Raw genomic sequence first — 453,819 nt, 5'->3', positions numbered from 1 at the left:
ACCGGCTTTCTGGGCGCGCTCACCACCTTCTCCAGCTTTTCTGCCGAAGTGGTGGGCATGCTGCAACAGCAGCGCTACCTGCTGGCCCTGGGCACCGCCGCTGCTCACTTGCTGGGCTCACTGCTGCTCACCATCGTCGGGCTGCACAACGCTACATTCTTGATAGCAGATCGCGCTTGATACACCTGCCTTGACGCCACTTTTCACTATCAAAACAGGCCGCGCGCCAAAGCACTCGCCATTCCTTTTGTGACCCTATCCGACGCCAAAACCATGGAAGCCAACACCCAACTCAACGAACGCCGCCTGGCCGATGCCTGGGCCGAGCTGCACGCACACACCACCAACGGAAACCCGCTGCAAGCCGACGCCTATCGCATTGCTTTTGCTGACCCTGAATTTCTCTTCCGCCGGGAAACGCGCGGCATCCGTTTCCAGCTCGAAATGCTCAAGCCCGACCTGGGGCAGGCCGAAGCAGGCATTGAAAGCACCGTAGTGGTGTTCGGCAGCGCCCGGTTTGTAGACCCGGAGACAGCCCAGCAGCGCTTGGCCGAAGCCGAGGCCAGCGGCGACGCAGCCCGCATCGCACTGGCCAAGCGCGACGTGCGCAACGCCCGCCATTACGACCTGGCCCGCCAGTTCTCACGCCTGGTGGCGCAATACAGCAATGGCAAGCCTGAAGCCGAACGCCTGTACATCTGCACCGGCGGCGGTCCCGGCATCATGGAAGCGGCCAACCGCGGCGCGCACGACACGGGCGCCATGAACGTGGGCCTGAACATCGCCCTGCCCCATGAGCAAAACGGCAACCCGTACATCACGCCGTCGCTGTCCTTCAAGTTCCACTACTTCGCGCTGCGCAAGATGCACTTCATGATGCGCGCCAAAGCGCTGGTGGCCTTCCCCGGCGGTTTTGGCACGCTCGACGAGTTGTTTGAAGTGCTCACGCTGGTGCAAACCGGCAAAGCCAAACCGGTGCCCATCGTGCTGTTTGGCACTGCCTTCTGGAAGAAGCTCATCAACTTCGAGGCCTTGGTCGAAGAAGGCACGATCTCGCCCCAAGACCTGGGCCTCTTCCTCTATACCGATGACCCGCAAGAAGCCTGGGATTTCATCAAGGGGTTTTACGGGCTGTAAAAGCCTGTTGACTATCACTGGCCCACCCGGCACCGCACCAGGCCGCCGGGCGCAAAGCCTCAGTCTTCAATGCCGCGCTGCGCAGGCACCCCGGCCTTGAACGCGTGTTTGATGAGCTTCATCTCGGTCACCGTGTCGGCCAGCTCGATGATCTCTTCGGGGCAGCGGCGGCCGGTGAGCACCACGTGCATGTCCTTGGGCCGGTCGCGCAGGGTTTGCAGCACGCCTTCCAGCGGCAGCCAGCCATAAATCAGCGGGTAGGTGATCTCATCAAGCACCACCATGAAATGCTCGCCCCCCATGATGGTGGCGCGGGCCTTTTCCCAGCCATCGCGGGCCAGTTGGGCGGAATGCTCCAGGTCCTGGCTCTTCCAGCTGAAGCCGTCGCCCAGCCCTTCGATGGGGATGCCGATCTGCTCGAACATGCGGTGCTCGCCAAAGCGGGCGGTGGGCACTTTCATGAACTGGTAAATCTTGACGGCCTTGCCCCGGCCATGGGCGCGCAGGGCCAGGCCAAACGCTGCGGTGCTTTTGCCCTTGCCATCGCCGGTGTTGACGATGATGAGGCCACGGCGTTCGCCCTCGGGTTTTTCGTAGCGCTTTTCGGTGGGGGCGGCTTCAATTTGCATGGGATGGGTTCTCGTTCAAATCAGGGAAAGGCGGCGCAGCCGTGGGATGCAGTCGCGGCAGCGCCATCCACTGCCCGGCCACGCTGTGGATGGCAATGCGGTGGTCAAACACGCGCTCTACCGCACGGTGTGTGTCGGGGTCTGCCGCGGCGCCGTGGTGCACGATGCGCCCGCGTGCCAGCACGGCCACATGGTCGGCCTGCAGCGCCATCGATACCTCGTGCAGCACGCTCACCACGGTCTTGCCCTCGGCCACCAGCGCGCGCACCAGCAGCAGCCAGTCGGCCTGGTGGGGGGGGTCGAGGTTGGCCAGGGGTTCGTCCATCAGCAGCACCTGCGCCTGCACCGCCAAGGCGCGGGCCAGCAGCACGCGCTGGCGCTCACCACCCGAGAGGCCGCCCAGCGTGCGCTGGCGCCAGTCCCACGCGTGGGTGGCGCGCAGGGCTTGCTCCACGGCGGCATGGTCGGCTGCGCTGGGTGGGGCCAGCCAGGGCTGGTGCGGCAGGCGGCCCAGCATGGCCACGTCGTACACGGTGAGGTCGTCCGCCGCCGCTTCGTTCTGCCCCAACCACGACAGCGCCCGCGCCTTGTCGCGCCGGGGCCAGTCGGCCAGCTCGCGGCCCAGCAGGTGCACCGTACCGGTGTGCGGCATCAGCCCTGCCAGTGCGCGCAGCAGGGTGGATTTGCCGGCGCCGTTGGGGCCGACGATGCTCGTCCAGCACCCCGCCAGCACGGGCAGATGAATGTCTTGCAGTACAGGGCATGGGCCCACGCTAGCGCCCATCTGGTGGGCGTGGATAGCTATCAATTGAGGAGCATGCAACGTGATCACAACACGCTCCCTTGGCCGGTGCGCCGGTGCATCAGCCACAGCAGGTAGCCGCCGCCCAGCACGGCGGTGAGCACGCCCACCGGCAGCTCTTGCGGGGCGATGACCCAGCGCGCCAGCACGTCGGCGCCCATCAGCAACACGCCGCCCATCAGGCTGGCCAGCAGCACCAGCCAGGCGTGGGTGACTTTGGCCATGGAGCGCACCAGGTGCGGCGCGGCCAGCCCCACAAACGCGATCAGCCCCGTCTGCGCCACGGCCGTGCCGGTGGCCAGGGCCAGCACAGCCACCAGCGCCAGACGCATGGGGGCCAGCGGCAGGCCCAGGCTGGCGGCCGTGGCCTCTCCCAGGCTCAGGCCATCCAGCGCACGGCTGAACACCCAGGCCGCCAAAGCGCACACGCACCAGGCCGCAGCCATCAGCACGCATGAGGCCCAGCCGATGAAGCCCGCACTGCCCAGATTGAAGCCCTGCATGGACGGGATGATGTCCGGCGCGGCCAAAGTAATGAGGTCTTTGACGGCGCCCAGCACCACGCCCACGATCACCCCGGCCAGCAGCAGCCGCAGGGTGTGCTGCACGCCGCGCGCCAGTTGCAGCGTGAGCAGCACGGCCAGCACAGCGCCTGCAAAGGCAGCCCCCGTGAGCCCCAGCTTCACCAGCCATACGGTGGCCGGGGCCACGCCAAACAACGCCAGGGCCAATGCCACGCCCAGCGATGCACCCGAGGCACTGCCCAGCAAAAACGGATCGGCCAATGGGTTGCGAAACAGCCCCTGCGCTACGGCGCCCGCCAGGCCCAGCAGTGCACCTGCCAGCCACGCGCCCAGGCTGCGCGGCAGGCGAATGTCCCACACGATACGGGCGGCCAAGGGGTCGTCGGCCAGGCGCAGCACGCTGTCAAAACCCGTGCTGCCCACGCTGGCGCCCAGCCCCGCCAGCAGCACAGAGAGCACGATCAAGCCCAGCAACAGCAAGGCTGCGCGCTGGCGCGCCGTGGCAATGCCGGCGTGGGCTGCGGCGCGGCGCGCGGCTGAGGGCATGGCAGATTCGCTCATGGCCGGGCCGCCACGGGCCTGGGCTGGCGGGCCATCTTGTCGTTGATGCACTGGGCCATCAGCCGGGCGGCCTCGGCCATGCGGGGGCCGGGGCGCACCACGGTGTCCGAATCGTCCGGCCCAAACACGCACAGGCGCTGCTCACGCACGGCCTTGATGGTGTCCCACCCTGGGTACGGCACCATGTTCTGCATACTACGGTTGCCCATCATGATGAGGTCGGGGTTGGCGCGCACCACAAACTCGGGGTTCAGGCGCGGAAAGGGCCCGAGCGATGCGGGCACGATGTTCTTCACGCCCAGGCGCGTGAGCGTCTCGCCAATGAACGACGACTCGCCCGCGCCGTAGGGGCCACGGCTCACTTCAAAGTACACGCGGGTGTTGCGGGCCTCGGGCGCCAGGCTCTGGGCGGCGGCAGACACAGCAGCGTCGATCACGCGCCACACCTTGCGCGCGGCATCGTCGGGCTGGCCGAGCAGGCGGGCCATGGTGGCCAGCACACGCTGCACGTCGGCATGGGTTTTGGGCTCCAGCGTGACGACCTTCACACCCAGCGCCTCCAGCCGCTCGCCTGCGCGGGATGAGACGGACATCACCACCACGTCGGGCCGCAGGGCCACGATGGCCTCGATGTTGGGGTCCAGCCCACCGCCCACCTTGGGCAGCTTCTGCACGCTGGCAGGGTAATTGGAATAACGGTCCACGCCCACCAGGCGGTGACACTGGTCCAGCGCACAGACGGTTTCGGTCAGCGATGGCAGCAGGCTGACGATGCGCTGCGGCGCCTGTGGCAAAGCCACGGTGCGGCCCCGGTCGTCTGTGACGCGCACGCCCGTGGCAATGGGCGACGCATTCGCCGCAGCGCCCTGCGCGCGCGCCAGCGACACCATCAGCACCATCAGCACCAGCAACAACAGCACGATGGCCAGCACCATCAAAATGCGGCGCACGGGGGTGGGTTTCATCGCAAGGGTTCTTTCAAGGTCAGCGGCAAACCGGCCGCCATCAGCGTGACGCGTTCGCACGCCTGCGCCACTTGCTGGTTGAGCACGCCCAGCGCATCGACAAAGGCGCGCACTTCGCGGCCCATGGGAATGACGCCCAGGCCAATCTCATTGCCCACCAGCACCACAGGGCCTGGGGCTTGCTCAATCGCTATCAAAAAGTGAGCTGCTTGCGCTTTCCAGTCAAGCGCCAGAGCCTGTTTTTGCTTCAAATCCAGATCCTCATCACCTGCAGGCATGAGCCAGTTGGTCAGCCACAGCGTGAGGCAATCCACCACCACCAGCGTGTGCGCGGTGCTGTGCGTTGCCAGGGCAGCCGCCAGGTCGCGGGGTTCTTCCAGCGTCTGCAGGCCGGGCACGCGCTCGGCCCGGTCGCGCTGGTGGCGGGCAATGCGCTCGCGCATCTCGCCATCCCACGGCTGGGCAGTGGCGATAAGCAGCGCGTTGTGCGCGGGCGATTGGGCCAGCCAGTCACGCGCCAGCAGCTCGGCGCGGCGAGACTTGCCGCTTTTTTGGCCGCCGAGGATCAGCTCAGAGCGGCTGACTTGCATGGCGTGGCTCACGCAGCCACTCCACCCAGCAGCCGCGCCACCGCCACCGGATTGGAGGGAAACCAGGCGTGGAAATAACTGGCGTGGATGCTGCCCAGACGGTACAGCGCCTCGCCCGCATCGGCGGCCACGGGCTCATCGGGCCGCGAGGTGCGCGACACCACGGGCGCGTCGCTTTGCGCGGTGGAATAGTGGAAGGTGTGCCCACGCAGCGTGTGCCCATCCACCACCAGTTGCTGCGGGCCCAGCGCGGCCAGGCGCTTGTGCACCGTGACATGGCCGGGCAGCAGGCCCCACACAGGGTGCTGGGTGCCGTCCGTCAACGTGATGGATTCGAACAGTGCCATCATGCCGCCGCACTCGGCCCACAGGGGTTTGCGCTGCAGCACATGGGCCATCAGGCTGGCCTTCATGCCGGCATTGGCTGCGATGCGTTCGGTGTGCAGCTCGGGATAGCCGCCGGGCAGCCACACGGCGTCGCATTCGGGCAAGGCGGCGTCATCCAGCGGCGAGAAGAACACCACGCGCGCGCCCAGCTGCTCCAGCGTTTGCAAATTGGCGGCGTAGGTAAAGCAGAACGCAGCATCGCGCCCCACGGCCACGGTGCGGCCCGCAAGCAAGGCGGGGACGGGGCTGGTGTCGTCAGGCGCGGGGAAGTCCACCGCCCAGCGCTGCAGGTCTTGCGGGGTCATCTGGCCCAGCGGGGTGGCGGCCAGTGCGTCGGCGGCGGCGTGCAGCCGCTGGGCGCTGTCGGCCAGCTCGTGCGCGGCCACCAGGCCCAGGTGGCGCTCGGGCAGCAAGGCGGCGCCCTGTTTGCTGGCGGCGGGGGCATCGCCATGGCTCACGCGCATCAGCGCGCCCATCCAGTCGGCGCTGTCACGCAGGCCATCGCGCAGCATCTGCGCATGCCGCTCGCTGCCCACGCGGTTGGCCAGCACACCCGCCCAGGGCATGCCGGGGCGGTAGTGCTGCAGGCCAAAGGCCAGCGCGCCAAAAGTGCCCGCCATGGCCGATGCATCGACCACCGCCAGCACCGGCACGCCAAAGTGCTGTGCCAGGTCGGCCGCGCTGGGGGTGCCGTCAAACAGGCCCATCACGCCTTCGATGAGGATGAGGTCGTTGCTTTGCGCCGCAGCATGCAGGCGCTGGCGGCAGTCGGCCTCGCCGTTCATCCACAGGTCCAGCTGGTGCACAGGCTGGCCACTGGCCAACTGGTGCCAGTGCGGGTCCAGAAAGTCTGGCCCGCACTTGAACACCTGCACACGCAGGCCCCGGCGCGTATGCAAGCGCGCCAGCGCCGCCGTCACCGTGGTCTTGCCCTGCCCCGAGGCCGGGGCAGCAATCAGCAAGGCGGGGCAGCGGGCAGCGGCCTGCAACGGAACTGCGGGTGTCACTGCGGCGCCCACTTCAGGCCCACAAACAGCGTGCGGCCCGCGGTGGCATAGTTGCGGGCCAGCTGGTAGTCCTTGTCGGTCAGGTTGTCCACTCGGGCCAGCAGGGTGTAATCACGCGCAATGCGGGTGCTGGCGTACAGGTTGACCAGGGTGTAGCCGCCCAGCACGTTGGTGTTGGCCACCGTGTCAAAGCGGCGGCCCGAGGCCTGCACTTCGGCCCCCAGAGTCCAGCCAGCCACCACGGTATCGGCCCCGAAGGTGCCGTGGTGCTTGGCGCGGCGGGCCAGTTGCTTGCCGGTATCGAGGTCACGCGGGCGCTGCACATCAAGCGAGCCGTGCAATTGCATGGGGCCAATGCGGTGCGAAGCTGCGAAGGTCACGCCTTTGTATTCGGCGCGGGCTGTGTTGGCATAGCAGCCAAACGTGGAGGCACAAGGCCCTGCCCCGGCGAACGAAATCAGGTCACGCACCCGGTTGCGAAACGCCACCACCGAGAAGCTGCTGCTGCCCTGGGCATAGCGCAAGCCCAGTTCGGCGTTGCGCGCCGTCTCAGGGCTCAGAGAAGCCACGCCGTACTGGCTGAAGCGCTGGTACAGCGTGGGCGCACGGAAGGCCGTGCCCACCGATGCCGTAGCGCGCCACTGGGGCGTGATGGCGTAGCCATAGGCCACGCTGCCGGTGCCCTTGCCACCAAACTCGCTGTCTTCGTCGTGGCGCACGTTGACCTGCACCGTGTGCCCACCGGCGTTATAGCCATAGCCCAGCGCCACACCGTTTTGCGAGCGGTCGCGGTCGATGGGGTTGTTCTCCAGGTGGTCTTCGCGGCGCTCCAGCGCGGCTGTGACCAAGTGCGCACCTTCGCGCCATTCGTTCTGGAACAGGTAGCCGCGCAGGCGCGTGTCCGACAGGTAGACCGAGGGCTTGGTTTCGTATTCGTCGCGCGAATCGGTCACGCTGAACTTGGTTTTGTAGGCGCTGCTCCACTGTGCCTGCCAATTGAGGCCCAGCGCATGCATGGTGCGCAGGGCGCGGTCATCCTTGCCCAGGCCACTGTCGTAGCCGCTGTTGGTGTCGCCCACCATCAGCGTGCCTTCGAGGCGGTGCACGCTGTTGAGCTGCACGCCCACGCGGGCATTGCCGGCGGTATTGCGGTAGCCATCCTTGTCAGGGTTCTGGCCAGCGATGGGGCGGGCGTTGAAGCCATCGCTCTCGTCACGCAGCAGGCCCAGTGCGTAGTCCACGGTGCCACTGGCACCGCTGACACCAGCTTCGAGCTTGGTGGTGCCCCGGTTGCCTACGCCCACGGAGACAAACGGCGCAAAGCCCTTTTCTCCGCGCTTGGTAAAGATCTGGATCACGCCGCCCAGGGCGTCGGAGCCGTACACCGCGCCTGCCGGGCCGCGCAGCACTTCGATGCGGTCAATCAGTCCGAGCGGAATGGATTCCCACGCGGCGCCGCCGGTGGACTGCGAGTCCATCCGCACACCATCGATGTACACGGCGGTAAAACGTGATTCGGCACCACGCAAAAAGAGGCTGGTGGTCGTGCCAGGGCCGCCATTGCGGGACATTTCCACCCCGGGAAGACGGGCCAGCAAATCACCCAGGCCTGTGGCGCCACTGCGTTCAATGCTGTCGCGGTCCACGATGGACACATCGGCCACCAGGTCGGACAAAGGCTGCTGCGTGCGGGTGGCAGCGACGACGGTTTCAGACAAGGCGGGCGCGCGCTGGTTCTGCGCCAGCAGCGCGGAATCCGCCATGCTGACCTGGGCCTGGGCCGTGAAAGCGCACAGCCCGGCACAGGCCAAAGCCAGCGGACGGGGACGCAAGAACGACAACGCCTGGGTGCGGGCGCGCGGTGTGAAGTACTTCATGGTGGGAACGCAATCAACAAAATAACCCGTGCCGGCCTCCCCGCCAGCGTCTGGGTGATACGGCTGCGCAGCGTCTTTCATCAACGCTGGCAACCACCGTGTTGGCCGGTATCCGGGCTGGCAGAGCACCCTCCAATGCCTTCCCAGGGCTTGTTCAAGGCTCCCAGTGGCGTGTGAATGGAGAGGGGATCGGGCGATCCGTCTGCTGACCGTTGCGGGGGCAGCGCAGGTGAGGCTTGCCACGGCGGTGGGGTTACCTTTCTGCTTCCCGTTGAACTGCAGTCTGTGAACCAGCCTGCGAGCACCAACCGTCGGATTTTAGAACCTTGCGGCACCCCGTCCCAAAAAGACAACCCTACAATTGCGATCTCTATGGCTGAACCCTCCACCACCGACCAGATCGCCGAGCGTGTCGAGCGCCTGCTCTTGCGCCACGCCGAGTTGCAACGCACCAATGCCTTGTTGGCAGATCAGGTCAGCGCCCTGACGCAGGAACGCGACTCCCTGAAATCGCGCCTGAACGCGGCTCGCGCCCGGATTGACGCACTGCTCGAGCGGCTGCCTGCCAACGCCCCTGCCACCCCTGTCCACAAGGACGCCGAATGAAGCAAATCGAGGTCCAAATCCTGCAGCAAAGCTACCTGCTGGCCTGCCCAGACGGACAGGAATCACGTTTGCTGGACGCCGTGGAACGGGTGGACACGGCCATGACCCGAATCCGCGATGCAGGCAAGGTGCGTGCACGCGAGCGCATTGCTGTGTTGGCGGCGTTGAACCTGGCTTTTGAAGTGGCCGACCGTGATGCCGCCGCAGCCCAGGCAGCCGCGCAACCTGCGCCCGCCGGTGCACCCATTTCTGCAGTCGCTCCAACTGAAGAAGATACATTGCGCCTGCAGAGCTTGCTAAGTCGGCTGGACCAAGCCCTCGGGCAGGACGGACAGTTGTTGTAACTCCCTTCCAGCTGGGTGAGGCCATCGCTACGCGGTGCCCCCCCGCGCCACCCTCACAGGGGTCATGCCCCATGGGCTTGAAGATGGGCACGCACCAGCGACCTGATCCGAACGCCCGCCACGGTACTGGCCTATCCGCCTGCAGGGCGATAGCCAAGCGCCTACAATGCAAGGGTCTGCGGTGCTGCCGGGCTTTATATTTCCTTGAACCAATGCTCACTGAGCACGGGCTTGGTACATCGCCTGATGAGCGTGATCGTCTCGCGTCAGATGAACCCAACGTTAGGCTGCCCTCGCCCACCTGAACCCCCGGTTCAGGATGCCGGTCCGGTGGCATTCGCAGACACCTTCTTCATGGCTGGCGGCCCCACCCACCAACTCAGGTGGGGCCTCTACGCCCTCCTCAACGCCCCTCCTGTGATTCTTCGATGCTGGATCCCCTACTGATTGTTGAGCTGGGTTTATTGGGTTTGTGCACCGGCTTTCTCGCAGGGCTTTTGGGCATTGGTGGCGGCATGCTGCTGGTGCCCTTTCTGACCTACCTGCTGGACGCAAGGCAGGTGGCACCGGACCTGGCCGTCAAGATGGCCATTGCCACATCGATGGCCACCATCGTGTTCACCTCTGTATCCAGCGTGCGCGCCCACCACAAGCGTGGAGCCGTGCGTTGGGACATCGTCACCAAACTGGCTCCAGGCATTGTGCTGGGCGGTTTTGTGGCCAGCCTCGGTGTGTTCGCACTGCTCAAAGGCAGCTTCCTCGCTGTTTTCTTTGGCTTGTTTGTGAGTTTCTCAGCCGTACAGATGTTTCTGGACAAGAAGCCTGCTCCCACACGCCAAATGCCTGGAACCGCAGGCCAACTGGGCGCTGGTGGCTTCATCGGCTTTCTGTCTGGGCTGGTCGGTGCGGGGGGTGGCTTTGTCAGCGTGCCCTTCATGACATGGTGCAACGTGCCCATCCACAAGGCGGTTGCCACAAGTGCTGCCCTGGGTTTTCCCATCGCGCTGGCCAACGTGGTGGGCTATGTGATCAGCGGCCAGTCGGTTACCTCGTTGCCTGCAGGTTCTTTGGGCTACGTGTGGCTACCTGCTCTGGGCGTCATTGCCACCTGCAGCGTGCTCACGGCCCCTCTGGGAGCCAAGGCTGCGCATAACCTTCCGGTCAAAAAGCTCAAACGGGTGTTTGCCAGCCTGCTCTTCGGCTTGGCCGCCTACATGTTCTGGAAGGGCGCCTTCGCGTCCTGATGCGTCATCCACCGCGCGGGCTCTGACTACATTGGTGGGCTCGCTGCGATCGATGCGCAGCAATCCAGGGCGCAGCGCCGGGGAACTGATCAACCCTGAATCCGCTGCTGGACCAGCTCAGGGTTGAGCAGCAGTTCACCCAAGTCCTCGGGTGTAAGGCCCGGGGCACACAAAAAACCCTGGAATTGGTCGCAGCCCATTTGCTGTAGCAGCTCTTTTTGGGCCAACGTTTCCACCCCCTCGGCCACCACCTCTATGCGCAGTGCGTGCCCCATGCTGATGACGGCCCCCACGATGGCACGGTCGCCCTCATCTTCGGGCAAACCACGCACGAAGGACTGATCCACCTTGAGCTTCTGGATGGGCAGCTTCTTGAGGTAGCCCAGATTGGAGTACCCCGTCCCGAAGTCATCAATGGCCAGGCGCACGCCCAGGTCGCCCAGCACTCTCAGACGCTGCTCTGTCTCATGCGCATCCTGGAGCAGGATGCTTTCCGTCAACTCCAATTCCAGCCAATGAGCCGGGAGCTGGTACGTGGCCAGCAACGCAGTCAGCCGATCGATAAAGTCAGGCTGCCTGAACTCTAGTGCCGAAACGTTGACCGACACCACCATGGGGTGCCCCAACTCCACCCATCTGGCGCACTGACGGATGGCCTGCTCCATGACCCAGGCGCCCAAAGCAACAATGTAGCCACACTCCTCCGCCAAAGGAATGAACACTGCAGGAGACACCGCACCAAGATCCGGATCCCGCCACCGAAGCAAGGCTTCGGCACCCGTGATGCGACCTGTCTCCAGATTGACCTGAGGCTGGTAATGCACAGCCATGCGATCCAATCCCAATGCCTGCCGCATGGAATGCTCCAGCTTCATGCGAGATAGCAAGTTGGCATTCATTTGGGGTTGGTAAAAGCCATAGCTCCCGCGCCCACGGTCCTTGATACGGTACATGGCCGTATCTGCCTGCTTGATCAGATCGTCCAGTGACACGCCATCGTGCGGGTACAACGCAATACCGATGCTGCACTGAATGGAGAAGCCCATGTCATCCAGCGTGAACGGCCGCAGCATCTCATCCAGAATGCGCCGCGAAACGCCCTCAGCGACCGTGGCATTTCCTCCATGCAGGTAGATCACGAACTCATCTCCACCCAGCCGACAGAGCATGTCGGTCTGGCGCAGGCAGGTTTGCAGTCGCTCCGCCACCAGCTGAAGAACCCGGTCACCAAAGGGATGCCCCAGCGAATCGTTGATGATCTTGAAACGATCGAGATCCAAAAACAACACGGCGAAGCCACCAGACTGCTCCTGCGCATCCGCAATCGCGGTTTCCACACGCTGTGACAGCAACAATCGGTTGGGCAATCCCGTGAGGACATCGGTGTAGGCGAGCTCCTTGATCCGCTTTTGTGCGTTGTGCTGGGCAGTCAGATCGCGCATGAAGCCAATGCTCTGCATGAGCTTCCCACCATCGTCGTACACGACGACCCAGGAAAGCTGCACCGCACAAGGCGGCAAGCCGACCCGCGGCAGCCAAAGCTCCCCCTCCCAGAAACCCGATGTTTCCCATCCCGCTTTCACGTCAGTCATCCAGCGGGCTGGGCTTTCTAGCTCAAAGAGCGAGACTGCGGGCTGGCCCACGTGCAACTCTGTTGCCGAGCCAATCAGCTTCAGGCAACCAGGATTCATGCGCAGGATGCGGTGCTGGCTGTCTGCGATGAAAATGGCGTCGAGACTGGATTCGAACACCCGGGCAGCCAGACGCAGATGGGCCTGCGTTTCCGCCTGACGCGTAACGTCACGGAATGAATACACCCTGCCCACTGGAAGACCATGACTGAACTGCGGTACCGAGCGGCGCTCCAGCACGGTGCCTTCGGTCAGTTCAAGGATGTCCGAGCTCTCCTGCATCGGATCAGCAGCAATCTCCCGCAACCGCTCGGAATACAGCTCTGCCTCACGCACCTGTTTTGCCATGTGCGCAAAAACTGCCGAATCGTCACGTCGCGTGAGCAGTTCCGCAGGGATGCGCCAGATGTTGACCAACCGCTGGTTGAAAGCTCGAATGCTGCCATCCATGGCGCACACCAGCATGCCATCTGCTGCGGAGTCCAGGGTTGCCCTTAATTCCGATAGCAAAGTCTCCAGCTCTCGCTCGGTAGAACGTTGAGCCGTCAGATCAATCATGGTCAGGAGGAGAGCCCCTCCCCCATTTGGGAGGGTCACTCCGCGTACGCTTCGCTCCACAGGCACAAGGGCACCGCTGGCATGCAACACGCTGGTCTCTGAATGAATGCCTTCTGCCAGGGCCTGCACCGGCTGAGACCAAAACACAAAGTCTTGTGGAGTGGCTGCCAAGCCTTGAACGGGCGTGTTTACCAATTCGTGGACGGGCTTACCCACCAGCTCGGCCACAGCGTGGTTGGCGGCAAGAATGAGCAGAGAGGCTTCATCTACCAGGCAAACCGCTTCCAGCATCGCGTCCAGCCAGGACTGCGGCAAGGAATAAGTCACGACGCCTGGGCCTCTGAGTCAGGAGCGTCGGAGTTCACGGCACGCTCAAAGAAATAGCAGATGCGCTTGCGTGGAGACAGATAGTCCAGCGCATCACGGGGCAACTGCGATGGCTTCAAGCTACGACGAATACCCAGCTCAGGGACGGACTCCAGGTCCAAGATCGGGGCCTCGTCTTTGGGAACGCGCGAGTCATGCACGATCACCCGAGGGCGCAGGGGGCGCGAGGAATTGACCGAGGCCACGATGGCATAACGGTCATTCACCAATTGCACGATGGAGCCGGGGGGATAGACCCCCATCATGCGGATGAAAGCGCCGAGCACTACAGAATCGAAACGTGCCTTGTGCTGCGCAAAGATGATCGACAGGGTTTCGTGGGGGGTCAACCCTCCCCCCCCCACCGGACTGCACATGCGGTCGTAGTGGTTGACCAGAGCCACCACCTGGCTGGAACGCCCCAACTCCGAAGCACGCCTTTGCAGCGGGAACCCAGAGCCATCCACCATTTCGTGGTGCTGGGCAATCGTCGCGAGGACTGCCTTGCCCCATCCCATGCGGGTGGCAAGAGCGACCGATGCAGCAACATGGCTTTCATACTTCACACGCTCTGCTGGCGTCATGGCGGGTGAGGCAAAAGCGACGCGCAACGGCATGCCGACCTTGCCGATGTCATGCAACAGCGCTGCGACTCCCAAATCATGAAGCTCGGCGCTCTTCATCCCGAGTGCCTTGCCCAGCAGCAGACTGAGAACCATCACATTGACGGGGTGCAAGGCCCCGGGTTCTCCTACCCCCTCGGAAAGAAGGCGAATGGCCGAGTCCCCATTTTCCAGAAGGTCTGTAACGCACTCGGCAACCAAAGACTGCCCTTCTGCCTGAGCCTGCTGGGGCTGCTGGACCACCAGCTTTTCCATCGACATGTATTGCTTGGTAGCCTGCCTAAACCGCCGGTCACAAGCGAGGAGCGACGCGTTCTGAGCTGCAAGCAACATTCTGCGGCGCAACGCTGCCGACTCGCCTGGCGAGGAGTAAGTGGGCTGTTCAGCAGGCGCGCCGCTGGAGTCCGCCGAGCCATCAGTTGCGTTGCCAGATAAATCTGCGGGGGTGGCCAGTAACCCATCGCGAAACTCTGGATCGCTCTTTTTAGGCAGAACTTTGACGCTTGTGAGCCCCAATTCGCGCAAAGTGGCAATCTGCTCTGCCGAACCAATACGAAAGCTGCTCACCGGAAAGGGATGGTGCATCCAGCCCAGATCCAACTGGATATACATGCCAATACGCAATTGGCTTATATCGATGAGAACGAACGTATTCACAACAGGCCGGGAATAGGAAGCAAAATGTAACAATAGAACCACAATTGTTGAGGCCCATTATCACCACTTCTGATGCTTCCTTGAGGAACCTGGTGTCTCGCCCTGGATGCAAATGTCTTTTGCATGCCCAGTGCAGACAGCCTCATGTATAAGGGGAAAGATTGGTTCACGTTCGCTGAGATGACATGCTCATGGCGTATACAGAGCGCGGGCTCACCACACAGAGGAATGCGGAGCGGCTCGAATGTCCATGCGCATGGTCGCCCTTCGACGCGCTCGGTCCTGAAAGCGCTGCGGCGCCAGGCCTATGTACACCTCAACGGCACCAGAGCGAGGGTTTGTATACCAAATCCATCCACAACGCCCACACAGCGACACCACACAGAAGCGCGCCACTGATGCGCGTGCCCCAGTCACCCCGCAGTGAGCCCAAACGCTGCCGTACCCACCGCCAAGCCAATGGGCCGCCCACGAGCCAAAGACCGCTGCCCACAGCAAACAGCGCCATGGTCCAAGCACCCTGCAACGGCCCGCCGCTGAGTGCCGCTACCAGCAAGGCCGAATAGAGCAAACCGCACGGCATGAATGCCCACAAAGCTCCAGCACTGGCCACACCTGTTGACGAACCAAGCAGCGGCTGGACACGCCCCCAGACTGAACGGCCCGCCTGTTCGATCCAGGCTGGCTGTCGCGACTGGATCAGCATCATCAAGCCCCAGGCCAGAATGGCCACGTGCGTGAGGGTCCACAAGGGCCGAAGCGCCATGGTTTGCTGTGTAATCCAAGCCAAACTATCCATGGCCCAGGCCGCCATGGCACCGAGCGCCGCATATCCCACGATGCGACCCACATGAAAAACCCCGGTGCGCAGCCACGGCTGGGCAGAACGGCGGGGGTTGTCCATCCAGTGAACAGGCTGCTCCAGCGCGGCGGAGCCTTCCGGCTTTTGTACAGCCCCCACCACCGCAGCGCACGGAGCTGAGCACATGGCCAAACAATGGGTTCCTCCTACCAAACCCATGACCAGTGCGGTCCATGCAACAGTAGCCGACATGCTGTTCGTAGCCCTGCTCAGATGATGCGGGAGAAGCGGGCGCGGGTGCGATCGGCCTGCAGGTAACGATCAAAGACCATCGCAATACCGCGCACAAAGAACCAGCCCATGGGGGTCACTCGAACCCCTTCACTGCCCAACTCCACCAGACCTTGGGTTTCCATGTCCTTCAAACGGTCCAGTTCAGCAGCAAAGTACTTTTTGAAGTCGATCAGCCATGCTTGCTCCATCGGCTCAATCAGCAGTTCACCTTGGCACATCAACGCCATGATGGCAGCGCGTCTCACCAAGTCATCCCGGTTCAATGCCAGCCCCCGAACGACTGGCAGGCGACCCTGGTCAAGGAAATCGTAATACTCATCCAGGGTCTTGGCGTTTTGGCTGTAGGTCGCCCCAATGCGTCCAATCGCTGACACGCCCAGCCCAATCAAATCGCAATCGGGTTGGGTGCTGTATCCCTGGAAATTGCGGTGCAGGCGCCCCTGCCGTTTTGCAATGGCCAACGCATCAGTAGGCAAAGCGAAATGATCCATGCCGACGTATACATAGCCAGCGTCAATAAATGCATCCAGCGAACGCGAAAGCATGGCGACTTTGGCACCTGCTGTGGGCAACTCCGCTGAAATGATGCGACGCTGGGGCTTGAAGCGCTCAGGCAGATGTGCATATGCGTACAACGCAATGCGATCGGGTCGAAGCTGGGCAATCTGTGACAACGTCCGATCAAATGACTCAGGGGTTTGGCGTGGCAAGCCGTAAATCAAGTCCACATTGATGGAGTCAAACCCGATGGTGCGTGCAGATTCGACCAAAGCAAAAACTTGCTCTGCGGGCTGAACACGGTGTACTGCCTTTTGGACTTCAGAGTCGAAGTCTTGGACGCCAAAACTCAACCGGTTGAAACCCAACTCTGCCAACAATGCCAGACGCTCCGCGTTGACCGTGCGGGGATCCACTTCGATGGAATATTCCCCACCGGGAGCCAGAGTGAAGCTGCGCTTGAGCATGGACATCAACTCACACAGCCCATCATCAGACAGGAACGTGGGGGTCCCGCCACCCAGATGCAACTGGCTAACCACCTGCCCCACACCACATTGGGCTGTATGCAAGTCGATTTCGCGGCTCAGGTACCGCAAATAGACATCAGCACGATCATGGTGTTTGGTAATGATCTTGTTGCAAGCGCAGTAGTAGCATAGCGACTCGCAAAATGGGATGTGTACATACAGCGACAACGGCATGGCTTTGGAGCCTGTCCCCAAATGCCTTTGGGCCAACGCCAAGGCATAGTCCTCCTGACCAAAAGCCTCCACAAAACGGTCTGCCGTTGGATAAGAGGTGTATCGGGGACCCGGCACATCAAACCGGGTAAGGAGTTCTGGGGTAACAGCGGTCATGAGATATCCTTGCGTACTCGGTTACTGTGCCGCACCTTACCCTCTTCGTCCTTGACCTGAATCAAGTGAACCCACTGCTGGTGGAGCGACAATTTGATGCATATCATCCGCTTCTAAGCACTGTGCGAGGCACTTCGGCCTCTCTCGTCGAGCACGATATGCTCGAACAACCAACTGGTTTCTGCGCCATGAATCCGCTCACCATCAAAGTCGCCTGCTCCAACTGCAATCTCCGTGAGCTTTGCATGCCTGTGGGGCTCAACGAAGAGCAGCTGCAACGCATCGACGAAGTGGTAGCCGTGCGGCGCAAGATCAAGCGCGGCGGAACGCTTTTCCGCAACGGAGAAGCTTTCACCTCGCTGTATGCCATTCGCACGGGCTTCTTCAAGACCTGCGTGGCGACAGAAGATGGTCGCGACCAAGTCACAGGATTCCAGATGGCCGGTGAAATCATTGGTCTGGATGGCATTGTGAATGACCATCACACCTGCGATGCCGTCGCTCTGGAAGACGCGGAAGTTTGCGTCATGCCCTTTGATCGCATAGAGGAATTCTCGCGAGAAGTCACTGCGCTACAGCACCATGTGCACAAAATCATGAGCCGTGAAATCGTGCGTGAGCATGGCGTGATGCTGCTGCTCGGAAGCATGCGAGCAGAAGAGCGTCTGGCAGCGTTTTTGCTCAATTTGGTGCAACGCCTGCACGCGCGAGGTTTCTCTCAATCGGAACTGGTGTTGCGAATGACGCGAGAAGAAATTGGCAGTTATCTCGGCCTCAAGCTTGAAACCGTGAGCCGCACCTTCTCCAAGTTCGTAGAAGAAGGCACCGTGGAAGTGCGGCAAAGACATGTCCGCATTCTAGATACCGATGCCCTACGCCGCATCGTGAACAACCAACAAGCCTGCCACTGAAAAATTTTCGACAGAGGTGCCGGACAACTGACGAGCACTTCGCTGACGCCTCCGACAATGCCGCGCCATACAGCGCGGCATTTTTTTTATTCAAGTGCAGGAGGGATGCTTGCGGCAATCGTCAGGGCGCTCCTCGTCAGGCACCGGGCAGCGATTCAGTTCAAAGGGGGACATCGCAAGCAAGGTGGTGAGCGCACTGGACACCATGGTGAGCGCCCAGAACCCAAAGAACGCCAAGGTGTAGACGCCTGTTCTCGACAAGGTGACAGGCTGCCCGAACCAGTGAAGGTCTTGCGGGTCCACCATCGCAAAGACGAGCATCTCAATCACACCTGCCACCAAAAAGGCTGGCCAGGCAATCCACATCAGGCGCTGTGTCCACATCGTGCTGTTTCCTTGCGGTGTTGTATTGGGTCGTTGCGAAATTCAGTGAACCAGAGTGACTTCACAATCACCTCGGCTGCGCTTCTGGCGGGGTCGCAGCGTGATTGCGCCCTTTCATCGCGGGCGCCAAGCTCTTCTCTGGGTGCTCCAGGGTCTTGTTGATGTCGATACCTCGCTGGTAGTAATCCTCCGCGACCACAGGGTCTGGGCGCGACATCGCAAGCCACAAAGTAATGAACCCCGCAACAATGACCACCAAGGGGCCCGCCAATACCAGCCACACATGGCCAAACTTCCACCATGGGGCTGCAGCTGGCGTGGCTGAGGAAGAAACAGTAGACATAGCAAACTCCATTAACTCAGGCTTGTACGTTGAATGAAAACGGTACTACCTGGGAACCAAAAATACGGTTTTTTCTGTCACGTGGGCACCGCCACCCTCGGCACCAATTTCAAAGGTGATGGGATGAGACCCAGGTGAAGCAGACCCATAAGGCACCTGCAATCGCACAGCAACCCAGCGAGACTGAGCGGGATCGACCTCCACCGACGCTTCCGACACCACTTCAAGTCCCTCAAGACCCTTGGCATCTATGCGGTAGCGCTGAGGAGTTTCGGTAGCGTTCATGATCTGGATACGGTAGATGTTTTCCAACTTCCCCCCAGCCACAATGCGTGACAAGGCGGCCCGGTCGCGAACCACGTCCACTTTCAGCGGTGTTCTCGTCACCAGGCTGGCCAACAAGGCCACGCACAGGGTGACCAGCACGGCGCTGTAGATCAGCACGCGGGGGCGCAGCACGCGGCGCAACATCTGCGACTGCGTCCAGTGCTTGGCCACGCCGTTCTGGGTCGAATAACGGATGAGCCCACGCGGGTACTGCATCTTGTCCATCACGGTATTGCAGGCGTCCACGCACAGGCCACAGCCAATGCATTCGTACTGCAAACCCTTGCGGATGTCGATGCCCACCGGACAGACCTGCACACACAGCGAGCAGTCAATGCAATCGCCCAGCCCCTGGGCTTTGTAGTCGATATTCTTCTTGCGCGGACCACGCTGCTCGCCACGTTCAGGGTCGTAGGTAACGATCAGCGTGTCTTTATCAAACATCGCGCTCTGAAAGCGCGCATAAGGGCACATGTACTTGCAGACCTGCTCGCGCATGAAGCCCGCATTGCCATAGGTGGCAAAACCGTAGAACAGCACCCAGAAAATCTGCCAGCCGCCCGGGAACGCCAGCAGCTCGCTGCCCAGCTCGCGAATGGGGACGAAGTACCCCACAAAGGTGAACCCGGTCCACAGGGCCACCGCGATCCACACCACCTGCTTGAAAAACTTCTTGCGGATCTTCTCGAACGTCCAGGGGCCGTTGTCCAGGCGGAGCCGGGCACTGCGATCACCTTCGATCTTGTGCTCGATCCACATGAAAATTTCGGTGTACACCGTTTGCGGGCATGAAAAACCACACCACAAACGCCCGGCCACGGCGGTAAACAGGAACAGCGAAAGTGCTGAAATGATCAGCAAACCCGTCAGGTAGATGAAGTCCTGCGGGTACAGCACCAAACCGAAGATATAAAAGCGGCGCGCTCCCAAATCGAAGAGCACCATCTGGCGCTGCCCCCACTCCAGCCAGGGCAGGCCATAAAACACCAGTTGTGTGAGAAATACCATCGCCCAGCGCCACCGGGCAAATACTCCGCTGATGGATCGCGGGTAAATCTTCTTTTGTGCTTCGTACAGGGAGACGATCTCGACCTGACTGCTAGGCACTTCCGAACCATCTGCGGCAACAGGAGCGATAGGAATAACCTTGCGAGGAGACTCGCTGGGTGGCTTCATGGCGGCGCTCTCTACTTAATCCAAAACTTCAGAAACAACAAAGGGGCGGCGCCCTCAGACACCGCCCCACGTTCACATCACTGCGCCTTGTTGTTTGACAATCCCCAAACATACGAGGCCAGCACCTTGATCTGCGCTTCGGTCAACTTGTCTGCCTGTGCAGGCATCTGATTGACCTTGCCATTGTTGATCATGGCGGTAATCGCTGCTTCACCCCAGCCATGCAGCCAGATGTCGTCTGTCAGGTTGGGAGCACCCAAAGCCTGATTGCCCTTGCCGTCCATGCCGTGGCAGGCGGCGCAAGCACCAAACTTGGACTTGCCCAAAGAAGCACGCAGAGAATCGTGGGGGCTACCCGACAAACTGAGCACATAGTGCGACAGGTTACGCACATCTTCTGGAGAACCTACGGCAGCAGCCATGGGAGGCATGTTGCCAATGCGGCCCTTTTGCAAGGTTTCCAGGATCTTGTCATGTGTGCCACCGTACAACCAGTCGCCGTCGGCCAAGTTGGGGAAACCCTTGCTGCCGCGGGCGTCAGAGCCATGGCATTGAGCGCAATTGTTCATGAACAGGCGCTCACCAATGGCCTTGGCTTGCGTGTCCACGGCAATCGCTTCAGGAGTCATGGATGCAAAGCGGGCGTAAATGGGTTCCAACTCTTTGTTGGCCTTGGCCACTTCTGCTTCGTATTCGCCCTTCTGGCTCCAGCCGAGCTTGCCGGCAGAGCTGCCCAGACCTGGGTAGGCCGCCAGATAGCCCAAGCCAAAGATGATGGTGATGACGAACATCCACACCCACCAGCGTGGCAGAGGGTTGTTCATTTCCACCAGGTCTTCATCCCAGACGTGGCCTGTAGTGTTGTCGGCCGTTGATACGACCTTCTTGCGGCCTGCCATCCAAAGCAGCACGGCGCAGCCAATGATGCCGACCAGGGTCAGCGCGGTCACAAAGACCGACCAGAAATTGCTGGTGAAGTCACTCATGGGTTTTTCTCATTCTGGTGGAGTTCATTCTTGCTCAAATGGCAAGCGAGCAGCCTCATCAAATTTGGCACGGTTGCGGCCCATGTAGGCCCACACCCAGATGCCGATGAAGCAGACCATTGAAGCCAGCGTGGCCACAATGCGCATGGTGGTGATGTCCATATGCCAACCCTCCCTTACTTGAGCGCGCGGCCCATGACTTGCAGATAGGCGATCAGTGCATCCAACTCCGTCTTGCCCTTGACTTCATCAGCGGCAGCGGTGATTTGCGCGTCGGTGTATGGAACGCCCACAGTGCGCAGCGCCTTCATGCGAGGAGCCAAATCGGCCGGATTGACCAGAGTCTTCTCAAGCCAGGGGTAGGCAGGCATGTTGGACTCAGGCACCACGTCACGTGGGTTGTTCAAGTGGATGCGATGCCATTCATCGCTGTACTTGCCGCCCACGCGATGCAGGTCAGGACCTGTGCGCTTGCTGCCCCACTGGAAGGGGTGGTCGTACACGAACTCACCCGCCACCGAGTAGTGACCATAGCGCAGGGTTTCTGCACGGAAGGGGCGAATCATCTGCGAGTGGCAGTTGTAGCAACCCTCACGGATGTACACATCACGCCCGATCAGCTGGGTGGCTGTGTAGGGCTCCACGCCCTTCACAGCTTCCGTGGTGGACTTCTGGAAGAACAGGGGCACGATCTCCACCAGACCGCCAATAGCGATCACCAGCAGGATCAGCACGATCATCAAGAAATTGTTGGTTTCAATCTTCTCGTGGCTGAAACCGGCAGAAGCTTGCTTGTTGTTTTGAGACATGGGTTAGCTCCTTGAGGCTCAAGCGTGGGCAGTGTTCACGGCGGGGATAGCCACCTTGACCGAACGGCCAGAGATTGCGGTTGCCCACACGTTCCATGCCATCACCAGCATGCCGCCCAGATACAGCAGACCACCGGCCACACGGATCACATAGAAGGGATAGGTAGCCTTTACGCTTTCAACGAAGGTGTAGGTCAGCGTGCCATCAGGGTTCACAGCGCGCCACATCAGGCCTTGCATCACACCGGCAATCCACATTGCCGCGATGTACAGCACGATACCGATGGTGGCCATCCAGAAGTGCAGTTCAATCGCCTTGATGGAGTGCATCTTTTCGCGGCCAAACAGGCGGGGCACCAGGTAGTACAGCGAGCCCATGGAGATCAGACCCACCCAGCCCAGGGCTCCAGAGTGCACGTGGCCCACGGTCCAGTCGGTGTAGTGGCTCAGTGCGTTCACGGTCTTGATGGACATCATCGGACCTTCGAACGTGGACATGCCGTAGAACGACAGCGACACGATCAGGAAGCGCAGGATAGGATCGTCACGCAGCTTGTGCCATGCGCCCGACAGGGTCATGATGCCGTTGATCATGCCGCCCCAGCTGGGAGCCAGCAGGATCAGCGAGAACACCATACCGACGGATTGCGTCCAGTCAGGCAGCGCGGTGTAGTGCAGATGGTGAGGACCTGCCCACATGTAAGTGAAGATCAGGGCCCAGAAGTGCACGATCGACAGGCGATACGAGTACACGGGGCGGCCAGCCTGCTTGGGGATGAAGTAATACATCATGCCCAGGAAGCCTGCGGTCAGGAAGAAGCCCACGGCATTGTGGCCGTACCACCACTGCACCATGGCGTCTTGCACACCGGCGTAGGCAGAGTAGCTCTTCATGAAGCCAGCGGGCACTGCAGCGCTGTTCACCAGGTGCAGCAACGCCACAGCCAGAATGAAGGCGCCAAAGAACCAGTTGGCCACATAGATGTGCTTGACCTTGCGCGTACCCACCGTGCCAAAGAACACGATGGCGTAGGACACCCAGACCAGTGTGATCAGGATGTCGATAGGCCACTCCAGTTCAGCGTATTCCTTGCCGGAGGTGTAACCCAGCGGCAGGCTGATGGCGGCAGCCAGAATGACTAACTGCCAACCCCAGAACGTGAACGATGCGAGGGCCGGCGCAAATAACCGAACCTGGCAGGTACGCTGCACCACGTAGTAGCTGGTGGCGAACAAAGCGCAGCCACCAAAAGCAAAAATCACTGCATTGGTATGCAGTGGGCGCAAACGGCCATAACTAAGCCATGGAATGCCTAGGTTGAGTTCTGGCCATGCCAGCTGGGCGGCAATGATGACGCCCACCAGCATGCCGACCACCCCCCAAACCACGGCCATGATTGAGAACTGACGCACGACCGTGTCGTTGTAATGCGCAGCATTTGTTTTTGGAAAATCCATCGGACACCTCTTTGTATTGCGATACAAGTTTTAACCAGACTGCCATTGCGGTTATTGACGAAAGTCAACCGTCTCGGAGAATGCGCTCCCCCTCTTGTTCCACACTTTCAAACTGTCCGCGGTACACGGCCCACCACAAGCAGGCCAGGATCATCAGCACCAGAACCACTGACAGAGGAATCAATAAATAAAGGATGTCCATCAGGCGGGCTCCGCAGTTTGAAATGACGACACGGCAGCAGATGAAGAACCCCCTGCTGCCTGCGAAATAGAAGGCGACGGATCGCCATGTGCGCCACACGGCGCCTCTGGCAATCCCTTGGAAAGGCGGGCGGCATTGAGCACCACCAACAGCGAGCTGAGCGCCATGCCCAATCCCGCAAGCCAGGCAGGCATCCAGCCCACCACAGCCAAGGGAACGCACAGAGCGTTGTACCCAGCGGCCCACCATAGATTTTGCCGCACGATCTGTAGGGTTTTGCGCGCCAGCAGCACTGCTTGGGGTACCTGAGTCAAACTGTCCCGCAGCACCACGAAATCTGCCCGAGAGCGCGCCAGGGGAACAGCCCGGCCAAAGGCGAATGACACGTGGGCTCCCGCCATCACAGGGCCATCGTTCAGGCCATCGCCCACCATGGCCACATGGTGACCCTGGGCCTGCAGGCTTTGCAGCGCCGCCAGTTTGTCTTGCGGCGTGCAAGCCCCGCGGGCCTCGGTGATACCCGCCTGAGCAGCCACGCGCTGCACGGCTTCTGGGCGGTCGCCAGACAGCATCTGCACACTCAAACCCGCATCGGCCAGCGCACGCACCACCGTGGCGGCCTCTGCGCGCAGATCTTCAACCAACCCAAACCGGGCCATTTCCACCGTCTGCGCGTGGCCTGGCTCACCGCGCTCTTCGGCCAAGACGACCCACAGGGCAGCGCCGTCCGCACCTTCCGCGAATTCGGTAGTACCAGCCTCACCCGCCACCACACCGGCATGAATGGCAGAGCCCAGGCGCACGCGGCGTGGCGGGCATTGCCCCGTGCGGTCTTGCACATTAGCACTCAAACCGAGCCCTGCCTGCTCTTCCAGATTGGAGACCAGCCAACGACCATCATCCGCGCCAGCAGCTTCCACCAGGGCACGCGATGCCGGGTGCAAGGACTGCCGCGCCAACGCGGCAGCCAACGACAAGGCACTTGCCCGATCCAGATCGCCACCTGCCAGCCGCACCGTGTGCAATGCCATCGCATCGCGCGTGAGCGTGCCCGTTTTGTCAAACACCACCGTATCGATCTGCGCCAGGGCCTCCAGCCCTTGCAGGTTGCGCACCAGCACGCCCTGGCGCGCCAGCGTGCCAGCTGCCGTCAACATCGCCACCGGTGTGGCCAACGACAACGCACAGGGACAAGTGACGATGAGCACCGCCACCGCCACCATCAGCGCGTGCCCCGGGTCTTTGGGCCACCACCAGGCGGCAGCAGCAAAGGCAGCAAGCAACACAGCCACCAAAAACGGTTTGGCGATGCGGTCGGCCAACTGGGCCAGACGTGGCTTTTGCAGCCCTGCACTCTCCATCAAGGCCACGATCTGTGCAAAGCGGGTTTGGGCGCCCACACATTCCACGCGAACTTCTACCGACGACTGCAGGTTGTAGCTGCCAGCAGTCACCGCGCTGCCTTCGGGCTTGTGCACCGGGGTCGATTCGCCGGTCAGCAGGGCTTCGTCGGCCTGGGTGCTGCCTTTGAGAATCGTTCCGTCGGCCGGAAACGCCTCGCCCGGCAAGACGCGTACCGTGTCGCCCACCACCAGGCGCCGCACCGCCACGCGGGTGAATGCACCATCAGCGCCCAAGCGTTCCACGCTGTCGGGCAGGCGATTGAGCACTGCCTCCAGCGCACCGGCCGTGCGGTCACGCAGGCGCAACTCCAGCCAGCGCCCGGTGAGCAGGAAGAAAACGAACATGGTCAGCGAGTCAAAGTACACCTCGCGACCAAAGATGCCATTGGGGTCGAATGTGCCTGCAGTGCTCACCACAAAGGTGATGCCCATGCCAAGCGCCACGGGCAGATCCATGCTCACCTGCCGCTGGCGTACATCGCGCAACGCACTGGTAAAGAAAGGGCCGCAGGCAAAAAAGACCACGGGCAGCGAAATCACCCACGAGGCCCAGCGCAGCAGCGTTTCCATCTCTTGCGACAAATCGCCGGGCTGTGCCACGTACGCAGGCCATGCGTACATCATCACCTGCATCATGCAAAAACCGGCCACCAGCCAGCGCCACAGCGCACGGCGACTTTCCACCAGCCGCTGGCCGCGCACAAATGCATCCATGGCCGGAACCGCGCGATACCCCGCGCTGCGCACCGCTGCCATCCACTGCGATGGCAGCACCCTGCCCGGCTGCCACACCACGCGGGCGCGACGGGTGGCGGCGCTCACATCGGCCTGCAACACACCGGGCACGGACTTCAAGGCATCTTCAATGGTGAGGGCACAGGCCGCGCAATGCATTCCATCCAGCACCACATGCGAATCCCAGGTGGTGCTGGAAGGGTCTGCCACGGCACTTGCGTGCAGCGCAGAGCCTGAAGGCGTGCAAGGCCGACCAAAACCCAGCCACTCTTGCGGGTCATCCAGAAGAGACACGGCTGCTGGGTCCACCGCCGCCTCGGAAGCGTCAACCACAGGCGCCACCGGAATTTCCGGCGCACCGGAGCGAAACATTGACATGGTTCAAGCCTATCCGCGGAACATGACATCCTTATTGACCTGGATCAAGCCGCAAAAGATGATGCATCCTAAGCTTGTTACATCACTTTGAGGGGCCCCCCATGTACAAACGCATCCTGATTGCAACCGACGGTTCACCTTTGTCCGACAAGGCTGTTGAAAGCGGCCTGTCTCTGGCGGCCTTGTCCGGCGCCTCCGTGGTCGCACTCAAAGTGGTGCCCCGCTACCCCCGCAGCTACTTTGAAGGGGGCATGCCGGTGGACGCAAGCGATGTGAAACGCATTGAAGGCCAGTGGGGCGACGCCGCCCAGGCCATGGTGGATGCCGTCAAGGCCCAGGGCGCAGCCCAAGGCGTGACTGTGAAAGCCGTGACCGCCAAGTCCGACCTGGTGGCCGAGGCCGTGATTTCTGCCGCCAAAAAGCACAAGTGCGACCTGATCGTGATGGCATCGCACGGCCGCAAGGGCCTCAAGCGCCTGCTGCTGGGCAGCGAAACCCAGCACGTGCTGACGCACTCGCACATCCCTGTGCTGGTGCTGCGTTAATCACCAAGTTAAGTATCAAAACAGGCTCTAGCGCTTATTCAACAAGCGCTACCAGCTATTGAAACCATAGCAAAACACCGGGAAGGCTCAACGCCTTTCCGGTGTTTTTCATTCCCGCCTGGGCGGCGGGTGACTCAGCAATACCCACGTTTGCGGCGCAGTGGCTCTTCCCCGCCTGGGCCACTTCAAGCGCACGCTGCCGCAGGTGTCGCTGAACCTTGTGCGCTACCAGCACGCCCACGACTTTGCGACGCCGCACGAGTTCGACGCCGCCATCCAGTACGGCTGCGGCAACTGGCCCAGCGCCAATGCGCGCTACCTGATTGGTAAGGAAACCAGCATCGTCTGCAGCCCCCAACTGCGCGACGCCCTGCCCCTGCGCACCCCGCAAGACCTGATGCGCGCCACGCTACTGCAACACATCGAAGTGCCCCTGGCCTGGCAAGACTGGATGGAGGCGAACGGCCTGGACACCAGCGCCAGCCGCTTCGGGCCCGGCTTCAACCTCTACTCATTCATCATCCGCGCAGCCGTTTCAGGCTTTGGCGTGGGCATCATGCCGACCTGCCTGGTGGAAGACGAATTGGCAGCAGGCTCGCTGGTAGAGCCGTTGAAAAACCGCTTTGACAGCCCGCTGGGCTACTACCTGTGCGCGCCCACAGCCCGCACCAATTTGTCGGTGTACCGGCTGGTGGCCGGGTGGCTGGAGCATTGCTGCAACCATCCCGAAGGGGCGGCTGCGCCTGCGACTGCAGAGGCTGGGGCGGGCTGTATTTTTTGCGCACCGCAGCAAGGGGCGAACGGTACCAATGCCGTCACCAACGCTGCAGCTTGAGCGCAGAGCTAGACCCGAACGCCAAAAGGGGGAGCACTGACTTGACGAAGGACGCGGCCCAGGAAAAAGCGCTAGGCCAAGAAGGCGACGCATCGCTGCAAGAATGATAGCTGGTGGCGCTTACTGCACAAGCGCTGGAGGCCCACCGGTTCAACAGCCGTGAAGATATGGAGCAGACCTTGCAGCGCTATGTGGCCTTGTACAACCACCAGCTGCCGCAGTCAGCACTGGGCAGCAAGACGCCGATGCAGGCCATGAAGCAGTGGTACTTGGAGAGGCCGGATCTGTTTCACAAGCGGCCATATGATCGTCCGGGATGCAACAGTTAGGCATCTGGCCGTCTATCCCAAGTGCAATATTTCCACGGCACAACGTTTTCAAGAGCGGTAAATCTTGGGATTGGCATACCAGATTCGCAGAATTCTCCAAGCGTCGCGAGCTTGCGTTCATAAACGGGGCGTCGGCTTTCTGGCAGAAAAACCCAAGGCAATACTTGCCAAGAGGGATCAACGCCGCAGTCTCGTTGCAGGGCGAACTTTAGTTCAGGCCAATGTGTCTTCCATGCTTGGAGCCGTTTTATAAGCGCGGATGCGCTTGAGGAGTATGTCACTTCGCACAGGTATACCGCATGCTCGCGAAGGGATACAGCCATGAGATCGCAATACCAAAACCGGCCTTTCTTCGGGCTGGCCCCAGGTTCAAGTTGGAGCAATATTTCGGGGTTTACAAATACTCCACGATCAGCCCGCAGATACTCTGCGACAACACCTTGAAAGAAATCAGTCACAAGTCGATCTCCTGACTCCTAACGGCCAAGGTAAGCGGCCCGCAGAATGCGGGTCCGCTTGACCGCAGAGTTAGACCCGAAGGCCAAAAGGGAGCGCCCTGCCTTGGACAAGGGCGCAGCCCACGAAAAAGCGCTGGGCCACGGAAGCGGCGCAGCGCTGCAAGAAGGATGGTGTTCTCCAAGTGTTGAGCAACAGGATCAAGCGGCACGCGCCATGGCGTCGCACTCTTGGGCGCACTTGAGACAAGCCTGCGCACACGCCTTGCAGTGGTCAGCCTCGTGCTTGGCACACTCATCGCCGCAGGCCTTGCAGATCTGCGCGCACAGCGCGCAGATGGCAGCCGCGTGCTCGCTGTTGCGCGCCATGGCGTCAGCCGCCAAGCCGCAGATCGCAGCACAGTCCGCGTCCAGGGCAATGCAGCGCGCCATCATCTTTACGTCGTCCTCTTTCAGACAAGCCGCGAAGCACTGATGGCAAGCCGTGGCGCACACCTGGCAAGCCTCGATGCAAGACGTGTATTGGTTCGGGGTGTGGTTCATAAAAATCTCCTGATAAGTAGCTCGAAAGATGAGCGGGAACCTGCGCAGTTGGCTGCGAGGAGCCTCAATCTTTTGTCATCCGGGGTATTCGGCGCTGTAGGATGACGCCACCGATTGACGTAAGCGCACGGTCATCCCACCCTTGAGGGCGGCGGCGTAAGCGGCAACGATGGTGTCCACCAAACCAGATAGATGGACGCTGGTGGCGCTTGCTGCACAAGCGCTGGAGGCCCAAAAGGCTTGAAAGCCTTTGGAACAGGGCGGAGCGCTGGAACAGGTGGCTGCGCGCATAGAGCGGGTGATGGGACTAACTAGATTTAGACGACAACAGTCTAATCAACACAAGTCTGATAACGCATTTCGACACGAATTTTTTGCTGGCAGTATGCACCTCCCCACTTTTAGGCAAACCTAAAATTTCGCGGATGGATGCATTCCGATGCTTGAGCTGATCGGGGCCCGCCAAGGCGGGCCTGGATGCCAGGCCTCCAACGATCAAGCAAACAACCCCTTGTACTGATCCCGCAGCAAATTCTTCTGCACCTTCCCCATCGTATTGCGCGGCAGCTCTGCCACCACAAAGCACTTCTTCGGAATCTTGAAGTTGGCCAGTTGCGACTTAAGCTGGGCCACGATGGCGTCGGCATCCAGTTGGGCGCCGGGCTTGGCAATGACCACGGCCACGCCCACTTCGCCAAAGTCGGGGTGGGGCACGCCGACCAGGGCGCTTTCGGCCACGCCGGGCATTTCGTTGATGTAGCCCTCGATCTCTGCGGGGTAGACGTTGTAGCCGCCGCTGATGATCAGGTCTTTGCTGCGGCCCACGATGTGGACGTACCCGCGCTCGTCGACCTTGCCCACGTCGCCGGTTTTGAAGTAACCGTCCTTCGTGAACTCTTCCGCCGTCTTCTCGGGCATGCGCCAGTAGCCCTTGAACACGTTGGGGCCCTTGACCTGGATGCCGCCGATCTCGCCCACGGGCAGGTCTTTGCCGTCGTCGCCCTGCACGCGCAGGCTCACGCCCGGCAGGGGGAAGCCCACGGTGCCGCCACGGCGTTCATCCTGGCCGTTGTAGCGCTTGTCGGCGCTGTAGGGGTTGCTGGTGAGCATGATGGTTTCGCTCATGCCGTAGCGCTCCAGGATGGTGTGGCCGGTGCGCTGCTGCCATTCCTTGAAGGTTTCGATGAGCAGCGGTGCAGAGCCTGCGATGAACAGGCGCATGTTCTTCACGGCCTGTTGGTTCAAGCCCGCCTCGGCCAGCATGCGCACGTACAGCGTGGGCACGCCCATGAACACGGTGGCGCGGGGCATGGCGGCGATGACGGCCTTGGGGTCGAACTTGGGGCACCAGATCATCTTGCTGCCGTTGATGAGCGCGCCATGAATGGCGACGAACAGACCATGGACGTGGAAGATGGGCAAGGCGTGAATCAACACATCGCCCTTCCTCCAGCCCCAATAGTCCTTGAGCATGACGGCGTTGCTGAGCATGTTGCCGTGCGTGAGCATGGCGCCCTTGCTGCGGCCGGTGGTGCCGCTGGTGTAGAGGATGGCGGCCAGGTCGTCGGCGCTGCGGGCCACTGCCTGGTGCTCGTCGCCGTGGTGGGCGGCACGATCGAGCAGGCTGCCGGTGCGGTCATCGCCCAGGGTGAACACATGCTGCGTGCCCAGGGTGAAGGCGATTTTGCTGACCCAGCCAAAGTTGCCGGGGCTGCACACCACCACGGCGGGCTCGGCGTTGCCGATGAAGTATTCGATCTCGGCGCTTTGGTAGGCGGTGTTGAGTGGCAAGAACACGTAGCCCGCACGCAGCGTGGCCAGGTACAGGGCCATGGCTTCGACGGACTTTTCGACCTGCACGGCCACGCGGCTGCCTTCGGGCAGCTTGAGCGATGCGAGCAGGTTGGCGATGCGGGCGCTGGCGCGGTCCAGGTCGCGCCAGGTGTAGAACAGCGGGCTGCCGTCTGCGGCGGTGGTCTCGACGGCGGTGCTGTCCAGGTCAGACGGGAAGGCGGCGCGCAGGGCGCTGAAGAGGTTTTGGTTGCTCATAAGTAGGCGGGCAGTTCAGCGGTTAAAACACAGGGGGTCTTTTGGCAAGAAACGCGGTAATGCCTTCGCGGTGCTCGGCACTGTCGGCGTAGGCATAGGGGTCGTGCGGGCCATTTACTATCATTTCAATAGCTGCTGGCGCTTTCCCATCAAGCGCTGGATGCGTTTTTAATGCTCGAAGCACTTGCTTGTTCATGCGTGCGGCGCCCGGGGCCAGGGCGGCGATGCGGCGGGCGCTGGCCAGGGCTTCGGCGGGCACATCGTCGTCGGGCACCACGCGGCTCAAAAAGCCGCGCGCCAGCATGTCAGCGGCGGTGAAGGTGGCGGCTTCCAGCAGCATTTGGCGGGCAGCGGTTTCGCCCACGGCGGCGGCTACCAGCTGCGCCTCGCGCGGGGCCATGGGAAAGCCGAGCTTGGCAATGGGCGCGCCAAAGCGGGCCGCAGCGCCCGCCACGCGCACATCGCAGCAGCTGGCAATCTCGACCCCCGCGCCCATGCAGGCGCCGCTGATGCTGGCGACGATGGGCACATCGCACGCCAGCATGGCATTCAGGCCGCCCCACACGTCGTTTTCGTGAAAGTCGCGCAGCGCGGCTGCGTCAAACCGGAAACCGGGGTATTCCGAAATGTCTCCCCCGGCGCAGAAGGCGCCGCCCTCGCCCGCAATTACCACGCAGCGCGCGTTGCTGGCCTGGATGCCTTCAAACACCGACCGCAACTGCCGCCACATGGTGCGCGACATGGCATTGAGCCGACCCGTGTGGCGCAACGTGACGCACACCACACCGGCTTCGCCGTCTTGAACCAGCACCTCACCCGACATCTTGGAATCCATTCTCTTCACACATCCCCACAACCTTCGCACCAGCGCAGCGCCATCGCCAGGGCCACCGTGGAACTGGCTTCGCCAGGCCACGGGTGGCGTCCCCCTTCAGGGGGATGGCGCAACGCGCACCACAACGTCAATCACATGGGGTTAATCAAGTTTTGCGCCAGAGGCCTTGACCACGTCAGACCAGCGCTTGACTTCGCCGCTCACGAAGGCGGCGAATTGCTGCTGCGTCATGCCGCCGTACTCTGCGCCGTTGCTGGCCCAGATGGACTTGAGTTCGTCAAACGAACCGAGCTTGCGAATTTCTTCCACGATTTTGGCCTGCACGTCGGCGGGCGTGCCCTTGGGCGCCCACAGGCCGTACCAGGTGGTGACGGTGTAGTCCGGCAAGCCCACTTCGGCGGCGCAGGGCACATCGGGGAAGGCGGGGTTGCGCTTGGTGCCCGACACCATCAGCGCCTTGATGCGCCCACCCTTGATGTGCGCGGCGGACGAGCCCAGGCCGTCAAACATCATGTCCACATTGCCGCCAATCAGGTCTTGCAATGCGGGGCCCGCGCCACGGTAAGGGATGTGCGTGATAAAGGTGCCCGTTTGCTGCTTGAACAGCTCGCCCGCCAGGTGGTGCGACGTGCCTGCGCCGGCCGAGCCGTAGTTGAGCTTGGCAGGGTTCTTCTTCACATGGTCGAGGAACTGCTTGAAGTTGGCCGAGGGCGTCTTGGGGTTGACCACCAGCACCTGGGGCACTTGGGCCAGCAGGGCTAGGGGGATGAAGTCTTTCTCGATGTCGTAATCGAGCTTGGGGTACATGGCGGGGGCAATGGAATGGTGCACGCCGCCCATGAACAGCGTGTAGCCATCGGCCGCCGCGCGGGCCGCAAAGCTGGCGCCCACGGTGCCGCCCGCGCCGCCGCGGTTGTCAATCACCAGCGTCTTGCCCGTGGCTTTGGAGAACTGCGCTGCCAGGGGGCGCGCAAAGGCATCGGTGCCCCCACCGGCAGGAAACGGCACCACCAGGTTCACCGGCTTGGTGGGCCAGGCCGATGCCTGCGCCCACACGCTGCCCGCGCCCAGCAAGCCCAGGCCCGCGCCTGCGGCGGTTCGCAGCACGTCGCGGCGCTGCACCATGTTTTCTGTTGTCATTCCTTGTCTCCTGTCGTCGTTATAAAAAAGGAAGTCCGTCCCTGGCGAAGCCTCTGAGAACTTGTTCAGCGGCCCGCGAACCGACCATCAGTGGCGGCAAAGGCTGTCGATGTCTCCCGACGCTGGCACTTTGCCCTGCGCCAGCAAGCTCCGGTGCTTGTCTATACGCTTCAAGTCGTACAGGTAATTCACCATCAACCCATACGATTGTTTCAGTCCCTTGGCAGACGGGTCGCCCGCCCAGTTCAGCCGTTCTACCCGCGCGCCGTTGCCCAGGTGAAAGCGGGCCACGGCATCCACCGGCTTGCCGTCCACCATTTCGCGGGCGAGGTAGTGGGCCGCGCATTCGAGCAGCATTTGCCGCGCGGGCGATTTGGCGTCCAGGTCGAGCGGCTTATCTACCGCCGCCAGAAAGTGCGTGGCCTGTGGCGGCTCAAACCCCACGGCCCGGCCCAGTTCGCTGCGGCGCTTGTCGTCCAGGCGGTCCAGCATGGCCCCCGCGTTCTTGGAAAGCCATGCGCGGAAACCCGGGATGGGCGACAGCGTGGCAAAGGTGCGAAGGCGCGGAAACTCCTGCGTCAGTGTCTCCACCACATGCTTGATGAGCGAGTCGCCAAAGCTCACGCCACGCAGGCCGGTTTGCGTGTTGCTGATGGAGTAAAAAATCGCCGTGGTGGCGCGGGTGATATCGACCGGCGCGGCGGACTCGTCCAGCAGCGGCGTGATGCTGGGCGAGATTTTGTCGACCAGCGCCACCTCCACAAAAATCAGCGGCTCGTTGGGCAGCCGGGGGTGGAAGAAGCCGTAGCAGCGGCGGTCGCTGTCCAGCCGGTTTTTCAGGTCGGCCCAGCTGCGAATGTCGTGCACCGCTTCGTACTTGATGAGCTTTTCGATCAGCGAGGCAGGCGAATCCCACGACAGGCGGCGCAGCTCCAAAAACGCCACGTCAAACCAGGTAGAGAACAACTGCTCCAGCTCGGCATCGAGTGCCAGCAGGCGCTTGTCACTTTTGAGCAGGGGCAGCAGCTCGGCGCGCATGTCCACCAAAAAGCGCATGCCATCGGGGAACACCGCAAACCGCTGCAGCAGCCGGGTGCGCGGCGACACCAGCGCACGGCGCAGCGAGATTTCGGCCTGCCCTTCCTCAGCCGTGCCTGCGGCGGCCTCGTAGCGCTGGCGGGCCGATTTGAATTCGGTGGCGTCGGGCGCAAACTGCTCGCACAGCAGCAGCCACATGTCGCGGCGCTCTTCCAGCTCGGCGGTGGCATACCACTCGGCCACGGCCTGGGCGCGGCGACCGCCTTCCAGCTCACTCACCTGCGGGGCCACCACGGCCTGCAAGTCGGTGAGCAAGCGGCGCAGCGCGCGGGGCGACAGGGCCTCTTGCCCCCGGCGCAGCGTGGCCTGCAGCCGTTCGTGCGTGGAGCGCGGCGCGGCCACTTTTTCCACAACGTCAGTCACGCCAGATTTATCAACGCTGGCACGGGCCAGTTTTTCAGGACCCTTGGCGCCGTCCTTGTCGGCAGCGGGGGCTGCGGCGCGCAGACGGGAGACACTGCGGGAGATCCATTCGGCGGTGCTGTTCATGGTGTCAACCTCGATTGCTGGTTACGGGCCACATCGCGCAGCGCATCGCGCTGGCGCAACAAATGGGTGCGCATGGCATCTTCAGCGGCGGCGCTGTCGCCTGCCTTCAGGGCGGCAAACACGGCCAGGTGCTCGGCCAGGCTTTGCTGCAACCGGCCCGGCGCGTGCAACTGCTGCAGGCGGGCCAGCCGCAAAATCTTGCGCAAATCGCCAATCACCTGGGCCAGCCAGCGGTTGTCGGCCAGGGTGATGAAGGCCTCATGGATGGCGTGGTTGGTGACGTAATAGTCGGGGATGCGCCCTTCGCTGGCGCATTGCAGCAGGCGCTGGTGCAGGGTTTCGAGCGCTGCCACATCGGCACTGCTGGCCTTTTGCGTGGCCTCGTGGGCGGCGCGCCCTTCCAGCAAGGCGATCACGGGGAAGATTTCGTCCAGGTCGCGCTCTGTCACCTCGGCCACAAAGCAGCCCCGGCGCGGTTCGTGGCGCAGCAGCCCCTCGGCCACCAGCACCTTCAGCGCCTCGCGCAGCGGTGTGCGCGAAATCTCCAGCCGCTCGCACAGCGCAGCCTCGTCCAGAAAGCTGCCGGGCGGCAGTGCGCCGCCAAAAATCTGCTCGCGCAGCCGCGAGGCGACTTCATCGTGCAGTGAATTGGGAACCGGGCGCATGGTCTGAAACAGCTCCTGGAAAATGAAAGCACGCCCCCGAATGGGGGATGACGGATGCTGAAGAACGCAAGCCGAGGGTGTTTTTTCACCTTACCGCGTTCAACAGCACGGCATCTGTCGATTTCGTTTGTAATTTCTCATAATTATGAAAAATCACAAGGTGGAAACCCCGAGTTTTGGCCCGGGCGGGGTAAATAGCCGCACCCAGCAGCGGCTGCACAACACTTGCAGGGCGCTGCGGGGGCGGCCGGGGATGGGCGGAGCGGCAGCGGTGCTTGGCTGAAATTTGAGCCAAATGAGGCCCTAGCGCCCGATAGAAAAGCGCAAGCAGCTATTAAAATAATAGCAACTCACGAAGGCGGTCGATGCGCAGCAGGATGCACGGCCAGCAACGTTGCGTTGCTGGCACTGAGGTCGGACCACAAAGATTTCAGCGCACAGAAAGCGCCTGGAGGACGGCGCCCCCAGCTCACCAACCCGGCGCCGGGGAATCGAACAACGCGCGGCTCAACGGCGTGCAGCCACCGGCTGGCGCTGCGCCCACACCCAGAGTGCCACGCCCGCAGCCACCATGGGCACGCACAGCCACTGGCCCATGCTCATGCCCAGAGACAACAGGCCCAGGAAGCTGTCGGGCTCACGGAAATATTCGGCAATGAAGCGGAAGCTGCCGTAGCCCACCAGGAAGGCGGCGGCCACTTGGCCTTGTTTGCGCTCGCGCCGGGCATACAGCCACAGCAGCACGAACAGCAGCAGCCCTTCCAGCAAGAACTGGTAGACCTGCGAAGGGTGGCGCGGCTGCAGGGAGCCGCTGTGCGCAAACACCATGCCCCAGGGCAGATCGGGGCTGGCAAAGCGGCCCCACAGCTCGCCGTTGATGAAGTTACCCACACGGCCTGCAGCCAGGCCCGTGGGCACGCAGGGCGCTACAAAGTCGGCCACCTGCAGCCAGGGGCGTTTGCGCGAATGGGCAAACCACAGCATGGCGGCAATCACGCCCAGCAGGCCACCGTGGAACGCCATGCCGCCCTGCCACACCGCAAAAATCTCCAGCGGGTGGGTGAGGTAGTAGCCGGGCTTGTAGAACAGGCAGTACCCCAGTCGCCCGCCAATCACCACGCCCACCACGCCGAGGAAAAGAATGTCCTCGACATCCTTGCGCGTCCAGGCGTTGGGGCCGGTGATGGAAGCAAACGGCTCGTGCCGTAGGCGGCGCGTGCCTAGGAACATGAACAGCCCAAACGCCACCAGATACGTGATGCCGTACCAGTGAATGGCGAGGGGGCCCAACTGCAGGGCAACGGGATCGATATGAGGGTAAGTCAGCATGGTGGGCGGTATTGTGCCCGCAACCCATGACAGGCTTGGGGCGAGTGTCCACATGGTGTTGAGCCTCTTGCGCGCTATGCACCAGGCGCCTCGCTTTTTTGGGATGCGCACCATCACAGTCAACTGGTGCATGGTCGATCGCGCAGCGGCATCCATTCGTCAATGCATTGGGCGCGATACTCTCGACCCAGAGCCTTCGGCTTCATGAACCCAAAAAAGGAACGCGCCATGCAAGGCAACCCACAAGTCATCGAATATTTCAAGAACCTGCTGCGCGGCGAGCTGGCGGCGCGCGACCAGTATTTCATCCACTCTCGCATTTACGAAGACCAGGGCCTGGTGAAGATGTACACCCGCCTGGACCACGAAATGCAGGAAGAAACCCAGCACGCCGACGCGCTGCTGCGCCGCATCCTCTTTTTGGGTGGCATGCCCGACATGCGCCCCCACCCCTTCACCCCCGGCACCACGGTGGTGGAGATGCTGCAAAAGGATCTGGCCGTGGAATACGAAGTGCGCGATGCCCTGCAAAAAGGCATGGAGCTGTGCGAGAGCGTGCGCGACTACGTGAGCCGCGACCTGCTGCTGGCCCAGCTGCGCGACACCGAGGAAGACCACGCCTACTGGCTGGAAAAGCAACTGGGTCTGATCGAAAAGATGGGCCTGCCCAACTATCTGCAGAGCCAGTCGCAACCCGCAGCCTGAATGGCCTGAGCAAACGGGGCACCCGGCCCATGCGGAGGTTTGTAGGTTTTGGTCAAATCAGGACCCAGCGCAATCCAATCAAGCGCCAGCAGCTATCAAATAAATAGCAAAACCATACAAAAAAGCCGCCCAGCATCTCTGCTGGGCGGCTTTTTTGATGGGGGGAGCGACTCAATTGAGGCGCTACCGGAGTGCGGCAGCACAGGTGGCGATGGCGAGTGAGGAGCGCGCCCTCAATCGCCCTACCCCATCAGTCGTCCAGCAACGACAGATCGCGCACAGCGCCCTTGTCGGCCGACATGACCAGCTTGGCGTAAGCCTTGAGCGCGGCAGACACCTTGCGGGGGCGAGGCTGTGCAGGCTTCCACCCCAGCTTGTCCTGCTCCACACGCCGCGCTGCCAGCTCTTCGTCAGACACCAGCACGTTGATGCTGCGGTTGGGGATGTCGATGCGGATGCGGTCGCCATTGCGCACCAAGCCAATGGCGCCGCCAGCCGCGGCTTCGGGCGAGGCGTGGCCGATGGACAGGCCCGAGGTGCCGCCTGAGAAGCGCCCATCGGTCAGCAAGGCGCAGGCTTTGCCCAGGCCCTTGGACTTGATGTAGCTGGTGGGGTACAGCATCTCTTGCATGCCAGGGCCGCCCTTGGGGCCTTCGTAGCGCACGATGACCACATCGCCCGCCTTGACCTTGTCGGCCAGGATGTTGGCCACGGCTTCGTCCTGCGACTCCACCACATGGGCGGGGCCTTCAAACACCAGCAGGCTGTCGTCCACGCCTGCGGTCTTGACCACGCAGCCGTTCAGGGCGATGTTGCCCGTCAGTACGGCCAGGCCACCTTCCTTGGAGAAAGCGTGCTCGTAGGCGCGGATGCAGCCTTCGGCGCGATCTTCGTCCAGGCTGGGCCAGCGGGTGCTTTGACTGAAAGCCACTTGCGTGGGGATGCCAGCGGGGCCGGCCATGTAGAAGGTTTTGACGGCGTCGGACGGGTTGCGCTTGATGTCCCACGCGTCCAGCGCTTCCTTGAGCGTTTTGGTGTGCACGGTGGGCACGTCGGTGTGCAGCTTGCCCGCACGGTCCAGCTCGCCCAGGATGCCGTAGATGCCGCCTGCGCGGTGCACGTCTTCGATGTGGTACTTGTTGGTGTTGGGCGCCACCTTGCACAGCTGCGGCACATCGCGCGAGATGCGGTCAATGTCGGCCATGGTGAAGTCGATCTCGGCTTCTTGCGCAATGGCCAGGATGTGCAGGATGGTGTTGGTGGAGCCGCCCATGGCGATGTCCAGCGTCATGGCGTTCTCAAAGGCCTTGAAGCCCATGGAGCGTGGCAACACGGTGGTGTCTTCTTCTTCGTAGTAGCGCTTGCACAGCTCTACCACCAGGCGGCCTGCGCGCTTGAAGAGTTGCTCGCGGTCGGCGTGCGTGGCCACCACGGTGCCGTTGCCGGGCAGCGACAGGCCCAGCGCTTCGGTCAGGCAGTTCATCGAGTTGGCGGTGAACATGCCCGAGCAGGAGCCGCAGGTGGGGCAGGCAGAACGCTCGACCTCGGCCACATCGGCATCGCTGACCTTGTCGTCGGCGGCCATCACCATGGCATCGATCAGGTCGAGCTTCTTGAATTCGATCTTCTGGGTTTGCGGGTTGGCCAGCTTGACCTTGCCAGCCTCCATCGGACCGCCGGAGACAAACACCACCGGAATGTTCAGCCGCATGGCGGCCATCAGCATGCCGGGGGTGATCTTGTCGCAGTTGGAGATGCACACCATGGCATCGGCGCAGTGCGCGTTGACCATGTACTCCACTGAGTCGGCAATGATGTCGCGGCTGGGCAGCGAGTACAGCATGCCGTCGTGGCCCATCGCAATGCCGTCGTCCACGGCAATGGTGTTGAACTCTTTGGCTACGCCACCCGCCGCCTCAATCTCACGCGCCACCAGCTGGCCCAGGTCCTTGAGGTGCACGTGGCCGGGGACAAACTGCGTGAACGAGTTGACCACCGCAATGATCGGCTTGCTGAAGTCGTCGTCCTTCATGCCGGTGGCACGCCACAGCGAGCGGGCACCAGCCATGTTGCGACCAGCGGTAGAGGTTTTGGAGCGGTAAACGGGCATCGTGATGTCGGGTGAAGTGTTGGAAAAAGGCGAAAGAGCGCCGGGGAATTATCCCCCAGCAGAAAAAAATCGGCTTTGCCAGAAGCCGCAGGTTAACCCTGAGCCATTTGCCATCGCCCCGAGGGCGCTAAGAACCTTATATGGACGCCCCGAATAAGCCAAGCCCTCACTCACTGCTGCCAAGAAGGTAAAGATTGCACCCGTATATCCGGACTTGTTGTGGCGCGAGCCACGGTCCCTGATGGGAATCGCTGGTGGAGGTCCTATCGGTTCAACGCACTCCAAGTGCCACGTTCTTATCGGATTTCATCCACCACGGTCTGACCTGTCTTGCCATCACTTCATGATTGCTTGAGCAATCGGTTGGTTTTCTCCCGCTCCTCGTTCTTGTCGTGCCGGCGCTAGTTGCTCAGACCGACTCTCGTACGTAGCCCGGCTCGTAGCTCCTGTCATGCGCGAGCAACGCCCACACGATGCGGGCATTCTTGTTGGCCAGCGCCACCGCCGCTACGTTCTTGTTGCGCCGCTGCAGCACACCATTGAGCCAGCCACACTGCGCGCTGCCCTGGCCTTGGTGCTGGTCTTTTTTCTGGGCGTGATAGATCACCGAGCGCGCTCCGTGAATCAGCAAGGTGCGCAAATACGTGTCGCCCCGTTTGCTGATACCCAGCAGGTTTTGTTTGCCCCCGCTGGAGTGTTGGCGTGGCACCAGCCCTAGCCAGGCTGCCACCTGCCTGCCATCCTTGAAGTTCTTTGCATCCCCCAGAGATGCCACCAATGCGCAGGCCGTGATGGGGCCAATGCCGGGGATCTGCCCGAGTTTGCGACTCAAGTCGCTTTGGCGGTGCCAGGCCACGATTTGTGCCTCCAGCTCCTGCACCTGGCAGTCAAGCTCCTTGAGGTGCTCGAGCAGACGTTGTATCAACAGTCTAAACACGCCGGGCAACTCGTTGGCTGCATCCTCAATGAGCATTGGCACCCGTTGGGTAATGTGGCCTATGCCTTGGGGAACGATCACCCCAAACTCGGCCAGCAGGCCCCGGATCTGGTTGGCCTGTGCAGTGCGGGCCTTGACAAAGCCCTGGCGCACCCGGTGCAGGGCCAGCACGCCTTGCTGCTCCACGTTCTTGATCGGTACGAAGCGCATGCTCGGGCGGGTGACGGCTTCGCAGATGGCAGCCGCATCGGCTGCATCGTTCTTGTTGGTCTTGACGTAGGGCTTGACGAACTGGGGTGCCATCAGGCGCACGGTGTGGCCCATGCCCTGAAGCTTGCGCGCCCAGTGGTGGGCGCTGCCGCAGGCTTCCATGCCAATCAGGCAGGGCGGCAGGTTCACGAAGAAGGCAGCCATCTGTTCGCGCTTGAGCGGCTTGTTGAACACGGCTTTGCCGTGCTCATCCACGCCGTGGACCTGGAACACATTCTTGGCCAAATCGATGCCAATGGTTGTAATCTTCATGGTGGACGCTCCTGCTCGTTGAGGTGGAAAAACTGACATCTCCACTGTGGCACTTTCGATGCCGTTTAGGGTGGGGGCGTCCATCCCATTGGTTCAAGATCTTTTTGGGGTCGCACGAGTGCCTTGCGGGGATGGGATGCAAGGCGCGGTGTGCAGCCAATAGCTCGGCTATTGGCAAACGCCGCAACGCCGCAGACCACCCGGCAAGACATTTGCCCGAAGGGTTGGAGTGAAATCGGGCGATTGGACGCCCCGGCTGCTTGCATGGGCACGAGCCCATGCGGCGCACCCGAAGCATCCACTCATCCCGATTGCACTCCAATGCGATCCCCCAAAAAGATCTTGAACAGGTTCTAAGGCGAGCAAACGAAGCTGGTGCGCACCCAAGGACGGGTCTTGCAGCCCCACCAACTCAGCGGGGCTTGCGTGGGCGCATGCCCAGGGCTTCCTTGTTCTTATTGATGCGATCCTGTTTGCGCTTTTCCATGCGCTCAACGGCCTTGCGCTTGGTGTACCCGGTGGCATCGGCCCACATCCACCATGCGGCCGTCGCACCGAAGGAGCCCACGATCACCCACCAGGACCATGTAGCCACGGGGCCAATCTCCATGTACTTGAGCAGTAGCAACAGAAGTGAAATGCCTAAAAGATACATAACCGCCCCCTCAAAAAATGTGAATTGCATTCGTTGACCAAACACAACCGAAAGTCAACGCGCATCACTACAATCGCGTTGAAATAACTGTAACCCAACCACAGGAAACCCACCATGAAACGTGCCCTGATCACCATCGCCATGACGCTTGCCGTTGCAGCCCCTGCCATGGCCGACCAAGCCCTCGCAACTTCCAAGAATTGCATGGCTTGCCACGCCGTCGACAAGAAGCTGGTGGGTCCTTCTTACAAGGACGTGGCTGCCAAGTACGCTGGTCAAAAAGACGCAGTGGACAAGCTGGCCGTCAAGATCATCAAGGGCGGCTCTGGCGTGTGGGGCCCCGTGCCCATGCCAGCCAACGCACAAGTGAACGAAGCCGAAGCCAAGAAGCTGGCTGCCTGGGTGCTGGCCCAGAAGTAATCAGCGCATCGCGCTACTTTGGCGGGCCGCAAGCTCGCCAAACAAAAAAAGCCGCAAACCTTTGGGTTGGCGGCTTTTTTGTTACTGCGGGGTAAGACAGTGCAGGAGGCCGATACGTGTGTGAACAGCCTCAAGCCATCGGCTCGCTGCGCCCCACCAGCTTTTGTTCCAAGTGGCCCACGTAAGCCGCTGTGGTGTTGTCAGACTCCTGCGCACGCGCAGTGAGCCGGGTTTCCATGTTGTCCAGCCGATTCAACAATGCAGCATGGGCCTGGCTTTGCTGTTGCTCCAGAAATGCGCGAAGCTCGGTAAAGCGCGATGCTTCGGCCTTGTCGGCCAGCTCCCGCTGGGCCTGCATTTCTTTGGTATGGCGACGCGTTTCGAGCAATACCGAGCCCTGCAAAGACAACACGTAGGCCACCAGCAAGACAGCCAGCAGTGCGGTAAGCCCCAGCATGAGCAGCCCCAGAGGGGCGTCAAAGGTCGCCAAGCCCACAGACACCGCCGTCACAACAGACAAGGCGTCCCAATTGAGCAGGGCCAAACCTGCAATCGCCACGATGATCAGTAGCAACAGGGTGGACAACATCTTCATAAAAACTCCTTCGCGAACCAGACTGGCACGTTGTAACCCAGACTGGAAGATCGATTCGCACACATCAAACGCGTGGGCGAATCCTCTAGAGCCAGCGGCAGGGCATGTAGAGGGCGTTTGTACCCCAACTGCGGAGCTGGCAGCGATGCCAAGCCAAAGTTGCGCCCCCATCCTACAAAGGTGTGGCGATGCGCCCGATGAATGAGCCAAGCAAGCGCAAATCGCTCAGGCATCGGCATAGGGGGCCTCCCTGATAGGAGGCGCCCCTGCCACACCACCCGGCATGCGGGTCCGCACCGGGCGGTTCGAGAGTTTGAGGTCAGGACAGCCTGGGCACTCCCAGCCAGTCGAAGTACGCAATCGTCAGCACGCGCCTGATGACTCCATTGCTGTTGCGCCACCAACGGTGGCAGTTGCCCGCCACTTGGTTGGCCACATCGTCGCACGCCCCCAGTGCCTTGAGTTCCCGGTAGATCGTCCTGGATCGCTTCCAGTGCCGCAGCTGGATGGCTCGCAGTCGGTGGCGCAGCCATTCGTCCAGCTCCCGCCAGACCCCGGGTGTCTGCGCCAACCCAAAGTACGCCTTCCATCCGTGCAGGTAGGGCCGCAGTTTGTCAACGACCTCCTCCATGCTGCGCCCGCCCGAGCGGCGTGTGAGTTGCCGGATGCGGGCCTTGAAGTTTTGCAGCGGCTTGGCGGCCACCTTACATTTGACTTCTTTGCCCTTGGCCACCCACAGCGCATAACCCAGGAATTTGCGCCCGAAGGCTGAGGCCACCGCGCTTTTGGCTTCGTTGACCTCAAGCTTCAGGCCGCCGTATAGCTTCCTGAGGTAGGCCATCACCCGCTCGCCGGCCTTGGTGCTGCCCACGTAGACATTGCAGTCGTCAGCGTAGCGCGCAAAGCTGCAGCCCCGCGCCTCTAGCGCCTTGTCTACTTCGTCAAGCAGCACGTTGGCCAGCAATGGGGATAGCGGCCCGCCTTGCGGCGTGCCCAGATGGCGCTCGACCACCACCCCGTCATCCATGATCCCGGCTTTCAGGTACGCTCGCACCAGCCGGATGACGCCAGCGTCGTCTATGCGCCTCTTGAGCCTGTCGATCAGGATGTCATGGTTGACCCGGTCAAAGAACTTGACCAAGTCCACGTCCACCACCACGCGTCTGCCCGATTGGACGTACGTCTGCGCAGCCTTGACTGCGTCATGTGCACGCCTACCGGGACGAAACCCGTAGCTGTGTTCGCTGAAGGTGGGGTCTATCAGCGGCTGCAGCACTTGTAGCAGTGCCTGCTGGATCAGCCGATCCAGCACCGTCGGGATGCCCAGCTCGCGCTGGCTGCCGTCAGGTTTGGGAATCATCACCTTGCGTACCGGGCTGGGCCGGTAGCGCCCTTGCAACAGCGCTTGGCGTATGTCGGGCCATCTCTGGCGTATCACCTGGGCGGTTTGCTCGATGTCGAGCCCGTCCACCCCGGCTGCGCCCTTGTTGGCCTTGATCCGTTTCCACGCCAGTTGCAGGTTCTGTCTCGTCAGCGCCGCTTCCAGCAAGCCACCTGTGCCTGCAGGCTGCCTTGCCGACCCTGTGTCCGGGTGTTCACGCGGCGGGCCGCTGGCTTCGTCGCTGATGAGATCACGCACGGCTTCACCGTGCGCTGCGCTCACCCGCCCAGGTCGCCCTGGCATCTGACGCATGGCCTTTGACATCACACGTGTCCTCGTTCACTCACTCTCGTTCGGCCCTTCGTGCTCGCCACACCTCCCCTTCGGGTTTCGGACTTGCACTACTACGACCTTTGCTGACTTCTCGCTACGGCATAACCGTCACCCTTTCAGGCACAAGGCGAGATCTCCCCAGGTAAGGGTCGCACACCTTCATCGCACAACCGCCGCATCTACGCCGCCCAAGCCTTGGTCACAAGAGCTTCGTGGTAAATGGCCCACTCACCCTGCTCGGCAGCGCCTTCTATGCGGTTCTTGTTCATCGGCTCACGATTTACGCTCCACGCTTCCTCCCCACATTCGGTCACCCTCATGCAGTTGCGCTTCACTTTGCTCACTGTGACCAGCTCGCAGCAGGACTTGCACCCGCAGGTGTGCGCCCATGCTGGGCGCACCATAAAAAAAGCGCCTGCTTGGCAGGCGCTTTGTGAGGTCAGACCGTAAAAGGGTCAGTTGGTCTGAGCCAGTTGATCCAGGATTGCGGGGTTTTCCAGCGTGCTGGTGTCCTGCGTGATCGCCTCCCCCTTGGCAATGCTGCGCAGCAGGCGACGCATGATCTTGCCGCTGCGGGTCTTGGGCAGGTTGTCACCAAAGCGGATGTCCTTGGGCTTGGCAATGGGGCCAATCTCTTTGGCCACCCAGTTGCGCAACTCGTTGGCGATCTGCTTGGCTTCTTCGCCCGTGGGGCGTGAACGCTTGAGCACCACGAAGGCGCAAATGGCCTCGCCCGTCACATCGTCGGGGCGGCCCACCACAGCGGCCTCGGCCACCAGGTCGGTCTTAGCGACAAGTGCGGATTCGATCTCCATGGTCCCCATGCGGTGGCCCGACACGTTCAGCACATCGTCAATACGGCCGGTGATGCGGAAGTAGCCACGGTCAGCGCTGCGCACAGCGCCGTCGCCTGCCAAGTAGTAGCCCTTGAGTTCTTCGGGAAAGTAGCTCTTCTTGAAGCGCTCGGGGTCGTTCCAGATGGTGCGGATCATGCTAGGCCAGGGACGCTTGATGACCAAAATGCCACCCGAACCGTTGGGCACGTCGTTACCCATCTCATCGACGATGGCGGCCGTGATGCCTGGCAGGGGCAGCGTGCAGCTGCCTGGCACCAGCGGTGTGGCGCCGGGCAATGGGGTGATGACGTGGCCACCGGTCTCGGTCTGCCAGAAGGTGTCCACGATGGGGCAGCGCTCGCCGCCCACGTTCTTGTGGTACCACATCCAGGCTTCGGGGTTGATGGGCTCGCCCACGCTGCCCAGAATGCGCAGGCACGACAGATCGGAGCGCGCGGGGTGCACCGCCTCGTCAGCTTCGGCCGCCTTGATGAGCGAGCGGATAGCCGTGGGAGCGGTGTAGAAAATGGTGCACTTGTGGCGCTCAATCATCTGCCAGAAGCGACCCGCATTCGGGAAGGTAGGAATGCCTTCAAAGATGATCTGTGTGGCGCCTGCAGCCAGCGGGCCGTAAGCCACGTAGGTGTGGCCCGTAATCCAGCCAATGTCGGCCGTGCACCAGAAGATATCGTCTGCACGCAGGTCAAACGTCCAGTCCATGGTCATCTTGGCCCACAGCAGATAGCCGCCGGTGCTGTGCTGCACGCCCTTGGGCTTGCCGGTGGAGCCGCTGGTGTACAAGATGAACAGCGGGTGCTCGGCGCCCACGGCCACAGGTGCGCACTCGGTGCTTTGGCCTGCCAACGCTTCGGCAAAGGTCTTGTCGCGCCCAGCCACCATGTTGCAGGCCGTGGCCGTACGCTGATAGACAAACACGTTGCGGATGGTGTCGCAGCCACCCATGGCCAAGGCCTCGTCAATGATGGCCTTCAGCGGCAACTCTTTACCACCACGCATTTGGTAGTTGGCGGTGATCACGGCCACGGCGCCTGCGTCGATGATGCGTTCATGCACAGCCTTGGCGCTGAAGCCGCCAAACACCACGCTGTGCGTGGCGCCAATGCGGGCGCAGGCCTGCATGGCAATCACGCCCTCGATGGTCATGGGCATGTAGATCAGCACGCGGTCGCCCTTGGACACGCCGTGGGCCTTGAGCGCGTTGGCAAACTGGCTCACGCGGTCCAGCAGCTCTTTGTAGCTGATCTTGGTGACCGCGCCGTCATCGGCTTCGAAAATGATGGCGGTCTTGTTCTCGGTGGGCGTGCCAATGTGCTTGTCCAGGCAGTTGGCACTGGCGTTCAATTCGCCATCATCGAACCAGCGGAAAAACGGGGCGTTGGACTCATCCAGCGTGCGGGTGAAAGGCTTGGTCCACTGCACATTGGCGCGCGCCTGCTTGGCCCAGAAGCCTTCGAAGTCAGCTTCGGCTTCTTTGCACAGAGCCTCGTACCCGGCCATGCCGGAGATGCGCGCAGCTTTGACCACTGCGTCGGCTGGCGGAAACACTCGGTTTTCCACCAACACAGACTCAATTGCGGATGTTGTTGCACTCATGGTGTTGTCTCCTGGGTCATTGGAATAAGAATTCGCAGGTACTGTCTTCTGCCCCACTTACATGCTACTGACTCGCAGGTGACTATTCGGCTCAGGGTTAGCCCTTGGTTTCGACGGCCGTCACAGAGCGCCTCTAGAATCGCGCGTTCGCTTTTTGCCCCTTAACTTTCTTACCTCACGCAGGTTCGCATGTCCAAATCCCAGCATAAAACCAGCGCTCCACTGCGCCCCCTGCCCTCACTCATCTTTGCCAGCCGCTGGCTGCAGCTACCGCTGTACCTGGGGCTGATTCTTGCCCAGGCGGTGTATGTCTTTCACTTCTGGGTAGAGCTGGTTCACCTAGTGGAAGCCGCATTCGGCAACTCCGCCGCCCTGAAGCAACTGGTCACCAGCATTGGCTACAAGAGTGACTTCGAAGTCTCTGCACTCAACGAGACCATCATCATGCTGGTGGTGCTGGCGTTGATTGACGTGGTGATGATCTCCAACCTGCTGATCATGGTGATCGTGGGAGGGTATGAGACTTTTGTGTCGCGCTTGCACCTGGAAGAGCACCCCGACCAGCCCGAATGGCTGAGCCATGTGAACGCCTCAGTGCTCAAGGTGAAGCTGGCCACGGCGATCATCGGCATCAGTTCCATTCACCTGCTCAAGACCTTTATCAATGCGGCCAACTATGACCTCAAGGTGCTGATGTGGCAAACCATCATCCATGTGGTGTTCTTGCTGAGCGCCCTGGCGATTGCGCTGACCGACCGATTGATGTCGCACCCCAGCGATTCGCATTGAGCCGCTGACGCCCCGGACCATCGCTGAACAGCTCGAGGCGATTCCTTCCATCAGACCATATTGCGCGGCACGACCCAGGCGTCGAACTCCTGAGCCGTCACATGGCCCGAGGCCAGAGCGGCCTCTCGCAAGCTGATTCCTTGCTGGTGGGCCGCCTTGGCAATAGCGGCGGCCTTGTCGTAACCGATGTGGGGGTTGAGCGCGGTCACCAGCATCAAAGACTGCTCGACCAGCGCTTCAATCCGTTCGTGGTTTGGCTCAATGCCCGAGGCACAGTGCTTGTCGAAACTGACCATGCCATCGGCCAGCAGGCGAACGCTCTGCAAAAAGTTGTGGATCACCATGGGCCGGAACACGTTGAGTTCGAAATTGCCCGACGCCCCACCCACCCCAATCGCCACATCGTTGCCCATGACCTGAGCGCACAGCATGGTCATGGCTTCGCACTGTGTGGGGTTGACCTTCCCCGGCATGATGGACGAGCCTGGCTCATTCTCCGGGATGGTGATCTCGCCCAGCCCGCTGCGCGGCCCGCTGGCCAGCCAACGCACATCGTTGGCAATCTTCATCAAACTGACCGCCAGCCCCTTGAGCGCGCCGTGGGCCTGCACCAGGGCATCGCAGCTGGCCAGGGCTTCGAACTTGTTCGGTGCCGTCACCAGATTCAACCCGGTCAAGTCAGCCAGTTCTTTGGCCACGGCCTGGGCATAGCCCGCCGGGGCGTTCAAGCCCGTGCCCACGGCCGTGCCGCCCAAGGCCAGCTCACACAAGTGGGGCATGGCTGCACGAACGTGGCGCTCGGCATGGTCTAGTTGTGCCACCCAGCCCGATACTTCCTGCCCCAAAGTCAGCGGGGTCGCGTCCTGCAGGTGAGTGCGGCCAATCTTCACGATGTCGGCAAACGCTTCAGCCTTGGCGGCCAGCGTCATGCGCAACGCATGCAGGGCGGGCAGCAGTTTGTGGGTCAGCGCATCTACCGCCGCCAGGTGCATCGCAGTAGGAAAGACGTCGTTGCTCGACTGGCTCTTGTTCACGTCGTCGTTGGGGTGCACCAGGCGGCCTTCCCCACGCGGGCCACTGAGCAATTCACTCGCCCGGTTGGCCAGCACCTCGTTCATGTTCATGTTGGTCTGGGTGCCCGAGCCGGTCTGCCAGACCACCAGAGGAAACTCCTCTTCATGCGCGCCAGCCATCACTTCATCGCAAGCCGCCACGATGGCCGCGGTGCGGGTGGCATCCAGCAAACCCAGGCTGTGGTTCACATAAGCACAGGCACGCTTGACCTGTGCCAGCGCCCGGATGAGTTCAGGAGCCATTCGTTCGCCCGAGATGGCAAAGTGCTGCAAAGAGCGTTGGGTTTGCGCCCCCCACAAGCGCCGCGCAGGCACGTCGATGGGGCCAAAAGTGTCGCGCTCCGTGCGGTAGGCTGATGCTTTGCCGTTGTGCAGTGTCATGTGCAGGATCCTGGCTTGCGAGTGAAGGACGGTACTCAGCATAACCAGTCCATCCCATGGCGCACAAGCCCGTGGCTCAAAGCAGGCATGCAAGCGACCAGATAACCCTGACAGAACCACGCAAGCCCGCAGAGGGATAATCGAAGGCTGTCGATTTCATCCCCACAGACTTCCCGCCATGACCACGACATCCATTCGCCAAGAAGACCTGATCGAATCCATCGCTGGTGCGCTGCAGTACATCAGCTACTACCACCCCACCGACTACATCGCCCACCTGGCCCGCGCCTACGAGCGCGAGAAGAGCCCCGCGGCCAAGGACGCGATCGCCCAGATCCTGACCAACAGCAAGATGAGCGCCACTGGCCAGCGCCCCATCTGCCAGGACACCGGCATCGTCAACGTGTTCCTGAAAGTGGGCATGGACGTGCGCTGGGAAGGCTTCACCGGCAGCCTGGATGACGCCATCAACGAAGGGGTGCGCCGTGGCTACAACCACCCCGACAACACGCTGCGCGCCTCGGTGGTGGCCGACCCGCAGTTCGCCCGCAAGAACACCAAGGACAACACCCCCGCCGTGATCTTCACCGAGATCGTGCCCGGCAACACCTTGGACATCACCGTGGCAGCCAAGGGCGGTGGCTCGGAGAACAAGTCCAAGATGTACATGCTCAACCCCGGCGACAACGTGGTGGACTGGGTCCTCAAGACCGTGCCCACCATGGGCGCTGGCTGGTGCCCGCCCGGCATGCTGGGCATCGGCATCGGCGGCACGGCCGAGAAGGCGGTGCTCATGGCCAAGGAAAGCCTGATGGACGACCTGGACATGTACGAACTGCAGGCCAAGCAAGCCAGCGGAGCGGAACTCGACAACGTCGAAAAGCTGCGCCTGGAGCTGTATGAAAAGGTCAATGCCCTGGGCATCGGTGCGCAGGGCCTGGGCGGCCTGACCACGGTGCTGGACGTCAAGATCAAGATGTACCCCACGCACGCGGCCAGCAAGCCGATTGCGATGATTCCCAACTGCGCTGCCACGCGCCACGCCCACTTCGTGATGGACGGCTCGGGCCCGGTGTACCTCACGCCCCCCAGCCTGGACCTGTGGCCCAACGTGGACTGGGCGCCCGACTACAACAAGAGCAAGAAGGTCAACCTCGACACGCTGACCAAGGAAGAAGTCGCCAGCTGGAAGCCCGGCGACACGCTGCTGCTCAACGGCAAGATGCTGACCGGCCGCGACGCCGCGCACAAGCGCATCCAGGACATGCTGGCCAAGGGCGAGAAGCTGCCCGTGGACTTCACCAACCGCATCATTTACTACGTGGGCCCTGTGGACCCCGTGAAGGGCGAGGCCGTGGGCCCTGCAGGTCCGACCACCGCCACGCGCATGGACGGCTTCACCGAGATGATGCTCGCCCAGACCGGCCTGATCGCCATGGTGGGCAAGGCCGAGCGCGGCCCGGTTGCCATTGAAGCCATCAAGAAGCACAAGTCGGCCTACCTCATGGCCGTAGGCGGCGCCGCCTACCTGGTCTCCAAAGCCATCAAGACCGCCAAGGTGGTGGGCTTCGAAGACCTCGGCATGGAAGCCATCTATGAATTCGAAGTGGTCGACATGCCCGTGACCGTGGCCGTGGACTCTGGCGGCACCAGCGTCCACATCACCGGCCCGGCCGAATGGCAAAAGCGCATTGCCTCGGGCGAGTTCAAGGGCATTGAAGTGGCTGCAGGCTGACGCTCACAGACGACCAGGCGCCCTTGCTTGACGCTTGGCCGTATCTTGAATAGCCGCCTTCGGGCGGCTTTTTCATTTCTGCATAGTGAATGACATCCTGATTCAAGCCGGCGTGTCCGCGCAGGCTCCTCGTCTTTCCTACAATCCCTGTTTTCCCACTGCCAGAGCTTGGTTCACGATGCCGCAGGCTTCTTCTCCCATCGGTGTATTTGACAGCGGCGTCGGCGGGCTGAGCGTGCTGCGAGCGCTGTTGGCAGCCCTGCCCCACGAACGTTTTGTGTACCTGGCCGATAGCGCCAACGCCCCTTATGGCGAGCGCGGCGACGCTTTTGTGGCTGCGCGCACCCACGCCATCACCCAATATCTGCGTGAGCAACACGACATCAAAGCGCTGGTGGTGGCTTGCAACACCGCCACAGCGGCGGCCATCCACGAAGTGCGCAGCAGCCACCCCGACCTGCTCTTGGTAGGGCTGGAGCCCGCCATCAAATCGGCTCTGGCAGTCACCAAGACTGGACATGTGGGCGTGATCGGCACGCGCGGGACGCTCACCAGTGCCAAGTTTGGCAAGCTGATGGCTTCATTGGCCGATCAAGCCCATTTTGTGGTGCAACCCTGCGATGGGCTCGCACACGCCATCGAACGCAGCGTGGCATCGCCTGTAGCACCAGCCGCCCACCCCGTTGAAAGCACTGAAACGGGCGCATTATGCAAACGTTATGTGAATGCCATGGGCACCTTTGGCACAGCGCCAGGGGAAATGGATACCCTGGTTCTGGGCTGCACCCACTACATTTTTGTAGCCCACGAGTTGCGCACGCTGGTGGGTCCAAACGTGCAGTTCATAGAAACCGGTGAACCTGTTGCTCGCCAAACCAAGCGCCTGCTCGACGCTGCAGGCTTGTTGCAAACAGCAGGCTCCGCAGGCGGCAACCTCTCCGAGGCTGGTACGGACGCCACTCCTTCCGTACTCCTGCTGACCACAGGCCCAGTGGCCATGATGGAAGCGGCTGCCAAGCGTTGGCTAAACCTGCCAACGGAACACTGCCGGTCCGTATCAGTGCGCTGAAAAATATAGATAAAAAGTGGCCCTAGCGCTTGATGAATAAGCGCCACAAGCTATTAACTTTATAGCAATCAACCAACAATTTCAAACAAGCTCATCGCCCCACAACCGGGCACCTGCGTGCTCCATGTGTGTGAGGTACAGGCGCAGGTCAAACTCGTACTGGTGATACTGCGGCTCCATGTGGCTGCACAACTGGTAAAACGCCTTGTCGTGGTTCTTTTCACGCAGGTGAGCCAATTCGTGGACCACGATCATGCGCAGAAACTCATCAGGAGCCTGCTTGAAAATCGAGGCGATGCGAATTTCATGCTTGGCCGCAAGGCGGCTTCCTTGCACCCGCGAAACCGCAGTGTGCAAGCCCAAGGCATTGCGCACCACGTGGATCTTGTTGTCAAAAAGCACCTTGTTGACCGTACCAGCGTTGCGCAAGTAACGAGTCTTCAGCTCTTGCACGTAGTCGTACAGGGCCTTGTCGCTGCGTACGCTGTGGGGCTGGGGATACTTGCGCAGCAGCACGTTTGCCAGTTGCCCCTGCTCCAACAAATCGCGTGCCTGCTCCTGCAGCGCCACAGGATAGGCGCGCAGATACGGAAGATCAGAAGCCATGGATGACTGAAAACAATGGCAGCGCCCGGGAACACTGTGCAGGCAGGCCATTTTCGTGAAAGGCCTTACCCGAGCGCACAAAACGTCCGAGTCTTTTCACCTGCCGCCAGGGTCTCAATGCAAATGGCGGGGGCGACGACCACCGCCGTGCCCACTGCCAGAGCCACCAGGGCCCCTTGGGGGCTTGCCAATTTCCAGCGAGTTCACCAGTGCATTAAAACGCTGCGTGAACAGCTTGTCGATCTCGGCGACCACGCCACCCAGCTCAGCGCCATCAAAGTGGCGCTCCATCATGTTCACCACGTCTTGCACCAGCAGATCGCGCTGCACTTGCATGATGGCAGCCGGTGTGGGCCCAACGAATAGCATCACAAAATCGTCACGGGATTCGGCGCCGTCTTGACCGTCCTCTTCTTCAAACTCTGCGTCGTAGAAGGTCACCTCCAGGGCAGCTCCTGTTTCGCAAAGTTCGTTGAGGTTCATGCACATCTCGTCGAGTGTCTGGCGAAAATCTTCATCCCCCCGCACGGTCCAGCAAATCTGCAGAAGGTGCTCTTTAGGGTCGAACTTGATGCCAGGTTCTTCTTCATAGGCACTGGTGGCGCCGTCAGCGAGAGAACGCGCTCCTGCATATTTCCACAAAGGCTTCAAGGCATCCTGCAGTTGCTCGAAACTGGCATCTGCCCGCAACTGCACCTGCCCGTGGACATGAATTTCGAAGGGAGCGTTGTAACTTGACATGATTGAATCGTAATGGTGCCCCGAGCCGGGATCGAACCGGCACGCCCCTTTTCAGGAAGCGGCGGATTTTAAGTCCGCAGTGTCTACCAATTTCACCATCGGGGCGCCAGCCACCGAGTGCGTGTTGCCCGGCAGCGTAACCCGGACGTCGCCGCAGAGCAACGTCCCATCGAACAAGAGCAACGCAATCCCTGAAGATTGGATGATTGCGCTGCACCAATAAAAAAGGGAAGCCTGAGCTTCCCTTTGAATTTGGAGCGGGAAAAGAGTCTCGAACTCTCGACCTCAACCTTGGCAAGGTTGCGCTCTACCAACTGAGCTATTCCCGCATTTTGCATCAACACTTTAGTGCATCAGCAAGACTTAAATTATAACACAATTTTTGAATTTCCATGAAATTTCAAAAATTTTTCCAACTCTCTGAAGCAACTCAAGTTACTTCAGCAAGTCAGCCGCATCTTGGAGGCGCGGTCCGGAGTCGAACCGGACTAACCGGATTTGCAATCCGGGGCATAACCGCTTTGCTACCGCGCCAGAAACCACTGCCTTGGCAAAAAAGGGAAGCTGAAGCTTCCCTTTTTTGGAAATTGGAGCGGGAAAAGAGTCTCGAACTCTCGACCTCAACCTTGGCAAGGTTGCGCTCTACCAACTGAGCTATTCCCGCATTTATCGAAGCCTTACATTCTACAACGTTTGCTGCGATGGAATGAATTGTAGCGCATTTTTTGGAGGTTTTCGAAAAAAACTTCAGTGCTTCAAAGAATCGTTACTGACTGCCGGAGAAGTTTTGTCTGCCGTCACTGCAGCAACCGCTGCCTCCTCGTCTGACAGGGGGACGGGCTTGCGCTCCAGCGCCACCTCAAGAACCTTATCAATCCACTTCACAGGAATGATCTCGAGTCCGCTTTTCACATTCTCGGGAATCTCCTGCAGATCCTTGACGTTCTCTTCCGGGATCAACACGGTCTTGATGCCGCCACGCAAGGCCGCCAGCAATTTTTCCTTCAACCCGCCAATCGCCGTGACTTCACCACGCAAGGTGATCTCACCCGTCATGGCAACATCTCCACGAACAGGAATGCCTGTGAGGGCAGAGACAAATGCAGTGGTCATTGCAGCGCCTGCGCTCGGGCCATCCTTCGGCGTGGCGCCATCCGGCACGTGGATATGAATGTCCCGTTTTTCAAACACTTCATCCCTGATGCCCAAGAGCCGGGCCCGGCTGCGCACAACCGTTCGCGCAGCTTCCACGGATTCCTTCATCACATCACCCAGTGATCCTGTGCGAGTAATGACTCCCTTGCCTGGCATGGTCGCAGCTTCGATGGTGAGCAGGTCGCCACCCACCTCGGTCCAGGCCAATCCGACCACTTGGCCGATCTGGTTTTGTTGCTCAGCGCGCCCGTAGGTGAACTTGCGAACACCCAGGTAATCGGGCAAGTTGTCTTCCGTGACCACCACCTGAGGCGTGAGCTTTTTCAGCTGCAAGCCCTTCACCACCTTGCGGCAGATCTTGGACAACTCCCGCTCCAACGAGCGCACACCCGCCTCACGGGTGTAGTAGCGAACCATGTCGCGCACCGCAGCTTCGGTAATCAACAACTCTTCGTCCTTGACGCCGTTGTTCTTCAGCTGCTTGGGCAACAAATAGCGCATGGCAATGTTGGTCTTCTCGTCCTCGGTGTATCCCGACAAGCGAATCACTTCCATCCGGTCCAGCAGTGCAGGAGGAATGTTCATCGAGTTGGACGTCGCCACAAACATCACGTCGCTCAGGTCGAAGTCAACCTCTACGTAATGGTCGCCAAATGTGTGGTTCTGCTCCGGGTCCAACACCTCAAGCAGCGCGCTGGATGGATCGCCTCGGAAGTCTGTGCCAAGCTTGTCGATCTCATCCAAAAGGAACAGCGGATTGCGCGTTCCCACCTTGGACAAGCTTTGGAGCACCTTCCCAGGCAAGGCCCCGATGTAGGTGCGCCGGTGCCCGCGAATTTCGGCTTCGTCCCGCATACCGCCCAGCGCCATGCGTACGTACTTGCGCCCAGTGGCTTTGGCAATCGACTGTCCGAGCGAAGTCTTGCCCACCCCTGGAGGCCCTACCAGACACAGAATAGGCGCCTTGACCTTGTCGACGCGTTGCTGCACAGCAAGGTATTCAAGGATGCGGTCTTTGACTTTGTCGAGACCAAAGTGGTCTTCGTTCAAGACACCTTCGGCGTTGACCAAATCATGCTTGATCTTGGTCTTTTTAGCCCAAGGCAAAGCTGTCAGCACATCGATGTAATTGCGCACGACCGACGCCTCCGCAGACATGGGAGACATCAGCTTGAGCTTCTTCAGTTCAGCCTCCGCCTTCTTGCGAGCCTCGGCAGGCATCTTGGCGAGCTTGATCTTCTTCTCAATCTCTTCGATGTCCGCGCCGTCGTCGCCCTCACCCAATTCCTTCTGGATGGCTTTGACCTGCTCATTCAGGTAGAAATCGCGCTGGTTCTTCTCCATCTGGCGCTTCACGCGCCCACGGATTTTCTTGTCAACGTTCAGGATGTCGACTTCACGATCAAGCTGCTCGAACAGATTCTCAAGGCGAGCCTTCACATCGGAGAGGTCCAGTACCACCTGCTTGTTCTCAAGCTTCAGAGGCAGATGAGCCGCAATGGTGTCGGCCAACCGGCCCGGATCATCGATGCTGGCGATCGACGTCAAAATCTCGGGTGGGATCTTTTTGTTCAGCTTGACGTACTGGTCAAACTGCTGCATCACTGCTCGACGCAAAGCCTCAATTTCACTCGACTTGGCTTCGTCAGCAGCAGGGGCAACTGGCGTCACCGTAGCGTTGAAATGGGTTTCTGCATCCTCTATGGAGGAGACCAAGGCACGCTGCTGGCCTTCCACCAGCACCTTGACGGTGCCGTCGGGAAGTTTGAGCATCTGCAGGATGGTCGAGACACAGCCGACATCAAACATATCAGACACCGAAGGCTCGTCTTTGGCGGCTGCCTTCTGGGCGACCAACATAATGCGCCGCTCGGCTTCCATGGCCAACTCCAACGCCTTGATGCTTTTGGGTCTTCCCACAAACAGCGGGATGACCATATGGGGGAACACCACCACATCACGCAAGGGCAACAGTGGGAGGTCAAGGGGAGTGGCTGGGAGGGGGGTATGTCCGGACATGGAAATCCTCAGTTAACTCTGTGGAATATGGTCCACATATGGGGATTTTCAACCCTTGCACGCAGCCGCACTGGCGCAAGGGTTGCTGAAAGAAAGGGCTGCAGGGTGCACGCCCGTACCGGGCATCTCAGGCCTTCTTGGCCGCTTCGCGGTACACGAGAAGCGGCGGCTTGTTCTCTTCGATGGTTGCCTCGTCAACAACCACTTTTTCAACATTGCTGGTGTTGGGCAAGTCAAACATGGTGCCAATGAGCGATTGCTCCAGGATGGATCGCAAACCGCGCGCACCCGTCTTGCGTGCCAACGCCTTGCGCGCAATTGCCTTCAAGGCCGCTGGGCGAATCTCCAACTCCACACCTTCCATGGAGAGGAGCTTGCTGTACTGTTTGACGAGCGCGTTCTTGGGCTCTGTCAGGATCTGGACCAGGGCGTCTTCGCTCAATTCAGCCAGTGCTGTCACCACAGGCATACGGCCTACCAGCTCAGGGATGATGCCGAACTTGATCAGGTCTTCAGGTTCGATCTCCTGGAACACATCCGTCAGCGACCGCTGCTTCTTGCTGCGCACTGCCGCACCAAAACCAATGCCAGAAGCCTCGGTACGGTTTTCGATGACCTTCTCCAGACCGGCAAACGCACCACCGCAAATGAACAAGATGTTGGTCGTGTCGATCTGCAAGAAATCCTGGTTGGGATGCTTACGGCCGCCTTGGGGAGGCACGCTCGCCATGGTTCCTTCGATCAGCTTGAGCAATGCCTGCTGGACGCCTTCACCAGACACGTCACGAGTGATGGACGGGTTGTCAGACTTGCGAGAAATCTTGTCGATCTCATCGATGTAAACGATGCCGCGTTGGGCACGCTCCACATCGTAATTGCAGCTCTGTAGCAGCTTCTGCACGATGTTTTCCACGTCCTCGCCCACGTAGCCAGCTTCGGTCAGCGTGGTGGCATCGGCCATGACAAAAGGCACATCCAGCATGCGCGCGAGTGTCTGGGCCAGCAAAGTCTTGCCAGAGCCCGTGGGGCCAATCAGCAAGATATTGCTCTTCGAGAGCTCAACATCGTCCTTATGCGCCTTGTCCTTGTGACGCAAACGCTTGTAATGGTTGTACACGGCCACAGCAAGCGTTCGCTTGGCTACGTCTTGACCGATCACATAGTTGTCGAGATTGTTTTTGATCTCTGCCGGGGTAGGCAAATCGCTGCGGGCTTCTTTGGACAACTCGCCCACAGGCAACTCATCACGGATGATTTCATTGCAAAGGTCAATGCACTCATCACAGATAAAGACCGAAGGACCAGCGATCAGCTTTTTGACTTCGTGCTGGCTTTTACCGCAGAAGGAGCAGTAAAGGGTTTTTTCGCTGGAGGAGCCTTTTTTCTCGGCCATGGAGCAATGCCTTGTTACGGAAAGTTGTCGGGATGATAACCAAATAAAAACGGCGTCTTCCCCAAGGGAAAACGCCGCCCAGTGTGCTACCGGGTTCAGGCGCGCTGGCTGATCACCTGATCCACCAAGCCGTAATCCTTGGCTTCATCGGCAGACAGGAAATAGTCGCGCTCCGTGTCGCGCTGGATCTTCTCCAGCGGCTGGCCTGTGCGTTCGGCCAGGATTTTGTTCAGTTGCTCACGGGTCTTGAGAATCTCACGGGCGTGGATCTCAATTTCAGTGGCCTGCCCCTGCATGCCACCCAGAGGCTGATGGATCATGACCTTGGAGTTGGGCAGTGCAAAGCGTTTGCCTTTGGCACCTGCTGCCAACAAAAAGGCGCCCATGCTGGCAGCCATGCCGGTGCATAGCGTTGACACGTCGGGCTTAATGAAGTTCATCGTGTCGAAAATCGCCATACCTGCGCTGACGGAACCGCCAGGCGAGTTGATGTAGAACGAAATGTCCTTGTCAGGATTTTCGCTCTCAAGGAACAGCAACTGTGCCACCACCAGATTGGCAGTTTGGTCGTTGACAGGCCCCACCAAGAAAATCACGCGCTCTTTGAGCAGGCGCGAGTAAATGTCATACGACCGTTCACCACGGCCAGACTGCTCGATGACCATGGGGATCATGCCCAGGCCTTGTGTTTCCAATGCGCTCATGTTTTCTCCAGTCAAGCAGGTACTGTACCCAGAAATGAATTGGGGCCTGTGCGCAAAAGCACAAGCCCCTTGGTTGGCATTACCGCCAGCTCAATTCCGTAGGAAATGGCCAGCAGCAGGGCTTCAGCCCTGGCCCATCAGTTCGTCGAACGACACGGCCTTTTCAACCACCTTGGCCTTGCTCAGCACGAACTCGGTCACGTTATTTTCGATCACCACAGCTTCCACTTCAGCCAGACGCTGGCGGTCGCCGAAGTACCAGCGCACCACGTCTTCAGGCTTCTCGTAGCTGGCAGCCAGCTCGTCGATGTGAGCCTTCAGTTGTTCAGGCTTGGCGTGCAGTTCGTTGGCACGCACCAGCTCAGCAACCACCAGACCCAGGCGCACACGGCGCTCAGCCTGGGGACGGAACACGTCTTCAGGGATTTCTGCCTTGTCAGCGTCCTTGATGCCGCGTTGCTTCAGCTCGGCGCGGGCACCCTCCATCAGGCGGGCGATTTCAGCTTGCACGCTGGCGTTGGGCAGATCCAGCTCAGCCTTGGCCACCAGAGCGTCCATCACGGCTTGCTTGTTGCGAGCCAGCAGACGGAACTTGACTTCACGCTCGAGGTTCTTCTTGATGTCTGCGCGCAGACCTTCGACGGAACCGTCAGCAATGCCCAAAGACTTTGCCAGGGCGTCGTTCACTTCGGGCAGGTGAGCAGCCTCAATCTTTTTGACTGTGACCAGGAAATCAGCAGTCTTGCCAGCCACGTCCTTGCCATGGTAATCGGCAGGGAAAGCCAGCGGGAAAGTCTTGCTTTCGCCAGCCTTCATGCCGCGCACAGCGTCTTCAAATTCCTTGAGCATCTGGCCTTCGCCCACCAGGAACTGGAAACCTTCGGCCTTGCCGCCTTCAAAGGGCTCACCGTCGATCTTGCCTTCGAAGTCCACCGCCACGCGATCACCGTCTTGGGCGGCAGCGTCCAGTGCGCGCTGGGCGAAGCTGCGGCGCTGCTTGCGCAGGATGTCGATGGTCTTGTCGATGGCTGCATCGGTCACTTCAGCCGACAGCTTTTCGACTTCGGCGTCCGACAGATCGGCGATCTTGACTTCAGGGAACACTTCGAAAACGGCGTCGAAAGTGACTTGACCTTCAGGGGCCCCTTCTTTTTCCGTGATACGGGGCTGACCAGCCACGCGCAGATTGGCTTCATTGGCAGCCACGGCAAAAGCCTCGCCCACCTTGTCGTTCAGCACTTCGTACTGAACCGAGTAGCCGTAGCGCTGAGCCACCACATTCATGGGCACCTTGCCAGGACGGAAACCGTCCATCTTGACCGTGCGGGCCAGGCGCTTCAGGCGCGAGTCCACTTCAGCCTGGATCAAGGTAACGGGCACGCTCAGCGTGATCTTGCGCTCGAGCTTTTCAAGGGTTTCAACAGTAACGGCCATGGCTATTCCTCTTATGAATGTGGATCGTGCTGGCTGCAGCGCAGCAGCGCCGTGTTCCGCAAAGTCTCACATGGATGGTGCGCGGGGGGGGACTCGAACCCCCACACCATTGCTGGCGTCAGGACCTAAACCTGGTGCGTCTACCAATTTCGCCACCCGCGCGGTTCTACAAACAAACAGGCGGCAAGCACGGCTCGCCGCCTGTGTGAAATCGGTCAACCTTCTATTTTACCCTGATGTGCGGGGCAGCTGACCGAAACCTTTCTTCAAAGTACTTCAGGAGCCGGGCGACGCACCCTGAACCACGCTGCGTACATCGCTGGCAAAGCCAGCAAAGTGAGCACGGTGGCAACCACCAAACCACCCATGATGGCCACGGCCATAGGGCCCCAGAAGACGCTGCGCGACAAGGGAATCATGGCCAGCACCGCCGCCGCGGCAGTGAGCACGATGGGGCGCAGACGGCGCACGGCCGACTCCACAATCGCGTCCCACGCAGGCACGCCGCGCGCACGGTCTTGCTCGATCTGGTCGATGAGGATCACCGAATTGCGCTGGATCATGCCCATGAGGGCGATCACCCCCAGCAACGCCACAAAGCCAAACGGACGGTTCAACAGCAGCAACGCACCAGCCACCCCAGCCAGCCCCAGTGGGCCGGTCAGGAAGACGAGCATGGCGCGGCTGAAGCTGTGCAGTTGCAGCATCAACAGCGTGAAGGTGATGAACAGCATGATCGGAATGCCTGCCGCAATCGATGCAGACCCCTTGGAGCTTTCCGCCACTGCACCGGCCACTTCAATGCGATAGCCGCCCTGCCCTGCCGCATGCCAGCGGGCTTCGATCTCGCGCAGACCGGGCAGCAGAGCGGCCGTCACCGTGGCGCCCTGCATGCCTTCGGTCACATCCCCCTGCACCGTGATAGCGTAGTCGCGGTTCTCGCGCCACATCACACCGGGCTCCCAGGTGAACACAGGCTTGGCAATTTGCGTGAGCGGGATGGACTTGCCCGAGGCCGTAGGCAGATAAGCGCTACCGATATCGGTAATGGCGTTGCGCTCGTCCAGCGGCTGGCGCAGCACGATGTCGATGAGCTTGTCACCCTCGCGGAACTGCCCGATCTGCGAGCCGGCCAGCATGATCTTGGCGGCCTGGGCGATGGACTGGCTGCTGACCCCCAGCGCACGCGCCTTGTCCTGGTCCACCTCCATGCGCAGCACTTTCACGGACTCGTTCCAGTTGTCGTTCACGCCGCGCATGTCGGGGCTGGCGCGCAGTGCAGCCTTCACCTCGTCAGCACGCTCACGCAGCACCACCGGGTCGGGACCCATCACGCGGAACTGAACGGGGTAGGCCACGGGCGGGCCGTTGGGCAGCAATTTCACGCGCCCGCGCACTTCAGGAAATTCCTGTGCCAGCAGCGTGGGCAGCTTGATGCGCAGCGATTCACGCACCGCCAGGTCCTTGGGCAAGACGATGAACTGCGACACGTTGGTTTGCGGCAGCACCTGGTCCAGCGGCAGATAGAAACGTGGAACGCCCGAACCCACCCAGGTGGTCACGGAATTCACACCGGCTTCGGTCAGCAGGCGTTGCTCCACCCGCTTGGTGACCTCTTCGTTGCCCGCAAACGATGTGCCTTCAGGGAACCAGACTTCCACCATGATTTCGAGACGGCTGGAATCCGGGAAAAACTGCTGCTGCACCTTGCCCATGCCCACAATACCCAGGGCAAAGGTCAGGGCCGTGAGGCCAATGGTGATCCAGCGGTGCTGCACGCACCAATCCACCAGCCGCCGGAAGGCGGTGTAGAACGGGCTGTCAAACACCTCGTGCGGGTCGTCGGTAATGCCCTTGTTGGCCTGGGCGGCCTGCACATGGGGCGGTACCTTGAGCAGCAGCGTGCCCAGGTAAGGCACGAAATACACCGACACCACCCATGACAGCACCAGCGAAATCACCGTCACGGCAAAAATCGCGAAGGTGTATTCACCCGTCATCGACTTGGCAATGCCAATGGGCAAAAAGCCTGCAGCCGTGATGAGGGTGCCCGTGAGCATGGGCATGGCTGTCAGCTCATAGGCAAAGGTGGCGGCGCGCACCTTGTCGTAGCCCTCTTCCAGCTTCAGCACCATCATTTCGACGGCGATGATGGCGTCGTCCACCAGCAGGCCCAGCGCAATGATGAGCGAGCCCAGCGAAATCTTGTGCAGGCCAATGCCCCAGTACCACATGGCCAAAAAGGTCACGGCCAGCACCATGGGAATGGTGATGCACACCACCAGGCCGGGCCGGGGGTCGATGTACCAGCGCTTCCACAGCGGGTGGTTACCAGGGCGCTTGTGCAGGCCCAGGCTGATGAAGCTCACGGCCAGCACGATGACTACGGCTTCGATCAGCACCTTCACAAATTCGTTGACCGACGTGGACACGGCCTTGGGCTGGTCTTGCACATTGACCAGCTTGACGCCCGCTGGCAGCGAGTTGCTGATGCGCTGCGTGGCTTGTTCCAGCGCCTTGCCCAGGGCAATGATGTCGCCGCCCTTGGCCATCGAGATACCCAGCGCAATCACCTCACGCCCCTGGTGGCGCACCTTCACGGTGGCTGGGTCTACGTAGCCACGCTTGACCTCGGCAATATCACCTAGGCGGAACTGCGCGCCCGAAGGGCCGCGAATCGGCATGGCCCGCAGGTCTTCAATGGCGTTGAACTGGCCGCCCACACGCACCTGCACCTGGTCCAGCGGGGTCTGCACAGCCCCGGCCGACTCCACGGCGTTTTGCTGGCCCAGCTGGGCCAGCACCTGGTTGAAATCCAGCCCCAGCTGCGACAGGCGCTTTTGCGAGATTTCGACAAACAGCTTTTCGTCCTGCACGCCGAACTGCTCTACCTTGGCCACATCGCGCACGCGCAGCAGTTGCTGGCGCACATCGTCGGCAAAGGTCTTCAGCTCTGCGTAGCTGAAGCCTTCGGACTCCAGCGCGTAGATCACGCCATACACATCGCCGAACTCATCGTTGAAGAACGGCCCCTGCACGCCGGTGGGCAGCGTGTAGCGCATGTCGCCCACCTTCTTGCGCACCGTGTACCAGATATTGGCCACCTCGTTCGGGCGCGATGAATCCTTGATCTGGAAGATGATCTGCGACTCGCCTGGCTTGGAGTAGCTGCGGATCTTGTCGGCGTAAGGCACTTCCTGCAGCGTGCGCTCGATCTTGTCGGTCACCTGCTCGGCCACCTGCTGCGCTGTGGCGCCAGGCCAGTAGGTGCGCACCACCATCACCCGGAAGGTGAACGGCGGGTCTTCGTCCTGCCCCAGCTGGAAATAGGCCGCGAAGCCCAGCAGCATCAGCACGACCATCAGGTAGCGCGTGAGCGCCGGGTGGTCGAGCGCCCACTTGGAGAGGTTGAACCCCTCTTTTGGTTGGTTCTGGCTCATGGTGTGCCTTACTTCGCAGCGGGCTGGGATGCACCGTTTGCTACTGAATCAGTAGCTGCTGGCGCTTGATTCACGGGCGCTACAGCCGTTTTTGGCTGATATACCGTCACCTTCTGCCCTGGTGAGAGCACATGCACCCCGGTGGCCACCACCTGCATGCCAGGCGTGAGGCCAGAGGCCACCACCGCATCGTTGCCATCAGCGGTGGCAATCTGGATGACCTGGGACTTGATGGTGCTGGTGGCGGGGTCATACACCCACACCGCGGTGGACTGCCCTTCCTGGCGCAAGGCCGTGGTGGGCAGCTTGATGGCGGGGGTGCCGGCATGGCTCAGCGCCTTGGGGGTGACGTACACAGTGGAGCCCAAAGCCGGCGCTTCGGCGCGGTCGATGGCCACCTTGACCTGGAAGGTGCGGGTGGCAGCGTCGGCACTGGCGGCCACTTCACGCACCTTGCCTGTCAACGTCTTGCCATTGGCCCAGCCACGCACGGCCACTTCCTGGCCGGGGGCCATGGCGGATACCTTGTCTTCGGGCACGGCAAACACCACATCACGCGCGCCGTCCTGGGCGATGCGAACCACGGGCGCACCTGCCGCCACCACCTGGCCTGGCTCAGCATCAATGCCGGTCACCACGCCAGCCGCATCGGCCACCAGCCGCGTGTAGGCGGCCTGGTTGCCTTGCGAAGCCAGTTGCGCCTGGGCCTGGTCCAGCGTGGCCTGCGCGGCCTTCAGGGCGGTGTCGCGCCGCTCCAGCTCGGCGCCGCTGATGAAATTCTGGTCTTTCAGCGCTGCGTAGCGCTTGTAGTCGGCCGCCGCCAAGTCGCGCTGGGTGGTGGCTGCTGCCAACTGCGCGCGGGCAGCCTCAGCCGCCAACTGGTAGTCCTTGGGATCCAGCTGCGCCAGCACATCGCCAGCCTTCACACGCTGGCCCAGCTCGGCCTGGCGCTGCACAATCTTGCCGGCCACGCGAAAGCCCAGGCGGGATTCCACCCTGGCACGCACCTCACCCGCATATTCCAGCTGCGACTCCAACGCCCCCACTCCCACCGTCATCAACTTGACGGCACGCACGGGCTCCTGTGGCGGCGCAGGCCGCGAACAAGCGGTCATCAGCGCCACTGCGCCCAGAAGCGTGAGATACCTGTGAAACCCGTGAAATGGCCGCGAAGCGGAAGGTGTACGCATGGAAAATCCAGTGATGAAAAATGGTGTGACCGGGCGGTGCAAGGTGGACTGCCCCTTGCTCTGCGCCCAGGCCAAAGCCGATGAGCCCCTCCCCCGGCAAATCACGCGATAGGGCACGACAACACAGTCGTGCACGCCACAGCGATGGACCGGCGCGACAGGCGCAACCGGGAACCACCCCTTGTTTCGGGGCTGCAAAAGCGGTGATTTATTCAGGAGAGAGGCCGTCAATCAGCCCTGGTCAGACAGTGCCGAAACAGCTACTGACTGACCGGTTAGTAATCTATGAGAAGGCCCGGGCATTGTCAAGCGACAATCCACGCCGCCATGAATCCTGAAAACCGCTCTTCCCCTGCCCCTTCTGCGACCCCTTTGGCCGCCCCAGCGGCCCAGGCCGCAGCGGCAGTCACGCACTACGAGAATTTTCCGGTGGCGTCGCTGCTGTGCCCGCCCCGCCTGCGCCCGCCCATTCGGGCCATCTACGCTTTTGCACGCACCGCCGACGACATTGCCGACGAAGGCGACGCCCCGCCAGCGCAGCGCCTGCAAGACCTGGCAACGTTCGAGGCCGACTTGCAAGCTGTCGCCCTGGGGCACGCACCATCGGAGCGTTGGGAGACGGTGTTTCTTCCGCTGCGCGCCGTGATCGAACAGCACCAGCTGCCTGTGAACCTGCTGGCCGACCTGCTCAGCGCCTTCGCCCAAGACGTGGAAAAGACGCGTGACGCCGAGGGCTACGCCGACCGGGCAGAACTGCTGGACTACTGCCGCCGTTCTGCCAACCCGGTAGGCCGCTTGCTGCTGCACCTGTATGGCGTGAGCGATGCCCAGGCACTGCAGCAAAGTGACGCCATCTGCACGGCCTTGCAGCTGGCCAATTTCTGGCAGGACTTGAGCGTGGACATTCCGCGCGGCCGCCACTACCTGCCCCGCGCCGACTGCGCTGCCTACGGCGCCAGCCAGGCCGAACTGCTGGCACGCCAGACCACGCCGCAGAATGCGCGGCTGATTCAAGACAGCGCCGACTGGGCACGGGCCCTGATGGTGCAAGGCGCACCCCTGGTACGCCGCCTGCCCGGGCGCATGGGGTGGGAGCTGCGCCTGGTGGTGCAAGGCGGCCTGCGCATTCTGGACAAGGTGGACGCCCTTCAAGGCGGCAGCCTGCACACCCGCCCCCGCCTGCATGCCCCGGACTGGATCGTGATGCTGGCCCGCGCGGTGGCAATGTAAGAAAGATTTATGCCCCACAACGGGCGCTAACCCGCCGGCTTCAAACGCTCGAAAAATTCAAGCTAAATCATGCTATAGCGCTTTATCCATAAGCGCTAGCAGCTACATTTTTAATAGCATCATTGATGATTGGCAGGCAACCCAGCACGCCAGCCGCCCCGGCCCGCCTTGCCACCGCCGGCATGAGGGGCAGGGATTCCGCGCGTGCGGCGGCAGCACGGCGCCGCTAGCCTTGACAGGATCACAACCCGAACCACGGCCTCGCATCACCATGTCCGTCAGCGTCTTCGACCTTTTCAAAATTGGCATCGGCCCCTCCAGCTCCCACACCGTGGGCCCCATGATTGCGGCGCGACAGTTCTCGTGCCACCTGCAAACCACCGTGGGGCTGGCGGCAGTGCACCATGTGGTGGCCGAGCTGTTTGGTTCGCTGTCCGCCACGGGCATCGGGCACGGCACCGACACCGCTGTGCTGCTGGGCCTGGCAGGCCATGAGCCTGACACCATCGACCCCGACCAGATCGCGCCCACCGTGGCCCAGATTCGCAGCAGCCAACGCCTGCCGCTGCTGGGCGAACACAGCATTCCCTGGATCGACAAGGAACACATGCTGCTGCGGCGCAAAAGCCTGCCCCGCCACCCCAACGGGCTGTGTTTTCGTGCCTTTGACGCGCAGGGCCAGGAAATCGCCGTGCGCGAGTACTACTCGATTGGCGGCGGCTTTGTAGTGGACGAGCAAGGCCAGCGCGTGACCAACCCCGGCGCGGCCGCTGCTTCCGGCAGCCAGGGCCATGGCCAGGGGCTGCCCTACCCGTACAGCACCGGGGCAGAACTTCTGGCGCAGTGCCGCGCCACGGGCTTGAGCATGGCCCAGGTCACTGCCGCCAACGAGCAGCACTGGCACAGCGCCGACGAAGTGCAACGCCAGCTGCTGCGCATCTGGCAGACCATGGCTGGGGCCGTGCAACGCGGCTGCGCGGCCACTGGCACTCTGCCCGGCCCCATGCATGTGCGCCGCCGCGCGGCCGAACTGCACCGCAACCTGAGCAGCCACCCCGAGGCCGCGCTGCGCGACCCGCTATCGATGCTGGACTGGGTGAACCTGTACGCCATGGCGGTGAACGAGGAAAACGCGGCGGGCGGCCGCGTGGTCACAGCACCCACCAACGGTGCCGCCGGGGTCATCCCCGCAGTGCTGCACTACTACGTGCGGTTCCTGCCCGGTGCGAACGATGCGGGCATTGCCACCTTTTTGCTCACTGCGGGCGCCATCGGCATCATTTACAAGGTCAACGCATCGCTTTCGGGTGCCGAGGTGGGCTGCCAGGGCGAGGTGGGCGTGGCCTGCTCCATGGCCGCGGGTGCCCTCGCCGCTGTGATGGGCGGCACGCCCGAGCAGGTGGAAAACGCCGCAGAAATCGGCATGGAGCACAACCTGGGCATGACCTGCGACCCCGTGGGTGGGCAGGTGCAAATACCCTGCATCGAGCGCAACGCCATGGGCGCCATCAAAGCAATCAACGCCGCCCGCATGGCCCTGCGCGGCGATGGCCAGCATGTGGTGTCGCTCGACAAGGTCATCAAAACCATGATGCAGACCGGCGCCGACATGAAGAGCAAATACAAGGAGACCTCGCGCGGCGGGCTGGCCGTGAACGTTGTGGAATGCTGACGGTGCGCAAGCAAGTTTGCGCACGGTAGGCCCTGAGGCAATCACAAGGGAGGGGATGGATGCTGCAACGCACAAAAGGCACGTCCTTTTTACCCACCTTTCCCCCTGCTCAAGCATGTCAAACCCTTCCAAACTGCGCCAGTGGGCCTTGATGGCCGCCCTCAGCCTGGCCGCCGTGCCAGCCCTCGCACAAGACACCCTTTCACGCATTGCCAGCTCCGGAGAGCTGCGTCTGGGCCACCGCGAGAAGTCACTGCCCTTCTCTTACAAAGACAGTGCCTCTGGCAAGGTACAGGGCTACACGGTGGACATCTGCCTGCAAATCTTTGAAGAGATCAAAAAAGACCTGAAGCGCCCCGACCTGCGCGTGAACTATCTGCTGGTGGATGGCAAGAACCGCATCACCGACGTGAAGAACAACGTGGTGGATCTGGAATGTGGCGGCACGGCCAACACCGCCGCACGGCAAAAAGAAATCTCTTTCAGCCACCACATTTTTGTGGCGTCTTCGGCATTTTTGGTGCGCAAAAGCTCCAACATCAAAACGCTGGACGATCTGCAGGGCAAGAAAATCGCCGTGCAGGGCAAGACCACGAACGAAAACCTGCTGCGCGCCAATGAGCGCACCTTCAACCGCAAGTTCAACTACGTGCTGGTGGAAAGCACGCTGGACGCCGTGAACGCGTTGGCCAAGGGCGAGGCCGATGCCGCCTTTGCAGACGACGCAGGCATCTGGATCCCGCTCACCCGCCTGGGCAAGTCCATGGATGACTATCACTTCCTGGAAAAACGCCTCTCTGTGGAGCCCTACAGCATTGGCCTGCGCAAGGACGACCCCAAGTTCAAGGAGCTGGTGGACCGCGTGACCCGCCGCATGATCCAGAACGGCGAGATGGCGGCCTTGTACAAAAAGTGGTTCAGCTCCGAGCAAGGCACCCTGCCGATCAGCATCTTCATGAAAGAAGCGCTGCGTCGCCCCAGCGACATCGGCGTTGAGCAGATCGCTTTCTAAAACCCAGCTCCTCACGCCAGGGGCCGGGCAAAGCCCCCTGGCGCGCAGATTCTCGGGCGCGGGCCACACAGCGCGTGGGACAATCGCGCCCCATGACTCCGGAACAGTACGTCCAACAAAAAGCGGTTGCCTCGGGCAGCAGCTTCTATTACGCCTTCTTGTTCCTGCCCGCGCCCCGGCGCGCAGCGATTACCGCGTTCTATGCGTTTTGCCGCGAGGTGGATGACGTGGTGGACGAAGTGTCTGACCCCGGCGTGGCCCGCACCAAACTGGCCTGGTGGCAGGCCGAAGTGGCCAAGGCCTTTGGCGGCCAGCCTACCCACCCGGTCATGCAGGCACTGATGCCGCACACCCGCGATTACGGAATTGAGCAGCGCCACCTGCAGGCCGTCATCGATGGCTGCCAGATGGACCTGGAGCAAACCCGCTACCTCGACTTTGCAGGCCTCCAGGGCTATTGCCACCTGGTGGCGGGCATTGTGGGCGAGGTGGCTGCGCGCATTTTTGGCCAGACCGACGAACGCACCACGCAATACGCACACACACTGGGGCTGGCGTTTCAGCTCACCAACATCATTCGGGATGTGGGTGAAGACGCCATGCTGGGCCGCATTTACCTGCCCGTCAGCGAGTTGCAGCAGTTTGATGTGAAGGCGCACGAGATTCTGAAGCGCACGTATTCCGACCGCTTCACCGCACTCATGCGCTTTCAGGCCGAGCGAGCGCACCGCCTGTACGACGAGGCGCTGGCCCTGTTGCCCGACGCAGACCGCCGCGCCCAAAAGCCTGGGCTCATGATGGCCAGCATCTACCGCACCCTGCTGCGCGAAATCGAACACGACAACTTCCAGGTGCTGCACCAGCGCATTCGCCTCACGCCCCTGCGCAAGTTCTGGCTGGCATGGAAGGTCCAGGCCCTGGGGCGCATGTGATGCGCGTCGCGGTGGTGGGGGCCGGCTGGGCCGGCATGGCGGCAGCCGTGGCGTTGACGCAGGCAGGCCACCACGTCACGGTGATGGAAGCCGCTCGCACCCTGGGTGGGCGGGCGCGAGCCCTGCACACCGTGGATGCAGCGGGCCAGCCCCTCGTGCTGGACAACGGGCAACACATCCTGATTGGTGCCTACACCGAAACCCTGCGTTTGATGCGCACGGTGGGCGTGGACGTGCCCAGCGCCATGCTGCGCCTCCCCCTGACCTTGACCTACGCCGACCGCAGCGGCCTGGAACTGCCCAACCTGCCGCCCCCCTGGGATGCGCTGGTGGGCGTGGCGCGGGCACGCGGCTGGAGTTGGACCGACAAAGTCGCGTTGCTGCGCACCTGCGCCAGCTGGCAGCTCAAGGGCTTCCGGTGCGATGCGCGCTGGTCGGTAGCACAGCTGTGCGAAAGGCTGCCGCAGCGCCTGCTGCAGGAGTTCATCGAGCCCCTGTGCGTATCGGCACTCAACACCCCCGCGCACGAGGCCAGCGCGGAAGTGTTCTTGCGCGTGTTGCGCGACAGCCTGTTCAGCGGGCGCGGTGGCTCAAACCTGCTGCTGCCGCGCACCGATCTAGGTACGCTGTTCCCGGATACCGCCGCGCAGTGGCTGCAAGCCCAGGGAGCGGCGCTGCACACGGGGCAACGCGTGGCGGGCCTGGCGCGCACCCCTGACGGCTGGGACGTGGACGGCACACACTTTGACTCGGTGGTGCTGGCCACCCACAGCACGGAAGCAGCCCGCCTGGTGCAAGCGGCCCACGGCAGCCTTTCCCACACCGAACAAGGCGAAGCCGCCGAGTGGATCCATGTAACCCAAGCACTGCGGTTCACATCCATCGGTACGGTGTACGCACAGGCCTCTGCCACCAGCCTCCCGAATGGGTCTGGGCACACTGAGGAAAGTCGCCATACCCTGAACCAGGCAATGCTGGCCTTGCGCCCAGGCCCCGAGCAACCCGCACAGTTTGTGTTCGACCGCGGGCACCTGGGGGGGCCTGCCGGTTTGCTGGCCTTTGTGGTCAGCGTCAGTGAGCAAGACCGTGCCACGCTTGAGGATCAGGTTGTGCGCCAGGCCCAGGAACAGCTGGGCCTCAAAACCCTGCGCCCCCTCCAGACCGTGGTGGAAAAACGCGCAACCTTTGCCTGTACCCCAGGGCTGCGCCGTCCTGGAAATCGCGTGCTCTCAGGCCTGTGGGCCGCAGGCGACTACACGGAAGGCCCCTACCCAGCCACGCTGGAAGGCGCCATCCGCAGCGGCCTGCACGCAGCGCAGCAAATCACAGGCCTGCGCCACTGAAAACGACCCGCTTGGCGGGCAAATCCTGGCGCAGTCGCCAGCAGTCCAGCCGACCAGAGCGACCTTGATACGCATCAAAAATCGTCGATCTGGATACCGAACGGGGCCCTCTACGGGAAAGGGTCCGACGCTTTATCAGTAACTATCTGCTACAGAACGATAAAGTCGGTATTAATGCGTTTTTTCGCCTACTCCGCAGTCTCGTCACTCCGAACGGTGTCCGCAGTTTCCCTGCCAGCCGCCTCGGCCGCCCTGTGGGCCAAGCCCGCTGGGCTTGCGACAAAGCCCTGACACAAACGAGCCTTCTTAGCCCTCATCCGTTCACAGTCAGGATGCACCCGATGAAAAAGTTCTGGATGCACTGGAGGGTGACGGGCGCATTGGCCGCGGTACTCGTTGCCTGTGGCGCTTACTGGTGGCTTTTGCTCGCGCAACAGCAAGAGCAAACGACCTTTGCGGAGACACAGACCGAACTGCGTGCCACGCACATTGCGCGCACCCTTGCGGCCCAAATGGAAACATTGATGGGCGGGCTGGAATACCTGGCGCGCAGTCTGGCCGTTCTGCACGAACACGACCCGCAGCACACCTTTCAGTTGGCAGCGACTGACGCCCTTGCGTCGTTCCCGCCGGGCAGTATTTTGCAAATCGCGGTGACAGACTCCAGTGGACGCATCGTGTATTCGTCGCTGTCGCCCGACAGCGCGACGCTGGGCACATCGATCGGAGACCGTCCCCACTTCCAGGCCCACACCTTGGAGACGGAAAAGCGCCTCTACATTAGCCGCCCCACACTGGGCCGGGTGTCGGGGCAGTGGTCGGTGCAAGTGTCTTACCCTATCAGCCAAGGCAACCGCTTTGGCGGCGTGGTGGTGCTTTCCATCAACCCGGACTACCTCTCCAATAACCTGCGCGATGTATTCACCCAGGGCAACGACGCAGCACTGCTGCTGCGCGCTGATGGGGCGTATCTCGCGCGATCCCACGATCAAAATGGGGTGCTGGACCTGAACGTCCCCGCAGACCGGGAGTTCCTGCGCTACCCGGAGCGCACCAGTGGGCAGTATCAGATCGTCGCACCCATTGACGGCGTGCACCGGTTCTACGCCTGGCAGAGACTCGCGCACTATCCCTTGGCGTCAGCGTCGGGCTCAGCCGCGACCAGGCCATGGCGGGAACGTACCAATCCGTGCGCGACAGCCGCCTGCGCAATGCCGTGGGAACGCTGGCGTTTGTGCTGGCGGCGTGCTGGATTGCGCTGCTCTTCCAGCGTCAAAAGCAGGACCGTGAACGGCTGGAGCGCCAAAGGCAACGTTACCGACTGGCACTGGAAGGGGGTAAGCTGGGCACATGGAATTGGAGCCCGCCTGCGGGAGATTTCTTTTTTGACCGCCGCTGGGTCCGTCTGCTGGGGTTGCCAAAGGAAGCCTACCACCCCAACCCTGAGCAACTCCAAGCGTTGATCCACCCTGAGGATTGGCCAGCCTGGTGTGATGCCCTCGAGGCCCATGTTCGCGGGGAGTCCGAATTCTTCGAGGCAGAGCCCCGGCTGCGCCACCAGGACGGCCATTGGATCTGGATGCAGGTGCGTGGACGCATCGTGCGCCGCGCGGGTAAGCCGTCTTCGCAACGCATCACCGGCACTTATATCGACGTCACGCAGCGGCACGAGATCGACGCGGTGCGCCAGGAACTACAGCAACGCCTGGCCAAACTGCTGGTGCAGGTTCCTGGCACGGTGTACCAATTCAGGTTGCGGCCTGACGGAAGCAGTTGCTTTCCGTATGCGAGCCCTGGCATTGCCGACATCTACGGCATCACCCCAGAGCTGGCGCAGACGGATTCCCGCCAAGCATTTGCAAGTGCCCATCCTGAGGATCTTGAAGCATTGCGCTCCAGCATCCTGGAGTCAGCCCGCACGCTGGAACTGTGGAGCCACGAATGGCGCCAAGTGCTGCCCAACGGCCAAATCCGGTGGTTGGCCGGCCAGGCCAAGCCTGAGCGCGAAGCTGATGGGTCCACGTTGTGGCATGGATACATCCACGACGTGACTGAACAACACTCCGTGATGGAAGCACTGCGCCGCAGCGAAGCGCGGCTGCGCCTGACCATGGTGGCCGTGCAGGACGGCCTTTGGGAATGGGACACCCGCACGGGCATCATCGAGATGGACAAGCGCTGCCACCAGATGCTGGGCTACGAAGTGCTTTCTCAAAAGCTAGACTTTCAAACGTGGCAAGAGCATGTGCACCCTGATGACCGCCACCGGGTGCTCACCACGCTGCAACGCCAGATTGCCCTGGGCGAGCCCTTCGACCTGGAAACACGCCTGCTCACCCAGCAAGGCACATGGCGATGGATGGAAATCCGAGGGCAAGTTGCGCCGGACGACACAGAAATTGCCGGGCTGGTGATCGGCACCCAGACCGACATCACCCCCCGCAAGCAGGAAACACACCTTCGGCAAGCACTGCTCGACAATGCCGCCGCAGCCCTGCTTATCTCGACCCCCGAGCGCATCATTGCGCTGGCCAACCACAGAGCCGTGGAGACCTTCTCGCAGGACGGACTGCCCCTGCAAGGCAAAAGCCTGAGCGTCCTGCACCGGCACGAAGCAGCGTTCACGCAATTTCTACCGTACGTGGATGTCGTACGCGAGCAAGGTGGCGTGGAGGTGGAATACCTCATGCGCACCGCCACCGGCGCACTGCGCTGGTTCTCGATCAGAGGCACCCCCCTGGACCCGCAGCAGCCAGAGGGCGACGTGATCTGGACGCTGGTGGACACGACCGAGCGGCGTGAGACCGAAGAGGCTTTGGCCACCGCCCAGGCGCACTTGATGGAGGTGATTCAGCACTTCCCAGGAGGGGTGCTGGTACAAAACCAGGACGGCACCGCCGTGGTGCTTAACCAGGCCCTGTGCGACCTTTTTGGCGTCAGCACGCCCTCAGAAGAGCTGGTGGGTTGTGATCGAAACAAGTTGCGTGCCATGGTTCCGCCCGAGGTTTTGGATGCACTGCCCCCCGCAGAGCAGCTGTACACCATGGGTAACAACGCGACTTACGAGGTGGCACTGGCACAAGGCACCACCGTGCGGATCGACATGGTGCAGATACGCACCGCCCGGGGCGATGACCTGGGCAGGTTGTGGCTGGCGCAAGACATCACCGAGCGCCGCAGCCGCGAGCGCACGCTGGAGCGGCTGGCTACCACAGACACCCTCCTGACAGGCCTGACCAACCGGCGCGCTTTCATGGCTCGCCTCGAAGCCGAGATCACTCATATTGCGCACGGCGCCCCCCCAGCGGCCTTCTTGATGCTGGATCTGGACCACTTCAAACGGGTCAATGACACCTGGGGCCACGCTACCGGTGACAAGGTATTGGTTCATCTGGCCAACTTGTTGCGCGGGAATCTGCTGCGCAAGGAAGACATGGCGGGACGACTGGGGGGCGAGGAGTTTGCGGTGCTGTTGCCCAACACCACGGTGGAGCAAGGCCACACCATCGCCGAGCGTCTGCGCATGGCCCTGGAGCAAAGCACCATTGCTAGCGATGACGGCCAGTCCATCCGAGTCACCATGAGCGTGGGCTTGTGTCCGGTCTTGCCAGACTCGGCATCGACCTTGGCCAGTGCCGACGCGGCGCTTTACCAAGCCAAGAACACCGGACGCAACCTGGTCGTGCGGGCAGACACCCCAGAGGCCTGACCGCGCACTGTGAAGACCTGGGCTGCTGCGTAGCAAGGGCAACAAATATAAGCCTGTGTCAGTGCGACCACGCCACACTGACAGCATTCCGAAAGCTGCCACTCGGCACGATGCTTCAAGGCACCCATGCCTATGAATCATTGACCAGAACGAGGAGACATCGCCATGTTTGAACTTCCCCCTACCTTCAACCCAGCACGCCGCCACCTGCTCGGTGCAGGTTCAGCGCTGGCCCTGGGCGGGCTTTTGCCTGCGGGCGCAGCGGCCCAGGCCGCCTGGCCCAGCAAATCGGTGCGTTTTGTGGTGCCGTTTGCACCGGGGGGCAGCTCAGAAATCGTGGCGCGCTCCACGGCCGCCGAACTGTCCAAGACCCTGGGTCAAAGCGTTTTTGTGGACAACAAGCCAGGGGCCGCTGGCAACATCGCGATGTCGGAAGTGGCACGCGCCGAAGACCAGCACACCTTGATCCTGGGGCACATCGGCACGCTGGCGGTCAATCCCTTCATCTTCGACAAGCTGCCCTACGATGCCAACAAGGACTTCAAGCCTGTGAGCCTGTTGGCCAAGGTGCCCAGCCTGTATGTGGTGCACCCCGATGTGCCGGTCAAGAACCTCAAGGAACTCATCGCCTACGCCAAGAAAAGCCCCGGCAGGTTCAGCTACGGCTCGGCCGGCAATGGCAGCGCGGGGCACCTGGCGTTTGAATACCTCAAGATGACTGCCGACCTGTTCCTGTTGCACGTGCCCTACCGTGGCACCGGCCCCATGATGACCGACCTGCTCTCGGGCCGCCTTGAGGCCTCAGCCGTGGGTGCAGCCGCGATGCTGCCTTTCATCAAGTCGGGCAAGGTGCGCTGCATTGCCACCGGCTCGGCCAAGCGCCTGCCGCAATTGCCCGACGTGCCCACCGTGGCCGAGCAAGGCTTTCCTGGCTTTGAAATGACCCAGTGGTACGGCATGCTCGCCCCGGCCAACATGCCCGCAGCCAACCTCGAAAAGCTCTCGGTCGAAACCATGAAGGCCGTCAAAGCCCCCGCCTCGCTGGAACGGCTCAACGCCGACGCAGCCGAAGCCATTGGCGGTACGCCTGCGCAGTTTGCCCAGTTCATCGCCGCAGAGCAGGAACGCTGGAAGAAGGTATTGCTGCGCGCCAAGGTCAAGCCCGACTGAGCACACCACAGACTGCGCCTGCCCCTCCTCCTGGCCTGCACCGCAGGCTTGAATGGCTGTGGACGTTGCCGAGCCTACCCTCAGGCCGTCTATCGCGCATTAGCATCGCCCCATCATGCGCATCCTTTTGGCAGAAGACGAACACAGCCTGGGAACCTGGCTCAGCCGGGCGCTGGAGCACGCCGGCATCCAGGTCGAATGGGTCAGCGACGGGCTGATGGCCGATCGGGCCCTGCAACATGCCGACTACGACGCGTTGGTGCTGGACCTGGGCCTGCCGGGGCTGGACGGCCATGGCGTGTTGCAACGGCTGCGCGAACGCGACCAACGCCTGCCCGCGCTGATTCTGACGGCGCGTGATTCGCTGGACGAGCGGGTGCGCCTGCTCAACGCTGGCGCAGACGACTTTCTGGCCAAACCTTTCGAGCTGGCGGAGCTGGAGGCACGCCTGCACGCCCTGGTGCGACGCGCACGGGGCAACGAACACCCCCGGCTGGCCTGCGGCTCGCTGGTTTACGACGGCCAGCGCAAGCAGTTCACACTGCAAGGCGCGCCACTGGCCTTGTCACCGCGCGAACTGGCAGTGCTGCGGGTGCTGGTGCAACGCAGCGGCGAGCCCTTTTCCAAACAGCAAATACTGGATCGGGTGTTCTCTGACGACGAAGACGTTCACCCAGAAGCCGTGGAAGTGTTTGTGCACCGGCTGCGCAAACGGCTGGAAGGCAGCGACGTACGCATCACCACCCTGCGCGGGCTGGGCTACGCACTGGAGTGCAGTTGATGGCGCTGTGGCGCAGGACATGGCAGCCCGCTCTCTCTGGCCTGCGCCTGTGGCAGCGCCTGGCCATCGTGCTGATGCCCCTGCTGGTGCTAGTGACGGCGCTGGAACTCTGGATGACACGCCACGATGCGCTGGAGGCAGCCAACGCGGCGTATGACCGCTCGCTGGTGGGGGCGCTCAAGGCCATCGACGCGGGTATCTCCACCGCATCGGGCGGGCTCACGGCCGAGCTGCCCTACAGCATGCTGGAGTTCTTTGAGCTGACAGCCAGCGGATCGGTGTACTTCCGGGTAGCGACGTCCGATGCGTTGGTAGAGCTGGGCAATGCCGATCTGCCCTTACCGCCCCGCCCGCTGGAGCCAGGTGTTCCGCGTTTTTACGACGCCCAGTATTTTGGAGAGTCCTTGCGCCTGGTGGCTTACCAGCGCCCCATTTCGGCAGATGCGAGTCTGAACGGAACCAGCCCGGGGCAGTCGAATACCAGCGTCATCGTGCAAGTGGGTGAAAGCACCCAATCGCGCCGCGATTTCACCCTGCGCTTTGTGCGCCGCGCAGCCCTGCGGGATGGACTGATCCTGGTGCTGATGGTGCTAGGTACTGCCGGAACCCTGGCGCTGGCCTTGCGCCCGCTGGCACGTTTGGCGCAAGGCGTGAAAGACCGCAGCCCGGAAGATATGACGCCTATCCCGCCACAGGATCTGCCCGCAGACATCCGCCCCCTGGTGTCCGCCGTCAACCAGCACATGACGCGCAACCAGGCGCTCATCACGCAGCAAAGAGAATTTCTGGACGACGCATCGCACCAGTTGCGCACCCACCTGACCACTTTGCAGATGCAGGTGGACTATGCACGGCGAGAGCCCAACGGCGACCTGGTGCAGCAGACACTGCAAGCCCTGGGAACCGAAATTTCCCGTGCCACCCGCAGCACGCAGCAATTGCTGGCCCTGGGGCGCAGCGACACAGCCGCCCTGGATTTCGCGCCCCTGGACTTGTCCAGCCTGCTGCGCACGGTCGCTCTGGAACTGCTACCCCAGGCACGCGCCAAGCAGATCGACTTTGGCATTCAGCCGCCTGCCCCGTCGCATGCCATGGCCGTGGCCGATGCCCACCTCATGCACGAAGCGCTGACCAATCTGGCAGCCAACGCCATTGCCTACACCCCATCAGGGGGCACTGTCACGCTGGCAGCAGCCGGGGACGAGCTGGGCTGGAGCCTGAGCGTGGAAGACAACGGACCCGGACTGACCGAGCAGGAACATGCCACCCTGGGCCAGCGTTTCAAACGCGGGCAGCAGGCGAAGACGGCTGGCTCGGGCCTGGGGTTGTCAATTGCGCGGTCCATCGCACAACGGCATGGGGGCGCGTTACGCCTGCAAAACCGGGAAAGTGGCCAAGGCCTGTTGGCCCTGGTGTGGTGGCCCAAGCCCGCCGCCCACCAGGGTGGTACAGCCGGGCCCACATAATCCCCGACGCAGCAGCATCCTCCGCGAGCCAGCTACTGTAAACCTTGCATCCAGCACTATGCCAAGCCCTTCGGAATCCGCTGTTCTGCCCCGCCGCGTTGCACTGCACGCAGCTGCGCTGGCGCTGACTCCGCGCTGGGTGTGGGGGCAAGATGCCACCGCAAAGGATTTGGCTGGTAGCGAATGCATCGCACCCTCCAAGCCGGGCGGTGGTTTTGATCTGACCTGCACCTTGGCCTCCCAGGCCATCGCCAAGGTGCGCCCCGCCTTTGCGCCACTGCGCACCCGCTACCTGCCAGGCGGCATTGGCGCCGTGGCTTTTGACCGGGCAGCCACGAGTCGGCTGGATTCTCGCCACGCTCTGGTGGCCTTCTCCAGCGGCTCGCTACTGAATATTGCCCAAGGCCGTTTTGGACCGCACCGGTTGGACGCAGTGCGCTGGGTGGCCACGCTGGGCACTGACTACGGCGTGGTGGCCGTACACCCACAAAGCCCCTTTCAAACGCTCACGCAACTGATGCAGGCGCTGCGCGACAGCAATCAGCGGATGGTGTTTGGGGCCGGCGGCACGCTGGGCAGCCAGGATTGGATGAAAGCCGCGCTGCTGGTGCGCCATGCTGGCAGAGACCCCCGCCACATGCGCTTCGTATCTTTTGAAGGGGGCGGTGAGGCCATCAAGGCGCTGGTAGGCGGGCACATCAACGTCTTTACCGGAGATGCCGCCGAGGCCATGAAGGCACAGGCCCATGGCGCGAAATTTCGGCTGCTGGCGGTGCTCTCGCCCGCCCGACTTCCTGGCGCACTGAGCCAGGTGCCCACCGCCACAGAGCAAGCCACGCATCTGGTATGGCCCACCGTGCGGGGCGTCTACATGGCCATGGGTACGCCACCCGCGCTGGTGTCGGCCTGGACGGCAGCCTTCGCGCAGGCCCATGCAGCCCCCGGCTATGCGGCACTGTGCCAAATGCATGGGTTGACCCCGCACCGGCTCACCGGAGCAGCCTTGGAGACCTACGTGCAAGCCAGTGTGGAGGAATACCGCCAGCTCGCGCGGGAGCTGGGCTTGCGGCTCTGGAAGACAGGCACAGCCTGAATTGGCTGGCCGCCTGGCAGCCAAGCCCGTGCTCAGCCGCCCGCTTCCTGCGCTTCAGCCGCTGAGTCTTCCTGGCTGGGGAGGCGGGTTGCCAGCACCTTGTCGATGGTCTTGCCATCCATGTCCACCACTTCAAACTTCCAGTTCTCCCACTGCACGGTATCCGTAACTTTGGGCAGACGGCCGGTGAGCAGCATGACCATGCCGCTGAGGGTGTGGTAGCGACCGCGCTCTTCCTCTGGCACGGAGTCGAGGTTGAGGCGATCCTTGAGTTCGGGCACGGGAATGTGCCCATCCAGCAGCCAGCTGCCATCTTCCCGCTGCAGAGCCCAGGAGGTCTCGGGATCGCGGGGCTGGAACTCGCCGGTGATGGCCTCGATCAGGTCTTGCAACGTGACGATGCCCTGCACTTCGCCGTACTCGTCGATGACAAAGGCCATGTGCACATCCGACAGCCGGAAGTTGTCCAGCAGCTCCATGCCCGTGATGGTCTCAGGCACATACAGTGCGGCCTGCAAGGGCTGGTCTGCCAGCGTGTGCTTGGGGTCGCGCAGCGCGCGCGCCAACCATTGGCGAGCATTGATCACGCCTTGAAGGTGGTCCATGCCACCGCGCACCACCGGGAAGCGGGCGTGGTCAGATTCTTCGATGCGGCGCAGGTTCTCTTCAAAAGACGCATCCAGATCCAGACACACCACATCGCCACGGGGCACCATGAGGGAGCCGATCTGGCGATCGTCCAGGCGGAACACGTTGCGCACCATGGTGTGCTCGTGCGACTCGATCACCCCGGCCGTCGTGCCTTCGACCAGCATGGCGTGAATTTCTTCTTCCGTCACCGGGCTGCCGCTGGTTTCCTTCACTCCAAGCAAGCGCAGCAGCGTGCGGGTAGAGCCCGACAGCAGCAGCACAAACGGCTTGGTAGCAACCGCCAGAAGATTGATAGGCCGAGCCACCAGGCGGGCGAATGTCTCGGGGTGAGACTGCCCGATGCGCTTGGGCACCAACTCGCCCACCACGATGGAGAAATAGGTGATGAGCACCACCACCAAACCGGTGGAGGCATACCCAGCGTAGGGCGATGGAACCCCCACCACGGTCAGCCACTCGGCCAGAGGCGCAGCCAAAGCCGCCTCACCCACGATACCGTTCAGCACACCGATGGAGGTGATACCGATCTGGATCGTGGACAGGAATCGCGTGGGGTCTTCACCCAGCTTGACGACGGCGGCAGCGCCGTTGTCGCCCTCATCAATCAACTTCTGCAGCCGCGCCTTGCGCGCAGTCACCAGCGCGATTTCCGACATGGCAAATACGCCGTTGAGGCAGATGAGAGCGAACAGTATTGCTATTTCCATATGAAGGGCGCCGAACGCGCCCTGTGTACCAAGAAGCTGTGCATTGTAAGAAACTCTGTCAGATCGCTCATGACGGGTACATGGCAATCGGCCAAAGACACCCGGCGCAGCGAATGAAGAAGGGGCGATGGGCGCGTGTCAGCGCTCCAGCCACCACTGGATGACCACCTTGGCCAGAAAGCCCAGGAAGCCCACCCCCAGCCCGAGAAACAGCACGAAGGTGCCAAAGCGCCCCGCCTTGGACTCCCAGGCCAGCTGCCCAATGATGAACAGCATGTAGAGGATGAAAGCCCCCACGCCATAGGTGAGGAAGAAGCCCGAAATCTGCGCCTCGGTAAAACCAAAAATCACGATGACACCCCACTGCGTTGCCCCGTGGCCACTGCCGCATCGCGCAGTGGCAGGCTGGATGCATCCACCAGGTCACGATAGGCGTGCCAGCTGGCGTGGCCCAGCATCGGCATCACAAAAATCAGCCCCAGCAGCAAGGAGCCCAGCCCCAGCAAGGTGAAGCCCAGAATCAAGGCAGCCCAAAACGCCATGGGCAACGGGTTGGCCACCACCACTTGCCAGCTGGTCAGCACCGCCACCCGCAGCGAAGCGCGCCGGTCCAGCAGCAGCGGCATGGCAATCACGCTCGACGCGAAGATCGGCGCCGCCAGCAGGCTGCCCAGGGCCAGCCACAGCTCAAACAACCAGCCGTTGTTGGCCAGCACCACATGGCGCATGAAGTCCATGGGAGTCTCTACCGGCACCGGCGCCAGCAAGGTGATGAAGGCGGCAGAGGTAATCACCCAGCCCGTGGCCGCCAGCGCCAGCAGCGCGCCAAACTGCACCATGCACCAATAGTCGTTGCCCCACTTGTTGAAGTGGCTGTTTTGCCAGTTCAACCAGGTTTTGAGCACGACCCCCAGGTTGGCCTCCTGGCGCTGCTCCAGCGCCCGACTGAGGGCATACAGGCTTGTAGCCAGCACGGGCGCCACCACCAAAAAGCCGGACAGAGCCCCCGCCAGCAGCCAGAAGCGGTGGTGTGCCACCGCCAGAATGGCGCCGCCAAAGGCAGTGATCGCCAGGCCGTGCGCAAAGCTGATCCAGCCCGAGCGGGCCATGTCACGCCATGCAAGCACCAACCAGGTCATGGGTTGCATGAGTCCGACGGTGCGTACCTGCGGCAAGGGAATCGGCGTTTTCGGCATGGGCGTCTCGGGCTAGGGTCAATCAATCAGCGTTCAAACAATGGACAGCGCAAGCCAAGCCTTCAGCCCAGCAGGCGGCAAAGGTGCGTGAGGCTTGCCACCGTGGCATGGGGTCGCTCGGGGTGCGGCCAGTCGTGCCCGGCGGTGTTCAGCCACACGGCCTGCATACCGGCCGCCAGCGCGCCCTGGGCGTCCGCTGTGGCGTCATCGCCGATGTGCAGCACTTCGTGGGGCTGCACCTGGGCTGCCTGGGCCGCTGCATGAAAAATTCGTACATCGGGCTTGGGCACACCAAAATCCTTGGCGCTGATGCTGGCCTTGAAATAGTGACCAATCCCTACGCGGTGCACATCGGCGTTGCCGTTGGACACGGCCACCACCGGGTAGCGGGCCGACAGAAACGCCAGCGTGTCGTGCGCGTCGTCAAACAGTTCCACCCGCTGGCGCTGGTCAAAAAACACATCAAATGCAGGTTCGGCCAGGGCGGGTTCGTCGCCCGCTTGCTGCAGCGCCAGGCGAATCGACTCCAGCCGCAGCGCGCTCAAGTCGTGCACCAGATCGGGCCGCAAGGCCACCATCTGGTTGCGTATGGCGCGCAGCGCCTCGGTGTTGGCAAACAGCCTGGCAGTGGCCGGTGCGTGCAAGGTCAGCCAGTGCAGCAGCACTTGTTCGGCCTTGGCAATGGTGGGCCAGATGGGCCACAGGGTGTCGTCCAGATCAATGGAGATCGCGCGCACGCGGCCCACGTCCAGAGCCAAGGCGGCCTCGGCAAGCTGGGGTGCATCGGGGGTGGAAGCAGGCATAGGGGCCAGAGAATACTCCACCACGCCAACGGCTCCCGCCGCATTTGCCACAATCAGCGCATGCGCTCACCCTTCCATCCAGAACCCCCCTACACCCACGGCCAACCCGAGCGCACCGCCGTGCTGCTGTGCAACCTGGGCACGCCCGACGAAGCCACAGCGCCCGCGCTGCGGCGCTACCTTGGCCAGTTCCTGTCAGACCACCGCGTGGTCGAGATCCCCAAGCCCCTGTGGATGCTGATCCTGCACGGCATCATTTTGCGGGTGCGGCCGGCCAAATCTGCCGCCAAATACGCCAGCGTCTGGACGCCGGAAGGCTCGCCCCTGGCGGTGTGGACGGCCAAGCAGGCCACCTTGCTGCGCGGCTGGCTGGGCGAAGCCGGGCACAACGTGCTGGTGCGCCACGCCATGCGCTATGGCAACCCCTCCATCGCCAGCCAGCTCGATGCGCTGAAGGCCGAAGGCGCCACGCGCATTCTGATTTTGCCGCTGTACCCGCAATACTCCGGCACCACCACCGCCAGCGTGTTTGACGCCGTCTACACCTGGGCGGCCAGCACCCGCAACGTGCCCGAGCTGCGCTTTGTGAACCACTACCACGACGACGCCGGCTACATCGAAGCGCTGGCGCGCACGGTGGAGTCGCACTGGAAAGAGAACGGCCAGCCAGACCAACTGGTGATGAGTTTTCACGGCGTGCCCGAGCGCACCCTGCACCTGGGCGACCCCTACCACTGCGAAGCCCGCAAAACCGGCCGCCTGCTGGCCGAGCGCCTGGGTCTGCGGGAAGACCGCTACCAGATCACCTTCCAGTCGCGCTTTGGCAAGGCCAAGTGGCTGGAGCCCTACACCCAGCCCACCATCGAAGCCCTGGCCCAAAAAGGCACGCGCCGTGTCGATGTGATCTGCCCCGGCTTTACCAGCGACTGCCTGGAAACGCTGGAAGAAATCAACATGGAAGTGCGTGAAGCCTTCCTGCACCACGGTGGCAAAGAGTTCCACTACATCCCTTGCCTGAACGACACCCACCCGTGGATTGGCGCCCTGAGCCGAATCACCCAGCAGCACCTGCAAGGCTGGCCCACCACCGTGGCCGGGGCTGACGCGCAGGAAGACGCTCGCAAGCACGCGCTGGCCGGCGGTGCGCCCCAAGGGCGGTGCCCGGTGGCACACTGATTGGCAATGTGTGCCAGCAACTGCACCACGCCACGTTAGGTGTGCAGCTGCGTTCAATGCCATTTGCTACTATTTTTATAGCTTGCTGCGCTTATCCATCAAGCGCTGCAGGCACTTTTCATTGATAACAACCTGCACCCAGCGGCAAACGCTGGAAGGTTTTTGCACCCAGCCATGCCCGCCAACGCCCTCTCCGCCTCGCAACTGCGCCTGACCATCGACCCCACCTCGCTCGGTTTTGCCAGCACCGCCGAGTTGCAAGATTTGCCCCTGCCGTGGATCGGGCAAGAACGCGCGCAGGCTGCCGCACAGTTCGGGCTGCACATGAACCAGCCCGACTACCACCTCTTTGTGCTGGGCGAGGTGGGCAGCGGGCGGACATCCCTCATGCGCCAGGCCATGCAGACGGCCGCAGCCCTGCGGCCGGTGCCGCCAGACCTGTGCTACCTGCACAACTTTGAGGCCCCCGAGCGCCCCTGCGCCCTGCGCCTGCCCGCAGGCCAGGGCCGCGTGTTGCGCCGGGCCATGGCAGAGCTGGCCAAGGCCCTGCAAACCGATATTCCGCGCCACCTGAGCAGCCCCGACTTCCGCGCGCAGGCCCGCGCCATCGAGCAAACCTACGAAGCGCAAGAAGCCAAGGCATTTGCCGTGCTGGAGGCCTTTGCCCAGGCCCGGCAGTTCCGTCTGCAGCGCTCTGACGAAGACGGCGGGCACATGGTGTTCACCCTCACAGGCGCCAGCGGCCAGCCCCTGACCGAAGCTGAAGCCCGCGCCCTGCCCCCAGAGCAACGCGCCCGCATCGACGAAGCCGAACAAGCCCTGCGCGCCGAAATCATCGCGTTTGCGCAAACCTTGCGCCCGCTGGAACGCGTGCGCGACGACGCACTGAACGATCTGCGCAAGCGCACCGTGCGCCCCCTGGTGCAGCAAGCCCTGGCCACCGTGCGCAGCACCGTGCCCGAACAGCCCGAGGCACTGCAAACCTGGCTGCAGCAAGTGGAACGCGAACTGCTGCAGCACCTGCACTGGTTTGAACTGGCCGAGCCCCCCAAAGACAGCCCCAGTGACACCAGCACCGACAAAAGCAGTACCCCTGCCAGCACGCCCAGCGATGACGAAGACGACGGCGATGCCCATGACGCACTGAACCGACTTCTGCACCTGTGCCAGGTGCATGTGGCGGTAGACCACCACGGTCAAACCAGTGCGCCCGTCATCGTGGAAGACAACCCGCAGCACCGCACGCTGTTTGGCAACATCGAACCGCACAGCGATGGCGACACGCCCCACGCCGACTTCACCGGCATTCGCGCTGGCAGCCTGTTGCGTGCGCACGGCGGCTTCTTGCTGCTGCACCTGCACGACCTGGTCAGCGAAGAAGGCCTGTGGGCGCGCTTGCGCCGCTTTTTGCGCTGCAGCCGCCTGCACATTGACGAATCCGGCAGCAGCGGCAGTGGCTCTGCCCCGGTAGCCCTGCAACCCGAAGCCGTGACGGTGGATGTGAAGATCGTGCTGATCGGCTCGGTGGACGAGTACTACGCCCTGCAAGATGCCGACCCCGACACCGCCCGGCGGTTTCGCGCCAAGGTGGACTTTGTGGAACGCTTTGCCGCCAGCCCTGCCACCCGCATTGCCAGCGCCATCTTTGTGGCCCACAGCTGCAAACGCCGGGGCCTGCCCCACTTTGGCGCGCCCGCCGTAGCCCTGCTGCTGGAGCAAGCCCACCGCGAGGCCGACGACCAGGGCCGCCAAAGTGCCCAGTTCGCACTGATCGAAGCCCTGCTGATGGAAGCCGCCGCGCTGTGCCAGGCCCGGGGTGGCACGCTGGTGGAGCCAGCCGATGTGCGCGCCGCGCAGCAGGCCCGCATGCTGCGCCACAACTACCCTGAGGAGCAGCTGCACGAATCCATCGTGGAGGGGGAACGCCTCATCACCCTCACCGGCAGCGTCACCGGGCAGATCAATGCCCTCACGCAGATCGACCTGGGCGACTACCGCTTTGGCTTTCCGGTGCGCATCACCGCGCGCACGTTTGCCGGGCAGGAAGGCCTGCTCAACATCGAGCGCGAAGTGGACATGTCCGGCCCCATCCACGACAAGGGCGTGCTGATATTGCACAGCTACCTCACCGCGCTGTTCAGCCATGTGGCACCGCTGGCGCTCAACGCGTCCATCGTGTTCGAGCAGGAATACAGCGGCATCGAAGGTGATTCGGCCTCGTGCGCAGAGCTGTACGCACTGCTGTCCAGCCTGTCGGGCCTGCCGCTGCGCCAGGGCATCGCGGTGACCGGCGCATTGAACCAGCACGGCGAGGTGCTGCCCGTGGGCGGTATCAACGAAAAAATCGAAGGCTGGTTCCGCGCCTGCGCAACGGCGGGGCTGGACGGCACCCACGGCGTGCTGATCCCCGCCCGCAACCAACGCCACTTGATGCTGGACCGCAGCGTGCTGGACGCGGTAGAGCGCGGGCTGTTCCACGTCTACACCATGGGGCACGTGAGCGAAGGCATTGCGCTGCTGACGGGTGAGGCCTCAGGCATGAGCCCGGCGGAGTTGCTGCAGGCCCAGGCGGATGACCTGGCCGGAGGCGCGGCCACGGTGGAAGACACGGTGATGCAGCGGGCGGAGATGACGCTGCGGGCGTATCGGAGGGCCTGCCAGGTGGCGGGGGCAGCGCGGAGGGGAAGATGGGGGCGGGGGCGGCAGAGAGGCCAGTGACCCATGAGATTGAATACTCATGGGTTTAGCTGCTTGGCAGCGGTTGCTGCCAGTCACAATTTGGTCGCTGGCTTGATGCGTAGCAACTGAGGCACAACTATGAAACTGGCTCAGGTGAAGGACAAGTACTTGGTCCCCTGAGCATGGCGACCACGGTTTTCAAGAGTCCTATGATTCGCAAGGCGCACTTCCGCTGTTCGTTGGCTCGGCAAACTGGTTTGCGGAAAATCTTGCTTCGCGTGCGTGAAAACACCCACGGCTTCTACAAGCTCGCGCGCTCGCTGCTTCAAACTGGCCGCTGCTGCGGCGCTTTGTTCGACCAAGGCTGCGTTTTGCTGTGTAGCCTGGTCCATATGACCCACTGCTTCTCCAACTTGGGCTACCCCGGAACTCTGTTCGGCACTAGCCAAGCTTATTTCTCCTACGATGGACGCAACGCGGTTGATGCTGCCAACTACCTCGGTCATCGTTGCTCCCGCCTTATCTGCAAGCACTGAGCCTTCCTCGACGCGGGCGACACTCGCTGAGATCAACGCCCTGATCTGCTTGGCGGCCTCGGCTGAACGGCCAGCCAGACTGCGAACTTCGGTAGCCACCACGGCGAATCCCCGACCTTGCTCACCAGCCCTTGCCGCCTCAACCGCAGCATTGAGGGCCAGGATATTGGTCTGGAAGGCAATGCCATCAATCACGCTAATGATGTCGCCGATGCGTCTAGAGCTTTCGTTGATACCCTGCATCGTTTCGACCACCTGGTTCACCACGTCTCCACACCTCACCGCGACAACAGACGCGCTGGCTGCGAGTTGATTGGCTTGACTGGCGTTTTCGGCGTTCTGCTTGACCGTAGCACCAAGCTCCTCCATCGAAGCAGATGTTTCTTCTAGTGAGCTAGCTGTCTGCTCAGTGCGAACGCTGAGGTCGTCATTACCGGAGGAGATTTCACTGCAAGCTATATCCATCCCCTGGGTCTGCACGCTGACATCGTCCACCAGTGAACGCAAGTTGAGGGCGGACTGATTGACGGCTCTTAGCAGCATGCCAATCTCATCAACGCGGTTGAGCGAAACATTCCTCTCCGGACTGCCCATGGCGGCAGACTGCGCCACACGAAGTACGGTAGCCAATGGCACCGCAACCTGCGCGCGCAGCCACAAGAAGTTGGCCAGGGCGGCTATAGTAGCCGTCCCTGCGACAATGCCCAGAGCCCCTGCAGAGAGTCCAGCTGCCAGAGAAACTGCTGCAACCACACCGGCGCTGGCCATTGCAGCTGCGCCCAGGCGCCAGGTAACCGAGGCGGTTTGCAGAATCGAGGCCCAACGCATTACCCCTGTGCGTACGAGAATCCCTTTGAACAGCTTGCGGTTTCCCGCCCGGCCTTCCCGCATATCGCGGTAGAGAGCTTCCGCCGCCTCTATCTCATGCCGAGAAGGCTTGGTGCGCACTGACATGTAGCCGACCAGTTGGTTGTTGCGATGCACGGGTGTCGCATTGGCCCGCACCCAGTAGTGATCACCATTTTTTCGGCGGTTTTTTACCAGCGCTGACCACGATTGTCCCTCCTTCAGGGTCCTCCACATATCAGCGAACGCTTCCTTAGGCATGTCCGGATGACGCACCAAATTGTGGGGTTTGCCAATGAGCTCGTCGCGCTCAAAGCCGCTGACCTGTATGAACGCGGAGTTTGCGTAGGTCACGCAGCTTTGGGTGTCGGTCATCGACATGAGGGTGACGTCATCGTCGTAGTCGAATTCTCGTTGGGTGACGGGTTGGTTGTTTTTCATGATGTTGTGTTGGTGATTTTTTGGGGGATGCGATGAGTGAAAGGAGACGTGCCTGGGGTATCACGGCATTTCAAAAACTCTCCCAGCTGTCCGCCACACCGGCAGCGTCTGCAGCTGCTAGGGATCGGTGCGGATCCATACAAGCCAAGCGATGCACGCGGCAGCGGTATTGATCGCGCTGTCCAAGGTCAGTTGGGAGCGCACGGTCGTGTTGTGGACGTTCATGGCAAATGCTCTCAACAGGTTTCGGGGATGCCGCTTTGGACACGGGTCATCAATTGGGGGATGTCGAGAAGTAGCAGGGTACGTTTCAGCCCCTCCTGCGTGATGCAGGCCAGACCCTGGATGTAGTGAGCTTCTCTGCGTTCGCTCAATGTGGGCATAGCTCGCAACTGCTCCGCCTGCAGAGCAACCACGTCGGAAACTGAGTCGACGACCAGGCCAACCGGGTGCTGATCCTCCGGTGTCAGCACAACGGTGACCGTGGCTGCATCAAGTTGGGCATCGAGACCGAGCCACACGCGCAAATCGAGAACCGGGACGCTCACACCGCAAAGGTCCAAGATGCCACGCACATGGGGAGGTGATCCGGCGATGCGCGTGGGCTGCTCATAAAAGCGGATTTCCTGGATGCCGAGGATGTTGACGCCATACGCTTCTACGCCGAGGCGAAACGCGAGGTACTCCCCGGCAGCTGGAGGGGCCCTCGACGGCTCAGCGGCGATCGCCAAGGAGGTCAGCTCAGATTTCATCGCTCACCTTTACTTTGTGATAGATGTGATGAACATTAATTGATGTACGTGATTTTTACAATCTTTCTTCCAATGATTTTTATAATTTTTTTATCAATTACTTTTCAAGTTTGCACTTTTATAGCCAATGAGCTGCCATTGGCCGGCTTGTTTTGCGTACTTTTACAGGTGAGTGTTCTCAGTGTTTTAGGGGACAAACGCGTTTCAGCAATACCACGGGTCTGCCACGCAGTCGTCTAACTCTGCGGCGCCGCGCGACAACCATTCGTCGATCCCCCTGGCCCCCGACCGGTAAAAGGCAAGGAACGCGATTTTTTGATTCCAATTGATGTTTACAGCCAACCTGCTTACATTGTTGGCACCTATCCATCTGTTTTGAATAAGGATCTATCCGTAAATTAAACTATGTTCCTAATTCGCCCGTGATGCGGCGCAGGAGGTGTAGATGGCCAAGGCGCATGCCAATTCGTGGGAAGTGACGGACGAGTTCTGGAGCCGGGTGGAGCCGCTGGTGCCACAGCCTGCGCGCGATCCTGACAAGCAGTACAAGCGCGCAGCCGGAGCGGGCCGCCCGAGCAAACCGCCACGGCTGGTGTTCGAGGCCATCATGTATGTGCTGCGCACTGGCTGCCAATGGAAGGCATTGCCTGCTGAGCGCTTCGGCAGCGCCAGCGCGATCCATCAGAAGTTCATGCTGTGGTCCAAGGCCGGGTTCTTTGAGAACCTGTGGCGTGCAGGCCTTGCTGAGTACGATGATTTCGAAGGCGTTGCTTGGCGCTGGCAAAGCATTGATGGGGCCATGTTCAAGGCGCCACTGGCGCAAGAGGCTGTGGGGCGCAACCCGACGGATCGGGGGAAAAAAGGGCGGCAAGCGTCACCTGCTGGTGGACGGGCGTGGCGTCCCGTTGTCACTCGTCGTGACCGGGGCCAACGCGCACGACGTGACGCAACTTGAGGCCGTGCTGGCGTCCTGCATGATCAAGCGCCCCACACCCAAGCAGCGACGCAGCAAGCACCTATGCGCTGATGCCGGCTACCGGGGAAAGAACGCCATGAAGATCATCCTGGCCCACGGCTATATCCCGCATGTAGTGGGCCGCAAGAGCGAGGCAGAGCGCAAGAAACGCAATCCGCAGAAGAAGGCGCGCCGCTGGGTGGTGGAGGCATGCCATGGGTGGTTCAACAGATTCCGCAAGCTGCTCGTGCGCTACGAAAAGCTGGGGCACACGTTTCTCGCGCTTAACCATCTGGCCGCTGCCATCATCACCTTGCGAAAGATCAGTCTACCTGTCAATATTATTTACGGATAAATTCTAAGAGCCTGTTTACGATCTCTCAGGGGTCGCGCAGCGGTCTTGGCGGGCTGGTATGCAAGGCGCGGGGTGCATCCAATAGCTTGGCTATTGGCAAGCGCCGCAACGCCGCAGACCACCCGCAAGGACCACTGCCCGAAGGGTTGGAGCGAAATCGGGTGATTGAATGCTCGGGCTGCTTGCATGGGCAGCAGCCCATGCGGCGCATACGAAGCATCCACTCATCCCGATTGCGCTCCAACGCGATCCCCTGCGAGATCGTAAACAGGCTCTAAAAGCGCTGGGGTCCGGCACCCGCGCTCGACCGCCCTGGGCCGAGGGTGTGACTACCGGCAACGGCGGTGCGATTTTCTTGAACAGCGCGGCGCTGAGCTCATTGTTCTTGTAACGCGCCATGCAGCGTCAAACGCCGATCAGGTGTTTGACGGTGACATGGTTTTGTTAGCGGCTATGAACGCCAGACTGAGTCATTCGCCACGAGCAGCCTGTCCACATGCCTTGATCCCCACCGGTCAATCGAGGGGTAGCGCCGCGCAGGGCCGTGTGACGCCTATCCTGCAGCGTGACCTGATGGGGTCAAGGCCGGGTTGTCATGCAGGCAGTTTGGCTGCAAGCAGTTCGACCTTCTCGATATTGGGCGGAGAACTGAGCAAGGTCGCGGCGTTGGCCATCAAGGCCGCGGCGATCTGGCCGTTCAGATGTGCCTGGCGACCTGCCTCATCGGCGAAGGCGTCGAACACACCGAAGGTCGAAGGGCCAAACTTCAATGCGAACCAGGCCGTGGTGCCGGACTCGGCGTTGGCGAGCGGCAGTGCGCTGGCCAGGAAGTCGGCAAGCGCAGCCTCCTGGCCGGGTTTAGCTTCGAGGCGAACAAACAAGGCGAGCTTGGTCATGCTGTATTCCTTTGGGTAAATGGAAAAGTGGATGAAGGGATCGACGAAGCTGCAGTCTAAGTCTTTCTGACAGACATCTCTATAGGCAATAATGACAACATTGATATCATTGTTGCCATGAAACTCCACCTCCTTGTTTGTGATGGCGTGTTTGATCTGGGGCTTGCGGCGCTCACTGACACAGTGGGCTTAGCCAATGCGATGGCGGGCTCGCTGCCACAGGCTCCCTCTCGCATAGAGCTCACGCTGGTGGGTGTGCGGCGTCGCATCCGAACGGCGCAAGGCTTGACGGTGCCCGTGGTCACTGCGCGTGGTGTGCCCGAACCAGACGTCGTGCTCGTGCCCGCGTTTGGCGACAAGATGCCTGACACGCTCTCGGCTCGGCTCACACGCCCCGATGTGCCCGACGCGGTCGCGGCGCTACAGCAGTGGTCCACCGCTGGCGCGCACCTTGGTGCCGCTTGCTCCGGTAGTTTCTTGCTTGCAGAGAGTGGCCTGCTTGATGGGCATCGTGCGACGACGTCATGGTGGCTGGGGCCGATGTTTCGGCAGCGCTATCCGAACGTCGCGCTGGACGAGTCACGCATGATCGTGAACTCGACACGCTTCACCACCGCGGGTGCCGCTTTGGCCCACGTCGACTTGGCCTTGCGCATCATCCGAGGGCGCAGTCCGGCGCTGGCGGCCCTGGTGGCACGCTATCTGCTGGTCGAGACACGCAGTTCGCAAGCCGAGTTCGTGATTCCCGACCACCTTGCGCATGCCGACCCGATGGTGGAGCGCTTCGAGTGCTGGGCCAGACGTCGGCTCGCGCAGGGGTTCTCGCTGGCCGAGGCGGCCAGCGCCGCGGGCACAAGCGAGCGCACCTTGGCGCGGCGGCTGCAAAGCGTTTTGGGAAAGACACCGCTGTCGTATTTCCAGGACCTGCGCGTGGAGCATGCCGTGCATCTCTTGCGCACCGGGAACGCCAGCGTCGACCAGGTCGCCGCACAGGTCGGGTACTCGGATGGGGTGACCCTGCGGGCCCTGTTGCGCCGCAAGCTGGGCCGGGGTGTCATGGAGTTGCGACGCGGTGGATGACCAAAGGCGTTTGGTGCATATACGGCTGGAGACAGCCGCGAAACTGTCGGAAGCAAAGGCTTACCCACTTGCGTCTACTACATCGTGCGTTGGGTGCAAAAGCACCAGCCGTGCCAAAGCAGTCTTCAGTGACCTTTCAAAGTTCAGTGACCTTTCAAAGGTGTGAGTATTGGGAATACTGTAGGCTTTACCACTGTTTTCTGTTCACTATTGCTCCGGCCCCATGAAGTCTCAAGCGGCGGCATATTTGACGCGGGGATCCTGAAAGTAGCTCATCACCCGCTCGGGTGACTTCTCCAGCATGGCCATGTGTTCGTTGGCCGCATCGCGCAGTTTTGCCTTTGTTCTGACCGGGACCCGCTTGCCCATGGCCTGCTTGAGGTCGGCGTTCAAACGCTCTTCTGGGTTGAGTTCCGGGCTGTAGCTGGGCAGGTAGAACACCTCGATCTGTTCCTTTCTCTCTGCCAGCCACGCCTTGACCGGTTTGCTGTGATGTACACGCAGGTTGTCAAGGATCAGGAACACCTTCTTGCCCGCGTCCTTGATCAAGGCCTCCAGGAACTCAATCAACTTGTCGCTGTTGAAGGCCTCGTCAATGATCATCCAGCGTGCCTTGCCCCGGTTGGTCACCGTGGCGATCATCGACAGCTTCTGGCGTGTGCTGCCCACCGTGAACGCCACGGGTGTCTCACCTGCTGGTGCATAGCTCCTGCCGCGTACATCGGTGTTGACCAGTGCGGTCTCATCGCCCCAGTGGATTTCGCCGCCCTCAGCCTTGGCCTTGGCCTCGATGGCCGGGTAGTGTTCATCTAGCCAGGCCTTGACGGCTTCGGGGCGTTGTTCGTATGCCTTCTTGATGGGCTTTTGTGGGGTGAAACCCCAGCGTGCCAGGTATTTGCCCACGGTGCGCACACCCAATTTCAAGCCACATTCCTGTTCGATAAGCTGCATCACGGCGGCGCGACTCCACAGGAAGAAGTCCATCTTCAATTGCTCGGGACGTTTGTCGCAGATGGTCTTTTGGATGTGGACTTCTTGCTCGGGCGTGAGCAATCGGGCATCGCCTTTCGTGCGACCACGACCGGCTGGTTTGATGGCTGGCCAGCCGCCTTGCTCGAACAGATCAAGCACCTTGCGCACAGCCGGGTAGCTCAAGCCCGACATCTGCACCAGTTCCATGACTTTGATGCCCCGTTTGTGCAGTCGGATGACTTGCTTGCGCCGCTCGTGAAGCTGCTCCAGGGTTTGGTATCTCGCGTCTTCTTTGTCCATGCTGCTTCGAACGCGAAAATCAGCAGAAAGTTCAATCTTTATGGGGCCCGATCAATAATCTGGGGTTTCATCCACATGTTATTCAATCCACTTCAAGTAGGTTCTCTCACCCTGCCCAACCGCATCCTTCTGGCACCACTGACACGCGCCCGTGCCGACGCTGGCCACATGCCCAACGCGCTGATGGCCGAGTACTACAGCCAGCGAGCCACCGCCGGCCTGCTGATTTCCGAATGCACCATGGTGGCGCCCGGTACATCGGCCTTCGTCAATGAGCCTGGCATCTACAACGACGCGCAGATTGCAGCCTGGAGGCAGGTGACCGACGCGGTGCACGCCAAGGGCGGACGCATCTTCATGCAGATCTGGCACGCTGGCCGCGCAGCCTACCCTGGCGCTGCCGATGGCGCCCCCATTGTCTCCAGCGTCGCCACCGCTATTGAGGGTGAGATTCACACGCCCCAAGGCAAGGTGCCGCACGCGGTGCCCCACCCCCTGACCGTCGAAGAAATTCCCGGCATCGTGGCTGCGTTTGCTCAAGGTGCGCGCAACGCCATTGCCGCCGGCTTTGATGGCGTGGAAGTGCATGGCGCCAACGGCTACCTGATTGACCAGTTCCTGCGCGACACGCCCAACCAGCGCACCGATGCCTACGGTGGCTCGCTGGAGAACCGCGCCCGCTTCCTGTTCGAGGTGCTCACCGCCGTGACCCAGGCCATCGGCTCCGAGCGCGTGGGGCTGCGCCTGTCGCCGCTCAACAGCTACAACAGCATGAAGGACAGCGACCCGCTGGCCCTCATCGGCTTCCTGGCCGATAGGCTCAATGCCTTCAAGCTGGCCTACCTGCACGTGATGCGCGCCGATTTCTTCGGCGTGCAGAAGGCCGATGTCATGCCCGTGGCGCGTGAAAAGTACAAGGGTGTGTTGGTGGGCAATATGGGGTACAGCGCTGATGAGGCAGAGGCAGCCATTGCCGAAGGTAAGCTTGACGCTGTGGCCTTTGGCACCGCCTTCCTGGCTAATCCGGACCTGCCCGCACGCATCAGAGCCAAGGCACCGCTGAACGCGCCTGACCCCAACACGTTCTACACAGGTGGCGCCAAGGGCTATACAGACTATCCGACACTGCAGGTCGCATAAATCACCGCCCCAAAAGATCGAAGAAACGAGCCACTTTATACCCAAGGCTCTGCCCTTCGATCTTGCGAAGCTGTGAATCGATGGCGTCTACCGAGTGTTGTGCGCCATCACGATCTTTAATGGATAAATTGCCTCGGTTTGCTTCGCCGCACGCCGAACTCGTACGACGTACATCGTTTCCGGTTCAAACTGTACCGAGGCCGCACTATGCTCCCATCCTGCGGTGACGGTTAGGCCGCGAACGGCTGCCCGCCGCTGCTTACCGGCGGCTCGAGATGCAAACGTGATCTTCTGCTTTGGGCCGGGAGCAGCCAGCCACTACCCCCTGGTTACTTGCCCAAAACCTGCCTATTTCACAGGGATCGGGTACCGACTACGCCAGACCCGTATGCGCCCGCAGCCACGCCGCAACATCCCCCGTCACCTCATCCCGATTCGTCTCATTCAAGATCTCATGCCGCGCGGCCGGGTACAGCTTTACCGTCACATCGGCCACACCGGCATCGCGATACCGCTGCCCCAGTTGCTCCAACAACACCCCGCCTGCGGCCAGCGGGTCTGCGTCGCCGGATGCGATGAGGATGGGCAGGTCGCTGCGGATGCACGCGAGTTGTGCGGGGTCGGCCAGCCGCGGCGCGGGGGCGAAGAGTGAGGGGATCACGTCGGGTGGCACGTCCCACCCGCACCACGGGTCGGCCACGTAGGCATCGACCTCAGCAGCGTCGCGCGACAGCCATTCGTAGCCGGTGCGGTGCTCAAAGCCTGCGTTGAAGGCCGCGAGCCCGGCGGGGGCATCAGCAGGCGCATTGGCCATGGCGGCAGCAAACAGGTCGAGGGCTGTGGAGCCTGACAGGATGACGCCGGACCAGGTGGATGAATGGTCAATGATGGCCGCCTGCGCTGCGAACGAGCCCATGGAGTGGCCGAACAGAAAGAGCGGAAGCTGCGGCCCATGCTGCGCGCGCAGCAGTGCGCCGAACTGGGCCACGTCGGCAATGAGGCCGCTGAAGCCAGCGCTGCCAAAGTCACCCAGCTTGCCACCTGCCGTGCGCCCGTGGCCGCGATGGTCCACAGCATGGACGATGAAGCCTGCGGCGTTGAGGGCACGGGCAAAGCGGTCGTAGCGCTCGCCATGTTCAGCAAGGCCGTGGGAGATTTGGACGACGCCCACCGGTTGGCCCGGGGTTTCGACCCAGGTGTACGTGGTGATACGGGTGCCGTCGGCGTTGGACTGGAAGGAGGAGGTGGTGCTCATCACTTCATTCTGGCACAGTGATGGGGCCGCGCTGTCGCTTGCGCATCATCGCCGCCTGATGCGGGGGCGCTGTGCAGTAGGCCATGGCTATGGCGCTGGCCTACGTGCTGCAGCGGCGTGGCGCGCGAAACCGGCCATGACAGATTTGCGGCCACTGCCACTGCAATTTTTTGACCCTGCTACCCGTTGCCGATTACCCCGTTACCACTTGGGCAGGATGCGCTCACCAGGCAGCATTTCGTAGGGGCTGGCCCATCCGGGCAGTTGGCGCAGGCGCTGCAGCCACGCATGAATGTGGGGGTAGCTCGCGGCCACGTCGTAGCCGCTTTCTTCCAGCGGGTAGAACATGTAACCGCACGGAGAAAAGTCAGCCATGGTGGGCTGATCGCCCACCATGAAGGCCCGGTTGACCACGTGCTGGTTGACGATGCCAAAGGCGTTGTCCATGCGCCCTTTCAGCCAGCCCATCACCGCAAGCGCCCATCACTGGACATTAGCCTTCAACCCAGGGGCCGCAACCACACCCACAAAGCGGCCCCCACCAACAGCCACAACGCCACCGCCAGCACCGCCCCTGCCATGCTGCGGGGCTTGGCGCCCTGGGTCTGCATCCAGACATCGGCTTGGCCACGGCACTCGGTCAGCACATCGGGCGGCAACAGCTGCAACGTCAGCCAGATCAAGCCCGGCAGCAGCAGCACATCGTCCACATAGCCCAGCACCGGGATGAAGTCAGGGATCAAGTCAATCGGGCTCAGCGCATACGCCACCACAAACAACCCGAGCGCCTTGGCATACCAAGGCGTCTTGGGGTGCTTGCCAGCAAACCACAGGGTGACCCCATCGCGCTTGATGCGCTTGGCCCACATTCTCAATGCGTCGCTGATGCCCATGCCGATCTCTCAAAGTGCCACTGGGCACAGAGCCAATGATGCCCCAGCCCTGGCATCACCACCCTTGCCATGCGGAGTCTGCATTGCCCCAGCAAGAATAAGCAAAACATTTACAATTAATATGCGTTTTACATATTTTTTAGACAATGGGCATCGTCAAAATTTCCGATCAAATGCACGAGAACCTGCGCTTGGCCAGTAACGCATTGAGCCGTTCCATCAACTCCCAGGCCGAGCATTGGATGCGTGTCGGCATGCTGGCCGAGATGTACCCCGACCTGGACCACCGCGAGATTTGTCAGATGCTGGTGCGCGCCGAGCTGGCTGGTGGCCTGGATGTAGCACTGGCTGCGCGGGGCGAGCTGGACAAGGTGGCAACCGCAGCCCCCGCCCGCACAGGAAAGCAGCACTGATGGCGCGCACAGACCGTGGGGTGCCGATTCGCTCGGCCGATGAATTGGTGAAGGCGCGCCAAGCGGCGCAGTTGGCCGCCGAAGTGCTGGCCATGATCGAGCCGCATGTGGTGCCGGGCGTGACCACCGAGGCGCTGGATCAGTTGTGCCATGACCACATCGTCAACGTGCAAGGCGCGCGGCCTGCCAATGTGGGCTACCTGGGTTACCCCAAGACGGTGCTCACCTCGGTGAACCATGTCGTGTGCCACGGCATCCCGTCGCCCCAGCAGGTGCTGAAAAAGGGCGACATCGTGAACATTGATGTGGCGGTGGAAAAAGACGGCTGGTACGGCGACACCAGCCGCATGTTCTGCGTGGGCACGCCCAGCACGCTGGCACAGCGGCTGGTGCACACCACGTACGAAGCGCTGTGCGCAGGCATTCGCGAAGTGAAGCCCGGCGCCACGCTGGGCGATGTGGGCCACGCCATTGCCGCTGTAGCGCACCGCGAGAACTTCAGCGTGGTGCGCGAATACTGCGGCCACGGCATTGGCACCGTGTACCACGACGAACCCCAGGTGCTGCACTACGGGCGGCGCGGCCAGGGGCTGCGGCTGGAGGCAGGCATGGTCTTCACCATCGAGCCCATGCTCAACGCAGGCCAGCGCGAAACCAAAGAGCTGGCCGATGGCTGGACGGTGGTGACGCAGGACCGGTCACTCTCTGCCCAGTGGGAACACATGGTGGCCGTAACCGACAGCGGGTTTGAGGTGCTCACCGCGTGGCCGGGCGGCACTGGCGTCTATCCGCCCATTTGATCGAATCCACTGGCGCGGGCATTCAAGGCAAATCGGCCGCCAGCGCTTGAGGGGAGCGCGCGAGCCATATCAAAAAGATAGCAAACCGCAGCATGACTCACCACGGCAGTGGCTCGCCGCTGTAGGCGTGAAAGCTGCCGGTTTGCTCCGCTGGCAGCCCGTCAAGCGCCCGCAGCATGTCCCCCGCCGCATCCGCGGCTGGTCGTCCAATTTCTGCCCCGTTGAACGGAGCCGACAGCGCCGAGTTGACGGTGCCGGGGTGCAGCGCCACCAGCACGGCCTGCGGGTGGGTGCGGGCCACTTCGATGGACGCCGTTTTGACCAGCATGTTGAGCGCGGCCTTGCTGGCGCGGTAGCTGTACCAGCCGCCCAGGCGGTTGTCGCCAATGCTGCCCACCTTGGCCGAGAGCACGGCCAGCAGGCCGCGCCCTTGCTTGGGCAACAGCGGTGCGAAATGGGCCAGCACCAGCGCGGGGCCGAAGGTGTTGGCGCGGAAGGTGGCTTCCATCTGCGCGCAGTTCAACTGGCCCAGGCGCTTTTCGGGCATACCATGGGGGCCATGCAGCAGGCCTGCGGCGTGGATGATGCAATGCCACGGGCCCTGGGCCTTGAGCTGCTGCGCGGCAGCGGCGATGGTCGCCTCGTAGTCCAGATCGACCGCTGGTTGAGTGTGGCGGCCCAAGCCAACAGCCAGGGCGCAGCGTGGGTCGGATTGCAGGTGGGCGAGGAAGGCGCTGCCGATGGCGCCGGTGGCGCCGATGACGAGGGCGCGGTAGCCGTCGGGCAATGACTGCAAAGAGGTGAACGGGCTTGCAGCGGGTTGAGCTTGAGACATGGCGCAGTCCTGCGGTGAGGGTTCTTGAGATGGTGAGGCAAACGGACTACAGCGCATCCAGCCGCGTGCGCAAGCTGGCCGCATGCTCACGCAGCGCATCCAGCTGCGGGCCCTGCATCTTCTGCAACTGGCGATACACCATGCCCAGGCGGAAGTTATTGCCCAGCGTGCCTTCGTTGCGCGCAAAAAAGTCCCAGTACAGCGCGTTGTACGGGCAGGCGCGCTCACCCACTTTCTGCTTCTTGTCGTAGTGACAGCCGCTGCAGTAGTCGCTCATCCGGTCGATGTAGGCAGCGCTGCTCACATAGGGTTTGGTGGCCAGCAGGCCGCCATCGGCAAACTGGCTCATGCCCACGGTGTTGGGCACTTCCACCCATTCGAAGGCGTCGATGTACACGCCCAGGTACCAGCGGTGCACGGCAGCGGGCTCCAGCCCCGCCAGCAGCGCAAAGTTGCCGATGACCATGAGGCGCTGGATGTGGTGGGCATACGCATGCTCCAGCGACTGGCCCACGGCGTGCTGCATGCAGCGCATTTTGGTCTTGCCCGTCCAGAACCACTCCGGCAGAGGCGTGTGGTGGCCCAGGGCGTTGCGCTCGTCGTAGCCGGGCATGTGGGCCCAGTAGATGCCGCGCACATATTCGCGCCAACCCAATATCTGGCGGATAAAGCCCTCCACCGCAGGCAGCGGCGCAGCGCCCGCGTGGTACGCGGCCTGGGCGCGCTGCACCACCTCGTGCGGGCGCAGCATTTTGGTGTTGAGCGCGAAAGACAGAAGGGAATGAAAGAGCCGCGCGCTTTTCGTGCTCATGGCGTCTTCATACGCGCCAAAGTCGGGCAGCGTGGTGGCGATGAAGTGGTCGAGCCAGGCCAGTGCCTCGGCCCGGTTCAGCGGCCAGCGCAGCGCGTGGGCCTGCGGGTTGCCAAAGCTTTGCACGCCTGCGGCCTGGAGGGTGGCCCACAGGGCGCTGTGGTCGTGCGTGGGGCGGGCGTCGGGCGGCAGTGCGGGGGTGCCGGGCCAGGGCTTGCGGTTGTCGTGGTCGTAGTTCCACTGGCCGCCTTCGGGCTCGCCTGCCTCATCGATCAACACGCTGTGGCGCTGGCGCATGCGGCGATAGAAGTGCTCCATGAGCCACTGCTTGCGGCCCTTGAACACCTCGCCCATTTCGGTGCGGGTGGTGTAGAAGTGTTCGCTGCTGACAGCCTGCACGGCAAAGGCTTGCTCTGCACCCCAGGTGCGCAGTTGCTCGTCCAGCCGCCATTCGTCGGGGTGCTGGTATTGCAGCGTGTGCGCGCCGTAATGGGCCATGAGGGCGGCCAGGTTGTCGGGGATGGAATGGCGGTTACTGGCATCGTCAATCGCCACATAGCGCACGCGGTGCCCCGCCTCGCGCAGCTGGCGGGCCAAGTCGCGCATGGCAGCAAAGATCGCGAGGATTTTTTGCGCGTGGTGCAGCACGTAGTCGGTCTCTTGCCGCACTTCCATCAGCACATAGACCACACCGTCGTCCTGCGTGGCGAACCAGGAATGCTCGGGGTTGAGCTGGTCGCCCAGCAGCAGGCGCAGCGTGTGGGCACGCTGTGGGGTGGAGGATTGCTGCGTGGTCATGCCGTGCCCCACAGTCGGCGGTAGCTGCCGTCGGCATCGTGGTCTTGCGCCTGCTTGATGGGGTTGAAGCGGCGGCCTCCGCGCGGGTCGGTGCCGCGCCCGGCGATGTAGAGCCAGTTGGCCTGGTTGCTGTACACGTCGTAGTCCACCAGTTGCGATTCAAACCATGCCGCGCCTGCACGCCAGTCGCCCCGCAGGTCATAGATGAGGTAACTGGCCACCACCTGGCGCAGGCGGTTGCTCAGATACCCGGTGGCAGCCAGCTCGCGCATGGCGGCGTCCACCAGGGGCTGGCCGGTATCGCCCCGGCACCAGCGCTCAAAACCGCGTGGGTTGTGTGGGGCGGGCGGCAGCTCTGACAGCCCCCGCGCCCGGTACAGCGCTGCGCCGTATTGCAGGTGCAGCAGCCGAAAGTAGTCGCGCCAGAGCAGCTCAAACCACAGCCAGTAGGTGCCGTCGTTCGCGCCGTGCTCATTCTCAAAGGTTTTCAAATCGGCATAGATCTGGCGCGGCGAGAGTGCCCCCGTGGCCAGCCAGGGCGAGAACTTGCTGGAGTAATCCAGCCCCGTGAGCCCGTTGCGCGTGTCCTTGTAGCTGTGGGGCAGCTTGCGGGCCAAGTACTGGGCCAGGTGGGCCAGCGCGGCAGTCTCGCTGCCATCACAGGCATCGGTGCCGTAGGGGAAGGACGAGCGGGCGTCGCTGCCCTGGGGCGGTGTGGTTTGCTGGATGCTGGCAGCGCCCTGCTCTGCGCCCACGGCTTGCAACACCGGCACGGGTACCTCGGGTGGCGGCAACAGCTTCGTGGGCAAGGGCAATGGCGCGGCGGGGGTGATGCCTGCACGCTCCACCTTCTGGCGGAAGGTGGTGAACACGCCGGGCAGCTGGTCTACCGGCCACGGCATGCGCACCGGAGGCAGCAGGCTGCTGTGCCACACCGTGCGCACTTGCAGGCCCGCAGCGCGCAGTGCGGCCACCTCAGCCTGCTCGTAGGGGGCGGCAATGTCTTCGCACACTACGGTGGTGGCACCCACAGCCTGGGCCAGTTGCGGCAAGGCTCTGGCGGGCGGGGCCTGGCAGATGAGCAGTGGGTTGCCCAACGCTTTCATCTGCCCTTGCAACCCACGCAGCGCTGCGGCGGTGAAGGCCCGGCGGTGTGCGCCCACACGGGCAAAGCCCCAGGACGTGCGTTCATCGGGCGCAGGCAGGCACACCACGGGCAGCAGGTGGGTAGCACCGCTGGTGAGCGCTGCGCACAGCGCGGGTTGGTCGTGCAGGCGCAGGTCGTTGCGGAACCAGAACAGCACGGTGCTCATGCGGCTCCCTCCCCTACGGCGTTGCCAGTGCGCTTGCGTTCGCTGCGGCAGCGGTCAGAGCAGTACTTCACCTCGTCCCACACCTTTTCCCACTTTTTGCGCCAGGTGAAGGGCAGTCCGCAATGCAGGCAGGTTTTCTGCGGCAGGTCTTGTTTTTTGCGCATTCGCATAACAGGCCCTTTGGTTCAGTGGACCTGCAGCACTTGCTGCGCCAGCGATTGGCCGCTATTGCTCCGGCCCCATGAAGTCTCAAGCGGCGGCATATTTGACGCGGGGATCCTGAAAGTAGCTCATCACCCGCTCGGGTGACTTCTCCAGCATGGCCATGTGTTCGTTGGCCGCATCGCGCAGTTTTGCCTTTGTTCTGACCGGGACCCGCTTGCCCATGGCCTGCTTGAGGTCGGCGTTCAAACGCTCTTCTGGGTTGAGTTCCGGGCTGTAGCTGGGCAGGTAGAACACCTCGATCTGTTCCTTTCTCTCTGCCAGCCACGCCTTGACCGGTTTGCTGTGATGTACACGCAGGTTGTCAAGGATCAGGAACACCTTCTTGCCCGCGTCCTTGATCAAGGCCTCCAGGAACTCAATCAACTTGTCGCTGTTGAAGGCCTCGTCAATGATCATCCAGCGTGCCTTGCCCCGGTTGGTCACCGTGGCGATCATCGACAGCTTCTGGCGTGTGCTGCCCACCGTGAACGCCACGGGTGTCTCACCTGCTGGTGCATAGCTCCTGCCGCGTACATCGGTGTTGACCAGTGCGGTCTCATCGCCCCAGTGGATTTCGCCGCCCTCAGCCTTGGCCTTGGCCTCGATGGCCGGGTAGTGTTCATCTAGCCAGGCCTTGACGGCTTCGGGGCGTTGTTCGTATGCCTTCTTGATGGGCTTTTGTGGGGTGAAACCCCAGCGTGCCAGGTATTTGCCCACGGTGCGCACACCCAATTTCAAGCCACATTCCTGTTCGATAAGCTGCATCACGGCGGCGCGACTCCACAGGAAGAAGTCCATCTTCAATTGCTCGGGACGTTTGTCGCAGATGGTCTTTTGGATGTGGACTTCTTGCTCGGGCGTGAGCAATCGGGCATCGCCTTTCGTGCGACCACGACCGGCTGGTTTGATGGCTGGCCAGCCGCCTTGCTCGAACAGATCAAGCACCTTGCGCACAGCCGGGTAGCTCAAGCCCGACATCTGCACCAGTTCCATGACTTTGATGCCCCGTTTGTGCAGTCGGATGACTTGCTTGCGCCGCTCGTGAAGCTGCTCCAGGGTTTGGTATCTCGCGTCTTCTTTGTCCATGCTGCTTCGAACGCGAAAATCAGCAGAAAGTTCAATCTTTATGGGGCCCGATCAATAAGCCACGCGCCTTCCACCTTGCCGCCGTTGAGCCAGTCACCGCACATGCCCATGCGCAGGGTTGCATCCCACCAGTGGCCTTGGGTGAGTGCAGGTTCAGTGTCGGCATAGCGCCAGCGGTGGGCCGTGGCCTGCACGAGGTGTGGGGCAGGGCCGCCCAGCGCTGCAAATGCGGCGAGCAGGGTGCCAGTCACAGCATCTGCGCTGTCTTCGATATGGGCTTCACTCCACTCGGGGCTCGCGTGCAGCAGCCAGGTTTCCATGCCGGGGGGCACGGTGCGGCCCGGCTTGCTGCTGTCGCGGGCTACCCAGCGCAATGGCCCGTCGTTGATGAAGGCGCCATCCCACGGCAGCGGCACGGGCGCGGGGCAGCGCACCATCACGGCCCAGCTGCCGCGCATGCGAGCACTGGCGGCTACTGCAGCGCCTGCCGCGGCCACGGGCTGCAGCAACGGCACGGCTTGGGGGGCTGGCACGGCCAACAGCACCGCGCTGTAACGCTGGGCGTGCAAGCCATGCTCTGCCGAGGTAAGGGCCCAGCCGTCTACCTGCCGTTCCAGCCGCTGCACCGTGGTTTGCCACTGGCTTTGGGTACATTCGCCCGCCTGCTGCAAGCCCTGCACCAGCCAGGCGGCGGGAGATGTCATGCGGGGTGCGCCGACAAAGCGTTCTAGCGGCGTCTCGGGCGTGGACCAGGTGCTGCCGTCAAAGCTGGCGAGGCGTGCGTCCCACAGCGCGGCCACGCCGGCCTGCTGCCAGCGGGCTACTTCGGCGCGAAAGGTGGCATCACGTGCCGTGAAGTACTGCGCGCCGTGGTCGCACTGCCAGGGGCCTGCGGGGTCTTCAGCGCGGCGCGTGCTCATGCGGCCAGAGGGGCCCCGGCTTTTGTCAAACACATGCACCTGGTGCCCGGCCTGAACCAGGGCTTGCGCACATGACAAGCCCGCCAAGCCCGCGCCGATGATGGCGACGGGCAACGCTTGCGCAGTGGTGGTCATGGCTGCGGGTCCGTGCGCTCGTGGGTCACCCAGATCAGCGCCTGGGTGTCGATGCCCAAAGCTTTGGCACGGGCGACGATCTGCTCGCGCAGTGCGGGTGCGAGTTGCTTGGTGCGCGACAGAATCCAGCAGTAACTGCGGTCTGGCCTCACCACCAAGGCCCACTGGTAGTCGGCATCCAGCGCCGCCACGTGGTAGCCGCCATAAAACGGGCCGAAGAACGATACCTTGAGCGAGGCTGTGTTGGCATCGCCCGTGAACAGGGCCTTGCCCACGGCCTGGCGCCATTGGTTCTTGGCCACGTCAAAACCCCGGTTCACCACCCGCACACTGCCGTCGCTCTGGCGCTGGTAAGTGGCGCTCACGTCCGTCATGCCGCGTTCAAACGAATGGTCGAGCCGCGCCAATTCGTACCAGCGGCCCTCGTAGCGAGCCAGGTCGAACGGCGAAACAGCAGCTATACCCTGGGGCGGCTGCATGGAAGCGCAGCCCGCCAAAACGGCTGCCGCGCCCAGGGAGGCGAGCAGCACTGCACGGCGAAGCATGGGGGTGGTTGGAGGCATAAAAACCAATCAGTCACAAAACAAACCGAATGGTATACCAAACAAAGCAGGCACCACGGAGCTGCACGCTGTTCACCGCAGCCCGCCTGCGCAGGCCATCAGCAGCCCCGACAGCACCTTCCCGCGCCGCCGCTTAAACTTGGCACCCATGACCCTCAAGATCACCGTTTATTCAAAGTCCGCCTGCCCCCAGTGCGAATCGGCCAAGAGCCTGCTGAAGGCGCGCTCACTGCCCTACGAAGAAATCAAGATCGACGATGAAGCCGAACGCCTGGCCTTCTACGCCAAGTGCGGCCCCGCCGTGCGGCAGATGCCGCAGGTGTTCATCAACGACCAGCGCGTGGGTGGGCTCACCGGGCTGCAGGCAGCGCTGCAACAACTGGGCCTGTGACGGCCTGATCTCCCTCATCTCCCTTTCAAGGGCCGGGCCAATACCTCGGCCCTTTTTTCTGGCGGCTCCACTTGCAGTGGCAAACCGCCTCATCCAATCCTGAGCACGCCACAGGTCCTACCGCGGGCGCCCTCCCTCCACGTGCGCGGGTGTCCTACACGGGCGGGCACTGCGCGGTGCTGCAATAAAGCACTGCACATGCGCCCCCAGGTGCGATGCAGCCACCAGACGCGGGCTTCGCGGCCCACGTTGTTATCGCTGAGCTATTGAGGAACACCATGGAACTCGGGATTCACACCATGTCCGACCTGTTTGAGCAGCTGGGCCTGCCTTCAGACGAAGAGTCGATGACCACCTTCATCGCCACCCACCGCACCACGGCGGTGAACTTCACGCTGCCAGACGTTGCCATATGGACGCCTGCGCAGGCCAAGTTTTTGCGCGAGGCCATTGCTGCCGATGCCGACTGGGCCATTCCGGCCGAGCAATTGAGCCAGGCGCTGGGCTGTGGCATTGGGCCGCGCAAGGACTGAGCAACGCCCCCACCGCGCGGCGCACGCTTCAGCCAGCGGCCAAGAAGCCATCCACCAGCGCATAGTGCGAAGGAACATTCAGTGCCGGGGCGTGGCCGCATCCCGGCACTTCTACCACCCGCAGCAATCCCCGTTCGCCGGGGCCCCGGCCCCGCATCTCTGCAAGTGTGCCCGGCAACACCAGGTCGGAATCCACCCCACGCAGGCACAGCACGGGAATGTGCAGCCGGTCATAGTGGTCCCAGATCAGGTAATCGTTTTCATGGTGGGTGAACTGCTGCACCATGGCCGGGTCGTAGTGCGGCGTGACCCGCCCGTCCGGCAGGCGCCGGGTGGAGGTTTCGGTAAGGTGGCGCCACTGAGCATCGCTCAGCCAGCCATAGGGTTGGTACACCTGCCGGAAGAACATCTCCAGTTCCACTACCGTGGCGAACGCTGGCGGCTGGCCCGCGTACGCACGGATGCGCTGCAGGGCGGCGGGCGCGAGTTCGGGCGCATTGTCGTTGAGCAACAGGCGTGTGATGCGGCCCTGCAGGCGCGGTTCATAGATGCCAGCCGCACACACGGTGCCGATAGCACCGCCCATGCTGGTGCCCACCCATTGGGCCGTTTCAATGCCGAGTTCGTCGAACAGCTCTGCCGCCAGGCGCGCATAAAACGCAAGGCAGTACTCCTCTGACGGCCGGGCCGCCCACTGGCTCAGGCCCCGCCCCAGGGTGTCGGGGCAGATAACGCGGTAGCGTGGCGCCAGGTGGCGGGCCAGCTCGTCCATATCGCGCCCGGTGCGCGCCAGGCCATGCCATGCCACCACCACGGGGGCGTCCGCCGCGCCCCATTCGGTGACGTGGATTTCGTAACCCGCACAGCGGATGTAGCGTGACGATGGAGACATGGTGTGGAGCATGGGTTGGCAAAACATTGCGGGCCGGGCACCTGCGAGGAGCCCGGCACCGCGCGCTCGGATCAGTTAGGCACGCTGACGGATGTGCCCACAAAGCCGATCTGGTCACCTGCAGCAGGTGCTGCCACAAAGGGCGGCACGTTGGCTGCCGTGATGGCGGGAGCCGCGCCCGGCACGCCACCACGCGGTGTGGTGCGCACCACCTGGCTGGGGGGCAGCGCGCTGCCCGACTTCAAGTGGGCATACATCGCGTCCATCGCCTGGTTGAAGTACGGATGCAGCGGCACAAAGCGCGTATCAAACCCGCTGAAGGGCAGGAAGGTGTCGAAATGCTGGCCGTTGGTCACCTCGATGTAGCGCAGCTTGGTGGACGCACCTTCGACCACGCGGTTGTAGGCCGTGTAAGCACGCGAGTTGTTGTTCACCGGCACCAGCGCATCACTGCGGCCGCTGACGATGATGGTGGGCTTGCCACGCAGGTTGCCGTTGAGCACCACCTCGGCAATGCCGGCACGTACCGCATCGCTCTGCGCCTTGGTGGGGGTGCTGCTGGCCGTGAGCGCCGCGCCGGTCACCGAGTCCACGCCCGTCACCAGCGCGCGCTGGCACAGGGCGTTGTCCAGGCCAAAGTCAGCCACGCCGGTGGATGGCGACACCGCAAACTGCCACGACTTCGCGCCGCCCACCGAATCGTTGTAGACCACCGAAACCGGCGTGCCGTTGGAAGTGCCATTGGCCGTGGCAAAGCTCTGCGCCAGGGCTGCAGGGCTCGCAGCGACGGGAACCCCCGTAGCATTCACCGAGGCAAAGCTGGTGTTGCAAACATTGGCGTCCACCGCAAAGCGGCCGTAGCTCACGGGGTACATGGCCGACAGGATGGGGCCGTTGCCCAGCGCATAGTGGGCGTTGTGCATCTGGTCGGTCTCCGGCGTCCAGCCGAAGGCGCGCAGCTTGTTCAAGGCGTCTTGCGCGCGGGCAGCCGTGTCGGCACCAGTGACCAGGCCCTTGGCGGCCAGGCTGTCGCAGCGCGCCGTGGCGCGGGCAGTCATGCCCACCAGACCGATGTAGTTGAAGATGGAGGTTTCGGTCAGCGCCGCACCGGGCGCCAGGGCTGCGCAGGGCTGGTAGATGTTGCCGAAGGTGGTGAAGTCGGCCAGGGTCTTGCCATAACCTGCCACGGCAGCGCCGCCAAACTGGATGCCGTAGCCACTGGCAGTGGGCATTTCGGTCACAGGTTCGGAGGCCACCACCCCGTCGATCAGGCCGCTGGTGTCCTGCTCGGCCGCGCGCAGCGAGGCCGCACCGCCGTTGGATGCGGAGCCCGCAATCACGATGGTGTTGTCGGTGGTGAACGGCACGCGGTTGGCGTCGGTGCCGTAGCGCTCATTGAGCACGTACATGGCATAGCGGCCAGCCGCGAGCGTGTCGCTGCCCCAGTCTTTCTCGGGGTTCATTTGCGAGTGCACATGCTTGATGGCCAGGCGGTTCGGGAACAGAGCGTTGTAGGCTGCGCGTGCAGCATCGGTGATGTTGGCGGCAAAGAACGACAGCGAGCCCGCCGCCGTGCGGGTGGCGCGGGTGCCATCGACCTTGTGCACGGTGTCGTCGGTCAGGTCGTGAATGCCCACGCCCTTGCCGGCATCGGTCAGCGCCACGGCGCAGCCCTTCTTCAAGCCCCACTCGCCTGCGGTGCCGATGGCGCCATACACGCCGCGCGAGCCGGACGAAGCGCCAAGCACCACGCAAGGGTTGGCAGGGTTGAAGCTGTCGGGCACCTGCACGGCCATCACGGTGCGCTTGCGGCCCGAGCCATCGTCCAGCACGGCCACATATTCACGGCCTGGAATCAGGCCTTCACTCGTCGTCACGGTGCCAGCGGCCGTCACGTTGGGGCCGTACAGGCTGCCGTAGCCGCCGGCGGTCGTGCCGTCCAGAATGCCGCGGTAGTTGGAATAAAGCGCGTTGCGGCGCAGCTCGGCCGCCGTTGGGTTGGCAGGGTCGGCATAGGCGGGCGCGGTGGCCAGGCCCAGGCCGGTTTTGCCGATGCCGCCCGTCAGCAGGTCTTGCGTGGCTGCGGTGTCGCCCTTGCCCACAGCCGTGGCGGGGTACGCCGTGCTGCTGACTTGCGTGATGCCTGCGGGCAGGTCATTCGTGGGGGCGTCAGAGCCGCCACACGCGGTCAGCGCCGCGCCCGCCAGTGCCGTCAGCGCCCACTGGGCGACGCGGTGTTTTTGCAGATTCGCTCTCATCATGTTGTCTCCTCATTTTTCTACTGACACAAAGGAGCGTGCTCAGCGTGCAGCACGCAGGGATCGCAGACGCCCAACGACGCCTGTGGGAAAGTAGTACACCGACAAAACAAACAAGACGCCCAGCCACAGCAGCCAGCGGTCAGGCGAGAGCAGCGCCGCCAGCCAGGGCAAGCCGCTGGCGGCCTCGCTGGCCAAGCGCAGCAAATCCTGCAGGTAGCTTTGCGCCACCAGGAAGAGCACGGCACCGATGACCGAGCCGTAGAGGGTGCCCATGCCGCCGATAACGACGATGAGCAGGCAGTCCATCATGATTTCAAAACTGAGCGAGGTGTCTGGCCCGTTGTAGCGCAGCCAGAGCGCCAGCATGCAGCCCGCCAGCGTGGCAAACAGGGCCGACAGCACGCTGGACGTGGTGCGGAACACCACCACGCGGTAGCCAATCGCTTCGGCGCGGAACTCGTTTTCGCGGATGGCCTGCAGCACCCGGCCGAAGGGCGAATTGACGATGCGCAGCAGCGCCAGCACCAGCACCACCGCCGTGACGAACAGCAGGTAGTAGCAAATCAGCCGCCCATCCACCGTGACGCCCAGAAACGGATCGTCAAACGGCTCAAAGCTGGGCGACAGCACCTCGGGCACCTTGAAGGTCAGGCCGTCCTCACCGCCGGTGATCTCAGAAAGTTGCGAGGCCAGCGTCTGGAAGGCCGCCGCCACGGCCAGCGTGATCATGGCGAAGAAGATGGCCCGCACCCGCAGCGAGAACAGGCCCACCGCCAGCGACAGGAGCAGCGACAGCAGCTGCGCCCCGCCCACGCCCACCAGCAGGGCCGACCACGTCGGCCCCATGCGCGTGGTGGCCACGGCAATGCCATAGGCCCCAATGCCAAAGAACATGGTGTGCGCAAAGCTGACGATGCCGGTGTAGCCCAGCAGCAAGTCAAAGCTGGCCACCAGCACCACAAACACCAGCACCTTGGCCGCCACGTTCAGCGCCTTGACGCCCGGAAACAGAAACGGCGCCAACGCCAGGCCCAGCAGCACGGCCAGCAAGAGGGCCGCCAGCACCTTGCTGCGCGGATAGTCGCCAGAGAGAAGTCGGTTCAACATGGGTATCTTTCCATTTGTCAGCGTGCTGTTCACAGGTCACTGCGACAGCCAAGGGCGCGCACCGAGCCAGCGGCCGCCGTGCAAGGGCCTGAGCCGGCCGCACCGCCCCGCCGCACCGGCGGCGTCCCCCTTCCAGGGGGAAGGCGCGAAGCGACTCAGGGGGTATTTCATCTGTTCGTGACCGGGTACACACCCTGCGGGCGCCACAGCAGGATGGCGACCATGAGCGCGATGTTGGAAAACAGCGCCACCTTGGGGGCCAGAAAGCCGGTGTAGTTGGCCATGAGGCCCACCAGCAGCGCGCCAATCAGCGCCCCGCCCGTGCTGCCCAGGCCGCCGATGATGATGACGATGAAGATCAGCACATTGACCTGTGCGCCCATCTGCGGCACCACGTTTTGCTGGTACAGGCCCCACATCACGCCGCCCAGCCCCGCCAGGGCCGAGCCCACCACAAACACGGCCACAAACAGGCGGCGAATGCGGTAGCCCAGGCTTTCGACCATCTCGCGGTCTTGCACACCGGCGCGGATGAGCAGGCCGACCTTGGTGCGCGAGAGCGTCCAGGCCAGCACGCCAAACACCACCAGGCCCACGGCCACCGCGACCAGCCGGTACTTTTCGATGGCGGCATCACCCAGCAGCAGCGAGCCGCGCATGCCTTCGGGCAGCGGCAGCGGAATTTGCTGCGGGCCCCAGATGACCTTGATGAGTTCCTCGCCAATGATCATGCCGCCCATGGTGATGAGGATCTGCTTGAGGTGCTGGCCGTACACGGGCCGCACGATGAAGCGCTCAAACGCCAGGCCCAGCGCGCCTGCCACCGCCATGGCCACCAGCATGGCGGGCAACACGGCCACCATATTGCGCCACAGCTCGGCCGAGCCCGTCCAGTCGCCCATCGCACCCAGCACGCTGGTGGCCACAAAGGCGCCCAGCGCAATGAACACGCCGTGACCGAAGTTGAGCACGTCCATCAGCCCGAACACCAGCGTGAGGCCCGAGGCGATGATGAAGATGATCATGCCCATGGCCAGCCCTGCCACCGTGAGCGTGAGCCAGGTGCTGGGCGAGCCCACCAGCGGCAGCGTGACGAGCGCGAGCAGCGGCACCAGCGCCAGGGGCTTCCAGTCGAAATCGCTGGCGGTCATGCGAGCGGTCATGCGTGGCCTCCGGTTCGGTTCTGAATTGCTACTCTTTTGATAGCTGGTTGCGCTTGATGGATAAGCGCCAGAGGGCGATTTGGTTTGATATTCATAGCGACAGCCCCAGCAGCGACTGCTGCAATGCCTCGTCCGCTGCCAGCGCGGCCATGCTGCCCGCGTGCACCACGCGGCCGTTGTCCATCACCGCCACGGTGTCGCCCAGGCGTTTGGCAAAGTGGATGTTCTGCTCGACCAGCAGAATGGTCACGCCGCTCTTTTTGAGCTGGTCGAACGCCTCGATCATGTTGTTGATGATGGCGGGGGCCAGGCCCTTGCTGGGCTCGTCCACGATGAGCAGGTCACGCGGCTCGATGATGGCGCGGGCCACGGCCACCATCTGCTTTTGTCCGCCGCTGAGCTTGCCTGCGGGGTGGTTCCAGAACTTCTCCACGGCCGGGAACAGGCGGAAGATCCATTGCAGCCGCGCGGCATCCATCTGCGCTGCATTGCTGGCCTTGCGTGCGGCCAGCAGCAGGTTTTCCTTCACCGTCAGGTCGGCAAAGATGCCCATGTTCTCGGGCACGTAGGCAATGTTGAGCCCCGCAATCTGCGGTGTGTGCAGGCGCGTGATGTCGCGCCCGTTGAAGTGGATGCTGCCCTGCGAGGCCTGCCACAGGCCCATGATGGTGCGCAGCGTGGTCGTCTTGCCCGCGCCATTGCGGCCCAGCAGCATGGTGAGCTGGCCTTTGGGGATGGCGAGATCGACGCCGTGCAGGATGTGGTACGCCCCGATGTGCGTGTGCACGCCCTTGAGTTCCAGAAGGTTGGCGGTGCTGCTCATGCGGCCTCCCGCTGTTCGGTGGACTCTTCTTTGGAGACGCCCAGGTACGCCTCCTGCACCACAGGCGATGCGATCACCTCGGCCGGTGCGCCATCGGCCACCAGCGTGCCGTTGGTCAGCACGATGATGCGATCGGCCAGCTCGCGCACCACGTCCATCTTGTGCTCCACCAGCAGGATGATCTTGGTCTTGTCTTTTTTGAGCTCACGGATCAGGTTCAGGATCACCGGGGCCTCGTCGTGGCTCATGCCTGCCGTGGGTTCGTCAAACATGTAAACCTGTGGCTCCAGCGCCATCAGCAAGGCCACTTCCAGCTTGCGCTGGTCGCCATGCGGCAGGCTGGCCACGGGGGTGTCGCGCCGCTCGAACAGGGCCACGCTGCGCAGGATGGATTCGGCCCGCTCGGTGAGGTGGCGGTGGTCGCTCCAGATGCTCCACAGGTTGAGCCCCCGGCGGTGCGCCCCGCCCTGCGTGGCCTGCACGGCCAGGCGCACGTTCTCCAGCACGCTCAGGTTGGGGAACAGGTTGGTGAGCTGAAACGCCCGGCCCAGCCCCGCACGGGTGCGGGCCGAGGGGCTGAGCGCCGTCAGGTCTTGCCCGCCCAGCTGCACGCTGCCCGCACTGGCCTTGAGCTGGCCCGAGATGAGGTTGAAGTACGTCGTCTTGCCCGCGCCATTGGGGCCCACGATGGCGGTGAGCGTGCCCGGCGCAAAGGCACAGGTCACACCATTGACCGCCACATGGCCGCCAAAGCGGATGGTCAGGTTGTGGGTTGCGAGCATGGGGGCAGCAGGTGGTGGAGAGGCAAACGGCAGGCCAGTACAAAGATCAAGGTCAAAACAGCCCCCAGCGCTTATCCATCAAGCGCCAGCAGCTATCAAAAAGTGAGCAGCAAACTGCGCAGGGCCATCGCGCCCCACGCAGCCGCTGTGTCAGCGCAATCAGCGCTTGTTCCGGATCGGAACGTTCATCTCTTCGGGCTTGATCTCGCGCACCAGCTCGGGCACGCCCCAGGCAAACGCCGGGTCCACCTTGATCTTGAAGTGGTACATGCTCTGCAGGGCCTGGTGATCTTCCTTGCGGAAGGTCATCTTGCCCTTGGGTGTGTCAAAGCTCATGCCTTCCATGGTTCGGATGAGCTTGTTGGTGTTGGTCTCGCCATTGGTGGCCTTGAGGGCGGTGACCAGCGCCATGGCCGAGGAGAAGCCCCCGGCGGTAAAGAAGTCTGGCGGGGCCTTGAACTGCTTGTAGTGCATCGCCACCAGCGCTTCGTTCACGGGGTTCTTGGGAATGCCGAAGTAGTAGTACGTGGCCCCTTCCATGCCCGGGAAGGCCTTGTAGCTGGCCATGGCGGAAAGGATGTTGCCGCCCGAGGCCACGTCAATGCCGAAGCGCTTGGACAGCTCTTGTGCAGCTAGCGCGGCGTAGGGCGGCGTGCCACCAGCCCAGATCACCATCACCACCTTGCGGCCGGGCTGGTCCTTGAGCTTGTCGACCACGCGCTGGATGCCTGCGGTGAAGTCGGTGGTGTTTTGCGGCAGGTATTCCTCGTGCACCAGCTTGGCGTTCTTGATGGCTTCCTTGAAGGCCTTCACGCCGTCGCGGCCAAAGGCGTAGTCTTGCGCCAGCGTGACGATGGTGGTGCCCGCCTTGTCCACCGCCACGGCGTTGCTGATGGCATCCTGGCTGCTGTTGCGGCCGGTGCGGAAGATGTATTTGTTCCACTTGTCGCCGGTGATGGCATCAGCCGCAGCGGGCTCCACCAGCAAGATCTTTTTGTATTCCTCGGCCACGGGCAGCAGCGCCATCGCCACGCCGCTGGAGGTGGGGCCCACGGCAATGTCAGCCTTGTCGTCGGAATAGGCCGAGGCCAGCAGGCTCTTGCCCAGGTCAGGCTTGCCCTGGTCGTCTTTCTCGATCACCACCAGCTTCTTGCCCGCCACCTGCATGGTGCCGCCCGTGGCGTACTCCAGCCCCATCATCAGGCCAATCTGCGTCTGCTTGCCGTAGGCCTCCAACGCACCGGTCTTGCTGTACACGTGGGCGATGCGGATTTCGCCCGACTGGGCCCACGCAGGGGCGGCAATGGCGGCGAGTGCGGTGGCAGCAAAGGCGGTGGCGGTGACCAGGGTGCGGCGTTGCATGGCGAATGTCTCCTGTGGTTATGCAAGCCACCAGTGCACAGTCCATGCCAGCAGCCCAACACACCATGCAGCCACGCTAAGTGCTTGATTTGAATCACCCCGCACGGGCCAAAGCACTTGCCTCGCGCTCAGAATGCCTGAATTTCAGACAATCTGTTTGCCTGAAATTCAGTCAAATGACTGATTTCCAATCAGGGTTTTCCAGACGTTCGTACAAGGTGGCACGGGCGATACCCATCTGCCGCGCCGTGGCCAGCTTGTTGCCGCCATGGGCCTTGAGGGCGGCGGCGATGGCTTTGCGCTCCAGCTCGGCCACCTGCTCAGCCAGGGGCCGCAGGTAGCGGGCTTCGCTGTCGGCATCGGGTGCGGGGTGATCCATCACCGGCGCGGGGGCCGCGGGCTCCACCCCGGCTTCGCGCAGCACGCGGGCCAGTTGTTCGGCGTCGATGGTGCTGGCGTCGCTGCGCATCACGGCCTGTTCCAGCACGTTGCGCAGCTCGCGGATGTTGCCGCGCCAGGGCTGGCCGGCCAACAGGGCCAGGGCATCGGGGGCCAGTTCGGGCGGCGCGGTGCCATTGCGCAGGGCCAGGTCTTCGCCGAGGGATTCGACCAGCGCCGGGATGTCGCTGCGCCGCACCCGCAGCGGCGGCACGCGCACGGGCAGCACATGCAGGCGGTAGAACAGGTCTTCGCGGAACTTGCCCTCGCGCACCAGCACACCCAGATCGCGCGAAGTGGCGGCGATGATGCGCACATCAAAAGGCACCAGCTTGTTGCTGCCCAACGGCTCGATCTCGCCTTCTTGCAGCGCGCGCAGCAGCTTGGCCTGCAGGCTTTGCGGCATGTCGCCAATTTCGTCGAGGAACAGCGTGCCACCATCGGCCAGCTTGAACTTGCCATCGCGCCCCTTGCGGTCGGCCCCGGTGTAGGCGCCGGGGGCCACGCCGAAGAATTCGGCTTCAAGCAGCGTGTCAGGCACGGCAGCAATATTCACGCTGACAAAGGGGCCGCTGGCGCGGCTAGAAGCGGAATGGATGGCGTGGGCCAGCAGCTCTTTGCCCGTGCCCGTCTCGCCCAGCAGCAGCACCGGGCTTTGCGATTGCGCGGCACGCCGCGCCTGGCGCTTGACCTCGGCCGCTGCGGGGCTGGAGCCGATGAAGCTGGCGAAGGTGTATTTGGCGCGGCGCTCTCCATCCCCCGCCACGGCCAGCGTGCGGCGGCGCTGGCTGGCCAGCTCGCGCCGGGCATCGTCCAGGTCGCGCTGCAGCAGCGCAAATTTGCTGATGAGCGGCTGCAGCGTGGTCTCGGGGTGGTCAAACAGCACGATACCGATGGCGCCGATCACGCGGTCTGCCTCGTCGCGCAGCGGAATGCGGCTGACCACAAAGGTGCCTGCCTTGTTGGTGAGCAGATCAATCAGCACGGGCTGCCCGGTCTCCAGCACACGGCGCATCTGGGTGTTGGGGATGACCTCTTCCACCGTGCGGCCCAGGAACTGGTCCAGGGACGAAAAGCCCAGGTCGGGCAGGAAGCGCTGGTAGCCCTCGTTCACCCACACGATGCGGCAGGTGCGATCGACCAGGAACATGCCCTGGCTGACGCTGGAAAACAGCTGGAACATGGAGTGCGCCGCCAGCTCCAGAATGCTCTGGGCATCGAGCGGCAGTGCGGGGGTGTCGTCGGGAAGCGCGGGCATGGGTGCGATGGTAGCGTGATGCTCAAGCGGGTCTGGCACGAGCCGCAGCGATGGCCACCGCCAGCCCAGGCGGCGCCCCAGCTTGCTCAAGGCTAGGTCAAACACTATCAAAAGAATAGCTGACAGCGCTTATTGCAAAAGCGCCAGAGGCTGTTTTGCCTATCAATCCTGCACTGCATGCAGCATGGCGTGGGGCAGCGCTGAACGCCCACCACCCGCCAGGCGCAGCACCACCACGGGCTGGCCAGTGCCCTGCGCTGCAGAAGGCAATGCCGCCTGGTCCACCAGAATGCAGGGCTTGCCGGTGCGGCGGCAATGGTCTTGCACGCGCCAGTAGTCGTCGTGGCTGATGCAGCCGGTCTGGCAGATCACCAGGTCGGCCGCAGCCAGGCTTTCTTCCAGAGCGTGGGGCGGCTGGTGTGCGGGCATGGGGTGTGCGGCGGGCGCAACTGCCTCATCCTGCGATAGCACGGCAGGCTCAGAAACATCCTGCACGGTGACCTGCAGCCGCCAGCGCAGGCATTCGCGCGAGAGGCTGACCACGCGTTCTGCCAGCATGCGAATGTGGCGGGCCATCTCCTTGCGCCGTGGCAACCCAGGCGGCTGGGCCTGGCGCGCATCTTCCAGGGCAGCGCGGGCCTGCTCCAGCCGCGTATCGCGCACGATCACCGCTGCGCGCAGGCGCACCACTTCGCGCTGCAACCGCTCCAGCTCGGCCGCCTGCTCGGCCACCACCTCACTGCAACGTGTTTGCGCCTCGCCCAACTGGCGGCACAGGGCCAGAAACTCTTGCGACAGTGTGTGCATGCGCCACCCATACAAATAAGAATTATTCTCATTCTAGGGTACAATGGGCAGCTGCAAAAGCAAGTACCTGGTGGGAGGACATCGGGGGACCACCCCCCGATGTCTGCTTGCGAAGCCGGTGTGCAGGGGGTGGGTGGCACGGTTCTCCTCCCACCCCGCAGCACCCACGCTCCACCCCCATGCGGCCTGGCGCAGCGCGCGCTCCCCCTTCCTCTTTTTCCAGAACCCCAGAAAAAAAGGGTGCGCAGATCACTCTGCACACCCTTGGGGTTATCGCTTTGCCTTGTCAGCCAGCGCCGGCCTCTATCGCCCGCAGTTTCTTGGCAGCCCAGCGGCGCAGCAGGCGCGGAATGATCAGCACGCACAGCACGATCACGATCAGGGTGAGCGAGCCTGGGCGCTCCAGGAAGATCGTCCATTTGCCTTCGCCAATCGCCACGGCGTTGCGCATCTGCGCCTCGGCCAAGGGGCCCAGGATCATGCCCACCACGACCGGGGCGGCCGGGAAGTCAAAGCGGCGCATGACCACGCCCAAGAGGCCTATCGCATACAGCAGCACCAGGTCGAACGCACTCTGGCGCATGCCATACACACCCAGCGTGGAGAACACCAGAATGCCCGCGTACAGGTACGACTTGGGAATATTGAGCAGCTTGACCCAAAGGCCCACCAGCGGCAAGTTCAGGATCAGCAGCATCACGTTGCCGATGTACATCGACGCGATCAGCGCCCACACCATCGCACCGTTGGTGTCAAAGAGTTGCGGGCCAGGCTGGATGCCGTAGTTCTGGAACGCACCCAGCAGGATGGCCGTGGTGTTCGACGTGGGAATGCCCAGCGTGAGCAGCGGAATCAGCGTGGCCGTGATGGCTGCGTTGTTGGCCGCCTCGGGGCCGGCCACGCCCTCAATGGCGCCGGTGGTGCCGAATTCTTCCTTGTGCTTGCTCAGCTTCTTTTCTGCGGCGTAGCTCAGGAAGGTCGGAATCTCGCTGCCGCCCGCAGGCACGGTGCCAAACGGAAAGCCGATGAAGGTGGCGCGAATCCAGGCGGGCCAGGAGCGCTTCCACTCTTCCTTGGTCATGTGCGTGCTGGTCAGGCGGTTCTGGGTTTCGTCCACCCGCCCTTCGTACATCACGTTGTACAGCGCCTCGCCCACGGCGAACAGGCCCACCGCAATCAGCACCACTTCGATGCCGTCCATCAGCTCGGGCACACCACCGGTGTAGCGGGCCTGGCCGGTGATCTGGTCGATGCCGATCAGGCCCATCGCCAGGCCGACAAACAACGCCACCATGCCGCGCAGCGTGCTCTTGCCCAGCACCGCGCTCACGGTGGTGAAAGCCAGCACCATCAGCATGAAATATTCAGGGGGACCCAGGCGCACAGCATATTCAGCCACCAGCGGCGCAAAGAACGTGACCAGCACCGTCGCAATCGTGCCTGCCACGAACGAGCCGATGGCCGCTGTGGCCAGCGCAGCACCAGCGCGCCCGCTCTTGGCCATCTTGTTGCCCTCCATGGCCGTGACCATGGAGCCCGCCTCACCGGGCGTGTTCAGCAGGATGGACGTGGTGGAGCCACCGTACATGGCGCCGTAATAAATGCCGCCGAAGAAGATCATGGAGGCCGTGGCCTCGACCTTCACCGTGATGGGCAGCAGCATGGCCACGGCCACGGCAGGACCGATGCCCGGCAACACGCCCACAGCGGTGCCGATGATGCAGCCCACAAAGGCCCACATCAAGTTGATAGGAGTGGCAGCGGTGATGAACCCCTGCATCAGTAGATTGAGCGTATCCATGGCGTGCTGGCTTTACAGCCACCCCGTGTTGGTGAGGCCGGGCAGGTTGATGGCCAGCAGTTGCGTAAACATCCAGTACACCGGCGCCGCTACCGCGATGCCAATGGCGGAATCCTTGATCCAGGCCTGCAGGCGCAAATCCAGTTGACCTTCAGAGCTTTTGAAACCCCGCACCGACAGCACGAAGCACAACGCGCAGCTCAAAATAAAGCCCAGGGTGGTGATGAGCATGGCGTTGAGCAGCAGCCCGGCGGACACCCAGATGAATCCCTTCCAGTGCGCCCGCTCGTCACCCGAGCCCTCTTCCAGTTCGCGAAAACCGCCGGTCAGCGCATGGGCGACGCACAACAGCCCACACACCAGCAAGGCGGCCGAAACCACCCACGGCAAGAAATTGGGGCCCACGCCCCCGTAGCCAGCTTCCGAGCTGACCGAGCTGGCGCCCCAGGCCAAGCCCCCAGCAAGCACCACAATGCCGAGACCCAGCAGGGTCTGCAGCGGCTTGGAGCGCGATGAATGTTGTTGTGTCATGGTTTTTCCCTCGCACACACCTGCAATGCGGCACAGCGGCGCTGCGCCCACTCTTTCGAGCAGGCGCAATGCCGCGCACGCCGTGCTTGCTTTAGATCATTCCAGACTTGGCCATCGTGGCGCGCAGGCTGGCAAATTCCGAGTCCACGAAGTTCGAGAACTCATCGCCAGCCAGCCATGCGGGCGTCCAGCCATTCTTTTCCATCGCGTCTTGCCAAGCCTTGTGCTTGAAGGTCTTGGACAGCGCGTCAATCAGGACCTTGCGCTGCTCGGCCGTGATGCCGGGGGCGCCGTACACGCCGCGCCAGTTGCCGATGTCCACGTTGATGCCCTGCTCCTTGAGCGTAGGCACATTCACACCCTTCAAACGAGTGGACGATGTCACGCCCACAGCGCGCATCTTGCCGGCAGCAATGTATTCCGCGAACTCGCTGTAGCCGCTGCCGCCGATGGTGACGTTGCCACCCAAGATGGCGGCGGTGGCCTCGCCACCCCCACGGAACGCGACGTAGTTGATCTTGGCAGGGTCCACACCCACTTCGCGCGCAATCATGGCGGCGGCAATGTGCTCGGTAGAACCACGCGAACCACCACCCCACTTCACGCTGCCGGGGTCTTTCTTGAGCTGCTCGACCACGTCCTTCATGGTCTTGAAGGGGGAGTTGGCAGGCAGCACAAACACGTTGTATTCGCTGGTCAGGCGGGCCAGAGGCGTGACCTTGTCCAGGCCCACGGGTGGCTTGCCTGTGATGATGCCGCCCAGCATCACAGCGCCCATCACCATCAGTGCGTTCGGGTCGCCCTTGCTGGCATTGACGAACTGCGCCAGGCCGATGGCGCCTGCGGCGCCGCCCTTGTTGTCATAAGACACCGACGAAGCGGCACCCGCATCTTGCATGGCCTTGCCCAGGGCGCGGCCCGTGGTGTCCCAGCCACCTCCAGGGTTGGCGGGAATCATCATCTTCAACGCAGCCGTCTGGGCCGACACCGGCAAGCTGCCGACGGCGGCCATGGCGGCCAAGGACTTGAGGAAAGTATCGCGACGCATCGGTGTCTCCTAGAACGGTTAGCGAATGGCTGGATGATGCGCGCCCTGCCTGTCAAAAGGCTGTCTGCAAACTCAGGGAAAACACCCATACGAGCGTTGCGCCGGGCCGCATGCCGTCCCCACATTTTTTGTGTATCGCTGCTGGCAAAACTCTGGAAACCGCAGCCCAGTCGGTGCTATGGTGCCGCGCATGCAATTGCTCCTAGTAGAAGACGACCCCACCATGCAGACCACCTTGCAGCGCGCGCTGACGCGGCGTGGCATGGAGGTGACTGCGGTGGGTGATGGCAAGGCGGCCCTCAGCCAGTGGGTGGGGCGTGTGCCCGACGCCGTGGTGCTCGACCTGACCCTGCCCGGCCTGGACGGCCTGCAAGTGCTGCAGCGTGCACGCGCACTCGGCCTGCGCACACCAGTGCTGATCCTCACCGCGCGCGGCACCGTGGGCGACCGGGTGATGGGGCTGAACGCCGGGGCTGACGATTACCTGCCCAAGCCCTTTGACCTGGACGAACTCGAAGCCCGCCTGCGCGCCCTGGTAAGGCGGAGTGCTGACCCTGGCGCCACGCCAGCGGGCAGCAATATCACGCAGATTGGCGCCATTCGTTACGACAAGGACAGTGGCGCCCTGTACCTGCACGGCGAAGTCATGGAGCTGACCCCGCGCGAGCTGGCGCTGATGCACGCGCTGCTGGCGCAGCCTGGGCACGCGGTGACCAAAGAGCGGCTGTACGAACTGGTGTTCCCCGGTCAGCTCGATGTGCAATACGAAGCCATCGAGGTGGTGGTGTACCGGCTGCGTAAAAAACTGGTGGGCACAGGCCTGACCCTAATGACCTTGCGCGGCCTGGGGTACCTGCTACGCACCGATGCGTGACGCACACAGCCAAACCATGAGCAAACCCCAGCAAGCCACCCACTCACTGCGACGCAGGCTGTTGCTGGGCATTCTGGTGCCGGTGATTGCCTTCATCAGCTTTAACACCTACAGCCTGTACCACCAGACGCTGGCGTCTTTGCACACGGCGTACGACCGGACGCTGCTGGCATCGGCCAAAAGCATCAGCGAGCAACTCGATGTGGAGGGCTACGACGACGATGCCCAGATCCGCGCGATCGTGCCGTACTCGGCGCTGGAGGCTTTCGAGGCGGACAACCAGAGCCACATGTTCTACCGCATCTCCACCCAGGGGGGTGAAGTGATCTCCGGATTCGGCGACCTGCCCGAGTGGCGCGGCAAGATTCCGCTCAAGCCCCCGTATGCTGCCCTGGTGGATTTTTACGACGACGTCTTCCGCGACCAACCCGTGCGCGTGGCAGTGCTACTGCAGCCGGTGGCCAGTGCCGAAGGCCGCGGCATGGCCGTGATCCAGGTGGCAGAGACGCTGGAGGTGCGTGAAACCCTGGCACTGCAAATTCTGTGGAAGACCTTGATGCGCCAGGCCCTGCTGATCGCAGTGATTGCCGTCACCGTGTTGTGGGTGGTGCAACGCGCTACACGCCCCGTGCGACACCTGAGCCTGCAACTGCAAGCCCGTGGCGAGGGCGACCTGAGTCCCATCGCCGCGCCCACAGCCCCGCGTGAACTGCAGCCTCTGATCGCCGCCACCAATCAGGTGATGCAACGCCTGCGCCATCTGCTGCGCCACCAAAAACGGTTTGTGCGCGACGCATCGCACCAATTGCGCACACCGCTGGCCGTGCTCAAGACCCAGGTGCAATCGGCGCTGCGCGGCGACATGCCCGCCGAGCAGGCCCTGCATGAAATCAGCGACACCGTGGACCGTGCCACCCAATTGGCCAACCAGATGCTGGCGCTGGCCAAGGTGGAGCAGTTGCGCCAGCAAAGCGAGCCCCCCATCACCCGGCTGGACGAGGTGCTGCGCACCGTGGCGCTAGAGATTTCGCCCCTGATCGCCCAACGCGATCTTGACTTTGGCATCCACACCGAAGCTGCCCCCGTGCGGGCCCATGAGTGGATGCTGCGCGAGCTGACGCGCAACCTGCTGCACAACGCGGTGCGCCACGCACCGCACGGCAGCGAGCTGGCGGTGGACCTGCGCTGCGACGCTCACCACACGGCGCTCACCATCAGTGACTGCGGGCCAGGCATTGAGCCCGAACTGGCAGCGCGGCTATTTCAACCCTTCTCAGCGGGCGATGTGCGCAGCGGCAGCGGCCTGGGCCTGGCCATTTGCCAGGAAATTGTGCAAGCGCTGGGAGGAAGCATCACCCTCACCAACCGCGAACAAGGCACCCGAATCCTGGGGCTGGACGCCGTGGTTCGCCTGCCGCTTGCGCAGCACTTTGCCAGCACCGCCCATGGCAACCCGGCACAATTGAGCGAATGAACGTGACTGAAACGATGCGGCTAGACAAGTGGCTTTGGTGTGCGCGCTTTTACAAAACGCGCAGTCTGGCCACCGAGGAAATTGCGAAGGGACGCGTCACCGTGAACGGCCAAGCCGCCAAGCCCGCCCGCGACTTGCGCTGTGGTGACACCGTGGCGCTGCGCCAGGAGCCAGTGGCCCGCACGGTACTGGTGCGAGCCTTGAGCGGCGCGCGTGGCCCTGCCCCCGTGGCGCAACTGCTGTACGAAGAAACGCCCGAAAGCATCGCCGCCCGCGAGCGCGCCGCCGAACAACGGCGCCTGGCCCCAGAACCCGCCGCCGCGCTGCAGGAGGGTCGCCCCACCAAGCGCGACCGCCGCAACATCGACCGCGCCCGAGACTGGGGTAGCCGCTGGAGCGCCTCGATTGACGAGTAAATGACTGCGGGGACTGCACCTCTCCCGGTAGGTGCTTTGTGCGGAAATACCTCTGCTATACGGGTTTTTATTAAGAATAATTCGCGTTTGTTTTATCATTAGGACATCGCAACCCCGAAAGAAGCATTTCCATGTCGAAGACCGTGAAAGCCCTGCTGACCGCCTGCGCACTGGCCGCCACTGCGGGCGCCACATTGGCCCAAGAGCAAGTCGTGAATCTGTACTCCGCCCGCCACTACTCCACCGACGAGGCGCTCTACACGGGGTTCACCAAGGCCACGGGTATCAAGATCAACCGCGTGGACGCCGACGATGCAGGCATCCTCGCTCGACTGAAGGCTGAAGGCTCTGCATCTCCGGCAGACGTCATCTTGCTGGTGGATGCGGCCCGGCTCTACAAGGGTGAAGTGGACGGTCTGTTCCAGCCCATCCAGTCCAAGGTACTGAACGACGCCATTCCCGCCAACCTGCGCAGTGCCCCCGCAGCCGATGGCGGCATTTCGTGGTTTGGTCTGTCCACCCGCGCCCGCGTCATTGTCTACAACAAGGTCAAGGTCCAAAAAGCCGACGTGGACACGTATGAGGAGCTGGGAGACCCCAAGAACAAGGGCAAGCTCTGCATTCGCTCGGGTTCGCACCCCTACAACCTGAGCCTGTTTGGCGCAGTGACCGAGCATTTGGGGGAGCAAAAAGCGGAAGCTTGGCTCAAGGGAGTAGTGGCTAATCTGGCCCGCCCTCCCAAGGGCGGTGACACCGACCAGATCAAGGCCGTGGCCTCCGGTGAATGCGATATTGGGGTGACCAATAGCTACTACCTCGCCCGCATGATGCGCTCCAACAAACCGGAAGACGTTGCGGTGGTGAACAAGGTCGGCGTGGTGTTCCCCAACCAGGCATCGTGGGGCACGCACCTGAACATTGCGGGGGGTGCAGTCGCCAAACACGCCAAAAACAAGGAAAATGCCGTCAAATTCCTGGAATACCTGGCAAGCCCCGAAGCACAAAACTATTTCGCCAACGGCAACAACGAGTGGCCTGCAGTCAAGAGCGTGACGCTGGACAACCCCGCACTCAAGGCCATGACGGGCAATGCCCCCTTCAAGAGTGAAACCATTCCCATCAGTGCCGTGGGAGCGAATGTGACCAAGGTGCAGCAGATGCTGGACCGCGTCGGCTTCCAGTAACTCAGTCACAGCCCACCCCCCCCCGAGCCCGGCACATGCCGGGCTTTTTTGTGCGCGCTCGCGCAGCATATTCGCGGAGGTGGTTGATAATTGACGTTTACGTCAACGTAATCCAATAAGGAGACACTTTATGGAAATCAAGGGCAAAGTACTCATCGTCACCGGCGGCGCCTCGGGGCTGGGCGAAGGCACTGCACGCATGCTGGCGTTGCGGGGCGGCACTGTCGTCATCGCGGACATGCAGGTCGAAAAAGGCGAAGCCGTCGCCAAGGAAATCGGTGGAGCTTTTGTGCGCTGCGATGTCAGCAATGAAGCCGATGCACAGGCAGTGATCGACAAAGCAGTATCGCTGGGCAAACTGATGGGCCTGGTCAACTGCGCAGGCATTGCGCCCGCTGAGAAAACCGTGGGCAAGAACGGCGCGCATTCCCTGGCCTTGTTCAGCAAAACCATCACAGTGAACCTGGTGGGCAGCTTCAACATGATCCGCTTGGCTGCCGAAGCCATGGCCAAAAACACCCCGGAAGTCACAGGCGAACGCGGTGCCATGATTTCTACCGCCAGCGTGGCTGCTTACGATGGCCAAATTGGGCAAGCTGCATATTCCGCATCCAAGGGCGGGATCGTGGGCATGACCCTGCCCATCGCTCGTGACCTGGCCCGCAACGGCATCCGCAACATGACCATTGCCCCAGGCATCTTCGGCACTCCCATGCTGTTTGGCATGCCCCAGGAAGTGCAAGACGCACTGGCCGCCGGCGTTCCCTTCCCGAGCCGCCTGGGCACGCCCGAAGACTACGCCAAGCTGGCCGTGCACATTTTTGAGAACGATATGCTCAACGGCGAAGTCATTCGACTGGACGGTGCGATTCGCCTGGCACCACGTTAATTGCTATAAATTTAATAGCTTGTAGCGCTTACCCCATAAGCGCTACAAGCCAAAAATACCGGGATTCTTCATTCCTAAACAGGAAACGCAAAAACAAAGACGCCGCAATGAAATTCATTGCGGCGTTTTGCTTTTTGGCGGAGTGGACGGGACTCGAACCCGCGACCCCCGGCGTGACAGGCCGGTATTCTAACCAACTGAACTACCACTCCTGGTAGATAGCTTTCGCTTGCATCTCAGACACAAGCCAAGCGCTACAACTTGGCGACCCTACGGGGATTCGAACCCCGGTACTCACCGTGAAAGGGTGATGTCCTAGGCCTCTAGACGATAGGGTCAAAACCTTGGAACTTACTAACCTGTGGTGGAGGTAAACGGGATCGAACCGATGACCTCTTGCATGCCATGCAAGCGCTCTCCCAGCTGAGCTATACCCCCAGTTTTAACGCCAACTATATTTCACGTCGTCGTCATCACAGCCTTGAATTATATACAGATTTTTAGCGGTTCTGCAAACGCGAGAGAACTTTTTCGCGTCCTACCAGTTCCAGCACCGCATCCACTGATGGCGTATGGGCAGTGCCCACCGTCAACACGCGCACAGGCATGGCCAACTGAGGCATCTTGAGACCGTGCGCAGCCAAGACGGTTTTGAAAGCAGCACTGATGGAAGCCTTGTCCCAGGCACAAGAAGCCAAAGCGTCGCCCAGCGCGTCAAGCGCCGGAGCCACGGCGGGCGTCACATGCTGGGCCAGTTCGGCAGCCTGGGGCTGCACGTCACCGTAGAAGACATACGCCCAATCCGCCAAGGCCACCGTGGTGTCGCATCGATCTTTGAATAAACCGCAAATGCGCGTGAGTCGGCCGTCCTCCAGGGCTGCACGCTGCACACCGCGCTGCACCAGTTGCTCTGCCACCAAAGCAGCCAAGGCGTCATCCGCCATCAACTTGATGTGCTGCGCATTCACCCACCGCAGTTTGGCTTCGTCAAACTGCGCAGCGCTACGGCCAAGGTGGTCCAGGTTGAACCACTGCAAGAACTGCTCGCGGCTGAAGATCTCGTCATCACCATGGCTCCAGCCTAAACGGGCCAAGTAATTGATCATGGCCTCAGGCAAATAGCCTTCGTCGCGATACTGCGTCACAGGCTTGGCGCCGTTGCGCTTGCTCATCTTCTCGCCCTGTTCGTTCAGAACTGTCGGCAAGTGTGCGTATACAGGAGGCTCCACGCCCAGCGCACGGAAGATGTTGATCTGCCGAGGCGTGTTGTTGACGTGATCGTCCCCACGGATGACATGGGTGATGGCCATGTCGATATCGTCCACGACCACGCAGAAGTTGTACGTGGGTGTCCCATCCGGGCGGGCAATCACCAGATCATCGAGTTCATCGTTGCGGATTTCAATGCGGCCCTTGACCTTGTCATCCCATGCCACCACGCCGTCTTTGGGGTTGCGGAAACGCAGGACTGGCTGAACACCTTCAGGCACGGGTGGCAAGGTTTTGCCCTCTTCTGGTCGCCAGGTGCCGTCATAACGGGGCTTTTCCTTGGCAGCCATCTGACGCTCCCGCAGGGCGTCGAGTTCTGCAACGCTCATGTAGCAAGGGTACACCTGCCCCTTTTCCTGCATCTGCGCCAGCACGGCCTTGTAACGATCCATGCGCTGCATTTGATAGAACGGCCCCTCGTCTGGCTGCATCCCCAACCACTGCATGCCTTCCAGGATCACATCCACCGCAGCTTGGCTGGAACGCTCCACATCCGTGTCTTCGATGCGCAAGATGAAATCACCGCCCGTAGCCCGCGCAAATGCCCAGGGATACAGTGCAGAGCGAATGTTTCCGAGATGGATGAAGCCGGTAGGTGAAGGGGCAAAGCGCGTGCGAACGCGTGCAGAGGTGTTGTCGGTCATAGCAAGTGGGATGCACAACGCCGCACTTCACGGCGCTGCTGGTTCATTGGTTTTGCGGGATCAAAGCGAAGTGGCGCCTGATCGGTCAGTCAGCAGTCAGGCCTCCTGGGCGTTTGGAAGCGCAAGGCGAGACGTATCTTCTTCGTTCTCCTCGGTTCCCACACGGCCTTCATTCAGTTGAGCAATACCTTCTGCGGTAATGTCCCCTGTCACGTAAACACCGTCAAAGGGGGAAGCATCAAACCCGGAGATCGCACTGTTGAGGGAGCCGACAGCCCGCTTCATGGCTTCCACGTCTTGGTAAATCAGTGCGTCACATCCAATCGCTTCGCGCACTTCTTCAACGGTACGGCCATGGGCTACCAACTCCTTGCTGGTGGGCATGTCGATACCGTAGACGTTCGGATAGCGCACGGGCGGCGCTGCACTGGCAAGATACACCTTGCGAGCACCTGCATCACGAGCCATCTGCACGATTTCGCGGGAAGTGGTGCCTCGAACGATGGAGTCATCCACCAGCAACACATTTCGGCCCTTGAATTCGCTGGCAATCACATTGAGCTTCTGACGAACCGACTTTTTGCGCACGCCCTGCCCTGGCATGATGAACGTGCGGCCCACGTAGCGGTTTTTCACGAAACCTTCGCGGTAAGGAATACCCAACAGATGCGCCAACTGAGTGGCGCTGGGACGGCTGGATTCGGGGATCGGAATGATCACGTCGATTTCGTTGGGTGGCACCGTAGACACCACGCGTTTGGCAAGGGCCTCACCCAAGTTCAAGCGTGCTTGATAGACCGAAATACCGTCCAGCACAGAGTCGGGACGTGCCAGATACACAAACTCGAAAATGCATGGGTTGAGTTGAGGCGCCTCCGCGCATTGGCGGGAGTGCACAGTTCCGTCCAGCGTGATGAACACCGCTTCTCCGGGCTGAATATCGCGTTCGAATGCATGGGACGTTCCCTCCAGCGCGACGGACTCACTGCCCACCATCACGGTGCCGTCTTGGCTGCGGCCCATCGCCAACGGACGAATCCCGTGCGGATCACGAAATGCCAGCAAACCGTGGCCGACAATCAATGCGATCACGGCATAGGAACCCTTGATTCGCCGGTGCACGGCACGCACCGCCGTGAAGACATCATCAGGCTGCAGCGGTACACCACGCGTCGCACGCTCCAACTCGTGCGCGAAAACGTTGAGCAAAACCTCCGAATCGCTTTCAGTGTTGGTGTGCCGGTGATCTGTTTGGAACAACTCCGCACGCAAAGAATGCGCGTTGGTCAGGTTTCCGTTGTGCACCATCACGATACCAAATGGGGCGTTGACGTAAAAAGGCTGCGCTTCTTCTTCGCTGTACGCATTGCCCGCTGTGGGGTAACGCACCTGGCCCAGCCCTACATTGCCCGGCAGCGCCCGCATATTGCGGGTGCGAAACACATCACGCACCATCCCTTTGGCCTTGTGCATGAAAAACTTGCGGCCCTGCTGGGTAACGATACCTGCGGCATCCTGGCCACGATGCTGCAACAACAGCAACGCGTCATAAATCAGCTGATTGACTGGCGCAGCACTGACAACACCAACGATTCCACACATAGTTTGTTCCCATCCAATTGCAGTAACTTCTGCACTAAGCCAATTTCACAAGCGACCGCAAAGGGCAGCCGCTTATTCCCATGAAGGAAGAAGACTTCCGAATTCTTGCGGCAGTGCGGGCCTCAACGACTCCAGCACCTGGGTCAACACATAAGCACCCTGGGACTCTTTCCACCACGCTTCATCGCGCAACGGCGTGAGTCCCACGATCACAGCAACCACCAACAACAATACGCCACCGCGGACCAGCCCAAACAGCGCACCCATGCTGCGGTCCGCAGGGCGCAGGCCGATTGCTTCGATCATTTTCTTGGCAAGCCAAGCCACCAAGCCAAAAACAAAAACTGCGATCACAAATACCACCACAAATCCTGCGGCATAACTGAGCGCCCCTTCGCCTCCTGCAACGGGCAGGCGCTGACCGACGTCAGCGGCAAACCACTGGGCGGCAAAAAATGCAGCAACCCACCCGGCAAGAGAAAACAACTCAAAGATCAACCCGCGCCATGCGCCGATCAGCAAGGAGGCGCCTAAGACCACCAAGAAGATCCCGTCAAGTGCGTGCATCAATCACTCAAGGCAGCGCTTGAATCAAAGCGTCAAAATGGATGCCGACAAATCCAGCCCCTTGATGCGTGCGGCCGCCTTGTCAGCTTCAGCTCGGCTGCTGTAGGGGCCTACGCGCACCCGTGTCCTTTTTCCATCCTTGGAATCCACCACCTGGGTATAGGTTTTCAGTCCTGCCCGTTCAAGCTTGACACGCACCTCTTTGGCCTTGTCTGCATCGGCGAAAGCTCCAACTTGAACAATGAATCGCTCGTCATCGGAGCGCTCGGGCACTGCAGGCTTTCGTACATCCGCCGGGTGCTGTTTTGTAGCTGCGTCCTCAGTCCGCGCTACCGCCTTGGGCGAGTTGGCTGAAGGGCTTTTTGTCTCGGGCGCCTTGGTGCCGGCACTGGCAGCAGCCCCGGCAGTCGAACCAGGATTCGGCTTGACCGCCACTCGATTGCTACCACTGGAACTGGAGGACACCAACTCCTCGCCATCCGCCAAAGTGGAACTAGCAGTCAAACGCTCAGTACCGGTGCGGCTCTGCTGCCCCGAACGATCAGAACTTGCAACGACGGACTTGGTCGCATCTGCATCGCCAGCATTTGCAGGCACCACCAGTGGTGCAGCCTTGTTGCGATCAGGAATTTCGATAGGCACGTCCACGGGGATGGGGCGCGGCTGGGTATCGAACAGCATGGGGAACCCCACAACGCCCAACAAAACCAGCACCGCAGCCCCCATCAGCCGATGCCGTGCGCGGCGCCGCATGACCTCGATGCTTTCCGCTTGCGGAGAGCGGGAGCGTTTCGCCGGTTTTTCGGCAGAAGCGCCCTGACCGGGCCACCGAAACTTGAAAAATGCCATGGAGAGTACGACTCGTGTGGACCTTAAGCGCCCAGATGTTTGGCATTCAGGCGAGGGATTCCATTCACAAGAACCCCGCCCACCGTGTAAAACGAGCCAAAGACCACGATTCTATCAGCCGGGTCTGCCGCCTCTACAGCGGCCTGCAGCGCGATCAAGGGATCCGGATAAACGCTGGAACTCACATCCTTGCGACCTCCCGCGACCATGTGCAGGGCATTCCATTTCTGCTGAAGCTCGGCCCCCGACAACGCCCTAGGCGTAGGCAAACTGGTGAAGTACCAGCGATCCACCAAGGGGCCAATCTTCCCAAGCATCGGCCCCAAGTCTTTGTCGGCCATCGCGCCAAACACTGCGTGGGTGACCGGGTAGTAGCTCATGGCGTCCAGATTGGCTGTGAGCGCAGCCACGGAGTGCGGATTGTGGGCAACATCCAGCACCAAGGTTGGCTGGCCGGGCACGATTTGGAAACGCCCGGGCAAATCAACCATGGCCATCCCGTTTCGCACGGCCTGTGCGGTTACGGGCAATTTGTCGCGCAACGCTTCAAATGCCGCCAAAACACCCGCTGCGTTAACCAATTGATTGGCACCGCGTAGCGCCGGATACGCCAAACCAGCATAGCGACGGCCTCTTCCAGCCCAGTTCCATTGCTGCTTGTCGCCACCAACATTGAAATCATGGCCCACACGCCAAAGGTCTGCCCCAATTTCACGGGCGTGATCGACAACGCTTTGTGGCGCCATCGGATCACTCACGATCGCAGGACGCCCCGTGCGCATGATTCCGGCCTTCTCACGACCAATAGACTCACGGTCCGGCCCAAGAAACTCCACATGGTCAATGTCGATGCTGGTGATGATGGCGCAATCCGCATCGATGACATTGGTGGCGTCCAGCCGCCCCCCCAGGCCTACTTCAAGAATGGCAACATCGAGCAACGAATGGCTCATCAACCGCATGATTGCCAAGGTCGTGAATTCGAAATAGGTCAGAGAGACTTCCTCCCCCCCCTGAGTTCGCGCTTTCTCCACGGCCTCGAAGTGCGAAAGAAGATCTGCGGGACTGACGATCTCGCCATGAACCCTGCAACGCTCTTGGAAGTGCACAAGATGGGGCGATGTGTACACGCCGGTGCGATACCCCGCCTGCAGCGCAACCGCTTCCAGCATTGCGCAGGTTGACCCTTTTCCATTGGTTCCAGCCACAGTAACGACTGGGCAGTTGAACTTCAACGCCATTCGGTGCGCAACCTCTCGGACACGCTCCAAGCCCATATCGATGCCGACCGGGTGAATCTGCTCGCAATGACGGAGCCAGCCTTCCAATGTGTGGGGTGTGGTGTGCATAGACCTCCGATTGTCGCCGAGGCAGCAGATCAGGCATTATTTCGCCCATGAAACAACCCCAAATTACCCTGTACGGCATTCCCAATTGCGACACCGTCAAAAAAGCCAGGGCCTGGCTTTCCGAGAGGTCTTTGGACTATGTGTTCCACGACTTCAAAAAGCAAGGCATCTCGCTGGAGCAATTGCGAGTCTGGTGTGAAACGCTGGGTGTGGACCAGGTACTCAATCGAAAAGGAACTACCTGGCGCGCATTGACTCCTACTCAGCAAGAAACCGCAAGCAACTTCGAAAGTGCGCTCCGACTGATGCAAGAGCACACCAGCATGATCAAGCGACCCGTTGTAGCGTGGAGTTATGGGGAAGCGTCCAAGTTGACGGTTGGTTTTTCCCCCGTGACCTGGACGCAGCACTGCAACGCATAGAGCACAGCCCTCAGCCCCCACAGGAGGTGCTTCGAAAAGTGCGGATTTGGGCTTGATTTACCCAACTTCACACTTCTTTTCTGAAAACTGCGGCAAAACGCTCAACGTCTTTCTGATGTCGCGCGTTGTAAAGCCGTCAAGACAGGAGTTTTCCCATGAAAAAGACAGTCATCCTCGCAGCAGTAGCGCTTTGCTCCACTGCCGTATGGGCTCAGGAACAAGGACGCGTACTCTCCGCCACCCCTATCGTCCAGCAGGTGGGCGTTCCCCAGCAAGTGTGCGGCAACGAGACGGTTTACAGCGGTTCGCGTAATTCGGGCGCAGGAGCGGTCATGGGAGCCATTGCAGGTGGCGCAGCGGGTAACGCCATTGGCAAGGGAAATGGGAGAGTTGCAGCTACCGCGCTGGGCGTGATTGGCGGAGCAGTCCTAGGCAACCAGATTGAAGGAAGCGGCCGCCCCCAGTACGAAACCGTGCAGCGCTGCACGACCGAAACGTATTTCGAAAATCGTACGGTGGGCTACAACGTGGTGTATGAATACGCAGGTCGCCAGTACACCACTCGCACCCAGTACGACCCAGGCCAATGGATTCCTGTCACCGTCCAGCCACAGGTGGGCCAAAGTTATTCAACGCAGCCAGGCAACTATGGCGCCTATGGATCAGGAAACACCTACGCGCAACCTGGCGTGGTCACGTCGACCTACCCGGCTCCTGCGGCCTACATTACCCCGCCAGTGACCGTGATTGAATACAACTACACGGATGGTCGCCGCCCATATCATCACCACGGCAACCCCTACTGGCGTTGAGTAGCCCATAGCCGTCAACATAGAAGAGCCCCTTTGTGGGGCTTTTCTCATTCGGCAGACACCTTTCACACCTCAGCGTCGCATCAACCGTCATTCCATGGGTTGACTGCCCTAAAATCGAAAGTTGTCCTCACTTGCTCACGACCATGACCACCCAAACTCTCGACGGTGTGACCGTCAACACCCAAGCCAATGTGTACTTTGACGGTAAATGCGTGAGCCACGGCATTACGCTGGCAGATGGCACGAAGAAGTCCGTGGGCGTGATCTTGCCTTCGACCCTGACTTTCAATACAGGCGCACCAGAAATCATGGAATGTGTTGCGGGCTCGTGCGAATACAAGCTGGATGGCACGGATAACTGGGTGAAATCCACACCCGGCGAAAAATTCAGCATTCCTGGCAACTCGAAATTCGACATTCGGGTGACCGAGTCATATCACTACATTTGCCACTTCGCCTAACTCCTCTCATCGAACCTGATTCCTCACATGGCAACCATTCTTCAACACCTTCCGGTGGGTCAAAAAGTCGGTATCGCTTTCTCTGGCGGTCTGGACACCAGTGCCGCCCTGCACTGGATGAAGCTCAAAGGCGCGGTACCTTACGCCTATACAGCCAACCTGGGGCAGCCCGACGAGCCCGATTACGAAGCCATTCCACGCAAAGCCATGGAATACGGTGCCGAGCAGGCGCGCCTGATCGATTGCCGCTTGCAATTGGCCCATGAAGGCATTGCGGCTCTGCAAGCCGGCGCCTTCCATATCTCTACCGGCGGACTCACCTACTTCAACACGACCCCACTGGGCCGTGCCGTGACAGGCACCATGCTGGTGGCGGCCATGAAGGAAGATGATGTCAACATCTGGGGCGACGGCTCCACCTTCAAGGGCAACGACATTGAGCGTTTCTACCGCTATGGCCTCTTGACCAACCCATCGCTGCGTATTTACAAGCCCTGGTTGGATCAGTTGTTCATCGATGAACTTGGCGGCCGTGCTGAAATGTCTGCATTCATGACCAAGGCAGGCTTTGGTTACAAGATGAGCGCCGAAAAAGCCTACAGCACCGACAGCAACATGCTGGGGGCCACGCATGAAGCCAAGGATCTGGAATTCCTCAACAGCGGCATTCGCATTGTGAACCCCATCATGGGTGTCGCTTTCTGGAAGGACGAGGTTGAAGTCAAGCGCGAGGAAGTTTCCGTGCGTTTTGAAGAAGGCCAGCCCGTGGCACTGAACGGCGTCGAGTTCTCTGATCCCGTAGAACTGATCCTGGAAGCCAACCGCATCGGCGGCCGCCATGGACTGGGCATGAGCGATCAGATCGAGAACCGCATCATTGAAGCCAAGAGCCGTGGAATTTACGAAGCTCCAGGCTTGGCCTTGTTACACATCGCCTACGAACGCCTGGTCACAGGCATCCACAACGAGGACACGATCGAGCAGTACCGCATGAACGGCCTGAAACTGGGGCGCCTGCTCTACCAAGGCCGCTGGTTCGACCCCCAAGCCATCATGCTGCGCGAAACAGCCCAGCGCTGGGTTGCACGAGCAATCACGGGTACGGTCACGCTCGAACTGCGCAGAGGTAACGATTACTCCCTGCTCAACACCGAGAGCCCCAACCTGACCTACGCGCCAGAACGCCTGTCGATGGAGAAGGTGGAAGATGCTCCGTTTTCTCCGTTGGACCGCATCGGTCAACTGACGATGCGTAACCTGGACATTTCCGACACCCGCGGCAAGCTCGGGGTTTACTCACGTGCCGGCTTGCTGCTGCCAGGATCGCAAAACGATTTGCTCACCCTGACCGCCAGCAAAGATTAAGAGCTAGGCCTTATTGCTGCCTAAAGCCGTCCTTAGGGGCAATGCCAGTCAGTTAAGCCCGCAGGCGGCTTGATCCAGTAAAAAGGGGACGTGTTCAACACGTTCCCTTTTTTGCTTGATGAGCCTGCTTGCAAACGCCTTGCGCCAGACCCTGCCCCGAGTACCTGATCGCCTCGAGCAGCTCAGCGCGTTGATAGACCCTGCCTGGATCGCGCAGGCGCTGGGGACCAGCGGCAAGGCCTCCATCCGCCGGCGCAAGCTGCCTGCCGAGCATGCCGTGTGGCTTGTGATCGGTTTGGCGCTGTTTCGAGATCGGCCACTGTGGCAGGTGGTGCAGCAGCTGGATTTGAGTCTGGATGGACAAGCGTTGCCCGCACCGAGCGTCAGCGTGCAAGCCCGCCAGCGCCTGGGCGAGGAGCCTCTGGCCGAGCTGTTCGCTCTACTGACCCAAGCCTGGAGCCGTCCTGCGGTGAATGTGCGCCAGCCACTGCGCGTACTGGCTGTGGATGGTGTGGTCTGGTCGGCCCCGGACACCCCTGAGAATCGAGTCGAACTGGGCAGCTGCAGCAACCAGCATGGCCTCTCGCCCTGGCCGCAGATCCGCGCCACTTGCCTGATGGACACACACAGCCACGAGATGCTTGATGCCAAGCTCGGCGCCATGGACTGCGGCGAATTGAGCCTGGCAGCGCAGTTGCGCGGCGAGGATCACTCCGTGACCCTGTTTGACCGAGCGTACTTCTCGGCCGCGTTCCTGTTGGACTGGCAGGCTGCGGGTACGCAGCGCCACTGGTTGATGCGCGCGCGGGACAATCTGCGCCATGAGATCGTCCAGCAACTGGCGCGCGGCGATGCGCTGATCCGCATGCCGGTGTCCCCACAAGCGCGCAAGGCACACCCGCATCTGCCCAGCCACTGGCAGGCACGCCTGATCGAGGTGAGCGTGGGTGGACGGCTGCGCCGCTTCATCACATCCTTGCTGTGTCCCCGCACGCATCCGGCGCAGGAGCTGGCCGAGCTCTACCGCCAGCGTTGGGAGATCGAGTTGGGGTTCCGGGAGATCAAGCAGACCCTGCAGGAGGGTGAGCCGGTGCTGCGCAGCAAGCAGCCCGCGCTGGTGCGCCAGGAGCTGTGGGGCGTGCTGATCGCCTACACGCTGCTGCGCCGCTGGATGCGCGAGATGGCAGCGCACGTCCAGGTCGAGCCCCAGCGCATCAGCTTCCATACGGCCAGCTACGCCATCGTGAACTTGCTGGCGGTCCCCAGCCTAGACTCTGCGGGCACCTTGCCCAAGCAGTTGGCAGCCCTGTTGGCGCAATCGCGACACTTCGTGCTGCCGCCACGCCGCACTGGGCGCAGCTTCCCAAGGGTCGTCAAAAAACGCGCTTCCAAATTCCCAACGAAAAAAATGCCAGTCAGCTCTTAACTGACTGGCATTGTCCTTAGGGGCGGCTTTTTTTAACCAAAACAATCATTTAAATCATTTTTAACATAAAATTCACCATCACTTTTCCTCTCATGAGAGGTCATCTATGCACATCATCTCTTTTCTATCCCGCTGGATCGCCCGGATCACAGCCCTTACCTTGGTCACCGCCCCCGCATGGGCCTTGCAACCCCCTGCAGGCGAAGTCATCCTGACGATATCGGGAAAAATTGGTGAAACCAACCGGGACAACGTCGCGGTTTTTGACTTGGAGATGCTGCAAAAGCTTCCCCAACAAACTTTTGTCACGAAAACCCCCTGGGACAAAAAGCCCACCAAATTCACCGGCCCGCTGCTGCGTGACGTTCTGGCGGCAGTGAAGTCCAGCGGAAAAACACTGACAGCATTGGCACTGAATGACTATAAAACGACCATTCCTGCCGAAGATGCGAACCTGTTCGACGTCATCGTGGCTCACAAGATCGACGATATGGCGATTTCAGTGCGCACCAAGGGCCCGCTTTTCATCATCTATCCTTTCGATTCCAAGCCTGAACTGAAGGCGTCGAAATACTATGGCCGCTCCGCCTGGCAGCTCAAGTCCATCAAAGTCGAATAAAAGTTTCATGCCTGCCCGTCGCAACAACCGGCGCTACCTCTTATGGCTGGCGCTAGGCACCACATTCATGGCGGCGGCCATGGCGGTGCTTTTGGCGCTGCAGGTAACGCAACAGCGATCAATTCGCAAAAGCAGTGATCTGCGAAGTGACTCCATCACTGCGCTCGCATTCCAGCTAGAACGGGAGTTTTTACGTCTTAGGCAGGCCCTGGAACTTCATGCACAAAGCGAAGTGCCTAAGCCCTTGAACGAGCTTCGCTTGCGCAGCGATATCTTCGCTAGCCGTTTTCAGGTGATGCATGACACGCCCAGCACCACGGCCCTCCATGAGCAACGCGCGTACATGGAGACCATGCCGCGGCTCGAAGCGCTGGTGACTCGGATAGATCAGTTGCTGGGCAGTGACAAGGCACCCAGCCAAAAAGAATTTCAGCAACTGGTCGAAGAGTTCAACGGACTCGGCCCTGACGTGCAGGAGTTAACCATGGCCGCCAATCGCCATGTGTCTACCTTGCTGGAGGAGCAGGAGTCAACCATGTTGACGCAAAGCGGTCACATCATGGTGTTGATCGTGGCGCAATTGGTCATCCTGCTGCTGGCTGCGGCAGCATTGGCATGGCGCCAATACCGGCAGGAAAAAGAACGCCAGGCTCTGCAACGACTAACCGAAAGCCTGCAGGCAGCCAATGCAGCAGCAGAGGAGGCGAACAGGGGCAAGAGCCAGTTTTTGGCAAACATGAGTCATGAGTTGCGCACGCCCTTCAACGGAGTTCTGGGCATGCTCACTTTGCTGGAGAGAACTCGCCTGGACTCCAGCCAGAGAGAATACGTTTACACGGCCCGCCATTCGGCAGATCACCTGCTGTCGCTTCTCAACGATATTTTGGACGTATCGGCGATGGAGGCGGGAAAGATGAGCATTCATCCCGTTCCGGTTCAATTGCCACCCCTGCTGGAAGGAATTGAGAAGCTCATGCGACCGCTCGCCCAGCAAAAAGGCTTGGGGTTCGCCATGGAATTAACGAACGACCTGCCCTCGTGGGTGGAAGCAGATGGAACGCGGCTCCGGCAGATATTTTTGAATCTGGTCACCAACGCGATCAAGTTCAGCGATGCAGGCACCGTCGCCGTCAAGGTAGGAAGGGATGAAAAGGCCGCTCCAGACCAAGCTAACACCTACCCTCTGCGCCTGGACGTGGTGGATGAGGGAATTGGTATGGATCACGCAACCCTGACAAAGCTTTTTGAACGTTTTGCCCAGGGGGATGCAAGTACATCCCGGCGCTTTGGGGGTACAGGGCTCGGGTTGGAAATATCGCGCAACCTCGCGCGAAGAATGGGTGGAGACATCGAGGCGCACAGCGTTTTGGGCCAAGGCAGCACCTTCACGGTGACGTTACCTCTGGCATTGGCAGCGCTTCCGAAACTGCCCGTTTCACTCGGCCAGCCCCGCACTCCGGCGGCGTCCTCGGCTGAGCTGGCTGGGCTGGATATCCTGGTGGCGGATGATCAAATGGTCAATCGCAAATACATGGGTGCACTGCTATCCAGCATGGGGCATGTGCCCCGATTCGCAGAAAACGGCGAACAAGCCGTTGCTGAGGTTCAGAAAAAACCACCTCAGTTGGTGTTCATGGATTTGCACATGCCCGTCATGGATGGGTTTGAGGCGACCCGAACACTGCGTCAATGGCCTCAATACAAGGCCTTGCCCATCGTGGCATTGACCGCCGATGTCTTTGCACAAACCCGTGAGAAAGCCACTGAAGCAGGCATGACGACGTTCATCGCTAAGCCGGTGAGCGTAGACACCATTCAATCGCTGCTGGCAGAGATGTTTGCCGCACCAGCAACAGACAGCGCCGCCCCAGCTTCTTCAGCGCCCACCGTCAAAGAAACAACGAACAGCACGACGCCTCTGACATCGCAGCAGCAGGCAACCGCCCCGCCACAAGCCAAACGCACTGCGCGCAGGCGCTTCAAATCCGGGGATGTCACTTCGCACATTGACATGGCGATGGTGGGTGAAGTTTGCGTGGGAGTGACGGTGCAAGGCTACCGCTCACTGCTGCAGGGCTACTTCAGCGACGAATCCGGTAGTCTGGATGCCTTGCTACAAGCCATGGCAGAAGGCCCTCAGGAGACATTGCAAGCAGCAGCCCACGGGTTCAAGGGCGCTTCATCAAACCTTGGGTTTTCAAAGTTGGCGGCGCTGGCGTTTCACCTGGAAAAAGGGGAATACCCACCGGAAGGCAGCACACATGAACAACTGCTCGATGCATGGGAGATGACCCATGCACTGTGCTTGCGAATGGGACTGACCGACGTGGAGGCAGTGCAGGCAAGGCACAGCAAGCAGCCCCAAGATACCAGCACAACCGCAGGCTAGACCACGACGGGCTCGGGCTCCAAACGAATGCCGAAACGCTCGTACACGCTGGTCTGGATGGCCTTCGCCAGCGTCATGACTTCGCCCCCCGTCACGCTGTCTTGAGCTGTACCTCGGTTGACGAGCACCAGCGCCTGTTTTTCATAGACACCTGCCTTGCCTATGGTCTTGCCACGCCAGCCGCAGGCATCGATCAGCCACCCAGCCGCCAGTTTGACCGAGCCATCGGGCATGGGGTAGTGAACAATTCGCGGCTCTCGGGCAATGATGTCAGAGCATTGCTCGGGGGTCACCGTGGGGTTCTTGAAGAAACTCCCGGCGTTTCCCAGCACCGCAGGGTCAGGCAGCTTCGCACGGCGGATTTCACACACCCAATCGAAAATTTGTTGTGCCGTGGGGGACTCGATACCAGCCTCGGCACGCCGACGTTCCAGGTCCAGATATCCCAACTCGGGCTTCCACGGCCGAGGCAAACGAAAGCGCACATGCGTGATGACCGCTCGGCCCGCCAAGCCCAAGGGCTGCACGCCTTCCCGCTCAATGGGCGTGACAGGCGCGCCATGCTTGAAGACTGAGTCACGGTATCCAAAAGCGCATTGCTCCGCAGTGAGGGTGAACACCTGGCCGGTGGCCATATCTACTGCATCCAGCGACTCGAATCGGTCTTGCAGCTCCACGCCATAGGCGCCGATGTTTTGCACTGGCGATGCGCCCACCGTTCCGGGAATCAGCGCCATGTTTTCCAGACCTGGGTAACCCTGGCGCAGCGTCCAAGCCACGCAGTCGTGCCAAGCCTCTCCAGCCCCAGCCTCGACGATCCAGGCTTTGGCGGTTTCCTCGACCAGACGAAAACCCTTGATCTCCATCTTGAGCACGGTGGGTTTGACATCCCCCGTCAGCACAATGTTGCTACCGCCTCCCAACACAAAGAATGGAGCTTGACTCAGCGCGAGATCGCTACGCGCTTGCAACAGATCTGCCACCTCGCGAATGCGAACCAGATTCAACGCACGGGCTGCGATACCGAAGGTGTTCCAAGGCTGTAAAGGGACGTTTTTCTCGACTACCATTGCCACGATTGTCGCATTGGGCCCTGCCCTGGCGATCTTCCCGTATTGCTTAGCCCGTGAGAGCCCGTTATGCCATCCTTTGACACCGTTTGTGAAGCCAACCTCGTAGAAGAAAAAAACGCCGTGGAAAACACCGTCAAGGAAATCTCCACACGCTTTGACTTCAAAGGCACCGCTGCAAGCATTGAGATCAAGGACAAGGAAATCACCCTGATCGGTGATGCCGAGTTCCAACTCACACAAATTGAAGACGTACTGCGCAACAAACTCACCAAGCGCAACGTGGACGTGCGCTTCCTCGACAAGGGCGACGTCCAGAAGATGGGTGGCGACAAGGTCAAGCAGGTCATCAAGGTGCGCAACGGCATCGAGAGCGAATTGGCCAAAAAGATTCAGAAACTGCTCAAAGAGAGCAAACTCAAGGTTCAAGGCGCCATTCAAGAGGACAAAGTGCGCGTGACCGGAGCCAAACGCGACGACTTGCAAGCCGCCATGGCCTTGATTCGCAAAGACGTGGCGGATGTTCCGCTGTCTTTCGACAACTTCCGCGATTGATTCGCCGTTCTGGGCGTGCTGGCTGAACCCCACTGTCTGGAGATTGAAACGTGCTGTACCACGCCCGCCCGTACGCCATAGCGCTGCTGCTGACCGCACTGGGCACCGGGGCGGCTCAGGCACAGACGGCCGTGGCACTGGCAGGCATTCTTGGAAGCAAGGCACTGTTGGTGGTCAATGGCAGTGCGCCGCGTGGTATTGCCGTGGGCGAAACCCACCAGGGCGTGCGAGTGATCTCTGTCGAGAAAGAGCAGGCCCTGGTCGAGGTAGACGGCGCTCGGCGCTCCTTGCGGCTGGGCGAGGCCCCAGTGAGCGTGGGCAGCCGGACTGGAGGCCGACGGGTTGTATTGATGGCAGACGCGCGTGGCCATTTCATCAACACCGGCATGATCAACGGCACGCGCATGCAATACATGGTGGACACCGGGGCTTCCACCGTCGCCATTGGCAAGCCCGATGCCGACCGCATGGGACTGCAGTACACCAAAGGCCAACCGGTGCAGATGAACACCGCCAATGGCGTAGCCCAGGGCTGGCTGATTCGGCTGGATTCGGTCAGGATCGGTGACGTAGAGGTGTACGGGGTGGAGGCAGTGGTCACACCGCAAAGCATGCCTTACGTCCTGCTTGGCAATAGCTTGCTGGGCGCCTTCCAAATGACCCGCACCAATGACCAGCTGGTGCTGGAAAAGCGCAACTGACCCCACATGGCCATCCCTCTGCCCGCGGCAAAGCAGCACGAAGGCGAGTACGAAGACTTGCTCAGCCTGTGGTCTGACCTGGAAACGGCGCTGTCGCTGCTGCTCTCCAAACCCTTGCTGATCCACGACTTCCCGGGAAAGCTTCGCCAGCTGGATGTGTGGTTGCAGGATCTGGTCGCCCACGACAACGACGCGGCGCTGTACCTGATGTTTCAGCTGGCGGCCACGTCAACAGCCAGCTACAGCGCCTCACACGCTCTGGTGTGTGCAACGCTGTGCCACATCCTCGCCCAGGAGCTGAAGCTTCCAGCCGCAGAGCGAGACAGCCTGGTGTGCGCAGCGCTGACCATGAACATCGGCATGACCGCGTTGCAAGACCAGCTAGCGCAGCAGCGGGAAAAGCCCACACCGCAGCAGCAGGAAGCCATTCAAAATCACCCCCTGCAAAGCCAGGCGCTGCTGGCGCGGCTGTTCATCACAGACCCTTTGTGGCTGGACGTGGTGGGACAGCACCATGCACATATTTCAGACCGGATACCGCTGGAATCGCAGACACCCCCCGATCGACTGACACGCATTCTCGGAACCATAGACCGGTATGCCGCGATGATCAGCCCCCGCAAGTCCCGAGCCGGGCGCAGCGCCACCGATTCAGTGCGTGCGATTGTGGGTCAGGAGGTGGAGCAGAACGACGAAGTGAGCTACGCACTGGTGCGGGCCATCGGCTTGTGCCCACCAGGCACTTTCGTGAAGCTCGACAACGGTGACACGGCGATTGTTTTGCGCCGTAGCGAAAAGGCCAATCACCCCCTGGTGGCCAGCCTGCTGGACCGGGCTGGCAACCACCAGGCCAAGCCCCTGCTGCACCCTACAGCCCAGGGCAAACCACGCATACAGTCGGCGCTGGCCCGCTCGGCGGTGACTGTGGAGCTCAACCACCGCACCATGGTGCGGCTCGGGTTGTATGCCGCCCAGCACAACGTAGGTATGCACAACCTGGTCACCACCCCCGCCACGCTAGGGCTGCACTGAGGCGCGCCAGCCGCACTGACGCCCGCGTGCTCGGACCTTCCGGCTACTTCTTTGACTTGCCCAGCTTGGACTCCTTGCCTTCCAGCAAGCGCTTGATGTTCTCGCGGTGGCGCCAGACCAGCAACATGGCCATCACGGCAATGGCTGCGGCAATGCTTTGCTCTGCATACCAGACAGCCCCATCCACCAGCAGATAGAACACCGGTGCAAACACCGCAGCCACCAGTGACGCCAGCGAGGAATAGCGAAAGAACACGGCGATTAGCAGCCAGGTCACGGCGGTAGCCAAACCCAGCCATGCATTGATACCCACCAGAACTCCCAGGGCCGTCGCAACACCCTTGCCGCCCTGAAAGCGGAAAAACACGGGCCACAAATGTCCCAGGAATGCGGCCAAACCCACCAGAGCGATGGTTCCCTCTTCCAGACCATAGGGCTTGCCAAACCAGTGCACCAGCGCCACAGGCAGCCAGCCCTTCACGGCGTCCAGCAGCAGAGTCACCACAGCAGCGACCTTGCTGCCCGAGCGCAGCACATTGGTTGCCCCCGGGTTCTTGCTGCCGTAAGTACGTGGGTCACTGAGCCCCATCACCCGGGTGACGATGACAGCGAACGACAGCGAGCCCAGCAAGTAGGCAGCCACGGCGGCTAAAAGGGGATACACGGCGGTCAAAACAACTCCTTGGATAGATTCGGGAACGGGCACGCCCGCATGCGGCGGCTATTCTGCCAGTGCGCACTGCACGGGCCGTGCACCCAGCAGCTCGACGCACACGCGCGGGTCGATCTGCACCAGAAAGCCTCGGCGCCCGCCGTTGATGGCGATGCGCGGCAAGCCCAGAATGCTCTCTTCGATGTAAACCGGCATGTCACGTCGGGTGCCGAACGGAGACGTGCCCCCCACCAGATAGCCGCTGTGGCGGTTCGCCACCTCGGGGGCACAAGGCTCCACCGACTTGGCACCGATCTGGCGGGCCAGGTTTTTGGTGGACACCTTGCGGTTGCCGTGCATCAGCACCACCAGCGGCTTGGCATCCTGGTCCTGCATGATCAGTGTTTTGACCACCATGAACGGGTCGAGCCCCAGCACCGCAGCGCTGTGCTGGGCGCCGCCATGCTCCAGGTACTCATAAGGATGCTCGGTGTAGGCCACCTTGTGGGCCTTGAGCAGCTGAGTGGCGGGGGTTTCGGAAACGTGTTCTCTCTTGGCCATGGTGCAAAACAGGGTGACTCTCGATGGTAACCATCCCCGGCCTGAATCGCGAGGCGCATTTACCTTCGGCCACCGCATGAATCTTCTTGGCTAGCGCTATCAAAAAGGGCAACCCTGGGGTTGCCCTTTTGCGTTGATAGAGCCTCATCGGCACCCGAGTCACAGCGCTGGGTCGCGCACCTCCCAGCGGATCGCATCAATCGCCTGCAGCACCTCGGGCGACAACGTAGTGCCCCAGGCGTTCAGGTCTTCGTCCAGCTGCGCCAGTGATGTCACGCCGATGATGGTGCTGGCCACCTGCCACTTGGTGTAGCAGAACGCCAGCGCCATCTGCGTGGGCGTGAGGCCGTTGTCGCGCGCAAGCTGGTTGTAGCGGCGGGCGGCGGCCAGCGACTCGGGGCGGCCCCAGCGCTGCTTGCGCACCGACTCATAGCGGGCGATGCGTGCGCCCTGGGGGGCCCCTGCGTCGGTGGGGGCATGCTCGTCGTACTTGCCCGTCAGCAGGCCAAAGCCCAGGGGCGAATAGGCCAGCAGCGACACGTTCAGGCGATGGCAGGTCTCGTCCATCGCGTTTTCCCAGGTGCGATTGATGAGGCAATAGGGGTTCTGCACCGTGGCCACGCGCGGCAGGCCGTGCTGCTCGGCCAGGCGCACGAATTCATGCACGCCATAGGGGGTTTCGTTGGAGAGGCCGATGGTGCGAACCTTGCCCGCCTTCACCAGCTTGGCCAGCGTCTCCAGCTGCTCGTGGATGGGCGTTTGCGAGGTCTCTTTGGCCGGGTCGTAATACAGCGTGCCAAAGGCGGGCACATGGCGCTCGGGCCAGTGGATCTGGTAGAGGTCAATCACATCGGTCTGCAGGCGGCGCAGGCTGCCTTCGCACGAGGCAATGATGTCCGCCGATGTCATGCCCTTGCCTTCGCGCACCCAGGGCATACCACGCGAAGGGCCAGCCACCTTGGTGGCCAGCACCAGCTTTTGGCGGGCACCGGGGTTCTTGGCAAACCAGTTGCCGATGATGGTTTCTGTCGAGCCAAAAGTCTCGGCCCGCGCGGGCACCGAATACATCTCGGCCGTGTCGATGAAGTTGACGCCGCGCGCCAGCGAGTGGCTGAGGATGGCATGGGAATCTGCCTCGTTGACCTGCTCGCCAAACGTCATGGTGCCCAGGCAGATGGGGGTCACGCGCAGATCGCTCTGACCCAGTGTGATGTGTTGCATGCGGTACAAACTCCGAAGGCAGGCGCCACTTGCAATGAATGCAGTGCAGGCAACGCCCAAGGGAAGAAGGAACACCGGGGCAAGAGCCCGCCCGCGGCGGCAGACATCGTACAAGCGATTGCGCCGGGCTGCAGGCGATGGGCCTTGCCAGCGCCTCTGCAATATTTTGAATAAAAAGTGGCTCCAGCGCTTATAAAACAAGCGCAACCAGCTATTGATTTAATAGCAAATCAACCGCAGCATCCCGCGCCTTACACCGCCAAATAGCGCTCCCACAGGCGGCGGTCGGCATTGAGCGCGGCAGAGTCCCCTTCCCACACCAGCCGCCCGCGTTCCAGGATGAGGTGGCGGTCGGCCAAGTCCATGAGGCGGTGCACGTACTTGTCCACCACCAAGATGGTCTGGCCTGCGGCTTTCAGGGCAGCCAGGCAGCGCCAGATTTCCTCACGGATCACGGGGGCCAGCCCCTCGGTGGCCTCGTCGAGGATGAGCAGCCGCGGGTTGGTAGACAGCGCGCGGCCAATGGCCAACATCTGCTGCTCGCCGCCCGAAAGCTGGCTACCCAGGTGGTGCTGCCGTTCTTTGAGGCGCGGGAACACGCCGTAGATGCGCTCCAGGTCCCACACATCGCTCAGGCCGTTGCGCCGGTCGGCAAAAGCCACCAGGTGCTCACGCACGGTGAGGTTGGGAAACACATGACGCCCCTCGGGCACGATGGCCAGGCCCAGGCGGGCTATCGCATCGCAAGGCAAGCGCGCCGTGGGCTGGCCGGCAAAGTGGATGCTGCCTGCCGTGGGCCGCAGCGCCCCCACCAGCGCCTTGATGGTGGTGCTTTTGCCCATGCCGTTGCGGCCCAGCAGCGACACCACCTCGCCCGCAGCAATCTGCAGGTGGATACCGAACAGCACCTGGCTGGCGCCGTACCCGGCCTCCAGGCCCTGGCAACTCAACAAGGGCGGTGGCACGCTCATTCAGGGGTCTCCAGCGTTTCGGTGCCCAGGTACACGGCCTGTACCTCGGCGTTGTTGCGAATGGCGTCGGGGGTGCCGCTGGTCAGCACGCGGCCATACACCAGCACCGAGATGCGGTCGGCCAGGCGAAACACGGCGTCCATGTCGTGCTCGATGAGCAGCACGGCCATGTCGCGTCGCAGGGTGTCGATCAGCTCCACCATCTGCAGCGATTCATCGGGCCCCATGCCCGCCATGGGTTCGTCCAGCAGCAACAGCTTGGGCGTGGCCGCCAGCGCCAGGGCCACATCCAGCGTGCGCTGGGCACCATGCGGCAGTGCGCCCGCCAGTCCGTCCAGCTGGTGCTGCAGACCCACCCGCTCGGCCAGTTGCTCAGCGCGTTCGTACAAGCCATGCACGCTAGCGCGAGGCTGCAAGAAGCGAAAGCTGGAGCCGCTGTGGGCCTGCACGGCCAGCACCAGGTTGTCGCGCACGCTCTGGTTCGGAAAAATGCGCGTGACCTGGAAGCAGCGCGACAGGCCCAATGCGACCCTCCGGTGCATGGGCAGGTGTGTGAGGTCTTGGCCATCCAGCATGATGCGCCCGGCGTCTGGTGCGAGGAGGCCCGATATTTGGTTCACCAGCGTGGTCTTGCCCGCCCCGTTGGGGCCAATGAGCGCGTGGATTTCGCCGGGCTCCACCGTCAGGCTCACATGGTCCGTGGCCAGCAGGCCGCCAAAGCGCTTGACGAGCCCTTGCACCTGAAAAAGGCTCATGGCTTGCTCCTGGCCCGCAGGTCACTCAGCGCCGCCAGCCCTTTGGGTGCATAGAGGGCCGTGGCAATCAACAGCAGGCCCAAGGGCATGTGCCAGTGGCTGGTGTGCAGCTTGAGCGCCTCTTCCAGCGCCAGCCACACGGCTGCGCCCACCGGTCCGCCCCAGCGGCGCCCCAGGCCGCCAATGATCACCATGACGATGAGCGTGGCCGACTGCGTCCAGTGCATCATCGACGGGCTGACAAAGCTGTTCCCCGTGGCCAGCAGTGCGCCCGCCAGGCCAGCAATAGCCCCAGCCACCACAAAGGCCGTGAGCTGCAGCAGGTACACCGGGTAGCCCAGTGCCCGCATGCGGATTTCGTTGTCGCGAATACCGACCAGCGCGGTGCCAAAGCGCGAACCCGCGGCCCGGTCCAGCCACCACAGCAGCGCGGCAACGATGGCCAGCACCACCCAGTACAGCGTGGCTTCATCGGCCATGTCCAGCCCCATGCCCAGGACGGGTCGCGCCATCAGCGTGTAGCCATCGTCGCCCCCATAGCTGCGCAGCGACACAAAGACGAAGTACAGCATCTGCGCAAACGCCAGCGTGATCATGATGAAGTACACGCCTTTGGTGCGCAGTGAAATCGAGCCAATGACCAGCGCCGCAAACGCCGCGAGCAGCGCCGCCGCAGGCCACATGACCCAGGCCGATGTGAACCCGGCATCGCTGAGCAGCACCACCGCATAGGCCCCCACGCCCATGAAGCCCGCGTGGCCCAGCGCCACCATGCCGCCAAAGCCCATGATGAAGTTGAGGCTGGCCGCAGCCAGCGCCACCACCAGCACCCGGCGCACAAAGCCGATGTAGAAATCAAGCCCCAGCGCCGCAGCCACCGGGGGAAACAAGGCCAGCGCGAGCAGGATGGCCAGGGGCCAGGCGGCGGCTTTCCAGCGCGAGGGGGAAGTCGAGGAAGACAAGGTCGCCTGCATAAAAACGGCTCAGGCTTTCGCAGAAAACAGCCCCGCAGGGCGAAAGGCCAGCACGGCGGCCATCAGGGCGTACATGGACACCTCGGCAAACAGGGGACCCAGATCAGCCGCCAGCGAAGGCGGCAGCGTCGCGCGCAAAAGCAGCGGCAAGAAGGCGCGGCCGATGGTGTCCACCAGCCCCACCAGCAACGCAGCCACGAAGGCACCGCGCATGGAGCCAATGCCGCCGATCACGATAACCACCAGCGCCGGGATCAGGATGGACTCACCCATACCCACCTGCACGGCCACCAGTGGCCCCATGAGCGCGCCGGCCAGCGCCGCCAAGGCTGCGCCCAGCACAAAAATTCCGCTGAAGATGCGCGTGACGCGCACCCCCATCAGCTCGGCCATCCAGCGGTTGGACGCGCCCGCGCGCACCAGCATGCCCACGCGGCTGTGGTTGACCAGCAGGTACAACAGCAGCGCCACCAGCACCCCGGCGCCCAGTACCAGCAGCCGGTACGAAGGGTATGGCAGGCCCGCAAACAGTTCCACCGGCCCGGCCAGCGCCGCCGGGGCCGAAGCCATCACGGGTGAAGGGCCCCATATCATCTTCACCGCGTCGTCCGCCACCAGGATCACACCAAACGTGGCCAGCACCTGCGCCAGGTGGTCGCGCCCGTACAGGCGGCGCATGAGCGTGACTTCCAGCAGCGCCGCCACTGCCGCCGTCACCACCACCGCCACACCCACAGCCAGCGCAAACGAGCCTGACTGCACATGCACCTGCGCAGCCACATACGCCCCCACCATGAACAGCGAGCCGTGCGACAGGTTCAGCACGTCCATCACGCCGAAGACCAGGGTCAGGCCGGCGGCAATCAGGAACAGCATGAGCCCGTAGCCCGCACCGTTGAGCAGTTGCTCAAAAACAAGAATGGCGTTCATGGCAAGGCGGCGGTGCGCGAAAAGGAAGGCACGTCCATGCAAAGGTCGCGGCGCTGGGTCATAGAGAAAGGCGGGGCGGGCGAGACAGGCTTACTTGATTCAGGGCCAAGCTCACTTCAGCTTGCACTGCGCGGCGTACGCGTCGCCGTAGTTTTCGAGCACGGTACGGATGGTCTTGTTGGTCACGCGGCCTTCAGCGTTCTTGCCGATGCTGCGCAGGTAAAAGTTCTGCACCGGAAAGTGGTTGTTGGCGTAGCGGAAATTGCCGCGCACCGACGGGAACTGCGCCTTGGCAATGGCCTTGGTCAGCGCTTCCTTGTCGCTGACCTTGCCGCCTGTGGCTTTCACGGCAGCGTCCATGGCCATGATCACGTCATAGGCCTGGGCGGCGTACAGCGAGGGGTAGCGGCCACCGTATTCCTTGCGGAAGGCGGCCACGAAGGCCTTGTTGGCAGCGTTGTCCAGGTCGTGCGCCCAGTGGGTGGTGTTGAACAGGCCCAGCATGGGCTCGCCCACGGCACCAATCACGTCTTCATCCGACGAAAAACCGCTGGTGACCAGGGTGATGTCTTTGGACAGACCCGCCCCTACGAACTGCTTGATGAAGTTGATGCCCATGGCGCCGGGCAGGAAGAAATACACGGCATCGGGCTTGGCGGCGCGCAGCTGGGCCAACTCGGTCGCGTAGTCGATCTGCCCCACCTTGGTGTAGATCTCGTCGGCCACCTGGCCCTTGAACTTGCGCTTGAAGCCGGTAAGCGAATCCTTGCCCGCAGGGTAATTGGGGGCAATCAGCACCATGCGGCCAAATTTCTGGTCGGCCGCAAACTGACCGGCGGCTTCGTGGAACTGGTCGTTCTGGTAAGCCGTGCCAAAAAAGTAGGGGTTGCACTGCGCCCCTGCCAGCTGGCTGGGGCCTGCGTTGTTCGACAGGTAGGGCACCTTGGCGGCAAACAGCGTGGGCGCTACGGCCAGTGCCACATTGCTGGCAATGGGGCCGGTGAACAGGTCGATCTTTTCGCGCTGCACAAAGCGGTCTACCAGTTGCTTGGCCTGGTCAGGGCTGCCCGCCATGTCGGTCTGCACAAATTCTGCGGGCTGGCCGCCCAGCTTGCTGCCCAGTTGCTTGATGGCGAGCGCAAACCCATCGCGTGCCTCGGCGCCGGGGCCGGCAAACGGGCCCGACACATCCAGCGCCACGCCCACCTTGATCGGAGAGCCCTGGGCATGGGCGGGGGCGCTGGCGAATGCAGCCAGCGTGGCCCAGGCCGTCAGGTGCGCTGTGCGGCGCAGCGTTGCAACGCAGAGAGAGCGAAAAAGGGGTGACATCTTCAGGTCCTATCGGGAGAATGTGAAACGTGAGCGAGACGCGAATGCTACAGCCCTCCAAGAACCTGACTGGGCGCAGCAACGTGCCGAAATGCGTGGGGCGGGTGCATGGGGCGAGAGGCCAGACCGGGCGGCACGCCTCCAGACTCCCAGGAGTCTGGCGGACTTGGAACGTCGAAAGCGAAAATTGGCCCAGCGAGGACAGTTTTCGTCGGATTTGCAGCCCCATAGCCCAGCTATGGGGCAAAAAGACGGTGAAAAATGAACCGCTGCAGTCAATTTGCAGCCGACGCTTTCCAAGCCCGACAGGCTCCTATGTGACAGCTGCCCTACCCAGCCCTGCGGCGGTGCGCCGTAACATTGGCGCAACCCCATATCACCCGCGCCACGCAGCAGTGCACCGAGTTTTTCGCCCCATGTACCAGCCCATCCACCCTCTGCGCAGCAGCACCCTGCCCCTGCGCCGCCTCACTTACCACGTGAACCACTGGGGCCCCGAGCAAAGCCCCCTGCCCCCGCTGGTGCTGCTGCATGGCTGGATGGACGTGGGGGCCTCGTACCAGTTCACGGTGGACGCGCTGCGCCAGCAGCGGCGCATTCTGGCGCCCGACTGGCGCGGTTTCGGGCAGACCAGCACGCCGCAGGCCGACCACTATGTGTTTGCCGACTACCTGGCGGACCTGGACATGCTGCTCGACCACTACGCCCCCGGCCAGGCCGTGGACCTGGTGGGCCACAGCATGGGCGGCAACGTGGCCATGATGTACGCCGGTGTGCGGCCCGAGCGCATTCGCCGTCTGGTCAACCTGGAAGGCTTTGGCATGCCCGCCACCCGCCCGGCACAGGCGCCCACGCGGTACGCCCAGTGGATCGACGAGATCAAGCAACTGCACCAGGGCGAAAAAGCCCTGAACACCTACGACAACGCCAGCGGGGTGGCCCGCCGCCTGATGAAGACCAACCCCCGCCTCACGCAGGACAAGGCCGAGTGGTTGGCGCAGCACTGGGCCCGGCCCAATGCCCAGGGCCGGTGGGAAATCCTGGGCGACCCGGCCCACAAGGTGACCAGCGCCCAGCTTTTTCGCGTGGACGAGACGCTGGCCCTGTATGCCCGCATCACCGCCCCGGTGCTGGCGGTGGAGGCCAGTGACGACAGCCTGGGCCAGTGGTGGAAAGAGCGCTACAGCCTGGACGAGTACCACGAGCGCCTTACCCATGTGCCCAACTGCCGCGTGGCCGTGGTGCAGGACGCGGGCCACATGCTGCACCACGATCAGCCCGAGGCCGTGGCCAGACTGATAGAAGAGTTTCTGGACTGAGGCGTGTCGGCCATATTGAAAGAAAATGGTTACAAGCCAATCAGCAAAAGCGCAAGCAGCTATCAAATAAATAGCAAACTCTGGGACACTGGGCGCAATCAGGACTGCTTTGGGCGGGCCGCCTGAGCCGGTCCGGCAAGCGGGTTGCAGCACCGCCCCGCAAGCCCAAGGCCTTGGCTATCCCCGTGTTCTTCGAGGAGATCAGCCCTTGGGGCGTCCCGTGAGAAAATCGCCGGTTATTTCCCAGAACACACAGGATACGCACCATGGACGCAGAACGCATCAACCTCATCGGCACCACCCTGGCGGACCTGGCCACCCGCACCCAAGAGTTACGGAGGTATCTTTGACTTCGATGCCAAATTCGAACGTCTGAGAACCGTCAACGCGTCGCTCGAAGACCCCTCGGTCTGGAACGACCCCAAGAAGGCCCAGGAACTGGGCAAAGAACAAAAGTCGCTCTCCAGCGTGGTCGTCACGCTGGACAAGCTGACGCGCGAGCTGGCCGACAACGCCGAGCTGTACGAGATGAGCAAGGAAGAAGGCGATGAAGCCGGCCTGCTCACCATCGAAGCCGAAGCCGACAAGCTGCGCCCGCTGATCGAGGAGCTCGAGTTCCGCCGCATGTTCAGCAACGAGGCCGATCCGCTGAACTGCTTTGTGGACATCCAGGCCGGAGCCGGTGGCACCGAAGCGTGCGACTGGGCCAGCATGCTGCTGCGCCAGTACCTCAAGTACGCCGAGCGCAAGGGTTTCAAGGCCACGGTGGAAGAAGAAACCGCGGGCGACGTGGCAGGCATCAAGAGCGCCACGATCAAGATCGAAGGCGAATACGCCTATGGCCTGCTGCGCACCGAAACCGGCGTGCACCGCCTGGTGCGCAAGAGCCCGTTCGACAGCTCTGGCGGCCGCCACACCTCGTTTGCCTCGCTGTTCGTCTACCCCGAGATTGATGACTCGATCGAGATCAACATCAATCCGGCCGACGTGCGCACTGACACCTACCGCGCATCCGGCGCGGGCGGCCAGCACATCAACAAGACCGACTCGGCCGTGCGCCTGACGCACATCCCCACCGGCATCGTCGTGCAGTGCCAGGACGGTCGCAGCCAGCACAGCAACCGCGACGTGGCCTGGCAGCGTCTGCGCAGCCGCCTGTATGACTACGAAATGCGCAAGCGCATGGAAGAGCAGCAGAAGCTGGAAGACACCAAGACCGATGTGGGCTGGGGCCACCAGATCCGCTCGTACGTGCTGGACAACAGCCGTATCAAGGACTTGCGCACCAACGTGGAAGTTTCGGCCACGCAAAAGGTGCTGGACGGCGACCTCGATGTGTTCATCGAGGCCTCGCTCAAGCAGGGCGTGTGATGCGCCCCCTGCCGCAGCCGCTGGGCCCCGCCGCCCTGCCCCTGAGTGGGTGCCCGGCATGAGCCGCATCCCCACCCGGGCCATCATCTTCGACATGGATGGCACGATGATCGACTCCATGCCCTGGCACGCCCAGGCATGGGTTGAATTTGCGCGCCGCCGCCGTATGGACGTGGACGTGCCCGACCTGATGGCACGCACCACCGGGCGCAACGGCACCGAGTGCATCCGCGAACTGCTGGGCCGCGAGGTGCCGCAGGACGAAGCCGACGCCCTGACCCGCGAGAAGGAAGACATCTACCGCGAGCTGTTCGGCCCCCGTTTTGCCGAAGTGGCAGGGTTTCGCCAATTTGCGCGGCAGGTGGCAGACCGCGGGCTGAAGGTGGCAGTGGGCACGGCAGGCGACATCCACAACGTGCACTTTGCCCTGTCGCACCTGCAGATGGATGTGCAACCTCTGGCCATTGTGCGTGGCGATGAAGGTCTGCCGGGCAAGCCCGAGCCCGCCATCTTCCTGGAAGCTGCCCGCCGGATCGATGTGCTGCCGCAGCACTGCATCGTTTTCGAAGACGCCCCCTTTGGCATTGAAGCCGCCCGCCGCGCAGGCATGCGCGCCGTGGCGGTGTGCAGCACGCACAGCCCCGCGCAATTGGCAGGCCCCCATGTGCTGGCTGCCGTGCGCGATTACACCGAACTCATGAACACCGACTTTCTGGAGAGCATCCATGTTGCAACTGTCTAAAGAAGATGGACAGGCCGCGCCTGTAGCCATCCGCCGCGAAGACTACACCGCCCCCGCCTACTGGATCGACAGCGTTGAGCTCACGTTCGACCTGGACCCCGCCAAGACCCGCGTGCTCAACCGCATGGTGCTGCGCCGCAACGCCGATGTGCCCGCCCAGCCGCTGCGCCTGCACGGCGAAGACCTGAACCTGGCGCGCGTGCTGGTCAACGGCCAGGGTACCTCGTTCAAGATGGACGGCGGCCAGCTCGTGCTGGAAAACCTGCCCGAAGGCACCGACGCGTTCGCGCTCGAAATCTTCACCACCTGCGCACCAGCCAAGAACACCAAGCTCATGGGCCTGTACGTGAGCAACGATTCGTTCTTCACCCAGTGCGAGGCCGAGGGTTTCCGCCGCATCACCTACTTCCTGGACCGCCCGGACGTGATGGCCAGCTACAGCGTGACGCTGCGGGCCGACAAGACGCAATACCCCGTGCTGCTGAGTAACGGCAACCTGGTGGACAGCGGTGATCTGGAAGACGGCCGCCACTTTGCCAAGTGGGTGGACCCGCACAAGAAGCCCTGCTACCTGTTCGCCCTGGTGGCGGGCAAGCTGGTGGCGCGCGAGCAAAAAATCCGCACCCGCGCGGGCACCGACCACCTGCTGCAGGTGTATGTGCGCCCCGGTGACCTGGGCAAGACCGAGCACGCCATGAATTCGCTGATGGCGAGCATTGCCTGGGACGAAGCCCGCTTTGGCCTGCCGCTGGACCTGGAGCGCTTCATGATCGTCGCCACCAGCGACTTCAACATGGGCGCCATGGAAAACAAGGGCCTGAACATCTTCAACACGAAGTACGTTCTGGCCAGCGAAGCCACCGCCACCGATACCGACTTCGCCAACATCGAAAGCGTGGTGGGCCACGAATACTTCCACAACTGGACAGGCAACCGCGTGACCTGCCGCGACTGGTTCCAGCTGAGCCTGAAGGAAGGCCTCACCGTCTTCCGCGACCAGGAATTCAGCATGGACCTGGCGGGCAGCCCCTCGGCCCGCGCCGTCAAGCGCATCGAAGACGTGCGCGTGCTGCGCACCGCCCAGTTCCCCGAAGACGCAGGCCCCATGGCGCACCCGGTGCGACCTGACAGCTACGTAGAGATCAACAACTTCTACACCGTCACCATCTACGAAAAGGGTGCCGAGGTCGTGCGCATGCAGCACAACCTGGTCGGCCGCGACGGTTTTGCCAAGGGCATGAAGCTGTACTTCGAGCGCCACGACGGGCAGGCCGTGACCTGCGACGACTTCGTGCAGGCCATTGCGGATGCCAACCCCACCAGCCCGCTGGCGCAGCATCTGCCCCAGTTCAAGCGCTGGTACAGCCAGGCCGGCACACCCCGCGTGCGCGCTACGGGCGTGTATGACGCCGCCACGCGCAGCTATGCACTCACGCTGTCGCAAAGCTGCCCCGCCACGCCCGGCCAGCCCACCAAAGAGCCTTTCGTGATTCCGGTGGAATTGGGTCTGCTCAGTGCCTCCGGCACCCCCCTGCCCCTGCAACAGGCAGGCGAGGCAGCCAGTGGCGCGACGTCTCAGGTGCTGGTGCTGACCGAAGCGTCGCAAACCTTCACCTTCACCAACCTGGACGCTGCCCCCGTCCCCTCGCTGCTGCGCAACTTCAGCGCGCCCGTGGTGCTGGACATCGACTACACCGATGCCGAACTGCTGACGCTGCTGGCGCATGACACCGACGCCTTCAACCGCTGGGAAGCAGGCCAGCGTCTGGCCCTGCGCATTGCTATCAATAGCATAGCTGCCAGCGCTTTTCCGGAAAGCGCTACAACCACTTCTGAGCTCAAGATTCTGGGCACTGCATTTGTCGAATCCATGCGCGCCGTGCTGCGCCATCCCGCCCTGGACGCAGCCTTCAAGGAACTGGTGCTCACCCTGCCTTCAGAGACCTACATCGCCGAGCAACTGGACGTGGTGGACCCGCAGCGCATCCATGCCGTGCGCGAAGCCATGCGCACCGAGCTGGCCTTGGCACTGCGGGCCGACTGGGAATGGGCCTGGGAACAACACCAGAACACCGGTGGCTACCGACCCGACAGCGTGTCTGCCGGCCGCCGCGCACTCAGCGGCATGGCCTTGCACATGCTGTGCATCGCCGCCAAGACCACGGGCGATGCCGTCTGGCCCGGCAAGGCCTACCAGCGTTTCAAGGATGCCGGCAACATGACCGACCGCTTCAACGCGCTCACGGCCCTCGTGGCGAGCGGCCATGACCTGGCCGCCCCTGCCCTGGCCCGCTTCCACGCTCTGTTCAAGGACGAACCCTTGGTCATCGACAAGTGGTTTGCCCTGCAGGCGGGCGCCCCGGACCGGGGCGGCAACATCCTGCCCATCGTGCGCCAGCTGATGCAGCACCCGGACTTCAGCCTCAAGAACCCCAACCGTGCGCGGAGCGTCATCTTCAGCTACTGCAACGCCAACCCCGGCGCCTTCCACCGCCAGGACGCAGGTGGCTATGTGTTCTGGAGCGAGCGCGTGATTGAGCTCGACGCCATCAATCCGCAAGTAGCTGCCCGCCTGGCCCGCGCGCTGGACCGCTGGAAGAAGCTGGCAGACCCCTGGCGCACGGCGGCCCGCGAAGCCATCGCCCGCGTGGCCGCCCGCGAGGGACTGAGCAACGACGTGCGCGAAGTCGTCAACCGCGCGCTGTCTGAATAATCAAGGAGAACCCCATGCCAAAACCCATCAGCCTCACCCGTTACCTCGTCGAGCAGCAACGCGTTGACGGCCACATCCCTGGCGACCTGCGCCTGCTGCTGGAAGTCGTCGCCCGCGCCTGCAAACGCATCAGCCAGGCCGTGAACAAAGGCGCGCTCGGCGGCGTGCTGGGCAGCGCCGACAGCGAGAACGTGCAAGGCGAAGTACAGAAGAAACTGGACATCATCGCCAACGAAGTGCTGATCGAAGCCAACGAATGGGGCGGCCACCTGGCAGCCATGGCTTCAGAAGAGATGGACAGCATCTACCTGGTGCCCAACCGTTACCCACAAGGCGAATACCTGCTGCTGTTCGATCCCCTGGACGGCTCCAGCAACATCGATGTCAACGTGAGCATCGGCACCATCTTCAGCGTGCTCAAGAAGCCCGAAGGCTCGCCTGGCGTGACCGAGCAGGACTTCCTGCAAGCCGGTGCCCAACAGGTCGCAGCCGGTTATTGCGTCTATGGCCCGCAAACCACCCTGGTGCTCACGGTGGGCGATGGCGTGGCCATGTTCACCCTGGACCGCGAACAAGGCTCTTTCGTGCTGACGCAAGAAAACGTGCGCATCCCTGAAGACACCAAGGAATTCGCGATCAACATGAGCAACATGCGGCACTGGGACGAGCCCGTGAAGCGCTACATCGACGAATGCCTGCAAGGCAAGGAAGGCCCGCGCGGCAAGGATTTCAACATGCGCTGGATTGCCTCCATGGTGGCCGACGTGCACCGCATCCTGACCCGCGGCGGCGTTTTCATGTACCCCTGGGACAAGCGTGAACCCAACAAGCCAGGCAAGCTGCGCCTCATGTACGAAGCCAACCCCATGAGCTGGCTGGTCGAACAAGCCGGCGGCGCAGCCACCAACGGCAAGCAACGCATTCTGGACATCCAGCCCAAGCAACTGCACGAACGCGTGAGCGTCATCCTCGGCTCCAAGAACGAGGTGGAGCGGGTCACCAGCTACCATTCGACGCTATAATTTGAGGCTCAAGCCGGTGTAGCTCAGTCGGTAGAGCAGCTCATTCGTAATGAGAAGGTCGGGTGTTCGATTCATCTCTCCGGCACCAAACAAAAAGCCCTGATTCGCAAGAGTCAGGGCTTTTTTATTGGCGATGGGCGGGAGAGGAGATGCAATCGAATAGATTCGCCCCTCGGAGCCTGCGCCGAGCAGATGCCGACTTTGATGATCGGCACCAGTCACTCAAACGCGCCTCGAACTCAAACACATCGCAACTCACGCTAAGTGCATTCAGTACGACGTCCTGCTCGTCACAGTTAACACCACACCTTCCAAGACACACAGCGCAAAAATTTGCTTGCGAATTTCTGCGGGACATGGAAACTTCGGAGCTAGCGCACTGCGCAAAGATACAGCGCAAGTCGAGCCATCAACAGATGATCTTGCCAACACCACTGCAGGGAGGCATAAAGGCCGTGCAACCCAAGCAACCAATCGATCGCCGCAGCGGACGAGACCGCCGGCAAACGGTGGGCCAACCCCCGCAGAACCATGAAAGAAGAGTAACGGTTGAGCCTCGCCAACCCGAGGTGATTGAGATTGAAGTCACCCCGGAAGAGTTGGATGCCATGGGGTTCGCTACCCGGCAGGGCACACCGCCATCTTCCTAGCACTCGTCACAATCCCAAGCCGGGCACAGCGATCACAGCACCTCAGTCCAAATGCTGGCCGTCTCCCATGCGCAAGATGCGGTGCGCAACCATGTCCAGAGCAGGCTTGCTGATCCCTTGTTTGTCCGTCCACACCTTGGGAGTCAGCGCACCGGTCACCGAGATGGCATCCCCTTCGTGGGTGCGCAAAAGGCTGTCACACACATCGGAATCAAAAGCGATCAGATTGACCAGCACACCTTCAGAGTCAGCACCCAGAACCCTGAGCTTGGCGACGCAATAAGGCCTGCCGGCCTTGTCCACCCGGCGCTCGGCCGAACTCCACACGCGGCCTGCCACCAAACCTTCAATCATGTTGTCCCCGATCCCATGTTTTGCATTGCTAAAGCAAAAAAGCCCGGCTCTTTTCAGAACCGGGCTTTTTGAATAAATGGTCGGCGTGGCGGGATTCGAACTCGCGACCCCTTGCACCCCATTCATTTTTGGGTAGATTTTGGTGGATTTCCGTGGATCAATAAAATCCTTTAAAAACAATAGGTTAAGCGATAAAATTAAAGAAAAGGAGTCCCAACAAATCCCCTACCATCCCATTTCTGGTGGACCCCTGGGTGGACCCCTGGAAGCTGGAGAAACTATGCGCTACCCAAAATCTGGCATTGGCCGGAAGTGGACGGTCATCGAGCTGAAAGCCATTGGTCCATCCTGGAAGGGCGAGGTCCTGAGCGACGGTGACGGCCTCAGCGGCCAAGTGCTGGCCGCCGCTGACGGCAGCGTTTCCATCAAGTTCCGCTACGGGTTCAAATGGGATGGCAAGAAAACATGGCACTACTGCGGTGCGTGGCCGACCGCGACGCTGGACGAGATCCGGACGAATCGAGACAACGCACGGAAAGCTGTACGGGACGGCATCAATCCCAATGACCAGCGGAAAGCTGTTCGCATCGAGAACCGCCTTCAAGTAGAACGGGTTATCGCAGAGCAGAAAAAACGGGACGCCGACAACATTACTGTGCAGTCCCTGTTCGACGCCTGGGTAACCGATGGCGTCAAGCGCGAGGACAACAACGCGGAAATCAAGCGTTCTTTCAACAAGGACGTTCTGCCCGCCATCGGCACCCTACCTGTGAAGGATGTGACGGAGCACCACATTCGGGCTCTGCTTCGAGCGATGGTCGATCGAGGAGTCAATCGGCTCGCCGTCATCGCCTCCCATGATCTCAAGCAGATGTTCGTCTGGGCGGAGGAGCGGCAGCCATGGCGGCGCCTGCTGCAGGAAGGGAATCCGACAGCCCTTGTGGCAGTCGAGAACCTTGTGGATGCCGACTACGATCTTTCCAACGAGGGCACCAGAACCCTTTCTCCGAAGGAAATCAGGGAGCTGCGTGACATCTTCGCTGCCATGCACCAGGCCTACGAAGCGGCTCCCGACAAGCGCCGGGCCAAGCGGCCTGTCTTGAAGGAGACGCAGTTGGCCCTCTGGATCAGCCTGTCCACGGCCTGCCGCATCGGCGAACTGCTCATGGCCGAATGGAAGCACGTGAACTTGGAGATCGGGGCGTGGTTCATCCCCAAAAAGAATGCCAAAGGGAAGCGCGGCAAGAAGCAGGACCAGGTTGTCTATCTCTCCGCTTTTGCGCTGAAGCAGTTCAAGGCACTCCACGAGCTGACGAAGGCCTCCAAATGGTGCTTCCCGTGTGCCGACGGGGAAAACCACGTGAACGAAAAGACAGTCAGCAAGCAAGTGGGCGACCGGCAGTGCCGCTTCAAGGACCGCAAGCCGTTGAAGAACCGGGTTCACGACGATACGCTGGTCCTGTCCGGGGGTGAAAACGGCAAGTGGACACCTCACGACATGCGAAGGACAGCCGCAACGATGATGCAGCATCTGGAAGTGACACCAGAGGTCATCGACCAATGCCAGAACCATGTGCTGGCGGGAAGCAAAGTGCGACGGCACTATCTGCACTACAAATACAGCAAGGAAAAGCGCGAAGCGTGGCGGCTCCTTGGAGAAAGGCTCACGGCAATCTTCGAAGGAAAGGACGAGGATGAATCGACCCGCGCGCCTGAAGTCGACATCGAGGCGCTTTTCATCCAATCGCTGAAAGAAGAGGCGGCTCTTGAGGCCCCGGCATGATCTCTTAAAAATGTGCGTATTCCGGCGATGCCGATCAGTCAATCCTGGAACGTGAGCACAGCAGGTCCGGCGAGCAATCGGCAGGATCGCTTCATGTCCCGCGCAAGCTGCCCCGGCAGCAGCCCGGCATCGAGCCCGCAAAGCGCCCTGACCACTACCTCAATAACCTGGTACGCATGTTGGACAAGGAGATGCGCGCGACGGCGTTGCCGCTGCTTGCTGCTCGGCGGGTATTTGTATTTGGGAAACTATTGGGCCGGTAACTGCAGAGTCATTCGCAAGAGAAGCTCAGAGGTTTCATCTTTCGGTTCAGTCTTGCCCACTTGGGAATTGTTTGCACGAACGCTGGACACCACTTTCAAGTAGCTCGCCCCCGCAGCGAGCTGACTTTTTGCCGCGTCGATCAGGCCAAGCCTTGATGCAGGATCAAACATCAGCAACAACCCCAGGATCACAAGACCATTGAAAAAGCGCCGCTGCGCCACCTTGATGAAGGTGAGCTTCAGGTTAATGGTGTCGCGGTTGCGCCTGCCTTGCAGTAGCGACTGTTGGATCAGAATCTTTTGAAGGTTCTTTTTCTGCTCCTTGACTTGGACAATGTCCTCCACGCCTATGACGTGATAATTGGCGACTGCGAGGGTTTTGAGGGCCCAGTGGGCCGCGGTAATGAAGTAGATGACCGCCAGGATAAAGATGCCTGTCCACGCGAAACATCCCCAACCCGGAGAACAAGTCAACGAGGGCCCGGCGTTGCCGATAGCCCATGTCATCAATGGAATCAACGCGGCGACGGCAGCAAGGTAGGTCGTCGCCCGGGCTTCGGCTCCAGCTTTTCGTTTGTCTTCTTCATCCGTGATGCGCCTCGCCGCCTCGAGATACAAGGAGGCCTCGGCGTCACCTATGCCCTGCAGGTCCTGGATGCGCGCATCCAGTTCGCGGCCGTCCTGCTGAAGCTTAGCGAGCTCCGCAGGAGAGCACATTTCAGGCCGTGGCCAAATCGCCTGCAGTAGCTTGTTCATTCGCGATCTGCGCCAGCTCGGCCACGATGGCGGCGGCGATGGGATGCCCCGTCCGGGTCTCTATCCATGCCCACTGGCCATTCGGATTGATCTCAAGAAACCACAACTGCCCTTCAGGGTCCAAGACGAAATCCAGCGCTCCGAAGCGCAGGCCCAGGCTACGCGTCATAGCTATGCATTTCCGGGCGATCTCGGACGGAAGGACGTAAACGGAGTGCGCCAGGTCCGGCGCCGAAGTCTTGCGCCAGTCCACCTCCGTTTCAGGGTGGCCTTGGGAGTCAATAGTTACGGCAAACACCCGATCCCCAACAACCGTGGCGCGCACGTCATATCGTTTCTTGATTTCCCGTTGAAGTATCAGTGGGCAGACCCTGATGGAGAGAGGGTCGGTTTGCGCATCGATGTGGACGCGGGAGGTGAAGACGACCCTGTCGGTACGTTGCCCCTTCACGACAGCGTTTCTCAGCGGTTTGCCGACAACCCTTCTTTCCGCGGCAAACGCCTGTGCAGCAACCGGAGAATTGCCGATCAGCGTCTCGGGTATCAGAAACCCGAGCCTCCGGGCAACAGTTAACTGCCTGATCTTGTCCTCAGCAAGCGCTATCGCGTGAGGGGCATTGAGCCAGCGATCCCCGACCGCCCAATAGAGCGATTGCAATGTCGCTTGCCACTCTACGGCAGCGTAAGCCTGTTCGGCCTCGTGAATGTCCGAAAGCGGCTCGGGGGTGCCTGGCCTCCGAAAGTACGCAGCCTTGACACGAGACAGGTCGAAAGACACCCCTTGGAGATCGAAATGCCAAGCATCGTCTACTTCTGGCCGACAGTAGAAGGCACCTTTCGGGAGTTCTTCCGTATTGAGCCTCAGGTAGGCGAGCCCCTTGCGTTGAAGCTCAAGTACGATGAAATCGCTCGTTAGGTCCCTTTGGCTGGTGACGATGAGAATCATGGCCTACTTCAGTCGTCGCGTTCCATGTTGGCAAACGTCTTCGTAGTGAGCCCCAGCAGGTGCGCATTCCAGTCCTGGTCATCCTGCTCCGCCTCGGCCTTTGTTTTAGTTTGCAGTTCCAGCAAGGAGGGCTCGGAACTGTCGTCCCGCTCCAACTGTGCCTCGGTTTTCGTGGTCAGCTCAGCCAAATTCGCCAGCGCTTCGACGATTGGCGCCCCCTCCATAAGCCATACATGCCGTTGTCCACAATAGGCCCCCGGCAACTGGGCGTTACCGGTGCGCTCAATGGACGCTGCGGTGAGCAGCGGGCTAATCCGCCCCCTTGGCGGCGGTTGCAATTGGGGCTCTGTCATGTTTTCTTCCCGGAAACGATGCAGCAAAAGGCTCAAGCCTCTATCTTATTCGTAGCAGGGAGAAACATCGACCGGATCGTTTCCTCTGTCTCCCACGCCCATCGGGCGGTCACTTATGCGATGCCATCCACTCCTGCCGCACGGGTGCTACGCGCGGACAGTGGCAACGCTCAGTCCGCTGCTGCGGTCGCCAGGGACCAGGCCCAATCCGGCTTCCCAGGATACTGGCTGCTGTCGCTAGGCACCGCGCCAAGGCGCTTGAAAAAGCGTTCATGCGCCTCGGAGTACGCGCGCTCGCTGAACACAATGGTCTCGGTTTCAAACTCATCCCTCAGGGCACTTGCGAGGCCGCGCGCAATTGCAAGACCAAAACCCTTCCCCACAAATTCGGTTTCAACCGCGAAGTGCTCCACCACTGCGGTCTTGCTGTCGCGCAAGCGCCACTGATGAACATAGGCACCCTGCCTCCCGTTGATCCTTATGTACAGATCCGGGGTGGAAGCTCTGGCGCTCTGCAGTAACCCGATTCCCTCGTGCTGCTGATAGAGGCAGGCGTATCGGACAAACCGGTGCTCCAACGCTTGCCTTATCACGTCGTCGTCCAGCATGGGATCTAGCTTTGCAGATCGGCGCGACCATGGCATGTTCCAGCCCACAGCGTTTCCTTCGTGGTTTGCGGATTCCGATCATTCCATCCAGCGGCGCGGCCCCACGGCTCGGCCGCAGGGCTAGATCACTGGACGGTTCTGATCGATCTGCCATTCATAGATCCCGGCCGCCTCGACGACCCGGACCTTGTCCGAAGCCTTTAACGTGCCCCCCAACTGGCTCCCGATGTCGTGCTGCATGGCTAGGCTGTGCTCGGCCTGCTTGAGCAGAACCCCGCCTTTCACCACACCGATGTTTGTGACCTTGATGAAGAACTTCTCCGCAGCCCGCGAGCCATGTAGACTCACTGGCACTACATCAGTCGGCTTCAGTTGCCCATACTGGCTGCCAAGCCCATAGAGCGTGACCTCCCGGCGTCCGTGCTGAAGCCGCGCATGCGTGGCCGCATCAAGGGTAAGGGCAGGGCCACTGTGGACCGTGCCAAAACTGGGCGCGGAAAATCTGTCGGGAAAGACGGCCTTGCGGGTCAGCCCCTCCAGCGGGACCTGCGTGTGCTCATTGATTTCCAGGTATTCGTGGAAACCGGCGAAGGGGCCATGCTTCGCCTCGTACGGCACATAGAGATGGGGCATATCGAACACGCTGTCGCCCTTGTCATCGATGTACGCGATCGCGTCAAAGCGAAGCAGCGCACGGCGCACCAAGATCGCGCGGCGGGCCCTGGGTAGCAGTTCCCAGAAGCCCTTGACCGCGAGGCATTGCGCTTGTTGCTGTTCCTCCTGCTGGTCTCCGAGGGACACGTCTTCGTCCACCAACTCCGTGCTGTCCCATTCGCCGCCTTCGCGGTCGAGGTAGGCGAAGTGCCTGGCCTCCGTCACGACCAGGCCACATGGATCGAAGGAGTGCGCTTTGTACTCTTTCCACCGGGGATTTTTGTCGAAGTCCGGGTAGTCGCCCTCGTAGGGATAGCTTTCGTCGTCCAGATCGCGGACCAGCACGCGCTGGACAGGGCGGTCGCCCAACACCCGCATCAGCTTGTTCTTGACCAGCACCGTGGAACGAACGGAGGCGGCCCGGGACCGCCGCCTGGTCGCCAGCGACAGGCCGAAAAAGGCGAACAGGATGTGGTCGTTCTTGGGCTGGAAGAGCATGTCCTCCAGCTCGCCGGCGCCCCACAGATAGAACTCCATGACTCCGCGGGACCTGAGCTCCTCGCGGAAGCGGTCGTGCGCGGCCTTGGAGAAATGCACTGGCGCCGCCAGGATGTAGCCGTAGGGCGGCGCCTGCGCCGCCACCCCATCCGAAATGATGGTGGCCACCTTCTTGGGCCCGACCTCCTTCTCGCGCTTGCACTGGATCATCCAGAGGTTGCCCTCCATCGGGTGCGGGATGTCCTCGGCGTCCGCCTCGTCGTCCATCACGGTCGCCGGCACCCTCGCCTCCTCGAAAGCGCGGACATCGAAACCGTCGTCGGCGCCGCCGCGCCCCGTGGACTCGATGGACTTCCACGGCCGGAAGTCATAGGCCAACTGGCGGACTAGGTCCTCGAACCGGTGAGGATCAAGGTCTTCGAAGTGAATCGGTCCGACCGTTCGCGTGATGTGTGGTTTAGCCATAGACCTCTGCCTCCCATGTTGTTGGACGAGACGGACCCGCTGCCGCTGGCCCGCGATGGCCCGAACGCTGCGCCGACCTTGCCAGCGAGCATACGCATGATGCCAGTGCGGTCGGCCGTCGTTCCAGCGATACGCACGGCTGCTGAATGGGCCGCCCCATAATCGAACGAAACGCCACAGGCAACACCATTTACTTCATCGTGGGAGGGACACCGCGCTCATAGGCCCATTTGTCCATCACCTTGGAGATGAACTCGCTGCCGTTGTCGGTCTTGATCGTGCGCGGCAGGCGGCAATCAATGCGGCGCTCGATGCTGTAAAAGAATCGGTGAATACCGCTATGGGATTCACGCTGCTTTGATTTGATATCCAGCACGCCCTCCGGAGAAGGTCGATCACGCAATGGGTTGGTCCTTGAGGAAACTTTTTATCTCTTGCTTTGGTGCGACCGATGGGAACTGCCCGATAGCGTTCGTACCCTGGCCACCACCCATTGTTCGACCTCAGAAGCCGGCCAGGCAACGGCGCGGCGGGTTAATTTTCTAGGTGCAGGGAACTCACCAGCCGCAATGAGCTTGTAGATCGTCGAGCGGGCAAGACCGGTAAGTCGCATGACGTTTGCCAGACGTAGCAATGTAAAAGAGGAGAACTGTTGCTCCATAAGAACCTCGGTGCTGAAGATGTGAAGGGCCAGTTGGCTCACGCGTGTGCATGGGCTGAACTGGAGAGGGGGCTGGACTCTATGCCAGCGTGGGGAGGTAATCGGCGCCGCAAGAATTTGGCGCGATGGTGCCGAGCACCGTCACAGTCGGACGGCTACACCGCATGTCCTGTCCGGCCAGATCATTGCCAGGGCAACCGAACCACTTCAGTTATACAGGCGGGTAACGACCGCGACGCCACCGATAATCGGTGGAAACATGACATGCGCCTTGGGACTGGCAGCACATTGGAAGACTAACAGGTAGTTCCCCCTGCCGCATCCGCAACCGAAAGCGCTCCCGCGGAAAAGGGAGGCGTCTACCGGTAGATTTCGGTGGCATTCAAGTGACCACCTAAGCCGACATCGTGATCGGCTGGAATTGTTTAGGGTTGTGGGATACCTGCCCGGAACTGGCACCCAAACGACGATCACCCACGGCCTGAGGGCAGGTGTCGCACAAGCCTCGGGGGAGGAAACCGCGGGGAACGCCAACGCGGGTGTTCCGGGCGCAAACGCTATGGGGATTCGGGCAGCGGCCTGGCGATCACAGCTCGTATGCATGCGATGCCAGTGTGCCGTTGTGTGTGGGCGGGGCCTGGGGCATTGCTGATCAGTCGCCTGTTTCCGAGTATTTCGCAGGCCATACAGAACCGTTCGCGGCGACATGCGTGCGCCCTCCCTGTCGACGGGCAAAAGCGCATCGACATCAAAGACAAGTGGTGGCGCGCAGAGCTGCTCATAACGCGGGCGGTGCGCGGATGGCCTGCCCGCGCATGAGACATTGCAGGATGGTCATCGCCTGGCCGCAGTGTCGGCAGACGAAGATCGGCGGCACTGCGTTGGGCGGTAGGTCGGCTTGCTCCTCGCTGCTGGGTGAGGCGGCTTGCGCCGGGACGACCTCCAACAACTGGCGCGCCAGCGCGAGGCTGGCCTTGCAGTTGCCATTGGCCAGCAAGCCATAGTGGCGGATACGATGGAAACCGCTGGGCAGCACATGCAGCAGGAATCTGCGCATGAACTCCTGGGGCGCCAGCGTCATGGTCTTGTGGCGCGTGCTCCCCTTGGCCCGGTAGTCCTTCCATTTAAAAATTACCCCGCGCTCATCCATCGCAACAAGCCGGCTGCTCGTGATAGCCACCCGGTGCGTGTAGCGAGACAGGTAGGCCAGCACCGCCTGGGGGCCGGCAAACGGCCTCTTGGCATAGACCACCCACTCGCATTGGCGCATCGGAGCCAGCCACTGGCTGAAGCAGGCACCATCAGCCAGCGCCGCCAGTTCGCCGAAGAACCTCAGCCGCCCCGCCTGGTGCAGGCGCAACAGCTCTTCGATGAAGCGCCGTCGCATCAACCTGGACAGCACGCGCACCGGCAGAAAGAAGCCCGATCGGCAAGCCACCCAGGACTTGCCGTCAGGAGCCAGCCCACCGCCTGGCACGATGCCATGTACATGCGGGTGATGCGTCAGTGCAGAACCCCAGGTATGCAGCACCAGCGTGGCACCGATGCGTGCACCCAAATGCTTGCGGTCAGCAGCGATGGTCCGCAGCACCTCGGCGGCGACATCAAACAACAACCCATAGAGTTCTACCTTGTTCTGGTACGCCAGATCTGCAATGGGCGCGGGCAGCGTGAAGACCACGTGGTAATACTCCACGGGCAGCAGATCAGCCTGGCGGGCATCGAGCCAGCGCTTGGCTGCAGCGCTTTGGCACTTGGGGCAGTGTCGGTTGCGGCAGGAGTTGTAGGAGACCAGCTCGGTGGCGCAGCTATCGCAGCGCAACACATGTCCCCCCAGTGCCGCTGTGCGGCACTGCTCAATGGCCGACATGACCTTGAGCTGAGACAGGCTCAAGTGACCGCGCTGGCTGTCACGCCAGGCGGCACCATGCTTGAGGAAGATGTCGGCGACCTCCAGAGTGGGCCGCTGCACGCGCGCACCTTCAGGCGGCAGGCATGGGCTCCAAGGGGCCGATCACCTCGCGCAGCAGGTCAGTCGCCACATGGGCGTAGATCGATGTGGTCTCCAGCTTCTTGTGCCCCAGCAGCACCTGGATCACGCGGATATCGACCTTGCGCTCCAGCAGATGCGTGGCAAAGCTGTGGCGCAGGGTGTGGGTAGTGACCCGCTTGTTGATACCAGCGGCATCGGCTGCCGCATGAACGGCGCGGTTGAGCTGGCGAATCGAAAGAGGCTCCAAGGGCGTCATGCCTGGGAACAGCCAGCCGCCAGGCAGCATCTTGCCCTGGGCATGGGCCAGGTGCCACCAGGTGCGCAGGCGCCGCAGCAGGACAGGGCTGAGCATGGCGTAGCGGTCCTTGGCACCCTTGCCTTGCTCCACGCGCAGCGTCATGCGCTGGCTGTCGACATCGGTGACCCTCAGGCTGACGACCTCGCTGGCGCGAAGACCTGCGCCATAGGCAACCGATAGAGCCACCTGGTGCTTGATGTTGTGGGCCGCAGCCAGAAGGCGTGAGACTTCTTCGCAGCTCAGGACCACAGGCAAGGTGCGAGGTAGCTTCACGGGCTGCATCTTGGCCATCAGCTCGATGCGTCCCAGCGTGATGTCGAAGAAGAACTTCAGGCCCGTGAGCGTGGCGTTGAGCGTCATGGGAGATGAGCCCGTATCCACCAGATGGAGCTGGAAATTGCGCAGATCCTCCACCGTGGCCGCATCGGGCGAGCGCTTGAGGTAAGCGGCCAGCTTGCGCACGGCACGGATGTAGGCTTCTTGCGTGCGAGGCTCAAGCTTGCGCATTCGCATGTCCTCAAGCATGCGTTGGCGCAGTGGAGAGATGGAGGGGGTCGAAGGGGAAGGGATCATGATCGTGCTCCTGTCGAAGAACGAGGCCGATTGCCTCACTCGCCAACATAGACAGGGGCGCGATGTGTACTTACTGTCAGGAGCTTGTCAGAAATTTTGTGTGTGAGGCATAGCATGTCGACAAGGAGCATGAATGCCACGCAAGACCAAACCCACCGCTTTGGCGGACCAGGCGGCACAGCCGCAATTTCACATCCCGGCCGAGCTGCTTGACCAGCTGGTGACCGGGCCCATGACGCCGGGCCAAGTCCAAGGGCTGTTCGATCAGTTCAAGAAGTCAATTCTTGAGCGGGCGCTGGGCGCCGAGATGAGTCATCACCTAGGCTATGCGCCCGGCCAAGCCAAGCCCACAGGCGGATCAGCCAACCACCGCAACGGCAAGAGCACCAAGACCGTACTGACCGATGTGGGGGCGCTGCGCATCGATGTCCCACGCGATCGCGAAGGCAGCTTCGAGCCGCAGCTCATTGGCAAGCACGAGCGGCGCTTTACGGGTTTCGACGACAAGATCATCGCCATGTACGCACGCGGCATGACGGTGCGCGAGATCCAGGGTTTCCTGGCTGAGATGTACTCGGTGGACGTCTCGCCCGAGCTCATCAGCCGTGTCACCGATGAGGTGATGGGCGAGGTCACGGCCTGGCAGACACGGCCGCTGGAGGCGATGTACCCGGTGGTGTTCTTCGATGCGCTGCGGGTCAAGATTCGCGAGGATGCGGTGGTGCGCTCCAAGGCCGTCTACCTGGCGCTGGGCGTACTGCCTGACGGCTCGCGCGACATCCTGGGAATCTGGATCGAGAACACCGAGGGGGCGAAGTTCTGGATGAAGGTCTTCAACGATCTGAAGACGCGCGGGGTGCAGGACATCCTGATTGCCGTCACCGACGGCCTCAAGGGCATGCCAGAGGCGCTGGGCGCAGTGTTCCCGGCGACGACGCTGCAGACCTGCATCGTGCACCTGATCCGGGGTGGCCTGGACTTTGCGTCATGGAAAGACCGCAAGGCGCTGGCCGCAGCCATCAAACCCATCTACACCGCGGTGAGCGCCGAGGCGGCCGAGGCCGAGTTGGATGCGTTTGCGGCCGGCCCCTGGGGGCAGCGGTTCCCGACCGTGGTCAGCGCCTGGCGCCGGGCCTGGGACAAGGTCATCCCGTTCTTCGCCTTCCCGCCCGAGGTGCGGCGCGTGATCTACACCACCAACGCCATCGAGAGCGTGAACGCACGGCTGCGCAAGATCATCAAAACGCGCGGCCACTTCCCCAGCGACGAGGCGGCCACCAAGCTGATCTGGCTGGCGCTGCGCAACATCACCGCGGACTGGGGGCGGGCGGCCAACCACTGGAAATCAGCGATGAACCAATTTGCGATCCTCTACGAGGACCGATTTACCAGATCGCGCCAGTAAGATCACCAAGCCGCCTCACGATTGAGTGACGGATTCAACAGCCTCACACACAGAAATCCTGACACTCCCACTGTCAGGGCCTTCGCGGCGGGCTACCGCGCGAGCGGTTTAGTCCATCGACCCGGAGCAGTCGGTCAGTGCACAGCGACAAGGCCGTCGTCTGACGATGGACGGCGCCATGGCGTAGCCCAGCCCCGTGCGCAGGCTATAGTGTTTGTAACGAATTCGCTCACGGATTTGATCCATCAACCCTGTGGCGCGCAACACAGGAGGGGCGGCGGCTTTCGCGTGCCAATTTAGACCGCAGGCGTTAGATATGGCCTGCGGCTTAGTGCGGTCGACATTTCGTTAGGCCTTAAAGGAACCCAGTGTCTTCACTCGCAGTACCAGACATCATCTCGATCGTTGGCACTAGTTACTTTCAGCCAATTGCCGATCTGATTGAGCGAATGCTTCAGCATGAGCCAGTTGCCGATAACAGCTCCCGAACTGGTCATTTTGAGAATGGCTACGCCGCGGCAGCGACCGTCCTACTAGTCGCTGTGCTGGAGTCCTTCGTTTCCAGGGTGCGCTTTCTGCGCAATGCAGAAGTCGTTCCCGGAAAAGACGTGCCGGATCAGCTGCAGCTGTTCTTCCCTGATCTTCCGTGCAAGGCCGAACTTGCCGAAGTTTTTCTCTTGCGAAACATCGTTGTCCACAACCATGTTTGGCATCTAACCCTCGGCGAGGAGGGTAATCCAGCTACAACGCTCGCAACCCCAAAGGAACTAAAGTTCCAGACGAAGAAGTCCTACGACACCATCATTGACGTCACTGAACGCAAGTCGGTTGGTCTAGGTCTGAGTGCGAGTCCAACTTCGGTTGACCGCTACGATGTTGGCATCGTGTTTGGCGTGATCTGGAAGACTCTGTTATTCATGAATGAGAAGGACTACTCGCACACACCGCTTGCTGGCCAAGCCGTCAAATTCGGAGGCAAGATGTGTCAGTTTGGTGAGTTGGTCAAACACCTCCCAAGTGGTCGCTCTGGTGCTGCGGCTTGACTCAAACGTTAGGCCGCACAAGCGATGCATCTCGAACTATTTCGCAAACAATACGACTTCGAGCTCGATCAACGGAACAGCCTTACCTCGGCGACCAATATTCCATTGGTCGCAATTACTGTCGTAGCAAGCGCCACGTCTGTGATCTTGGTGGACTATCGGTATGGACTAGATGCGCTCACCTACACGTTCTGTGCCTTGGCCGCAGCGACTCTTGGTGCAGTGTCTTTCTCGGTCTACAGCCTCTTTCGCTCCTTCTGGAACTACGAGTACCGAAAGCTGCCGTGCTCGACTGATCTACTGAAGCACATAGGTGAGTTGCATGATTGGCACGTCGGCAACGGAAGCACGCCGATGGACGCGCGCATTTTGGCTGACGCTGACTTTGGTGACTACTTGCTGCAGAGGATTGCAGACGCCACTGACTGGAATGGTCAGAACAATGTCGTTCGCGGGAACCGGCTGCACCGAGCTACGGCTGCCATCGCTCTTGGAGTAGCGTTCCTATTGCCAACCGCCTTGATGTACGCATACAACAAGGTGACCGCCGACGAGAAGACTCACCAAGTACGTATCGTTGCTCCAATTCCAACGCCCACGAAGGAGGTACTCATGTCTAGCAGCCAGAATCCATCCCCAAGCCAGCCCGCATCCGCACCGGCACCGGCACCAGCGCCAGTCCCCGCAGCGAAGCCAGCAGGGCCTCCAAACTTGGTCTTTAAGGGCAACTCCGATCTCTCTAAGCCGAGTGCAGGCCCCACGCCATCAAAGAAGTAGCCTGCTCCGGGTAGCTCAAACGTTAGGCCTCATCAAATGCCCTCGTACGCAAAAGCCCTACTCGAACACTGGGGCATCGCCGTTCAGGACATCCCGACGTCCGATGCACAGCAAAAACAAGAATCTGACTTTCTGGCCGACTTCAGTGGCGTCCGGGTTCTGATTGAAGAGAAGACAAAGGAAGACGACTTCGCCTATCTCTCGCAACGTGCCCAGGAGCTTGAAAGCGGCCAGATTCATGCTGCAAGCCTACCCATTCGGCGCGACGAGACGCTATCGGGCTTGATACGCGATGCGTCTCACCAACTGCGGTCCTCATCAGACAAGCAGCATGACTTCCGGCTCATGTGGTTCACTGCCACGGGACCACTGGCCGTCGGCAAGTATGAACAGTTCATGGCTACCCTGTATGGGCGCACCAATATCCTCGAGATGAGCGCCTCAGGCTACAGACGCTGCTACTACTTTCGCCATTCGGACTTTTTCCGTCGCGCAGAGGTGATCGACGGCGCTGTTGTTGCCCACACTGATGGCCGGTCCATATCGGCAAAACTCTGCTTGAACTCGCTGTCTCCTCGTTTCCAAGTCCTGCGCAACTCACCGGTACTGACGCCGTTCGGAACGGCGGTCGAAGATCCGGAGTCTCTTGAAGCCGAGGGAACGGCCTTCGTCCTCGATGCAGCACTCGACAGAAAGCATGAGGGCCCTCTCTTGGAGTATCTGCAGCAGAAGTACGGCACCGGGCCGCTCATGAAGTTCGATCTCGGCTACACCAGCGCCGCCATTCTGGTGCCAAAGAATGAGGCCTGACAGGTCGTTCTACCGGAACGCCAACAGCTGGCCACCTTGTTCACGGGACGGTCACTGTCTATCTTGCACCTCGCAGGCACGGCGTCCTCCGTCGTTGCCCGGTTAACTCTGCGCTGAGCGTCCGCTTCGATTAACTTTCATAGACCGCTCTTGGCCGATTGAAGCCAGTTGAGTGGGCGTGCCGTTCAGGTGTTCACATCCCAGGACTCTGTTCAGGATAGGTGGAATACGCAGCGAGTTTATAAATGAACTGTGCGCGCTTCATTCTACGCATGCCCGCAACGCAACGCAACGCAACGCAACGCAACACGACGCAACGCTCAGTTTTCGCCCTCCGCGCCATCATCGTCCAATACCTCGTCAGCGGCGGCATCGGCGTATGCTTGCGGAGGTTTTTTGCGCGGATCCGCGTCAAACTGGAGATATGGTGCCAACGCTGCTTCCAGCGCGCAGTCGTTTCTCACAGCCCGCGCTCAAGGGTGCAGACACTATTTTGACTAGCAAAAGCCCAGCCTGCAAAGTCAAGGTTCTTTGCCGGTATTCGCTTTGCGCGCAATGGGCGCTGTCCGATTCGGTATAGCCTTCGGTGGGGTGGCAGCCTCCGAATTTAAAGCGGGCCCGCATTGCCTCGCAAGCCATTGTCTTTGCGCATCGCTCAATCCTGCATCTTTCAGGTTCAGATAGCTGACAAGCGGACTGAGGTTTGCCTGCTTGCTGACAACATCACCACCCGCTTCTCCCCTGGTTCCCCCTCCCTCGGCCGGACCAGCATCCTGGGCAGGCTGTTGACCGGATTCTTTCGGCTCACTCGGCACAAATGGGGTGACGGACGGCCAAGATCTGACTTCGGATTTAGCCACCTGGATGCGCTGGTAGCGCAGATGGCCCACACTGCCGCCAAGTCGGCCCTTCTCGATCTCGGCAGGCCAGATCGGCCACCTCCCATCGCCCCCAAATGATGCCAACTCAAACACCATGGGAGCGCCAATACGGGACTTCAGAATGACTGGGCATGCCCAACCCAGCTTCTTGTCAGCATCCAATTGACATATCTGCTGTCCACGTGCGCTCTTGTTGAAGGTCTCGCATCCTTCGGGCGTCAACACCACACCAACGGGTATTTCCCCAAGTCCCAGAGTACGCACAACTGCCACGGGAATGGCCATCCATGCTGAAGTCAGCATCGTCAGAATCAAAACCGCGGCGGCGCCCGAGGCGATAAATGCTGGGATTTGAGCTTTCTGGGGAATCCTCACAACCACCATGTTCAAGAGAATGCTGATGACACCCCAACCACCCAGCCCGGCGGCGAACTTCAAGCTGTCGACGTTACTCTGCCGGGTCAGTGCTTCATAGGTCACAAATGCCATCATGGCCGAAACAAGCCATATGAATCCGCTCGCAAGGTAGGCGACGTACTCTTCCCAGGTCTCGGGCTCCTTGCGCCGCGCCGCAGCATTGCCATTCTCCAATATCGATTTCGCACCGCCTTCTGACGGTGATTTGCATTGCGCTCCGCTTTCGACTCCTGGTTCTGCCTCAAAGACACTTTTGTTCTGCTGCTGATACCAGCACCCCAACGCGGGGACGAAAAAAGAGAGAGCCAGCGTGAACCAAATCCAACAGGTGGTCGACAGAGTTTTCTCAGAGATGACAGAAACCACCACCGCGGCAATAAAAATGCCGCCCGGCGCAGCCAGGAACATTAGGCTCCGGAGGCTCGCCAAATGAGGTACATACGATGCCAGAGACCGCGTTACAACCCCTGCGGCGATCGTAGAGCCCCCCAGCGTGAAAATCACCAGCAACCCTATCACTGCAACTGCTGCTACTGTGGCGGTCGCTCCCGCCAAGTCCAGGTCGGGCATCGAACCCAGATGCGTGAAAAATGCCAGCAGGATCAGTCCTCCATAGACCGATACCGCGAGGCTGAAAGCCTTGAAAGGATGCTCTTTCAGGCGCGCCAACCACCAGACCTCAGCAGGCTTGGTGGCGGTCTCCAGCTGTTTGCCCGAGAGTTGGGCAGATGCTTGATATTGACGGCCCTCTTGCGAGGATGAGCCGCCTGGAGTCTTCAATGGAGCCTCTTCTGTCGGTTTCTGCGTTCCTTCTGTGGAAGGAACAGATGAGGATTGATCGTTCAACGAAGAGTCCGGGGTATATCTGGTCATGGTTGCTGTATGTTTCTTTGTCTTCATCCACGTCCGGCTGGCCCGCAGAACGGGGGCCAGGCGTCAGCAGTCATCCGGTGGCAGCCTTGAAAACAGCCTGGGCAGCATGCATGAGCTACGGATGCAGCACACCCAGCCTGGACCACGGAAAACCGCTCGGTACTGTAGGGCTTCCTGAACTGGCGCAGTTGCACTGCGGTCAGCGGGCCGTGGTCGGCTTCGTCTTATCGCAGGCGAGGCAACGCCAGCGGCAGGCGATCTAGGACACAATACCGCCGCCTTTCCATCGCCAACCGCCTTTATGCCCGTCCAGTTCACCATGCTCTTTCTCCTGGATGCCACTCACGACAGCTTGGTCAAAATCGCGCTGGCGCACCCGGATCTGTCCGGTGACTAGCGGCACGAGCTCTGGATTGAAGCGAATTGGATTACCGGGCGGAAACGTTTACCTTGTGCGCGATCTTCGACTCGAGTGCGCTGCGATCGGCAGCCACAAACGTCACATGACCCTCGCACACCAGTTCATGAGAATCATGGGCGCGCACATTGAATGTCACGCTTCGGGGTCCCAATCGCTCAACCCATCCCGACAGACGAATCTCTGCGCCAGGAGGTATAGGTCCACGGTGTTCCAAGTGAATGCTGCGGCCCACGACAACCTCTCGTTCGTGGTCAACGTGCCGCTGCATTTCCTTGATGCAGATAGATTCGACGACGGCCACGAGATACCCCGTAGCGATGCACTCAATGAGCGTCTCAGCGTAACCACGCCCATGCGGCAACTGCGTGAACAACGAGCGGGCGGTTTGATGGGACGGAACGACATAGACCTCGTCGAAGGAGATCTGGCTGATGCTCTCATGGTTCATGGATCGGGATGGCTCGCGCCAGCGTGGATGATGACCAGAGCAATATCCCCGGCAATGCCCACACCAGTCCACGAGAAATCCTGCCCGAATTTCGAGCATTTCGCGATCAGGCCTTATCGGCGAACAGAAAGCCGGTCGCACTCCGACCGAAAGGCACATCCACTGCATGCATTTGGCGAACGCGCATAAGTCGGCTCAATACGTCCCTCCAGGATCGCTTCGCGGCGACGCACAAGGGCGACAATTTCCTCGACCCCCAGCAATTTCACACTCTGCGAACTGCGTGCGTGCCTGCCCGTCGGGCTTGCGAAGCTCACGAAGGCTTGTGGCTCGACGACCTCCCCGGTCTGTGCCTCGATCACCAATTTCTGCACCGACAGTTGGATTCGGTCAGTTTCATGAACACGAGCTGCCAGACGCGTCTTGAGTTCGACCAGTACCAACATGCCATTGGCACGACGGTACACGCGATCGACCCTGGCAACGAGCCGCAAGGGGTGCCGCATGCGAAAGAGCCTCTCCATATAGGCCAGCTCGGCACCGACCAGCCCTCGCGGTCGGGAGGCCCGTTCGCCAGACCTATGGCGTCCCATCCATAGCCGCGCCAGCCACAGGACGAACGCAACGAAACCGGCGAGCACATACATGGCAGACCATGTCATGGCAGCCCCCTGTCGCCCATCGCCTTCGCACACCAGGCAACCACGATGCGCAGTACGCATCACACCCCGATCACTATCCCAGGCGATCGCGCCATGATGCGGCAGCCCATTGGTGCAACCCGGTAGTACGCCGCAACCAGGGCTCTCCCCCAGCACTGGCGCAAGAGCACCGCATCGCGGTACGCGCGAAGCACCTGCGTCTCCGATGCATCCGGGCCAAACACGAAGGTCGCCACGAAACACCGGCGATCCGCCGTCGCTGCCACGCCCTCTTCCCAGTACCGCTGGTGAGCCACCTGCCCTCGGGCCATGGCCTTTCGCTGCTTCGGGGTAGCCCGCTCCCCATGGAGATGGGCCAGCTGCACTCGCTTCTCGCAGAAGCCCATCTCGGCCAAATCCTTCGCGGCCACCTCGCCATGACGCCCCATTCCTTGTCTTGGCATTTGCACCTCACTCAGCCAGGCTCGGCCCGAACACATCGTTGGTCACGCCTGCGGAAGCCAGCACCTCGCGGCCCGCCGATGCCAGCACAGGGCGAGCACCGTCGACGGCAAAGATTCCGTACTGCACCAGCAAGCCGTCGTAGGCCAGCACGCGCAGCCGGTTGACCCGCTTGCCACCTTTCGGAAATCGCACCAGCTCGTCATACAGCCGCGGGTTGTCCGCACGCGCCAGCTCGAACACCAGCCGAACCGGCTTGGAATCCTGTTGTGTGTTCCCGTTCATGCGATCTCCCCTGCCCCGCGGTCGCGGCCGGGAGCTATCGCGCTGGCGGCATAGTTCTGCCCGGCGAGCTGGAATCCGCGGACATTGGCGAACATCGGCTCCTTGACCTCGTGGATCCGGTGCTTCGGGAATGCCGCCTTCACCGCCTTCTTGAACAAGAAGGCACCACCGCCCACCAGAATGATGTTCTGCAGGCTCTCCGGCGTCTCGATCCACTGGCGCATCGTCGACACCGCTTGCTGCGCAACGCTCTCGGCCAGAGGCAAGTGCCGACCCATGTCGTAGGGTTTCTGGAAGATCACAGGCGACTTGCCGGAGCGCAAGGCCAGGTCGATGGCGTCGTAGTCGCGGTACGGTGAGCCGACATCCTTGGAGATCTCGGCTGCCAGCAGCCGCAGCACGTCCGACATGCCACGGTTGATCGAATGCGACTGCTTCTGCACTATTGATCGGGCCCCATAAAGATTGAACTTTCTGCTGATTTTCGCGTTCGAAGCAGCATGGACAAAGAAGACGCGAGATACCAAACCCTGGAGCAGCTTCACGAGCGGCGCAAGCAAGTCATCCGACTGCACAAACGGGGCATCAAAGTCATGGAACTGGTGCAGATGTCGGGCTTGAGCTACCCGGCTGTGCGCAAGGTGCTTGATCTGTTCGAGCAAGGCGGCTGGCCAGCCATCAAACCAGCCGGTCGTGGTCGCACGAAAGGCGATGCCCGATTGCTCACGCCCGAGCAAGAAGTCCACATCCAAAAGACCATCTGCGACAAACGTCCCGAGCAATTGAAGATGGACTTCTTCCTGTGGAGTCGCGCCGCCGTGATGCAGCTTATCGAACAGGAATGTGGCTTGAAATTGGGTGTGCGCACCGTGGGCAAATACCTGGCACGCTGGGGTTTCACCCCACAAAAGCCCATCAAGAAGGCATACGAACAACGCCCCGAAGCCGTCAAGGCCTGGCTAGATGAACACTACCCGGCCATCGAGGCCAAGGCCAAGGCTGAGGGCGGCGAAATCCACTGGGGCGATGAGACCGCACTGGTCAACACCGATGTACGCGGCAGGAGCTATGCACCAGCAGGTGAGACACCCGTGGCGTTCACGGTGGGCAGCACACGCCAGAAGCTGTCGATGATCGCCACGGTGACCAACCGGGGCAAGGCACGCTGGATGATCATTGACGAGGCCTTCAACAGCGACAAGTTGATTGAGTTCCTGGAGGCCTTGATCAAGGACGCGGGCAAGAAGGTGTTCCTGATCCTTGACAACCTGCGTGTACATCACAGCAAACCGGTCAAGGCGTGGCTGGCAGAGAGAAAGGAACAGATCGAGGTGTTCTACCTGCCCAGCTACAGCCCGGAACTCAACCCAGAAGAGCGTTTGAACGCCGACCTCAAGCAGGCCATGGGCAAGCGGGTCCCGGTCAGAACAAAGGCAAAACTGCGCGATGCGGCCAACGAACACATGGCCATGCTGGAGAAGTCACCCGAGCGGGTGATGAGCTACTTTCAGGATCCCCGCGTCAAATATGCCGCCGCTTGAGACTTCATGGGGCCGGAGCAATAGGCGCATGCCACGCGTGACCAACCAATCGAAGGTGCGAGAGCCAGGGTCGATCACCAGGCTCTGCTCGGTTCCGATGGTTGCCATCTTCTTGTGCTCGGCCGCGTAGTGGACCAAGGCACCCTGCGGTTGGGCAACGGCCATCGCCTTAGCGACGGTGACGGTCTTCCCGCCGCCTATCTGATGTTCTCCAGCCATGGTCTTTTCCAGCGCCGATTTCTTCAGCGAGAAGAGCGCCACCGGTAACCCGACGATCAGCAGATCGATGTGGGACACCTTCATCATGCTGAGCGCGCCGCGCAGCAGGGCCATGTATTCCGGTGACTCGGTGTACTCGTCGTGCAGCTGTTTGGCACGGAAGGTGTCGGCCGCCAGGCCGACGTCGGGTCCGACCTCGTAGAACAGCGGCCCGACCGGAATGCAGACGGTTTTGCGCCGTTCGCTGGCTGGCCAGTGAGGCGTCTCTCCGCTGGACGGATAGGCGACGGACGGAAAGCTGGCGCAGCGGATTTCGTTTCCCACGACGCCAGTGACGAATTTGGTGTTGCCGGACCCGACATCCACCGCTCGGACGATCAATTCCATGTGAGTGCTCCAAGTAAAGAACCATGTCGATCAGCATCGGCACGCCGATGCCTCCACGCCACGCGCAATCCGCTCGGAATGCCCCGCATTTCGGCATCAGGCTCTCTGTGCCGTCATCCGGGTGGAACGACAGCGACGATGCACTGACACCTGTCGCTGGCCTCTTCCTTCAAGACTTGCCCGTGTGTCACCACGGTCTCACTGCTTTGGCACTCGTCAACCCCGAACGCAAGCCACTGCCCCATTCAGCGGTGCTTGTCCCACACCCGCCTTGAGCGCCCCGTGTTGGACCAGAGGCAGGCGGTTCGCCTGTCAAGCCCGCATGCAGCCTCGCTCTGCCGCCCTGCGGGACACTAAATGGCCCCTATCAGGCCGTCGCGTCGGCGCAAGCGCCACCGGCAACCCAGGTTTCATGCCGTCGCATTGCCACGCCTGCATTGACCTGCAAGCCCCTTTCGTCATCCACTACAGGTTCCCGAGGGCCAACCTTGGCCCGCTCCATCAAGGAGCAGAAGGCGTCGCAGTCGTTACCTGCCCTTCAAGCCCCGGTCCTGAACCGGGGTGGCCGTCGCCCCCGAGGCGACCGCCCCGAGGTTCTCTTTCGTAGTGCATCTGCCTATGACCTTCGCCAGCCCTGTGGCTGGGCGCTCCCAGAAGCGCGTCAAGGCCATCGATCTCCCGACTTGGCACCCGATGCCGGCTCCCGATCCCGCCATTACTGAGCACGCGTGTTTCACGCCGCAAGCGGTTGTGCTTGCCCCCGAAGGGGCTCCCCGCTTGTCCCCGCTCAAACGCTCGACACCGCCCTGGACTTTCGGTCAGGGGCGGACCCATGCGCGCGGATGGCGCTGCGAATTCCAGGATTGATCCACCAGATAGCGCGAGACCTGATCTCGGCGCCGATGCGACTGTTTGCCCTCGAGGCAGCAGTGCGTCACCAGCCTCCGCCGTTGCAGAAATGCATATGCGGAGCCGGATCACACGTTTTCATTTTTAAGACCGACCGAGCTGGCCCTGCACGCGCATGTGGCTGGCGCAACCCCTGGGTCGGTGGCGCATGCCGTGGTCGCGTGCGCCGCCGTGATGAATCGACCTCCCGCACCAGCGGCTGACGGAATCCGTCGCTGGTGCCGACCTTCCCGGATTCCTGCCAGTGCGCCGTTCGGGCGGCGTGTTGTCCCCTTTGATTTGGAAAGCACCATGACGAACCCTTCCACTCAGTCAACCAATCCCATCAGCGCGAGGCGCATACCCGGCACAGATCGGCCGCGCCGGCAATCCTGGATAGACAAAACACCCCAGGAAATCCTCGCCCGACTGCGGCCCGGCCATGCCGATCCCATGCGCGTGCTGGAGACACTGATCGAGCTGTTCAACACCCGGCACACGGCGCGCGAGAAAACCGTCTCGCACAAGACCCGCGCCGAGCGCGCCCGCTTCCTGCGGCGTTTCTTCCTCGACCTCAAGCTGAAAGCTGGCTTCCACACCATGCCGGATCCGCGCAACCTGGGGCAGAAGCATCTGCACGCGATGGTGCAGGTGTGGCAGCGCGAGCATCTGGCACCCGCGACGATTCAGACCTACCTGTCTTTCCTGCGCGGATTGGCATCCTGGATGAACAAGCCCGGCCTCGTGCTACTTCCGGTGCGCTATGGCTTGTGCCTGGAGGAATACCAGCGCCATGAGTACGCCCAGCACGACAAAAGCTGGAGCGCGCACGGCATCGATGTGGAAGCCATCCTCGCCCAGGTCACGCAGTACGACGCACGGATCGCGGCCTCGATGCGGCTGATGCACACGCTGGCGCTGCGGCGCAAGGAATCGGTGATGTTCCGCCCCTTCGAGCACGTCGCGCCCTTCGAGGACACGGGCCTGCCTGCCGAGCGCCGCAAGGCGGATGAGTACGTGTGGATCAAGGGCAAGGGTGGGCGCGTGCGCTGGGTCGCGCTGGAAACGGAACAACAGCGGGCCTCGGTGGCGCTGGCGCGCTCGCTGGTTACCAGCCGCGACGCCCACCTGGGCCACCCAGCGCTCGACCTGAAGCGCAATCTGCGCCGACTCGACTACGCCCTGGAGAAGTTCGGAATCACGAAACGTCTGGTGGGCACCACGGGGCATGGACTGCGCCATGGCAATGTGAACGATCTGTACGAGAGCATTGCGGGCGTGCCGTCGCCCGTGCGTGGGGGCGGGACCGTGGCCGCAGATGTGGACCATGCGGCACGGCTGGCCGTGTCAGAGCGAGCCGGCCATTCGAGGGCCAGGGCTTCCGGTGCCTATATAGGAGCGGTACTGCCGAAGCAACCCACGGGCAGCCGAGGCCCCACCGCCCTCTTTTGAAGAACCGGTGTCAGGCGACGCGCAGATCGGCCTCGGTCTTGCCGCTGGCCAGCGCCTCGGCGAACCATCGGGGCTTGGGGCCGAAGCCTGACCAAGTGTGGCCCGCATCGTCCTTGAACTTGATGCGACCCGCTTCGGGCCTGGGCTTCTTGGCGTTACCGGATGCCTTGCGCGAGGCACCGCCCAATCCCAAGTCGGCGGCCGTGATGCCGTAATAGGCGATAGCCTCTTTCATGCGGGCAACCACCCCTGCCTTCTCTGCAACGCGGGTCTCCTCCCGCTCCCTTTGCAGCTTGGCAATCTCTGCGTCGATTTCTAGAGCCGTCCGTTTGCGGGCCATAGCAGTCTCTGGATATTGAGTGCGCGGAATTGCGCGGTCATGCGGTGCAAGGCATGGTGACCCAACCGCACCGCGAGTCTATAGCAGTATGCATCCGGCTCGGTTTGGGAGTCTATCCAGCCAGTCAATCACAGTGACGGCGATACGTCGAAGTCCTCGTCGGGATAGATCGCCGCGCCGCGCGGGCGTATTCCGCCCGCTTCCACTTCGTCCTCGGACAGGCCGAAGCGCGACAACGCTGCGCAGCGCGCCAGTGCTTCGGTGGACTCGCCCACCTTTCCGATATGGACGGCCTCTCCGTCGCGCACAACGCGCACATTCCATTGCTGCATGCTCATTCGGCTTCTGCCTCCGTGAGAGTCCTGGATTCGGACTGGTTAGATTCACTGCCCGCATGGAAGAACCCGAAGCGCGCCCAGGTGCGAGGATCAACTTCGATGGGGCCTGCGCGCTTGGAGTCGAGATTGACCACCACCCCATGCTGCGCGAGCCGCCCCCTGGAAAACAGTTCGTAGAGCAGTTGCGCCGCGAAGCGCACCGCCACGTCGTTGACGAACAGCCCCTGGGATGCCAGCGACATGCGAACCGAGCAGGACGGCTGGTTGTCCTCGGGTGCCGTGTCGTCGAGCAGTTCTGGAAACAGTTCGGTCACGCACGGCAGCCGCGGCCCCGTTGCCCGCGGGTCCAATGCCCTCCCGCCTTCGGGCTGGCCGAGCACCACCTGCGCCATGGCTTCCGTGTTGCCCAGGTCGAGCCAGTAGCGGTAGCAGCTGGTGTCCCGCCAAGCGATGCGGTGCAGCACACCTCGCGCCGAGCGGCTGTCCACGCAACTGATCAGCAAGTCCGTACCCGCCCAGTAGCGCTGGCCGTTCACATGCTCCTCATAGCGCATCGGGTGGGCGTCCCAGTCCAGGCCGTAGAACTGGTTCAGGCGGTGGATGGTGACCAACGCCTTGTGCCTACCGATGTCGGCGGCACTGTAGAGCTGCCGCCCGACATTCGCTTCGCTGACGCGGTCGGCGTCGAAGGCAGTGACGTGCAGGCCGTAGGGATGGCCCAGGGCGCGCATCGCAATGTCCAGGCGTGCGAGGCACGCCGCCATCTGCGCGCCGTTGCCGCCCACGCCGACCAGATGCACCGCAACGCGGCGTTCCAGCAACCTCGGATGAATCAGGTGTTCCACCAGCGCCTCCAGTTCCATGTCCTGCCGTCAGTTTCTCGCGGGGAGGATGGCTTTCAAGCGCTGTGCCAGCGTCGCACCAAGCGCAGCACCCAGCCATCGCGGCCTGCACCGGGCTCCCCTGCGTCCGGCATGGATGCCAGCGCCAGCGGCCCCTGCCACGGATGGTGCGGCAGCGATTTGTAGAGGCCGTTGATCACCAGCCGGAAGCACGCCACCGGCGCGGGCTGGTCCAGCAGCCCGAACACCCCGGCCACCTTGATGCCCTGGTCGTCCCGGTCATCGTCGGCCGACCAGAAGGCCGGGCCGTGGCCATGCGTGTGCAAGTCCACCGCTACCGTCTCGTCGCTGGCCATCGGCGGCCTGCGATAGTCGATGCGCACGGGCGAGGCACGTTCGGCCTCGCAGATCGCCAAGCGCAGCCGCCCGGTGCTGCGCGAGTAGATCAGCACCCCGGCGGCCTCATCGGGCAGGTGCTGCCGCCCATAGGCCACGAATTCCTCGATCATCCTGATCGGCAGTTGCCCGAAGCTGAACCGCAGGCACTCCTGCACCTCCCCGTAGGGCAGGCGCATCGCAGGGGGCTCCAGCCCCAAGGCGGTGATGCTGTCGAGCCAGTCCAGCCGGGTCTGCACGAACCAGCCGTTGCGGGCGACCACAATGCGCTGGCCGTTGGCCATGTCCGGCAGCGCGCCGAAGCGCGGCGCGGCCACAACGGGACAGGCGGCGAGCAGGGCCTGGTCCCTGGGGTCCATCGTGTACGTCATGGTGCCTCCGGTTCGCCGAGCAGTTGGCCCAACGTGGTCTTGGTATCGACCAGCACCCGTTCGGGAAAGCGCTTGAAGCGCTGGTTCAGCATGTCGCGCCAGAATGCAAAGGAGCCGCCCCGGTAGTTCAGCAGCTTGCCCGCCACGTTAGGGTGCGTGAAGTAGGAGTGGAAGAACGCATCGTTCCAGGCACCGATCTTCTCCACGGTCGTTCCCTCGGGCACCGGCACGTTGCCCTGACAGATGTGGCCGTGGGCATTGACATTGAAGAACGGGGCTTGGAACAGCGGCGTGCCCAGCGTCGGGCGGCGGCTGCCCTTGACCGCCCACACCCGCCACGCTCGGCTGGAGGCCCCGAAAACCAGCCCTGGCAGCGGCACCGCCTCACCGCGCTCGCCACCGCCGAAGGATTCGGCATGGTCGGTGCCCACGCGGAACGCGATGTGCCTGCGCGCCGGTGGTGCCCACCACACCAGCACGTCGCCATGCACGTAAAGCACCGTCTCAGGCAGAAAGCCGCCGTGCGCGGCCCGCTGGAGCAAGGCCGAGGCCAGTTCCCGCGCCGCCTGGGCGGTCATGGCCCGTCCCGCGCCGATGACCGGCGCACCGTCCACGGTCAGAATCTCATGCACGGTGGCAAGCGCGCCGCCCGAGCGTCCGTGGTACAGCAGCACGGCCTGGTCCAGCGTCAGCACGTCGTCCGTGGGTGTGTGGATGGAAAATTCCGCTTCGCTCATCTTCGATGACCTCCTGCTGTCAGTGTCCAGCGGACAGCGCGTGGATCAAGCGGTCGATCAGTCCGATCGCCTCGAAGCGCTGGCCCATGCGGTGGAACCACGCCCCGAGCGCACCGGGGTCGCTCATCGGAATCTGCGCCTCGCCCATGCGGTCGCAGAACTCAGCCTGATGCGCCATCTGGAGCAGGTCGTCGTAGATGCGCGTGGTCACGTCGCCCTCGTCCCAGGACAGCACCGCGCCGAAGCCGATGTACTCGCCGTCCATGTCGGGCAGGAACTCGTCGGTGATCGTCAGGCGCGACAGCGCCAGCGCATCGGCGGCGATCTGGCGCATCCGAGGGTCGGTGAGCGTCTTGGCCGCATGCCGCAGGTTGCACGGTTTCCACGCCTTCTTGCCCTTGGTCCGCCGCTCGCCCTTGCGGGGCAGTGAGAGCCAGCTCCGCGCCCATTCGGGGTAGGAAGCATCCAGCTTGCCGCGCGTGACCATTTCCTCGCGCATGGCGTCGCGTTCGGCCTCGTCGCAGTCCTCGCACATCATGTCCAGGGCGGCTTCCTCGTCCATTTCGCCCTGCCAGTACACGTAGGAGGCCACGTCGCAGGCGATGTCGGGGGTGAACAGCGGGTACACATGTCGGCTCTGTTCGCGCAGCACTTGCAGAACCGTGGCCCCCAGGCGCGGCATGGCGGCATTGAGCGCCTCCAGGCCCTCGCCCACGGCCCACTCCGCCTCGCGGTATTCGCACCAGTACACATCGAGTTGGGCGTAGGCGGCCTGCCGCTCGCCACGCATCGCCGGGCGGTGGCCATGCTCGTCCAGCACGCTGACCGCGAAACGCGGCTCCAGGCACTGTAGCGGCCCGACCTGCCGCTTGACCCAGGCGTCGATGGCGCGCTCGCACGCCTTGAGTGGGTCGGACTCGCTCTCCGGCAAGTCCCCTTCGCGCACCGCGCCCGCCTCGATCAGGAAGCGGCATAGCGCCGCGTTGGCCCGGGCCTGGGAATTCGATGCAACGGTCAGCGGCACCCCTGCGCCCAGGCCCGGCAACGCCAGGAACGGCGAACAGGGCAGGACGGTGAGCGCCGTCATGGCAGTGGAACCAGCATGTCGCTGGTGGCGCTGGCCCGGTGGACAGAGGCGGCGTGGTGCTGCTCCTCCAGCATCCGATGCGCGAACTGGCTCCAGGCCGACGAACGGGTCTGCACGCTGCGACGCGACAAGGCGCGTGACAGCTTGCCCGTCGCACCCAGGTTGCCGCGCTCCACGGCCTGCACACGCTCCAGCAGCGCCGCGAGGCGTGGGCCGGATGGTGCTTGCGGCACGGCGTCATGGGTGCCCGTGCCCTTGGTGCCCACGGCCTTGCGAAAAACAAAGTCCTGCCGCCCGTTGGCGACCTCGCCCGCCTCGACCTCGGCGCTGACGAGTTCGGGAAACTGGGCGCTGTAGAGGTCGCGCACTTCGCGTGGCGCGAGGCCGGGCACGTCCGGCAGCAGGATGCCGTTGTAGGTGAAGGTACGCACGATGGGGGTGATTTCGATCGACATGGGGATGGCTCCTTGGGTTCGGATGCGGCCACCACGGCGATGGCCTTGCGGTCAGTCTCTCGCCGGACGCCTCCGGCGCAAGGGTGCTGCGGCGGATCATCCGAACAGGTCGAAGGACTCGCCACTGCCCGCCGCCACGCCAACCGTTGCGGCCTGCGGCGCGGCATCCCCGCCATCCGCCCCATCGTCATCGTCTTGCAGAGCCGGGCTGACCGTGGTCGCAGCCGTGGATGCCGGGGCTGGCTTGGCAGCGGACGGATTGGGGGCTGCAGCTTTGGCCGTCGCATCGCTGGCCTTCTTGACCGATGCCGCCTTGGCCGCCTCGATCACTTCCTTGGTGGCCTCGGCCTGCTGCGCGAGGCTGCGCCGGACTTCGCGATAGCCGCATAGCGCTTCAATGAAGCCTGTGTCGAACTCCTGCGGGGTCGCCGTCAGGCTCAGGGGCTGGGCCAGCGCGGGCTCGCCCGCGTCCTGCCTGGGCTTGGGAATCACGTTGACCGTCAGGCGGCCGGATTTCTCGTCGGCGCTCACCGTCATGGTGAGCGTGGCACTGCAAGCCAGCGCGAACAGTTCCTCGAACATCGTCATGTCATGCTCCTTGGGGGAATGGGGGGACATGGCCCCGTGGGGCCGTCCAGACCATGCTAGAACCGGCTCCCCCGCTGTCCAGGGGCCAATCCGGCATCAGGCCAGGGCCGGTTCTGGCTGCGGTTCGGCTGCGGTGTCGGTGGCCTCGGAGCCTTCCACTTCATCCGCTTCGCCGCTTCCGTCCTGCGCTTCATCGGCCAGGATCGGCTGGCGCGGATAGCACATCACGGCGGGCACAGTGCCTTGGTAGGCGAACCCCGGCACCTTGAGCAAGGCCGCGATGAACTCTTGCTTCTTGCCCGAGCGCGCCACCTTGAAGCCTGAGCCCATCGCCTTCTTCAACCCCACCTCGGCCGCGAGACTCTCCAGTTCGCTCGTCGTGAACAGGTCAAGGAATGCCTTGTCCCACTGGAAGTACCGGCCTTCATCGACCTCGGCGTAGTTCAGGAGAAGTTCCAGGTCGCTGGTGCTGACGCCGAAGGCGGCGGACGCGGTGGCGGCCTGCAAGAGCCGCTCCAGTTGCGCCTCAGGTGCAGCATCGGCGCGTTGCAGCCCGCCTCGCACGCCGAAACCAGCGCGTCCGGGCTGGCCCGCGATCCGCTCGAAGGCGTTGCGGAACTGCGCCTCGCGCAGATCGGCACCGCGCCCGGCCAGCGCCAGGGCAATCAGCACGCGCTGGCTGCGCTGCGGTTGGGCCATCAGGGCCTTGGCCAGCCATTTGCGCCACTCCGTCAGGCGGTGCGCCACCACGCGCTGCGGGGTCTGGTTCGCTGGTGCGACGGCTGCGGGTTTCGCAGCGCTCTTGTTCCTTTTGCCAGCCTTCGCACTCCCCTTGCCCGCTGCCTCGGCCACTGCCGCCTGCGCGTCGCGCTGCGCCTTGCGCCACAGGGCGACCTTCTGGCTGTTGCATGCGGCATCGAAGTACAGCGACCGTGTGACCTCGCCGTAGCTGCCCGGCATCGCGGACACCGAACAGCCGAAGGACTGGCACCCCTGGCAGGAGGTGTACTGCGGGGCACCGACACCCAGGTCGCCCGCGGCGGTCAGCGGCAGCGGCGTGAAGCCGTCGGACGCCTTCACGATGCGGATGACCGGGAACTCGTCGCGCAGGGCATCGGCCCGGGCCTGGACCGCCTGCAAGGTCAGTTTCTCGAAATGGCTCGGGTGCTGGCAGTAGCCCTCGCCCAGGGATTCGGCGAACAGGCCCGCCTGCCGCGCCGAGTTGTGCGCGCAGCCGCCGCACGGCGCCGTGTCGAAGATCGCATCGGCCAGCTGACGCGCATAGCGACCCAACTGCGCTTTGAGCACGGCCACCGGCACCTTCTGCGCCAGGATGCCCTCGAGCACGGTGTCCTGCTTGTCGGGGGGAATGCCCGAGAGCAGTTCGGCGTGGCCGAGCAGGATGGTGCGGCTGGTCAGCGCCTGCAGCACGGCAGGCGTACAGGCCAGCAGCGCCAGCCGCCGCTCCAGCACGTCGGGCGACCAGCCCATGAGGCGGGCGGTTTTCTCCTTGTCGCCGCGCTGGCGCAGGAGCTGGCGCTGGGCCGCATGGGCTTCCTCGGCGGGTGACATGTCCTCGCGGTGGTAGTTCTCGATCACCGACATGGCCTCGGCCGTCTCGTCGCTGGCGTCCTTGATGACCACGGGCATGTCGTAGCCGTCTCCGAAGACGTTCTTGGCGGCACGCCAGCGGCGTTCGCCCGCGATGATTTCGTAGCGGTCGGTGCCCGGAATCGGCCGCACGACAATGGGTTCGAGCACGCCGACGGCGCGGATGCCCTCCTCCAGTTCGGCCATCTTGTCGGGATCGAAGTACGTGCGCGGGTTCTTGCCCTGGACGATCCGGCGGATCGGCAAGGTGGGCTGACTTGGTTGGCTGAGATCGTTCACGGTGCCTCCTGTCTGCATCGGGTGGGATGCAGTCATGCTCTCGCTGCTCAACAGCCCTTCAAGGGACAACGCCAACGCCCCTTTCCAAAGGACACAGGAATGCGAGTAACCGCCAGATTGCAGAGTCTCACCGCCACCGGGCCGTAGACTTGCTCTCAATCTGGAGACGGAAGGACTTCAAATGATCGAATGGCTAATTTCAGTGTATGAGAGGTGTCGCGACTTGGCGGCGAAGGCCAATGACGCCAAAGACCGCCTGCTTGTGGGTGAAGACGACGCCGCCAAGACGATCAACGGCTACATGAAGCAGGACTACGACGCGCTCATTCGATTGTGGAAGGAAGTCGATCCAGAGATGAAGAACACCGGGCGACTGAGCGACATGGCCCGGCACGTCCGGTTCGGCATGAACAACGACTACGAGGACATCGTGGTCCACGACATCCCCTCCGTCCTCAATGCCGCTGAAGCGCTGGCGCGGGACGGCTCCAAGAATGCAGGAGCCATGGGGTTCGAAGGCCTGCTGCATCCGGCCATTGTTGCCAGCTCTCTGAGCCAGTACCGTAACGGCCATCTGCGGGACGCGGTACTCAACGGCGTCATCGCGGTGTTCGACATGATCCGGGCACGCACCAATCTCAACCTGGATGGCAAGGACCTCGTGGGACAGGCCTTCGGTATGGAGAAGGGGAAGCTAGTTTTCAGCGAGATCGGGACGGAGACGGGAAGGAACGATCAAAAAGGATTTCTTCTGATCTACGAGGGTATCTACACAGGTGTGCGCAACGTGAAAGCGCATTCGCTCAATCACGATCTGAACGAGCAGAAGGCAGCTCAGTACCTCGTCACTCTGAGTCTGCTGGCGCGGCGCGTTGAGGAATGCAATGATCGCCCGTAGCGACTGTCCGTGTAGACGATCACGGGACTCGCGCGCATGGGAAGAAACCCATCTGCGTGAATTGCCGCACCTCCGGGAATCCGCCGCACCTATCCACGCCGCAGCTCAAGTCATGCCCTCCGGGTGCCACGCCTGCGCCAGACTGCGTTTGTGATACGTTACAAATTGGCAAGAAGAAGAGATCCAGAGGAATTCAGGATGAAGGAAATCAGTGGCCGGGCTTTTGCAGAGCGTTTTGCTTTGAACCCTTTGGGCTTTGCGTGGTTGCTTGGCGCAGGCGCTTCCGCCACGGCCGGCATACCGACGGGCTATCAGATGATCCAGGAGTTCCGCACGCGCCTTTTCGCTTCGGAGACCGGCATCAGCCTGCGCGAGATCGACCCGGCGGACCCTGTCTGGCAATCGCGCATCGACCTGCACCATGAGAGGAAGGGAGTTCTCCCGCCCAAGGGAGACCCCTCTGAATACAGCCGGGCGTTCGAGGCCCTGTACCCCACAGCTGACGATCGTCGGCTTTTCATCAGGAACCAGGTCAGCAAAGGAAGCCCGTCGCTCGGCCACAAGGTGCTGGGCTCACTCCTGGGAGCACGGAAGACTCCCTGCGTATTCACCACAAACTTCGATTCGCTTGTCGAAAGCGCTGCCACGATTGCATCGCAGCTTCTGCCCGCCAACGAACGCGGTACGCCGACCCTCGCCGCGATCGACAATGCGGCCCGCGCCGAAACCTGCCTGCGCGAGAGCGAGTGGCCGCTAATCGTGAAGCTGCATGGCGACTACCAGTCTGTCGAGCTCAAGAATACCGATCAGGAACTGGCACAGCAGGATGCCCAGTTGCGTCTGGTGTTGACCCAATCGCTGCAGCGGTTCGGACTGGTCGTGGTCGGCTACAGCGGACGCGACGATTCCGTCATGCAGGCGTTGGGCGCCGTGCTTCGTTCCCCCGTGCGCTACCCCAAGGGCATCTACTGGCTGTGCCGTGACGCGGACAGCCTGCTCCCGGCCGTTCGAGAACTGCTTGAACAAGCCAAGCTCGCACAGGTGGATGTGCACCTCGTCAAGGGCACCACCTTCGATGAGCTATGCGGAGACATCGCGGACGTCACGGACCTCCCTGCCCCCCTGGTCACCCATGTGTTCGGTGAACGCAGCGCCGCCACTGTGGCGCAGGTACCGCTGCTGCGACAGGCGGCATTGCGAGCGCCGGTGCTCAGGCTTTCGGCCATGCCTCTGATCGAGATGCCCAAGTCCGCTCGAAGGATCGCTCTCAACTCGAACGCTGGCATCGCCGACGTTCGCGCCCTGCTCAAACAGGCCGGCGTGAGAGCCACCGTGGGCCAGGCAGGGGGCCCCGGCGTGCTGGCCGCATTCGGGGCCGATGCGGCGCTGGAGAAAGCGCTGGCACCATACGGAGCCAAGTTGGCCGGCGAGGTCGCACTGAACATTGCCAGGGACTCCTGGGCCAAGGGTGTGATCTACGATGCACTCGTTCGCGCGCTCTGCAGGGAGCTGCCTCTGTTCGCACGGTTGCATGGCCGTGGCCACAGCCTCTCGGTGTCACGTCCGAACAGCGAGCTCCCCAGGGAGCTGGCCCAGGCCAGACGTGAGCTGCTGTCGCGCTTGAAAACTGCGTATGGGTCCGAGTTAACTGGTCCGGTCCCAGGTACTTCCGGCAAATACTCCGAAGGTCTTTCAATCCGGCTGGAGCAGGCCGACGACCGCTGGTGGGCCGTGTTTGAACCGGCGACCTTCATTGACCTCAACCATCGCGCACCTGATGCCGATCCCCCTCAATCGAACGCCGAATGGCGTAAGGCCGAAGATTGGCGCAGGGAGCGCTGGGTGCAGAAGTACAACCACCGCTGGTCCGCGATCCTCGATGCGTGGGTGGAGTTGCTGACGCATGCCCAAGGTCCCCGACGCAGCGCCTACGGCTTGGCCGCGGAGACGGGTATCGATGCGGTGTTCGAGCTGGGCGCCAAGACCGCACGCAGCAGGCCAGCGCACGACCACGATTTCTTCCATGTGCCGCGGGGGCAACGATGAGTGTCGAGAAGCCGCTCCCGATCAATCTGCCTGCCTTCACGCTGCTGGAGGAACCCGAACTGGCCTTCGCGTCTGGAAACCCCAAGGCCCGCCATCGACACCCCCTATTGGGACTGTCGCGCTTTGGCGCGTTCGACCAGGCATCGTATCGACACTACAGCCAGGACCTTCGCGTCGCGTACGTGGGCCCCAGGTCAGGTGCTGCGCTGGTGCGCGACATGCGGGAGAGCCTGCGTGGACCGCAACGCAATACCGACAACAACAGCTACGCACAAGCCTATCCGGGATTCGAAAGCCTGTTCGGGGTGGACTTGCTCAGTGCCGACAAGCAGGCCCATGTCGTGTGGCCAGAGGAGCTGTACGACCTCGGTCAGGGCGACACGGTCAGCGAGCGGGTACGTGCCGCGCTCCATCACGCACTTAGGCGCCTTGAGGCGGCGCGCGCCCAGTTTGACGTGGCGCTGGTGTACTTTCCCGATCGATGGCTTCCGCATCTTCGAACCAAAGAGTTCGATGCACACGACGAACTCAAGGCACTGGGGGCTCAGTTGGGCATTCCAACCCAAGTCATCAACGACAAATCGCTGAAGTTCGGCAACTGGGGCGCACGCGCGTGGCGGCTGTCCGTGGCGCTGTATGCCAAGGCCGGCGGGACGCCCTGGAAGCTGGCGCCGATCGAGGGCATTCCCGAGGACACCGCCTACATCGGGCTGGCCTATGCCATCCGCCGATCCTCGGACGAAGCCCACTATGTGACCTGCTGCTCGCAGGTCTTCGACATGGAAGGAGGCGGCATGCAGTTCATCGCCTTCGAAGCGAATGACGCCATTGCCGACGAAGCGGAGGCACGACGCAACCCCTTTCTATCGCAAGCTGACATGCGGGCGGTCCTCACGCGCAGCGTCCGGCTCTACCTTGAAGGACATGCGGGCCGCGTCCCGCGTCGCCTTGTGATCCACAAGACTACCGCCTTTACTGAAGGCGAGCTCAAGGGAGTGCAGGACGCGACGCAGTCGATCCCGGAAGTCGAGTGCATCGAAATTGGCTCGAGTTCGGCATGGCGAGGGGTCTGGATGGTCGAGGCACCAGGCAAGCAACCCAGCGTCCAGCCAGCGCGCTTTCCGGTTCCGCGCGGCACCCTGGTCATGACCTCGGGCAACGCGGCCCTCCTCTGGCTTGCCGGCAATGCACCGTCGGCTGTCGGCGGCAGGGACTATTTCCAGGGAGGCAAGAGCATCCCGAAACCCATTGTTCTCCGCCGTCACATGGGGCGCGGCCCCTTTGAACTCCTGGCTTCCGAAGCCATGGCGCTGGCGAAGATGGACTGGAACAACGATGCGCTGTACGACCCCCTGCCGGTGACAATCATGTACTCGCAACGGCTGTCGCGCACCATCTCCAATGTGCCCAGCCTGCCCGCGCACAGCTACCCCTATCGGCTGTTCATGTAAGAACCTACAATCATGCGCAAGGCGCCCGCCGTACTTGCACGCGAGTAGAAACAGGCTCTTCTTCCATCGTCATCGATCTCCCTTCCGGGCCTCGTCGTCGGGGACTTAAACGCGTGCGTCTGCCCCGACGCGGCGAGGTGAACCGAAAGGAAGACGCATGATGTTCAAAGCACTGGCGCGCGCCGCCCACCAATCCCTGCAAGCCCGCGCGGGCTGCAACATCCGCCACAGCCACGTTCACGAATTGCTGGCCGCGGCGTTCGGCTACAGAACCTGGGCCGCACTGACCGCAGACGCGCTGCTGGCCGACCACGGCGTCGGACAGGCCCCGCAGGACTCTGCCGAGCCGCAGATCACCGGCCGCGCACTGCAACTGCAGTACGGCCAAGCCGAGGCACTGGCTATGGCTGACGCCCTTGGCGAATTCATCGCCGACAAGCAGTTGAGGCGGGTCCGTTGGGCAACCCTGGCCCCACTGCTGCGCATGGCCAGGCGGTCCGAGGCACCCGGCGAGCACGAAGAGAACGGCGATGCGGATGAAGACCTGCAGGACTGGGACGATACCTCCCGCCTATCCGAGAACGCAAGCACCTTCCCCCGCGAACAGTTCCTGGCTTCGGGGCTTCTCCTGGAGAGCCTGGAGCAGGCTGCGACGAAAGATCCGCACGCACATCAGGTGCTGGCTGCCTTGTTCCGTTGCAGCAAGCCCAATACCTACCTCTACGAGGAGTCGCAAAAGGGACGCCAGCTCACCGCCAGTGAACGCGGCTGGGTCGAGCAGTACCTGCTGCTGGCGCCCCGGTACGCCCGCTACGAGGCGCACTTGAAGGCTGCCGCCGAAGCTGGTGTGCGCGCCGCCGCGCTGGAGTACGGAGTGGCCTTCGAGCGCCCGGAGTTCATCACGTTGGCCGAACGCCTGAACGGCGACGTCGACCCCGAGCAGATGGCACGGGTGGCAACGAGCCTCGAAGCCCGCACCCGGTGGCTGCGCCGGGCGGCCGAAGCGGGCTCTCACCGGGCATTGGAAGACCTTGCCGATCTCGGCGACTCATGGGCGCAAGAACGCGTGGCGCCCCTGGCCGGCCTGCACTGGTTGCGAGACGCTGCAGAGCGCGCCCTCGCCGAAGGCGATCCGGTGCGTGCCTGGATCTGGCAATGCGTGGCGCTGGCGCGCGGTGAGGACCTGACGCTCTCCACGCTGGCGGCCCGCCACGACGGCGGATCGAACGATGGCGAGTTCTACGACAGCGACTTCGGCGGGCCGCTGTACGTCGATGGCGACGAAGGACTTGCGCTACCTGAACTCGAACGCAACCAGCACGGCGAGGCGCAGGCGCAGGCGAAGGCGAAGGCGAAGGCGAAGGCCCAGGCTATCCTGCGCGCTTGAACGAGTTGGCATCGTAGGAACACGATGCCAAGCCGAAAACACAGACCCGAACCAGTAGCAGGACAATGCGACCATCGCTTCGCAGTCCTCCGTTGCCATGCCCGTCCACTTCGCCATGCTCCAGCTGTTCGATTCCGCCGAGGGCAGTCTCGCCGAGATCGAGCTGTCGCACCCGGACATGCCGAACGGCGAACGCCGCTGGCTCTGGATCGAGCCCAACTGGGTGACGCTGTTGCTCCCCATGATTGAAGGCACGGCCACGATGCGCGTGTTCGACGGTGCAGTCCTGACGCTCAACGGACTGCGAGGCGAGCTGCGCTGGCACAACGGAGGGCAAAACGCTCTATTGTCTGCCCCCGATGCCTCGCTGCGCCCCGAGTTCCGACGGCTGGTTCATCAGCACCTGAACTGAAAACCACTTCAGGTTCGGAGGCCAAAGACGTTCGCTCTCACTCGCCCCTTTGGTTATCCCGCCGCCCCCTGATCATCTGGGCCAGTGCCCTGAAAAACGGTTGCGCCGCACACATCGCAACGTTCTCACGGTTGTCCCAGGCACTTTGGATCCCGATCAGCCGATAGTCATAGGCGGAACCCTGTGGCGGCAGCCGTGTACCGAAGACAGGACCCCCGCTCATTCCGCCAATATCGAACTGTCGTTCCCATTCCGCGACGGACTCGAAATCGACCCTCGCGAATAGACGTGAATGCTTTGTCGGCAACAAGTCGCCAGGGCGTTCAGGCAGGTGCATCACGCGCACCGTGACATGGCTTTTCAGGGAAGGCCGGTCATGACTCAGGGTTGCGAACTGGGTTGGCAGGCCGACCAGCGTCCAGAACGAAAACTCCTCCAGATCCTCCGAGTCCCACTGCTCCTTCCGGACCGGAACGATGCCGCTCTTTTCGAGCGCGATCGACGCCATCGGATCCAAGAGGTACGCCCCGTAGTCCAGTCCATCCTCATGGAAGAAGAGGATGTCCTTATCGAGGTTCACGTCCACCGGGTATGCAGGGAACCCGTGGTCAGAGACCATCGAATCATCGATGGCCCAATCCGACAGGATCGAACCCAGCGCGACGGCTTGTCTCAGTTCTTCAAAGACATGCCCGGCCGTGATGGCGAGCAGGACGCCCTCAACATCGACCACGAAAGCGCTGAAGTTGTAGCGCTTCGGCTTTCCGCCATTGGACTCCCTGGCATGCTCACCGGAGTCCACGCAGGTCAGGTTGATGTAGTGCCGATGAAGGTTGTTCAAGTCTTGGTGATTCAGAATCAGTTCGTCCGCCACTGCTATCTCCTCTCAACGCCACCGCACTCAGCCACGATTCACGTTGCCAGGCCCCAGGTACTCCAGGGAGAATTTGCCGAGATCGTTGGTAGAGGTCGCGACGATCAAACCCATGGAACTGGGCGTCCAGCCGAGCGTCCCGACCTCCCGGAAGTCGGCCGTGAACACGCTTCGCTCCTTCCCCGGCCCGCCGCCAAGGCGCAATGGCGTGCCGGGTGGCATCGGGACGCCTTGCCACGTGATGGGACTCGTGTATTCGGTTGCGGCCCACGCTTGCACAGCCTGCGCGCCACCGGGGCCGTGGAAATCGAGCCACAGCGCGTGCGATTCCGGCGTTGGCCAGTTTGGCGCTGCGGACAATGCCTGCACTTCCTCCGAAGCAAGCCAAGCCATCAGGCCGCGCATCGAATCGAAGTTCGCCCCAGTGGAAGTGACGGCCTGGATGGCTGCCAGCCGCGATCCGAAGCCCGCCTGAATCAGGATTGCGGCAGCGACCACCAGCGTTCCCGTTTCCAGCGCTGCAACTGCATGCGCCCGCGGGTAGTCGGACAGCTTGACCTCATCCGAGAACAGATCTTCATGCGCCTCGGCACGCACCCGGACGGCCTCCATCGCCCAAGGCAGGTTGTAGACGAAGGCTTGCTCAATGAACTGGACGGACTGGTCGTTGTCCCCAGACGGGGCCCCGGACACCGGTTCCCCGAGAAGCCAGCGTCTAAGCAAGGGCTTCCAGCCGTCGATCAATCTCTCCGGGCGGAACGGCGAGATGCCAAACGCGATCTCGGCGAAGGCCGTGATCGCCGCGACCGCCTCTTCCTGATCGCCGACGCCGATGTTAACGTTGGCCGCCAGCAGGAGGCGCTCCAACTCAGGCGCCCGTTCGTCCAGCGCCTTTCCGGCGGCCAGACCCACGCCGGCCAGGAAGTACCCCCGCCGCTGTGTGGGCGTGCTGTTGCGCCAGATGTACTTGGCGCGGGCGCGCAGCCCTGCCGGCAACAGTTTCTGAACATCTTCGTTGTAGCGCGCAAGGCGCCGCTGGAACAGCGAAGCCACCAAGATCTCATCAAGCTTGGCCTCGACTTCGGCGTCCAGCACGTATGAATCGCCGAGCAAGCTGAAGATCGCGGTGTCCAGGCTTGCCAGATGCTGGTCCCATCGCTGCCTTGGGTCGCCGGCCTCTTCGGTCGACTCGGAGGCGAGCACCGGGAACTCCCACGCGGCCTGCCCCGCGACGTACTCGACCAGTTGGCCGGCGTCGCTGGACCCCAACCTTTTGCTCATCCGGCTGAGCAACGCTGCGACCAGCCGGAGCAGCCCGCTCTCCATCTCCCGACCCGCCTGGTTCGCGACCAGTTCCTGCCAGTCCTTACGACGTTGCCGCATGTTATCGAACATCGGATAAAGCACCAAGCCTTCGACATCGATGTAAGCACGCCCAGCCCGGCCGACGACATTGCGGAATTCCGAGGCAGCGAGGAGATCACGGCCGCGCCTCACCCCACGAAAGACCAGCGAGGTCGCGGCGAGGTTGAGTCCCTGGGCCAAGGTCGGCGATGACACCGTGACGCGAAGCACGCCCTCCCGCAACAACCGTTCGACTTCCTTGCGGTAAGGCGTGGGCAGCGCACCGTGGTGGACCGCCACGCCCAATTTCAGGCACGCAAGGATGTCGTGATCGGGCCCGAACCATTCCGTGCCGACGGCCAGTGCCGTGGCCAGCGCGGAGACCGGTTGTGCGAGCATCGAGTCGATGTGGCCACGCTTGTGCATCTCGATGATGGTCGCGGCCAGAGGAAGCACCGAACGGCGCATCGGACAGAAGACGAGGACGGTTTGACCCTCTTCCACCAGACGCCACGCGGTTGCGATGCACAATTCCCCCTGGTCGGCCGGGAACAACTTTCTGGCGCGTCCGCGGGTCGGTCTCTTCGGAACCACGAACTTCGGGATGAAGGGCTTTTCGTCCCCCACGCTCACGTTGAGCTGAGCATGCTGGCCTTTCCATTCGACCTCGCCGAAGCGCAGCCGGGTCGGACGCCAGTCGTCCTTGATCAACCCGTCGGGCTGGTCGCGCGTCAACCAGGCGGCGAAGTCCTCCAATTGGTGTCCATCCGGCAAGATCGCCGAGAGGCACACGATGCGCCGCCCGGCTGCGTCCGAACGCCGTAGCAAGCGCTGAATCTGAGCCTCGTAGCGCACCTCGCGCTCGCCCAGGCCGATCATGTGGCCCTCATCGAGCACCACCAGGCCGACGTCGTCCAACAGCGTCGGATCGCTGCGTAGCGCGAAGTCGAGCTTCTCGGGCGTGGCCACGACGATGTCGGTCGAGCGCAAGGCGTCGACGTCCGCGCCGCTGGCGCCGATGCTGCCGTACAGGCTCGATACGGACTTTCCCAACGGGGCAAAGGTGCGCCGCAGGCCGACCTCGGTCTGTGCAGACAAGGCCCGGAGCGGTGTGACGAAGACGATGCGCTTGCCCCGCGCCAGGCAGGCCAGGATGCACAGCTCCGCGATGCGCGTCTTACCCGCGCTGGTGGGCAGCGACAGCACGAGGTTCGTGCCGGCGTCGAGCACACGCCGCGCCGCCTGGAGTTGTGACGGCCAGAGCTCGACCTCGGACTTGCTCCTGCGGTAGAGCGAGGCGATGAAGAGCTTGCGCAGCCGGGCCCAGTCGCCAATCTCTGCGCCGGGCGGCCCGGAAAGCGGCAGGATCTTGTGGAAGCTGGTCTCCCAGAGGCCCCCCAGCAGATGGATCGCCAGGCGGTGACACCACCAGGCGGGCACGAGCTCGAGCTCGCCGGCGGCCTCGAGGCCGCGCTGCAGGCGCTCGCGCGCGAGCGACAACAAGGCTTCGTCGCCGCGTTCCAGGGCCAGCATCGCGACCGCCAGCGCGGCCATGAAGTTGTCCTCCAGAGCGACAAGCACGGCGCCAATCCGCTCGTCGGTCGCCCCCGCGCCGTCCGTGTCGTCGCCATCGGCCAATGTGTCGGGCCGGTCCAGCGCGGCAACGACCGCACCCTCGCTCCCTTGGCCCGAGGCGAACCATGCGCCGACGTCCCCGGCCAGGCCGTCGAGATCGCGGAGCATCAGCTTCGCCAGCCCCTTTTCCATCGCCGAGAAATTTGCCTCGGCCAGCCCCTGGTGCAGCAGCGAGTAGGCCCTCGCCGAGAAACGACCCAGGTGATAGGCCGCAGCCGCGACGAGGCGGTGGAAGTCGCGCTCCGCGCTGGCTTCGCCCCGCGCAACTACGGCTTCGAGCGCTTCGGCGGCCACCTCGAAGCTCTTGCGGGCTGTCTCGGCGTCGCCGCCCATATCGACATACCGCAGGCCGTGCTGCAACAGCGAGTACCCGTAGGACAGCAAGTCGTCCGACAGCTCACTACCGAAGTTGGGCGCTTCCTCCGGTAGAGCACCGTCGCGCCAGATCATCGCGCGCGCCTGGCCGCGGGCAAGCAGCCTGGCCCTGAATCCGGGCACCACGGCAGCGTCGATGTTGGCTTTCAGTTCCTCGAGCGTCGCGGCCATTACTTGCCCACCTTGCCGATTGCCGCGAAGACCGCCTTGATGAAGTCCTGGTGCCTATCGACACGAAGACCGACGTAGTGCTGCGGCACGGGGCCGGCATAGGACTGCAGGTTGGTTTTCAGAAGCTTCAGCGGGTCGTTGCCCGAGAATGTGAACAGCATGTGCGAGACCTGGGAGACGCGGATGCCATCCTTGAGCTGAGCCTTGTCCAGCGCATCGCCGAGAAACGTGTCGCCGGCTTGGTTCAAGCGGTCAGCGACGAACGCGAGCGCATGCGGCGACGGGAGCCCGCTGTTGGCGCAGAGCGCCGCCCTGGCCTCGTCGATGACGGCCGTGCGCATTCCTGCCCGGCTCTTGACCTCCGCCTTGAGGATCTTCAGGCTGCCGCTTTTCGAGTCGAAGTTGAAGGCCAGCACGTCTTCACCGCGCATCGACATGTTGCGATGGTCCTTCCAGCGCAAACGCTTGATGCCGAGATTGAAGGGAGTGGCCTCGTAAACATAGGCGTTGCACAGGATCTCGCCCAGATCGCCGGAGCGGATGGATGCCTGCGTCGGAAGCTTCTGCTCGACATGGGCGGCAGCGGCCGGCTTGCCCAGCTTTCTCAGCAGATCCGCGACGCGTTTCGGATCCGTGTAGTAGCCTGGGACGGCTTTCGCGATCGCGCCAATCGCATGTGCCTGCCCTCCGGTAGCAATACCCAGCCCGCGCAACTTGTGCGTCTGAACGGACTCCTCGGTTGCCACGCACCACTTCGCGAACTCCATCATCTCCTCCCATTGTTCTTGGTGATCAGCCGATCTGGGAACGCCCCTCGCCCGCAAGTTTCTCGGGTTTGAACTACGGCGTCCCCTTGCCCGGCACGATGTCGACGCCAATCCGATCGGCCAGATTCAGCAACTGCGCATAGGTCTGTTCTTCCTTCAGCAAACTGCGCGAATCGCCGACCTGATGCAGCGCGCCTTTCGGAATTCGGTCGCCAAACAGCATCACCGCGCGAGCCGAATCGTCCTGCCGGGAGATCCAGGACAGCCCCTGGATTTCTGGGTGCTGAGCGTGGAGGGCCTCGGCCCAGCGGCGCGTCGCCGGATACTGATCCTTCTCGGTATCGATGAGTTGCTTGCATTGCGCACCCAGCTTGCGCAATGCAACGCTGCTGAGGTCGGCGAGCTTCAGTTCGCGCTTGACCTTGACTTCGGAGTGCAATTGCCCCTCCAGCTCGCGCTGGTCGTAGTGCTTGAAGCCGGGTGCATGGGATACATCGTGGAACACGGACTCCATGGAGGCCGCCTCGAACGTGGCCGCGGCATAGAGAGTCGGAATGAGGTCGCCCTGGGCGTCGCGGATCGGGCTGAAGCGCGCGTTGCCCTTGAGGCCCGGATTGAACTGGTCGGCCTTGTACAGATCCTCATGCACACGGTGCAGCACCTGTTTGGCGGGCAATGCCCATGGCGTGATGTGAAGCGTGGCCGGTGGCGCCGGGGTTGCCGTGCCGTCGCCGCCAGTGGGAGGTGACGCGCTGGCGGCCAACGGGGCCTTGCGCGATTTAGGCATGCACGACGCCTTCCATCTCGTCACTGGCGGCGGCAATGACCTGCTCCGGCTGGATCGCCAGCACATCCTGCGGGCGCCGCCCCCCCAGGAAGCTGTTGGCCGAGAGAAACCAGTAAGCCAGCCCCCAGCCGTCCTTCTCGTCGCCACAGACCTCCAGGACAGACTTCAGGGCCTTGCGTGGCCTCCAGTCGGCTTCGGGATCCAGCCCGTAGCCGGGGAAGTAATCGACGCCGTTGTGGTGGATCGCGAAGATCTGCCGCTGGCGCTTCCATTTGTTGGGTTGTGTGCTCGGATTGGTCGCGCTCAGGCCGGCCAGTTCGGCCAGTTTGGCCGCGGTCAGCCAGTCCGCGCCTTCCAGCACGGCCTTGCGCGAGCGCGCGAGCATCGCCGCCTCCCGAAGCAGGGTCGGCTCGGGTGGAGCCTTGGGCACCACGGCGTTGACCAATGCTTTCAGGGTCTGCTCGTTCTGCTCGCGCAACGCCGCGTCGATAAACGACACGACGTTGGCTAACGTCTGCGCCAGCAGGCCCGCGTACTGGGCATCGGCCCGCGCCACGGGCAACACGATCACCCGTCGGCCTTGACCTTGACGAGCCGGCTTCGCACCTCGCTCGGGGTGCCCACCAGGGTAGCGAATGCTGCGGTGTCACGGATGGCGGTCATGGCTTATTCCAGGGAAAGATTATCTAGATTATCTCATTTTCCTCTACTTCATGTAATCCAATGAGCAGTGCAGAGCGTGCGGCATGCTCGGGCGAGAGGGATCGGAATCGCGGTAAAAACACCGGGACAAGGCTCGGTGCGAACGGTGCCGCTGGTGCTCGCGCACCCAACGCCACCGGGATTCAACCATCGATCCGGGTGCTTGCCGGATGGCTTCATACAGCCGGCGTTGCCAGCAGTCCGACAGGCGTACCCTCTCCGGCGAAGCGCGCCGGCAGTTTCGGCGCCGTCGGCGCTGGACGAAGCGCTTTGCGGGACGGACCGATAGCCCGGGACTGGCATCAACCCACCAGCCCCAGCGCGGCGATTACGGCCGCCGTCATCGCCTCGTTGTGCGCCTCCGGGACGTCGAAAGTCTCGTGCAGCACGTTCATCGACATGAACAGGCGCTGGAGCACGCGGCCGAGTTGCGCGGGATGGCGCAGCCGGTAGCCGGGCGGAAGGCGCCGGTCCTCCTCCTGCAGGTCCACGTCCACCAGCATCAGCAGGATGAGCTTGATCTGGTCGGGCTGCGGCAGGAGGAAGTGCAGCCAGTGGCTCCACTGCGCATTGACGGCCCGGAAGAAGCGCACGCACTCGGGAATCAGCAGCAGCGGACGCGGGTCGTCGTCGTAGCCCTCGACCTGCACCACCATGCGGCCCGCGAAGCGGTGAACCTGGACCGCATTGTCGCTGAACAGCATCAGACGCGCGACCGTTCCGCCCACTTGGCAGGTCTCGATGTTCGCGCGCGCGATGACGACGGCGAGGTCCGCGCCCTGCGCCGCCCGGTCGAAGCCCTCGGCGTTCGTGATCCTGATTTCCGTGACGAATCTCCTGTGTAGTCTCCGGCGCACAGCCACGCGGCGGCGAACCGTGGTCCGTGCGCGGAAGGCGTGGACCATCGAAGCGGCAGCGCCATCGCCACCACGTTCAGGATCCCCCGCCCCCGTGCCGATGCAAGCCCGACGCCGGTGATCCGCAGCCCTCGGGCGTCGTGGCGCCTGCTCGATAAAATGAGGGTCGGCGCAACGCTCAGCCCGCTGCCGCGCGGTGTGCCCAATCCCAATACACAGAGATCGAAAATCATGGCAACTGCGAAGAAAATCACCGCGCCAGCGCCTGCGAAGAAGGCCGCCAAGGCCCCTGCCACCGCCGGCATCCGTCCGGTCAAGGACACCTTCACCAAGAGCGCGCTGATCAATCACCTGGCCGAGCAATCGAGCGTCGAGCCCAAGGCCGTGAAGGCCGTCCTGGCCGCCCTGGAAGCCACCGTGCTCGGCTCGGTCAACAAGAAGGGCGCGGGCGGGTTCACGCTTCCCGGCCTGCTCAAGATCGACGTACAAAAGGTGCCTGCCAAGCCCAAACGCAAGGGCATCAACCCGTTCACCAAGGAAGAACAGGTTTTCGCGGCCAAGCCAGCCACCGTGCGCATCAAGACCCGCGCGCTCAAGAAGCTCAAGGACGCCGCGCTCTGATGCGATGCGACAGTAGCGGCCCGGTCAGCCGGGCTGCCCTGTCGGCATGACCCGTTCCGACCTGCACCGCCCTACCATGCGCTGCAGCCGTTGCCGCACCATAGAAAGGTGCTCGGGAAATCGCGTGACGTTGGGGTCGCTGGTTTCCCGGCCCCACCAGATGCCGGCGTAGTCCGAGACCGCGCCGTTGTAGCCGCAGTCCGGGCCGTCCTCCTCGAACTCCGCGCACAGGCGCCGCAGCGCTTCGCGGAAAGTCAGCCGACGCACGGCGACCAGCACTGCGGGGTTCCACACGACCCAGACGTTGCCCCAGAAATCGCGGACCGCGTCGTTGCCCGAGCACTCGAAGAACCTGTCGTAGGCCTCGCCCACGTCGAAGCGCCCCTCCGGCACCTTGATCCCCTCGGTCCAGCGCGCCGAGGGCGCAACCCAGGCCTCCAGCACACAGCCTCCCGCTCCGTACTCGCCGTACTCGCCGTACTCGTAGGCCACGGACAGCGATTCGCTCAGGCAGATCCCGGTGCCGGTGTAGCTGCATGATGCCGAGCGCCGAAAACCCTCCCGCAAGATGCGCCGCCCGCTCGCGCTGCGCGTGCCATGGAAGAGCGGCCCCAGGCGGCCATCGGTATTGGTGTCCATGCCCGGAGCTTCCCAGCGGAGCCCCCCGGTGCAAGGTCGCCGCCCACCGCGTCAATCATCGAAAAGCCTGAGCTGGGCAGCCACTTTCGGTTGCGGCGCCTGACGCACCACCGGCCTGCGCTCGGGCCGCGCATCGCTCTTGTGCGCCCGAGCGGGATGGGGCACGGCGGGGGAAACGGTATCGGTGCGCTGCGGCTCGGGCTCGCGCGCCTGCCGCGCCTCGATGCGCCGCCGCCAGCCGCCCAGCACATGGGCTGGCGTGTACCAGCGGCTCCAGACCTCGTTGCTCAACGAATTGCCGTGCAGCACGATGGCCGGAATATGCAGCAGCGAAGCCTGGAGATAGGTCATGTGGACACAGCACAGGTCGATGTCGATGCAGGTTGCATGCATCGCGCCCTGGTAGTTCAGCCCCGCCTGCTGCAGAGCATCGGCCATCGCGATCACCATGCCGCCCGCACCGGAGGCTGGCTCCAACACGTCGAGGAAGCCCTTCGCCCTGACCTCAGCCCCGTCGCCGACCAGCATGCGCGCCATCATCTGGGACACATGGTAGGGCGTGAAGAACTGCCCCGCCCGGTCATTGCCCAGTTCGAGCTGCATGTAGACTACTCCGAGCACGTCGCCCAGTCCGCCCGCGGCATAGCGCTGTTCCATCGCGAAGGTCAGGTGTCCCAGCATGCGTGGGAAGCTCTCGAATACGTCGCGCGGATACCTCTTCGCGATCTGCAGGTAGCGCGCCTCGCGTGCGTCGAACTGGCGCCGGTCCACCGCGTTGCTGAACGACAGGCAGGACAGCTCGACGAAATCCGAGAACACTCGTGCGGGTTCCAGCGGTGAGCGGTCTTTCGGATCAGTTGCAGCAGTTCCTTGGTGTGGTCGGTACCGTCCAGGTCCATCGCCATCCTTTCGCACCCGCCCATGCGAGTCGTCCAGAACAGCATCCCGCCCGGCAGGGCCGGATCAACGGCACCGCCCGGCCGCCAGGCAGCAGCCGATGCGAGCCCCCAGCCTTCGGCCGCCAGCCAGGCAGGTGGCATAGCGCGATGGAAGCGCACCCGTGCCCAGTAGCGCCGTGCGCGGGCGCGCGCGGCCTTGCGGTGGTTGCGGCTGCCGCTCGGCATGGCCCGCCGGGCAAGTTCATCGTCTTTCAGCCAGTCTCCGTTCGGAAACACCTTACGGAGCCGTGCTCACCCTGCAAGGGCACATCTGCCAGCGTTGCTGCGGCGTCGTCCGGCCTACTCCACAAATGAAGGATTCAACAGATCGATCCCTGCCCCCTTGCACTTGATCCACGGGCCGCCGGGATGCTCCTGGCCATCCCAGGCCGCGAGCGCCGCAAGGGCATCGGCAGCATGCTCGTAGCAATACCGGCGCTCATATCCTTCAAAGTTCAGTCCGACCACGAGGCCGGTCGTGAAACTGAAGCGATGCAAGCCACACACAGCAGTGCCGATGACGCGGAGTTGAATGTAGCCTTGCGAAACTAGGAAGGCTTCGAGTTCAGCTGTCGGGCCGTCTTCCTGAACACGTCGGCGAACGCGCTTCAACATGTGCTTTCCTGGGAAAACGGAGGACGGCGGAAGGAGCTTTGTACTGCGGCGGAACCGCTCACTCGACGATGGGCACCGGCTCGCGGTCCTCGAACGCCGACTGCACCGCCTCGACGACGCGCAGGGCCAGCGCCTTGTCTTCGAGCACTGCGTACTCCCTTGTCAGCTTGCCGGAGACCCGCCATCCGTTCTCCTTGATCGACCGGATCATGCGCACGGCGTCCAAATCGGGCATCTCCAGCACGTCCTTGATGCGGCGCTGCGCGACCTCGAACCGGATCAGCACGCGCGCCTCGTCCGCCATCTCGTGCCGGATCGTGTGGGCAACAAGCTGGGCCGTGTAGACCGCGTGCTCCGTGAGATCTGGGTAGCGCCAGGCCGCACCAGCGTCCTCGTAGGCGTCGAACACGAGGTTCGAGCGCACGCTGTCTTCGTAGGTGAGCATCTCCCCGAAGCGGTGGGCATCGTCGTAGCGCCGCATGAAGGGGCGCGAGAACACCTCCAGGACGCGGTCGTATCCATGGCCGAACTCCCGCACGCCGGTGATGGTGGCCGACACGGGAAGGATCACGCCCGCGGGAATGGCCCGATCGCGCTGCAGCGTGTCGTTGATGAGAAAGCGGTGGATGCGTCCGTTGCCGTCGCTCATCGGGTGGATGTAGACGAAGCCGAACGCGATGACGGCAGCGCGCGCCAGCGCCTCCCGTCCGCGCGTCGCCTGCTCGAACGCCTTGAGTCCGTCCAGCATTCCGTCCAGCGAAGTGAAGTCCGGGCCGATGTAGTGGACGATGTCGTCGCGAATGGTGGCCTGACCCACGAAGACCGGCGATTGGCGCACGCCGAAGCGAAGCGCGGTTTCGCCGAGGATACCCTTCTGCAGCACGGTGAGGCTGTCGATGCCCAGTGGCTCCTCGAGCTTGCCGCAGTGCTCGGCCATGACGTGGGCAAACCGCTTGATGCGATCGGTCTTGTCCGCCTCGTGCTCGATCAGGAAACTCGCCCGCGACTCCTTGAGCGTGAGCCACGCTGCGGCGCGCATAAGCACGTCCTCGCCGAACTGGCGGTCCAGCTCGGCGATCGCCCCGAAGGGATCGAACTGCAGCGCCTGGCCGAGGGCCGGGGTACGGCGCACGAGCGGACAGAACGCCGGGGTGCCCGGCAGGTTGTTGTTGATGCGCCAGCGCCGTTCCCGGACAGCCTCGGTGCGCGTCAGATAGGCGTCTGCGGCGATGGCGTCGACATAGGTTCCGGCGGTCAGGTCCGGCACATCGAGCCGGTGCCCGGTGAGCCACTCGTAGAAGAAGCCGGCACGGCGTGCGTACTGCCCGAAGGGCTCAGCCCGGCACCACTGCTCCAGCGGCTCCGGCCCACAGGCTGCGAACAGCCGCGCGAAGAACTCGAGGTGGATCTCCTCGTATTTCAGGCCGAACTCGAAGTGACCGGCGAAGCTGTCCGTCGGCCGGTAGACGGCCTGGTACTGGTTCAGGATGCGCTCGGGCGACTCTCGCACCGAGCGGGTGGTGCCGATGGTCGATTCCACCCGCAGGGGCTGTACCAAGGCGATGCCGTACTGAGCCTTCAGGGCCTTGAATCCAATCTGCATGTTACAAAAATCCCCTTAATCACCACGAAAAATGATGATGATCAACTCCGTTGGAGCAAAAACACTTCGGCGTATGGTTACATAAATACGCCTACAACCCAAGAAAAACAATGCCCAATGGCCGACACGATGGAAAAATACTTCCGCACAAGCCGATGGCAGGGAGCACTACCGATCGGTGATAGCTTGAAGCGACCGGCCAGGTCAATGCCAACGCCGATGCCGATACCACCAGAAATCCCCCGCAGACCGGGGCGCTTGCGCGGCACTCCTTCGGAAACGCCAACTGCTGCGCCGCGGCTGCGCTCACACTGGGGACTCCCTCGCTTCCCTTGCGGAAGACTTCCCCGCTCCGGCTGGGCGTAGCAGTCGTTACCTGCCTCTACGGGATTCGCCGCCATCTGAGCGACAACCCGGCTGACAAAGGGATTCCGAGCGATCCCAGTCCCCCTTCGCCGTCGGCCAGCCCACCATGGCTGCACGTCGGCGGCTTCTTCATTTCCCGCCACCCCTGCGGTGGCCAAGCAGTGGGCGAGTCGCCTGGGTCTTCAGGCCCAACCCCCGCCCTCCCTTTGACAGGAGAATTCACATGCAAGCAGAGATGCTCCAGGCAGCCCACCGGCGGCCTGAGATTGAACGCACCCGCGTGGCAGTCGCCCTGCCACCGGATGCGACCTCCTCCGGCGAGGCGCTTTTCGTGCCGATCACCTGGGAAGATACGAACGACGACGGGGCGGGACGGCCCCGGATCCTGCGGGATCCGCACGGTGCGCTGCCCAGCTTCACCAGCCGGAGGCTGATCGGCTTCCTCTGCCAGGACCGGGCCACGCGCACGGTTGATGGCAATCTGAAGCTCTGGTACGGGGAGGTCAGCCCCGAAGACTACCTCCGGCTGTGGCGCGAGGCCCTCAAAAGCCCCCTGACGCCAGCGCAGCTGGCCGAGCGGCATGGCCTGTGCCTTCGCGTCACGCTGTGCGCAACCCTCGACAGGGTGCGCGGCATGCGCTGCCCCTGGCCGAATGCTCCATTCGAGACCTTCGAGCATCTGGAGGCCTTCTATGGAACGCGGCTGATCCACATCACGGCTGAAGCCGGCGAGACACGCTTCGGGCTCTCGCTCGACCTGCGCGAGCCCGAGGCCGCGCGCCATGCGTTCTACGTTGAATCGCTGCTGGCCCAGACCGGGGACACGCAGGCCGGGATCCGCGTGACGCTCGGGCGCGTGGCCCAGCCCCCGCACCGCCTGCCTGTCTTCGACTGGCAGGCCAACCTGTTCGAGGAGGCCACGCCATGAGCCACCGCGTCGAATACCAGTGGGCCGCGTTCCACGTGCCAGGCGCTCTACACGAACAATCAATCCCATGCCGACGAACAACGACAGGACGGCCCGTATGGAGTCGAGGAAGGAATCGACCGGCATCAGAATTTCCTTCCTACAGTGATCGTTCCGTAGACCGGGATTTCTTTTTGTCCCCGGAATTCGCGTGTGCGGTGGTAGCGGGCTATCGCGATGCGCCAGTTGCCTTGGGTAATCGCGACGCCGTAGCCGACATCCGCCACGAGTGGCCGCTTATCAACGCTATGGCCGGACTTGAAGGTATTGCCATCCAACGTGATGTCGTGCAGAACCCAGCGAGCGTCTAGCGCCACGAAGAGGTGGCCGTTCCAGTTGCTGCCAGCGGTCGTGCGCACGGGCGAGGTGTTCTCTCCGGCAGGCCGTAGCGGTGCCGTACCTAAATCATCAGGCAGGCGCAGCCCATAGCGCAGTTCTCCACCGACATTCGCGTAGGTGGCGAAGTTACCGAAGCTGCCACCCCAGTGGCGGGTCAGATCCCAGCCCCAACCGCTGACTGTTGATTTCCACGCAGAAGTGACCCACTATTGATCCGGCGGGAATTATTCATGAGGCCGCATAGGCGACATGCTTGTCGCCAAAGTACTTCCGGACCCGCTCTGGCGTGTTCTCCAACATCGTCATGTGTTCTGTCGCCGCCGCGCGCAGCTTGGCCTTGGTTCGCACCGGAACCTTGCTGCCAATCGCATGCTTCAAATCGGCATTGAGCCGCTCCTCTGGGTTGAGTTCGGGGCTATAGCTGGGCAGGTAGAACAACTCAATGTCCTCTTTGCGCTGGGCCGACCACTCCTTGACAGGCTTGCTGTGGTGCACCCTCAGGTTGTCCAGAATCAGGAATATCTTCTTGCCCTGTGACTCCTTGATCAAGGCCTGCATGAACTCGATCAGTTTGTCTGAATTGAACGCCTCGTCAATGATCATCCAGCGCGTTTTGCCCTGGTTTGTGACGGTGGCAATCATGGAGAGTTTTTGCCGTGTGCCACCCACTGCCCGCGTCACCGGCGTCTGGCCTGCTGGTGCATAACTTCTGCCACGCACATCTGTGTTGACCAAGGCCGTTTCATCACCCCAATGGATCTCTGCGCCTTCACGCTTGGCCCTGGCCTCGATGGCGGGGTATTCATCTTCGAGCCAGGCCTGGACGGCCTCAGGCCTCTGCTCGTAGGCTTTTTTGATCGGCTTTTGCGGCGTAAAACCCCAGCGCGCCAGATAGTCGCCCACCGCCCGCACGGATAGCTTGAGCCCCAGGTCGCGTTCGATGAGTTCGCGCACTGCGGGCCGACTCCAAAGGGCGAACTCCATCTTGATCTGCTCTGGGCGCTTGTCGATGATGGTCATTCGAATGACGCGCTCTTGCTCAGCGCTCAGGCTGCGTCCACTGCCCAGCTTCTTTCCCCTGGCGTTAGGCTTGAGTGCAGCCGCCCCGCCTTGCTCGAACAGGCGCAGTGCAGTGTTGACCCCAGACCAACTGAGCCCAGTTTGCTCAACGATCTGCATCACGCCAACACCTTTTCGATGCAAGCGGATGACCTGCTTGCGACGCTCATGCAGTACTTCCCGCGACTGCTTGCGTGCATCTTCTTTTTCCATGAACTTTGGAGTCATGAAATCAATACAAGTTCATGAATAAATCATGCCTGGTCTATAACCCCCAGGATTTCCATCTAAATCTGATCCACGTACTAACCCTAACCTGCTGCTTTGCTGAGCAGCAGGAGACCAGGAGTGATAGACGTGGCAACACTGAGTGTCATCAGGCGCTGGGCCCTGCGAGAGCAGCTGTCCATCCGGGAGATAGCCCGCCGCACGGGCCTCTCGCGCAACACCATCCGCAAGTACCTGCGCGCAGGCGAGGCCGAGCCGCACTACGCCAAGCGGGTCAGTCCTTCCAAGCTCGACCCCTTTGTCTTGAAGCTCGCCGGCTGGCTCAAGACGGAGGCCGGCCGATCCAACAAGCAGCGGCGCACCGTCAAGCAGATGCATGCCGATCTGCAGGCGCTGGGCTATACCGGCTCCTACAACCGGGTCGCGGCCTTTGCCCGCCTCTGGCAAGAACAACGCCTGGTGGCCCAGCAGACCACGGGGCGCGGCACCTTTGTGCCGTTGGCCTTCGGCCCCGGCGAGGCGTTCCAGTTCGACTGGAGCGAGGACTGGGCAGTGCTGGCAGGTGTGCGCACCAAGCTGCAGGTGGCTCACTTCAAACTCAGTCACAGCCGGGCGTTCTACCTGCGCGCCTATCCGCTGCAGACGCACGAGATGCTGTTCGATGCCCACAACCATGCATTCGCAGTCCTGGGTGGCGTGCCCCGCCGTGGCATCTACGACAACATGCGCACCGCTGTAGACCGGGTGCGCCGTGGCAAGGAGCGCGATGTCAATGCGCGCTTTGCGGCCATGGTCAGCCACTTCCTGTTCGAGGCCGAGTTCTGCAATCCCGCGTCGGGCTGGGAGAAGGGCCAAGTGGAGAAGAACGTGCGCGATGCCCGCCATCGCCTGTGGCAGGTGGTGCCGCCATTCCCAAGCCTGCCCGATCTCAATGCCTGGCTTGAAGAGCGCTGCGTGGCGCTGTGGCACGAGATCGAGCACGGCAAGCTGCCGGGCACCGTCGCGGATGTCTGGGCCGCGGAGCGGGCTGCCTTGATGCCGGTACCGCGTCCCTTCGATGGCTTTGTTGAGCACACGAAGCGAGTCTCTCCCACCTGCCTGATCCACTTCGAGCGCAACCGCTACAGCGTGCCGGCGCCATTCGCCAACCGACCCGTGAGCCTGCGGGTCTACGCGGATCGCCTGGTGGTCGCTGCCGAAGGCCAGATCATCTGTGAACACCAGCGCCTGATCGAGCGCAACCACCATGGCGCTGGGCAGACCGTCTATGACTGGCGCCACTACCTGGCGGTGCTGCAGCGCAAGCCCGGGGCATTGCGCAATGGCGCTCCCTTCCTGGAACTGCCAGTGGCCTTCAAACGGCTGCAGACCGCCCTCTTGAAGCAGCCAGGCGGCGACAGAGAGATGGTGGAGGTGCTGGCACTGGTGCTGCACCACGATGAACAAGCTGTGCTCGCTGCAGTGGAGTTGGCACTGGAGTCTGGGGCTGCCAGCAAGACCCATATCCTGAACGTGCTGCACCGGCTGCTAGACGACAAGCCTGCTCCAGCACCGGTCACATCGCCCCAGGCCCTCAAGCTAGCGGTGGAACCCCAGGCCAACGTGCTGCGCTATGACCAATTGAGGGAGGTGCGCTATGCGTCATGACCCCGCCATCGCTTCCATCGTGATCATGCTGCGCGAGCTCAAGATGCACAGCATGGCCCAGGCGGTTGCGGAGCTGGCCGAGCAAGGTGCACCGGCCTTCGATGCAGCACAGCCCATCCTGTCCCAACTGCTCAAGGCTGAGACCGCCGAGCGGGAGGTGCGCTCGGTGGCCTACCAATTGAAGGTGGCCAGGTTCCCGGCGTACCGGGACCTGGCTGGGTTTGACTTCGGCCACAGTGAGGTGAACGAGGCACTGGTACGCCAGCTGCACCGCTGCGAATTCTTGGAGAACGCCAACAACGTGGTGTTGGTGGGTGGCCCGGGTACGGGCAAGACCCACATCGCCACAGCCCTCGGGGTGCAAGCCATTGAGCACCATCACCGCAGGGTGCGGTTCTTCTCCACGGTGGAGCTGGTCAATGCACTGGGAGAGGAGAAGGCCCAGGGCAAGCCGGGGCAGATCGCGCACCGCCTAGCCTATGCCGATCTGGTGATCCTGGATGAACTGGGCTACCTGCCATTCAGCACGTCAGGAGGAGCCTTGCTGTTCCACCTGCTGTCCAAGCTGTACGAGCGCACCAGCGTTGTGATCACCACCAACCTGAGCTTCAGCGAATGGGCCAGTGTGTTCGGGGATGCCAAGATGACCACGGCGCTGCTGGACCGACTCACGCATCACTGCCATATTCTGGAAACCGGCAACGACAGCTATAGGTTCAAGAACAGCTCCGCACAGCAACCACCACAGACCACCAAGAAGGAGAAGGCGACCAAGAACTTATCCACAACTTGAGCATGAAGTTCACGAACCGGGGTGGGTCAGATCGAGATGGAAATGGTGGGTTACGGTTGCATGGAAATCAACACTTTGTACTTGCGCCAGGTTCGGCTTGCAGCGCTCAAGCGCCTGCAACGCTCCCTTGCGATCGGTCAGATCGGCCGCGCTCACCGCAACCGCGTGCGTCAACCGGATAGCCCTATGGTCGATCCGGCCCAGACCCAGGCGAACGGCAGCCGACTCGTCGCGCCGGGCCCTGCAGAGTCACCGTAGGCGGACAGACCGCGTCTGCCTTGCGCTCCAGCACTTGCCACCTGCAACTGGCTGCGTCTGACGCCGGTTTCCGCGAGTGCGGCCTCGTTCTCCTCGCAGAGCGCGTACGGCACGCCATACTTCGATCGCTTCCCATGGACATCGCGTCCATAAAGCCTTCATCGGCGGCTGCGGCTGCCCTGAAGTCCAGCTTCGCTGGCGTCGCAGTCGATACCTGCCCTCGAGTTCCCCGGCTTCGTCCGGGGTGGCTGCCTTGGCAGCCATGAGTTCCTGTCGGCCTTCGGGCCGACGCATGCACATGGTCGACGGCCCCGGGGTCGCCGGCCACCGAGCGAAGGTCCTTGCCGCAAGGCACCGGGCCTTCACATCCCACGCCAGCCCCAAGGCTGGCACCAAGCCGCTTCGCATCCGCGAGGCACACCCGAACGGGGACCCCAGTCCCCGCCAGGGTTGGGCGTTCCCCTTTTCATCGAAGGAGAACGCCATGTTCGCTGCCTTTGCAGCCAGAGAGTCGCACCGCATTCAGGTGCTGTTGGGTGGATCGGGTCTCACCCGCCCGGCCCCCTTGCCGCAGCCCAGGCTTGCGGTACTGCTGCGTCCCCTGCCCTGCCTCGGCAAGTGCGGGGGCCGCCCGTGTGCGGACTGCCGCGAGGCAGCTTGACCATGCCGGTCGATCTGTACCGCCGGCGCATCGCCGCCACCGTGGTCGAACTGGCCCGGGAGGATCCCTTCCTGGTCAAGGAGGTCATCGCCCGTCTGCGCGCAGCGGGCGAAATCGAAGCCGACGATCTGGTCTACCTGGACCGGATCGCCGACCGCTGGATCGGCATCGCCGAAGCCAACGCCCGGCAGGAAGCCTCAACGCACGCGCGTCAAGCGCGCGGGTAGCGAGGCACCCTTCGCCTGGGCCATGGCCGAGGCGATCTTGTCCAGCAGTTCCGGGCGGTCCTCGGCCAGCGTGCCGGCCCATCGGGCCAGCGCCTGGTCGAGATCGTCCTGCGTTCGCGCCCCATCGACGTCGATGCCGACTCTTCGGAGTTCCTCGATTTCGGTGGGCGTGAACCGGAGTGAATGGCCTGCACGAAGCATGTGTGGGCTTTCGAAAGCGGTGGAATGCCAGCTTAGCAGGCCAACACATCGCCACAACCCTGGGAGACTGACGCCTCCCATTGGGGCATGGCGCGTGCATCCCGCAAGCAAGGAGAAAAACCATGACCGTGAACGCATCCCGCGCCAAGCCAAGGCGCAGTGCCATCGGCATCGAGGAAGAGCGCGCCTGGGTATCCTTCTACCGGCGTGCCGGCAAGGATCCCGCGATCGCGGCGGAAGTGCTGGCCCAGTTGGACAGCGATCCCGAGATGAAGCGCGAGCACTTGGCACTGTACCTGTGCTGCCGCGAGTCGCTGCGCCTGCACCAGGCGCGCGAGGCGCGCAACCAGCGGTTCGGCCGGTTCGTGCGCTGGCTGCTCGGCGGCCTGTTCATCCGGTTTCCGGCAAATGTGCGGCGCGCATTGGGACGTGGAAGCGACCTCGCCGCAGCCTGCCTGCCCGAGGAGCATTCCGAGCCTGCCACGGCCCAGATCCAGCGTCTGGCGAAAAGCCCGAAGGTACGTGCCGCCCGCGCGGCATTCAAGGCACCCTCCATCAGCGAGAAACCCGCCTCCCCATCGGCGGATTCGGCAATGGTGGATTCGGCGCCCCGAGCAGCTCAAGCCACTGGCTGAGCCATGTATCCCATTCCCCTGGCCGCGTGGCTAGGGGAATGCGGTGCTTCGCCCCATGGGCAGGCTAACGGCCCAATTTCTTGCGGCAGGCTCACGCCGCCAGGCAACGCGCGACCTCCCGGTCGATCATCCAATGGAGGAACTGAGTATCCTGCGACACGCCCCAATAGTGCGCCTTGCACTTCGCCACATACGCATCCAGATCCGCACGCGTGCGGATACCGGCAGGCTCGATGTCTGTCAGCCAACGGAAATACTCGATTTCCTTCTGCGTCAAACGGATCTGGGAAGCCAGGCGGATCATGGAGAAATCTCTTGATGGTCACCATGCTGACGCAAAACAACGTGCTTGAGGACAAATTAATGGTCCTTGATCAAAAAATTTCCTGAATGGCAGCAGAGTGATTTTCGAGTGTCACGGGACTGCCATATGCCATGCCTCCGGCTTTCCAGATGTTGGCGAGTGGCCACGTTTCGGCGCATTTCCCATCCGGCCCCGTGAACAAACACCCGCCACCGTCACGAATTCCAGCCGACACAGGTTTTCCCCCTTGTGATGCGGCAAACCCAGGGGCACAGTCCCAATACCGGTCGAGGGCCTGATCAGGGCCTCCGGTCGCTTGCTCACGTCACAGCCCATCCAGCCAAGACCATCATGCCGACAGCCGTTGCGCACCTCCATCAGACTGCGGACGCCATCCCCTCGGCGACCGGCGCTGCACTGCATTTCGATCAAGGAGAGCGATGTGGAAAACGCGCTCACAACCTCCTATCCGCGAATAGCACTGCTGGGTGCGCCGTGCATCTACCGCTTCATCGCCGCGAGCAACTCTCGGCGCCTCGCATGGGAATCCCATCGGATTCTCTTGTATAGCGGCATGGTATTTGCGAAGCCCACAAGGCATCCCAGAACCCGTGCGGCATTGCCACACAAGGAAGGAAACATGCACACCCATTGCATTGAGCAATTGCGCGGACTCGCCGAGCCTCTGGCGGCTCTCTCGCTGACCCACCTGACACCCACCACCCGACAAAAGCTGCACGCAGACGATCTGTCCGTCAATGCCTACCCCACCGACTTTGGAGGCTTCGTATACGTAGGCTCGCCGCGCTACCGCATGCCTGCGGAGTCCGATCTTGCAAAGATTTTCGAGGCTGCAGAGCAAGCTGGCATCGTCTGGCTCAAGTTCGATAGTGAAGCGCCGACTGTTAGCGGCCTGCCGACCTTCACGCCCCAAGACACTATCCTCTGAGGCCCCCCGTTGCCAGCGCACTGCGGCCGGAGTGAACACCTTGACCTCTGTCACTCCATGGGCACGGCGTCGGCATCTACCCGCAAAGCCTCCAGGTCGATCACTGCATCGGCCATGCCGGCCAACTCGGTCGTCTGAGAGACGAAGAACTCCCGGTGGTAGCCGCCCAGTCGCAGCACCTCGCGCTTCATCGCCCCGAACATGCGCTTTCGGTCCGGGTCGAGGGCCCCGTCTGCTTCATCCGAGAACAGGGTCTCGTAGCGCCGTTCTCCAGCCTGCGCCAAATACAGCGCCACCGCCCGCACCAGGCATTCGTTGATCCAGACCCGCTCCCCTCCGCTCATCAGCCGCACACTCTTGCTCTCCCCTGAATCGGCGTCATGCACCAGGATGTCGAAGTCCTCCCGTTTCTCGCCCTTGGCCGTCTCCCCCTGCGTGAGGATGGAGACCGTGAAGCGCGGGCCGTAGCACGCCAGCAGCAGGTCGTTCGCCAGTCCCGACAAGGCCGGCCCCGCATCGTCGATCGCCAGCGCAATCAGACCATCATTGCTCATGCACCGCGCCAGCAGGGTCCAGTCGCCCATCGCGCTCTCGATCCGCAGGGCACGCCGGCGCGCCGCAGCCTGACGTTGTGCCAGGGCATCCAGCTGTTGACGCAGCGCCGCCAGGCTCTCCAACTCCTTCAAAGCGTCTACGTGCGAGCGCTGTGCATTGCCATGCGCGGCGATGGCGCGATCGCGTGCCGACTCGGCAATGACCAGTTGCTGGGGATCAAAGGGTTCCGGCAAAGTGCTCAGGACGGCATCCAGCCGGGCCAGCGCCTGCTTCAGCAGGTCGGACTGCTGCGTCCGCCGTGCGTCAATGGCCTGCATGGCGGCGGTAATGGCATCCCGCTCCTCCCGCTCGCCAACCGCTTCGGCCGAGGAATCGTCCCTCTCGGGATCTCCAAGGCCGTCCAGTTCGGCCTGGACCTCGGTCAGGCGCTGGCGCGCGACCTGAATCTCTTCCGCCTTCGCCGCCAGCAGGGCAAGTCGCGATGCGCGGCTGCTAGCGCGCTCCTGGCGATGCTCGGCGGCTTCCAATTGGCCGCTCGCGGCTGACAGCGACTGGACACGCGCCTTGACGGACCGGCCCTCCCGCTCGACCTCCGCCTTCTCGTCGCCCAAACGCCGCAGCACCGCATCGGCGCTGGGAATCAGCGCCTGCGCCTCCCGCGCATCGGCCAGCAGCTGGCAAACTCCCTGCAGCGGCATCCCGGCGCACGGCACCTCGGCGGTCAGGCCCAAACGGCGCCTGAGTGCCTGCGCCTGCAAGACAGCCTGCCCTGCCTCTCGTTCGATACCCTGAACCCGCTGCACAAGGATGCGCAACTGGCCCTTGGCCTGCTCCCACTCCGCCACCTGGTCTCGGCGATGACGCGCACGCTCGGTGCGCAGTTCCAGCAACTGCTCTGCCAGCGGCAAACGCCGCAATGCGTTGTGCACCAGGTGCTCCTGCTCCAGCAAGGCATGGCACCGGCTCCGTACGTTCTCCAGCCGTTCTCGGCGCTGCAGGGCCTGCGCCCGCCGCTGCACAACGCGGCGCGTGAGCCGGTCCAGCCGCTGGCGTGCATCCTGTTCGCGACCCGCCAGGTCCTGCAGAACCACTCGGCCCGCTCCCTGCGCAGCTTCCCGCTCCTGCAACAACTGGCCTCGCCGCGCGTCGGCCTCGCGCGCCTGCTCGCCCTGTGCCGCGGCCCGGGCGTGGGCCTGGCGCGCCTCCTCCAGCGCCGACGCCGCCGCTGCCGCCGCCGCCTGCGTCCGGGCGGCACGCGCCGGCGCATCGGCGGCATCGACCCGCGCGCGGGCGAGCCGTTCTCCCTCGGCGTCCAAGGCAGAGGCCTCCTGGCGCAGCGCTACCAGCCCTGTCTTCAACAGCTTGGCGGTCTCACCGGCCTTGCGCCCCAGCTCGCGGATATGCTCCTGCCCCAGCAGGTCGGCCAGCAGCGTTTTGATCTCCGCGTTGCGGTAATCGCTGAGCTGGCGCTTGCACTGTGCTCCGAAGACCGACGTGAAGAAAGTATCGGCGCTGCCGCACAGGTGCTCCACGCAGCGCGTATAGGTGTCCACCTTGCCGTCCGACACCGTGCCATCCTCCAGTGTGACGGGGTGCCATGCGCCCGCATCGGAGAGTGCGAACAGGAAGGCCTCCGTCCGGCGCCGACCGTTGGGCCGGATCACGATCTGGGAACGATAGCTTTGGCCTTCGAGCGCCCAAACCAGATCCTTCTCGTTCTCCGGAAGGTAAACATGGTCGTAGTAGCTGAAGCCGCCCGCGCCCGCTGCGGACGCGCGCGAGGGCATCGTGAGGTACGGGTGCATGTTGTCGAGCACCGTGGTCTTGCCGCGCCCGTTGGCACCCACGATGGCGACCAACTCGGCCCCATCGCACAGGGCCTCGAAGTCCAGGGTCAAGGCATCCAGGCCCAGGCCATCCCGGATCCCGCGAAACCCCTTGAGCGTCAGAGAAAGTAGTTGCATGGCGAAGTTCTCCATGGGTTTGACGCACCCAGTTTCCCGTGAGAGCCCGGGGAAGCAAGGGCTTGAGCGCCGTGGCCGCCCCTCCCCGGCACTCTGGCAAGAGGATGATCGAGTTATGCTGAAAAATTCCTTTTGCGTTCAATGGCTTATCGAAATCGACAAGAGAGGTAAAATCGTCCGTCAAGGATCCTCCCTCCCACCGCCATGAACACGCTCAATCGCATCAAACGCTCCGTCGCCAACCGCAGCGACGATGTGCTGCTGCGCAGCGAGTTCGACCAGTTCGGCAGTGCCGCGCAGGTGGGCCGCGCACTGCGCGAACTGGTGCTGGACGGCACGCTGGTGCGCCTGGGCCTGGGCGTCTATGCCAAGGCCAAGCCAAGCGTGCTGACGGGCAAGCCGATTCCGGTGCGGCCGCTGGAAGTCCTGGCCCCCGAGGCGCTGAACAAGCTGGGCGTGACCGTCATGGCCAGCCGCTTGACCGAGACGTACAACGCCGGACACAGCACCCAGGTGCCTGCGGGCATCGTCTTCAACGTCGGCCGACGCCGCATCGCCCGCAAGCTGGGCTTCAACGGCAAGGCGATCCAGTACGAACACGCATGAGGGTGCTGGCACCGCAGCGGCGGGAACTGATCGAGGCGCTCGTCGCTGAAGCCACTTCCGGCGGAATCACTGCGGGCCTGCTGGAAATGGACGAGCACCTGACAGATGCGTTGCGGGCCCTGTTCGCCTTGAGGCTTGAGGGTGTGCAACTATTGTTCTGTGGTGGCACCAGCCTGTCCAAGGCCTACGGGCTGATCGAACGCATGTCCGAGGACGCGGATCTGAAGGTGGTACTGCCGGATGCGGGCCAGGCCCCCCGCGCCGAGATCCGCCGCCGCCTTTCCGCGCTGAAAGCCCAGGTGGCCGAAACGCTGGCCGGGATCGGCCTGGTCGAGGACAAGGGCAAAGAGCTGGCCTTCAACGAGAACCGGTACTTCTGGAGTGAGTGGAGCTATGCGCGGCACTATGCATCCGCCGCGGGGCTGCGCCCTCACCTGCAGATCGAATTGACGGCACGCACTCCGGTTCTGCCTCCGCAGGTGCGCCGTATCACCACGCTGGCCGACCAGCTCGCCGGCCGCTCCGATCAAGCCTTCGAGGTCCCGGTGGTCGCCGTAGCCGAAACGGTCGCGGAGAAAGTCCTGTCATTCCTGCGCCGCTACGCACAGCATCGCGCCGGGCTCATGCGCCAGGCCTGGGACACGGCCCTGGTCCGGCATCTCTACGACGTGCATTGCATCCGCCAACGCCAGCCTGAGATGCTGAGCGCGGCGCGGCGGGCCTTTCCTGCGCTGGTCGCGGGCGACCAGAAGGAGTTCGGCACCCAATTCCCGGACTTTGCCACGGCCCCTCGCCAGGTGCTGAGCGGCGCGCTGCGGCAGGCCCGTGCGGACGCGAAGATCCAGGCGGAGTTCACCGGCAACCTGCTGCCGCTGGTCTATGGGGGCGGCACACCGGCATTCGCGCAGGCTTTCGGCGACTTCGACGCAGTCGCCGAAACGCTGCTGGAAGTGCTGCCGTAGCCCTGTCCACCGGACGCGTCAAGCCGCCAGTCGCATGGGTTTCACGGGCTGGTTTCGGCATCCCGCTCGCGCAAGAGATCCGCTGCAATGTCCTCGGGCGTCGCTTCCTCCAGCGCGGCAAGGCATCTCAGCAGCGGTTCGGGGTTGACCTCGGACACCTGGGCCCAGGCGCGCAGCTTGTCCTCCATCCTCGCCATGCGCGAGATGCCGGCCATGCGCGTGCGCACCACGGGCACGATGCGGCCCTCAAGCTTGGTCTCCGCGGCGCCGGCAAGGATTCGTTGGATGGCCCCGCGATCCACGGATCCCCGATCCTCCTCTGCGACGGTCCAGCGCACGCGCACGCTGGCACCGGCGATGTCCTGCCGTGCAACCGCTTCGCGCAAGGCGTCGAGATCCGGGCGGCCCTCGAACACGATATCCATGGTCCGGCGCGCCGGAGTGGGCTCCAGGGTGCAGCAGGCCGAATCCGTGCCCACTTCCCACAGCAGAAATCCCTTCTCCCCTTCTTCTCCATAGTGAAAGCGGCCGATGGAACCCGCATAGCCGATCAATTGCGCACCCGCAAGCCCCTGCTGCGCCCAGGTCTGGTGCTGGTGAATATGGCCGAGCATGAAAGCCTGGGCCTCGGCGGCAAACAACGCCCCGGTCGTGAACTCATGATCGAAACCGGCCATTGGCACACCGTGCTCGCTCACGCAACCGAACACCGTGCCGTGGGACACGCCGATGGTGGGCAGTCCTCGGCTGCGCGCGATCCGGTGTGACGGCGCAAAGCCGCGGAGCAGCCGGGCGAGTTGCTCTCCCACAGCCTGCGCCGCGTGCGTCGCCCCGGCGGTAGCCGCCACGGTCGCCTTGTTGACGGTGGGCAGACAGGAGAACAGCGCTACAGCACGGACCGGTAAAGCGCCGAAACGCCATTGCGGGGAAGCGATCCAGTCGCCCTCACGGGTCAGGGCCACCTGCTGGATCCGGTCGGCCACGTGAATCGGGTGGCGCCCACCGACCGAGCGGAAGACGTCCAAGGTACCCGGGGGCTCGTGCGAGTAGGTACCCTGCAACAGCAGCACCGGGCAATGATCGGCCAAGCGCCGCACCCGCTCCACCAGCCGCGCTGCGGCGGGCGAATGCAGGTCCAGCGCGTGATCGGTCGCGTCCCCGGACATCACGGCGGCCTGCGCCCCCTGCGCCACGGCCCGCTCGATGGCAGCGCCGAAGCAGCGCTCGGCCTCGTCGAGGGTCCTTGTTCCATAGTGCAGGTCGGAAAAGTGTGCGATGCGCATGGTCTTCTCCTTCAAGCACCCAGGCCCAGCTCGGCGTCGATCTTGTCGAGGTAGCCTTCCGGGTCTTGGGCGTACCTGTCGAGCTCGTCCCACGCACGACCGCGGCCGTGGGGATTGATCCGCCAGCCATGGCCCCAGCGCAAGGCCGCGTATGCGGAGTAGCGCTCCGTATCACCACCCATGGCCCGGACGCGCGCCAGCAGTTGCGCGAGCGTAGGTCGCGCCTGCTCCAGACGCGGATGGCCGGCACCGGCACCGGCGGGCGCATCGGCAGTTTCGCCTCTCCCGGCCTCCTCGCCCGTTCCTGCGTCCTGATGCGCCTCGGGCTGCCCTTCGAGCACCTGGGTTGCAAGATGGGCCTGCTGGATCGCCGTCTCTTCATCCTCGTGCTCGCGCAGCAGGGCCGTGACATCCACGGGGGCCTCCAGTTCGATGATCCACTGGGGCACGCGCACCGCCCGCCCCTGTTCGTCGATGTGCGGCACATCCCTGAGCACCTTCGTGAGGAAGAACGTTGCGCGGTCGCGCCCCAGGAAGCCGGAGATGCGCCCGCCGCGCATCATGGCCATGGCCTGGAAGCGCTGGATGGCCGCGCTCATCGCGTAGAAGCTCGTGGTGGGAAGCTCCAGCGCGCTGATGGAACGGATGCCGGGAATGAAGAACAGGAACCGGCCCGTGAGATTGCACTGGCGCGCCTGGTACTCGGGGCAGGATTCAGGATCGCAGAGGCCACCGTTCTCTTCACGCAGCACAGCCTTGCGCCCGCCAAAGATACGGATCGCGCGCCGCCCCGTGTCGTCCACCGGGACCGGTGCATGGCGCATGCAGTGGCGCACCAGGCCATCGGGCGAGTACTGCGACCAGAACCGCTTCTCATGGGTGCCCCAGGCCGCCAGCTCGTGCGGCATCACGGTCTGCCAGTGGTCGGCGGGGAAGACGACGGGAAAACGGTAAAGACGGTGGCCCTGGCCTCGATCCTCGCCGTAGGCATCGAGGATCTCCCGGGCGGTCTCCGGGTTCGCGAAGTCCGACGCTCGCACCGTGAACCAGGGCACGTTGCGCGGCACCAGCGGAGACTTGAGCTGCGGCATCGCCTGCGCCAGCCGCCGTTCGATCTCCTCGAAGGACCGGCCCTCGTCCACGCCCTGCCTGTAGATGGCCTTGGCCTCGGGATGCTCGGCGGCCTTGCGGGTCAGGACCATGATGCCGGGACGGATTTTCCCCCCGGTGGGGATGCGTGCCGGGGCCTGGCCCAGCAGGGTGTGCAAGGCGACCGGCCCGCCCTGCACCGAAACGACAGCGTTTGCCATGTGGCGCTCCTTCATGAAACGTCGGGGTTGCGACGCTTCATGCTCTCGCGTGATGCCAAGTGTTCAACCCCCGGCAGCAAGGCTTCCAGCCGACTGCCCCGTCCGGTCATGCACCGCCGGGAGTACGAAAGGCAAGCGAACTAAGCCGCCGGTGATGGCAGCGCGGGCATTGGCTGCTCAGTCCGCCACGCCCAGCATTCACCTTTGGCGACGGCCTTCTCCTTGGCGGTACGCTCCTTGGCCCCGGCAAACGCACTCACTATGTGCAGTGGAATGGGCGTGGCACCGCCGTCCAGCAACAGCGCATTCGGAAAGACTCCACCCTGCGGCGCATCGTAGCGCAGCGGCTTGAGAAAGCGCCTTTCCTGTCCGACAAGCGCATCGATCAAAGGGCACTCGTGGCCGCCCTCCAGCGGTATCCATTGATCGCTTGCCAGCATCAGGCTAGCCGAATCGATCTCGTAGGTCAATTCGCGGCGGGCGCGTATCAACGCCGCGATCATGAGCCGGATCCGACGTTCGGTGTCTGCGTCGCGCGCCTCCAGCAAGGAAGCGTGAACACGCGCCAGGCGCTCCCAGCTCTTGGTGGGCATCAGCAACGGCGCATCGGGCATGTGGCGGATCCAGATCCGGCAGGCGTGCTCCGCACGATCGCAGGCCTTGAACTCGCCGATCACCAACGCCAATGGCGCATGCCCATCGCGGGGCTGCAGGATGGCCAGCTTTTCCCGTCGGCGCTGGGCGGCATCAGCCTTGGTGGATTCCTGGAATGGCTCGGGGACATAAAGACGCTCGGCCAATGGGATGCCCTTGACATCGATGTCGGCCGCCGCAGCGAGCAGGTACTTGCACAAGACACCCTGGTTGCGCTTTCCAGCCATGGCGGGCGTCCACCGGTTGAAGCCGGCACGCTCGAAAAGAAAATGCATCACGGCGCGAAGCGACATGCGCCGTCGCGGAACTGGGGAGTGTCAGGATTTCTGTGTGTGAGGCTGTTGAATCCGTCACTCAATCGTGAGGCGGCTTGGTGATCTTACTGGCGCGATCTGGTAAATCGGTCCTCGTAGAGGATCGCAAATTGGTTCATCGCTGATTTCCAGTGGTTGGCCGCCCGCCCCCAGTCCGCGGTGATGTTGCGCAGCGCCAGCCAGATCAGCTTGGTGGCCGCCTCGTCGCTGGGGAAGTGGCCGCGCGTTTTGATGATCTTGCGCAGCCGTGCGTTCACGCTCTCGATGGCGTTGGTGGTGTAGATCACGCGCCGCACCTCGGGCGGGAAGGCGAAGAACGGGATGACCTTGTCCCAGGCCCGGCGCCAGGCGCTGACCACGGTCGGGAACCGCTGCCCCCAGGGGCCGGCCGCAAACGCATCCAACTCGGCCTCGGCCGCCTCGGCGCTCACCGCGGTGTAGATGAGTTTGATGGCTGCGGCCAGCGCCTTGCGGTCTTTCCATGACGCAAAGTCCAGGCCACCCCGGATCAGGTGCACGATGCAGGTCTGCAGCGTCGTCGCCGGGAACACTGCGCCCAGCGCCTCTGGCATGCCCTTGAGGCCGTCGGTGACGGCAATCAGGATGTCCTGCACCCCGCGCGTCTTCAGATCGTTGAAGACCTTCATCCAGAACTTCGCCCCCTCGGTGTTCTCGATCCAGATTCCCAGGATGTCGCGCGAGCCGTCAGGCAGTACGCCCAGCGCCAGGTAGACGGCCTTGGAGCGCACCACCGCATCCTCGCGAATCTTGACCCGCAGCGCATCGAAGAACACCACCGGGTACATCGCCTCCAGCGGCCGTGTCTGCCAGGCCGTGACCTCGCCCATCACCTCATCGGTGACACGGCTGATGAGCTCGGGCGAGACGTCCACCGAGTACATCTCAGCCAGGAAACCCTGGATCTCGCGCACCGTCATGCCGCGTGCGTACATGGCGATGATCTTGTCGTCGAAACCCGTAAAGCGCCGCTCGTGCTTGCCAATGAGCTGCGGCTCGAAGCTGCCTTCGCGATCGCGTGGGACATCGATGCGCAGCGCCCCCACATCGGTCAGTACGGTCTTGGTGCTCTTGCCGTTGCGGTGGTTGGCTGATCCGCCTGTGGGCTTGGCTTGGCCGGGCGCATAGCCTAGGTGATGACTCATCTCGGCGCCCAGCGCCCGCTCAAGAATTGACTTCTTGAACTGATCGAACAGCCCTTGGACTTGGCCCGGCGTCATGGGCCCGGTCACCAGCTGGTCAAGCAGCTCGGCCGGGATGTGAAATTGCGGCTGTGCCGCCTGGTCCGCCAAAGCGGTGGGTTTGGTCTTGCGTGGCATTCATGCTCCTTGTCGACATGCTATGCCTCACACACAAAATTTCTGACAAGCTCCGGAACTGTGATCTCTGCCGGCTCCGAGATCTCGCCCCTTGGCAGGGCGTGGCCCTGGGTCCTGGTCCATGGGAAGTCCACGCGCAGTTCCACTCGACCAGGCTCAGGCTCCAGCACGGCTTCTCCCACGAGTTCGCCCAGCCCGGAAAGTGCCGCGTCGGGTTCATAGGAAGGGCAGGACGGGTGATGGTCCTTGCCGGTTTCTGGCATACGTTTGACCACGTACTTGCGATGGCGGGCCACATACATTTCCACACCACCGGCGACACACAGGCAACGCGGCCGCTCAGCATCGTCATGGATCGACGCAAGCGCCAACTGGAGGCCCGGATCCGTGGCTGTAAACACACGGCCGTGGATTGAGAAGTGCTGCACAGGGAACACCGGCAGGCCGCCGTCGCTACTCGTTGCCGCCGCACTTGGTTGCAAGCCATTTCTTCCTGGACCATCAAAGAAAATCTGTTCCTGCATGCTGCCTTCCCCGTTGAGGTCAATGCCACGAACCTATCCTGGACCTTCGTGACGCTCCAGGCGAGCCGGATTCGCATCGAAATTGGTGAGATTTCGACATTGAAGGCGCAGAAATTTTCCGATGTCAAGCACGCCTCGATCGCCTCATGCGGGAAGCCTCTCTCCCACTAGGTGACCACCAATAGGACAACCCGCACACCGTAAATAGGCAAAGCAAAGCATGCGGCCCACTCGCTCTCAGCCAGTCACGGCATCCGCGTTTTGCATCGACTTGCCATTTACCAGCATCCGCTGAAGGTAGCCCAGCAAGGCCTGCCATTCTTGGCGCGAGAAATCTGCCAGATGAGCGTTCTGCACAACGGCCAGAATGGCCGGCACCTCGGCAACGGCGCTCTCCCCTGCTTCCGTGAGCTGGACATGGATAACGCGCCGATCCTCGACGCTTCTCACACGCTTGCAGAGGCCCTTCTTCTCGAGTCGGTCAAGAGCCCGAGTCACGCCGCCCGCGTCCATTTCGAGGTCCTGCGCGAGATCAGCTACCGTTGGCCGCTGGCGGGCCTTGATCTTCACAAGCGGTCCCCACTGGGTGCTTGTCAGTCCGTGCTGATGGAGGCGCATGTCGGCGTTCCGGACTATCGACGTGGTAACGCGGCGCATCAAGTAGCCGACGGTCTCTTCCTGGTAGTAGCCAGAGGCTTCATAGAATTCAATCGGCACAAGGTTGTCTCCCATGCGAGAAGGATCGCGGAGGAACTGGCCTCCATCCCCGTACAACGGACGGCGAAGTTCGCCAGGCGGCGGAGCATGCGCTTGTACATCCCTCTCCAAGTCTGCGCCCCCCACACCTTCGTCCGGCCCGATAGCACCGGCGATTTCATCCCAGTCGGAGTCCAGCAGATACCGCCGCGCCGCCAACAGGATCCGCTCAACTTCATCCGCGTGCCGCATGCCCCCGCGGACGCCGCTCGCGAGCGATTGCAGTTGTCCCAACGCTGCCACGTTTCCAAGGGATACCGCCTCGGCGATCTCCATGAGCTTCAAACCCAGTCCATGTTCGCGGCAGTGCCGCTCCTCCAAGCAGGACAGAACCTCGATGAGTTCCGGCTTGCGCTTCCGCAACACGCCGTACAAATGCAACTCTCCATTGGCGCACAAGAGGTACTGCGGGACATGCTGGACACACAACCGGATTGCCTCGAAATCAACGCTCGGCTGCCCGTTGCAGGCGGCGTCAAGCACGGCCAGCGCCCCGAGCATGCCAATGGCAAACGCACGATGCGAGCTCAATAGGGCGGCAACGGTTCGCTCCTGGACAGTGGGAACCTCGCTGGATGCAACGCCCGTGACGAGCAGTGCCGTCGGCGCGCTCCGAAGAACCTGCTCCGTGCAGAACTGGAAACTCCAGCCTTGCGCTCCTGGGCATCGTTGCGGCGCCATCACGATGACGTCGCACCCCTGGAGCTTGGCGGCCGCGCCAACGGCCTCAGCGAGGTGGGCCGACACCACAGCCAATGACGCGCAGCGAACACCACGTGCCGCCGCGCTCGATCTCGCGCTCGACAAAACTGCATCGGAATCCCCGAAGGCCGCGCGCAGCAGCGTACTAGCCAAGGCTGTTGAGAGTGCGGTGACGCCCCGCGTCGCGGCCGGATCTGGAGCGGCATGAAGGAAGGTGATTTTCGCATTCAGCTTCTCAGCCAAATCGATCGCGGCTTTCACGTTTTTGTCCGATGCCGACGTTCCATCAACGGGTACCAAAAAATGCTCATACATGTCCGGCATCCCTGCTCACACCAGATCGCGCGTCAGCTCTTCCATCGTGTGCTGCCGCCGTGGAAACTGCTCTTTCACCGCACTACGTTCAGCGATTCCCAACAGCAGGCCCACCTGCGCCTCATCCGCGCCCCGGGTATAGAGGCGGTCGGCCACCGTATGCCGCGCGGTGAGCGCTGTGACCTGCTTAAACTCGGCATAGCGGAACAGCTTGCGATAGGTCTCTTGGATGCCGCGACACCGGAAGCGGCGCTGCCCCGCCTCTCCGTACGGCGTGATCTCGAAGCCCTTGCCGCTGGCGGACAGGAACAGGCGGCTGCCAGGCGCCAGGCCACGGTACTGGCCTTCCACACCGAGTCCGGCACCCCACCGCACACGATCGGCGAGATAAGCGTTCATGGCTTCGTTCAGCCGCGTGCTGTGGAAGTACAGCGGCCGCGCCCGGGAGGTGATAGCGGCCTCCTCGCGCAGCACGGAGATCCGCCGCACGCTCCCTGCGGCGTCCAGATAGTCCCGTACCTCGAGACGCGCGATCTCCAACGGCCGCGCGCCGATCGCGAACAGCATGTAGTACAGCGCGAGGTCTTCCAGAGGGTGTTGGCTGCGACCCCGGATCCGCACGGCGCCGGCGGCGATCTCCGCCTCACTCAGGATGGGCGTGCCCACGGCCCGCTCCGCGCCAGGGGGCTGCAGGCCGTCCAGCGCAGTCTGCAGCGCGTCACGGTGCAGGCGCAGCCTGCGAACAAACGCCGCACCGCTCTGATTCAGCCCGTCGATTCCGGCGCTGCCGGCCAGGTGGGTCGCCACGGCCTTGATGCGCCGCTCGACGGCCGTGCGCGACACCCCGTGCAGTGCCGCCACGGCGTCATAGGCCGCCCCGTCTAGCACCGCGCGCAGCATCGCCACAGACACGTCCCACGATGGCCGGGGATCGCCGGAGAGTTCCTGCTCTTGCACGCCGCGTGCCTCCTTTCAAGGCAATCACACCACGAACGCATCCTGACGCCCCGGTACGCGCCGCGCCAGCCGAAATCGCGTCGCAGTCCGGGGGGTTTCGGAATCAACTACCGAGATGCACAAGGGCAATGCCTCACAACCTGATCGCATTGCCAGCCTGCACTCCATGGGATCAGCAGCGAGCCGTCGAATACCAGCGCCGCGATCACGAGGCAAGCCCTTCGGTGAGACAGACATAGGAATCTTTTCGCATGACGGCGACTGCTTGATGCTGTGCCGTACAAGCGCATGCGGCTCGGGCACCGACTGCATGGCGTTGCGCGTCGATGGCTTGTTCCTGGCGCTCTCACTCACAGCCAGCCCCTTTTTTTGACGCGGAGCAACAGCCTGTCGAATGCACAATGCACCGGCTGCGATCTCGTCGTCGCTGACGACACGGATGCTTCGCCCCAGAACCACCTAGCCCTTTTCAAGCAGTAAGTTAACGTGCGGTTTCGCGGCCAACTACCGCCTCAGGATTGAGCTCGCGCTCGCTGCGCGGAGTCTCAATCTGCTTGAAGCCGCCAATCATGGCGTCGTTCAGGTACGCGTACAGGCCCCTGCTGAAGTCGTACACCACGTTCTTGACAGACCAGGGAATGTCCAAGTCGTACATGGGAGTGGTGGTATTGAACATGACTCGCGCCAACTGCCCCTCTTGGTCGAAAGCATCGAACATGCCAGCTCCGGAAAGATCCTCGTCAAAGTAATACGTCCGGCGTGGATATGCATGACGCTGGCCCGAGCGCAAGACCGCATCCACCACCCAGACCCGATGCAACTCCCAACGCTCGCATGCTGGGTTGGCATGGCGGGCCATCAGCGCAACTTCTGGTACGGGGCAGTCGTAGGTCGCCTTGTAGCCGTTGTAGGGAATGAGCATTTCCTTCTTGCCGAGCAGCTTGAAGTCAAAGCGATCCATCATTCCGGAGAAAACAAACAATTCGTCATAGACGATGACACCGCCCATGCTTGCCACCGGCGTGTCATAGGCAAATTCGGGCGCGAGCTTCACCCGGCGCTGGCCCGGCGTATAAGTCCACGCCTTCCGGGGCCTGGCGCTGGGATCCAGGTAGTCGGCCAAACCTGTCATTTCACCTACCCTGCGGGCCGGCGACTTGGTGACGGAATAGACCCGCCAGGCCATGGTGGGATCACGATCTTTCTGATCCAGTTCGTAGTAAGGAAAATTCTGATAGGTCTGCTGTTCCGCTGTCTTAATGGGCCGGCCGTTGGCATCCACCACCCAGGATCGCGAAGACATGGTGACCATGTCCTTGCTGCCCTGGTAGCGCAACTGCTGGTTCCACATCACCTCGTGCCCCGTCTTGGGAATCGGGAACGGCATGCCGCCACGGCAGGCCACGTCCACCGCCAAGCCGTCCTTCAGGCTGCGGCAACTGGTGGCGTTACGCCGTGTCGCAGCCAAGACCGCGTCGGGGTAGGCTACAGTGCGGTGGCTCGGGTAAACGTCCAGGTAGTACTCCGGGAATCGGGCCAGCAACTGCCGCTGGCCTTCCGAGAGCTTGTCGGCGTACTGCGCCATGTTGCGTGCGTCAATGCGGTAAAGCGGTTTCTCACCTTTGAACGGATCGACCCAAAAACCGCTGCCCGGCTTGTGTCCGGCAGGCGCGCTTCGGAGCCCCCCGGTATAGGGCGGAATGCTGCCGTCGGCATTGCCGGCGCGCACCGCGCCGAACTCTGTCAGGCTGCTACCCAATTGGCGGGCCTCCTCAGGAGAGACTCCTGCTGCGGCGGCGAGGTGCACGGCCAGCAGTGCCAGCGAAAATATACGGCGCATGGTCACGATCCAGTCAAACGAAAAGATGAAAGACGATTGGGTGATAGAAGGGTTCCGACTCAGCGCATCAATTGCCCATAGCGCGATCGCACCCCCACATCCACCCAGTCGGAGCCCTGGTTGCGCTGGCGCGCGAAGCTCACGCTGAAGCCGCCCAGATCCAGATCGTTGAGCTGCGATAGCGTGGCAGCCACTGCCTCGGGCGTGAGACGCGGCGTGCGGCGCAAGGCCTCTACCAGCACCCTGGTGTTGATGTAGGCCTCCATGCCCACGAATGTCACCGCGTGGCCCGCGCCGTAGGTGTCCATGTTCCTTTGGAACTCCTGAACCAGGCGCAGATTGCCCGCCTCCGGATTGGGCACCACAGTGGTGAAGCCGAAAAGACGGCCCTTGAAGCCAGCCAGTAGCGTGTTGAGGTGAGGACTCGCCAGCGAAGCGATAACGCGGGGCCATTCCTCCCGTGCCCCCAATTGAAGATCCACCAAGGCCTCGGCCGTCGGCAGTTGCAAGGCAAGCACGGCCCCATGAAAACCCTCCCCGCCCAGGGACTTGATCAGCTTCTGCACGCTGTCGCCCGGCAAGCCGACAGGAACGGCGAGCACGGTGGCGGTCATACCCTCCCCGCCCATGGCGCTCTTGAGCGCTGCGACCGATTCGCTTTCCGGCGCGTCGGTGACGATGGCGACCCGAAAGCAGGCGATGGCCCTGAACTGCCGGGCCAGGGCCTCGGCCTCACGCGCGCTGCTGGCCCGTACCTGGAACAGCCAGGGGGCACTGCTGCGCGCCAAGGCTGAGGCCCCGCTCAACGGCCCAACCAAGGGCACCTTCAGTACTGCCGTGACTGCGGCGGAGGCCCGGCAAGAAGCCTCGCCCTGACAATTGAGCAAGGCCACCGCCCCACGCTGCGTGATCAGCTCGCGAACATTGCGCTCGTGCTTGCGCGGATCACCATCGTCGTTTAGCGTGACCAAATCAAGCCGACGCCCCTGCACGCCTCCGGCTGCATTTACGCCGTCTATGTACCCTTTGGCCGCAGCCATGACCCGCAATCCGCCGCCGTCCGAATCGGGCCCGATGTTCAGCGACTGGCCCAGGACGATCACGTCGGCGCCAAGCGCCACACTGCACCACACCAGGCCCGCCGACAAAGCCACCGCCAGGCGCCGATACCCACTATTCACATTCCGCATAGTGCGGGTCTCCTTCGTGTTCTTGTTAGGACAAGCCGCTACCCATGAGAACCAGAGGCTGAGTGCAGCGCGTCAACCGCATCCCAGAGAGGTCGGAGGAGCAATGCATGCGGCTACCGCGTGCGCCTTCCTTCCTGACCGCCGACCTTGCTATCCACCCGGTGGGGACCGTCCGCACCGCCTCTCTAGACAAAGGGACAGCGGCATCAAAATTTATACATATTTGCATTTTTTGTCTATATATAAAATTTCCGTTACTAACCTCCCGTCGCACTACGGTGCCTCCAAACGGCAGGCACGAGCGATGCATACCGCTGTTTCACCCCAGCCGAAACACATCCATTGCGCGCCCCAGCGATTCGGCACCGTCCTTGAGGCCCTGCGCCGCCGCCGTGGACTGCTCCACCAACGCGGCGTTCTGCTGCGTCACCGTGTCGAGCTGGGTCACGGCCTCGTTGACCTGGGCGATGCCCTGCGACTGCTCGCGCGTGGCGCTGCTGATCTGCTGCACCAGCGCGCTCACGCGTTCCACCGCGTCCACCACGCCGCGGATGGTGGTGCCCGCGTGGTCCATCTGCTGGGCGCCGCTGGCGATCTGGTCGACCGTCACGCCGATCAGGCCGCTGATCTCCCTGGCCGAGCTGGCGCTGCGCTGGGCCAGCGCGCGCACCTCGCCCGCCACCACGGCGAAGCCCCGGCCCTGCTCGCCCGCGCGCGCGGCCTCCACGGCGGCGTTCAGGGCCAGCAGGTTGGTCTGGAAGGCGATGCCTTCGATCACGCCCACGATCTCGCTAATCTTGGCGGACGAGTGTTTCATCTGCTGCATGGCCGCGCCCAGCTCCTGCACGGCCTGGCCGCCGAGCGAGGCGACCTCGCTGCTCTGCGCGCTCTCCTGCGAGACCTTGGCCGCCGTCTCGGCCGTCTGCAGCACGGTGCTGGCCAGCTGCTCCATCGACGCGGCGGTCTCCTCCAGGCTGCTCGCCTGCGATTCGGTGCGCGCCGACAGGTCCAGGCTTCCGCGCGTGATCTCGGCGGCCGACCGGGTGAAGTTGCCGACCTCGGTGCGCACGTCGCCCACCACGGCGCGCAGGTTCACCTGGGTCTGCTGCAGCCGCTGCATGAGCGCGCCCAGCGGCTCGGGGTAGTCCGTGCCGACCGAGGTCGCGAGGTTGCAGGCCGAGATGTCGGACGCGAAGCGCGTGGCATCGTGCAGCCCCTGCAGCACCGTGGCCTGGAAGCGCCACAGCACCCAACCAGCCCCCAGCACCAGCAGCGCCACGCGCGCGCCCCAGGCCGCCGCGCCCTGCAGCCCGAGCATGTCGGGCACCAGCGCCAGCAGCACCAGCACGGCCAGCATCAACGCCATGCGGGGCAGCAGCGCCATCTGCGCCAGGCGCTGGCGCCAGCCGCGCAGGCCGTGGTAGCGCACGCTGCCCGCCTCCAGCGAGAAGCTGCGGGAGCCCGCGTCCGCCTCGCGGCGCATCTGGGCATACAGCGCCTCGGCGGCGGCGGCTTCGGCGGCGCTGGGCTTGGTGCGCACCGACATGTAGCCGCGCGGCTTGCCGCCTTCCAGGATGGGCGTGACGTTGGCGCGCACCCAGTAGTGGTCACCGTTCTTGCGGCGGTTCTTGACCAGGCCCGTCCAGGGCTCGCCCCGGCCGATGGTGCGCCACAGGTCCTTGTAGGCCTCGGCGGGCATGTCGGGGTGGCGGATGATGTTGTGGGGCTGGCCGATGAGCTCGTCGTAGCCGTAGCCGCTCACGCGCACGAAGGCCGGGTTGCAGTGGGTGATCTCGCCTTTGGTGTTGGTGCTGGACACCAGCAGCTCGTCGCCGGAATAGTCGAAGTTCTGCTGGGTCACCGGCAGATTGATGCGCATGGAGGCTCCCTGGTGGGCCCGCGCCGGTCGCGGGCTGCACGGCTTGCTAACGGCTGACCGCGCCAAATGGATGTTGATACCTAAAGCGTGAGAAACCCAGGCACTGCAACCCTATGAAAACCATGACACGGATTAGGAAGCCCCATTCCGCACGGCAGTGGACTTGCAACGCCTGCCTTGTGCGTAGCCGTGCCCACAGCGCAGATGCTGGATCACAGTGGTGATGCGCTGGAAGACTTGGGCTTAAACGAGCGCTAAGCTTGCCGGGGTGAAAACGGCCATATTGACTAGCCCTCCACGCTCTGGGCTCCCAAGATGCGGTGATGGAAAGCATGGCGGTGCAACTCGCGAACAGAAGCTCGCTGTGCACCTTCGAGGTGATGCCACTGCACAGGATTGTGGTGCGCAACTGTGCATGGCGGGGTAAAAATAGGCGGTTGCGGGCATTCCCGCTCACGCACTTCCTGCAGGCATTGGCGCAGCAAACCCATGGCGTAGAGCCTCCTTACGAGATCGCCTTGACGAGTTCCGGCACGGCCGTGAACAGGTCGGCCTCCAGGCCGTAGTCGGCCACGCTGAAGATGGGGGCCTCGGGATCCTTGTTGATCGCCACGATCACCTTGGAGTCCTTCATGCCAGCCAGATGCTGGATGGCGCCCGAGATGCCTGCGGCGATGTAGAGCTGCGGCGCCACGATCTTTCCCGTCTGGCCCACCTGCAGGTCGTTGGGGGCGTAGCCCGCGTCCACGGCGGCGCGCGATGCGCCGATGGCCGCGCCCAGCTTGTCGGCCAGGGGCGTCATGACTTCGGTGAACTTCTCGGCGCTGCCAAGGGCCCGGCCGCCCGAGACGATGATCTTGGCGGCGGTGAGCTCGGGGCGGTCGTTCTTGGTGACTTCGCGGCCCACGAAGCTGCTCTTGCCCGCATCGGCCACGGCTGCGGCGGCCTCGACGGGGGCGGAGCCGCCCGTGGCGGGCGCGGCGTCGAAGCCCGTAGTGCGCACGGTGATGACCTTCACGGCATCGCCCGACTGCACGGTGGCGATGGCGTTGCCGGCGTAGATGGGGCGCTCGAAGGTGTCGGGGCTCACCACCTTGGTGATGTCGCTGATCTGGGCCACGTCCAGCTTGGCGGCCACGCGGGGGGCCACGTTCTTGCCGCTGGCGGTGGCGGGGAAGAGGATGTGGCTGTAGTTGCCAGCAATGGCCAGCACCTGGGCGGCCACGTTTTCAGCGAGGCCGTGTTCCAGGCCGGCTGCGTCGGCGTGGATGACTTTGGCGACTCCGGCGATGCTGGCGGCCGCTTGTGCGGCGGCGCCGGCGTTGTGGCCGGCCACCAGTACATGCACGTCGCCGCCGCAAGCTGCAGCTGCAGTCACGGTGTTCAGCGTGGCGCCCTTGATGGACGCGTTGTCGTGTTCAGCAATAACGAGTACCGACATTTAGATCACCTTCGCTTCGTTCTTGAGTTTTTCGACCAGGGCGGCTACGTCGGCCACCTTGATGCCAGCACCGCGCTTGGCGGGTTCGGTCACCTTGAGGGTCTTCAGGCGCGGGGCCACGTCCACGCCGAGGTCTTCGGGCTTGACGGTATCGAGCTGCTTTTTCTTGGCCTTCATGATGTTGGGCAAGGTGACGTAGCGGGGCTCGTTCAGGCGCAGGTCGGTGGTGATGACGGCGGGCAGGGTCAGGGCCAGGGTTTCCAGGCCGCCGTCGACTTCGCGGGTCACGCTGACTTTGTCGGCTGCGAGTTCGACCTTGCTGGCGAACGTGGCCTGGGGCAGGTCGGCCAGGGCCGCGAGCATCTGGCCGGTCTGGTTGGCGTCGTCGTCGATGGCTTGTTTGCCCAGGATGATGAGCGAGGGTTGCTCTTTGTCCACCAGGGCCTTCAGGAGCTTGGCCACGGCCAGGGGCTGCAGTTCGACGTCGGTCTCGACCAGGATGGCGCGGTCGGCGCCAATGGCCATGGCGGTGCGCAGGGTTTCCTGGCATTGGGCCACGCCGCAGGAGACTGCGATGACTTCGGTCACCAGGCCCTTTTCCTTCAGGCGCACGGCCTCTTCGACGGCAATTTCGTCGAAGGGGTTCATGCTCATCTTGACGTTGGCGATGTCCACACCCGTGTTGTCCGACTTCACGCGGACCTTCACGTTGTAGTCCACCACGCGCTTGACAGGGACAAGAATTCTCATATGTATCTCCTTTGGAATGAGTAGCAGCTTTTTCCTGACTGCCTTAGCCTTGGGAAAGGCCGGTCTTCGTTCGCCAGCGGGCCAGGAGCTCCAAGGCCTTCTTCTGCGCGACCTCGTGCTCGCGCGCCTTCACATGGCCATAGCCTCGCACTTGCTGGGGCAAACGGGCGAGCGCCAACGCCTCGTTGAAGTTGTTGCTGTTCAGGTCTTTCAGCAGGTCTTCAACCAAGGCCTCGAATTCGTCGATTGCCGCACGTTCCTCCCGCCGCTCCCGAGTCCAGCCGAACGGATCGAAAACTGTTCCGCGCAGGAACCGCAAACGGGCCAGGAGACGGAAGGCCGTCTGCACCCAGGCGCCGTAGCGCTGCTTGACTGGACGGCCTTGCGCGTCGCGGCGCGCCAGCAGCGGCGGTGCCAGGTAGTAGCTCACGGTGAAATCACCTTCGAAGCGCTCTTGCAGCCGGGCGAGGAAATCACTGCTGGTGTGCAGGCGAGCAACTTCGTATTCATCTTTGTAGGCCATCAGCTTGTAGAGGCTCATCGCGACCTCGCGCGCGAGGCGCTCTCCCCCGACACGCGCCTTCTCGACATCGGAAACACGCCGCACGACCGCCGCGTAGTGCTGCGCGTAGCGTGCATTCTGGTAGTCGGCGAGCCGCTCCGTGCGATCGGCCAGAATGCTCGCAAGAGACGCTGTTCTGCTCGGCATCAGCATCACCTTCTCGTCGGAAGGCAGCCCGGCCGCACGGCGCACCGCAGCAGGATCCAGCGCAGCCTGGCGTCCCCAGGCAAACGCTGCGCGGTTCATGCCCACCGCGGCGCCGTTGAGTTCGATGGCGCGCAGCAACGAATCCTCTTGCAGAGGCACCCAGCCTTTTTGCCATGCAAAGCCCAGCAGGAATACGTTGGTGGCCACAGCATCCCCCATGAGGGCGACCGCCAGGCGGGAAGCCTCCAGAGACTCCACCTGGGCAGCGGCCGAACCGACCCGCTCGAGCATCGCATCGGGCGACGCCTGCCAGTCGGGATCCCGTGTAAAGCTGCCCGTGGGGGCCACGTCCGTATTCAACACGGCGCGAGTGCGCCCGGACGCCATGGAAGCAAGCGCATCTCCGGCCGCGGCCACCATCAGGTCGCAGCCGAGCACCACGTCCGCCTGTCCGCGCGCTACCCGCGCGGCATGCAGTTGGACGGGATCCGCCGCCAGCCGCACATGGGACATCACGGCCCCGCCCTTCTGCGCCAAACCTGCCATGTCCAGCACCAGCACCCCTTTGCCCTCGAGATGCGCGGCCATCCCCATGAGGGCACCGATGGTCACCACGCCGGTGCCGCCGACCCCGGCCACCAGAATGTTCCAGGGGCGCGCCAAGACTGGCAGCTCGGGTCGCGCCATGCCGGTGGGCGGCGCCACGCGGTCACGCTGGGGCTTTCGCAGTTCGGCGCCATCGAGCACCACGAAGCTTGGGCAGAATCCGCGCACGCAGGAGAAATCCTTGTTGCAGCCGCTCTGATCGATCTGCCGCTTGCGCCCCAAGGGCGTTTCCAGTGGCAGGATGGAGACGCAGTTGGACTGCACGCCGCAATCGCCGCAGCCTTCGCACACGGCCTCGTTGATGACCACTCGACGCGCCGGATCGACCAGAGTCTTCTTCTTGCGCCGGCGGCGCTTCTCGGCCGCGCAGGTCTGCGCATAGACGATCACCGACACCCCCTTGACGTCGCGCAGCGCACGCTGCAGCGCGTCCATGCCGTCACGGTGCGACACCTTGACATCCTTGGGGAAGTCGTCCAAGGCCTGAAAGGCCTCGGGCTCGTCGCTCACCAGGTGCAGTTCCTTCACGCCTTCGGCGGCAAGCTGCCGCAGCAACTGGGGCACCGAAGGTGCGCCTTCGACTGGCTGACCTCCCGTCATGGCGACAGCATCGTTGACCAGCAGCTTGTAGGTGATGTTGACACCGGCAGCCACGGCAGCCCGGATGGCCAGGGAGCCCGAGTGCATGTAGGTTCCATCGCCCAGGTTGGCGAACACATGTGGCGTATCCGTGTAGGGCGCCTGCCCTATCCACGGCACCCCTTCGCCGCCCATCTGGCTGAACGTTTCCGTGCGGCGATCCATCCACATCGACATGTAGTGACAGCCGATCCCCGCCAGCGCGCGCGACCCTTCCGGCACCTGGGTGCTGGTGTTGTGAGGACAGCCCGAACAAAAGTAAGGAAGCCGCTGGGGCACAGGCGCATCGGATGGGGAACGAGTTGCCACCACCGCCTGACGCTCCAACCACACCCGCACCGACTCCGGCAGCACGCCTTGCCCGTACACCTTGACTAGGCGTGCAGCGATCACATCAGCGATGCCGGCTGGCGTGAGCTCGCCATTAGGCGACAGCAGGATGCCGCTGCTGGGAACCTGAACCCATTCGCCCGATTCATCGTATTTGCCGACCACGCGGGGGCGATGGGGTTCGTTGTAGAGGTGCTCCTTGATCTGGTATTCGAGTACCTGGCGCTTTTCCTCCACGACCAGTATTTCGTCGAGGCCCTGTGCGAACTCAACCACGCAGGTGGGTTCCAAAGGCCAGACCACGCCGATTTTGAGCAGGCGCACACCCAGCGCCTGTGCGGCCGCCTCGTCCAAGCCCAGCAGCGACAGCGCCTCGCGCACGTCCAGGTAGCTCTTGCCGGTGGTGCAGATACCCAGGCGTGCGTCCGGGACTGCCCAGTCCTGGCGATTGAGTTTGTTCAGGCGCACGTATTCGAGCAGTGCATACAGGCGCTCGCGCTGCAGCCGGTTCTCCTGCTCCAGCGGAGGATCGGGCCAGCGGATCGAGAAGCCGTCGGCGGGAACGGGGTAGGACTGCGGAATCTTGATCTTGACCGACATCGGATCGATGTCGAACGACGACGAGGACTCGACCGTGTCGCTGATCACCTTGAAGCCCACCCAGCATCCAGAGTAGCGCGACATGGCGTATCCGTGGAGTCCGAATTCGATGAATTCGTTTACTCCCGAAGGATGCAGCACCGGAATCATCGCAGCGATGAATGCATGCTCGCTCTGATGCGGCAGGCTGGATGACTTGCATGCGTGGTCGTCTCCCGCCACCAGCAGCACGCCGCCATGCGGAGCGCCACCCGCGATGTTCCCGTGCTTGAAGACATCGCCACTGCGGTCCACGCCCGGTCCCTTCCCGTACCAGAGGGCGAACACACCATCGACCCGTGCCTTCGGATCCAGGCTCACCATCTGCGTGCCCCAGACCGACGTTGCCGCCAGCTCCTCGTTGAGACCGGGCTGAAAGCGCACCTTGTGCTTGTCCAACAGCGCCCGGTTCTTCCACAGCTCCTGGTCTACGGCGCCCAGGGGAGAGCCACGATAGCCGGAGACGAAACCTTCGGTATTCAACCCGGCGGCCTCGTCACGCGCCTTTTGCGCCAGCAGCAGCCGAACCAGCGCCTGCGTACCGTTCATGTAGACACGGCCGGCGGGCAATTCGTACTTGTCCGCCAGGGAAACGGGAGGGGTCATGGGGATATCTCCAGGTTGCTCGCGCAACCTTTTATTTAAACATTTATCTATATTTTGTTCATATTTATGGCATAGTCAAATTCAATTTTTGAACCCCAGGTATTTGCCTTTCCAATGACAATCGGTCTGCCTGCCCTGCCGCGCTTCACGCTGCGCCAACTGCACTACTTCGTGGCCGTGGCGCGCTGCGGGCAAATCTCGGCTGCCGCAACAGAGATCGGCCTGTCGCAGTCGGCCATGACCCTGGCGATCGCGGACCTGGAACAGGCCATGGGCACGGCCTTGCTGGATCGCGGACGCCAAGGCGTCACCCTCACCTTGCAGGGACAAGGCTTTCTGCAGCACGCCGAATCCGTTCTGCGCATGGCCAACGAGGCGGCCCGCTTTCCGATACATGGGCGCGACCTCCACGGGAAGCTGGAAGTGGCCGCGACCTACACCGTCCTGGGGTACTTCCTGTTGCCCGCCCTCGCGCGTTTCTGCGAGCTGTATCCCCGGATAGAACTCTCGCTCGAGGAAATGCCGCGTAAGGACATCGAGGTCCGCCTGGCGAGCGGCCAACTGGAAATGGGCGCACTTTTGCTGTCCAACCTGGAAGCGCCGGAGCGCCTGGAAACCCGCGTCCTGGAAAGGTCCAGGCGTCAGCTCTGGATGGCTGCGGGCCATGAATACGCGGGCCGGGGGAGCGTCAGTTTCGAAGAACTTGCGGCGCTCCCCTACATCCTGCCCATGGTGGACGAAGGCGACCGCAATGCCCGGCGGTACTGGGCCGACGCGGGGCACACACCCCACAAGATTATCCAGACGTCTTCCATGGAGGCGCTGCGCGAGATGGTCGCTCTCAACCTGGGCGTGACCATCCTGTCGGACATGGTGTTCCGGCCATGGTCCCTGGATGGGCGGCGCATCCACGCCGTTCCCATGGACGCACGGCTGCCGGTCATGGAAGTCGGCCTGGCCTGGTCCGCAGGCCGTGCATTGAGCCCCTGCGCAGCAGCGCTGGAGCAGTTCCTGGGCCGATCATTCGCTAACGGCGCACAGGCAACGGCAAGAACCTAGATATGAACTATTTTTTAATTTCTGCCTACAATTTGCCAGATATTCTGCATAACCAGGAGACAGTACATGCTTATCGATTTGAGCCACAAGCGCGTCATCGTGACGGGCGCCTCGCGCGGAATTGGCCGGGCCATTGCCCGTGCCTTTGCTAAAGAAGGGGCCCGCGTTGCGGTCTGCGCCCGCACGCAGGCCGACATCGAAGCGGTGGGAGCCGAACTGGCGACGACGGCGCAAGCCGTGATCGCGCGCGCGGTCGACGTCACCGACACCGCGGGCGTGAAAGCCTTCGTGGATGAGATCGCAGCCGCCTGGGGCGGCGTGGACGTCCTGATCAACAACGCGGGCCAAGGCCGCGGCGGCAACCTCGACACCCTCACGCCAGAGCAGATCCTGGAGCACGCCAACGTGTTGCAGATGGGCCATTTCCGCTTCATCCAGGCCGTGGTCCCGCACATGCGAAAGCAGCGCTGGGGGCGCATCGTCGAGATCAATGCGCTGGCCGGCACCCAGATCACCCCGGACGGCATCCCCTCCGTGGTGAACCGCGCGGGCTGCATCGCCATGTCCAAATCGCTGGGCATGTCGCTGCCCAAAGACAACATCCTGGTCAACACCCTCAACATGGGCTGGATCGACACCGGGCAGTGGGACCGCCACTACCGTGAGATGCCGCCCGGCACGCCGCGCGAGGAATTCGACGCCATGGTCCTCAAAGTTGTCCCCCTGGGGCGTTTTGGCAAGCCGGAAGACGTCGCCGGCATGGCGCTGTTCCTCGCAAGCGACTACGCCAGCTTCATCAGCGCGGCCTCCATCGACATTGCCGGCGGCATGGGCGGACAGATTGCCTACTACCCGACCCTCAAAAGGGACTTCGGCGCGGCCATGGCCTTGCGCTATCCCAGCCCGGACACCCAAGCCTGAGGCCCGGCTACGTGAACGAGGCCAAACGACACCTGCAAGGCAAGGTCGCCGTCGTCACCGGCGCATCGTCAGGTATCGGCGAAGCCATTGCCCATGAGCTCAGCGCCGCGGGCTGCAGCCTGGTGCTGACCGCGCGCCGCGCCGAGCGCTTGAATGCGCTGTGCGCCCAGCTCCCCGGCCCGGCAGTCCCCCTGAGCGCAGCGATCGATGAGCCCGCCACGGCGCAGGCTCTGCTGGAGTTGGCCCACCGAACCTACGGCCGCGCCGACATCCTGGTCAACAACGCCGGCATGCTGGTCACCGGCACACTCGAAACCATCGATCTCGATGGCCTGATGCAGATGACGCGCACCAACTACGATGCCGTGGTCCGGACTTCCTATGTGTTTGCGCGCGCATTCAAGCAACAGGGCGCGGGCGCCATCATCAACGTGTCCAGCGTGGGGGCATACCTGAGCCATTCTTCCATGGGCGTGTACGCCGGGTTGAAGCAGGCCGTCGAGGTGTTCAGCACTGCGCTGCGTGTCGAACTCAAAGGCAGTGGCGTGCGTGTGGGCACCATCGCGCCCGGCACCACGGAAACCGAGATCTTTGACCGGCTGCGCGCCTCGGGCCAGCCGGTCCGGGCGGACCAGACACCGGCCCTACAGTCGTCGGATGTCGCGTCCGCCGTGCGTTACATGCTCGAGCAGCCAAAGCACGTTAGCGTGGCGCGCATGCTGATGGTCTCGTCTTCGGAATCAGTCTGAAACGCCGACTACCGTGCTGGCGGCCCAGCGCGGAAGTCGGCAAGCGGGCTGCGTCATCCCTGTTTGTACTTGGCCAGCAACTCGGGCTCGAGCAGTTCTTCGGGCGTCCGTACGCTCGGGCCGAGGATCGGGCCCACCACTTCATGACCCCAGGTGCTAAGCTTTTCGGGATTGAGTTCGAAGCCGTCGTCATGCCAGGGTTCGAGCTCGGTGATGGTCTCGAGTGCAAAGCCGCCCGGCGAGAAATGGTAGAAGGAAGCGTGCGGATCTTGAGAGTGCTGTCCCAGCGTCATCATCATCGGGATCCCGCGCTGCTTCACGATGTCGTAGGTCTCGCCGACGTCGCGCAGGCTTTTCACAAACAGGCCCACATGCTGGACACCCATCTTCCCAGGCCCGTATCCATAGGCGATATCGTGGCTAGTGTAGCTGTTGAGCTTGGAGCGGTAAAACGCCGTCTGGCCCTTGCCGGCCCCTGGGCCGTAGTAATGGAAGCCCATCAGCTTGACGAAGAAATCCTGCAGTTCGGGTGGCCATTGCGGAGTGATCACGACCAGATGCCCCAACCCCCGCACGCCGGCCACGAAGCCCCCGTGAGGGCGGCCTGGCGTGAAGGAACGGGGCATCCATTTTTGACCATGGAACATCTCATGCTGGTAGCCGACCGGGTCACGAAAACGGAACACTCCCTTGACGCCACGCTGCTCGCACAGGGCCGCATCGCCCATGGTGACTTCCACGCCGTGTTCCTGGAATCGGGCAAACGCCGCCTCGAACTCGATCTTTCCCTTGGCCTCCCAGCCGATGTAGGCCAAGCGATCGATCTTGCCGGGATGGAAGGCAAACCGGTGCCGCCGATCGTCCGTGCGGAAGTAGAGAGAGTCCGGATCTGACGCCGGAGACTGGCCAACCTGAAAACCCATGACCTGCGGTCCATACTCCCGCCATTCGTCCACCTTGGTTGTCTCGAAGCCGAGGTATCCAATACCTATGATGTCCATGTTGATGCTTTCCCGTAAGCTAAAAAAACCGATGCCCCGCAGAACGAGTCATCGGCGACAACCAGCCATGGGATGCGCCAGCGCCCGCCGACGGCAGACCCTGCTGCCCCCCCGACCAATCACGACTGAATCGCTTCGATGACCAGCGCTTCCGCGGGGCAGGCCGCGGCCCCTTCCCTCGCCTCCTCCTCAAGCCCGCCAGGGATGAGCTCGGATTCGACATATACCAAGCCGTTTTCATCCAGCTTGTACACCTCGGGGCAGAGTTGGGCACACAGCCCGTAGCCGCAGCAACGACCGCGATCCACGATCACTCGAAGTGTGGGGGTTTTCCCGTGGGTACTCATAATTTTCCTTTCGATGCAGCGGGTTCGATGTTGCTGCGCGTAGAGACATATGCACATTATTCGATAAAGTGTTGATTTTTACTTCAGGGTTCTCCCTAAACCGCCCTTCGCGCCCCCACACTTTGCACCTGCGCGCAACGACCCACGAGCCGACCCGGTACTCCCGTCCCCACAGGACGTCCCTGAACAGACGTACGATAGATAAAACTCCATACAGAATGCACTTCGCCACTTAGAATGCCCGCTGCTGCAGACAGGTGGAAGTTTTGTGACGCCCCCTCGTTCCAACACTTCCGAGGCAGTGACCTGCATTCAATTGACCACTGGACAACATGGAATCCGTCGTGACCGAAGACAGCTCCGCGCCGGGCAAAGCTCCGACTTTGGCCGACAACTCCAAGAAATCAGGATCGAGCCACGGCGTCATCGTGAAGCCCGTGGTGAATGCCATCGGAGTCCTTCGATACCTCGCGCACAAGGGGGCTCCTGAGCGAGCAGCGGACATAGCGAGGCACCTGGAAATCAATCCAAGCACCTGCTTCAACATCCTCCGAACCCTGGTCTCGGAAGATGTCGTCGATTTCAATCCGCTGTCCAAAACGTACTCTGCAGGCCTTGGGCTGGCTCGCTTGGCAGAGCAGTTGGTGACACAGGGCCAGCGCGTCCAGTTGGCATTGCCGCTCATGCGCGAACTTGCCATCGCGCGCGGAATCACGGTCACGCTCTGGCGCCGGATGGGCAATGACAGGATCGTGCTCGTCAGCTCCGAATCCAGCCCTACGGATCTGCACATCTACATGCCGCTGGGCCAGCGCCTGCCTGTCCTGATGGGGGCCAGCGGCCGGCTTTTCGTTGGGCAGATGAATCTCTCTGAAAACGATCTGCGCGCTGAATTCGCCCGTATTCGCTGGGCACGCGCGCTATCGTTTGAGGAGTATTTGGAACAGGTTCACCTAGCTCAACGCCACGGATGGGCCGTTGACGACGGGTATTTCTCCGACGGCGTCCTTGCGATCGCCGCCCCTGTGCGCGACACCACGCGCAGCATTGCCTACACCGTTTCGGCTGTCATGATCCGCAGCCAGCACAGCGATGCCGAAGTACGGATCAAGGCGCTTGGACAGTCGCTGAAGGAATTGGGCACCCGGCTGGAATCTGTGCTTTTTTGAGACCCAGGCCTGGAAAACAGGCTCAAACACCAGCCACCACTGCAGCCATGCCCCAATCCCGCATCTAGCGGCGGCTGCTCACGTTCGCACGAGCCCACAAGGCTCGCCCCCCAAGTGATGCGCTGAAATCTAGCGGAAGCCGTGAGACATCAGTGTCCAAAAATCGCTCGCCATAGGGGGCGTGTGGGCATGCAGATGACCAACATGACTGGGCTGGTGGACAGCGGCATCGGCGAAATGCCACAGCACAGCAACAACCACCGCAAGGCTCGAGACGGTCGTAAAGATCAAGGAAGGCATTTTGTCTCCATGGTTCGATCCTCTGATGGCAGGACGGCTGTGCACACAGGAAATCAAAGGCACTTTTTCCATAAATGTACAAATTCCAACTTCCTGCGTCAAAACAGAAAGCGCTCCATGCGCCTCTTTCCGCTCAAAACCAGGGAAAACACCGATCCCAACCCAATCCAGCAGCCTGGGACGCGACGACCGCCTGCCCCACTCCACTGGGCCGCTCCCGCCCTTGATCAAGGACCTCTCCGTCACCAGCACTACCCGCCCCAGGCGCGCATTCATGCGCATCGCCTGCGGTCCGTCGGGACCTGTAAGTACAGCCCAAGCCAATCAGGACAACAGAAAGGAATGGCCAGCCAGGGTGAACCCCAATACCCAAAGCAGCGCGGGCCGATCAGAATCGAAAATTCTAGATACAGAATTTAATTCTTTATACAAACTATGAAGAAGGCTCCAGCTTGGGTCACGGCGCTCATGCTCATGTGCTTTTTGGCGGGTGCCGATGCATCCGGGGCCGCCGGCTTCCCGGAAAAACCCATCAAGGTCGTGACTCCCTTCACGCCGGGTTCGGCCCCAGACGTCTACACCCGAGCCCTCGCAAGCGAGATGTCCAAAGCTGCAGGAGTGCCTGTTGTGGTCGAAAACCGCCCTGGCGGCAGTTCCGGCATTGCGGCGCAATTGATCGGTTCGGCGAAACCCGATGGATACAACCTTCTGATCTCGGGGAACGTGGCATTCACCGGCAACCCCCACGTGATCAAGAACCTGCCCTACGACCCAGTCAACGGCTTTGTCCCTTTGACGACACTCTCCAAGGGCCCGATGTACCTGTATGTCAATCCGGACAAGGTCAGGGCGGCATCTGCCAAGGAGTTCCTCCAGCAGATCAAGAGCAATCCAGGCCGGTTCACTTTCGGCTACACGAGCATCACCAGCCGCTTGCCCGCCGAGGTACTGCAGCAGACCGCCGCAGTGAAAGTGGTAGGGGCAGCCTATCGCAGCGGCAACTCGATGATGCCGGATCTGATCAGTGGAGAAATCGACTTCATGTTCACCGACTTTTCGGCCTGGACTTACGTCAGTTCCGGAAAAATCAAAGCACTGGCCGTGACCGATGAAGTCCGCAGCCCATTCGCACCCGACCTGCCAACCTTCCGTGAAAGCGGAATCGATGGCATGGACATAGGTTTCTGGCTGGCAGCCTATCTGCCAGCCATGACTCCCGAGCCGATCGTTCAAAAGATGTACCGCTTGCTGGTTCAAGCCAATGAGACGCCGGCAGTGCAAGCAGCCATGAAGGCATCGGGCACGTTAGCGTTCATCCAGCCCCTGGGCCAGCTTGGGAAATACCAAACAAAAGAACGTGATCTATGGGGAAAGATCATTAGGGCCGCAGGCATCCAAGCCGAGTAAGCGGCTGGATCTCATGAAGAGCACCATCAGATGCACACCTCTTGTCAGCCTTTTACCACTGGTTGGTTTCCAGGCTCCGGCCCAGAGCACGGTGAAATAACCTGGCGGGACCCAACCCGCAGGGATACCCTGGACTATCCGTCAGCAATGGCCGCCTCCGTCGAGTGCAACCTGCGGGAACAGCACGCGCTGGACACTGCGGGCGTCGGCATCGTCTTCATCCGCCAACGTGTCATTGTCCGCTGCAACCGGCGATGCGCGGACATTTTCGGATACCCAGACGAGCACGCGCTGGTCGGCGTGGGCAGCGAGCAACTGCATCCCAGCCGAGGCGACTTGCGCAGCCTTGGGCGCGAGGCCTACACCACGCTCAGCGCGGGCCATGCCTATCGCACACAGCGTCGCCTAAGGCGCAAGGACGGCAGCCTGTTTTGGGGAGAGCTTACGGGCCGCCTCATTAACGCCGACAACCTGCACGAGGGCTCAATCTGGATCGTCAGTGACATGGGGGAGAACCTGCTCGCGCAACAGGCCCTGAATGAAGCGCACGAGCAGTTCAAGCAGCGGCCTCAGCGGGGGCTCAGGGCCACCGTGGAGAACCTGCACCGCGAAATCACCGACCGCAAGCTCGACCAGGAGCGCATTTACTGGATGGCGCACTACGACGCGCTCACGGGTCTGCCTAACCGAACACTGCTGGCCGAGCGCACCGAGCGAGCCATTGAATTGGCCCGAGCCAGCGGCAGGCAACTGGCAGTGATGTTTCTCGATCTCGACCATTTCAAGCACGTCAACGACTCGCTGAACCACCGCGTCGGCGATACGCTGCTGATTGAGTTCGCTCGAAGGCTGCGCACAGTCGTGAACCAGTGTGACACCGTGGCACGCATCGGCGGCGACGAGTTCGTGCTGCTCCTACCCAACGCCAATGCCCAGGGCGCCGAGCGCATCGCCGCCAAACTGCAGAAGGCATCGCGCCTGACGTATCGGATCGACCACCACGAGCTCATGATCGCCCCCTCCATCGGGATCGCGCTGTATCCCGATGACGGCCATGACATTGACTCCCTGACCCAGGCCGCCGACACGGCCATGTACCACGCCAAGCGGGCCGGCCGCGACACCTACCGCTTCTTCACGCCGCAGATGCAGGCCCAGTCGCGGCGCGCGCTGCAAGTGGAAAACGCGCTGCGCCGCGCACTGGATCGCAACCAACTCTCGCTGCACTACCAGCCCCAAGTCACGCTACGCACCGGCCGCGTCCACAGCGTGGAAGCCTTGCTGCGCTGGGACCATCCCGAACTGGGCCGCGTCTCGCCGGCCGAATTCATCCCCATCGCCGAGGACAGCGGCCAAATCCTGCAGATCGGCGAATGGGTGCTGCGCACTGCCATGCGGCAATTGCAGACGTGGCGCCAGGACGGACTGCGCGATTTGAAGGTGGCCGTGAACCTCTCTGCCATTCAGTTCCGCCAGCCGCAACTGCCTGAAATCATCAACTCCATACTGCAGGACACCGGAATCCCTCCCGATTCGCTGGAACTGGAGCTGACCGAGGGCGTGGCCATCAATGATCCGCACCAAGCCGCTGCCACGATGGACAAGCTGCGAGCCCGCGGTGTGCGCCTGTCGATGGACGATTTCGGCACTGGCTACTCTTCCCTGAGCCAGCTCAAGCGCTTCCAGATCTACAAGCTCAAGATCGACCAGTCCTTCGTCCAGGATCTGGATCGGAACAACAACGATCGTGCCATCGTCAGCGCCATCATCCGCATGGCCCAGGCCCTGGGCATGCAGACCACAGCCGAGGGCGTGGAAACCGAAGCGCAACTGGAGTTCCTGCGCGAGGAGGGCTGCGACGAAGCCCAGGGCTACCACTTCAGCCGCCCGCTGCCGTCAGGTGAACTCGGACAGTTCCTGCGCAGCCAGCCTGGATGGCTGCCATAACGCCTCCGGAAAAGGCGTGCAATTGCGGCACCAACCCCAAGAAAACAAAGCGTGGCAAGCGCATACAGCTTCCAAATTAATAGCAAAAAATCACTTTGATCTAGGGCGCAAGCCGAAATTACCTCGGCTCAGATGTGCACTGGATTGCCGGACTCCAGGCCCCTCATCCGCATGGCGCCGAAATGTTCCAGGGAGGCGCCCACCTAGCCGGTTCGGCTAGTGGTATTCCCTAGAATCGCATGTATTCCTTGCCAAATATGAACATTATTCTTGAATCTGTACAGTATTTGATCTAGCATCCCACCCTATGCCGTTGGTTCGGCCACCCCGAGCCAAGCCCCATCGCCTCACCCTCTGGAGACAAGATGAAACTGGAAGATCTCATCCTCGTCAGCGTTGACGATCACGCCATCGAGCCACCCAATGCATTCGCCCGCCATATGCCCGCGAAGTACAAGGGGCGCGAGCCCCGCGTCGAGAACCACAAAGGTCGCGACGTCTGGGTGTTCGAGGAAAAAGCCACGGGCTACATGGGCCTGAACTCGGTGGTCGGCCGCCCCAAAGAGGAATACGGCATGGAGCCGCTGGGCTACGAACAGATGCGCCGCGGCACTTGGGACATCAAGGCCCGTGTCGATGACATGAATGCCAATGGCGTTCTGGGTTCGATCTGCTTCCCGACCTTCCCGGGTTTTGCGGGACAGCGGTTTCAGAGCTACGAAGACCGCGGTGTCTCGCTCGCAGCCATCCAGGCCTACAACGACTGGCATCTGCACGATTGGTGCAACGCTGCACCGGGCCGCTTCATTCCCTTGATGATGGCTCCTTGGTTCGACATGCAGGCGGCGGCGGCGGAAGTCCAGCGCCTGGCCAAGCAGGGTGTGCATGCCCTCACGTTCTCCGACAACCCTACCGTGCATGGGTACCCGTCCATCCACAACAGCTACTGGGATCCCCTGTGGAAGGCATGCGCGGACAACGACGTGGTGATCTGCTGCCACATCGGCACCGGCGTCAAAGCGGCCCATGCATCCGACGAGTCGCCGATCGATGCCTGGATCACGTCGATGCCCATCTCCATCTCCAACTCCGCCGCCGACTGGATCTGGGCCCCCATGTGGAAGAAATTCCCCAAGCTGCGTATGGCCCTGTCCGAAGGCGGCATCGGCTGGATCCCCTACCTGCTTGAACGCGCCAACTTCACCCACAACCACCACAACGCCTGGACCAACTCCAACTTTGGCGGCAAGAAGCCCAGCGACGTCTTCAACGAGCACATCATCACCTGCTTCATCGAGGACGAGTTCGGCCTGCGCAATCTGGACTTCATCAATGTCGACAAGGTCACCTGGGAATGCGACTACCCGCACTCCGACTGCACATGGCCGGAATCCGCCAACGTGTTCTGGAAGCAATCTCAGCACCTGAGCGACGAGGTCATCAACAAGATCACGCACCTGAATGCGATGCGCGAGTTCTCCTACGACCCCTTCGCCATCCTGGGCCGCGAAAACTGCACCGTCGGCGCGCTGAAGGCGCAGGCCAAGCACGTGAGCATCGAGCCGGCCTGCGGCATGGGTGGCGCGGCTCCGCTCCGTGACCCGGAGCGTCCGGTCACCTCGGGCGACATCAACAAGATGTTTGCCGCCGCCGACGCCCAGACCGCCTTGTAACCCGCCATCGGCATCAACCCAGGAAACCGGCCGTACCCTATGGCGCTTGCATCTTTCCAATACCACCGCATCCCCGCAGACGTCGAGCCGCTCCGGGCCGAGGTGAGGCGCTTTCTCGCCACCGCACTCAAGGATCGGAGCGCCCTGCGCCGCGCGGACTCGTGGATGGGCGCCGACCCGGCCTTCAGCCGGGAATTGGGGTGCCGCGGCTGGCTTGGCATGACCTTGCCACACCAGTATGGCGGCCACGACGCCAGCCCTTGGGCGCGCTATGTCGTGATCGAAGAGCTGCTGGCGGCCGGGGCCCCCGTCTCCGCCCACTGGATCGCCGACCGCCAGAGCGGCCCCCTGATCCTGCGCTATGGCACGGAAGCCCAGCGCCAGAAGTACTTGCCTGGGATCTGCAAGGGCGAGGTCTATTTCTGCATCGGCATGAGCGAGCCCAACTCGGGCTCGGACCTCGCTTCGATCCGCAGCCGCGCGGTGCGTGATGAAGCGGCGGGCGATGGCAGCTGGCGGCTGAGCGGCCAGAAGGTCTGGACCACCAATGCCCACCACGCGCAATACATGATCGCCCTGGTGCGCACGGGTGCTGCTACGGGCGAGAAGGCTGCGCGCCATGAAGGCATGTCGCAGTTCATCATTGACCTGAAGGCCGCCGGCGTCACGGTGCGCCCGATCCGTGACCTGGCGGGCGGTGAACACTTCAACGAGGTCTACCTCGACGACGTCCGCCTGGATGCCGATGCCTTGATCGGCACCGAAGGCCAGGGCTGGGAACAAGTCACCGCGGAACTCGCCTTCGAGCGCAGCGGGCCAGAGCGTTTCCTGAGCAGCATGGCGCTGCTGCACACGCTGATCGACGCCGTCGGAGCACAACCGGATGCCCTGCAGGCCCATGCCGTGGGTCGCCTGAGCGCGCGCCTTGTCGTGCTGCGCCAGATGTCGCTGGCGGTCACGGCCGAGTTGGCCGCAGGAGGCAACCCCGCCTGGGCGGCCTCCTGCCTGAAGGATCTGGGTGCTGCGTTTGAGCAGGAGATCCCTGAACTCGCCCAACAGGTGCTCGATGTGGCGCCCGCCGTCGGCGGGGGCAGTGACCATGCGCAAGTGCTGGCGGCCTTGATGCAGATGGCACCTTCTTTCTCGCTGCGTGGTGGCACACGCGAAATCCTGCGCGGCATCATCGCCCGCGGTCTCGGGCTGCGTTGAGAACACAAGCATGCGTGAATTGTTTGAATCCACCATCGAGCGGCTGCTGGCCGATCTCGTCACCCCGGAACTGATCCGCCACTGCGAGGCGGGCCACTGGCCGGCCGACCTGTGGGCAGCCCTCGAATCATCCGGGTTCGCTGTGGCCGCCGCGCCGGAACACCTGGGCGGCGCTGGCGCCTCCTGGGAAGACCTGTACGGGGTCGTGAAGGCTGCAGGACGCCACAATCTGCCCCTGCCCCTGCCCGAGACCATGTTCGCGAACTGGTTGCTGGGCCAGTGCGGGATCGAGGCCCGCAATGAACCGCTGGGCATCTCCATGCGCAGCACGCTGTCGCTCAACCATGCCGCAAAAGGAGCTTTCTTCGACGCACCCTGGGTTGCGCCTGCGGAAACCCTCGTCACAGGCACGCTGTGCGACGTACCCTGGGGGCGCGATGTGGAGCACGTCGTCGCTCTCGTCCCCGGCGAACGAACGACGTTGATCCTGCTGTCGCGCCGCGACGCGGAAGTGAGCACCAAGCAGAACACCGCCGGCGAGCCGCGGGACGACCTCAGCTTCAAGAACACCACGCCCATCGCGATCGCGGATGTCCCCGCCGATTGGCCCGACGATGTGATCTGGTGGGGAGGGGCCATGCTGCGCACGGCCCAGATGGCCGGAGCCCTCGAAACCACGCTGGATCTGAGCACCCGCTACGCCACCGAGCGGGTTCAGTTCGGCAAGCCCATCAGCGCATTTCAGGCCATTCAGCACCAGTTGGCGCAGATGGCTCAGCACACGGGCAGCGCGCTCGTCAGCGCCGAGGCCGCCTTCGCGGAATCGGGCAGCCAACTGGCGGCCTGGCAGATTGCCGCGGCCAAGGTCTGCGGCGCAGAAGCCGCCGGTGCGGTGGCCGCCATGGCCCATGCAGTGCACGGCGCCATCGGCTTTACGCACGAGCATGCGCTGCAGTTGGGCACCCGCCGGCTCTGGGCCTGGCGCAGCGAGTTCGGCAACCAGGGGCACTGGACACAGCGGCTGGGAAGGGCCGTCGCCCAAGGCGGCTCTGCCTCGCTGTGGCCTGCCGTAACCAGTGGCCGCCTGGCAGCCCTGTCCTCCACATGAATTCCCACCCCATGAGCGAACAAAGCCCTACCCCCTTCTTGCTGATCGAACGCGACGGCCCCGTGCTGACCGCCCGGTTGAACCGTCCCGAGACGCGCAACGCCCTGACCGATCCCGCGCACATGGATGAACTGGTGGCCCTGTGCCGCCAGATTCGTGCAGACCACAGCATCAAGGCCCTGGTGCTGACCGGCGAAGGCAGTGCTTTCTGCGCTGGCGGCAATGTGAAGGACATGCAGCAGCGCGGCGGCATTTTCGCGGGCAGCCCCTACGAGGTGCGCGACAGTTACCGCGACACCATCCAGCGCATTCCCCTCGCGCTCTACGAGCTCGACGTGCCGGTGATCGCAGCGGTGAATGGTCCTGCGATTGGCGCGGGCCTGGATCTGGCCTGCATGTGCGACATCCGGATTGCGAGTGACAAGGCCCTGTTCGCGGAGAGCTTCGTCAAGGTCGGCATCGTGCCCGGGGACGGTGGCGCCTGGCTGCTGCCGCGCGTGATCGGCATGCCCAAGGCCAGCCTCCTGGCCTTCACCGGCGACACCATCGATGCCGCCAAGGCGCTGTCCTGGGGCCTGGTTGCCGACGTTTTTCCCGCCGACCAGTTGCTGGGCCAGGCACAGGCGCTCGCCCAGCGCATCGCCCTCAACCCGTCGCATGCGCTTCGGTTAACCAAGCGCCTGCTGCGCGAAGGCCAGCATGTGCGCCTTGACACGCTGCTGGAGCTCTCATCGGCTTACCAAGCGTTGTCCCACCACACCGAAGACCACCTCGAAGCCGTCAACGCCTTTCTGGACAAGCGCCCCGCGCAGTTCACCGGACGCTGATGGCGAGCCCCCAGAACCAGGACATTTCCATGCGCCCCGTATTCCGAGAAGACCACGAGCAGTTCCGCGAACAGGCCCGCCGCTTCATTGAACGTGAGATCGTGCCCCACCTGCACGCCTGGGAGGCCGAGGGTATCGTGCCCAAGAGCGTCTGGCTCAAGGCTGGCGAAGCCGGCCTGCTGTGCTCCACCGTCCCTGAAGCGTACGGCGGCGCGGGCGGCGATTTCGGCCATTCGGCCGTGATGATCGAAGAACTTGCGCGGGTCAACGCCACCGCGGTCGGATTCACCACACACTCGGAAATCGTCGCGCCCTATATCGTGGCCTACGGCACGGAAGAGCAGAAACAGCGGTGGCTGCCCAAGATGGTGAGCGGCGAGACGATTGGCGTGATCGCAATGAGCGAGCCCGGTATAGGCAGCGACCTGCGCAGCATGCGCACCACCGCCGTGCGCGGCGAAGACATCTATACCATCAACGGCCAGAAGACCTTCATCACCAACGGGGGCAACGCGGATCTGGCCGTGACGGCCACCAAGCTGGATCCGGCAGCCAAGGAGCTGACGCTAATCTGCGTCGAAACCGACCAACCTGGTTTTTCCAAGGGCCGCAGGCTCGAAAAAATCGGACTCAAGGGCCAGGACACGTCGGAGCTCTTCTTCGACAACGTCTCGGTTCCGATGGCAAACCGGCTCGGCGAAGAAGGCCAGGGCTTCAAGTACCTGACCCACCAACTGGCCTGGGAACGCACCATCATCGGCATCCGCGCGGCCGCATCGATCGACTCGCTCATCGAACAGACGATCCAGTACACCCGCGACCGCAAGGTGTTCGGCAAGACAGTGTTCGACTTCCAGAACACCAAATTCAAGCTCGCCGAATGCAAGGCCCAGGCCACCATGCTGCGCGTGTTCGTCGACGACTGCCTGGCCAAGGCGATGCGTGGAGAACTCAGCGCGGAAGTCGGTGCCATGTGCAAGCTCATGGGCTCCGAAATGCAGGGCAAGATCCTGGACGAACTGCTGCAACTGCACGGGGGCTACGGCTTCATGAGCGAGTACATGATCAGCCGCGCCTGGGTCGATGCCCGAGTGGCGCGCATTTACGGCGGAACCAGTGAAATCATGAAAGAAATCATCAGCCGATCGCTCTGATTACCGATTCAATTTTAAGGAGACCCCATGCCGCAAATCATCTATGTCACACCCGATGGCAAACGTACCGAGCTGGACGTGGCCGAAGGCACCAGCGTCATGCAAGCCGCGCTCGCCAATGGGCTTCCAGGCATGAACGCCGACTGCGGCGGCGCCTGCCAATGCGCGACCTGCCACGTATACGTCGAGCAACCCTGGGCCGAGCAGCTCAGCTCTATCGACGATACCGAAGATGCCATGCTGGACTGCACAGGCGAGCCCCGTCAGCCCCACAGTCGGCTGTCGTGCCAGATCATGGTCACGGCGGCCCTGGATGGTATGGTGGTGCGCTTGCCCGCGGCGCAGTAGCGGGCGGGCACGGGGGAGCCCGGTGCGGAGCGCCCCCCACCAACTCGCCACCGCTTCGTGCACTGCACGCCCATCTCCCCGCGTCCCGCCAGACGGCCCGCATGCGAAAGGGAAGCATCATGATCAAGCGCCCAGACCACTTCACCATCGTGACGGATCAGTTGGAAGCGACGCGGGCTTTCTACGTGGATCTGCTCGGCATGCGCGAGGGCCCGCGCCCTCCATTTCCGATTCCGGGGTTATGGCTCTATGCGGGGAATCAGCCCATCCTGCATGTGGTCGCTGTGGATCGAATGCCTATGCCCCGTCGTGGCGCGCTCGATCACATGGCCTATTGGGCCGAGGGATTGCAGGAGACCGCCGCCACCTTGCGTTCGCACAATGTGGGGCTGCGACTCATCCGTGCGCCAGGATCGGTCAGGACATGGCAACTGTTTTTCTCCGATCCCAATGGCGTTGAAGTCGAACTGGACTTCGCCGAAACCGAAGCCCCGCCCAAAGACTGGAAAACACTTTCCAGCAGCCGCCGCTAGATCAGGCCTTCATAGCTGCCGCCGTCGACCTGCAGATTCTGGCCACTGATGTAGCCCGCCTGGGCCGAGCACAGGAAAGCGCAAGCATCCGCGAACTCCTCAGGTCGCCCAAACCGCCTGGCAGCGACCGGTTTGAGCAACTCCGCGCGGGCTTGCTCTTGGGAAATCTGCCTGCGCTGGGCCAGTTGCCCAGTCATGTATGCGATGCGGTCGGTCTCGATGCGTTCGGGCAGCAGGTTGTTGATGGTGACATTGTCCCGCACCACCTCGTTGGACATGGCCTTCGAGAAGGCGGTCAGGCCCGCTCGCGAGGCCGTCGAGAGTCCGAGCATCAGCTTCGGCGATTTCACCATGGCCGACGTGATGTTGACGATGCGCCCGAAGCGGCGCTCCCGCATCCCGGGCACCACCGCCTGGATCAGCAAAATGCCGCTGAGCATGTTGCTCTCGACGGCCGCGATCCACGTTGCGTGGTCCCATTGCCCGGCTTCGCCTGGCGCTGGCCCGCCGTTGTTGGTCACCAAGATGTCAGGGGACGGACAGGCGGCCAGCAGCGCGGCGCGCCCCGCATCGGTGCCGACATCCCCCATGACGGCGACCGGAGGCTGGCCCGACACCGCCGCGATCTCCGCAGCGGCTGCATGCAGCGCCTGCGCATTGCGGCCATTGATGACCACCATGCAGCCTTCCCGCGCGAGCGCCAAGGCGCATGCCTTCCCGAGTCCTCTCGAAGAAGCGCAAATGATGGCCTTGCGGCCAGCGATGCCCAGATCCATCGGTCACTTCCTATTCGAGCTTGCCCATGCGCCGAACCGCCTGGTTCATGCGTGCAGCGTCCTGACTCCAGAATGCCCGGAACTCGTCCGCGTCGAGGTAAGCGGGAGTTCCCTCTGCCTTGAGCAACGCTTGCTTGAATTCGGGATTCTCGGCGGCGATGCGAAACGCCGACTGCAACCGCTCCATCACGGTCGGTGACACGTCAAACGGTACGAAAGCCCCCGTCCACGGCAGCACGCCCACGTTCAGTCCCGAGGCCTCGGTGCTTGGAGCGGACGGGAACTGTGGCCACGCCTCCGCCCCCACGGTGGCCAGGACGCGCAGCTTACCCGCCCGGACATGGGAAGCGATCAAGGAACGCGGCAACATCGTGAAATCGACCTGGCCGCCAAGCAGCCCCACCATCAGGGGCGCGCCTCCCGCATAGGGGATGTGGTTGAGCTTGAGCCCGGCCTCATGGGCAAAGATCTCCACCGGAATGTGCACGGTGCCATAGTTCCCTGACGAGCCATAGCTCATCTCGCCGGGCCGCGAACGCGCACGGACCATCAGTTCGCTCAAGGTTTGCAGAGGGCTATCGGCCCTCACCACGATAGCGAGCGGATCGGTGCTGATGCGCGCCACCGGCTTGAGCTGGCTCAGCAGGAATGCCGGCTTTTGCTGGTTGACTTGGGCTTGCTCAGGCAAGGTTGACAAGCTCGACAGCGTGAAGAGGATCGAATAGCCGTCAGGCTTGGCGCTGGCGACGGCGGCCGCGCCGATCGCACCGGCCGCGCCCGCGCGGTTCTGAACCACCACGGGCTGGCCAAGCACCCGCTCCAGCGACGGTGCGAACTGCCGCGCCACGCTGTCGGCAAGGCCTCCAGGCGGAAAAGGTACCACCAGGTTCACGGGCCGGCGAGGAAAGGCATCCTGGGCAGCAAGCGGATTGGAAGCAATGCCGGCCGCACTCACGAGCAGCCAACGGCGACGAGACATCTGGAACGGGTTCTTCATGGGAACTCCTTCAGTCCCACACCACGTGCACTTCATGGGGGCCACGCAACTGGGCCCCGGAGATCCGGGGAGCGGGCCTCGCAGGGTCCAGCCGCAGGTTGGGCAATAGATCCAGCACGGCATTGAGCGCCACCTGCATCTCGGTCTTGGCGATGAACTGGCCGATGCACATGTGCGGACCGAAGCCAAAGCCGAACGAGGGCTTGGGCTTGCGGTCGATGTCGAACCGATCGGCCTGCTCGAAGGCCTCCTCATCACGATTGGCCGACATCACGATCGCCTGCACCATCGCGCCCTTCGGGATCTGCGCGCCACCGATCTCCAGATCCTCAGCCGCCTGGCGCACCTTGAATGTCGCGACGGGCTCGAACCGAACCGCTTCGTCGATCGCCTTGCCGACCAGCGCGCGATCATTCCGCACACGCTCGAGCAGTTCCGGCCGCTCCAGCAGCAATACCAGCAGCGACCCGAAGGTGCGCGTGGTGGTCTCACCGGCGGCCGGCAGCAGCGAGCGCACGAAGGTCGAGATCTCATGGTCGTCCAACTGGCGGCCCTCGTACTCAGCGCGAATCAGCCTGCTGATCAAATCCTCCCCCGTCGCGCCTTCGGCCCGCACCTGAACCACCGCTTCCTTGACTGCGTCATAGAGCATCTTGGCGGCCTCCATGGCCGCTCCGCGCGCCCGGGCTGCCTTTTCCGGGTCGACCTGGGGTCCCGCGAGGATGGCCAGGGCCCAGGCGGCGACCTGGTGGATGCGCTCTGGATCATTTTCCGGAAAACCGATCAGCGAATAGATCAGTCGGATGGGAAAGTGCAGCGCGAAGTCCATCAGGTCAGCGCGCTTGCAGGCTACCAGCGGCAGCAGGTATTCATCGCGAATGATGGCGTCCATCTTAGGCTTCCACCGGGTGACCACGTCGGGCATGAAGACCGGTTGCAGCAGTGCCCGTGCCCGGCGGTGCTCCTCTCCGTCCATCCCTGTCAGGATCAAGCCGTCAAAAAAAGCGCCCAGGCCTTCCGCGATGAAGCCACTGGTAAAGCGGGTCGGATCCCGAAGCACCGCCATCACGTCACGGTACTTGAAGACCGTGAACGTCGGACGGTTCGCATCTTGGCCCGCGATATTGGGCACACCGAGCCCGGCCATGAAGTTTTCCGCCACCACGGGGGAATTTCGGCGCATGGCGGCGTAGACCGCATGGAGATCGACGTCGGATCCGCGGTAGTTGTCCGCGACCCCCGCAAATGCCCGTTCGAGGGATGAAGTTCTGGTGCTGGTCATCGCAGGTTTCCTTCGCAAACTTTGCATCGCGCTCGGTGATTTATAGACATTTTTTCGAATTGTGCATCATTTAACACATATCAAATAACTCGTAAACCCGTGAAGGCACATAGTAAACACCTATGTCACTTCGATGAACATATGATCACAATCAAAAAAAGTGTTCAATCATTTCATGAGCAACCATTCCTCAAGCCCGCCTCTCTCTGAGGCTCGCCGTCCAAAGGCCCAAGGAGTCGGCGAAAGCACTGGCCGTGTGGCCGGAGCGGCGAGGCAGGTTGACAGAACCCTCTCGGATGGCCAATACCTCGATGAATGCGCTGTAGGCCGCCCGATCATGGACGCGCATCTGCCTCCGATCGACCCCATAAAGGATCAACATCCCTTGGGTGATCACCGCCGCCGGGTGGCGCGGGAGCGGCGCGAGCGCATGCGCGAACGCCTGATTGCGGCCACCATGGACGCCTACCGCAAGAACGCGGGAAAACGCCGCCCCGTGATCGATGACGTGATCCGTGCGGCCAATGTCTCCCGCGGCACTTTCTATAAATACTTCGACACGCTGGACGAAGTTCTTGCGGAGATCGGCCGCACCACAGCGAGCGAAATGCTGCAGAGTTTCGAACGCCTGTTCGAGCCCCTGGATGACGGCGCAGTGATGCTCGCCACGGGCCCGTTGATGGCGCTGGCCCGTGCGGCGATGGATCCTGCCCACGGCGCCATAGTTTCGCATGCGGACTTGGTCGATCGCATCAACGGCGACGATCCGCGCCGCCAATTGGCTTTCCGCAGCCTGAACTATGGACGCGAGCAAGGCGTCTTCCAGTTCGACTCGATCGAGGCCGCCTTCGATCTGGTGATAGGCACCAGTGTCGAAGGGGCTCGGCGCATCTCCCGTACGGGACAGCTCAATGGGGCCTGCATCCGCGAGACCGTGGTCATGATCCTGCTCGGCCTGGGCATGAAGCTCCCGGCGGCCAGGATCGCCGTGGCCATCGCCTGGCAGCGGCTCCAGGATGCGTCCGAACACTTGCATTGGTGGAAGCCAGTCGCGCCCGCCTAAGCCCGCCCTCTTCTTTTCCAGGAATCTGTATGAGCACTACACCTCTCTATGACGCCATCGTCATCGGCGCAGGCCACAACGGGCTGGCCAGCGCCTGCTATCTCGCCGCCGAGGGCCGCAAGGTCATCGTCGTCGAATCCCTCGGCAAGGTCGGTGGCATGGCCTCCTCCGGCTATCTGATACCCGAAGCCCCAAATCATCTGGTGCACCCCTGCGCCCTCGATCTGATGTCTCTGCGCGTGCATCCCATGATGCCGCAGGAGCTCCAGTTGGAGCGCCACGGCTTTCGTCAGACCGAAATGGAGCCTGGCTATGTCTATCTGCATCCGGATGGCAACTCACTCGTATTCGGCCGCAGCGCGGAGCAGACCGCCGCTGAGATCCGCCGTTTCAGCACGGCAGACGCCACGGAGTTCCTGGCCCTGATGCAACTGGTAAACACCTTCATCGACTTGGCGATCCCCATGATGCGGGTCGATCCCGCGCAGATGAACCTAGGAGCGAAATGGCAGGCGCTCAAGGTGCTGATCAAGAACCGGCACCTCAGGCCGGAACTCATGGGCTTGATGAAAAGCCCCGCCTACACCTCCATCATGGAACGGTTCGAGCACCCGGTCACGCAATCCGCCCTGTGCTGCCTGCTGGGTGCCGCCGGCCCTATCACAGGCGAGGGTACCGGGGTCTATTTCGCGCTGCTGGGTTTCATCCAGCGCTTCGGCCTGGGCCGCGCCGTGGGAGGCATGCAGACTCTGTCTGACGCCCTGGCGGCCCGCCTGACGGAACTGGGGGGCGAGATTCGGCTCAATGCTCCTGCTGCTGAGATCGTGGCCCGTGGCGGTCAAACCCAGGGCGTCCGGCTTGCCAGCGGCGAAGTGCTCGAGTCACGCAGCGTTGTCGCGGCGGTGCACCCCAAGATTGCCCTGAATATGGTGACACCTGGCGCCATAGAACGCCGCTACCTGACGCGGGTCGATCTGGCGCCAGCCAATGCCCACGGCGGCTCGCCCATGAAGATCGACGTCGCACTTCGCGGCCAGGTTCGCGCCAGCCGCCACGAAGCCTTGCGCGCCGACGGACTGAGTCTTCGCAAGAGCGTGCTGCTGATCGGCACCGTGGAAGCGGTGCTCGACAACTTCAAATGCGCAGCGCGTGGCGATGTCTCCCGACTGCCCTATCTGTGGGCCACGGCACCGAGTGCCGTGGACCCCACGCAGGCCCCCGAAGGCCAGGACATCGCCTACCTGTATCCGATCGCCATGCCCCTCGAACCACGCGAAGGATGGGATGCCATCCGTGCCCCGGTGACACAAAGGGTCATCGACCAAACGGACGCGTACCTGCCAGGGCTCAAGTCACAGGAGATTGGCCGCCGCGCCGAAGCAGCACCCGACTTCGCCAGTCGGCTGAATGTTCCCAACGGCTGCGTGGTGCACATCGACACCGGTGCCTCGCGCACAGGGCTCATGCGGCCGGCCTTCGGGCTCGGCGGCGACACGTTGCCGGTGAAGGGGCTGTTCTTCGGCGGCGCCGGCATCCATCCCGGCGGTGGCATCAATGGGCTGCCGGGCCGCATAGCCGCTGGCCGCGTGAAACGCTATCTGAAGTAAGTCCGTTATCCCCACTTTCCCATATCCATCCCTAAAGGAGACGCTCCATGAATACCACGACCAAAACCACCACCGAGAACGCCCAGAAGCTCGAAGCGGCCTATGCCAGCGTGTCCGACCTCTATCGCGGCAAAACGGACGACCTGTATGCCGCCTGCCGCGAGATGCGCAAGACCACACGCGTCTACGAAGGCGACTTCATTGCCAAGTTCCTTGGGGTTCCGACCAACGCCGGGTTGCAGACCCGTCCGACCTACGCCGTGTTCCAGTATCAAGACGTGATGAATGTGCTCAAAGACGCCAACACCTTCACCAGCGGATTCATCCTCGAAGGCATGGGCAAGGTGTGGGATGGCCTGATGATCCTGGGCATGGACGGCGAGGCCCACCGCAAGGTGCGCGCCCTGCTGCAGCCGGCGTTCATGCCGGAGAACGTGAACAAGTGGCGCCCGAAGATCGACCGCGTCGCGCGCGAGGATTTCATCATGCCTCTGCTGCCCGACAAGAAAGCCGACCTCATGGAAATGGGCCTGAACTTTCCGGTGCGTGCCATGTATGCCCTCGTAGGCTTCCCGGAAGACAACCCCGATCAGTACAACCAATATGCAGTCTGGGCGCTATCGATGCTGGCGGCCAACCAGCTTGACAAAGCCAAGGCCGAGGAAGGCCGCCGAGTCGCCGCCATTGCGGTCAAGAGCCTGTACGACGCGCTCATGGAGCAGGTCCAGCGGCGCCGCGCCGAAGGTGCAACGGGCGATGACCTCATTACCCGCCTGATGAACGCCGAATACGAGGGCCACAAGCTCGACGACCACGAGGTCGCGACCTTCGCCCGCTCGCTGCTGCCCGCTGCCGGTGAGACCACCACACGAACCTTCAGTGCGGCGATGACGTTCCTGCTGACCATCCCCGGCCTGCTCGACCGCGTGCGCAACGACCGCAATCTGGTGCCCAAGCTGATCGACGAAGCCGTGCGTTTCGAGCCCTCCTCCACGTTCAAGGTGCGCGAGACTTCCGCCGACGTACAGATCGGTGACGTGACGATCCCCAAGGGCTCCTTCGTCCAGTGCATGGTCGCCTCGGCCAACCGCGACGAAAGCGCCTTCGAGAATCCCGACGTGTTCGACATCGATCGACGCCAGAAGCCGTCGTTCGGCTTCGGCTTTGGCCCGCACATGTGCATTGGCCAGTTCGTGGCCAAGCTCGAACTGAACTGCGCGATCAACGGGATTCTGGACCTCATGCCCAACGTGCGGCTCGACCCCGAGCAACCCGCGCCCAAAATCGAAGGCGCCCATCTGCGCGGGGCCAAGAGCGTGCACGTCATCTGGGATTGATCAGGAAGGCCCCTCCGATCATGCGAACCTTCGATACGATCCCCGAGCGCTCCGACTTCGCCTACCAATGCCTGGTCGGCCCGCAAAAGGTCAGCGGCGCCAGGCTGGCTGATCTGCGCGACCACTTCGGCCTCAAGCTCACCAAGCACATGCCGTTTGGCAGCGTGCGCGACGATGAAGGCCACATCTACTCGGTGGTGCGGGCTCTCAACGCGCCGGACAGCACGCCCAACCCCACCAAGTTCATCTACCAGAGCACCCGCCTGGATGGCCAGAACATCCGCATCGACAAGGAAAAGATCGCCCCCAGAGCGCTCACCCTGTTTCCCGCACGCGGGCTCGATGGCGACACCGCCTGGTGGTCCAGCCATCCAGAGGATCCCGGTCAGCCCTGGCGGCTGACCGCCTCTGGCACCGGGTTCAGTTGGCGGGAAGAAGGCTTGCTCGACCTCACCGGCCAACTCATCGGCAATGGCATGCAGTGGTATTTGCCCGGGGTGGACTGGGGCACCTTCTACGTCGCACAGCTCTACGACGTGCAGGGCACCTGCGAGGGCAGAAAGGTCAAGGGCATGATTTCCCTGGACCAGGCCTGGATGGCGGAAGGCGGCGCCATCCACATGCACAAGGACCTGGTCGTCAACAACAAGATGCATGTCATCTGGTGGAACTTTGCCACGATCTACAAGGACGGGAGCTGGGATGTCGGCTCCTTCCTGGTCGGCCACGACAAACTGGGCTACGCCATTGTCCAGAACGAAAAGGGCGAAGTTCGCTGCACCACGGATATCGAAGGCACGGTACGCCATGAAAAGGACGGCTGGTTCGCCGAGGACGCGCGCATCATCCTGGAAGGCAAAGAGGAATGGGAGTTCCTGCCCGACCCCAAAGGCCGGATGCTCGACTTCGTGGGCGGTTTTCCCATCACAGCCCAGCAGGAAGGGCGATGGCGCCGGGTAGGCGATACGCGCGAGCCCGACCGCTGGATGGCCTGGGGCGAAAGCGACAAGCGCAATGGCACGGCACGCAACGTCCGTGGCACCGAAATCTGAACTGGAGACCATGTCATGGACAAAACCACCATCGAACACTTCCTGCACGCCCAGGTGCGGGCCTGGAACGCCGGCGACAAGGAAGGCTTCTTCGCTGCCTACCGCTCCGTAGCGCCCGAGAGCCTACAAATCGAGTATGTCGGTCGAGGTCCTGCGGCCGAAGGCTGGACGATCCTGGAAGGCATGTGGGCGCAGCAAAATTCCAAGATCGAGATCGAAGAAGTGGCCCTGATCATCAATGGGAGCGAGGTCGCATGCCACAACCGGAACAAGGTGCGGGGCAATTCGCTGACCATCGAGACCATCGAGCTATACCACTTCGACAATGGCAGGCTGACCGTGCGCTATTTCATTCACCAGCCTTGAAGCAGTGAAAGATGCCCTGCACCCGACCCGAAAGCCTTGGCAAGCGCGCTCCGCAGCTCTGCCGCCATCGCTGAACGAGCAACAACACGGCCGGTGCTTGAGCCCCTGCGAGGCAGACCGTTAGCCGCGCGTGACGGTTGCCCGCTGGGCCTATAGCGAAAGTGCTCTGCCGAAACTGCAGATCCCGGAAATCATTGCGACCTCATCCCGTTTCCATGGGCTGCCGACATGAGTGCTGCCTTCACAAAGATAAATCACCATGCATCAGATCCCTTCAGAACAGATCAAGCGCTTCATGAGCGGCCAGGTCCGCTGCTGGAACAACCACGACAAGGCCGGCCTGCTGGCCCTGTACCGCGAAGCGGCCCCAGACCTCCTCGACATCGAATACGTGGGCCGCACGCAGCAGGCCGATGGTTGGCTCGTCATCGAAGAGATGTACGACAAGCACAACCACCAGTTCCGCCTAGAGGTCGTGAGCACCATCATCAACGGCAACGAGGCCGCTGTGCACCACCGCAACTGCATCCTCGGCACGAACCAAGTGATCGAGAGCATCGAGACCTACCGGTTCGGTCCCGGCAGCCTGCACGTGCGCTACTTCCTCAAGCCTCCGGAGGATGCCGTCGTGAACCTGGAACAGTTCCGCGGCTTCGCCGCCACCCCGTCGCAGGACACCCCATGAGCAAGCCCGCGCTTCCCGGCCCCCACGTGGGCCGCTTCAAGGACCAGGTTGCCATCGTCACCGGTGGCGCTTCCGGCATCGGCGAGGCCACCTGCCGTCGCCTCGTCGCCGAAGGCGCCACCGTGGTCGTGGCCGACGTCAACGCCGAACGGGCCGCAGCGCTGGCTTCGGAGCTGGGCCCACGTGCCAGTGCGCAGGTCTTCGACGCCGCAGACGTGCGAAGCATCGAGCGACTCGTTCAGGGCACGGTCGAGCGCTTCGGGCGACTGGACGTGCTGCATAACAATGCCGCATTGAGTTCTCCGGTCATCCATGCCAAGGACAAGAACGCCATCGACATCGAATTCGAGGTCTGGGATCAGGTCATGGCCGTGAACCTGCGCGGCTACCTGGCGGGTTGCAAGTACGCGCTGCCGACCATGATCGCCCAAGGCGGTGGCGCGATCGTGAACACCGCGTCGACCGGCGGCTTCTCGGGCGACATCACGCGCATGGCCTACAGCGTGTCGAAGGCAGCCATCATCGGCCTGACCCGCCAGATTGCCACCCACCATGGCGCCCAGGGCGTGCGCTGCAATGCCGTCGCGCCCGGCCTGGTGCTCACTCCCGGCACGCGTGGCGCGGCCGCGAGCGTGATCGACGTAATGCAGCGCCACCTACTGGTGCCCGAGTTCGGCGAGCCTGAGGACATCGCAGCGCTGGTGTGTTTCCTGGCCTCAGGCGAGGCGCGCTACATCAACGGGCAGACGTACATCGCCGACGGCGGCATGCTGGCGCACAACCCGACCATGGCCGACCTCGTCGACATGGCCAAGTCCAAGAAGAGCAGTTGAACCACGTGAACCTCTTCCATAGCGGCTGGCGCAAGGCGTTGGACAAATCGGCCTGATGCCACACACCCCCGCCGACGCCGACTCGCTGCTCGCCCCGTTCCGAGGGTCGGGCTTCCGTTACCTGTGGCTGGCCTGGCTGTCCGGCAACATGACCATGTGGATGCACGAGGTAACCGCCGCCTGGCGCATGGCCCAGCTCACCGACAGTCCCGCGTGGGTGGCCTGGGTACAGGCGGCCGGCACCTTGCCGCTGTTCGTGCTGGGCCTGGCCAGCGGCGCGCTGGCCGACCTGCTCAACCGCAGGCGTTTTCTCGCCGTGGCGCAAGCCTGGATCGCCGTTGTGGCGGCCGTGCTGGCGGCGCTCGCAGGCATCGATGCCCTGACCCCAGGAACGCTGTTGCTGCTGTGCCTGCTCAATGGCGTTGGACTGGCGTTGCGGTTTCCGGTGTTCTCGGCCCTAGTGCCGGACCTGGTGGAGCGGCGCCTGCTTGCCTCTGCCCTGACCCTCAACGCCCTGGCCATCAACCTGACGCGAGTGCTGGGCCCTATCGTCGCGGGCATCGTCCTGGCCTGGCAGGGAACGGCGATGGTGTTCGCACTCAACGCCGTGCTGTCCATATTGGCCGGCGTACTGATCTGGCGCGCTCCCATTGCCCCCCATGTTCCCCCCGCCGAACGCCCGCGCCTGCTGCAGGCCATGCGCGATGGCGTGAGCCATGCCCGGACCTCTCCCATACTGCGGGCGGTGCTGTTCCGCGCTTTCATCTTCTTCACCCAGGCCGTGGCGCTGGTGGCCTTGCTGCCCCTGGTCGCCAAGGACATCGGCGCCAACGAAACCACCTACACCACCCTGCTGGCCTCCATGGGCGCGGGGGCCGTGCTCGCCGCCATGGCCCTGCCCCGCCTCCCGGCACTGGCGGCGCGCAACCGGATCATCGATGGGGGCGTGTGGCTGCACGCGCTGGCCACGCTGGGCGCAGTTTGGGCGCCCAGCGCGTGGACGCTCGCGCCAGCGCTCGCCCTGTCCGGTGCGGTCTGGCTGTGTGTGGCCAACACGCTCACCATGTGCGCGCAATTGGCATTGCCGGCCACCTTGCGCGCAAGGGGCATGGCGATCTACCAGATGAGCATCATGGGCGGCAGCGCGGCGGGGGCCATTCTGTGGGGCACCATCGCGGAACGCACCTCGGTGGGTGCATCCCTGGCGGCATCGGCGATTGCCAGCCTGCTGCTACTGCTGTGGACCCGTGGCGCCAGCCTGGAAGAGCGCGCCCGTCACTGAGCTTGCGGCCCCAGGGTGCCAGCAGTCACGCCGTCCTTGAATGCAAACACCTCGACGCCGACCGCGTCGCAGTCGGGGTAGACATCGGGTTTCTCGGTCGAGACGCGTGCTGCCAGTACCTTGGGATGCGCGAGCAGCGCGCGCAGCAGATCATCCGCCAGCGTCTCCTGAAGCTGGATATGCCCGCGGCCCACGCGCTCCCGAACCGCCTCACGCACGAAATCGTAGTCCACGACCTCCCCCAGATCGTCATCCACCGGTGTGCTGCACGCCAGGGGAACGTACAGATCCACATTGATACGCACACGCTGCGGATGACCCTGCTCGAAGGCATGCGCCCCGATGTTGATGTCCACTACATGGTTGCGCAGGAAAAGGCGGCGACACCGCGCCAATGCAGGAGTCAGAAGGGTGTTGGACATTTCAGCGGGCTCCCATCTCGCGTGCCAGGAACATCACGTCGCGCGGCTGGCGAGTCAGGTGCTGGCCTCCATCGACAAGGATGGTGGAGCCTGTCGAAGCCGGGAATGTCAGCAGGAAGCGGACCGCGTCGGCGATATCCTCCGGCGGGGAGCTTCGCCCCAGCGGATTGAGCCGTTGGCCCAACTCGAACTCCCGCTCGTTCATCGGCCCGGACAGCAGGGCGAGCCCCGGGGCCACACCTCCTACGCGCAAGCACGGCGCCATGGCCATGGCCAACATTTTTGTGGCTGCTTCCAGCGCCGCCTTGGACAGGGTGTAGGAAAAATAGTCAGGGTTCGGGTTCCACAGCTTCTGGTCGAGCAGATTCACCACGCACCCTGTCCTCCCGGTATCCAGCAGATGCTGGTACAAGGCCTGCGCCAGCAAGATGGCGGGCGCGGTGTTGGCCTTCCAGTGAAGCTCCATCGCCGCCAATCCGCAGGTCTCGGCGTTGTCGTACTCGAAAACGGACGCATTGTTCACCACGGCATCGATGCGGCCGAATCGCCTCACCACCTCGGGCACCAGCGCTCGGCAACCGGTCTCATCGCTCAAGTCGGCGTAGAGCGCTTCCGCTTGTCCTTCACTGCGGCGCAGTTCCCTGAGCGTGTCCTGAGCTTCCTCCGACGAGTGCCGGTAGGTGATCGCCACGTTCCATCCAGCCGCAGCCAGATCAAGCGCGATCACGCGTCCAATGCGGCGAGCACCGCCGGTAACAAGCACGACAGAACGGGACATCGGTTCAGGCTCTCAATAAAAAATACCAGGCAGAAAAGCGGCGGGCCGCCGTACCGCGGCTCAGCGATCCAGCGCCAAGGCCCGGCGCCGCGCAGGGCGATCGGCGCGGGCCAGATAGGCCTCGATGACCGGGCAGCCGCCCAGCAGCGGGCGCGCAGTCTCGAACAAGCTCATGAACAGGATGTCCGCAGCGGTGAAACGCTGCCCGAGCAGGTAGGGGCCACGTGACAGCGTGTGCCGGATGTGCTGCATCATTGATTGATTCAGGCCGCGCATCGCCGGATCCTGCGCCAGCAGGCCCTTCCCCTCCATGTAGACCAGGGGTTCGGTCAAACCCACCTGATAGAAGAGCCAGGTGAGATAGGCTCCACGCAACGCATGCCCCGCCGGCACGCCGACCTCGGCCTCGGGATGCAGATCGGTCAGGTAAAGCGCAATGGCAGCCGTCTCGGATACCAAGTGGCCATCGTGCTCCAGCGCGGGCGTGAACCCATGCGGGTGCGGATTGCGCGGATCGGCTTCACTGCCATCGTTGCGCGGGTATTTCACCACCACGACCTCCCGTTCCATGCCCAATTCCTCCAGCAGCCACAGAATGCGCGCCGAATTGGAGCCGGGTGCGTGATACAGCTTCAGCATCATGTGTCCTTGTAGCGAGATAGGCGATGTGATCGACGCCCGTGCAAAACCGCGTTATCGTTCTTTGTCAGTCGTGCCTGGCCTGGGTCGGCAACCCAAAAGCAGCCCAGGCACCCGCGGAGAGCGCCGCACCGGTCATCCAGAACACCGGGGCAACACCCAACGCGGCGCCGGCGGCGCCAAAACCCAAGGGCATCACCAAGGTGGAGAAATGGATGACGGTGGACCGCAGGCCAAGGGCCTCGCCTTGGCGCTCCGGCGGTGCAAAGGTGTGCAGGCTGGACATGACAGCGGGCTGGATGGCCCCCAGTCCCAGGCCTATGGTGCCGGCGCAAGCCGCCATGGCCCACGTGCTGTCCAACCAGGGATAGAGCAGGAAAACCGATGCCGTCAAGGTCAGCGCACCGGTCATCACCCACCGGGGCTGGAGACGCTCCGCCAAAAAGGGGATCGCCAGCCGCACGGCCGCTGAGGTGACGGCGTAGCTGGCCAGCACCGTGCCGATGGCCGATGCGCTCAAGCCCCGCTCGTGGCCCAGGATCGGCAACGCAAAAGCGTGGGCATCCCAGCAGGCGGCAATCAGCCAATTGATGAAGAACAGTCGCCGAAGATCGCGGTCGCCCAGCAGGTCCCAAGCCTTCGGGGGAGTATCGGTCCGTTTCGCGGGCGCCCGAGGCGCCTCGGCAGGGACTCGGGTGGTGGCGAGCAGCGTCCCCAGAGGCAGCAGAGCCAGTCCGACGAAAGCCGCACGATAGCTCACATGGTCGATCAGCATGCCCGCCAGGACCGGGCCGATGAAAGTCGCGATGGACGGCGCGAGTGCCACCCAGCTGAAGATCCGCAGGCGTTCCGCCTCGCCCCGGGCCAGCCGGCCTGCCGTGCGCTGCAGTGAAATCATGCCCACCGCAGAGCCCGCCCCCACCAGGGCCGCGGCGCCTCCCAGAGCCCAGACATGGGACGCCGAAGCGGCAAGAGCGGCCCCCGCCAGCGCCAGCAAGGCACCAATGCGCGTTCCCAGGTGGTACCCCCGACGATCCACCAGGCGCCCGGCAGGAATGGCGAGCACAAAGGGGAAGGCGGCAAACAGCGCCATCAACAACCCGATCACGGCAGGGCCCCGCGATTCGCTCACCGCCAACAAGGGGACGGTCATGCGCATGCCGTTGAGGCAGCCATGCAATCCGACCTGCGCGGCGACCAGCGTCAGCAGCGTCCATCCGAAACTGAAACGCCCGCTGCGTGCCATGGAATCAACCGAGGGCATCCTCGATGGCCGCGATCAGCCTTGCATCATCGGGTGCCACGTCGGGAGCGAAACGGGCCACCACGGCCCCATCACGGCCAATCAGGAATTTCTCGAAATTCCACATCACATCGGTATCTGCCTTGGGCAGCAGTTGATGCTTGGACAAGGTGTCGCGCAGCCGTGGATCGCCGGACGCGACGGCATGAGGCTGCGCAGCGATCAGGGCGGCATAGAGCGGGTGTCTGGGCTCACTGTTGATCCGCAATTTGGTGAAAAGCGGAAAGCTCACGCGGTAGTTGGTGTCGCAGAAGTCGCGGATCTCGTCCTCGCTTCCCGGCTCCTGGCCCGCAAAATCGTTGCAGGGAAATCCCAGCACGTGCAGGCCACGGTCGCGAAAGCGGTCGTACAGGGACTGCAGGCCGGCGTACTGCGGGGTCAGCCCGCATTGGGAAGCCACGTTGACGACCAGCATCACCTGTCCCTTGAAGGGGGCGAGGCTCGTATCGGAGCCGTTCAGGGCCTGAAGGGGAATGTCGAAGATCGATGTGCTCACGGTGATACCTCCTGGTAGGCTTGTTGAACCAAAGTCATGCGGCCGCCCGCCAGCATCAAAGCGCAGAACATCTGCAGTTCAACGCTCTCGGCGGTCGAAAAGTGCTCGGCCAACGCTGTGAAATGCCCTTCTCCAATGGCATGCGCATCGGCTGCGAACAGCTCGGCATACGCCAGCGCGGCCCGCTCGGCGGGCGAAAAGTGGGCGCTGCCGATCTGCTGGCAATTGAGGGCTTCCAGGTCTTGCGCGTCCACGCGGTCGCTCTTGCGCGCCAGCTGGCAGGCTTGGCACTGCGTGATGCTGGCGATGCGCAGCCGCACCAGTTCCCGCAGCCGCCCGTCCAGCACGCCGTGGCTGTGGAACTGGTCCAGCAGCGCCAGCCATGCCAGCGCGGCCTGCGGCCGGTGGGCCCAGACCTGCACCGGCACGGTGGAACTGAGCATGCGTGTCTCGACGCCCCGCCGCACGGCCTCGCGCAGTGGCGCCGGAAAATCGGCCAGCGGCACCAGCGGCAGGCGCGCCACGGTCACAGCCGCTCGATGAGGGTGGCGGTCCCCATGCCGCCGGCGCAGCAGATCGCCTGCAGCGCATAACGTCCGCCCCGACGCTCCAGCTCGTGCAGCATCGACGTCATGATGCGCGCTCCGCTCGCCCCCAAGGGGTGCCCCAGCGCGATGGCACCGCCGTTGACGTTCAAACGCTCGGAAGACACGCCCAGCTCTTTCATCCAGACCAGGGGAACCGAGGCAAACGCCTCGTTGATCTCGAAGAGGTCGATGTCGTCCAGTGTGAGCCCCGCCTGCGCCAGCACTTTGCGGGTGGCCGCGACCGGCCCGGTCAGCATCAGCGTGGGATCGGAGCCCACCGTGGTCATGGCGAGAATGCGCGCGCGGGGCTTGAGGCCCAGCGACCGGGCCTTGACCGAAGACATCAGCAGCAAACCCGCCGCCCCATCCGAGATCTGCGAAGAGTTCCCGGCAGTCAGGCGACCGTCCGCGCGGAAGCTGGTTTTGAGGGTCGCCAGCTTCTCGACGGCCGTACCGGGACGGATCGTTTCGTCCGCGGAGAACAAGTGCGCCTCGCCCTCTGCGCCCTTCTCGCGCACCTGCATCACGGGCACCGGCACGATTTCTTTCTCGAAATGGCCGGCAGAGGCAGCCGCGCAAGCGCGCCGATGGCTTTCCGCGGCGAACGCATCGAGGTCTTCCCGGCCCAGCTCCCACTGGTCGCACAAGCGCTCGGCCGCTTCACCCTGGCTCGTCATTTCGTAGCGCTCGGCGACCATCCAGCCAAAGGCCTCCCCATGGATGCTGCGGTTGCTGCCCATGGGCACCCGGCTCATGTTCTCGGCACCGCCGGCCACGACCACCTCGGCCGACCCGAACGCAATCAGGCCCGCGGCCACGTGCACGGCCTCTTCACCCGAACCGCATTTGCGGTCGATCGTCAGGCCAGGAATTGTGCAGGGCCAGCCGGCCCCTAGCAGTGACGTGCGCGCGATATTGGCCGACTGCTCACCGACCTGGGTGACGCAGCCGAAGATGACGTCGTCCACCAATTCCGGCTCAAGCCCCGAACGGGTAATGAGCTCGTCCAGAACGACGGCACCCAGGTGATCGGCGCGCACGGGCGCCAGGCTGCCTTTGAATTTTCCGACGGGCGTGCGAACCGCGCCGACGATCACCACATCCGGGCGACTCACAGAACGCTCGCTTTCAGGCCGGAGCCAGGAATGCGCTGGCCTTTTTCGTCGTACTGGTACACGCCCGCGCCGGTCTTGCGCCCATGGCGGCCGGAGGCCACCATCTTGATTATCAGAGGGCAGGGACGGAACTTGTCGCCCAGCGTCGAGTGCAGGTAACGAAGCACCGACAGCCGGGTATCCCATCCGGTCAGGTCTCCGAGTTCGAGGGGCCCCATCGGATGGTTGAAGCCCATGCGCAGCGCTGTGTCGATGTCCTCGGCAGTGGCCACGCCCTCCTGCAGCATCCACATCGCCTCGTTGCCCAGCATGGCCGACATCCGGCTGGTGGTCAGGCCCGGGGACTCGTTGACGATGATCGACGTCTTGCCCAGCGCGTCGCTGTATTCGCGGGTTCTGGCCACGGTCTCGTCGCTGGTGGCGATGCCGCGCACCAGCTCGACCAGCTTCATCTTGTGCACCGGGTTGAAGAAGTGCATGCCCACCACCCGTTCAGGCTGGGGCACGGCCGTGGCGATCTCGGTCACGCTCAGCGCGGAGGTGTTCGTGGCGATGATGGCGTCGGGCAGCATGTGGGCGGCGGCCGTGGCCACCACCTGCTTCTTCACCGCGATGTTCTCGGTGACGGTCTCGACCAGCAGTGCAGCCCCCGCGGATGCGGCAGCGAGATCGGCTTGCGTCGTAAGCCTGGATTTCGCCGCATCGGCCACCGCCGCATCGAGCTTGCCGAGGCGAACCCCGTCGTCCAGGATCTTGGCCACGGCGGAGAGTGCCTTGGCGGCCGCAGCTTCGTTGCTGTCCACCAGCACGGTGACGAAGCCGGAGCTGGCGAAGGCATGGGCGATGCCGGTTCCCATCAGGCCGCCACCGGCGACGACCACCTTGTTTTGCGTAATGCTCATGTACTGTCTCCCTGATTGCTTATTGGGCTGTCGTGACGATGTTGCGCAACAGACCGATGCCGGGAATCTCGGCCTCGACCACGTCACCGGGCTTGAGAAACTTGCCGGAACCCTGCCCCGTGCCGGCCGGCGAGCCGGTGAACATGACATCGCCGCTCTCGAAACGCGAGCGCTCGTCCACGAACTTCACCAGTTCCGCGACATCCCAGGTCATCTCGGCCGTGTCGCCGTCCTGGCGAATTTCCCCATTCACGCGCAGCAGCAGGCGCAGCGACAGCTTTCCCTCGCGCGCAAACTCATCGCGCGTCACGATCCACGGGCCGAGGCCCGTGGTCTGGTCACCGCTCTTGGCCGCAAACAGATCCATTCCGACACCGGGCGGTCCGCTGCGCTGCAGATCGCGCGAGCTCACGTCGTTGCCCACGGTGTATCCCAGCACGCTGGAGATGGGGTCATCGCGGTTGACCGTGTCGCCAATCACGGCCACCAGTTCCACCTCGTGATCCAGCTCCTGCGTCAGGGGCGGGTAGCGCAATGCGTCGTTCGCCCCGATGAGCGCGCCATGGGCCTTCAGGAAGGCGATAGGCTGGCTGTGGCTCTTGATGCCGAAGTCGGCCGCGAGATGCTTGGCGTAGTTGGCCCCAGCGACCACCACCCGGTTGGTCTTCTCGATGGGTGGCAGAAGCCGCACCGAGTCGAGCGCACGCACGGCGCCACGGAAGCGCAGCGCAGCCTCCCCCTCGCCGCGCGTGATAGCCGGACCCCAATCGGAGACCCCGCCCTCGATCGGGCGCAGTTCGTCGCGTTCGGTATCGACCAGCGCCCAGAACGGGGCACCGCCATCGGTGCAGCGTGCGAGCTTCATGCAGCGACTCTGGCAGCAGGTTGGACGGCGGGCTTGCCCAGCTTGGCAGGATCCAGGTGCAGCAGCTCGCACGCATTCTTCCAGCGAATCTTCTGCAGATCGTCGTCCGACAGGCGCAGGCCATCGGTCAGGTCGTGGCGAACGGCGTCGCTGCCGCCGAAGTTGCTGCCATACAGAACGCGATCGGCACCAATGATGTCAATCAGTGCCTGGCGCATCGGCACTTCGTGCAATTCGACGTCGAACCAGAAGTTCTTCAGATACTCCTCGACCGGCTTCTTGTTGAACGCCACGTCGAGATTGCGGTTGGTCTGGGCCAGGCGGCCGAGCTGGTACGGGATGTACCCGCCGCCATGGGTGATGTAGACCTTGAGATTGGGGAAGCGATCCAGAACGCCGCCATTGATCAGGTACCAGAAGAAGCGCGTCTCGTCGTAGTTCATGCCGACGATGGCCGTGGTTTCGTACTGGTCATGGTCGGCCTGCATGCCCCAGGTGACCGATTGGTTGTAGCCGTGGATGAAGATCGGCAGATCGAGGTCGCACATCGTTTTCCAGACGACGTCGAGCTGCGGCGAATCCGCCTCCAACCCGCCGAAGTTCGCGCCGCCGGCCACCAGGCCCTTCGCGCCGAGTTCGGTGCAGGCGCGGCGGATTTCCTTGGCTGCGTCGTGCGGCGCATTCAGCGGCGCATGGGCCCAGAACATCAGGCGATCCGGCGCGGCCGAGCAGTAGTCGGCCAGGATGTCGTTGACCTTGGTGGCGAAGCGCACCGAGAACTCGGGGTCGGCCCAGTACATGTAGCAGTGCGAAGGCACCGACAGCACCTGCGCATTCTGCCCTGCGGCATCCATGCCATTGAGGCGGTTCTTCGGATCCGCCCAACGGGCCATGTATTCCTCGACGCTCGGTCCCTTCCCGGCACGAACCGCTGCCTTGCGTTCGGGCGAGCCCAGGCGCAGCACCCAATGGCCAACGCGAAGCTTGACGTCGCCATCCGGGTGCCGCTCAAAGAACGGCCCCCAAAACGGATGCTGGTTGTAGTACCCCGGTAGCGGGGCATGGGCGTGGAGGTCGATCAGCATGATGATTCTTTCAGGTTCGGGCACTGCCCCAAGGGCCGGTGCAGATGTCGTTCGCGTGCTACTGAAGCAGTGACAGCCGCCAGAAATCCGGCATGCGTTTGCACTGCGTCAATGCGATATTAATCAAAAACAGCGATTCTGTTCAAGTTATCGCAAACACTGAGGCGACGACACAGCCGCTACAGGCACCCTGAAGACTGTCTTGCATGGAGCTCTTTATGTACAAACACCTGCTCGTCGCCCTGGACGACACCCCGCTGGGAATGGCAACCGTCACCCATTCGGTCAGCTTTGCGCGGGCACTGGGGGCCCGGATCACCTTTTTCCACGCGGCCCCCGATCTGGCCGCCACCGGCGAAGGCTCCATGCTGCATTCGCTCGACCGCCAAGCCTTCACCGCCGAAAGCGACATGCCCCGACATGCGGTGCTGCTCAAGGCGGCCACGGCCGCGAGGATCGGCGGCGTCGAATGCTCGACGGATGCGCTCGTCAGCGACCATCCGGCCCAGGCCATTCTCGAAGCGGCGCAGCGGCACGCCTGCGATCTGCTCTTCGTGAGTTCCCACGGCCGCGTGCCTGGCTTGCGGGGTTGGCTGCACAGCAGCGTGACCCGCCAGCTGCTGCAAATCGCCAACCTTCCCGTGCATGTGGCCAGCATCGAGTCGAATGACGAGCAGGCCGACGCGAACCGCGCGCTCGCCATCGTGGCGGGAGAACATCGTTCCATCGCTGCGGTACTCACCGGCCTGCAGCAATTGGATCGCGCAGGGCGTATCGATGGCACGATTCCCGACGTGGCGCTGATGCGGCAAATGGTCGACTACCTGCGCCAGTTTCCGACGAGGCTGCACCACCCCAAGGAAGAGGCCTTCATCTTCCGCCTGCTCCGTCAGCGCACGAGCGAACACAATGCAGTGCTGGACGAACTGGAACGGCAGCATGTGCTGGAAAACACCTTGATCGATGCCTTGCTCACCGCCCTCGCCCGTCACTGGCATGGAGATGCAGACGCCGCGGAAGCAGTCACCGCTGCCGTCCAGCGCCTGAGCGGCGCGGTCTGGGAGCACATGTCCCTGGAAGAGACCGTCATTTTCCCGGCTGCACGCCGGCATCTGACCAGCGCCGACTGGTCAGTTGTCTACAAAGCCTTTTCCGCGCACCACGACCCCCTTTTCAGCCACTCCCCCGAGATGCCGATGAGGCAATTGTTCGCGCGCATCGCTACCGCCCTGCAATAGGGTGACGGGTGCATGCCACTGCCGCAGGAGACAATTCACCGCCTGGCGCGGGGGGGCGCACCTGTGGCCAGGGCCTCCACCATTCGGCCAATGCGCCGGGGCAACGTCTTGCGATCAGCATCCCCCGGCACCAGTTGCTCGCTCAACACATAGCGGATCAGGAGTTCGCATACCAGTTCCCGATCCACCTTGACGCCAAAACGAGCCTCCCAGGCATCGAAAACAGAGCCGAGAACGTCCTGGAACCGGACCACCGAGTCGTGGAAGATGCGGCGAAAGAAACCAAGGGCGTATTCCGGTGCGGCGACCAGCAACCGGCGCGCGCGGCCATGCTCCAAGTAGTGGTCCAGGTAGCGAATCAACGCGTCGAAGCGCTCGTCGGGGTCCTGGTAGGGTTGGACGGCCTCTGCCAAGGTGACATGGAACTGCTCGCGTTTGTGACGGGCAAACGCATCCAGCAGTTCATCCTGAGACGCGAAATAGCGATAGAACGTGCCGCGGGAAATACCCGCCTCGCGGCAGACATCGAGTATCGAGATCCGCTCGGCGCCAGATTTCAGCACGATGTTCTCGGTGACCATCAGGATGTTCGCAATCGTTTGCTCGGAACGCCGGTTGCTGCGCCCACGGCGTACGCCAACCGGCCCTGTCTCTGCGGCCACCGGGCTCGTCTTCTCCACCATGGCGACAGCCGCCGCAGGTTTCTGCACAACAGGCGCCGCAACGCCACGATCCACCACCCTGCGACGGGGCTTGCCAACCGCTTTCGATGCGACTGCGGCTTGCTTGTTCGTGCTCTTGAGGGTCATTTCCATGCTTTCTGAGGTTCAGTGAGAGATTCGGCGCTTGGCGATGCGGCCAAGGGTTTACCAGCACGCACGGTGAAAAATCTAAATATAGAATTCTCATCTTTATCTAGAATTTTTTGCATCCTTGGGTGTGGCTTGGAGCGTTTTGCATGGCAGGAATCGGCAATCCCGACACGTGGTCCCTCGGTCAACAAGATACGGTCATTGCGGCGCTCGAACGCGCGGTAGCCAAACATTCCGACCGGGTGTTGCTCGACTTCTCGGGTGAACTCCATACCTACGGCGAAGTGGATCGCCAGTCGACCCGTTTGGCCCATGCGTTCGCGGCGCTGGGCGTGCAACCCGGCCAGACGGTCGTGACGATGCTCGACAACAACATCGATGCCGTGCTGTGCTGGTTCGCCATCAATAAGCTCTGCGCCGTCAGCGTACCCATCAACACCGCGCTCAAGGGTGAATTCCTGCGCCACCAGATTGCCGATGCTGGCGCGGCGCTCGTGGTCTGCGAGGCTGCGTATGCCGAACGCATCGCGGCGGTTTCGGACGGGTTGCCGGACGTGCAGCAGGTCCTGACCCGGGGAACGCCCGGCGACAGGCAGTGCGGCACCCTGCCCCTGGCCTCGCTCGACGAACACCGCGGCAGCGATGACAGCGCGTTCGAGCGCAAACCCCAGCCCTGGGAACTGGCCTGCCTCATCTACACCTCGGGCACGACCGGACCGTCCAAGGGCTGCATGATCAGCTACAACTACATGTGCAATCTGGCGCGTCTGCAACTGCGCGCCGGGCCGGCCAACGAAAACGACGTCACGATCACGCCCCTGCCGCTGTTCCACATGAACGCCATGTGCGTGGGCGTGCTGGCATCGATTCTGGTCGGCGCCCGCGTCGCTTTCGTTCCGCGTTTTTCGGTGTCGAACTTCTGGCCCGAAGTGGAGCGCAGCGGTGCCACCATCGCCTCCATCCTGGGCAGCATGGGGGCGATGCTGGCCAACGCGCCGGATACCGAGGCCGGGCGGCGCTGCAAGGGGCAGATCCATACAGTGCGGGGCAATCCGTTCACGGAGGAAGTCAAATCCATCTGGCGCGAACGCTTCGGCGCGAAACAGGTGGGCGGCAACGGCTATGGCCTCACCGAAGCGGCAGTGATCACTTCGCTGGCCGGTGGCGAGTATGCCGCACCCGGTTCGTCTGGAAAGCGCATTCCCGATTTCGACGTGCGCATCGTGGACGACCTCGACCGGGAAGTGCCGACCGGGACTTCTGGCGAAATCGTGGTGCGGCCGCTGCGCCCGGACATCATGTTCATGGGCTACTGGCGCAGGCCGGAAGACACGCTGAAGATCATGCGCAACCTCTGGCTGCACACCGGGGATATTGGCAAGTTCGACGAGCAAGGCTTTTTCTATTTCGTTGATCGCAAGAAAGACTACCTGCGCAGACGCGGCGAAAACATCTCCAGCTTCGAGATGGAGGCTGCCTTCGCCCGCCACCCAGCCCTGGCCGAAGTCGCCGTGCACGCCATCCCGTCCGACAAGGGGGAAGACGACGTCAAGGTGACCGCCATGCTGCGCCCTGGCATGGCGCTGGCGCCCGAGGATCTTTTCCAGTGGGCCATCGACGCCGTCCCCTACTACGCCCTGCCGCGTTACATCGAATTCCGCGACAGCCTTCCCAAGAACCCCCAGGGGCGGGTTCTGAAGTATGAACTGCGCGACCAAGGTTGCACACCGGCCACCTGGGACCAGGAAACCAGCGGCATACAGGTCACCAAGCGCTGAAGCCTGTCTCCGGTGCATCAGTATTCGCGCACCGGCACATGGGCCGGGCGCGAGTTGTAGCCTGGCAAATGCAGCCCACCGTCCACGTGCATGGTGATTCCGGTCACGAACCGCGCCATCTCCGAGCCCAGAAAGACGGCCACTGGCCCGATATCCAGTTCCGGATCACCCGAGCGACCCATGGGCCGGGCGGCGGCCGAGCGCTCGGCGAAACCGGGGATTTCGGCGGCCAGCTTATGGAATGTCGCCCCCATGGCTGTCGGTGCAATGGCGTTGCAAGTGATGTTGAACCGGCCCCATTCGGCCGCCGCGCTGCGCGTCAGTCCGACGACACCGGATTTGCCCGTGTTGTAGTCGGCATGCTGCCAGGCTCCGATGTCCACGTCGATCGACGTGAAATTGATGATGCGCCCACCACCGCGCGCACGCATGTGCAGCAAGGCAGCGCGCATGGCCCACCAGGACGCCCAGACGGTAGATGTCAGCGTACGCTCCAGCATCGCATCCGTCTTGTCCTCCAGCAACACGTTCTCGGATGGGACGAAGGCATTGTTGATGAGAATGTCGAGCCCGCCAAAGCTATCCGCTGCGGCCTGAATAGCGGCTTCCACGCTGTCCTTGCGGAGCACGTCGGTGGGCACGAACAGGGCGCGCGCGCCCATCTGCTGGAGTTCGGCCTCGGCCTCGGCGCCGGTCACGGGATCGAGCTCGGCAATCAGTACCGCAGCGCCTTCTCGCGCATAGCAGCGTGCAATGCCGCGTCCGATACCACCGCCCGCTCCGGTGATCAGCGCCACCTTGTCTTTCAGCAAGCCCATTGAATCTCCTTATATTAGACAGAATTCTTTTTATCGTACACTTTAAGACACTTCGTGTCAGCCGGAAAAATCAGGCTTCGCGCGTTGCCAGCCGACGGCAGAGGCCCCGAAAGAAAGTTCCCATGCCTGTATTCCGACGCCGCATTCTGATCGCAACCGATCCCGTGGAAGCCGGCTTTCGCTGCCGGGCCGCGCTGGAGGATGACTTCCATCATTTCCGGGTCGAACTCGTCGTCCGGGATGGGCTCATCGCCTTCGTGCGTGGCGAAGCTCCTCGCCACCCTTACAGCCTGTGTCCTTCGGCGGCTGGCCAACTCCAACAGCTGGTCGGCACTCCCCCTGCGACAAGCGCTCACGGCGTGATGCGCCAAGTCGATCCCAGCGAGCAATGCACCCACATGCTGGAACTCAGCGGCCTGGCCGCGGCCGCCGCGTCCCGGGCCCTGCCGCGACGCCGTTATGACATCGAGGTGCCACTGAGAATCGAAGGACGCACATACGCGACCCTCGATCGCGACGGCATCCGGCTGCTGGCCTGGGATATCCAGGACCTGGACATCGTAGGGCCTCCCCCTTACGAAGGCATCGGGTTGCGCCAGGGCATGGCGCGCTGGGCGTTTGCCCACCTGACCGAAGACATGGCCGAAGCAGCACTGGTATTGCGGCGATGTGCCGTGATTTCCATGGGGAAGAATCGTCCCCTCGATGCACAGCGCCATGCCAGAACGACCGGGGCCTGCTATGCGCAGCAGCCTGGAAGAGCCCCTCTGGCTTTGCGCCAAGTGGGCTCGACCTGGAATTTCACGTGGCAGCCCGGCCAGCTATGCCGCGATGACCAGGAATGGCTCGCGTTCAAGGCTTGAAGGCAAGCGCGAGGTCAAAGGAAGATGGCCAGATTCGGCGTACCCAGCACGGCCTGGTCCAGCAGGATCTCGCGCTTGGCCAGCTTGAACCCCTCGCCATCAGCCCGCAGGATGTCCCTGCGTTCCGCGCTGATCAGGTCGTATTCATCGAAGTTGAACCGGCTGCGCGTCACTAGCAGATAGCTGCGCACACTGTATTCCTGGGGCTTGTCCGTCTCTTCGACCAGAACGTTGGTCACGAGTCGGCGCGTGCGCGATGGTGGATCTTCCGCCCAGGCGCTCTTGGTGCCGGTAAGGCGCACGATGCGCCCCATCACGGAGCGCCAATCGTCGTGGTAGTGCTGCATGGTGCGCACCACCGATGCCGCCTGCTGGTTGACCGGCCGTGTTTCCCTCAAGGGAGCGGAGTAGATCAGGTCTTGCGCGAGCAGGGCGCCCCATTCCTTGAGGCGGATTTCGTCAAGCAGGCGCGCCTCGACGTACAGAAATTGAAGGATCTGGTTGTAAACCGGCGATCCGATAGGCACCAGGGCGCCTTGGGCTTCACTCATGGGAGTCTCCGAGATTGGATGGTATCGAGTTGCAAGGAAGGATCAGACCGCGTCGCCCATGAGCTGGCGCCAGTACAACCACCAGTGCCACTGCGTGTCGTCCTTGGTGAAGCCTTCGTTGACGATGCCCGGGCCGGGCCAGCCTTTGGGCGCCCCGGTTTCATAGACAGCCTGGTACTTCAGGGTCATCTTCTTGCCCTGCGCGCCCTTGGCGGCCAGGGTCATGTGCGGCCAGGTGTCGGAGTCGTCCTGCTCCACCATGCCTGATGTGCCAAACAGCTGGATGGTCTGCCTGAGCATCTTGTCGCGCAACTCCTGCGGGGCGTCCTTTTCCGCAAAGATCCAGTTCACGAACTCCAGCTTGTCGGGCCCCTTCGGGACGTAGGCATGCATGGTCATCGAGCCGACCACCGAGCCATCGGCCTGTGGGATGTAGACGAAGCCAAACAGCACGTTCGGGAAGATGCCGCCGACCTGCGGCGGCATGCTGGTCTGCACATGCAGCTGTTCGGGCGTGAGGTTGCGCTTGAGCTGCTCGACCATCTCCTTCGTCATGCCGGCTGGCGGGAGCGCATTGAGCTTTTCGTCCACGCTCAGCACGTCGGGATCGAGCCCGGTCATGCGGCGAATCTTCCGCCCCAGGTCGATGCATCGCAACGCGTGCCCGTGCGGCGAACTGACTTCCACCCCGTACATCTCTGGGCTCAGGTCGCCACCGCTGCCCTCCCCTTCGCCCTTCTTGGAATAGTTGCCGACCTCGCCAAGCCAGCGGTGCAGGGTCAGCGTGTGGTAGCCGTCGGCGGCAGACTGCTCCCCTGCTGCCTTCCAGTTGGCACGCACCGTGAAGCGCTGCGGCGGCCCCAGCACTTCCATGCCTTTGTCGGTGCGCTTGAAAAGGATGTCGTAGTACCACTTGGCGTCGCCAAGGAATTCCTCGAACGAGGGGCCATCGATGTTCCAGGTTGCAAAGATCAGCCCGCCATACAAGGTGACCCGGGCCTTCTTCAACCCCAGTTCCTCCTTGCTCATCATCTTGCCGTGCATCGTCTCCTTCTCGACCGGCGCGCCGAGAAAGGCTCCGTTCGGACGGAAAGCCCAGCCATGGTAGATGCAGGTGTGGATCTGCGTGTTGCCCGCATCCAGGGTCGAAACCCGCATGCCCCGGTGCGTGCACAGGTTGAGAAGCACGTGAACCTCGCCCGACTTATCGCGCGTGACCAGCACCGAGTCGGAACCCATGTCGCGAGTGACGAAGTCCCCCGAGTTGGGAATCTCGGACTCATGGCCGAGGAAAACCCAGATCTTGCCGAAGATCCGCTCCATCTCCAGCTCGTAGAGCTCGGGGTCCGAGAGCGCGCGCATCTGCACCTCCCGTGTGTTCACATTGACCAGATCAACGACCTTGGTTCCATCGGAAAGCGTGGGGGGGGTGGGGCTTAGCATGCGCGTCTCCTTCATCTGTTTGGGCAGCTGTGGGGACGAAATATAAACAACCTAGCAAAGTCTGTACATATAAAGCCCGTTCCAGTGGCCCAAATGCGGCCAAAAACCAGGGTTAACACTAGGTTCGCGCATACCCTCCCAGCCTGGCATCCGCGCCATCCTTCTGGTTCGTGCCGAATTCCGATCAGGCCTTGAGAGAAGCGGTGATCTTGGCATGTGGCCCCGCCACCTGGCTTGCCCAGGCGTCCGGCATCTGGTCGAAGCGATACCCGACATGGTCAAAGGTGATGCGATGCTCGTGCGCCATCCGCAGGAGCCGGCGCCAGGTGGCCTCGCGATCGCTGGCCGAGCGCTGCCCCGTACCCACGCAACTGAGCGTGCGGAACAGCAGGTCGGCGATATCGAGCTTCACTTCGCGCCCGCCCCCCGTGCCGACGGTGAGGATGCGCGCGCCCCAGCGCGTGGCCTTCAGCGCCGCGAGCATGGGCGCACCGCATACGCCGTCGAGAACCACGTCGAACCCCTCGCCCGCCACGGCCTTCAGGGCCACGGCATCGTCGGTGCCGCCCAGGGCCACCACCGCGTCGGCCAGGCCCCGCGCGCGCAAGCGCTCCAGGGCGGCCGCATCGCGGGCCGCCCCCACCACACGGCCAGCGCCCAGAATGCGCGCGAGCTGCAGGGCGAGCTGCCCGAGCGTTCCCGTGGCCCCCAAGATCAGCACGGTTTCGCCAGGCTGGATGCGGGCCTGTTCCAGCGGCAGCAGTGCGCCGGTGCCCGCGATGCCCATGGTGATGGCCAGCGCATCGTCGACATCGTCGGGAACGTCCCACACCTCTTCGGTAGGTACCAAGGTGCGTTCGGCCCAGGCCCCGAAGGGCGCCACCGAGCGCTCGCCGAAATAGACCCGGCGCCCGTCCGGGGCGTGGCCTACCCCCTCGCCCCGAATCACGCACGGGAATTGCACGCCCAGGCGGTAGGCCCCCAGAACATCCCAGCCTCCCAGCCCCGCGGTATCGACCTTGATCAAGGTCGCGCCCTCGCGAGCCTGTGGTTCGGGAAAGTCCTGCAGAACCGGCGGCAGTCCGCGCTCGGCAATCACGGCCGCCCGCATCATGCAGCCCCCAGATCGTAGAGATGGCTCATCTGATGCTCCCAAAGGCTACAGCGCGGTCTCTGCGTCCGCATCAGCGAACATCTTGTTGATGTCGCCCGAGGTCACCGGCTTGCCCGTCTGCCGCACCGGCTTGGCCCCCCCCATGCCCAGCATCGGTTCGACACTCACGTGCTTGGCCTGCGCCCGCAGCGCTCCCACGGTGCAGTTCTCGCGTCCCAGGATGGAGAACGGGTCGTAGGAGAACTCGCGCATGGCGTTGAGGTGGCCGATCTTGTCGATCTGCGCGTCCGTCAGGTGCCGGGTCTGCGCATGGAAGATCTCCGGCGAACCCGGCCAGGTGCAGTCGGAGTGCGGGTAGTCGCACTCCCAGGTCACCTTGTCTTCGCCGATGTCGGCCAGATTGCGCAAGCCGAACTCGTCTTCGATGAAGCAGGTGATGATGTGCTGCCTGAAGACGTCGCTGGGCTTGCCGCCGCCGAAGTCCGTCATGGTCCACTCGTGATGGTGCCGGTAGGTGAAGTCGGCACGCTCCAGCAGGTATGGAATCCATCCGATGCTGCCCTCGGAGAGGGCCATGCGCAGATTGGGGTACTTCTTCCACATGGGGGCCCATATCCAGTCGGCGGCCGAGTTGGCGATCGAGATCGGCATCGAGGTGATCCAGGCATCGATCGGCGTGAGGTCCGAGGCATGCTCGGCCTTGACGCCGGTGCCGATGTGGCAGCAGATCACCACGTCATTGTCCGCGCAAGCCTTCCACACCGGATCCCAATGGTCGGAGTGGATCGAGGGGAACCCATGCAGCGCGGGGTTGTCCGAGAGGGAGATCGCGTGAACCCCCAGCTTGGCCATGCGGCGGATCTCCTGGGCAGCCAGTTCACCATCCCACCATGGAATCAGGCTCAGCGGAATGAACCGCCCCGGCGCTGCATTGCACCAGTCGTGCAGGTGCCAGTCGTTGTAGGCCTGGATGGCGGCGAACGAAACCTCCCGCGCATCCCTGTACTGCTGGAAGCGCTGCCCCGCGAAACCGGGAAAGGTCGGGAAGCAGATGGAGCCCAGCACACCATTGGCGTTCATATCGTCCACCCGGGCCTTGATGTCCCACGTCCCGCGGCGCATGTGCTCGTAGCCCAAAGGCTCCATGCCGTATTCGTCCTTGGGGCGCCCCACCACGGAGTTCAGGCCCATGTAGCCTGTCGCGCGGTCTTCGAAGACCCAGACGTCACGGCCCCTGATTTGAACCACCTTGGGCTGGCGGCCCTTGAATTTGGCTGGCATGTGGCGATCAAAAGCCCCGCGCGGCTCAATCGCGTGGTCGTCAACGCTGACAAGAATGAGGTCGTCGAGTTTCATGATGGACTCCAGATAAAGGAATATGCAAACAAAAGATGGGACCCCGATCGCGCATGGGACGATCGGGAATGCGCCGCGCCGGCCGCGCCGCACATCGCGGCGGGCACGTCCGGCGGGGCACACCGTGCGGCTGATTTGACGGCCTGGGGCTTCAGTCCCAGATCACGGGCACGGAGGACGCGCCGCGCAGCATGCTGCCGGCGATCACGGGCGCGGGGCGGTCCGGATCGAGCCGGATGTTGGGGAACAGGTCGAGCACCGCGTTGATGGCGATGGAAAGCTCCATCTTCGCCAGGTACTGGCCAATGCACATGTGCGGGCCGAAGCCGAAGGTGAAGGACGGCTTCTGGCGGCGGTCGATGTCGAAGGTGTCGCTGTTGTCGAAGATCTCTTCGTCGCGGTTGGCGGAGGCGACCACGCACTGCACCATCGCATCCCTGGGGATCTGCACGCCCCGGATCTCGACATCGCGAACGGCCTGACGCACCTTGACGGTGGACACGGGCTCGAAGCGCACCCCCTCGTCGATCAGCTTGGACACCAGGCTGCGATCGTTGCGGACCCGTTCGACCAGGGCTGGACGCTGCAGCAGCAGCGTCATGATTGAGCTGAAGGTCCGGGTGGTGGTTTCGCCGCCGGCGGCCACCATCGAACGCGCGAAGGTCGTGATTTCGTGGTCGTCGAGCTTGCGCCCCTCGAATTCGGCGCGCAGCAGGCGGCACACCAGGTCGTCTCCGGGAGCTCCTTCGGCGCGGCGGCGCTTGACCAGCGCCATCACGGTCTCATACAAGGTGTTGGTGGCCTTCATCGCGCGCTCGCGGGACGCGGCCTCTTCGGCCGGGTCGATCTTCGGGCCAGCCAGCACGGTCAGGCCCATCGCCGCGTACTCGTAGAAGTTGCCCAGTTCCTCGTCGGGAAAGCCGATCAATCCGTAGATGACGCGGATCGGGAAGTACAGGCCGAAGTCCAGCAGGTCGGCGCGCTTGTCGGGCACCAGGGGCAGGATGAACTCGTCGCGGATCTGGTGCTCGATCGCGGCGCGCCAGGGCAGCACGGCATCGGGTGCAAACACCGGCTGCAGCAGCCCGCGGGCCTTGCGGTGCGCCTCGCCATCCATGGCCGTGATGACCAGTCCGTCGGCACTGAAAAAGCTGCCGAAGCCCTTGGCCATGAAGCGGCTGTTGAAGGTGGCGGAGTCCTGCAGCACGTTCTTGACGTCGTTGTACTTGAACAGGGTGAAGGTCGGGTGACCGTGGTTGGCACCGGCATGCGTGGGCACGCCGATGCTGTTCATGAAGTCGCCGGTCGCGACCGGCGACGTCGCGCGCCTGTCGCGGCACACCGCGTACAGGTCGATGTCGGTCCCTCGGTAGTTGGCCGAAAGTGCAGCGAAAGCCTCTTCGAGCTTCTCGGAACGATAGGTGGTTTTCATTTTTTCCTCAAAGGTGGAACGCGACACCGCAGGTCACAGAAAAATGCCGAGGTTGGGCGTGCCGAGCACGGATTGGTCAATCAGGACCTCGCGCCGCGCCAGTTGCAAGGCGCCGCCTTCCTTGCGCAACACGTCATGGCGGTCGCAGGGGATCAGGTCAAAATAGTCAAAATCGAATCGGTTCCGGGTGAGAAGCATGTAGCTCTGCACCTTGAATTCATTCGGCTTGTCGGTCTTGTAGACGCGCACGTTGCTGACCATCCGGCGCGTGCGCGAGGGAGGGTCTTCGCACCAGGCGCTGCGGGTTTCCGTGATACGGCGCACGCGCAGCATCAACGAGGCGTAGTTGTCGTGCATGTGCTGAACGGTTCGAATGGTCGTGCCATCCTGCATGCGCACGGGGCGTGTCAAGCGCTGCGGGACGTTGTATTCGATGTCCTGCGCCAGCAGCGCGCGCCATTCGTCAAAGCGCAGCTCATCGAGCATCTCCGCCTCGTCAATGAGGAATTCGACGCATTCGTTGTAAAGGGGACTGCCGACAGGCATGCGGTTGCCGCGCACGGTGGATGGCAGAGGCGTGGGTTCGAGCAGGTTGGCAAACATGGTGATCTCCTGGTGGTGAAGGGTTGGCATCGGCGGCTCAAGACTCGCAAGTCATCAGCTCGTGCCAGTACTGCCAGAAGCTCCAGTTGGTGTCGTCCTTGGTGAAGCCGCTGCCAACATGACCGGGACCCGGCCAGCCGTCAGGCTTGCCGGTCTCATACTTGGCTTGGTATTTGAGCGTGATGTTCTTGCTCATCGCCCCTTTGGAGACGATGGTCTGGTGCGGCCAGGTGTCCGAGTCGTCCTGCTCCACCATGCCGGAGGTGCCCAGGAACTGGCAGGAAATGCGCAGCATCGCGGCCTTCTGCTCGGGCGGCGTATCCTTTTCTGCCAGGATCCAGTTCATGAACATGAACTTGTCCGGCCCCATGGGCACATAGGTGTGCAGGGCCATCGCGCCCGTCACCTTGCCATCGGCCGTAGGCAGGTAGATGAACTCGAACAGTCCGTTGGGAAAGAAGTTGCCCACTTGCGGCGGGTTGGAGCTCATGATCTCGATCTGCTCAGGCGAGAGGCGGCTCACCACATCGGGGATCATCTCGGCCGTCAAGCCCGGGGGGGGCAGGACAGTGAGCTTTTCCTGGGGCGAAAGCTCGGCTGGATCCCTGCCCGTGATCCGGTGAACCTTGCGGCCCAGATCGATACAACGCATGGTGTGGCCATGGTCAGTCCAGACTTCAACGCCATACATTTCCGGTGTCAGGTCCGCCCCACCCCCTTCGGCATTGGGCTTCTTCGCATAGGGGCCGATCTCACCCAGCCAGCGGTGCAGGGTCAGCGTGTGATAGCCATCGCATGCCCCCTGCTCGGCAGCTGTCTTCCAATTGGCCTTGATGATGAAGCGCTGCGGCGGCCCCAAAACCTCCATGCCACTGGTGGTACGGCACCACATGGTGTCGTAGTAAAACTTTGCGTCTCCCAGGAACTCGTCGAAGGAAGGGCCGTCAAGGTTCCAGGTGGCGAAAATCATGCCGCCGTAGACCGCCACGCGGGCCTTGGTGAGCGAGAGTTGCTCTTTGCTCATCATCTTCCCGTGCATGCACTCCTTGTCGACGGGGGCGCCGATGAAGTCCCCATTGGGCTTGAAGGCCCAGCCGTGGTAGATGCACATGTGGGCCTGGGTGTTGCCCACGTCCAGCGTGGAGACCTTCATGCCCCGGTGGGTGCAGACGTTGAGCACCACGTGCACCTGGCCCTCGCGGTCACGCGTGACGAGGACCGAATCCGAACCCATATCCCGCTGGACGAAATCTCCCGAGTTGGGTATTTCCGTTTCATGGGCCAGGAAGACCCAGGTCTTGGCGAAGATCTTTTCCATCTCGAGCTGGTACAGCTCGGCATCGGACAAGACCCGCATCTTCACTTCACGGGTGTCCAGATTGATGAGGTCCGAGATTCTGGTTCCGTCGGACAACACCGGATTGCTACGCGTCAACATTTCATCGTCTCCTTGGGACCGGCACGATTGCCGGCATGGAGACAATTTAGGACAGTTTTTCTATTTGTGTTCAACTTCTAGAGGTTTACCCGAAGCCGAAACGCCTGCCCTGTTGATCTATCGCAAATTACCAGGGGGGACTGGCCATGAAAGGCGCCTTCAAGAAGTCTCCGTTCCCGCCGGATGCAAGGCAACGCCAATCGCCAGCATGATCAAGAGCACCGCGGCCCCGTCTTGCCAATGCAGCGCCTCGTTCAGCCACAGCGCGCCCGACAGCAGCCCGAGCACGGGGATCAGGGAAATGCTGACACTCGCTGCGACTGGCGGCAAGGCGCGGGCCAGGGCGAACCACGCCACGTGGCAAAACCCAAAAATCAACAGTGCGTTGTAGGCGATCGCTGCCCAGACCCCTGGCGAGGGCTGGTTCGCGGGCAGGCCATCGGTGATCCCCACATACAGCAGAACCGCGACTGTCGTGATCGCCGTCATCCAGAACCCGATCGCGAGCACAGGCACATCCATGGCGCTACGCCGCAGTTGCTGGGTTCCCAGGGCCCACACCGCGGTTCCGGCCAGCAGGGTGAGCCCGGCCAAGGGAACCCCGCTGAGGCGCGAGAACTCATGCCACAGCAGCAACACCACGCCTGCAGTCGCGCTCCCCACGCCCACCCATTGCGGCCGGGACAGGCGCTGGCGATACAGCAACATGCCCCAGAGCGCCGAAAACACGGGCATGGTGTAGCCGATGATCGCCGCCCGCCCGGAACTCAGGCCCGGCAGGGCCCACATCAGGCACAGGTGCCAGGCCACCATGTTGGTGGTTGCCAGCAGCAGCAACTCGCCCCAGTACCGTCGTGGCACCTGCAGGGGAACCCGCAGCAGCTTCAGCCCCACCCACAGGCACGGCAGGCCCAGTACCATGGACCAGGCCCGGAATGCCATCGCGGGATAGGCGCTGACGGCTGATTTCATGATGGGCCAGTTCACCCCCCAGAACAGGGTGACGAACACGAGCAGCCAGACCTGGCGTCGGCTCAGGACAAAACCCGTCATGCCGCGACGGAGGTATCGAGTTTCAGCAGGCGGCGCGCATTCCCGCTGCGGATCTTGGCCACATCGGCGTCAGAAAGGCCCAGTCCGGCGGTCAGGTCGCCATTGTCGTAGGCGCCCCCGAAGTTGGTGCCATAGAGAACCTGGTCGGCGCCCACCACCTCCACCACGGCGCGGCGCAGCGCCGGATGGTGCACGTCCAGGTCGAACCAGAAGTTGGACAGGTAGTCCATGAACGGGCGCTTGTTGCGTGCGTCGGGCGCCATCGACTTGTTCAGCTCGGCCAGGCGCCCGAGCTGGAACACCGCCATGCCACCGGCGTGGTTGATGTAGGTTTTCAGTGTGGGGAACACGTCCAGCGCGCCGCCGCAGATCAGGTACCAGAAGAACAGGGTTTCATCGACGCAATCGCCCACGATCGAGGTGGTCTCGAAACGGTCTTCCGCATGCTTGTCGCCCCACCATACGGACTGGTTGTAACCATGCACCATCAGCGGCACATCCAGCCGCGTGACAGCCTCCCAAACGGGGAACAATTCCTCGCTGTAGGCCTGCAGGCCCTTGAAATTGGCGCCCCCCACGCAGACCCCCTTGGCCCCGAGTTGCGTGACGGCGCGCTCGATCTCGCGTGCAGCCGCGACCGGATCGGCCAGGTTGGCGTGTGCCCAGAAAGCAAAGTGCGCCGGGTCCTGGGCGCAGTAGGCGGACATCTCGTCATTGCAGATGCGCGCGTATTCGCTTCCGAAGTCGTCCGCCCAGTACATGAATGCATGCGAGGGCGTGGACACCACTATCTGGTCCACGCCGCGCTGGGCCATCAGTTCGCGGCGCGCGGCATGCGTCATCTTTGCCAGCAGGTTCGCCTCCGCCTGCTGGTCCGAGGTGGCCTTCGATTTTTGCTTGGTTCCCAGCGCGAAGTGCCCGACGGTGAACCCCTGCATCTTCATGAAAGGCCCCCAGAAATCGTGGCGGTTGAGCATTCCAGGAGTCAGCAGGTGGGCGTGGGCGTCGATCAGCATAGGTCGTCAGGGTGATGGGACGGGGAATGGCCCCCGGGACAGCCGCCCGGACTTGACATCAGCCGAGCCAGCACAGTCTAATGTTTGAACACTTATTGTCAATGTGTTTCAATTTCAGCAAGAACCTGAGAGACCCGATGCAACCCACCACATACCACCTGCTTGGCCGTACCGGTTTACGCGTCTCGCGCCTGTCCCTGGGTACCATGACCTTTGGCACCGAGAACGGTTGGGGCTGCGATCGGGAGACCGCACGCGCGATGTTCGACGCCTACCTGGCATCCGGGGGGAATTTCATCGATTCGGCTGACATCTACACGCAAGGCACCGCCGAGACTTGGCTGGGCGAATTCATGTCGGAAACGGGTATGCGCGATCGCGTCGTTCTGGCCACCAAGTACAGCTTCAATCACCAGAACCCGCAAGGCAACCCGAACGCCGCGGGCAACGGCCGCAAGAATCTGATCCGTTCCCTGGATGCCTCGCTGGCGCGGCTGAAGACGGACTATGTGGATCTCTACTACCTCCATGCATGGGATGGCATCACGCCGGCGGAGGAGGTTCTGCGCAGCATGGATCAGTTGGTGCGCGCCGGCAAGATCCGCCACTGGGCGCTCTCGGACGTGCCCGCCTGGTATGCCGCGCGCATCACCACCCTGGCGCAGTACCATGGCCTCGAAGGTCCTTGCGCGGTGCAGCTCGAGTATTCGCTGGTGCAGCGCGGCATCGAGTACGAGTTTCCCGCCATGTGCCAGGAAGTGGGCCTCGGGCTGGTGGCCTGGAGTCCTTTGGGCGGCGGCCTGCTGTCCGGCAAGTACCAGCCCAATGTGGAGGCACCAGCACAGCAGGCTGGGCGCATCAAGGCCACCGCCGCGGTGGCGACACCCGCGCTGAACAAGCTGACGCCGCGCAACTGGGAGATCGTCGCGGCGCTCGAATCCGTCGCCAATGAATTGGGGCAGCCCATGGCTAGGGTGGCCATCAACTGGCTGTCGGGCCGCCCGGCGCTCAGCTCGGTGATCCTGGGCGCCACCCGGCTCGAACAGCTGCAGGACAGCTTGGGCGCGCTGGACTTCGAGTTGCCTTCCGAACTCCGTACCCGGCTTGATCAGGTGAGCGCGTTGCCACCGCTGTTTCCCTACAACTTTCTGAGCGCCATTCAGCCGCGCATGCACGGGGGAGCCAGCGTGTCGCCCCACCCTCCCCACTTTGACGAACCTCCTGCGGCTCGCAGTGGCGGCTGGCGCTGAGCGACAGACCAGCGCCCCTGGAGAACCCGCCCATCCATGGCAAATGTCCGGGGAACTCGCACGAAAGAGCCTCGGAGGAACCAGTGAAAATGGCAGGCATGGCCTCCCAGCCAATCGAAACGGAGACATCCACATGATTTTCTGGACCCGGCGTCGGATGCTTGGCCTCGCGGCCAGTGCACTCCCGACATGGGCAGCTCCTGGCTACGCCCAAACCATCTGGCCCACCAAGCCTGTCTCGATCACGGTGGCATACGCCGGTGGCGGTGCCATCGACGGGCTGATTCGCTACTGCACCGAGCAGATCCAAAAGCGCCATCCCGAGATCGTGTTCGTCATCGAGTACAAGCCTGGCGCAGGCGGCAACATTGCGGCGGACGCTGTCGCCCGCATGAAAGGCGATGGGCATCAGTTCCTGATGACAGGGTCCTCGACCCAGGCGGCCAACGTCAGCTTGTACAAAACCCTCCCATTCGATCCGGAAAAGGATTTCGCGCCGATCGCCTCCATGGCCACCGTGCCTTACATCCTGGTGGTCAACCCCGCGCGCGTGCCGGTCAGCACGTTTCAGGAGTTCGTCGCCTTCGTCAAATCCAGGCCGGGCCAGTTGAGCTACGCCAGTTCGGCGATCACCGGAAGGCTCGCTGGCGAGATTCTCAAGCAGCGCATGGGATTGCAGGCGACCTTCGTGCCGTACAAGACCTTGGCCCAGGTGGTTTCCGACATCATCGGCGGCCATCTTGACTACGCCTTTGGCGACCCTCAGGGCTACCTGCCACATGTGCACTCCGGCCGCCTGCGTGCAATTGCCGTGACGACGCGCGCGCGCATCGCCGCCGCCAGCGACATTCCTACCCTCGCGGAGTCGGGCGTCGCTGATTTCGACGTCTCCGCGTGGCTGGCTCTCTACGGGAAGGCCGGGATGCCAGCCTTCGCAATCCAGCGCTTCAACCAGTTGATCAACGAGGTGCTGGAAGCGCCCGAGGGCCAAGCATTCCTTACCAGCATCGGGCTGCAGCCACTGCTTGGCAAGCCCGACCAGCTTGCCGCCCTGCAAAAGCGCGATACGCTGGCCTGGGCACAGGCCATCCGGGCGGCAGGCATCACGATCGAATAGTCCATGCCTGAAATCAGGTCCCCGGCCAACGCCAACCCTATGTCGGCGGTCGATCCCGCTTACCTTTGCGAGGGTGCGTTGGGCTTCTGGCAAATTGCCGAGCGGCAGCCCAGCCGCATCGCGATCACGGAATCCAATGGCGGCTGCAGCACGTTCGGCGAGCTGCGCGACCGCGTCGATCGCCTGTCCCATGCGCTGCGCGGCTGCGGTGCGAAGACCGGCGACGCCGTCGCGGTCTTGTTGCCGAACTCCAGCGACTGGCTGGCGAGCGCGCTCGCCATCTCGCAAATAGGCGCCTACCTGGTGCCTTTGAATTGGCACCTGACGGCCGAAGAATTGGCCTACCTGTTGTCCAACAGCATGAGCCGCGTGCTGATTGCCGATCATCGCTTTGCCTCCACGGCCAGCCAGGCGGCCCGACAGGCGGCACTCCCCGAGCAAGGGCGCCTGGCGGTTGCGGGAGACATACCGGGTTTTCGCGATCTGCAATCCTTGCTGGACGCGCAGCCCGATGCCCCTCTTGGCGACCGGCTGGCAGGCAGCACCATGTTCTATTCCTCCGGCACCACGGGACGCCCCAAGGGAATTCGGCGGCCGCTGACAGGATTGCCCCCCGAAGGGGCATTGGCGCGCACCCTTCCGCTCTATTCGGGCATGTTCGGCCTGCGCGCGGGCAATGGGGCGCACCTGGTCTGCACGCCGCTCTACCACGCGGCTCCCGGCTCCCGCGCCATCCAGATGCTGCATCTCGGGCATCGGCTCGTGCTGCTGGAAAAATGGGACAGCGAACGCGTGCTCGCCCTGATCGAAAGCGAACGCATCGACAGCGTGCAGCTGGTGCCGATCCTGTTCCACCGCCTGCTGCAACTTCCGCAGGCTATCCGGCAGCGCTACGACCTTTCGAGCCTCAGAACCGTCATTCACGCGGCTGCCCCATGCCCGCCGGAGACCAAGCGCCGGATGATCGAGTGGCTTGGCCCTGTTCTGCACGAGTACTACGCGTGCAGCGAGGGAGGGGGCACCTATGTCGGCAGCGACGACTGGCTGCGGCGCCCCGGGACAGTGGGCCGCAGGTATCCGTTCAGCAAGCTCGCCATCCTGGATGAGGGCGGAGCCGAGCTTCCTGCCGGCGAGCCCGGGTTGATCTACATGAATGATGGCTTCGATTTCGAGTATTTCAACGATCCACAGAAGACCCTTTCCGTCAAGCGCGGTGACCTGTTCACCGCGGGAGACTATGGATACCTCGATGAGGAAGGCTGGCTCTACCTCTGCGACCGCCGCTCCGATCTCATTCTTTCCGGCGGCGTCAACATCTACCCTGCCGAGATCGAGGCCGTTCTGATGCAGCATCCTGCGGTATCCGACGCAGTCGTCGTGGGACTGCCGGATTCCGAATGGGGCCAGAGTGTCTGCGCATTGGTCCAACCCCGCGAGCCGGCCCCATCGCACGCGCTGGAGGCGTTGCGTGCCGAGCTGATGACGTACTGCGGGCAGCACCTGGCTTCCTTCAAGCGGCCCAGGCACCTCCTCCTCGCGCACGTCCCGCGCACCGATGCCGGCAAAGTCGGCCGCGCTGCAGTCCGGCAAGCGCTGCTGGCGGGAGAACTGCCTCCGCTGGCAGGTGCCGCTCCTGCCTGACCACCGGCTCAGCGCACCATCAGCGTCCCGCCATCGACGGCAAAGATCTGGCCGGTCATGAAACGCGCGCCGGGAGATGCCAGGAAGGCGAGCACCGGCACCAGATCCTGCGCCATGTCGCCCAGCTTGCCGCCCAGCGGGATCACCCTGGCCATCAGCGCATCGTGCGCGCTCAGTTGCTCCGGGCTCATTTCGGAACGGGTCTGGTCATACATGGGCGTCCAGATGGCCGGGGCGATCGCATTCACGCGGATGTTGTAGGGCCCCCATTCCTGGGCCACGGTGCGGGTCCAGGCCAGGACAGCCCCTTTGGCGGCCGAATAGGCAGACTTGTTGGGGAGCCCCAGCGCGCCGGCTGCGGAAGCGAAGTTGATGATGCTGCCGCCCTGCTCCCTCATATGGGGAAACACCGCCCGGTTCATCAGGAAGGTACCCGTGGCATTGACAGCAAAGACCTTTTCCCACAACGCCAGACTGGTCCCCTGCGCCGGCGAAGACGGCGCGATGCCCGCGGCATGGATCAGCACATCCAGGCCGCCCAGGCGGGTGCAGGCGGCATCGACCGCGCGCGCAACCGAGCCCTCGTCGGCCACATCGACCTCCATGAAGCCCCGTGCTCCCGCCGCCTTGGCAACGGCTTCGCCGCGTTCGCGGTTCAGGTCCATGGACACGACCAGCGCCCCCATGCCCGTCAGCGAGCGCACAAGGCCCTCGCCCATGCCACTGGCCCCTCCGGTGATGAGGATGCGGCGGCCGGCCAATTCTGAAACGGACATGGTGGTGCTCCTCTAGCGCTGCACTTTGATGGTGGAGGACTCGATGTCCCAGGTGGCAGGCGTCACCCCTTCATCGCGCAGCTGGTACTTCAGAACCCGCCCCTGCGGATTGACCGGCAGTTCGACCCGGAACTCGATGTAACGGGGCACGGCGTAATAAGGCACCCGATCCACCATCCAGCGGCACAGGGCCTCTTCGGTGAGTTGGGCACCCGCCACCCGCTTGGCGGTGACCTTCAGGTCGTCCTCGCCCAGATTCGACCGCACGGCATGAACCGCGACCTGCTCGATGTCGGGATGCTGCAGGACCGCCGATTCCATCTCGAAGCTGGAGATGTTCTCCCCCCGCCGGCGCAGATAGTCCTTCTTGCGGTCCACGAAGTAGAAGAACCCGGCCTCGTCGAACTTGCCAATGTCTCCCGTGTGGAACCACATGTTCCCCATCACCTTCTGCGTGTCCTCGGCCCGGCGCCAGTAGCCCTTGAACATGATGTCGGGATGCAGGGGCCGGCACACAACCTCGCCGGCCTGCCCGGGCGGCAGCGGATTGTCCTGGTCGTCGAAGATACGCACGTCGAACTCGGGAGCGCACCGTCCCGACGAGCCTGGAGGAACCGGCTCGCCGGCTGGCACCGACGTGATCAGCGCCTCCGTCAGGCCGTAGGCGTTGGAGCCGATGTGGCGCGCGCCGAAGCGGGTGCGCCACATCGCCTTGATGTCTTCCGTGAACGGATTGCCCTTGACCGTGTGGATCTGGCCGAAGCAGCGCCTCATCGCGTCATTGTCCGGTGCCTGGGCCAGCAGCGTACCCAGGGCGCCCAGGATGGACACCACGGTGGCCCCGGATGCCTCCACGGCAGGCCAGAAGCCGCTGACCGAGAACCGTGGAGCGATCGAGATCGTTCCACCCACCAGCAGCGTGGACACCACGCCGGTCGCGATCGCGTTCATGTGGAACAGCGGCAACGGGGTCCACAGCACATCGTTCGGGCCGAACGGCGCAGCCCGCAGGAGCAGGCGCGCCACATGGCACATCTGGTTGCCGCTGATCATGCAGCCCTTGGAAGGCCCTGTTGTCCCGGACGTGTAGATCAGGGCGTTGAGCGCGGCCGGATCGGGCAGCTCGGCCAGGGGCGTGGTGTCGTGCCCCCGGTGATCGTCAAGGCTTTCGATGGCAAAACCAACGTCTGGACACCCATTTTCCACAACCCCGCGCACCAACAGGCGCCTAATGCCTTGAAGGTGCCCGGCCACCTCGAACAGGCGCGGAGCGTAGGCCGCATCGCACACCACGATCTCGGCCCCCGAGTCGGCCACCTGGTGGCGCAGGAACTCGCCCTTGAGCGCCGTGTTCAACGGAACGCTCACGGCGGACAGCTTGTTGAGCGCGATCCAGAGAACCACGGCGTCGAGGTGGTTGTCGAACAGCGAAGTGACGGTGGCGCCGGCCTTCACCCCCAATGCCTGCAGCGCATGGGCCATGCGGTTGCTGAGAGCGTCGAACTCGGCGTAGGTGGTTTTCTCGCCACTGAAATCGAACAGGATTTTGTCCGGATGCGCGAGAACCGCGCGGGCCAAGGCCGCCACGGGAGTGTCGCGCAGTCCTGGCGTCCAGCCAGGTGCGCTATCAATGTCTTTGCTCATTCGATGTGCCCTGCCGCGACCGGCGGCAGATTTTTTGCGTTGTGTGAAGGCGCCGATCGGAAGCATGCTGCATGCCACCGCGGCGACGGAACCAGGGCGCCCGCCCGTGGGTGGAGGACGCCCATCAAGGCTGCGTGATGCGCGTACGCAGCAGGCCGATGCCCTCCACCTCTAGTTCCACGACATCGTCAGGCTTGAGGTAGCGCATCTGCTCCAGGCCACAGCCATTGCCCACCGTTCCCGACCCGATGAACTCACCGGGATGCAGGGTTTCGGAGCGCGAGACATGCGCGATCACATCCTCGAACTTCCAATACATGTCGCGCGAATTGCCGCGCCCCCATTCCTCGCCATTGACACGGGCGACCATGTTCAGGTTGTAGGGATCGGGGAGCTCATCGGCAGTGACCAGGCAGGGCCCCATCACGTTGCTGGTATCGAAGTCTTTGCCCTTGGCCGGCCCCAGCATGCCGCCCATTTCCACGGCCTGGGCATCACGCGCGCTGATGTCATTGAAGATCGTGTAGCCAAAGATGTACTCGCGCGCCTTCTCTTTGGGCACGTCCTTGGCCCGCGCGCCTAGGTAGAAGCCGAACTCGAGCTCAAAATCGAGCGCCTTGCTGTAGCCGGGCCACACGACATCGTCGTCCACGCCGATGGTCGCAAAACGGTTGCATTTGTAGTAGATGGGCTGGCGCAGGAAGGTCTCGATCGCGCGCTCGTCTGAGCGGGTGTTCATGGCCTTCAGTGTGGCCTCCGGATCCGGTGTGCGCGCCGCGCGTGCCCGCCGTGCTGCCGCATAGCTCTGGCGCAGATGCAGCTCGAAGCAAGAGGCATCGCGCATTTGCGGTGGCGGTTGGATGGGCGCCAGGATTCTGACCGCGCTGCGCTCCCGGACGGCCGCACGGGGCGCACGCGCGATCAGGTCGCGCGCAAGCTCGGAGGCAGCGGGCCCCGCTTCGATCAGCGCGAGGATGCTCGCCAGTGCGTCCGCGCTGCCGCCATGCACGGTCTGCGCCGCCTGCCGCAAGTCAAGCACCGCTTGGTCGCCCTCGATGAATGCGCCTGCGCGGGCGGCTTCGCCTGCAGCCTGAAATGTCACCAGTCTCATATTGATCGTTTCTCTTGTGGGGGGATTGAAAACCAGGGGCAAAGCGCCTCTAGCGGGAACGAAGACTCAGTTGGCCGGCGGCAGAGGCGGCGCGTCAGCGGGCTCCAGCCGGCGGCGAAGCACCACCGGCGCTCCACCATGGCTGCGCTTGACCAGCCATTGGGCAAGCGAAGCATCCATGTAATCAGCGTGTCCTGGGAACCAATTCGCGAGCGCATGGGCGAGATCGCGGGCTATCTGCCCTGGACCGCCATTGCGCAGAATCTCCTGCACCTCGTGCACGGAACGCAGAACCGCCGTATGTTCGTCCACATGGCACTGTGCGGCAGGAAACCCGGTGGAGTCCATCCAGCGCCGCTCCTGCTCGAAATGCTCGACGGCATGTGCTTCGAAAGCGGCAAGGCACGCCGCAAGATCGACATCTTTCGCTGTTTGAAGGGCCGCAACGCACGCGACAAATTCGCGATGGGTGCCATCCATGTCACCGTGCCCAAGCAAGTAGCGATCGGACCAAGCCATGGCATTGCCGCCGCCCTCTCCAACGGCCCCGGGTGACGAGTGCTCCTGGGACAAGCGCATGTCTTCCATGATCACACCCGACCGGCCACCGGAATGCACGCGCCTGTGACGGCGCTGGCATCGTCCGACAACAGAAACGCGATGACGGCGGCCAGCGAGCGCGGCGATACCCAGCGCGCGGTGTCGGCATCGGGCATATCGGCCCGGTTGGCAGGCGTGTCCAGAATGCTGGGGCACACAGCGTTCACACGCACGCCACGATCCTTGACCTCCTCGGCAAGCGCTTCGGTTAGCCGCGCGACGCCAGCCTTGGACGCCGCATAAGCCCCCATTCCCATTCCGGCCTTCTGTGCAGCCAGCGCTCCCACGTTGACGATGCCTGAGCCATCGGCCGCCAACAGCCGTGGCAGAGCCTCCCGGCACGCCACCACGGTACTGCGCAGATTCATCGCATAGAGCGCATCCCACGACTCCAGGGTTCCGCTCTCCAGCGTTTCCCATCGGAACCCCCCGGCGGCGTTCACCAGGCCATCGAAGCCCTGGAGCCGCTCGCTTGCCTGCTGGAATGCGGACCGTGTGGCATCCGGGTCGGTCAGGTCAATGCCGCCGATCACCGCCGTGATCCCAGGCACATCCTGGGCCGCAACACGATCGAGCAGGACAACGCGGGCTCCCTGCTCGACCAGCACGGCCCCCACGGCACGGCCCAGCACGCCCAGGCCGCCGGTCACAACGATATGGCGGTTCGCCAAAGAATGTTCACTCATAGATGCAGATGGTTGGTAGAAACCATTAGTTATACACATTGACGCAATTTGTTCAGATATTAAACTCTCTCAACCCGCCTGCGTCAATTCGTAGCGGCCCTGATTCAACACACTGCCAGCCCGACATACCCCGCGTTCATGCCACGAAAACTGCCCCAGATCACCAGCGACTCATCGGCCTTTTGGCAGGGAGGGGAATCGGGCCGACTGATGATCCATCGCTGCAGCACCTGCCGGCGGTTCTTTCATCCACCCGCTCCGATCTGCCCATCCTGTGGTTCGCTGGATGTGGCGCCCCAGGCCACGAGCGGCCGCGGCCGCATCGCCACCTACACCATCAACCACCAGGCGTGGAAGCCCGAGCTGGCCGCACCCTACGTCGTGGCCATCGTCGAGCTCGACGATCAGCCCGGCCTGCGCCTGCTCAGCAACGTAGTGGAATTAGCGCCCGATCAGGTGCGAATCGGCATGCCGGTGCATGTCACTTTCGAGCAGCACGAAGACGTCTGGCTCCCTCTGTTCAAGAAAGCCGAATGATGTTCGACCATCTGTACGAAAAAAACGTGGCGATCGCCGGCGTAGGCCAATCCGAAGTGGCCCGCCCATCCGACAAGTCCGCTATGCGCCTGACCCTGGACGCATGCCTGGAGGCCATTGCCGATGCGGGGCTCACGCGAAAGGACATCGATGGCGTGGCTTGCTGGCCAGGCGACAACAACAATGGCAACAGCTTTTCCCCGGTGGGCCCCAATGCGCTGATCGGCACGATGGGGCTCCACGTCAACTGGTATGGCGGCGGCTACGAAGGGCCGGGGCCACTGGCCGGCGTGATCAACGGCGCGATGGCCATCGCCGCGGGCCTGTGCCGCCATGTGCTGGTGTTCCGCACGATCACCGAAGCGAGCGCGCGGCGGCTCGACAAGAATGCCAACGCCTTGAGCAACAAGACCGCCGGGCGCGACAGCAGCTTTTTCTGGCAGTGGTACACCCCCTATGAAGTGCACTCGGCCATCAACCTGATGGCCATGTACGCGCAGCGGCACTTCCACGAATACGGGACCACCCCCGAGCAGTTGGCGCAAATCGCCCTGACCTGCCGTGCCAACGCCGAGCTCAATCCCAAGGCTGTGTACCGCACGCCCATGACCATGGACGACTACTTGGCCTCCCGCATGATCTCGACGCCCCTGCGCATGTTCGATTGCGACGTGCACTGCGACGGGGCGACGGCCATCGTGCTCTCGCGCATGGATGCGGCGCGCCATGGACCGAATCCCCCCATCCGCCTGGAGGCCATCGGTTCGGCCCTGCACCAGCCCTGGTCCTGGGATCAGGTTTCCCTGACCGGCGGGGCCAGCATCGACGCGGCACGCATGATGTGGCAGCGAACCGATCTCAAGCCGGCTGATGTCCGCAGTGCCCAGTTGTACGACGGCTTTTCCATCCTGACCCTGCTCTGGCTGGAGGCCTTGGGCCTGTGCCCGGTGGGCGAAAGCGGCCGCTTCGTCGAAGGCGGCACGCGGATCGCCCGCGACGGCGCCCTGCCGGTGAACACCAACGGCGGCCAGCTCTCGGGGGGAAGAACCCACGGCCTTGGGTATTTGCACGAGGCTTGCACCCAACTCTGGGAGCGCGCCGGACAGCGCCAGATCGCGCCGCACCAGGTAGCGGTCGCGGCGGCCGGCGGAGGCCCGCTGGCCGGCTCGCTTCTGCTCGTGCGCGAGTGAACCGGCCCTGGCCCTACCTGCCCTTCCCTTCCCCATTGCCGGCACCCTATGACACAACCTCTCCCCACCTCTTCACATACCGCGCATGGCCTGGGCATCGATCTGACTGAGTTCAAGAGCGCGTGGCGCATCGTGATTCTGGCCACGCTGGGACTGGCGATCAACTCCAACTCATCCATGCTGTATGCCTACGGCGCGATGATGGTTCCGCTGCAGCAGACATTTGACTGGGCCCGCGCGGATCTTCAGTCCGCAGTGAGCTTCATGTTTCTGGGATCGGTGGTCGCATCCCAGATCGTGGGCTGGCTCAATCTGCGCTTTGGCATGAAGCGCGTCACGGTGATCTCGCTGTGCATGCTTTCCCTGGCCTTCATCGCCATGACGCGCTTGGGGCCTTCGATCGTGACGCTCTACCTGGGCTTTTTCCTGATGTCCATGGCCAGCATGGGCACTATGCACGTCACCTGGACCCATCTGGTGAACCTGTGGTTCGAGCGCAACCGCGGCCTGGCTCTCGCGCTGGTTCTTTCCGGCACCGGTCTGGCCGCCATGCTCATTCCCTCGGCGGTGAGCGCCGTGATCTCGCAATGGAACTGGCAGGCGGCCTTCTGGCTTCTGGCGGCCCTGCCAATAGTGCTGGTGCTGCCCCTGGTGCTGGCCTGGATGAAAGAGCCTGCCCGCGCCCCGGTCCGCAAGCACAGCGAGTCAGCATCGTCAGCAGATGCCATGGTCACGGGTGCCTCGCTGCGCGAAGGCGTGCGCAATCCTCGCTTCTGGCTTCTGAACATCGCCTTGTCCATGGTCGTGGCCTGCGTGGTGACGCTGGTCACGAATGGTGTCCCCCTGTTGCGCGACAAAGGCCTGGAGGCAGGGGATGCAGCGCGCATCTTCGGCAGCTTTGGCTTGTCGCTGATATTGGGGCGGGTCGTCGTGGGCTACCTGGTGGACCGCCTCTGGGCGCCTGGCGTGGCCGCCGTCGCCCTGGGGCTGCCGGCCCTGGGGTGCCTGCTCCTGGGTATCAGCGGCGCGAACGATACCGGCTGGCTCGTGCTGGGTGTCATGCTGGTGGGCATCGGCGCGGGTGCCGAGTTCGACCTGGCGGCCTTTCTCGTCTCGCGGTATTTCGGCATGCGTGACTACGGCCGCCTGTTCGGCATCCACCTCGGGCTGATCACGCTGGCTTCCACGCTGGCCCCGTGGCTCTTCGGGCAACTCTACCGGGGCACCGGCTCGTACCAGGCGACGCTGTGGGTCTGCGGGCCCATGTTTCTCTTTGGTGGCCTCGCGTTGCTCTCGTTGGGCCGTTATCCGATCTTCGAGCGCAAGACCGCCCCTGACCAAACTCTTTGAAGCAGAACTCTATGTCCCACAATTCCATCGTCATCGTCGGTGCCGGCCAAGCCGGCTATCAGGTTGCAGCATCGCTGCGGCAGGAGGGATTTGAAGGCGCGGTCACCCTCATCGGCGACGAACCTGGCGTTCCCTACCAGCGTCCACCACTGTCCAAGGCCTATCTGCTAGGAAAGGTCGGCGTGGCGGCGCTGCGCTTTCGCCCCCCCGAGTACTTTGACGAGCACCGCATCACGCGCATACAGGGCAGTGCCACTGCCATCGACCGGGAACGCCGCGAGCTTGTCCTCGCCAGCGGCGAAAGACTCGCCTACGAGCACCTGGTGCTGGCAACCGGCGCGCGCAACCGTGTGCCGGCGGTCGCGGGCATCGAGCTCGGCGGCGTATTCGGCTTGCGCAACCTGGCAGATGCCGACGGGCTGTCACAGCGCCTGGGCAGCGCGAAGCGCGCAGTGGTCATTGGCGCGGGCTTCATCGGCCTGGAGTTCGCGGCCGTCGCAGCCGCACGCGGCATCGCGGTGGACGTGCTGGAGCTGGGCACGCGGCCAATGGCCCGAGCCCTCTCTGCGGTCACGTCCCAGGTATTCGATCACGCCCACGCCCGGTGGGGTGTGCGAATCCACTATGGCCAGAGCCTCGCCGCAATCCACGGCGATGGCGGCCAGGTGCGCAGCGTGGAGCTGGCCAGCGGCGAAGTCCTGCCGGCGGATCTGGTGGTCTATGGCATCGGCGTGCTGCCCAACGCGGAACTCGCTGCTCAGGCACAGTTGACCGTCAACAACGGCATCGTTGTCGACGCCCATCTGCTCACCAGCGACCCGGCCATTTCCGCCATCGGCGACGTGGTCAGCTTTCCCAGCCCCTGGTCACCACAGGCCATCCGGCTCGAGTCGGTTCAGAATGCCGTGGACCAGGCCAAGGCCGTGGCGGCCCGGCTCATGGGCAAGCCCGCCGGCTATGCCGCCCTGCCCTGGTTCTGGACCGACCAGGGAGAACTCAAGCTGCAAATCGCCGGCCTCGCCGACGGGCACGATGAAACCGTCGTGCTCGGCTCCGTCGAGCAGCACCAGATCAGCGTCCTTTGCTTCCGCGCCGGCCGTTTGGTGGCAGTGGAATCATGCAATCGGCCAGCCGACCACATGGCGGCGCGCAAGCTCATTGCACGCAACACGCCGCTCAGTCCTGCCGAGGCGGCCGCTCCAGGCTTCGATCTCAAGGCGTTCGAAGTCTCGACACGCGAGACCGCCTGAAAACGCGCCGATCCAGCGGCTTCCGCCGGGCTTTCAGCGGCCCTGCGCGGCGACCCCACCCACGCCCACGCCCGCCACTGCCAACTACCCCGCGCCATGAATCGCTTAAAAATCTCCACCCGGCTTGCCATTTCGTTCTCCACCATGGTGCTGCTGCTGGTCGCGCAGGGCGCAATGGTGCTGTTCCTGTCCGCCGCGCAGCGTGAGGCGATGGAAGACATCGTTCAAAGGAGCAACCCCATCACCAAGGCATTGAGTGCGGTGATCGACGGGTCGAACATGGAAACCATCCAGTTCCGCAATCTGGCCTTGTTCTCGTCCCCGGACATTCAGCAGGCGGCGCTGGCCCAGATCAAGGTCGAACGCGGCAACATCGCCGCACAGACGCAAATTCTGGATCAGCTCATCGAATCCGACGAAGGTAAGGCCTTGCACCAGAGCATCAAGCCTCTGCGTGCCAAGGACCTTGCATTGGGCAATCAGTTTCTTGAACTGTTTGCCAAGGAACAATGGGTGGAGGCGCTGGCCTTGCTAGAGAGCAAACAGCGCCCCGCGCAGATCGAATACCAGAACGCGATCCGCAAGCAAGCGGAACTCCAGGCGCAGGTCATGGCCGAAGCCGGCCATCGGGCCGAGTCGGCCACCCGCAATTTGACGCGGGGGCTCCTGGTCGCGAGCGCCGTGACCATTGCTCTGGCCCTGTTCCTCGCTATCACCATCATCCGCTCGATCACTCGCCCGCTGATGCAGGCCGTTTCAGTGGCCGACCGCGTCGCCAGCGGCGATCTGAGCGGGCACATCACCGTGCAGTCCCAGGACGAAATGGGCCACCTGCTGGAGACGCTGCAGCGCATGCAGCACAGCCTGGCGCAGACGGTCACGGCGGTGCGCAGCAATGCACAGGGCGTCGCCTCGGCCAGCACCGAGATCGCGGCGGGCAACCATGACCTGTCGGGCCGCACCGAAGAGCAGGCCAGCGCACTGCAGCAAACCGCCGCGTCGATGGAACAACTGGGCTCCACGGTGAAGCAGAACGCCGACAACGCGCGCCAGGCCAACCAGCTCGCCCTGAGTGCCTCCACCGTGGCCACCCAAGGCGGCGAAGTGGTCGCCGAAGTGGTCAAAACCATGAAGGGCATCGACGACAGCAGCCACAAGATTGCCGACATCATCAGTGTGATCGACGGCATCGCTTTCCAGACCAACATCCTGGCCCTGAACGCCGCAGTGGAAGCCGCCCGCGCGGGCGAGCAAGGCCGCGGCTTTGCTGTGGTAGCCAGCGAGGTGCGCAGCCTCGCAGGCCGCAGCGCCGAAGCAGCCAAGGAAATCAAGCGGCTTATCACCGACAGCGTGGAGCGCGTGGAGCAGGGGTCGCAGCTCGTGGGCAAGGCCGGTGCCACGATGACGGAGGTCGTCACCGCCATCCGCCGTGTAACGGACATCATGGGCGAAATCAGCGCCGCGAGCAGCGAACAGAGCCAGGACATGGGACAAATCGGAGAAGCGGTCGCGCAGATGGACCAGACCACGCAGCGAAATGCCGCGCTGGTCGAAGAAATGGCCGCGGCCGCCAGCAGCCTGAGCAGCCAGTCCCAGGCGCTGGTGGAAGCTGTGGCGGTATTCAAGCTGTCGGACGGAGAGGCCGTGCGCACCATCAGTGCCGTGCCCGTGCCTCGCGCGCTCCACGCAAGCGCGCCGATAAAAGCCATCTTGCTCGCCAGCGAGCACTAGGCTGAATCGACATTCACTGTAGCCATAGCCAGATTGAAGCAGCCAAGACCGCTGCCATGAAGTTGGCTGGCTTGCGGTCGTAGCGGGTGGCCACACGCCGCCATTGTTTGAGCTTGGCAAAGCAGCGCTCGATTCGACTGCGCAGGCGGTAGCGAGCCTTGTCATAGGGGCGCGGCCGCTCGCAATTGCGAGGCGGGATCACTGCCTGCGCCCCTTGCTGCTCGATGGCCTGTATCAATTCCCGGCTGTCGTAGCCCTTGCCGGCCAGCACGTAGCTGGGCTTGAACCCATCCACCAGGGCGCGGGTCTGGGTGACCATCCTCCGAGCTTAGAGAATGAATATCGATTAAGCCTAGGGCCGCAAGCATCAGAGCGGCAAGGCCCAGCCGCCATGCCGCGCCCGTCTCACACGAAAGCGCGCCGCCCGCCATAGGCAGTGGGGGCGATTGGAAGCGCATCTGAGTTTCCGGCGGTCTGGACTCTTCGGCGGGAAATCAGCACGCGAATGAATGCCCCGTTCATTGGCGCGGAATCTGCCTGAGCGGTGAACACGTCCTCTATGAAGTTTTGATAGCTGCTTGCGCGTTCTGAATGGGCGCTTGAGGCCAATTTGGCCCGTATCTTCCGTGCACGCGTCCGGGCCCCTGCGAAGGTATTGCCCTGCACTGAAGATGAGATCAGCCCCGCCGCAGCGCCAACCTGGACCGCTGGTGACGAACGCGCCACGCGCACTCGGAGCGCGTGGACATCCTCCCGCAAAAAAACACCCCCTGGTACAAGCCGTGAAGGTCTGCCAGGGGGTTCAAAACCCCGGATTCCACGGGGTACTGTGTCAATCACCGGCCTTGCCTCCGGTACTTGCACCTTGGAGAACGTGTCCAGGTCCGGCCCGGTCAGGCCATGGCTCCCAGAAAGTCAGCCTTGCCCAGCTCCACGCCTGCCTGGCGGAGCAACGCATAGGCCGTGGTCACATGAAAGAAGAAATTCGGCAGCGACCACTGCTGTAAGAAGGTCTGCCCCGTGAAGTGCAGCGGATCGCCTTGCCGCTGCGGCACGACCAGGGGCCGCTCGGCGCTCCCGGCCAATTGCTGCGGCGAAACGCCTTCCACGAAGCCGATGGCGTCCCGGACGCGGACACGCAACCCTTCGAAGCTCTCGTCGGAGCCTTGAGCGGCAGGCAGTTCCACGGCACCCAGGCGCGCGACGGCGAGCCGCGCCACCTCGCTGGCAATGGCAACTTGCTTGCCAAAGGTCAGCATGTCGGGCGACAGCTTCGTATTCAGGAAGGCCGCGCTGTCAAAACTTCTGGCCTGGGCATGGCCTTCGGCTTTGTCAAGCCAGGTCAGCAGGTTGCGCAGCATGCGGGCATAGATTTCCGCGCTGGCGGCATGCATGGATAAAGACATGGTCGGATATGGTTGGTTGGGTTCAGAGTTTGTTGGATCCCATGCGTGCGAAGAACTCGCGCATGGGCACCATGGACGGAGCGTGGCTGGTGAAGCCGCCATCCACTGGAATCACCGCCCCCGTGATGAATGAGGACTCGTCGCTGGCCAGGAAGCTCACCACGTCGGCAATCTGCTTTGGCGAACCGAGCTGGGGCGTCAGGTGCTGATCCAGGAGGATCTGCTTGATCTCCTGCGGAACGCCCTTCTGCGCGTGCTCGTTGAGCACAAAGCCAATCATGATGGCATTGGATCGGATACCCTCCTTGCCGTATTGAGCGGCCACGGAACGTGCCAGCGCCATCAGGGCCGCCTTGGAGGCGGCATAGGCGGTCAGCGTTGCATCACCCAGCAGCCCGAAGCCCGACGTCGCAAAGATGATCGATCCACCGCCGACCTTGAGCATGTGCGGGATGGCGTGCTTGCAGCACAGCATGGCGCCGCGCGCATTGACGTTCATGGCCCTGTCCCATGCGGAAAGGTCCACGTTGCAGACATCGCGGTCACCGGCACGCTGCGCCGGATCCAACGCGGCCGCATTGTTGTGCAGGACATCGATCCGCCCAAAGTGGTCGAGCACGGCGGAAACCATCGCCGCGACCCCCTCCTCGGAAGTCAGGTCGGTTTGGATGGCCAGAGCCTTGCCACCCCCCGCCTTGATTTCGGCGGCCACCGACTGAGCGCCCTCCAAGTTGATGTCCACCACCGCGACACGGGCTCCATGCCGGGCCAGCGAACGCGCACATTCAGCCCCAAGACCCGCCCCCGCACCGGTCACGATGGCGACCTTTCCATCCAGTTTGCGTTCGCTCATTGCATCTCCAGAAAAGCGATGTTTTGAAATTCATTCACCAGAAAAACAGGGCGCCCGTTTCTCGCGAAACGCCAGCGCGGCTTCCTTGACGTCGTTCATCGGAACCAGCATGGCGAACAGATCCAATTCCAGGTCCAGGCCGCTCTTGAGGTCAAGGTGGCAGGCCGCGCGTGCTGCCTGCTTGGCGAACAGCGTTGCCGTGGGCGGCTTCTGGGCAATGCGTTCGGCCAGGGCAGTGACCTCCGCGAGCAGCGAGTCCGCGCTGTAGGCCATGCGGGTGATCAGGCCGATGTCAAATGCCCGGCGTGCGTCAACGCGATCACCGGTCAGGAGCAAGTCCAGAGCACGCCCCGGGCCGACCACGGCTCCAAGGCGCTGAGTTCCTCCCCCTCCGGGGATCAGGCCCAGCCCCGTTTCGGGAAGGGCAAACACGGCGTCCGGGGCCGCGAAACGCAGATCGCAAGCCAAGGCCAGTTCCATGCCCCCGCCCATGCAATAGCCATGAATGGCGGCGATCACAGGTTTCTCGGTGCGATCCAGCGCCTCGATCCAACGCGACTTCTGCATGCGCCGACGCACCTGCACCGATGTTTCCGCCGCCCGCCGTTCCTTGATGTCGGCTCCGGCGCAAAACCCGCGCGCGCCCGCGCCGCGTATCACGATCACCCGAACGGACGGATCGCTATCGAGCTCGGCCAGCGCCGCGGGTACACCACGGCGGATGTCGTCGTTGATCGCATTGATCTGGTCCGGGCGATTGAGCACGATCCAGCCAACGCCTCCCCGGCGCTCCACCTCGACGGCATTCCCGGGGGCCGCAGCTTCGTCACGCGTCGGGGTGGCCGGCTTGTGAAAGGAGGTTTCCATCATCGGTTCAATACTCCTCGAACTCAAACAGTTGCCCCCGCACGTCGGCCGGATCGACCCGGATCAGCGGCTTCCCATCCACGGCCTCGCATTCGTCGATCCAGGTGAAACGGGTACCGCGTGCCTTCAGGTCCTCGGCCTTGGCCTGGAGACCGTTCACCGCGATGCGGATGTAGTAGGGGCCGGGCCCCCAGGAATTCAGGTAGACGCCGGCATCACCGTTCCAGCGGGTCGCCTCGATCACGTCCAGCGAAGCGCTGTGCGGCACCGTGAATTCCATGCGGGCGCGACGGTACCCCTCCTTGTCCAGAGACTCCACAGGGCTGCCAGGCTCCCAATCGAGGTTGGCCGATACCGTGCGCAGGGTTTCGTCCAGATTGCGGACGATGTAGCCGCGCGAGGTGACTCGCACCATGTCGCCCGGCTTGGGATCGCGCGGCTCGGGCGGGGGCACGCTGAAGGTGTCGGCCGGCATCTGCAGCGGCTCCAGGGGCATGACCTCGATGCATAGACCGCCGTCCACCGATGGGTGGTAGCGGGGATCCTCGGGCGTCGCGCCCAGCCAGAGCCGGTCGAACGGCATGTCGGGGGTGCGTTGTGCCATGCGGAACCGCAGGCGCCGGCGCATGAGCTTCTCGACCAGCAGGTCGAACTTGTCGCCGCGCGCGGCCAGCACGATCGAGTGGGTCACCATGGGCCGGTGCGCGCCCTGGTAAGCCTTGAGGCTCTCCAGGAAGTCGTGGAACATCGGATCGCCCGGGTTTGGTTGGTCCAAGTGGCACTGCGGCTCGATGCGGGTGGGGGCGACCGCCAACGATTTGTGAACCCGCAGGAAATGGGCAATGTAGGGATGGCCATCGAACGCTTGGCGCCAGTTGGGATGGCCGTGGAGGCCCAGCTTCGTCACCAACAGTTGCGCCATGCCGTCCGGGTCGGACAGCATCATGTCGGCACTCATCAACAGATCAAACACAGGCGTTGCTCCAAGAGAAGGAAAAAGTCAAAGAGGAAGTGCGCCATCCGCGGGCAGTGCAGACTTGGTCTGCCGTGGATTGAGCAGGAAATGGGACAAGGCGGGAATCAGAACCAGGGCACCCACCATGTTCCACAGGAACATGAAGGTCAGCAAAATGCCCATGTCCGCCTGGAACTTGATCGGCGAAAACGCCCAGGTGATCACGCCCGCGGCCATGGTCAGCCCCACCAGCGCCACCACGCGTCCCGTGAAGTCGAGCGACCTCCGGTATGCCTCGGCGAGCGTCGAGCCACGGCGCTGCATCGCAATCTGCACACTCAGCAGGTACAGGGCGTAGTCCACCCCGACGCCGACACCCACCGCGATCACTGGCAACGTGGCCACCTTGAGCCCGATGCCCATCCACACCATCAAGGCCTTGCAGATGATGGTGGTGATCACCAAGGGAACCATCGCCACGATGGTGGCGCGCAGGCTGCGGAAGGTCAGCAGGCACAGCAGCGCCGTGGCGCCATACACGGCCAGGTACATCAGCAAGATGCCGCGCTCGACCTCAATGTTGGTCGCCGCCTCGATACCCGCGGAACCCGCCGCGAGCAAAAAGCGCGGCCCGCCGTCGGCAGAAGCACTGTTGTGCTCCGCGGCAAAGGCCTCACTCACCTGAAGCACGCGCTTGAGCGTGTCCGCCTTGTGATCGGCCAGGTAGGCAATCAGTGGCGAGACGGAACACGAGGTATTGGTGATGTCCGGACTCGCAATCATGGCGGCCCCCACCGCCGCATTCGTGATGCCCTGGTCCCGGCTGATGGTGAGCCACTTGCCACTGCCCTCATTCAAGGCTGCAGTGATGAAGCGCGTGGACTCCGCCAGCGAACTGGTGGCCTGCACGCCCTCGGTCTGGCGCAGTGCCTGGGCCAGTTGGTCCATCAACTGCAAGGTGCCGTACAGCCGGCAGCCATCGTCAGGATTGGTCATGATGACCACGAACTGATCATTCGACAGCCCGTAGTGGGCCGTGATATAGGCACTGTCGCGGTTGTAGCGCGAGTCCTGCCTCAATTCGGGCGCCCCCGGATCCAGGTCGCCGATGCGCAGGTCGAACATCACGACCGTGCAGACCGCGGTCATCACGGCGGCAAGCGCCACCGTCACCGTGGCCGCGCGACGCTCCGTCAGGCGATCCAGCGCACTCCAGGTGCGTCCGAGCCATCCTTGCTTGCGCGTCGTGTCCTCGGCGAGGGCGCGGCGCGCCGCAGCCTCGCTCACGCCGATGTAGGACAAGGTCACCGGGATCAGCACGAGCTTGGTGAAGACCAGCACCGTGATCCCGATGCTGGTGGTCAGGGCCAGATCGCGAATAACCGGGATATCGATGATCACCAGCACGGCGAAGCCGACAATGTTCGTCAAAAGCGCCGTCAGGCCCGCCATGAAGAGGCGCCGGAAGGTGTAGCGCGCGGCAACGTATTTGTGCGTCCCACGGCCCACGTCCTGCAGGATGCCGTTCATCTTCTGGGCACCGTGCGAGAGCCCAATCGCGAAAATCAGGAATGGGACCAGGATCGAGTAGGGGTCCAGCTCGTAGCCCAGCAGGTTCATCAACCCCAGCAGCCACACCACCCCGGCAACGGCCACGCTCACCAGCAGCACGGTGCTGCGGATGCACCGGGTATAGAGGTAGACAAACAGCGCGGCGACCGCCACCGAGAGTCCGAAAAAGAGCATCACCTCATGGAGCCCTGCGATCAGATCGCCGACGATCTTTGCAAACCCGACCATGTAAATGCCGGTGCTCTCGTCCTCGAACGACCGGATCTCCTTCTCCAGGATGCGGGAGAACTCGCCATAGTTCAACGGCTCGCCCGTCTTGGGATGCCGATCCAGCAACGGCACGATGATCATCGTAGAGCGCGCGTCATTGGCCACCAGGCTTCCAACAATGCCTGACCGCCCAACGTTTTCCTTGAGCTTGCCGATCGATTCCTGGCTGCCGCTGTAGTCCGGCGGCATGACAGGCCCCCCCACCACGCCCTCCTCCGTCACCTGCCGCCAGCGCACGATGGGCATCCAGAGCGATTTCATCCACGAGCGGTCGACCCCTGGAATCAGGTAGAGAGCGTCATTGACCTTGCGCAGTTTTTCCAGGTAGGCTGCGTCGTAGACATCACCGCTCTTGTTCTCCACGACGACCCGCACCGTGTTTCCCAACCCGGGGAGTTCCTCCCGATAGGCAAAGTAGGTCTGAATGTACGGGCTGGAGGATGGGATCATCCGCTCAAAGCTGGCATTGACTTCCAGCTTCAGAGCGAAGTAGCCCAGCACTGCGGTAGCCGCAAGGCACAGGAGCAACACCAACAGCCGGTTGTTGAACACCAGTTGCTCCAGGCGGCTGCCTGACTTGCGGTCGAACTGTGCCGGATCGCGAACGACCGGCATGGCGGGTTGCTGGGAATGAGCAGACATCAAAACTTTCGTGAGGGAGATCCATGGGATCTGCGGCCTTCATTTACCTTGCGTGGGGAGCGCGATGACTCCGACACCGTTCAGGCGTGCCAGAGCCAGACGATGAGGGTCGGTCATCGCGGCGTCATAGACCTCAGCACCTGGTGCCTGGTCATATACCGTGGCGCGAGCGGCAGCGAAATCCACGGCGAGCACACTCCCTTGCTGCGACACTAGAAAAGCGGAATCCTCAAGGGTGACCGCACTTACCAGGTTGGCATCAAGACCGGTCTCGATCTTTTTCCACGCATGCCCAGCGTCCTCGCTGACAAAGGCATTGCCACGCAGGCCGTAGGCCACCAAGCGGGCACCGAACTGCGAGATCCCGAAGAAGCTGCCGTTGTAAGGCGTCTGCACACGTTTGAAGCGCTGGGTTGTTGCATCGAGATGCATCACCAGGCCCTGCTCACCTGCGACGAAGACGCCCCCTTCCCCACCTGCCAGTGCATAGAGGTGGTACCGCTGGTCATTGTCGGTTTTCCATAGCCAGGGTTGCCACGTGTTGCCGGCATCGCTGGTTTTCAGGATCAAGCCGAAACCGCCCACGGCAAAGCCGGTGAGGCCATCGGGAGCGAACCAAATGTCGAGCAACGGCGCGGGCCAGACGTCCGCCGTGGCCGATTGCCCAACTGTCCGCTGGATCTCCGCCTCCCTCTCTTCGGAGCCTTTGGCGGAATCGCGCAGCAGCGTCAATACCGCACGCCCGTCCAGCACCCGCGTCCACGAGGCGCCGCCATCGGGCGACCTCAGGGCCACGGCATCGTGCCCCACGGCCCACGCCACGCCGGAACTGGCGAAGCGCACCGTGGTGAGGTCGGTGGAGACCGGGCTGCCGACCTGGCGCCACGATACCCCACCATCTTCGGACAGCAGGATCAAACCGCGCGGACCCACCGCAATGGTGCGCCCGCCTTGGCTCGCCACCCCGCTGACCATCGCCCGCTGCGCCGCCACAAGGGCTCGTGATGGCGCATCGATCAGATCCAGGCGGGCTGCGCCTTGCGCTGCGATCACCCACGGCACCGGCAGCAGTACACACACGCCAACGAGCACGGCGCAAGCCCAACGCAACCGCAGGAAAGGATGCAGGAAAGTCATGGCCCGGGGATCCGATCGAGGTTCGTCATGCACGAGGTTCAGCGAGCCGATTCACGCGACACGATGGCTTCAGGATTCATCTCGCGCTCGCTGCGCGCGGACGGAAGCACCTTGTAGCCTCCCACCATCACATCGTTGACATAGGCGTACATGCCCTTGTTGAAGTCGTACACCACGTTCTTCGCAGCAAAGGGGATCTGCTTGTCGTACATCGGCGAAGCAGCCTGAAACAGGCTACGGTACAACTGACCATTCTGGTCAAAGGCATCGTAGTTGGCGGCGCCGGTCAAATCTTCATCAAAGTAGTAGATGCGCTTGGAATACGCATGACGCTGGCCCGGCTTGAGCGTGGCTTCCACGGCCCAGACACGGTGCTTTTCCCAGCGCTCGCACTCCGGATTGACGTGGTTCGGCAGCAAAGCCTTTTCGGCCGTCGGGCAATCGTACAGATTCTTGTAGGCGTTGTACTGGATGTACATCTCCTTCTTGCCGATGAGCTTGAAATCGAATCGATCCATGGTCCCAGAGAACACGAACAGTTCGTCGAACAAGGTCACGCCCCCCATGCTTGCCACGGGAGTGTCATACGCGAACTCCGGCGAGAGCTTCACGCGGCGCAAGCCCGGGGTGTAGCTCCATGCCTTGCGCGGACGAGCCACGGGATCGAGGTAGTCGGCCAAGCCTGTCATTTCTCCTGCACGCCGTGCCGGCACCTTGCTGATCGAATACACCCGCCACGCCATGTCCGGATCGCGATCTGCCACGTCGGTCTGGTAGTACACAAAGTCCTGGAACGTCGCTTGCTCCGCCGTCACCACGGCCTTGCCCGAAGTATCAATCACCCAGGAGCGGGAGGCCGCAGTGGTGATCGCGGTCTCTCCCTGGTAACGCAGGATTTGGTTCCACATCACCTCGTATCCGGTCTTCGGAATGGGGAACGGGATGCCACCGCGGCAGGCGTTTTCAATGGCAAGGCCCTCTTTGGTTGCCTTGCACGTGGTCGCATTGCGGACGGTCGCATCCAGAATCTTCTTGGGATAGGCCGCCGTTCTGTGCGTGGGATACACATTGAGGTAGTACCCTGGGTACTTGGACAGCAGGTGCTTCTGCCCTTCGCTCAGCAAGGCTGCATGCTGTGCCATGTTCTTGCTGTCGATGCGCAGCACGGGCTTTTCGTCTTTGAACGGATCGGTCCAGAAGCCGCTATCCGGCTTGAAGCCCTCAGGAGCCTTGGTCAACCCCCCGGTGTAGGCCGGGATGCTGCCATCGGCATTGGCTGCCTTGACCGCTCCGAACGGGGTCAGGGTGGTGCCCAGTTGCTTGGCCTCCTCCGCTGTCACGGCCGCGAAAGCTGGCGTGGCAAGGCCAATGGCAACCAGCGAAAGGATGTTGTGGAATTTCATGATTGCAGCTCCAGGGAATCAGAAAGAGGTCTTATAGGTGAAAAACAGGCGACCACGATCGGTTGCGCCCACGCTGCTGTTGAGTGCGTTGCCACCAATGGCGGCCGTACCGGCAGCGTTGTATTTGGTTGGCACGGACATGTCCGCATAGGTCAGGCTGAATTCATGCTTGCTTGCGTAGGTGGCAGCAATGCCGATTGACCACTTGAGGAGGCCTTCAAAGCCGCCACCGCCGGTGGCGGCCGAACCCTTGAGTCCGTAGCTGACGGTTACTGGAACCGACACATCCAGGGACGGCAGCACGCCCAGGTATTGGGGCGTGAAGCGCAGCGCAAGCTCCCAATAGTTCTTGGTCGAGCAGGTGTCGGTCACGTCCCCCGGCTGGGCGGTGGCACCGCTCGTTCCGAGCCTCACGCAACCGGCATACCCGACACCGCGATACAACTGCTCGTTACCCGTGACCTTCAGCAGGCGGCTGTACGCGAGTTCGCCGATCAGCGTACCGGTATCCCAGAGGGGTGTCTTGGGCAGCCCGTACGTGCCATTCACCACGGCATGGAAAGTGTCTCCCGTCGCCCCCGTGCTGGTAGCGGTATAGCTGGCAACCGAATTGAGGTGCGCGTTCTTGCGCCAGGACACTTCGGAGCCAACGCTCACCGGGCCCACAGACTTGGAAAGACTCAGGCCCCAGAGCTTGGTAGCGGCCGGGTAGACAAACCTGAAGGTACTCGGCAGCGCTGCCCCCAGGATAGTGTTGTAGGGTGCCGACACCGGAGCGAAACTGGTGAGTTGAATGCCCGTTTCCGGATTGGTATCGTTGAACTGCCGATAGTAGGCGCCCAGGGTGGAATCGATGGCGTCCACATCCAGACGCGCGGAAAGCCCCCAATTCTTGTCGCCCGAAGTCTTGACTGCCGTGTTGGCCATGGCCAGGCAGGAATAAGGACCCAGTGCCGGGTTGCAGGGCGTCAGGGCAAAACGATCGACACCGGGCGCGTTGTCGGCGCCCATCAGATATGTACCGGCATACGGTACGCGCGTCGCCTTCCAGTCCAGCGCATATTGGCCTGCAAGAGACAGCTTGTCGGTCACCTGCGCCTTGAAGGTCAACTGGTTGATGGGCAAGAAAGTTTCCTTGGTCTCAATGCCCGGGCTGGAAACAGCCTTCATGCCATCCACGGGCGACTGGCCATAGGAAATGGCATGGGCGCCGATGAACATGCCTTCACCCCAAACCACCGTGTGGCGGCCCAACTTGACGTTGACGGGAACAGAACCGAGATCGAAGTTGGACCAGACGAACGCATCCAGGACTTCGCCAGACGGGCCGTGGACAAAGCGGTTGACCTGATCGTTAAACCGGTTGTTGTTGTACGACGTCGCGGAACCAGCAGGCGAAGACACCGACCTATCGCGATACGCATGGTCGTACCAGCTTGCGGCACTGATCCGCGCCCCAAAGATCCCTTTGTAGTTAAGGTCAAGTTCCCCCAAAAGATCGAGCCGGTTGGACACGATATCTCCACGGCCGAACTTGGCGTTGCCTTCGTCGGTGGTGGCAAAATTCAACAGTCGCTGGTCTTGTGCCTCGGTACGAACCCCCAAGTTGTATCGAACCGTCGCATCGGCACGCACCTTGAAGTCGGGATTGCCAGTGTCAAGCTCCAGTGCGTGTGCACCACTGGTTGCGACCAATGCCACTGCAGCGGCAATCATGTGCACTGCGGCCCGGGAGGGAGCCGTCCTCGTTTGTCGATTTTTCATGAGTTTGTCTCCATCAGTTGGGGGTTTACCTGCTACTTGACACAAGCTTCAGTCAGCCCTCTCATGCGTCCCCCTGAGGTGCCAGGGCTGGCCAGCGCAGCTCGTCTTCATTCTGTATGCCGCTTGCTATTCTGCATTTAGAATTTTCTTCTCGATTCCGGGTTTTCACTTAATTTGAACAAATTTATCCATATCGTCTAAAATAAGACCGATGGAGGCGATGCAGGCGGCATCCAGCGTGGCGGCGAAGCCGCTATCCAGCGTCGAGCATCAGGGATGGGGTCCGCTTCGGTCGCCAGTCCACGAAACGTACCCTTTGATGCAGATACAAGCTCAGCCACGTCCACGAACGAAACCGCCGGAAGCACGGCGAGAAGAACTCATGAATGCCGCCCAGGCGTTGTTCCTGAAGAAGGGGGTGGGCGCTACCGTGATCAGGGAGATCACTGATAGCGCGGAAGTGGCGAAGGGCTCGTTCTACCTGTACTTCTCATCCAAGGAAGACATCCATATCGCATTGGCCGAGCGGTTCCATGCCCTGCATGTGGGCAACCTGGATCGGGCGACTGGGCAATGGCCTGGAACAGATTGGGGCGGCAAGCTCGGCGCTTGGGTCAAGGCTGCCGCAACGGGATTTCTTGACGATGGGCCGTTGGTTAGCATGTTTTTCGATGCTCTCCCGCACATTCCGGACAAAAGGCCAAACGCGATCGGCAAGCATCTCGAGGAATTGCTCGGGGCTGGCACGGAAGCGGGTGCCTGGTTCGTCGTCGATCCAGGAGTCACCGCCGACTTTCTGCTTGGAGGGCTCCGTGGTGTTGTCGGTGACGCCTTGACTGGCGAAACAAGCGCCAGCCGCATGCAAGTTGTCGAGCGCCTGCAGCAGCTCTTTTTCAGGATCGTAGGGTTGCCTGAAAACTGACAATCGGGCCGCTTCGTTCATTCAGCAGTCATCTCTTTCAGAGATGACTGCTGCGTCGTACTGAACCCAAAAGCCGCAGTGACCCCGAGCCCACAAACTGCCCACTGGGTGGCACGGGGCCGATGAGCAGCGCAATGCGGTCAGCAACATAGGGCAGCAACGTTGCCCCGGGGGGGCGATGCCCTTGCACTGCTCCGCATCAGAGCGCGCACGCATCAGGCCGCGCCGCTCTCGCGGTCAATCGACCTGGGCACCCGAAAGCCTGACGACACCGCCCCACTTCTCGAGTTCGCTTGCCGCGAAGCGCGCGAACTCCGGCTGTGTCATGACCAGAGGGTCAATGCCCACCGCTGCAAGCCTGGTCTGGAAATCTCCCGACTTGACGACTTTGTCGCCAGCTTGCACCAGCTTTTGCATGACCGCAGGTGGCAGGCTGGCCGGACCGGCAACGGCCCACCATCCGGTCAAGTCGAATCCTGGAAAGCCTTGCTCGTCCAGCGGCTTCACGCCTGGCGCCGCCGGTGATTTGGCAACGCTACTCAAACCCAGCGCGCGCAGCTTGCCAGCTTGAATCTGCGGCATCGCCACGGCCGGGTGGTAGAACATGAAATCGGTCTGCCCCCCGATAACTGACGTGACGGCCTGTGCTCCCTCCTTATATGGCACATGGACCATCTTCGTATTGCTGATGGCCTTGACGAGTTCTCCCGCCAAGTGACCGGTGGTGCCGTTGCCTGCGGATGCGTAGGTCACCTTGTCGGGGTTGTCCTTGGCGTATTGCACCAGTTCAGCTTCGAGCCGTTGTGCAACGAAGAACTGGTGCTGCTGGTGGGCGCGAAACATCCCCTGGCCAGCCGCAAGCGCATGAGGATGGTGGAGTTGCACCGGCGCGAGATGATCCTCCCATCATCGCGCTACACCACGCGGCGCATGATTGACGAGGCATTTGCTGCTGCGGGGGCGACGCCCATTGTGCGCGCTGAGTCTGACTCCATCACAGCCATGCTCGGCATGGTACGCCAGAGTCATCTGGCAACTATTGTGTCGCGCCATGCAGTCCAGGGAGACAGTGGGTTCAAGATCATTGCTCTTGAAAGCCCCACGCCGATGCGCACGCCTGGTCTCGTACGGCTGAAGGGGGCACCCGTGGATCCCGCCCAGGCCACGCTCGCCTCCATCATCCGGGAGGTCACGACGGCTGCCGATTTTCAGCCCCTGCAGCGCAATCGCTAGAGGCACGGCGACCCGTCCCATGAATTCACTCTGCTATCGCCGGGAAGGCTCATCTGGCACTCACGGGAGATTCATTTTGAATGCCGTTGAACAGTCGCAAACGTCGAGCAGTTGTTGGCGTTGTTGACTCTGGGTAAGCCTCAAGAGTGCGGGAAACGAAGCCTCCCTGCAATGAAACGCTAACAAGTTGTGAGCTGCCTGCGCCGCCCGCGCGCGATTCCCTCCCCTGAATGGATGGCGCGCGGCAGCTCCTGCGGCGTGGCCTCCCCGCTTCCCTTCCGTCGGACGCGCACGCGCCCACCCCGCGTATCCACCGCCTACATCTGTGGGGTCTCGGCCATTGACCCGCGCGTTGTCAGCACCTTACGTTTTGCTTCATCCGTAGGGTGAGTGTGCCGAACCAGCTCAAGGCCGCGCCCGTGCTGACTCAGAGGCTCATTTCTGCGGCTTTTAAGTTGAATGCATCGTGGTAGGCCACCACAGCCGCCGGAATTGCCCCTTCGAAGGCAATGGCCAAAAAGTACTCAGGCGGCACATCGGGCAGCACCAGTGCGCTCTCGGCCTTGAAACCAAAGCGTTGGTAGTAGTGCGGATCTCCCAGGAGCACGCAGCCCGACGCGCCCATCGAACGCAGTTGCGCTATGGCATGTTTCATGAGTTGCACGCCGATCCCCTGCCTCTGCCGCTGCGGCAAGACCGACAACGGCCACAGGCCGAACCAATCCGCAGGGCCAATGGAGAGCCGTATCGGCGAGATCGCCACATGGCCGACCACCGCTCCATCGTCGTCAGCCACCAGCGACAGCGTGAGTTGCCCGGCATGACGCAGCGCGTTCACAATGAAGTGCTCAGTGTGGCTGGTGTGCTCGGCATCATGGAACGCCGCTATCGTGACGGCCTCGATGGCCGCTACATCGGATGCTGTTTCGTTGCGGATCTTGAGGGTCACGGCGTATCCATCGTATGTTGATTGCTCATGTTCGTGTGCACAGCCGCCCCCTGTGCGGCTCCATAAAACTGTCCTTTTCCAAACTGGAAAGGTATGAACCGCGAGTAGGACGGGTCGGGGTGCGGTGCTCAGAATTCCAAGTTGTCGATCAGCCGCGTGCCGCCCAGGCGCGCCGCGCCCAGAACCACGAGTTGGCCCGGCTGCGGAGCCTCTGCAGGCGGCAGCAAGTCAGCGCGCTGGCGCACGGTTAGGTAGTCGGGCTGCCAGCCCTGCTTGCGCAGGCGCTCCACCGCCTGGGCCTCCAGCGCGGGCAGGCTGGCGCCTAGCTGCAGCGCCGCATCGGCCAGCGCGCGTAGCGCCTGGCTCAGTTGCACGGCCTGGGCACGTTCTGCTTCGTCCAGATAGCCGTTGCGCGAACTCAGCGCCAGACCGTCGCCGGCGCGGCAGGTGTCGCCGGTCACGATGTCGATGGGCAGCGCGAACTGCTCCACCATGCGGCGGATCACCAGGACCTGCTGGTAGTCCTTGCGCCCAAACACGGCCGTGCCCGGGCCGCCGCTGAACACGCAGGCCAGCAGTTTCATCACTACCGTGCACACGCCGGTGAAGAAGCCTGGACGGAAGTGTCCCTCCAGGATGTCAGCCAGTCGCGGATCGGGCTGCACTTTGAAGGTTTGCGGCTGCGGGTATAAGTCTTTTTCGGCAGGCGCGAACAGCACGTCGCAGCCCTCGGCGTGCAGCTTGCCAGCGTCTATTTCCAGCGTTCGCGGGTAGCTGTCGAAGTCCTCGTGCGGCAGGAACTGCAGCCTGTTGACAAAAATGCTGACCACCATGACGCTGCCCAACGGCTTGGCTTGGCGCACCAGGGCCAAGTGGCCGTCGTGCAAGTTGCCCATGGTGGGCACGAAGGCGGGACGGCCGCGGCCCGCCAGGGCGTCGCGCAGGTCAGAGATGGTGTGGACGATTTGCATGGGTGGATTCATCAGGCGCGGAGCTAATTGTCGGGGAAGGTGGCCAAGGGCTCAGGCCGCGTCAACGGACTAGCGTTCGACGAGGACGGCGGGGGTCTGGACGGCCCTGCGCGGCAGCTGGGACATCATGCGTTTCGTCGCCGATGGGGGCTTCGATCGGGTGCAGGGCCTGCACGTGAATTTGGCAAATGGGGAGTGTCAGGATTTCTGTGTGTGAGGCTGTTGAATCCGTCACTCAATCGTGAGGCGGCTTGGTGATCTTACTGGCGCGATCTGGTAAATCGGTCCTCGTAGAGGATCGCAAATTGGTTCATCGCTGATTTCCAGTGGTTGGCCGCCCGCCCCCAGTCCGCGGTGATGTTGCGCAGCGCCAGCCAGATCAGCTTGGTGGCCGCCTCGTCGCTGGGGAAGTGGCCGCGCGTTTTGATGATCTTGCGCAGCCGTGCGTTCACGCTCTCGATGGCGTTGGTGGTGTAGATCACGCGCCGCACCTCGGGCGGGAAGGCGAAGAACGGGATGACCTTGTCCCAGGCCCGGCGCCAGGCGCTGACCACGGTCGGGAACCGCTGCCCCCAGGGGCCGGCCGCAAACGCATCCAACTCGGCCTCGGCCGCCTCGGCGCTCACCGCGGTGTAGATGGGTTTGATGGCTGCGGCCAGCGCCTTGCGGTCTTTCCATGACGCAAAGTCCAGGCCACCCCGGATCAGGTGCACGATGCAGGTCTGCAGCGTCGTCGCCGGGAACACTGCGCCCAGCGCCTCTGGCATGCCCTTGAGGCCGTCGGTGACGGCAATCAGGATGTCCTGCACCCCGCGCGTCTTCAGATCGTTGAAGACCTTCATCCAGAACTTCGCCCCCTCGGTGTTCTCGATCCAGATTCCCAGGATGTCGCGCGAGCCGTCAGGCAGTACGCCCAGCGCCAGGTAGACGGCCTTGGAGCGCACCACCGCATCCTCGCGAATCTTGACCCGCAGCGCATCGAAGAACACCACCGGGTACATCGCCTCCAGCGGCCGTGTCTGCCAGGCCGTGACCTCGCCCATCACCTCATCGGTGACACGGCTGATGAGCTCGGGCGAGACGTCCACCGAGTACATCTCAGCCAGGAAACCCTGGATCTCGCGCACCGTCATGCCGCGTGCGTACATGGCGATGATCTTGTCGTCGAAACCCGTAAAGCGCCGCTCGTGCTTGCCAATGAGCTGCGGCTCGAAGCTGCCTTCGCGATCGCGTGGGACATCGATGCGCAGCGCCCCCACATCGGTCAGTACGGTCTTGGTGCTCTTGCCGTTGCGGTGGTTGGCTGATCCGCCTGTGGGCTTGGCTTGGCCGGGCGCATAGCCTAGGTGATGACTCATCTCGGCGCCCAGCGCCCGCTCAAGAATTGACTTCTTGAACTGATCGAACAGCCCTTGGACTTGGCCCGGCGTCATGGGCCCGGTCACCAGCTGGTCAAGCAGCTCGGCCGGGATGTGAAATTGCGGCTGTGCCGCCTGGTCCGCCAAAGCGGTGGGTTTGGTCTTGCGTGGCATTCATGCTCCTTGTCGACATGCTATGCCTCACACACAAAATTTCTGACAAGCTCGGCAAATGTGGAATTTTCTCGGAATTCTTCAAGGAAATCATCCGACTTCCTCTCGGAGGCGGACAGACCGCTTGCACGCTGACACGCAACCGACTGTGTGCTCAGCGATCTCTCCCTCTACTTCGCGCTGCAAACAAAATCTTGCGCAGACTCTCAGGATTGGCTCCATCTCGCGCTCGCCCTGCACCGCCAGCGATCCAAGTCTTACTCCGCCCCTTCATGCAATAGATTCGAGGCTGTATCGCCCCGCCTCCCCTACTTACCTTGCAGGAGAATGGGGATTTACCCCTTGCCTACCAGCTATCAATAAGCGGCTATTTCTGCTCCGCAATCCAGTGACGGACATCTTCTGCCCGCCATGCCGTTATGCCGACGGAAATCCGGACAGGCGCAGGGAACAGACCCGCCTTCACCCGCCTCCAGAGCGTTGATTTGGAAAATGGTACGAATCTGAGCAGCAGGCTCTGGCGCACAAAGCCAGTGTGGGGTAGCGTCATGAGATCGGTGTACTGGCCGGAGCGCACGGGCTTAAGCGAAGAAGTGTCTTGCATGATCATTCCTTTCCCGGATCTATGTCCGAGATCTGAGGGATAACCAGCTCTGTCGCAGCGGTGTTGGTCGAAAGGGTTCCGCTGCCAAGGAACGCAGGACTTACGCATCTTTGCCGACGGTCCGGTCGGGCAAAGAGGGGGAGACGTGGGACGACGCGCGCGCATGCACGAATCGCCAGCACACTTCAGGAAGCCTCCCAAGGCTGTCAGCAGGCAGGTGACGACTGCGACGTGCCCATCTTGCTGGGCGGGCAATGGAAGGCCCGATGAGCATCTCCATTGCTGCCGTCTACTCTACAAGCTTCACGTGCTTGCTGGCGCCCTAGTATGAGCAGTGCGGAGAAAAACCCTCGCAAGCGCTTCCGTTTGTGCATGGCGATGCCTTCTCTCTACTGGGGATCCGCTGTGAGCTCATCGCGCTTTGGGTCTTCCAACCTCCCAGTAGCAGCGCCAGCCCCGGCAAGACCCTCGTGTTCCCTTGGAAACTCAGTCAGGCTGCCGACGTCACCCTGTCCTGCTCCACCGCTAGGCTCTTGTGCATCTGCCATCGTTTCCATGTCGCTGGCTGGGCGACGACTATCTAGTGCATTCATCTCGCGCCGCAACCGCGACGCCAGATTTCGGGCACCGTTCGCGACGTCGCGCACCCTGCGTTTGAGCGCAGCCCGCTCGATGTCGACTGCCTGCGCTGTGATGACCTCATGGATTTCCAGGGTCTGCAGCAAAGGCATCAATTGATCCAACTTGCCCAGGATCTCAAGATACCTGCGACTGCTGGAGGACAGCACGCCCACCTCCAGTTCCAGGGCAACCGTGTCATAGGTAGCGACGCTCGTGATGCCGTTGGCTTTAAACAGAGCCTCGGCCCCGTCAATAGCTTGGTTCAGTTGCTCGGCAACCTTGTCCACCTGTTCTCGGATGAGCGTCTCGACCTTCGCGACGTCTTCATGATTGAGCCGGGTTCGTGAGATCACCGAGATGAAATGGATGCCCAGCTGAAAGGTATTGAAGTACCGGATGAACAGGCGCTTGCCCTCGGCGCTCGCAAAACTGGCCTTGATTTTCAGGCTCGCGGCCTCCACTCGCCGGAAGTCGGCCTTGGTTTCTCGGGCAAGGATGCGGGCATTGACACCCCCCTGGTCGTGCTTGACGAAATCGAGGTCGGCCATAGTCATCTTCTCCTGGTGCAACGAGCTTCGGAGAAATGATCGGCAAGACCTTGGCGCATCGCCACGCGAAACGGCCACGAAGTCAGGCTGCTTTCGGCATCGGGGCGGACTGATGGCGCTTCGGGCATTGACGCATAAGGGTTCGGCCCCTACCGTGGGAGCCATGCAGTAGCTGGCCCTGCACCCCTGGCAAGCCCTGGAGTTCCGTCGGCACGGTCTGAGCACGGCACGCTCGGGATCGCTGTCTCTACGCATGCTTCCCGCCGGCGGCTTTCGAGGCCAGCCCCGGGGGCTCCCACGCCCTCGGCCTGGTGCCGAAAGCTTTCTCCCTGCCGGTCGCTGGCGCACCGGCCCCACGGCGCATCGCGCCGTGTCCAAGCCAGCCTTGGAATCCCTGATCCGCCACACGGATCCGTTCATTCATCCACCCCCTGGGGGCTAACAGCCTCTAGATCGGTGCGTTGGCTCCTGCCGTCATCCCAAGGAGCCAACCATGCTGAGCCCCAGCATCTCATCCGAGATCCGTACTTGCCCGCCGATCGGGATCCTGTCCGAAGGCATGCACGCCGAGCGGACGGCCTTCCAGGTCCTGCTTGAACGGCTGCAGGCTGGAAATGCGCAAGTCGTTCCACCCGCGACTGCCGCGGCAATGCTCGATGACCCGGACGACAGGTCCCCCGTCGAATGGAGCGAGGAAGACATCGTGCTGCTGCACTGGCGGCTGCTCAAGGAGATCGGCCGACTGGCAGATCCCGAGACACCGCTCGAAGAGAAGTTCGACACGCTGCGCTGGGTGTTCACCGAGCGCGAGAAGGATCGCAAGCCATTCAGCTTCGTCTCCTGCCTTCGCGTGGTGGGCTGCAGCCCTTTGTCGCCCCTGCCGTATTGCGGCTTGGTCGACGTCGAGGAAGTCCGGGACGTCATCCGCTGTGCCATGCGCAGCTGGCTTCGCCAAACCCTGATGCGCTACCCGAGCTGGGTGCGTGAGGCCATCGTGGACCACCCCGAATGGATCGAGTCCCGTCTGGCCCGCAACCCTCAGTGGATCAACGAAGCGATCCGGCGCACCGCCCTCGAGGGCGATCTCTTCGCCTGACTGCTCCGGCCTGAAGCCCCAACCCCTGGGGCGCGCCCCGCCCCACCCTGCAACTTGAAAGGAGTCCGCCATGACCGAATGGAAGGACGTTCTCTGCCTCCTGGCGATCTTCGTGGCCTATGGGTTCGCCAGCCACCTGGACTACCAGGATGCCATCGCGATGGAAGAAGCCATGCGCGAGGACACGCCACCTCACTGCTCCGCGCCTGCGGGCGTGGCAGCGGAAGGCAAGCCGCCGCTTGCGGCCGACGCACGGACTGTCCGCCTCGGCGCCACGGCGGCGATTTCCCGTCCGGCCTGTGGGCCGGACAACGAATGAAGGGTCAAACCATGCACTACGCCGCACGCCACCCGAAGCCGTCGGAGGCCTTGCTCCCCGTCAGGGCGCTGGACGACATCGAATACCTCGTCAAGGAAAGCGAAGTCGTGGCCGGCCAGGCCGGCAGGGCCTTCGTCATTGCCGGTGCCGACAGGCTGATCTACCGCGTGCACTGGCACCCGCTGGGCTTCAAGGTCGAGCGCCTGGACATGCACGGCGACATCCTGGACAGCCGGCACCTGCTTCCCTCGAGTTTCGAGCAGCACGGCCTGGCCCAGGCACTGGCCTGCGGCCAGCTGTTCACTGCATCGGTGTCCCGCGACATCGATGGCACTGCCTGATTTTCGCCACAGCCAGCGGACCGTCCCTCTGGGGCAGAGTCCTGGCCTCACAGGAGATCTCCATGAAGATCCAAGTACGCATCGAGCAAGAAGGCACCCTGCGCCCCGAGCGCCGCGCCTTCGCCGACCGGTTCACGCCGGCCACCAAAGTGCTGAAGAGCGCCCGGCTAGCAGGCGCGCATCACATCGCGACTGGGCACCCGGCCGAAGAGCGGGAGCAGGACGGAGACCGCCATGCAGAACGCTGAATACGCCGCCCGTGTGGACGCGACCAAACGCCGTGCGCACGGGCGCTGGACCGACATTCTCGGTGCCATGGGGCTGGACGAACGCATGCTCAAACGCAAGCCCATGGCCTGCCCCGTGTGCTGCGACGGAGAGGACCGGTTCCAGTACACCGACAAATTCGGCGAAGGGAACTACCACTGCCGCAAGTGCGGTCCAGGCGGCGGCTTCAAGCTGCTGCAGGCATGCAAGGGAATGGACTTCCACACCGCGCTGTGCGCCGTCGAGAAACTGCTGGGGGTTCTGCCTCCGGCCAGGCCGGCCGATGAGCCGACACCGGACCGGATGAAGAAGCTTGCGCAGCGCATATGGAACGAGGCGCGGCCCATCACCCTCGGCGACGAGGTGGACCGCTACCTGCGTGGCCGAGGACTCGCGCTCCGTAACTATCCGCCCTCGCTGCGCTTCCACCCCGCGCTGGGCTACTACCAGAAGGAGGGGGCAGCCAAGTCCCGCAAGGTCGCGGAATACCCCGCCATGCTGGCCAGCGTGCAGGACGCGCAGGGCGCGGTGACGCTGCACCGCACCTATCTGCGCGATGGCCGAAAGCTCGATGCGCCGGATGCAAAGAAGGTGCTGAGCAGTGGCTTTGCTGGTGCCGCCGTGCGGCTGGCCGAAGCGACCGAAGACCTCGCGGTCTGCGAAGGTATCGAGACCGGCATCGCGGTGTTCCTGGCGACCGGCAGGCCCGTGTGGTGCACACTCAGCGCAGGCAACCTCGAAAAGATCTGGATCCCCGAGACAGTCGTCAGCGTGGGCATCTACGGCGACAACGATGCCGACGGCGACTTCACCGGCCAAGCCAGCACCTACGCGCTCGCCCGCCGGCTCATGAGGGAGCCCTGTCACCGCGGTCGCCGCGAAGTGCGCCCGCATCTGCCCCGGCGCATCGGCTCCGACTGGGCCGACGTCTGGCGGCAGCGGCAGGAAGCCCTGCTGTTGCAGGCCGCGTGACCCTTGCTGGGATGGGCATCTCGCCCATCCCGCCTTTTCAACGCAGATTCGCCTCCCGCGCGTCTGCGCTGAAAAGGTGTCTCCCCTGGTCGCTGCCAGACCAGGCCGTTCACGCGGCGAAGGCAGCCTGGGAGTTCTGCGCGCAACCAGATTGCGCGATCGCGGGCCGGCTCACGCCGGTCCTTCATCAGCCCATGCGGGGATGCGCATCCCCGCCGGGGCTCTGCCGTCCCCGCTTCTTTCTCTCCGAAGGAGATTGTCATGAGAAGCGGACGTACCCTGTTGAATCTGGCCCAGGAGTTGGAGCGCCAGCTCGACACCAAGAAAGATCTGGTAGTGTCCTCGCCACTGGTGCGCCACAGCACCAGCGAAGGCGGCGGAACGACCCTCGTAGTCGAGGAGGCAAGCGGACCGGCAGCCTATGGCGTGACGCCGCTCGCGCGCCGGCAGCTCGCCGACAAGCTGAACATTCCGTATGCCTATTTCGAGCGCATGCGCGAGAACCAGCCGGCACTGCTGGACCGCAACGTCAACACCTGGCTGCAAAGCGAGCCCGACCGGCGCTTGCTGCGCACCCTCGACGGACAGGTACGTGCCGTGCTGTCCGACCGCTACCGGCGCCTGGACAACTATGATCTGGCCGTGCATGTCCTGCCCATCCTCAAGGGCTTGCCCGAACTCCGGTTCGAGTCCGTGGAGCTGACCGAGACGCGCATGTATATCAAGTGCGTCACGCCGCAGCTGAAGTTCGAGATGGCGCCCGGCGACATCGTGCAGGCAGGCATCGCTATCTCGAATTCCGAGGTGGGCCAGGGCACGCTGTCTGTGCAGCCGCTGCTTTACCGCCTGGTGTGCCGCAACGGCCTCATCGTCGCCGACCGCGCCCTGCGCAAGACGCACGTCGGCCGTTCGCTCGCACAGGACGAAGAAGGCGTGACGGTCTACCAGGACGACACCCTGCAGGCCGACGACAAAGCGTTCTTCCTCAAGGTCCGCGACGTCGTGCAGGCAGCGGTGTCGGAAGTGACGTTCCGTCAAGCTGCGGCCAAGATGCAAAGGACCATGGGCATCAAGCTCGTCGGCGACCCGGTGCACAACGTGGAGGTGCTGGCCCAGCGCTATACGCTCAACGAAGCGGAACGGTCAGGGGTGCTGCGCCACCTGGTGGCTGGGGGTGATCTGTCGGGCTACGGCCTGGTGAACGCGGTCACGCATTTCAGCCAGGAAGTCGAGGACTACGACCGGGCCACAGAGTTCGAGGTCCTGGGCGGCAAGCTCATCGAGTTGTCGGCATCCGAGTGGAAGCCGCTGGCCGAAGCCGCCTGAGAAACGTGTCGCGGCTGCAGGAGGGTCAATCCCTCCTGCAGCCCGCCATTGGCACAGAATGGCTTCCTTCAGAACACCTGCACGCTGATCCCGCCATGGACTTTGCCAAGCAGCTTGACGCCGGAACGCACGGCTGCTGCGGCCCCTTTCCATTCATGATCCCGATAGGCCTTGTTGTCGCACTGAAGCACGATGCTCTTGTCAATCCGCTGCTCCACGCGGCGGATAAGAAGTCCGTCGTCGCGGGTGAATGCGTAGATGCCATTGCCTTCGATACGAGTGATGGCCGTTTTCACGAACACGATGTCCCCGGCCTTCAGGCGTGGTGCCATTTCGTCGCCAGGCACACGGACCGGAATTCCCAGTTCGCCCCTGCGGGTCAGCGAATCGGTGATCGCGCGAATGCAGTTGGCCATCTGGACCATGTGAGCGCAGCGAGCCGGATCGTGCCCTTCGCGATGAAGGGCCCCGATGATCTCGTCCGCGCTGCACCCCAGGCCGATGCACAGCCGAGCAAAGGATTCGAGGTCCGGTAACCCGGGCTCGCGTGCGTCAAACCATCGGCGCACGCTTTGCGCGGCTCGCTGGGTGATGCCGGCCACATAGGACACCTCCTTCGTGGCGGGTATGCCCATGGCGGCCAGTCTGGCATGCAGACGATCACGCACACCAGGAACGAGGTCGAGATCGACCTCTGCGGCTTCGCGTCCTATGTGCCCAGCCCTGGCACGCAGGCCACCTTCAAGCCCTTTCATTCGCGGGGTAGGCGCGCGCCTCGTGGGGCAGGGCGCTGCAGTGGTTATGGGTGTCACGCTTGTCTCCTTGCCGATCGCAAATCGCGTGTTGTACTGCTACTTTTGTTACCGGATGTGCGCGAATGCGAAATCAATCTCCAAAGCCGCCATTTGTCGGTGGCAAGTCCTGCGGACTCTCCGCGCGCAGCTTGGGATGCGGGATTTCGCGCAAAGCGCAGCATATGCTGTATCCCCAAAAGCCCCCATCAACTCGCTCCGAGGACGTCGTGAAACATCGTTGAACCACCCAACCGGGATATGAGGAACCGATCATGCGCCACCTGCATCTGTCCGATGTGCAATCCACCAACCTGCAATTGCTCCACGTGATCCTCGTGGGTGCGCAGCGAGACCTGGTGGAGACCTGCCGCAAATTCCATCTGCACGCCACCCAGGCCGAGCGCCTGCGTACGATGCAGCCGTCCGAGATCTGGTCTCTCGTGCATGCCGTCGGCGACACATCGCTGTTCGTGCCCAGGAACGACTTTCTCGCACTGGTCGATTCGCCGCCCGCATTGGCCGGCACGCTCGCCGCAGTGCGACCGCCTTTCCCTCCGTCGCTCCAACCAATCCAGGTGACCCGCTGAATGCCGGGCACCAAAATCAGCCAGCGCATGCGGATGCTGGCGCTGGCCCGAGACTGCGCCACGCTGGGAGCGCGCATCCGAACCATTCATCACCTCACCGGCCTGCGTCCGCGGGAGCTGTTGCATTTGCTTTTCAGCGGCCAGGCACTCCCGCCACGCGGCCGCGCACCGGATTCCCGTGAGTGGTATCACGGTGCGAACCTGCTGCACCGGATCGAAGCATCCGTCATCGTCGCCAACTTCCACCGGCTGCGCCAACTGGGGTGCCCCGCGGCCGAAGCCCTGGTGGAGGCCTACCGCTACTACCAGTCGATGCACCGGCAGCCCTTGCGCATCAGCTTCGATCGCGCCTTCGACCTTGCTGCCCATACTGAAGGGCTATGGATCGCGAGGTCGGCGAGCTTCCAACTGGCATCGTGCCCCCGTTGTGGCAGCGAGTTCCTCGACACGCTGGGCGGCATGGATACGGCATCGCGCTCCTGCCCGTTCTGCCAATTGCTGGATCGGCATGGCCGGGATCCGAGATTGACCGCGTCCTATGTCGTGCCACCCCCAATCTCCGCGGACATCATCGTTCACCTCGCTCCAATTCGGGGTGCCGAGGGCGAAACCCCCGTCACTCCGGCCCCATTGCCAACGGCCAAGCCATAGCCATCCCTGAACAATGGATCTCCATCCGCCCGCACAGGCACGGAGATTCTTCGATGGCTCCAAGCCCTTCGCCACCAGGCACCGCAGCACATTCGTTCTCTTCCTCGGATCCCGGCTTCGAGGCGCTGCCGCTGGTCCCCGTTCTCGCGCTCCACCAAGGACTGCTGGCGCGCATCAAGCTGTGCTTCGGCGCGGACCGCGCCACCTTCGAGCGCGACCTGCTGCCGCTGATCCAAGGCTACGCGCGCTTTGTGCACCTGCTGCCCGCGACCGCCGGCAACTACTTCCATACGCCGGGTGGCCTGCTGCAACTGGGCCTGGAGACCGCCTTTTTCAGTCTGCAGGGAACCGATGCGCACATCTTCTCAGGCCGCTCGACGATCTCCGAGCGCCGCGAGCTGGAACCGCGCTGGCGGATAGCAACCTTCATCGGCGGCCTGTGCTGCGAACTGCATCGGGTACTGTCGCACCTGATCGTGACCACCGCCGACGGCGAGGAATGGCCGGCATTCCTGGGAGGATTGGCACCGTGGCTCGAATCCCGGGGCGTGGACCGCTACTTCGTGCGTTGGCGCGCAAACGCGCGCGAGTCGCGTGGCCTGGGACTCTTCGCGCTGCCGCATGTCGTTCCGGCCACGGTGCTCCAGATGCTGGGCAGCAGCAACGCCGTCATCGTGCCGCAACTCATGGCCAGCATCGGCGGTATTCTGCAGTACCGCGAACACAACGTGCTCGACGAGCTTGTGCGCCGCTCGCTGGCGCTGGTGATCGACCGCAACCTGCTGGCCAGCGCCGACCGCTACGGCAAGCCTCAGTACGGCTCGCACCTCGAGCGCTACCTGGTGGATGCGCTGCGCCGCCTCGCGGCCGGCCACTCGGGCTGGACGGCCAACCGTGACAAAAGCCGCGTCTGGCTGGGGCCGGAAGGGCTCTTCCTGGTCTGGCCCGGCGCGGCCGAAGATGTGCTGGCTCTTCTCGAGAACGACCAACTCGTCGGTATCCCAAAATCTCCGCAGACCCTGCTGGAGCTGCTACTGGAAGCAGGCGTATTTGTGGCAGCCGAAGCGGCGCGACAAACCTGGACGATCCAGCCGCCAGGTGCCAAGGCACCCATGGAGGCCGTCAAGCTCACCAACTCCGCCATCCTGCTGGCAGGTCTTGAGCCGCCGCCTAGTGCACTGGAGGCCAGCCTTTTTCCAACACCATCTGACTCAAAGGCGCAGCACAACGCACCGCCGACTGCAAAGGCCTTGCCAGCGGCCCCGGCCGCGCCCACGGTTGCACCATCTTCAGCATCGGGCGGATCGGCAATGCAGTTGTCGCTGATCGATCCCCCCGCCGAAAGCACGGCACATGATTCCCCTCCAACGATCGCAGGTCTGAACGAAACAGCGACTTCCACGGCGCCGGCCCAACCCTTGGCCCCCCGCCCCTCTGTCAAGTTGCTGGCGCCGCTCAGGCTGAACCCCGCCGTTCGCACAGCGCTTGTCGACATCCTGGCAGCCCTCGACGATGGCACGGAAGCACCGGACATCATCACCGAGGCCGAAGGCTTCTTCATTCCCCTGACGCGATTCGAGCATCGCGGGGTCCAGCCTGGCATCGCGATCCGCGCCCTCGACGATGCCCGGATGATTCTTCGCCCGCCCTCGGGCGGCCCGTCCGCGGTAACCCGCCAGATCCGCGATACCACGGTGCATGGCATCGTGCTCATGTCCACGCACGTTGAAGGCCTCGACCCGCATGCCTTCGCCCTTTCGGGCGCATCCGAAGCCCCTGGGGCGTCCGCCCTGCGCACGGGGCGCGGGAGCTAATGACATGCTTGTCCGTCGCTACGAGATGCCCTGGCGCACCGCCTTCGAGGCGCACGCCGGCATGTCCTGGCTGGTCGCCGCCTGCTACTTCACGGGCGTGGCCGCTGCGGGAACGCTGCCGCTGCTTCCGTCTCTGGCGATCGCTGGCGCCTGCTCGACCATGGCGTTGCACCGCTTCGGCCAGGCCGTGCGCGTGCTGCGCCTGCGCGGTTCGCTGAGCGGCCGTCGCATCCAGGTCATCGGCCCGCGGCAGCTCGCCCGCCTGAGCGAAGACGCCGCCCAGGTGTTCCTCGGCTTCGGCTTCGAATGGCGTCCGGTGCATGCGCAGCGTCTGTACGAACTCTCGAAAGTGGACTACCGGGAGTTCACCGTCCCGCATTGGCTGCAGCGCCTGCTCGGCCAGGGGCATGCCGCCCAGCCCGACGCCGAGATCGGCCTGCCGTACATCCACGGAGTGGAGCCCGTCGAGCACCCGCTGCATCGGCCACTGCAGAACTTCGAAGGCGGAACCTTGCTGGTGGGCACCACGCAATCCGGCAAGGGCGTGGCGCTGGCCAACCTGATCACCCAGGCCGTGCGCCGCGGCGACGTCGTGATCGTGATCGACCCAAAGAACAGCCGTCGGCTCAAGCGCATCGTCGAGCGCGCCTGCGCGGACTACCGCGAGCCGGACACCTTCATGGAGTTCCACCCCGCCTTCCCCGACCGAGGCGTCCGGCTGGACTTCACGTTCAACTGGCAGAAGCCGACCGAGATCGCGTCGCGCATCCAGTCGATCATGCCGCCCGACACCGCGGGCGCCTTCTCGGCCTTCGGCTGGGATGCGGTGAACGTCGTGGTGCAGGGCCTCGTCGAACTCGAAGAGCGCCCCAACCTCATCAAGCTCACCAAGTACATCGAAGGCGGCATCGAGCCGGTCCTCGAGGCCTCGCTGCGGCGCTTCTACGAGCAGTTGCTCGGCAACGGCTGGCGCGACCAGCCCGAGATGCGCAAGCTGCTGCATGACGCACACAAGGGCAACATGCGCCGCCCCTCGGAAGCGGCCAGCGCAGACCTGATGGCCTTCGTCGCCTACTACGAGCATCACGTGGCCCAGAACCAGCGCAACAAGACGCTCGACGCCCAGGTCCGCACGTTTCGGCACAACAGGGAACACTACCAGAAGATCACGGCCAATCTGCTGCCGATCCTCTCGATGCTCACTTCGGGCGACCTGGGCCGCAGCCTGTCGCCCGACCCGTTCGATGCGGACGACGAACGCCCGATCATGAACTTCGAGAAGATCGAACGCGGCGGCCACGTCCTCTACATGTGTCTGGATTCGCTGCCGGATCCTTCGGTGGCCTCCGCCATCGGCGCGCTGGCCCTGGCCGACCAGGCCGCGCGCGCGGGCATGCGCTACAACCTCGGCACCTACCAGCGCATCTCGCTGTTCGTGGATGAAGTCTCGAACGTCATCAACCAGCCGCTGATCGAGATCCTCAACAAGGGCGCCGAAGGCGGCATCTTCACGACCTGCGCGATGCAGACCCTGGCCGACCTGGCCAAGCGCCTCGGCAGCGAGGACGCTGCGCGCATGGCGGTCGGAAACCTGAACAACCTGATCGCCCTGCGCACCAAGGATCGGCCGACGCAGGATTTCGTCACGGAGACCTTCGGCAAGACCGCCATCCATACGGTGCGCGTCGGCCTGAGCCACGGCGCCGACGCGCACCTGGGAGACTTCTCATCGAGCTATTCGACGCAACTCACAGAGAGCTTCGAGGAGGTGGTGCCCGCCGAGGTACTGGGCAAGCTGCCCAATCTGCAGTACTTCGCATCGGTATCGGGCGGACGCATCATCAAGGGCCGCTTCCCGATCATCGACCCCGATCTTGACGCCGACGTTCATACTGAAGAGGTCGCGGCATGATCCGTGCCGTCGCAGTCGTCTCCCTGGTATTGCTGCTCGTGCTGGTGCTCTACGTACCCTCGGCGCATCCGCCGGAGCGCTTCCTGGGGCAGCTGCGCAGCGAACACGAAGCGGCCGTCGCGTTCTGGGGACCGGAGCCGGCCCATCGGATGCTGGATCGCGCAATGCGCCTGCAGTCGGATGCGGCGCAAGCCAGTCCGCTGCCAGCGGCCCGCGACATGCCCCGAACGCCCGGCATCAACGGCGCGGTGGCGGTCGAGATGGCCACGGTCAACCAGCGCCTGTTCGACAACCCTTACTTCCGTTCGGTGGACGCCCTGCTCATGCTCGCGAGCTATCGCCTGTCGAGCCTGCTCGAATGGCTGCCCTGGCTGCTCCCCCTGGTGCTGGTCGCGGCCACCGACGGCGCGCTGGTGCGCGTCATCCGGTCCAAGGAATTCCTGCAGCACGACCCCGAGATGTTCGCCGTGTGGTGCTCGCTGCTGATCATCACCGCCTGCTCCACCATCGTCGCCTTCGTGCTGCCGGTGCACCTGCATCCGGCATCGTTGGCCGGGTTTCCCATCGCAATGGCCGTGCTGCTCGGCCGCGCCATCGCTCATTTCCACCGACGCGCCTGAGCCGGGGGAACCCGCTACAACTCCGCCTCTGCCATCAGTTCGGTGACCGTCATGTCCATCGCGCGCGCAATGCGAACGATGGAGACGAGGCCGGGATTCTGGACTCCGCGCTCGATGCTGCTCATGTAGGAACGGTCCACGGCGCTGACGTGCGCGAGATCCTCCTGGGAGATGCCTCGCGCGCGCCGGCTTCGGCGAATGGCATCGCCCAGTGCAGTGAGCACAGGGTCGTGGGCGTGCCGTGGCGAGGAAATAGGCATTCCCGCATAGTGGATTTATGATGGCAATCGCACCACGGACGATCACCCACAGAATTTTCAGCAGATCTTCCTGGCGCATGGGTTTCATCCTCGAACCACACCACCCTTGCGAAGGCCCAAGCATGAACACTGCCGGCATCGGCCGCCTGCGGGAACTGGCCGAAACCATTGCCGTCGTTTCGCTATCGCACCTGTTGCCCACTACACGCGCGAAGCTGCAGGCCAACGCGCTTTCCGTGAACGCCTATCCCACCGAATTCGGCGGACTGGTCCATGTAGGCACGGCGCCGCACCGTGCGCCGGTCGAGCACGACCTGGCCCTGATCAGCGAATTGGCGGCGCAGGCGGGAGTCGAATGGCTGCTCTTCGATGCCGAGGCCCCGACCCTCGACGAGCTTCCGCTGTACGCGCAGCAACTGCCCGAAGCCTGACGCGCGCGGAGCCTCGCGTGCCGGGCACCATCCGCCTTCACGCCCCGGCCTGTCCGGGCGCCTTGAGACGCTGATCGCGAAACACCCCTCAGAAGAGCGGCATTGCGAGGCGACGTTCGCGCCGCCCGCTCATACCCTACGTCCATGCGCTCATGAGCGTGTTCATTGCACTCCGGGACACGAGGACCGACGCCATGCTGACTGCCATGCCGAACATTCACCTTCCAGACCAGCCATCCGCGGGCGGGGCCGCCCCCTGCGACGTGGTCGAAACCCGCCTGTGGATGGAAGAACACAACTGGCTGTATGTGCTGCTGCGCAGCGGCGACAACGTATCGCCCACGTTCCGCATCCCGGATCTGCTCAGTGCCTGCGTGGCCATCGTCTTCACCCGCGACGACGCCGTCGAACGCATTTTCGGCTTTCTCGGGACCGATCTGGTCATGCGCTCGCCGACCACGCCGCGCCGACGCGAATCGCTGTGGCGACCCCAGTACGAGTTGCTGCACGACCTACAGTGTTCGCCGGTGAACAAGCATCCGAACCCCAAGTTCGGACTCGACCAGATCACCACCGCCTGCGTGGCCCTGTGCCAGCAGGCCGATCCATCCGGTGCGGCCGTACTCGGCCAGGCGCGCCACAACATGGTGGAACGCCATCTGGTCCAACGCGCGCCGCAACAGCGGCGCTGACCCTGCGACGCCAGGCCACCCACCCGCACCGACCCGACCGGGCCACGGCTCCCGCCAGCCGCCTTCCCCGCCCCACCCGCACAAGACCCTGACCGGCACTGCCGGTCCCCACCCCGCGCCCGCCCTGCGCTCATGCAATGGCGGGTTGGTCTTGAACACACCCCGGAGGCTTCGATGCGCCTGGTTATCGTTTTCGTGTGGGCGATCTCGTGTTCCATGCCGGTGCTGGCGACGCCATGCTGGGACACCGCGGCCCAGCGCTACGGCGTGGCGCCGGAGTTGCTCTATGCCGTTGCCCGCACCGAGTCGAACCTGAACCCGAAGGCGGTGAACCGCGGCCATGCGCAGCGCACCGGCAGCTACGACATAGGCCTGATGCAGATCAACAGCCGGCACCTGCCCAAGCTCGCCGGCTTCGGCATCCGCGAGGCCGATCTCTACGACCCCTGCATCAACCTGCAGGTCGGCGCCTGGCTCATGGCCGACAGCTTCGCCCGCCACGGCGTCACCTGGAATGCCGTGGGTGCCTACAACGCCGCTTGCAGCCAGCTCAAGGGCGAGGCCTGCACCAAGGCGCGCGCCACCTACGCCTGGAAGGTGTACCGGCACCTGCGGACGGTGCGTCAGAACCGCACGCCGCTGCCCGCCCAGCCAACCGCCACCACGGTTCCGTCGCAGCGCCGCGACCTGCACGTGAGGGTCGCGCCATGACGCGCAGGACGCACATGCCAGCGTGTCGCCCGAGCGCGGCCGCGTCATGCCTGGCCATCGCGGCGTGCGCGGCGACACCGCCCGCGCCGGTCGCTCCGCCCGCACCGGCAACGCCCATCGCACAGGCGCAGCTGGCGCAGGGGGGATATGGCGACGAAGCGGCATTCGCACTGTGCCGCGGCGACGCCTGCCCGCAGCGCACGCCCAAGACCCTGGCACCGGTCGCTGTGCAATCCACAGCCCCGGCCGCGCCGGCAACGCCCGCCTTGCCGAGAAATGCCGACGTCGAGCTCGAAGAGAGTGCTCCGCCGCCCATCGCTTCGGTCCCCGCCAAGGCACCAGCGCCGCCGGCCTTCGAGCAGGTCGCCGTGCACTTCCCGTTCGCAAGCGCGCAGCTGGGACCGAGCGCCCGCGCGGCGCTGCGCGAGGTAGCGCCGCGGCTGGCCCAGGCGAGCGAGATCACGCTCAGCGGCCGTACCGACAGCACCGGCCCTGCGGCCACGAACGACGGCCTCGCCAAGGCCCGCGCTCAGGCGGTACTGCGCCAACTTCTGGCTCTGTCGCCCGCCATCGCGGCGCGCGTGAGCGTCGACGCGCAAGGCACGTGCTGTTACGCCGAATCCAACGACAGCCCGGCCGGCCGGGCGAACAACCGCCGCGTCGAGATCCGCTACCACATCGACGGCGACGACCCGCCCTGAGCGGCCAACAGCCTTCACAAGCACTGGACCCCGGTCCGCCACCCCGCCCACGCGCCAACCCGTACCGACACCCGATTCCACCAGTCGTCTCGTCCTTTTTGCTGGAGCAATTCCATGAGCACTGCCATCCTGTCCACTCCCACCCCGGCCGCGCTGCGCTCGCCCGCGCGCAAGCTCGCCGGCTTCCTCTGCCTGATGGTCATCGCCCTCGTTGGCCTGGCCCTCGCGTTCCCGAGCCACGCGCTGGACCTCGTGGCGTTCACGGGCATCACGGGCCCATTGACCAGCGCACTGACGCAGATCGCCGAACTCGGTCCGGGCATCAAGGCACTCGTCGGCTTCGTCGGCTTCGTCGTCGCGCTCATCTCGCTGTCCGCGCTGCGCAATTTCGGGCCCGTGCTTTTTTATGTCGGCCTGGCCATTTTTGCGGCGGTGGGCTTGGTGATCGCCGGCGCGATCATGGGCGCGGTCGTCTGAGCCCCGGCGCGTCGAAATCCCGGAGGCCCACATGCAAGCGGACACCTACATCCCGCGGCGTCTGGACGATCAATGGAAGATCGGCTTCTGGGACGTCGACGTCGCCGCGCCCATCGTCCTGGCGTTCTTCATCGGCTACCTGTCCTCGAGCAAGGCGGCATTCGCAGCCTGCATGGCCGCAGGCATCGCCGTCTCGCGCTGGATCTCGCGCCTGAAGGCGGACAAGCACCCCGCCTTCGCGCTGCACTGGCTCTACTGGCATTTGCCGACGAACCCCGCGACGTCGATGCGCGCGACGCCGCCGTCGCACATCCGCCGCATGGTGGGCTGAGCCGGAGTACCGCCATGGACTTCGACCGACTCAGCGGCGACCTCAAGGACCTGCGCCGGCGCAACCGCGGCCTTGCCCTGGCCGTCGGGGCGCTGGCCACGGGCGTGGTGCTCGCGCTCATCGTCATCCTCAACCTGTTGGGCACGGTGCGCACGGTGATCGTGCCGCCATCGCTCAACAAGACCTTCTGGGTCAGCGGCGACAAGGCATCGAGCGAGTACCTGGAGCAGATGGGCAGCTTCGTTGCCTGGCTGATCCTGGATGTCACTCCCAGCACGATCGACTGGAAGAAGGACATCCTGCTCGGCTACGTCGATCCGGCCCAGTACGGCGCGCTCAAGACGCGCCAGGAAGTAGAGGCCGAGCGCCTCAAGCGCATCAACGCCACCACGGCCTTCGCGCCGCAGCAGCTCGTGTCCAGCGAGGACACGCAGTCCCTGGTCGTGCGGGGACGCCTGCGCACCCTCGTCAACGGCTACGAGACCGCGAACGACCTCAAAGCCTACCGCATCGACTTCGGCCACGCCGGAGCCCGCATGCACGTCATCGGATTCAAGGAGGTGCCCTATGCGGTCAAGTGACATCGCATGCACGCCGCCACGCCTGGTCGGCCCCGCGCCCACCGGACTCCGGCCCGCCCCGACCAGGCTCGCGAAACTGCCTCCCTTGCACAGCGCACCGTCGCGCCAGCGCTGGGATAGCCTGTCCCCGGCGGCACGCCGCATCCTCGCCGTCACGGCCCTGTCCTTCGGCCTGCAGGCGCATGCGCTGCAGGTCGTGGAGGCCAGTGACGGCGTGGCCGTCGAGGCCATCGCTTCCCTGAAAGAGCCCACCCGCATCCGCATCGAGGGCATGCCGATCACGGACGTGTTCGGCAACATCCATTCGAGCCATTGCGGCGGCTCGCCCTTGCCGGCCGCTGCGGCATCCCCCGGGGTGCCCTCCGCCACGCCCGGCCTGGTCACGGCGGCCGCCCTGACGTCCTCCGCGGTCAACCCGGCCGGCGACGTCATCGTCGAGTGCGACCGCGACAAGGGCGAGGTCTACATCCGCCCGGTCGGCGATGCGACGCGGCCGATCAACCTTTTCGTGTCTTCGGCCAGCGCCACCTACACGCTGCTGCTGCGGCGCTCCGACACGCCGGCCGACACCATCGTCATCCGCGACAAGACGCCGCGAGCACTGCGCTCAGCCGCGCCCGAGGCAGCACCGTCCGGCCCCGCGCCCAACCATGTGCGCACGATGAAGGCGCTGCTGGTGGCGATGGCCTCGGACCGCGTGCCGCAGGATGTCCGGGTCGAAGAAACATCGCGTTCCATCCAGCTTTGGGCCGAGGCGCGCTTCACGCTGCTGCGCCTGTACGAGGGCCGCGGGCTCACCGGCGAAAAGTACACGCTGCAGAACGTCGGCACGGCCCCGATGGTGCTCGCCGAGCAGGAGTTCGACCGTCCGGACAGCCGTGCCGGCGGCGAGGTCGCCGGTATCGCGATCGAGCACCACAACCTGCGGCCGGGCGAGACCACCAGCATCTACGTGATCCGGCGGGGAGGCACGCGATGAGCACGCCCTCCATGCCACCGGGCGGGCGCCCGCCCGGTTATGCCGTGCGCGGGCTGCTGGATCGCCTCTCGCCGCGCCAGCGGCAGTACGCCCTGCTGGCCGCCATCCTGGGCGGCGGCATCGGCCTGCTGTGGCTGATCTTCAGCTTCTCCGGCACGAACCACCAGCCGCACGGGCGGGCCGCCCCAACGCAGCCCGGCGACGTCACCAACATCGGCGTCCTGCCGCCCGGCGGCCAGGTGAATCCGGTGGACCAGTGGGTCGGTACCGCGGGCCGGAAGCTGGCCCAGTACGAAACCGAGCGCGAGGAACAAAGCCGGCTCAACAAGGAGCGGCAGGCCTTCGAGGGGAGAACGATGCAGCGTTTCGCCGAACTGGAGCAGCGCCTGACCGCGAGCCAGCAGGCAGCCGCGCCGAAGCCCGCCGCACCGCCGCCACCGACGCCCACAGCTCCGGACCCGAGCCCCACGGCCATGCCGCCCGCAGCCAGCCTGCCGCCAGCGCCGCCGTCCACCGCCAGCGGCTTGGGCGCGATACCGGCCGGACCGCCCAACCTGCAGCCGCCCGCACCGCCAGCACCGCCGACGCCCGTGATCTCCCGGGTAACACTGGCAGAGCGCGCGCGTCCACCCGCCGGTGGCGATGGCACAGCCGCGCGGGACGGCCCACCTGCGTCGGCCACCACGCCCAAGACGGTCTCGACCTTCCTGCCCGTCAGCTTCACGCGCGGCATCCTGCTCGGCGGCCTGGACGCCCCCACTGGCGGTCAGTCGCAATCGAATCCGCACCCGGTGCTGATCCGGCTCTCCGACAACAGCGTCCTGCCCAACCAGTTCCGCGGCGAGTACCGCGAGTGCTTCGTCATCGCGGCCGGCTACGGCGATATCAGCTCCGAGCGCGCCTACCTGCGCACCGAGAATCTGTCGTGCGTGCGCGCCGACGGCGCGACGCTCGAAGTGCGCATCCAGGGCAGCGTCTACGGCGAGGACGGCAAAGTCGGGATGCGCGGCAGGCTGGTGACCAAACAGGGGCAGATGCTGGCGAATGCGCTCCTGGCCGGGGTGGTCAGCGGTATCGGGCAGGGTCTGTCTACCGCCAACACCACCTACAGCACCTCGGCCCTCGGGACCATCGCGAGCGCGGACGGCAATGCCGACGCCTACCGGGCGGGCCTCGGGCAAGGCGTGGGCAAGGCCCTGGACCGCCTGGCCCAGTACTACATCAAGCTGGCCGAGAACACCTTTCCGGTCATCGAGGTCGACGCCGGCCGGCAGATCGACGTGGTGATCACCAAGGGCGTGCGCATCGACGTGCCGATGACCGCCATGGCCGGGCAGGCCACCCGCCGCTCCCCTTCCCCCGAAACCCGCTACCTGGAGGCCACCGATGATGGCAACTACTGACCCCGTGCGCGCGCGGCGCCCTCGTTTCGCCGCAAGGCTTCTCCCTGCGGCGCTGTGCGCGGTGCTGCTGGCCGCCGCCACCCCCGGCCAAGCCACGACGCCCGACGAAACCCGCCTGCTCGGCGCGCTGCGCAAGGCCCATCCCGGCACCCAGTTCACCGAGGTGGCACGCACCGAGGTCGAGGGCCTCTATGAGGTCTGGATGAATGGCAACGTGGCCTACGTCTCGGCCGCCAACCCGCGCTTCTTCGTCTTCGGCCGCCTCTTCGATACGGCCAACATGCGCGACATCACGGGACCCAGGATCGCGCAGCGCGGCACTGCCCAAGGCGGGCAGCTCCAGTCGGAGTCGACGTCGGCGGCGCCCGTCTCGATCGACCAGTTGCCCCTGGCCGACGCGATCAAGACCGTGCGCGGCAATGGTCAGCGCAAGGTCGCGGTCTTCAGCGATCCGAACTGCATCTACTGCAAGCAACTGGAGCCCGAGCTCGCCGGCATCGACAACGTCACTGTCTACACCTTCCTCGTGCCCTTCCAGGGCGAGACCCGGCCAGTCGCGATCTGGTGCTCCGCCGACCGCGAGCGCGCCTGGCGGCAATGGATGTTGCAAGCGGACGCGAGTCTGCAGCAGCCGACTGCAAGCTGCGAGCACCCGATCGCGCGCAACCTCGAACTGGCACGCAGGCTCGGGGTGCAGGGCACACCCACGCTGATCTGGGCCGACGGCACGCGCACCGACGGCTACGTCGGCCGCCAGGTGCTGGAAGCCCGGCTCGCCGAAGCCGCCAAGTCCGCATCCAAGCCGGCCAGCACGGGGAAACGGCCATGAGCACGACAACGCTTCGCCTGTGCGCCATGGCCCTGCTCTTGCCGCTGGCCGCCTGCGTCAACATGTCCGGGCTCAGCGGCGGGTCCAAATACGCCTGCACGGCGCCCGAGGGCGTGGCCTGCGACTCGGTGTCGGGCACCTACGCCAACGCGCTGCACGAGAACCTGCCCAGCCAGCGGACGTCGGGCACCGCCGCGGGCGATGCAGCGGCGCCGTCGAGGAGCGCGGTGCCCGTCGCACCGGCTCCGGCCCGCCAGCCGCTCGCGGCTCACACAGCCGCGAACGCGCTGGCCGTCACCGGCGACGCGCCCGCCCTGGCGCTGCGCTCCCAGGCCCGTGTCCTGCGGCTGTGGACCAAGCCCTGGGAGGACGCCGACGGCGACCTGTGGGACCAGGGCTACGTCTACGTCCAGGTGGAGACCGGGCGCTGGCAGATCGACCACGTCCGCCAGCACATCCGCAACCAGTACGCGCCGCTGCGCCCACCGCCCGCGAACCCCTCCCCCGCCCCGTCCTCGTCCGGCCCGGCGCCCACCGAGACCGACGCGCCCGCCCCCTCCGAGGGCGCGGTGCAGCGGCCCACGTCCCTCAACCCCTTCCCTTCGCTCAGCCGGCCTCCGGCGGGCCTGGGCGCCCGTTCGCAGTGAGGCCACCATGCGCATACCCTCCACCGAAGCGTCGTCCGGCGAGTTCCGCGCGGCACTGCTCTTCCCCTTCGCGCTGCCAGCAGACACGCCGGCCGAACAGTTCGCCGGCTGGCTGCCCTACTCGGCCTACCTCGCCGAAGAGAAGCTCTTCGTGAACCGCGACGGCATGGGCTTTCTTCTGGAAGTGATGCCGCAGTCGGGCGCCGACGAGCGCATGGCTGAGGTGCTGGTTTCGCTCTACGCCAACTGCCCGCCGGACACCGGCCTGCAGTTCCACCTGTTCGCCTCGCCGCACATCCGCCACCAACTGCGCCAGTACACCAACCTGCGCGTGGAGGACGAGGACCAGGCCGAGAAGGCCCGCCCCTTTGGGCGGCCTGTGCCCAACGAGAACCTGTTCCGCAAGCTCGCGCGCCAGCGCGTGCAGCACCTGCTGCGCGGCACGCAGACCTCGCTCACCGCGGGCTTCCACTACACCTTGCGGGACTTCCGGCTGATGCTGAGCGTGTCCTTCCCCGGCGATGCGGCGGATCTGAACAGCCGCGAGGCGCTGCTGACGCTGCGCGACTCGATGGCCGCCACGCTGCGCGCGGCCATGCTGCCCAACCGCGTGTGCGATGCGGCCGACCTGATCAACTGGTGTGCGCTCTTCACCAACCCCGACCGCATTGCGCACTCCGACGCCGAGGACCTGAACTTCGACGATGACCGCTGGCTGCACTACGACGACGGCCGCGAGATCCGCGACCAGATCGTGGACTTCGACACCATCCAGGATCCGCACCCCTCCGGCCTCACGCTCTGGAAGGAGACCAGCGCCGAGGTGCTGGAAGCGCGCTTCTATTCGATCAAGAGCTTCCCGGAGAAATTCGCGTTATGGCAGATGGGCTCGCTTATCGGCGACCTCATGCAGCCGGCGCTGCAGTACAGCGCGCCCTTCCTCATCACGCTGGGCGTGCACATCCTGGACCCCAACGCCACCAAGTCCATCGTCACCGCGAACCACGTGCGCGCGACGCAGAACGCCAAGTCGAAGATGGCCGACGTGATGCCGGACGTGAGGAAGAAGCTTGACGACTGGTCCGCCGCGGCCAACGCCATCGACACCGGCGGCAGCCTCGTGAGCCTGTACCACCAGCTCGCGATCTTCACCCACCCGGACAAGTCCGCCTCGGCGCACGAGGCCGCCAACGCGATCTGGCGCGCGCGGGGGTTTCAACTCAATTCCGACGCCTACATGCACAGGCAGGCCTTGCTCGCGAGCCTGCCCATGACGCTGACGCCGAGGATGCACAAGGACCTCGGCAAGATGCGCCGCGTCACGCGCAAGACCATGTCGAACGCGATCCACATGGCGCCGCTCATCGCGGAATGGCGCGGCACGCGCACACCGGCGCTGGTCTTCGGCGGCCGCCGCGGCCAGGTCATGACGCTCGACCTCTACGACAACGATCTCGGGAACTACAACTTCGCCATCATCGGCGCCCCCGGCAGCGGCAAGTCGGTGCTGATGAACGAGCTGGCCTGGTCCTACCGCGCGATCGGCGCGAAGGTCTGGATGCTGGACCTGGGCCGCAGCTTCGAGAAGCTCTGCAGGAAGGCGCAGGGCACCTACATCGAATTCCGTGCGGATTCCAAGATCTGCCTGAACCCGTTCACGATCGTGCACGACATCAACGAGGACATCGACATGCTCGTGCCGGGCATCGCCAAGATGTGCTCGATGCAGCACACGCTCGAGGAGGTGCAGTACAAGGCCATCTCCGCCATGGTGCTCAAGCTGTGGCGCGAACATGGCCCGGACCTCACGATCACCGGCGTGCGCGACGCCTTCAAGACCGGGACCATCGAGGAACTGGGCGTCAACGGTGACCAACGCATCCGGGATCTGGCGATCATGCTCAATCCCTACGCCAAGGGCGGGCAGTACGAGCGCTTCTTCGAGGGCCGGTCCAACATCGATTTCAGCAACGATTTCATAGTCGTCGAGAATGAGGAACTCAAGCGCCGGCCCGACCTGCACGCGGTGGTCAACATCCTTCTGTTGCACCAGATCACCGGGGAGATGTACCTCACGCGCAACCGGCGCAAGGTGCTTTTCATCGACGAGCTGAAACAGCAGTTGGGGGACATCGGCGCAGACGATCCCGTCAAGGCGGCCGTGGTGGAGGAGGCAGCTCGCCGTGCGCGCAAGTATGGCGGTGCGCTCGGCACGGCGACACAAAGCGCGGACGACTACTACGGCAGCGCCCAGATGGAAGCGGCGTTCAATTGTTCGGACTGGGTGTTCCTGCTGCGGCAGAAGCCCGAATCCATCGAGATGCTCGACCGCAAAGGGCGGCTCTCGATGGACGAACCCAAGAAGCGCTTGCTGAACTCCTTGCGCACCGAGGCCGGTGCCTTCTCCGAACTCTACATTTCCTCGCCCGTCGGCGAGGGCGTGGCCCGCAACATCCTCGACCCGGCAACCCATTTGCTGTTCTCCAACAAGCTGGAGGACAACGCCCCGATTGACGAACTGCGCGCCCAGGGCCTGTCGATCGACGAGGCCATCACCGAGCTGCTGCGGCAGCGGGGGCATGCGATATGAAGGCGCTCCTGCTGCATGCGCTCGTCGCCGTGCTCCTGGCCGCTGCCGGCATCGCGGCCTACGACCGCTGGGTGCTGCGGCCTGCCCTCGTCGTCGGCGTAGTGGACCTGTCGGAGGTCTACCGCGCCAAGGAAGCGGAGTTCACGCAACTGCTCACGAACACCGGCAGCGACGCCGAGCGCGAACGGGCGCTCGCGCTCGCGCGCCGTTTCTCGCAGCGCCTGCCCGCCGCGCTGGAGGAGCTGCCGCAGGAGTGCGGCTGCCTGGTGGTGATCAAGAGCGCGATCGCCGGCGCGCCGAACAGCCGCGACCTGACTCCGGTGTTGCGCAGAAAGGTGGACCAGCCATGACCGAACCTGTCTCCACCGATGCGGCCATCCGGCGGTCTGGCTGGTGGCGCCTCCACGCCCGGTCCTTCGCGGAGTTCCTGCGCCACATGCGGCGGCGCTGGTACCTGTACCTGCCGGTGTTCGCGATCTGGGGCTTCGCCTACGTGCGCCTGTTCGTCGACCCGACGCCGCGCGTGCCGCTGCTCGTCAACTGGACGCCGAGCCTGCCATACCACGTGGCACTGATGCAGTTCCAACAACGGCCCGTGCAGCGCGGCGACCTGATCGTCTTCGCCTTTGCCGGGGAAGCCCAGGCGCACTACCGCGGGCTGCGCGGACAGCCCTTTTTCAAGCGGGTGCGCGGCGTGCCGGGCGACGTGGTCACGGTCTCGGACCGCACGGTCTTCGTCAATGGCGAGGCCGTCGGCCGGGCCAAGACCCACGCCTACGACGGCCACCCGCTTGCGCCCATCGCGCCGGTGGTGATCCCGCCGGGGCACTACTACGTCCAGGGCATCGGACCCCACAGCTTCGACTCGCGCTATGCCGAGAGCGGCCTGGTACGCGACGGGCAGGTGGTGGGCATCGTCCAGCCGATCTTCTGAGGAGCCGGACCATGCGCCGCAAATCCTGCATCGCCCCGCGCGCCCGCGCTGGCCTCGGCCTCCTGCTGGCCATCCTGGCGGCTGCCTCGAATCCCGCGCGGGGCCAGACCAGCCCGGCCTTCGGTCCGCTGGGCACGCCCTCCACGGCCGCGCCCGCCGACGATATGCCGCTGGCCGACTACCTCGGTCTGCTGCGGCAGATCGCCCCGGCCGCCGAGCAGGGAGCCCGCACCTACCTTGCCGCCGCGCAACTGCGCTGCGGCCGCGCGCCGACCACGGCCGAGCTGCGGCAGGCCTTGTCCGAGGGTGACGGCCACCCGGCGCTGATGGGGCTGATCCGCGCCGCCCACCAGCAGGACAAGGCGGCGCGGGACCGGTGGATCGCACAGATCCCGTGCCCGCGGGGAGCTGCGCGATGAAGCGCGCCGCCTGCCTCTCCGTCGCCCTGCTGGCCGGGGCCGGCCTGCCCGCGCACGCCACCGACCTTGGCACCCTGGGGCCGACCTACGAGATCGCTGAGCCGCACCTCCTCCGCATGATCGAGGAACGCCTGCGGGACAAGGAGCGTTCGGGCGAACTGGCCCGCATCGAGCAGGAGGCGCGCGCCCGCGGCACCGACACCGTCAGGAATCCCATGCCGGTCGCCGGCGTGCGGACCACGGTAGCACCACGCACCTTCTACTTCGACCCCACGTACGCGCTGGACCGCAACGTCCTGGGCGCTCAAGGCGAGCTGCTATTCGCCGCAGGCACGCAAGCCAATCCGCTGGACATCGTTTCGCTGTCGCGCCATCTGCTGTTCTTCGACGCCCGCGACACCCGCCAGGTGCGCCGCGCGCTCGAGCTGATGGCGCACTACCAGGGAAGGCTCAAGCCGATCCTGACCGGGGGCTCCTACCTGGACCTGATGAAGTCCTGGCGCATACCCGTCTACTACGACCAGCAAGGGCTGCTCACCCGACGCCTGGGCATCACGCAAGTGCCCGCCCTGGTCTCGCAGGACGGCAAGCGGCTGCGCATCGACGAGATGGAGGTGACCCGATGAGCACTTCCTGCTTCGTCCATGCGCTCCGGTGGCTGGCCGGGCTCGTTCTGGCGGTGGGTTGCGCCGCCGCGGGCGCGACCACCTGCACCGGCAAGTTCCCCAATCCCATCACCGACATTTGCTGGAGCTGCATCCTGCCTCTGAGCATCGGCAGCGCCCGCATCGGCGACTTCGGCTCGCAGGAGGACATCGAGAACCCGGGCAGCCCGCTGTGCACCTGCGGCGTCAACCCCGTCATCGGCTTGTCGATCGGCTTCTGGGAGCCGGCACGGCACGTCGAAGCCGTGCGCAAGCCCTTCTGCCTGACCTCGCTCGGCGGCATCGACCTGAACCCCGGTATCCCGGCGCCCGAGGCCGCGCGCTTCACGCGGTCCGAGGGCGATGGCGACGGCGGCAGCTTCTACCAGGCCCACTTCTACGTGAACCCCGTCCTCTACTACCTGGAGGTCGTCACCGACTTCCCCTGCCTGGAGAAGGGTTCATTCGATTTGGCCTACCTGACCGAGGTCGATCCGCTGTGGGCCGATGACGAACTCACGCTGATCATCAATCCCGATGCCGTGCTCTTCGCCAACCCCGTGGCGATCGCGGCCTGCGCGGCCGACTGCGTGGCCGCTTCGCTGGGCTTCGGCATCCGCGAGATGTTCTGGTGCGCCGGTTGCCAGGGCGGCCTGTATCCCATGAACGGCCATGTTCCGTACCACCTGGGCGGCGTGCGCACCGCGGCGCTGATGGCGCAGCGGCTGACGGCCAAGATGCACCGCGAGCTGATCGCCTGGGGCTGGCACGGCACACCGGGCCTGTGCGGGCCGTACTTCCTGCCCGTCATGGACAAGGCCGCCTACAAGACGCAGCTCACCCACCCGATCCCGTCCACGTCGAAGGAAGCCGGCAAGTGCTGCCAACCCTTCGGCCGCCAGACCGTCACCTGGGGTGCCGGCAAGGAGTACCCGGTGCGCGGCGAAGACTTCAGTTTCATCTTGTTCAGGAAAAGGAACTGCTGTGTGGGCTACTGACCTTCTCCTACGGCACCGGATCACCCTGGCCTTGGCCCTGGCGTTGCACGCGACGACGTCGCCGGCCGCCGGGCCCGCTGCACCCGACATCTCCGAGGCCGACCTCGAGCGCGTGCGCCGCGAGCAGCCCGCCGTCACCGAGCAGGACATCGAGCAGGCACGGCGCAGGCACCGCATGCCGGGCAACGCCGAACTGAAGGCCGCACCGGTGCCGTCGGCACCGGCCATCGACACCCTGCCCCAGCCGGCAACGCGCGCGCCGATCGACCTCGAGGCGCTGGCGCGCGGCTATGCCTCGCAGTCCGACGCGATGCAGGCCGCCGAAGGGCTGGCGCGCGGGCCGGGTCTTTTCGTGTTCGTGAGCCTGTCGATGCCGCAGCCCGCGCTGCAGCGCCTGATAGACCAGGCCGCGCGCGCCCGCGCCTCGGTCATCCTGCGCGGCCTTGCCAAGGGTTCGTTGCGCGAGACCGTGGCCCAGGTACAGCCGCTCATCGGCACGCGCCAGGTCGCGGTGCAGATCGACCCGCAGGCCTTCGACCGCTTCTCGATCGCCCGTGTGCCCAGCTTCGTGCTGGTGCGTGACGGCACGCGGCCGGTCTCCTGCGCCGGCGGCACCTGCGCGCCGCCCGAGGCCTTCGTGCGCGCGGCCGGCGACGTGAGCCTGGACTACGCGCTGGAGCACATGGTGCGCGCCGCCCCGGCGTTCCAGGGCGACGCCGCGGGATTCCTGCAGCGGCTCAAGAAGTAGGAGCCCGCCATGCGCCTCGCCCTCTCCCTTCTGCTGCGCCGGACCATCGTCTGGTTCACGCTGACCTGCTTCGTCACGACGCAGACGGCCGCCCAAACCGGACCGCATGCTGAGGGCACGGCCGCGGGCCAGGCCGCCAACCCTGTGATCCGCGGCGCGATCAACGCCCCCGACGCCTCTGCGGTGGTTCCGGGCTACACCACCACGCCCCCCGAGCGCGGCTACTACGGCCAGCCCAACCTCTCAGGCCAGACCAGCGCCCGGCTCGCCGCCTGCGCGACAACCCCGAACGATCCCACCTGCCAGGCACTGCTCGGCGCGCGGGCCTCGGCCAACACGCCGCGCGAGGCCGTCTCGCCCTACGACCCTGCCGTCCTTGGCGCGCGCCGCGTGGCGGCCAACCCTTCGACGGCACTGGAGGACATCGCCAGCTACTACAGCGGCTGCCAGATATACACCGTGGCCACGCCTTCGGCGGAGACCCGCGTATGCCGACAGTACAGCGGCGCGACGGCCCAGTCTTGCGGCCGCACGCTGTCCGTGTCGATCTCACGCACCAGCAGTTGCCCGCCGGGCGAGTGGTTCGCCCAGGCCGCGTCCGGCAGCGTCGCGTTGGCCGTGCAGTGCAAGCCGGACCAGCCGGCCTCAGGGCAACGCTTCCGGGTGACCAGCGGCGGCGTGCCCGTAGCCTTCTTCGACGTGGACGCCGCCTCGGGGCTGGTGTTTCCGCAGATGGTGGCGCCCCTGCCCATCCCCTCGTGGCCGCCGGGGGGCCAGAACGGCGTCTGGGTCGTGAACAACCGCTGCAATGGCGACGCCTGCCGACTGACCGGCTTCATCGCGCAGGAATACCGCCAGGTCTGCATGGGCGGCGGCGGGGACTCCGGAGACACGAACTGCACCAACGAGCGCCCATTCCTCGAGGTCTACGGCGCCTGCCCCGCCGGCACGCAAAGCGGCGACCGGATCGCCTACACGACCGGCTCGGGCGGCGACGCCGGTGACACCCAGATCACCTACCTCGAAGAGGGCCGCTGCTATGCCCCCAGCACCGACCCCAGCGACGCGCCGGGCCAGGACACGACGGGTACCTACCCGGCTTCCTACTGGCGTCCCGGCGGAAACCGTCCCATCGTCGGCTTCCGGTTGAACCCGCTGTACGGCCCGATCCCGCAGATGGCGCTGAGCTTCGAGCGGCCGCACACCACGGTGACCGAGTCCGACCAGTGGGACGATCAGTGCCCCGCGCTGGAGAGCGAAGGGCGCTGCGCCATCACCGGCGCGGCGCGCTGCGTCGGAGGACCGGCCACCAAGGTGATCGACGGGGCGTCGGTGACGCGCGCGTGCTGGCGCTACGAGACCTCGCTCTCGTGCCAGTATGGGGCGCCCACCGACGAGTGCGCGCCGCTGGCCGCGGCGGGCTGCACCCCGAACAGCACGGTCTGCCGCCAGATGAACCCGGCCACAGGCACCTGCGAGGTCGCCGAGAACACCTACAACTGCCCGGTGGCCGCCAGCTCGGCGGTGACGGCGCGTAACTGCCCGACCGACGTCTTCTGCATCGCGGGCAGTTGCTTCAACACCACCTACACCAACGATGCCGACTTCGCCCGGTCGATGTCCTTCCTGGAAGCGGGACGCGAGGCCGGGGTCTACCTCGACACAGACAACCTGCAGGTTTTCAAGGGCGAAGCCAACCGCTGCCGCGACCGGCTGCTCAAGAACTGCTGCACCTCGGACTCGGCCGGCAGGGGAATGAGCAACCAGAGCATGTTCGGCGTCGGGTCGAGGCTGGTTTTCGATGTGTTGATGAATTCCGGCAATCGCGAATTCCTCTACCACGGTATGCAGGCGCTGCTGATGAGCGGCGGGTTCTCAGGCAGCTTTACCACCTACGGCGTCACGGTGGCCATCAATGGCACGGCCCTGCCTGCCGGCTCGGCGGTGCTCTATGCCGGCGAGAGCGTGGTGGTGGCCTTCGACCCATGGAGCCTGGTCATCGCGATCGTCATCTACGTGGTGATGTCGGCGATCTCCTGCGACGAAGAGGAAGGCAAGCTCGCGATGAAGGAAGGTGCGCGGCTGTGCCACACGGTCGGCACCTACTGCTCATCGTGCATCCGCGTCCTGGGCAAGTGCGTCTCCTGCATCACGCACACCACGACCAAGTGCTGCTTCAACTCGGTTCTGGCCCGAATCATCAACGAGCAGGGTCGGCTTCAGGTCGCGAAGTGGTGGGGCACAGCCGAGGGGCCGGACTGCTCGGGCTTCACGATCGCACAGCTGCAGAGCCTGGACTTCGCTCGCATGGACCTGACCGAGTTCTATGCGTCGATCGTGCCGAACATGCCCGATGTGGGCGCGATGCAGGGCGGCGCCGCCGGCCGCGCAAGCAACTGCTACTACGGCAAAGGGAGATGCCAATGAACACCGCCACCCGCGCCGGGTGCTGCTTCGCAGGCATCGCCCTGATCCTCCTCCTCGCCACGCGAGTGCATGCCGAGCCAGTCCGCACGCCCGTGTCGGATGCGCGGCCCGTCCTGCTGGCGGCCCTGCAGTCAGCGGACGGCACGGCCCACGGCGTGCTCACCGGCGAAGTGGCGGATGCGATCACCCGGCATTTCCAGGCCACCTCTCCGATCTACATCGATGTGTCCACCGCGAAGCGCTACCGGGAGGCGGGCTGCAGCCGGCTCAAGGTGCTCTTCTGGCAGGAAGGCGTGAAGCTGCCCAACATGGCGGCGCCGCGCAAGCAGACGATCGAGTTCGGCATCAACTATTGCCTCGACGGCCTGCCGCCGAAGTCGCTGCTGTGAGGACGTCATGACGATCCGTCCCTCCCCTGCGTGCCTGCGGTTGCTGCCGGTTCTGGCGCTGGTCGCCAGCGCCGCTGCGGCTCAGGAAGCGGCCCCTGCCGCCGGGCACGGCGAGACCCGCGCCTACTGGTCCGACCGCTGGCGCGGCTGGCACTTCTACGAAGACCCTCCGCTGGAGGATCCCGCGCCGCCACGCGCCCAGGCCGCCCCGGCCAAGCCGGCCCAGCCGGTCGCCTCGCCCCGTCCGCCCGAACTGGTGGAATTCGAGCGGCTGCAGAAGACCCTCGAAGACCTGCGCAACATCGCGATCATGCGGCCGACCGAGTCCAACGTGCGGCGCTACATGGAGCTGGAGATGCAGGTGGTGAACCGTGCATCCTACTTCGCCGATGTGGCGCAACGCGTGGCCTGGGCCACGCCCGAGCTCGATCCGACATTGCAGGGCCGGCCCGTCAACGCCCAGGCGCTGGAAGTCTTCGAACGCCAGCAACGGACCGACCGCTCCGCCTCGGTCGCCACGCTGGGCCGCGACCACGTGCTCATCTTCTTCTACCGCAGCGATTGCCCGTACTGCCACACCTTCGCGCCCACCTTGCAGGCGTTCGAGGCACGCCATGGCATCCAGGTCGTGGCCGTGAGCGTGGATGGCGGCGCGATGCCGGGCTTCCCGCGCTCCCGCCCCGACAACGGCATCGCCACGGCCCTGCAGGTGACCCAGGTGCCGGCCGTGTTCCTGGCCCAGCCCGCCACCGGAAAGATCACCCCGATCGGCTCCGGCGTGCTCTCCGAGTCGCAGTTGCTCGAGCGCATCGCCATCGTTTCCTCGCCCACCGGCGAGGCCATGCTGCCCAGCGCGACCCAGCACATGGCCCTGCCCTAGGAGGTCTCCATGTCCCATCCCTCCCGTCCTGTCCATGCCCGCAAGGCCGTCGCGCTGGCGGTGGCCCTGGCCATGCTGTCCGCCACGCTGCCGGCGCGCGCCGACCTCAACAGCGAGGTCAACGACATGTTCAACAACCTGGGCGCCATAGGGAACTACACCGCACCGGGCGCGTTCCGCGGCCAGACCTACAACACCTACACAGGCGGTTCGCTCATGATGCGCTCGCCCAACAAGGTCTACCAGCTCGCGGCGATCCAGTTCCCGAGCGTGAAGGCGGGCTGCGGTGGGATCGATGTGTTCGGCGGCTCGTTCTCGCACATCTCCGCGCAGGAGTTCAAAAACCTCTTGCGCAACATCACGGCCGCGCTGCCCGGCATAGCGTTCCAGCTCGCGCTCGAGGCCGTCTCCCCGCTGCTGGGTGGCCTGACAAAGTGGGCCAAGGGCTTGGAGACCTGGATCAACAACGCCCGGATCAACTCCTGCGAGACCGCGAAGGCGATCGTCAGCTCCGCAGCCGAGGCGGTGGGCTACAGCTCGCAGGAAACCTGCTCGGACCTGGCGATGGAGATGGGCCTGGAGAGCGACCGCGACGCGGCCCGCCGGCGCTGCTCGACCGACCGGCCCAGCATCCTGTCTTCCGCCCGCTCCTCGGGTGACGCCAACGTGCGCAACAAGGCTCCGTTCGTGGGCAACCTGACCTGGAAGGCGCTGCAGTACACCGGCTCCTACCTCGACGACGCGGGGCGCGAGCTCATCATGAGCATGGTCGGCACCGTCATCTACTACCCCGAGGAATCGGGGCGCGATCCGGAGCCGATCGCCCCGACGCTCACGTCGATCAGCCAGTTGCTCTACGGCCAGGCAGCCGGTTCGGGCAACAACGTCATCCAGCACCTGCTGCGCTGCAACGACTATTCGGCCTGCGACGTCGTCTCGACCAATACCGCCTACGACCACGTGCCCTTCACGGCGCGCGTGGAGACCATGATGCGCTCGATCGCCGACCGCATCGCCACCCGCACGGCGATCCCCAACAACTCCGCCGAGGTCGGCTTCGTCAACCAGACCACCGAGCCGGTCTACAAGATGCTTTCGGTCGGCACCAGCATCCCGGGCTCGGGCCTGGCCGACAGCCTAATCGGCCAGTACCGCGACGTGATCGCGGCGGACTACGCCTACGTCTTTCTCGAAAGGAACCTGCGCCTGGGCATGGCGGCCCTGGCGAAGGACTACACGCTGCAGCAGGCGCAGCGCGACCAGGCCAACCAGATCCGCCAGCGCGCTCAGGCCATCCTGCTGCAGATCTCCCAGGAGAAGAACCTCCTGTATGCGAAGGTCGGTTCCTACCGCGCCGTCGCCAGCCACCTGGAGCAGTTGGAGCGCCAGTTGCGCTCGAGCATGCCCCAGCATGTGATGGACATGCTGGGCCAGCAGGCGGCCCACCTGTCGCGTTGACGCCGATGGTAGGGCACGACCATGTGGGAGATCTACGCCTACCAGAACGCGGACAGCCTGTTTGGGGTGTTCAATGCGTCCGCCGCGATCCACGCCTCCGGCGACTACGCATCGGCAGTCGCGGCGGTGGCCTTCTGCGGCTTCGTCGCCGCCCTGATCGCCTACGCGTTCGCCCCTGAAAAGCTCCAAGGCTGGAAGTGGCTGGCCTCGGTGGTGCTGGTCTTCGGCATCCTGATCGTCCCGAAGGTCACCGTGGGCATCATCGACAAGACCGGCGGCTCGCCGGTCAAGGTCGTGGACAACGTGCCCTTCGGGGTGGCGCTGCTGGGCAGCCTGACCAGCACCATCGGGCACACGCTCACCGGGCTGTTCGAGACCGCCTTCCAGGTGATCCCCGGCGCGGGGGCCTTGCCGGCCGAGCTCTCCTACCAGCAGAACGGCCTGATGTTCGGGAACCGCCTGGTCAGGGAGACCGGCAACGTGGTGTTCCAGGACCCCGCCTTCCGCACGGACCTCGTGAACTTCATTCACAACTGCGCGATGTATGACCTGATCGACAGCTCGCTCGATCCGGCCACCTTCTCCGCCTCCGACGATGTCTGGCCGCTGATGGCCTCGCCCAACCCTGCGCGGTTCAGCACGCTCACGGGCGCAGGCGGCGCCGTGGGCGTGGACACCTGCCCGAACGTGTACCAGAGCCTCAATGGCCGGCTGCCGGCGCAACTCCAACGCATCCAGGGGCGTCTGGCCTTCCAGCTCAACCCAACGCTACCCGGCACCGCGGCGGCGGCCGCGATCGCAGGCCAGATCCAGCAGGCCTACCTCAAGAACAGCATTGCCAATGCGTCAGCCACCGCCGCGGACATCATCCGGCAGAACGCCATGCTCAACGCGCTTGAGGACACGGGCAAGATCGTCGGGCAGAAGGTCAATGACCCGGCGGCCATGGTGCTGGCCGTGGGCCGGGCCCAGGCCGTCGCCCAGATGAACGCCTCGTGGCTGAATTACGGCAAGGTCGCCGAGCAGGCGCTGCCCGTCTTCCGCAACGTGATCGAAGCGGTCACCTACGCGATGTTCCCGCTGTTCGTGCTCCTGCTGCTGCTCACCAGCGGCCGCGAGACGATGATGGCGTTCAAGGGGTATGCGTCGATCCTGATCTGGATCCAGCTCTGGCCTCCGCTGTACGCCATCCTCAACTACATGGCCTCGATCTACGCGGCCTACGACCTGGCAGCCGCGGCGGACCTGGGCACCGGCACGAAGGCGCTGGCGCTGCAGACGGCCTCGGTGATCTATTCCCGCGCGCTCTCGGGTGAGGCGATCGTGGGGTATCTCGCCATTAGCATTCCCTTTGTAGCCTGGGCCGCACTGAAAAGGATGGAGAACTTCGGCACGGCGCTGGTGGGCGGGCTGTCAGGCTTGCAGGCCATGCTGTCGGGCTCGACTTCGGCGGTCACCGTCGGCAATACGTCGCTGGGCAACGTCTCCATGGACCAGATGCAGCTCGCGCCGAACCGTACCTCGGCATTCATGGGGAGCTGGCAGCACGACCTGAGCGGCAACACCTTCTCGGCGAACGCGCTCACGGGCAGGACGGCGGTGAGCCTGCTGCGCAACCAGGGCTACGCATCGCGGGTCGTGTCGATGCGGGTGTCCGAACAGGACGTGCAGGACGCCAGCCGGCAGGTGGATGCCGCGCGCAGCGAGGCGGTGGCGGCCAGCAGCGAGCGCTCGTCCGTACTGGCGGAGGCCTTCACGAAGGGCGTGGCCAAGTTGCGGTCGTCGCGCAGCAGCAGCGGCTCCACGTCGAGCAGCTTCGAGCAGTTCGGCGAGACGCTCAATCGGCTGGACCAGATTAGCAGGAGCGTCTCGGACACCACGGGCCTGACACAGGCGCAGGTCGCGCGAATAGCGCTGGGGGCCTCTGGCCGACTTGGCGTCAACACCCCCCTCTTCGGTCTACAAGGCAACGCAACAGCTGAGAAGGCCTATGCATCGGGTTTGTCCAAGGCAGAGCAGCAGGCTCTTGCCTCCATGACGAGTGAACAACTTGCCGAGTTCAAGCAGTTCGGCGACCGAGCATCGCAGGACAGGAGCTTCATGAACGTCATAGCGAGCGATGCACGTGAAGCCCAGGACCTCGCCTCACGCCTGTCTTCGACCGCTACACGCTCGGAGCGTGCCGACGCAAGCCTCGCGGAGCGAAGCGCCTTCGCGGAGCGCGTCTCGACAGCGTACGAACGGGGCGAGACGATCTCTATCGACATCGCCCAGGACCCGCACAACCTCGCCATGTTCACCCGCTACGCCGAGCAGTACGGCGGCAACAGCGCCTCCGCGCACGTGCTGATGGAAGCGGAACTGGCCCGACAATCCCTGCGCCCGCATAGCGTGTTCTCGGACGGCACGGCGGTGCCAACGACCTTTGGCGACCTTCAGGCCCATCACCTGCGGAACTCCGGCGATCCGGCACTTGCACCCGACCTCACAGGGCGCCACCAATCGAATCAAGGTGACGTGCGCCGGTTCGGTGGCGGCGCAGCGCCCCCCGCGCCGATGGCGGGTTCGCCTTCATCGGTGCGCAGCACGATTCATCAGGAGGGTCAGCGCATCCGGGCAAGCACTTCGGCCGATCAGGGAGGATTCGACCGAAAAGCCCAGATCACGCAGACACCAGACGGCACCCTAGCTTCCGAGCGTTCCCTGATGAAGCAGACTGGGAAGCAGATCAAAGAAGACGCCGCCCCGATCATCAATGATGCGACTCAAGCCGTTAAGGACGCCTTGAAGAAGTAGATCCGTTAGATGTTCTTGTCGGCGTCGAACATGTGGTTTCCAAGCTCCGGTCGCGGTGGCTTCATGAACGGCATGTGTCCTTCATCGCGCCAGTAGTTGGCCGCGACATCACGGCTTGACGTTCCAAGTCCCCCAGGGATGGGCTCGATTTCTTCTTCGGTTTGGAGTGGAAGGCGACCTTGCCGTTTCCCGATCTGTGACAACCCACCGCCGATTGCTCCGCCGAACAGCGCGCCCACGGCCATCATGACGATGCGCAGGCCCCAGTCGTCGTTGCGTGCAGGCAGGTACCCAGCGCCGACGCCCAGCAGCAGGAAGAAGAGGAAGATGGCTTTTCGCATGAGCACCTCCTGACAGTTACCCTATCAGCGGCGACCTTCATGTCAAGACCTCCAAGGGCCTTCCAGCCTCTCACCACACGATATGGTCGGCTGGCGCCGTCGAATGTCCGAGTTCCTCAATCTTCCTGGGAGCCCTGCGAATCCTAGACTGCCGTCTGCGTCTCGCGGACTGCAGCCTCGATCACGTCGAAAGCGACCGTCGGCACACGGTCGGCTAACGCTTGCGCTCTTTGATGGAGATCACCTCGGCGTTGTCCAGGCAGATGACCGCCAGCACGGTGTCACTGCGATGGCTCGCGCGTGCCCCACAGCTTGAGAGCGCTGCCGAACCGCTTGAATCGACTGAGGCACTTGCGCGGGCCGCGAATGGCACAGGTGCCGCGAGCGTGAACGGGCGGATTTCCCGATGACAAATCCTCTTTGTCGCTTTTGGCAATGACGTTTACATTCCCTTCGTATCGGAAATGCAACCAACGGAGGGGCGGATGATGAAGCGGATCTCAAAGGCAGCGGCGGCGGCTGGTCTCTCGCTGCTAGCGAGCGGCTGTGCCACATTCAGCCAGCAGAAGGCGCTCACGGAGAAAGTGAGCCCCGTCATTTCACAACTGCGACAACGTCAGGCCGAGGCGGACGCTGCACGGATGGCGTTCTACGCAGCCGCGCCCATTCTCAACAGCCAGGTGGACGCCACTGAACTAAATGGCATGATCAGCGCGCTGTGCGCGCCGCCTCCACCGATTCCGGCAGAAGCGCTCGATGCGCTGGACGCATTCCAGCGGCAGCTGACCGTGCTCAGCAAGGAACCCGATGCCAGCTTTTCGGGCTATCAGCAGAGCATCGCCACCACACAGAAGACGCTCAACAGCCTCACTGCACTGGGCGACTACCAGGCCCGGGAAATACAACGCCGGAAGGACGCGGCCGAGCAGGAGGCCGATATCGTGAAGCGCGAATTGGACTGCGGCACTGTGATCCGACAGAACTTTGCTGCGGAGATCACTGGGCCTGATTTCGGCACGGATGTCAAGGCGTTGGGCTCGGTAGCTGTGATCCAAGCAGTCGGCGCGCTCATCCTCAAGATCGAGCAGATCGCGGACCGCGAGCTTCGCGCTGCCGCGCTACGCCAGTACGTCGCCATCTACAAGGCAGAGGTGGCTGTCGCCTTGGACCAACTCGATTCCAGCACGAGCCAAGGCGCCATCGCCAACGATCCGGAGCTGCGCAAGTCCAAAGTACCACCGGGTGCGCGCAGCGCCTACTCCCGTATGCTGCGCGAGCACCTTCAATACCTTGAGCGCAAGGCCTTGCTACTGCTACGCGATGCACGAAACCCGGCCTTGCCCCGCACTCTCAACCTGCAGGCCGCAGACGCGTTCGCCGAGACCGCAGCAGCGCACGCCAAGGTGCTGGGCGCTCTCACGATCGCCGACCGGACTCTAGCCAGCTTGCGCACTTGGTACTGGACCTACACGCGGGCTATCGAGGCCGGTCCGTCAAGCCCCAGCGAGTTGGTTGACGCGCTGTTCGCTGCCACCAAGGATCTGAGCGCATTGGACAGTTTGTATGGCTCCTTCGACAAGGCCCGCAACCAATAGGAGGCGGCTGTTCCTCGGCCTCGCTGTGGCGGGCTGCGGCGGCCTCGCCCTCGCGGCCGCTTGGCAGGAAGGCACCAAGCCCTATATCTACAAGGGCTTCAAGCCCGATCCATCGCTGGAGCTATCCTGGCAAGTGGCAATCGTGCTGCGCAAGACCCCCGATGCAATCCGCTGCGGAGGCGCGGTCATTGCATCGCGCTGGGTTCTCACCGCCGCCCACTGCGTTGATGGCATCGACGCCTCCGACGTCCGCGTCATCGCCAATACGCGGAATCTCAATGATCCGGCGCGAACCGTGCGCCGGGTCAACGAACTCGAGACCTACTACCACCAGGGACTGGAATACAGCGCCTCGTCCCGGCGCTTCGACGCCGCGCTGCTCAAGCTCGACCAGCCCATCGCGGCAAAACCGCTGGAACTCGCCTCCGCGGCCGAAGCGTCGCTGGACGCCGTAGGAGCGAAGGCCCAGGTCTTCGGCTGGGGTATCACGGAATCGGGGGTGTTTTCCACCGACTTGCTGGCAGCGAACGTCACCATCCATCCCGGCGCGACATGCCAAGCATCGGGTCCTGGGATACCTCCGCTGGCGGACACGCTGATGATCTGTGCAGGGGGGAACGTCGAGGACGCATGCAGCGGCGACAGCGGGGGACCGCTCGTGGCTGAGCTGGGCGGCCGACAGTTCGTGATCGGCATCGTCAGCCGCGGCGTCGACTGCGCGAAGCATCAGGGAGCCGGCATCTACACGCGAGTTCGCGCCCTGAGCACTTGGATCTCCACAATGCGCGCCAAGCACGCCGATCCCGGAGAAATCGAGCAGCGCTAAAGGTGAGACGCTTCTTACCAGGCCAATGCAACGCGCAAGAACGAAACCGGACACGGGGCACGTAACCAGTTCACCAGCCCATCCAGCGCAAAACCCTCTACAGCATGCAGGGAATACGTGTGCGCTTCGGGTTTCTGCACCCATCTATGTCGCAAGGGAAGCCCATCCCGTCCCAGAACTGGTGGACCCCTGGGTGGACCCCTGGCTGCCGAACAAAGAAAAAGGGCTCCTAACTTGATAGCTAGGAGCCCTTATCGTTATTGGTCGGCGTGGCGGGATTCGAACTCGCGACCCCTTGCACCCCATGCAAGTGCGCTACCAGGCTGCGCTACACGCCGACAAGACTTAGATTATATACACAAAATCGACCTTCTCACGAAAGAAGCGCCTTTATCTCCAACAATTCTCGACGCACCGCGATCAAGTCCAGCACAACGCCAGCGTCCACCGCCGATGCTGCAAGGGTGCTGTGTTCAGCATCACCCTCTGCACCATCAGTCGCATCGTTAACGTCAAGCATGGACGCTGCATTTTCACGCTCTACCTGGGAGATCTCTTGCAGACGGTTGCGTGCACCGCTGATCGTGAAGCCTTGGTCGTAGAGCAGATCCCGAATCCGGCGAATCATCAGCACCTCGTGGTGCTGGTAATACCGGCGATTGCCCCGACGCTTCATGGGACGCAACTGCGTGAATTCCTGCTCCCAATAACGCAGCACATGCGGCTTGACGCCGCAGAGTTCAGCGACCTCACCGATGGTGAAGTAGCGTTTGGCCGGAATGACAGGAAGCGTTACGCCCATGATGGGAGACCGACGAAGACGTTAAACCGCCTAGCGTACTGCAGAGGCGGCTGCATCACCACTGTCGTTGCGCAGATTTCTCGGCGATCCGATAAATGGTTCACGCCGCGCTGTCAGCGGCGCTGCCTTGTATCTGCTCCTTGAGTTTGCTGCTGGCGTGAAAGGTGACCACGCGCCGGGCCTCGATCGGGATCTCTTCCCCGGTACGGGGATTGCGTCCAGGCCGTGGGGCCTTGGTCCGGATCTGGAAGTTGCCAAATCCGGACAGTTTCACGTCCTTGCCGTCAATCAAGCTCTGCACGATGAGATCAAAGAAGGCATCGACCATGTCCTTGGACTCGCGCTTGTTCAAGCCGATCTGGTCAAACAACAGGTCTGCCAGCTGGGCTTTGGTCAGCGCGTTGGTCTCAAGGCTGTCAACTGCGAATTCAATCACTTGGGGCATCTTCCAGCATCAAACGCGCAGGCGGCCACCGGTGCGGGCGACCAGTTGCGTGACCACGGCCTGCACGGCCGCTTCGATTTCAGCTTCGGTGAGCGAGGCTTCGTCGCTGCCCAAGGTCAAGCGCACCGCCAGACTCTTTTCTCCAGCAGCCACAGCGCCGCCTGCAGCGGACTCTTCCCCAGGTCGGGCCGCCTTGGGTCGATACACGTCAAACAGCACAGCGGAACGCAACAGTGACGCAGGAACGGCGGACTCCACCGCAGCCATGACTTCGCTGTGGGTCACACGCTCTGCCACAACGATCGCCAGATCGCGTTCCACCGCCTGGTGTTTGGCCACAGCCTTGAACTGAGGCACGGTGCGTTGCAGCACGGCATCCAGCTCCAGTTCGAACAGCACAGGCGCTTGAGGCAACTCCCACGACTGGCGCCATTGCGGATGCAACTCACCCACGTAGCCAATCAGCTTGCCGTTCATCAGCACACGGGCGCAGCGGCCAGGGTGCATCGCCGGATGGCTACCAGGCTCGAAGGTAGCACGCAGCGGTGCCAGCATCGCTTCGACATCGCCCTTGACGTCGAAGAAGTCAATGCCCTGCTCTTTGCGCCCCCACTGGAGCACATCGTTGGCACCATAGGCCACACCCGCCACCCGCATGGGCTGGTGAAAGCCTTCCACGGTGGTGTCGGTGTTGGCCACAGAGGCATCGCGCAAGAACACACGGCCCAGCTCAAACACACGCACGCGCTGGGCCTTGCGGTCCAGGTTGAACTTGAGCACTTGCAGCAATGAGCCCAGCAGCGTGGAGCGCATCACGCTCATCTGGCTGGCGATCGGGTTGAGCAACTTGATCGGGTTGGGATTGCCAGCCAGCTCATGCTCCCAGCGCTCTTCGACGAAGCTGAAGTTGATCGTCTCTTGGTAACCCAGCCCGGCCAGCAGGCGGCGCACGGCAAAGGGGCTGCGCGTTGCTTCGGCGGGCAGTTTGGGCGTGATGGGAGCCAAGGGCGGGGTCGTTGGCAGGTTGTTGTAACCCACCATGCGCGCCACCTCTTCAATCAGATCTTCTTCGATCGCGATGTCAAAACGGTAACTCGGAGGAGTCACCGTGATCACACCGTCCGACTCAGTCACGGGCAAGCCCAGGCGCTTCAAGGCGTCCACACATTGCGCTTGCGTGAGCGGCATGCCGATGACCTTGGCTGCGCGGGCCACGCGCAGCGCCACGGGCTGAGCTGCGGGCAGATGCACCACTTGGTCGTCTACAGGGCCGCAAACTGTCTCAGGCGTGCCGCAAATGTCGATCACCAGCTGGGTGATGCGCTCGATGTGCTCCACCGTCAGGCTCGGGTCCACACCGCGTTCAAAGCGGTGCCCAGCATCGGTAGAGAAATTGAAACGGCGCGAGCGCCCTGCCACCGCCTTGGGCCACCAGAAGGCGGCCTCGATGTAGATGTTTTTCGTGTCGTCGGAAACGGCAGTGGCGTCACCGCCCATGATCCCGGCGAGCGACTCCACCTGGCTGTCGTCGGCAATCACGCCGACTTTTTCATCCACCGTCACGGTATTGCCGTTGAGCAGCTTGAGTTGCTCGCCCGCCTTGCCCCAACGCACGTCAAGGCCGCCGTGGATCTTGTCGAGGTCAAAAATGTGCGATGGACGGCCCAACTCGAACATCACGTAGTTGGAAATATCCACCAAGGGCGACACGCCTCGCTGGCCGCAGCGGGCCAGGCGATCCAGCATCCACTGCGGCGTGGCGGCGCGGGTGTTCACATTGCGTACGATGCGGCCCGAGAAACGACCGCACAAATCAGGCGCACTGACCTTCACCGGCAACTTGTCGGCCAGCTGGGTTGGCACGGCTGGGAACGCTGGCTGCTTGAGCGGAGCCCCCGTCAGCGCAGACACCTCGCGGGCAATGCCGTAAACGCTCAGGCAATGCGCGAGATTGGGCGTGAGCTTGAGGGTGAACAGCGTGTCGTCCAGATTCAGGTAGGCACGAATGTCCTGCCCCACGGGCGCTGCAGCATCCAGCTCCAGCAAGCCACCATGGTCTTCCGACAGTTTGAGCTCACGGGCCGAGCACAACATGCCCTGGCTCTCCACACCGCGCAACTTGCCCACCTTGATGAGGAAGGGCTTGCCATCGTCACCGGGTGGCAACTCGGCACCCACCAAGGCGCAAGGCACCTTGATGCCCACACGGGCGTTGGGCGCGCCGCAAACGATGTTCAGCAGGGCGCCCTGCCCCACATCGACCTGGCACACGCGCAGGCGATCGGCGTCAGGATGCTGCACAGCTTCCTTGATCTCGCCCACGACGATTTTGGTGAAGGGAGGCGCCACGGGACGCAGTTCTTCGACCTCCAGCCCTGCCATGGTCAGGGTGTCGGCCAGCTCTTGCGTCGTCAGCGGTGGATTGCAGAATTCGCGCAACCAGGACTCAGGAAATTGCATAGTGGGATTCTTTGGCGTTGCTCTTAAAAAAAGTAGCAGCTAGCGCTTTTTGCGAAAGGGTTTCAGCAACCAAACATGGTGAAACCCAATGAATACAAGCGCAGCCAGCTCACTTTTTTGCGTTATTGGAACTGCGACAGGAAACGGATGTCACCGTCGAAGAACAGGCGCAAATCGTTGACGCCATAGCGCAGCATGGTCAGGCGGTCAGGCCCCATGCCGAAGGCGAAGCCGATGTACTTTTCAGGATCGAGCCCCATGTTGCGCACCACGTTGGGGTGCACCTGACCGGAACCCGCCACCTCCAGCCAACGACCGGCCAATGGGCCTGTCTGGAACTGGATGTCGATTTCGGCACTGGGCTCTGTGAACGGGAAGAAGCTGGGGCGGAACCGCAGCACCAAGTCGTCGCTCTCGAAGAAGGTGCGGCAGAAGTCCGTGAAGATGACCTTCAAATCCTTGAAGCTCACGTTCTCGCCAATCCACAGGCCTTCGCACTGGTGGAACATGGGCGAATGCGTGGCATCGCTGTCCACGCGGTAGGTGCGGCCCGGGGCGATCACGCGAATCTCGGGCATGGCCTGGCCTGCGTCGAGCAGCGCACGGTGCTTTTTCACATGCTGCACGGCATGGCGAATCTGCATCGGGCTGGTGTGGGTGCGCAGCAGGTTGGGGGCGGTGGCAGTGCCGCCCTCCACGTAAAACGTATCGTGCATGGAACGCGCAGGATGGTCTTCCGGCGTGTTCAGTGCAGTGAAGTTGAACCAGTCGGTCTCGATCTCGGGGCCTTGAGCCACATCGAAACCCATAGAGCCGAAAATGCCCTCGATGCGCTCCAGCGTGAGCGACACAGGGTGCAAACCGCCCTGCCCGCGCTGGCGGCCTGGCAGGCTCACATCCAAGGCCTCGGCCTTGAGTTGGGCTTGCAGCTCGGCATCAGCCAGTGCCTGACGACGGGCGGTCAGTGCGGCTTCGATCGCCTGCTTGGTCAGGTTGATGGCAGCGCCACGGGACTTCTTCTCTTCGACGGACAGCTGCGCCATCCCCTTCATGAGCTCCGTCACACGGCCCGATTTGCCCAAAAACTGCGCCTTGGCATTTTCCAGCTCAGCAGGGGTAGCGCTTTGTGCAAACAGTTGCTTTGCGCTTTCGACCAGAGAATCCAACTCGTTCATATCGACTCTTGAAAATAAACAAGGGCTAGTGCCTTTTCAAGCTCTAGCCCTTGCTGTTATTGCGCAAGAAGCTATCAAAACGATAGCCTCTTATCGTGATCTCAAGCAGCCAGCTTGGCCTTGACTTGGTTCACGATGCTGCCGAAGGCAGCCTTGTCGTGCACTGCGAGGTCGGCCAGCATCTTGCGGTCGATCTCGATGGAAGCCTTCTTCAGGCCGTTGGCGAACTGGCTGTATGTCAGGCCCAGTTCACGTGCAGCGGCGTTGATACGGGCAATCCACAACTGGCGGAACACGCGCTTCTTGTTGCGGCGGTCACGGTAGGCATATTGCCCAGCCTTCATTACCGCCTGTTTGGCGATACGGAAGACGTTACCGCGGCGACCACGGAAACCCTTGGCAAGGGCGAGAACTTTCTTGTGACGGGCACGGGCCGTTACACCACGTTTGACGCGAGGCATGTATGTACTCCTTGTTCGTCAGTTATTACAGGCCAGCGCTAGGCAGCATTTGTGCGATCGAGCCCATGTTGGTCTCATGCACATTCACTGCACCACGCAGATGGCGCTTGTTCTTGGTGGTCTTCTTGGTCAAGATGTGACGCTTGAAGGCCTGACCGCGCTTGACGGTACCACCTGGACGAACGCGGAAACGTTTTTTCGCGCTGCTCTTGGTCTTCATTTTGGGCATTTGAATGCTCCTTTTCGTTGTGCTCGTGAGGCGTTTGCAAACCGATCTGCAAACTTGTTGGCCCCGAGCCACTTTTACCCAGGATGTGACTCCTGGGGGCTGGCAGTGCGAACACTGCCTTTGACCGGCATGCGTTTGCACGCAAGCCGACAAACTTATCAAACCTCGCTGACGGCTCCGCGCATTCAGGCAGCGGTGCCACCTGCTGCATTGTCTGCAGCAGGCTTGGCTGCAGCAGGCTTCTTCTTGCCTGGTGCGATCATCATGATCATCTGGCGCCCTTCCAACTTGGGAAACTGCTCAATGATGATCGAATCAGCCAACTCATCGCGAATACGATTCAGCAAGGCCAAACCTAATTCCTGATGGGTAATTTCACGCCCGCGAAAACGCAGGGTGATCTTGCATTTGTCCCCATCCGCCAAAAAGCGGCGGATGTTGCGCAATTTGATGTTGTAGTCGCCATCGTCCGTACCAGGACGAAACTTGACTTCCTTGATCTCGATGACCGTCTGCTTCGCCTTGGCTTCTGCAGCGCGTTTTTGCTCCTGATACTTGAACTTTCCGTAGTCCATCAGGCGGCAAACCGGGGGGTTGGCCGTTGCAGCAATTTCCACCAGATCCACATCCAGCTCGCCAGCCATGCGAAGGGCTTCCATCAAACTCACAACGCCCAAAGGCTCGTTGTCAGGCCCAGAAAGACGAACTTCTGGGGCCATGATTTCACGGTTCAGGCGGTGCTTGCGCTCTTCGCGCTGGCGACGATCACGAAATTCAGTAGCGATGGCTATCTTCCTTGAATCAAAATGCTACGAAAATTGTAGCTACACCCGCGCAACTGGCGTGCCCCAGAGCTAGATTTATTCAAAATCAGGCTTTGTCAGCGATGTCTTTGGCGATGAGTTCAATGAACGCATCTACCGACATCACACCGAGGTCACGATTGCCTCGGGCGCGCACTGCGACGGCTCCTGCTGCTTTCTCTTTGTCACCTGCGACAAGGATGTAAGGCAGCTTTTGCAACGAATGCTCGCGTATTTTATACGTAATCTTCTCGTTACGCAGATCCAGGGCCACCCTAAGGTCTTGATTGGGCAGTGCTTTTTGCAGTTTTGCTGCAATTTCACGACAGTAATCCGCTTGCGAATCGGTGATGTTGAGCACCGAGACCTGCACCGGAGCCAACCATGTGGGTAGTGCGCCCGAATGCTGCTCGATCAAAATTCCGATGAAGCGCTCCAGGCTGCCCACGATGGCACGGTGCAGCATGATGGGACGGTGGCGTGCGCCGTCTTCCCCCACAAATTCTGCATCCAGACGCTCTGGCAGGTTGGGGTCCACCTGGATCGTGCCGCACTGCCACTGGCGTCCCAAGGCATCCTTGAGCGTGTATTCAATCTTGGGGCCGTAGAAGGCGCCTTCCCCCGGCAGGTACTCAAACTCACAACCGGAGGCGCGCAAGCCTTCGGCCAGTGCGCTTTCCGCACGGTCCCAACTTTCCTCCGTGCCGATGCGCTTTTCCGGGCGGGTCGAGAGCTTGTAGATGATGTCGGTGAAGCCAAAATCCTTGTAGACCTTCTGCAGCAGCTTGGTGAAAGCCACTACTTCCGACTGGATCTGGTCTTCGGTACAGAAGATGTGGCCATCATCCTGCGTGAAGGCGCGCACCCGCATGATGCCGTGCAGACCGCCGGTGGGCTCGTTGCGGTGGCATTGGCCGAACTCGCCAAACCGCAGCGGCAGATCGCGGTAGCTCTTGATGCCCTGCTTGAAGATGATGATGTGACCAGGGCAGTTCATCGGCTTGAGCGCATAGTCGCGCTTTTCCGACTCGGTCACAAACATGTTCTCGCGGTACTTGTCCCAGTGCCCAGTCTTCTCCCACAGGCTCTGATCCAGGATCTGCGGGCCCTTGACCTCCTGATAACCGTTGTCACGGTACACGCGGCGCATGTACTGTTCCACCTCTTGCCACACAGTCCAGCCCTTCGGGTGCCAGAACACGGTACCGGGCGAGTGCTCGTCGATGTGGAACAGATCCAGCTCACGGCCGAGCTTGCGGTGGTCGCGCTTCTCGGCTTCTTCCAGCATCGTGAGGTACTGCTGCAGCTCGTCCTTGCTCGCCCAAGCCGTGCCATACACGCGCTGCAGCATTTCGTTGCGGTGGTCACCACGCCAGTACGCGCCCGCCACCTTCATCAGCTTGAAAAACTTCAGCTTGCCAGTGCTAGGAACGTGTGGGCCGCGGCAAAGGTCTTCAAACTCCCCTTCACGGTACAGGCTCACATCTTCATTGCTGGGAATGCTGGCAATGATTTCAGCCTTGTAGTGTTCACCCAGGCCCTTGAAATAAGCCACAGCCTCATCGCGTGGCAGCACCCGGCGCACCACCGGCTCATCCTTCGCAGCCAACTCAGCCATCTTCTTCTCGATGGCTGCCAAATCTTCAGGCGTAAAGGGGCGCTTGTACGCAAAGTCGTAATAAAACCCGTTTTCGATCACTGGCCCGATGGTGACCTGCGCATCAGGAAACAGCTGCTTGACGGCATAAGCCAGCAAGTGGGCTGTGGAGTGGCGAATCACTTCAAGACCATCCGCATCCTTGGCTGTGATGATGGACAGCGGGCTGTCTGCAGTGATCTGGTAACTGGTATCAACCACCTTGTCACCGATCTTGCCGGCCAATGCGGCCTTGGCCAGACCTGCACCAATCGACGCAGCAACTTCGGCCACGGTGACAGGGCCTGGAAATTCGCGCTGCGAGCCATCAGGAAGCGTAATGTGAATCATGGGATGTCCGTAAGAAAGGGGGCAGATGCGACTGCATCCGCAGAAAGCTCAAAACAAAAAAGCGCGGAACCGGCCGCGCTTTTTGGAGGGAGTGCATCTCGTGCAGGCGCGAACGGCCAGCCACTAGTGGCCGGTGAGGATCTCCGTCGTAGTTCGCGGTGTCATAACCAAGGTGCCTTTCTCGCTCTTGTAGGTGGAAACTGCCGACATTTTAACCATCCCCGAGGAACGGACAGCAAAAAGCCCGGGCAAGCCCGGGCTCTGAGTCGCTACCTGCCAGAGCAGATCAGTGGAACTGCTCTTCTTCGGTCGAGCCTGTCAGGGCCTTCACGGAAGACGAGCCACCCTGGATCACGGTGGTCACATCGTCGAAGTAGCCTGCGCCCACTTCTTGCTGGTGCGACACGAAGGTGTAGCCCTTGTCGCGTGCTGCGAACTCAGGCTCTTGCACCATTTCAACGTAGTGCTTCATGCCTTCGCCGCGAGCGTATGCATGGGCGAACTGGAAGGTGTTGTACCAGTTGATATGGATGCCCGCCAGCGTGATGAACTGGTACTTGTAGCCCAGTGCGGACAGCTCTTCCTGGAAGGAAGCGATCTGGCTGTCGTTGAGGTTCTTCTTCCAGTTAAACGATGGCGAGCAGTTGTACGACAGCAGCTTGCCGGGGCAGGCAGCGTGCACAGCTTGCGCGAATTCACGGGCGAAGCCGATGTCTGGCACGCCAGTTTCGCACCACACCAAGTCGGCGTAGGGGGCGTAGGCCACGCCACGGCTGATGGCTTGTTCCAGACCGTTCTTCACGCGGTAGAAGCCTTCTTGTGTGCGCTCGCCAGTCAGGAAAGGCTTGTCGTTGGCGTCATGGTCAGAGGTGATCAGGTTGGCGGCTTCAGCGTCAGTACGCGCCAGCACGATGGTGGGAACACCCATCACGTCGGCAGCGAAGCGGGCAGCGATCAGCTTTTCGCAGGCTTCCTGCGTGGGCACCAGCACCTTGCCACCCATGTGACCGCACTTCTTCACCGCAGCCAGCTGGTCTTCAAAGTGCACGCCGGCTGCGCCTGCGGCAATCATGTTCTTCATCAGTTCGAAGGCGTTGAGCACACCGCCGAAACCGGCTTCCGCGTCGGCCACGATGGGCAGGAAGTAGTCAATGAACTCCTTGTCGCCAGGGTTCACGCCACGGCCCCACTGGATTTCGTCAGCGCGCTTGAAGGTGTTGTTGATGCGGCGAACCATGGTGGGCACCGAGTCGTAGGCGTACAGCGACTGGTCGGGGTACATGGTTTCAGACGTGTTGCCGTCAGCGGCCACTTGCCAGCCCGACAGGTACACGGCTTCCAGTCCTGCCTTGGCTTGTTGCATGGCTTGGCCAGCGGAGATGGCGCCGAACGCGTTGACGTAGCCCTTCTTGGCGCCACCGTTGATCTTGTCCCACAGCTTTTCAGCACCGCGCTTGGCCAGGGTGTACTCGATGGGCAGCGAACCACGCAGGCGCACCACATCGGCGGCGGAGTAACCGCGCTTCACACCCTTCCAGCGGGGGTTGGTCGCCCAGTCTTTTTCCAGGGCGGCAATTTGCTGTTCGCGGCTCAGTTGTTCGTTGAGGGATTGAGGCATGTGGACACTCCTGAGGTTGGTTAAAAACACCGGGCAATTTGCTCTGCCCATGGACACAACTTTAAGTCTTGTATAAGACACAAGCAAGCTCTTATGTCTTATACAAGAGATAAATTTTTTTATTTAAAAACAATGACTTAAATACATCATTCCTCAATGCAGTAGTTTGCTATCGCAATAAGAAATTTTTAGAGCAATCGAAACGTCTTTTTATTTCACAATGCAAAAATGAATTTTTACGATAAGAAATTTCTACCAAGCCAAAAACGCTGAAGCTGGCTGGAGCCGCAACGAGCAGGAGTCAACAGGCCATGCAGCCCCTACCCTCCTCACCCCAGACTTTTGCGGCCCCTCACGCCAAAAGGCTCTCGGTACGCGTTCACAACCCAGCAAGCGCCAACCGTCGGTCAACCGACTCCCTGTCTTGCGATGGCACACCAATGTAGCCATACCGGGTTGCGTTACGAAGACAAAGCAAAGACAAAGCGCGCCGAAGGCACTGGCAGGCAGTACGGCCATCGCAGTTGCGGGTTGTGCACGCTGGGGAGCCTCACACCCATGCCTGAGTCAGTGACACTCCAAAAAGGTGGGTTCCGTCGTGCATGATGCGGGGTTGTTTGCACTATTTCACGTTCGTTATGCACCACCCTAGCCGCCCCTTGGCCTACGTTTGTCTGGCACTCAGCATGGCCTTGGTGGGCAGTTATGTTGCCCTGTCCAAACCGCTGGCGGGGGTCATCCCGGTGTTCTTGCTGGCGTGGCTGCGTTTTGGGATTGGCGGTGTTGCCATGCTGGGCTGGCTGCGCAAGCCTGCAGACGAGCCCCCCATGAGCGCACAGACCAAGCGATTGCTGTTCCTGGAGTCGTTCCTGGGCAATTTCCTGTTCACCATGTGCATGCTTTATGGCGTCAGCCTGACGAGTGCCGTGTCGGCAGGCGTCACGATGGCTGCCATTCCAGCAGCGGTGGCCGTGATGAGCTGGGCGTTTCTGCGTGAACGGGTGCCGCCCCGGACGTGGGCTGCCGTAGCGCTCGCTGTGCTGGGTATTGCTCTGCTATCGCTATCAAAATCAGAGCATTCAGCGCACGGTGGAGCTGCGCAAGCGGGCGATAACACTGCCAATCTCACCTGGCTGGGGCAACTGCTGCTGATTGGCGCCGTGCTATGCGAAGCCGCGTATTCGGTTATTGGCAAGAAGCTCACCGGCTCGCTGGGCCCCAAGCGCATCACCTCACTGATCAACGTCTGGGGGTTTGTGCTGGCCACGCCCTTGGGCCTGTATACCGCTTACAGGTTTGACTTTGCCGCCGTGGGCACGGGCATGTGGCTGCTGCTGGTTTTCTACGCGCTGGCTGCCAGCGTGTGGACGGTGTGGCTGTGGATGACAGGGCTGAAGTCCATCCCCGCCGCGCAAGGCGGCGTGTTCACCGTGATGCTCCCCGTGAGCGCGGCGCTGGTCGGGGTGTGCGTGCTGGGCGAAACACTCACTGGCATCCAGACCCTGGCCTTGGGCATTGCCTTGGCCAGTGTGCTGCTGGCCACTCTGCCGCCCCGCAAAACGGCCAGCCCAGCCTCAGCCCAGCAGTGAAGTGGCACTGACCACGATGCCGTCCTCGTCTGCATAAAGCCAATCGCCGGGGCGCACCCACACGCCCTGGATCAACACGGCCACGTTGTTCTGGCCTTCATTGCGTTTCTCGGTCGGCAGCGGCATCAGCCCCAAGGCGCAGATGCCCACGGCGGCAGCCCGCAACTCCGCAGCGTCCCGCACGCAGCCGTTGACGACCACCCCCGCCCAGCCATTGCGGGCCCCAGCGGCTGCCAGGTTGCCGCCGACCAGTGCGCGGCGCAGCGATGCACCGCCATCCACCACCAGCACACGGCCTTGCCCAGGTGTATCGAGCGCGGCCTTGACCAGCGCGTTGTCCTCAAAGCACTTTACCGTTGCAACCGGGCCACAAAACGCCCCCTTGCCACCGTAGTGAAGAAAGCCTGGGGGCAACACCCGGAATGCACCGCTGTCATCGGCTTTGTGAACGTCGCACAAATCACAGGTGCTGAATGCAGCCGTTGGATGGTCAACCATGGAGAAAACCTTTTGTCAGAGAGGAAGAAAGCGGCCCCAGCGGACTCAAGCCGCCAGTTCCAACGCTCACATTGTCACCAGACATTGCAGGCGAGTCATGCCACACAGCCAGCCTACGTTTGTTAATCATTCATTGCCGTGCCACGCAGCCAAGGTAAGGGCCGCTACAAATCGAGGCAAAAAAAGCCTTTTCTCCCTTGGAAACCCGTTTTTTTCAAAGTAGCATCGGCTGGCCAGTGGGAAAGCCGCTTTTCTCTGGTGAAGATTGATGTCCAAAAAGGAAAAACCCAACATGGCAACTGCAAAAAAAGCTCCGGCAAAGACCGCTGCGGACAAGGCCGCAGCACCGGCAAAGAAGCGCACTCCCAACGCAGCCTTCATGAAGGCCCTCACCCCCAGCCCCGCACTGGCTGCCGTGGTGGGCTCTGCGCCACTGCCACGCACGGAGATCATCAGCAAGCTGTGGGTCTACATCAAGGCCAACAACCTGCAAGACGCCACCAACAAGCGCAACATCAACGCCGATGCCAAGCTCAAGGAGCTGTTCGGCAAACCTCAGGTTTCCATGTTCGAACTCGCTGGCCTGATTGGCAAGCACGTCAGCTGAGCCCCTCGCCCAGTGACGCAAAAGCCGGCTCTGCCGGCTTTTTGCTTTTTTGGCCCCGCTGACCGTGGCGTCTCGGTCCGTTGGTCACGCTGTTGTTTACAAACATCAATACAAATGAGAATGACCCTCATTTGATACAATACATAACAGCTGACAAACGCATAGCCATGCACAACACGCCCCGCTGCGTGAATCTAGCCATTGCCTCTGGTCTGCTCTTGGTACATCCCTCGCCCATGCTGCGCGGCCACCGCCGGTGCGTGCTGACGAGCGATGCCACACCACCTGCACCACCCATTTTCGGAGGCCACCTTGGCAAAAACCTGCGCACCGCGCGGCAGCAGCATGCTGCAATCGACCCCCTCTTCCACCCCCCAGTCCGACAAAGTCTTGCTGCCCCTGGGCGCCATGATGCTGGCCGCCTCGGTTGGCAGCTGGGCGCAGACCGGCACCACACCCGAAGCCACGCTGCCCGCCGTGACGGTGAAGGAGCAGGCCGCCCCACAGGGCAAAGACACCCTGCTGATCAAGCAGACCACCGTGGGCAAGGGCAAGCAAGAGATCAAGGACATTCCGCAGTCGGTCACGGTGTTCACTGAAAAGCTGATGAATGACCGCAACCAGGACGACTTCCGCGAAGTGCTGCGCACCACCGCTGGCGTGACCTTCCTCGCAGGCGAAACGGGTGAGGAAGACGTGCGTCTGCGCGGCTTCTCGCTGGGCCAGGCCGGTGATATCTACAACGACGGCATGAAGGATGCCCCGCTGCTGGAGCGCGATACGTTCAACAACGACCGCGTGGAAGTGCTCAAGGGCTCGGCCTCTATGCTGTTTGGCAAGGGCTCGACCGGCGGCGTGGTCAACCAGGTGAGCAAGTCTCCCCTGCTGATCGACCAGCACGAAGCCTCGTACACCTACGGCACGGGCAACACGCACCGCATCACGGGTGACTTCAACTTCATTACCGGCGAAAACGCGGCCTTCCGCCTGAACGCCATGGTGCAGGAGTCCGACAACTTTGGTGCCAAGCAAGACAAGCGCGGCATTGCGCCCAGCTTTGCCTGGGGCATCGGCACGCGCGACGAGTTCTCCATCGGCGCTTACTACCTGACCACCGAAGGCCGCCCGATCTACAACCACCCCTGGCGCCTGTCGTCTGACGGCAAGATCAACACCACGCTGCCCGCGCGCAATTTCTACGGGCTGGAAAGCGACTACAACAACACCGAATCCAAGTACATCACGCTGGGCCATATCCACCGCTTTGACGACAACGGCGAGCTGAACACCCGCCTGCGCTGGGGCAACTACAAGCGCGACATGCTGGCCAGCACCATTGGCTTCCAGAACAGCGGCATCACCCTGGGTCAGATCAACGAAAGCACCGTGCTGACCCGTGGCTCCAAGGGCCGCATCGGCGAAAGCGATGTGCTGCAAGCACAAAGCGACTACAGCAACACCTTCAACTGGGGCGGCAAGAAGCACGCCGTGCTGGCCGGGGTGGACTATTACGACGACGACGCCAAGCGCAACCAAAGCTACGCCAACACCACACCGCGCCCCACGACCATCGTTGGCGCGCCCAACAACGGCGCCTCGGTGGTGGATGGCCGCGCTCCCGTGCAGTGGAACACCTTCACGTCGCGCAACCTGGGACTGTATGCGCAAGACACCGTCTCGCTCACCAACACCCTCAAGCTGGTGGGCGGCCTGCGCTATGACGACTTCAGTGCGTCTTATCGCAACCCTGCCGGCACGATCAGCAACAAGATCTCGGACAGCCTGGTCAGCCCCCGCGTCGGCCTGATCTTCCAGCCCGACGAACTGTCTTCGTACTACGTGTCGTACGGCACCTCGTACAACACCTCGGGTGACACCTACCAGTTCGGCAATTTGGGAGCCACAACCAACCGCGCCGCCAACACTCCGCCCGAGAAGAGCCGCAACATCGAAATTGGCAGCAAGTTCGAGCTGTTCGAACGCCGCGCACTGCTGGGCGTGGCCATGTTCTACAGCGAGAAATACAACGAGCGCAACACCGACCCCGACACGGCTGCCGCGCAAGAGTTGCTGTCCGGCAAGCGCCACGCCACCGGCATGGAATTCAACCTGGCCGGTCGCCTGACACCCCAATGGGAAGTGTTCTTCAACCACACCTGGATTCCTGACGCCAAGATCGACCGCAGCAACGTGGCCCTGGCCGCCAACGGCGGCGGCGCGCAAGTGCAGGGCGATCGTCCCGGCCTCACACCCAAGCACAGCGGCAGCGTGTGGAGCACCTACGCCATCACGTCCAAGATCCGTGCAGGCGCTGGGATCACCTACCGCAGCAAGCAAAACCCCGAGGGCTCGCGCGCCGTGTACGCCAGCGGTTTCGGTGTGATGGATGCGATGGTCGAGTACGCCATCGACGACAAGACCTCCGTCAAGCTCAACGTGAACAACCTGTTTGACAAGGTCTATGCCGATGGCCTGTACCGCGGCTTCTACATCCCTGGCGCGGCACGCTCTGTGCAGCTGACCCTGAAGACCCGCTTCTGATCCCCTGCGCCACGGCCCCTTGCCCTCCTGCACACCATGTTCCTGCACATCCAGAACGTTCTGACCGCTGAGGAAATCGCTTTCTTCCAGCAATCCCTTGGCCCGGACGCCCCCTGGGTGGACGGAGCACGCAGCGCAGGGGGCCAGGCGCAGCACCAGAAAAACAACCTGCAGCTGTCGCAAGCCAGCGAGCTGTCTGCCCAGCTGCAGGCCAAGGTGAAGGCGGCCGTGCACCGCAGCGCCCTGTTTTTTTCAGCGGCCCTGCCACGGCGCATCTTCAACCCGCTGTTCAATAACTATGGCGACAGCGCCAACTACTACGGCAACCATGTAGACAGCGCCGTCATGCACTCCAAGGCCGATGGCTGCTGGGTGCGCAGCGACTTGTCTTGCACCCTGTTTCTGACGGCGCCCGAAGACTACGACGGTGGCGAGCTGGTCATCGCCCAGGCCCTGGGCGAAAAGCGCATCAAGCTGCCTGCGGGCGATTTGATCCTCTACCCCAGCAGCACCGTGCACCAGGTCTCGCCCGTCACACGCGGGCACCGCATCTGCAGCTTCTTCTGGGTGGAGAGCATGGTGCGTGGGCTGGAGCAGCGCCAGCTGCTGTTTGACATGGACATGGCCTTGCTCAAGCTGCGCCAAAGCGTGGGCGAAACTGATCCTGCGGTGATTGCCCTGTCGGGCACGTACCACAACCTGCTGCGCATGTGGGCCGATGTGTGAGAACCTGTTCAAGATCTTTTTGGGGTCGCACAAGTGCCTTGCCGGGATGGGATGCAAGGCGCGGTGTGCAGCCAATAGCTCGGCTATTGGCAAACGCCGCAACGCCGCAGACCGCCCGGCAAGACATTTGCCCGAAGGGTTGGAGTGAAATCGGGCCGATGAACTTGGAGCTTTGGCGCCCCGGCTGCTTGCGTGGGCACGAGCCCATGCGGCGCATCCAAGGCATCCACTCATCCCGATTGCACTCCAATGCGATCCCCCAAAAAGACCTTGAACAGGTTCTGAGTGCCATGGCAGCATCGCCCCATGGCTTGCTCCCGAAAAACTCTCTTTTTAATAGCACCTTGCGCTTACTAGACAAGCGCCAGGTGCTTTTTTCATTGCAATGACCCATTCCCCCGCCCTGCAAAAGGTTCCCCCCACCGTGGTGAGCCTGGCCGACCACGAACAGCACGCGCGCCAGCAACTGGACGACAACGCCTGGGCCTACTTCAGCGGCGGGGCGGCCGATGAAATCACCCTGCGCGCCAACCGCAGCGCGTGGGACGCCCTGACCCTGTGGCCGCGCGTGCTGCGTCCCCTGGCGGGCGGGCACACCCGCGTCAGCCTGCTGGGCCGCACGCTGGCCCACCCCATCTTGCTGGCCCCCATTGCCTTTCAGCGCATGGCCCACCCTGACGGCGAACTGGCCACCGCCTATGCCGCCGCAGCGCTGGGCGCAGGGCTGGTGCTCAGCACCCAGGCCAGCCTGCCGCTGGAGCCCATCGCCCAGGCGGTGCTCAGCGACCCGGGGCGCGGGCCGCTGTGGTTTCAGCTGTACCTGCAGCACGACCGGGGCTTCACCCAGGCCCTGGTGCAGCGCGCGGAAGCCGCAGGTTACGAGGCCCTAGTGCTCACCGTAGACGCCCCCACCAGCGGCATCCGCGACCGGGAGCGCCGCGCCGCATTCCGCCTGCCGCCCGGCATCGGCCCGGTGAACCTTGCGGGCCTGCAGCCCGCGCCCGCACCGCAACTGCAACCTGGGCAAAGCGCACTGTTCGATGGCCTGCTGCACCAGGCCCCCACCTGGGACGACATCGCCTGGCTCCGGTCCATCACCCGCCTGCCCGTGCTGCTCAAGGGGGTGCTGCACCCGGCTGACGCCATACAGGCCGTGGCAGCGGGGGCGGCTGGGGTCATCGTCTCCAACCACGGTGGGCGCACGCTCGACACCGCCCCGCCCACCGCCGTGGCCCTGCCCCGTGTGGCGCAGGCCGTGGCGGGCGCCGTGCCCGTGCTGGTGGATGGCGGCATCCGCCGGGGCACCGATGTGCTCAAGGCCATGGCGCTGGGCGCCAGCGCGGTGCTGGTGGGCAGGCCTGCCGTGCACGGGCTGGCCCACGCAGGGGCTGCGGGCGTGGCCCATGTGCTGCGGCTGCTGCGCGACGAGCTGGAGGTGGCCATGACCCTGACCGGCTGCAAAACCCTGGCGGATGCGCCAGCGGCATTGTCGGCTGACTGATCGAGCAACCGGGCCCTGCCCCGGTGCGCGGGCCCTCCACATGGCTTGTGCCATGTCAACCCTACCAAAACAAGGAATTGCATTGCAAATGCGATGGATTCGCATTTATAATTCACTCATTATCAACAGCCAGCTACTTAGCTTGCCGCCATGATCGTCTGTGTATGCCGCCGAGTTTCGGACCGAGAAATTGCCCGCCACGCCCGGGCGGGTCTGAGCTTTGACGAAATCCAGTTCGAACTGGGCGTTGCCACCCAATGTGGTCGCTGCGAAAGCTGCGCCCGCGATGTGGTGGCGCAATGCAGTGCGTCTCATCCGGTTGCTGCGGTGCACAATGACACCGCGCCACGGGCGATCCAGCTTGCCAGCTCCATCACGGAAAGCAAGGCATGGACCTCCTCTCTACACTCGCAGGCAGCTTGATCCTGGTGGCGGGCTCCGCCTGGTGGATCTTTCGCAAATAACAAGGTCTTTTTGGCCTCTAGCGCTTATGCAGCAAGCGCTGGCAGCTATCATTTTTATGTCGCAGCCTGATCGTTTTGCCCCTGCCGGGGGCCTGAGTCGCAACACCGTCATCGTGGGCAGCGTCGTGCTGTTTCACGTTGCGGCCATCTGGGCCCTGCAGTCGGGCCTGGTGCGCAAAGCAGCCGAAGTGATTGTTCCCGCCGAGTTGCTCAGCGAGTTCATTGCCCCGCCCGCCCCCAAGGTAGCCCCCCCGCCGCCCAAGCCACCCGCGCCCACACCGCCCAAGCCAGCGCCGAAGGTGCAAGCGCCCAAGCCCACCCCGGCGCCCATGCCCATGGCCATCAACGACCCCACGCCCGCGCCCAACGCGCCCACGGGGGTGACCACGCCGCAGCCGCCAGCGCCGCCCATCACCGAGCCCGTGGCCGCCGCCCCCGCGCCTGCGGCGCCGCCCGCGCCCCCGGCGCCGCCCAAGATCGAGCTGCCCTCCAGCGACGCCGCCTACCTCAACAACCCCAAGCCCAGCTACCCCGCCATCAGCAAGCGCATGGGTGAGCAAGGCAAGGTGGTGCTGCGCGTGCTGATCGGCACCGATGGCGCCCCGCAGAAGGTGGAAATCAACAAGTCCAGCGGCTACGAGCGCCTGGACCGCCAGGCCCAGGAGGCCGTGATGCGCTGGCGCTTTGTGCCCGGCAAGCGCAACGGTGTTCCCGAAGCCATGTGGAACCTGGTCCCCGTCAACTTTGTTCTCGAATAAACCAATCAACGCTTAGGGAGTTTTCATGGAATCGCAATTCGGTATCGCCAATGTCTGGATTCAAGGCGACTTTGTTACCCGGGCCGTGGCCGTGCTGCTGCTGGGCATGTCGCTGGCCTCGTGGATCGTCATCCTGATCAAGGCGCTGGACATCATCAAGTTCAAGAAGCACGCCCGCGCCGCGCAAGACTTCTGGCACAGCGAGGACTTTGCCGCCGGCATGACCAAGCTGGGCGCCGACCCCACCAACCCCTTCCGCCACCTGGCCCTGGAAGGCCGCGAAGCCACGGCCCACCACCGCAACACCAAGGCGCACCTGCACGACGCACTGGACGTGAGCGACTGGGTGACGCGCTGCCTGCGCAACACGATTGACGAATTCACCGCCCGCCTGCAATCGGGCCTGGCCATCCTCGCTTCGGTGGGCTCCACCGCTCCGTTCATCGGCCTGTTCGGCACCGTGTGGGGCATCTACCACGCGCTGCTGGCCATCGGTACCTCGGGCCAGTCCACCATCGACAAGGTGGCCGGCCCTATTGGCGAGGCACTCATCATGACCGCCCTGGGCCTGGCCGTGGCCATCCCTGCGGTGCTGGGCTACAACGCCCTGGTGCGCGGCAACAAGTCCATCCTGGGCAGCCTCAACAGCTTTGCGCACGACCTGCACGCCTACTTTGTGACGGGCGCTCGTGTGAACGCGGGCGGCGAACAAGGCAAGGTGCTGCCCATGAAGAAAGGCAGCTAAGCCATGTCGTTCGGAACCCAGGACAGCTCCGATGAGGTGATGAACGAGATCAACATGACGCCCCTGGTGGACGTGATGTTGGTGCTGCTCATCATCTTCATCATCACCGTGCCGGTGATGAAACACTCGGTCAACGTGGACCTGCCCAGGGCCACCAACCAGCCCGAGGACGTGAAGCCCGAAACCGTGCGCCTGAGCGTGTCGGCCGATGGCAAGTACTACTGGAATGAATCGGAAGTGACGGAGGAAGAGCTCTTCCCCCGCCTGCAAGCCGAAGCCGCCAAGGAACCGCAGCCCGACCTGCACATCCGTGGCGACAAGGCCGTGCGCTATGAAAAGGTGGCCACCGCCATGGCAGCCGCCCAACGTGCGGGCGTGCGCAAAATCGGGTTTGTGACGGACCCGCAGCAGTAAGCAAGGCATCGTGGTGGTCACGCCCGGCCTCTGGCACGGCACCGTGCCCCCGAAAGCCCCGAGCCTCGCGCGCGGGGCTTTTTTTGCGTTGGGAGCCGCGGTGCAGTGATCGCGGCGGCACCCCTCAGCGCTTTGCGCACGCCAGCCGCACTTGCCCAATGTGGCACGCCCCTCTCAGGCCACCACAGCCACGCACTCCCTACCCCAAGGGGTCCACAGCCCCACCGTCAGGAGACCTTGCATGAAGATTCGCCTCGCCGCCCACCTCACCTGCGCTGCCGTCTGCCTGGGGCTGCTGTTCGCTGACCAGGGAAGACTGGCAAGCGTCTTGTACTTCCTGTACTTGGGGGTCGAGGTTTTTATCTCCGCAGTCACGGGCAAGCAGCGCAACGATGGCGAGCGGTGAAGGCGTCAGCCTTGGTGGACGAGCCCCCTACCGCCTTCCGCACCATGCTCACCGCCTGAATCCCGGATCTCAACCCGAACAGGGAAATATTTTTCAGAAACCGCTTGCAAAGTAATTGCGAATCGTTATCATTAGCACATCGACAGCATTACACCGCTTCAGGAACACAGACATGCAAGCCACCCTGACCACCGCCGCGTTCTTGCGTTCTTCCGTGGCCCCCGCCAACACGGTTTCTGCCCCCTCGCCCACTGCTGATGGCCCCGTGCTGGCGGTGGACAGCAGCACCCTGCTGCAAGGCCAGAAGGCCGTGGCCATCAGCCACAACGGTTCGCTGTACCGCTTGCAAGCCACCAAGCTGGGCAAGCTGATCCTGACCAAATGAGTTTCATCGTGGGGCGACTACCGGACTCATCAGCAGTCCGCAAGGGTCGTTTTTGCCAGCCAACGGTTAATCCCGCGTAGCCAGGCTTTTTTTCCCTGCGATCTTCGTTCCCCCAACAAAAAACCGGCCCTGCGGCCTAATGCCAGTTAGTTAAGCCCGCAGGCGGCTTGATCCAGTAAAAAGGGAGCGTGTTCAACACGTTCCCTTTTTTCTTGATGAGCCTGCTTGCAAACGCCTTGCGCCAGACCCTGCCCCGAGTACCTGATCGCCTCGAGCAGCTCAGCGCGTTGATAGACCCTGCCTGGATCGCACAGGCGCTGGGGACCAGCGGCAAGGCCTCCATCCGCCGGCGCAAGCTGCCTGCCGAACATGCCGTGTGGCTTGTGATCGGACTGGCGCTGTTTCGCGACCGGCCACTGTGGCAGGTGGTGCAGCAGCTGGATTTGAGCCTGGATGGACAAGCGCCGCCTGCACCGAGTGTCAGCGTGCAAGCCCGCCAGCGCCTGGGCGAGGAGCCTCTGGCCGAGCTGTTCGCTCTACTGACCCAAGCCTGGAGCCGTCCTGCGGTGAATGTGCGCCAGCCACTGCGCGTACTGGCTGTGGATGGTGTGGTCTGGTCGGCGCCGGACACCCCTGAGAATCGAGTCGAACTGGGCAGCTGCAGCAACCAGCATGGCCTCTCGCCCTGGCCGCAGATCCGCGCCACTTGCCTGATGGACACACACAGCCACGAGATGCTTGATGCCAAGCTCGGCGCCATGGACTGCGGCGAATTGAGCCTGGCAGCGCAGTTGCGCGGCGAGGATCACTCGGTGACCCTGTTCGACCGGGCGTACTTCTCGGCCGCGTTCCTGTTGGACTGGCAGGCTGCGGGTACGCAGCGCCACTGGTTGATGCGCGCGCGGGACAATCTGCGCCATGAGATCGTCCAGCAACTGGCGTGCGGCGATGCGCTGATCCGCATGCCGGTGTCCCCACAAGCGCGCAAGGCACACCCGCATCTGCCCAGCCACTGGCAGGCACGCCTGATCGAGGTGAGCGTGGGTGGACGGCTGCGCCGCTTCATCACATCCTTGCCGTGTCCCCGCACGCATCCTGCGCAGGAGCTGGCCGAGCTCTACCACCAGCGCTGGGAGATCGAGTTGGGGTTCCGGGAGATCAAGCAGACCCTGCAGGAGGGTGAGCCGGTGCTGCGCAGCAAGCAGCCCGCGCTGGTGCGCCAGGAGCTGTGGGGCGTGCTGATCGCCTACACGCTGCTGCGCCGCTGGATGCGCGAGATGGCAGCGCACGTCCAAGTCGAGCCCCAGCGCATCAGCTTCCATACGGCCAGCTACGCCATCGTGAACTTGCTGGCGGTCCCCAGCCTGGACTCTGCCGGCACCTTGCCCAAGCAGTTGGCAGCCCTGTTGGCGCAATCGCGACACTTCGTGCTGCCGCCACGCCGCACTGGGCGCCGCTTCCCAAGGGTCGTCAAAAAACGCGCTTCCAAATTCCCAACGAAAAAATGCCAGTCAGCTCTTAACTGACTGGCATTGCCCTGCGGCCGGTTTTTTGTTGGCGCGTGCCACTGGCACGGCTTGGGCTTTTACAGGCCGATGGCGGCAATGCCCGCACGGGCAATCTGCGCGTCTTCGGAAGACTTCACGCCACTGACCCCCACCGCACCCAGGCACTGGCCGTCCTTCAGGATAGGCACACCGCCTTCGAGCATACCCGCCACGGCAGGTGCGCTCAGGAACGAGGTGCGGCCGCCGTTGATGACGTCTTCATACACCTTGCTCTCACGGCGGCCCAGGGCGGCCGTGTGCGCCTTGGCGGGCGCAATGTGCGAGGAAATGGCGGGAGCCCCATCCAGGCGCTGCAACCACAGCAGGTGGCCGCCATCGTCCACGATGGCAATGGTCACGGCCCATTGGTTCTTAAGCGCTTCGGCTTCCGCAGCGGCGGCGATGCGCTTGACATCGGCGAGTTCGAGTTCAAATTTGGTTTTCATGGAATGTCCTTTGAGGCGGGCCACGGGATCAATCCGCTGCCAACGCTCCCGGAGCATAGCGCCCGCGGCGGCGTTGGCGATGACCAGCTGGGGTGAAAGAGTTCATCCCTGCAGTGAGGGAATCCCGCGCATCCCTCACATCCCTTGCCCCCTTCACGCAGCGCCCCTGCGAAATAACGGTACGCCGCGGCCACGGCACTCAACGACTATGTTGACTGCGGCGCAGGGTACTCTCAAGGTTTGGGCCCAGCGTGCCGATAATGAGACAAGATGTTTCCATACCTCCGCGTCCTCCCTTCGCGTTTGCTTGTTGCCGCCATGGCGGTGGTGGTGCTGACTGGCTGTGAAATTCCAGGCATCTGGCCTGACCCCCGCATTGCGCAGCGGGAAGAAGAATCCAAAGCCATCGGCGGCGCCTGCCGCCATGCCCTGCGCGGGCTGGAAGACTGCTACACCCTGAATCCCAAGGCATCAAAGGCTGCAGTGTTTGCGGGCTGGAAGGAGATGGACGCCTACATGCGCGAGAACAAGCTCGAAGGCGCCCCATCGGTCATTGACCGCAACGAAAAACCCGAGAAGAAGAGTACGCAAGCCTCTGGCGCCCGCAACCCGGGCTGATCCTCCAAAGCCGCCTCACAGCGGCGCAGCCGGCTTGGGGCCGGCCGCTGCGTTTACCGGGCCTGCTCAGGCCCGCTCAAACACCGCCATGCTTTCGACGTGCGCGGTGTGCGGGAACATGTTGACCATGCCTGCGGCCACGCAGCGGTATCCCGCCAGATGCACCAGCAGGCCCGCATCGCGCGCCAGCGTGGCGGGGTTGCAGCTCACGTACACAATGCGCTTGGGCGGCGTCCAGCCTTCGGCCCCTGCGGGCGACGGGCCAGCGCCCTCAGCGCCAATGCGGGCCTGTTCGATGTCTGCCAGGGCCTTGGCCAGGGCAAAGGCGCCTTCGCGCGGTGGGTCTACCAGCCACTTGTCGGCGGTGCCGTCGGCAATCAGCATCTCTGGCGTCATCTCAAACAGGTTACGCGCTACAAAATCAGTAGCTGCCAGCGCTTTTCCATCCTGCCTTTGAGCCTGATTTGACTTGTAATTTTCACGCGAGCGGGCCACCAGAGCCTCACTGCCTTCAATGCCCAGCACCTCGCGCGCCTGGGTGGCCAGGGGCAGCGTGAAGTTGCCCAGGCCGCAGAACCAGTCGATCACCCGTTCGTGCTTTTGCACGTCCAGCAAGCGCAGGGCGCGCGACACCAGCACGCGGTTGATATGCGGGTTCACCTGCGTGAAATCGGTGGGCTTGAACGGCATGGTAATGCCGAAGTCGGGCAACGCGTACGACAGTGTCTCGCCGCCTTCGTCCAGCAACTTGACGGTGTCGGGCCCCTTGGGCTGCAGCCACCATTGCACGTTGTGCTGCGCGGCAAAGGCGCGCAGGCGGGCAATGTCTTCGGCCGACAAGGGCTCCAGGTGGCGCAGCACCAGGGCCGTGACGTGGTCGCCGCAGGCCAGCTCAATTTGCGGGCAGGTGTCGCGCGCATCCATGTCGGCCACCAGCTTGCGCAGCGGCATCAGCATGGCGCTGACGTGGGGCGGCAGCACGGGGCAGACTTCCATGTCGGCCACGTAGCGGCTCTTGCGCTCGTGAAAGCCCACCAGCACCGCGCCCTTTTTGATGACATGGCGCACGGCCAGGCGAGCGCGGTAGCGGTAGCCCCAGGCGGGGCCCTCGATCGGGCGCAGGATGGTTTCGGCCTTCACCTTGCCCAGGTGCCAGAGGTTGTCCTCCAGCGCCCGCTGCTTGACGGCCACCTGGGCGCGCGTGTCCAGGTGCTGCATCTTGCAGCCGCCGCAGGCGCCACCGTGCAGGCCAAAGTGCGGGCAGCCGGGGCGCACGCGCTGGGAGGACTCGCGGTGGATGTGCGTCAGGCTGGCCTGTTCCCAGTTGTTCTTTTTGCGGTGGGTGTTGGCGCTGACCCACTCGAACGGCAGGGCACCATCAATGAAGACCACCTTACCGTCGGGCTTGCGGGCCACGCCCTGGGCATCCAGGTCCATGGACTGGACGGCAAGCCAGCCCTCGGGAAGATCGGGCTGGTCTGCGGTGTCTTGAAGGGGTGGGGAGAGTGGTTCGGTCTGTTCGCTCATCCCCCGATTGTCTCAGGCTCGCGACCTGGTTCAGCCGCGGTCGGCGCGGCGGTCTTGGACTGGCAGGGGAACGGACGCAGGCTTGCCCGCACGCACGGACAGCTTGTTGATGGTGAGTTCACAGCCGTGCAAGTCGAGCGAGAAGATCAACTTGCCACCAGGGGCAACCTTGGGCAGCGTCTGGTGCAGGGGGTACGACATGTCTACCGGTGGCTCGGTGGAGCGGTAGATCAATTCACCATCGGGCGCATAGATTTGGTAGCAGGCAGCAGACGCCACGGGGCTGAACAGGGCGGCGGCCAGAGCGGCAACGGCTGCGACATGGGGCAATGCGGGCATATTCCTCTCCTCGGGTATCAGTTCAAAATTTGTGGCTGCATTATGCGGCGGCGTCCTCGGCGGCTCCACCCCCATGGGACAGCTGCCAGCCTCACACATGCAGATGCAGATGGTTGCTGTGCTTGACCTCTTCCATCACCGCATAGGTGCGGGTTTCACGCACGCCGGGCAGTTGCCACAGCACGTTGCCTGCAAACACCCGGTAGGCGTTCATGTCGGCGGCACGGGTCTTGAGCAGGTAGTCAAAGCCACCCGCCACCAGGTGGCATTCCATGATCTCGGGGTGTACCTGCACGGCCGCCTTGAACTGGTCAAACACGTTGAGCGTGGTGCGGTCCAGCAGCACCTCCACAAACACCAGCATGCCCGCGCCCAGCTTCATGGGATTGAGGCGCGCCTCATAGCCCAGGATGTAGCCTTCGCGCGTGAGGCGCTGCACCCGCGCCAGCACGGCGGTGGGCGATAACGCCACGGCCTCGGCCAGCTTCAGATTGGCGATGCGCCCGTCTTCTTGCAGGATTGACAAGATTTTTCGGTCGATGCGGTCCAGATTATTTTCCATAGAACCTGTTTTTAGTGAATTATTCAAACGATATCGCATTCTTTGAATATTCATTCGGCTCAAGTCCGGGGATCATCGCTTTCATTGCGCCAAACCCTGTTTGGCACCCACCTTCCACCCAAGGCATCGCCATGACGCAACCCTCCGCTCCGTTCGCCCAGTTCGCGCCCCGCACCCCGCTCACCAACCCGCTGCGCGCGCCCATCACCGCCGCCTACCGCCGCCCCGAGCCCGAGGCCCTGGCACCGCTGCTGGCACAGGCCCGCCTGCCGCAAGAGCTGGCCACGGCGTCGCAACAACTGGCGCTGCGCATTGCCAAGTCGCTGCGCGAGCGCAAGGCCAGCGCCGGCCGGGCTGGCCTGGTGCAGGGCTTGCTGCAAGAGTTTTCACTGTCATCCCAAGAAGGCGTGGCGCTGATGTGCCTGGCCGAGGCGCTGCTGCGCATTCCCGACAAGGCCACGCGCGACGCGCTCATCCGCGACAAGATCAGCAACGGCCAGTGGGATTCGCACCTGGGCAAGAGCCCCTCGCTGTTCGTCAACGCCGCCACCTGGGGCCTGCTCATCACCGGCAAGCTGGTGGCCACGCACAGCGAAAGCAGCCTGGGTAACTCGCTCAGCCGTCTGATCGGCAAGGGTGGCGAGCCCCTGATCCGCAAGGGCGTGGACATGGCCATGCGCATGATGGGCGAGCAATTCGTGACGGGTGAGACCATTGACGAAGCCCTGCACAACGCCCGCACGATGGAAGCCGAGGGCTTTCGCTATTCGTACGACATGCTGGGCGAGGCAGCGCTGACCAGCGAAGATGCCAAGCGCTACTACGCGTCGTACGAGCAAGCCATCCACGCGATTGGCAAAGCCTCTGCCGGGCGCGGCATTTACGAAGGGCCTGGCATCTCCATCAAGCTCTCGGCCCTGCACCCGCGCTACAGCCGCGCACAGTTCGAACGCGTGATGGACGAGCTGTACCCGCTGGTGTTGCGCCTGACGGTGCTGGCCAAGCAATACGACATTGGCCTGAACATCGACGCGGAAGAGACCGACCGGCTGGAACTGTCGCTGGACCTGCTGGAGCGCCTGTGCCACGAGCCCACGCTGGCCGGCTGGAACGGCATTGGCTTCGTCATCCAGGCCTACCAAAAGCGCTGCCCCTTCGTCATCGACTACGTGGTGGATTTGGCCCGCCGCACCCAGCGCCGCCTGATGGTGCGCCTGGTGAAGGGCGCGTACTGGGACAGCGAAATCAAGCGCGCCCAGGTCGATGGTCTGGAGGACTACCCCGTCTACACCCGCAAGGTGCACACCGACATTTCGTACATCGCCTGCGCCAAGAAGCTGCTGGCCGCGCCCGAGGCTGTATACCCCCAGTTCGCCACGCACAATGCAGAAACGCTGGCCACCATCTACCACCTGGCGGGCAGCAACTACTACGCCGGGCAATACGAGTTCCAGTGCCTGCACGGCATGGGCGAGCCGCTTTATGAACAGGTGGTGGGCGCCATCACGGCTGGCAAGCTGGGCCGCCCCTGCCGCATCTACGCCCCCGTGGGCACGCACGAAACCCTGCTGGCCTACCTGGTGCGCCGCCTGCTGGAAAACGGCGCCAACACCTCGTTCGTGAACCGCATTGCCGACGAAACCATTGCGCTGGATGAGCTGGTGAAGAGCCCCGTGCAGGTGGTGGATGAGCAGGCAGCCAAGGAAGGCACCGCCGGCCTGCCCCACCCGCGCATCCCCCTGCCAGCGGCGCTGTATGGCGCCCACCGCAGCAACTCACGCGGGCTGGATTTGTCGAACGAAAACACGCTGACCGAGCTGGCCGCCACCCTGCAAGCCACGGCAAGCCACACCTGGACGGCAGCGCCCCTGCTGGCCACTGACGTGCCCGCAGGCACCACCCAGCCCGTGCGCAACCCCGCTGATCACCACGACGTGGTGGGCCAGGTGCAAGAAGCCACCACCGCCGACGTAGACCAGGCCCTGGCCCACGCCCAGGCCACCGCAGCCCCCTGGGCCGCCACGCCACCCGCCGAACGCGCCGCAGCCTTGCTGCGCACCGCCGACCTGCTGGAAGAGCGCATGCAGCCCCTGCTGGGCCTGCTGATGCGCGAAGCGGGCAAGAGCGCCAGCAACGCCGTGGCCGAGGTTCGTGAAGCCGTGGACTTCTTGCGCTACTACGCCGCGCAGGTGCAAAGCACCTTTGACAACGCCACCCACATCCCGCTGGGCCCGGTGGCCTGCATCAGCCCCTGGAACTTCCCGCTCGCCATTTTCATGGGCCAGGTCGCTGCCGCACTGGCCGCAGGCAACCCCGTGCTGGCCAAGCCCGCCGAACAAACCCCGCTGATCGCCGCCGAAGCCGTGCGCCTGCTGTGGCAGGCCGGTGTGCCCCGCGCAGCCGTGCAGCTGCTACCCGGCCAGGGCGAAACCGTGGGCGCACGCCTGATTGGCGATGAGCGCGTGATGGGCGTGATGTTCACCGGCTCCACCGAAGTCGCCCGCATCCTGCAGCGCACCGTGGCCGGGCGCCTGGACGCCGCAGGCCGCCCCATCCCGCTGATTGCCGAAACGGGTGGGCAGAACGCGATGATCGTGGACTCCTCCGCCCTGGCCGAGCAGGTGGTGGGCGATGCCGTGTCGTCCGCCTTTGACAGCGCAGGCCAGCGCTGCTCGGCCCTGCGCGTGCTGTGCGTGCAGGAAGAAGCCGCCGACCGCGTGGTCGAGATGCTGCAAGGTGCCATGGGCGAACTGCGCGTGGGCAACACCGCCGAACTGCGCGTGGACGTGGGCCCCGTCATCGACGCCGAAGCGCAAACCAGCATCGTCCAGCACATCGAAAAGTTCAAAGCCCAAGGCCACCGCGTGTACCAGCACCCCAGCCACCTGGCGGCCCGCAGCGCACCTGGCACCTTTGTGCCGCCCACGCTGATCGAACTGAACCACATCGGCGAGCTGCAGCGCGAAGTCTTCGGCCCCGTGCTGCACCTGGTGCGCTACGCCCGCAAGAATCTGGACCAGTTGCTGGACGAGATCAACGCCACCGGCTACGGCCTGACCCAGGGCGTGCACACCCGCATCGACGAAACCATTGCCCGCGTGGTGGACCGCGCCCATGCCGGTAACGTGTACGTGAACCGCAACATGGTGGGCGCTGTGGTGGGCGTGCAGCCGTTTGGCGGCGAAGGCCTGTCGGGCACTGGCCCCAAAGCCGGCGGGCCGCTGTACCTGCTGCGGCTGCTGTCGCAGCGCCCCGCCGATGCGCTGGCGCGCACCTTTGCCGACGCAGACCGCGCCACGCCGCCCGAGGCTGCGGCCCGCAACCGCCAGTTGCCCGCCTTGTCGGCCCTGCAGCAATGGGCGCAAAGCCAGGGCAACGCGGCACTGGCCAGCACCTGCCAGCGCTTTGCGCAAGAAACGCAAAGCGGCACCTCCCGCACCCTGCCCGGCCCCACGGGCGAGCGCAATGTGTACACCCTGGCCCCGCGCGCCCATGTGCTGTGCATGGCAACGTCTGTCAGCGACCTGCTGGTGCAAACAGCCGCCGTGCTGGCCAGTGGCGGCAAGGCGCTGTGGCCCACCGCACAGGCCAGCCTGCGCAACCAGCTGCCCACCGCCGCGCAAGCCCAGGTGGTGCTGCAAGACAACGCCCTCATCGATGCGACCGTGGCGCTGGACGCAGTGCTGCACCATGGCGACGGCAACGCCCTGCAGGCCGTGTGCACCGCCCTGGCCCAGCGCCCCGGCCCCATCGTGGGCGTGACGGCCATGCAGCCCGGCGCGGTGGACATTCCGCTGGAGCGCCTGCTGATTGAGCGCGCCTTGAGCGTGAACACCGCCGCTGCGGGCGGTAACGCCAGCCTGATGACGCTGGGCTGAGCACCCGCCGCACTGCTACGCATGCGCTGCGGCGGTTTTTAATCAAAATGGCCGCTAGCGCTTATTAGAAAAGCGCTGGCAGCTATTGATTCAATAGCAATTCAGGACACGGTAGCCAACGGCAAGTTCAGCAGCAGGTTCTGTGGCTTGATGCGTACCAGCCCCTCGGCATTGGTGGCCAGCCCCAGGTACACAGGCTTTCCTGCGACATCCGCACGCATCTCTGCGGGGTTGGCAAAGGTCAGTGTGAACAGGCTGACCAGTCTTGCCATGCGCTCTGCCTCCACCGGCCGGTCCTGGTACAGGTCGTTCAAGATGGCGGTGGACTCCACGTCCAGCCCCACATGCCAGCGCCAGGCGCTGTCGTTGATCTGGTGCACTGGCTCAATCTGCACCTGTACGCCCAGCATGTGCAACACCCAGCGTTCCAGCACCCGCGCCAGGGCCTTCAGGCCCGAGCGGGCGCGGGTCAGCTTGAGGGTGAGGCCATGGCTCAGGTCCTGCGTCAGCTCGTGGGTCAGGTCCAGCAGAAAGTGGTGGCGCTCGCTCTCGGCCCAATAAGTAGCAGCGTTGTCGGGCGTGAGCACCTGCACCTGCGCGGTGGGTTGCAGCACACCGCCTTGGCGCAGCAGGCGCCCTACTTCACCCAGGCCTGCGGTTTCGTGCAGCAGGTCGAGGGCATCGCGGTCACCCGCCAGCATCTGGCCCTCTTGCAGGGTGATGCGCTGCGGGCGAAACAGCATCTCGGCCGCGCGGGCTTCCAGCGCGTCGTTGCTGGCGTCCAGCACATTGCGCAGCAAGGCCTGCACCACCGCATCGATGAACACGGCAGGCACATCTACCGTGCCGCTGCGCATCAGCCGCAGGTAATAGGCCTCCAACGTGCCCCCAGCCAGAAGGCCGTCGCGAAAGCGCAGAAACACCGCGTAGTTCTCACGCGCATCGTCATCCTGCACTGCCGCCAATTGCTCGCGCTGCACAGGTGCCAGGGGTGCGGCCACCAGCCCCTCGTGCAAGGCGATTTCTGCAGCGCAGGACTCCGGCACCAGCGCCAGTTCAGGCCGTGCCAGCAGGGTGCGCACGTACGCCTCGGTAGGCACCAGCCAGCCCCGCGCATCGCGTTGCAAGAGCGAAAAGTGGCTGCCTGGCCAAAAATCGTTGTGTGGCGTCACGAAAGCGATCCCCGAAAATCAAAACCTCCGAGGCTACAACACCCACCCCGCGGCACCCGAGCTTTCCCTCAAAGCCATGCGCAATTGCAAGGCCAACGGCACAATCACCGCACCATGAACGCGCCGCCCCCCACGCTGCCCATCCGCACCGAATGCCCGCCCGGCGCCTGCGTATGCGACCGCGACGCCCTGCTGCAAGACCCCCAGGCCGATGCCCGGGTGCTGCTGCTCACCCGCGAGGAAGAAAAGCGCCTGCTGCAGCGGCTGGAGCAGATCACCAGCCTGGCCGACCTGCGCCGCCTGCAAGACCGCATGGAGCAGCAACTCGGCATCCGCCTCACCATCGCCCCCGGGCCCAATGAAGTGCGCACGCTGCGCGGCATCACCATCCTGGTCCACGAACAACGCGGCCTGTGCCGCAAAACCCGCCAGTCCATCCCCGCCGCCATCCGCCAAGCGCTGGAGCGACGGCCCGAGATCAGCTACGAATTGCTGGACGAAGGCGGGCTGTTTGGCGGACAGTAGCCGCCGGCGGCCCTGTAGCCGCACCCTAGAGCGAAGTCCCTGAAACAAAAAGGCCTTGAATGACTTCAAGGCCTTTTTGCTTGTGCATCGAAGCTCAGTCGGTGGATCTGAGCTGCGTGTCGATCATTCCCACTCGATCGTCGCTGGCGGCTTGCTGCTCACGTCATACGTCACGCGGTTGATGCCGCGCACTTCGTTGATGATGCGGCCTGACACCTTCTTGAGCAGCGCATAAGGCAGTTCAGCCCAGTCGGCGGTCATGAAGTCGCTGGTCTGCACGGCGCGCAGGGCGACAACGTAATCGTAGGTGCGGCCATCGCCCATCACCCCCACGCTCTTGACGGGCAGAAACACGGTGAAGGCCTGGCTGGTCAGGTCATACCAGGTCTTGCCTGTCGCTTCGTCCTTGAAGTTGCGCAGCTCTTCGATGAAGATCGCGTCGGCACGGCGCAGCAGGTCTGCGTATTCTTTTTTCACCTCACCCAAGATACGCACACCCAGGCCAGGGCCAGGGAACGGGTGGCGGTAGACCATCTCGTGCGGCAGGCCCAGGGCCACGCCCAGTTCGCGCACTTCGTCCTTGAACAGGTCGCGCAGAGGTTCAAGCAACTTAAGGCCCAACTGCTCAGGCAGGCCACCCACGTTGTGGTGGCTCTTGATGGTGACTGCCTTCTTGCTCTTGGCACCGCCGCTTTCAATCACATCGGGGTAGATGGTGCCCTGGGCCAGGAACGTCGCGCCTTTGACGGCGCGATTGCCTTCCTCTCCCTTGTGGCCGCCGGTGCCCGCCTTGAGCTTGGCGGCCTCGGCCTTGAACACATCGACAAACAGGCCACCGATGATCTTGCGCTTTTGCTCAGGTTCGCTCACGCCTGCCAGCTTGCCCAGGAACAAATCGCTGGCGTCCACGCGGATCACCTTGGCGTGCAGCTTGCCTTCGAACATGTCCATAACCATGTCGCCTTCGTTCAGGCGCAGCAAGCCGTGATCGACAAACACGCAGGTGAGCTGGTCGCCAATGGCGCGGTGGATCAACGCGGCAGCCACGGAAGAATCCACCCCACCCGACAGGCCGAGAATCACCTCCTCGTCGCCCACCTGTTCGCGAATCTTTTGCACCGCTTCTTCGATATGGTCGCGCATGATCCAGTCGGCGCGTGTGCCGCAGATGCCCAGCACAAAGCGCTCCAGCAAGGCACGGCCTTGCACGGTGTGCGTCACTTCGGGATGGAACTGCACGGCGTAATAGTGGCGGCTTTCGTCGGCCATGCCTGCGATGGGGCAGGACGGCGTGGAGCACATCACCTTGAAGCCTGGGGGCAGCTCGGTGACCTTGTCGCCGTGGCTCATCCACACCTTGAGCATGCCGTGGCCTTCAGGCGTGGCAAAGTCTTCAATGCCCTTGAGCAGTTCGGTGTGGCCATGCGCACGCACTTCGGCATAGCCAAACTCGCGGGTGTTGGAGCCTTCGACCTTGCCGCCCAGTTGGTTGGCCATGGTCTGCATGCCGTAGCAAATGCCCAGCACGGGGATGCCCAGTTCGAACACGGCGGCGGGCGCCTTGTCGTCCACCTCGTACACGCTGGCGTGGCTGCCAGAGAGGATCACGCCCTTCAGCAAGCCGTCCTTCGCGTATTCGCGAATCCACTCGTCGGTCACATCGCAAGGGTGCACTTCGCAGTACACATGGGCCTCGCGCACGCGGCGGGCGATGAGTTGCGTGACTTGCGAGCCGAAGTCGAGGATGAGGATTTTCTGGTGTTGCATGGCGGGCGACAGAAAGGTGCTTGAGGGCTTAAGAAAAGACAAAGGCCCGAACACCTGGGAGATGGGTTCGGGCCTGTGGTTGCGGAAGAATCAGTCCGCGCGGTAGTTAGGTGCTTCCTTGGTGATCTGCACGTCATGGACGTGGCTTTCACGGATACCAGCGGTGGTGATCTCGACGAACTCTGCCTTGTTGTTCATCTCTTCGATCGTGGCGCAACCGCAGTAGCCCATGGCTGCGCGAACGCCGCCAGCCATCTGGAACACGATGGAAACCATCGAGCCCTTGTACGGCACGCGGCCTTCAATGCCTTCGGGCACCAGCTTGTCGGCGTTGGGGTTGCCGGTGCTCGACTCCTGGAAGTAGCGGTCGGCGCTGCCCTGCTGCATGGCGCCGATCGAGCCCATGCCACGGTAGCTCTTGTAGCTGCGGCCCTGGAACAGGATCACTTCGCCGGGTGCTTCTTCAGTACCCGCGAACATGCCGCCCATCATGATGGTGCTGGCGCCTGCCGCCAAAGCCTTGGCAATGTCGCCGCTGTAGCGAATACCGCCGTCAGCGATCAGTGGCACACCCGTGCCCTTGAGGGCAGTAGCCACGTTGTCGATGGCCATGATTTGGGGCACACCCACACCGGCCACGATACGCGTGGTGCAGATCGAGCCAGGACCGATACCGACCTTCACGGCGTCGGCACCAGCTTCCACCAAGGCCAGCGCAGCCGCGCCAGTGGCGATGTTGCCGCCGATCACATCAACTTGCGGGTAGTTTTGCTTGACCCAGCGCACACGCTCGATCACGCCCTTGCTGTGGCCGTGGGCTGTGTCCACCACGATGGCATCCACACCGGCGCGCACCAGAGCTTCCACACGCTCTTCAGTACCCTCGCCCACGCCCACCGCAGCGCCCACGCGCAGACGGCCAGACGCATCACGCGCTGCATTGGGAAAGCTGGTTTGCTTGGTGATGTCCTTCACCGTGATCAAGCCCTTGAGCTCGAACGCATCGTTGATGACCAGGATGCGCTCCAGCTTGTGCTTGTTGAGCAGCGCCTTGGCTTGTTCAGGCGTGACGCCGTCTTTTTCGTTGACGGTGATGAGCTTCTCGCGCGGCGTCATGATCTGGTGGACCTTGACGTCGTAGCGTGTCTCAAAACGCAGGTCACGGCCAGTGACGATGCCAACCACCTTGCCGCCGTCGCATACGGGGAATCCCGAGATGCCCAGCTGCTCAGACAACTGAAGCACTTGCAGAACCGTATGCTCTGGCGTGATCACCACGGGATCACGCAGCACGCCGGATTCATAGCGCTTGACCTTGGCCACGTGCGCTGCTTGCTCCTGCGGGGTGAGGTTTTTGTGCACGATGCCGATGCCGCCCTCTTGAGCGATGGCGATGGCCAGGCGTGCTTCCGTCACAGTGTCCATAGCGGCGGACACGAGCGGCAGGTTCAACTGGATGTTGCGGGAGAGTTTCGTCGCGAGGGACGTGTCCTTGGGCAGGACCTGGGAGTACGCTGGCACCAGCAACACATCGTCGAAGGTGAGCGCTTTTCCAAGAAGGCGCATGAGAAAGCTCCAAAAAAAGGATTGTACCCGCACTGCCCCATGCGCTGTTGGCGGCGATACAACCGGCTGAGGAGCCCAACCCTCCGCCCATCTGTAACCAAGTGCGAATGCTGTGACAGCTCACCGCCCTCACCGCTAAACTTGTCCGCATGAAAATGCACAAGCTTCTCCTGCTGGCCGTGGCCTGCACATGGGCCCTGGGCGCTGCTGCTCAGTGGCAGTGGATCGACAAGGACGGCCGCAAGGTGTTCAGCGACCGCCCCCCGCCAGCCGAAGTTCCCGCCAACAGCATCCTGAAGCAGCCCGGCGGTGCACCGGTGGCTCGCCCTGCTACCACGCCAGAAGCCAGCAGCACCGAGAACGCAACGCCCGCAGCGGCCGCATCCAAACCAGCCGCCAAGCCTGTAGCGGCTGGCAAAGACAAGGAACTGGAAGAGAAAAAGGCCGCCGCTGAAGCTGCCGAAGCCGCCAAGAAAAAGGCGGAAGAAGAAAAGGTAGCGCGTGCCAAGGCCGAGAACTGCACCCGGGCGCGCCAGGCCAAGGCAACGCTGGAATCCGGCGTTTTGATGAAGCAAACCAATGCACAGGGCGAGCGAGTCATCATGGACGAAGCCAGCCGCAACGCAGAAATCAAGCGCACCAACGACATCATCGCCTCAGACTGCACTCGCTGAGGCCAAGGCAGCCAGGGCTCAGTAACCGGCCTTGGCTCCCGGGCGCTTGCTGGCAAACAGCCCGGTGGTGCGCGCGCCCTGTTTGGCAAAACGTTCACGCCGGGCCACTTTGGGGTCTACCTTCAGGGCGCGGTATACCTCCACCCGGTCCTGATGTTGCAGCACCGTGGTTTTCTCCACCACACGCCCCCAGATCCCACACAGAGCCGTTCCCTTGCTCACTTGGCGCCAGGCGGAGCCGCTGGGGCAAGCCTGCAGCGCGTCTGCCACGGTAGACCCTGGCGGCAACTGGAACTCCCACTGCTGGATTTGCCGCGGGGCCAGGCACACCACCACGATCACGGTCAAAGGAGCCTGCAAGGCGTGATCCTCTGTCAGATCGTGGCCGGCAGCTTCCACCCTCTGCTCAGCCATACACCTGCTCTGCGCGCTTGACGAACGCATCCACCATGGTGGCCGCAATGCGGTCAAACACCGGGCCCACCAAGGCTGCCAATGCGGCGCTGCTGAAGCCGTAGTTCAATTGCAGTTCCACCTTGCACGCCCGCTGGGTGCCGTCACCCACAGGCAAAAAGCGCCAGTCCCCCTCCAGCTTGGAAAACGGACCTTTGACGAGGTGCATTTGCACCCGCTCACCGGCTTCGTGAACATTTCGGGTGACGAAGGTCTGGCGAATGCCGCCCAGCGCAATACCCACTTCCGCAGTCATCCCCGCTTCGCTGCGCTCCAGCACCTGGGCACGGTCACACCAGGGAAGAAATTCGGGATAACGCTCCACGGCCGTGACCAAATCAAACATTTCTTTGGGCGAGTACCAGATGAGGACAGACTTTTGAACGGTTTTCATGCAGACGGGGCCCGGCGCCCGGTGGCAGGGCGGGCAGATGTGGGGGCCAGAGAAATTAGAATCGCGGCTGCGAGACAGCGACAATTGTAGGGAGGCCTTTTATCTTCCGGTTTGCGTCTTATCTAATTCCTCATGGCCAAAAAACCCGATCCCTCGTCCCGCATTGCTGACAACAAGAAAGCGGCTTTCAATTATTTCTTCGAAGAACGCCACGAGGCAGGCATGGTGCTGCACGGCTGGGAGGTCAAGGCGCTGCGGGAAGGCAAGGTACAACTGACCGATGGCTATGTTCTGATCCGCGATGGCGAGTTGTACCTGCTGGGCTGCCTGATCCACCCACTCAAAACCGCGTCCACCCACGTCAACCCCGAGTCAGCCCGTACCAAGAAACTGCTGCTCAAGAAGGACGAGATCAAGCGCCTGATTGGCAAAGTGGAGCAAAAGGGCTACACCCTGGTGCCCCTGAATCTGCACTGGAAAAATGGCTTTGTGAAATGCGAAATTGCACTGGCCAAGGGCAAGGCCGAACACGACAAGCGCGACACCATCAAGGACCGCGAAGGCAAGCGCGAGGTGGAACGCGCCATGAAGAGCCGTAACCGCTGACCATCACGGCACCAGCAGCAACTGCCACCCCGCAAAAAAGCCGCTTCATCAGCGGCTTTTTTGTCTCTTGCGCGCACCTGCGTGCGGCAGGCTCACTTCAACGCGGCCAATGGATGGGCGTGCACAGGCCAGGGGCTGGCAAAGAACGGCGCAACCATCTCGGGCGTCACGTCCTCGATGCGGCTGGGGTTCCATTTCGGGGCATGGTCTTTGTCGACCGCTAGGGCGCGGATGCCTTCCACCGTCTCACTCTGGCCAGGGCGCAGTAAGAAGCAGTGGCGCACCATGTCGCGCTCCATGCGCAAATCATCGGCCAGGCCCATGTGGCGCGCACGGCGGATTTGCTCCAGCACCACGTGCAGCATGAGGGGCGAGCGCTTGCGCAGCGTGGCCGCTGTGGCACGCGCCCAGTCGGTATCGGCGGACTCCAGGGCGCGCACGATATCGCCCACGGTAGGCAGCGAAAAATATTGGTCAATATCGGCTCTAGCGCTTGTGTGGTGAGCGCTGGCAGCTACAAACTTTGAAGCAACAAAGGCGCGAATGGCTTGTCCATCTGCAAAGTGCTGGCTGCCCAGGGCATCCCACACAGCGGCTTGCTGGTCTGAAGGCAGGCAGCCGTCGGCCAACTGGTTCTCGATGGCATCGCCCGCGCCAATGGTGTCGCCCGTCAGGGCCAGCCACTCACCCACGCTGCCAGGGCAACGACTCAGGAAGTAGCCACCGCCCACATCGGGGAACAGGCCAATGGCGGTTTCGGGCATGGCCATTTTGGTGCGCTCAGTCACCACGCGCAGGGCCGCGCCCTGGCTGATACCCATGCCGCCCCCCATCACGATGCCATCCATGAAGGCGATGTAGGGCTTGGTGTAGTTGTGGATCAGGTGGTTGAGTGCGTACTCTTCCGTGAAGAAGTCTTCGATCAGAGGGTTGCCCTGGCTGCCCGCCTGGTGCAGAAAGCGGATGTCACCGCCTGCGCAAAACGCGCCAAAGGGGCCTTCCTTATTGCTGCCGCGAATGGCCACGGCCAGCACCCGGTCATTGGCTTGCCAGGCAAGCAAGGTCGCCATCAGGTCACGCACCATGCCCAAAGAAAGCGCATTCAGCGCCCGGGGCCGGTTCAAGGTGATGAAACCCACCTGACCACGCACTTCACTCAACACCTCAGCAGCCACCACTGTCTCCGTCATTTTTGTTCCTTCCAACCCAACATTTCATTGAAAACCAGGGCACCGATCACCAGTGCCCCACCGGCCAATACGGCAGAGGCTGGGCGCTCTCCGGCCCCAAACCATGCCAAGAGAATGCCAAAGATCACCTCCAGCAAGCCCAGCAGTGCCATCTCGGGAGCCTTGAGCACGCGCCCACAGCGCACGGCCAAAACGCAAGGTATGGCCAACTGGAACACCCCCAGCAAAGCCAGCAAGAATAAATCATGTGCGGTGGCTTGCAGCGGCAAGGCCAGCGGCAATGTCACTATCACCGACACCACAGCCCCCACCAGCACGGCAGGGACCAGATCCACCGCATGGCCATGGCGCTGAGAGTGCTGCACCACCGTCCAGTTGGCAGCAGCAGCTACGGGTACGCACAGGGCCACCAAGGTGCCAGACAGTGGCAGACCCGCCATTTGCGAGCCGTACATCCAGCCAATACCCAGCCCGGCCAGCCCAATCGCCACCCAGGTGCGCAGCGCAATGCGGTGGCCGATGAAGATCCGAGCAAAAAGTGCCGTCAGCAGCGGCCCCACGGCCATGGTGACCAGCACGTTGGCCACGGGCATCAACGTCAGGGCCACCATGAAGGCGGTGAACATCGTCGCCCAACACAGGCCTGACAGCCACAGCGCTGCGCCACCGCGACGAATGGTGCCAAACACCCCCCGCCCCTGGATGGCGGGCAGCATGACCAGCAGACTCAGCAAGGTGAAGAAACTGCGCCAGAAAGTGACTTCAAAACTGCGAGCCTGCTCCAGGTGGCGCGTGACCAACCCCGCAATCGACCAGAGCAAGGTCACCACCACCATCAGGAACACCGCGCGGGTGTGTGTGAGTTTGAGCATGGAACGGCTGTGTCAGAACTACCAACGGACGGAAAAAAAGGGCCACAGCATCGCTGGGCCCTTTCATCGATCGACCTGCGCGCCGGGCTGGTGGGCTCGGCACGAGGTCAGCGCGCTTCAGATCAAGAGCGGCTGGCGCGCTTGCGCTCATTTTCGGTCAAATAGCGCTTGCGCAGACGCACCGACTTGGGCGTGATTTCGACCAATTCGTCGTCTTCGATGAACTCGACACCGTACTCCAGCGTGAGGTCGATAGGAGGCGTGATCTTGATCGCGTCTTCCTTGCCGCTCACGCGGAAGTTGGTCAGCTGCTTGGTACGCGTGGCGTTCACCACCAGGTCGTTGTCGCGGCTATGGATGCCGACGATCATGCCTTCGTACACGGGATCGTTCGCCTTCACGAACATGCGTCCACGGTCGTCCAGCTTGCCCAGGGCGTAGGTGAAGATTTCACCATCGTCCATGGAGATCAGCACGCCGTTCTTGCGGCCACCAATGTCACCCTTGTGCGGCTCGTAGCCGTCGAAGATGTTGGAGATCAGACCGGAACCGCGCGTCAGGTTCAGAAACTCGTTGGTGAAACCGATCAGGCCACGGGCAGGAATGCGGTATTCCAGGCGCACACGGCCACGGCCGTCGGACTCCATGTTCACCAGCTCACCCTTGCGCTCGCCCAGGGCCTGCATCACGCCGCCTTGGTGGCCTTCTTCGATGTCGGCAGTCACCAGTTCGATAGGCTCATGCTTGACGCCATCGATGTCCTTGAACACCACGCGTGGTTTGGAGACGGCCAGCTCGTAGCCTTCGCGGCGCATGTTTTCCAGCAGGATGGTCAGGTGCAGTTCGCCGCGGCCAGACACTTCGAAAATGCCGTCTTCGTCGGTTTCCTTCACGCGCAGGGCCACGTTGTGCTGCAGTTCCTTTTGCAGGCGGTCCCAGATCTGGCGGCTGGTCACGAACTTGCCTTCGCGGCCGGCCAGAGGCGACGTGTTCACGCAGAAGTTCATGGTCAGCGTGGGCTCGTCCACCTTCAGCATGGGCAGCGGCGCAGGGTTGGCCGGGTCGGTCACGGTCACGCCGATGCCGATGTCTTCAATGCCGTTGATCAGCACGATGTCGCCAGGGCCAGCCAGGGGGGTCTGCATGCGATCCAGGCCCTGGAAGGTCAGCACCTGGTTCACGCGGCCCTTGACGGTCTTGCCACCGGGGCCTTCCATGACGACCACGTCCTGCATGGGCTTCAAAGTGCCCTGGCTGATGCGGCCCACACCGATGCGGCCCACGAAAGTGGAGAAGTCCAGCGCCGAGATCTGCAGTTGCAGGGGAGCGTCAGGGTTGCCAGTGTTCGGCGGCACGTGCTTGAGGATGGTGTCGAACAGGGCCGACATGTCGGGACCCCACTGCTCACCAGGAGCGCCTTCTTCGAGCGACGACCAGCCGTTGATGCCCGAGGCGTACACCACGGGGAAGTCCAGCTGTTCGTCGGTGGCACCCAGCTTGTCGAACAGGTCGAACGCAGCGTTCACGACCTTGTCGGGGTTAGCGCCGGGCTTGTCCACCTTGTTCACCACCAGGATGGGGCGCAGGCCCAGGGCCAGGGCCTTCTTGGTCACGAAACGCGTCTGGGGCATGGGGCCTTCTTGCGCGTCAATCAGCAGCACCACGCTATCCACCATGGACAGGGCACGTTCCACTTCGCCGCCGAAGTCCGCGTGACCGGGGGTATCCACGATGTTGATGTGCGTGCCCTTCCAGCTCACGGCACAGTTTTTGGCCAGGATGGTGATGCCACGCTCTTTTTCAATCGCGTTGTTGTCCATCACGGTGTCGACGACCTTTTCGTGGTCGGCGAAGGTGCCGGACTGGCGCAGCAGCTGGTCCACCATGGTGGTTTTGCCATGGTCAACGTGGGCAATGATCGCGATATTGCGGATTTGTTTCGTCATAGTTTTTCCAATGTGCCGCTGTGCGCCATGGACGCGGAATGCGGCGTGCCTTCCAAAATTTGTTGAATTTCCAGCGGACTCAGGAGCCTGCCCGGCACCAGCTCCCCGCCAACGATGTGGCCCACCCCCAGCAACGCTGCAGGTTGATCGCCAAAGACCGCCACGGCACTGGCGTCAGGCCAGGGTCCACGGCGACGCACACCCGACAGAAACCGGGCTGCATTGTCGCCGTCCAACGTGACACGGGTGTGCCCCACCAGCAGCGACTCGGGAGGCAGAACGCAAGCCAGGCGCTGCGCCTCGTCCATGGCTTCGAGCTGCGCCAAAGTGACGCAACGCTCGACCCCCAGGCCTCCCGTATCGATGCGGCGCAAAAAGGTCAGGTGAGCCCCCACCCCCAGCGCTGCACCAATGTCTTCTCCCAAGGTACGGATGTACGTACCTTTGCTGCAAGTCACTATCATTTTGATAGCTGCTTGCGCTTTCTCTGTCTGGATCAGCTCCAGTTTCAATGCATGAATGACGACCTGGCGCGCCTCACGTTCCACGGCAATGCCAGCGCGGGCGTACTCGTACAGCGCCTTGCCATCTTTTTTGAGCGCGCTGTGCATGGGGGGCACCTGGCTGATGGGGCCGGTGAACTGCTGCTGCACGGCGGCCAGGCGCTCTGGCGTCAGGTGTTCGGGCAGCACCTCGCGGCGCTCCAGCACGTCGCCCTCGGCATCGCCGGTGGCGGTGGTCACGCCCAGCAACGCCACGGCTTCGTAGGTCTTGGGGGCGTCAAGTTGCAGTTGGCTGAATTTGGTAGCCGCACCAAAGCACAGAGGCAGCACGCCGGATGCCAAGGGATCCAGCGTACCGGTATGGCCCGCTTTTTCGGCGCGCAGCAACCACTTCACCTTTTGCAAGGCGTCGTTGCTCGAAAGGCCGAGCGGTTTGTCGAGCAGCAGCACTCCGTGCACCGGGCGCCGCTGCACCCGGATGCGGGGAGCGCGCTCGGTCATGCTTCCTCGTCGCCTTTCGCGCGTGAAGAGACAGCCTTGGCGATCAAGGCATTCATGTCGGCCGCGCGCTCGGAAGTGCGGTCGAACACGAAGTGCAACGTAGGCACGGTGTGGATGTGCAAGCGCTTGAACAGGCCATTGCGCAGGAAACCCGCAGCCTGGTTGAGCGCCGCCTGGGTTTCCACGGGGTCACCCACCAGCAGGCTGAAAAACACCTTGGCATGGGCATAGTCGGGAGTGACCTCCACGCCTTGCAGCGTCACCATGCCCACGCGTGGGTCTTTCAACTCGCGCGCGATGAGCTCGGTCAGATCGCGCTGGATCTGATCGGCCACCTTGAAGGCACGGTTAGGGGTAGCAGATTTCTTCGCAGCCATGTTGTCGCTTGTACCTCGTTCGCCTTACAGCGTCCGTGCGATTTCCTTGATCTCGAAGAACTCCAGCTGATCGCCTTCCTTGATGTCGTTGTAGTTGCGCAGCTTGATACCGCACTCGAAGCCTTCCTTGACTTCCTTGACATCGTCCTTGAGGCGGCGCACAGACTCGACTTCGCCGGTGTAGATGACCACGTTGTCGCGCAGCAGGCGGAACTTGCAGTTGCGCGTGACCTGGCCGGAGGTGATGTACGAACCCGCCACCGTACCGATCTTGGAAGCTACGAACACCGTGCGGATCTCGGCCGTACCAATGGCTTCTTCGCGCTGCTCGGGGGCTAGCATGCCAGACATGGCGGCCTTCAACTCATCCACGGCGTCGTAAATGATGTTGTAGTAATGCAGGCTCACATCGCTCGACTCGGCCAGCTTGCGCGCACCGGCATCGGCTCGCACGTTGAAGCCGATCACGATGGCCTTAGAGGCAATCGCCAGGTTGACGTCGGATTCGCTGATACCGCCCACGCCGGCATACACCAGCTGCACGCGGATCTCGTCTGTGGACAGCTTGAGCAGCGAGGCTGCCAGCGCTTCCTGCGAGCCCTGCACGTCGGCCTTGATGATGATGGGCAGCGTCTGCACCTCGCCCGCCGTCATCTCGTTGAAGACGTTTTCCAGCTTGGCAGCCTGTTGCTTGGCCAGCTTGGTGTTGCGGAACTTGCCAGCGCGGTAGGTCGCGATCTCGCGAGCACGGCGCTCATCGCTGAGCACCATGAACTCGTCACCAGCCTGCGGCACATCGGACAGACCCTGGATTTCCACCGGAATCGACGGGCCAGCCGTCTTGGCAGGCTTGCCGTTTTCGTCCAGCATGGCGCGCACGCGGCCCGAGGTTTGACCCGCCAGCACCACATCGCCCACCTTCAGCGTACCGGACTGCACCAGCACAGTGGCCACAGGGCCGCGGCCCTTGTCCAGCTGCGCTTCGATGACCAAACCCTTGGCCATGGCGTCAACAGGCGCCTTGAGCTCCAGCACTTCAGCTTGCAGCAGCACTTGCTCCAGCAACTCGTCGATGCCCATACCGGTCTTGGAGGACACCGGCACGAAGGGCGAATCACCGCCGTACTCTTCAGGCACCACTTCCTCGACCACCAGTTCCTGCTTGACGCGGTCGGGGTTGGCATCAGGCTTGTCAGCCTTGGTGATGGCCACCACGATCGGCACATTGGCAGCCTTGGCGTGCTTGATGGCTTCCTTGGTCTGGGGCATGACACCGTCGTCGGCCGCCACCACCAGAATCACAATGTCGGTGGCCTGCGCACCACGGGCACGCATGGCCGTGAAGGCCTCGTGACCAGGGGTATCGAGGAACGACACCATGCCGCGTGGGGTTTCAACGTGGTAAGCACCAATGTGCTGCGTGATACCACCAGCTTCGCCAGACGCCACCTTGGCGCGGCGAATGTAGTCCAGCAGCGAGGTCTTGCCGTGGTCCACGTGGCCCATGACGGTGACCACTGGAGCGCGTGGCAGCAGCTCGGCGTCTTTTTGACCCGCATCTTCGTCGGTGAAGGCTTCTGGATCGTCCAGCGCCGCCACCACTGCCTTGTGGCCCATTTCTTCCACCACGATCATGGCGGTGTCCTGGTCCAGAGGCTGGTTGATGGTGACCATCTGGCCCATTTTCATCAGGGCCTTGATCACTTCAGAGGCCTTGATCGACATCTTGTGTGCCAGCTCTGCCACCGTGATGGTTTCAGGCACATGCACTTCGATGATCCGGGCTTCCACCGGTGCGGAGTTCTGGTGATCGTCACGTTGATCGCGGTTTTCACCACGGCGGCCACGGGGGCCACCACGCCAGTTGTTGCGGCCCACGCCACCACTGCTGTCGCCGCGGGTCTTGATTTCTTTCTTCTTGGCCGTGTCGTTCGCCCAGCTGGAGGACAACTTGGCCGACTTGACCTCCTTGCCCGAACCACCGCCGGGGGCGACTGGTGCGGCAGCACCCGCATTGCGTGGGCCTGTGCCGGTACCAACGGCAGGCTTGTGCAGGGTGCCCTTCTTCGCGTCACCCACGGCGGCAGGCTTGGCTGCTGGCTTGGGTTCCTCAGGCTTCTTGGCCACCATGACGGACTTCTTGGGCGCCGCCATCATCGCGCGAATGGCCTCGGCTTCCGCCAGGGCCTTGCGACGACGCTCTTCCAGATCGCGGGCTCGCGCAGCTTCTTCTTCGGCACGGGCCTTGGCTTCTGCGGCGGCCTTTTCACGGGCTTCATTCTGGGCTGCGGCACGGGCAGCCGCTTCGGCCTGCTGCTCGCGTGTAGCTTCCTGCTGCTGCGCAGAGGCTTGCGCCTTCTTGGCGGCTTCCTGGGCAGCGTAGGCTGCAGCGCGCTCTTCCGCTTCACGTTCGCGGCGCTCGCGCTCTTCACGCTCAGCACGTTTGGTAGCCAGTTCAGCTTCCTGGCGACGAATCAGCTCAGCCTGGCGACGAGCTTCTTCCTCGCGGCGAACCAGTTCCTGGTCCTCGCGCGACACGGCGGATTCTTCCACCGCAGCTTCACGCGCCTGGGCGGCCGGCGCAGACGCCTCAGCGCCTTCATCGCGCTGGATGAAGGTGCGCTTCTTGCGTACTTCCACCTGGATCGTGCGGGCCTTGCCGGTGGCATCGGCCTGCTTGATCTCGCTGGTGGACTTCTTCACCATGGTGATCTTTTTGCGATCCGCCGAAGCGGTGCCATGGCTGGCCTGCAGGTAAGCCAGCAGTTTTTGCTTGTCAGACTCGGTCAGGGGGTCTGAAGCGGCAGTCTTGCCCACACCAGCAGCCTTGAGCTGATCCAGCAGGGTTTCAGGCGATTTCTTGAGTTCGTTAGCGAACTCGGCGACAGTATTACTCGACATATTTGGTTCGTGCCTCCCTGACCTTACTCTTGCCCTGCCACGAACCAATGTTCGCGGGCCTTCATGATCAAGGCCTTGGCTTCTTCAGCAGACTGTCCGGTCAGGTCGGTCAGCTCATCAATGGCCAGATCGGCCAAGTCGTCACGTGTATGCACACCGCCTTCGGCCAGCTTGGCAATCAGGTCGGGAGTCATGCCTTCGAGGTCGCGCAGGTCTTGAGAGACCTCTTCCACGCTTTCCTCACGGGCGATTTCCATGGTGAGCAGCGCATCCTTGGCGCGGGCGCGCAGCTCGTTCACGGTGTCTTCGTCAAACGATTCGATCTCCAGCATTTCCTGCAGCGGCACATAGGCCACTTCTTCCAGGGTGGCAAAGCCTTCGGAGATCAGGATGTCGGCGATTTCCTCGTCTACATCCAGCTTTTCCATGAACAGGCGGCGCGAGGCGTCGGACTCGTTGGCCTGCTTTTGGGCAGACTCGGCAGCGTCCATGATGTTGATCTTCCAGCCCGTCAGGTCGGAAGCCAGGCGCACGTTCTGACCACCACGGCCGATGGCGATGGCCAGGTTTTCCTCGTCCACCACCACATCCATGGCGTGTTTTTCTTCGTCCACCACGATGGAGGACACGTTCGCGGGTGCCAGCGCACCAATCACGAACTGCGCGGGATCTTCCGACCACAGCACGATATCCACACGCTCACCAGCCAGTTCATTGGTCACAGCATTGACGCGGGTGCCACGCACGCCGACGCAGGTGCCGATGGGGTCCACGCGCTTGTCGTGCGACAGAACGGCAATCTTGGCGCGCGAACCGGGGTCACGGGCGCAGGACTTGATCTCCAGCAGGCCTTGCTCGATCTCGGGCACTTCCTGGCGGAACAGCTCCACCATGAATTCGGGGGCCGAACGCGACAGGATGATCGGTGCGCCGCGCAGCGTCAGATCCACTTCCATGATCATGGCGCGTACACGGTCGCCACTGCGCAGGTTTTCCTTCGGAATCATTTCCGAGCGACGCAGGCGGCCTTCCACGCGGCCGGATTCGACAATGATGTCGCCCTTGTCCATGCGCTTGACGGTGCCGGTGAAGATCTTTTCGCCCCGCGACATGAAGTCGTTGAGCAACATTTCACGCTCTGCATCGCGGATCTTTTGCAGGATGACCTGCTTGGCCGCCATGGCGCCGATACGACCGATGGGCACGGATTCGACACCTTCTTCGATGTACTCGCCCACCTCGATGTCAGCCACGCGCTCGCGGGCATCCATCAGCAGCTCTTCAGCATCTGGGTTTTGCAGGCCGGCATCATCAGGCACCACCAGCCAGCGGCGGAAAGTCTCGTAGTTGCCGCTGTCACGGTCGATGGACACGCGGATATCCACTTCGCCTTGGTACAGCTTCTTGGTAGCCTGGGCCAGGGCCGATTCCACGGCACCCAAGACCACATCACGCTCCACGTTCTTCTCGCGCGAAATGGCCTCAACCAACATCAACAATTCGCGATTCATGCGACGACTCTCCTATTTCAATCACTGAAGATTGCTGGCCACCGTGGGGCAACCCGCCATCCTGTATTTTTAATCTGCGGCTCAGGCAGCGCCCTGCCCCGCCTTGCCAGCACGGCCCTTGAAATCAACAATGGGCGCCAGGCGCGCATCACGCAATTCATCCAAGGTGAAACCCAGTGCCTGCAAAGGCGCTGGAACGCGTTTCTTGCTGACTTTTTGACCAGGCTTGACTGCAGGCTCGTCTCTCCAGACGATCTGCCAGCCACCAGACTCTGCACGCTCCAGCGTGCCGCGAAATTTCTTGCGATTGGCGCTGACCTGACCGGCCGCTGCCGCACCCATGGGCGCCTTCAGGGTGATGTCGATGACCGAACCCTCGAAACGCACGAAATCCTGTTCGTGGCGCAGGGGGCGGTCAATGCCTGGGGATGACACTTCCAGGCGCTTGTATTCCACACCGTCCACCTCCAGCGCAAACTGCAGCTGGCGGGTGACTTTTTCGCAATCTTCCACGGTGACAAACTGGTCCAACAGCGGGGCGGGTGCATCGGTGGCCGGAGCCACCCAGGGCAAATCAATGGTGATGCGCAAGAGGCCTCCGGCAGAGCGTTCAATCTCCACCAGGTCATAGCCCAAACCAGTCACAACTTGTTCAACGATTTGCTGCAGTGCCACGTGTTCAGTTCAATCCCGGGAAAAACGAAAAACCCGATAACCCCCAGAAGACCCCCTTCTGACAGCTTCGAGCTCCAAAACCAATCGACCAAAAAAAACGGGCGGTTGGTACCCGCCCGTTTGGTCGTGAGAACTGGATTGTACTCTTTAAAGCATTGATTTGCAACGACAGTGCACACCTAGCAACAGCGATTCAGTCTGCTCCCAAGGGCTGCAACAGCTGCTGAAGGTCGCTCTCGGTGAACAGCGGTTCGCGGCGGGCCGCTTCGCCCCCGTAGATGGACTGGGCCAGCTGTGCCTTGCGCTCCTGCAAGGCCAAAATGCGCTCCTCAATCGTACCCTGGGCCACCATTTTCACCACCCACAGGTTCTGCGTCTGGCCGATGCGGTGGGCGCGGTCGGTGGCCTGCGCTTCGGCAGCGGGGTTCCACCAGGGGTCGTAGTGGATGACGGTATCGGCCTGGGGCAGGTTCAGCCCCACACCGCCCGCCTTCAGGCTGATGAGGAACAGCGGCACCTCGCCGCTGGTGAATCGCTGGATGATCTCATCGCGCTTTTGGCTTTGGCCGGTGAGCTTGACCCAGGGCAAGCCCCGGGCCTTGAGCTCCGCCTCGATCAAGCCGAGCATGCTGGTGAACTGCGAAAACAGCAGCACCCGCCGCCCCTCGGCCAGCATTTCGGGCAAAAGCTCCATCAACTGCGCCATCTTGGCCGATTCGCGCACCTGGCGGGCGGACTCCAGCGGCACCAGGTGCGGGTCACAGCAGACCTGGCGCAGCTTGAGCAGCGCATCCAGGATCGTGATCTGCGACTTGGCCAAGCCTTTGGAATGCAGGGCTTCGCGCACGGTTTTTTCCATGCCCAAGCGGATGGTTTCGTACAGATCGGCCTGGGCGCCCGTCAGCTCCACCCGCATCACGGTTTCCACCTTGGGGGGCAGCTCGGCCGCCACCAAGGCCTTAGTGCGGCGCAGCATGAACGGCGCTACGCGGGCACGCAATTGGGCCAGCCGTCCGGTGTCACCCTGTTTTTCTACGGGGTTGCGAAACAGCTCGCGAAACCGCTGCTGGCTGCCCAAAAAGCCGGGCATCAGGAAGTGGAACAGACTCCAGATTTCGCCCAGGTGGTTTTCCATGGGCGTGCCCGACAGGCACAGCCGGTGGCGCGCCTGCAGTGCCGACACCACCTGGGCCGCGTTGGTGCTGGCGTTCTTGATGTTTTGCGCCTCGTCCAGCACCACCAGGTGCCACTGCAGTTGCAGCCAGCGCTCACGGTCGCGCTGAAGCAATGAATAAGGGGCGATGACCAGATCGTGCTCGGCCACGGAATCCGCCATTTCATGGCGGCCTGCGCCGTGCAGCACCAGGGTGCGCAGACCGGGGCAAAACCGCGCGGCTTCGCTGTGCCAGTTGCCCATCAGGCTCACCGGGGCGATCACCAGCGCGGGGGCCGTGAGGCGGCCTGCGTCTTTTTCGACCTGGATGTGGGCCAGGGTTTGCAGCGTTTTGCCCAGGCCCATGTCGTCGGCCAGGATGCCGCCTAGGCCCTGGGCGCGCAGAAACTGCAGCCAGTTCAGCCCCTGCTGCTGGTACGGGCGCAGGCTGGCGTGCACGCTGGCAGGCACGGGCACCTCGGCGATGGGGCTCGCGCCCTGTAGCTGCTGCACCAGGGCCTGCAACGATGCAGCACCCTGCCACACAGCGCCTTCGCCCAGGGTGGCACTGGCTCGCAAGGCTTCCAGGCGCGACAAGCGCAGGCTGGGTTGGGCAAAATCCGAGCCCCGCTCGCCCACCAGTTCCAGCAAGGCGGCCAGCCAGGGGCGCAGCGGCTCGGTGGGCAGGCGCACAAAGCCGCCTTGGGCATCGCCACGCGGCACGTAGACAAACGGCGGCAGTTGGGGCTGCCCGGTGGCGGCATCTGGCGGGTGCTGCGCGGCCTGGGCGATCAGGTCGGGCAGCCAGGGCAGCACGTTGTGGCGCTGGCCGTCCAGTTCCACGCCCAGTGAGAGCGAGAACCAGGGCGAGGTGTCTTGCATCTCATCCGGCATCACTTCTGACTCGCCATCGCGCCCCTGCTTCTGTCCAAAGGCGCTGAGTGGTTCCGGTTCTTCGACCGGATCTTCTTGCCCAGGCCTGGCAGCGCGAGCCACCGGCTGCGGCGCGAGCGCCACCGTCAGGTTTTGCGCATGGCTTACCCAGCCCTGCAGCGCCGGGTCCTGGGTCACGTCAAACCCTGCTTCGATAAACACCGCAAAGCCCGCATCGGCCCACGGCAGCCAGGCCTGCTGCGAGCGCTCGCCGGGCAGGCCAAACACGCCGTCGTCGGTGGCCAGCAGGCCCAGCGCCATCAGTTTTTGGATGGCTTCCAGCTCGGCCTGGGGGTGGCGCTGCAGCAGCACCTTGGGGCCATCGCCCCCATTCAGCGGCGGCAACATCACCTGCGCGCCCTGCCCTGGCCACCAGCCACGGTGGCCGGCATAGTCAAAGGTGAGCCGCGCCATCACCAGGCCCAGCGTGGGCCGGTCGGCCAGCGGCGTGGGGGCCAGGTGCAGGCAAGGCCGGGGCACCACGCCCTGCAACCGCTGCACGCCTTGCACCACCGGGGGCAGGGGCAGTTGGTGCAGGCTGCGGGCCATTTCATCCTGGTATTTTTCGATGGCCGACTCGCGCAGCGCAGGGGCCTTGAGCAGCACCTCCAGCTGTGCGGGTGATACAGAGCCCAGCTCTACCGGCCCGCATTCGCCCCGCTCGGCATCTATGAACAAGGGCGGGCTGTTGTGGCACAGCACACCGCTGCCACCGGCAAGAGCAGCGCGCAGTTGCCAAGCGGGCTCGGCCGACAAAGCCCCGGGCTGGGCGGGCAGCTCGTGCCAACACCACTGCAAGGGGCGTGAGGGGCCCCATCGCAGGGCGTTGCCCACGGTAGATCCACCCGCATCGGCAAACAGCCGCCCGGTGCTGGCGGCCTGTTGCAGCGCCAGCAAACCCACCTGCCCTTCCAGCACCGCGCAGGGCGCGCCGCTGTAGGCCGAGTAATACACCTGACTGCGCGGCATAGCGCGCAGCAGTTGCAACACCTGGCGATCGGTCTCGCTGGCCTGGTCGTACACCGCCTGGCCCTTGGCGGGCTGGGTACGCACCTGCTTGGGCTTGGCCCAGCCACCGGTCACCTTGGGGTAAGACACCACGGCTTCAAGCTGCAACTGGGTGGGCTGGCGCATGCCGCCCACCACCGACAGCAAATAGAGATATTGCTCCGGCCGCGCACTGCGGCCATTGGGGCTGAGTACCACATCGCCCCCGGCGGCGCGGTCCAGCGCGGCCAGCCAGTTCACCAGCTGGGCCTGGGCCTCGGCCTGCTGCACGGCGGCCATGCGTTCGCGGGCCGACAAGGACGCCGCCGCCGCGCTCACATCCTTGCGCGGGGCTGCGGCAGCGCGGGCTTCATCGCTCAGCGGCAGACGGGCCGCCTTCAGCATCAACGCCACCGCATGCTTGCACTGGCGGCCCACGGGGCAGTCGCACACGCTACGCCAGTAGTCCACCTGGCCATCGGGCATCACCGCCAGGGTGACGGCCACTTCATACGGCAGGTGCTGCGTGCCCTGCACCAGGGCCTGTATGCGCCAGCCTTCGTCCAACGGCTCAATGTCTGGCTCGCTCACCACGCCCTGTGCCAGCAGGGCCTTGCCACGCATCCAGGGGCCGTCCTCGCACAGAGCGCGCAAAGAGTCGGGGTCAAACCAGAACGTGTCAGACATTACAAGTCAAATTGGCCGCTAGCGCTTGATGAGTAAGCGCTAGCAGCTATTCATTCGATAGCATCAAGCGCCTGCCACAGTGCGGTCTGCACGCACGCGGTCAAACACCTCTTGCGCCATGGGGTCGGTGGCGGCGCCAGAAGGGGCGCCGCTGCGCAGGGTGGTCAGCAACCGCTCCAACACCGCAGCCTGGGGCAGCAAGGGGCCCAGAAAATGCGCCTTGCGCCCATCGGCAATCAGCAGCGTGGGGAAGGTCTCTACGTCCAGGTCGCCCGCCAGTTCCGATTCGTCTTCAATGTCCACCCACTCAAAGCGCACCTCGGGGTGGGCCTGGGCCAGGGCGTCAAACAGCGCCCGGTAGTCACGGCAGGTACCGCACCAGCCCGCGCACAGGCACACGGCCCACCAGCCGCTGGGCTGGGCGGCGGGGGCAGTGGAATCAACGGGCAAGGCGGTGTGGCTGGGCATGAATACAACTCCTCCAGCCCGCGAATCAGGCGGGCCAGGGCAACAACGGGGTCAGGGGCTGCGCCGCTCGCGGGCGCGGTAAACCTCGATGGTACCCACACCCGCTGCCTGGTTGCCCCAGCTATTCCTCACAAAAGTGGTGACGGCAGCCACGTCTTCGTCATCCAGCAGGTGCTGAAAGGGCGGCATGCCGTGCGGGCGCGGGTTGCCTGCGGTGGCTGGCAGATAGCCGCCCTGCAGCACCACGCGCACCAGGTTGGTCGGGTCAGCCAGCACCACGGCGCGGTTGCCCGCCAGCGGCGGGAAGGCTGGTTGCCCGGCCTCGTCCCTGGCGCCCTGCCCTTGCGCACCGTGGCACTGGGCGCATTGGGCCTCGTACACCTTGGCGCCGCGCTCCATGACCGATGCGGGGGCCACCGCCTGCTTGGCGGGGGTGGCTGCATGCTGGGGCAGTGTCTGCAAATAGACGGCCATGGCGCGGGCGTCGGCGTCGCTCAGGTACTGCGTGCTGCGGAACACTACCTCGGCCATGGGGCCGATGACGGAAGCCTGCGGGGCCACGCCTGTCTTGAGCAAGGCCACCACATCGGCCTGCGGCCAGCGCTGCACGCCGGCCTGGCCAGCGTCGGTCAGCGCCGGGGCCAGCCAGTTCTGCACGGGGATCAGCCCGCCCGCCAAGGCCTGCCCTTGCTGCTCGGCCCCCAAGCTGTTGCGGGGGGTGTGGCAAGCGGCACAGTGGCCCAGCCCGTTCACCAAGGAGGCGCCGCGCTGGTAGTCAGGCACCTGCGCTGCGGCCAGTGCCTGCGGTGGCAGCGCGGCTGGCTGGGCCGCGTCTGCCGGGGTGAAGAACAAGGCCCGCCACACACCCAGCGCCGCCTGGGTGCTGTATGGAAAGCGCAGCGCATGCGCCTTGTTGGCCTGCGCCACCGGCGGCAAGCTTTGCAGGTAGGCGAAGATGGCGTCGGAGTCTTCGCGCGTGACGTGGGTGTAGCTGGTGTACGGAAAGGCGGGGTACAGCAGCCGCCCTTCCTTGCCACGGCCGTTGTGCATGGCGCGCCAGAACTCAGCCGACGTCCACGCGCCCAGGCCGGTGGCTTTGTCGGGTGTGAGGTTGGAGCTGTAGACCACGCCAAATGGCGTTTCAATGCCGCGCCCGCCCGCAAACGGCGCGCCGCCCTGCACCGTGTGGCAGGCCATGCAGTTGCCCACGCGGGTCAGGTATTCGCCCTGCGCCACCAGAGCGGGGGTGGGCTTCAAGGTTTCGGCGCTGGGCAAGGGGTCCTCGCCGCGCAGGTTCAGGGCCACGATGGCGGCGGCGCTGATGCCCAGGGCGGCCATCGCGCCCGATACCAGCCGCACAAAGCGTTGCGGGTTCATGGGCGGCCTCCTTCAGGCACGCCGCCGCAGCGTGCGGGCATGGGGCCCGGCAGGCTGGCCACCGGCTTGCCGTTGCCAGGCACAGGCTGCGCGGCCAGCCAGGCAGACACGGCGCTCACATCTTCGGGCGTGAGCTGGCGGGCCACGTCGGCCATGCAGTCGGGCGCGTGGGCCTTGCGCTGGCCGGTCTTCCAGGCGCCGAGCTGGCTGTTGAGGTAATCACGCGGCAGGCCCAGCAGACCGGGAATGGACGGCGCCACCCCCGTCATGGCTGCGCCGTGGCATTGCACGCATGCCGGAATCTTGCGCGCAGCATCGCCCTGCTGCACCAAGGCGCGGCCCTGCTCCAGTTGCGCGGGGGTGCCCTGCGGGGCGGGCGGAGGCGGGTAAGGCAGGTCGAGCGCGGCGAAGTGCACGGCCATTTCGCGCAGGTAGTCATCCGTCAGGTGCTCGATGAGGTAACCCATTTGCGGGTAGCTGCGCCGCCCATCCCGAAAGTTGAGCAACTGGTTGTGCAGGTAACCCGCAGGCTTGCCCGCAATGCGGGGGAAGTAACCCTCGGCCGTGGCGCGGCCTTCCTTGCCGTGGCAGGTGGTGCAGGCCAGCACGCGCGATGCCATGCCAGCGGGCACGGTGGCGGCAGGGGCCGCAGGGGCTGCAGAGGTGGCAGGAACAGGATCAGCGGGACTGGGCGCCGCGGCTGCAGCACTACAAGCCAGGGCGGCGCCCCACAGCGCCAGGGGGCGCAGCCGGGTGCGTAAAGAATCGATCATGGGTCTTGGTGTGGGGATCAAAAACGCGGCGCAAGGCCTGCAACACCCCGCACTTTAAGCCCGCAGCGCGCTGCATGCCGGGTGCGGGGCTTACACCAAAGGGCATGGCAGGGGTACCCAGCCGCGCAGGGGATGGCTGCATGGGTCAGGGCTGCGGCTTGGCTCCAGGCAATAGCACTATCAAATCAATAGCTGCCAGCGCTTATGCAGCAAGCGCCAGTGCCGTTTTTATCCATCCCCCCAACAAGAGGCCCACGGGCATCCCTCTCACGGCCCAGCACCGGCGCGCTGGTGCGCGTTCTCTTGCGCGGCCATGCGCACAGCGGCGTTCACGGCGCCATAGCCGTCGTAGCCGCCCTCGCGCTGCACGACTTCAAAAAAGAAGCGGTCGGCAAAGGGCTCGGTGTAGGCGTGCAGAAAGCGCCCGCCGCCGGGCGACACATCGGCCACGATGTTCAGGGCCTGCATGCGGCGCACCAGGCTTTCATCCAGGTCCAGGCGTGCCAGCAGGTCTTCGTAATAGTTGGGGCTGATGGGCAGCCACTTCACGCCCTGGGCCTGCAAGGTCTGTACCGTGGCAAAAATATCCTGCGTGGCCAGCGCGATGTGGTGCACGCCGCCGCCCGATCGGCCCGTGGCCCGCACCTGCTGCGCCGTGCGCGTGCGCTGGCTTTTGGAGACATTGAGCACCATGCGCAGGCTGCGCTGGGCATTGCTCAGCGCGCAGCTGCGTACCAGCCCAAACGGGTCGGCCAGCTCCAGGCTTTCGCCCGCACTCAGGCCCAGGATGGACTGGGCAAACAGCGTCCAGGTGTCCAGCTGGTCGTGCGCCAAGGCCAGCGCCATGTGGTCCACATGCGTCAGTCCTCCCAGGGCGGGCACCGGCGCACGCGGCACGGGTGCCACAAAGTCGGCATCCAGCGTGGAGCCCGCGTGCACAAAGTGCACCACCGCGCCGCCGGGCGAGATGATGGCGGGCAGTTGCAGCTCGTTCGGCCCCAGCGGGCTCACATGGCGGGCCGACAGCAGCGCAGCCGCACGGTTGGCGGCCTGCAACGGGTCAGGTGCCACCAGCCCCATGGCACACACCGACGGGCCCAGCTCGTCAAAACGCTGGCGCGCCTCCGAGCCCGGCTGGGTGTTGATGACGAACTGGATATCGCCCTGGCAGTACAAGTCCACCGCCTTGCTGCGGTGGCGGCCCGTGTGCTCAAAGCCCAAAGCGGTGAAGGTGCTGGCCAGTGCCTGGCCCGTGGCCTCGTCCACGCCAAACTCGATGAAGCTGAAGCCGCCCAAGGGCTGCGCGGCAGGCGGGGTTGCCAGCTCCAGCCGCTGCAGCGCGCGGGTGGCGGCAGAGGCCTCGCCAGATGCGGCCTGCGTGCGGGCCATCAGCCGGTTCTTGCATTCGCTCTCTAGAAACAGCAGCGAGCGCATGGCGTCCAGCGCGGTGCGGCGGTTCGGCGTTTCGCGGAACACGTCGTTGAAGATTTCGAGCGACAGGTTGCCCTGGTAGCCCGCCAGCAGCGCCTGCTCAAAAAAAGTCGCCACATCCAGCTGCCCCTGGCCGGGAAAGTTGCGGTGGTGGCGCGCCCACTGGATCACATCCATGGCCAGCAGCGGCGCATCGGCCATCTGCACAAAGAAGATGCGCTCGCCCGGAATGTCGGCAATGCCCATCGGGTCGTCGCGCAGCGACAGGGTGTGGAAGCTGTCCAGAATCAGCCCCAGGTGCGGGTGGTCGGCCTTCTGCACGATGTTCCACGCCTGCTCGTAGAGGTTGACCCACTTGCCCCAGGCCAGCGCCTCGTAGCCAATGCGCAGGTTGCGGCGGCTGGCGCGCTCGGCCAGCTCGTGCAGTTGCGCGGCGGCGCGTTCGGCATCGCCCAGCGATGCGGGCGAGGTGTTGGAGCACACCAGCATCAGCGGGCAGCCCAACTCCTGCATCACGTCGAACTTGCGCTCGGCACGGTCCAGACTGCGGCGGAACAGGTCATCCGGCATGCCCTCAAAGTCGCGAAACGGCTGGTACAGGTCAATGCCCAGGCCCAGGTCAGCGGCCTGCTGGCGCAGCTCGCGCGCGCTGCCGGTGAAGCTGATGAAGTCGGGCTCAAACAGCTCAATGCCATCAAACCGCGCAGCGGCAATGGCTTCGAGCTTCTGGCGCAGGGTTCCGCTCAAAGAGACGGTGGCAATGGATCGGCGCATGGGTACACCTCGTGTCTCAGCAATCAATGGTTCAGAAAAGCCAAGGGCCGGGCAGCGCGCCCGCCCTGCGGGCGGCAGCGTCAGTACTTGATTTGCGCCACAGCGCGCAGCTCATCGGCCGTGGCGGTGCCGTAGCCAAAGAATTCCAGGTAAGCCGGAATCATCTCGAACAGCATGTCGGTACCCACCTGCACGCCGCAGCCCTTGGCCAGCGCGGCTTGCAGCAGGGGCGTGTATTCGGTCTTCATCACCACCTCGCCCACCATGGCACCAGCGTCGATGCGCGCCACATCAAAGGGCAGCGGGTCGCCCTCTTTCATGCCCAGCGGCGTGGCGTTCACCACCACGTCAAAACCGGCAGGGTCGTTGGAGCCCGTCTGCACCACCAGCTGCGGGTAGTGGGCGCGCAGGCGCTCGGCCAGGCCTTCGGCGCTGGCCGTGTTGGTATCAAACAGGCTAATGTGGGCCACGCCCTCTGCGGCCAGCGATGCCGCAATGGCCGAGCCCACGCCGCCCGCACCCGACACGATCACCCGCGCCCCACGCAACGTGCGCCCCTTGCGCAGCAGGCCGCGCACAAAGCCGGCGCCATCAAACTGGTCGCCCAGCCAGGTGCCATCGGGCCGCAGCAGCAGCGCGTTGCAGGCCCCGGCAATGCGGGCGGTGGGCGTGATTTCATCGGCCAGCGACAAGGTGGTGACCTTGTGCGGCATGGTCACCAAGGCGCCCCTGAGGTTGGTCACACGCGCAAGCGCCGCCAGCGTGCCAGCGTAGTCACCGGGCTTCACGCCCATGGGCACCACCACCGCGTCGATCCCCCGCTTTTCAAACCAGGGGTTGTAGATCATCGGTGCCTTGAACGACTCCGTGGGGTAGCCGAGATGGGCAATCAGTTGCGTGGTTCCCGAGATCATGCGGTGTGCACTCCGCGCAGTACCCATGCCAGTGCAGCAGCCAGCGCCACTGCGCAGCCCCACCCCGCCGCCAGCCCGGCGGGCCCATGCGGCTTAGCGGGAGTGGCAGCGGCTGGCGCCAGCCGCTGCGGCTGGCCTGGAAGATTGGAAGTCATGCACATCCGGCTCAGATAAATGCCTTGGTTGATGGGAAGTGCATGAAATGTACGAACTAGTACGTTATTCAATGATTAGGGCAAACCCTGAACTGCTGTGGAACATGGGTAACGCGGTGTGCAGCGCGACTTGAGCGGGTCAGGGGCCAGAACCGCCAACCTACAGCGTTCAGGGATAGAGCCGCTTCGCAGCGCCCGGAGTCAGTTGCCGGTTTCGCTGATACTCGCGCTGAATGCAGCGAAGCGGCTGTTGGGCGCTTCGACTTTCCCCGGCCCGAGTGGCGGTTGGAGAAGTTGCTGCTGCCAGATCGTTCCGCAACCCAACTGCTACCCCGCAGCGACCACTACTCAGTAAATTAGACTGACGGTTTCGACTCGTAGCGCTCGGTGGTGCCCAAGGAAAAGCAGTCGCTCCATGTTGACTGCAGTCATTCACCTTCGACGGGCTGAGCAAGTGCTTCGATCGTGACCAACCAATCGAGTAACGACTCGTCAGTGGGGTATGGCACGAACCCACCCCAAACCCCTGCCACACTTGATCTGGAGCGGGTGGTTTTCCTATCCGTTGGCTTCACCTGACTTCCCCTTTTGCGACCGCCCTGCATGCTTACCACTTCCCCGCCGTCCGCAAAACTGCTGCAACTGCTGCCCGAGGCGGTGGTGCAGACCGATGCGCTGTGGGAGATCACTTATCTGAATCCCGCGTGGTACAAGCTCACCGGCCATCCGGTGGCGGCGGCGCTCGGCAGGTCTTTGCTGGAGTTCGTACACCCCGATGACATCGGCACCCTGCGTTCAGGCATGCCAGTGTTCCGCTTGCGCTTTGCCGACGCGGACTATCGCTGGGTGCGCCTGCAACCCCACCCTGAGACAGACGCAGCGTAGCGGGTGATCAGCCGCCAGGGTGTCCTGATCGAGATCACCGAGGTCACCGAGCAGGTGCTGGTGGAGGTGCGCCAGCGCTTTTTGCGCTTGCTGGAAACCATTGACGGCGTGGTATGGGAAGCTGAAATCGGCGTGGGCAACACCTTTCTGAGCCCACAGGTCGAACGCTTGTTCGGCTACTCCGTCGAGGAGTGGCGGGCCGACCCGGGCTTCTGGCGGGCGCATGTGCATCCCGATGATCTGGAGGAGGCCCTGCGCATCGACGATGCGGCCTATAACGCCACGCACAGCCATGCCTACGAGATGAGCTACCGGCTCATTGCCAAGTCGGGCAAGGTCGTGTGGGTGCGCGATCTGTGCCGCGCGGTGGTCGAGCCGGGGCGGCCGAACCGCATGATCGGCCTGATGATCGACGTGACCCAGCAGAAGAACACCGAGCTGGAGTTGTTGCGCTCCGAAAACCGCTATTCGCTGGCCACGCGTGGGTCCAACGACGGCATCTGGTACTGGGACTTGCGCACGGACGCGCTGCATGTGTCCGGGCGCTTTCACCAAATCGTCGGTCTGGGTAGCTTCGATCTGGTGCATAGCGGGGGCTGGCGCTTTCTGGAGCAGCTCATTGATCGAGAGGATCGTGCTCGCGTGCAGGCGGCCTACCGCAGACACCTGGCGGGGAACAGCCCGAACTTTTCGGTGGATTTCCGCGCGTTTCACGGGGCTGGGCGGCTGGTGTGGGTCAACTGGCGCGGGCTTGCGGAGTTTGAAGACGGCGTTGCGGTGCGCATGGCGGGGTCGCTCAGCGATCTGGCCGAACGTGGCAGTTCCTACGATGCGCTGACCAACTTGCCCGGCCGGCCCTTGTTCCGCGATCGCCTCGCGCAACTCATCGCGCTGCAGCAAAACGAGGCGGTGAACGGTGATGGCAGGCCGACATGCGGCGGCGCCACGATGTTCGCCGTGCTGCTGCTGGACCTCAATGGGTTCAAGGCGGTCAATGACTGCTACGGACACCATGTGGGCGACCAGCTATTGCAACAGGTGGCTCGGCGGCTCGAATCCCGTGTGCAGTCGGTGGATCTGGTCGCCCGCATGAGTGGCGATGAGTTCAATGTGCTGTTGGAGTCCATTGACCCCGCTGAAGCCAGCCAACGCGCAGAGCAGATTGCCGCCGCCCTCGCAGCGCCTTATATGGTCGGCGAACACACCGTGATCAGTAGCGCGAGCATTGGATTGGTCAGCAGTGCATCCACGCTGGCGACGGTGGACGACTACCTGCGCGCCGCAGACGCCGCCATGTACCGGGCCAAAAGCCAGTCATCGGGCGTGTGCGTGTTTCAATAAAAGGTGTCAAAGACGTCTTCCTGCGCGGCAGTCGCAGGGCTCGTTGCACTCGCCCCCTTATGGTCCGGGCAGAGCATGAACCTGCCACCGATTTATGCCAAAGGTCGCTGTTGTGGAGACTGGCTGAATGACCGCAAACGGGCTTCGCAACGATTGGACGCAGCCATCACCGGATGCCTCAGTTCAGCCTGAAGCTGCCTGCCGGACAAACATGCTCACCAGTTGCCCATAGCCGAAAACATTCTTTCCTCCCGAATACCCGTACGCCACCTCCCCCCGAAACGCAAACCCCACATACAACATCCGCACATCGTTGAGCCTCGCCGGGAACAGCACAGCCTCATCCTCCTCCAGCGTCAGCACCACCAAATACGATGCGGCCTTGTCTCGCGCCCAGCACGCATACTCCGGCACTGCGCCGCATGCCACCCGAAGCCGGGCATAGCACGACAGCCACAAATCCCGTTCCCCCACCATGCCAAGCCGCTCCTCCGTTTCTCAGTTCTTCGCCATCAGAGCCCAGTGGCTGGTGTGGCTGTGCGCCTTGGGTGGGCTGACGGCGCCCTTGTCGCGCGCACTGCCCACAAACCATGTGCCTTGGCTGCAGTGGCTGGTGGAGCTAGCAGCGCATTGGCAGTGGGTCTATGCCACGGTGGGCGCTGCGGCGATGGGCCTGGCGGCGTGGATGTCGCGGCGCCGTGCTGCATGGTGGCTGGCTGTGCCCGCGCTGGTGGTGGCGGGGTCATTGGTGTGGCAGCCCGCCGCCCTGCCCCCAGCAGCCGAGCCTGACATCGCCAACGCGAAGGTGCTGAAGGTAGGCACCGCCAACTTGAATCTGGACACCACCGACTTCACGCCGCTGCGGCAATGGCTGGCATCTGCCGATGCGCCGGATGTGGTGTTTTTGCAGGAGTTCACCGAGCGGGCCCAGCGTGCACTGGACGATGACGCAGCCCTTGCAGCGCGCTACCCGCATCGGCTGGCTGTACCGCAGCCCGACCCGTTTGGGCTGGCGATCCTCTCGCGCCACGCGCTGGCAGATGCGCAGGTGCTGCAGCCCGCCACGGACCTCGATACCCTGCGTCTGCGCGCCACGCTGCTGTGGAACGGCCAGCCCGTGCACCTGAGCGCGCTGCACCCCATGCCGCCCATCAGCAGCGCCTTTGCCCAGGCGCGCGACAAGGTGCTGGAGGATGAAGCCCGGCACCTGGCCCAGGCGGGCGGGCTGAGCGTGATGGCGGGAGACCTGAACACCACGCCCTGGGCGCTCGGCCTGTGGGCCGCGGAGCAAGCGCAGATGCGCCGCGCGGGTCCTGCAATGCCCACCTGGCCCAACGCCTGGGGCTGGCTGTCGGTGCTGCCGCTAGACCATGTGCTGGCCTCGCCGGGGTGGCAACTGGTGGAGGCACACACGGGGCCGGACCTGGGCTCGGACCACCGGCCGATGGTGGTGCGGCTGGTGGCGCGGTAGACCAAGCCAGCGCCTGCGCGCCCAGCAGCGCTCAGCTGCCCTCACCCGCGATGGCCGCCGCAAGGCACTTGCGCGACCGTGTTCGCGGCACATGCACGTTCTAATGACTCCACACCGGGCCGCGCTGCACAACGCAAGGCGCGCCCTCTTTCCTCTCGAAGGCATTCATGACCGCCACCGCCATCCCCACCACCGCCCTACAACTGCGCTCCGTCGTCCAACCCGATGGCACGCTGCAAATCAGGCTGGAGCCCACGCCCGTGCCCACACCGGGGCCCGATGAGGTGCTGATCCAGGTGCAGGCCACGCCCATCAACCCGTCGGACATTGGCTTGCTGCTGGGCCCGGCAGACCTCTCCACCGTGCAGGTCACCGGCACGGCAGATCGGCCCGTGGCCACGGCCCGCATTCCTGAGCGCGCCATGCCCAACATGGCGGCGCGTGTGGGCCAGAGCATGCCGGTGGGTAACGAAGGGGCGGGCTTGGTGGTGGCCGCAGGCGCATCGCCCGCCGCGCAGGCGCTTCTGGGGCGCACGGTGGCGGTGATTGGCGGGGCCATGTATACGCAGTACCGCGCCATGCCTGCAACGCAATGCCTGGTGCTGCCACCGGGCACCACGGCGGCAGAGGGTGCATCGTGCTTTGTGAACCCGCTCACGGCCCTGAGCATGGTGGAGACAATGAAGCGCGAAGGCCACACCGCGCTGGTGCACACCGCTGCGGCCAGCAACCTGGGGCAAATGCTGCTCAAGATTTGCCAGAAGGATGGCGTGGGCCTGGTGAACATCGTGCGCAAGCCCGAGCAGGCGGCGCTGCTGCGCAGCCTGGGCGCGCAGTATGTGTGCGACAGCAGCGCGCCCACCTTCATGGCCGAGCTGACCGACGCGCTGGCCGCCACGGGTGCCACCATGGCGTTTGATGCCACGGGCGGCGGCACGCTGGCCGGGCAGATCCTGCAATGCATGGAGGCCGCCATCAACCGAAAGGCCCAGGAATACAGCCGCTACGGATCGGCCGTGCACAAGCAGGTGTATCTGTACGGCCACCTGGACACACGGCCCACCGAAGTGCACCGCACCTTTGGCATGGCCTGGGGCATGGGCGGATGGTTGCTGTTTCCGTTTCTGCAAAAGATTGGCCCGGAGGCCACCCAGGCACTGCGCGCACGCGTGGCGGCAGAGCTGAAGACCACGTTTGCCAGCCACTACGCACGCACGGTGTCGCTGGCGGGGGCACTGAGCGCCGAGGCGATAGCGTTCTACGGCCCGCGCAATACCGGGGCCAAGGTCTTGATTGATCCGTCGATGGCGTGAGCCAGCGCGGGAGTTTTCCTGTGACCTTGCGTTGAACCATTCCCCCCGCTCGGGCTGAGTTTGTGAAGTCGTACACCGCACTTCAACAAGCTCAGCGTGAACGGTTCCTAGGACGTGTTGAGAATCAGCGAGAGTTGATAACCCCAGCCGCGAGATAGATCATCGCTGCGAAGCTGGTATCCGTTTTGTCGCTACGCATGGCGATGCGCTTGAACTCCTTGAGCTTGCCAAAGAAGTTCTCGATCAAGTGGCGCCATTTGTAGACCTCCAGGTCAATCTCCAGTGGCGCTCTCCTGCGGGGCATCTGTGAGATCACCACCTGCGCCCCGCGCTTACCCAACTCCTGGATCAGCCAATTCACATCGAAGGCCTTGTCGGCAAGCAAGGCATCAAAGCGCACATCGGCAATCAGCTCTCTGACCCCTTTGGTGTCGTGGCGCTGCCCTGGCATCAAGACGAACTTCACCAGATTGCCCAATGCATCCGTCAGCGCCAGTATCTTCGTGGTCATGCCGCCCCTCGAGTGGCCTATGGCCTGGCCCGAAGTCCCCCTTTTGCCCCCTGGCCGTGCCGATGCACTTTCACAATCGTGGCATCCACCATCGCATATTCCATGTCCGGCTGCTCGCTCACTGCATCGAACAGACGTTGGAACACATCGGCCTTAACCCAGTCTCTAAAGCGTTTGAACACCGTGTTCCACTTGCCGAACTCTGGCGGCAGGTCTCGCCAGGGGCTGCCTGTGCGGGCAATCCACAGCACTGCCTCAACGAAGCGGCGGTTGTCTGTGCCGCTGCGTCCAGGATCACTTGGCTTGCCAAGGCAGTGCGGCTCCATCTTGGCCCATTGCTCGTCTGTCAGTACCCATCGAATGCTCATGCGCCTATTGCATCACAGCCCTCCGAGCCGTTGTGTTTGATTCTCAACAGCCCCTAGGCAGTGCCTGCGCTGCTTGCTACAAAATCAATAGCTGCTAGCGCTTTAATGGCGGGCGCTACAGGGCATTTTGATGAAAAACATCGCTCACACCCAAGCACACTTGCCCCGGCCCAGCAGCCCCAAGGGCCCAACGGGTGGGTAAATCCGCGAGAATCTCGGCCCTCAGCATTTCTTCTGCACCAGGCTCCCATGACCGACGCAACCTCTGCACCCGCCCTGCCCGACCACCTCTCGTCCGACCCGCGCAGCCCGCACCACAACGCCGCCGTGTTCGAGCACGACATTGGCATCCGCTTCAATGGCAAGGAACGTTTTGACGTGCAGGAATACTGCGTCAGCGAAGGCTGGGTCAAAGTGCCTGCCGGCAAGACGGTGGACCGCAAGGGCCAGCCCCTGCTGATCAAGCTCAAGGGCACGGTCGAGGCGTTTTACCGCTGACCCCGCCCGGCGCTGCCGCCTTCTCACGCCTGCATGACCCATACCGCCGCTTTGCCCGTGGCGCAGCCCGCGCCGCCCGGGCTGTGGGTCATCCACTGCGATGGCAGCGCCATTCCCAACCCCGGCCGCATGGGCCTGGGCGCCACGCTGCTGGCTCCCGACGGGCAGCAGCACACCCTTTCGCACACCAGCAGCCTGGTGGGTTGCAACAACGAAGCCGAGCTGCGCGCGCTGATGGCCGCACTGCGACAAGCCCACGCCCTGGGCGCACGCGCGATTGCCGTGCGCAGCGACAGCAGCCTCCTCATCGAACAATTGCGGCCGCCGCAACCAGGCCAGCGCCCCGCTGCCCCGATTACCCGGCTGGCCGAGCTGTTTGACAGCGCACGCGCCTGGCTGGCGCGCTTTGACAGCGTGCAGTGGCAGTGGATTCCGCGCCACCGCAACAGCGCCGCCGACACCCTGGCCCGCGCTGCCCTGGGCGCCCCGGCCAAGGTGGCCCCACACCCCAGCCACAAGAAAAAGAAGCGCTGAACCTCTGTTCAAAGGCACCGCCTGCACCGTGGGCCAGCATGGCGATGTCGCTCCTCCGTCATTGAAACGTCACAAAGTTGACGTTTTTGCAACAATTTTCCTGCATACTTTGCTGGTTTGGGCTCTTCTGCACGCATCCAGCCCGATGGCGCGGTGATGAGTGCAGGCGGTCTATCAAAGGCTGTGCAGCAGATGCTCTGCTCCTGCCCGGGTCTTGGACCTGTTCTCACATCTTCAAGGAAGGAACGACATGCGACGTAATGCACGCTGGGTGGTGCTTTTGGCAGGCGCTGGCGCGGTGCTGGGAACTGCCATGGCACAGAACAACAACGCAGCCGCCCAGGCGCGCGCTGCTGCCGCCAGCCCGGCCCCCAACTTTGCCAGCAGCCCCCGCGAAAAGCTCGTGGTGGCCATGCCCAAGACATATGCGCGGGCCGAGACCATGCTGCTGTGGGGCGACTACTTCAACCACCTGGCACGCTGCGGCAACCTGGACTTGCAGAACCAGCATGGCGAATCGCTGGAGCGCAGCTCCAACATCGACCTGCTGGGCGAGAAAGAGCTGATCGACGGCATCGCATCGGGCAAGGTGCAACTGGCCCAGGTCAACCCTGGCCTGGTGCCGCAACTGGTGGCAGCGGGGCAGCCCACGCCGTTCGCTGTGCCGGGCAACAAGGCATCGGGCAAGCGCAACTCTTACCACCTGATCCTGATTGCGCGGGTAGACAGCCCCTACAAGGAACCCAAGGACCTGATCGGCAAGAAGATTGCCCACTCCACACCCACCTCCAACTCGGGCAACCTGGCGCCGCGCGCGCTGTTCCCGGCCATTGGGCTGGTGCCGGACAAGAACTACGAAGTGGTTTTCTCCAACGGGCACGAACGCTCGGTAACGGGCGTGATGCACGGCTTTTACCCCGCAGCCGCCGTGGCCAGCGACCTGTACCAGCGCATGGTGCTCAAGGGCGACGTGAAGGGTTCGAGCATTCGCACGCTGTGGGAAAGCGCCCCCTTCATGACCGAGACCTGGACGCTGGGCAAATCGGCATCGCCCGATGTGCAAAACCGCGTGCAGAAATGCTCGTACGCCTACAGCTTCTCGCCCAAGCTCAAGCAGTTGCTGCCGGGCAACGACACCATGCTGCCCGTGAATTTCGAGCGTGATTTCGCGACGGTGATGGAGGTCTACAAAAAGACGCAGCAAGCCCAGGCGGCTGCGAAGTAAAGCCCCCCCGCGCCGGGCCCGCTGCGCTACCTGGGCTGGACGGTGTGGTCCCGGTCTGGCTTGCGCCAGGGGTCCACATGGGTCATCAGGTTGAGCACCCGGTGGCGCTGCATCACGCGCTGGCGGGCTTCCACCGCAATGTCGTGCCCCTCTTCCACGGTGATCTGGGCGTCCACCTCCAGGTGGGCATCCACCACCACCATGTCGCCCATCTTGCGGGTGCGCACATCGTGCACGCCCGCCACGCCGGGGGTGTCCAGCAAGGTCTGGCGAATGGCCTGCACCTCTTGCTCATCCACCGCGCGGTCCATCAGGTCGTGCATGGCGTCCCAGCCAAATTCCCAGCCCATCTTGCCCACCATGAAGCCCACGATCAGCGCCGCAATGGGGTCCAGAATGGGGTAGCCCGCAAGGTTGCCCGCAATGCCCACGCCCACCACCAGCGACGAAGCCGCGTCCGAGCGTGCGTGCCACGCGTTGGCCACCAGCATGCTCGACTTGACCTTTTTGGCCACCGCCAGCATGTAGCGAAAGAGCAGCTCCTTGCCCACCAGCGCGCCCCCGGCCACCCACAGCGCCACCGAGTGCACCTGGGGCACGGATTCGGGGTTTTCGAGCTTCACCACCGCAGACCAGACCATGCCCACGCCCACGGCGAGCAGCAGCAAGCCCAACACCAAAGATGCAGCGGTTTCAAACCGCTGGTGCCCGTAGGGGTGGTCTTCGTCCGCGTCTTTTTGCGAATGATGGTTGGCAAACAGCACCACAAAATCCGCCACCAGATCGGACAGAGAGTGGATGCCATCGGCAATCAAGCTCTGCGATTTGGCCCACACCCCCACCACGATCTGCACGGTGGACAGCACCAGGTTGACCACCACGCTGACCCAGGTGCTGCGCGAGGCGGCAGCGGCACGCTCTTGCGGCGTGTGCTCGGTGTCTTCGGTGTCGTCTAGTTCGTTCAAATTCATAGGTTGCAACCCAGGTACCGCAAAACCCTGCAGGCTACACGCGCCGTCTTAAGAATGCATTGAGACGCCGCAGCTTTTTGCCCGCACGGGCCAAGCCGTCAGCCTGGCACCGTCGCCGCAGCCACCAGCTTTTGCGTGTAGGGGTGCTCAGGGCGGTTCAGCACCGCGTCCACCGTCCCGCATTCCACGATGGCACCGTCCTTCATCACAAGCACGTCGTGCGCCATGGCGCGGATGACCTCCACATCGTGCGTGATGAGCAGGTAGCTCAGGCCCTTCTCTCGCTGCAGGCGCTGCAGCAAGGCCAGCACCTGTTGCTGGATGGTGACATCGAGGGCGCTGGTGGGCTCGTCCAGCACCAGCACCTGGGGCTGCACGATGAGGGCGCGGGCCACGGCCAGGCGCTGGCGCTGGCCGCCTGAAAATTCATGCGGGTAGCGCGCGAGCAGGCCAGGGAACTGCGCCTCCGTCAGGCCCACCTCGGCCAGGGCGGCCTCCACGCGGGTGCGGCGCTCGGCAGTGTGGATGCCGGGTTCATGCACCAGCAGCCCCTCGCCCACGATTTCTTCGACCGTGAGGCGCGGCGAGAGCGACGAGAACGGGTCCTGGAACACCACCTGCACCCGCTTGCGCAGTGCCTGGTTGGCGGGTGTGTTGCGGGTGGCTGGCTGCTGCCACGCCTGGCTGTTGACCTGCAGATCACCCTGCGACGGCAGCAGGCCCAGGATGGCCTGCGCCAGGGTGGACTTGCCCGAGCCCGATTCGCCCACCACGCCCAGCGTTTGGCCCGGCAGCAATTGCAGATCGGCACCCTGCACGGCCACAAACTCGCCCTTCTTGAACCAGCCGCGCACGCCCGGCAGCGGCGTGGGGTACGCCACGCGCAACTGGCGCGCTTGCACTACGGGCGGTGTACCTGCGGGCGGGGCCGCCTCCACCACATCGCGCCGGGGCTGGCTGGTGATCAGGCGGCGCGTGTAGGCATGCTGCGGGTTGGCGAACACCTCGGCCACAGTGCCCTGCTCTACCAGCACGCCCTGCTCCATCACCGCCACGCGGTCGGCAAAGCGGCGCACCAGGTTCAAATCGTGCGTGATGAGCAGCACGGCCATGCCGGTCTGGCGTTGCAGGTCAGAGAGCAAATCCAGAATCTGCCCGCGCAGCGTCACATCCAGCGCGGTGGTGGGCTCGTCGGCCAGCAGCAGTTGGGGTTCGCTGGCCAGGGCCATGGCAATCATGGCGCGCTGGCGCTGCCCGCCCGAAAGCTGGTGCGGAAAGCTGCCCGCGCGCCTGGCAGGCTCAGGAATGCCGGTTTTTGCTAGCAATTCAATAGCTGCTTGCGCACATTCTGCGCCGGTCAAACCCTTTTTTAGTATCAAGATCTCGGCGATCTGCTGGCCGATGGTCATGAGCGGGTTGAGCGCGGTCATGGGCTCCTGGAAGACCATGGCGATGTCGCCGCCGCGCACGCCGCGCATTTCGCGCTCGGACAGCTGCAGCAGGTCGCGCCCGGCAAAGATGGCCTGACCCTCCACCACCGCATCACCCAGCAGGCGCAGCAGGCTGAGCGCGGTGATCGTCTTGCCCGAGCCAGACTCGCCCACCAGCGCCAGCTTTTCGCCTCGGGCAATCTCGAAGCCCACGCCACGCACCACCGACTTGGCGCCAAAGCGAACCTGCAGGCCCCGCACCTGCAGCAAAGGGGTGGCGGGGGTTGTGCTGTGTGCCTGCATCACTTGTCGGCCTTTCGTGGATCCAGAGCATCGCGCAAGGCATCGCCCATGAAGGTCAGCAGCAGCAAGGTGACCACCAGCACCGCAAAGGTGGAGAGCGAAATCCACCAGGCGTCGATGCTGTTCTTGCCCTGGCTCAGCAGCTCGCCCAGGCTGGGGGTGCCGGGTGGCACGCCTAGGCCCAGAAAGTCGAGCGAGGTGAGCGCGAGGATGGCCGCACTCATGCGAAACGGCAGGAAGGTGACCACGGGCGTCATGCTGTTGGGCAGGATGTGGCGCCAGATGATGTGCCAGTTGCCCACGCCCAGTGCGCGGGCCGCCTTCACGTAGTCAAGCTGGCGGTTGCGCAAAAATTCGGCACGCACATAGTCCGACAGGCCCATCCAGCCAAACAGGCTCAGCAAAATCAGAAGCAGCGCAATGCTGGGCGCAAACACCGCGCTGAAGATGATGAGCAGATACAGCTCGGGCATGGAGCCCCAGATTTCAATGAAGCGCTGAAAGGCCAGGTCCGTCTTGCCCCCAAAAAAGCCCTGAATGGCACCGGTGACCACGCCCAGCACCACGCCCGTGGCCGTGAGCGCGAGCCCGAACAGCACGCTCACCCGAAAACCATAGAGCAATTGCGCCAGCAGGTCCCGCCCCCGGTCGTCGGTGCCCAGCCAGTTGTCGGCCGTGGGGGCCGAGGGGTTGGGCGACTTGGCAAAGTAGTTGAGCGTGTTGGGGCCGTAGCGGTTCAGGGTGTAGAGCGCCCAGTTGCCATCAGCACTCAGCCGCTGCTGGATGAAGGGGTCGAGGTAATCGGTGGGCGTGTCAAAGTCGCCCCCGAAGGTTTTTTCGGAATAGTCCCGCAGCATGGGGAAGTAGGTTTGCCCTTCATAGCGCACGATCAGGGGCTTGTCGTTGCTGACCAGTTCGGCACACAGGCTGACCAGTACCAGTGCGCAAAACAGCCACAGGCTCCAGTAACCCTGCCGGTTGCGCTTGAAACGCAGCCAGGCGCGGCGGGAGGGCGACAGTGAAGCGGATGCAGCGCTGTCAGATGCAGCGGGTAAAGAAGGTGTGGTGGAACCCATGGTGCGGATGGTTGCTTCGTCTTCCAAAGTCACACAGCGTCGTGCAGCAAGAGGGCCTTGCTGTACTGCAAAAATTCGTCCAGGTGCTTTTCAATGATGGCGACAGTGATGGGCAGTTGCAGGCTCTGGTAATCGTGCACCGCAATGTTGCGAAAGCCCACCATGCGCTGCAAGCCTGCAGCCAGCTCCTGTTCAATCCGGCCTGCACGGGCCAGCAGAGCAAACACATCCCGCGCACTTTGCGGAACGCCCAACCGGTCACGCCGGATCAGGTGCTGCCCCATGTCCAACGCGGCCTCACAGGCGCGTTGGATGTTCAAAATTGCGGCGTCCTGGCGGCTGAAATTGGTGGCAAAACTGGCGGGGTCACTGAAATACTCTTCGCGCGCGCGCTGCACGCAGCGCTCAATCGTTGCGGCCTTGTTAATCAGAACGTCATCCACCATACACGCTCCCACGCTGTTGAATGTCCGCCAGCAAGCCAGTCCGTGCAGCATCCAGCTCAGTCTTATCACTCAGGACAGCGCTCTCAAAAATAGCCGCCTGGGCATCTCTGGCCCACCAGCGCACGCCCTGCGTGATGACCTGGTACTGCATCACGGTGGAAGCAGCACGCAAATCCAGCAAATCGACAGGACAACCGGCCACATCAGCCAACTCGCCCGACAAGCTCCACAGCTGGTGCACATCGGCGTAACCAGCCACCAGGACTGCCAAGTCCAAATCACTCTGGGGCGTTGCCACACCGTGCACCCGGCTGCCAAAGGCATACACCGCCAACAGCCCAGGCAATTGAGCTTGTAGCAGGTGCACGGTGCGCTCTATCCCCTCAAGGGACAAAGGTGCGGGGAGCGTGTGCGTCGAGGGCATTACGAGTCTTTCAATCAAACTTCACGCGGGGGTCTACCCACACGTAGCACAGGTCGCTCACCAGCTTGGTCACCAAGCCGATCAGCGTGAACAAATACAGGGTGCCCAGCACCACTGGGTAGTCGCGGCGGATCACGCTTTCGTAGCTGAGCAGGCCCAGACCGTCGAGGGAATACAGCGTCTCGATCAGCAGCGAACCTGTGAAGAACGCACCAATGAACGCCGCCGGAAAACCGGTGATGATGGGGATGAGCGCATTGCGCAGCACATGCTTCCACAGCACCTGCCGGTCACTCAGGCCTTTGGCACGGGCGGTGAGCACGTATTGCTTGCGGATCTCTTCCAAAAATGCGTTCTTGGTGAGCATGGTGGTGACGGCAAAGCTGCCCAGCACCATCGACGTAATGGGCAAGGCGATGTGCCAGAGGTAGTCCGTCACCTTGCCCCACATCGACAGTTCTTCCCAGTTGGCCGAGGTGAGCCCGCGCAGCGGAAACCACTGCAACTGCCCGCCAAACACCACCAGCAGCGCCACGCCCAGCACAAAGCCCGGAATGGCATAGCCCACCAGCACCAGCAAGGTGGTGACCAGGTCAAACCGCGAGCCCGCCCGCACCGCCTTGGCCACGCCCAGCGGCACGGCCACCAGGTAGCTGATGAAGAAGGTCCACAGGCCCAGGCTGATGGAGACCGGCAGCTTCTCTTTCACCAGCTGCCACACATCCTTGTTCTGAAAAAAGCTGCGGCCGAGGTCAAACCGTGCGAACTGGCCCAGCATCTGAAAGAAACGCTCGTGCGCAGGTTTGTCGAAGCCGTACAGCGCCTTGATCTGCTCCAGCCGCTTGGGATCCACCCCCTGCGCGCCGCGGTAGCCCATGCCGCCGCCTTCGGCACCGCCGCCGCCAGCCATCCCGGCCTTGGCTTCGGCCATGTACTGCTCCACCGGGCCGCCGGGCACGAACTGCACCACCACAAAGGTGAGCAGCAGCACGCCCAGCAGGGTGGGAAACATCAGCAAAAAACGTTTGAGGATGTAGGCAAACATGGGCTGGTTGGGTGAAGTCCGAGCGTTGGGCTGTGGGGCAAGAAGGCGCTGGAGGCAAACGCTGCGCTGCTTCTCACTTCTTGTCAGGCGCCGTCTGCGGCGGGTTGCGCGCCCACCACGTGTCGATCGCCCAGCCCTCGCCACTGGCGTAGGGCGGCATGGCGTCCGGCCGCGCCAGCCGCCATGCGTTGTAGGCCATGCGGTGCGTGCCCGCCGTCCACTGCGGAATCAGGTAGTGGCTGTGGGCAATGATGCGTTCGAGCGCATGGCAGGCGGGCAGCAGTTGCGCCTCGGTCTTGGCCGAAGTCATGGCCTTGATCATCGCGTCCACCGCAGGGTTCTTCACGCCGGGGAAGTTGCCGGAGTCTTCCATGTCGGCCGCCGCGCTGCCAAACATGTCAGCAAACTCCTGGCCCGGGTTGTTGGTGCCCTGGTAGGCCATGGAGGTAATGTCAAAGTCAAACTTCTGCAGCCGCTGCTGGTACAGGGCAAAGTCCACCGAGCGGAACTTGAGCGTGATGCCGAGCTTCTCCAGCGCGCGCATCCAGGGCGTGACGGTGCGCACGCCACCTTCGTTGCTGTCCATGTATTCCAGCACCATGGCCTGGCCCTGGGCGTTGCGCAGGGCACCATCGCGCACCTCCCAGCCCGCTTCCTTGAGCAAGGCCTGGGCCCGGCGAAGGTTGGCGCGCAGTGACGAGTCGCCATCGGTGCGGGGTGGCACCGTCATGGGGCCGAAAGCGGCTGCGGGGATGTGCTTGCGCCAGGGTTCCATCAGCGCCAGTTCTTCAGGCGACGGGGTGCCCCGGGTCTCGCAGGCCGTATTGCCGAACAGGCCATTCACGCGCTGGTAAGCACCGTAGAACAGCTGGCGGTTCATCCATTCATAGTCCACCGCCAGGCCCAGCGCCTCGCGCACGCGCACGTCCTGCAGGAAGGGGCGGCGGGTGTTGAGCACATAGCTCTGAAAACCCGCAGGCAGCTTGTGCTTGAACTCGCCCTTGACCAGCTCGCCGGTATCGAACTTCTTGCCGTTCACGCGCCGGGCCCAGTCGCCCGCGCTGAAAAAGCGCATCAGGTCAAACTCGCCCGCTTTCAGGGCCTCGAGCCGCGCCGTGCTGTCTTTGTAGATCTTGACCAGGATGCGGTCAAAGTTGGCCGTGCCTTTGCGCACATTCAAATCGCGCGCCCAGTATTGCGGGTCACGCACGTAGGTGATGTCTTTGCCAAACTGCACCGGGCCGATCTTGTAAGGGCCGCTGCCAATCGGGATGTCGGTGACCACCTGATCGAACGGCTTGGCCTTGCCGTTTTCTACCCCCCAGTCGCGGCTGAACACCGGCAGGCCACCCACGGTGAGGGGCAGCTCGCGGTTGGGCAGCTTGAAGCGGTAGCGCACGGTGCGGTCGTCCACCACATCCACCCCGGCCACCTCAGCCAGCAAGGTTTTGTAGGCGGGCGAGGTAAAGGGGCCCACCAAAGTGTCGAAGCTGTGCTTCACATCCTGCGCCAGCACCGGCTTGCCATTGTGAAAGCGCGCCTCGGGCCGCAGGCGGAAGGTCGCCGACAGGCCATCTGCAGCCACGTCCACATCTTCGGCCAGCAGACCGTAGCCGGTGGCAGTTTCGTCTTGCGCCCCCACCAGTAGCGAGTCGAACATCAGCGACGACAGGTAGGCCGGCGCATTGCCTTTGATGGTGAACGGGTTGTACTTGTCGAACGTGGACACGCGCAGGTTGCTCACCAAACGCAGCTCACCGCCCTTGGGGGCGGCGGGGTTCACGTAGGCAAAGTGATCAAACCCGGCAGGGTATTTGGGCTCGCCCCACAGGGCGTAAGCGTGCGCCGCCCAGGCAGGGGCCGCGCCCCCGACACATCCCGCCAGCAAAAAAGTAAGCCAAAACCGCATGCGACAATTCTGCACTACGTTCATTGGCCACCGCACCGCTTGGCGCATTCCCCTATGCGCTAAGCCCGTGGGCCCCACCCCCATCCCCGAAGGAGAAGAAACATGGGTTTTCTGACCGGCAAGAAACTGCTCATCACCGGCGTGCTGTCCAACCGTTCCATCGCCTATGGCATTGCCAAGGCCTGCCACGAACAGGGTGCCGAGCTGGCTTTCAGCTACGTGGGTGAGCGCTTCAAGGACCGCATCACCGAGTTCGCTGCCGAGTTCAATTCCAAGCTGGTGTTTGACTGCGACGTGGCCAGTGACGAGCAGATTGCCCGCATGTTTGCCGACCTGAGCCAGGTCTGGCCCAAATTCGACGGGTTTGTGCACAGCATTGGCTTTGCGCCCCGCGAAGCCATCGCCGGCAACTTCCTGGACGGCCTCTCGCGCGAGAACTTCCGCATTGCGCATGACATCAGCGCCTACAGCTTCCCTGCCATGGCCAAGGCTGCCCTGCCTTACCTGAACGACAAGTCGTCGTTGCTGACGCTGTCTTACCTGGGCGCGCTGCGCTCCATCCCCAACTACAACACCATGGGCCTGGCCAAGGCCAGCCTGGAAGCCAGCGTGCGCTACCTGGCCGAAGCCGTGGGCCGCACCGAAGACGGCCGCAGCATCCGCGCCAACGGCATCAGCGCCGGCCCCATCAAGACCCTGGCCGCCAGCGGCATCAAGGACTTTGGCAAGCTGCTCAGCCGCGTGGCCGACGCCTCGCCCTTGCGCCGCAACGTGACGATTGAAGACGTGGGCAATGTGGCGGCCTTCCTGCTGTCCGATCTGGCCAGCGGCATGACGGCTGAAATCACCTACGTGGACGGCGGCTTCAGCCAGACCGCTGGGCTGAGTGCAGACCAGGTCTAAAACACGGGGCTGAACAAGCTTCACATCAAATTGGCTGCTAGCGCTTATTCCACAAGCGCTAGCAGCTATTTTTTTGATAGCAACACCTGACAACCCATGCATCGCAGACGCTACCTGACCTGGCTGAGCCTGGCGCCCCTGAGCACTCTGAACCCCCTGCTCCTGCTGGCTACCCCTGCAGCCTGGGCAGCCGATGCACCCGCCCTGCTGCTGGCCAATGTGTACCGCCCCGGCATGCCGCTGGCCGACTACTGGGTGAGCGAAAAATACGACGGCGTGCGCGGTTATTGGGATGGGCAGACGCTGCGTACACGGGGCGGCGAAACGGTGGCTGCGCCCGCATGGTTCACCGCAGGCTGGCCCGACACGCCCATGGATGGTGAGCTGTGGGCCGGGCCTGGCCGCTTTGCCCATGCCCAGTCCACCACGCGCCAGCAGCAGCCTGATGATGCCGCGTGGCGACAGATGCGCTTCATGGTGTTTGATCTGCCCGCCCACGGCGGTGTGTTCGACGAACGCCTGGCTGCCTTGAAAACGCTGGTCGCGTCCATTGAGCAAGACTGGGTGCAGGCCGTGCCCCAGCAACGCGTGGCAACGGATGCCGCCTTGCAGGCCCTGCTGCAACGCACGGTGCGCGCGGGTGGCGAGGGCCTGATGCTGCACAAAGGCAGTTCGCTGTACCGCTCGGGCCGCAGCGATGACCTCATCAAGCTCAAGACGCATGACGACGCGGAGGCCCTGGTTGTAGGCCACCTGCCCGGCAAAGGCAAGCACGCCGGTCGGCTGGGCGCCCTGCTGGTAGAGATGCCCACGGGCCAGCGCTTCAAGCTCGGGGCCGGGCTGACCGACGCAGACCGCGACCAGCCGCCGCCGCTGGGCAGCTGGGTGACTTACCGCTACCGGGGCACACACGACGGGGGCCTGCCCCGGTTTGCGAGCTTTGTACGGGTGCGGATCGACATGCCCCCTGCCTCGCCTCAAAACCCCCAATAAAAAACGCTCCGAGGCACGCCAGGGAGCGTTTGCAGCGGCTGGCGCGCTCACCGCGCCACGCTGTTCGTCTCAGATGGTGCGGCCGTAAGGGCCGTCGTCTCCCAGCTGCACGATGTTGTCGGCCGAGACGCGCGGGGCCTTCGCTGTCTTGGATGGCTTTCCTTCGGCGGCCACACAGTCGGCATAGAAGCGCACCTGCCCGTTCTCGTCCTCCACTTCCACCAACCCGTGGATGTCGGTTTCAAAACCGGGGCACAGCTTGGCGAATTCGCGGGCGAACTTGAGGTAGTCCACGATCTTTTTGTTGAAGACTTCGCCAGGAATGAGCAGCGGAATGCCGGGTGGGTAAGGCGTGACCAGCCCTACGGTGATGCGGCCTTCCAGATGGTCGATTTCCACACGCTCGGTCTTGCGCTGCGCAATGTGGGCGTATGCGTCCGAAGGCTTCATGGCAGGCGTCAGGTCCGACAGGTACATCTCCGTCGTCAGGCGGGCAATGTCGTACTTGGCGTACATCTCGTGCACGTGCTGGCACAGGTCGCGCAGGCCCATGCGCTCGTAGCGCTTGTGCTGCTGGCAGAACTCCGGAAGGATGCGCCACATGGGCTGGTTCTTCTCGTAGTCGTCCTTGAATTGCTGCAGCGCCGTCAGCAGCGTGTTCCAGCGGCCCTTGGTGATGCCGATGGTGAACATCACAAAGAAGCTGTACAGGCCCGTCTTTTCCACCACCACGCCGTGTTCGGCCAGGTACTTGGTGACGATGGACGCAGGAATGCCGGTCTTGTCGAACTTGCCATCCAGGCTCAGGCCGGGCGTGACGATGGTGGACTTGATCGGGTCCAGCATGTTGAAGCCGTCGGCCAGTTGGCCAAAGCCGTGCCACTTGCTGCCCTTCTTGCCCTTGGCGTCGCTGCGGATGATCCAGTCCTCCGCACGGCCCATGCCTTCGTCCACGAGCTTTTCAGGGCCCCAGACCTTGAACCACCAGTCGTTCTTGCCGAAGTCTTCTTCCACCTGGCGCATGGCGCGGCGGAAGTCGAGGGCTTCCAGAATGCTTTCTTCCACCAGCGCGGTGCCACCGGGCGGCTCCATCATGGCGGCAGCCACGTCGCAGCTGGCGATGATGCTGTACTGCGGGCTGGTCGAGGTGTGCATCAGGTAGGCCTCGTTGAACAGAGGTCGGTCGAGCTTCACCGTTTGCGAGTCTTGCACCAGCACATGCGATGCCTGGCTGATACCCGCCAGCAGCTTGTGGATGGACTGCGTGGCGTACACCACCGAGTGCTTGGGGCGCGCGCGCTTCTTGCCCATGGCGTGGTAGCTGCCATAGAACGGGTGGAAGGCCGCGTGGGGCAGCCAGGCCTCGTCAAAGTGCAGGTTGTCCACGTAACCATCGAGCATGCCCTTGATGGTTTCGGTGTTGTAGAGCACGCCGTCATAGGTGGATTGCGTGAGCGTCAGCACGCGCGGCTTCACCTTCTTGGCATCCACGCCCTTGAGCAGCGGGTTGGCCTTGATCTTGGCCTGGATGGCTGCGGGCTCGAACTCGCTTTGCGGGATGGGGCCGATGATGCCGAAGTGGTTGCGCGTCGGCTTCATGAACACGGGGATGGCCCCGGTCATGATGATGCTGTGCAGGATGGACTTGTGGCAGTTGCGGTCCACCACCACCACATCGCCGGGCGCCACGGTGTGGTGCCACACCATCTTGTTGGATGTGGACGTGCCGTTGGTCACGAAGAAGCAGTGGTCGGCATTGAAGATGCGCGCGGCGTTGCGCTCAGACTCGCCAATGGCACCGTTGTGGTCCAGCAGCTGGCCCAGTTCTTCCACCGCGTTGCACACGTCGGCGCGCAGCATGTTCTCGCCGTAGAACTGGTGGTACATCTGGCCCACAGGGCTCTTCAAGAACGCCACGCCACCCGAGTGACCGGGGCAGTGCCAGCTGTACGAGCCGTCTTCGGCGTAGTCCAGCAGCGCCTTGAAGAACGGTGGCTGCACGCTTTCGAGGTAGCTCTTGGCCTCGCGGATGATGTGCTTGGCCACGAATTCGGGGGTGTCCTCGAACATGTGGATGAAGCCATGCAGCTCACGCAAGATGTCGTTGGGCAGGTGGCGGCTGGTCTTGGTTTCGCCGTGCACGTAAATAGGCACTTCGGAGTTCTTGCGACGCACTTCACCGATGAAGTGGCGCAGGTTCAGCACGATGGGGTCCAGCTCATCGCCGCCCGTGAATTCCTCATCGTCAATCGACAAGATGAACGCGCTGGCGCGGCTTTGCTGCTGCGCAAACTGAGACAGGTCACCATAACTGGTCACCCCCACCACCTCAAAGCCCTCGGCCTCAATGGCCTGCGCCAAAGCGCGGATGCCGAGACCCGAAGTGTTCTCGGAACGATAGTCCTCATCGATGATGATGATGGGAAAGCGAAACTTCATGCGCAGCCTCCGTGAAACCGTGCCCTGCCCGGCCAAAAAACAAAATAGGCGCGAAGTGTACGGAATAACGGTGTCCTGCCTTTGAAGCGCCATCCTTTTAACCCAGAATGTGGTGCACTAAACACATCACACAGGCGCATCTGCGCAAGGAGGCTCCATGGAGGAATCCACCATCTGGTGGTTGCTGGCCGGAGGACTGGTGGTCGCAGAACTGCTCACCGGCACTTTTTATCTGCTCATGCTGGCCGTGGGCGTGGGTGCGGCGGGCATAGCGGCCCATCTGGGTGCATCGACCACCGTGCAAATCCTCACGGCGGCCCTGGTAGGCGGCGGCTCGGTGGTGGGCTGGCATGCCCTGCGGCGCAAACGCCCAGGCGATCCATCTGCCAGGGCTGACCGCAGCGTGAACCTGGACGTGGGCGAAACCGTCATGATCGAGAGCTGGAATGCGGACGGCACCAGCTCGGTCAAATACCGGGGCGCCAACTGGGTGGCCATCCACCGGCAAGGCGTGCAGCCTTCAACCGGCCCACACCGCGTTGCCGAGCTGGTGGGCAACCGTCTGCTGGTCGATCCGCTCTAGTCACCCCTTTGTTTTTCACATCGCAACCGAAAGGCGCATCCATGGAAATTGCCATCGTCATCCTGATCATCGCGGTCATCTTCATCGCCCGCTCCGTCAAGGTCGTTCCACAACAGAACGCCTGGGTCAAAGAACGTCTGGGCAAATACGCTGGCACCCTCACCCCTGGCCTCAACTTTCTGGTGCCTTTTGTGGACCGCGTGGCCTATCGGCACAGCCTCAAGGAAATTCCGCTCGACGTGCCCAGCCAAATCTGCATCACCAAAGACAACACACAGTTGCAGGTGGACGGCATCCTGTACTTTCAGGTCACAGACCCCATGCGCGCCAGCTACGGCTCCAGCAACTACATCATGGCCGTGACCCAGCTGGCGCAGACCTCGCTGCGCTCGGTGATCGGCAAGCTGGAGCTGGACAAGACCTTTGAAGAGCGCGACATCATCAACGCCCAGGTGGTGCAGGCGATTGACGAAGCCGCCTTGAACTGGGGTGTGAAAGTGCTGCGCTACGAAATCAAGGACTTGACGCCCCCGAAGGAAATCCTGCACGCCATGCAGCAGCAAATCACGGCCGAGCGTGAAAAGCGAGCCTTGATTGCCGCATCCGAAGGCCGTCGCCAAGAGCAAATCAACATCGCCACCGGCGAGCGCGAGGCCTTCATTGCCCGCTCTGAAGGTGAAAAGCAGGCCGTCATCAACAAAGCCCAGGGCGAAGCCGAATCCATCAAGGCCGTGGCCGAGGCCACCGCACAGGCCATTGAACGCGTGGCTGCCGCCATCCGCCAGCCAGGGGGGGAGCAAGCCGTACAGCTCAAGGTTGCTGAAAAAGCCGTGGATGCCTACAGCCAGGTAGCCGCCGACGCAGCCACCACCCTCATCGTGCCGAGCAACATGACCGAAGTGTCCGCCCTGATCGGGTCGGCCATGAAGATGGTGCAGACGACACAACGCGCTTCTTGAGCGCAGCATATGCGCAAAGAAATTCTGCGGGCTATGCCATCTGCTCCAACAGCAATGTTGTAGCAACGGAGATGCGGATGAGCAGACGAGCGGTGTAAGTCGCACGCCTGGAAAGCGTGTGCGGGCTAATTCCCAGCGCGGCTTCGAAGCCCGCCCTCTACTTCATGCATTCATGACTAACGGGCCCTTGTGGCTCGTTTTGCATTTCCACCTCTCAGCCCGGTTATTGGTTGCGTCTACCACCCTTGGCCGTTGTGCGAGCAGTTTTTCCTCCCGTGAAAGCTACACGCCAACCTACGCATTGCCCCGGCCCTTTGCAAACTATCGAACGCGTGGCTGCGGGTGCAGCAACGGGCGGGCTGAGTCGCTTGAAGCCAAATATGGCACCAGCCCTTGGCGACCTCAAATCTGAAGTGCAACACCCCCTTCAGAATAAAGGCCTCCATGAGCAAAAGAACCTACGAGCAGATCAAAGAATCCGAGCGCCACGCGATTGCACTGGGGCTTCAGCAAAAGCAAAGCATCCGAGCCATCGCCAGGGCTCTGGGACGCAGCCCCAGCACCATCAGCCGGGAGATTCATCGCAATGCAGGGGGCAATGGCTACGCCAGCCGGTTTGCCCATCAGCGCAGCTGCAAGCGGCGCATTCACAGCCGCCCCCAGCCCAAGCTGCACCGCCAGGGGGCTTTGTACCGCCTCGTGTGCGACCATCTGCACCTGCACTGGTCGCCTCAGCAAATTGCCGGGCACCTCAAAAAACTCCACCCCCACGACAGGCGCGCCAGAGTGTCACACGAGAGCATTTACACCTGCATCTATGCCCAGCCCCGGGGAGAGCTCAAGAAGGAGTTGGTGGCCTGTCTGCGCATGGCTCACGCCAAGCGCTGGCCCCGCTCCAAAGGCGAGGACCGCCGAGGAGAAATCACCGATCTTGTGAGCATCCACGTGCGCCCTCCAGAGGTAGAGGATCGCCAGCTTCCCGGCCATTGGGAGGGAGACCTCATCAAGGGGGCCCACAACGCCAGCGCCATAGGAACCTTGGTCGAGCGCACCACGCGCTTATTGATCGGGCCCCATAAAGATTGAACTTTCTGCTGATTTTCGCGTTCGAAGCAGCATGGACAAAGAAGACGCGAGATACCAAACCCTGGAGCAGCTTCACGAGCGGCGCAAGCAAGTCATCCGACTGCACAAACGGGGCATCAAAGTCATGGAACTGGTGCAGATGTCGGGCTTGAGCTACCCGGCTGTGCGCAAGGTGCTTGATCTGTTCGAGCAAGGCGGCTGGCCAGCCATCAAACCAGCCGGTCGTGGTCGCACGAAAGGCGATGCCCGATTGCTCACGCCCGAGCAAGAAGTCCACATCCAAAAGACCATCTGCGACAAACGTCCCGAGCAATTGAAGATGGACTTCTTCCTGTGGAGTCGCGCCGCCGTGATGCAGCTTATCGAACAGGAATGTGGCTTGAAATTGGGTGTGCGCACCGTGGGCAAATACCTGGCACGCTGGGGTTTCACCCCACAAAAGCCCATCAAGAAGGCATACGAACAACGCCCCGAAGCCGTCAAGGCCTGGCTAGATGAACACTACCCGGCCATCGAGGCCAAGGCCAAGGCTGAGGGCGGCGAAATCCACTGGGGCGATGAGACCGCACTGGTCAACACCGATGTACGCGGCAGGAGCTATGCACCAGCAGGTGAGACACCCGTGGCGTTCACGGTGGGCAGCACACGCCAGAAGCTGTCGATGATCGCCACGGTGACCAACCGGGGCAAGGCACGCTGGATGATCATTGACGAGGCCTTCAACAGCGACAAGTTGATTGAGTTCCTGGAGGCCTTGATCAAGGACGCGGGCAAGAAGGTGTTCCTGATCCTTGACAACCTGCGTGTACATCACAGCAAACCGGTCAAGGCGTGGCTGGCAGAGAGAAAGGAACAGATCGAGGTGTTCTACCTGCCCAGCTACAGCCCGGAACTCAACCCAGAAGAGCGTTTGAACGCCGACCTCAAGCAGGCCATGGGCAAGCGGGTCCCGGTCAGAACAAAGGCAAAACTGCGCGATGCGGCCAACGAACACATGGCCATGCTGGAGAAGTCACCCGAGCGGGTGATGAGCTACTTTCAGGATCCCCGCGTCAAATATGCCGCCGCTTGAGACTTCATGGGGCCGGAGCAATAGTGGTGCTGGTCAAGCTGCCACACCCCAACCCGGCTACGGCCGCGCATGTGCTCAAGGCATTCAGCGACAAACTCAATGCAATTGCCAGCCCGATGCGCCAGAGCCTGACCTACGACCGAGGCCGCGAGATGGCCGAGCACGCCAGACTTACCCAGAGCACGGGTGTGAAGGTGTACTTCTGTGACCCCTACAGCCCTTGGCAGCGCGGCAGTAACGAGAACATCAATGGGCTGCTGCGCCAGTACTTCCCCAAGGGCACCGATCTGAGCGGCTACACTCAGGAGCAGCTCGATGCCGTGGCCGATGAGCTCAATGGGCGTCCCAGGATGACCCTGGGTTACAGCACGCCCTTGGAGGTCTATGCCCAGCACCTGCATCGCTTGAGCCAGCAGCCTGAGTCTGAGCACTGAGCACTGAGCACTGAGCACTGAGCACTGAGCACTGAGCACTGAGCACTGAGCACTGAGCACTGAGCACTGAGCACTGAGCACTGAGCACTGAGCACTGAGCACTGAGCACTGAGCACTGAGCACTGAGCACTGAGCACTGAGCACTGAGCACTGAGCACTGAGCACTGAGCACTGAGCACTGAGCACTGAGCACTGAGCACTGAGCCGCAACAATAAATGTTGCACTTGGACTTGAATCCGCCCTTACGGGGCAAGCGCCAGCAGCTATCAAAAAAGGAATTTCCCAGATCAATCCAGCGCGGCAGCCACCTGCGCCAGAGCCTCGGCCAGGGCCGGTGCCATGGCTACGGCATTGCTGGCATGGGCCACGCAGTCGGTGCTCCAGAAGCTGCCCACGCCTGCCTCGTGCAGCGCGGCAAGCGCGTCGGGTGCGATGAGGGCATGGGTCACCGCCACATCGACCGAGGCGGCGCCCGCCTGCAGCAGCAGGCGCGTGGCCTGCGCCAGGGTATGGCCAGTGCTGGCCATATCGTCGAGCAGCACCACGGCCCGGCCCCGCACGTCCAGCGGTGGCAGTGCGATGGTGACGCTGCGGTCGCCATGGCGCTCTTTGGTGCACACGGCATGCTGCAGCCCGTGGCGATGTGCGGCCTGGGCCACCCACTGGGCCGATTCGCCATCAGGGCCCACCAGCAGCGCGCCAGGGCGCTGCTGCACGATCCAGTCGGCAAGCAGCGGTGCACCGCTGACCACCACGGCCTGGGCTGCGGGTACGGCCTCGGGCAGCGTGGCAACGCGGTGCAGGTGCGGATCGACGGTGACCACAGCGTCAAACAGGCTGGCCAGGAACGGACCAACGATGCGCTGGCTCACGGCTTCGCCGGGATGGAAGGCGATGTCCTGGCGCATATAGGCCAAGTACGGCGCCACCAGCGTGAGGTGGCGCACGCCCAGGCCACGCGCAGCGCGGGCGGCCAGCAGCAGTTCGACCAGCTTGTCGTTGGGCTGGTAGAGGCTGCGCAGCGTAAGCGGCCGGCGAACTCATCTTGAAGGACCTGCTGTGGTTGAGCACGATCGTGTGCACGCAAACGAGAGTGGACACGATGCTCAAAGACCCTCAGACACCCCGCTATGCGGTGCGGCGCACGCACCGCACCTACACGCAGCAGTTCAAAGCCGAACTGGTGGCCGCCTGCCGGCAGCCCGGCGCATCGATTGCCGCCGTGGCCCTGCAGCACGGCATGAACACCAACGTGCTGCACCGCTGGCTCAAGGAATGGGCACAGGGCATGCACCGCCTCGAAGGAGGCCTCGCCACTGCTGCCGTAGAACCTCGGACCCCGGCCTTCGTCCCCCTTGCGCTGAGCGCCGTAGCGTCAACAACCGCCAGTGAGCAGCCGTGCGTGGCCGCCTCGACACCAGCGACCGAAATCCGTATCGAATGCCAACGTCCTGGCATGTCAGTGACCGTGCACTGGCCCTTGTCTGCCGCAACCCAGTGCGCCCAGATGCTTGGCGAGTTGCTGCGGTGATCCGTATCGATGCGGCCTGGCTGGCCACGGCCCCGCTGGACATGCGTGCGGGCACCGACACCGCCCTGGCGCGGGTGATCGCCACCTTCGGCGCGGCCCACCCACACCACGCCTACGTCTTTGCCAACCAGCGAGCCAACCGTCTGAAGGTGCTGGTGCACGACGGCGTGGGGCTGTGGCTGGCCGCGCGTCGGCTGCACCAGGGCAAGTTCGTCTGGGCGCCGCCGGGCAGTCCGAACGTGGCACTTGAACATGCCCAGCTCAATGCGCTGGTGCTGGGCCTGCCCTGGCAGCGCATGGGATCGCAAGGCTCCATCACCGTGGTCTGAATCTTCTGCTTGAGGCGCAGACCATGGCAATCGGGAGATGCGCCAATGGTCTTGCCCGGCACGCACGAGCACACTGCGCCTCATGGTGATCGACGAACAGGCACTGGGCGAACTGGACGCAGAACAACTGCGTGAGGTCAGCCAGCGCCTGCTGGCCGAACTGCGCCATCAGCGCGCTCTGAACGAGAAGCTCGCCTACGAATGTGCTCTGCTCAAGCGGCTGAAGTTCGCAGCCAAATCCGAACGCCACAGCGCTGATCAGCGCGACCTGCTGGAAGAAGAACTCGATAGCGATCTGGCGGCCGTCGAGCATGAGATCGATCAACTGCGGCCGGCACCCGCTGCGACCGAGAAGCAGCCGCTCAAGCGCACACCGCTGCCGGCCCATCTGCCACGGCGCGAGATCCGCCATGAACCCACGTCCACGACATGCCAGTGTGGCTGCCAGATGAAACGCATCGGCGAGGACGTGGCCGAGAAGCTGGACTACGTGCCCGGCGTCTTCACGGTCGAGCGCCACATCCGGGGCAAGTGGGCCTGTGCGAAGTGCCAGACCCTCACACAGGCGCCGGTGGCCGCACACGTCATCGACAAAGGCATCCCGACGACTGGCTTGCTGGCCCAGGTGCTGGTGGCCAAGTACGCCGACCACCAGCCGCTGTACCGCCAGGAGAACATCTTCGGCCGCGCCGGTCTGGCCATTGCACGATCGACCCTGGCGCAATGGGTGGGCACCTGCGGCGCGCAGCTGCAGCCGCTGGTCGATGCGCTCAAGACCGAAGTGCTCGGGCACCGGGTGCTGCACGGCGATGAGACGCCAGTGGCCATGCTCAAGCCGGGCAACGGCAAGACACACCGGGCCTACCTGTGGGCTTACGCACCGGGTGCGTTTGAAGACATGAAGGCCGTGGTCTACGACTTCTGCGAGTCGCGCGCCGGGGAGCATGCCAGAACCTTCCTGGGTGACTGGCGCGGCAGCCTGATCTGTGACGACTACGCCGGCTACAAGGCCAGCTTCAGCCAGGGCGTCACAGAGGCTGGTTGCCTGGCGCACGCCCGGCGCAAGTTCTTCGACCTGCACGCGGCCAACAAGAGCCAGATCGCCGAGTTCGCGTTGACGCAGTTCGCTCGGGTCTACGAGATCGAGAGGGCCGTCCAGGACACACCGGCACCCCAGCGGCTACAGACTCGCCAGCAGCACAGCCGGCCGATACTGGACGCCTTGCACCAGTGGATGGTGCTGCAGCGCCAGCAGGTGGCTGGCAACTCGGCCACGGCCAAGGCCCTGGACTACAGCCTCAAGCGCTGGGCGGCGCTCACACGATTCATTGATGACCCGCAGCTGCCGGCGGACAACAACTGGATCGAGAACCAGATCCGGCCCATTGCCATCGGACGCAACAACTGGCTGTTTGCCGGCAGCCTGCGCGCGGGCCAGCGGGCAGCGGCCGTCATGAGCCTGATCCAGTCGGCGCGCATGAACGGGCACGACCCGTATGCTTACCTCAAGGACGTGCTCACCCGGCTGCCCACGCACAAGGCCAGCCGGATCGACGAGCTGTTGCCGCACCGCTGGCAGCCGGTGGACTGATCCTGGTCATCGACGCCAGGGCACCCGTTCAGCGGGGGGCTGTCTTGCGCAGCAGGCCCGGCGAGACCTTCCAGTTCTGACCTTCGTCGGTGTGCACGCTGGCGGTCTTCTTGTTCAGGCGCAGCACGATGCCGTGCTTGACGCTGCCATCGCTGGCCGTGAAGTGGACCCGATCACCTTCGGCGAACTGCGCCAGTTCCACTGTGCTCCTTGCCTGGGCCAGGAGGTTCAAGCGTTCGACCACCATCCGGTTGAGGTAGAGCAGGTCTTCTTCACCCATGTGGCGCAGGGCTTGGGTAAACAACTCGCGGTCCAGAATCGTCTGCTTGGAATTCATCGTCGGTGCACATCTCAGCCGCGTGACGGCGGCTGTTCACCGCGAGTCTATGGCAGCGTAAACCATGCGCTGGCGCGCACACCATCCATTCAAGTCAGGCGCAAGATGGGTTGGCCGAACGCATACTGCGCAGCAGCACGGCGCGCGCGGGCAATTGGCCCGCCCCGTCCACCGGCAAAGTCAGTTTGAGTTCGCCATCCGGAAAGCGATGGCGCTGCACGGGCCGCAGGGCCAGGCCGCTGGCGGCGGCCTGGCGCTCGGCAGCAGGGCGTTCGTCGTCGAAGTACAGCAGACAGGTTTGGGCTGCAGGCAATCCGGTCATGTTCAAAACTCCACATAAACGCGCGGCACCTCGTCGGCGGTGCCCACGCGGTAGCCGCTGCCATGCGCGCTGGACTGGCGGGCGAATTCCAGATCAGCCGGGAAGTCGGCATGCACGCGGTACAGCGGCTGGCCGCTGACCACGGCATCGCCCAGCTTGCACAGCAAATCGACGCCCGCTCCCTTCACCTTGGGCGCGCCAGCCAGGCGGGCGATGCGGGCAATCTGCTGGTTGTCAATGCCCGCCACCACACCGTCAGCCGGGGCGCAAACTTCAAAATGCAGCGCACCCAGACGCGGGTGGTTGTGGTCAAACGCCTTGCTGCCCTGGGCGGCAATGATGGCCTGCATGCGCGCCAAGGCGCGGCCGGAGTCAAGGATGTCGCGTGCGATGGCATAGCCGTCGCCGCCGCGCACGTCTGGGTCGCACTCGATCAGGCGGCCTGCCAGGCGCAGGGATTTCTGGCGCAGATCATTGGGCGCGCGTGGATCGTTTTCCAGCACGCGCATCACATCGCGCGCCTCCAGCACCGGGCCAATGCCGTTGCCGATGGGCTGACGCCCGTCGGTAATGACCACGTCGAGCGACAGGCCCAGGCGCCGCGCCACGTATTCAAACAGGCGACGCAGGCGCTGCGCTTCAGGCATGGAGCGCACTTTGGCCGTGGGGCCGATAGGGATGTCGAGCACCAAGTGGGTGGAGCCTGCGGCGATCTTCTTCGACAGGATGGACGCCACCATCTGCCCCGGCGAGTCGATGGACAGCGGGCGCTCGACAGAGATCAGCACATCGTCGGCGGGCGAGAGCTGGGCTGTGCCTCCCCAGGCCAGGCAGCCGCGATGGTCGCGCACGATGCGCAGCAGGTCTTGTAGCGGCAGCTCGACATTGGCCAGCACCTCCATGGTGTCGGCTGTGCCCGCCGGTGATGTGATGGCACGCGACGACGTCTTGGGACACAGCATGCCGTGCGCCGCCACGATGGGCACAACCAGCATGGAGGTACGGTTGCCCGGGATGCCGCCGATGCAGTGCTTGTCCACCAGCAAGCCCTCGTGCCAATCGAGCCTCTGGTCCGTGGCCACCATGGCGTCGGAGAGGAAGAACACTTCTTCGCGATCCAACTCGTCGCGGTTGCACGCGACGACGAAGGCCGTGAGCTCGATCTTGGAATAGCGGTGCTCGGCGATATCACGCACGATGGCACGCAGGTCTTCGCGCCGCAGGCGCTCCCCCGCGATCTTGCGGAACAGCGCCCCCATGGATTCGGGCGGCTCGGCCTGCGCCACCGCCACCTTGTAGCCCGCCTCCACCCCCAGAAGGGCAAAGGCGTCTTCGGACAGCCCCAGCTCATCGCACGCGACGATGCCGAGGTCATCCACCACGTTCACCGTGGCGAGAATGCGCCGGCCGTTGGCGCGCACCTCAATCTTCGACAACGCCTGGAAACCCTCCGCACGGTTCACAGCACAGTCACGGTGCAGGTAAGCGACGTTCTCGCGTCAGGTGTCAATGGCCACACGGCGCACCGCCAGGCGCGAGACGGAAGCACCCCCGTCAGGGGGCGCCTGTCAAGGAGTCGGAATGATGGAAGTGGTCATGTAAACAGCCTACACCCAATCATTCCCGGGGCGGCCCTCGACCGCAGCGCGTGCGCAAAGAAATTCTGCGGGCTCCGCCATCCGATCCAAAAGCAATGTTATAGTAGCGGGCTTCGGAGAGGTGGATGAGCGGTTTAAGTCGCACGCCTGGAAAGCGTGTGTGGGCTAATCCCCACCGCGGGTTCGAATCCCGCCCTCTCCGCCATTAATGCAAGCCCAAGTGGTCCGCACCACTTGGGCTTTTTGCATTGGGCCGGACCCTCTGATCGAGCGTTATCGACCGCGCTTGCGAGGTCATCGCTCCCGACATCGGCAAATCCTTCCGCCACGCCGCAGCTCCACGCACGCATCAGCAAAGCCGTGGCGGCCCTGCCTTAAAATGGCTGGCTAACCTTCCTGTCTCTAGACTCGGCCAACCAGGCCGTTTCCTGCACCAAGTACCACCCATGAGCACGCCCCTGCAACAACCCGGCCTCGAAAGCCTGTCCAAGTCGTTTGAACCTGCTGCACTGGAAGCCCACTGGGGGCCTGAATGGGAAAAACGGGGATACGGCGCGGCGGGCCACCGTGGCACGGGCGCGCCAGTGGCGGGCGAGCCAGCGTTCTCCATCCAGCTGCCGCCCCCCAACGTGACGGGCACGCTGCACATGGGCCATGCGTTCAACCAGACGATCATGGACAGCCTCACGCGCTACCACCGCATGCGGGGCTTCAACACGGTGTGGGTGCCGGGCACCGACCACGCTGGCATCGCCACGCAGATCGTGGTGGAGCGCCAGCTGCAAGAGCAAGGCATCAGCCGCTACGACATGGGCCCCACCCCGCCCGAGGCGCGCAAGAACTTCGTGAGCAAGGTGTGGGAGTGGAAGGAAAAGTCCGGCAACACCATCACCACGCAGATGCGCCGCATGGGCGACAGCGTGGACTGGAGCCGCGAATACTTCACCATGGACGACAAGCTCAGCGCCGTGGTGACCGACACCTTCGTGAAGCTGTACGAACAGGGCCTGATCTACCGCGGCAAGCGCCTGGTGAACTGGGACCCGAAGCTGCAGTCCGCCGTGTCCGACCTGGAAGTCGAGAGCGAAGAAAAGGACGGCTCGCTCTGGCACATCGCCTACCCGCTGGCCGATGGCTCTGGCAGCCTGACGGTGGCCACCACCCGCCCCGAGACCATGCTGGGCGACGTGGCGCTGATGGTGCACCCCGAGGACGCGCGCTATACGCACCTCATCGGCAAGATGGTGAACCTGCCGCTGTGCGACCGCCAGATCCCGGTGATTGCCGACGAGTACGTGGACAAGGAATTCGGCACGGGGGTGGTGAAGGTGACGCCCGCGCACGACCAGAACGACTACGCCGTGGGCCAGCGCCACAAGCTGCCCATGATCGTGGTGCTGACGCTGCAAGCCACCATCAACGAGAACGCCCCCGCCAAGTACCGCGGCATGGACCGCTTCGTGGCCCGCAAGGCCATCGTGGCCGACCTCGAAGCCATCGGCGCGCTGGTCGAGGTAAAGAAGCACAAGCTCATGGTGCCCATCTGCACCCGCACCGGCCAGGTCATCGAGCCCATGCTGACGGACCAATGGTTCGTGGCGATGAGCAAGGTCAGCGACCAGGACCCCACGGGCAAGAGCATTGCGCAAAAGGCCATCGATGCCGTGGCCAGCGGCGAAGTGACCTTTGTGCCCGAGAACTGGGTGAACACCTACAACCAGTGGATGAACAACATCCAGGACTGGTGCATCAGCCGCCAGCTGTGGTGGGGCCACCAGATCCCGGCCTGGTACGACGAAGACGGCAACGTGATCGTGGCCCGCACCGAGGCCGAGGCCCAGGCCAAGGCGCCCGGCAAGACGCTGCGCCGCGATGAAGACGTGCTCGACACCTGGTACTCGTCCGCCCTCGTGCCCTTCAGCACCATGGGCTGGCCCAACCAGGGCACGGCAGCGACAGACGACTACAACCTGTACCTGCCCAGCACGGTGCTGGTCACGGGATACGACATCATCTTCTTCTGGGTCGCCCGGATGATCATGATGACCACGCACTTCACGGGCCGCGTGCCGTTCAAGCATGTGTACATCCACGGTCTGGTGCGCGACGCGCAGGGCAAGAAGATGTCCAAGTCCGAGGGCAACGTGCTCGACCCGGTGGACCTGATCGACGGCATTGCGCTGGAGCCCCTGCTCGACAAGCGCACCACCGGCCTGCGCAAGCCCGAGACCGCGCCCACCGTGCGCAAGAACACGCAAAAGGAATTTCCCGAGGGCATTCCGGCCTATGGCGCTGATGCGCTGCGCTTTACCTTTGCGGCGCTCGCGTCGCTGGGCCGCAGCATCAACTTCGACAGCAAGCGCTGCGAGGGCTACCGCAACTTCTGCAACAAGCTCTGGAACGCCAGCCGCTTCGTGCTAATGAACTGCGAAGGCCAGGACTGCGGCCTGAAGGAGCACACCAAGGAAGAGTGCCAGCCCGGCGGCCCAGCCCACGGCTACATGCAGTTCAGTCAGGCCGACCGCTGGATCAGCTCGCTGCTTCAAAAGACCGAGGCCGAAGTCGCCAAGGGCTTTGAAGAATACCGCCTGGACAACGTGGCCAACACGATCTACGACTTTGTCTGGAACGAGTACTGCGACTGGTACCTGGAGATCGCCAAGGTGCAGATCCAGAACGGCACCGAAGCGCAGCAACGCGCCACGCGCCGCACGCTGATCCGCACGCTCGAAGCCATCCTGCGCCTGGCGCATCCGATCATCCCGTTCATCACCGAAGCTCTGTGGCAGGTGGTAGCACCCGTGGCCGGATTCAGAGGCGAATCGGTCAGCATCGCCCGCTATCCCGAAGCGCAGCCCGAGAGGATCGACGAGGCGGCCATCGCCCACATGGCCCGCGTCAAAGGCTTGGTGGACACCTGCCGTGCCCTGCGCGGTGAGATGAACGTCTCGCCCTCCACCCGCCTGCCCATGTATGTGGTGGGCGATGCCGACTTCATGCGCGGCGTGGCGCCGGTGCTGCAGGCCCTGGCCAAGCTCAGCGAGGTCAAGGTGTTTGACGATGAGGCCGCCTGGGCGGCAGCTGCCCAGGCCGCGCCCGTGGCCGTGGTGGGCGAAGCCCGCATGTGCCTGTTCATGGAAATTGACGTGGCCGCCGAGAAGGCGCGTCTCTCCAAGGAAATCGCGCGCATCGAAGGCGAAATCGCCAAGGCGAATGGCAAGCTCTCTAACGAAGCCTTCGTGGCCAAAGCCCCTGCCGCCGTGCTGGAACAGGAGAGAAAGCGCGTGGCCGACTTCACTGCCACCCTCGGCAGATTGCGCGATCAGCTGACACGCCTGGGCTGAAACGGCCGCGATACTCGGCGACATGTGGCCCGCCAACGCGGGCCGACGTCGCCTGACTGCATTCAAAGGAAACCCATGACTGTTGCCACCACCGTTCGCAAAGCTGTATTCCCCGTTGCCGGCCTGGGTACGCGTTTCTTGCCTGCCACCAAAGCCTCTCCTAAGGAGATGCTGCCCGTGGTGGACAAGCCGCTGATCCAGTACGCGGTGGAAGAAGCCTACGCCGCCGGCATCCGCCACATGATCTTCGTGACAGGCCGCAGCAAGCGTGCCATCGAAGACCACTTTGACACGGCCTATGAGCTGGAAGCCGAACTGGAAACGGCAGGCAAGGAAGCCTTGCTGGCCCTGGTGCGGTCTGTGCAGCCTGACGACATGGACTGCGCCTTTGTGCGCCAGCCCCGCTCACTGGGCTTGGGCCATGCGGTGCTGTGCGCAGAGCCTTTGGTGGGCAACGAACCCTTTGCCGTGCTACTGGCCGATGACCTGATGGTGGGCCCCCAGGGCGGCCAGCCGGTGCTGGCGCAGATGGTGACGGCCTTCCGCCAGCAAGGCCGGTCTGTGATTGCCGTGCAAGAGGTGCCCGAGGACCAAGTGCACAAGTACGGCATCGTGGCAGGCGAGCCCGCAGGTGGACAACTGATGCGCATTGAGCGCATCGTGGAAAAGCCCAAAGCCGACGTGGCCCCCTCCCGCATGGGGGTGGCTGGGCGCTACATCCTTACCCCCGGCGTCTTCGAAGAGATCCGCAACCAGCCACGCGGTGTGGGTGGCGAAATCCAGCTCACGGATGGCATCGCGCGGCTGATGACGCACGAAGCGGTGTACGCGTTCCAGTACGAAGGCAAGCGCTACGACTGCGGAAGCAAAGAAGGCTTTCTGGAGGCCACGGTGGAACTGGCGTTGCAGCACCCACAAGTGGGCGCGACGTTCCGCGCGTACCTCAAAGGGCTGAGCCTCTGAGGCTGAGCGCACGCCGTACGCGCATGACCAGCGCGCACGGCTAGCTATTCAATTGGCATTGACCGGGGATGGGCTTCCCGGCGCCCAACGCACGGTTCGGAACTGTAGGCCCGACCGTGCACCGCACCCACCGTTAGCGGCGGCGCAGAACGTGGATGAACTCTTCACCCACGGTTTGCTGTTCCACCAGCTCATTGCCCGTTTGCTTGGCAAACGCCTGGAAGTCGCGCACCGACCCCACATCGGTGGCCAATACCTTCAAGAGCTGGCCGCTGGCCATTTCTGCCAAGGCCTTTTTGGCTTTGAGAATGGGCAAAGGGCAGTTCAAGCCCCGGGTGTCGATTTCTTTGTGTGTTTCCATGGTCATCAATCCTTGCTCGGCAGGCCCAGCCCACGGCGCCGCTCTGCATTTTCTTCTTCGGCAAAAAACACTGGCTCGTGCCCTCGGGTGCGCAACCAGTCTGCCAACGCATAGCCTGTGCCAGCGGGCCAGCATTTGAGTTTGTCCAGATCGTACAGGCGATAGTCCACCAGTTCAGGGGACAGCTTCACCTGGCCTGTCGCCACGACATGGTAGGCAATGATCACTTGGTTCATGCGCAAAAACTCGTAGGCCCCCACAAGTTTGGCGCTCTGAACATCCAGGCTGGTTTCTTCCTTGACCTCGCGGGCAATGCCTTCCTGCGGCGACTCACCGGCTTCCATGAAGCCTGTGATCAATGCAAACATTTTCTCTGGCCAGGCCGCATTGCGCGCCAGCAGGACCTGGCCATTCACCTCCACGATGGCAGCCAACACGGGCGTGGGGTTGTTCCAGTGCGTCCATCCGCAAGCAGGACAGCGCAAGCGCGCCTTGTCGCCCCCATCTTCCAACTGGGTGATCCACGCAAGGGCCGTGCCGCAGTGGGTGCAGTAGCGGGTTTCATACTGGGTCATGGGTGCTTCCAAAAAGATAGCTGGCTGCGCTTATCCATCAAGTGCCAGAGGCATATTTCATTCAAAATTCAAACCCCAGCGCACCAGACCATATCAAGATGTCCTGAGCCTGCTTCAGGCAGGAAACACCCCTGTAGAGAGGTAGCGATCGCCCCGGTCGCACACCACAAAGACGATGGTGGCGTCTTGCTCACGCAGCGCGATCTGCTGGGCTACCCAGCAAGCGCCAGCGGCAGAGATCCCCGCGAAGATACCTTCCTCACGGGCCAGGCGGCGGCACATTTCCTCGGCATCGTCCTGGCTCACGTACACCAGCTCGTCCACCGCGCGCGGGTCGTAAATTTTGGGCAGATATTCCTGCGGCCACTTGCGAATGCCCGGAATGCGCGAGCCTTCCTGGGGCTGGGCTCCGATGATCTGGATGCCCGGATTTTTTTCCTTGAGGTAACGCGACACCCCTGAGATGGTTCCGGTGGTTCCCATGGCACTCACAAAGTGCGTGACGCGTCCGCCCGTTTGCTCCCAAATTTCGGGGCCTGTCGTTTCGTAGTGGATGCGGGGGTTGTCCTCATTGCCGAACTGGTCCAGCACCTTGCCCTCTCCGCGCTTTTGCATGGCCTCGGCCAAGTCACGGGCATGCTCCATGCCACCACTCTTGGGGGTCAGCACCAGCTCGGCACCAAAGGCCTTCATGGTCTGGGCCCGCTCAATCGACAAATCCTCAGGCATCACCAGCACCATGCGGTAGCCCTTGATGGCAGCGGCCATGGCCAGCGCAATGCCGGTGTTGCCCGACGTCGCCTCAATCAGCGTATCGCCCGGCCGAATGTCACCACGCTCCTCCGCACGGCGGATCATGGACAGCGCAGGCCGGTCCTTCACCGAGCCCGCAGGGTTGTTGCCTTCCAACTTGCCCAAAACCACATTGCCACGCGCCGCGTTTTCCTGTGCACCAATGCGCTGCAAGGCCACCAGTGGCGTGTTGCCAACCGCTTGTTCGATAGTTTGGTAATTCATGGTCACTACTGTGCCATAATTTGCGTCTTCACAAATTACCCGCCCGGGTGGTGAAATTGGTAGACGCAGGGGACTCAAAATCCCCCGCCGCAAGGCGTGCCGGTTCGATTCCGGCCCCGGGCACCACAGATAAGGCCGGAAGCTTCCACGAGCTTCCGGCCTTTTTCTTTTTCTGCGGCGAAATGGGCTTTGGCTGGCACGCGACTGTGGCGCGCGAGTGTCAGGGGCACCACCACCTGAGGGCTTTGGCGCTGCCTCTCCCATCACCGTGCAGATCGGCGGCACCCAACAGCCATACCCATCTGGTCACAAAGGTCAATGGCTCCAAGGCCGGTCCACTCCGCCGCCCAACAAGCTTCAGTTCAGACATCGTGCTTTCAACCACCTCGCCATATGGCAGAGCGTTGTGAAAGCTACGCCATACATCACTTGGGTCTGAGCGAGGGAACTTCTGCCCTGATGGCTAAGCGTACCCATGCTGAGCGAGGCGATGCAACTGCTCACCTTGGGCGACGGAATCACTCACCCAGTGTGATTGAACTTGCATCAAAATGCTGTATATTTAAACAGTCTTTATCAAGGAGTTCGACCATGGAAGTGATTGATACGCTGTACACCGTCACCCTGCAAGACTGCCCCGATGAGGTGCCAGAGCGGGCGCGTGCGCAAGCCGAGGCACGTTATGCAAAAGCCCTGGAGCATGCGCTTGGAGGCCCGGAAGAAGTGGCTGCCGCGCTGGACACGATGTCGGGGCTGGAGGGTGCTGCCGACGAAGATATTTCGCAAGCAGACCTGGAACTGGCAGCACGCTGGGCCAAGGCTTGCACCGCCGCGAGGCAGGCGGGATTTCGCGATCTGGGCGAAGCAGAGTGCATGTACTTTGATGTGCGCCTGTCCTGACGCGTGACATGGGCATGAAGGGTATTGAGGAATGCGTTGGCGCTCCTGTAAGCCCCTTCCAGTGGGACATTCACCAACGATGGGGGATGAGCCGCAAGCAGGTGCGCATCCAGCCGCAGAGCTCAGATACAAATCGTGACAACGCGATGCCCCGATGCGAATTTGTCTGACACATGGAACTGCGGGCTTTTGGTGGAATCTCACCCACTGGCCATTGAGGCCAGAGTGGGATGGACCATTGAGGCCCCCGCGTCCCCAATCAACGGTGTTCACACCCTTTGAAGGAGCAACGCCATGACATCCAGTCACCTCTCTTCGCAAGCCGTTGCTTTGCTGGCATTTGTTGCCACGGTGACTTTGGCACTCGTGGCCGCCCTGGTGGGCTCCGCGCCCGATTGGGTTGTGCAGTCGGCAGACTCTCTTCCGCTCCTCCCTGGGCAACTGGACCTTCTTTTGCCGGTGGAACCTGCACGCTGAGTGGCTAGCACAGTGCGGTGCAGACTGCCGCTTAAACGCTGAGCTGAAGCCGCAGATCCCCTGGGCTTGATGCCTTCAAGGAGCCATCAGAGCCAACCGCCTGCGGGCTTGGGCGGCGGCTTCTGCATCGCCAGCGGCTTGCGCAAGATCAGCCTGCACGGTCAGCCATGCCATCAGCGGGCGGCTCCAGCCCTGGGCTGAAGCGGCGTCTACTGCCAGTGCGACCACTTCGCGCCCGGCCTGTCCTGCACGGAACAAGGTGCCAGCGGCCACCAGGCGCGAGAGGGGGTCTTCTACCCCCTTGAGCAGTGCCGCAGCGTTGCCGGCACTCGACTGCGCCAAGGCGGTAGCCACGGGGCGCTGCGCAGGCGGCAACAAAGCCAGTTCATCAGCCGCCAAGGGGCGGCCCAGCAGGTAATTCGCGTAGGCTTTTTCGGGGCCTGCGGCATCCTGCTGCAGGGCCTCAAATGGCGGGCAAGCTTGCGTCAGCGCCAAGCTGGCTCCCTGCGCCGCACAGCGCAACAGTTCTGCACGCGCCACCAGATCCAGCCGGCCAGTGCTGGCGAGCTCTCGGCGTGCACGTGCCCACTCCTGCTCCTCCACCCGGCTGTTGCCTGTCAGGTAGGCCTGCAAGGCCTTTTCGGTGGAGCCGTGCGCATTCATCTGCCAGTCTGGGATGGCGGGCTTGCTGGAACAAGCTGCCAGGGCAGTGCACACCAACAGCGGCGCCCAAACGGTGCACAGACGGCGCGCAGACAGGCTGGAAGGCGGGCACACCCAGCGGGGCCATGCAGTCAGAAAAAAGCGAGTGCGCTGTGTCATGGCAGTCGAATCTCGGTGTCGCGCGCAAAAGGCCATTTGCGCTGGATTTCGTTCACCAGGCTTTCCACCTTGCGCAGGTTGCTTTCCACATCGGCGCGCAAGGCGCCCAGGTCGGTGGTGGCTTCGCGGGTGTTGGCGCCGATGGCCTGAGCCTCCACCAGCACCGCATCCACCTTCTTGAGGCTATTGCGCGTCTCGGCCAGCAAGGCATTGAGCTGCCCAACCGAGGCCCGCAGGTCAGGCACCAGCGCGTCTTTGCCGTTCTCACCAAACACCTGGCGATCGGCCTGCTTGGCCAGGCCATCCAGGCGCGCCAGCAGGGTGTTGGTGCGCTCCAGCGTGGTGATGATTTTTCGGGCATCGGCTTCGTTGCCCATCAGCACGCCCAGGGCGCCACCGGGGCCGTTCAGCTGCTGGGTCAGGGCCTGCACGTTGGCTAGGCTGCTGCCCAGGGCTGCGTCTTGCGCGGTGAGGGCATTGAGGTTGCCCAGCAGTTCACGGGCGGACGCCATCAACTGCGGAATCTCGGCCGTGGCATCGCCACGCAACACGGGGCGCACGGCACCGGCAGGCAACGGTGGGTCGGTCAGGATGCCGCTGTACGCGCGGATGTTGGTGCCCCCCACCACGCCGCGCACCAGCGTGAACACGCTGGACTCGCGCAGCCAGTGCGCGTCTTTCTGGGCCACATCCACCACGATGCGGGCGTTGCCGGTTTCGGCCAGTTCAATGCGGCGCACGCGGCCGATGGGAAAGCCCGAGAACGTCATGTCCATGCCTACCACCACGCCTTCAGAGTCATCGGCAGTGAGCACCAGGGTTTGCGTGGGCTCAAACGCACCCCGCGCATACAGCAGGTACAGGCCGGACCCCACGATCAACGCCAGCGTGAACAGCAGCAGCATCGCGGCCTTCAGCTCCAGATAGGCCACAGGACGCAGGGATTCCACATGCGCAGCATCGGCAGCGATGGGCGTGCCCGCCGGATCGGGTGGCGCAGCAGATGGGGGCGGGGGTACGGAAGGGTTCATGGCAAACAATCTGTACGGCCCCAACGGGCCGGGGATGGTGGGGGCATGGTCTGGTTCAGGGGCCGCATCAGTAGTAGTTCCCCACCAGCGAGCCAACTTCGATGAGCAGCAGCACGGCAAACATGCGCGCCAGCCCGCCCAGTTCTGAATCGGGCTGCGTGCGCTCGCCCGTGTCGTACAACCCGGCGGCCATGGGGATGAGCGCCACCGCCAGGCTGAACAACACGGTTTTGATGACGAAGACCAGCGTGACCGCAGGCGCAAACACATGCCCAAACATGCGCGTGTAGCTGGGCAGGCCCGCCAGGCTGAAGCCATACACGCCGAGGTAGGCCAACACCAGGGCGACCACGCAGCTCAACGCCGCCAGGGTGATGCAGGCAAACACGCCCGCTACGGCGCGGGGCAGCAGCTCCACACGAATGGGGTCAGCCCCCGCATGGCTCAGGCGGGCCAGGTGGCCAGACTGGCGCAGCAGCGCCAGCTGCGTGCCGTTGGGAATGGTGCAGCGCATGGCCACGAACAGCGCAGCCGTCAAAGGGATCAGCTCCAGCACCAGCACGCGGATCACCATCTCCAGCGCGTAGCGCGACAAGCCATAGCTGATGGCCGTGACAACCACGATGCGCGTGAGCACCAGGCTGATCAGCGCTGCCAACACGGTAAAACCCAGCAGCACCGGGGCGGTGTCCAGATACAGGTGGCGTGCCAGAGCGCGCCGGGTGACCTTGCCGTAACTGGACGGCGACAGCACCAGCACACACACCACGGCACCCAGGTACAAGATGCGCCACCAGGCCAGCGCCCAGCGCCGCACCACGCCCCAGGCGCGTTCGGACAGGGAAAGGCCGGGCAAGCGCGAAATCATGGCTGGATCATAGCTGCGCACCGGGCCACACCGCGTTTCAGGCAGCGGCCGATGACATCAAACGTTTTTGGCCTCCAGCGCTTATCCATCAAGCGCCGCCAGCTATCAAAACAGAAGCACACAAAGCACTTTGAAACATGCATGGCGCGCCGCCTGCACTGGCCGCTGGCAAAGTTGCCATCACGCCCCCATCACACATGGCGCTTGCCAGCCGCAGACCCTGGCGCAATGGGTGCGCTGCTTTGCGCATCTGCCCGCTGGTGCAGGGCTTCGATGATGTGGCACTGCGCGTCAGAACCATCACAGTGGCTGCGCAGGGCCATCAGATCAGCCTCCAGCGCCTGCAACTCTGCCAGGCGTGCGCGCACATGCCGCAGGTGCTCGTCCAGGGTGTCGCAGGCGGCGTGGCAGTCTTCCTTGCGCGTCAGGTCCAGCGCCAGCAGGGTGCGCACCTCGTCCAGCGACATGTCCATGGCACGGCACAGGCGCACAAAGCGCAGCCGGTGCACATCGGCGGCGCTGTAAAGTCGGTAACTGTTGTCACCCCGGGCGCCGGGCGGCAGCAGGCCTTCCTTTTCGTAGTAACGGATGTTGGCGGGCGACACGCCCGACTGCCGGGCGGCCTCGCCAATGCGGTGCACTGCAACGTCATCAACCATGGGGCTTGACCTTCAAGTGGCTTCAAGGTTTCCAATGATGCCATTGCAACCCGAACC

423 protein-coding genes, 12 tRNA genes, 1 other RNA gene, 9 pseudogenes and 1 riboswitch (1 of these 446 only partly in view) are annotated in these 453,819 nt (G+C 63.2%); of the genes and pseudogenes, 187 read left to right on the top strand and 258 right to left on the bottom strand.

What is annotated here, in order from left to right:
- Window positions 1-180, top strand: partial view of a fluoride efflux transporter CrcB gene (gene crcB, locus PQV96_RS08320; RefSeq protein ID WP_273624974.1) — the final stretch only. The gene continues 204 nt to the left of window position 1, outside the view; 180 of the gene's 384 nt are visible here — the last part of the coding sequence; its start codon lies off the left edge, out of view; the stop codon is at window positions 178-180.
- Window positions 181-273: 93 nt separating this feature from the next.
- Window positions 274-1,137, top strand: coding sequence for an LOG family protein (locus PQV96_RS08315; RefSeq protein WP_207374024.1), 864 nt, complete (start codon window positions 274-276; stop codon window positions 1,135-1,137).
- A 59-nt stretch (window positions 1,138-1,196) separates the two neighbouring features.
- On the opposite strand, the gene cobO is transcribed toward PQV96_RS08315, so the two are convergent.
- The 7 genes from cobO to PQV96_RS08280 are packed head-to-tail and all read right to left on the bottom strand — an operon-like array spanning window position 1,197 to window position 8,479.
- Entirely contained in the window at window positions 1,197-1,766 is a 570-nt protein-coding gene (gene cobO / locus PQV96_RS08310) for a cob(I)yrinic acid a,c-diamide adenosyltransferase (RefSeq protein WP_207374025.1), read from the bottom strand.
- Window positions 1,756-2,550, bottom strand: a complete 795-nt coding sequence (locus PQV96_RS08305; protein ID WP_207374044.1) for an ABC transporter ATP-binding protein — start codon at window positions 2,548-2,550, stop codon at window positions 1,756-1,758. The genes cobO and PQV96_RS08305 overlap by 11 nt, the downstream gene beginning before the upstream one ends.
- A gap of 44 nt (window positions 2,551-2,594) precedes the next feature.
- Window positions 2,595-3,638 carry a FecCD family ABC transporter permease gene (locus PQV96_RS08300; protein ID WP_207374045.1) on the bottom strand — a complete coding sequence of 348 codons (1,044 nt, stop codon included), beginning with the start codon at window positions 3,636-3,638 and terminating at the stop codon, window positions 2,595-2,597.
- A gap of 11 nt (window positions 3,639-3,649) precedes the next feature.
- Window positions 3,650-4,618, bottom strand: a complete 969-nt coding sequence (locus tag PQV96_RS08295) for an ABC transporter substrate-binding protein (RefSeq protein WP_273624973.1) — start codon at window positions 4,616-4,618, stop codon at window positions 3,650-3,652.
- A complete protein-coding gene (cobU, locus tag PQV96_RS08290; RefSeq protein WP_273624972.1) occupies window positions 4,615-5,208 on the bottom strand; it encodes a bifunctional adenosylcobinamide kinase/adenosylcobinamide-phosphate guanylyltransferase in 594 nt (197 codons plus the stop codon). Before cobU ends, PQV96_RS08295 begins: the two co-directional genes overlap by 4 nt.
- 8 nt (window positions 5,209-5,216) lie before the next feature.
- The gene (locus PQV96_RS08285) at window positions 5,217-6,602 is read right to left on the bottom strand and encodes a cobyrinic acid a,c-diamide synthase CobB (protein ID WP_273624971.1); all 1,386 of its coding nucleotides are present in this window, start codon (window positions 6,600-6,602) and stop codon (window positions 5,217-5,219) included.
- Window positions 6,599-8,479, bottom strand: coding sequence for a TonB-dependent receptor domain-containing protein (locus tag PQV96_RS08280; RefSeq protein WP_420482190.1), 1,881 nt, complete (start codon window positions 8,477-8,479; stop codon window positions 6,599-6,601). The genes PQV96_RS08285 and PQV96_RS08280 overlap by 4 nt, the downstream gene beginning before the upstream one ends.
- Before the next feature lie 86 nt (window positions 8,480-8,565).
- A riboswitch (cobalamin riboswitch) is annotated at window positions 8,566-8,801 on the bottom strand.
- 50 nt (window positions 8,802-8,851) lie between these two features.
- Between PQV96_RS08280 and PQV96_RS08275 the strand changes: the two genes are divergently transcribed.
- The 4 genes from PQV96_RS08275 (at window position 8,852) to PQV96_RS08265 (ending at window position 10,673) form a co-directional block, all read left to right on the top strand.
- Window positions 8,852-9,085: a hypothetical protein gene (locus PQV96_RS08275; protein ID WP_044398618.1), complete on the top strand. Its 234-nt coding sequence runs from the start codon at window positions 8,852-8,854 to the stop codon at window positions 9,083-9,085.
- Window positions 9,082-9,429, top strand: coding sequence for a cell division protein ZapA (locus tag PQV96_RS08270; protein WP_142081006.1), 348 nt, complete (start codon window positions 9,082-9,084; stop codon window positions 9,427-9,429). Before PQV96_RS08275 ends, PQV96_RS08270 begins: the two co-directional genes overlap by 4 nt.
- A 170-nt stretch (window positions 9,430-9,599) precedes the next feature.
- Window positions 9,600-9,779, top strand: a non-coding RNA gene (ssrS, locus tag PQV96_RS22390) — 6S RNA.
- A gap of 78 nt (window positions 9,780-9,857) precedes the next feature.
- Window positions 9,858-10,673, top strand: coding sequence for a sulfite exporter TauE/SafE family protein (locus PQV96_RS08265; protein ID WP_273624970.1), 816 nt, complete (start codon window positions 9,858-9,860; stop codon window positions 10,671-10,673).
- Window positions 10,674-10,762: 89 nt separating this feature from the next.
- On the opposite strand, the gene PQV96_RS08260 is transcribed toward PQV96_RS08265, so the two are convergent.
- The 4 genes from PQV96_RS08260 to hemN form a co-directional block, all read right to left on the bottom strand.
- The gene (locus PQV96_RS08260) at window positions 10,763-13,153 is read right to left on the bottom strand and encodes a sensor domain-containing protein (protein ID WP_273625237.1); all 2,391 of its coding nucleotides are present in this window, start codon (window positions 13,151-13,153) and stop codon (window positions 10,763-10,765) included.
- Between the two features lie 32 nt (window positions 13,154-13,185).
- Complete coding sequence (locus PQV96_RS08255; protein WP_273624969.1) at window positions 13,186-14,508, bottom strand: cyclic di-GMP phosphodiesterase; 1,323 nt, start codon at window positions 14,506-14,508, stop codon at window positions 13,186-13,188.
- Window positions 14,509-14,824: 316 nt separating this feature from the next.
- Window positions 14,825-15,562, bottom strand: coding sequence for a sulfite exporter TauE/SafE family protein (locus tag PQV96_RS08250; protein WP_273624968.1), 738 nt, complete (start codon window positions 15,560-15,562; stop codon window positions 14,825-14,827).
- Between the two features lie 17 nt (window positions 15,563-15,579).
- Window positions 15,580-16,962 (bottom strand): oxygen-independent coproporphyrinogen III oxidase, encoded by a 1,383-nt coding sequence (gene hemN / locus PQV96_RS08245; RefSeq protein ID WP_142081014.1) that lies wholly within the window; start codon window positions 16,960-16,962, stop codon window positions 15,580-15,582.
- Between the two features lie 188 nt (window positions 16,963-17,150).
- Between hemN and fnr the strand changes: the two genes are divergently transcribed.
- The gene (gene fnr, locus PQV96_RS08240) at window positions 17,151-17,873 is read left to right on the top strand and encodes a fumarate/nitrate reduction transcriptional regulator Fnr (protein WP_066693621.1); all 723 of its coding nucleotides are present in this window, start codon (window positions 17,151-17,153) and stop codon (window positions 17,871-17,873) included.
- A gap of 90 nt (window positions 17,874-17,963) precedes the next feature.
- On the opposite strand, the gene PQV96_RS08235 is transcribed toward fnr, so the two are convergent.
- The 9 genes from PQV96_RS08235 to PQV96_RS08195 form a co-directional block, all read right to left on the bottom strand.
- On the bottom strand, window positions 17,964-18,257 hold the full coding sequence (locus PQV96_RS08235) for a hypothetical protein (protein ID WP_066782455.1): 294 nt from the start codon (window positions 18,255-18,257) through the stop codon (window positions 17,964-17,966).
- A 67-nt stretch (window positions 18,258-18,324) separates the two neighbouring features.
- The gene (locus tag PQV96_RS08230; RefSeq protein WP_044398696.1) at window positions 18,325-18,600 is read right to left on the bottom strand and encodes a FixH family protein; all 276 of its coding nucleotides are present in this window, start codon (window positions 18,598-18,600) and stop codon (window positions 18,325-18,327) included.
- A gap of 45 nt (window positions 18,601-18,645) precedes the next feature.
- Window positions 18,646-20,103, bottom strand: coding sequence for a cytochrome c oxidase accessory protein CcoG (gene ccoG / locus PQV96_RS08225; protein WP_273624967.1), 1,458 nt, complete (start codon window positions 20,101-20,103; stop codon window positions 18,646-18,648).
- Between the two features lie 77 nt (window positions 20,104-20,180).
- Window positions 20,181-21,089 carry a cytochrome-c oxidase, cbb3-type subunit III gene (ccoP, locus tag PQV96_RS08220; protein WP_273624966.1) on the bottom strand — a complete coding sequence of 303 codons (909 nt, stop codon included), beginning with the start codon at window positions 21,087-21,089 and terminating at the stop codon, window positions 20,181-20,183.
- A 24-nt stretch (window positions 21,090-21,113) separates the two neighbouring features.
- Complete coding sequence (locus PQV96_RS08215; RefSeq protein ID WP_044398638.1) at window positions 21,114-21,251, bottom strand: cbb3-type cytochrome oxidase subunit 3; 138 nt, start codon at window positions 21,249-21,251, stop codon at window positions 21,114-21,116.
- A 14-nt stretch (window positions 21,252-21,265) separates the two neighbouring features.
- A complete protein-coding gene (gene ccoO / locus PQV96_RS08210; RefSeq protein ID WP_066693629.1) occupies window positions 21,266-21,898 on the bottom strand; it encodes a cytochrome-c oxidase, cbb3-type subunit II in 633 nt (210 codons plus the stop codon).
- 18 nt (window positions 21,899-21,916) lie between these two features.
- A complete protein-coding gene (gene ccoN / locus PQV96_RS08205; protein WP_066693632.1) occupies window positions 21,917-23,356 on the bottom strand; it encodes a cytochrome-c oxidase, cbb3-type subunit I in 1,440 nt (479 codons plus the stop codon).
- 64 nt (window positions 23,357-23,420) lie between these two features.
- Window positions 23,421-23,558: a cbb3-type cytochrome oxidase assembly protein CcoS gene (gene ccoS / locus PQV96_RS08200; protein WP_066693634.1), complete on the bottom strand. Its 138-nt coding sequence runs from the start codon at window positions 23,556-23,558 to the stop codon at window positions 23,421-23,423.
- Window positions 23,558-26,074: a heavy metal translocating P-type ATPase gene (locus PQV96_RS08195; RefSeq protein ID WP_233099848.1), complete on the bottom strand. Its 2,517-nt coding sequence runs from the start codon at window positions 26,072-26,074 to the stop codon at window positions 23,558-23,560. The genes ccoS and PQV96_RS08195 overlap by 1 nt, the downstream gene beginning before the upstream one ends.
- A gap of 101 nt (window positions 26,075-26,175) precedes the next feature.
- Here PQV96_RS08195 and PQV96_RS08190 point away from each other — a divergent pair, with 101 nt between their 5' ends.
- Window positions 26,176-26,619 carry a universal stress protein gene (locus PQV96_RS08190; protein WP_066691481.1) on the top strand — a complete coding sequence of 148 codons (444 nt, stop codon included), beginning with the start codon at window positions 26,176-26,178 and terminating at the stop codon, window positions 26,617-26,619.
- 160 nt (window positions 26,620-26,779) lie between these two features.
- Window positions 26,780-27,454, top strand: a complete 675-nt coding sequence (locus PQV96_RS08185; RefSeq protein ID WP_273624965.1) for a LysR substrate-binding domain-containing protein — start codon at window positions 26,780-26,782, stop codon at window positions 27,452-27,454.
- Here the strand turns inward: PQV96_RS08185 and PQV96_RS08180 are convergent.
- A complete protein-coding gene (locus tag PQV96_RS08180) occupies window positions 27,435-27,608 on the bottom strand; it encodes a DUF1010 domain-containing protein (protein WP_242638143.1) in 174 nt (57 codons plus the stop codon). The two genes, PQV96_RS08185 and PQV96_RS08180, sit on opposite strands and share 20 nt — an antisense overlap.
- On the opposite strand from PQV96_RS08180, the pseudogene PQV96_RS08175 reads away from it, so the two are divergent.
- A pseudogene (locus tag PQV96_RS08175) lies at window positions 27,580-27,783 on the top strand (IS481 family transposase); the annotation flags it as partial. The gene PQV96_RS08180 and the pseudogene PQV96_RS08175 sit on opposite strands and share 29 nt — an antisense overlap.
- Before the next feature lie 476 nt (window positions 27,784-28,259).
- Here the strand turns inward: PQV96_RS08175 and PQV96_RS08170 are convergent.
- From PQV96_RS08170 to lgt, 8 genes and pseudogenes are all read right to left on the bottom strand, one after another.
- Window positions 28,260-28,397 (bottom strand): annotated as a pseudogene (locus PQV96_RS08170) (DUF1010 domain-containing protein); the annotation flags it as partial.
- 42 nt (window positions 28,398-28,439) lie between these two features.
- Entirely contained in the window at window positions 28,440-28,781 is a 342-nt protein-coding gene (locus PQV96_RS08165) for a four-helix bundle copper-binding protein (protein WP_207374036.1), read from the bottom strand.
- A 495-nt stretch (window positions 28,782-29,276) separates the two neighbouring features.
- The gene (locus PQV96_RS08155; RefSeq protein ID WP_207374038.1) at window positions 29,277-30,830 is read right to left on the bottom strand and encodes a malonate--CoA ligase; all 1,554 of its coding nucleotides are present in this window, start codon (window positions 30,828-30,830) and stop codon (window positions 29,277-29,279) included.
- A gap of 22 nt (window positions 30,831-30,852) precedes the next feature.
- Complete coding sequence (locus tag PQV96_RS08150; protein ID WP_066699450.1) at window positions 30,853-31,653, bottom strand: enoyl-CoA hydratase/isomerase family protein; 801 nt, start codon at window positions 31,651-31,653, stop codon at window positions 30,853-30,855.
- Between the two features lie 153 nt (window positions 31,654-31,806).
- A complete protein-coding gene (locus PQV96_RS08145; RefSeq protein WP_066699443.1) occupies window positions 31,807-32,805 on the bottom strand; it encodes a Bug family tripartite tricarboxylate transporter substrate binding protein in 999 nt (332 codons plus the stop codon).
- Window positions 32,806-32,892: 87 nt separating this feature from the next.
- A complete protein-coding gene (locus tag PQV96_RS08140) occupies window positions 32,893-34,392 on the bottom strand; it encodes a malonyl-CoA decarboxylase (RefSeq protein ID WP_273624964.1) in 1,500 nt (499 codons plus the stop codon).
- The gene (locus tag PQV96_RS08135; protein ID WP_207374039.1) at window positions 34,389-35,057 is read right to left on the bottom strand and encodes a GntR family transcriptional regulator; all 669 of its coding nucleotides are present in this window, start codon (window positions 35,055-35,057) and stop codon (window positions 34,389-34,391) included. The genes PQV96_RS08140 and PQV96_RS08135 overlap by 4 nt, the downstream gene beginning before the upstream one ends.
- Window positions 35,058-35,564: 507 nt before the next feature.
- The gene (gene lgt, locus PQV96_RS08130) at window positions 35,565-36,386 is read right to left on the bottom strand and encodes a prolipoprotein diacylglyceryl transferase (protein ID WP_207374040.1); all 822 of its coding nucleotides are present in this window, start codon (window positions 36,384-36,386) and stop codon (window positions 35,565-35,567) included.
- A 228-nt stretch (window positions 36,387-36,614) separates the two neighbouring features.
- Between lgt and bfr the strand changes: the two genes are divergently transcribed.
- The gene (gene bfr / locus PQV96_RS08125) at window positions 36,615-37,091 is read left to right on the top strand and encodes a bacterioferritin (RefSeq protein ID WP_207374050.1); all 477 of its coding nucleotides are present in this window, start codon (window positions 36,615-36,617) and stop codon (window positions 37,089-37,091) included.
- A gap of 250 nt (window positions 37,092-37,341) precedes the next feature.
- Here bfr and ilvD read toward each other — a convergent pair whose 3' ends face one another.
- The 3 genes from ilvD to PQV96_RS08110 all read right to left on the bottom strand — a co-directional run bounded on the left by ilvD (window position 37,342) and on the right by PQV96_RS08110 (window position 41,315).
- Entirely contained in the window at window positions 37,342-39,201 is a 1,860-nt protein-coding gene (gene ilvD, locus PQV96_RS08120; RefSeq protein WP_207374041.1) for a dihydroxy-acid dehydratase, read from the bottom strand.
- A gap of 409 nt (window positions 39,202-39,610) precedes the next feature.
- The gene (locus PQV96_RS08115; protein WP_027814485.1) at window positions 39,611-40,660 is read right to left on the bottom strand and encodes an IS110 family RNA-guided transposase; all 1,050 of its coding nucleotides are present in this window, start codon (window positions 40,658-40,660) and stop codon (window positions 39,611-39,613) included.
- Between the two features lie 412 nt (window positions 40,661-41,072).
- Window positions 41,073-41,315 carry a TIGR04438 family Trp-rich protein gene (locus tag PQV96_RS08110; RefSeq protein ID WP_044398679.1) on the bottom strand — a complete coding sequence of 81 codons (243 nt, stop codon included), beginning with the start codon at window positions 41,313-41,315 and terminating at the stop codon, window positions 41,073-41,075.
- A 114-nt stretch (window positions 41,316-41,429) separates the two neighbouring features.
- Between PQV96_RS08110 and PQV96_RS08105 the strand changes: the two genes are divergently transcribed.
- Window positions 41,430-41,735 carry a c-type cytochrome gene (locus PQV96_RS08105; protein ID WP_044398681.1) on the top strand — a complete coding sequence of 102 codons (306 nt, stop codon included), beginning with the start codon at window positions 41,430-41,432 and terminating at the stop codon, window positions 41,733-41,735.
- A 130-nt stretch (window positions 41,736-41,865) separates the two neighbouring features.
- Here the strand turns inward: PQV96_RS08105 and PQV96_RS08100 are convergent, their stop codons facing one another.
- From PQV96_RS08100 to acs, 3 genes are all read right to left on the bottom strand, one after another.
- The gene (locus tag PQV96_RS08100; protein WP_198846263.1) at window positions 41,866-42,330 is read right to left on the bottom strand and encodes a LapA family protein; all 465 of its coding nucleotides are present in this window, start codon (window positions 42,328-42,330) and stop codon (window positions 41,866-41,868) included.
- 319 nt (window positions 42,331-42,649) lie between these two features.
- Window positions 42,650-44,035, bottom strand: coding sequence for a group II intron reverse transcriptase/maturase (ltrA, locus tag PQV96_RS08095; protein ID WP_066691875.1), 1,386 nt, complete (start codon window positions 44,033-44,035; stop codon window positions 42,650-42,652).
- A gap of 464 nt (window positions 44,036-44,499) precedes the next feature.
- Window positions 44,500-46,494: an acetate--CoA ligase gene (acs, locus tag PQV96_RS08090; protein ID WP_207375463.1), complete on the bottom strand. Its 1,995-nt coding sequence runs from the start codon at window positions 46,492-46,494 to the stop codon at window positions 44,500-44,502.
- Between the two features lie 189 nt (window positions 46,495-46,683).
- On the opposite strand from acs, the gene PQV96_RS08085 reads away from it, so the two are divergent.
- Entirely contained in the window at window positions 46,684-47,283 is a 600-nt protein-coding gene (locus PQV96_RS08085; RefSeq protein ID WP_207375464.1) for a TIGR00645 family protein, read from the top strand.
- Between the two features lie 50 nt (window positions 47,284-47,333).
- Here the strand turns inward: PQV96_RS08085 and fumC are convergent, their stop codons facing one another.
- Window positions 47,334-48,737 (bottom strand): class II fumarate hydratase, encoded by a 1,404-nt coding sequence (fumC, locus tag PQV96_RS08080; protein ID WP_207375465.1) that lies wholly within the window; start codon window positions 48,735-48,737, stop codon window positions 47,334-47,336.
- 178 nt (window positions 48,738-48,915) lie between these two features.
- Between fumC and PQV96_RS08075 the strand changes: the two genes are divergently transcribed.
- Window positions 48,916-50,472 (top strand): fumarate hydratase, encoded by a 1,557-nt coding sequence (locus PQV96_RS08075; RefSeq protein WP_207375466.1) that lies wholly within the window; start codon window positions 48,916-48,918, stop codon window positions 50,470-50,472.
- Between the two features lie 178 nt (window positions 50,473-50,650).
- Window positions 50,651-51,541, top strand: coding sequence for a glutamate racemase (gene murI / locus PQV96_RS08070; RefSeq protein ID WP_207375467.1), 891 nt, complete (start codon window positions 50,651-50,653; stop codon window positions 51,539-51,541).
- Window positions 51,542-51,622: 81 nt separating this feature from the next.
- Here the strand turns inward: murI and PQV96_RS08065 are convergent, their stop codons facing one another.
- The 13 genes from PQV96_RS08065 to PQV96_RS08005 form a co-directional block, all read right to left on the bottom strand.
- Complete coding sequence (locus PQV96_RS08065; protein ID WP_207375468.1) at window positions 51,623-52,147, bottom strand: M48 metallopeptidase family protein; 525 nt, start codon at window positions 52,145-52,147, stop codon at window positions 51,623-51,625.
- A gap of 114 nt (window positions 52,148-52,261) precedes the next feature.
- Entirely contained in the window at window positions 52,262-52,888 is a 627-nt protein-coding gene (locus PQV96_RS08060; protein ID WP_207375469.1) for a DUF6806 family protein, read from the bottom strand.
- Between the two features lie 13 nt (window positions 52,889-52,901).
- Window positions 52,902-52,993, bottom strand: a tRNA-Leu gene (locus tag PQV96_RS08055).
- A gap of 148 nt (window positions 52,994-53,141) precedes the next feature.
- A tRNA-Gly gene (locus PQV96_RS08050) sits at window positions 53,142-53,217 on the bottom strand.
- A gap of 131 nt (window positions 53,218-53,348) precedes the next feature.
- A tRNA-Cys gene (locus PQV96_RS08045) sits at window positions 53,349-53,422 on the bottom strand.
- Between the two features lie 54 nt (window positions 53,423-53,476).
- Window positions 53,477-53,552: transfer RNA gene (locus PQV96_RS08040), tRNA-Gly, on the bottom strand.
- 83 nt (window positions 53,553-53,635) lie between these two features.
- The gene (gene lon / locus PQV96_RS08035; RefSeq protein WP_207374761.1) at window positions 53,636-56,062 is read right to left on the bottom strand and encodes an endopeptidase La; all 2,427 of its coding nucleotides are present in this window, start codon (window positions 56,060-56,062) and stop codon (window positions 53,636-53,638) included.
- Window positions 56,063-56,189: 127 nt separating this feature from the next.
- The gene (clpX, locus tag PQV96_RS08030; RefSeq protein ID WP_066695023.1) at window positions 56,190-57,455 is read right to left on the bottom strand and encodes an ATP-dependent Clp protease ATP-binding subunit ClpX; all 1,266 of its coding nucleotides are present in this window, start codon (window positions 57,453-57,455) and stop codon (window positions 56,190-56,192) included.
- A gap of 95 nt (window positions 57,456-57,550) precedes the next feature.
- Window positions 57,551-58,159 (bottom strand): ATP-dependent Clp endopeptidase proteolytic subunit ClpP, encoded by a 609-nt coding sequence (clpP, locus tag PQV96_RS08025; RefSeq protein WP_044402533.1) that lies wholly within the window; start codon window positions 58,157-58,159, stop codon window positions 57,551-57,553.
- 123 nt (window positions 58,160-58,282) lie between these two features.
- On the bottom strand, window positions 58,283-59,593 hold the full coding sequence (gene tig / locus PQV96_RS08020) for a trigger factor (RefSeq protein ID WP_207374762.1): 1,311 nt from the start codon (window positions 59,591-59,593) through the stop codon (window positions 58,283-58,285).
- A gap of 75 nt (window positions 59,594-59,668) precedes the next feature.
- Window positions 59,669-59,755: transfer RNA gene (locus PQV96_RS08015), tRNA-Leu, on the bottom strand.
- A 104-nt stretch (window positions 59,756-59,859) separates the two neighbouring features.
- Entirely contained in the window at window positions 59,860-63,033 is a 3,174-nt protein-coding gene (locus PQV96_RS08010) for an efflux RND transporter permease subunit (RefSeq protein WP_066695020.1), read from the bottom strand.
- Between the two features lie 8 nt (window positions 63,034-63,041).
- Window positions 63,042-64,223 carry an efflux RND transporter periplasmic adaptor subunit gene (locus PQV96_RS08005; protein ID WP_082758739.1) on the bottom strand — a complete coding sequence of 394 codons (1,182 nt, stop codon included), beginning with the start codon at window positions 64,221-64,223 and terminating at the stop codon, window positions 63,042-63,044.
- Window positions 64,224-64,550: 327 nt separating this feature from the next.
- Here PQV96_RS08005 and hpnC point away from each other — a divergent pair, with 327 nt between their 5' ends.
- From hpnC to PQV96_RS07950, 11 genes are all read left to right on the top strand, one after another.
- Entirely contained in the window at window positions 64,551-65,453 is a 903-nt protein-coding gene (hpnC, locus tag PQV96_RS08000) for a squalene synthase HpnC (RefSeq protein ID WP_273624963.1), read from the top strand.
- 271 nt (window positions 65,454-65,724) lie between these two features.
- Window positions 65,725-67,125, top strand: coding sequence for an L-serine ammonia-lyase (locus PQV96_RS07995; protein WP_207374764.1), 1,401 nt, complete (start codon window positions 65,725-65,727; stop codon window positions 67,123-67,125).
- A 115-nt stretch (window positions 67,126-67,240) separates the two neighbouring features.
- Window positions 67,241-68,137 (top strand): amino acid ABC transporter substrate-binding protein, encoded by an 897-nt coding sequence (locus tag PQV96_RS07990; protein WP_273624962.1) that lies wholly within the window; start codon window positions 67,241-67,243, stop codon window positions 68,135-68,137.
- Between the two features lie 92 nt (window positions 68,138-68,229).
- A complete protein-coding gene (hpnD, locus tag PQV96_RS07985) occupies window positions 68,230-69,069 on the top strand; it encodes a presqualene diphosphate synthase HpnD (protein WP_066690225.1) in 840 nt (279 codons plus the stop codon).
- Window positions 69,069-70,412: a hydroxysqualene dehydroxylase HpnE gene (gene hpnE / locus PQV96_RS07980; RefSeq protein ID WP_273625236.1), complete on the top strand. Its 1,344-nt coding sequence runs from the start codon at window positions 69,069-69,071 to the stop codon at window positions 70,410-70,412. The genes hpnD and hpnE overlap by 1 nt, the downstream gene beginning before the upstream one ends.
- A gap of 341 nt (window positions 70,413-70,753) precedes the next feature.
- A complete protein-coding gene (locus PQV96_RS07975; protein ID WP_273624961.1) occupies window positions 70,754-71,875 on the top strand; it encodes a PDC sensor domain-containing protein in 1,122 nt (373 codons plus the stop codon).
- On the top strand, window positions 71,827-74,121 hold the full coding sequence (locus PQV96_RS07970; RefSeq protein ID WP_273624960.1) for a PAS domain-containing protein: 2,295 nt from the start codon (window positions 71,827-71,829) through the stop codon (window positions 74,119-74,121). The genes PQV96_RS07975 and PQV96_RS07970 overlap by 49 nt, the downstream gene beginning before the upstream one ends.
- 165 nt (window positions 74,122-74,286) lie before the next feature.
- Window positions 74,287-75,291, top strand: coding sequence for a Bug family tripartite tricarboxylate transporter substrate binding protein (locus tag PQV96_RS07965; RefSeq protein WP_273624959.1), 1,005 nt, complete (start codon window positions 74,287-74,289; stop codon window positions 75,289-75,291).
- A 115-nt stretch (window positions 75,292-75,406) separates the two neighbouring features.
- A complete protein-coding gene (locus tag PQV96_RS07960; RefSeq protein WP_273624958.1) occupies window positions 75,407-76,072 on the top strand; it encodes a response regulator in 666 nt (221 codons plus the stop codon).
- The gene (locus PQV96_RS07955) at window positions 76,072-77,538 is read left to right on the top strand and encodes a sensor histidine kinase (RefSeq protein ID WP_273624957.1); all 1,467 of its coding nucleotides are present in this window, start codon (window positions 76,072-76,074) and stop codon (window positions 77,536-77,538) included. Before PQV96_RS07960 ends, PQV96_RS07955 begins: the two co-directional genes overlap by 1 nt.
- A 58-nt stretch (window positions 77,539-77,596) precedes the next feature.
- Window positions 77,597-78,631: a tripartite tricarboxylate transporter substrate-binding protein gene (locus PQV96_RS07950; RefSeq protein WP_273624956.1), complete on the top strand. Its 1,035-nt coding sequence runs from the start codon at window positions 77,597-77,599 to the stop codon at window positions 78,629-78,631.
- Window positions 78,632-78,663: 32 nt separating this feature from the next.
- On the opposite strand, the gene PQV96_RS07945 is transcribed toward PQV96_RS07950, so the two are convergent.
- From PQV96_RS07945 to PQV96_RS07930, 4 genes are all read right to left on the bottom strand, one after another.
- Window positions 78,664-79,989, bottom strand: coding sequence for a hemolysin family protein (locus PQV96_RS07945; protein WP_273624955.1), 1,326 nt, complete (start codon window positions 79,987-79,989; stop codon window positions 78,664-78,666).
- Between the two features lie 138 nt (window positions 79,990-80,127).
- On the bottom strand, window positions 80,128-80,340 hold the full coding sequence (locus PQV96_RS07940) for a DUF2788 domain-containing protein (RefSeq protein WP_044402495.1): 213 nt from the start codon (window positions 80,338-80,340) through the stop codon (window positions 80,128-80,130).
- Window positions 80,337-81,185, bottom strand: a complete 849-nt coding sequence (locus PQV96_RS07935; protein ID WP_207374768.1) for a DUF2189 domain-containing protein — start codon at window positions 81,183-81,185, stop codon at window positions 80,337-80,339. Before PQV96_RS07935 ends, PQV96_RS07940 begins: the two co-directional genes overlap by 4 nt.
- A gap of 62 nt (window positions 81,186-81,247) precedes the next feature.
- Entirely contained in the window at window positions 81,248-81,988 is a 741-nt protein-coding gene (locus PQV96_RS07930) for an HAD-IA family hydrolase (protein WP_207374769.1), read from the bottom strand.
- A gap of 60 nt (window positions 81,989-82,048) precedes the next feature.
- Here PQV96_RS07930 and hemH point away from each other — a divergent pair, with 60 nt between their 5' ends.
- Together hemH and PQV96_RS07920 are read left to right on the top strand one after the other, a co-directional pair.
- A complete protein-coding gene (hemH, locus tag PQV96_RS07925; RefSeq protein ID WP_207374770.1) occupies window positions 82,049-83,164 on the top strand; it encodes a ferrochelatase in 1,116 nt (371 codons plus the stop codon).
- Between the two features lie 174 nt (window positions 83,165-83,338).
- A complete protein-coding gene (locus PQV96_RS07920) occupies window positions 83,339-85,882 on the top strand; it encodes a Lon protease family protein (RefSeq protein WP_273624954.1) in 2,544 nt (847 codons plus the stop codon).
- Between the two features lie 110 nt (window positions 85,883-85,992).
- On the opposite strand, the gene PQV96_RS07915 is transcribed toward PQV96_RS07920, so the two are convergent.
- Complete coding sequence (locus PQV96_RS07915; protein WP_273624953.1) at window positions 85,993-87,666, bottom strand: methyl-accepting chemotaxis protein; 1,674 nt, start codon at window positions 87,664-87,666, stop codon at window positions 85,993-85,995.
- A gap of 236 nt (window positions 87,667-87,902) precedes the next feature.
- Window positions 87,903-88,418 carry a chemotaxis protein CheW gene (locus PQV96_RS07910; protein WP_207375715.1) on the bottom strand — a complete coding sequence of 172 codons (516 nt, stop codon included), beginning with the start codon at window positions 88,416-88,418 and terminating at the stop codon, window positions 87,903-87,905.
- A gap of 445 nt (window positions 88,419-88,863) precedes the next feature.
- Between PQV96_RS07910 and PQV96_RS07905 the strand changes: the two genes are divergently transcribed.
- A protein-coding gene (locus PQV96_RS07905; protein WP_273624952.1) for an IS5 family transposase occupies window positions 88,864-89,728 on the top strand; the annotation gives its coding sequence in 2 pieces (ribosomal slippage) (window positions 88,864-89,282 and window positions 89,281-89,728; 867 coding nt in all).
- A 593-nt stretch (window positions 89,729-90,321) separates the two neighbouring features.
- Here the strand turns inward: PQV96_RS07905 and PQV96_RS07900 are convergent.
- On the bottom strand, window positions 90,322-90,624 hold the full coding sequence (locus PQV96_RS07900) for a putative quinol monooxygenase (protein WP_007182542.1): 303 nt from the start codon (window positions 90,622-90,624) through the stop codon (window positions 90,322-90,324).
- Between the two features lie 66 nt (window positions 90,625-90,690).
- Here PQV96_RS07900 and PQV96_RS07895 point away from each other — a divergent pair, with 66 nt between their 5' ends.
- Window positions 90,691-91,704: a GlxA family transcriptional regulator gene (locus PQV96_RS07895; RefSeq protein WP_207374608.1), complete on the top strand. Its 1,014-nt coding sequence runs from the start codon at window positions 90,691-90,693 to the stop codon at window positions 91,702-91,704.
- A 231-nt stretch (window positions 91,705-91,935) separates the two neighbouring features.
- Here the strand turns inward: PQV96_RS07895 and PQV96_RS07890 are convergent, their stop codons facing one another.
- Window positions 91,936-92,976: an IS630 family transposase gene (locus PQV96_RS07890; protein WP_044395424.1), complete on the bottom strand. Its 1,041-nt coding sequence runs from the start codon at window positions 92,974-92,976 to the stop codon at window positions 91,936-91,938.
- A gap of 75 nt (window positions 92,977-93,051) precedes the next feature.
- Between PQV96_RS07890 and PQV96_RS07885 the strand changes: the two genes are divergently transcribed.
- Entirely contained in the window at window positions 93,052-94,116 is a 1,065-nt protein-coding gene (locus tag PQV96_RS07885) for an alkene reductase (protein ID WP_273624951.1), read from the top strand.
- A gap of 373 nt (window positions 94,117-94,489) precedes the next feature.
- Here PQV96_RS07885 and PQV96_RS07880 read toward each other — a convergent pair whose 3' ends face one another.
- The 3 genes from PQV96_RS07880 to PQV96_RS07870 all read right to left on the bottom strand — a co-directional run bounded on the left by PQV96_RS07880 (window position 94,490) and on the right by PQV96_RS07870 (window position 96,264).
- On the bottom strand, window positions 94,490-95,371 hold the full coding sequence (locus tag PQV96_RS07880; protein ID WP_207374577.1) for an alpha/beta hydrolase: 882 nt from the start codon (window positions 95,369-95,371) through the stop codon (window positions 94,490-94,492).
- Window positions 95,372-95,572: 201 nt separating this feature from the next.
- Entirely contained in the window at window positions 95,573-95,818 is a 246-nt protein-coding gene (locus PQV96_RS07875) for a glutathione S-transferase family protein (protein ID WP_337931894.1), read from the bottom strand.
- Between the two features lie 53 nt (window positions 95,819-95,871).
- The gene (locus PQV96_RS07870) at window positions 95,872-96,264 is read right to left on the bottom strand and encodes a YkvA family protein (protein WP_207374579.1); all 393 of its coding nucleotides are present in this window, start codon (window positions 96,262-96,264) and stop codon (window positions 95,872-95,874) included.
- Window positions 96,265-96,410: 146 nt separating this feature from the next.
- Between PQV96_RS07870 and PQV96_RS07865 the strand changes: the two genes are divergently transcribed.
- Together PQV96_RS07865 and map are read left to right on the top strand one after the other, a co-directional pair.
- Entirely contained in the window at window positions 96,411-96,677 is a 267-nt protein-coding gene (locus PQV96_RS07865; protein ID WP_207374580.1) for a ParD-like family protein, read from the top strand.
- Complete coding sequence (gene map / locus PQV96_RS07860; protein WP_207374581.1) at window positions 96,677-97,477, top strand: type I methionyl aminopeptidase; 801 nt, start codon at window positions 96,677-96,679, stop codon at window positions 97,475-97,477. Before PQV96_RS07865 ends, map begins: the two co-directional genes overlap by 1 nt.
- A gap of 97 nt (window positions 97,478-97,574) precedes the next feature.
- Here the strand turns inward: map and PQV96_RS07855 are convergent, their stop codons facing one another.
- The 7 genes from PQV96_RS07855 to PQV96_RS07825 all read right to left on the bottom strand — a co-directional run bounded on the left by PQV96_RS07855 (window position 97,575) and on the right by PQV96_RS07825 (window position 104,124).
- Window positions 97,575-98,312: an SDR family NAD(P)-dependent oxidoreductase gene (locus PQV96_RS07855; protein WP_207374582.1), complete on the bottom strand. Its 738-nt coding sequence runs from the start codon at window positions 98,310-98,312 to the stop codon at window positions 97,575-97,577.
- A 46-nt stretch (window positions 98,313-98,358) separates the two neighbouring features.
- The gene (locus PQV96_RS07850) at window positions 98,359-99,921 is read right to left on the bottom strand and encodes a cryptochrome/photolyase family protein (RefSeq protein ID WP_273624950.1); all 1,563 of its coding nucleotides are present in this window, start codon (window positions 99,919-99,921) and stop codon (window positions 98,359-98,361) included.
- Window positions 99,918-101,234, bottom strand: a complete 1,317-nt coding sequence (locus tag PQV96_RS07845; RefSeq protein WP_273624949.1) for a DASH family cryptochrome — start codon at window positions 101,232-101,234, stop codon at window positions 99,918-99,920. The genes PQV96_RS07850 and PQV96_RS07845 overlap by 4 nt, the downstream gene beginning before the upstream one ends.
- Window positions 101,231-101,404 (bottom strand): DUF2256 domain-containing protein, encoded by a 174-nt coding sequence (locus PQV96_RS07840; RefSeq protein WP_207374585.1) that lies wholly within the window; start codon window positions 101,402-101,404, stop codon window positions 101,231-101,233. Before PQV96_RS07840 ends, PQV96_RS07845 begins: the two co-directional genes overlap by 4 nt.
- A 79-nt stretch (window positions 101,405-101,483) precedes the next feature.
- Window positions 101,484-102,524 carry an IS630 family transposase gene (locus PQV96_RS07835; protein WP_044395424.1) on the bottom strand — a complete coding sequence of 347 codons (1,041 nt, stop codon included), beginning with the start codon at window positions 102,522-102,524 and terminating at the stop codon, window positions 101,484-101,486.
- 38 nt (window positions 102,525-102,562) lie between these two features.
- Complete coding sequence (locus PQV96_RS07830; RefSeq protein WP_207374586.1) at window positions 102,563-103,579, bottom strand: NAD(P)/FAD-dependent oxidoreductase; 1,017 nt, start codon at window positions 103,577-103,579, stop codon at window positions 102,563-102,565.
- The gene (locus PQV96_RS07825) at window positions 103,576-104,124 is read right to left on the bottom strand and encodes a lipocalin family protein (protein ID WP_242638219.1); all 549 of its coding nucleotides are present in this window, start codon (window positions 104,122-104,124) and stop codon (window positions 103,576-103,578) included. Before PQV96_RS07825 ends, PQV96_RS07830 begins: the two co-directional genes overlap by 4 nt.
- A gap of 166 nt (window positions 104,125-104,290) precedes the next feature.
- Between PQV96_RS07825 and PQV96_RS07820 the strand changes: the two genes are divergently transcribed.
- Entirely contained in the window at window positions 104,291-104,533 is a 243-nt protein-coding gene (locus tag PQV96_RS07820) for a glutaredoxin family protein (protein WP_066699259.1), read from the top strand.
- Between the two features lie 278 nt (window positions 104,534-104,811).
- Window positions 104,812-105,066: a DUF2789 family protein gene (locus tag PQV96_RS07815; RefSeq protein ID WP_142081195.1), complete on the top strand. Its 255-nt coding sequence runs from the start codon at window positions 104,812-104,814 to the stop codon at window positions 105,064-105,066.
- Window positions 105,067-105,094: 28 nt separating this feature from the next.
- On the opposite strand, the gene PQV96_RS07810 is transcribed toward PQV96_RS07815, so the two are convergent.
- From PQV96_RS07810 to PQV96_RS07755, 12 genes are all read right to left on the bottom strand, one after another.
- Complete coding sequence (locus PQV96_RS07810) at window positions 105,095-105,958, bottom strand: alpha/beta fold hydrolase (protein WP_273624948.1); 864 nt, start codon at window positions 105,956-105,958, stop codon at window positions 105,095-105,097.
- A 71-nt stretch (window positions 105,959-106,029) separates the two neighbouring features.
- Entirely contained in the window at window positions 106,030-108,219 is a 2,190-nt protein-coding gene (locus PQV96_RS07805) for a 3-hydroxybutyrate oligomer hydrolase family protein (RefSeq protein WP_420482189.1), read from the bottom strand.
- A gap of 39 nt (window positions 108,220-108,258) precedes the next feature.
- Entirely contained in the window at window positions 108,259-109,326 is a 1,068-nt protein-coding gene (locus PQV96_RS07800) for a branched-chain amino acid ABC transporter permease (RefSeq protein ID WP_273624947.1), read from the bottom strand.
- A 167-nt stretch (window positions 109,327-109,493) separates the two neighbouring features.
- Entirely contained in the window at window positions 109,494-110,477 is a 984-nt protein-coding gene (locus PQV96_RS07795) for a branched-chain amino acid ABC transporter permease (RefSeq protein ID WP_066788205.1), read from the bottom strand.
- Window positions 110,478-110,580: 103 nt separating this feature from the next.
- Window positions 110,581-111,312, bottom strand: a complete 732-nt coding sequence (locus tag PQV96_RS07790; protein ID WP_099741524.1) for an ABC transporter ATP-binding protein — start codon at window positions 111,310-111,312, stop codon at window positions 110,581-110,583.
- Window positions 111,309-112,094, bottom strand: coding sequence for an ABC transporter ATP-binding protein (locus tag PQV96_RS07785; protein WP_273624946.1), 786 nt, complete (start codon window positions 112,092-112,094; stop codon window positions 111,309-111,311). Before PQV96_RS07785 ends, PQV96_RS07790 begins: the two co-directional genes overlap by 4 nt.
- 159 nt (window positions 112,095-112,253) lie before the next feature.
- A complete protein-coding gene (locus PQV96_RS07780) occupies window positions 112,254-113,456 on the bottom strand; it encodes a substrate-binding domain-containing protein (protein WP_273624945.1) in 1,203 nt (400 codons plus the stop codon).
- A 172-nt stretch (window positions 113,457-113,628) separates the two neighbouring features.
- Entirely contained in the window at window positions 113,629-115,152 is a 1,524-nt protein-coding gene (locus PQV96_RS07775) for a sigma-54 interaction domain-containing protein (RefSeq protein WP_273624944.1), read from the bottom strand.
- A 162-nt stretch (window positions 115,153-115,314) separates the two neighbouring features.
- Window positions 115,315-115,959 (bottom strand): DUF2325 domain-containing protein, encoded by a 645-nt coding sequence (locus tag PQV96_RS07770; protein ID WP_273624943.1) that lies wholly within the window; start codon window positions 115,957-115,959, stop codon window positions 115,315-115,317.
- A 286-nt stretch (window positions 115,960-116,245) separates the two neighbouring features.
- Complete coding sequence (locus PQV96_RS07765; RefSeq protein WP_142081214.1) at window positions 116,246-117,760, bottom strand: tripartite tricarboxylate transporter permease; 1,515 nt, start codon at window positions 117,758-117,760, stop codon at window positions 116,246-116,248.
- Window positions 117,761-117,772: 12 nt separating this feature from the next.
- The gene (locus PQV96_RS07760) at window positions 117,773-118,291 is read right to left on the bottom strand and encodes a tripartite tricarboxylate transporter TctB family protein (RefSeq protein WP_207374596.1); all 519 of its coding nucleotides are present in this window, start codon (window positions 118,289-118,291) and stop codon (window positions 117,773-117,775) included.
- Window positions 118,292-118,382: 91 nt separating this feature from the next.
- The gene (locus tag PQV96_RS07755) at window positions 118,383-119,339 is read right to left on the bottom strand and encodes a Bug family tripartite tricarboxylate transporter substrate binding protein (protein WP_207374597.1); all 957 of its coding nucleotides are present in this window, start codon (window positions 119,337-119,339) and stop codon (window positions 118,383-118,385) included.
- A gap of 190 nt (window positions 119,340-119,529) precedes the next feature.
- On the opposite strand from PQV96_RS07755, the gene PQV96_RS07750 reads away from it, so the two are divergent.
- The 5 genes from PQV96_RS07750 to PQV96_RS07730 all read left to right on the top strand — a co-directional run bounded on the left by PQV96_RS07750 (window position 119,530) and on the right by PQV96_RS07730 (window position 124,176).
- The gene (locus PQV96_RS07750) at window positions 119,530-120,213 is read left to right on the top strand and encodes a response regulator transcription factor (protein WP_242638217.1); all 684 of its coding nucleotides are present in this window, start codon (window positions 119,530-119,532) and stop codon (window positions 120,211-120,213) included.
- A 16-nt stretch (window positions 120,214-120,229) separates the two neighbouring features.
- A complete protein-coding gene (locus PQV96_RS07745; protein WP_207374599.1) occupies window positions 120,230-121,687 on the top strand; it encodes a sensor histidine kinase in 1,458 nt (485 codons plus the stop codon).
- On the top strand, window positions 121,684-122,103 hold the full coding sequence (locus tag PQV96_RS07740; RefSeq protein WP_207374600.1) for an RNA-binding S4 domain-containing protein: 420 nt from the start codon (window positions 121,684-121,686) through the stop codon (window positions 122,101-122,103). The genes PQV96_RS07745 and PQV96_RS07740 overlap by 4 nt, the downstream gene beginning before the upstream one ends.
- Window positions 122,104-122,234: 131 nt before the next feature.
- Complete coding sequence (locus PQV96_RS07735) at window positions 122,235-123,287, top strand: extracellular solute-binding protein (protein ID WP_066692036.1); 1,053 nt, start codon at window positions 122,235-122,237, stop codon at window positions 123,285-123,287.
- 130 nt (window positions 123,288-123,417) lie between these two features.
- The gene (locus PQV96_RS07730) at window positions 123,418-124,176 is read left to right on the top strand and encodes a 3-hydroxyacyl-CoA dehydrogenase (protein ID WP_207374601.1); all 759 of its coding nucleotides are present in this window, start codon (window positions 123,418-123,420) and stop codon (window positions 124,174-124,176) included.
- 135 nt (window positions 124,177-124,311) lie between these two features.
- Here the strand turns inward: PQV96_RS07730 and PQV96_RS07725 are convergent.
- The 8 genes from PQV96_RS07725 to folC form a co-directional block, all read right to left on the bottom strand.
- Window positions 124,312-124,388 (bottom strand) — tRNA-Asp (locus PQV96_RS07725).
- Window positions 124,389-124,438: 50 nt separating this feature from the next.
- Window positions 124,439-124,514: transfer RNA gene (locus PQV96_RS07720), tRNA-Glu, on the bottom strand.
- A 24-nt stretch (window positions 124,515-124,538) separates the two neighbouring features.
- A tRNA-Ala gene (locus tag PQV96_RS07715) sits at window positions 124,539-124,614 on the bottom strand.
- Window positions 124,615-124,676: 62 nt separating this feature from the next.
- Entirely contained in the window at window positions 124,677-126,089 is a 1,413-nt protein-coding gene (gene gltX, locus PQV96_RS07710) for a glutamate--tRNA ligase (RefSeq protein WP_273624942.1), read from the bottom strand.
- A gap of 96 nt (window positions 126,090-126,185) precedes the next feature.
- Window positions 126,186-127,691: an amidophosphoribosyltransferase gene (gene purF, locus PQV96_RS07705; protein WP_273624941.1), complete on the bottom strand. Its 1,506-nt coding sequence runs from the start codon at window positions 127,689-127,691 to the stop codon at window positions 126,186-126,188.
- Between the two features lie 72 nt (window positions 127,692-127,763).
- Window positions 127,764-128,258 carry a CvpA family protein gene (locus PQV96_RS07700; protein WP_207374602.1) on the bottom strand — a complete coding sequence of 165 codons (495 nt, stop codon included), beginning with the start codon at window positions 128,256-128,258 and terminating at the stop codon, window positions 127,764-127,766.
- Window positions 128,259-128,282: 24 nt separating this feature from the next.
- Window positions 128,283-129,107: an SPOR domain-containing protein gene (locus tag PQV96_RS07695; RefSeq protein ID WP_207374603.1), complete on the bottom strand. Its 825-nt coding sequence runs from the start codon at window positions 129,105-129,107 to the stop codon at window positions 128,283-128,285.
- Between the two features lie 23 nt (window positions 129,108-129,130).
- Window positions 129,131-130,456 (bottom strand): bifunctional tetrahydrofolate synthase/dihydrofolate synthase, encoded by a 1,326-nt coding sequence (gene folC / locus PQV96_RS07690; RefSeq protein WP_207374604.1) that lies wholly within the window; start codon window positions 130,454-130,456, stop codon window positions 129,131-129,133.
- Window positions 130,457-130,503: 47 nt separating this feature from the next.
- Here folC and PQV96_RS07685 point away from each other — a divergent pair, with 47 nt between their 5' ends.
- The 7 genes from PQV96_RS07685 (at window position 130,504) to PQV96_RS07655 (ending at window position 137,953) form a co-directional block, all read left to right on the top strand.
- Window positions 130,504-130,878 (top strand): arsenate reductase, encoded by a 375-nt coding sequence (locus PQV96_RS07685; RefSeq protein ID WP_273624940.1) that lies wholly within the window; start codon window positions 130,504-130,506, stop codon window positions 130,876-130,878.
- A 155-nt stretch (window positions 130,879-131,033) separates the two neighbouring features.
- Window positions 131,034-131,690, top strand: a complete 657-nt coding sequence (locus tag PQV96_RS07680) for a glycine zipper 2TM domain-containing protein (protein WP_207374606.1) — start codon at window positions 131,034-131,036, stop codon at window positions 131,688-131,690.
- Window positions 131,691-131,836: 146 nt separating this feature from the next.
- Window positions 131,837-132,154, top strand: a complete 318-nt coding sequence (ppnP, locus tag PQV96_RS07675) for a pyrimidine/purine nucleoside phosphorylase (RefSeq protein ID WP_066692272.1) — start codon at window positions 131,837-131,839, stop codon at window positions 132,152-132,154.
- 27 nt (window positions 132,155-132,181) lie between these two features.
- A complete protein-coding gene (gene argG / locus PQV96_RS07670) occupies window positions 132,182-133,519 on the top strand; it encodes an argininosuccinate synthase (RefSeq protein ID WP_067513225.1) in 1,338 nt (445 codons plus the stop codon).
- Between the two features lie 118 nt (window positions 133,520-133,637).
- The gene (locus PQV96_RS07665) at window positions 133,638-134,945 is read left to right on the top strand and encodes an IS4 family transposase (RefSeq protein ID WP_273624939.1); all 1,308 of its coding nucleotides are present in this window, start codon (window positions 133,638-133,640) and stop codon (window positions 134,943-134,945) included.
- A 106-nt stretch (window positions 134,946-135,051) separates the two neighbouring features.
- The gene (locus PQV96_RS07660; protein WP_066695622.1) at window positions 135,052-135,564 is read left to right on the top strand and encodes a putative pterin-binding protein; all 513 of its coding nucleotides are present in this window, start codon (window positions 135,052-135,054) and stop codon (window positions 135,562-135,564) included.
- A gap of 7 nt (window positions 135,565-135,571) precedes the next feature.
- Complete coding sequence (locus PQV96_RS07655; protein WP_273624938.1) at window positions 135,572-137,953, top strand: ATP-binding protein; 2,382 nt, start codon at window positions 135,572-135,574, stop codon at window positions 137,951-137,953.
- Here PQV96_RS07655 and murB read toward each other — a convergent pair.
- Entirely contained in the window at window positions 137,950-139,023 is a 1,074-nt protein-coding gene (murB, locus tag PQV96_RS07650; RefSeq protein WP_273624937.1) for a UDP-N-acetylmuramate dehydrogenase, read from the bottom strand. The two genes, PQV96_RS07655 and murB, sit on opposite strands and share 4 nt — an antisense overlap.
- Before the next feature lie 69 nt (window positions 139,024-139,092).
- On the opposite strand from murB, the gene PQV96_RS07645 reads away from it, so the two are divergent.
- Genes PQV96_RS07645 through PQV96_RS07635 form a run of 3 tightly spaced genes read left to right on the top strand, consistent with a single transcriptional unit; the run spans window position 139,093 to window position 141,311 of the window.
- A complete protein-coding gene (locus tag PQV96_RS07645) occupies window positions 139,093-139,578 on the top strand; it encodes a YajQ family cyclic di-GMP-binding protein (protein WP_273624936.1) in 486 nt (161 codons plus the stop codon).
- 53 nt (window positions 139,579-139,631) lie between these two features.
- Window positions 139,632-140,279: a retropepsin-like aspartic protease family protein gene (locus tag PQV96_RS07640; RefSeq protein ID WP_198847778.1), complete on the top strand. Its 648-nt coding sequence runs from the start codon at window positions 139,632-139,634 to the stop codon at window positions 140,277-140,279.
- 6 nt (window positions 140,280-140,285) lie between these two features.
- Complete coding sequence (locus PQV96_RS07635; protein ID WP_207375025.1) at window positions 140,286-141,311, top strand: HD-GYP domain-containing protein; 1,026 nt, start codon at window positions 140,286-140,288, stop codon at window positions 141,309-141,311.
- A gap of 43 nt (window positions 141,312-141,354) precedes the next feature.
- Here the strand turns inward: PQV96_RS07635 and plsY are convergent, their stop codons facing one another.
- The 8 genes from plsY to PQV96_RS07595 all read right to left on the bottom strand — a co-directional run bounded on the left by plsY (window position 141,355) and on the right by PQV96_RS07595 (window position 148,704).
- Window positions 141,355-141,984 carry a glycerol-3-phosphate 1-O-acyltransferase PlsY gene (plsY, locus tag PQV96_RS07630; RefSeq protein ID WP_207375026.1) on the bottom strand — a complete coding sequence of 210 codons (630 nt, stop codon included), beginning with the start codon at window positions 141,982-141,984 and terminating at the stop codon, window positions 141,355-141,357.
- Window positions 141,985-142,032: 48 nt separating this feature from the next.
- The gene (locus PQV96_RS07625; protein WP_044395447.1) at window positions 142,033-142,524 is read right to left on the bottom strand and encodes an aminoacyl-tRNA deacylase; all 492 of its coding nucleotides are present in this window, start codon (window positions 142,522-142,524) and stop codon (window positions 142,033-142,035) included.
- 159 nt (window positions 142,525-142,683) lie between these two features.
- Complete coding sequence (locus PQV96_RS07620; RefSeq protein WP_207375027.1) at window positions 142,684-143,745, bottom strand: aldo/keto reductase; 1,062 nt, start codon at window positions 143,743-143,745, stop codon at window positions 142,684-142,686.
- A gap of 251 nt (window positions 143,746-143,996) precedes the next feature.
- Entirely contained in the window at window positions 143,997-144,716 is a 720-nt protein-coding gene (locus tag PQV96_RS07615; protein ID WP_207375028.1) for an ABC transporter ATP-binding protein, read from the bottom strand.
- Entirely contained in the window at window positions 144,713-145,471 is a 759-nt protein-coding gene (locus PQV96_RS07610) for an ABC transporter ATP-binding protein (RefSeq protein WP_273624935.1), read from the bottom strand. The genes PQV96_RS07615 and PQV96_RS07610 overlap by 4 nt, the downstream gene beginning before the upstream one ends.
- On the bottom strand, window positions 145,468-146,433 hold the full coding sequence (locus PQV96_RS07605) for a branched-chain amino acid ABC transporter permease (RefSeq protein ID WP_273624934.1): 966 nt from the start codon (window positions 146,431-146,433) through the stop codon (window positions 145,468-145,470). The genes PQV96_RS07610 and PQV96_RS07605 overlap by 4 nt, the downstream gene beginning before the upstream one ends.
- A 21-nt stretch (window positions 146,434-146,454) precedes the next feature.
- Complete coding sequence (locus tag PQV96_RS07600; RefSeq protein WP_273624933.1) at window positions 146,455-147,375, bottom strand: branched-chain amino acid ABC transporter permease; 921 nt, start codon at window positions 147,373-147,375, stop codon at window positions 146,455-146,457.
- Window positions 147,376-147,486: 111 nt separating this feature from the next.
- On the bottom strand, window positions 147,487-148,704 hold the full coding sequence (locus PQV96_RS07595) for an ABC transporter substrate-binding protein (RefSeq protein ID WP_273624932.1): 1,218 nt from the start codon (window positions 148,702-148,704) through the stop codon (window positions 147,487-147,489).
- Between the two features lie 416 nt (window positions 148,705-149,120).
- Between PQV96_RS07595 and PQV96_RS07590 the strand changes: the two genes are divergently transcribed.
- From PQV96_RS07590 to PQV96_RS07565, 6 genes are all read left to right on the top strand, one after another.
- Window positions 149,121-150,023, top strand: a complete 903-nt coding sequence (locus PQV96_RS07590; RefSeq protein ID WP_273624931.1) for an alpha/beta fold hydrolase — start codon at window positions 149,121-149,123, stop codon at window positions 150,021-150,023.
- A gap of 266 nt (window positions 150,024-150,289) precedes the next feature.
- Window positions 150,290-151,394, top strand: a protein-coding gene (prfB, locus tag PQV96_RS07585; RefSeq protein WP_273624930.1) for a peptide chain release factor 2 whose coding sequence is annotated in 2 segments (ribosomal slippage) — window positions 150,290-150,370 and window positions 150,372-151,394 — 1,104 coding nt in all. Because the reading frame shifts where the segments join, the coding sequence is not laid out codon by codon here.
- A 58-nt stretch (window positions 151,395-151,452) separates the two neighbouring features.
- A complete protein-coding gene (locus tag PQV96_RS07580; protein ID WP_273624929.1) occupies window positions 151,453-152,136 on the top strand; it encodes an HAD family hydrolase in 684 nt (227 codons plus the stop codon).
- Entirely contained in the window at window positions 152,120-154,849 is a 2,730-nt protein-coding gene (pepN, locus tag PQV96_RS07575) for an aminopeptidase N (RefSeq protein ID WP_273624928.1), read from the top strand. The genes PQV96_RS07580 and pepN overlap by 17 nt, the downstream gene beginning before the upstream one ends.
- Before the next feature lie 14 nt (window positions 154,850-154,863).
- On the top strand, window positions 154,864-155,871 hold the full coding sequence (locus tag PQV96_RS07570) for a class 1 fructose-bisphosphatase (protein WP_273624927.1): 1,008 nt from the start codon (window positions 154,864-154,866) through the stop codon (window positions 155,869-155,871).
- A gap of 12 nt (window positions 155,872-155,883) precedes the next feature.
- Window positions 155,884-155,959 (top strand) — tRNA-Thr (locus tag PQV96_RS07565).
- Between the two features lie 604 nt (window positions 155,960-156,563).
- On the opposite strand, the gene PQV96_RS07560 is transcribed toward PQV96_RS07565, so the two are convergent.
- Entirely contained in the window at window positions 156,564-156,875 is a 312-nt protein-coding gene (locus PQV96_RS07560; protein ID WP_273624926.1) for a single stranded DNA-binding domain-containing protein, read from the bottom strand.
- A 280-nt stretch (window positions 156,876-157,155) separates the two neighbouring features.
- On the opposite strand from PQV96_RS07560, the gene PQV96_RS07555 reads away from it, so the two are divergent.
- Entirely contained in the window at window positions 157,156-158,658 is a 1,503-nt protein-coding gene (locus PQV96_RS07555) for a tyrosine-type recombinase/integrase (RefSeq protein WP_013722268.1), read from the top strand.
- 248 nt (window positions 158,659-158,906) lie between these two features.
- Here the strand turns inward: PQV96_RS07555 and PQV96_RS07550 are convergent, their stop codons facing one another.
- The 9 genes from PQV96_RS07550 to PQV96_RS07510 all read right to left on the bottom strand — a co-directional run bounded on the left by PQV96_RS07550 (window position 158,907) and on the right by PQV96_RS07510 (window position 166,726).
- Complete coding sequence (locus PQV96_RS07550; protein ID WP_227468462.1) at window positions 158,907-159,677, bottom strand: hypothetical protein; 771 nt, start codon at window positions 159,675-159,677, stop codon at window positions 158,907-158,909.
- The gene (locus PQV96_RS07545; RefSeq protein WP_013722270.1) at window positions 159,640-160,623 is read right to left on the bottom strand and encodes an MvdC/MvdD family ATP grasp protein; all 984 of its coding nucleotides are present in this window, start codon (window positions 160,621-160,623) and stop codon (window positions 159,640-159,642) included. Before PQV96_RS07545 ends, PQV96_RS07550 begins: the two co-directional genes overlap by 38 nt.
- Before the next feature lie 8 nt (window positions 160,624-160,631).
- A complete protein-coding gene (locus tag PQV96_RS07540) occupies window positions 160,632-161,012 on the bottom strand; it encodes a hypothetical protein (RefSeq protein WP_131798444.1) in 381 nt (126 codons plus the stop codon).
- A gap of 134 nt (window positions 161,013-161,146) precedes the next feature.
- The gene (locus PQV96_RS07535) at window positions 161,147-161,584 is read right to left on the bottom strand and encodes a hypothetical protein (RefSeq protein ID WP_013722272.1); all 438 of its coding nucleotides are present in this window, start codon (window positions 161,582-161,584) and stop codon (window positions 161,147-161,149) included.
- Window positions 161,585-161,704: 120 nt separating this feature from the next.
- Window positions 161,705-163,201 carry a PDDEXK family nuclease gene (locus PQV96_RS07530; RefSeq protein ID WP_273624925.1) on the bottom strand — a complete coding sequence of 499 codons (1,497 nt, stop codon included), beginning with the start codon at window positions 163,199-163,201 and terminating at the stop codon, window positions 161,705-161,707.
- A 190-nt stretch (window positions 163,202-163,391) separates the two neighbouring features.
- The gene (locus tag PQV96_RS07525) at window positions 163,392-163,604 is read right to left on the bottom strand and encodes a hypothetical protein (RefSeq protein WP_131798445.1); all 213 of its coding nucleotides are present in this window, start codon (window positions 163,602-163,604) and stop codon (window positions 163,392-163,394) included.
- Window positions 163,605-163,628: 24 nt separating this feature from the next.
- Window positions 163,629-163,862, bottom strand: a complete 234-nt coding sequence (locus PQV96_RS07520) for a helix-turn-helix transcriptional regulator (protein WP_273625234.1) — start codon at window positions 163,860-163,862, stop codon at window positions 163,629-163,631.
- 778 nt (window positions 163,863-164,640) lie between these two features.
- Window positions 164,641-165,834 carry an IS91 family transposase gene (locus PQV96_RS07515; protein ID WP_273624924.1) on the bottom strand — a complete coding sequence of 398 codons (1,194 nt, stop codon included), beginning with the start codon at window positions 165,832-165,834 and terminating at the stop codon, window positions 164,641-164,643.
- A 10-nt stretch (window positions 165,835-165,844) separates the two neighbouring features.
- Window positions 165,845-166,726, bottom strand: coding sequence for a tyrosine-type recombinase/integrase (locus PQV96_RS07510; RefSeq protein WP_273624923.1), 882 nt, complete (start codon window positions 166,724-166,726; stop codon window positions 165,845-165,847).
- Window positions 166,727-166,859: 133 nt separating this feature from the next.
- Between PQV96_RS07510 and PQV96_RS07505 the strand changes: the two genes are divergently transcribed.
- The 4 genes from PQV96_RS07505 (at window position 166,860) to PQV96_RS07490 (ending at window position 170,761) form a co-directional block, all read left to right on the top strand.
- Complete coding sequence (locus PQV96_RS07505; RefSeq protein ID WP_023436223.1) at window positions 166,860-168,131, top strand: IS256 family transposase; 1,272 nt, start codon at window positions 166,860-166,862, stop codon at window positions 168,129-168,131.
- A gap of 368 nt (window positions 168,132-168,499) precedes the next feature.
- Entirely contained in the window at window positions 168,500-169,174 is a 675-nt protein-coding gene (locus PQV96_RS07500; protein ID WP_207375368.1) for a hypothetical protein, read from the top strand.
- Between the two features lie 24 nt (window positions 169,175-169,198).
- Window positions 169,199-169,951 carry a hypothetical protein gene (locus tag PQV96_RS07495; protein ID WP_273624922.1) on the top strand — a complete coding sequence of 251 codons (753 nt, stop codon included), beginning with the start codon at window positions 169,199-169,201 and terminating at the stop codon, window positions 169,949-169,951.
- A gap of 36 nt (window positions 169,952-169,987) precedes the next feature.
- Complete coding sequence (locus tag PQV96_RS07490) at window positions 169,988-170,761, top strand: hypothetical protein (protein WP_207375370.1); 774 nt, start codon at window positions 169,988-169,990, stop codon at window positions 170,759-170,761.
- Between the two features lie 521 nt (window positions 170,762-171,282).
- On the opposite strand, the gene PQV96_RS07485 is transcribed toward PQV96_RS07490, so the two are convergent.
- From PQV96_RS07485 to PQV96_RS07460, 6 genes are all read right to left on the bottom strand, one after another.
- On the bottom strand, window positions 171,283-172,959 hold the full coding sequence (locus PQV96_RS07485; protein ID WP_273624921.1) for a hypothetical protein: 1,677 nt from the start codon (window positions 172,957-172,959) through the stop codon (window positions 171,283-171,285).
- 401 nt (window positions 172,960-173,360) lie between these two features.
- On the bottom strand, window positions 173,361-173,801 hold the full coding sequence (locus PQV96_RS07480) for a thioesterase family protein (RefSeq protein ID WP_013722314.1): 441 nt from the start codon (window positions 173,799-173,801) through the stop codon (window positions 173,361-173,363).
- A 113-nt stretch (window positions 173,802-173,914) separates the two neighbouring features.
- On the bottom strand, window positions 173,915-174,463 hold the full coding sequence (locus tag PQV96_RS07475; RefSeq protein ID WP_060984453.1) for a PD-(D/E)XK nuclease family protein: 549 nt from the start codon (window positions 174,461-174,463) through the stop codon (window positions 173,915-173,917).
- Between the two features lie 59 nt (window positions 174,464-174,522).
- Window positions 174,523-174,906 (bottom strand): CFI-box-CTERM domain-containing protein, encoded by a 384-nt coding sequence (locus PQV96_RS07470; protein ID WP_273624920.1) that lies wholly within the window; start codon window positions 174,904-174,906, stop codon window positions 174,523-174,525.
- A gap of 7 nt (window positions 174,907-174,913) precedes the next feature.
- On the bottom strand, window positions 174,914-175,189 hold the full coding sequence (locus PQV96_RS07465; RefSeq protein WP_013722317.1) for a hypothetical protein: 276 nt from the start codon (window positions 175,187-175,189) through the stop codon (window positions 174,914-174,916).
- A complete protein-coding gene (locus PQV96_RS07460; RefSeq protein WP_337931859.1) occupies window positions 175,186-175,632 on the bottom strand; it encodes a hypothetical protein in 447 nt (148 codons plus the stop codon). The genes PQV96_RS07465 and PQV96_RS07460 overlap by 4 nt, the downstream gene beginning before the upstream one ends.
- Window positions 175,633-175,689: 57 nt before the next feature.
- On the opposite strand from PQV96_RS07460, the gene PQV96_RS07455 reads away from it, so the two are divergent.
- Window positions 175,690-176,730 carry an IS630 family transposase gene (locus PQV96_RS07455; protein ID WP_044395424.1) on the top strand — a complete coding sequence of 347 codons (1,041 nt, stop codon included), beginning with the start codon at window positions 175,690-175,692 and terminating at the stop codon, window positions 176,728-176,730.
- Here PQV96_RS07455 and PQV96_RS07450 read toward each other — a convergent pair.
- Window positions 176,671-177,336, bottom strand: a complete 666-nt coding sequence (locus tag PQV96_RS07450) for a PRTRC system protein D (RefSeq protein WP_273624918.1) — start codon at window positions 177,334-177,336, stop codon at window positions 176,671-176,673. The two genes, PQV96_RS07455 and PQV96_RS07450, sit on opposite strands and share 60 nt — an antisense overlap.
- 1,200 nt (window positions 177,337-178,536) lie before the next feature.
- Between PQV96_RS07450 and PQV96_RS07445 the strand changes: the two genes are divergently transcribed.
- The gene (locus PQV96_RS07445) at window positions 178,537-179,676 is read left to right on the top strand and encodes a phage integrase N-terminal domain-containing protein (protein ID WP_063460910.1); all 1,140 of its coding nucleotides are present in this window, start codon (window positions 178,537-178,539) and stop codon (window positions 179,674-179,676) included.
- 10 nt (window positions 179,677-179,686) lie between these two features.
- On the opposite strand, the gene PQV96_RS07440 is transcribed toward PQV96_RS07445, so the two are convergent.
- The 9 genes from PQV96_RS07440 to PQV96_RS07400 form a co-directional block, all read right to left on the bottom strand.
- The gene (locus PQV96_RS07440; protein WP_060984449.1) at window positions 179,687-180,016 is read right to left on the bottom strand and encodes an H-NS histone family protein; all 330 of its coding nucleotides are present in this window, start codon (window positions 180,014-180,016) and stop codon (window positions 179,687-179,689) included.
- A 128-nt stretch (window positions 180,017-180,144) separates the two neighbouring features.
- Window positions 180,145-180,354: a hypothetical protein gene (locus PQV96_RS07435; RefSeq protein WP_013722321.1), complete on the bottom strand. Its 210-nt coding sequence runs from the start codon at window positions 180,352-180,354 to the stop codon at window positions 180,145-180,147.
- Entirely contained in the window at window positions 180,351-181,217 is an 867-nt protein-coding gene (locus tag PQV96_RS07430) for a PRTRC system ThiF family protein (protein ID WP_242421838.1), read from the bottom strand. Before PQV96_RS07430 ends, PQV96_RS07435 begins: the two co-directional genes overlap by 4 nt.
- A 35-nt stretch (window positions 181,218-181,252) precedes the next feature.
- Window positions 181,253-181,963 carry a PRTRC system protein A gene (locus PQV96_RS07425; protein ID WP_063460612.1) on the bottom strand — a complete coding sequence of 237 codons (711 nt, stop codon included), beginning with the start codon at window positions 181,961-181,963 and terminating at the stop codon, window positions 181,253-181,255.
- Entirely contained in the window at window positions 181,960-182,700 is a 741-nt protein-coding gene (locus tag PQV96_RS07420; RefSeq protein WP_063460613.1) for a PRTRC system protein B, read from the bottom strand. The genes PQV96_RS07425 and PQV96_RS07420 overlap by 4 nt, the downstream gene beginning before the upstream one ends.
- 19 nt (window positions 182,701-182,719) lie before the next feature.
- Window positions 182,720-183,787 carry a PRTRC system protein F gene (locus PQV96_RS07415; protein ID WP_273624917.1) on the bottom strand — a complete coding sequence of 356 codons (1,068 nt, stop codon included), beginning with the start codon at window positions 183,785-183,787 and terminating at the stop codon, window positions 182,720-182,722.
- The gene (locus PQV96_RS07410) at window positions 183,784-184,242 is read right to left on the bottom strand and encodes a PRTRC system protein C (protein WP_063460615.1); all 459 of its coding nucleotides are present in this window, start codon (window positions 184,240-184,242) and stop codon (window positions 183,784-183,786) included. The genes PQV96_RS07415 and PQV96_RS07410 overlap by 4 nt, the downstream gene beginning before the upstream one ends.
- A 96-nt stretch (window positions 184,243-184,338) precedes the next feature.
- Entirely contained in the window at window positions 184,339-184,830 is a 492-nt protein-coding gene (locus PQV96_RS07405; RefSeq protein ID WP_063460616.1) for a PRTRC system protein E, read from the bottom strand.
- Window positions 184,831-184,926: 96 nt separating this feature from the next.
- Window positions 184,927-186,738 carry a PRTRC system ParB family protein gene (locus tag PQV96_RS07400; protein ID WP_199865973.1) on the bottom strand — a complete coding sequence of 604 codons (1,812 nt, stop codon included), beginning with the start codon at window positions 186,736-186,738 and terminating at the stop codon, window positions 184,927-184,929.
- 163 nt (window positions 186,739-186,901) lie between these two features.
- Between PQV96_RS07400 and PQV96_RS07395 the strand changes: the two genes are divergently transcribed.
- The 5 genes from PQV96_RS07395 (at window position 186,902) to PQV96_RS07375 (ending at window position 192,914) form a co-directional block, all read left to right on the top strand.
- A complete protein-coding gene (locus PQV96_RS07395) occupies window positions 186,902-187,618 on the top strand; it encodes a TIGR02391 family protein (RefSeq protein ID WP_063460617.1) in 717 nt (238 codons plus the stop codon).
- A 198-nt stretch (window positions 187,619-187,816) separates the two neighbouring features.
- On the top strand, window positions 187,817-189,664 hold the full coding sequence (locus tag PQV96_RS07390) for an SIR2 family protein (protein WP_207374758.1): 1,848 nt from the start codon (window positions 187,817-187,819) through the stop codon (window positions 189,662-189,664).
- On the top strand, window positions 189,661-191,115 hold the full coding sequence (locus tag PQV96_RS07385) for an argonaute/piwi family protein (protein WP_063460619.1): 1,455 nt from the start codon (window positions 189,661-189,663) through the stop codon (window positions 191,113-191,115). The genes PQV96_RS07390 and PQV96_RS07385 overlap by 4 nt, the downstream gene beginning before the upstream one ends.
- A gap of 157 nt (window positions 191,116-191,272) precedes the next feature.
- Window positions 191,273-192,502, top strand: coding sequence for a hypothetical protein (locus tag PQV96_RS07380; RefSeq protein WP_273624916.1), 1,230 nt, complete (start codon window positions 191,273-191,275; stop codon window positions 192,500-192,502).
- A gap of 115 nt (window positions 192,503-192,617) precedes the next feature.
- Window positions 192,618-192,914, top strand: coding sequence for a hypothetical protein (locus PQV96_RS07375; protein ID WP_242638251.1), 297 nt, complete (start codon window positions 192,618-192,620; stop codon window positions 192,912-192,914).
- A gap of 37 nt (window positions 192,915-192,951) precedes the next feature.
- Here PQV96_RS07375 and PQV96_RS07370 read toward each other — a convergent pair whose 3' ends face one another.
- The 6 genes from PQV96_RS07370 to PQV96_RS07345 form a co-directional block, all read right to left on the bottom strand.
- Complete coding sequence (locus PQV96_RS07370) at window positions 192,952-193,788, bottom strand: hypothetical protein (protein WP_273624915.1); 837 nt, start codon at window positions 193,786-193,788, stop codon at window positions 192,952-192,954.
- 27 nt (window positions 193,789-193,815) lie between these two features.
- A complete protein-coding gene (locus tag PQV96_RS07365; protein WP_273624914.1) occupies window positions 193,816-197,313 on the bottom strand; it encodes a DEAD/DEAH box helicase in 3,498 nt (1,165 codons plus the stop codon).
- Window positions 197,313-198,080, bottom strand: a complete 768-nt coding sequence (locus PQV96_RS07360) for a Hachiman antiphage defense system protein HamA (RefSeq protein ID WP_273624913.1) — start codon at window positions 198,078-198,080, stop codon at window positions 197,313-197,315. Before PQV96_RS07360 ends, PQV96_RS07365 begins: the two co-directional genes overlap by 1 nt.
- A gap of 73 nt (window positions 198,081-198,153) precedes the next feature.
- A complete protein-coding gene (locus tag PQV96_RS07355) occupies window positions 198,154-198,867 on the bottom strand; it encodes an RES family NAD+ phosphorylase (RefSeq protein ID WP_082836390.1) in 714 nt (237 codons plus the stop codon).
- A complete protein-coding gene (locus PQV96_RS07350) occupies window positions 198,860-199,438 on the bottom strand; it encodes a hypothetical protein (protein WP_273624912.1) in 579 nt (192 codons plus the stop codon). The genes PQV96_RS07355 and PQV96_RS07350 overlap by 8 nt, the downstream gene beginning before the upstream one ends.
- A gap of 433 nt (window positions 199,439-199,871) precedes the next feature.
- On the bottom strand, window positions 199,872-200,474 hold the full coding sequence (locus PQV96_RS07345) for a hypothetical protein (RefSeq protein WP_273624911.1): 603 nt from the start codon (window positions 200,472-200,474) through the stop codon (window positions 199,872-199,874).
- A gap of 183 nt (window positions 200,475-200,657) precedes the next feature.
- Here PQV96_RS07345 and PQV96_RS07340 point away from each other — a divergent pair, with 183 nt between their 5' ends.
- Window positions 200,658-201,047, top strand: coding sequence for an HU family DNA-binding protein (locus PQV96_RS07340; RefSeq protein ID WP_063460626.1), 390 nt, complete (start codon window positions 200,658-200,660; stop codon window positions 201,045-201,047).
- 24 nt (window positions 201,048-201,071) lie between these two features.
- Here PQV96_RS07340 and PQV96_RS07335 read toward each other — a convergent pair whose 3' ends face one another.
- From PQV96_RS07335 to PQV96_RS07320, 4 genes are all read right to left on the bottom strand, one after another.
- Complete coding sequence (locus PQV96_RS07335; RefSeq protein ID WP_273624910.1) at window positions 201,072-201,686, bottom strand: hypothetical protein; 615 nt, start codon at window positions 201,684-201,686, stop codon at window positions 201,072-201,074.
- 51 nt (window positions 201,687-201,737) lie between these two features.
- Window positions 201,738-202,505: an N-6 DNA methylase gene (locus tag PQV96_RS07330; protein WP_082836422.1), complete on the bottom strand. Its 768-nt coding sequence runs from the start codon at window positions 202,503-202,505 to the stop codon at window positions 201,738-201,740.
- 419 nt (window positions 202,506-202,924) lie between these two features.
- Window positions 202,925-203,239 (bottom strand): hypothetical protein, encoded by a 315-nt coding sequence (locus PQV96_RS07325; protein WP_063460627.1) that lies wholly within the window; start codon window positions 203,237-203,239, stop codon window positions 202,925-202,927.
- Window positions 203,240-203,297: 58 nt separating this feature from the next.
- Complete coding sequence (locus PQV96_RS07320) at window positions 203,298-204,842, bottom strand: Fic family protein (RefSeq protein WP_273624909.1); 1,545 nt, start codon at window positions 204,840-204,842, stop codon at window positions 203,298-203,300.
- A 589-nt stretch (window positions 204,843-205,431) separates the two neighbouring features.
- On the opposite strand from PQV96_RS07320, the gene PQV96_RS07315 reads away from it, so the two are divergent.
- Entirely contained in the window at window positions 205,432-206,136 is a 705-nt protein-coding gene (locus PQV96_RS07315; protein ID WP_273624908.1) for a hypothetical protein, read from the top strand.
- A gap of 125 nt (window positions 206,137-206,261) precedes the next feature.
- Here the strand turns inward: PQV96_RS07315 and PQV96_RS07310 are convergent.
- Both PQV96_RS07310 and PQV96_RS07305 read right to left on the bottom strand, forming a co-directional pair.
- Window positions 206,262-206,687, bottom strand: a pseudogene (locus PQV96_RS07310) (lipid A-modifier LpxR family protein); the annotation flags it as partial.
- Between the two features lie 55 nt (window positions 206,688-206,742).
- Complete coding sequence (locus tag PQV96_RS07305) at window positions 206,743-207,786, bottom strand: IS630 family transposase (RefSeq protein ID WP_012435376.1); 1,044 nt, start codon at window positions 207,784-207,786, stop codon at window positions 206,743-206,745.
- Window positions 207,787-207,921: 135 nt separating this feature from the next.
- Here PQV96_RS07305 and istA point away from each other — a divergent pair, with 135 nt between their 5' ends.
- Window positions 207,922-209,448 (top strand): IS21 family transposase, encoded by a 1,527-nt coding sequence (istA, locus tag PQV96_RS07300; protein ID WP_273624907.1) that lies wholly within the window; start codon window positions 207,922-207,924, stop codon window positions 209,446-209,448.
- A complete protein-coding gene (istB, locus tag PQV96_RS07295) occupies window positions 209,438-210,241 on the top strand; it encodes an IS21-like element helper ATPase IstB (RefSeq protein WP_273624906.1) in 804 nt (267 codons plus the stop codon). Before istA ends, istB begins: the two co-directional genes overlap by 11 nt.
- Before the next feature lie 69 nt (window positions 210,242-210,310).
- On the opposite strand, the pseudogene PQV96_RS07290 reads toward istB, so the two are convergent.
- Window positions 210,311-210,415: pseudogene (locus PQV96_RS07290) on the bottom strand (IS5/IS1182 family transposase); the annotation flags it as partial.
- 747 nt (window positions 210,416-211,162) lie between these two features.
- On the opposite strand from PQV96_RS07290, the gene PQV96_RS07285 reads away from it, so the two are divergent.
- Window positions 211,163-211,387 (top strand): hypothetical protein, encoded by a 225-nt coding sequence (locus PQV96_RS07285; RefSeq protein WP_063460634.1) that lies wholly within the window; start codon window positions 211,163-211,165, stop codon window positions 211,385-211,387.
- Here the strand turns inward: PQV96_RS07285 and PQV96_RS07280 are convergent.
- A complete protein-coding gene (locus PQV96_RS07280) occupies window positions 211,358-211,588 on the bottom strand; it encodes a hypothetical protein (RefSeq protein WP_060984120.1) in 231 nt (76 codons plus the stop codon). The genes PQV96_RS07285 and PQV96_RS07280 overlap by 30 nt on opposite strands.
- Window positions 211,589-211,710: 122 nt before the next feature.
- Here PQV96_RS07280 and PQV96_RS07275 point away from each other — a divergent pair, with 122 nt between their 5' ends.
- A complete protein-coding gene (locus PQV96_RS07275) occupies window positions 211,711-212,223 on the top strand; it encodes a hypothetical protein (RefSeq protein ID WP_063460635.1) in 513 nt (170 codons plus the stop codon).
- A gap of 91 nt (window positions 212,224-212,314) precedes the next feature.
- On the opposite strand, the gene PQV96_RS07270 is transcribed toward PQV96_RS07275, so the two are convergent.
- A complete protein-coding gene (locus PQV96_RS07270) occupies window positions 212,315-212,527 on the bottom strand; it encodes a hypothetical protein (RefSeq protein WP_273624905.1) in 213 nt (70 codons plus the stop codon).
- 640 nt (window positions 212,528-213,167) lie between these two features.
- On the opposite strand from PQV96_RS07270, the gene PQV96_RS07265 reads away from it, so the two are divergent.
- Window positions 213,168-213,476, top strand: a complete 309-nt coding sequence (locus PQV96_RS07265; protein WP_060986526.1) for a DUF5983 family protein — start codon at window positions 213,168-213,170, stop codon at window positions 213,474-213,476.
- 50 nt (window positions 213,477-213,526) lie between these two features.
- Here the strand turns inward: PQV96_RS07265 and PQV96_RS07260 are convergent, their stop codons facing one another.
- On the bottom strand, window positions 213,527-215,995 hold the full coding sequence (locus PQV96_RS07260) for a DNA repair protein (protein ID WP_273624904.1): 2,469 nt from the start codon (window positions 215,993-215,995) through the stop codon (window positions 213,527-213,529).
- A 204-nt stretch (window positions 215,996-216,199) separates the two neighbouring features.
- Here PQV96_RS07260 and PQV96_RS07255 point away from each other — a divergent pair, with 204 nt between their 5' ends.
- Together PQV96_RS07255 and PQV96_RS07250 are read left to right on the top strand one after the other, a co-directional pair.
- Window positions 216,200-216,601 carry a DUF6088 family protein gene (locus PQV96_RS07255; RefSeq protein ID WP_063460636.1) on the top strand — a complete coding sequence of 134 codons (402 nt, stop codon included), beginning with the start codon at window positions 216,200-216,202 and terminating at the stop codon, window positions 216,599-216,601.
- Complete coding sequence (locus tag PQV96_RS07250) at window positions 216,598-217,563, top strand: nucleotidyl transferase AbiEii/AbiGii toxin family protein (RefSeq protein WP_063460637.1); 966 nt, start codon at window positions 216,598-216,600, stop codon at window positions 217,561-217,563. The genes PQV96_RS07255 and PQV96_RS07250 overlap by 4 nt, the downstream gene beginning before the upstream one ends.
- Window positions 217,564-217,604: 41 nt before the next feature.
- Here the strand turns inward: PQV96_RS07250 and PQV96_RS07245 are convergent, their stop codons facing one another.
- The 13 genes from PQV96_RS07245 to PQV96_RS07185 form a co-directional block, all read right to left on the bottom strand.
- Window positions 217,605-218,846, bottom strand: a complete 1,242-nt coding sequence (locus tag PQV96_RS07245; RefSeq protein WP_273624903.1) for a metallophosphoesterase family protein — start codon at window positions 218,844-218,846, stop codon at window positions 217,605-217,607.
- A gap of 11 nt (window positions 218,847-218,857) precedes the next feature.
- Window positions 218,858-220,156 (bottom strand): recombination directionality factor, encoded by a 1,299-nt coding sequence (locus tag PQV96_RS07240; RefSeq protein ID WP_060986641.1) that lies wholly within the window; start codon window positions 220,154-220,156, stop codon window positions 218,858-218,860.
- 140 nt (window positions 220,157-220,296) lie between these two features.
- A complete protein-coding gene (locus tag PQV96_RS07235) occupies window positions 220,297-221,103 on the bottom strand; it encodes a DUF1173 family protein (RefSeq protein ID WP_273624902.1) in 807 nt (268 codons plus the stop codon).
- An 86-nt stretch (window positions 221,104-221,189) separates the two neighbouring features.
- Window positions 221,190-222,461 (bottom strand): IS256 family transposase, encoded by a 1,272-nt coding sequence (locus tag PQV96_RS07230; RefSeq protein WP_273624901.1) that lies wholly within the window; start codon window positions 222,459-222,461, stop codon window positions 221,190-221,192.
- Window positions 222,462-222,481: 20 nt separating this feature from the next.
- Window positions 222,482-222,985 (bottom strand): DUF1173 family protein, encoded by a 504-nt coding sequence (locus tag PQV96_RS07225; RefSeq protein WP_273624900.1) that lies wholly within the window; start codon window positions 222,983-222,985, stop codon window positions 222,482-222,484.
- Window positions 222,986-223,222: 237 nt separating this feature from the next.
- Window positions 223,223-224,758, bottom strand: coding sequence for a universal stress protein (locus PQV96_RS07220; RefSeq protein WP_273624899.1), 1,536 nt, complete (start codon window positions 224,756-224,758; stop codon window positions 223,223-223,225).
- Between the two features lie 15 nt (window positions 224,759-224,773).
- Window positions 224,774-225,715 (bottom strand): site-specific integrase, encoded by a 942-nt coding sequence (locus tag PQV96_RS07215; RefSeq protein WP_060986635.1) that lies wholly within the window; start codon window positions 225,713-225,715, stop codon window positions 224,774-224,776.
- 481 nt (window positions 225,716-226,196) lie between these two features.
- Window positions 226,197-227,555, bottom strand: coding sequence for a DUF1329 domain-containing protein (locus PQV96_RS07210; protein ID WP_273624898.1), 1,359 nt, complete (start codon window positions 227,553-227,555; stop codon window positions 226,197-226,199).
- Window positions 227,556-227,614: 59 nt separating this feature from the next.
- On the bottom strand, window positions 227,615-228,745 hold the full coding sequence (locus PQV96_RS07205) for an ABC transporter substrate-binding protein (protein ID WP_063460640.1): 1,131 nt from the start codon (window positions 228,743-228,745) through the stop codon (window positions 227,615-227,617).
- 319 nt (window positions 228,746-229,064) lie between these two features.
- On the bottom strand, window positions 229,065-230,624 hold the full coding sequence (locus PQV96_RS07200) for a methyl-accepting chemotaxis protein (RefSeq protein ID WP_063460641.1): 1,560 nt from the start codon (window positions 230,622-230,624) through the stop codon (window positions 229,065-229,067).
- Window positions 230,625-231,129: 505 nt separating this feature from the next.
- Window positions 231,130-232,065: an electron transfer flavoprotein subunit alpha/FixB family protein gene (locus PQV96_RS07195; protein WP_273624897.1), complete on the bottom strand. Its 936-nt coding sequence runs from the start codon at window positions 232,063-232,065 to the stop codon at window positions 231,130-231,132.
- Complete coding sequence (locus PQV96_RS07190; protein WP_273624896.1) at window positions 232,066-232,815, bottom strand: electron transfer flavoprotein subunit beta/FixA family protein; 750 nt, start codon at window positions 232,813-232,815, stop codon at window positions 232,066-232,068.
- A 43-nt stretch (window positions 232,816-232,858) separates the two neighbouring features.
- Complete coding sequence (locus PQV96_RS07185) at window positions 232,859-236,344, bottom strand: indolepyruvate ferredoxin oxidoreductase family protein (protein ID WP_273624895.1); 3,486 nt, start codon at window positions 236,342-236,344, stop codon at window positions 232,859-232,861.
- A 114-nt stretch (window positions 236,345-236,458) separates the two neighbouring features.
- Here PQV96_RS07185 and PQV96_RS07180 point away from each other — a divergent pair, with 114 nt between their 5' ends.
- The 3 genes from PQV96_RS07180 to PQV96_RS07170 all read left to right on the top strand — a co-directional run bounded on the left by PQV96_RS07180 (window position 236,459) and on the right by PQV96_RS07170 (window position 239,073).
- Complete coding sequence (locus tag PQV96_RS07180) at window positions 236,459-237,403, top strand: LysR family transcriptional regulator (protein WP_063460645.1); 945 nt, start codon at window positions 236,459-236,461, stop codon at window positions 237,401-237,403.
- 66 nt (window positions 237,404-237,469) lie between these two features.
- The gene (locus PQV96_RS07175; protein ID WP_063460646.1) at window positions 237,470-238,324 is read left to right on the top strand and encodes an SDR family oxidoreductase; all 855 of its coding nucleotides are present in this window, start codon (window positions 237,470-237,472) and stop codon (window positions 238,322-238,324) included.
- An 11-nt stretch (window positions 238,325-238,335) separates the two neighbouring features.
- On the top strand, window positions 238,336-239,073 hold the full coding sequence (locus PQV96_RS07170; protein WP_063460647.1) for an SDR family oxidoreductase: 738 nt from the start codon (window positions 238,336-238,338) through the stop codon (window positions 239,071-239,073).
- A 53-nt stretch (window positions 239,074-239,126) separates the two neighbouring features.
- Here the strand turns inward: PQV96_RS07170 and PQV96_RS07165 are convergent, their stop codons facing one another.
- Window positions 239,127-240,074 carry a VOC family protein gene (locus tag PQV96_RS07165; protein ID WP_063460648.1) on the bottom strand — a complete coding sequence of 316 codons (948 nt, stop codon included), beginning with the start codon at window positions 240,072-240,074 and terminating at the stop codon, window positions 239,127-239,129.
- Between the two features lie 119 nt (window positions 240,075-240,193).
- Window positions 240,194-240,388 carry a ferredoxin gene (locus tag PQV96_RS07160; RefSeq protein WP_241525014.1) on the bottom strand — a complete coding sequence of 65 codons (195 nt, stop codon included), beginning with the start codon at window positions 240,386-240,388 and terminating at the stop codon, window positions 240,194-240,196.
- Window positions 240,389-240,753: 365 nt separating this feature from the next.
- Between PQV96_RS07160 and PQV96_RS07155 the strand changes: the two genes are divergently transcribed.
- On the top strand, window positions 240,754-241,590 hold the full coding sequence (locus PQV96_RS07155) for an IclR family transcriptional regulator (RefSeq protein ID WP_082836396.1): 837 nt from the start codon (window positions 240,754-240,756) through the stop codon (window positions 241,588-241,590).
- Window positions 241,591-241,719: 129 nt separating this feature from the next.
- On the opposite strand, the gene PQV96_RS07150 is transcribed toward PQV96_RS07155, so the two are convergent.
- A complete protein-coding gene (locus PQV96_RS07150) occupies window positions 241,720-242,166 on the bottom strand; it encodes a hypothetical protein (protein WP_142085812.1) in 447 nt (148 codons plus the stop codon).
- A gap of 159 nt (window positions 242,167-242,325) precedes the next feature.
- On the opposite strand from PQV96_RS07150, the gene PQV96_RS07145 reads away from it, so the two are divergent.
- From PQV96_RS07145 to PQV96_RS07105, 9 genes are all read left to right on the top strand, one after another.
- Window positions 242,326-243,297, top strand: coding sequence for a Bug family tripartite tricarboxylate transporter substrate binding protein (locus PQV96_RS07145; RefSeq protein ID WP_142085810.1), 972 nt, complete (start codon window positions 242,326-242,328; stop codon window positions 243,295-243,297).
- A gap of 147 nt (window positions 243,298-243,444) precedes the next feature.
- On the top strand, window positions 243,445-245,244 hold the full coding sequence (locus PQV96_RS07140; protein WP_121506360.1) for a putative bifunctional diguanylate cyclase/phosphodiesterase: 1,800 nt from the start codon (window positions 243,445-243,447) through the stop codon (window positions 245,242-245,244).
- 365 nt (window positions 245,245-245,609) lie between these two features.
- Window positions 245,610-246,917, top strand: a complete 1,308-nt coding sequence (locus PQV96_RS07135; RefSeq protein ID WP_060986060.1) for an amidohydrolase family protein — start codon at window positions 245,610-245,612, stop codon at window positions 246,915-246,917.
- 39 nt (window positions 246,918-246,956) lie between these two features.
- Window positions 246,957-248,126 carry an acyl-CoA dehydrogenase family protein gene (locus PQV96_RS07130; RefSeq protein WP_060986061.1) on the top strand — a complete coding sequence of 390 codons (1,170 nt, stop codon included), beginning with the start codon at window positions 246,957-246,959 and terminating at the stop codon, window positions 248,124-248,126.
- Between the two features lie 10 nt (window positions 248,127-248,136).
- The gene (locus PQV96_RS07125) at window positions 248,137-249,234 is read left to right on the top strand and encodes an acyl-CoA dehydrogenase family protein (protein WP_063460650.1); all 1,098 of its coding nucleotides are present in this window, start codon (window positions 248,137-248,139) and stop codon (window positions 249,232-249,234) included.
- An 11-nt stretch (window positions 249,235-249,245) separates the two neighbouring features.
- Window positions 249,246-250,061 carry a crotonase/enoyl-CoA hydratase family protein gene (locus tag PQV96_RS07120; protein ID WP_060987151.1) on the top strand — a complete coding sequence of 272 codons (816 nt, stop codon included), beginning with the start codon at window positions 249,246-249,248 and terminating at the stop codon, window positions 250,059-250,061.
- Between the two features lie 29 nt (window positions 250,062-250,090).
- The gene (locus tag PQV96_RS07115; protein WP_063460921.1) at window positions 250,091-251,215 is read left to right on the top strand and encodes an acyl-CoA dehydrogenase family protein; all 1,125 of its coding nucleotides are present in this window, start codon (window positions 250,091-250,093) and stop codon (window positions 251,213-251,215) included.
- 27 nt (window positions 251,216-251,242) lie between these two features.
- Window positions 251,243-251,563 carry a 2Fe-2S iron-sulfur cluster-binding protein gene (locus PQV96_RS07110; protein ID WP_060987152.1) on the top strand — a complete coding sequence of 107 codons (321 nt, stop codon included), beginning with the start codon at window positions 251,243-251,245 and terminating at the stop codon, window positions 251,561-251,563.
- A gap of 119 nt (window positions 251,564-251,682) precedes the next feature.
- Entirely contained in the window at window positions 251,683-252,096 is a 414-nt protein-coding gene (locus PQV96_RS07105) for a VOC family protein (protein WP_063460922.1), read from the top strand.
- Here the strand turns inward: PQV96_RS07105 and PQV96_RS07100 are convergent.
- From PQV96_RS07100 to PQV96_RS07090, 3 genes are read right to left on the bottom strand one after another with little or no spacing between them, the layout of a single operon-like run.
- Entirely contained in the window at window positions 252,093-252,872 is a 780-nt protein-coding gene (locus PQV96_RS07100; RefSeq protein WP_142085806.1) for an SDR family oxidoreductase, read from the bottom strand. The two genes, PQV96_RS07105 and PQV96_RS07100, sit on opposite strands and share 4 nt — an antisense overlap.
- Before the next feature lie 10 nt (window positions 252,873-252,882).
- Complete coding sequence (locus PQV96_RS07095) at window positions 252,883-253,869, bottom strand: Bug family tripartite tricarboxylate transporter substrate binding protein (RefSeq protein WP_273624894.1); 987 nt, start codon at window positions 253,867-253,869, stop codon at window positions 252,883-252,885.
- 10 nt (window positions 253,870-253,879) lie between these two features.
- Window positions 253,880-255,151, bottom strand: a complete 1,272-nt coding sequence (locus PQV96_RS07090; RefSeq protein ID WP_063460652.1) for a cytochrome P450 — start codon at window positions 255,149-255,151, stop codon at window positions 253,880-253,882.
- A 337-nt stretch (window positions 255,152-255,488) separates the two neighbouring features.
- Between PQV96_RS07090 and PQV96_RS07085 the strand changes: the two genes are divergently transcribed.
- From PQV96_RS07085 to PQV96_RS07050, 8 genes are all read left to right on the top strand, one after another.
- Window positions 255,489-256,214, top strand: a complete 726-nt coding sequence (locus PQV96_RS07085) for a TetR/AcrR family transcriptional regulator (protein WP_063460653.1) — start codon at window positions 255,489-255,491, stop codon at window positions 256,212-256,214.
- A 29-nt stretch (window positions 256,215-256,243) separates the two neighbouring features.
- Window positions 256,244-257,821, top strand: coding sequence for a phytoene desaturase family protein (locus PQV96_RS07080; protein WP_273624893.1), 1,578 nt, complete (start codon window positions 256,244-256,246; stop codon window positions 257,819-257,821).
- Window positions 257,822-257,868: 47 nt separating this feature from the next.
- Window positions 257,869-259,158 (top strand): cytochrome P450, encoded by a 1,290-nt coding sequence (locus PQV96_RS07075; protein WP_060987161.1) that lies wholly within the window; start codon window positions 257,869-257,871, stop codon window positions 259,156-259,158.
- Between the two features lie 20 nt (window positions 259,159-259,178).
- Window positions 259,179-260,210: a hypothetical protein gene (locus tag PQV96_RS07070; RefSeq protein ID WP_060987162.1), complete on the top strand. Its 1,032-nt coding sequence runs from the start codon at window positions 259,179-259,181 to the stop codon at window positions 260,208-260,210.
- Window positions 260,211-260,225: 15 nt separating this feature from the next.
- On the top strand, window positions 260,226-260,576 hold the full coding sequence (locus tag PQV96_RS07065; protein ID WP_060987163.1) for a nuclear transport factor 2 family protein: 351 nt from the start codon (window positions 260,226-260,228) through the stop codon (window positions 260,574-260,576).
- A gap of 259 nt (window positions 260,577-260,835) precedes the next feature.
- The gene (locus PQV96_RS07060; protein ID WP_063460654.1) at window positions 260,836-261,261 is read left to right on the top strand and encodes a hypothetical protein; all 426 of its coding nucleotides are present in this window, start codon (window positions 260,836-260,838) and stop codon (window positions 261,259-261,261) included.
- Entirely contained in the window at window positions 261,258-262,094 is an 837-nt protein-coding gene (locus PQV96_RS07055; RefSeq protein WP_060987164.1) for an SDR family NAD(P)-dependent oxidoreductase, read from the top strand. The genes PQV96_RS07060 and PQV96_RS07055 overlap by 4 nt, the downstream gene beginning before the upstream one ends.
- A 55-nt stretch (window positions 262,095-262,149) precedes the next feature.
- Window positions 262,150-263,376, top strand: coding sequence for an MFS transporter (locus tag PQV96_RS07050; protein ID WP_273624892.1), 1,227 nt, complete (start codon window positions 262,150-262,152; stop codon window positions 263,374-263,376).
- On the opposite strand, the gene PQV96_RS07045 is transcribed toward PQV96_RS07050, so the two are convergent.
- The 10 genes from PQV96_RS07045 to PQV96_RS07000 all read right to left on the bottom strand — a co-directional run bounded on the left by PQV96_RS07045 (window position 263,370) and on the right by PQV96_RS07000 (window position 271,568).
- Window positions 263,370-263,798, bottom strand: coding sequence for a dihydroneopterin aldolase (locus tag PQV96_RS07045; RefSeq protein ID WP_273624891.1), 429 nt, complete (start codon window positions 263,796-263,798; stop codon window positions 263,370-263,372). The two genes, PQV96_RS07050 and PQV96_RS07045, sit on opposite strands and share 7 nt — an antisense overlap.
- A 1-nt stretch (window position 263,799) precedes the next feature.
- Window positions 263,800-264,576, bottom strand: a complete 777-nt coding sequence (locus PQV96_RS07040; RefSeq protein ID WP_273624890.1) for an SDR family oxidoreductase — start codon at window positions 264,574-264,576, stop codon at window positions 263,800-263,802.
- A gap of 60 nt (window positions 264,577-264,636) precedes the next feature.
- Complete coding sequence (locus PQV96_RS07035; protein WP_082753520.1) at window positions 264,637-265,218, bottom strand: glutathione S-transferase family protein; 582 nt, start codon at window positions 265,216-265,218, stop codon at window positions 264,637-264,639.
- Between the two features lie 64 nt (window positions 265,219-265,282).
- Complete coding sequence (locus PQV96_RS07030; protein ID WP_119014745.1) at window positions 265,283-266,461, bottom strand: MFS transporter; 1,179 nt, start codon at window positions 266,459-266,461, stop codon at window positions 265,283-265,285.
- Window positions 266,462-266,465: 4 nt separating this feature from the next.
- Window positions 266,466-267,014 carry a glutathione peroxidase gene (locus tag PQV96_RS07025; RefSeq protein ID WP_060987168.1) on the bottom strand — a complete coding sequence of 183 codons (549 nt, stop codon included), beginning with the start codon at window positions 267,012-267,014 and terminating at the stop codon, window positions 266,466-266,468.
- Entirely contained in the window at window positions 267,011-267,544 is a 534-nt protein-coding gene (locus tag PQV96_RS07020; protein WP_273624889.1) for a carboxymuconolactone decarboxylase family protein, read from the bottom strand. The genes PQV96_RS07025 and PQV96_RS07020 overlap by 4 nt, the downstream gene beginning before the upstream one ends.
- Entirely contained in the window at window positions 267,541-268,716 is a 1,176-nt protein-coding gene (locus PQV96_RS07015) for a thiolase family protein (RefSeq protein ID WP_121506352.1), read from the bottom strand. The genes PQV96_RS07020 and PQV96_RS07015 overlap by 4 nt, the downstream gene beginning before the upstream one ends.
- Window positions 268,713-269,618, bottom strand: coding sequence for a 3-hydroxyacyl-CoA dehydrogenase (locus PQV96_RS07010; RefSeq protein WP_063460660.1), 906 nt, complete (start codon window positions 269,616-269,618; stop codon window positions 268,713-268,715). The genes PQV96_RS07015 and PQV96_RS07010 overlap by 4 nt, the downstream gene beginning before the upstream one ends.
- A 19-nt stretch (window positions 269,619-269,637) precedes the next feature.
- A complete protein-coding gene (locus PQV96_RS07005; protein WP_060987171.1) occupies window positions 269,638-270,483 on the bottom strand; it encodes a fumarylacetoacetate hydrolase family protein in 846 nt (281 codons plus the stop codon).
- Complete coding sequence (locus PQV96_RS07000; RefSeq protein ID WP_060987172.1) at window positions 270,480-271,568, bottom strand: amidohydrolase family protein; 1,089 nt, start codon at window positions 271,566-271,568, stop codon at window positions 270,480-270,482. The genes PQV96_RS07005 and PQV96_RS07000 overlap by 4 nt, the downstream gene beginning before the upstream one ends.
- A 218-nt stretch (window positions 271,569-271,786) precedes the next feature.
- Here PQV96_RS07000 and PQV96_RS06995 point away from each other — a divergent pair, with 218 nt between their 5' ends.
- On the top strand, window positions 271,787-272,806 hold the full coding sequence (locus PQV96_RS06995; RefSeq protein WP_273624888.1) for a universal stress protein: 1,020 nt from the start codon (window positions 271,787-271,789) through the stop codon (window positions 272,804-272,806).
- A 35-nt stretch (window positions 272,807-272,841) separates the two neighbouring features.
- Here PQV96_RS06995 and PQV96_RS06990 read toward each other — a convergent pair whose 3' ends face one another.
- Window positions 272,842-273,621, bottom strand: coding sequence for a TetR/AcrR family transcriptional regulator (locus PQV96_RS06990; RefSeq protein ID WP_273624887.1), 780 nt, complete (start codon window positions 273,619-273,621; stop codon window positions 272,842-272,844).
- Between the two features lie 143 nt (window positions 273,622-273,764).
- On the opposite strand from PQV96_RS06990, the gene PQV96_RS06985 reads away from it, so the two are divergent.
- A complete protein-coding gene (locus PQV96_RS06985; RefSeq protein ID WP_273624886.1) occupies window positions 273,765-275,396 on the top strand; it encodes an ATP-dependent acyl-CoA ligase in 1,632 nt (543 codons plus the stop codon).
- Window positions 275,397-275,413: 17 nt separating this feature from the next.
- Here the strand turns inward: PQV96_RS06985 and PQV96_RS06980 are convergent, their stop codons facing one another.
- Window positions 275,414-276,214 (bottom strand): SDR family NAD(P)-dependent oxidoreductase, encoded by an 801-nt coding sequence (locus tag PQV96_RS06980; RefSeq protein WP_273624885.1) that lies wholly within the window; start codon window positions 276,212-276,214, stop codon window positions 275,414-275,416.
- A gap of 122 nt (window positions 276,215-276,336) precedes the next feature.
- On the opposite strand from PQV96_RS06980, the gene PQV96_RS06975 reads away from it, so the two are divergent.
- Window positions 276,337-277,077: a DUF2889 domain-containing protein gene (locus tag PQV96_RS06975; protein ID WP_063460662.1), complete on the top strand. Its 741-nt coding sequence runs from the start codon at window positions 276,337-276,339 to the stop codon at window positions 277,075-277,077.
- Window positions 277,078-277,091: 14 nt separating this feature from the next.
- Here the strand turns inward: PQV96_RS06975 and PQV96_RS06970 are convergent, their stop codons facing one another.
- The 9 genes from PQV96_RS06970 to PQV96_RS06930 form a co-directional block, all read right to left on the bottom strand.
- On the bottom strand, window positions 277,092-277,628 hold the full coding sequence (locus tag PQV96_RS06970; RefSeq protein ID WP_063460663.1) for a 3-phenylpropionate/cinnamic acid dioxygenase subunit beta: 537 nt from the start codon (window positions 277,626-277,628) through the stop codon (window positions 277,092-277,094).
- 42 nt (window positions 277,629-277,670) lie between these two features.
- Complete coding sequence (locus PQV96_RS06965; RefSeq protein ID WP_063460928.1) at window positions 277,671-279,071, bottom strand: aromatic ring-hydroxylating dioxygenase subunit alpha; 1,401 nt, start codon at window positions 279,069-279,071, stop codon at window positions 277,671-277,673.
- Window positions 279,072-279,255: 184 nt separating this feature from the next.
- Window positions 279,256-280,227 carry a quinone oxidoreductase family protein gene (locus PQV96_RS06960; protein WP_242638119.1) on the bottom strand — a complete coding sequence of 324 codons (972 nt, stop codon included), beginning with the start codon at window positions 280,225-280,227 and terminating at the stop codon, window positions 279,256-279,258.
- A 3-nt stretch (window positions 280,228-280,230) separates the two neighbouring features.
- Complete coding sequence (locus tag PQV96_RS06955) at window positions 280,231-281,541, bottom strand: amidohydrolase family protein (protein WP_273624884.1); 1,311 nt, start codon at window positions 281,539-281,541, stop codon at window positions 280,231-280,233.
- 151 nt (window positions 281,542-281,692) lie between these two features.
- A complete protein-coding gene (locus PQV96_RS06950) occupies window positions 281,693-282,973 on the bottom strand; it encodes a cytochrome P450 (RefSeq protein WP_060987181.1) in 1,281 nt (426 codons plus the stop codon).
- A gap of 33 nt (window positions 282,974-283,006) precedes the next feature.
- On the bottom strand, window positions 283,007-283,576 hold the full coding sequence (locus PQV96_RS06945) for an aromatic-ring-hydroxylating dioxygenase subunit beta (RefSeq protein ID WP_060987199.1): 570 nt from the start codon (window positions 283,574-283,576) through the stop codon (window positions 283,007-283,009).
- 37 nt (window positions 283,577-283,613) lie between these two features.
- Window positions 283,614-285,014 (bottom strand): aromatic ring-hydroxylating dioxygenase subunit alpha, encoded by a 1,401-nt coding sequence (locus PQV96_RS06940; RefSeq protein WP_273624882.1) that lies wholly within the window; start codon window positions 285,012-285,014, stop codon window positions 283,614-283,616.
- 159 nt (window positions 285,015-285,173) lie between these two features.
- Complete coding sequence (locus PQV96_RS06935) at window positions 285,174-286,067, bottom strand: DMT family transporter (RefSeq protein WP_060987183.1); 894 nt, start codon at window positions 286,065-286,067, stop codon at window positions 285,174-285,176.
- Window positions 286,064-287,083 (bottom strand): amidohydrolase family protein, encoded by a 1,020-nt coding sequence (locus tag PQV96_RS06930; RefSeq protein WP_060987184.1) that lies wholly within the window; start codon window positions 287,081-287,083, stop codon window positions 286,064-286,066. The genes PQV96_RS06935 and PQV96_RS06930 overlap by 4 nt, the downstream gene beginning before the upstream one ends.
- 137 nt (window positions 287,084-287,220) lie before the next feature.
- Here PQV96_RS06930 and PQV96_RS06925 point away from each other — a divergent pair, with 137 nt between their 5' ends.
- The 3 genes from PQV96_RS06925 (at window position 287,221) to PQV96_RS06915 (ending at window position 291,091) form a co-directional block, all read left to right on the top strand.
- On the top strand, window positions 287,221-288,333 hold the full coding sequence (locus PQV96_RS06925; protein WP_060987200.1) for an aldo/keto reductase: 1,113 nt from the start codon (window positions 287,221-287,223) through the stop codon (window positions 288,331-288,333).
- Window positions 288,334-288,466: 133 nt separating this feature from the next.
- A complete protein-coding gene (locus tag PQV96_RS06920; protein WP_273624881.1) occupies window positions 288,467-289,450 on the top strand; it encodes a Bug family tripartite tricarboxylate transporter substrate binding protein in 984 nt (327 codons plus the stop codon).
- Between the two features lie 39 nt (window positions 289,451-289,489).
- The gene (locus tag PQV96_RS06915) at window positions 289,490-291,091 is read left to right on the top strand and encodes an AMP-binding protein (protein WP_273624880.1); all 1,602 of its coding nucleotides are present in this window, start codon (window positions 289,490-289,492) and stop codon (window positions 291,089-291,091) included.
- Window positions 291,092-291,099: 8 nt separating this feature from the next.
- Here the strand turns inward: PQV96_RS06915 and PQV96_RS06910 are convergent, their stop codons facing one another.
- The 5 genes from PQV96_RS06910 to PQV96_RS06890 form a co-directional block, all read right to left on the bottom strand.
- On the bottom strand, window positions 291,100-291,867 hold the full coding sequence (locus tag PQV96_RS06910; RefSeq protein WP_063460671.1) for an SDR family NAD(P)-dependent oxidoreductase: 768 nt from the start codon (window positions 291,865-291,867) through the stop codon (window positions 291,100-291,102).
- A gap of 12 nt (window positions 291,868-291,879) precedes the next feature.
- Complete coding sequence (locus PQV96_RS06905; protein ID WP_273624879.1) at window positions 291,880-293,511, bottom strand: AMP-binding protein; 1,632 nt, start codon at window positions 293,509-293,511, stop codon at window positions 291,880-291,882.
- Window positions 293,512-293,635: 124 nt separating this feature from the next.
- Window positions 293,636-294,622, bottom strand: a complete 987-nt coding sequence (locus tag PQV96_RS06900; protein WP_063460672.1) for a fumarylacetoacetate hydrolase family protein — start codon at window positions 294,620-294,622, stop codon at window positions 293,636-293,638.
- Between the two features lie 66 nt (window positions 294,623-294,688).
- A complete protein-coding gene (locus PQV96_RS06895; protein ID WP_273625233.1) occupies window positions 294,689-295,102 on the bottom strand; it encodes a bacteriohemerythrin in 414 nt (137 codons plus the stop codon).
- A gap of 110 nt (window positions 295,103-295,212) precedes the next feature.
- Window positions 295,213-295,908 carry an SDR family oxidoreductase gene (locus PQV96_RS06890; protein ID WP_060987190.1) on the bottom strand — a complete coding sequence of 232 codons (696 nt, stop codon included), beginning with the start codon at window positions 295,906-295,908 and terminating at the stop codon, window positions 295,213-295,215.
- Window positions 295,909-296,046: 138 nt separating this feature from the next.
- Between PQV96_RS06890 and PQV96_RS06885 the strand changes: the two genes are divergently transcribed.
- The 5 genes from PQV96_RS06885 to PQV96_RS06865 all read left to right on the top strand — a co-directional run bounded on the left by PQV96_RS06885 (window position 296,047) and on the right by PQV96_RS06865 (window position 301,966).
- On the top strand, window positions 296,047-296,445 hold the full coding sequence (locus tag PQV96_RS06885; RefSeq protein WP_063460673.1) for a Zn-ribbon domain-containing OB-fold protein: 399 nt from the start codon (window positions 296,047-296,049) through the stop codon (window positions 296,443-296,445).
- Complete coding sequence (locus tag PQV96_RS06880; protein WP_273624878.1) at window positions 296,442-297,635, top strand: thiolase family protein; 1,194 nt, start codon at window positions 296,442-296,444, stop codon at window positions 297,633-297,635. Before PQV96_RS06885 ends, PQV96_RS06880 begins: the two co-directional genes overlap by 4 nt.
- Before the next feature lie 48 nt (window positions 297,636-297,683).
- A complete protein-coding gene (locus tag PQV96_RS06875) occupies window positions 297,684-298,985 on the top strand; it encodes an MFS transporter (protein ID WP_063460674.1) in 1,302 nt (433 codons plus the stop codon).
- A gap of 11 nt (window positions 298,986-298,996) precedes the next feature.
- Complete coding sequence (locus tag PQV96_RS06870) at window positions 298,997-300,235, top strand: NAD(P)/FAD-dependent oxidoreductase (RefSeq protein WP_063460675.1); 1,239 nt, start codon at window positions 298,997-298,999, stop codon at window positions 300,233-300,235.
- 96 nt (window positions 300,236-300,331) lie between these two features.
- Window positions 300,332-301,966 carry a methyl-accepting chemotaxis protein gene (locus PQV96_RS06865; protein ID WP_273624877.1) on the top strand — a complete coding sequence of 545 codons (1,635 nt, stop codon included), beginning with the start codon at window positions 300,332-300,334 and terminating at the stop codon, window positions 301,964-301,966.
- Between the two features lie 13 nt (window positions 301,967-301,979).
- Here the strand turns inward: PQV96_RS06865 and PQV96_RS06860 are convergent, their stop codons facing one another.
- The 9 genes from PQV96_RS06860 to PQV96_RS06820 all read right to left on the bottom strand — a co-directional run bounded on the left by PQV96_RS06860 (window position 301,980) and on the right by PQV96_RS06820 (window position 312,835).
- Window positions 301,980-302,285: a transposase gene (locus PQV96_RS06860; protein WP_273624876.1), complete on the bottom strand. Its 306-nt coding sequence runs from the start codon at window positions 302,283-302,285 to the stop codon at window positions 301,980-301,982.
- 574 nt (window positions 302,286-302,859) lie between these two features.
- The gene (locus PQV96_RS06855) at window positions 302,860-303,372 is read right to left on the bottom strand and encodes a DUF1993 domain-containing protein (protein WP_063460676.1); all 513 of its coding nucleotides are present in this window, start codon (window positions 303,370-303,372) and stop codon (window positions 302,860-302,862) included.
- A 22-nt stretch (window positions 303,373-303,394) separates the two neighbouring features.
- Complete coding sequence (locus PQV96_RS06850; protein WP_063460677.1) at window positions 303,395-304,225, bottom strand: SDR family NAD(P)-dependent oxidoreductase; 831 nt, start codon at window positions 304,223-304,225, stop codon at window positions 303,395-303,397.
- A 30-nt stretch (window positions 304,226-304,255) separates the two neighbouring features.
- The gene (locus tag PQV96_RS06845; RefSeq protein ID WP_273624875.1) at window positions 304,256-305,095 is read right to left on the bottom strand and encodes an enoyl-CoA hydratase/isomerase family protein; all 840 of its coding nucleotides are present in this window, start codon (window positions 305,093-305,095) and stop codon (window positions 304,256-304,258) included.
- Between the two features lie 4 nt (window positions 305,096-305,099).
- Window positions 305,100-306,065 carry a VOC family protein gene (locus PQV96_RS06840; protein WP_273624874.1) on the bottom strand — a complete coding sequence of 322 codons (966 nt, stop codon included), beginning with the start codon at window positions 306,063-306,065 and terminating at the stop codon, window positions 305,100-305,102.
- A gap of 27 nt (window positions 306,066-306,092) precedes the next feature.
- Window positions 306,093-308,504 (bottom strand): efflux RND transporter permease subunit, encoded by a 2,412-nt coding sequence (locus tag PQV96_RS06835; RefSeq protein WP_242421856.1) that lies wholly within the window; start codon window positions 308,502-308,504, stop codon window positions 306,093-306,095.
- A 66-nt stretch (window positions 308,505-308,570) separates the two neighbouring features.
- Window positions 308,571-309,668, bottom strand: a complete 1,098-nt coding sequence (locus PQV96_RS06830; protein ID WP_273624873.1) for a WD40/YVTN/BNR-like repeat-containing protein — start codon at window positions 309,666-309,668, stop codon at window positions 308,571-308,573.
- Window positions 309,669-309,706: 38 nt separating this feature from the next.
- Window positions 309,707-311,071 carry a DUF1329 domain-containing protein gene (locus PQV96_RS06825; RefSeq protein WP_060986291.1) on the bottom strand — a complete coding sequence of 455 codons (1,365 nt, stop codon included), beginning with the start codon at window positions 311,069-311,071 and terminating at the stop codon, window positions 309,707-309,709.
- An 18-nt stretch (window positions 311,072-311,089) separates the two neighbouring features.
- Window positions 311,090-312,835 (bottom strand): DUF1302 domain-containing protein, encoded by a 1,746-nt coding sequence (locus PQV96_RS06820; RefSeq protein ID WP_273624872.1) that lies wholly within the window; start codon window positions 312,833-312,835, stop codon window positions 311,090-311,092.
- 382 nt (window positions 312,836-313,217) lie between these two features.
- On the opposite strand from PQV96_RS06820, the gene PQV96_RS06815 reads away from it, so the two are divergent.
- Window positions 313,218-313,757, top strand: coding sequence for a TetR/AcrR family transcriptional regulator (locus PQV96_RS06815; RefSeq protein ID WP_199726992.1), 540 nt, complete (start codon window positions 313,218-313,220; stop codon window positions 313,755-313,757).
- Between the two features lie 237 nt (window positions 313,758-313,994).
- Here the strand turns inward: PQV96_RS06815 and PQV96_RS06810 are convergent, their stop codons facing one another.
- Window positions 313,995-314,600 carry a Bug family tripartite tricarboxylate transporter substrate binding protein gene (locus PQV96_RS06810; RefSeq protein WP_273624871.1) on the bottom strand — a complete coding sequence of 202 codons (606 nt, stop codon included), beginning with the start codon at window positions 314,598-314,600 and terminating at the stop codon, window positions 313,995-313,997.
- Here PQV96_RS06810 and PQV96_RS06805 point away from each other — a divergent pair.
- Window positions 314,586-314,990, top strand: coding sequence for a LysR family transcriptional regulator substrate-binding protein (locus tag PQV96_RS06805; RefSeq protein WP_273624870.1), 405 nt, complete (start codon window positions 314,586-314,588; stop codon window positions 314,988-314,990). The genes PQV96_RS06810 and PQV96_RS06805 overlap by 15 nt on opposite strands.
- A 427-nt stretch (window positions 314,991-315,417) precedes the next feature.
- Here PQV96_RS06805 and PQV96_RS06800 read toward each other — a convergent pair whose 3' ends face one another.
- The 5 genes from PQV96_RS06800 to PQV96_RS06780 all read right to left on the bottom strand — a co-directional run bounded on the left by PQV96_RS06800 (window position 315,418) and on the right by PQV96_RS06780 (window position 320,215).
- Window positions 315,418-315,939, bottom strand: a complete 522-nt coding sequence (locus PQV96_RS06800; RefSeq protein ID WP_273624869.1) for a GNAT family N-acetyltransferase — start codon at window positions 315,937-315,939, stop codon at window positions 315,418-315,420.
- Between the two features lie 128 nt (window positions 315,940-316,067).
- Window positions 316,068-316,910, bottom strand: a complete 843-nt coding sequence (gene panC / locus PQV96_RS06795; protein WP_063460686.1) for a pantoate--beta-alanine ligase — start codon at window positions 316,908-316,910, stop codon at window positions 316,068-316,070.
- 260 nt (window positions 316,911-317,170) lie between these two features.
- Window positions 317,171-318,442 carry an IS256 family transposase gene (locus PQV96_RS06790; RefSeq protein ID WP_023436223.1) on the bottom strand — a complete coding sequence of 424 codons (1,272 nt, stop codon included), beginning with the start codon at window positions 318,440-318,442 and terminating at the stop codon, window positions 317,171-317,173.
- Window positions 318,443-318,809: 367 nt separating this feature from the next.
- Window positions 318,810-319,046 (bottom strand): helix-turn-helix transcriptional regulator, encoded by a 237-nt coding sequence (locus tag PQV96_RS06785; RefSeq protein ID WP_142085767.1) that lies wholly within the window; start codon window positions 319,044-319,046, stop codon window positions 318,810-318,812.
- 389 nt (window positions 319,047-319,435) lie between these two features.
- Window positions 319,436-320,215 carry a DUF1845 domain-containing protein gene (locus PQV96_RS06780; RefSeq protein WP_273624868.1) on the bottom strand — a complete coding sequence of 260 codons (780 nt, stop codon included), beginning with the start codon at window positions 320,213-320,215 and terminating at the stop codon, window positions 319,436-319,438.
- A 493-nt stretch (window positions 320,216-320,708) separates the two neighbouring features.
- Here PQV96_RS06780 and PQV96_RS06775 point away from each other — a divergent pair, with 493 nt between their 5' ends.
- The 6 genes from PQV96_RS06775 (at window position 320,709) to PQV96_RS06750 (ending at window position 324,536) form a co-directional block, all read left to right on the top strand.
- Entirely contained in the window at window positions 320,709-321,311 is a 603-nt protein-coding gene (locus PQV96_RS06775; RefSeq protein WP_273624867.1) for a hypothetical protein, read from the top strand.
- Between the two features lie 70 nt (window positions 321,312-321,381).
- A complete protein-coding gene (locus PQV96_RS06770; protein WP_016448282.1) occupies window positions 321,382-321,630 on the top strand; it encodes a hypothetical protein in 249 nt (82 codons plus the stop codon).
- The gene (locus tag PQV96_RS06765; protein ID WP_273624866.1) at window positions 321,627-321,971 is read left to right on the top strand and encodes a hypothetical protein; all 345 of its coding nucleotides are present in this window, start codon (window positions 321,627-321,629) and stop codon (window positions 321,969-321,971) included. The genes PQV96_RS06770 and PQV96_RS06765 overlap by 4 nt, the downstream gene beginning before the upstream one ends.
- Before the next feature lie 62 nt (window positions 321,972-322,033).
- On the top strand, window positions 322,034-322,219 hold the full coding sequence (locus PQV96_RS06760; RefSeq protein WP_016448284.1) for a hypothetical protein: 186 nt from the start codon (window positions 322,034-322,036) through the stop codon (window positions 322,217-322,219).
- Window positions 322,206-323,210: a DUF7146 domain-containing protein gene (locus PQV96_RS06755; RefSeq protein WP_273624865.1), complete on the top strand. Its 1,005-nt coding sequence runs from the start codon at window positions 322,206-322,208 to the stop codon at window positions 323,208-323,210. Before PQV96_RS06760 ends, PQV96_RS06755 begins: the two co-directional genes overlap by 14 nt.
- Window positions 323,211-323,471: 261 nt before the next feature.
- Entirely contained in the window at window positions 323,472-324,536 is a 1,065-nt protein-coding gene (locus PQV96_RS06750; RefSeq protein WP_273624864.1) for a DUF932 domain-containing protein, read from the top strand.
- 68 nt (window positions 324,537-324,604) lie between these two features.
- Here PQV96_RS06750 and PQV96_RS06745 read toward each other — a convergent pair whose 3' ends face one another.
- Complete coding sequence (locus PQV96_RS06745; protein WP_273624863.1) at window positions 324,605-325,291, bottom strand: S24 family peptidase; 687 nt, start codon at window positions 325,289-325,291, stop codon at window positions 324,605-324,607.
- Between the two features lie 311 nt (window positions 325,292-325,602).
- Between PQV96_RS06745 and PQV96_RS06740 the strand changes: the two genes are divergently transcribed.
- Genes PQV96_RS06740 through PQV96_RS06720 form a run of 5 tightly spaced genes read left to right on the top strand, consistent with a single transcriptional unit; the run spans window position 325,603 to window position 330,914 of the window.
- Entirely contained in the window at window positions 325,603-325,917 is a 315-nt protein-coding gene (locus PQV96_RS06740) for a hypothetical protein (protein WP_013722337.1), read from the top strand.
- Window positions 325,918-326,568 (top strand): FlhC family transcriptional regulator, encoded by a 651-nt coding sequence (locus tag PQV96_RS06735; RefSeq protein WP_013722338.1) that lies wholly within the window; start codon window positions 325,918-325,920, stop codon window positions 326,566-326,568.
- 53 nt (window positions 326,569-326,621) lie between these two features.
- A complete protein-coding gene (mobH, locus tag PQV96_RS06730) occupies window positions 326,622-328,382 on the top strand; it encodes a MobH family relaxase (RefSeq protein WP_273624862.1) in 1,761 nt (586 codons plus the stop codon).
- A 4-nt stretch (window positions 328,383-328,386) separates the two neighbouring features.
- Entirely contained in the window at window positions 328,387-330,294 is a 1,908-nt protein-coding gene (traD, locus tag PQV96_RS06725; RefSeq protein ID WP_013722340.1) for a conjugative transfer system coupling protein TraD, read from the top strand.
- Window positions 330,291-330,914 carry an IncC plasmid conjugative DNA transfer DtrJ family protein gene (locus tag PQV96_RS06720; RefSeq protein ID WP_273624861.1) on the top strand — a complete coding sequence of 208 codons (624 nt, stop codon included), beginning with the start codon at window positions 330,291-330,293 and terminating at the stop codon, window positions 330,912-330,914. The genes traD and PQV96_RS06720 overlap by 4 nt, the downstream gene beginning before the upstream one ends.
- Before the next feature lie 14 nt (window positions 330,915-330,928).
- On the opposite strand, the gene PQV96_RS06715 is transcribed toward PQV96_RS06720, so the two are convergent.
- Window positions 330,929-331,174, bottom strand: coding sequence for a helix-turn-helix domain-containing protein (locus PQV96_RS06715; RefSeq protein WP_013722342.1), 246 nt, complete (start codon window positions 331,172-331,174; stop codon window positions 330,929-330,931).
- Window positions 331,175-331,296: 122 nt separating this feature from the next.
- On the opposite strand from PQV96_RS06715, the gene PQV96_RS06710 reads away from it, so the two are divergent.
- From PQV96_RS06710 to PQV96_RS06600, 23 genes are all read left to right on the top strand, one after another.
- Window positions 331,297-331,605: a DUF5983 family protein gene (locus PQV96_RS06710; RefSeq protein ID WP_273624860.1), complete on the top strand. Its 309-nt coding sequence runs from the start codon at window positions 331,297-331,299 to the stop codon at window positions 331,603-331,605.
- Window positions 331,606-331,799: 194 nt separating this feature from the next.
- Window positions 331,800-332,297 (top strand): hypothetical protein, encoded by a 498-nt coding sequence (locus PQV96_RS06705; RefSeq protein WP_273624859.1) that lies wholly within the window; start codon window positions 331,800-331,802, stop codon window positions 332,295-332,297.
- Between the two features lie 174 nt (window positions 332,298-332,471).
- A complete protein-coding gene (locus PQV96_RS06700; RefSeq protein WP_273624858.1) occupies window positions 332,472-333,008 on the top strand; it encodes a lytic transglycosylase domain-containing protein in 537 nt (178 codons plus the stop codon).
- Window positions 333,005-333,709 (top strand): OmpA family protein, encoded by a 705-nt coding sequence (locus PQV96_RS06695; protein WP_273624857.1) that lies wholly within the window; start codon window positions 333,005-333,007, stop codon window positions 333,707-333,709. The genes PQV96_RS06700 and PQV96_RS06695 overlap by 4 nt, the downstream gene beginning before the upstream one ends.
- A 114-nt stretch (window positions 333,710-333,823) precedes the next feature.
- Complete coding sequence (locus tag PQV96_RS06690; RefSeq protein WP_273624856.1) at window positions 333,824-334,186, top strand: hypothetical protein; 363 nt, start codon at window positions 333,824-333,826, stop codon at window positions 334,184-334,186.
- A 31-nt stretch (window positions 334,187-334,217) separates the two neighbouring features.
- Complete coding sequence (gene traL / locus PQV96_RS06685; protein ID WP_013722348.1) at window positions 334,218-334,517, top strand: type IV conjugative transfer system protein TraL; 300 nt, start codon at window positions 334,218-334,220, stop codon at window positions 334,515-334,517.
- Between the two features lie 14 nt (window positions 334,518-334,531).
- Window positions 334,532-335,098, top strand: a complete 567-nt coding sequence (gene traE, locus PQV96_RS06680) for a type IV conjugative transfer system protein TraE (protein WP_013722349.1) — start codon at window positions 334,532-334,534, stop codon at window positions 335,096-335,098.
- A gap of 85 nt (window positions 335,099-335,183) precedes the next feature.
- On the top strand, window positions 335,184-336,077 hold the full coding sequence (locus tag PQV96_RS06675; RefSeq protein WP_273624855.1) for a type-F conjugative transfer system secretin TraK: 894 nt from the start codon (window positions 335,184-335,186) through the stop codon (window positions 336,075-336,077).
- On the top strand, window positions 336,074-337,480 hold the full coding sequence (locus PQV96_RS06670; protein WP_273624854.1) for a TraB/VirB10 family protein: 1,407 nt from the start codon (window positions 336,074-336,076) through the stop codon (window positions 337,478-337,480). Before PQV96_RS06675 ends, PQV96_RS06670 begins: the two co-directional genes overlap by 4 nt.
- Entirely contained in the window at window positions 337,464-338,309 is an 846-nt protein-coding gene (locus PQV96_RS06665) for a DsbC family protein (RefSeq protein ID WP_060984853.1), read from the top strand. The genes PQV96_RS06670 and PQV96_RS06665 overlap by 17 nt, the downstream gene beginning before the upstream one ends.
- Window positions 338,306-338,956: a TraV family lipoprotein gene (locus PQV96_RS06660; RefSeq protein ID WP_273624853.1), complete on the top strand. Its 651-nt coding sequence runs from the start codon at window positions 338,306-338,308 to the stop codon at window positions 338,954-338,956. The genes PQV96_RS06665 and PQV96_RS06660 overlap by 4 nt, the downstream gene beginning before the upstream one ends.
- A 7-nt stretch (window positions 338,957-338,963) precedes the next feature.
- Window positions 338,964-341,546: a type IV secretion system protein TraC gene (traC, locus tag PQV96_RS06655; protein ID WP_273624852.1), complete on the top strand. Its 2,583-nt coding sequence runs from the start codon at window positions 338,964-338,966 to the stop codon at window positions 341,544-341,546.
- Window positions 341,543-341,896 carry a hypothetical protein gene (locus tag PQV96_RS06650; protein WP_060987598.1) on the top strand — a complete coding sequence of 118 codons (354 nt, stop codon included), beginning with the start codon at window positions 341,543-341,545 and terminating at the stop codon, window positions 341,894-341,896. The genes traC and PQV96_RS06650 overlap by 4 nt, the downstream gene beginning before the upstream one ends.
- Window positions 341,893-342,480 carry a conjugative transfer signal peptidase TraF gene (traF, locus tag PQV96_RS06645; RefSeq protein WP_273624851.1) on the top strand — a complete coding sequence of 196 codons (588 nt, stop codon included), beginning with the start codon at window positions 341,893-341,895 and terminating at the stop codon, window positions 342,478-342,480. The genes PQV96_RS06650 and traF (PQV96_RS06645) overlap by 4 nt, the downstream gene beginning before the upstream one ends.
- An 11-nt stretch (window positions 342,481-342,491) precedes the next feature.
- Window positions 342,492-342,899 (top strand): hypothetical protein, encoded by a 408-nt coding sequence (locus tag PQV96_RS06640; protein WP_273624850.1) that lies wholly within the window; start codon window positions 342,492-342,494, stop codon window positions 342,897-342,899.
- Window positions 342,896-343,525 (top strand): type-F conjugative transfer system protein TraW, encoded by a 630-nt coding sequence (gene traW / locus PQV96_RS06635; protein WP_060987595.1) that lies wholly within the window; start codon window positions 342,896-342,898, stop codon window positions 343,523-343,525. Before PQV96_RS06640 ends, traW begins: the two co-directional genes overlap by 4 nt.
- Window positions 343,522-344,541 carry a TraU family protein gene (locus tag PQV96_RS06630; RefSeq protein ID WP_060987594.1) on the top strand — a complete coding sequence of 340 codons (1,020 nt, stop codon included), beginning with the start codon at window positions 343,522-343,524 and terminating at the stop codon, window positions 344,539-344,541. The genes traW and PQV96_RS06630 overlap by 4 nt, the downstream gene beginning before the upstream one ends.
- A gap of 31 nt (window positions 344,542-344,572) precedes the next feature.
- A complete protein-coding gene (gene trbC / locus PQV96_RS06625) occupies window positions 344,573-345,289 on the top strand; it encodes a type-F conjugative transfer system pilin assembly protein TrbC (protein WP_273624849.1) in 717 nt (238 codons plus the stop codon).
- A gap of 9 nt (window positions 345,290-345,298) precedes the next feature.
- Window positions 345,299-347,716, top strand: a complete 2,418-nt coding sequence (gene traN / locus PQV96_RS06620; RefSeq protein ID WP_060987592.1) for a type-F conjugative transfer system mating-pair stabilization protein TraN — start codon at window positions 345,299-345,301, stop codon at window positions 347,714-347,716.
- Window positions 347,713-348,105: a hypothetical protein gene (locus PQV96_RS06615; RefSeq protein ID WP_060987591.1), complete on the top strand. Its 393-nt coding sequence runs from the start codon at window positions 347,713-347,715 to the stop codon at window positions 348,103-348,105. Before traN ends, PQV96_RS06615 begins: the two co-directional genes overlap by 4 nt.
- 7 nt (window positions 348,106-348,112) lie before the next feature.
- A complete protein-coding gene (traF, locus tag PQV96_RS06610; RefSeq protein ID WP_060987590.1) occupies window positions 348,113-348,985 on the top strand; it encodes a conjugal transfer protein TraF in 873 nt (290 codons plus the stop codon).
- A 9-nt stretch (window positions 348,986-348,994) separates the two neighbouring features.
- Window positions 348,995-350,443: a conjugal transfer protein TraH gene (locus tag PQV96_RS06605; protein ID WP_060987589.1), complete on the top strand. Its 1,449-nt coding sequence runs from the start codon at window positions 348,995-348,997 to the stop codon at window positions 350,441-350,443.
- A 21-nt stretch (window positions 350,444-350,464) separates the two neighbouring features.
- On the top strand, window positions 350,465-353,239 hold the full coding sequence (locus PQV96_RS06600; RefSeq protein ID WP_060987588.1) for a conjugal transfer protein TraG N-terminal domain-containing protein: 2,775 nt from the start codon (window positions 350,465-350,467) through the stop codon (window positions 353,237-353,239).
- A gap of 5 nt (window positions 353,240-353,244) precedes the next feature.
- Here the strand turns inward: PQV96_RS06600 and PQV96_RS06595 are convergent, their stop codons facing one another.
- Window positions 353,245-353,580, bottom strand: a complete 336-nt coding sequence (locus PQV96_RS06595; RefSeq protein ID WP_273624847.1) for a hypothetical protein — start codon at window positions 353,578-353,580, stop codon at window positions 353,245-353,247.
- Window positions 353,581-354,065: 485 nt separating this feature from the next.
- Here PQV96_RS06595 and PQV96_RS06590 point away from each other — a divergent pair, with 485 nt between their 5' ends.
- Window positions 354,066-355,175 (top strand): hypothetical protein, encoded by a 1,110-nt coding sequence (locus PQV96_RS06590; RefSeq protein ID WP_063460934.1) that lies wholly within the window; start codon window positions 354,066-354,068, stop codon window positions 355,173-355,175.
- On the top strand, window positions 355,144-356,001 hold the full coding sequence (locus PQV96_RS06585; RefSeq protein ID WP_273624846.1) for a S1 family peptidase: 858 nt from the start codon (window positions 355,144-355,146) through the stop codon (window positions 355,999-356,001). Before PQV96_RS06590 ends, PQV96_RS06585 begins: the two co-directional genes overlap by 32 nt.
- A 261-nt stretch (window positions 356,002-356,262) precedes the next feature.
- On the opposite strand, the gene PQV96_RS06580 is transcribed toward PQV96_RS06585, so the two are convergent.
- From PQV96_RS06580 to aceA, 10 genes are all read right to left on the bottom strand, one after another.
- A tRNA-Pro gene (locus tag PQV96_RS06580) sits at window positions 356,263-356,339 on the bottom strand.
- A 35-nt stretch (window positions 356,340-356,374) separates the two neighbouring features.
- Entirely contained in the window at window positions 356,375-356,803 is a 429-nt protein-coding gene (locus PQV96_RS06575) for a MerR family transcriptional regulator (RefSeq protein ID WP_273624845.1), read from the bottom strand.
- A gap of 100 nt (window positions 356,804-356,903) precedes the next feature.
- Window positions 356,904-357,248, bottom strand: a complete 345-nt coding sequence (locus tag PQV96_RS06570) for an integration host factor subunit alpha (RefSeq protein ID WP_044399154.1) — start codon at window positions 357,246-357,248, stop codon at window positions 356,904-356,906.
- 9 nt (window positions 357,249-357,257) lie between these two features.
- Window positions 357,258-359,708 (bottom strand): phenylalanine--tRNA ligase subunit beta, encoded by a 2,451-nt coding sequence (pheT, locus tag PQV96_RS06565; RefSeq protein WP_207374727.1) that lies wholly within the window; start codon window positions 359,706-359,708, stop codon window positions 357,258-357,260.
- A 122-nt stretch (window positions 359,709-359,830) separates the two neighbouring features.
- Window positions 359,831-360,883 (bottom strand): phenylalanine--tRNA ligase subunit alpha, encoded by a 1,053-nt coding sequence (gene pheS, locus PQV96_RS06560; protein WP_044399158.1) that lies wholly within the window; start codon window positions 360,881-360,883, stop codon window positions 359,831-359,833.
- 101 nt (window positions 360,884-360,984) lie between these two features.
- Window positions 360,985-361,344 carry a 50S ribosomal protein L20 gene (rplT, locus tag PQV96_RS06555; protein WP_044399160.1) on the bottom strand — a complete coding sequence of 120 codons (360 nt, stop codon included), beginning with the start codon at window positions 361,342-361,344 and terminating at the stop codon, window positions 360,985-360,987.
- 25 nt (window positions 361,345-361,369) lie between these two features.
- Entirely contained in the window at window positions 361,370-361,573 is a 204-nt protein-coding gene (gene rpmI / locus PQV96_RS06550; protein ID WP_005795135.1) for a 50S ribosomal protein L35, read from the bottom strand.
- A 185-nt stretch (window positions 361,574-361,758) separates the two neighbouring features.
- Entirely contained in the window at window positions 361,759-362,364 is a 606-nt protein-coding gene (gene infC / locus PQV96_RS06545) for a translation initiation factor IF-3 (RefSeq protein WP_273625232.1), read from the bottom strand.
- 79 nt (window positions 362,365-362,443) lie between these two features.
- Window positions 362,444-364,363, bottom strand: a complete 1,920-nt coding sequence (thrS, locus tag PQV96_RS06540; protein ID WP_066696884.1) for a threonine--tRNA ligase — start codon at window positions 364,361-364,363, stop codon at window positions 362,444-362,446.
- 286 nt (window positions 364,364-364,649) lie between these two features.
- Window positions 364,650-365,981, bottom strand: a complete 1,332-nt coding sequence (gene aceA, locus PQV96_RS06535) for an isocitrate lyase (RefSeq protein WP_066783750.1) — start codon at window positions 365,979-365,981, stop codon at window positions 364,650-364,652.
- 638 nt (window positions 365,982-366,619) lie between these two features.
- On the opposite strand from aceA, the gene PQV96_RS06530 reads away from it, so the two are divergent.
- On the top strand, window positions 366,620-367,570 hold the full coding sequence (locus PQV96_RS06530) for a DMT family transporter (RefSeq protein WP_207374728.1): 951 nt from the start codon (window positions 366,620-366,622) through the stop codon (window positions 367,568-367,570).
- On the opposite strand, the gene rraA is transcribed toward PQV96_RS06530, so the two are convergent.
- Together rraA and PQV96_RS06520 are read right to left on the bottom strand one after the other, a co-directional pair.
- On the bottom strand, window positions 367,556-368,068 hold the full coding sequence (rraA, locus tag PQV96_RS06525; RefSeq protein WP_273624843.1) for a ribonuclease E activity regulator RraA: 513 nt from the start codon (window positions 368,066-368,068) through the stop codon (window positions 367,556-367,558). The genes PQV96_RS06530 and rraA overlap by 15 nt on opposite strands.
- Window positions 368,069-368,194: 126 nt before the next feature.
- Window positions 368,195-368,449, bottom strand: coding sequence for a hypothetical protein (locus PQV96_RS06520; protein ID WP_170207357.1), 255 nt, complete (start codon window positions 368,447-368,449; stop codon window positions 368,195-368,197).
- Here PQV96_RS06520 and PQV96_RS06515 point away from each other — a divergent pair.
- The 11 genes from PQV96_RS06515 to PQV96_RS06465 all read left to right on the top strand — a co-directional run bounded on the left by PQV96_RS06515 (window position 368,361) and on the right by PQV96_RS06465 (window position 378,141).
- Window positions 368,361-368,675 (top strand): SWIB/MDM2 domain-containing protein, encoded by a 315-nt coding sequence (locus PQV96_RS06515; protein ID WP_066696893.1) that lies wholly within the window; start codon window positions 368,361-368,363, stop codon window positions 368,673-368,675. The genes PQV96_RS06520 and PQV96_RS06515 overlap by 89 nt on opposite strands.
- Window positions 368,676-369,083: 408 nt before the next feature.
- Complete coding sequence (locus tag PQV96_RS06510) at window positions 369,084-371,216, top strand: TonB-dependent receptor (protein ID WP_420482204.1); 2,133 nt, start codon at window positions 369,084-369,086, stop codon at window positions 371,214-371,216.
- Between the two features lie 36 nt (window positions 371,217-371,252).
- Entirely contained in the window at window positions 371,253-371,942 is a 690-nt protein-coding gene (locus PQV96_RS06505) for a Fe2+-dependent dioxygenase (RefSeq protein ID WP_273624842.1), read from the top strand.
- A gap of 385 nt (window positions 371,943-372,327) precedes the next feature.
- The gene (locus tag PQV96_RS06500; RefSeq protein ID WP_273624841.1) at window positions 372,328-373,443 is read left to right on the top strand and encodes an alpha-hydroxy acid oxidase; all 1,116 of its coding nucleotides are present in this window, start codon (window positions 372,328-372,330) and stop codon (window positions 373,441-373,443) included.
- Between the two features lie 150 nt (window positions 373,444-373,593).
- A complete protein-coding gene (locus PQV96_RS06495; RefSeq protein ID WP_082758652.1) occupies window positions 373,594-373,866 on the top strand; it encodes a (2Fe-2S)-binding protein in 273 nt (90 codons plus the stop codon).
- A 97-nt stretch (window positions 373,867-373,963) separates the two neighbouring features.
- The gene (locus PQV96_RS06490) at window positions 373,964-374,665 is read left to right on the top strand and encodes an energy transducer TonB (protein ID WP_273624840.1); all 702 of its coding nucleotides are present in this window, start codon (window positions 373,964-373,966) and stop codon (window positions 374,663-374,665) included.
- A gap of 25 nt (window positions 374,666-374,690) precedes the next feature.
- Window positions 374,691-375,410: a MotA/TolQ/ExbB proton channel family protein gene (locus tag PQV96_RS06485; RefSeq protein ID WP_066787654.1), complete on the top strand. Its 720-nt coding sequence runs from the start codon at window positions 374,691-374,693 to the stop codon at window positions 375,408-375,410.
- Between the two features lie 3 nt (window positions 375,411-375,413).
- Entirely contained in the window at window positions 375,414-375,824 is a 411-nt protein-coding gene (locus tag PQV96_RS06480; protein WP_044403076.1) for an ExbD/TolR family protein, read from the top strand.
- A 241-nt stretch (window positions 375,825-376,065) separates the two neighbouring features.
- The gene (locus PQV96_RS06475; protein WP_156445240.1) at window positions 376,066-376,230 is read left to right on the top strand and encodes a hypothetical protein; all 165 of its coding nucleotides are present in this window, start codon (window positions 376,066-376,068) and stop codon (window positions 376,228-376,230) included.
- A 172-nt stretch (window positions 376,231-376,402) separates the two neighbouring features.
- Window positions 376,403-376,615, top strand: a complete 213-nt coding sequence (hemP, locus tag PQV96_RS06470; RefSeq protein WP_273624839.1) for a hemin uptake protein HemP — start codon at window positions 376,403-376,405, stop codon at window positions 376,613-376,615.
- 215 nt (window positions 376,616-376,830) lie between these two features.
- Complete coding sequence (locus tag PQV96_RS06465) at window positions 376,831-378,141, top strand: IS4 family transposase (RefSeq protein WP_273623574.1); 1,311 nt, start codon at window positions 376,831-376,833, stop codon at window positions 378,139-378,141.
- Between the two features lie 59 nt (window positions 378,142-378,200).
- Here PQV96_RS06465 and PQV96_RS06460 read toward each other — a convergent pair whose 3' ends face one another.
- Window positions 378,201-378,608: a GlcG/HbpS family heme-binding protein gene (locus PQV96_RS06460; RefSeq protein WP_044400933.1), complete on the bottom strand. Its 408-nt coding sequence runs from the start codon at window positions 378,606-378,608 to the stop codon at window positions 378,201-378,203.
- A gap of 270 nt (window positions 378,609-378,878) precedes the next feature.
- On the opposite strand from PQV96_RS06460, the gene PQV96_RS06455 reads away from it, so the two are divergent.
- Window positions 378,879-379,226, top strand: a complete 348-nt coding sequence (locus PQV96_RS06455; protein ID WP_273624838.1) for a hypothetical protein — start codon at window positions 378,879-378,881, stop codon at window positions 379,224-379,226.
- Window positions 379,227-379,292: 66 nt separating this feature from the next.
- Here the strand turns inward: PQV96_RS06455 and rlmD are convergent, their stop codons facing one another.
- The 3 genes from rlmD to PQV96_RS06440 form a co-directional block, all read right to left on the bottom strand.
- Window positions 379,293-380,753 carry a 23S rRNA (uracil(1939)-C(5))-methyltransferase RlmD gene (gene rlmD / locus PQV96_RS06450; RefSeq protein ID WP_273624837.1) on the bottom strand — a complete coding sequence of 487 codons (1,461 nt, stop codon included), beginning with the start codon at window positions 380,751-380,753 and terminating at the stop codon, window positions 379,293-379,295.
- Window positions 380,754-380,783: 30 nt separating this feature from the next.
- Window positions 380,784-381,092 carry a hypothetical protein gene (locus PQV96_RS06445; RefSeq protein ID WP_066698486.1) on the bottom strand — a complete coding sequence of 103 codons (309 nt, stop codon included), beginning with the start codon at window positions 381,090-381,092 and terminating at the stop codon, window positions 380,784-380,786.
- A gap of 91 nt (window positions 381,093-381,183) precedes the next feature.
- Window positions 381,184-381,654 (bottom strand): Lrp/AsnC ligand binding domain-containing protein, encoded by a 471-nt coding sequence (locus PQV96_RS06440; RefSeq protein WP_066698484.1) that lies wholly within the window; start codon window positions 381,652-381,654, stop codon window positions 381,184-381,186.
- Between the two features lie 131 nt (window positions 381,655-381,785).
- Here PQV96_RS06440 and putA point away from each other — a divergent pair, with 131 nt between their 5' ends.
- Window positions 381,786-385,532 carry a trifunctional transcriptional regulator/proline dehydrogenase/L-glutamate gamma-semialdehyde dehydrogenase gene (gene putA / locus PQV96_RS06435; protein WP_273624836.1) on the top strand — a complete coding sequence of 1,249 codons (3,747 nt, stop codon included), beginning with the start codon at window positions 381,786-381,788 and terminating at the stop codon, window positions 385,530-385,532.
- A gap of 101 nt (window positions 385,533-385,633) precedes the next feature.
- Here putA and PQV96_RS06430 read toward each other — a convergent pair whose 3' ends face one another.
- Window positions 385,634-386,704 carry a DUF6352 family protein gene (locus PQV96_RS06430; protein ID WP_273624835.1) on the bottom strand — a complete coding sequence of 357 codons (1,071 nt, stop codon included), beginning with the start codon at window positions 386,702-386,704 and terminating at the stop codon, window positions 385,634-385,636.
- Between the two features lie 114 nt (window positions 386,705-386,818).
- Between PQV96_RS06430 and PQV96_RS06425 the strand changes: the two genes are divergently transcribed.
- Window positions 386,819-387,229: a hypothetical protein gene (locus PQV96_RS06425; RefSeq protein ID WP_142081288.1), complete on the top strand. Its 411-nt coding sequence runs from the start codon at window positions 386,819-386,821 to the stop codon at window positions 387,227-387,229.
- A gap of 123 nt (window positions 387,230-387,352) precedes the next feature.
- Here PQV96_RS06425 and guaA read toward each other — a convergent pair whose 3' ends face one another.
- Together guaA and guaB are read right to left on the bottom strand one after the other, a co-directional pair.
- Entirely contained in the window at window positions 387,353-388,996 is a 1,644-nt protein-coding gene (gene guaA / locus PQV96_RS06420) for a glutamine-hydrolyzing GMP synthase (RefSeq protein ID WP_207374740.1), read from the bottom strand.
- Window positions 388,997-389,086: 90 nt separating this feature from the next.
- On the bottom strand, window positions 389,087-390,562 hold the full coding sequence (guaB, locus tag PQV96_RS06415; RefSeq protein WP_207374741.1) for an IMP dehydrogenase: 1,476 nt from the start codon (window positions 390,560-390,562) through the stop codon (window positions 389,087-389,089).
- Between the two features lie 149 nt (window positions 390,563-390,711).
- On the opposite strand from guaB, the gene PQV96_RS06410 reads away from it, so the two are divergent.
- On the top strand, window positions 390,712-391,236 hold the full coding sequence (locus PQV96_RS06410; protein WP_207374742.1) for a DUF4124 domain-containing protein: 525 nt from the start codon (window positions 390,712-390,714) through the stop codon (window positions 391,234-391,236).
- An 18-nt stretch (window positions 391,237-391,254) separates the two neighbouring features.
- Here the strand turns inward: PQV96_RS06410 and PQV96_RS06405 are convergent, their stop codons facing one another.
- The gene (locus PQV96_RS06405; protein WP_242638248.1) at window positions 391,255-391,596 is read right to left on the bottom strand and encodes an RnfH family protein; all 342 of its coding nucleotides are present in this window, start codon (window positions 391,594-391,596) and stop codon (window positions 391,255-391,257) included.
- Between the two features lie 46 nt (window positions 391,597-391,642).
- The gene (locus PQV96_RS06400; protein ID WP_207374744.1) at window positions 391,643-392,083 is read right to left on the bottom strand and encodes a type II toxin-antitoxin system RatA family toxin; all 441 of its coding nucleotides are present in this window, start codon (window positions 392,081-392,083) and stop codon (window positions 391,643-391,645) included.
- 132 nt (window positions 392,084-392,215) lie between these two features.
- Here PQV96_RS06400 and smpB point away from each other — a divergent pair, with 132 nt between their 5' ends.
- Window positions 392,216-392,689: an SsrA-binding protein SmpB gene (gene smpB / locus PQV96_RS06395; protein WP_044400887.1), complete on the top strand. Its 474-nt coding sequence runs from the start codon at window positions 392,216-392,218 to the stop codon at window positions 392,687-392,689.
- A gap of 92 nt (window positions 392,690-392,781) precedes the next feature.
- On the opposite strand, the gene PQV96_RS06390 is transcribed toward smpB, so the two are convergent.
- The 15 genes from PQV96_RS06390 to PQV96_RS06320 all read right to left on the bottom strand — a co-directional run bounded on the left by PQV96_RS06390 (window position 392,782) and on the right by PQV96_RS06320 (window position 412,817).
- Window positions 392,782-393,879 (bottom strand): enoyl-CoA hydratase/isomerase family protein, encoded by a 1,098-nt coding sequence (locus tag PQV96_RS06390; protein WP_207375188.1) that lies wholly within the window; start codon window positions 393,877-393,879, stop codon window positions 392,782-392,784.
- The gene (locus PQV96_RS06385) at window positions 393,876-394,751 is read right to left on the bottom strand and encodes a DMT family transporter (RefSeq protein WP_273624834.1); all 876 of its coding nucleotides are present in this window, start codon (window positions 394,749-394,751) and stop codon (window positions 393,876-393,878) included. Before PQV96_RS06385 ends, PQV96_RS06390 begins: the two co-directional genes overlap by 4 nt.
- 122 nt (window positions 394,752-394,873) lie before the next feature.
- Window positions 394,874-396,697, bottom strand: coding sequence for a translational GTPase TypA (typA, locus tag PQV96_RS06380; RefSeq protein ID WP_273624833.1), 1,824 nt, complete (start codon window positions 396,695-396,697; stop codon window positions 394,874-394,876).
- A complete protein-coding gene (truB, locus tag PQV96_RS06375) occupies window positions 396,694-397,701 on the bottom strand; it encodes a tRNA pseudouridine(55) synthase TruB (protein ID WP_142081298.1) in 1,008 nt (335 codons plus the stop codon). The genes typA and truB overlap by 4 nt, the downstream gene beginning before the upstream one ends.
- Complete coding sequence (gene rbfA, locus PQV96_RS06370; RefSeq protein ID WP_273624832.1) at window positions 397,698-398,078, bottom strand: 30S ribosome-binding factor RbfA; 381 nt, start codon at window positions 398,076-398,078, stop codon at window positions 397,698-397,700. The genes truB and rbfA overlap by 4 nt, the downstream gene beginning before the upstream one ends.
- A gap of 24 nt (window positions 398,079-398,102) precedes the next feature.
- A complete protein-coding gene (gene infB, locus PQV96_RS06365) occupies window positions 398,103-400,979 on the bottom strand; it encodes a translation initiation factor IF-2 (RefSeq protein WP_142081300.1) in 2,877 nt (958 codons plus the stop codon).
- A 23-nt stretch (window positions 400,980-401,002) separates the two neighbouring features.
- Window positions 401,003-402,490, bottom strand: coding sequence for a transcription termination factor NusA (gene nusA / locus PQV96_RS06360; protein WP_142081302.1), 1,488 nt, complete (start codon window positions 402,488-402,490; stop codon window positions 401,003-401,005).
- 81 nt (window positions 402,491-402,571) lie between these two features.
- Window positions 402,572-403,165: a ribosome maturation factor RimP gene (gene rimP, locus PQV96_RS06355; RefSeq protein WP_066695270.1), complete on the bottom strand. Its 594-nt coding sequence runs from the start codon at window positions 403,163-403,165 to the stop codon at window positions 402,572-402,574.
- Between the two features lie 193 nt (window positions 403,166-403,358).
- Window positions 403,359-406,925 (bottom strand): DEAD/DEAH box helicase, encoded by a 3,567-nt coding sequence (locus PQV96_RS06350; RefSeq protein WP_273624831.1) that lies wholly within the window; start codon window positions 406,923-406,925, stop codon window positions 403,359-403,361.
- A gap of 63 nt (window positions 406,926-406,988) precedes the next feature.
- The gene (locus PQV96_RS06345; protein ID WP_207375194.1) at window positions 406,989-407,393 is read right to left on the bottom strand and encodes a thioredoxin family protein; all 405 of its coding nucleotides are present in this window, start codon (window positions 407,391-407,393) and stop codon (window positions 406,989-406,991) included.
- A gap of 51 nt (window positions 407,394-407,444) precedes the next feature.
- A complete protein-coding gene (locus PQV96_RS06340) occupies window positions 407,445-408,770 on the bottom strand; it encodes a cytochrome c (protein WP_207375195.1) in 1,326 nt (441 codons plus the stop codon).
- Complete coding sequence (locus PQV96_RS06335) at window positions 408,767-409,543, bottom strand: c-type cytochrome (protein WP_142081310.1); 777 nt, start codon at window positions 409,541-409,543, stop codon at window positions 408,767-408,769. Before PQV96_RS06335 ends, PQV96_RS06340 begins: the two co-directional genes overlap by 4 nt.
- Before the next feature lie 267 nt (window positions 409,544-409,810).
- Window positions 409,811-411,748, bottom strand: coding sequence for a bifunctional sugar phosphate isomerase/epimerase/4-hydroxyphenylpyruvate dioxygenase family protein (locus PQV96_RS06330; RefSeq protein WP_273624830.1), 1,938 nt, complete (start codon window positions 411,746-411,748; stop codon window positions 409,811-409,813).
- Window positions 411,749-411,828: 80 nt separating this feature from the next.
- Window positions 411,829-412,662, bottom strand: coding sequence for a shikimate dehydrogenase family protein (locus PQV96_RS06325; protein ID WP_142081314.1), 834 nt, complete (start codon window positions 412,660-412,662; stop codon window positions 411,829-411,831).
- Window positions 412,659-412,817 carry a hypothetical protein gene (locus PQV96_RS06320; RefSeq protein WP_170207369.1) on the bottom strand — a complete coding sequence of 53 codons (159 nt, stop codon included), beginning with the start codon at window positions 412,815-412,817 and terminating at the stop codon, window positions 412,659-412,661. Before PQV96_RS06320 ends, PQV96_RS06325 begins: the two co-directional genes overlap by 4 nt.
- 603 nt (window positions 412,818-413,420) lie before the next feature.
- Here PQV96_RS06320 and PQV96_RS06315 point away from each other — a divergent pair.
- Complete coding sequence (locus PQV96_RS06315) at window positions 413,421-413,702, top strand: PAS domain-containing protein (protein ID WP_242638369.1); 282 nt, start codon at window positions 413,421-413,423, stop codon at window positions 413,700-413,702.
- A 3-nt stretch (window positions 413,703-413,705) separates the two neighbouring features.
- Window positions 413,706-415,043 carry a sensor domain-containing diguanylate cyclase gene (locus PQV96_RS06310; protein ID WP_273624829.1) on the top strand — a complete coding sequence of 446 codons (1,338 nt, stop codon included), beginning with the start codon at window positions 413,706-413,708 and terminating at the stop codon, window positions 415,041-415,043.
- 183 nt (window positions 415,044-415,226) lie between these two features.
- On the opposite strand, the gene PQV96_RS06305 is transcribed toward PQV96_RS06310, so the two are convergent.
- The gene (locus PQV96_RS06305; protein WP_207375559.1) at window positions 415,227-415,520 is read right to left on the bottom strand and encodes a hypothetical protein; all 294 of its coding nucleotides are present in this window, start codon (window positions 415,518-415,520) and stop codon (window positions 415,227-415,229) included.
- On the opposite strand from PQV96_RS06305, the gene PQV96_RS06300 reads away from it, so the two are divergent.
- Together PQV96_RS06300 and PQV96_RS06295 are read left to right on the top strand one after the other, a co-directional pair.
- Window positions 415,519-416,514, top strand: coding sequence for an endonuclease/exonuclease/phosphatase family protein (locus PQV96_RS06300; RefSeq protein ID WP_207375560.1), 996 nt, complete (start codon window positions 415,519-415,521; stop codon window positions 416,512-416,514). The two genes, PQV96_RS06305 and PQV96_RS06300, sit on opposite strands and share 2 nt — an antisense overlap.
- Window positions 416,515-416,681: 167 nt before the next feature.
- Complete coding sequence (locus PQV96_RS06295) at window positions 416,682-417,827, top strand: zinc-binding dehydrogenase (protein WP_273624828.1); 1,146 nt, start codon at window positions 416,682-416,684, stop codon at window positions 417,825-417,827.
- Window positions 417,828-417,951: 124 nt separating this feature from the next.
- On the opposite strand, the pseudogene PQV96_RS06290 reads toward PQV96_RS06295, so the two are convergent.
- Window positions 417,952-418,664: pseudogene (locus PQV96_RS06290) on the bottom strand (IS5 family transposase).
- Window positions 418,665-418,955: 291 nt separating this feature from the next.
- On the opposite strand from PQV96_RS06290, the gene PQV96_RS06285 reads away from it, so the two are divergent.
- From PQV96_RS06285 to PQV96_RS06275, 3 genes are all read left to right on the top strand, one after another.
- Complete coding sequence (locus PQV96_RS06285; RefSeq protein WP_066698259.1) at window positions 418,956-419,204, top strand: DUF3297 family protein; 249 nt, start codon at window positions 418,956-418,958, stop codon at window positions 419,202-419,204.
- A 33-nt stretch (window positions 419,205-419,237) separates the two neighbouring features.
- Complete coding sequence (locus PQV96_RS06280) at window positions 419,238-419,738, top strand: ribonuclease HI family protein (protein ID WP_066698262.1); 501 nt, start codon at window positions 419,238-419,240, stop codon at window positions 419,736-419,738.
- Between the two features lie 250 nt (window positions 419,739-419,988).
- A complete protein-coding gene (locus PQV96_RS06275) occupies window positions 419,989-420,963 on the top strand; it encodes a PhnD/SsuA/transferrin family substrate-binding protein (RefSeq protein WP_066698265.1) in 975 nt (324 codons plus the stop codon).
- Window positions 420,964-420,989: 26 nt separating this feature from the next.
- Here the strand turns inward: PQV96_RS06275 and PQV96_RS06270 are convergent, their stop codons facing one another.
- The 7 genes from PQV96_RS06270 to PQV96_RS06240 all read right to left on the bottom strand — a co-directional run bounded on the left by PQV96_RS06270 (window position 420,990) and on the right by PQV96_RS06240 (window position 428,567).
- Window positions 420,990-421,934 carry a cation diffusion facilitator family transporter gene (locus tag PQV96_RS06270; protein WP_066698266.1) on the bottom strand — a complete coding sequence of 315 codons (945 nt, stop codon included), beginning with the start codon at window positions 421,932-421,934 and terminating at the stop codon, window positions 420,990-420,992.
- A gap of 98 nt (window positions 421,935-422,032) precedes the next feature.
- Window positions 422,033-423,667 carry an ABC transporter ATP-binding protein gene (locus tag PQV96_RS06265; protein ID WP_273624827.1) on the bottom strand — a complete coding sequence of 545 codons (1,635 nt, stop codon included), beginning with the start codon at window positions 423,665-423,667 and terminating at the stop codon, window positions 422,033-422,035.
- A complete protein-coding gene (locus PQV96_RS06260) occupies window positions 423,667-424,743 on the bottom strand; it encodes an ABC transporter permease (RefSeq protein ID WP_207375263.1) in 1,077 nt (358 codons plus the stop codon). Before PQV96_RS06260 ends, PQV96_RS06265 begins: the two co-directional genes overlap by 1 nt.
- Window positions 424,744-424,772: 29 nt before the next feature.
- Window positions 424,773-425,189, bottom strand: a complete 417-nt coding sequence (hepT, locus tag PQV96_RS06255; protein ID WP_066692162.1) for a type VII toxin-antitoxin system HepT family RNase toxin — start codon at window positions 425,187-425,189, stop codon at window positions 424,773-424,775.
- Complete coding sequence (mntA, locus tag PQV96_RS06250) at window positions 425,179-425,613, bottom strand: type VII toxin-antitoxin system MntA family adenylyltransferase antitoxin (RefSeq protein ID WP_082758637.1); 435 nt, start codon at window positions 425,611-425,613, stop codon at window positions 425,179-425,181. The genes hepT and mntA overlap by 11 nt, the downstream gene beginning before the upstream one ends.
- Window positions 425,614-425,623: 10 nt before the next feature.
- Window positions 425,624-426,658, bottom strand: coding sequence for a microcin C ABC transporter permease YejB (locus PQV96_RS06245; RefSeq protein ID WP_066692157.1), 1,035 nt, complete (start codon window positions 426,656-426,658; stop codon window positions 425,624-425,626).
- A 73-nt stretch (window positions 426,659-426,731) separates the two neighbouring features.
- Window positions 426,732-428,567: an extracellular solute-binding protein gene (locus tag PQV96_RS06240; protein ID WP_066787289.1), complete on the bottom strand. Its 1,836-nt coding sequence runs from the start codon at window positions 428,565-428,567 to the stop codon at window positions 426,732-426,734.
- Between the two features lie 102 nt (window positions 428,568-428,669).
- Here PQV96_RS06240 and fabI point away from each other — a divergent pair, with 102 nt between their 5' ends.
- Together fabI and PQV96_RS06230 are read left to right on the top strand one after the other, a co-directional pair.
- Window positions 428,670-429,470 carry an enoyl-ACP reductase FabI gene (fabI, locus tag PQV96_RS06235; protein WP_142081344.1) on the top strand — a complete coding sequence of 267 codons (801 nt, stop codon included), beginning with the start codon at window positions 428,670-428,672 and terminating at the stop codon, window positions 429,468-429,470.
- A 96-nt stretch (window positions 429,471-429,566) separates the two neighbouring features.
- Complete coding sequence (locus tag PQV96_RS06230) at window positions 429,567-430,463, top strand: DNA ligase (RefSeq protein ID WP_207375261.1); 897 nt, start codon at window positions 429,567-429,569, stop codon at window positions 430,461-430,463.
- Window positions 430,464-430,532: 69 nt separating this feature from the next.
- Here PQV96_RS06230 and PQV96_RS06225 read toward each other — a convergent pair whose 3' ends face one another.
- Window positions 430,533-432,902 (bottom strand): arginine/lysine/ornithine decarboxylase, encoded by a 2,370-nt coding sequence (locus tag PQV96_RS06225; RefSeq protein WP_066698071.1) that lies wholly within the window; start codon window positions 432,900-432,902, stop codon window positions 430,533-430,535.
- A gap of 157 nt (window positions 432,903-433,059) precedes the next feature.
- Between PQV96_RS06225 and PQV96_RS06220 the strand changes: the two genes are divergently transcribed.
- The 5 genes and pseudogenes from PQV96_RS06220 to PQV96_RS06200 all read left to right on the top strand — a co-directional run.
- Entirely contained in the window at window positions 433,060-433,485 is a 426-nt protein-coding gene (locus tag PQV96_RS06220) for an NfeD family protein (RefSeq protein ID WP_198847595.1), read from the top strand.
- A 41-nt stretch (window positions 433,486-433,526) separates the two neighbouring features.
- Window positions 433,527-434,444, top strand: coding sequence for an SPFH domain-containing protein (locus PQV96_RS06215; protein WP_066698073.1), 918 nt, complete (start codon window positions 433,527-433,529; stop codon window positions 434,442-434,444).
- A gap of 444 nt (window positions 434,445-434,888) precedes the next feature.
- Window positions 434,889-435,512, top strand: a pseudogene (locus PQV96_RS06210) (IS30 family transposase); the annotation flags it as partial.
- 49 nt (window positions 435,513-435,561) lie between these two features.
- Window positions 435,562-436,602: an IS630 family transposase gene (locus tag PQV96_RS06205; RefSeq protein WP_044395424.1), complete on the top strand. Its 1,041-nt coding sequence runs from the start codon at window positions 435,562-435,564 to the stop codon at window positions 436,600-436,602.
- 23 nt (window positions 436,603-436,625) lie between these two features.
- Window positions 436,626-437,036: pseudogene (locus PQV96_RS06200) on the top strand (IS30 family transposase); the annotation flags it as partial.
- A 288-nt stretch (window positions 437,037-437,324) separates the two neighbouring features.
- On the opposite strand, the pseudogene PQV96_RS06195 reads toward PQV96_RS06200, so the two are convergent.
- Window positions 437,325-438,071: pseudogene (locus PQV96_RS06195) on the bottom strand (ribose-phosphate diphosphokinase); the annotation flags it as partial.
- A 68-nt stretch (window positions 438,072-438,139) separates the two neighbouring features.
- Here PQV96_RS06195 and tnpA point away from each other — a divergent pair.
- The 3 genes from tnpA (at window position 438,140) to tnpC (ending at window position 440,488) form a co-directional block, all read left to right on the top strand.
- On the top strand, window positions 438,140-438,568 hold the full coding sequence (gene tnpA / locus PQV96_RS06190) for an IS66-like element accessory protein TnpA (protein WP_066161161.1): 429 nt from the start codon (window positions 438,140-438,142) through the stop codon (window positions 438,566-438,568).
- Complete coding sequence (gene tnpB / locus PQV96_RS06185; protein WP_066161156.1) at window positions 438,565-438,897, top strand: IS66 family insertion sequence element accessory protein TnpB; 333 nt, start codon at window positions 438,565-438,567, stop codon at window positions 438,895-438,897. The genes tnpA and tnpB overlap by 4 nt, the downstream gene beginning before the upstream one ends.
- Before the next feature lie 82 nt (window positions 438,898-438,979).
- Window positions 438,980-440,488 carry an IS66 family transposase gene (tnpC, locus tag PQV96_RS06180; protein ID WP_273625230.1) on the top strand — a complete coding sequence of 503 codons (1,509 nt, stop codon included), beginning with the start codon at window positions 438,980-438,982 and terminating at the stop codon, window positions 440,486-440,488.
- A gap of 28 nt (window positions 440,489-440,516) precedes the next feature.
- On the opposite strand, the gene PQV96_RS06175 is transcribed toward tnpC, so the two are convergent.
- The 3 genes and pseudogenes from PQV96_RS06175 to PQV96_RS06165 all read right to left on the bottom strand — a co-directional run bounded on the left by PQV96_RS06175 (window position 440,517) and on the right by PQV96_RS06165 (window position 442,679).
- Entirely contained in the window at window positions 440,517-440,825 is a 309-nt protein-coding gene (locus PQV96_RS06175; RefSeq protein ID WP_084397648.1) for a hypothetical protein, read from the bottom strand.
- Window positions 440,826-440,919: 94 nt separating this feature from the next.
- Complete coding sequence (locus tag PQV96_RS06170) at window positions 440,920-441,147, bottom strand: hypothetical protein (protein WP_242638404.1); 228 nt, start codon at window positions 441,145-441,147, stop codon at window positions 440,920-440,922.
- A 2-nt stretch (window positions 441,148-441,149) separates the two neighbouring features.
- Window positions 441,150-442,679: pseudogene (locus tag PQV96_RS06165) on the bottom strand (thymidine phosphorylase family protein).
- Between the two features lie 181 nt (window positions 442,680-442,860).
- Here PQV96_RS06165 and PQV96_RS06160 point away from each other — a divergent pair.
- From PQV96_RS06160 to galU, 3 genes are all read left to right on the top strand, one after another.
- Window positions 442,861-442,950: transfer RNA gene (locus PQV96_RS06160), tRNA-Ser, on the top strand.
- A 241-nt stretch (window positions 442,951-443,191) separates the two neighbouring features.
- Window positions 443,192-446,089, top strand: a complete 2,898-nt coding sequence (locus tag PQV96_RS06155; RefSeq protein WP_207373203.1) for a valine--tRNA ligase — start codon at window positions 443,192-443,194, stop codon at window positions 446,087-446,089.
- A gap of 75 nt (window positions 446,090-446,164) precedes the next feature.
- Window positions 446,165-447,052 carry a UTP--glucose-1-phosphate uridylyltransferase GalU gene (galU, locus tag PQV96_RS06150; protein ID WP_207373204.1) on the top strand — a complete coding sequence of 296 codons (888 nt, stop codon included), beginning with the start codon at window positions 446,165-446,167 and terminating at the stop codon, window positions 447,050-447,052.
- A gap of 133 nt (window positions 447,053-447,185) precedes the next feature.
- On the opposite strand, the gene PQV96_RS06145 is transcribed toward galU, so the two are convergent.
- From PQV96_RS06145 to cysM, 3 genes are all read right to left on the bottom strand, one after another.
- Window positions 447,186-447,413: a sulfurtransferase TusA family protein gene (locus tag PQV96_RS06145; RefSeq protein WP_044401862.1), complete on the bottom strand. Its 228-nt coding sequence runs from the start codon at window positions 447,411-447,413 to the stop codon at window positions 447,186-447,188.
- Between the two features lie 5 nt (window positions 447,414-447,418).
- A complete protein-coding gene (locus tag PQV96_RS06140) occupies window positions 447,419-447,988 on the bottom strand; it encodes an NUDIX hydrolase (protein WP_273624826.1) in 570 nt (189 codons plus the stop codon).
- Between the two features lie 114 nt (window positions 447,989-448,102).
- Window positions 448,103-449,005, bottom strand: a complete 903-nt coding sequence (gene cysM / locus PQV96_RS06135) for a cysteine synthase CysM (RefSeq protein ID WP_044401809.1) — start codon at window positions 449,003-449,005, stop codon at window positions 448,103-448,105.
- Window positions 449,006-449,046: 41 nt separating this feature from the next.
- Here cysM and PQV96_RS06130 point away from each other — a divergent pair.
- From PQV96_RS06130 to PQV96_RS06120, 3 genes are all read left to right on the top strand, one after another.
- Window positions 449,047-449,131, top strand: a tRNA-Leu gene (locus PQV96_RS06130).
- 465 nt (window positions 449,132-449,596) lie between these two features.
- On the top strand, window positions 449,597-449,905 hold the full coding sequence (locus tag PQV96_RS06125; RefSeq protein ID WP_207373206.1) for a 3-hydroxyacyl-CoA dehydrogenase family protein: 309 nt from the start codon (window positions 449,597-449,599) through the stop codon (window positions 449,903-449,905).
- Between the two features lie 294 nt (window positions 449,906-450,199).
- Window positions 450,200-450,382 (top strand): hypothetical protein, encoded by a 183-nt coding sequence (locus PQV96_RS06120; protein WP_273624825.1) that lies wholly within the window; start codon window positions 450,200-450,202, stop codon window positions 450,380-450,382.
- A gap of 75 nt (window positions 450,383-450,457) precedes the next feature.
- Here the strand turns inward: PQV96_RS06120 and PQV96_RS06115 are convergent, their stop codons facing one another.
- The 4 genes from PQV96_RS06115 to PQV96_RS06100 all read right to left on the bottom strand — a co-directional run bounded on the left by PQV96_RS06115 (window position 450,458) and on the right by PQV96_RS06100 (window position 453,762).
- Entirely contained in the window at window positions 450,458-451,204 is a 747-nt protein-coding gene (locus tag PQV96_RS06115; RefSeq protein ID WP_273624824.1) for a hypothetical protein, read from the bottom strand.
- Window positions 451,201-452,235, bottom strand: a complete 1,035-nt coding sequence (locus PQV96_RS06110) for an MlaD family protein (protein ID WP_198848137.1) — start codon at window positions 452,233-452,235, stop codon at window positions 451,201-451,203. Before PQV96_RS06110 ends, PQV96_RS06115 begins: the two co-directional genes overlap by 4 nt.
- Before the next feature lie 67 nt (window positions 452,236-452,302).
- A complete protein-coding gene (locus tag PQV96_RS06105) occupies window positions 452,303-453,103 on the bottom strand; it encodes an MlaE family ABC transporter permease (RefSeq protein WP_198848138.1) in 801 nt (266 codons plus the stop codon).
- Window positions 453,104-453,294: 191 nt separating this feature from the next.
- Entirely contained in the window at window positions 453,295-453,762 is a 468-nt protein-coding gene (locus PQV96_RS06100) for a Cd(II)/Pb(II)-responsive transcriptional regulator (protein WP_273624823.1), read from the bottom strand.
- Window positions 453,763-453,819: the final 57 nt, after the last annotated feature.

Origin of the sequence: Acidovorax temperans, assembly GCF_028596105.1 — a bacterium.
Classification (GTDB): Bacteria; Pseudomonadota; Gammaproteobacteria; order Burkholderiales; family Burkholderiaceae_C; genus Acidovorax; species Acidovorax temperans.
Note: the sequence above shows the minus strand (reverse complement) of the source record. Positions and strands in the feature narration are given on the sequence as shown.

Bases quoted from the DNA above. Each gene is read 5' to 3' on its own strand.
- PQV96_RS08315 (WP_207374024.1), top strand. From the start codon at position 274: ATGGAAGCCAACACCCAACTCAACGAACGCCGCCTGGCCGATGCCTGG.
- cobO (WP_207374025.1), bottom strand. From the start codon at position 1,766: ATGCAAATTGAAGCCGCCCCCACCGAAAAGCGCTACGAAAAACCCGAG.
- PQV96_RS08305 (WP_207374044.1), bottom strand. From the start codon at position 2,550: ATGGGCGCTAGCGTGGGCCCATGCCCTGTACTGCAAGACATTCATCTG.
- PQV96_RS08300 (WP_207374045.1), bottom strand. From the start codon at position 3,638: ATGCCCTCAGCCGCGCGCCGCGCCGCAGCCCACGCCGGCATTGCCACG.
- PQV96_RS08295 (WP_273624973.1), bottom strand. From the start codon at position 4,618: ATGAAACCCACCCCCGTGCGCCGCATTTTGATGGTGCTGGCCATCGTG.
- cobU (WP_273624972.1), bottom strand. From the start codon at position 5,208: ATGCAAGTCAGCCGCTCTGAGCTGATCCTCGGCGGCCAAAAAAGCGGC.
- PQV96_RS08280 (WP_420482190.1), bottom strand. From the start codon at position 8,479: ATGAAGTACTTCACACCGCGCGCCCGCACCCAGGCGTTGTCGTTCTTG.
- PQV96_RS08275 (WP_044398618.1), top strand. From the start codon at position 8,852: ATGGCTGAACCCTCCACCACCGACCAGATCGCCGAGCGTGTCGAGCGC.
- PQV96_RS08270 (WP_142081006.1), top strand. From the start codon at position 9,082: ATGAAGCAAATCGAGGTCCAAATCCTGCAGCAAAGCTACCTGCTGGCC.
- PQV96_RS08265 (WP_273624970.1), top strand. From the start codon at position 9,858: ATGCTGGATCCCCTACTGATTGTTGAGCTGGGTTTATTGGGTTTGTGC.
- PQV96_RS08260 (WP_273625237.1), bottom strand. From the start codon at position 13,153: ATGCTGGAAGCGGTTTGCCTGGTAGATGAAGCCTCTCTGCTCATTCTT.
- PQV96_RS08250 (WP_273624968.1), bottom strand. From the start codon at position 15,562: ATGTCGGCTACTGTTGCATGGACCGCACTGGTCATGGGTTTGGTAGGA.
- hemN (WP_142081014.1), bottom strand. From the start codon at position 16,962: ATGACCGCTGTTACCCCAGAACTCCTTACCCGGTTTGATGTGCCGGGT.
- fnr (WP_066693621.1), top strand. From the start codon at position 17,151: ATGAATCCGCTCACCATCAAAGTCGCCTGCTCCAACTGCAATCTCCGT.
- PQV96_RS08235 (WP_066782455.1), bottom strand. From the start codon at position 18,257: ATGTGGACACAGCGCCTGATGTGGATTGCCTGGCCAGCCTTTTTGGTG.
- PQV96_RS08230 (WP_044398696.1), bottom strand. From the start codon at position 18,600: ATGTCTACTGTTTCTTCCTCAGCCACGCCAGCTGCAGCCCCATGGTGG.
- ccoG (WP_273624967.1), bottom strand. From the start codon at position 20,103: ATGAAGCCACCCAGCGAGTCTCCTCGCAAGGTTATTCCTATCGCTCCT.
- ccoP (WP_273624966.1), bottom strand. From the start codon at position 21,089: ATGAGTGACTTCACCAGCAATTTCTGGTCGGTCTTTGTGACCGCGCTG.
- PQV96_RS08215 (WP_044398638.1), bottom strand. From the start codon at position 21,251: ATGGACATCACCACCATGCGCATTGTGGCCACGCTGGCTTCAATGGTC.
- ccoO (WP_066693629.1), bottom strand. From the start codon at position 21,898: ATGTCTCAAAACAACAAGCAAGCTTCTGCCGGTTTCAGCCACGAGAAG.
- ccoN (WP_066693632.1), bottom strand. From the start codon at position 23,356: ATGGATTTTCCAAAAACAAATGCTGCGCATTACAACGACACGGTCGTG.
- ccoS (WP_066693634.1), bottom strand. From the start codon at position 23,558: ATGGACATCCTTTATTTATTGATTCCTCTGTCAGTGGTTCTGGTGCTG.
- PQV96_RS08195 (WP_233099848.1), bottom strand. From the start codon at position 26,074: ATGTCAATGTTTCGCTCCGGTGCGCCGGAAATTCCGGTGGCGCCTGTG.
- PQV96_RS08190 (WP_066691481.1), top strand. From the start codon at position 26,176: ATGTACAAACGCATCCTGATTGCAACCGACGGTTCACCTTTGTCCGAC.
- PQV96_RS08165 (WP_207374036.1), bottom strand. From the start codon at position 28,781: ATGAACCACACCCCGAACCAATACACGTCTTGCATCGAGGCTTGCCAG.
- PQV96_RS08155 (WP_207374038.1), bottom strand. From the start codon at position 30,830: ATGAGCAACCAAAACCTCTTCAGCGCCCTGCGCGCCGCCTTCCCGTCT.
- PQV96_RS08150 (WP_066699450.1), bottom strand. From the start codon at position 31,653: ATGTCGGGTGAGGTGCTGGTTCAAGACGGCGAAGCCGGTGTGGTGTGC.
- PQV96_RS08145 (WP_066699443.1), bottom strand. From the start codon at position 32,805: ATGACAACAGAAAACATGGTGCAGCGCCGCGACGTGCTGCGAACCGCC.
- PQV96_RS08140 (WP_273624964.1), bottom strand. From the start codon at position 34,392: ATGAACAGCACCGCCGAATGGATCTCCCGCAGTGTCTCCCGTCTGCGC.
- PQV96_RS08135 (WP_207374039.1), bottom strand. From the start codon at position 35,057: ATGCGCCCGGTTCCCAATTCACTGCACGATGAAGTCGCCTCGCGGCTG.
- lgt (WP_207374040.1), bottom strand. From the start codon at position 36,386: ATGCTGACTTACCCTCATATCGATCCCGTTGCCCTGCAGTTGGGCCCC.
- bfr (WP_207374050.1), top strand. From the start codon at position 36,615: ATGCAAGGCAACCCACAAGTCATCGAATATTTCAAGAACCTGCTGCGC.
- ilvD (WP_207374041.1), bottom strand. From the start codon at position 39,201: ATGCCCGTTTACCGCTCCAAAACCTCTACCGCTGGTCGCAACATGGCT.
- PQV96_RS08115 (WP_027814485.1), bottom strand. From the start codon at position 40,660: ATGAAGATTACAACCATTGGCATCGATTTGGCCAAGAATGTGTTCCAG.
- PQV96_RS08110 (WP_044398679.1), bottom strand. From the start codon at position 41,315: ATGTATCTTTTAGGCATTTCACTTCTGTTGCTACTGCTCAAGTACATG.
- PQV96_RS08105 (WP_044398681.1), top strand. From the start codon at position 41,430: ATGAAACGTGCCCTGATCACCATCGCCATGACGCTTGCCGTTGCAGCC.
- PQV96_RS08100 (WP_198846263.1), bottom strand. From the start codon at position 42,330: ATGAAGATGTTGTCCACCCTGTTGCTACTGATCATCGTGGCGATTGCA.
- ltrA (WP_066691875.1), bottom strand. From the start codon at position 44,035: ATGTCAAAGGCCATGCGTCAGATGCCAGGGCGACCTGGGCGGGTGAGC.
- acs (WP_207375463.1), bottom strand. From the start codon at position 46,494: ATGAGTGCAACAACATCCGCAATTGAGTCTGTGTTGGTGGAAAACCGA.
- PQV96_RS08085 (WP_207375464.1), top strand. From the start codon at position 46,684: ATGTCCAAATCCCAGCATAAAACCAGCGCTCCACTGCGCCCCCTGCCC.
- fumC (WP_207375465.1), bottom strand. From the start codon at position 48,737: ATGACACTGCACAACGGCAAAGCATCAGCCTACCGCACGGAGCGCGAC.
- PQV96_RS08075 (WP_207375466.1), top strand. From the start codon at position 48,916: ATGACCACGACATCCATTCGCCAAGAAGACCTGATCGAATCCATCGCT.
- murI (WP_207375467.1), top strand. From the start codon at position 50,651: ATGCCGCAGGCTTCTTCTCCCATCGGTGTATTTGACAGCGGCGTCGGC.
- PQV96_RS08065 (WP_207375468.1), bottom strand. From the start codon at position 52,147: ATGGCTTCTGATCTTCCGTATCTGCGCGCCTATCCTGTGGCGCTGCAG.
- PQV96_RS08060 (WP_207375469.1), bottom strand. From the start codon at position 52,888: ATGTCAAGTTACAACGCTCCCTTCGAAATTCATGTCCACGGGCAGGTG.
- lon (WP_207374761.1), bottom strand. From the start codon at position 56,062: ATGTCCGGACATACCCCCCTCCCAGCCACTCCCCTTGACCTCCCACTG.
- clpX (WP_066695023.1), bottom strand. From the start codon at position 57,455: ATGGCCGAGAAAAAAGGCTCCTCCAGCGAAAAAACCCTTTACTGCTCC.
- clpP (WP_044402533.1), bottom strand. From the start codon at position 58,159: ATGAGCGCATTGGAAACACAAGGCCTGGGCATGATCCCCATGGTCATC.
- tig (WP_207374762.1), bottom strand. From the start codon at position 59,593: ATGGCCGTTACTGTTGAAACCCTTGAAAAGCTCGAGCGCAAGATCACG.
- PQV96_RS08010 (WP_066695020.1), bottom strand. From the start codon at position 63,033: ATGAGCCAGAACCAACCAAAAGAGGGGTTCAACCTCTCCAAGTGGGCG.
- PQV96_RS08005 (WP_082758739.1), bottom strand. From the start codon at position 64,223: ATGCGTACACCTTCCGCTTCGCGGCCATTTCACGGGTTTCACAGGTAT.
- hpnC (WP_273624963.1), top strand. From the start codon at position 64,551: ATGAATCCTGAAAACCGCTCTTCCCCTGCCCCTTCTGCGACCCCTTTG.
- PQV96_RS07995 (WP_207374764.1), top strand. From the start codon at position 65,725: ATGTCCGTCAGCGTCTTCGACCTTTTCAAAATTGGCATCGGCCCCTCC.
- PQV96_RS07990 (WP_273624962.1), top strand. From the start codon at position 67,241: ATGTCAAACCCTTCCAAACTGCGCCAGTGGGCCTTGATGGCCGCCCTC.
- hpnD (WP_066690225.1), top strand. From the start codon at position 68,230: ATGACTCCGGAACAGTACGTCCAACAAAAAGCGGTTGCCTCGGGCAGC.
- hpnE (WP_273625236.1), top strand. From the start codon at position 69,069: ATGCGCGTCGCGGTGGTGGGGGCCGGCTGGGCCGGCATGGCGGCAGCC.
- PQV96_RS07975 (WP_273624961.1), top strand. From the start codon at position 70,754: ATGAAAAAGTTCTGGATGCACTGGAGGGTGACGGGCGCATTGGCCGCG.
- PQV96_RS07965 (WP_273624959.1), top strand. From the start codon at position 74,287: ATGTTTGAACTTCCCCCTACCTTCAACCCAGCACGCCGCCACCTGCTC.
- PQV96_RS07960 (WP_273624958.1), top strand. From the start codon at position 75,407: ATGCGCATCCTTTTGGCAGAAGACGAACACAGCCTGGGAACCTGGCTC.
- PQV96_RS07955 (WP_273624957.1), top strand. From the start codon at position 76,072: ATGGCGCTGTGGCGCAGGACATGGCAGCCCGCTCTCTCTGGCCTGCGC.
- PQV96_RS07950 (WP_273624956.1), top strand. From the start codon at position 77,597: ATGCCAAGCCCTTCGGAATCCGCTGTTCTGCCCCGCCGCGTTGCACTG.
- PQV96_RS07945 (WP_273624955.1), bottom strand. From the start codon at position 79,989: ATGGAAATAGCAATACTGTTCGCTCTCATCTGCCTCAACGGCGTATTT.
- PQV96_RS07935 (WP_207374768.1), bottom strand. From the start codon at position 81,185: ATGCCGAAAACGCCGATTCCCTTGCCGCAGGTACGCACCGTCGGACTC.
- PQV96_RS07930 (WP_207374769.1), bottom strand. From the start codon at position 81,988: ATGCCTGCTTCCACCCCCGATGCACCCCAGCTTGCCGAGGCCGCCTTG.
- hemH (WP_207374770.1), top strand. From the start codon at position 82,049: ATGCGCTCACCCTTCCATCCAGAACCCCCCTACACCCACGGCCAACCC.
- PQV96_RS07920 (WP_273624954.1), top strand. From the start codon at position 83,339: ATGCCCGCCAACGCCCTCTCCGCCTCGCAACTGCGCCTGACCATCGAC.
- PQV96_RS07915 (WP_273624953.1), bottom strand. From the start codon at position 87,666: ATGAAAAACAACCAACCCGTCACCCAACGAGAATTCGACTACGACGAT.
- PQV96_RS07910 (WP_207375715.1), bottom strand. From the start codon at position 88,418: ATGAAATCTGAGCTGACCTCCTTGGCGATCGCCGCTGAGCCGTCGAGG.
- PQV96_RS07900 (WP_007182542.1), bottom strand. From the start codon at position 90,624: ATGACCAAGCTCGCCTTGTTTGTTCGCCTCGAAGCTAAACCCGGCCAG.
- PQV96_RS07890 (WP_044395424.1), bottom strand. From the start codon at position 92,976: ATGGACAAAGAAGACGCGAGATACCAAACCCTGGAGCAGCTTCACGAG.
- PQV96_RS07885 (WP_273624951.1), top strand. From the start codon at position 93,052: ATGTTATTCAATCCACTTCAAGTAGGTTCTCTCACCCTGCCCAACCGC.
- PQV96_RS07880 (WP_207374577.1), bottom strand. From the start codon at position 95,371: ATGAGCACCACCTCCTCCTTCCAGTCCAACGCCGACGGCACCCGTATC.
- PQV96_RS07875 (WP_337931894.1), bottom strand. From the start codon at position 95,818: ATGGACAACGCCTTTGGCATCGTCAACCAGCACGTGGTCAACCGGGCC.
- PQV96_RS07870 (WP_207374579.1), bottom strand. From the start codon at position 96,264: ATGGGCATCAGCGACGCATTGAGAATGTGGGCCAAGCGCATCAAGCGC.
- PQV96_RS07865 (WP_207374580.1), top strand. From the start codon at position 96,411: ATGGGCATCGTCAAAATTTCCGATCAAATGCACGAGAACCTGCGCTTG.
- map (WP_207374581.1), top strand. From the start codon at position 96,677: ATGGCGCGCACAGACCGTGGGGTGCCGATTCGCTCGGCCGATGAATTG.
- PQV96_RS07855 (WP_207374582.1), bottom strand. From the start codon at position 98,312: ATGTCTCAAGCTCAACCCGCTGCAAGCCCGTTCACCTCTTTGCAGTCA.
- PQV96_RS07850 (WP_273624950.1), bottom strand. From the start codon at position 99,921: ATGACCACGCAGCAATCCTCCACCCCACAGCGTGCCCACACGCTGCGC.
- PQV96_RS07845 (WP_273624949.1), bottom strand. From the start codon at position 101,234: ATGAGCACCGTGCTGTTCTGGTTCCGCAACGACCTGCGCCTGCACGAC.
- PQV96_RS07840 (WP_207374585.1), bottom strand. From the start codon at position 101,404: ATGCGAATGCGCAAAAAACAAGACCTGCCGCAGAAAACCTGCCTGCAT.
- PQV96_RS07835 (WP_044395424.1), bottom strand. From the start codon at position 102,524: ATGGACAAAGAAGACGCGAGATACCAAACCCTGGAGCAGCTTCACGAG.
- PQV96_RS07830 (WP_207374586.1), bottom strand. From the start codon at position 103,579: ATGACCACCACTGCGCAAGCGTTGCCCGTCGCCATCATCGGCGCGGGC.
- PQV96_RS07825 (WP_242638219.1), bottom strand. From the start codon at position 104,124: ATGCTTCGCCGTGCAGTGCTGCTCGCCTCCCTGGGCGCGGCAGCCGTT.
- PQV96_RS07820 (WP_066699259.1), top strand. From the start codon at position 104,291: ATGACCCTCAAGATCACCGTTTATTCAAAGTCCGCCTGCCCCCAGTGC.
- PQV96_RS07815 (WP_142081195.1), top strand. From the start codon at position 104,812: ATGGAACTCGGGATTCACACCATGTCCGACCTGTTTGAGCAGCTGGGC.
- PQV96_RS07810 (WP_273624948.1), bottom strand. From the start codon at position 105,958: ATGTCTCCATCGTCACGCTACATCCGCTGTGCGGGTTACGAAATCCAC.
- PQV96_RS07805 (WP_420482189.1), bottom strand. From the start codon at position 108,219: ATGATGAGAGCGAATCTGCAAAAACACCGCGTCGCCCAGTGGGCGCTG.
- PQV96_RS07800 (WP_273624947.1), bottom strand. From the start codon at position 109,326: ATGTTGAACCGACTTCTCTCTGGCGACTATCCGCGCAGCAAGGTGCTG.
- PQV96_RS07795 (WP_066788205.1), bottom strand. From the start codon at position 110,477: ATGACCGCCAGCGATTTCGACTGGAAGCCCCTGGCGCTGGTGCCGCTG.
- PQV96_RS07790 (WP_099741524.1), bottom strand. From the start codon at position 111,312: ATGAGCAGCACCGCCAACCTTCTGGAACTCAAGGGCGTGCACACGCAC.
- PQV96_RS07785 (WP_273624946.1), bottom strand. From the start codon at position 112,094: ATGCTCGCAACCCACAACCTGACCATCCGCTTTGGCGGCCATGTGGCG.
- PQV96_RS07780 (WP_273624945.1), bottom strand. From the start codon at position 113,456: ATGCAACGCCGCACCCTGGTCACCGCCACCGCCTTTGCTGCCACCGCA.
- PQV96_RS07775 (WP_273624944.1), bottom strand. From the start codon at position 115,152: ATGCCCGCGCTTCCCGACGACACCCCCGCACTGCCGCTCGATGCCCAG.
- PQV96_RS07770 (WP_273624943.1), bottom strand. From the start codon at position 115,959: ATGCACACACTGTCGCAAGAGTTTCTGGCCCTGTGCCGCCAGTTGGGC.
- PQV96_RS07765 (WP_142081214.1), bottom strand. From the start codon at position 117,760: ATGGATACGCTCAATCTACTGATGCAGGGGTTCATCACCGCTGCCACT.
- PQV96_RS07760 (WP_207374596.1), bottom strand. From the start codon at position 118,291: ATGACACAACAACATTCATCGCGCTCCAAGCCGCTGCAGACCCTGCTG.
- PQV96_RS07755 (WP_207374597.1), bottom strand. From the start codon at position 119,339: ATGCGTCGCGATACTTTCCTCAAGTCCTTGGCCGCCATGGCCGCCGTC.
- PQV96_RS07750 (WP_242638217.1), top strand. From the start codon at position 119,530: ATGCAATTGCTCCTAGTAGAAGACGACCCCACCATGCAGACCACCTTG.
- PQV96_RS07745 (WP_207374599.1), top strand. From the start codon at position 120,230: ATGAGCAAACCCCAGCAAGCCACCCACTCACTGCGACGCAGGCTGTTG.
- PQV96_RS07740 (WP_207374600.1), top strand. From the start codon at position 121,684: ATGAACGTGACTGAAACGATGCGGCTAGACAAGTGGCTTTGGTGTGCG.
- PQV96_RS07735 (WP_066692036.1), top strand. From the start codon at position 122,235: ATGTCGAAGACCGTGAAAGCCCTGCTGACCGCCTGCGCACTGGCCGCC.
- PQV96_RS07730 (WP_207374601.1), top strand. From the start codon at position 123,418: ATGGAAATCAAGGGCAAAGTACTCATCGTCACCGGCGGCGCCTCGGGG.
- gltX (WP_273624942.1), bottom strand. From the start codon at position 126,089: ATGACCGACAACACCTCTGCACGCGTTCGCACGCGCTTTGCCCCTTCA.
- purF (WP_273624941.1), bottom strand. From the start codon at position 127,691: ATGTGTGGAATCGTTGGTGTTGTCAGTGCTGCGCCAGTCAATCAGCTG.
- PQV96_RS07700 (WP_207374602.1), bottom strand. From the start codon at position 128,258: ATGCACGCACTTGACGGGATCTTCTTGGTGGTCTTAGGCGCCTCCTTG.
- PQV96_RS07695 (WP_207374603.1), bottom strand. From the start codon at position 129,107: ATGGCATTTTTCAAGTTTCGGTGGCCCGGTCAGGGCGCTTCTGCCGAA.
- folC (WP_207374604.1), bottom strand. From the start codon at position 130,456: ATGCACACCACACCCCACACATTGGAAGGCTGGCTCCGTCATTGCGAG.
- PQV96_RS07685 (WP_273624940.1), top strand. From the start codon at position 130,504: ATGAAACAACCCCAAATTACCCTGTACGGCATTCCCAATTGCGACACC.
- PQV96_RS07680 (WP_207374606.1), top strand. From the start codon at position 131,034: ATGAAAAAGACAGTCATCCTCGCAGCAGTAGCGCTTTGCTCCACTGCC.
- ppnP (WP_066692272.1), top strand. From the start codon at position 131,837: ATGACCACCCAAACTCTCGACGGTGTGACCGTCAACACCCAAGCCAAT.
- argG (WP_067513225.1), top strand. From the start codon at position 132,182: ATGGCAACCATTCTTCAACACCTTCCGGTGGGTCAAAAAGTCGGTATC.
- PQV96_RS07665 (WP_273624939.1), top strand. From the start codon at position 133,638: ATGAGCCTGCTTGCAAACGCCTTGCGCCAGACCCTGCCCCGAGTACCT.
- PQV96_RS07660 (WP_066695622.1), top strand. From the start codon at position 135,052: ATGCACATCATCTCTTTTCTATCCCGCTGGATCGCCCGGATCACAGCC.
- PQV96_RS07655 (WP_273624938.1), top strand. From the start codon at position 135,572: ATGCCTGCCCGTCGCAACAACCGGCGCTACCTCTTATGGCTGGCGCTA.
- murB (WP_273624937.1), bottom strand. From the start codon at position 139,023: ATGGTAGTCGAGAAAAACGTCCCTTTACAGCCTTGGAACACCTTCGGT.
- PQV96_RS07645 (WP_273624936.1), top strand. From the start codon at position 139,093: ATGCCATCCTTTGACACCGTTTGTGAAGCCAACCTCGTAGAAGAAAAA.
- PQV96_RS07635 (WP_207375025.1), top strand. From the start codon at position 140,286: ATGGCCATCCCTCTGCCCGCGGCAAAGCAGCACGAAGGCGAGTACGAA.
- PQV96_RS07625 (WP_044395447.1), bottom strand. From the start codon at position 142,524: ATGGCCAAGAGAGAACACGTTTCCGAAACCCCCGCCACTCAGCTGCTC.
- PQV96_RS07620 (WP_207375027.1), bottom strand. From the start codon at position 143,745: ATGCAACACATCACACTGGGTCAGAGCGATCTGCGCGTGACCCCCATC.
- PQV96_RS07615 (WP_207375028.1), bottom strand. From the start codon at position 144,716: ATGAGCGTGCCACCGCCCTTGTTGAGTTGCCAGGGCCTGGAGGCCGGG.
- PQV96_RS07610 (WP_273624935.1), bottom strand. From the start codon at position 145,471: ATGAGCCTTTTTCAGGTGCAAGGGCTCGTCAAGCGCTTTGGCGGCCTG.
- PQV96_RS07600 (WP_273624933.1), bottom strand. From the start codon at position 147,375: ATGAACGCCATTCTTGTTTTTGAGCAACTGCTCAACGGTGCGGGCTAC.
- PQV96_RS07595 (WP_273624932.1), bottom strand. From the start codon at position 148,704: ATGTCACCCCTTTTTCGCTCTCTCTGCGTTGCAACGCTGCGCCGCACA.
- PQV96_RS07590 (WP_273624931.1), top strand. From the start codon at position 149,121: ATGTACCAGCCCATCCACCCTCTGCGCAGCAGCACCCTGCCCCTGCGC.
- PQV96_RS07580 (WP_273624929.1), top strand. From the start codon at position 151,453: ATGAGCCGCATCCCCACCCGGGCCATCATCTTCGACATGGATGGCACG.
- pepN (WP_273624928.1), top strand. From the start codon at position 152,120: ATGTTGCAACTGTCTAAAGAAGATGGACAGGCCGCGCCTGTAGCCATC.
- PQV96_RS07570 (WP_273624927.1), top strand. From the start codon at position 154,864: ATGCCAAAACCCATCAGCCTCACCCGTTACCTCGTCGAGCAGCAACGC.
- PQV96_RS07560 (WP_273624926.1), bottom strand. From the start codon at position 156,875: ATGATTGAAGGTTTGGTGGCAGGCCGCGTGTGGAGTTCGGCCGAGCGC.
- PQV96_RS07555 (WP_013722268.1), top strand. From the start codon at position 157,156: ATGCGCTACCCAAAATCTGGCATTGGCCGGAAGTGGACGGTCATCGAG.
- PQV96_RS07550 (WP_227468462.1), bottom strand. From the start codon at position 159,677: ATGAACAAGCTACTGCAGGCGATTTGGCCACGGCCTGAAATGTGCTCT.
- PQV96_RS07545 (WP_013722270.1), bottom strand. From the start codon at position 160,623: ATGATTCTCATCGTCACCAGCCAAAGGGACCTAACGAGCGATTTCATC.
- PQV96_RS07535 (WP_013722272.1), bottom strand. From the start codon at position 161,584: ATGCTGGACGACGACGTGATAAGGCAAGCGTTGGAGCACCGGTTTGTC.
- PQV96_RS07530 (WP_273624925.1), bottom strand. From the start codon at position 163,201: ATGGCTAAACCACACATCACGCGAACGGTCGGACCGATTCACTTCGAA.
- PQV96_RS07520 (WP_273625234.1), bottom strand. From the start codon at position 163,862: ATGGAGCAACAGTTCTCCTCTTTTACATTGCTACGTCTGGCAAACGTC.
- PQV96_RS07510 (WP_273624923.1), bottom strand. From the start codon at position 166,726: ATGATCCCTTCCCCTTCGACCCCCTCCATCTCTCCACTGCGCCAACGC.
- PQV96_RS07505 (WP_023436223.1), top strand. From the start codon at position 166,860: ATGCCACGCAAGACCAAACCCACCGCTTTGGCGGACCAGGCGGCACAG.
- PQV96_RS07495 (WP_273624922.1), top strand. From the start codon at position 169,199: ATGCATCTCGAACTATTTCGCAAACAATACGACTTCGAGCTCGATCAA.
- PQV96_RS07490 (WP_207375370.1), top strand. From the start codon at position 169,988: ATGCCCTCGTACGCAAAAGCCCTACTCGAACACTGGGGCATCGCCGTT.
- PQV96_RS07485 (WP_273624921.1), bottom strand. From the start codon at position 172,959: ATGAAGACAAAGAAACATACAGCAACCATGACCAGATATACCCCGGAC.
- PQV96_RS07480 (WP_013722314.1), bottom strand. From the start codon at position 173,801: ATGAACCATGAGAGCATCAGCCAGATCTCCTTCGACGAGGTCTATGTC.
- PQV96_RS07475 (WP_060984453.1), bottom strand. From the start codon at position 174,463: ATGACATGGTCTGCCATGTATGTGCTCGCCGGTTTCGTTGCGTTCGTC.
- PQV96_RS07470 (WP_273624920.1), bottom strand. From the start codon at position 174,906: ATGCCAAGACAAGGAATGGGGCGTCATGGCGAGGTGGCCGCGAAGGAT.
- PQV96_RS07465 (WP_013722317.1), bottom strand. From the start codon at position 175,189: ATGAACGGGAACACACAACAGGATTCCAAGCCGGTTCGGCTGGTGTTC.
- PQV96_RS07455 (WP_044395424.1), top strand. From the start codon at position 175,690: ATGGACAAAGAAGACGCGAGATACCAAACCCTGGAGCAGCTTCACGAG.
- PQV96_RS07450 (WP_273624918.1), bottom strand. From the start codon at position 177,336: ATGGAATTGATCGTCCGAGCGGTGGATGTCGGGTCCGGCAACACCAAA.
- PQV96_RS07445 (WP_063460910.1), top strand. From the start codon at position 178,537: ATGACGAACCCTTCCACTCAGTCAACCAATCCCATCAGCGCGAGGCGC.
- PQV96_RS07440 (WP_060984449.1), bottom strand. From the start codon at position 180,016: ATGGCCCGCAAACGGACGGCTCTAGAAATCGACGCAGAGATTGCCAAG.
- PQV96_RS07435 (WP_013722321.1), bottom strand. From the start codon at position 180,354: ATGAGCATGCAGCAATGGAATGTGCGCGTTGTGCGCGACGGAGAGGCC.
- PQV96_RS07430 (WP_242421838.1), bottom strand. From the start codon at position 181,217: ATGGAACTGGAGGCGCTGGTGGAACACCTGATTCATCCGAGGTTGCTG.
- PQV96_RS07425 (WP_063460612.1), bottom strand. From the start codon at position 181,963: ATGACGTACACGATGGACCCCAGGGACCAGGCCCTGCTCGCCGCCTGT.
- PQV96_RS07420 (WP_063460613.1), bottom strand. From the start codon at position 182,700: ATGAGCGAAGCGGAATTTTCCATCCACACACCCACGGACGACGTGCTG.
- PQV96_RS07415 (WP_273624917.1), bottom strand. From the start codon at position 183,787: ATGACGGCGCTCACCGTCCTGCCCTGTTCGCCGTTCCTGGCGTTGCCG.
- PQV96_RS07410 (WP_063460615.1), bottom strand. From the start codon at position 184,242: ATGTCGATCGAAATCACCCCCATCGTGCGTACCTTCACCTACAACGGC.
- PQV96_RS07405 (WP_063460616.1), bottom strand. From the start codon at position 184,830: ATGACGATGTTCGAGGAACTGTTCGCGCTGGCTTGCAGTGCCACGCTC.
- PQV96_RS07400 (WP_199865973.1), bottom strand. From the start codon at position 186,738: ATGCAGACAGGAGGCACCGTGAACGATCTCAGCCAACCAAGTCAGCCC.
- PQV96_RS07395 (WP_063460617.1), top strand. From the start codon at position 186,902: ATGATCGAATGGCTAATTTCAGTGTATGAGAGGTGTCGCGACTTGGCG.
- PQV96_RS07390 (WP_207374758.1), top strand. From the start codon at position 187,817: ATGAAGGAAATCAGTGGCCGGGCTTTTGCAGAGCGTTTTGCTTTGAAC.
- PQV96_RS07385 (WP_063460619.1), top strand. From the start codon at position 189,661: ATGAGTGTCGAGAAGCCGCTCCCGATCAATCTGCCTGCCTTCACGCTG.
- PQV96_RS07380 (WP_273624916.1), top strand. From the start codon at position 191,273: ATGATGTTCAAAGCACTGGCGCGCGCCGCCCACCAATCCCTGCAAGCC.
- PQV96_RS07375 (WP_242638251.1), top strand. From the start codon at position 192,618: ATGCTCCAGCTGTTCGATTCCGCCGAGGGCAGTCTCGCCGAGATCGAG.
- PQV96_RS07365 (WP_273624914.1), bottom strand. From the start codon at position 197,313: ATGGCCGCGACGCTCGAGGAACTGAAAGCCAACATCGACGCTGCCGTG.
- PQV96_RS07360 (WP_273624913.1), bottom strand. From the start codon at position 198,080: ATGGAGTTCGCGAAGTGGTGCGTGGCAACCGAGGAGTCCGTTCAGACG.
- PQV96_RS07355 (WP_082836390.1), bottom strand. From the start codon at position 198,867: ATGCCTAAATCGCGCAAGGCCCCGTTGGCCGCCAGCGCGTCACCTCCC.
- PQV96_RS07345 (WP_273624911.1), bottom strand. From the start codon at position 200,474: ATGGTCCACGCCTTCCGCGCACGGACCACGGTTCGCCGCCGCGTGGCT.
- PQV96_RS07340 (WP_063460626.1), top strand. From the start codon at position 200,658: ATGGCAACTGCGAAGAAAATCACCGCGCCAGCGCCTGCGAAGAAGGCC.
- PQV96_RS07335 (WP_273624910.1), bottom strand. From the start codon at position 201,686: ATGGACACCAATACCGATGGCCGCCTGGGGCCGCTCTTCCATGGCACG.
- PQV96_RS07325 (WP_063460627.1), bottom strand. From the start codon at position 203,239: ATGTTGAAGCGCGTTCGCCGACGTGTTCAGGAAGACGGCCCGACAGCT.
- PQV96_RS07320 (WP_273624909.1), bottom strand. From the start codon at position 204,842: ATGCAGATTGGATTCAAGGCCCTGAAGGCTCAGTACGGCATCGCCTTG.
- PQV96_RS07315 (WP_273624908.1), top strand. From the start codon at position 205,432: ATGCAAGCAGAGATGCTCCAGGCAGCCCACCGGCGGCCTGAGATTGAA.
- PQV96_RS07305 (WP_012435376.1), bottom strand. From the start codon at position 207,786: ATGGAAAAAGAAGATGCACGCAAGCAGTCGCGGGAAGTACTGCATGAG.
- istB (WP_273624906.1), top strand. From the start codon at position 209,438: ATGCGTCATGACCCCGCCATCGCTTCCATCGTGATCATGCTGCGCGAG.
- PQV96_RS07285 (WP_063460634.1), top strand. From the start codon at position 211,163: ATGCCGGTCGATCTGTACCGCCGGCGCATCGCCGCCACCGTGGTCGAA.
- PQV96_RS07280 (WP_060984120.1), bottom strand. From the start codon at position 211,588: ATGCTTCGTGCAGGCCATTCACTCCGGTTCACGCCCACCGAAATCGAG.
- PQV96_RS07275 (WP_063460635.1), top strand. From the start codon at position 211,711: ATGACCGTGAACGCATCCCGCGCCAAGCCAAGGCGCAGTGCCATCGGC.
- PQV96_RS07270 (WP_273624905.1), bottom strand. From the start codon at position 212,527: ATGATCCGCCTGGCTTCCCAGATCCGTTTGACGCAGAAGGAAATCGAG.
- PQV96_RS07265 (WP_060986526.1), top strand. From the start codon at position 213,168: ATGCACACCCATTGCATTGAGCAATTGCGCGGACTCGCCGAGCCTCTG.
- PQV96_RS07260 (WP_273624904.1), bottom strand. From the start codon at position 215,995: ATGCAACTACTTTCTCTGACGCTCAAGGGGTTTCGCGGGATCCGGGAT.
- PQV96_RS07255 (WP_063460636.1), top strand. From the start codon at position 216,200: ATGAACACGCTCAATCGCATCAAACGCTCCGTCGCCAACCGCAGCGAC.
- PQV96_RS07250 (WP_063460637.1), top strand. From the start codon at position 216,598: ATGAGGGTGCTGGCACCGCAGCGGCGGGAACTGATCGAGGCGCTCGTC.
- PQV96_RS07245 (WP_273624903.1), bottom strand. From the start codon at position 218,846: ATGCGCATCGCACACTTTTCCGACCTGCACTATGGAACAAGGACCCTC.
- PQV96_RS07240 (WP_060986641.1), bottom strand. From the start codon at position 220,156: ATGGCAAACGCTGTCGTTTCGGTGCAGGGCGGGCCGGTCGCCTTGCAC.
- PQV96_RS07235 (WP_273624902.1), bottom strand. From the start codon at position 221,103: ATGTCGCTTCGCGCCGTGATGCATTTTCTTTTCGAGCGTGCCGGCTTC.
- PQV96_RS07230 (WP_273624901.1), bottom strand. From the start codon at position 222,461: ATGCCACGCAAGACCAAACCCACCGCTTTGGCGGACCAGGCGGCACAG.
- PQV96_RS07225 (WP_273624900.1), bottom strand. From the start codon at position 222,985: ATGCAGGAACAGATTTTCTTTGATGGTCCAGGAAGAAATGGCTTGCAA.
- PQV96_RS07220 (WP_273624899.1), bottom strand. From the start codon at position 224,758: ATGTATGAGCATTTTTTGGTACCCGTTGATGGAACGTCGGCATCGGAC.
- PQV96_RS07210 (WP_273624898.1), bottom strand. From the start codon at position 227,555: ATGCGCCGTATATTTTCGCTGGCACTGCTGGCCGTGCACCTCGCCGCC.
- PQV96_RS07205 (WP_063460640.1), bottom strand. From the start codon at position 228,745: ATGCGGAATGTGAATAGTGGGTATCGGCGCCTGGCGGTGGCTTTGTCG.
- PQV96_RS07200 (WP_063460641.1), bottom strand. From the start codon at position 230,624: ATGCGCATCAATCTGCCGGTGACCCAGCAGAACTTCGACTATTCCGGC.
- PQV96_RS07195 (WP_273624897.1), bottom strand. From the start codon at position 232,065: ATGTCGGTACTCGTTATTGCTGAACACGACAACGCGTCCATCAAGGGC.
- PQV96_RS07190 (WP_273624896.1), bottom strand. From the start codon at position 232,815: ATGAGAATTCTTGTCCCTGTCAAGCGCGTGGTGGACTACAACGTGAAG.
- PQV96_RS07185 (WP_273624895.1), bottom strand. From the start codon at position 236,344: ATGACCCCTCCCGTTTCCCTGGCGGACAAGTACGAATTGCCCGCCGGC.
- PQV96_RS07180 (WP_063460645.1), top strand. From the start codon at position 236,459: ATGACAATCGGTCTGCCTGCCCTGCCGCGCTTCACGCTGCGCCAACTG.
- PQV96_RS07175 (WP_063460646.1), top strand. From the start codon at position 237,470: ATGCTTATCGATTTGAGCCACAAGCGCGTCATCGTGACGGGCGCCTCG.
- PQV96_RS07165 (WP_063460648.1), bottom strand. From the start codon at position 240,074: ATGGACATCATAGGTATTGGATACCTCGGCTTCGAGACAACCAAGGTG.
- PQV96_RS07155 (WP_082836396.1), top strand. From the start codon at position 240,754: ATGGAATCCGTCGTGACCGAAGACAGCTCCGCGCCGGGCAAAGCTCCG.
- PQV96_RS07150 (WP_142085812.1), bottom strand. From the start codon at position 242,166: ATGAATGCGCGCCTGGGGCGGGTAGTGCTGGTGACGGAGAGGTCCTTG.
- PQV96_RS07145 (WP_142085810.1), top strand. From the start codon at position 242,326: ATGAAGAAGGCTCCAGCTTGGGTCACGGCGCTCATGCTCATGTGCTTT.
- PQV96_RS07140 (WP_121506360.1), top strand. From the start codon at position 243,445: ATGGCCGCCTCCGTCGAGTGCAACCTGCGGGAACAGCACGCGCTGGAC.
- PQV96_RS07135 (WP_060986060.1), top strand. From the start codon at position 245,610: ATGAAACTGGAAGATCTCATCCTCGTCAGCGTTGACGATCACGCCATC.
- PQV96_RS07130 (WP_060986061.1), top strand. From the start codon at position 246,957: ATGGCGCTTGCATCTTTCCAATACCACCGCATCCCCGCAGACGTCGAG.
- PQV96_RS07125 (WP_063460650.1), top strand. From the start codon at position 248,137: ATGCGTGAATTGTTTGAATCCACCATCGAGCGGCTGCTGGCCGATCTC.
- PQV96_RS07120 (WP_060987151.1), top strand. From the start codon at position 249,246: ATGAGCGAACAAAGCCCTACCCCCTTCTTGCTGATCGAACGCGACGGC.
- PQV96_RS07115 (WP_063460921.1), top strand. From the start codon at position 250,091: ATGCGCCCCGTATTCCGAGAAGACCACGAGCAGTTCCGCGAACAGGCC.
- PQV96_RS07110 (WP_060987152.1), top strand. From the start codon at position 251,243: ATGCCGCAAATCATCTATGTCACACCCGATGGCAAACGTACCGAGCTG.
- PQV96_RS07105 (WP_063460922.1), top strand. From the start codon at position 251,683: ATGATCAAGCGCCCAGACCACTTCACCATCGTGACGGATCAGTTGGAA.
- PQV96_RS07100 (WP_142085806.1), bottom strand. From the start codon at position 252,872: ATGGATCTGGGCATCGCTGGCCGCAAGGCCATCATTTGCGCTTCTTCG.
- PQV96_RS07095 (WP_273624894.1), bottom strand. From the start codon at position 253,869: ATGAAGAACCCGTTCCAGATGTCTCGTCGCCGTTGGCTGCTCGTGAGT.
- PQV96_RS07090 (WP_063460652.1), bottom strand. From the start codon at position 255,151: ATGACCAGCACCAGAACTTCATCCCTCGAACGGGCATTTGCGGGGGTC.
- PQV96_RS07085 (WP_063460653.1), top strand. From the start codon at position 255,489: ATGGACGCGCATCTGCCTCCGATCGACCCCATAAAGGATCAACATCCC.
- PQV96_RS07080 (WP_273624893.1), top strand. From the start codon at position 256,244: ATGAGCACTACACCTCTCTATGACGCCATCGTCATCGGCGCAGGCCAC.
- PQV96_RS07075 (WP_060987161.1), top strand. From the start codon at position 257,869: ATGAATACCACGACCAAAACCACCACCGAGAACGCCCAGAAGCTCGAA.
- PQV96_RS07070 (WP_060987162.1), top strand. From the start codon at position 259,179: ATGCGAACCTTCGATACGATCCCCGAGCGCTCCGACTTCGCCTACCAA.
- PQV96_RS07065 (WP_060987163.1), top strand. From the start codon at position 260,226: ATGGACAAAACCACCATCGAACACTTCCTGCACGCCCAGGTGCGGGCC.
- PQV96_RS07060 (WP_063460654.1), top strand. From the start codon at position 260,836: ATGCATCAGATCCCTTCAGAACAGATCAAGCGCTTCATGAGCGGCCAG.
- PQV96_RS07055 (WP_060987164.1), top strand. From the start codon at position 261,258: ATGAGCAAGCCCGCGCTTCCCGGCCCCCACGTGGGCCGCTTCAAGGAC.
- PQV96_RS07050 (WP_273624892.1), top strand. From the start codon at position 262,150: ATGCCACACACCCCCGCCGACGCCGACTCGCTGCTCGCCCCGTTCCGA.
- PQV96_RS07045 (WP_273624891.1), bottom strand. From the start codon at position 263,798: ATGTCCAACACCCTTCTGACTCCTGCATTGGCGCGGTGTCGCCGCCTT.
- PQV96_RS07040 (WP_273624890.1), bottom strand. From the start codon at position 264,576: ATGTCCCGTTCTGTCGTGCTTGTTACCGGCGGTGCTCGCCGCATTGGA.
- PQV96_RS07035 (WP_082753520.1), bottom strand. From the start codon at position 265,218: ATGATGCTGAAGCTGTATCACGCACCCGGCTCCAATTCGGCGCGCATT.
- PQV96_RS07030 (WP_119014745.1), bottom strand. From the start codon at position 266,461: ATGGCACGCAGCGGGCGTTTCAGTTTCGGATGGACGCTGCTGACGCTG.
- PQV96_RS07010 (WP_063460660.1), bottom strand. From the start codon at position 269,618: ATGAGCATTACGCAAAACAAGGTGGTCGTCGCCGGTGGCGGCCTGATG.
- PQV96_RS07005 (WP_060987171.1), bottom strand. From the start codon at position 270,483: ATGAAGCTCGCACGCTGCACCGATGGCGGTGCCCCGTTCTGGGCGCTG.
- PQV96_RS07000 (WP_060987172.1), bottom strand. From the start codon at position 271,568: ATGCTGATCGACCTCCACGCCCATGCCCCGCTACCGGGGTACTACAAC.
- PQV96_RS06995 (WP_273624888.1), top strand. From the start codon at position 271,787: ATGTACAAACACCTGCTCGTCGCCCTGGACGACACCCCGCTGGGAATG.
- PQV96_RS06990 (WP_273624887.1), bottom strand. From the start codon at position 273,621: ATGGAAATGACCCTCAAGAGCACGAACAAGCAAGCCGCAGTCGCATCG.
- PQV96_RS06985 (WP_273624886.1), top strand. From the start codon at position 273,765: ATGGCAGGAATCGGCAATCCCGACACGTGGTCCCTCGGTCAACAAGAT.
- PQV96_RS06980 (WP_273624885.1), bottom strand. From the start codon at position 276,214: ATGGGCTTGCTGAAAGACAAGGTGGCGCTGATCACCGGAGCGGGCGGT.
- PQV96_RS06975 (WP_063460662.1), top strand. From the start codon at position 276,337: ATGCCTGTATTCCGACGCCGCATTCTGATCGCAACCGATCCCGTGGAA.
- PQV96_RS06970 (WP_063460663.1), bottom strand. From the start codon at position 277,628: ATGAGTGAAGCCCAAGGCGCCCTGGTGCCTATCGGATCGCCGGTTTAC.
- PQV96_RS06965 (WP_063460928.1), bottom strand. From the start codon at position 279,071: ATGCTAAGCCCCACCCCCCCCACGCTTTCCGATGGAACCAAGGTCGTT.
- PQV96_RS06955 (WP_273624884.1), bottom strand. From the start codon at position 281,541: ATGAAACTCGACGACCTCATTCTTGTCAGCGTTGACGACCACGCGATT.
- PQV96_RS06950 (WP_060987181.1), bottom strand. From the start codon at position 282,973: ATGAAAACCACCTATCGTTCCGAGAAGCTCGAAGAGGCTTTCGCTGCA.
- PQV96_RS06945 (WP_060987199.1), bottom strand. From the start codon at position 283,576: ATGTTTGCCAACCTGCTCGAACCCACGCCTCTGCCATCCACCGTGCGC.
- PQV96_RS06940 (WP_273624882.1), bottom strand. From the start codon at position 285,014: ATGTTGACGCGTAGCAATCCGGTGTTGTCCGACGGAACCAGAATCTCG.
- PQV96_RS06935 (WP_060987183.1), bottom strand. From the start codon at position 286,067: ATGACGGGTTTTGTCCTGAGCCGACGCCAGGTCTGGCTGCTCGTGTTC.
- PQV96_RS06930 (WP_060987184.1), bottom strand. From the start codon at position 287,083: ATGCTGATCGACGCCCACGCCCACCTGCTGACTCCTGGAATGCTCAAC.
- PQV96_RS06925 (WP_060987200.1), top strand. From the start codon at position 287,221: ATGCAACCCACCACATACCACCTGCTTGGCCGTACCGGTTTACGCGTC.
- PQV96_RS06920 (WP_273624881.1), top strand. From the start codon at position 288,467: ATGATTTTCTGGACCCGGCGTCGGATGCTTGGCCTCGCGGCCAGTGCA.
- PQV96_RS06915 (WP_273624880.1), top strand. From the start codon at position 289,490: ATGTCGGCGGTCGATCCCGCTTACCTTTGCGAGGGTGCGTTGGGCTTC.
- PQV96_RS06910 (WP_063460671.1), bottom strand. From the start codon at position 291,867: ATGTCCGTTTCAGAATTGGCCGGCCGCCGCATCCTCATCACCGGAGGG.
- PQV96_RS06905 (WP_273624879.1), bottom strand. From the start codon at position 293,511: ATGAGCAAAGACATTGATAGCGCACCTGGCTGGACGCCAGGACTGCGC.
- PQV96_RS06900 (WP_063460672.1), bottom strand. From the start codon at position 294,622: ATGAGACTGGTGACATTTCAGGCTGCAGGCGAAGCCGCCCGCGCAGGC.
- PQV96_RS06895 (WP_273625233.1), bottom strand. From the start codon at position 295,102: ATGGATGGCACCCATCGCGAATTTGTCGCGTGCGTTGCGGCCCTTCAA.
- PQV96_RS06890 (WP_060987190.1), bottom strand. From the start codon at position 295,908: ATGAGTGAACATTCTTTGGCGAACCGCCATATCGTTGTGACCGGCGGC.
- PQV96_RS06885 (WP_063460673.1), top strand. From the start codon at position 296,047: ATGCCACGAAAACTGCCCCAGATCACCAGCGACTCATCGGCCTTTTGG.
- PQV96_RS06880 (WP_273624878.1), top strand. From the start codon at position 296,442: ATGATGTTCGACCATCTGTACGAAAAAAACGTGGCGATCGCCGGCGTA.
- PQV96_RS06875 (WP_063460674.1), top strand. From the start codon at position 297,684: ATGACACAACCTCTCCCCACCTCTTCACATACCGCGCATGGCCTGGGC.
- PQV96_RS06870 (WP_063460675.1), top strand. From the start codon at position 298,997: ATGTCCCACAATTCCATCGTCATCGTCGGTGCCGGCCAAGCCGGCTAT.
- PQV96_RS06865 (WP_273624877.1), top strand. From the start codon at position 300,332: ATGAATCGCTTAAAAATCTCCACCCGGCTTGCCATTTCGTTCTCCACC.
- PQV96_RS06860 (WP_273624876.1), bottom strand. From the start codon at position 302,285: ATGGTCACCCAGACCCGCGCCCTGGTGGATGGGTTCAAGCCCAGCTAC.
- PQV96_RS06855 (WP_063460676.1), bottom strand. From the start codon at position 303,372: ATGTCTTTATCCATGCATGCCGCCAGCGCGGAAATCTATGCCCGCATG.
- PQV96_RS06850 (WP_063460677.1), bottom strand. From the start codon at position 304,225: ATGAGCGAACGCAAACTGGATGGAAAGGTCGCCATCGTGACCGGTGCG.
- PQV96_RS06845 (WP_273624875.1), bottom strand. From the start codon at position 305,095: ATGATGGAAACCTCCTTTCACAAGCCGGCCACCCCGACGCGTGACGAA.
- PQV96_RS06835 (WP_242421856.1), bottom strand. From the start codon at position 308,504: ATGCCGGTCGTTCGCGATCCGGCACAGTTCGACCGCAAGTCAGGCAGC.
- PQV96_RS06830 (WP_273624873.1), bottom strand. From the start codon at position 309,668: ATGACTTTCCTGCATCCTTTCCTGCGGTTGCGTTGGGCTTGCGCCGTG.
- PQV96_RS06825 (WP_060986291.1), bottom strand. From the start codon at position 311,071: ATGAAATTCCACAACATCCTTTCGCTGGTTGCCATTGGCCTTGCCACG.
- PQV96_RS06820 (WP_273624872.1), bottom strand. From the start codon at position 312,835: ATGAAAAATCGACAAACGAGGACGGCTCCCTCCCGGGCCGCAGTGCAC.
- PQV96_RS06815 (WP_199726992.1), top strand. From the start codon at position 313,218: ATGAATGCCGCCCAGGCGTTGTTCCTGAAGAAGGGGGTGGGCGCTACC.
- PQV96_RS06810 (WP_273624871.1), bottom strand. From the start codon at position 314,600: ATGTTTCGCGCCCACCAGCAGCACCAGTTCTTCGTTGCACAACGGCTC.
- panC (WP_063460686.1), bottom strand. From the start codon at position 316,910: ATGCAAATCGTCCACACCATCTCTGACCTGCGCGACGCCCTGGCGGGC.
- PQV96_RS06790 (WP_023436223.1), bottom strand. From the start codon at position 318,442: ATGCCACGCAAGACCAAACCCACCGCTTTGGCGGACCAGGCGGCACAG.
- PQV96_RS06785 (WP_142085767.1), bottom strand. From the start codon at position 319,046: ATGCAAGACACTTCTTCGCTTAAGCCCGTGCGCTCCGGCCAGTACACC.
- PQV96_RS06780 (WP_273624868.1), bottom strand. From the start codon at position 320,215: ATGGCCGACCTCGATTTCGTCAAGCACGACCAGGGGGGTGTCAATGCC.
- PQV96_RS06775 (WP_273624867.1), top strand. From the start codon at position 320,709: ATGCTGAGCCCCAGCATCTCATCCGAGATCCGTACTTGCCCGCCGATC.
- PQV96_RS06770 (WP_016448282.1), top strand. From the start codon at position 321,382: ATGACCGAATGGAAGGACGTTCTCTGCCTCCTGGCGATCTTCGTGGCC.
- PQV96_RS06765 (WP_273624866.1), top strand. From the start codon at position 321,627: ATGAAGGGTCAAACCATGCACTACGCCGCACGCCACCCGAAGCCGTCG.
- PQV96_RS06760 (WP_016448284.1), top strand. From the start codon at position 322,034: ATGAAGATCCAAGTACGCATCGAGCAAGAAGGCACCCTGCGCCCCGAG.
- PQV96_RS06755 (WP_273624865.1), top strand. From the start codon at position 322,206: ATGCAGAACGCTGAATACGCCGCCCGTGTGGACGCGACCAAACGCCGT.
- PQV96_RS06750 (WP_273624864.1), top strand. From the start codon at position 323,472: ATGAGAAGCGGACGTACCCTGTTGAATCTGGCCCAGGAGTTGGAGCGC.
- PQV96_RS06745 (WP_273624863.1), bottom strand. From the start codon at position 325,291: ATGAAAGGGCTTGAAGGTGGCCTGCGTGCCAGGGCTGGGCACATAGGA.
- PQV96_RS06740 (WP_013722337.1), top strand. From the start codon at position 325,603: ATGCGCCACCTGCATCTGTCCGATGTGCAATCCACCAACCTGCAATTG.
- PQV96_RS06735 (WP_013722338.1), top strand. From the start codon at position 325,918: ATGCCGGGCACCAAAATCAGCCAGCGCATGCGGATGCTGGCGCTGGCC.
- mobH (WP_273624862.1), top strand. From the start codon at position 326,622: ATGGCTCCAAGCCCTTCGCCACCAGGCACCGCAGCACATTCGTTCTCT.
- traD (WP_013722340.1), top strand. From the start codon at position 328,387: ATGCTTGTCCGTCGCTACGAGATGCCCTGGCGCACCGCCTTCGAGGCG.
- PQV96_RS06720 (WP_273624861.1), top strand. From the start codon at position 330,291: ATGATCCGTGCCGTCGCAGTCGTCTCCCTGGTATTGCTGCTCGTGCTG.
- PQV96_RS06715 (WP_013722342.1), bottom strand. From the start codon at position 331,174: ATGCCTATTTCCTCGCCACGGCACGCCCACGACCCTGTGCTCACTGCA.
- PQV96_RS06710 (WP_273624860.1), top strand. From the start codon at position 331,297: ATGAACACTGCCGGCATCGGCCGCCTGCGGGAACTGGCCGAAACCATT.
- PQV96_RS06705 (WP_273624859.1), top strand. From the start codon at position 331,800: ATGCTGACTGCCATGCCGAACATTCACCTTCCAGACCAGCCATCCGCG.
- PQV96_RS06700 (WP_273624858.1), top strand. From the start codon at position 332,472: ATGCGCCTGGTTATCGTTTTCGTGTGGGCGATCTCGTGTTCCATGCCG.
- PQV96_RS06695 (WP_273624857.1), top strand. From the start codon at position 333,005: ATGACGCGCAGGACGCACATGCCAGCGTGTCGCCCGAGCGCGGCCGCG.
- PQV96_RS06690 (WP_273624856.1), top strand. From the start codon at position 333,824: ATGAGCACTGCCATCCTGTCCACTCCCACCCCGGCCGCGCTGCGCTCG.
- traL (WP_013722348.1), top strand. From the start codon at position 334,218: ATGCAAGCGGACACCTACATCCCGCGGCGTCTGGACGATCAATGGAAG.
- traE (WP_013722349.1), top strand. From the start codon at position 334,532: ATGGACTTCGACCGACTCAGCGGCGACCTCAAGGACCTGCGCCGGCGC.
- PQV96_RS06670 (WP_273624854.1), top strand. From the start codon at position 336,074: ATGAGCACGCCCTCCATGCCACCGGGCGGGCGCCCGCCCGGTTATGCC.
- PQV96_RS06665 (WP_060984853.1), top strand. From the start codon at position 337,464: ATGATGGCAACTACTGACCCCGTGCGCGCGCGGCGCCCTCGTTTCGCC.
- PQV96_RS06660 (WP_273624853.1), top strand. From the start codon at position 338,306: ATGAGCACGACAACGCTTCGCCTGTGCGCCATGGCCCTGCTCTTGCCG.
- traC (WP_273624852.1), top strand. From the start codon at position 338,964: ATGCGCATACCCTCCACCGAAGCGTCGTCCGGCGAGTTCCGCGCGGCA.
- PQV96_RS06650 (WP_060987598.1), top strand. From the start codon at position 341,543: ATGAAGGCGCTCCTGCTGCATGCGCTCGTCGCCGTGCTCCTGGCCGCT.
- traF (WP_273624851.1), top strand. From the start codon at position 341,893: ATGACCGAACCTGTCTCCACCGATGCGGCCATCCGGCGGTCTGGCTGG.
- PQV96_RS06640 (WP_273624850.1), top strand. From the start codon at position 342,492: ATGCGCCGCAAATCCTGCATCGCCCCGCGCGCCCGCGCTGGCCTCGGC.
- traW (WP_060987595.1), top strand. From the start codon at position 342,896: ATGAAGCGCGCCGCCTGCCTCTCCGTCGCCCTGCTGGCCGGGGCCGGC.
- PQV96_RS06630 (WP_060987594.1), top strand. From the start codon at position 343,522: ATGAGCACTTCCTGCTTCGTCCATGCGCTCCGGTGGCTGGCCGGGCTC.
- traN (WP_060987592.1), top strand. From the start codon at position 345,299: ATGCGCCTCGCCCTCTCCCTTCTGCTGCGCCGGACCATCGTCTGGTTC.
- PQV96_RS06615 (WP_060987591.1), top strand. From the start codon at position 347,713: ATGAACACCGCCACCCGCGCCGGGTGCTGCTTCGCAGGCATCGCCCTG.
- traF (WP_060987590.1), top strand. From the start codon at position 348,113: ATGACGATCCGTCCCTCCCCTGCGTGCCTGCGGTTGCTGCCGGTTCTG.
- PQV96_RS06605 (WP_060987589.1), top strand. From the start codon at position 348,995: ATGTCCCATCCCTCCCGTCCTGTCCATGCCCGCAAGGCCGTCGCGCTG.
- PQV96_RS06600 (WP_060987588.1), top strand. From the start codon at position 350,465: ATGTGGGAGATCTACGCCTACCAGAACGCGGACAGCCTGTTTGGGGTG.
- PQV96_RS06595 (WP_273624847.1), bottom strand. From the start codon at position 353,580: ATGCGAAAAGCCATCTTCCTCTTCTTCCTGCTGCTGGGCGTCGGCGCT.
- PQV96_RS06590 (WP_063460934.1), top strand. From the start codon at position 354,066: ATGATGAAGCGGATCTCAAAGGCAGCGGCGGCGGCTGGTCTCTCGCTG.
- PQV96_RS06585 (WP_273624846.1), top strand. From the start codon at position 355,144: ATGGCTCCTTCGACAAGGCCCGCAACCAATAGGAGGCGGCTGTTCCTC.
- PQV96_RS06575 (WP_273624845.1), bottom strand. From the start codon at position 356,803: ATGGGCGTAACGCTTCCTGTCATTCCGGCCAAACGCTACTTCACCATC.
- PQV96_RS06570 (WP_044399154.1), bottom strand. From the start codon at position 357,248: ATGCCCCAAGTGATTGAATTCGCAGTTGACAGCCTTGAGACCAACGCG.
- pheT (WP_207374727.1), bottom strand. From the start codon at position 359,708: ATGCAATTTCCTGAGTCCTGGTTGCGCGAATTCTGCAATCCACCGCTG.
- pheS (WP_044399158.1), bottom strand. From the start codon at position 360,883: ATGAACGAGTTGGATTCTCTGGTCGAAAGCGCAAAGCAACTGTTTGCA.
- rplT (WP_044399160.1), bottom strand. From the start codon at position 361,344: ATGCCTCGCGTCAAACGTGGTGTAACGGCCCGTGCCCGTCACAAGAAA.
- rpmI (WP_005795135.1), bottom strand. From the start codon at position 361,573: ATGCCCAAAATGAAGACCAAGAGCAGCGCGAAAAAACGTTTCCGCGTT.
- thrS (WP_066696884.1), bottom strand. From the start codon at position 364,363: ATGATTCACATTACGCTTCCTGATGGCTCGCAGCGCGAATTTCCAGGC.
- aceA (WP_066783750.1), bottom strand. From the start codon at position 365,981: ATGCCTCAATCCCTCAACGAACAACTGAGCCGCGAACAGCAAATTGCC.
- PQV96_RS06530 (WP_207374728.1), top strand. From the start codon at position 366,620: ATGCACCACCCTAGCCGCCCCTTGGCCTACGTTTGTCTGGCACTCAGC.
- rraA (WP_273624843.1), bottom strand. From the start codon at position 368,068: ATGGTTGACCATCCAACGGCTGCATTCAGCACCTGTGATTTGTGCGAC.
- PQV96_RS06515 (WP_066696893.1), top strand. From the start codon at position 368,361: ATGGCAACTGCAAAAAAAGCTCCGGCAAAGACCGCTGCGGACAAGGCC.
- PQV96_RS06520 (WP_170207357.1), bottom strand. From the start codon at position 368,449: ATGAAGGCTGCGTTGGGAGTGCGCTTCTTTGCCGGTGCTGCGGCCTTG.
- PQV96_RS06510 (WP_420482204.1), top strand. From the start codon at position 369,084: ATGATGCTGGCCGCCTCGGTTGGCAGCTGGGCGCAGACCGGCACCACA.
- PQV96_RS06505 (WP_273624842.1), top strand. From the start codon at position 371,253: ATGTTCCTGCACATCCAGAACGTTCTGACCGCTGAGGAAATCGCTTTC.
- PQV96_RS06500 (WP_273624841.1), top strand. From the start codon at position 372,328: ATGACCCATTCCCCCGCCCTGCAAAAGGTTCCCCCCACCGTGGTGAGC.
- PQV96_RS06495 (WP_082758652.1), top strand. From the start codon at position 373,594: ATGATCGTCTGTGTATGCCGCCGAGTTTCGGACCGAGAAATTGCCCGC.
- PQV96_RS06490 (WP_273624840.1), top strand. From the start codon at position 373,964: ATGTCGCAGCCTGATCGTTTTGCCCCTGCCGGGGGCCTGAGTCGCAAC.
- PQV96_RS06485 (WP_066787654.1), top strand. From the start codon at position 374,691: ATGGAATCGCAATTCGGTATCGCCAATGTCTGGATTCAAGGCGACTTT.
- PQV96_RS06480 (WP_044403076.1), top strand. From the start codon at position 375,414: ATGTCGTTCGGAACCCAGGACAGCTCCGATGAGGTGATGAACGAGATC.
- PQV96_RS06475 (WP_156445240.1), top strand. From the start codon at position 376,066: ATGAAGATTCGCCTCGCCGCCCACCTCACCTGCGCTGCCGTCTGCCTG.
- hemP (WP_273624839.1), top strand. From the start codon at position 376,403: ATGCAAGCCACCCTGACCACCGCCGCGTTCTTGCGTTCTTCCGTGGCC.
- PQV96_RS06465 (WP_273623574.1), top strand. From the start codon at position 376,831: ATGAGCCTGCTTGCAAACGCCTTGCGCCAGACCCTGCCCCGAGTACCT.
- PQV96_RS06460 (WP_044400933.1), bottom strand. From the start codon at position 378,608: ATGAAAACCAAATTTGAACTCGAACTCGCCGATGTCAAGCGCATCGCC.
- PQV96_RS06455 (WP_273624838.1), top strand. From the start codon at position 378,879: ATGTTTCCATACCTCCGCGTCCTCCCTTCGCGTTTGCTTGTTGCCGCC.
- rlmD (WP_273624837.1), bottom strand. From the start codon at position 380,753: ATGAGCGAACAGACCGAACCACTCTCCCCACCCCTTCAAGACACCGCA.
- PQV96_RS06445 (WP_066698486.1), bottom strand. From the start codon at position 381,092: ATGCCCGCATTGCCCCATGTCGCAGCCGTTGCCGCTCTGGCCGCCGCC.
- PQV96_RS06440 (WP_066698484.1), bottom strand. From the start codon at position 381,654: ATGGAAAATAATCTGGACCGCATCGACCGAAAAATCTTGTCAATCCTG.
- putA (WP_273624836.1), top strand. From the start codon at position 381,786: ATGACGCAACCCTCCGCTCCGTTCGCCCAGTTCGCGCCCCGCACCCCG.
- PQV96_RS06425 (WP_142081288.1), top strand. From the start codon at position 386,819: ATGAACGCGCCGCCCCCCACGCTGCCCATCCGCACCGAATGCCCGCCC.
- guaA (WP_207374740.1), bottom strand. From the start codon at position 388,996: ATGCAACACCAGAAAATCCTCATCCTCGACTTCGGCTCGCAAGTCACG.
- guaB (WP_207374741.1), bottom strand. From the start codon at position 390,562: ATGCGCCTTCTTGGAAAAGCGCTCACCTTCGACGATGTGTTGCTGGTG.
- PQV96_RS06410 (WP_207374742.1), top strand. From the start codon at position 390,712: ATGAAAATGCACAAGCTTCTCCTGCTGGCCGTGGCCTGCACATGGGCC.
- PQV96_RS06400 (WP_207374744.1), bottom strand. From the start codon at position 392,083: ATGAAAACCGTTCAAAAGTCTGTCCTCATCTGGTACTCGCCCAAAGAA.
- smpB (WP_044400887.1), top strand. From the start codon at position 392,216: ATGGCCAAAAAACCCGATCCCTCGTCCCGCATTGCTGACAACAAGAAA.
- PQV96_RS06390 (WP_207375188.1), bottom strand. From the start codon at position 393,879: ATGACGGAGACAGTGGTGGCTGCTGAGGTGTTGAGTGAAGTGCGTGGT.
- PQV96_RS06385 (WP_273624834.1), bottom strand. From the start codon at position 394,751: ATGCTCAAACTCACACACACCCGCGCGGTGTTCCTGATGGTGGTGGTG.
- typA (WP_273624833.1), bottom strand. From the start codon at position 396,697: ATGACGAAACAAATCCGCAATATCGCGATCATTGCCCACGTTGACCAT.
- truB (WP_142081298.1), bottom strand. From the start codon at position 397,701: ATGACCGAGCGCGCTCCCCGCATCCGGGTGCAGCGGCGCCCGGTGCAC.
- rbfA (WP_273624832.1), bottom strand. From the start codon at position 398,078: ATGGCTGCGAAGAAATCTGCTACCCCTAACCGTGCCTTCAAGGTGGCC.
- infB (WP_142081300.1), bottom strand. From the start codon at position 400,979: ATGTCGAGTAATACTGTCGCCGAGTTCGCTAACGAACTCAAGAAATCG.
- nusA (WP_142081302.1), bottom strand. From the start codon at position 402,490: ATGAATCGCGAATTGTTGATGTTGGTTGAGGCCATTTCGCGCGAGAAG.
- PQV96_RS06350 (WP_273624831.1), bottom strand. From the start codon at position 406,925: ATGTCTGACACGTTCTGGTTTGACCCCGACTCTTTGCGCGCTCTGTGC.
- PQV96_RS06345 (WP_207375194.1), bottom strand. From the start codon at position 407,393: ATGCCCAGCCACACCGCCTTGCCCGTTGATTCCACTGCCCCCGCCGCC.
- PQV96_RS06340 (WP_207375195.1), bottom strand. From the start codon at position 408,770: ATGAACCCGCAACGCTTTGTGCGGCTGGTATCGGGCGCGATGGCCGCC.
- PQV96_RS06335 (WP_142081310.1), bottom strand. From the start codon at position 409,543: ATGATCGATTCTTTACGCACCCGGCTGCGCCCCCTGGCGCTGTGGGGC.
- PQV96_RS06330 (WP_273624830.1), bottom strand. From the start codon at position 411,748: ATGCGCCGATCCATTGCCACCGTCTCTTTGAGCGGAACCCTGCGCCAG.
- PQV96_RS06325 (WP_142081314.1), bottom strand. From the start codon at position 412,662: ATGATCTCGGGAACCACGCAACTGATTGCCCATCTCGGCTACCCCACG.
- PQV96_RS06320 (WP_170207369.1), bottom strand. From the start codon at position 412,817: ATGACTTCCAATCTTCCAGGCCAGCCGCAGCGGCTGGCGCCAGCCGCT.
- PQV96_RS06315 (WP_242638369.1), top strand. From the start codon at position 413,421: ATGCTTACCACTTCCCCGCCGTCCGCAAAACTGCTGCAACTGCTGCCC.
- PQV96_RS06300 (WP_207375560.1), top strand. From the start codon at position 415,519: ATGCCAAGCCGCTCCTCCGTTTCTCAGTTCTTCGCCATCAGAGCCCAG.
- PQV96_RS06305 (WP_207375559.1), bottom strand. From the start codon at position 415,520: ATGGTGGGGGAACGGGATTTGTGGCTGTCGTGCTATGCCCGGCTTCGG.
- PQV96_RS06295 (WP_273624828.1), top strand. From the start codon at position 416,682: ATGACCGCCACCGCCATCCCCACCACCGCCCTACAACTGCGCTCCGTC.
- PQV96_RS06285 (WP_066698259.1), top strand. From the start codon at position 418,956: ATGACCGACGCAACCTCTGCACCCGCCCTGCCCGACCACCTCTCGTCC.
- PQV96_RS06280 (WP_066698262.1), top strand. From the start codon at position 419,238: ATGACCCATACCGCCGCTTTGCCCGTGGCGCAGCCCGCGCCGCCCGGG.
- PQV96_RS06275 (WP_066698265.1), top strand. From the start codon at position 419,989: ATGCGACGTAATGCACGCTGGGTGGTGCTTTTGGCAGGCGCTGGCGCG.
- PQV96_RS06270 (WP_066698266.1), bottom strand. From the start codon at position 421,934: ATGAATTTGAACGAACTAGACGACACCGAAGACACCGAGCACACGCCG.
- PQV96_RS06265 (WP_273624827.1), bottom strand. From the start codon at position 423,667: ATGCAGGCACACAGCACAACCCCCGCCACCCCTTTGCTGCAGGTGCGG.
- PQV96_RS06260 (WP_207375263.1), bottom strand. From the start codon at position 424,743: ATGGGTTCCACCACACCTTCTTTACCCGCTGCATCTGACAGCGCTGCA.
- hepT (WP_066692162.1), bottom strand. From the start codon at position 425,189: ATGGTGGATGACGTTCTGATTAACAAGGCCGCAACGATTGAGCGCTGC.
- mntA (WP_082758637.1), bottom strand. From the start codon at position 425,613: ATGCCCTCGACGCACACGCTCCCCGCACCTTTGTCCCTTGAGGGGATA.
- PQV96_RS06245 (WP_066692157.1), bottom strand. From the start codon at position 426,658: ATGTTTGCCTACATCCTCAAACGTTTTTTGCTGATGTTTCCCACCCTG.
- PQV96_RS06240 (WP_066787289.1), bottom strand. From the start codon at position 428,567: ATGCGGTTTTGGCTTACTTTTTTGCTGGCGGGATGTGTCGGGGGCGCG.
- fabI (WP_142081344.1), top strand. From the start codon at position 428,670: ATGGGTTTTCTGACCGGCAAGAAACTGCTCATCACCGGCGTGCTGTCC.
- PQV96_RS06230 (WP_207375261.1), top strand. From the start codon at position 429,567: ATGCATCGCAGACGCTACCTGACCTGGCTGAGCCTGGCGCCCCTGAGC.
- PQV96_RS06225 (WP_066698071.1), bottom strand. From the start codon at position 432,902: ATGAAGTTTCGCTTTCCCATCATCATCATCGATGAGGACTATCGTTCC.
- PQV96_RS06220 (WP_198847595.1), top strand. From the start codon at position 433,060: ATGGAGGAATCCACCATCTGGTGGTTGCTGGCCGGAGGACTGGTGGTC.
- PQV96_RS06215 (WP_066698073.1), top strand. From the start codon at position 433,527: ATGGAAATTGCCATCGTCATCCTGATCATCGCGGTCATCTTCATCGCC.
- PQV96_RS06205 (WP_044395424.1), top strand. From the start codon at position 435,562: ATGGACAAAGAAGACGCGAGATACCAAACCCTGGAGCAGCTTCACGAG.
- tnpA (WP_066161161.1), top strand. From the start codon at position 438,140: ATGCTCAAAGACCCTCAGACACCCCGCTATGCGGTGCGGCGCACGCAC.
- tnpC (WP_273625230.1), top strand. From the start codon at position 438,980: ATGGTGATCGACGAACAGGCACTGGGCGAACTGGACGCAGAACAACTG.
- PQV96_RS06175 (WP_084397648.1), bottom strand. From the start codon at position 440,825: ATGAATTCCAAGCAGACGATTCTGGACCGCGAGTTGTTTACCCAAGCC.
- PQV96_RS06170 (WP_242638404.1), bottom strand. From the start codon at position 441,147: ATGACCGGATTGCCTGCAGCCCAAACCTGTCTGCTGTACTTCGACGAC.
- PQV96_RS06155 (WP_207373203.1), top strand. From the start codon at position 443,192: ATGAGCACGCCCCTGCAACAACCCGGCCTCGAAAGCCTGTCCAAGTCG.
- galU (WP_207373204.1), top strand. From the start codon at position 446,165: ATGACTGTTGCCACCACCGTTCGCAAAGCTGTATTCCCCGTTGCCGGC.
- PQV96_RS06145 (WP_044401862.1), bottom strand. From the start codon at position 447,413: ATGGAAACACACAAAGAAATCGACACCCGGGGCTTGAACTGCCCTTTG.
- PQV96_RS06140 (WP_273624826.1), bottom strand. From the start codon at position 447,988: ATGACCCAGTATGAAACCCGCTACTGCACCCACTGCGGCACGGCCCTT.
- cysM (WP_044401809.1), bottom strand. From the start codon at position 449,005: ATGAATTACCAAACTATCGAACAAGCGGTTGGCAACACGCCACTGGTG.
- PQV96_RS06125 (WP_207373206.1), top strand. From the start codon at position 449,597: ATGGAAGTGATTGATACGCTGTACACCGTCACCCTGCAAGACTGCCCC.
- PQV96_RS06120 (WP_273624825.1), top strand. From the start codon at position 450,200: ATGACATCCAGTCACCTCTCTTCGCAAGCCGTTGCTTTGCTGGCATTT.
- PQV96_RS06115 (WP_273624824.1), bottom strand. From the start codon at position 451,204: ATGACACAGCGCACTCGCTTTTTTCTGACTGCATGGCCCCGCTGGGTG.
- PQV96_RS06110 (WP_198848137.1), bottom strand. From the start codon at position 452,235: ATGAACCCTTCCGTACCCCCGCCCCCATCTGCTGCGCCACCCGATCCG.
- PQV96_RS06105 (WP_198848138.1), bottom strand. From the start codon at position 453,103: ATGATTTCGCGCTTGCCCGGCCTTTCCCTGTCCGAACGCGCCTGGGGC.
- PQV96_RS06100 (WP_273624823.1), bottom strand. From the start codon at position 453,762: ATGGTTGATGACGTTGCAGTGCACCGCATTGGCGAGGCCGCCCGGCAG.